This window comes from Ascidiaceihabitans sp. (genome assembly GCF_039986515.1).
In the GTDB taxonomy this organism is placed as follows: Bacteria; Pseudomonadota; Alphaproteobacteria; order Rhodobacterales; family Rhodobacteraceae; genus Ascidiaceihabitans.
This window is the reverse complement of the sequence record NZ_JBDWQO010000015.1, coordinates 54,033-507,003: the sequence shown is the minus strand read 5'-3', so window position 1 is coordinate 507,003 and position 452,971 is coordinate 54,033. Positions and strand designations below refer to the sequence as shown.

439 protein-coding genes, 2 tRNA genes, 1 pseudogene and 4 riboswitches (2 of these 446 only partly in view) are annotated in these 452,971 nt (G+C 55.6%); of the genes and pseudogenes, 238 read left to right on the top strand and 204 right to left on the bottom strand.

The window, feature by feature from the left end; translation table 11 throughout:
- On the top strand, positions 1–683 hold the 3' portion of the coding sequence (locus ABJL60_RS17045; protein ID WP_348375662.1) for a Stf0 family sulfotransferase. The gene continues 55 nt to the left of window position 1, outside the view; 683 of the gene's 738 nt are visible here — the last part of the coding sequence; the start codon falls outside the window, past its left edge; it ends in the stop codon at positions 681–683.
- Positions 684–755: 72 nt separating this feature from the next.
- Positions 756–1,499, top strand: coding sequence for a metallophosphoesterase family protein (locus ABJL60_RS17040; protein WP_348375664.1), 744 nt, complete (start codon positions 756–758; stop codon positions 1,497–1,499).
- Between the two features lie 77 nt (positions 1,500–1,576).
- Here ABJL60_RS17040 and tdh read toward each other — a convergent pair whose 3' ends face one another.
- The 3 genes from tdh to ABJL60_RS17025 form a co-directional block, all read right to left on the bottom strand.
- Positions 1,577–2,626, bottom strand: coding sequence for an L-threonine 3-dehydrogenase (gene tdh, locus ABJL60_RS17035; RefSeq protein WP_348375666.1), 1,050 nt, complete (start codon positions 2,624–2,626; stop codon positions 1,577–1,579).
- Positions 2,626–3,810 (bottom strand): glycine C-acetyltransferase, encoded by a 1,185-nt coding sequence (locus ABJL60_RS17030; protein ID WP_348375668.1) that lies wholly within the window; start codon positions 3,808–3,810, stop codon positions 2,626–2,628. Before ABJL60_RS17030 ends, tdh begins: the two co-directional genes overlap by 1 nt.
- Before the next feature lie 94 nt (positions 3,811–3,904).
- Positions 3,905–4,474 (bottom strand): XRE family transcriptional regulator, encoded by a 570-nt coding sequence (locus ABJL60_RS17025; protein ID WP_348375670.1) that lies wholly within the window; start codon positions 4,472–4,474, stop codon positions 3,905–3,907.
- A 108-nt stretch (positions 4,475–4,582) separates the two neighbouring features.
- Here ABJL60_RS17025 and ABJL60_RS17020 point away from each other — a divergent pair, with 108 nt between their 5' ends.
- A complete protein-coding gene (locus ABJL60_RS17020) occupies positions 4,583–5,761 on the top strand; it encodes an acetyl-CoA C-acyltransferase family protein (protein ID WP_348375672.1) in 1,179 nt (392 codons plus the stop codon).
- 65 nt (positions 5,762–5,826) lie between these two features.
- Here the strand turns inward: ABJL60_RS17020 and ubiB are convergent, their stop codons facing one another.
- Entirely contained in the window at positions 5,827–7,359 is a 1,533-nt protein-coding gene (ubiB, locus tag ABJL60_RS17015; RefSeq protein WP_348291154.1) for a 2-polyprenylphenol 6-hydroxylase, read from the bottom strand.
- A gap of 1 nt (position 7,360) precedes the next feature.
- Entirely contained in the window at positions 7,361–8,185 is an 825-nt protein-coding gene (ubiE, locus tag ABJL60_RS17010; RefSeq protein WP_348375674.1) for a bifunctional demethylmenaquinone methyltransferase/2-methoxy-6-polyprenyl-1,4-benzoquinol methylase UbiE, read from the bottom strand.
- A gap of 17 nt (positions 8,186–8,202) precedes the next feature.
- On the opposite strand from ubiE, the gene mutM reads away from it, so the two are divergent.
- Both mutM and ABJL60_RS17000 read left to right on the top strand, forming a co-directional pair.
- A complete protein-coding gene (gene mutM, locus ABJL60_RS17005; RefSeq protein ID WP_348375676.1) occupies positions 8,203–9,054 on the top strand; it encodes a bifunctional DNA-formamidopyrimidine glycosylase/DNA-(apurinic or apyrimidinic site) lyase in 852 nt (283 codons plus the stop codon).
- 73 nt (positions 9,055–9,127) lie between these two features.
- Positions 9,128–9,904, top strand: coding sequence for an enoyl-CoA hydratase (locus ABJL60_RS17000; RefSeq protein ID WP_348291147.1), 777 nt, complete (start codon positions 9,128–9,130; stop codon positions 9,902–9,904).
- 16 nt (positions 9,905–9,920) lie between these two features.
- Here the strand turns inward: ABJL60_RS17000 and ABJL60_RS16995 are convergent, their stop codons facing one another.
- Entirely contained in the window at positions 9,921–10,214 is a 294-nt protein-coding gene (locus tag ABJL60_RS16995; protein WP_348291145.1) for a DUF1330 domain-containing protein, read from the bottom strand.
- 267 nt (positions 10,215–10,481) lie between these two features.
- On the opposite strand from ABJL60_RS16995, the gene rpsT reads away from it, so the two are divergent.
- The 7 genes from rpsT (at position 10,482) to gyrB (ending at position 18,937) form a co-directional block, all read left to right on the top strand.
- Entirely contained in the window at positions 10,482–10,745 is a 264-nt protein-coding gene (gene rpsT, locus ABJL60_RS16990; protein WP_108826647.1) for a 30S ribosomal protein S20, read from the top strand.
- 557 nt (positions 10,746–11,302) lie between these two features.
- Positions 11,303–12,670 carry a chromosomal replication initiator protein DnaA gene (gene dnaA / locus ABJL60_RS16985; protein ID WP_348291142.1) on the top strand — a complete coding sequence of 456 codons (1,368 nt, stop codon included), beginning with the start codon at positions 11,303–11,305 and terminating at the stop codon, positions 12,668–12,670.
- A 165-nt stretch (positions 12,671–12,835) separates the two neighbouring features.
- Positions 12,836–13,090 carry a hypothetical protein gene (locus ABJL60_RS16980; protein WP_348375678.1) on the top strand — a complete coding sequence of 85 codons (255 nt, stop codon included), beginning with the start codon at positions 12,836–12,838 and terminating at the stop codon, positions 13,088–13,090.
- A 462-nt stretch (positions 13,091–13,552) separates the two neighbouring features.
- The gene (gene dnaN / locus ABJL60_RS16975) at positions 13,553–14,671 is read left to right on the top strand and encodes a DNA polymerase III subunit beta (RefSeq protein ID WP_348375680.1); all 1,119 of its coding nucleotides are present in this window, start codon (positions 13,553–13,555) and stop codon (positions 14,669–14,671) included.
- Positions 14,672–14,723: 52 nt separating this feature from the next.
- Positions 14,724–15,824 carry a DNA replication/repair protein RecF gene (gene recF / locus ABJL60_RS16970; RefSeq protein WP_348375682.1) on the top strand — a complete coding sequence of 367 codons (1,101 nt, stop codon included), beginning with the start codon at positions 14,724–14,726 and terminating at the stop codon, positions 15,822–15,824.
- Complete coding sequence (locus tag ABJL60_RS16965; RefSeq protein WP_348375684.1) at positions 15,821–16,441, top strand: LysE family translocator; 621 nt, start codon at positions 15,821–15,823, stop codon at positions 16,439–16,441. Before recF ends, ABJL60_RS16965 begins: the two co-directional genes overlap by 4 nt.
- A 78-nt stretch (positions 16,442–16,519) precedes the next feature.
- Positions 16,520–18,937, top strand: coding sequence for a DNA topoisomerase (ATP-hydrolyzing) subunit B (gyrB, locus tag ABJL60_RS16960; RefSeq protein ID WP_348291134.1), 2,418 nt, complete (start codon positions 16,520–16,522; stop codon positions 18,935–18,937).
- 64 nt (positions 18,938–19,001) lie between these two features.
- Here the strand turns inward: gyrB and ABJL60_RS16955 are convergent, their stop codons facing one another.
- The 3 genes from ABJL60_RS16955 to polA are packed head-to-tail and all read right to left on the bottom strand — an operon-like array spanning position 19,002 to position 22,809.
- Positions 19,002–19,844, bottom strand: a complete 843-nt coding sequence (locus ABJL60_RS16955) for a DMT family transporter (protein WP_348375686.1) — start codon at positions 19,842–19,844, stop codon at positions 19,002–19,004.
- Entirely contained in the window at positions 19,844–20,008 is a 165-nt protein-coding gene (locus ABJL60_RS16950) for a cytochrome oxidase subunit III (protein WP_108826639.1), read from the bottom strand. Before ABJL60_RS16950 ends, ABJL60_RS16955 begins: the two co-directional genes overlap by 1 nt.
- Positions 20,008–22,809: a DNA polymerase I gene (gene polA / locus ABJL60_RS16945; protein ID WP_348375688.1), complete on the bottom strand. Its 2,802-nt coding sequence runs from the start codon at positions 22,807–22,809 to the stop codon at positions 20,008–20,010. Before polA ends, ABJL60_RS16950 begins: the two co-directional genes overlap by 1 nt.
- Before the next feature lie 30 nt (positions 22,810–22,839).
- Between polA and ABJL60_RS16940 the strand changes: the two genes are divergently transcribed.
- Positions 22,840–23,310 carry a hypothetical protein gene (locus tag ABJL60_RS16940; RefSeq protein ID WP_348375690.1) on the top strand — a complete coding sequence of 157 codons (471 nt, stop codon included), beginning with the start codon at positions 22,840–22,842 and terminating at the stop codon, positions 23,308–23,310.
- A 42-nt stretch (positions 23,311–23,352) separates the two neighbouring features.
- On the opposite strand, the gene ABJL60_RS16935 is transcribed toward ABJL60_RS16940, so the two are convergent.
- Complete coding sequence (locus tag ABJL60_RS16935) at positions 23,353–23,532, bottom strand: zinc-finger domain-containing protein (RefSeq protein ID WP_348291127.1); 180 nt, start codon at positions 23,530–23,532, stop codon at positions 23,353–23,355.
- Positions 23,533–23,778: 246 nt separating this feature from the next.
- Here ABJL60_RS16935 and ABJL60_RS16930 point away from each other — a divergent pair, with 246 nt between their 5' ends.
- The 4 genes from ABJL60_RS16930 (at position 23,779) to ABJL60_RS16915 (ending at position 30,865) form a co-directional block, all read left to right on the top strand.
- Positions 23,779–26,685 (top strand): error-prone DNA polymerase, encoded by a 2,907-nt coding sequence (locus ABJL60_RS16930; RefSeq protein WP_348375692.1) that lies wholly within the window; start codon positions 23,779–23,781, stop codon positions 26,683–26,685.
- Between the two features lie 194 nt (positions 26,686–26,879).
- On the top strand, positions 26,880–28,394 hold the full coding sequence (gene gpmI, locus ABJL60_RS16925; RefSeq protein WP_348375694.1) for a 2,3-bisphosphoglycerate-independent phosphoglycerate mutase: 1,515 nt from the start codon (positions 26,880–26,882) through the stop codon (positions 28,392–28,394).
- Positions 28,391–29,527, top strand: a complete 1,137-nt coding sequence (locus tag ABJL60_RS16920; protein WP_348375696.1) for a peptidoglycan DD-metalloendopeptidase family protein — start codon at positions 28,391–28,393, stop codon at positions 29,525–29,527. Before gpmI ends, ABJL60_RS16920 begins: the two co-directional genes overlap by 4 nt.
- 3 nt (positions 29,528–29,530) lie before the next feature.
- A complete protein-coding gene (locus ABJL60_RS16915; protein WP_348291118.1) occupies positions 29,531–30,865 on the top strand; it encodes a S41 family peptidase in 1,335 nt (444 codons plus the stop codon).
- 134 nt (positions 30,866–30,999) lie between these two features.
- On the opposite strand, the gene ABJL60_RS16910 is transcribed toward ABJL60_RS16915, so the two are convergent.
- From ABJL60_RS16910 to ilvD, 4 genes are all read right to left on the bottom strand, one after another.
- Complete coding sequence (locus tag ABJL60_RS16910; protein WP_348291116.1) at positions 31,000–31,365, bottom strand: hypothetical protein; 366 nt, start codon at positions 31,363–31,365, stop codon at positions 31,000–31,002.
- Between the two features lie 10 nt (positions 31,366–31,375).
- Positions 31,376–32,149: a DUF6478 family protein gene (locus ABJL60_RS16905; protein ID WP_245926100.1), complete on the bottom strand. Its 774-nt coding sequence runs from the start codon at positions 32,147–32,149 to the stop codon at positions 31,376–31,378.
- Positions 32,150–32,277: 128 nt separating this feature from the next.
- Positions 32,278–32,922 carry a hypothetical protein gene (locus ABJL60_RS16900; RefSeq protein WP_348375697.1) on the bottom strand — a complete coding sequence of 215 codons (645 nt, stop codon included), beginning with the start codon at positions 32,920–32,922 and terminating at the stop codon, positions 32,278–32,280.
- Positions 32,903–34,666, bottom strand: a complete 1,764-nt coding sequence (ilvD, locus tag ABJL60_RS16895) for a dihydroxy-acid dehydratase (RefSeq protein WP_348375699.1) — start codon at positions 34,664–34,666, stop codon at positions 32,903–32,905. Before ilvD ends, ABJL60_RS16900 begins: the two co-directional genes overlap by 20 nt.
- Positions 34,667–34,816: 150 nt before the next feature.
- Here ilvD and ABJL60_RS16890 point away from each other — a divergent pair, with 150 nt between their 5' ends.
- From ABJL60_RS16890 to ABJL60_RS16870, 5 genes are all read left to right on the top strand, one after another.
- Entirely contained in the window at positions 34,817–37,906 is a 3,090-nt protein-coding gene (locus ABJL60_RS16890; RefSeq protein WP_348291109.1) for an ABC transporter transmembrane domain-containing protein, read from the top strand.
- A 3-nt stretch (positions 37,907–37,909) separates the two neighbouring features.
- Positions 37,910–38,812: a CPBP family intramembrane glutamic endopeptidase gene (locus tag ABJL60_RS16885; protein ID WP_348375701.1), complete on the top strand. Its 903-nt coding sequence runs from the start codon at positions 37,910–37,912 to the stop codon at positions 38,810–38,812.
- Between the two features lie 60 nt (positions 38,813–38,872).
- A complete protein-coding gene (accD, locus tag ABJL60_RS16880) occupies positions 38,873–39,796 on the top strand; it encodes an acetyl-CoA carboxylase, carboxyltransferase subunit beta (protein ID WP_348375703.1) in 924 nt (307 codons plus the stop codon).
- The gene (locus tag ABJL60_RS16875; protein ID WP_348291104.1) at positions 39,793–41,067 is read left to right on the top strand and encodes a folylpolyglutamate synthase/dihydrofolate synthase family protein; all 1,275 of its coding nucleotides are present in this window, start codon (positions 39,793–39,795) and stop codon (positions 41,065–41,067) included. The genes accD and ABJL60_RS16875 overlap by 4 nt, the downstream gene beginning before the upstream one ends.
- Positions 41,068–41,197: 130 nt before the next feature.
- Complete coding sequence (locus tag ABJL60_RS16870; RefSeq protein ID WP_348375705.1) at positions 41,198–41,800, top strand: hypothetical protein; 603 nt, start codon at positions 41,198–41,200, stop codon at positions 41,798–41,800.
- Between the two features lie 25 nt (positions 41,801–41,825).
- Here ABJL60_RS16870 and zapE read toward each other — a convergent pair whose 3' ends face one another.
- Positions 41,826–42,887 carry a cell division protein ZapE gene (gene zapE, locus ABJL60_RS16865; RefSeq protein WP_348375707.1) on the bottom strand — a complete coding sequence of 354 codons (1,062 nt, stop codon included), beginning with the start codon at positions 42,885–42,887 and terminating at the stop codon, positions 41,826–41,828.
- 126 nt (positions 42,888–43,013) lie between these two features.
- Here zapE and ABJL60_RS16860 point away from each other — a divergent pair, with 126 nt between their 5' ends.
- The gene (locus ABJL60_RS16860; RefSeq protein WP_348291098.1) at positions 43,014–44,255 is read left to right on the top strand and encodes an MFS transporter; all 1,242 of its coding nucleotides are present in this window, start codon (positions 43,014–43,016) and stop codon (positions 44,253–44,255) included.
- Here ABJL60_RS16860 and ABJL60_RS16855 read toward each other — a convergent pair.
- From ABJL60_RS16855 to ABJL60_RS16825, 7 genes are all read right to left on the bottom strand, one after another.
- Positions 44,252–45,178 (bottom strand): alpha/beta hydrolase, encoded by a 927-nt coding sequence (locus tag ABJL60_RS16855; protein WP_348375709.1) that lies wholly within the window; start codon positions 45,176–45,178, stop codon positions 44,252–44,254. The genes ABJL60_RS16860 and ABJL60_RS16855 overlap by 4 nt on opposite strands.
- Positions 45,175–46,092 (bottom strand): ornithine cyclodeaminase, encoded by a 918-nt coding sequence (locus ABJL60_RS16850; protein ID WP_348291095.1) that lies wholly within the window; start codon positions 46,090–46,092, stop codon positions 45,175–45,177. The genes ABJL60_RS16855 and ABJL60_RS16850 overlap by 4 nt, the downstream gene beginning before the upstream one ends.
- Positions 46,089–46,709: an HAD-IA family hydrolase gene (locus ABJL60_RS16845; protein ID WP_348375711.1), complete on the bottom strand. Its 621-nt coding sequence runs from the start codon at positions 46,707–46,709 to the stop codon at positions 46,089–46,091. The genes ABJL60_RS16850 and ABJL60_RS16845 overlap by 4 nt, the downstream gene beginning before the upstream one ends.
- Positions 46,710–46,747: 38 nt before the next feature.
- A complete protein-coding gene (locus ABJL60_RS16840; protein ID WP_348375713.1) occupies positions 46,748–47,197 on the bottom strand; it encodes a YaiI/YqxD family protein in 450 nt (149 codons plus the stop codon).
- Positions 47,194–48,615 carry a Si-specific NAD(P)(+) transhydrogenase gene (gene sthA / locus ABJL60_RS16835; protein ID WP_348375714.1) on the bottom strand — a complete coding sequence of 474 codons (1,422 nt, stop codon included), beginning with the start codon at positions 48,613–48,615 and terminating at the stop codon, positions 47,194–47,196. Before sthA ends, ABJL60_RS16840 begins: the two co-directional genes overlap by 4 nt.
- A gap of 3 nt (positions 48,616–48,618) precedes the next feature.
- The gene (gene fghA, locus ABJL60_RS16830; protein ID WP_348375716.1) at positions 48,619–49,452 is read right to left on the bottom strand and encodes an S-formylglutathione hydrolase; all 834 of its coding nucleotides are present in this window, start codon (positions 49,450–49,452) and stop codon (positions 48,619–48,621) included.
- Between the two features lie 94 nt (positions 49,453–49,546).
- The gene (locus tag ABJL60_RS16825) at positions 49,547–50,476 is read right to left on the bottom strand and encodes an AEC family transporter (RefSeq protein WP_348291086.1); all 930 of its coding nucleotides are present in this window, start codon (positions 50,474–50,476) and stop codon (positions 49,547–49,549) included.
- Positions 50,477–50,640: 164 nt separating this feature from the next.
- Between ABJL60_RS16825 and ABJL60_RS16820 the strand changes: the two genes are divergently transcribed.
- Both ABJL60_RS16820 and ABJL60_RS16815 read left to right on the top strand, forming a co-directional pair.
- Complete coding sequence (locus tag ABJL60_RS16820) at positions 50,641–51,261, top strand: TetR/AcrR family transcriptional regulator (protein WP_348375718.1); 621 nt, start codon at positions 50,641–50,643, stop codon at positions 51,259–51,261.
- Between the two features lie 78 nt (positions 51,262–51,339).
- Complete coding sequence (locus ABJL60_RS16815; RefSeq protein WP_348375720.1) at positions 51,340–53,001, top strand: DNA polymerase Y family protein; 1,662 nt, start codon at positions 51,340–51,342, stop codon at positions 52,999–53,001.
- 53 nt (positions 53,002–53,054) lie between these two features.
- On the opposite strand, the gene ABJL60_RS16810 is transcribed toward ABJL60_RS16815, so the two are convergent.
- Complete coding sequence (locus ABJL60_RS16810) at positions 53,055–55,091, bottom strand: bifunctional diguanylate cyclase/phosphodiesterase (protein WP_348375722.1); 2,037 nt, start codon at positions 55,089–55,091, stop codon at positions 53,055–53,057.
- A 281-nt stretch (positions 55,092–55,372) separates the two neighbouring features.
- Between ABJL60_RS16810 and ABJL60_RS16805 the strand changes: the two genes are divergently transcribed.
- Positions 55,373–55,720 carry a DUF2794 domain-containing protein gene (locus ABJL60_RS16805; RefSeq protein WP_108829902.1) on the top strand — a complete coding sequence of 116 codons (348 nt, stop codon included), beginning with the start codon at positions 55,373–55,375 and terminating at the stop codon, positions 55,718–55,720.
- A 31-nt stretch (positions 55,721–55,751) separates the two neighbouring features.
- Here the strand turns inward: ABJL60_RS16805 and ABJL60_RS16800 are convergent, their stop codons facing one another.
- The 3 genes from ABJL60_RS16800 to ABJL60_RS16790 all read right to left on the bottom strand — a co-directional run bounded on the left by ABJL60_RS16800 (position 55,752) and on the right by ABJL60_RS16790 (position 58,364).
- Positions 55,752–56,534, bottom strand: a complete 783-nt coding sequence (locus ABJL60_RS16800; RefSeq protein ID WP_348375724.1) for an NlpC/P60 family protein — start codon at positions 56,532–56,534, stop codon at positions 55,752–55,754.
- Positions 56,531–57,913 carry a leucyl aminopeptidase family protein gene (locus tag ABJL60_RS16795; RefSeq protein ID WP_348375726.1) on the bottom strand — a complete coding sequence of 461 codons (1,383 nt, stop codon included), beginning with the start codon at positions 57,911–57,913 and terminating at the stop codon, positions 56,531–56,533. Before ABJL60_RS16795 ends, ABJL60_RS16800 begins: the two co-directional genes overlap by 4 nt.
- Before the next feature lie 70 nt (positions 57,914–57,983).
- On the bottom strand, positions 57,984–58,364 hold the full coding sequence (locus tag ABJL60_RS16790; RefSeq protein ID WP_348291076.1) for a hypothetical protein: 381 nt from the start codon (positions 58,362–58,364) through the stop codon (positions 57,984–57,986).
- 154 nt (positions 58,365–58,518) lie between these two features.
- Between ABJL60_RS16790 and ABJL60_RS16785 the strand changes: the two genes are divergently transcribed.
- On the top strand, positions 58,519–59,169 hold the full coding sequence (locus ABJL60_RS16785) for a carbonic anhydrase (RefSeq protein WP_348291075.1): 651 nt from the start codon (positions 58,519–58,521) through the stop codon (positions 59,167–59,169).
- Positions 59,170–59,515: 346 nt separating this feature from the next.
- On the opposite strand, the gene ABJL60_RS16780 is transcribed toward ABJL60_RS16785, so the two are convergent.
- Positions 59,516–60,385, bottom strand: coding sequence for a LysR family transcriptional regulator (locus tag ABJL60_RS16780; RefSeq protein ID WP_348291074.1), 870 nt, complete (start codon positions 60,383–60,385; stop codon positions 59,516–59,518).
- 96 nt (positions 60,386–60,481) lie between these two features.
- On the opposite strand from ABJL60_RS16780, the gene ABJL60_RS16775 reads away from it, so the two are divergent.
- A complete protein-coding gene (locus ABJL60_RS16775; protein ID WP_348375728.1) occupies positions 60,482–61,456 on the top strand; it encodes a sodium-dependent bicarbonate transport family permease in 975 nt (324 codons plus the stop codon).
- Between the two features lie 3 nt (positions 61,457–61,459).
- A complete protein-coding gene (locus ABJL60_RS16770) occupies positions 61,460–61,771 on the top strand; it encodes a transcriptional regulator (protein WP_348291071.1) in 312 nt (103 codons plus the stop codon).
- 1 nt (position 61,772) lies between these two features.
- On the opposite strand, the gene ABJL60_RS16765 is transcribed toward ABJL60_RS16770, so the two are convergent.
- From ABJL60_RS16765 to ABJL60_RS16750, 4 genes are all read right to left on the bottom strand, one after another.
- A complete protein-coding gene (locus tag ABJL60_RS16765; RefSeq protein ID WP_348291069.1) occupies positions 61,773–61,982 on the bottom strand; it encodes a hypothetical protein in 210 nt (69 codons plus the stop codon).
- Positions 61,983–62,099: 117 nt separating this feature from the next.
- The gene (locus ABJL60_RS16760) at positions 62,100–63,728 is read right to left on the bottom strand and encodes a mucoidy inhibitor MuiA family protein (protein WP_348375729.1); all 1,629 of its coding nucleotides are present in this window, start codon (positions 63,726–63,728) and stop codon (positions 62,100–62,102) included.
- Between the two features lie 106 nt (positions 63,729–63,834).
- The gene (locus ABJL60_RS16755; RefSeq protein WP_348291065.1) at positions 63,835–64,857 is read right to left on the bottom strand and encodes an aspartate-semialdehyde dehydrogenase; all 1,023 of its coding nucleotides are present in this window, start codon (positions 64,855–64,857) and stop codon (positions 63,835–63,837) included.
- Between the two features lie 121 nt (positions 64,858–64,978).
- A complete protein-coding gene (locus ABJL60_RS16750; protein ID WP_348375731.1) occupies positions 64,979–66,151 on the bottom strand; it encodes an MFS transporter in 1,173 nt (390 codons plus the stop codon).
- Between the two features lie 120 nt (positions 66,152–66,271).
- On the opposite strand from ABJL60_RS16750, the gene ABJL60_RS16745 reads away from it, so the two are divergent.
- Complete coding sequence (locus ABJL60_RS16745; RefSeq protein ID WP_348375733.1) at positions 66,272–67,414, top strand: DUF3095 domain-containing protein; 1,143 nt, start codon at positions 66,272–66,274, stop codon at positions 67,412–67,414.
- A 4-nt stretch (positions 67,415–67,418) separates the two neighbouring features.
- Here the strand turns inward: ABJL60_RS16745 and ABJL60_RS16740 are convergent, their stop codons facing one another.
- The 3 genes from ABJL60_RS16740 to ABJL60_RS16730 form a co-directional block, all read right to left on the bottom strand.
- Positions 67,419–68,186, bottom strand: a complete 768-nt coding sequence (locus ABJL60_RS16740; RefSeq protein ID WP_348291061.1) for an HpcH/HpaI aldolase/citrate lyase family protein — start codon at positions 68,184–68,186, stop codon at positions 67,419–67,421.
- A gap of 152 nt (positions 68,187–68,338) precedes the next feature.
- A complete protein-coding gene (locus tag ABJL60_RS16735) occupies positions 68,339–69,040 on the bottom strand; it encodes a hypothetical protein (protein ID WP_108829887.1) in 702 nt (233 codons plus the stop codon).
- Complete coding sequence (locus tag ABJL60_RS16730; protein ID WP_108829886.1) at positions 69,012–69,296, bottom strand: hypothetical protein; 285 nt, start codon at positions 69,294–69,296, stop codon at positions 69,012–69,014. The genes ABJL60_RS16735 and ABJL60_RS16730 overlap by 29 nt, the downstream gene beginning before the upstream one ends.
- Positions 69,297–69,464: 168 nt before the next feature.
- Between ABJL60_RS16730 and ABJL60_RS16725 the strand changes: the two genes are divergently transcribed.
- From ABJL60_RS16725 to ABJL60_RS16710, 4 genes are all read left to right on the top strand, one after another.
- Complete coding sequence (locus ABJL60_RS16725; protein ID WP_348375735.1) at positions 69,465–69,941, top strand: hypothetical protein; 477 nt, start codon at positions 69,465–69,467, stop codon at positions 69,939–69,941.
- A 158-nt stretch (positions 69,942–70,099) separates the two neighbouring features.
- Positions 70,100–70,693 carry a ribonuclease HII gene (locus tag ABJL60_RS16720; RefSeq protein WP_348375796.1) on the top strand — a complete coding sequence of 198 codons (594 nt, stop codon included), beginning with the start codon at positions 70,100–70,102 and terminating at the stop codon, positions 70,691–70,693.
- Between the two features lie 102 nt (positions 70,694–70,795).
- The gene (locus ABJL60_RS16715; RefSeq protein WP_108829883.1) at positions 70,796–71,896 is read left to right on the top strand and encodes a site-specific DNA-methyltransferase; all 1,101 of its coding nucleotides are present in this window, start codon (positions 70,796–70,798) and stop codon (positions 71,894–71,896) included.
- Between the two features lie 193 nt (positions 71,897–72,089).
- Positions 72,090–73,436 carry an adenylate/guanylate cyclase domain-containing protein gene (locus tag ABJL60_RS16710; RefSeq protein ID WP_348375737.1) on the top strand — a complete coding sequence of 449 codons (1,347 nt, stop codon included), beginning with the start codon at positions 72,090–72,092 and terminating at the stop codon, positions 73,434–73,436.
- 20 nt (positions 73,437–73,456) lie between these two features.
- Here ABJL60_RS16710 and ABJL60_RS16705 read toward each other — a convergent pair whose 3' ends face one another.
- The 3 genes from ABJL60_RS16705 to mutY are packed head-to-tail and all read right to left on the bottom strand — an operon-like array spanning position 73,457 to position 76,175.
- Positions 73,457–73,873, bottom strand: a complete 417-nt coding sequence (locus ABJL60_RS16705; protein WP_348375739.1) for a response regulator — start codon at positions 73,871–73,873, stop codon at positions 73,457–73,459.
- Positions 73,874–73,932: 59 nt separating this feature from the next.
- Entirely contained in the window at positions 73,933–75,069 is a 1,137-nt protein-coding gene (locus ABJL60_RS16700; protein ID WP_348375741.1) for an alkane 1-monooxygenase, read from the bottom strand.
- A gap of 53 nt (positions 75,070–75,122) precedes the next feature.
- Positions 75,123–76,175, bottom strand: a complete 1,053-nt coding sequence (mutY, locus tag ABJL60_RS16695; protein ID WP_348375743.1) for an A/G-specific adenine glycosylase — start codon at positions 76,173–76,175, stop codon at positions 75,123–75,125.
- 95 nt (positions 76,176–76,270) lie between these two features.
- Between mutY and ABJL60_RS16690 the strand changes: the two genes are divergently transcribed.
- Genes ABJL60_RS16690 through ABJL60_RS16680 form a run of 3 tightly spaced genes read left to right on the top strand, consistent with a single transcriptional unit; the run spans position 76,271 to position 78,603 of the window.
- The gene (locus ABJL60_RS16690) at positions 76,271–76,783 is read left to right on the top strand and encodes a DciA family protein (protein ID WP_108829879.1); all 513 of its coding nucleotides are present in this window, start codon (positions 76,271–76,273) and stop codon (positions 76,781–76,783) included.
- A gap of 18 nt (positions 76,784–76,801) precedes the next feature.
- Positions 76,802–77,491, top strand: a complete 690-nt coding sequence (locus ABJL60_RS16685; protein WP_348291052.1) for a thioredoxin domain-containing protein — start codon at positions 76,802–76,804, stop codon at positions 77,489–77,491.
- Entirely contained in the window at positions 77,491–78,603 is a 1,113-nt protein-coding gene (locus ABJL60_RS16680) for a CaiB/BaiF CoA-transferase family protein (RefSeq protein ID WP_348375745.1), read from the top strand. The genes ABJL60_RS16685 and ABJL60_RS16680 overlap by 1 nt, the downstream gene beginning before the upstream one ends.
- A gap of 55 nt (positions 78,604–78,658) precedes the next feature.
- Here the strand turns inward: ABJL60_RS16680 and lpxK are convergent, their stop codons facing one another.
- The 5 genes from lpxK to ABJL60_RS16655 all read right to left on the bottom strand — a co-directional run bounded on the left by lpxK (position 78,659) and on the right by ABJL60_RS16655 (position 84,788).
- Positions 78,659–79,642 (bottom strand): tetraacyldisaccharide 4'-kinase, encoded by a 984-nt coding sequence (gene lpxK, locus ABJL60_RS16675; protein ID WP_348375747.1) that lies wholly within the window; start codon positions 79,640–79,642, stop codon positions 78,659–78,661.
- A 3-nt stretch (positions 79,643–79,645) separates the two neighbouring features.
- Entirely contained in the window at positions 79,646–80,851 is a 1,206-nt protein-coding gene (locus tag ABJL60_RS16670) for a glycosyltransferase N-terminal domain-containing protein (RefSeq protein ID WP_348375749.1), read from the bottom strand.
- A gap of 140 nt (positions 80,852–80,991) precedes the next feature.
- Entirely contained in the window at positions 80,992–81,771 is a 780-nt protein-coding gene (locus ABJL60_RS16665; protein WP_348375751.1) for a 3'(2'),5'-bisphosphate nucleotidase CysQ, read from the bottom strand.
- Entirely contained in the window at positions 81,758–83,104 is a 1,347-nt protein-coding gene (locus ABJL60_RS16660; RefSeq protein ID WP_348375753.1) for a TldD/PmbA family protein, read from the bottom strand. Before ABJL60_RS16660 ends, ABJL60_RS16665 begins: the two co-directional genes overlap by 14 nt.
- Positions 83,105–83,249: 145 nt before the next feature.
- Entirely contained in the window at positions 83,250–84,788 is a 1,539-nt protein-coding gene (locus ABJL60_RS16655; protein WP_348375755.1) for a DUF2125 domain-containing protein, read from the bottom strand.
- Positions 84,789–84,943: 155 nt separating this feature from the next.
- Between ABJL60_RS16655 and ABJL60_RS16650 the strand changes: the two genes are divergently transcribed.
- The 6 genes from ABJL60_RS16650 to ABJL60_RS16625 all read left to right on the top strand — a co-directional run bounded on the left by ABJL60_RS16650 (position 84,944) and on the right by ABJL60_RS16625 (position 89,892).
- A complete protein-coding gene (locus ABJL60_RS16650; protein WP_348291038.1) occupies positions 84,944–85,693 on the top strand; it encodes an SDR family oxidoreductase in 750 nt (249 codons plus the stop codon).
- A complete protein-coding gene (locus tag ABJL60_RS16645) occupies positions 85,690–86,301 on the top strand; it encodes an enoyl-CoA hydratase/isomerase family protein (RefSeq protein WP_348375757.1) in 612 nt (203 codons plus the stop codon). The genes ABJL60_RS16650 and ABJL60_RS16645 overlap by 4 nt, the downstream gene beginning before the upstream one ends.
- Entirely contained in the window at positions 86,298–86,789 is a 492-nt protein-coding gene (locus tag ABJL60_RS16640) for a hypothetical protein (protein WP_348291035.1), read from the top strand. The genes ABJL60_RS16645 and ABJL60_RS16640 overlap by 4 nt, the downstream gene beginning before the upstream one ends.
- 67 nt (positions 86,790–86,856) lie before the next feature.
- The gene (locus tag ABJL60_RS16635) at positions 86,857–88,191 is read left to right on the top strand and encodes a mechanosensitive ion channel domain-containing protein (protein WP_348291033.1); all 1,335 of its coding nucleotides are present in this window, start codon (positions 86,857–86,859) and stop codon (positions 88,189–88,191) included.
- Positions 88,188–89,375: a TIGR03862 family flavoprotein gene (locus ABJL60_RS16630; RefSeq protein ID WP_348375759.1), complete on the top strand. Its 1,188-nt coding sequence runs from the start codon at positions 88,188–88,190 to the stop codon at positions 89,373–89,375. Before ABJL60_RS16635 ends, ABJL60_RS16630 begins: the two co-directional genes overlap by 4 nt.
- Before the next feature lie 88 nt (positions 89,376–89,463).
- On the top strand, positions 89,464–89,892 hold the full coding sequence (locus ABJL60_RS16625) for a GFA family protein (protein WP_348291029.1): 429 nt from the start codon (positions 89,464–89,466) through the stop codon (positions 89,890–89,892).
- Positions 89,893–90,005: 113 nt separating this feature from the next.
- Here ABJL60_RS16625 and holA read toward each other — a convergent pair whose 3' ends face one another.
- The 4 genes from holA to ABJL60_RS16605 all read right to left on the bottom strand — a co-directional run bounded on the left by holA (position 90,006) and on the right by ABJL60_RS16605 (position 94,616).
- Positions 90,006–91,007, bottom strand: coding sequence for a DNA polymerase III subunit delta (gene holA, locus ABJL60_RS16620; RefSeq protein ID WP_348375761.1), 1,002 nt, complete (start codon positions 91,005–91,007; stop codon positions 90,006–90,008).
- Positions 91,004–91,486, bottom strand: a complete 483-nt coding sequence (gene lptE / locus ABJL60_RS16615; RefSeq protein WP_348291025.1) for an LPS assembly lipoprotein LptE — start codon at positions 91,484–91,486, stop codon at positions 91,004–91,006. The genes holA and lptE overlap by 4 nt, the downstream gene beginning before the upstream one ends.
- Entirely contained in the window at positions 91,473–94,031 is a 2,559-nt protein-coding gene (gene leuS / locus ABJL60_RS16610; protein WP_348375763.1) for a leucine--tRNA ligase, read from the bottom strand. The genes lptE and leuS overlap by 14 nt, the downstream gene beginning before the upstream one ends.
- Before the next feature lie 87 nt (positions 94,032–94,118).
- Positions 94,119–94,616, bottom strand: a complete 498-nt coding sequence (locus ABJL60_RS16605; RefSeq protein ID WP_108829862.1) for a DUF3576 domain-containing protein — start codon at positions 94,614–94,616, stop codon at positions 94,119–94,121.
- 280 nt (positions 94,617–94,896) lie between these two features.
- On the opposite strand from ABJL60_RS16605, the gene ABJL60_RS16600 reads away from it, so the two are divergent.
- On the top strand, positions 94,897–95,871 hold the full coding sequence (locus tag ABJL60_RS16600) for a porin (RefSeq protein WP_348375765.1): 975 nt from the start codon (positions 94,897–94,899) through the stop codon (positions 95,869–95,871).
- Positions 95,872–96,008: 137 nt separating this feature from the next.
- Complete coding sequence (locus tag ABJL60_RS16595) at positions 96,009–96,659, top strand: YggS family pyridoxal phosphate-dependent enzyme (protein WP_348375767.1); 651 nt, start codon at positions 96,009–96,011, stop codon at positions 96,657–96,659.
- Here the strand turns inward: ABJL60_RS16595 and ABJL60_RS16590 are convergent.
- Genes ABJL60_RS16590 through ribA form a run of 3 tightly spaced genes read right to left on the bottom strand, consistent with a single transcriptional unit; the run spans position 96,656 to position 98,852 of the window.
- Positions 96,656–97,150, bottom strand: coding sequence for a L,D-transpeptidase family protein (locus ABJL60_RS16590; RefSeq protein ID WP_348291016.1), 495 nt, complete (start codon positions 97,148–97,150; stop codon positions 96,656–96,658). The genes ABJL60_RS16595 and ABJL60_RS16590 overlap by 4 nt on opposite strands.
- A complete protein-coding gene (locus ABJL60_RS16585) occupies positions 97,147–97,764 on the bottom strand; it encodes a LysE family translocator (protein ID WP_348291014.1) in 618 nt (205 codons plus the stop codon). The genes ABJL60_RS16590 and ABJL60_RS16585 overlap by 4 nt, the downstream gene beginning before the upstream one ends.
- A complete protein-coding gene (ribA, locus tag ABJL60_RS16580) occupies positions 97,764–98,852 on the bottom strand; it encodes a GTP cyclohydrolase II (protein ID WP_348375768.1) in 1,089 nt (362 codons plus the stop codon). The genes ABJL60_RS16585 and ribA overlap by 1 nt, the downstream gene beginning before the upstream one ends.
- A 158-nt stretch (positions 98,853–99,010) precedes the next feature.
- On the opposite strand from ribA, the gene ABJL60_RS16575 reads away from it, so the two are divergent.
- Positions 99,011–99,697 carry a response regulator transcription factor gene (locus tag ABJL60_RS16575; RefSeq protein WP_108829856.1) on the top strand — a complete coding sequence of 229 codons (687 nt, stop codon included), beginning with the start codon at positions 99,011–99,013 and terminating at the stop codon, positions 99,695–99,697.
- A gap of 249 nt (positions 99,698–99,946) precedes the next feature.
- Here the strand turns inward: ABJL60_RS16575 and ABJL60_RS16570 are convergent, their stop codons facing one another.
- Positions 99,947–102,139 (bottom strand): methyl-accepting chemotaxis protein, encoded by a 2,193-nt coding sequence (locus ABJL60_RS16570; RefSeq protein ID WP_348375769.1) that lies wholly within the window; start codon positions 102,137–102,139, stop codon positions 99,947–99,949.
- Between the two features lie 260 nt (positions 102,140–102,399).
- On the opposite strand from ABJL60_RS16570, the gene ABJL60_RS16565 reads away from it, so the two are divergent.
- Both ABJL60_RS16565 and ABJL60_RS16560 read left to right on the top strand, forming a co-directional pair.
- Positions 102,400–103,374 carry a zinc-dependent alcohol dehydrogenase family protein gene (locus ABJL60_RS16565; protein ID WP_348291009.1) on the top strand — a complete coding sequence of 325 codons (975 nt, stop codon included), beginning with the start codon at positions 102,400–102,402 and terminating at the stop codon, positions 103,372–103,374.
- A gap of 111 nt (positions 103,375–103,485) precedes the next feature.
- A complete protein-coding gene (locus tag ABJL60_RS16560; RefSeq protein WP_348291007.1) occupies positions 103,486–104,274 on the top strand; it encodes an exodeoxyribonuclease III in 789 nt (262 codons plus the stop codon).
- 11 nt (positions 104,275–104,285) lie between these two features.
- On the opposite strand, the gene ABJL60_RS16555 is transcribed toward ABJL60_RS16560, so the two are convergent.
- The gene (locus tag ABJL60_RS16555) at positions 104,286–104,801 is read right to left on the bottom strand and encodes a DUF4334 domain-containing protein (RefSeq protein WP_348375770.1); all 516 of its coding nucleotides are present in this window, start codon (positions 104,799–104,801) and stop codon (positions 104,286–104,288) included.
- Between the two features lie 67 nt (positions 104,802–104,868).
- Complete coding sequence (locus tag ABJL60_RS16550; RefSeq protein ID WP_348375771.1) at positions 104,869–105,057, bottom strand: DUF6653 family protein; 189 nt, start codon at positions 105,055–105,057, stop codon at positions 104,869–104,871.
- A 193-nt stretch (positions 105,058–105,250) separates the two neighbouring features.
- On the opposite strand from ABJL60_RS16550, the gene trxA reads away from it, so the two are divergent.
- Genes trxA through ABJL60_RS16535 form a run of 3 tightly spaced genes read left to right on the top strand, consistent with a single transcriptional unit; the run spans position 105,251 to position 107,025 of the window.
- The gene (trxA, locus tag ABJL60_RS16545; protein ID WP_348291002.1) at positions 105,251–106,165 is read left to right on the top strand and encodes a thioredoxin; all 915 of its coding nucleotides are present in this window, start codon (positions 105,251–105,253) and stop codon (positions 106,163–106,165) included.
- Positions 106,166–106,192: 27 nt separating this feature from the next.
- A complete protein-coding gene (locus ABJL60_RS16540; protein ID WP_348291000.1) occupies positions 106,193–106,837 on the top strand; it encodes an LON peptidase substrate-binding domain-containing protein in 645 nt (214 codons plus the stop codon).
- Entirely contained in the window at positions 106,834–107,025 is a 192-nt protein-coding gene (locus ABJL60_RS16535; RefSeq protein ID WP_348290998.1) for a Trm112 family protein, read from the top strand. Before ABJL60_RS16540 ends, ABJL60_RS16535 begins: the two co-directional genes overlap by 4 nt.
- Positions 107,026–107,036: 11 nt before the next feature.
- Here ABJL60_RS16535 and ABJL60_RS16530 read toward each other — a convergent pair whose 3' ends face one another.
- The gene (locus ABJL60_RS16530; RefSeq protein ID WP_348375772.1) at positions 107,037–107,693 is read right to left on the bottom strand and encodes a hemolysin III family protein; all 657 of its coding nucleotides are present in this window, start codon (positions 107,691–107,693) and stop codon (positions 107,037–107,039) included.
- A 107-nt stretch (positions 107,694–107,800) separates the two neighbouring features.
- A complete protein-coding gene (locus ABJL60_RS16525; RefSeq protein WP_348375773.1) occupies positions 107,801–109,051 on the bottom strand; it encodes a UbiH/UbiF/VisC/COQ6 family ubiquinone biosynthesis hydroxylase in 1,251 nt (416 codons plus the stop codon).
- Positions 109,052–109,106: 55 nt separating this feature from the next.
- Between ABJL60_RS16525 and ABJL60_RS16520 the strand changes: the two genes are divergently transcribed.
- From ABJL60_RS16520 to ABJL60_RS16505, 4 genes are all read left to right on the top strand, one after another.
- Positions 109,107–110,435: an amidase family protein gene (locus tag ABJL60_RS16520; protein ID WP_348375774.1), complete on the top strand. Its 1,329-nt coding sequence runs from the start codon at positions 109,107–109,109 to the stop codon at positions 110,433–110,435.
- 184 nt (positions 110,436–110,619) lie between these two features.
- Positions 110,620–111,822 (top strand): aminotransferase class I/II-fold pyridoxal phosphate-dependent enzyme, encoded by a 1,203-nt coding sequence (locus ABJL60_RS16515; protein WP_348375775.1) that lies wholly within the window; start codon positions 110,620–110,622, stop codon positions 111,820–111,822.
- Positions 111,823–111,827: 5 nt separating this feature from the next.
- The gene (locus ABJL60_RS16510) at positions 111,828–114,737 is read left to right on the top strand and encodes a DNA translocase FtsK 4TM domain-containing protein (RefSeq protein WP_348290990.1); all 2,910 of its coding nucleotides are present in this window, start codon (positions 111,828–111,830) and stop codon (positions 114,735–114,737) included.
- Between the two features lie 129 nt (positions 114,738–114,866).
- On the top strand, positions 114,867–115,466 hold the full coding sequence (locus tag ABJL60_RS16505; RefSeq protein WP_348375776.1) for an outer membrane lipoprotein carrier protein LolA: 600 nt from the start codon (positions 114,867–114,869) through the stop codon (positions 115,464–115,466).
- Positions 115,467–115,469: 3 nt separating this feature from the next.
- On the opposite strand, the gene ABJL60_RS16500 is transcribed toward ABJL60_RS16505, so the two are convergent.
- Together ABJL60_RS16500 and ABJL60_RS16495 are read right to left on the bottom strand one after the other, a co-directional pair.
- Complete coding sequence (locus ABJL60_RS16500) at positions 115,470–116,060, bottom strand: lytic transglycosylase (protein WP_348290986.1); 591 nt, start codon at positions 116,058–116,060, stop codon at positions 115,470–115,472.
- Between the two features lie 87 nt (positions 116,061–116,147).
- Positions 116,148–117,029 (bottom strand): AEC family transporter, encoded by an 882-nt coding sequence (locus ABJL60_RS16495; protein WP_348290984.1) that lies wholly within the window; start codon positions 117,027–117,029, stop codon positions 116,148–116,150.
- Positions 117,030–117,114: 85 nt separating this feature from the next.
- Here ABJL60_RS16495 and hspQ point away from each other — a divergent pair, with 85 nt between their 5' ends.
- On the top strand, positions 117,115–117,441 hold the full coding sequence (gene hspQ, locus ABJL60_RS16490) for a heat shock protein HspQ (RefSeq protein ID WP_108829840.1): 327 nt from the start codon (positions 117,115–117,117) through the stop codon (positions 117,439–117,441).
- 13 nt (positions 117,442–117,454) lie between these two features.
- Here the strand turns inward: hspQ and ABJL60_RS16485 are convergent, their stop codons facing one another.
- From ABJL60_RS16485 to ABJL60_RS16475, 3 genes are all read right to left on the bottom strand, one after another.
- The gene (locus tag ABJL60_RS16485) at positions 117,455–119,032 is read right to left on the bottom strand and encodes a gamma-glutamyltransferase family protein (protein WP_348375777.1); all 1,578 of its coding nucleotides are present in this window, start codon (positions 119,030–119,032) and stop codon (positions 117,455–117,457) included.
- A gap of 296 nt (positions 119,033–119,328) precedes the next feature.
- On the bottom strand, positions 119,329–119,778 hold the full coding sequence (locus ABJL60_RS16480; RefSeq protein ID WP_348290980.1) for an ATP-binding protein: 450 nt from the start codon (positions 119,776–119,778) through the stop codon (positions 119,329–119,331).
- A 26-nt stretch (positions 119,779–119,804) separates the two neighbouring features.
- Positions 119,805–120,143 (bottom strand): STAS domain-containing protein, encoded by a 339-nt coding sequence (locus ABJL60_RS16475; protein ID WP_348290978.1) that lies wholly within the window; start codon positions 120,141–120,143, stop codon positions 119,805–119,807.
- 91 nt (positions 120,144–120,234) lie between these two features.
- On the opposite strand from ABJL60_RS16475, the gene ABJL60_RS16470 reads away from it, so the two are divergent.
- From ABJL60_RS16470 to ABJL60_RS16425, 10 genes are all read left to right on the top strand, one after another.
- Complete coding sequence (locus ABJL60_RS16470; RefSeq protein WP_348375797.1) at positions 120,235–121,407, top strand: acetyl-CoA C-acyltransferase; 1,173 nt, start codon at positions 120,235–120,237, stop codon at positions 121,405–121,407.
- 64 nt (positions 121,408–121,471) lie between these two features.
- Positions 121,472–121,930, top strand: coding sequence for a GAF domain-containing protein (locus ABJL60_RS16465; protein ID WP_348290976.1), 459 nt, complete (start codon positions 121,472–121,474; stop codon positions 121,928–121,930).
- 85 nt (positions 121,931–122,015) lie between these two features.
- Positions 122,016–122,588: a helix-turn-helix domain-containing protein gene (locus tag ABJL60_RS16460; RefSeq protein WP_348290975.1), complete on the top strand. Its 573-nt coding sequence runs from the start codon at positions 122,016–122,018 to the stop codon at positions 122,586–122,588.
- Positions 122,588–123,211: a LysE family translocator gene (locus ABJL60_RS16455; RefSeq protein WP_348375778.1), complete on the top strand. Its 624-nt coding sequence runs from the start codon at positions 122,588–122,590 to the stop codon at positions 123,209–123,211. Before ABJL60_RS16460 ends, ABJL60_RS16455 begins: the two co-directional genes overlap by 1 nt.
- Entirely contained in the window at positions 123,208–123,591 is a 384-nt protein-coding gene (locus ABJL60_RS16450; protein ID WP_348375779.1) for a GFA family protein, read from the top strand. Before ABJL60_RS16455 ends, ABJL60_RS16450 begins: the two co-directional genes overlap by 4 nt.
- 3 nt (positions 123,592–123,594) lie before the next feature.
- Positions 123,595–126,042: an FAD-dependent oxidoreductase gene (locus tag ABJL60_RS16445; protein WP_348375780.1), complete on the top strand. Its 2,448-nt coding sequence runs from the start codon at positions 123,595–123,597 to the stop codon at positions 126,040–126,042.
- A 23-nt stretch (positions 126,043–126,065) separates the two neighbouring features.
- Positions 126,066–127,004 carry a hypothetical protein gene (locus ABJL60_RS16440; RefSeq protein WP_348375781.1) on the top strand — a complete coding sequence of 313 codons (939 nt, stop codon included), beginning with the start codon at positions 126,066–126,068 and terminating at the stop codon, positions 127,002–127,004.
- On the top strand, positions 127,001–127,870 hold the full coding sequence (locus ABJL60_RS16435) for a homocysteine S-methyltransferase family protein (protein ID WP_348375782.1): 870 nt from the start codon (positions 127,001–127,003) through the stop codon (positions 127,868–127,870). The genes ABJL60_RS16440 and ABJL60_RS16435 overlap by 4 nt, the downstream gene beginning before the upstream one ends.
- Positions 127,867–128,853 carry a helix-turn-helix domain-containing protein gene (locus tag ABJL60_RS16430; RefSeq protein ID WP_348290963.1) on the top strand — a complete coding sequence of 329 codons (987 nt, stop codon included), beginning with the start codon at positions 127,867–127,869 and terminating at the stop codon, positions 128,851–128,853. The genes ABJL60_RS16435 and ABJL60_RS16430 overlap by 4 nt, the downstream gene beginning before the upstream one ends.
- 98 nt (positions 128,854–128,951) lie before the next feature.
- Positions 128,952–131,411 (top strand): FAD-dependent oxidoreductase, encoded by a 2,460-nt coding sequence (locus tag ABJL60_RS16425; protein WP_348375783.1) that lies wholly within the window; start codon positions 128,952–128,954, stop codon positions 131,409–131,411.
- Positions 131,412–131,487: 76 nt separating this feature from the next.
- Here the strand turns inward: ABJL60_RS16425 and ABJL60_RS16420 are convergent, their stop codons facing one another.
- On the bottom strand, positions 131,488–131,910 hold the full coding sequence (locus tag ABJL60_RS16420; protein ID WP_348375784.1) for a response regulator: 423 nt from the start codon (positions 131,908–131,910) through the stop codon (positions 131,488–131,490).
- 168 nt (positions 131,911–132,078) lie between these two features.
- On the opposite strand from ABJL60_RS16420, the gene rarD reads away from it, so the two are divergent.
- Both rarD and ABJL60_RS16410 read left to right on the top strand, forming a co-directional pair.
- Positions 132,079–132,993, top strand: coding sequence for an EamA family transporter RarD (gene rarD / locus ABJL60_RS16415; protein ID WP_348375785.1), 915 nt, complete (start codon positions 132,079–132,081; stop codon positions 132,991–132,993).
- Positions 132,994–133,051: 58 nt separating this feature from the next.
- Complete coding sequence (locus ABJL60_RS16410) at positions 133,052–133,702, top strand: RluA family pseudouridine synthase (protein ID WP_348375798.1); 651 nt, start codon at positions 133,052–133,054, stop codon at positions 133,700–133,702.
- A 9-nt stretch (positions 133,703–133,711) separates the two neighbouring features.
- Here ABJL60_RS16410 and ABJL60_RS16405 read toward each other — a convergent pair whose 3' ends face one another.
- The 6 genes from ABJL60_RS16405 to pnp all read right to left on the bottom strand — a co-directional run bounded on the left by ABJL60_RS16405 (position 133,712) and on the right by pnp (position 141,628).
- Positions 133,712–134,554 carry an alpha-1,2-fucosyltransferase gene (locus ABJL60_RS16405; protein WP_348375786.1) on the bottom strand — a complete coding sequence of 281 codons (843 nt, stop codon included), beginning with the start codon at positions 134,552–134,554 and terminating at the stop codon, positions 133,712–133,714.
- Between the two features lie 79 nt (positions 134,555–134,633).
- Complete coding sequence (locus tag ABJL60_RS16400) at positions 134,634–136,073, bottom strand: aldehyde dehydrogenase family protein (protein WP_348290955.1); 1,440 nt, start codon at positions 136,071–136,073, stop codon at positions 134,634–134,636.
- A gap of 230 nt (positions 136,074–136,303) precedes the next feature.
- Positions 136,304–137,005, bottom strand: a complete 702-nt coding sequence (locus tag ABJL60_RS16395; protein ID WP_348375787.1) for a glycosyltransferase family 25 protein — start codon at positions 137,003–137,005, stop codon at positions 136,304–136,306.
- A 38-nt stretch (positions 137,006–137,043) separates the two neighbouring features.
- Complete coding sequence (locus ABJL60_RS16390) at positions 137,044–138,498, bottom strand: M20 family peptidase (protein ID WP_348375788.1); 1,455 nt, start codon at positions 138,496–138,498, stop codon at positions 137,044–137,046.
- Positions 138,499–138,678: 180 nt separating this feature from the next.
- On the bottom strand, positions 138,679–139,362 hold the full coding sequence (locus tag ABJL60_RS16385; protein WP_348375789.1) for a hypothetical protein: 684 nt from the start codon (positions 139,360–139,362) through the stop codon (positions 138,679–138,681).
- A 124-nt stretch (positions 139,363–139,486) separates the two neighbouring features.
- Positions 139,487–141,628, bottom strand: coding sequence for a polyribonucleotide nucleotidyltransferase (gene pnp / locus ABJL60_RS16380; protein WP_348290948.1), 2,142 nt, complete (start codon positions 141,626–141,628; stop codon positions 139,487–139,489).
- Positions 141,629–141,813: 185 nt separating this feature from the next.
- Between pnp and ABJL60_RS16375 the strand changes: the two genes are divergently transcribed.
- Positions 141,814–142,326, top strand: coding sequence for a GNAT family N-acetyltransferase (locus ABJL60_RS16375; RefSeq protein ID WP_348374637.1), 513 nt, complete (start codon positions 141,814–141,816; stop codon positions 142,324–142,326).
- On the opposite strand, the gene ABJL60_RS16370 is transcribed toward ABJL60_RS16375, so the two are convergent.
- The 3 genes from ABJL60_RS16370 to ABJL60_RS16360 all read right to left on the bottom strand — a co-directional run bounded on the left by ABJL60_RS16370 (position 142,323) and on the right by ABJL60_RS16360 (position 147,136).
- The gene (locus tag ABJL60_RS16370; RefSeq protein WP_348374636.1) at positions 142,323–143,468 is read right to left on the bottom strand and encodes a hypothetical protein; all 1,146 of its coding nucleotides are present in this window, start codon (positions 143,466–143,468) and stop codon (positions 142,323–142,325) included. The two genes, ABJL60_RS16375 and ABJL60_RS16370, sit on opposite strands and share 4 nt — an antisense overlap.
- A 79-nt stretch (positions 143,469–143,547) precedes the next feature.
- Positions 143,548–146,007 carry a heavy metal translocating P-type ATPase gene (locus ABJL60_RS16365; RefSeq protein WP_348374635.1) on the bottom strand — a complete coding sequence of 820 codons (2,460 nt, stop codon included), beginning with the start codon at positions 146,005–146,007 and terminating at the stop codon, positions 143,548–143,550.
- Positions 146,008–146,116: 109 nt separating this feature from the next.
- Positions 146,117–147,136 (bottom strand): hypothetical protein, encoded by a 1,020-nt coding sequence (locus ABJL60_RS16360; protein ID WP_348374634.1) that lies wholly within the window; start codon positions 147,134–147,136, stop codon positions 146,117–146,119.
- A 132-nt stretch (positions 147,137–147,268) separates the two neighbouring features.
- Here ABJL60_RS16360 and ABJL60_RS16355 point away from each other — a divergent pair, with 132 nt between their 5' ends.
- Entirely contained in the window at positions 147,269–148,273 is a 1,005-nt protein-coding gene (locus tag ABJL60_RS16355) for an AraC family transcriptional regulator (protein ID WP_348374633.1), read from the top strand.
- 31 nt (positions 148,274–148,304) lie between these two features.
- Here the strand turns inward: ABJL60_RS16355 and ABJL60_RS16350 are convergent, their stop codons facing one another.
- Entirely contained in the window at positions 148,305–148,646 is a 342-nt protein-coding gene (locus ABJL60_RS16350; RefSeq protein ID WP_348290936.1) for a RidA family protein, read from the bottom strand.
- A 110-nt stretch (positions 148,647–148,756) separates the two neighbouring features.
- On the opposite strand from ABJL60_RS16350, the gene ABJL60_RS16345 reads away from it, so the two are divergent.
- The 5 genes from ABJL60_RS16345 (at position 148,757) to ABJL60_RS16325 (ending at position 154,554) form a co-directional block, all read left to right on the top strand.
- Positions 148,757–149,662: a LysR family transcriptional regulator gene (locus ABJL60_RS16345; RefSeq protein WP_348374632.1), complete on the top strand. Its 906-nt coding sequence runs from the start codon at positions 148,757–148,759 to the stop codon at positions 149,660–149,662.
- Positions 149,663–149,747: 85 nt separating this feature from the next.
- Positions 149,748–151,199: an aldehyde dehydrogenase family protein gene (locus ABJL60_RS16340; protein ID WP_348374631.1), complete on the top strand. Its 1,452-nt coding sequence runs from the start codon at positions 149,748–149,750 to the stop codon at positions 151,197–151,199.
- A complete protein-coding gene (locus tag ABJL60_RS16335) occupies positions 151,199–152,182 on the top strand; it encodes a membrane dipeptidase (protein ID WP_348374649.1) in 984 nt (327 codons plus the stop codon). The genes ABJL60_RS16340 and ABJL60_RS16335 overlap by 1 nt, the downstream gene beginning before the upstream one ends.
- A gap of 33 nt (positions 152,183–152,215) precedes the next feature.
- Positions 152,216–153,922 carry a hypothetical protein gene (locus ABJL60_RS16330; protein WP_348374630.1) on the top strand — a complete coding sequence of 569 codons (1,707 nt, stop codon included), beginning with the start codon at positions 152,216–152,218 and terminating at the stop codon, positions 153,920–153,922.
- Positions 153,910–154,554: a DUF3726 domain-containing protein gene (locus tag ABJL60_RS16325; protein WP_348374629.1), complete on the top strand. Its 645-nt coding sequence runs from the start codon at positions 153,910–153,912 to the stop codon at positions 154,552–154,554. Before ABJL60_RS16330 ends, ABJL60_RS16325 begins: the two co-directional genes overlap by 13 nt.
- A gap of 30 nt (positions 154,555–154,584) precedes the next feature.
- Here the strand turns inward: ABJL60_RS16325 and ABJL60_RS16320 are convergent, their stop codons facing one another.
- Positions 154,585–155,403, bottom strand: a complete 819-nt coding sequence (locus tag ABJL60_RS16320; RefSeq protein WP_108829809.1) for a sulfotransferase family protein — start codon at positions 155,401–155,403, stop codon at positions 154,585–154,587.
- Between the two features lie 146 nt (positions 155,404–155,549).
- On the opposite strand from ABJL60_RS16320, the gene ABJL60_RS16315 reads away from it, so the two are divergent.
- The 4 genes from ABJL60_RS16315 to ABJL60_RS16300 all read left to right on the top strand — a co-directional run bounded on the left by ABJL60_RS16315 (position 155,550) and on the right by ABJL60_RS16300 (position 159,628).
- Positions 155,550–157,127: a DUF5928 domain-containing protein gene (locus ABJL60_RS16315; RefSeq protein WP_348374628.1), complete on the top strand. Its 1,578-nt coding sequence runs from the start codon at positions 155,550–155,552 to the stop codon at positions 157,125–157,127.
- A 70-nt stretch (positions 157,128–157,197) separates the two neighbouring features.
- Entirely contained in the window at positions 157,198–157,680 is a 483-nt protein-coding gene (locus ABJL60_RS16310; protein ID WP_348374627.1) for a RimK/LysX family protein, read from the top strand.
- Positions 157,677–158,582, top strand: a complete 906-nt coding sequence (gene rimK / locus ABJL60_RS16305) for a 30S ribosomal protein S6--L-glutamate ligase (protein WP_348290926.1) — start codon at positions 157,677–157,679, stop codon at positions 158,580–158,582. The genes ABJL60_RS16310 and rimK overlap by 4 nt, the downstream gene beginning before the upstream one ends.
- A 2-nt stretch (positions 158,583–158,584) precedes the next feature.
- Positions 158,585–159,628, top strand: a complete 1,044-nt coding sequence (locus ABJL60_RS16300) for a succinylglutamate desuccinylase/aspartoacylase family protein (RefSeq protein ID WP_348374626.1) — start codon at positions 158,585–158,587, stop codon at positions 159,626–159,628.
- Between the two features lie 70 nt (positions 159,629–159,698).
- Here ABJL60_RS16300 and ABJL60_RS16295 read toward each other — a convergent pair whose 3' ends face one another.
- The 10 genes from ABJL60_RS16295 to ABJL60_RS16250 all read right to left on the bottom strand — a co-directional run bounded on the left by ABJL60_RS16295 (position 159,699) and on the right by ABJL60_RS16250 (position 169,346).
- Positions 159,699–160,349 carry a DUF1523 family protein gene (locus ABJL60_RS16295; RefSeq protein WP_348290921.1) on the bottom strand — a complete coding sequence of 217 codons (651 nt, stop codon included), beginning with the start codon at positions 160,347–160,349 and terminating at the stop codon, positions 159,699–159,701.
- Between the two features lie 15 nt (positions 160,350–160,364).
- Positions 160,365–160,631 (bottom strand): hypothetical protein, encoded by a 267-nt coding sequence (locus ABJL60_RS16290; protein ID WP_108829803.1) that lies wholly within the window; start codon positions 160,629–160,631, stop codon positions 160,365–160,367.
- 1 nt (position 160,632) lies between these two features.
- Positions 160,633–161,982, bottom strand: coding sequence for a DUF6638 family protein (locus tag ABJL60_RS16285; RefSeq protein WP_348290920.1), 1,350 nt, complete (start codon positions 161,980–161,982; stop codon positions 160,633–160,635).
- On the bottom strand, positions 161,979–162,275 hold the full coding sequence (locus ABJL60_RS16280) for a hypothetical protein (protein WP_348290918.1): 297 nt from the start codon (positions 162,273–162,275) through the stop codon (positions 161,979–161,981). The genes ABJL60_RS16285 and ABJL60_RS16280 overlap by 4 nt, the downstream gene beginning before the upstream one ends.
- 399 nt (positions 162,276–162,674) lie before the next feature.
- A complete protein-coding gene (locus tag ABJL60_RS16275) occupies positions 162,675–164,597 on the bottom strand; it encodes an ATP-binding protein (protein WP_348374625.1) in 1,923 nt (640 codons plus the stop codon).
- Between the two features lie 90 nt (positions 164,598–164,687).
- Complete coding sequence (locus ABJL60_RS16270; RefSeq protein ID WP_348374624.1) at positions 164,688–165,809, bottom strand: hypothetical protein; 1,122 nt, start codon at positions 165,807–165,809, stop codon at positions 164,688–164,690.
- The gene (locus tag ABJL60_RS16265; RefSeq protein ID WP_348290913.1) at positions 165,809–165,988 is read right to left on the bottom strand and encodes a hypothetical protein; all 180 of its coding nucleotides are present in this window, start codon (positions 165,986–165,988) and stop codon (positions 165,809–165,811) included. The genes ABJL60_RS16270 and ABJL60_RS16265 overlap by 1 nt, the downstream gene beginning before the upstream one ends.
- Positions 165,989–166,012: 24 nt before the next feature.
- Positions 166,013–167,086 (bottom strand): hypothetical protein, encoded by a 1,074-nt coding sequence (locus tag ABJL60_RS16260; RefSeq protein WP_348290912.1) that lies wholly within the window; start codon positions 167,084–167,086, stop codon positions 166,013–166,015.
- A gap of 162 nt (positions 167,087–167,248) precedes the next feature.
- Positions 167,249–168,457 (bottom strand): aminopeptidase P family protein, encoded by a 1,209-nt coding sequence (locus tag ABJL60_RS16255; protein WP_348374623.1) that lies wholly within the window; start codon positions 168,455–168,457, stop codon positions 167,249–167,251.
- 97 nt (positions 168,458–168,554) lie between these two features.
- Positions 168,555–169,346, bottom strand: coding sequence for an alpha/beta hydrolase (locus tag ABJL60_RS16250; protein ID WP_348290909.1), 792 nt, complete (start codon positions 169,344–169,346; stop codon positions 168,555–168,557).
- 76 nt (positions 169,347–169,422) lie between these two features.
- Between ABJL60_RS16250 and ABJL60_RS16245 the strand changes: the two genes are divergently transcribed.
- The 4 genes from ABJL60_RS16245 (at position 169,423) to ABJL60_RS16230 (ending at position 174,485) form a co-directional block, all read left to right on the top strand.
- A complete protein-coding gene (locus ABJL60_RS16245) occupies positions 169,423–170,898 on the top strand; it encodes an NAD-dependent succinate-semialdehyde dehydrogenase (protein WP_348290907.1) in 1,476 nt (491 codons plus the stop codon).
- Position 170,899: 1 nt separating this feature from the next.
- Positions 170,900–171,940, top strand: a complete 1,041-nt coding sequence (locus ABJL60_RS16240) for an AbrB family transcriptional regulator (RefSeq protein WP_348374622.1) — start codon at positions 170,900–170,902, stop codon at positions 171,938–171,940.
- A 65-nt stretch (positions 171,941–172,005) separates the two neighbouring features.
- Complete coding sequence (locus ABJL60_RS16235) at positions 172,006–172,548, top strand: RNA polymerase sigma factor (RefSeq protein WP_348374621.1); 543 nt, start codon at positions 172,006–172,008, stop codon at positions 172,546–172,548.
- A complete protein-coding gene (locus ABJL60_RS16230) occupies positions 172,545–174,485 on the top strand; it encodes a VWA domain-containing protein (RefSeq protein WP_348374620.1) in 1,941 nt (646 codons plus the stop codon). Before ABJL60_RS16235 ends, ABJL60_RS16230 begins: the two co-directional genes overlap by 4 nt.
- A gap of 16 nt (positions 174,486–174,501) precedes the next feature.
- Here ABJL60_RS16230 and ABJL60_RS16225 read toward each other — a convergent pair whose 3' ends face one another.
- The 8 genes from ABJL60_RS16225 to ABJL60_RS16190 all read right to left on the bottom strand — a co-directional run bounded on the left by ABJL60_RS16225 (position 174,502) and on the right by ABJL60_RS16190 (position 182,157).
- Positions 174,502–175,308 (bottom strand): class I SAM-dependent methyltransferase, encoded by an 807-nt coding sequence (locus tag ABJL60_RS16225; protein ID WP_348374619.1) that lies wholly within the window; start codon positions 175,306–175,308, stop codon positions 174,502–174,504.
- A gap of 152 nt (positions 175,309–175,460) precedes the next feature.
- Positions 175,461–175,928, bottom strand: coding sequence for an Hsp20 family protein (locus tag ABJL60_RS16220; RefSeq protein ID WP_348290898.1), 468 nt, complete (start codon positions 175,926–175,928; stop codon positions 175,461–175,463).
- Positions 175,929–176,075: 147 nt separating this feature from the next.
- Entirely contained in the window at positions 176,076–176,918 is an 843-nt protein-coding gene (locus ABJL60_RS16215; RefSeq protein ID WP_348374618.1) for a trypsin-like serine protease, read from the bottom strand.
- A complete protein-coding gene (locus ABJL60_RS16210) occupies positions 176,915–177,694 on the bottom strand; it encodes a trypsin-like serine protease (protein ID WP_348290894.1) in 780 nt (259 codons plus the stop codon). The genes ABJL60_RS16215 and ABJL60_RS16210 overlap by 4 nt, the downstream gene beginning before the upstream one ends.
- Positions 177,695–177,828: 134 nt before the next feature.
- On the bottom strand, positions 177,829–179,151 hold the full coding sequence (gene glcF / locus ABJL60_RS16205) for a glycolate oxidase subunit GlcF (RefSeq protein ID WP_348374617.1): 1,323 nt from the start codon (positions 179,149–179,151) through the stop codon (positions 177,829–177,831).
- A gap of 12 nt (positions 179,152–179,163) precedes the next feature.
- The gene (locus tag ABJL60_RS16200) at positions 179,164–179,532 is read right to left on the bottom strand and encodes a hypothetical protein (RefSeq protein WP_348290890.1); all 369 of its coding nucleotides are present in this window, start codon (positions 179,530–179,532) and stop codon (positions 179,164–179,166) included.
- Complete coding sequence (locus tag ABJL60_RS16195) at positions 179,529–180,629, bottom strand: FAD-binding protein (RefSeq protein WP_348374648.1); 1,101 nt, start codon at positions 180,627–180,629, stop codon at positions 179,529–179,531. The genes ABJL60_RS16200 and ABJL60_RS16195 overlap by 4 nt, the downstream gene beginning before the upstream one ends.
- 79 nt (positions 180,630–180,708) lie before the next feature.
- On the bottom strand, positions 180,709–182,157 hold the full coding sequence (locus ABJL60_RS16190) for an FAD-linked oxidase C-terminal domain-containing protein (RefSeq protein ID WP_348290889.1): 1,449 nt from the start codon (positions 182,155–182,157) through the stop codon (positions 180,709–180,711).
- A gap of 81 nt (positions 182,158–182,238) precedes the next feature.
- Here ABJL60_RS16190 and ABJL60_RS16185 point away from each other — a divergent pair, with 81 nt between their 5' ends.
- Positions 182,239–182,937: a DUF599 domain-containing protein gene (locus ABJL60_RS16185; RefSeq protein WP_348374616.1), complete on the top strand. Its 699-nt coding sequence runs from the start codon at positions 182,239–182,241 to the stop codon at positions 182,935–182,937.
- A 35-nt stretch (positions 182,938–182,972) separates the two neighbouring features.
- Positions 182,973–183,320, top strand: coding sequence for a hypothetical protein (locus ABJL60_RS16180; protein ID WP_348290885.1), 348 nt, complete (start codon positions 182,973–182,975; stop codon positions 183,318–183,320).
- 53 nt (positions 183,321–183,373) lie between these two features.
- Here ABJL60_RS16180 and ABJL60_RS16175 read toward each other — a convergent pair whose 3' ends face one another.
- Entirely contained in the window at positions 183,374–185,713 is a 2,340-nt protein-coding gene (locus ABJL60_RS16175) for an aldehyde dehydrogenase family protein (protein ID WP_348374615.1), read from the bottom strand.
- Positions 185,714–185,791: 78 nt separating this feature from the next.
- The gene (gene deoC / locus ABJL60_RS16170; protein ID WP_348374614.1) at positions 185,792–186,799 is read right to left on the bottom strand and encodes a deoxyribose-phosphate aldolase; all 1,008 of its coding nucleotides are present in this window, start codon (positions 186,797–186,799) and stop codon (positions 185,792–185,794) included.
- A 220-nt stretch (positions 186,800–187,019) separates the two neighbouring features.
- On the opposite strand from deoC, the gene ABJL60_RS16165 reads away from it, so the two are divergent.
- The 11 genes from ABJL60_RS16165 (at position 187,020) to ABJL60_RS16115 (ending at position 199,311) form a co-directional block, all read left to right on the top strand.
- Entirely contained in the window at positions 187,020–188,525 is a 1,506-nt protein-coding gene (locus tag ABJL60_RS16165) for a DUF4173 domain-containing protein (protein WP_348374613.1), read from the top strand.
- The gene (locus tag ABJL60_RS16160) at positions 188,522–189,217 is read left to right on the top strand and encodes a response regulator transcription factor (RefSeq protein ID WP_348374612.1); all 696 of its coding nucleotides are present in this window, start codon (positions 188,522–188,524) and stop codon (positions 189,215–189,217) included. The genes ABJL60_RS16165 and ABJL60_RS16160 overlap by 4 nt, the downstream gene beginning before the upstream one ends.
- On the top strand, positions 189,205–190,152 hold the full coding sequence (locus ABJL60_RS16155) for a HAMP domain-containing sensor histidine kinase (protein ID WP_348374611.1): 948 nt from the start codon (positions 189,205–189,207) through the stop codon (positions 190,150–190,152). The genes ABJL60_RS16160 and ABJL60_RS16155 overlap by 13 nt, the downstream gene beginning before the upstream one ends.
- Before the next feature lie 100 nt (positions 190,153–190,252).
- The gene (locus ABJL60_RS16150; protein WP_348374610.1) at positions 190,253–191,215 is read left to right on the top strand and encodes a zinc ABC transporter substrate-binding protein; all 963 of its coding nucleotides are present in this window, start codon (positions 190,253–190,255) and stop codon (positions 191,213–191,215) included.
- A 1-nt stretch (position 191,216) separates the two neighbouring features.
- On the top strand, positions 191,217–192,023 hold the full coding sequence (locus tag ABJL60_RS16145; RefSeq protein WP_348290872.1) for a metal ABC transporter ATP-binding protein: 807 nt from the start codon (positions 191,217–191,219) through the stop codon (positions 192,021–192,023).
- Between the two features lie 2 nt (positions 192,024–192,025).
- Positions 192,026–193,231: a metal ABC transporter permease gene (locus ABJL60_RS16140; RefSeq protein ID WP_348374609.1), complete on the top strand. Its 1,206-nt coding sequence runs from the start codon at positions 192,026–192,028 to the stop codon at positions 193,229–193,231.
- Positions 193,228–194,139 carry a metal ABC transporter permease gene (locus ABJL60_RS16135; RefSeq protein ID WP_348290867.1) on the top strand — a complete coding sequence of 304 codons (912 nt, stop codon included), beginning with the start codon at positions 193,228–193,230 and terminating at the stop codon, positions 194,137–194,139. Before ABJL60_RS16140 ends, ABJL60_RS16135 begins: the two co-directional genes overlap by 4 nt.
- 67 nt (positions 194,140–194,206) lie before the next feature.
- Complete coding sequence (locus ABJL60_RS16130; protein ID WP_348374608.1) at positions 194,207–195,556, top strand: aminotransferase class III-fold pyridoxal phosphate-dependent enzyme; 1,350 nt, start codon at positions 194,207–194,209, stop codon at positions 195,554–195,556.
- Positions 195,557–195,690: 134 nt separating this feature from the next.
- Entirely contained in the window at positions 195,691–197,523 is a 1,833-nt protein-coding gene (gene mutL, locus ABJL60_RS16125; protein ID WP_348374607.1) for a DNA mismatch repair endonuclease MutL, read from the top strand.
- Entirely contained in the window at positions 197,520–198,746 is a 1,227-nt protein-coding gene (gene rmuC, locus ABJL60_RS16120) for a DNA recombination protein RmuC (RefSeq protein ID WP_348374606.1), read from the top strand. Before mutL ends, rmuC begins: the two co-directional genes overlap by 4 nt.
- Before the next feature lie 19 nt (positions 198,747–198,765).
- A complete protein-coding gene (locus ABJL60_RS16115; protein ID WP_348374605.1) occupies positions 198,766–199,311 on the top strand; it encodes a DUF4274 domain-containing protein in 546 nt (181 codons plus the stop codon).
- A 4-nt stretch (positions 199,312–199,315) separates the two neighbouring features.
- Here the strand turns inward: ABJL60_RS16115 and ABJL60_RS16110 are convergent, their stop codons facing one another.
- The 4 genes from ABJL60_RS16110 to ABJL60_RS16095 form a co-directional block, all read right to left on the bottom strand.
- The gene (locus ABJL60_RS16110) at positions 199,316–200,059 is read right to left on the bottom strand and encodes an isocitrate lyase/phosphoenolpyruvate mutase family protein (RefSeq protein ID WP_348374604.1); all 744 of its coding nucleotides are present in this window, start codon (positions 200,057–200,059) and stop codon (positions 199,316–199,318) included.
- Positions 200,056–201,105: a trifunctional transcriptional activator/DNA repair protein Ada/methylated-DNA--[protein]-cysteine S-methyltransferase gene (locus tag ABJL60_RS16105; protein WP_348374603.1), complete on the bottom strand. Its 1,050-nt coding sequence runs from the start codon at positions 201,103–201,105 to the stop codon at positions 200,056–200,058. The genes ABJL60_RS16110 and ABJL60_RS16105 overlap by 4 nt, the downstream gene beginning before the upstream one ends.
- 73 nt (positions 201,106–201,178) lie before the next feature.
- Complete coding sequence (locus ABJL60_RS16100; RefSeq protein ID WP_348374602.1) at positions 201,179–201,826, bottom strand: ChrR family anti-sigma-E factor; 648 nt, start codon at positions 201,824–201,826, stop codon at positions 201,179–201,181.
- Between the two features lie 12 nt (positions 201,827–201,838).
- Positions 201,839–202,426, bottom strand: coding sequence for a sigma-70 family RNA polymerase sigma factor (locus ABJL60_RS16095; RefSeq protein WP_348291186.1), 588 nt, complete (start codon positions 202,424–202,426; stop codon positions 201,839–201,841).
- Positions 202,427–202,625: 199 nt separating this feature from the next.
- Between ABJL60_RS16095 and ABJL60_RS16090 the strand changes: the two genes are divergently transcribed.
- Genes ABJL60_RS16090 through ABJL60_RS16070 form a run of 5 tightly spaced genes read left to right on the top strand, consistent with a single transcriptional unit; the run spans position 202,626 to position 207,266 of the window.
- Positions 202,626–203,939 carry an FAD-dependent oxidoreductase gene (locus tag ABJL60_RS16090; protein ID WP_348374601.1) on the top strand — a complete coding sequence of 438 codons (1,314 nt, stop codon included), beginning with the start codon at positions 202,626–202,628 and terminating at the stop codon, positions 203,937–203,939.
- Positions 203,936–204,700 carry a DUF1365 domain-containing protein gene (locus ABJL60_RS16085; RefSeq protein WP_348374600.1) on the top strand — a complete coding sequence of 255 codons (765 nt, stop codon included), beginning with the start codon at positions 203,936–203,938 and terminating at the stop codon, positions 204,698–204,700. Before ABJL60_RS16090 ends, ABJL60_RS16085 begins: the two co-directional genes overlap by 4 nt.
- Complete coding sequence (locus ABJL60_RS16080) at positions 204,697–205,953, top strand: MFS transporter (RefSeq protein WP_348374599.1); 1,257 nt, start codon at positions 204,697–204,699, stop codon at positions 205,951–205,953. The genes ABJL60_RS16085 and ABJL60_RS16080 overlap by 4 nt, the downstream gene beginning before the upstream one ends.
- Positions 205,954–205,956: 3 nt before the next feature.
- A complete protein-coding gene (locus tag ABJL60_RS16075) occupies positions 205,957–206,535 on the top strand; it encodes a DUF3833 family protein (protein ID WP_348285746.1) in 579 nt (192 codons plus the stop codon).
- On the top strand, positions 206,532–207,266 hold the full coding sequence (locus ABJL60_RS16070) for an SDR family NAD(P)-dependent oxidoreductase (protein WP_348285745.1): 735 nt from the start codon (positions 206,532–206,534) through the stop codon (positions 207,264–207,266). Before ABJL60_RS16075 ends, ABJL60_RS16070 begins: the two co-directional genes overlap by 4 nt.
- A gap of 19 nt (positions 207,267–207,285) precedes the next feature.
- Here ABJL60_RS16070 and ABJL60_RS16065 read toward each other — a convergent pair whose 3' ends face one another.
- A complete protein-coding gene (locus ABJL60_RS16065; protein WP_108829764.1) occupies positions 207,286–207,471 on the bottom strand; it encodes a DUF1674 domain-containing protein in 186 nt (61 codons plus the stop codon).
- Between the two features lie 88 nt (positions 207,472–207,559).
- Here ABJL60_RS16065 and ABJL60_RS16060 point away from each other — a divergent pair, with 88 nt between their 5' ends.
- The 7 genes from ABJL60_RS16060 to ABJL60_RS16030 all read left to right on the top strand — a co-directional run bounded on the left by ABJL60_RS16060 (position 207,560) and on the right by ABJL60_RS16030 (position 216,123).
- Positions 207,560–208,828, top strand: coding sequence for an RsmB/NOP family class I SAM-dependent RNA methyltransferase (locus tag ABJL60_RS16060; RefSeq protein WP_348374598.1), 1,269 nt, complete (start codon positions 207,560–207,562; stop codon positions 208,826–208,828).
- A 109-nt stretch (positions 208,829–208,937) separates the two neighbouring features.
- Positions 208,938–210,680: a heparinase II/III family protein gene (locus ABJL60_RS16055; RefSeq protein ID WP_348374597.1), complete on the top strand. Its 1,743-nt coding sequence runs from the start codon at positions 208,938–208,940 to the stop codon at positions 210,678–210,680.
- 21 nt (positions 210,681–210,701) lie between these two features.
- Complete coding sequence (purH, locus tag ABJL60_RS16050) at positions 210,702–212,288, top strand: bifunctional phosphoribosylaminoimidazolecarboxamide formyltransferase/IMP cyclohydrolase (protein WP_348285742.1); 1,587 nt, start codon at positions 210,702–210,704, stop codon at positions 212,286–212,288.
- Positions 212,289–212,300: 12 nt separating this feature from the next.
- Positions 212,301–212,801, top strand: a complete 501-nt coding sequence (gene lspA, locus ABJL60_RS16045; protein ID WP_348374596.1) for a signal peptidase II — start codon at positions 212,301–212,303, stop codon at positions 212,799–212,801.
- Positions 212,802–212,856: 55 nt separating this feature from the next.
- Positions 212,857–213,357: a DUF3035 domain-containing protein gene (locus ABJL60_RS16040; protein WP_108829759.1), complete on the top strand. Its 501-nt coding sequence runs from the start codon at positions 212,857–212,859 to the stop codon at positions 213,355–213,357.
- 112 nt (positions 213,358–213,469) lie between these two features.
- Positions 213,470–214,810 (top strand): pitrilysin family protein, encoded by a 1,341-nt coding sequence (locus ABJL60_RS16035; RefSeq protein ID WP_348374595.1) that lies wholly within the window; start codon positions 213,470–213,472, stop codon positions 214,808–214,810.
- Complete coding sequence (locus tag ABJL60_RS16030; protein ID WP_348374594.1) at positions 214,807–216,123, top strand: pitrilysin family protein; 1,317 nt, start codon at positions 214,807–214,809, stop codon at positions 216,121–216,123. The genes ABJL60_RS16035 and ABJL60_RS16030 overlap by 4 nt, the downstream gene beginning before the upstream one ends.
- A gap of 90 nt (positions 216,124–216,213) precedes the next feature.
- Here ABJL60_RS16030 and rlmH read toward each other — a convergent pair whose 3' ends face one another.
- The 5 genes from rlmH to ABJL60_RS16005 form a co-directional block, all read right to left on the bottom strand.
- Positions 216,214–216,684 carry a 23S rRNA (pseudouridine(1915)-N(3))-methyltransferase RlmH gene (rlmH, locus tag ABJL60_RS16025; protein WP_348374593.1) on the bottom strand — a complete coding sequence of 157 codons (471 nt, stop codon included), beginning with the start codon at positions 216,682–216,684 and terminating at the stop codon, positions 216,214–216,216.
- Between the two features lie 10 nt (positions 216,685–216,694).
- Positions 216,695–217,060, bottom strand: coding sequence for a ribosome silencing factor (rsfS, locus tag ABJL60_RS16020; RefSeq protein ID WP_348374592.1), 366 nt, complete (start codon positions 217,058–217,060; stop codon positions 216,695–216,697).
- Positions 217,061–217,203: 143 nt separating this feature from the next.
- The gene (locus tag ABJL60_RS16015; RefSeq protein WP_348374591.1) at positions 217,204–217,944 is read right to left on the bottom strand and encodes a hypothetical protein; all 741 of its coding nucleotides are present in this window, start codon (positions 217,942–217,944) and stop codon (positions 217,204–217,206) included.
- Between the two features lie 62 nt (positions 217,945–218,006).
- Entirely contained in the window at positions 218,007–218,654 is a 648-nt protein-coding gene (locus ABJL60_RS16010) for a hypothetical protein (protein ID WP_348374590.1), read from the bottom strand.
- A complete protein-coding gene (locus ABJL60_RS16005) occupies positions 218,635–219,930 on the bottom strand; it encodes a mechanosensitive ion channel domain-containing protein (protein ID WP_348374647.1) in 1,296 nt (431 codons plus the stop codon). Before ABJL60_RS16005 ends, ABJL60_RS16010 begins: the two co-directional genes overlap by 20 nt.
- A 279-nt stretch (positions 219,931–220,209) precedes the next feature.
- Here ABJL60_RS16005 and leuC point away from each other — a divergent pair, with 279 nt between their 5' ends.
- The 3 genes from leuC to leuD are packed head-to-tail and all read left to right on the top strand — an operon-like array spanning position 220,210 to position 222,492.
- Positions 220,210–221,616 (top strand): 3-isopropylmalate dehydratase large subunit, encoded by a 1,407-nt coding sequence (leuC, locus tag ABJL60_RS16000; protein WP_348285734.1) that lies wholly within the window; start codon positions 220,210–220,212, stop codon positions 221,614–221,616.
- On the top strand, positions 221,616–221,867 hold the full coding sequence (locus ABJL60_RS15995; RefSeq protein ID WP_348285733.1) for a hypothetical protein: 252 nt from the start codon (positions 221,616–221,618) through the stop codon (positions 221,865–221,867). The genes leuC and ABJL60_RS15995 overlap by 1 nt, the downstream gene beginning before the upstream one ends.
- Before the next feature lie 19 nt (positions 221,868–221,886).
- The gene (gene leuD / locus ABJL60_RS15990) at positions 221,887–222,492 is read left to right on the top strand and encodes a 3-isopropylmalate dehydratase small subunit (protein ID WP_348374589.1); all 606 of its coding nucleotides are present in this window, start codon (positions 221,887–221,889) and stop codon (positions 222,490–222,492) included.
- A gap of 118 nt (positions 222,493–222,610) precedes the next feature.
- On the opposite strand, the gene ABJL60_RS15985 is transcribed toward leuD, so the two are convergent.
- Positions 222,611–222,997, bottom strand: a complete 387-nt coding sequence (locus ABJL60_RS15985) for a CVNH domain-containing protein (protein ID WP_348374588.1) — start codon at positions 222,995–222,997, stop codon at positions 222,611–222,613.
- Between the two features lie 447 nt (positions 222,998–223,444).
- On the opposite strand from ABJL60_RS15985, the gene ABJL60_RS15980 reads away from it, so the two are divergent.
- Both ABJL60_RS15980 and ABJL60_RS15975 read left to right on the top strand, forming a co-directional pair.
- Complete coding sequence (locus ABJL60_RS15980; protein ID WP_348285730.1) at positions 223,445–224,284, top strand: hypothetical protein; 840 nt, start codon at positions 223,445–223,447, stop codon at positions 224,282–224,284.
- A 38-nt stretch (positions 224,285–224,322) separates the two neighbouring features.
- Positions 224,323–225,291: an endonuclease/exonuclease/phosphatase family protein gene (locus ABJL60_RS15975; RefSeq protein ID WP_348374587.1), complete on the top strand. Its 969-nt coding sequence runs from the start codon at positions 224,323–224,325 to the stop codon at positions 225,289–225,291.
- Between the two features lie 68 nt (positions 225,292–225,359).
- Here the strand turns inward: ABJL60_RS15975 and ABJL60_RS15970 are convergent, their stop codons facing one another.
- Positions 225,360–225,653, bottom strand: a complete 294-nt coding sequence (locus tag ABJL60_RS15970; protein ID WP_348285729.1) for a hypothetical protein — start codon at positions 225,651–225,653, stop codon at positions 225,360–225,362.
- A gap of 205 nt (positions 225,654–225,858) precedes the next feature.
- Between ABJL60_RS15970 and leuB the strand changes: the two genes are divergently transcribed.
- The 11 genes from leuB to ABJL60_RS15915 all read left to right on the top strand — a co-directional run bounded on the left by leuB (position 225,859) and on the right by ABJL60_RS15915 (position 235,960).
- Complete coding sequence (leuB, locus tag ABJL60_RS15965; protein WP_348374586.1) at positions 225,859–226,965, top strand: 3-isopropylmalate dehydrogenase; 1,107 nt, start codon at positions 225,859–225,861, stop codon at positions 226,963–226,965.
- A gap of 127 nt (positions 226,966–227,092) precedes the next feature.
- Positions 227,093–227,809: a protocatechuate 3,4-dioxygenase subunit beta gene (gene pcaH / locus ABJL60_RS15960; RefSeq protein ID WP_348374585.1), complete on the top strand. Its 717-nt coding sequence runs from the start codon at positions 227,093–227,095 to the stop codon at positions 227,807–227,809.
- Positions 227,809–228,372, top strand: coding sequence for a protocatechuate 3,4-dioxygenase subunit alpha (pcaG, locus tag ABJL60_RS15955; RefSeq protein WP_348285726.1), 564 nt, complete (start codon positions 227,809–227,811; stop codon positions 228,370–228,372). Before pcaH ends, pcaG begins: the two co-directional genes overlap by 1 nt.
- Before the next feature lie 120 nt (positions 228,373–228,492).
- Positions 228,493–229,869, top strand: a complete 1,377-nt coding sequence (locus ABJL60_RS15950) for a DUF3179 domain-containing (seleno)protein (protein WP_348374584.1) — start codon at positions 228,493–228,495, stop codon at positions 229,867–229,869.
- A 54-nt stretch (positions 229,870–229,923) separates the two neighbouring features.
- Complete coding sequence (smpB, locus tag ABJL60_RS15945) at positions 229,924–230,403, top strand: SsrA-binding protein SmpB (RefSeq protein ID WP_348285724.1); 480 nt, start codon at positions 229,924–229,926, stop codon at positions 230,401–230,403.
- A 24-nt stretch (positions 230,404–230,427) separates the two neighbouring features.
- Positions 230,428–230,901: a tRNA (cytidine(34)-2'-O)-methyltransferase gene (locus ABJL60_RS15940; RefSeq protein ID WP_348374583.1), complete on the top strand. Its 474-nt coding sequence runs from the start codon at positions 230,428–230,430 to the stop codon at positions 230,899–230,901.
- A gap of 134 nt (positions 230,902–231,035) precedes the next feature.
- Entirely contained in the window at positions 231,036–231,326 is a 291-nt protein-coding gene (locus tag ABJL60_RS15935; RefSeq protein WP_108829742.1) for a hypothetical protein, read from the top strand.
- 117 nt (positions 231,327–231,443) lie between these two features.
- Positions 231,444–232,346, top strand: a complete 903-nt coding sequence (locus tag ABJL60_RS15930) for a hypothetical protein (protein ID WP_348285722.1) — start codon at positions 231,444–231,446, stop codon at positions 232,344–232,346.
- A gap of 80 nt (positions 232,347–232,426) precedes the next feature.
- Positions 232,427–233,281: a 3-mercaptopyruvate sulfurtransferase gene (gene sseA / locus ABJL60_RS15925; RefSeq protein ID WP_348374582.1), complete on the top strand. Its 855-nt coding sequence runs from the start codon at positions 232,427–232,429 to the stop codon at positions 233,279–233,281.
- A gap of 3 nt (positions 233,282–233,284) precedes the next feature.
- The gene (locus ABJL60_RS15920) at positions 233,285–234,469 is read left to right on the top strand and encodes an amino acid aminotransferase (RefSeq protein WP_348285720.1); all 1,185 of its coding nucleotides are present in this window, start codon (positions 233,285–233,287) and stop codon (positions 234,467–234,469) included.
- Positions 234,470–234,988: 519 nt separating this feature from the next.
- The gene (locus ABJL60_RS15915) at positions 234,989–235,960 is read left to right on the top strand and encodes a Hint domain-containing protein (protein WP_348285719.1); all 972 of its coding nucleotides are present in this window, start codon (positions 234,989–234,991) and stop codon (positions 235,958–235,960) included.
- 209 nt (positions 235,961–236,169) lie between these two features.
- On the opposite strand, the gene ABJL60_RS15910 is transcribed toward ABJL60_RS15915, so the two are convergent.
- The 3 genes from ABJL60_RS15910 to ABJL60_RS15900 all read right to left on the bottom strand — a co-directional run bounded on the left by ABJL60_RS15910 (position 236,170) and on the right by ABJL60_RS15900 (position 239,180).
- The gene (locus ABJL60_RS15910) at positions 236,170–236,994 is read right to left on the bottom strand and encodes a DUF1963 domain-containing protein (protein WP_348374581.1); all 825 of its coding nucleotides are present in this window, start codon (positions 236,992–236,994) and stop codon (positions 236,170–236,172) included.
- 488 nt (positions 236,995–237,482) lie between these two features.
- Positions 237,483–238,817 (bottom strand): ammonium transporter, encoded by a 1,335-nt coding sequence (gene amt, locus ABJL60_RS15905; RefSeq protein ID WP_348374580.1) that lies wholly within the window; start codon positions 238,815–238,817, stop codon positions 237,483–237,485.
- Positions 238,818–238,841: 24 nt separating this feature from the next.
- Positions 238,842–239,180 (bottom strand): P-II family nitrogen regulator, encoded by a 339-nt coding sequence (locus tag ABJL60_RS15900; RefSeq protein WP_348285715.1) that lies wholly within the window; start codon positions 239,178–239,180, stop codon positions 238,842–238,844.
- Positions 239,181–239,445: 265 nt separating this feature from the next.
- Here ABJL60_RS15900 and ABJL60_RS15895 point away from each other — a divergent pair, with 265 nt between their 5' ends.
- On the top strand, positions 239,446–241,635 hold the full coding sequence (locus ABJL60_RS15895; protein WP_348374579.1) for a PBP1A family penicillin-binding protein: 2,190 nt from the start codon (positions 239,446–239,448) through the stop codon (positions 241,633–241,635).
- Positions 241,636–241,702: 67 nt separating this feature from the next.
- Here the strand turns inward: ABJL60_RS15895 and ABJL60_RS15890 are convergent, their stop codons facing one another.
- Positions 241,703–242,299, bottom strand: coding sequence for an ABC transporter substrate-binding protein (locus ABJL60_RS15890; RefSeq protein WP_348285713.1), 597 nt, complete (start codon positions 242,297–242,299; stop codon positions 241,703–241,705).
- A gap of 2 nt (positions 242,300–242,301) precedes the next feature.
- On the bottom strand, positions 242,302–243,072 hold the full coding sequence (locus tag ABJL60_RS15885) for a VacJ family lipoprotein (protein WP_348374578.1): 771 nt from the start codon (positions 243,070–243,072) through the stop codon (positions 242,302–242,304).
- Positions 243,073–243,255: 183 nt separating this feature from the next.
- Between ABJL60_RS15885 and ABJL60_RS15880 the strand changes: the two genes are divergently transcribed.
- The 6 genes from ABJL60_RS15880 to ABJL60_RS15855 all read left to right on the top strand — a co-directional run bounded on the left by ABJL60_RS15880 (position 243,256) and on the right by ABJL60_RS15855 (position 249,135).
- Positions 243,256–244,992 (top strand): type I secretion system permease/ATPase, encoded by a 1,737-nt coding sequence (locus tag ABJL60_RS15880; RefSeq protein WP_348374577.1) that lies wholly within the window; start codon positions 243,256–243,258, stop codon positions 244,990–244,992.
- Complete coding sequence (locus tag ABJL60_RS15875; RefSeq protein WP_348374576.1) at positions 244,989–246,296, top strand: HlyD family type I secretion periplasmic adaptor subunit; 1,308 nt, start codon at positions 244,989–244,991, stop codon at positions 246,294–246,296. Before ABJL60_RS15880 ends, ABJL60_RS15875 begins: the two co-directional genes overlap by 4 nt.
- 80 nt (positions 246,297–246,376) lie before the next feature.
- Entirely contained in the window at positions 246,377–246,835 is a 459-nt protein-coding gene (locus ABJL60_RS15870) for a RidA family protein (RefSeq protein ID WP_348374575.1), read from the top strand.
- On the top strand, positions 246,832–247,602 hold the full coding sequence (locus ABJL60_RS15865; protein WP_348374574.1) for a glycerophosphodiester phosphodiesterase family protein: 771 nt from the start codon (positions 246,832–246,834) through the stop codon (positions 247,600–247,602). The genes ABJL60_RS15870 and ABJL60_RS15865 overlap by 4 nt, the downstream gene beginning before the upstream one ends.
- 31 nt (positions 247,603–247,633) lie before the next feature.
- On the top strand, positions 247,634–248,842 hold the full coding sequence (locus ABJL60_RS15860; RefSeq protein WP_348285707.1) for a GNAT family N-acetyltransferase: 1,209 nt from the start codon (positions 247,634–247,636) through the stop codon (positions 248,840–248,842).
- Positions 248,839–249,135 (top strand): 4a-hydroxytetrahydrobiopterin dehydratase, encoded by a 297-nt coding sequence (locus ABJL60_RS15855; RefSeq protein WP_108829726.1) that lies wholly within the window; start codon positions 248,839–248,841, stop codon positions 249,133–249,135. The genes ABJL60_RS15860 and ABJL60_RS15855 overlap by 4 nt, the downstream gene beginning before the upstream one ends.
- A gap of 28 nt (positions 249,136–249,163) precedes the next feature.
- Here ABJL60_RS15855 and ABJL60_RS15850 read toward each other — a convergent pair whose 3' ends face one another.
- The gene (locus ABJL60_RS15850; protein WP_348374573.1) at positions 249,164–249,904 is read right to left on the bottom strand and encodes a hypothetical protein; all 741 of its coding nucleotides are present in this window, start codon (positions 249,902–249,904) and stop codon (positions 249,164–249,166) included.
- Positions 249,905–250,045: 141 nt separating this feature from the next.
- Between ABJL60_RS15850 and ABJL60_RS15845 the strand changes: the two genes are divergently transcribed.
- From ABJL60_RS15845 to ABJL60_RS15825, 5 genes are all read left to right on the top strand, one after another.
- Positions 250,046–252,073 carry an NADPH-dependent 2,4-dienoyl-CoA reductase gene (locus ABJL60_RS15845; RefSeq protein WP_348374572.1) on the top strand — a complete coding sequence of 676 codons (2,028 nt, stop codon included), beginning with the start codon at positions 250,046–250,048 and terminating at the stop codon, positions 252,071–252,073.
- Positions 252,074–252,117: 44 nt separating this feature from the next.
- Positions 252,118–252,393, top strand: a complete 276-nt coding sequence (locus ABJL60_RS15840) for a hypothetical protein (RefSeq protein WP_348374571.1) — start codon at positions 252,118–252,120, stop codon at positions 252,391–252,393.
- 380 nt (positions 252,394–252,773) lie between these two features.
- Positions 252,774–253,277, top strand: a complete 504-nt coding sequence (locus ABJL60_RS15835; RefSeq protein WP_348285702.1) for an RNA polymerase sigma factor — start codon at positions 252,774–252,776, stop codon at positions 253,275–253,277.
- Positions 253,274–254,089 (top strand): hypothetical protein, encoded by an 816-nt coding sequence (locus tag ABJL60_RS15830; protein WP_348374570.1) that lies wholly within the window; start codon positions 253,274–253,276, stop codon positions 254,087–254,089. Before ABJL60_RS15835 ends, ABJL60_RS15830 begins: the two co-directional genes overlap by 4 nt.
- 422 nt (positions 254,090–254,511) lie before the next feature.
- Complete coding sequence (locus tag ABJL60_RS15825) at positions 254,512–255,417, top strand: LysR family transcriptional regulator (RefSeq protein WP_108829722.1); 906 nt, start codon at positions 254,512–254,514, stop codon at positions 255,415–255,417.
- Between the two features lie 117 nt (positions 255,418–255,534).
- Here the strand turns inward: ABJL60_RS15825 and ABJL60_RS15820 are convergent, their stop codons facing one another.
- The 4 genes from ABJL60_RS15820 to ABJL60_RS15805 are packed head-to-tail and all read right to left on the bottom strand — an operon-like array spanning position 255,535 to position 258,500.
- Complete coding sequence (locus tag ABJL60_RS15820; RefSeq protein WP_348374569.1) at positions 255,535–256,479, bottom strand: OmpA family protein; 945 nt, start codon at positions 256,477–256,479, stop codon at positions 255,535–255,537.
- The gene (locus tag ABJL60_RS15815; RefSeq protein ID WP_348374568.1) at positions 256,476–257,045 is read right to left on the bottom strand and encodes a peroxidase-related enzyme; all 570 of its coding nucleotides are present in this window, start codon (positions 257,043–257,045) and stop codon (positions 256,476–256,478) included. Before ABJL60_RS15815 ends, ABJL60_RS15820 begins: the two co-directional genes overlap by 4 nt.
- Before the next feature lies 1 nt (position 257,046).
- Positions 257,047–257,781, bottom strand: coding sequence for a GNAT family N-acetyltransferase (locus ABJL60_RS15810; protein WP_348374567.1), 735 nt, complete (start codon positions 257,779–257,781; stop codon positions 257,047–257,049).
- On the bottom strand, positions 257,778–258,500 hold the full coding sequence (locus ABJL60_RS15805; protein ID WP_348374566.1) for a molybdopterin-binding protein: 723 nt from the start codon (positions 258,498–258,500) through the stop codon (positions 257,778–257,780). Before ABJL60_RS15805 ends, ABJL60_RS15810 begins: the two co-directional genes overlap by 4 nt.
- 48 nt (positions 258,501–258,548) lie before the next feature.
- Between ABJL60_RS15805 and sfsA the strand changes: the two genes are divergently transcribed.
- From sfsA to ABJL60_RS15790, 3 genes are read left to right on the top strand one after another with little or no spacing between them, the layout of a single operon-like run.
- On the top strand, positions 258,549–259,253 hold the full coding sequence (gene sfsA / locus ABJL60_RS15800) for a DNA/RNA nuclease SfsA (RefSeq protein ID WP_348285697.1): 705 nt from the start codon (positions 258,549–258,551) through the stop codon (positions 259,251–259,253).
- 47 nt (positions 259,254–259,300) lie between these two features.
- On the top strand, positions 259,301–260,119 hold the full coding sequence (map, locus tag ABJL60_RS15795; protein ID WP_348285696.1) for a type I methionyl aminopeptidase: 819 nt from the start codon (positions 259,301–259,303) through the stop codon (positions 260,117–260,119).
- On the top strand, positions 260,106–261,455 hold the full coding sequence (locus tag ABJL60_RS15790; protein WP_348374565.1) for a M20 family metallopeptidase: 1,350 nt from the start codon (positions 260,106–260,108) through the stop codon (positions 261,453–261,455). The genes map and ABJL60_RS15790 overlap by 14 nt, the downstream gene beginning before the upstream one ends.
- Here the strand turns inward: ABJL60_RS15790 and rsmD are convergent.
- Positions 261,452–262,003, bottom strand: a complete 552-nt coding sequence (rsmD, locus tag ABJL60_RS15785; RefSeq protein WP_348374564.1) for a 16S rRNA (guanine(966)-N(2))-methyltransferase RsmD — start codon at positions 262,001–262,003, stop codon at positions 261,452–261,454. The genes ABJL60_RS15790 and rsmD overlap by 4 nt on opposite strands.
- On the bottom strand, positions 262,000–263,205 hold the full coding sequence (locus ABJL60_RS15780; protein ID WP_348374563.1) for an FAD-dependent oxidoreductase: 1,206 nt from the start codon (positions 263,203–263,205) through the stop codon (positions 262,000–262,002). The genes rsmD and ABJL60_RS15780 overlap by 4 nt, the downstream gene beginning before the upstream one ends.
- Before the next feature lie 96 nt (positions 263,206–263,301).
- On the opposite strand from ABJL60_RS15780, the gene ABJL60_RS15775 reads away from it, so the two are divergent.
- The 3 genes from ABJL60_RS15775 to ABJL60_RS15765 all read left to right on the top strand — a co-directional run bounded on the left by ABJL60_RS15775 (position 263,302) and on the right by ABJL60_RS15765 (position 264,839).
- On the top strand, positions 263,302–263,790 hold the full coding sequence (locus tag ABJL60_RS15775) for a peroxiredoxin (protein WP_108829713.1): 489 nt from the start codon (positions 263,302–263,304) through the stop codon (positions 263,788–263,790).
- 96 nt (positions 263,791–263,886) lie between these two features.
- Positions 263,887–264,369, top strand: coding sequence for an RNA pyrophosphohydrolase (locus ABJL60_RS15770; RefSeq protein WP_348374562.1), 483 nt, complete (start codon positions 263,887–263,889; stop codon positions 264,367–264,369).
- On the top strand, positions 264,369–264,839 hold the full coding sequence (locus ABJL60_RS15765) for a hypothetical protein (RefSeq protein WP_348285691.1): 471 nt from the start codon (positions 264,369–264,371) through the stop codon (positions 264,837–264,839). The genes ABJL60_RS15770 and ABJL60_RS15765 overlap by 1 nt, the downstream gene beginning before the upstream one ends.
- A gap of 3 nt (positions 264,840–264,842) precedes the next feature.
- On the opposite strand, the gene ABJL60_RS15760 is transcribed toward ABJL60_RS15765, so the two are convergent.
- The 3 genes from ABJL60_RS15760 to nth are packed head-to-tail and all read right to left on the bottom strand — an operon-like array spanning position 264,843 to position 267,075.
- Positions 264,843–265,442, bottom strand: a complete 600-nt coding sequence (locus ABJL60_RS15760) for a GNAT family N-acetyltransferase (RefSeq protein WP_348374561.1) — start codon at positions 265,440–265,442, stop codon at positions 264,843–264,845.
- On the bottom strand, positions 265,442–266,434 hold the full coding sequence (locus ABJL60_RS15755) for an adenosine kinase (protein WP_348285689.1): 993 nt from the start codon (positions 266,432–266,434) through the stop codon (positions 265,442–265,444). Before ABJL60_RS15755 ends, ABJL60_RS15760 begins: the two co-directional genes overlap by 1 nt.
- Positions 266,431–267,075, bottom strand: a complete 645-nt coding sequence (nth, locus tag ABJL60_RS15750) for an endonuclease III (protein ID WP_348374560.1) — start codon at positions 267,073–267,075, stop codon at positions 266,431–266,433. The genes ABJL60_RS15755 and nth overlap by 4 nt, the downstream gene beginning before the upstream one ends.
- 99 nt (positions 267,076–267,174) lie before the next feature.
- Between nth and ABJL60_RS15745 the strand changes: the two genes are divergently transcribed.
- Complete coding sequence (locus tag ABJL60_RS15745) at positions 267,175–268,029, top strand: bifunctional helix-turn-helix domain-containing protein/methylated-DNA--[protein]-cysteine S-methyltransferase (RefSeq protein ID WP_348374559.1); 855 nt, start codon at positions 267,175–267,177, stop codon at positions 268,027–268,029.
- Between the two features lie 68 nt (positions 268,030–268,097).
- Here the strand turns inward: ABJL60_RS15745 and ABJL60_RS15740 are convergent, their stop codons facing one another.
- Genes ABJL60_RS15740 through ABJL60_RS15730 form a run of 3 tightly spaced genes read right to left on the bottom strand, consistent with a single transcriptional unit; the run spans position 268,098 to position 269,074 of the window.
- Positions 268,098–268,415 carry a hypothetical protein gene (locus ABJL60_RS15740; RefSeq protein ID WP_348374558.1) on the bottom strand — a complete coding sequence of 106 codons (318 nt, stop codon included), beginning with the start codon at positions 268,413–268,415 and terminating at the stop codon, positions 268,098–268,100.
- Between the two features lie 12 nt (positions 268,416–268,427).
- Positions 268,428–268,676: a hypothetical protein gene (locus tag ABJL60_RS15735; protein ID WP_348374557.1), complete on the bottom strand. Its 249-nt coding sequence runs from the start codon at positions 268,674–268,676 to the stop codon at positions 268,428–268,430.
- Entirely contained in the window at positions 268,673–269,074 is a 402-nt protein-coding gene (locus ABJL60_RS15730) for a hypothetical protein (protein ID WP_348374556.1), read from the bottom strand. The genes ABJL60_RS15735 and ABJL60_RS15730 overlap by 4 nt, the downstream gene beginning before the upstream one ends.
- 113 nt (positions 269,075–269,187) lie before the next feature.
- On the opposite strand from ABJL60_RS15730, the gene ABJL60_RS15725 reads away from it, so the two are divergent.
- From ABJL60_RS15725 to ABJL60_RS15715, 3 genes are all read left to right on the top strand, one after another.
- Positions 269,188–269,862 carry an OmpA family protein gene (locus ABJL60_RS15725; protein WP_348374555.1) on the top strand — a complete coding sequence of 225 codons (675 nt, stop codon included), beginning with the start codon at positions 269,188–269,190 and terminating at the stop codon, positions 269,860–269,862.
- Between the two features lie 107 nt (positions 269,863–269,969).
- Entirely contained in the window at positions 269,970–270,512 is a 543-nt protein-coding gene (locus ABJL60_RS15720; protein ID WP_348285683.1) for an NADPH-dependent FMN reductase, read from the top strand.
- 44 nt (positions 270,513–270,556) lie between these two features.
- A complete protein-coding gene (locus tag ABJL60_RS15715) occupies positions 270,557–271,324 on the top strand; it encodes a MaoC family dehydratase N-terminal domain-containing protein (protein WP_348374646.1) in 768 nt (255 codons plus the stop codon).
- Positions 271,325–271,367: 43 nt separating this feature from the next.
- On the opposite strand, the gene ABJL60_RS15710 is transcribed toward ABJL60_RS15715, so the two are convergent.
- On the bottom strand, positions 271,368–272,402 hold the full coding sequence (locus tag ABJL60_RS15710; RefSeq protein ID WP_348374554.1) for an FAD-binding oxidoreductase: 1,035 nt from the start codon (positions 272,400–272,402) through the stop codon (positions 271,368–271,370).
- Between the two features lie 59 nt (positions 272,403–272,461).
- On the opposite strand from ABJL60_RS15710, the gene mnmD reads away from it, so the two are divergent.
- On the top strand, positions 272,462–273,136 hold the full coding sequence (gene mnmD, locus ABJL60_RS15705) for a tRNA (5-methylaminomethyl-2-thiouridine)(34)-methyltransferase MnmD (protein WP_348374553.1): 675 nt from the start codon (positions 272,462–272,464) through the stop codon (positions 273,134–273,136).
- Positions 273,133–274,002 (top strand): DMT family transporter, encoded by an 870-nt coding sequence (locus ABJL60_RS15700; RefSeq protein WP_348374552.1) that lies wholly within the window; start codon positions 273,133–273,135, stop codon positions 274,000–274,002. The genes mnmD and ABJL60_RS15700 overlap by 4 nt, the downstream gene beginning before the upstream one ends.
- Here ABJL60_RS15700 and ABJL60_RS15695 read toward each other — a convergent pair.
- On the bottom strand, positions 273,967–275,946 hold the full coding sequence (locus tag ABJL60_RS15695; RefSeq protein ID WP_348374551.1) for a lytic transglycosylase domain-containing protein: 1,980 nt from the start codon (positions 275,944–275,946) through the stop codon (positions 273,967–273,969). The two genes, ABJL60_RS15700 and ABJL60_RS15695, sit on opposite strands and share 36 nt — an antisense overlap.
- Positions 275,947–276,072: 126 nt before the next feature.
- On the opposite strand from ABJL60_RS15695, the gene dapA reads away from it, so the two are divergent.
- The 4 genes from dapA to ABJL60_RS15675 all read left to right on the top strand — a co-directional run bounded on the left by dapA (position 276,073) and on the right by ABJL60_RS15675 (position 280,930).
- Positions 276,073–276,945, top strand: a complete 873-nt coding sequence (gene dapA, locus ABJL60_RS15690) for a 4-hydroxy-tetrahydrodipicolinate synthase (RefSeq protein WP_348285675.1) — start codon at positions 276,073–276,075, stop codon at positions 276,943–276,945.
- Positions 276,946–277,070: 125 nt separating this feature from the next.
- A complete protein-coding gene (locus tag ABJL60_RS15685) occupies positions 277,071–278,234 on the top strand; it encodes a calcium-binding protein (RefSeq protein WP_348285674.1) in 1,164 nt (387 codons plus the stop codon).
- Positions 278,235–278,307: 73 nt separating this feature from the next.
- Complete coding sequence (locus ABJL60_RS15680) at positions 278,308–279,474, top strand: amidohydrolase (protein WP_348374550.1); 1,167 nt, start codon at positions 278,308–278,310, stop codon at positions 279,472–279,474.
- Positions 279,475–279,595: 121 nt separating this feature from the next.
- The gene (locus tag ABJL60_RS15675) at positions 279,596–280,930 is read left to right on the top strand and encodes a calcium-binding protein (protein ID WP_348374549.1); all 1,335 of its coding nucleotides are present in this window, start codon (positions 279,596–279,598) and stop codon (positions 280,928–280,930) included.
- A gap of 76 nt (positions 280,931–281,006) precedes the next feature.
- Here the strand turns inward: ABJL60_RS15675 and ABJL60_RS15670 are convergent, their stop codons facing one another.
- From ABJL60_RS15670 to ABJL60_RS15640, 7 genes are all read right to left on the bottom strand, one after another.
- Positions 281,007–281,888: a DmsC/YnfH family molybdoenzyme membrane anchor subunit gene (locus ABJL60_RS15670; RefSeq protein WP_348374548.1), complete on the bottom strand. Its 882-nt coding sequence runs from the start codon at positions 281,886–281,888 to the stop codon at positions 281,007–281,009.
- On the bottom strand, positions 281,888–282,652 hold the full coding sequence (locus tag ABJL60_RS15665; RefSeq protein ID WP_348285666.1) for a 4Fe-4S dicluster domain-containing protein: 765 nt from the start codon (positions 282,650–282,652) through the stop codon (positions 281,888–281,890). The genes ABJL60_RS15670 and ABJL60_RS15665 overlap by 1 nt, the downstream gene beginning before the upstream one ends.
- Before the next feature lie 85 nt (positions 282,653–282,737).
- Positions 282,738–285,575, bottom strand: a complete 2,838-nt coding sequence (locus ABJL60_RS15660; protein ID WP_348374547.1) for a molybdopterin oxidoreductase family protein — start codon at positions 285,573–285,575, stop codon at positions 282,738–282,740.
- Positions 285,576–285,591: 16 nt separating this feature from the next.
- Positions 285,592–286,350 (bottom strand): sulfite exporter TauE/SafE family protein, encoded by a 759-nt coding sequence (locus ABJL60_RS15655; protein WP_348285662.1) that lies wholly within the window; start codon positions 286,348–286,350, stop codon positions 285,592–285,594.
- A complete protein-coding gene (pta, locus tag ABJL60_RS15650; protein ID WP_348285660.1) occupies positions 286,343–287,344 on the bottom strand; it encodes a phosphate acetyltransferase in 1,002 nt (333 codons plus the stop codon). Before pta ends, ABJL60_RS15655 begins: the two co-directional genes overlap by 8 nt.
- Positions 287,345–287,382: 38 nt before the next feature.
- Positions 287,383–289,161, bottom strand: a complete 1,779-nt coding sequence (gene xsc / locus ABJL60_RS15645) for a sulfoacetaldehyde acetyltransferase (protein ID WP_348285658.1) — start codon at positions 289,159–289,161, stop codon at positions 287,383–287,385.
- A gap of 110 nt (positions 289,162–289,271) precedes the next feature.
- The gene (locus tag ABJL60_RS15640) at positions 289,272–290,732 is read right to left on the bottom strand and encodes a PLP-dependent aminotransferase family protein (protein WP_108829689.1); all 1,461 of its coding nucleotides are present in this window, start codon (positions 290,730–290,732) and stop codon (positions 289,272–289,274) included.
- A gap of 329 nt (positions 290,733–291,061) precedes the next feature.
- Between ABJL60_RS15640 and ABJL60_RS15635 the strand changes: the two genes are divergently transcribed.
- Positions 291,062–291,973: an MBL fold metallo-hydrolase gene (locus ABJL60_RS15635; RefSeq protein ID WP_348374546.1), complete on the top strand. Its 912-nt coding sequence runs from the start codon at positions 291,062–291,064 to the stop codon at positions 291,971–291,973.
- Between the two features lie 71 nt (positions 291,974–292,044).
- On the opposite strand, the gene ABJL60_RS15630 is transcribed toward ABJL60_RS15635, so the two are convergent.
- Complete coding sequence (locus tag ABJL60_RS15630; protein WP_348374545.1) at positions 292,045–293,439, bottom strand: aminotransferase class III-fold pyridoxal phosphate-dependent enzyme; 1,395 nt, start codon at positions 293,437–293,439, stop codon at positions 292,045–292,047.
- Between the two features lie 397 nt (positions 293,440–293,836).
- Between ABJL60_RS15630 and ABJL60_RS15625 the strand changes: the two genes are divergently transcribed.
- The 3 genes from ABJL60_RS15625 (at position 293,837) to ABJL60_RS15615 (ending at position 297,038) form a co-directional block, all read left to right on the top strand.
- Complete coding sequence (locus ABJL60_RS15625; protein WP_348374544.1) at positions 293,837–294,832, top strand: ABC transporter substrate-binding protein; 996 nt, start codon at positions 293,837–293,839, stop codon at positions 294,830–294,832.
- 92 nt (positions 294,833–294,924) lie between these two features.
- Positions 294,925–295,731: an ABC transporter ATP-binding protein gene (locus ABJL60_RS15620; protein WP_348285654.1), complete on the top strand. Its 807-nt coding sequence runs from the start codon at positions 294,925–294,927 to the stop codon at positions 295,729–295,731.
- Positions 295,728–297,038, top strand: a complete 1,311-nt coding sequence (locus ABJL60_RS15615; protein WP_348285652.1) for an ABC transporter permease — start codon at positions 295,728–295,730, stop codon at positions 297,036–297,038. Before ABJL60_RS15620 ends, ABJL60_RS15615 begins: the two co-directional genes overlap by 4 nt.
- 146 nt (positions 297,039–297,184) lie before the next feature.
- Here the strand turns inward: ABJL60_RS15615 and ABJL60_RS15610 are convergent, their stop codons facing one another.
- Positions 297,185–298,774, bottom strand: a complete 1,590-nt coding sequence (locus ABJL60_RS15610; protein WP_348374543.1) for a 2-isopropylmalate synthase — start codon at positions 298,772–298,774, stop codon at positions 297,185–297,187.
- Between the two features lie 319 nt (positions 298,775–299,093).
- Here ABJL60_RS15610 and ABJL60_RS15605 point away from each other — a divergent pair, with 319 nt between their 5' ends.
- Together ABJL60_RS15605 and ABJL60_RS15600 are read left to right on the top strand one after the other, a co-directional pair.
- Positions 299,094–299,759, top strand: a complete 666-nt coding sequence (locus tag ABJL60_RS15605; protein ID WP_348374542.1) for an SDR family NAD(P)-dependent oxidoreductase — start codon at positions 299,094–299,096, stop codon at positions 299,757–299,759.
- The gene (locus ABJL60_RS15600; RefSeq protein WP_348374541.1) at positions 299,753–301,282 is read left to right on the top strand and encodes a cryptochrome/photolyase family protein; all 1,530 of its coding nucleotides are present in this window, start codon (positions 299,753–299,755) and stop codon (positions 301,280–301,282) included. The genes ABJL60_RS15605 and ABJL60_RS15600 overlap by 7 nt, the downstream gene beginning before the upstream one ends.
- A 5-nt stretch (positions 301,283–301,287) precedes the next feature.
- On the opposite strand, the gene ABJL60_RS15595 is transcribed toward ABJL60_RS15600, so the two are convergent.
- Complete coding sequence (locus ABJL60_RS15595) at positions 301,288–302,676, bottom strand: 2-isopropylmalate synthase (RefSeq protein WP_348290643.1); 1,389 nt, start codon at positions 302,674–302,676, stop codon at positions 301,288–301,290.
- A gap of 141 nt (positions 302,677–302,817) precedes the next feature.
- Here ABJL60_RS15595 and ABJL60_RS15590 point away from each other — a divergent pair, with 141 nt between their 5' ends.
- From ABJL60_RS15590 to ABJL60_RS15570, 5 genes are all read left to right on the top strand, one after another.
- Positions 302,818–304,473 carry an NAD+ synthase gene (locus ABJL60_RS15590; protein ID WP_348374540.1) on the top strand — a complete coding sequence of 552 codons (1,656 nt, stop codon included), beginning with the start codon at positions 302,818–302,820 and terminating at the stop codon, positions 304,471–304,473.
- Positions 304,474–304,514: 41 nt separating this feature from the next.
- Positions 304,515–305,006 (top strand): hypothetical protein, encoded by a 492-nt coding sequence (locus tag ABJL60_RS15585; RefSeq protein ID WP_348374539.1) that lies wholly within the window; start codon positions 304,515–304,517, stop codon positions 305,004–305,006.
- Positions 305,007–305,084: 78 nt separating this feature from the next.
- Positions 305,085–305,891 carry a prolyl oligopeptidase family serine peptidase gene (locus ABJL60_RS15580; RefSeq protein WP_348374538.1) on the top strand — a complete coding sequence of 269 codons (807 nt, stop codon included), beginning with the start codon at positions 305,085–305,087 and terminating at the stop codon, positions 305,889–305,891.
- A gap of 97 nt (positions 305,892–305,988) precedes the next feature.
- The gene (gene gltX / locus ABJL60_RS15575; protein ID WP_348374537.1) at positions 305,989–307,314 is read left to right on the top strand and encodes a glutamate--tRNA ligase; all 1,326 of its coding nucleotides are present in this window, start codon (positions 305,989–305,991) and stop codon (positions 307,312–307,314) included.
- Positions 307,315–307,419: 105 nt separating this feature from the next.
- Positions 307,420–308,814 carry an MATE family efflux transporter gene (locus ABJL60_RS15570; RefSeq protein ID WP_348374536.1) on the top strand — a complete coding sequence of 465 codons (1,395 nt, stop codon included), beginning with the start codon at positions 307,420–307,422 and terminating at the stop codon, positions 308,812–308,814.
- Here the strand turns inward: ABJL60_RS15570 and ABJL60_RS15565 are convergent.
- The 3 genes from ABJL60_RS15565 to ABJL60_RS15555 are packed head-to-tail and all read right to left on the bottom strand — an operon-like array spanning position 308,788 to position 312,535.
- Positions 308,788–309,348 (bottom strand): gamma-glutamylcyclotransferase family protein, encoded by a 561-nt coding sequence (locus tag ABJL60_RS15565; protein WP_348290631.1) that lies wholly within the window; start codon positions 309,346–309,348, stop codon positions 308,788–308,790. The two genes, ABJL60_RS15570 and ABJL60_RS15565, sit on opposite strands and share 27 nt — an antisense overlap.
- A complete protein-coding gene (locus tag ABJL60_RS15560) occupies positions 309,345–311,849 on the bottom strand; it encodes an FtsX-like permease family protein (protein ID WP_348374535.1) in 2,505 nt (834 codons plus the stop codon). The genes ABJL60_RS15565 and ABJL60_RS15560 overlap by 4 nt, the downstream gene beginning before the upstream one ends.
- Complete coding sequence (locus ABJL60_RS15555; RefSeq protein ID WP_348288061.1) at positions 311,846–312,535, bottom strand: ATP-binding cassette domain-containing protein; 690 nt, start codon at positions 312,533–312,535, stop codon at positions 311,846–311,848. Before ABJL60_RS15555 ends, ABJL60_RS15560 begins: the two co-directional genes overlap by 4 nt.
- 51 nt (positions 312,536–312,586) lie before the next feature.
- On the opposite strand from ABJL60_RS15555, the gene ABJL60_RS15550 reads away from it, so the two are divergent.
- On the top strand, positions 312,587–313,237 hold the full coding sequence (locus tag ABJL60_RS15550) for an arylesterase (protein WP_348374534.1): 651 nt from the start codon (positions 312,587–312,589) through the stop codon (positions 313,235–313,237).
- A gap of 2 nt (positions 313,238–313,239) precedes the next feature.
- Here ABJL60_RS15550 and ABJL60_RS15545 read toward each other — a convergent pair whose 3' ends face one another.
- Positions 313,240–314,040: a crotonase/enoyl-CoA hydratase family protein gene (locus tag ABJL60_RS15545; protein WP_348288057.1), complete on the bottom strand. Its 801-nt coding sequence runs from the start codon at positions 314,038–314,040 to the stop codon at positions 313,240–313,242.
- A gap of 236 nt (positions 314,041–314,276) precedes the next feature.
- Here ABJL60_RS15545 and ABJL60_RS15540 point away from each other — a divergent pair, with 236 nt between their 5' ends.
- Positions 314,277–315,137 carry a sterol desaturase family protein gene (locus ABJL60_RS15540; protein ID WP_348374533.1) on the top strand — a complete coding sequence of 287 codons (861 nt, stop codon included), beginning with the start codon at positions 314,277–314,279 and terminating at the stop codon, positions 315,135–315,137.
- Positions 315,138–315,234: 97 nt separating this feature from the next.
- Here ABJL60_RS15540 and ABJL60_RS15535 read toward each other — a convergent pair whose 3' ends face one another.
- Positions 315,235–315,441, bottom strand: coding sequence for a cold-shock protein (locus ABJL60_RS15535; protein WP_108829669.1), 207 nt, complete (start codon positions 315,439–315,441; stop codon positions 315,235–315,237).
- Between the two features lie 325 nt (positions 315,442–315,766).
- On the opposite strand from ABJL60_RS15535, the gene ABJL60_RS15530 reads away from it, so the two are divergent.
- Positions 315,767–317,095: an NAD(P)-dependent oxidoreductase gene (locus ABJL60_RS15530; protein ID WP_348374532.1), complete on the top strand. Its 1,329-nt coding sequence runs from the start codon at positions 315,767–315,769 to the stop codon at positions 317,093–317,095.
- Between the two features lie 2 nt (positions 317,096–317,097).
- Positions 317,098–318,402: an NAD-dependent dihydropyrimidine dehydrogenase subunit PreA gene (gene preA, locus ABJL60_RS15525; RefSeq protein WP_348288052.1), complete on the top strand. Its 1,305-nt coding sequence runs from the start codon at positions 317,098–317,100 to the stop codon at positions 318,400–318,402.
- 444 nt (positions 318,403–318,846) lie between these two features.
- Here the strand turns inward: preA and ABJL60_RS15520 are convergent, their stop codons facing one another.
- Positions 318,847–319,461 (bottom strand): TetR family transcriptional regulator C-terminal domain-containing protein, encoded by a 615-nt coding sequence (locus ABJL60_RS15520; RefSeq protein ID WP_348374531.1) that lies wholly within the window; start codon positions 319,459–319,461, stop codon positions 318,847–318,849.
- Between the two features lie 153 nt (positions 319,462–319,614).
- Here ABJL60_RS15520 and ABJL60_RS15515 point away from each other — a divergent pair, with 153 nt between their 5' ends.
- The 10 genes from ABJL60_RS15515 (at position 319,615) to ABJL60_RS15470 (ending at position 327,431) form a co-directional block, all read left to right on the top strand.
- Complete coding sequence (locus ABJL60_RS15515) at positions 319,615–320,865, top strand: Zn-dependent hydrolase (protein WP_348374530.1); 1,251 nt, start codon at positions 319,615–319,617, stop codon at positions 320,863–320,865.
- Positions 320,862–321,188 (top strand): hypothetical protein, encoded by a 327-nt coding sequence (locus ABJL60_RS15510; RefSeq protein WP_348374529.1) that lies wholly within the window; start codon positions 320,862–320,864, stop codon positions 321,186–321,188. The genes ABJL60_RS15515 and ABJL60_RS15510 overlap by 4 nt, the downstream gene beginning before the upstream one ends.
- A 98-nt stretch (positions 321,189–321,286) precedes the next feature.
- Complete coding sequence (gene hydA / locus ABJL60_RS15505; RefSeq protein WP_348290188.1) at positions 321,287–322,747, top strand: dihydropyrimidinase; 1,461 nt, start codon at positions 321,287–321,289, stop codon at positions 322,745–322,747.
- Positions 322,744–323,028: a hypothetical protein gene (locus ABJL60_RS15500; protein ID WP_348374528.1), complete on the top strand. Its 285-nt coding sequence runs from the start codon at positions 322,744–322,746 to the stop codon at positions 323,026–323,028. The genes hydA and ABJL60_RS15500 overlap by 4 nt, the downstream gene beginning before the upstream one ends.
- Complete coding sequence (locus ABJL60_RS15495) at positions 323,025–323,816, top strand: ABC transporter ATP-binding protein (RefSeq protein ID WP_348374527.1); 792 nt, start codon at positions 323,025–323,027, stop codon at positions 323,814–323,816. The genes ABJL60_RS15500 and ABJL60_RS15495 overlap by 4 nt, the downstream gene beginning before the upstream one ends.
- Complete coding sequence (locus ABJL60_RS15490) at positions 323,809–324,240, top strand: GNAT family N-acetyltransferase (protein ID WP_348374526.1); 432 nt, start codon at positions 323,809–323,811, stop codon at positions 324,238–324,240. Before ABJL60_RS15495 ends, ABJL60_RS15490 begins: the two co-directional genes overlap by 8 nt.
- On the top strand, positions 324,237–325,157 hold the full coding sequence (locus ABJL60_RS15485) for an ABC transporter permease subunit (RefSeq protein WP_348374525.1): 921 nt from the start codon (positions 324,237–324,239) through the stop codon (positions 325,155–325,157). Before ABJL60_RS15490 ends, ABJL60_RS15485 begins: the two co-directional genes overlap by 4 nt.
- Complete coding sequence (locus tag ABJL60_RS15480; RefSeq protein WP_348290178.1) at positions 325,154–325,996, top strand: ABC transporter permease; 843 nt, start codon at positions 325,154–325,156, stop codon at positions 325,994–325,996. The genes ABJL60_RS15485 and ABJL60_RS15480 overlap by 4 nt, the downstream gene beginning before the upstream one ends.
- Before the next feature lie 58 nt (positions 325,997–326,054).
- Positions 326,055–327,050: an ABC transporter substrate-binding protein gene (locus ABJL60_RS15475; protein ID WP_348290176.1), complete on the top strand. Its 996-nt coding sequence runs from the start codon at positions 326,055–326,057 to the stop codon at positions 327,048–327,050.
- A 117-nt stretch (positions 327,051–327,167) separates the two neighbouring features.
- Positions 327,168–327,431 (top strand): hypothetical protein, encoded by a 264-nt coding sequence (locus ABJL60_RS15470; RefSeq protein ID WP_348374524.1) that lies wholly within the window; start codon positions 327,168–327,170, stop codon positions 327,429–327,431.
- 8 nt (positions 327,432–327,439) lie between these two features.
- Here the strand turns inward: ABJL60_RS15470 and ABJL60_RS15465 are convergent, their stop codons facing one another.
- The 4 genes from ABJL60_RS15465 to ABJL60_RS15450 all read right to left on the bottom strand — a co-directional run bounded on the left by ABJL60_RS15465 (position 327,440) and on the right by ABJL60_RS15450 (position 330,822).
- Positions 327,440–327,991 carry a L,D-transpeptidase gene (locus tag ABJL60_RS15465; protein ID WP_108829654.1) on the bottom strand — a complete coding sequence of 184 codons (552 nt, stop codon included), beginning with the start codon at positions 327,989–327,991 and terminating at the stop codon, positions 327,440–327,442.
- Positions 327,992–328,099: 108 nt separating this feature from the next.
- Entirely contained in the window at positions 328,100–328,555 is a 456-nt protein-coding gene (locus ABJL60_RS15460) for an SH3 domain-containing protein (RefSeq protein WP_348374523.1), read from the bottom strand.
- Positions 328,556–328,724: 169 nt separating this feature from the next.
- Positions 328,725–330,380, bottom strand: a complete 1,656-nt coding sequence (gene ettA, locus ABJL60_RS15455; protein ID WP_108829651.1) for an energy-dependent translational throttle protein EttA — start codon at positions 330,378–330,380, stop codon at positions 328,725–328,727.
- Positions 330,381–330,450: 70 nt separating this feature from the next.
- Positions 330,451–330,822: a lecithin retinol acyltransferase family protein gene (locus tag ABJL60_RS15450; RefSeq protein WP_348374522.1), complete on the bottom strand. Its 372-nt coding sequence runs from the start codon at positions 330,820–330,822 to the stop codon at positions 330,451–330,453.
- Between the two features lie 74 nt (positions 330,823–330,896).
- Between ABJL60_RS15450 and ABJL60_RS15445 the strand changes: the two genes are divergently transcribed.
- Together ABJL60_RS15445 and ABJL60_RS15440 are read left to right on the top strand one after the other, a co-directional pair.
- The gene (locus tag ABJL60_RS15445) at positions 330,897–331,253 is read left to right on the top strand and encodes a helix-turn-helix transcriptional regulator (protein ID WP_348374521.1); all 357 of its coding nucleotides are present in this window, start codon (positions 330,897–330,899) and stop codon (positions 331,251–331,253) included.
- Positions 331,250–331,855, top strand: a complete 606-nt coding sequence (locus ABJL60_RS15440) for a nicotinate-nucleotide adenylyltransferase (RefSeq protein ID WP_348374645.1) — start codon at positions 331,250–331,252, stop codon at positions 331,853–331,855. Before ABJL60_RS15445 ends, ABJL60_RS15440 begins: the two co-directional genes overlap by 4 nt.
- Here the strand turns inward: ABJL60_RS15440 and ABJL60_RS15435 are convergent.
- Entirely contained in the window at positions 331,844–332,671 is an 828-nt protein-coding gene (locus ABJL60_RS15435) for a DMT family transporter (RefSeq protein ID WP_348374520.1), read from the bottom strand. The two genes, ABJL60_RS15440 and ABJL60_RS15435, sit on opposite strands and share 12 nt — an antisense overlap.
- Before the next feature lie 97 nt (positions 332,672–332,768).
- On the opposite strand from ABJL60_RS15435, the gene dacB reads away from it, so the two are divergent.
- From dacB to ABJL60_RS15415, 4 genes are all read left to right on the top strand, one after another.
- Positions 332,769–334,262, top strand: coding sequence for a D-alanyl-D-alanine carboxypeptidase/D-alanyl-D-alanine-endopeptidase (dacB, locus tag ABJL60_RS15430; RefSeq protein ID WP_348290164.1), 1,494 nt, complete (start codon positions 332,769–332,771; stop codon positions 334,260–334,262).
- 131 nt (positions 334,263–334,393) lie between these two features.
- The gene (locus tag ABJL60_RS15425; protein WP_348290162.1) at positions 334,394–335,155 is read left to right on the top strand and encodes a helix-turn-helix transcriptional regulator; all 762 of its coding nucleotides are present in this window, start codon (positions 334,394–334,396) and stop codon (positions 335,153–335,155) included.
- A gap of 183 nt (positions 335,156–335,338) precedes the next feature.
- Complete coding sequence (locus ABJL60_RS15420; RefSeq protein WP_348374519.1) at positions 335,339–335,809, top strand: DUF995 domain-containing protein; 471 nt, start codon at positions 335,339–335,341, stop codon at positions 335,807–335,809.
- Between the two features lie 34 nt (positions 335,810–335,843).
- On the top strand, positions 335,844–336,212 hold the full coding sequence (locus ABJL60_RS15415) for a hypothetical protein (RefSeq protein ID WP_348290158.1): 369 nt from the start codon (positions 335,844–335,846) through the stop codon (positions 336,210–336,212).
- 134 nt (positions 336,213–336,346) lie between these two features.
- Here the strand turns inward: ABJL60_RS15415 and ABJL60_RS15410 are convergent, their stop codons facing one another.
- Positions 336,347–337,585: a D-amino acid dehydrogenase gene (locus ABJL60_RS15410; RefSeq protein ID WP_348374518.1), complete on the bottom strand. Its 1,239-nt coding sequence runs from the start codon at positions 337,583–337,585 to the stop codon at positions 336,347–336,349.
- A gap of 62 nt (positions 337,586–337,647) precedes the next feature.
- A riboswitch (glycine riboswitch) is annotated at positions 337,648–337,755 on the bottom strand.
- 23 nt (positions 337,756–337,778) lie between these two features.
- Positions 337,779–337,866: riboswitch (glycine riboswitch) on the bottom strand.
- A gap of 99 nt (positions 337,867–337,965) precedes the next feature.
- Positions 337,966–338,316 carry a hypothetical protein gene (locus tag ABJL60_RS15405; protein WP_348290154.1) on the bottom strand — a complete coding sequence of 117 codons (351 nt, stop codon included), beginning with the start codon at positions 338,314–338,316 and terminating at the stop codon, positions 337,966–337,968.
- Positions 338,317–338,392: 76 nt separating this feature from the next.
- On the opposite strand from ABJL60_RS15405, the gene ABJL60_RS15400 reads away from it, so the two are divergent.
- Entirely contained in the window at positions 338,393–338,929 is a 537-nt protein-coding gene (locus ABJL60_RS15400; RefSeq protein WP_348290153.1) for a TetR/AcrR family transcriptional regulator, read from the top strand.
- A gap of 107 nt (positions 338,930–339,036) precedes the next feature.
- Here the strand turns inward: ABJL60_RS15400 and ABJL60_RS15395 are convergent, their stop codons facing one another.
- Positions 339,037–339,456 (bottom strand): tellurite resistance TerB family protein, encoded by a 420-nt coding sequence (locus ABJL60_RS15395; protein WP_108829643.1) that lies wholly within the window; start codon positions 339,454–339,456, stop codon positions 339,037–339,039.
- A gap of 118 nt (positions 339,457–339,574) precedes the next feature.
- Here ABJL60_RS15395 and ABJL60_RS15390 point away from each other — a divergent pair, with 118 nt between their 5' ends.
- From ABJL60_RS15390 to ABJL60_RS15380, 3 genes are all read left to right on the top strand, one after another.
- Positions 339,575–341,149: a lysine--tRNA ligase gene (locus tag ABJL60_RS15390; RefSeq protein ID WP_348290151.1), complete on the top strand. Its 1,575-nt coding sequence runs from the start codon at positions 339,575–339,577 to the stop codon at positions 341,147–341,149.
- A gap of 69 nt (positions 341,150–341,218) precedes the next feature.
- A complete protein-coding gene (locus ABJL60_RS15385) occupies positions 341,219–341,620 on the top strand; it encodes a DUF4864 domain-containing protein (protein ID WP_348290150.1) in 402 nt (133 codons plus the stop codon).
- A gap of 177 nt (positions 341,621–341,797) precedes the next feature.
- The gene (locus tag ABJL60_RS15380; RefSeq protein ID WP_348374517.1) at positions 341,798–344,083 is read left to right on the top strand and encodes a glycosyl hydrolase family 28-related protein; all 2,286 of its coding nucleotides are present in this window, start codon (positions 341,798–341,800) and stop codon (positions 344,081–344,083) included.
- A gap of 74 nt (positions 344,084–344,157) precedes the next feature.
- On the opposite strand, the gene ABJL60_RS15375 is transcribed toward ABJL60_RS15380, so the two are convergent.
- On the bottom strand, positions 344,158–344,757 hold the full coding sequence (locus ABJL60_RS15375; protein ID WP_348374516.1) for a hypothetical protein: 600 nt from the start codon (positions 344,755–344,757) through the stop codon (positions 344,158–344,160).
- Between the two features lie 234 nt (positions 344,758–344,991).
- On the opposite strand from ABJL60_RS15375, the gene ABJL60_RS15370 reads away from it, so the two are divergent.
- Complete coding sequence (locus tag ABJL60_RS15370) at positions 344,992–345,219, top strand: zf-TFIIB domain-containing protein (RefSeq protein ID WP_348290145.1); 228 nt, start codon at positions 344,992–344,994, stop codon at positions 345,217–345,219.
- On the opposite strand, the gene ABJL60_RS15365 is transcribed toward ABJL60_RS15370, so the two are convergent.
- From ABJL60_RS15365 to uvrB, 3 genes are all read right to left on the bottom strand, one after another.
- Positions 345,216–345,644, bottom strand: coding sequence for a hypothetical protein (locus ABJL60_RS15365; RefSeq protein WP_348374515.1), 429 nt, complete (start codon positions 345,642–345,644; stop codon positions 345,216–345,218). The genes ABJL60_RS15370 and ABJL60_RS15365 overlap by 4 nt on opposite strands.
- A gap of 68 nt (positions 345,645–345,712) precedes the next feature.
- Positions 345,713–345,931, bottom strand: coding sequence for a DUF6500 family protein (locus tag ABJL60_RS15360; RefSeq protein ID WP_348374514.1), 219 nt, complete (start codon positions 345,929–345,931; stop codon positions 345,713–345,715).
- A 72-nt stretch (positions 345,932–346,003) separates the two neighbouring features.
- A complete protein-coding gene (uvrB, locus tag ABJL60_RS15355; protein ID WP_348290139.1) occupies positions 346,004–348,217 on the bottom strand; it encodes an excinuclease ABC subunit UvrB in 2,214 nt (737 codons plus the stop codon).
- A gap of 218 nt (positions 348,218–348,435) precedes the next feature.
- Here uvrB and ABJL60_RS15350 point away from each other — a divergent pair, with 218 nt between their 5' ends.
- The 5 genes from ABJL60_RS15350 (at position 348,436) to ABJL60_RS15330 (ending at position 353,357) form a co-directional block, all read left to right on the top strand.
- Positions 348,436–348,747 (top strand): ETC complex I subunit, encoded by a 312-nt coding sequence (locus ABJL60_RS15350; protein ID WP_348290137.1) that lies wholly within the window; start codon positions 348,436–348,438, stop codon positions 348,745–348,747.
- The gene (locus tag ABJL60_RS15345; protein WP_348374513.1) at positions 348,735–349,199 is read left to right on the top strand and encodes a GNAT family N-acetyltransferase; all 465 of its coding nucleotides are present in this window, start codon (positions 348,735–348,737) and stop codon (positions 349,197–349,199) included. Before ABJL60_RS15350 ends, ABJL60_RS15345 begins: the two co-directional genes overlap by 13 nt.
- A 63-nt stretch (positions 349,200–349,262) precedes the next feature.
- Positions 349,263–349,339 (top strand) — tRNA-Arg (locus tag ABJL60_RS15340).
- A gap of 579 nt (positions 349,340–349,918) precedes the next feature.
- The gene (locus ABJL60_RS15335; protein ID WP_348374512.1) at positions 349,919–352,432 is read left to right on the top strand and encodes an SIR2 family protein; all 2,514 of its coding nucleotides are present in this window, start codon (positions 349,919–349,921) and stop codon (positions 352,430–352,432) included.
- A 535-nt stretch (positions 352,433–352,967) separates the two neighbouring features.
- On the top strand, positions 352,968–353,357 hold the full coding sequence (locus ABJL60_RS15330; protein WP_348374511.1) for a hypothetical protein: 390 nt from the start codon (positions 352,968–352,970) through the stop codon (positions 353,355–353,357).
- Positions 353,358–353,446: 89 nt separating this feature from the next.
- On the opposite strand, the gene ABJL60_RS15325 is transcribed toward ABJL60_RS15330, so the two are convergent.
- Together ABJL60_RS15325 and ABJL60_RS15320 are read right to left on the bottom strand one after the other, a co-directional pair.
- Positions 353,447–353,965, bottom strand: coding sequence for a hypothetical protein (locus ABJL60_RS15325; RefSeq protein ID WP_348374510.1), 519 nt, complete (start codon positions 353,963–353,965; stop codon positions 353,447–353,449).
- 17 nt (positions 353,966–353,982) lie between these two features.
- Positions 353,983–354,351: an Arm DNA-binding domain-containing protein gene (locus ABJL60_RS15320; protein WP_348374509.1), complete on the bottom strand. Its 369-nt coding sequence runs from the start codon at positions 354,349–354,351 to the stop codon at positions 353,983–353,985.
- Between the two features lie 530 nt (positions 354,352–354,881).
- On the opposite strand from ABJL60_RS15320, the gene ABJL60_RS15315 reads away from it, so the two are divergent.
- Complete coding sequence (locus ABJL60_RS15315) at positions 354,882–355,304, top strand: hypothetical protein (protein ID WP_348374508.1); 423 nt, start codon at positions 354,882–354,884, stop codon at positions 355,302–355,304.
- A gap of 79 nt (positions 355,305–355,383) precedes the next feature.
- Here the strand turns inward: ABJL60_RS15315 and ABJL60_RS15310 are convergent, their stop codons facing one another.
- The 4 genes from ABJL60_RS15310 to ABJL60_RS15295 form a co-directional block, all read right to left on the bottom strand.
- Positions 355,384–355,824, bottom strand: a complete 441-nt coding sequence (locus tag ABJL60_RS15310; protein WP_348374507.1) for a zinc-binding dehydrogenase — start codon at positions 355,822–355,824, stop codon at positions 355,384–355,386.
- 65 nt (positions 355,825–355,889) lie between these two features.
- On the bottom strand, positions 355,890–356,228 hold the full coding sequence (locus tag ABJL60_RS15305; protein ID WP_348374506.1) for a cupin domain-containing protein: 339 nt from the start codon (positions 356,226–356,228) through the stop codon (positions 355,890–355,892).
- The gene (locus ABJL60_RS15300; RefSeq protein ID WP_348374505.1) at positions 356,225–357,331 is read right to left on the bottom strand and encodes an alkene reductase; all 1,107 of its coding nucleotides are present in this window, start codon (positions 357,329–357,331) and stop codon (positions 356,225–356,227) included. Before ABJL60_RS15300 ends, ABJL60_RS15305 begins: the two co-directional genes overlap by 4 nt.
- A 33-nt stretch (positions 357,332–357,364) precedes the next feature.
- Positions 357,365–357,505 carry a hypothetical protein gene (locus ABJL60_RS15295; RefSeq protein WP_348374504.1) on the bottom strand — a complete coding sequence of 47 codons (141 nt, stop codon included), beginning with the start codon at positions 357,503–357,505 and terminating at the stop codon, positions 357,365–357,367.
- Positions 357,506–357,607: 102 nt separating this feature from the next.
- On the opposite strand from ABJL60_RS15295, the gene ABJL60_RS15290 reads away from it, so the two are divergent.
- Entirely contained in the window at positions 357,608–358,498 is an 891-nt protein-coding gene (locus tag ABJL60_RS15290; protein WP_348374503.1) for a LysR family transcriptional regulator, read from the top strand.
- 33 nt (positions 358,499–358,531) lie between these two features.
- Here the strand turns inward: ABJL60_RS15290 and ABJL60_RS15285 are convergent, their stop codons facing one another.
- Both ABJL60_RS15285 and ABJL60_RS15280 read right to left on the bottom strand, forming a co-directional pair.
- The gene (locus tag ABJL60_RS15285; protein WP_348374502.1) at positions 358,532–358,813 is read right to left on the bottom strand and encodes a hypothetical protein; all 282 of its coding nucleotides are present in this window, start codon (positions 358,811–358,813) and stop codon (positions 358,532–358,534) included.
- 29 nt (positions 358,814–358,842) lie between these two features.
- Positions 358,843–359,142 carry a hypothetical protein gene (locus tag ABJL60_RS15280; RefSeq protein WP_348374501.1) on the bottom strand — a complete coding sequence of 100 codons (300 nt, stop codon included), beginning with the start codon at positions 359,140–359,142 and terminating at the stop codon, positions 358,843–358,845.
- 258 nt (positions 359,143–359,400) lie between these two features.
- Between ABJL60_RS15280 and ABJL60_RS15275 the strand changes: the two genes are divergently transcribed.
- The 3 genes from ABJL60_RS15275 to ABJL60_RS15265 all read left to right on the top strand — a co-directional run bounded on the left by ABJL60_RS15275 (position 359,401) and on the right by ABJL60_RS15265 (position 365,136).
- Positions 359,401–360,648, top strand: coding sequence for an efflux RND transporter periplasmic adaptor subunit (locus tag ABJL60_RS15275; protein WP_348374500.1), 1,248 nt, complete (start codon positions 359,401–359,403; stop codon positions 360,646–360,648).
- 4 nt (positions 360,649–360,652) lie between these two features.
- Positions 360,653–363,706 (top strand): efflux RND transporter permease subunit, encoded by a 3,054-nt coding sequence (locus tag ABJL60_RS15270; RefSeq protein WP_348374499.1) that lies wholly within the window; start codon positions 360,653–360,655, stop codon positions 363,704–363,706.
- Between the two features lie 77 nt (positions 363,707–363,783).
- Positions 363,784–365,136, top strand: a complete 1,353-nt coding sequence (locus ABJL60_RS15265; protein ID WP_348374498.1) for an efflux transporter outer membrane subunit — start codon at positions 363,784–363,786, stop codon at positions 365,134–365,136.
- A 307-nt stretch (positions 365,137–365,443) separates the two neighbouring features.
- Here the strand turns inward: ABJL60_RS15265 and ABJL60_RS15260 are convergent, their stop codons facing one another.
- Complete coding sequence (locus ABJL60_RS15260; protein WP_348290116.1) at positions 365,444–366,124, bottom strand: SGNH/GDSL hydrolase family protein; 681 nt, start codon at positions 366,122–366,124, stop codon at positions 365,444–365,446.
- Between the two features lie 277 nt (positions 366,125–366,401).
- Between ABJL60_RS15260 and ABJL60_RS15255 the strand changes: the two genes are divergently transcribed.
- From ABJL60_RS15255 to ABJL60_RS15220, 8 genes are all read left to right on the top strand, one after another.
- Positions 366,402–367,868 carry a hypothetical protein gene (locus ABJL60_RS15255; RefSeq protein WP_348374497.1) on the top strand — a complete coding sequence of 489 codons (1,467 nt, stop codon included), beginning with the start codon at positions 366,402–366,404 and terminating at the stop codon, positions 367,866–367,868.
- A complete protein-coding gene (locus tag ABJL60_RS15250) occupies positions 367,865–368,362 on the top strand; it encodes a hypothetical protein (protein WP_348290112.1) in 498 nt (165 codons plus the stop codon). Before ABJL60_RS15255 ends, ABJL60_RS15250 begins: the two co-directional genes overlap by 4 nt.
- Positions 368,362–370,398, top strand: coding sequence for a GMC family oxidoreductase (locus ABJL60_RS15245; protein WP_348374496.1), 2,037 nt, complete (start codon positions 368,362–368,364; stop codon positions 370,396–370,398). The genes ABJL60_RS15250 and ABJL60_RS15245 overlap by 1 nt, the downstream gene beginning before the upstream one ends.
- A gap of 104 nt (positions 370,399–370,502) precedes the next feature.
- A complete protein-coding gene (locus ABJL60_RS15240; RefSeq protein ID WP_348374495.1) occupies positions 370,503–371,744 on the top strand; it encodes an FAD-dependent oxidoreductase in 1,242 nt (413 codons plus the stop codon).
- Between the two features lie 22 nt (positions 371,745–371,766).
- Positions 371,767–372,750: a TRAP transporter substrate-binding protein gene (locus ABJL60_RS15235; RefSeq protein WP_348290107.1), complete on the top strand. Its 984-nt coding sequence runs from the start codon at positions 371,767–371,769 to the stop codon at positions 372,748–372,750.
- Between the two features lie 60 nt (positions 372,751–372,810).
- The gene (locus ABJL60_RS15230; RefSeq protein WP_348374494.1) at positions 372,811–373,503 is read left to right on the top strand and encodes a TRAP transporter small permease subunit; all 693 of its coding nucleotides are present in this window, start codon (positions 372,811–372,813) and stop codon (positions 373,501–373,503) included.
- A complete protein-coding gene (locus ABJL60_RS15225; RefSeq protein WP_348374493.1) occupies positions 373,500–374,798 on the top strand; it encodes a TRAP transporter large permease subunit in 1,299 nt (432 codons plus the stop codon). Before ABJL60_RS15230 ends, ABJL60_RS15225 begins: the two co-directional genes overlap by 4 nt.
- A gap of 2 nt (positions 374,799–374,800) precedes the next feature.
- The gene (locus ABJL60_RS15220; protein WP_348376588.1) at positions 374,801–375,469 is read left to right on the top strand and encodes a hypothetical protein; all 669 of its coding nucleotides are present in this window, start codon (positions 374,801–374,803) and stop codon (positions 375,467–375,469) included.
- A 97-nt stretch (positions 375,470–375,566) separates the two neighbouring features.
- Here the strand turns inward: ABJL60_RS15220 and ABJL60_RS15215 are convergent, their stop codons facing one another.
- Entirely contained in the window at positions 375,567–376,997 is a 1,431-nt protein-coding gene (locus ABJL60_RS15215; protein ID WP_348290101.1) for a Glu/Leu/Phe/Val dehydrogenase, read from the bottom strand.
- A gap of 399 nt (positions 376,998–377,396) precedes the next feature.
- On the opposite strand from ABJL60_RS15215, the gene ABJL60_RS15210 reads away from it, so the two are divergent.
- Genes ABJL60_RS15210 through ABJL60_RS15200 form a run of 3 tightly spaced genes read left to right on the top strand, consistent with a single transcriptional unit; the run spans position 377,397 to position 379,959 of the window.
- Entirely contained in the window at positions 377,397–378,848 is a 1,452-nt protein-coding gene (locus ABJL60_RS15210; protein ID WP_348374491.1) for a pilus assembly protein TadG-related protein, read from the top strand.
- On the top strand, positions 378,845–379,381 hold the full coding sequence (locus ABJL60_RS15205; protein WP_348374490.1) for a TadE/TadG family type IV pilus assembly protein: 537 nt from the start codon (positions 378,845–378,847) through the stop codon (positions 379,379–379,381). The genes ABJL60_RS15210 and ABJL60_RS15205 overlap by 4 nt, the downstream gene beginning before the upstream one ends.
- A complete protein-coding gene (locus ABJL60_RS15200) occupies positions 379,381–379,959 on the top strand; it encodes a hypothetical protein (protein ID WP_348374489.1) in 579 nt (192 codons plus the stop codon). Before ABJL60_RS15205 ends, ABJL60_RS15200 begins: the two co-directional genes overlap by 1 nt.
- Here ABJL60_RS15200 and ABJL60_RS15195 read toward each other — a convergent pair.
- Positions 379,956–380,429 carry a hypothetical protein gene (locus tag ABJL60_RS15195; RefSeq protein ID WP_108829612.1) on the bottom strand — a complete coding sequence of 158 codons (474 nt, stop codon included), beginning with the start codon at positions 380,427–380,429 and terminating at the stop codon, positions 379,956–379,958. The two genes, ABJL60_RS15200 and ABJL60_RS15195, sit on opposite strands and share 4 nt — an antisense overlap.
- Before the next feature lie 150 nt (positions 380,430–380,579).
- On the opposite strand from ABJL60_RS15195, the gene ggt reads away from it, so the two are divergent.
- Both ggt and ABJL60_RS15185 read left to right on the top strand, forming a co-directional pair.
- Entirely contained in the window at positions 380,580–382,172 is a 1,593-nt protein-coding gene (gene ggt / locus ABJL60_RS15190) for a gamma-glutamyltransferase (RefSeq protein ID WP_348374488.1), read from the top strand.
- A gap of 4 nt (positions 382,173–382,176) precedes the next feature.
- A complete protein-coding gene (locus ABJL60_RS15185) occupies positions 382,177–382,851 on the top strand; it encodes a DUF1045 domain-containing protein (RefSeq protein ID WP_348374487.1) in 675 nt (224 codons plus the stop codon).
- Here the strand turns inward: ABJL60_RS15185 and ABJL60_RS15180 are convergent.
- Positions 382,848–383,588: a hypothetical protein gene (locus ABJL60_RS15180; protein WP_348374486.1), complete on the bottom strand. Its 741-nt coding sequence runs from the start codon at positions 383,586–383,588 to the stop codon at positions 382,848–382,850. The two genes, ABJL60_RS15185 and ABJL60_RS15180, sit on opposite strands and share 4 nt — an antisense overlap.
- A 129-nt stretch (positions 383,589–383,717) precedes the next feature.
- Here ABJL60_RS15180 and murJ point away from each other — a divergent pair, with 129 nt between their 5' ends.
- Positions 383,718–385,256, top strand: a complete 1,539-nt coding sequence (murJ, locus tag ABJL60_RS15175) for a murein biosynthesis integral membrane protein MurJ (RefSeq protein ID WP_348374485.1) — start codon at positions 383,718–383,720, stop codon at positions 385,254–385,256.
- Between the two features lie 6 nt (positions 385,257–385,262).
- Here the strand turns inward: murJ and ABJL60_RS15170 are convergent, their stop codons facing one another.
- Positions 385,263–385,946: a rhomboid family intramembrane serine protease gene (locus tag ABJL60_RS15170; RefSeq protein WP_348374484.1), complete on the bottom strand. Its 684-nt coding sequence runs from the start codon at positions 385,944–385,946 to the stop codon at positions 385,263–385,265.
- Between the two features lie 123 nt (positions 385,947–386,069).
- Here ABJL60_RS15170 and trpS point away from each other — a divergent pair, with 123 nt between their 5' ends.
- From trpS to ABJL60_RS15150, 4 genes are all read left to right on the top strand, one after another.
- Complete coding sequence (trpS, locus tag ABJL60_RS15165) at positions 386,070–387,095, top strand: tryptophan--tRNA ligase (RefSeq protein WP_348290084.1); 1,026 nt, start codon at positions 386,070–386,072, stop codon at positions 387,093–387,095.
- Positions 387,096–387,364: 269 nt separating this feature from the next.
- Positions 387,365–388,471 (top strand): class II histone deacetylase, encoded by a 1,107-nt coding sequence (locus ABJL60_RS15160; protein ID WP_348374483.1) that lies wholly within the window; start codon positions 387,365–387,367, stop codon positions 388,469–388,471.
- A gap of 60 nt (positions 388,472–388,531) precedes the next feature.
- Positions 388,532–389,110, top strand: coding sequence for a nitroreductase family protein (locus ABJL60_RS15155; protein WP_348374482.1), 579 nt, complete (start codon positions 388,532–388,534; stop codon positions 389,108–389,110).
- The gene (locus ABJL60_RS15150) at positions 389,107–389,820 is read left to right on the top strand and encodes an EI24 domain-containing protein (protein WP_348374481.1); all 714 of its coding nucleotides are present in this window, start codon (positions 389,107–389,109) and stop codon (positions 389,818–389,820) included. Before ABJL60_RS15155 ends, ABJL60_RS15150 begins: the two co-directional genes overlap by 4 nt.
- Here ABJL60_RS15150 and ABJL60_RS15145 read toward each other — a convergent pair.
- Entirely contained in the window at positions 389,807–390,070 is a 264-nt protein-coding gene (locus tag ABJL60_RS15145; RefSeq protein ID WP_348374480.1) for a DUF1467 family protein, read from the bottom strand. The genes ABJL60_RS15150 and ABJL60_RS15145 overlap by 14 nt on opposite strands.
- A gap of 3 nt (positions 390,071–390,073) precedes the next feature.
- The gene (mce, locus tag ABJL60_RS15140) at positions 390,074–390,478 is read right to left on the bottom strand and encodes a methylmalonyl-CoA epimerase (RefSeq protein ID WP_108829601.1); all 405 of its coding nucleotides are present in this window, start codon (positions 390,476–390,478) and stop codon (positions 390,074–390,076) included.
- Positions 390,479–390,657: 179 nt separating this feature from the next.
- On the opposite strand from mce, the gene ABJL60_RS15135 reads away from it, so the two are divergent.
- Positions 390,658–391,377, top strand: a complete 720-nt coding sequence (locus ABJL60_RS15135; protein ID WP_348290074.1) for a response regulator — start codon at positions 390,658–390,660, stop codon at positions 391,375–391,377.
- Positions 391,378–391,387: 10 nt separating this feature from the next.
- Here the strand turns inward: ABJL60_RS15135 and ABJL60_RS15130 are convergent, their stop codons facing one another.
- The 4 genes from ABJL60_RS15130 to aspS all read right to left on the bottom strand — a co-directional run bounded on the left by ABJL60_RS15130 (position 391,388) and on the right by aspS (position 396,763).
- Positions 391,388–392,107, bottom strand: coding sequence for a GNAT family protein (locus tag ABJL60_RS15130; protein WP_348374479.1), 720 nt, complete (start codon positions 392,105–392,107; stop codon positions 391,388–391,390).
- A 50-nt stretch (positions 392,108–392,157) separates the two neighbouring features.
- Positions 392,158–393,384, bottom strand: a complete 1,227-nt coding sequence (locus ABJL60_RS15125) for a DUF1501 domain-containing protein (protein ID WP_348374478.1) — start codon at positions 393,382–393,384, stop codon at positions 392,158–392,160.
- A gap of 15 nt (positions 393,385–393,399) precedes the next feature.
- Positions 393,400–394,797, bottom strand: coding sequence for a DUF1800 domain-containing protein (locus tag ABJL60_RS15120; RefSeq protein WP_348374477.1), 1,398 nt, complete (start codon positions 394,795–394,797; stop codon positions 393,400–393,402).
- Between the two features lie 115 nt (positions 394,798–394,912).
- Complete coding sequence (aspS, locus tag ABJL60_RS15115; protein WP_348290067.1) at positions 394,913–396,763, bottom strand: aspartate--tRNA ligase; 1,851 nt, start codon at positions 396,761–396,763, stop codon at positions 394,913–394,915.
- 171 nt (positions 396,764–396,934) lie between these two features.
- Here aspS and ABJL60_RS15110 point away from each other — a divergent pair, with 171 nt between their 5' ends.
- Positions 396,935–397,756 carry an SDR family NAD(P)-dependent oxidoreductase gene (locus ABJL60_RS15110; protein WP_348290065.1) on the top strand — a complete coding sequence of 274 codons (822 nt, stop codon included), beginning with the start codon at positions 396,935–396,937 and terminating at the stop codon, positions 397,754–397,756.
- A 67-nt stretch (positions 397,757–397,823) separates the two neighbouring features.
- On the opposite strand, the gene ABJL60_RS15105 is transcribed toward ABJL60_RS15110, so the two are convergent.
- Positions 397,824–400,241, bottom strand: coding sequence for an FAD-dependent oxidoreductase (locus ABJL60_RS15105; RefSeq protein ID WP_348374476.1), 2,418 nt, complete (start codon positions 400,239–400,241; stop codon positions 397,824–397,826).
- Between the two features lie 234 nt (positions 400,242–400,475).
- Here ABJL60_RS15105 and ABJL60_RS15100 point away from each other — a divergent pair, with 234 nt between their 5' ends.
- Together ABJL60_RS15100 and ABJL60_RS15095 are read left to right on the top strand one after the other, a co-directional pair.
- Positions 400,476–401,570 (top strand): hypothetical protein, encoded by a 1,095-nt coding sequence (locus ABJL60_RS15100; protein WP_348290061.1) that lies wholly within the window; start codon positions 400,476–400,478, stop codon positions 401,568–401,570.
- A 112-nt stretch (positions 401,571–401,682) separates the two neighbouring features.
- Positions 401,683–401,982: a hypothetical protein gene (locus ABJL60_RS15095; protein WP_348290059.1), complete on the top strand. Its 300-nt coding sequence runs from the start codon at positions 401,683–401,685 to the stop codon at positions 401,980–401,982.
- 85 nt (positions 401,983–402,067) lie between these two features.
- Here the strand turns inward: ABJL60_RS15095 and ABJL60_RS15090 are convergent.
- Positions 402,068–402,143, bottom strand: a tRNA-Ala gene (locus tag ABJL60_RS15090).
- A gap of 100 nt (positions 402,144–402,243) precedes the next feature.
- Complete coding sequence (locus tag ABJL60_RS15085) at positions 402,244–402,579, bottom strand: TIGR02300 family protein (protein WP_108829593.1); 336 nt, start codon at positions 402,577–402,579, stop codon at positions 402,244–402,246.
- Between the two features lie 123 nt (positions 402,580–402,702).
- On the opposite strand from ABJL60_RS15085, the gene ABJL60_RS15080 reads away from it, so the two are divergent.
- Genes ABJL60_RS15080 through ABJL60_RS15070 form a run of 3 tightly spaced genes read left to right on the top strand, consistent with a single transcriptional unit; the run spans position 402,703 to position 404,577 of the window.
- Positions 402,703–403,431, top strand: coding sequence for a SprT family zinc-dependent metalloprotease (locus ABJL60_RS15080; protein ID WP_348374475.1), 729 nt, complete (start codon positions 402,703–402,705; stop codon positions 403,429–403,431).
- A 31-nt stretch (positions 403,432–403,462) separates the two neighbouring features.
- A complete protein-coding gene (locus ABJL60_RS15075; protein ID WP_348290055.1) occupies positions 403,463–404,137 on the top strand; it encodes a GntR family transcriptional regulator in 675 nt (224 codons plus the stop codon).
- Complete coding sequence (locus ABJL60_RS15070) at positions 404,134–404,577, top strand: GNAT family N-acetyltransferase (protein WP_348374474.1); 444 nt, start codon at positions 404,134–404,136, stop codon at positions 404,575–404,577. Before ABJL60_RS15075 ends, ABJL60_RS15070 begins: the two co-directional genes overlap by 4 nt.
- Before the next feature lie 3 nt (positions 404,578–404,580).
- On the opposite strand, the gene ABJL60_RS15065 is transcribed toward ABJL60_RS15070, so the two are convergent.
- The 9 genes from ABJL60_RS15065 to cbiE all read right to left on the bottom strand — a co-directional run bounded on the left by ABJL60_RS15065 (position 404,581) and on the right by cbiE (position 411,432).
- Positions 404,581–405,051 (bottom strand): hypothetical protein, encoded by a 471-nt coding sequence (locus ABJL60_RS15065; protein ID WP_348374473.1) that lies wholly within the window; start codon positions 405,049–405,051, stop codon positions 404,581–404,583.
- Positions 405,052–405,054: 3 nt separating this feature from the next.
- Complete coding sequence (locus ABJL60_RS15060; protein WP_348374472.1) at positions 405,055–405,735, bottom strand: CbtA family protein; 681 nt, start codon at positions 405,733–405,735, stop codon at positions 405,055–405,057.
- Between the two features lie 89 nt (positions 405,736–405,824).
- Positions 405,825–406,007: a CbtB-domain containing protein gene (locus ABJL60_RS15055; protein WP_348374471.1), complete on the bottom strand. Its 183-nt coding sequence runs from the start codon at positions 406,005–406,007 to the stop codon at positions 405,825–405,827.
- Positions 406,008–406,041: 34 nt separating this feature from the next.
- Positions 406,042–406,263, bottom strand: a riboswitch (cobalamin riboswitch).
- A gap of 49 nt (positions 406,264–406,312) precedes the next feature.
- A complete protein-coding gene (gene cobF, locus ABJL60_RS15050) occupies positions 406,313–407,047 on the bottom strand; it encodes a precorrin-6A synthase (deacetylating) (RefSeq protein WP_348290049.1) in 735 nt (244 codons plus the stop codon).
- On the bottom strand, positions 407,040–407,768 hold the full coding sequence (gene cobA / locus ABJL60_RS15045) for a uroporphyrinogen-III C-methyltransferase (protein WP_348290047.1): 729 nt from the start codon (positions 407,766–407,768) through the stop codon (positions 407,040–407,042). Before cobA ends, cobF begins: the two co-directional genes overlap by 8 nt.
- Complete coding sequence (locus tag ABJL60_RS15040; protein WP_348374470.1) at positions 407,765–409,078, bottom strand: cobyrinate a,c-diamide synthase; 1,314 nt, start codon at positions 409,076–409,078, stop codon at positions 407,765–407,767. The genes cobA and ABJL60_RS15040 overlap by 4 nt, the downstream gene beginning before the upstream one ends.
- Complete coding sequence (cobM, locus tag ABJL60_RS15035) at positions 409,065–409,865, bottom strand: precorrin-4 C(11)-methyltransferase (RefSeq protein WP_108829584.1); 801 nt, start codon at positions 409,863–409,865, stop codon at positions 409,065–409,067. The genes ABJL60_RS15040 and cobM overlap by 14 nt, the downstream gene beginning before the upstream one ends.
- On the bottom strand, positions 409,862–410,230 hold the full coding sequence (locus ABJL60_RS15030; RefSeq protein ID WP_348374469.1) for a cobalamin biosynthesis protein: 369 nt from the start codon (positions 410,228–410,230) through the stop codon (positions 409,862–409,864). The genes cobM and ABJL60_RS15030 overlap by 4 nt, the downstream gene beginning before the upstream one ends.
- Positions 410,227–411,432: a precorrin-6y C5,15-methyltransferase (decarboxylating) subunit CbiE gene (gene cbiE / locus ABJL60_RS15025; RefSeq protein WP_348374468.1), complete on the bottom strand. Its 1,206-nt coding sequence runs from the start codon at positions 411,430–411,432 to the stop codon at positions 410,227–410,229. Before cbiE ends, ABJL60_RS15030 begins: the two co-directional genes overlap by 4 nt.
- Here cbiE and ABJL60_RS15020 point away from each other — a divergent pair.
- A complete protein-coding gene (locus ABJL60_RS15020; protein ID WP_348374467.1) occupies positions 411,431–412,174 on the top strand; it encodes a cobalt-precorrin-6A reductase in 744 nt (247 codons plus the stop codon). The two genes, cbiE and ABJL60_RS15020, sit on opposite strands and share 2 nt — an antisense overlap.
- Here ABJL60_RS15020 and cobJ read toward each other — a convergent pair.
- From cobJ to ABJL60_RS14985, 7 genes are read right to left on the bottom strand one after another with little or no spacing between them, the layout of a single operon-like run.
- The gene (gene cobJ / locus ABJL60_RS15015) at positions 412,150–412,899 is read right to left on the bottom strand and encodes a precorrin-3B C(17)-methyltransferase (protein ID WP_348374466.1); all 750 of its coding nucleotides are present in this window, start codon (positions 412,897–412,899) and stop codon (positions 412,150–412,152) included. The genes ABJL60_RS15020 and cobJ overlap by 25 nt on opposite strands.
- The gene (gene cobI / locus ABJL60_RS15010; RefSeq protein WP_348374465.1) at positions 412,896–413,636 is read right to left on the bottom strand and encodes a precorrin-2 C(20)-methyltransferase; all 741 of its coding nucleotides are present in this window, start codon (positions 413,634–413,636) and stop codon (positions 412,896–412,898) included. Before cobI ends, cobJ begins: the two co-directional genes overlap by 4 nt.
- Positions 413,633–414,262 (bottom strand): precorrin-8X methylmutase, encoded by a 630-nt coding sequence (locus ABJL60_RS15005; RefSeq protein ID WP_348290033.1) that lies wholly within the window; start codon positions 414,260–414,262, stop codon positions 413,633–413,635. The genes cobI and ABJL60_RS15005 overlap by 4 nt, the downstream gene beginning before the upstream one ends.
- Positions 414,262–415,395, bottom strand: a complete 1,134-nt coding sequence (locus tag ABJL60_RS15000; RefSeq protein WP_348374464.1) for a cobalamin biosynthesis protein CobG — start codon at positions 415,393–415,395, stop codon at positions 414,262–414,264. The genes ABJL60_RS15005 and ABJL60_RS15000 overlap by 1 nt, the downstream gene beginning before the upstream one ends.
- Positions 415,392–418,652: a cobaltochelatase subunit CobN gene (cobN, locus tag ABJL60_RS14995; RefSeq protein ID WP_348374463.1), complete on the bottom strand. Its 3,261-nt coding sequence runs from the start codon at positions 418,650–418,652 to the stop codon at positions 415,392–415,394. Before cobN ends, ABJL60_RS15000 begins: the two co-directional genes overlap by 4 nt.
- Before the next feature lie 6 nt (positions 418,653–418,658).
- Positions 418,659–419,693 (bottom strand): cobalamin biosynthesis protein CobW, encoded by a 1,035-nt coding sequence (cobW, locus tag ABJL60_RS14990; RefSeq protein WP_348290028.1) that lies wholly within the window; start codon positions 419,691–419,693, stop codon positions 418,659–418,661.
- The gene (locus ABJL60_RS14985; protein ID WP_348290027.1) at positions 419,690–420,085 is read right to left on the bottom strand and encodes a DUF1636 domain-containing protein; all 396 of its coding nucleotides are present in this window, start codon (positions 420,083–420,085) and stop codon (positions 419,690–419,692) included. The genes cobW and ABJL60_RS14985 overlap by 4 nt, the downstream gene beginning before the upstream one ends.
- Before the next feature lie 86 nt (positions 420,086–420,171).
- Positions 420,172–420,377: riboswitch (cobalamin riboswitch) on the bottom strand.
- A 39-nt stretch (positions 420,378–420,416) separates the two neighbouring features.
- On the opposite strand from ABJL60_RS14985, the gene cobO reads away from it, so the two are divergent.
- From cobO to eda, 8 genes are all read left to right on the top strand, one after another.
- Positions 420,417–421,025, top strand: a complete 609-nt coding sequence (cobO, locus tag ABJL60_RS14980; RefSeq protein ID WP_348374462.1) for a cob(I)yrinic acid a,c-diamide adenosyltransferase — start codon at positions 420,417–420,419, stop codon at positions 421,023–421,025.
- Complete coding sequence (locus ABJL60_RS14975; RefSeq protein WP_348374461.1) at positions 421,022–421,636, top strand: HAD family hydrolase; 615 nt, start codon at positions 421,022–421,024, stop codon at positions 421,634–421,636. The genes cobO and ABJL60_RS14975 overlap by 4 nt, the downstream gene beginning before the upstream one ends.
- A complete protein-coding gene (locus ABJL60_RS14970) occupies positions 421,633–423,081 on the top strand; it encodes a cobyric acid synthase (RefSeq protein WP_348374460.1) in 1,449 nt (482 codons plus the stop codon). Before ABJL60_RS14975 ends, ABJL60_RS14970 begins: the two co-directional genes overlap by 4 nt.
- Before the next feature lie 98 nt (positions 423,082–423,179).
- Positions 423,180–423,578 carry a rhodanese-like domain-containing protein gene (locus ABJL60_RS14965; RefSeq protein WP_348374459.1) on the top strand — a complete coding sequence of 133 codons (399 nt, stop codon included), beginning with the start codon at positions 423,180–423,182 and terminating at the stop codon, positions 423,576–423,578.
- 115 nt (positions 423,579–423,693) lie between these two features.
- Positions 423,694–424,698 (top strand): TAXI family TRAP transporter solute-binding subunit, encoded by a 1,005-nt coding sequence (locus ABJL60_RS14960; RefSeq protein ID WP_108829571.1) that lies wholly within the window; start codon positions 423,694–423,696, stop codon positions 424,696–424,698.
- Positions 424,699–424,801: 103 nt separating this feature from the next.
- The gene (locus tag ABJL60_RS14955) at positions 424,802–426,829 is read left to right on the top strand and encodes a TRAP transporter permease (RefSeq protein ID WP_348290017.1); all 2,028 of its coding nucleotides are present in this window, start codon (positions 424,802–424,804) and stop codon (positions 426,827–426,829) included.
- Between the two features lie 154 nt (positions 426,830–426,983).
- Positions 426,984–428,789 carry a phosphogluconate dehydratase gene (gene edd / locus ABJL60_RS14950; RefSeq protein WP_348290015.1) on the top strand — a complete coding sequence of 602 codons (1,806 nt, stop codon included), beginning with the start codon at positions 426,984–426,986 and terminating at the stop codon, positions 428,787–428,789.
- Positions 428,790–428,801: 12 nt separating this feature from the next.
- Entirely contained in the window at positions 428,802–429,437 is a 636-nt protein-coding gene (eda, locus tag ABJL60_RS14945; protein WP_348374458.1) for a bifunctional 4-hydroxy-2-oxoglutarate aldolase/2-dehydro-3-deoxy-phosphogluconate aldolase, read from the top strand.
- On the opposite strand, the gene ABJL60_RS14940 is transcribed toward eda, so the two are convergent.
- From ABJL60_RS14940 to ABJL60_RS14920, 5 genes are all read right to left on the bottom strand, one after another.
- The gene (locus ABJL60_RS14940; protein ID WP_348374457.1) at positions 429,434–430,117 is read right to left on the bottom strand and encodes an HTTM domain-containing protein; all 684 of its coding nucleotides are present in this window, start codon (positions 430,115–430,117) and stop codon (positions 429,434–429,436) included. The two genes, eda and ABJL60_RS14940, sit on opposite strands and share 4 nt — an antisense overlap.
- Positions 430,114–430,560 (bottom strand): hypothetical protein, encoded by a 447-nt coding sequence (locus tag ABJL60_RS14935; RefSeq protein ID WP_348374456.1) that lies wholly within the window; start codon positions 430,558–430,560, stop codon positions 430,114–430,116. Before ABJL60_RS14935 ends, ABJL60_RS14940 begins: the two co-directional genes overlap by 4 nt.
- Positions 430,561–431,421: 861 nt before the next feature.
- The gene (locus tag ABJL60_RS14930; RefSeq protein ID WP_348374455.1) at positions 431,422–433,479 is read right to left on the bottom strand and encodes a S8 family serine peptidase; all 2,058 of its coding nucleotides are present in this window, start codon (positions 433,477–433,479) and stop codon (positions 431,422–431,424) included.
- Between the two features lie 57 nt (positions 433,480–433,536).
- Positions 433,537–434,745, bottom strand: a complete 1,209-nt coding sequence (locus ABJL60_RS14925; RefSeq protein ID WP_348374454.1) for a phosphatase PAP2 family protein — start codon at positions 434,743–434,745, stop codon at positions 433,537–433,539.
- A gap of 36 nt (positions 434,746–434,781) precedes the next feature.
- On the bottom strand, positions 434,782–436,821 hold the full coding sequence (locus ABJL60_RS14920) for a winged helix-turn-helix domain-containing protein (RefSeq protein WP_348374453.1): 2,040 nt from the start codon (positions 436,819–436,821) through the stop codon (positions 434,782–434,784).
- A gap of 324 nt (positions 436,822–437,145) precedes the next feature.
- Here ABJL60_RS14920 and ABJL60_RS14915 point away from each other — a divergent pair, with 324 nt between their 5' ends.
- Both ABJL60_RS14915 and ABJL60_RS14910 read left to right on the top strand, forming a co-directional pair.
- On the top strand, positions 437,146–438,171 hold the full coding sequence (locus ABJL60_RS14915; protein ID WP_348374452.1) for an alcohol dehydrogenase catalytic domain-containing protein: 1,026 nt from the start codon (positions 437,146–437,148) through the stop codon (positions 438,169–438,171).
- A 9-nt stretch (positions 438,172–438,180) separates the two neighbouring features.
- Complete coding sequence (locus ABJL60_RS14910; protein ID WP_348290196.1) at positions 438,181–438,945, top strand: SDR family oxidoreductase; 765 nt, start codon at positions 438,181–438,183, stop codon at positions 438,943–438,945.
- 72 nt (positions 438,946–439,017) lie between these two features.
- Here ABJL60_RS14910 and ABJL60_RS14905 read toward each other — a convergent pair whose 3' ends face one another.
- The 9 genes from ABJL60_RS14905 to ABJL60_RS14865 all read right to left on the bottom strand — a co-directional run bounded on the left by ABJL60_RS14905 (position 439,018) and on the right by ABJL60_RS14865 (position 448,537).
- Positions 439,018–440,892 (bottom strand): beta-galactosidase, encoded by a 1,875-nt coding sequence (locus ABJL60_RS14905; RefSeq protein ID WP_348374451.1) that lies wholly within the window; start codon positions 440,890–440,892, stop codon positions 439,018–439,020.
- Positions 440,889–441,728, bottom strand: coding sequence for an SMP-30/gluconolactonase/LRE family protein (locus tag ABJL60_RS14900; RefSeq protein WP_348374450.1), 840 nt, complete (start codon positions 441,726–441,728; stop codon positions 440,889–440,891). Before ABJL60_RS14900 ends, ABJL60_RS14905 begins: the two co-directional genes overlap by 4 nt.
- Positions 441,725–442,327: a 2-dehydro-3-deoxy-6-phosphogalactonate aldolase gene (locus ABJL60_RS14895; protein ID WP_348374449.1), complete on the bottom strand. Its 603-nt coding sequence runs from the start codon at positions 442,325–442,327 to the stop codon at positions 441,725–441,727. The genes ABJL60_RS14900 and ABJL60_RS14895 overlap by 4 nt, the downstream gene beginning before the upstream one ends.
- 1 nt (position 442,328) lies before the next feature.
- Complete coding sequence (locus ABJL60_RS14890) at positions 442,329–443,222, bottom strand: 2-dehydro-3-deoxygalactonokinase (protein WP_348374448.1); 894 nt, start codon at positions 443,220–443,222, stop codon at positions 442,329–442,331.
- Entirely contained in the window at positions 443,219–443,989 is a 771-nt protein-coding gene (locus ABJL60_RS14885) for an SDR family oxidoreductase (protein WP_348374447.1), read from the bottom strand. Before ABJL60_RS14885 ends, ABJL60_RS14890 begins: the two co-directional genes overlap by 4 nt.
- The gene (locus tag ABJL60_RS14880) at positions 443,989–445,353 is read right to left on the bottom strand and encodes an alpha-glucosidase/alpha-galactosidase (RefSeq protein ID WP_348374446.1); all 1,365 of its coding nucleotides are present in this window, start codon (positions 445,351–445,353) and stop codon (positions 443,989–443,991) included. Before ABJL60_RS14880 ends, ABJL60_RS14885 begins: the two co-directional genes overlap by 1 nt.
- Before the next feature lie 22 nt (positions 445,354–445,375).
- Positions 445,376–446,224 (bottom strand): carbohydrate ABC transporter permease, encoded by an 849-nt coding sequence (locus ABJL60_RS14875; protein WP_108829553.1) that lies wholly within the window; start codon positions 446,222–446,224, stop codon positions 445,376–445,378.
- Complete coding sequence (locus ABJL60_RS14870; protein ID WP_348289990.1) at positions 446,224–447,144, bottom strand: sugar ABC transporter permease; 921 nt, start codon at positions 447,142–447,144, stop codon at positions 446,224–446,226. The genes ABJL60_RS14875 and ABJL60_RS14870 overlap by 1 nt, the downstream gene beginning before the upstream one ends.
- Before the next feature lie 124 nt (positions 447,145–447,268).
- On the bottom strand, positions 447,269–448,537 hold the full coding sequence (locus ABJL60_RS14865) for an ABC transporter substrate-binding protein (RefSeq protein WP_348374445.1): 1,269 nt from the start codon (positions 448,535–448,537) through the stop codon (positions 447,269–447,271).
- A 182-nt stretch (positions 448,538–448,719) separates the two neighbouring features.
- Between ABJL60_RS14865 and ABJL60_RS14860 the strand changes: the two genes are divergently transcribed.
- On the top strand, positions 448,720–449,508 hold the full coding sequence (locus ABJL60_RS14860; protein ID WP_348374444.1) for an IclR family transcriptional regulator: 789 nt from the start codon (positions 448,720–448,722) through the stop codon (positions 449,506–449,508).
- Position 449,509: 1 nt separating this feature from the next.
- Complete coding sequence (gene ugpC / locus ABJL60_RS14855) at positions 449,510–450,562, top strand: sn-glycerol-3-phosphate ABC transporter ATP-binding protein UgpC (RefSeq protein WP_348289985.1); 1,053 nt, start codon at positions 449,510–449,512, stop codon at positions 450,560–450,562.
- Between the two features lie 74 nt (positions 450,563–450,636).
- On the opposite strand, the gene ABJL60_RS14850 is transcribed toward ugpC, so the two are convergent.
- Complete coding sequence (locus ABJL60_RS14850) at positions 450,637–451,812, bottom strand: reductive dehalogenase (protein ID WP_348374443.1); 1,176 nt, start codon at positions 451,810–451,812, stop codon at positions 450,637–450,639.
- A 43-nt stretch (positions 451,813–451,855) separates the two neighbouring features.
- Here ABJL60_RS14850 and ABJL60_RS14845 point away from each other — a divergent pair.
- Positions 451,856–452,839, top strand: a pseudogene (locus ABJL60_RS14845) (NAD(P)-dependent oxidoreductase); the annotation flags it as partial.
- Positions 452,840–452,948: 109 nt separating this feature from the next.
- Positions 452,949–452,971: the beginning of a Fur family transcriptional regulator gene (locus ABJL60_RS14840; protein WP_348374442.1), read on the top strand. Its footprint extends 364 nt past the window's final position; only the first 23 of its 387 coding nucleotides appear in the window; the start codon lies at positions 452,949–452,951; its stop codon lies off the right edge, out of view.

The window sequence follows — 452,971 nt, the reverse complement described above, 5'->3', positions numbered from 1 at the left end:
TGCTTTGTGCGTTGCTTGAGCAGTCCAAAGTGGCGGGTGCACCTCAAAGCTATTTCCACCAACCTTCCCTGACGAAGTGGTGCGCCGGTCTAGGCCTTCCCAGCGATACACATCCAAGAAAAATCATGGCTTGCGCACGTAACCTCGGAATGGCTGGATCGAACATTTCGGGGATCAGGATGCAACGCCATAGTTTTGGATTTTGGGCTGAGCAGCTAAAAACGCTTTTCCCGTCGAACACCACAGACGCCGACCGGATCGCAAGAGCATTTGGGCGCACAAGATTTCTGTTTCTTACAAGGTTGGACAAAGTGGCGCAGGCCGTATCCTTGGTGCGGGCCGATCAAAGCGGGCTATGGCATCGCAATGCCGACGGATCGGAAAGGGAAAGGCTGGCCGCAGCGAAACCACCACAATACGATGAAACAAAGATCGCGACAGAACTGTCCAATCTTGTCGCCCAAGACATGGCCTGGAAGACATGGTTCGCGGCAGAAAACATAGATCCTTTGTACATTAGCTATGATGCACTGTCGGCAAATCCTTGCGCTGTGGTTGGTGAAATTCTGGGTGACTTGGGACTGGACATGAAAGCCGCGCTAAACCTAAGGCCCGCAACCATGCAGCTGTCGGATGATACGAACAAGGAATGGATCGCCAGGTTCTCAGCCAGTGGCGTGTGAATCCACTCGCAACGGGTTCTTAGGCACAGTATGTCCATCGCTATTAAACGTATGATTCCCAGTCAGGTTGCTATGACAAATCCAATCTACGCCATTGGCGATATCCACGGCCAATTGGCCGAACTGCATCGTGCTATGGCGCTTATCGAGGCAGATGGCGGACAAGATGCCAAAATCGTTTTTCTGGGGGATTACACAGACCGTGGCCCCGACAGCCGCGGCGTGATTGAGTTTCTGATGGAAGGCCAAGCGCAAGGGCGCAATTGGACCCTACTGAAGGGCAACCACGACGATATGTTCTGGAAGTTCATGCAAATCCCGCCGCAACATGAACCTTTTCTGCCTGCGGAATTGCATTGGCTGCACCCTCGTTTGGGTGGGGATACAACGCTGGGGTCTTACGGGGTGGATGCCGACGGTAAGCGGCGTATGATCCACATTCATGCAGACGCTCTAGAGGCTGTGCCACAATCACATGTAGATTTTTTGAATAAACTCCAAATGAGCTTTGAAACAGAAAACTTGTTCTTCGCACATGCCGGGATCATCCCGGGGGTTGCACTGAACGAACAAAGCGATTTCGACCTGATGTGGGTACGCCAAGAATTTCACAACCACCAAGACCTACACCCCAAAATCATCGTGCATGGGCACACACCGGTGTCCCAGGCCACACATTACGGCAATCGTGTGAACCTCGACAGCGGGGCAGGCTATGGCAAACCGCTGACAACCGCAGTCTTCGAAAACGACGCGGTATACCGTCTAACGCCCACTGGGCGTGACGCTTTGATCCTTCTTCATCTCGCTGAATAAACCTCGGGGGAGGTGCGAAGCACCGGGGGCAGCGCCCCCATGCGCAACACGTGCCATGCTAACACTGCCCTTATGATTCAAGTCCAGTCCAAGACAACTTTACCACATGTCCCCGATTTCATCGCTGCAAAGCCTTCGGTAAACTGGGACACAGGCAAACGATGCGTGATGACACGCGAGACGTCCAAGCCATTCTGCAACATGGCGATCATCTTGTACCATGTCTCAAAGATTTCGCGGCCGTACACGCCTTTTACGGTGATTGCCTTGAAGACGATGCGGGACCAGTCAACAGGGGATTTTCCCGGTGGAATGCCAAGCAATGCAATTTTACCGCCCATGACCATGGCTTCAACCATTTGATCCATAGCAATTTGATTGCCTGACATCTCCAGCCCGACATCGAACCCTTCGCGCAGACCCAATCCAGCCATGACGTCATTCAAATCCTCGCGGGTGACATCGACGGGGATAACGTCAGCCACTTCGGCTGCAAGGCCAAGGCGCTGGGGGTTAACATCCGTGATGACGACGTGCCGCGCACCTGCGTGACGGGCCACAGCCGCGGCCATTATGCCGATGGGCCCAGCCCCTGTGATTAAAACGTCCTCGCCTAGAATATTAAAACTAAGAGCCGTGTGAACGGCATTGCCCAAAGGGTCCAGAATGGCGCCAATTTCGTTTGGGATGTCATCGGGCAAAGGGACGACATTGAAGGCGGGCAGGCGCAAATATTCGGCAAAGGCACCGTTTTCCTGTACCCCTATTCCACGCGTTTCGGGGTCGAGGTGGAATTTTCCAGCGCGGCTTTGACGCGACTGTGTCCCAATCAGATGCCCCTCGCCGGAACACCGCTGCCCAAGCGCCAAACCCTCAACATTGCGACCCATGTCAACAATTTCTCCGGCGAACTCATGGCCTGTTATCAGCGGAACCGGCACTGTTTTTGCAGCCCAGGTGTCCCAATTCCAGATGTGCATGTCAGTGCCGCAAATGCCCGTGGTTTTGATGCGGATCAGCACATCATCAGGGCCGATTTCCGGAACAGGAACCTGACATTTCCAAAGACCTTCACGGGGATGGGATTTGACCAAAGCGTGCATGTGATTGTGGGAACGGGAGGGCATCAAATCACGCCGCAATCTCGACCGGCGATCTCGAAAGCGGTCAATGCGCGGTCCAGTTGATCACGGGTCAGTGCTGCATTCATTTGTGTGCGAATACGGGCTTGGCCGCGCGGTACAACCGGAAAGAAAAATCCGGATACATAAACACCTTGTTCGAATAGCGCGGCAGCCATGTCTTGTGCCAATTGGGCCTCTCCCAGCATTACAGGTACAATGGGATGCGTGCCGGGCAGCAGGTCAAAGCCAAGCTGTTCCAGACCTTGCCGCCAGTACGCCGTGTTTTCAGAAAGACGGTTGCGTAAGTCACCACTTTTTTGAACCAGATCAAGGGCTTCGATGGCGGCAGAAACGATGGCAGGGGGCAGGGAATTAGAAAAAAGATATGGCCGTGCACGTTGACGCAGCAGATCGATGACCGGTTGTGGTCCTGCGATGTATCCCCCTATCGCACCACCCAAAGCTTTGCCCAAAGTGCCAGTTAGTATGTCGACATCAACGTTAAAGTGGTCCGGTGTTCCTGCACCGTTGGGGCCGATAAAGCCCGTGGCATGGCAATCATCAACCATAACCAAGGCGTCATATCTGTGTGCCAGCGCGGTGATCTCCGGAAGATTGGCAAATGTGCCATCCATGCTAAAGACGCCATCTGTGGCGATCATTATAAAACGGGCCCCGTCATCGCGGGCTAATTTCAATTGGCCTTCCAGATCAGTCATGTCGTTGTTTGCATATCGGTAGCGCTTGGCTTTGCACAAGCGGATGCCGTCAATGATAGAGGCATGGTTTAAGCTGTCGGACACCACAGCATCTTCAGGGCCCAGCAGGGGTTCAAACAATCCGCCGTTGGCGTCAAAACAAGCGGCAAATAGGATCGAATCGTCTTTGTTGAGAAATTTGGCGAGCTTTTGTTCCAAGGTACGGTGGATGTCTTGGGTGCCGCAAATGAAGCGGACAGACGCCATTCCGAACCCCCGAGGATCCATTGCAACTTTGGCGGCATCAATCAGGTCAGGGTGATCGGCCAGTCCAAGATAGTTGTTGGCGCACAGGTTGATGACATCGCTGTCGCCGACGACAATTTCGGCGCCTTGTGGCGACGCAATAAGACGCTCCGATTTCATCATGCCATCGGCTGCAATCTGTTCGAGTGTTCGGGTGATATGCGTCAGGTAAGGTGTGGACATTAAAAGACTCCTTTGCAGGAGCATCTATCATATAAGATATATTTCCGAAATAGCGGATTTCCGTTAAAGCAGAAAAAATCTGTAATTACAGAGCTTAGCTTCCGTTGGCACTGACAATCAAAAAGGCGGATGCCGGACCCGAAGCCTCTATTCGGTGCGCCACATCAGCGGAATAGCGCGCTGTATCGCCCGCTTGCAGGTGTTTTGTGTGTTCACCCGAAGTGACGTAAAGCGATCCGCTTATCACGGTCAGATGTTCTTTTGTACCACTCGCGTGTGGTTGGCTGTCCAATACACCCGCGTCTGTAAATCGAAGTTCATAAACCTCTGTTTTTCCTGCATCTTCCGGAGGCGATAGAATCAGGATGTTCAATCCAGATGCCTCCGCGCGGATGTTCGGAACGTCATCGGCACGCAAAACTTCGATGTCTTTGTTGATGGTGCCTTCATCTAAAAGGCCGGCAAAATCCACTTGCAATGCGCGTGTCAGATTCCACAAAGTCGCGATTGTCGGGCTGCTTTCGCTGCGTTCAATTTGGCTGACCATGGATCGGCTGACACCCGACAATTTGGCCACCGCATCCAAAGACAGCCCTTGTGCTTGTCGCGCAGCCTTCAGCCGTGCCGGCAGTTTTGTCAGAATAGTGTCATTTGGTTCCGTCATACTGGATAAGTGCCGCGAGACTTGCGCGAAGTCAATTGCCATGACGGTAGGTCGGGGCTGACAAGAAACAGTGAACGCAGTACTCCTGTGGAAAATGGAGGACTTATTATGACAGATATCGTCATTCTTGACGGTGCGCGCACCGCTATAGGCACTTTTGGCGGGTCTTTGGCGGCAACCACACCTATCGATCTGGGCACCACAGCGGCAAAAGCTGCAATGGAACGCTCTGGCGTTGAAGGTGGCCAAATTGGTCATGTGGCTTTTGGCCATGTCATCAATACCGAACCGCGCGACATGTATTTAAGCCGCGTGGCATCCATGGATGCCGGTGTGCCTGATGTCGTACCTGCCATGAACGTGAACCGCCTGTGTGGCTCTGGTGTGCAAGCAATTGTGTCCGTCGTGCAATCTTTGATGCTGGGCGACGCAGAGTTCGGTTTGGCCGGTGGCGCCGAGAATATGTCGCGCAGCCCGTTCATTAACCCCATGCAACGCTGGGGCGCAAAAATGGGTGATATCAAAACCCAAGATATGATGCTGGGTGCTTTGAACTGTCCGTTTGGCACCGGTCACATGGGTGTCACGGCCGAAAATGTTGCAGCTGAACACGACGTGACCCGCGCACAACAGGACGCCTTCGCGATGCAAAGCCAGGAACGCGCCGCTGCCGCAATTGAGGCAGGCTATTTCGCTAGCCAAATTACCCCAGTCGAGGTCCGTGTAAAACGTGACATGGTGCCGTTTGAAGTGGACGAGCACCCCAAAGCAACGTCACTTGAAACGTTGGGTGGTTTACGGGCTGTCTTCCAGAAAGACGGATCGGTTACCGCAGGCAATGCGTCAGGGATCAACGATGGCGGGGCTGCTGTGGTTTTGGCGACGGCTGATGCGGCAGCGAAGGCCGGCCTAAAACCCAAAGCCCGTATTTTGGGTTATGCCCACGCAGGCGTGCGCCCAGAGGTTATGGGCATTGGTCCTGTGCCTGCTGTGCAGAACCTACTGGCCAAAACGGGCCTGAGCGTTTCGGATTTTGACGTGATCGAAAGCAATGAAGCCTTCGCATCACAAGCCTTGGCTGTCTCCAAAGAATTGGGCTTTGATCCCGCCCGCGTGAATCCAAATGGTGGCGCTATTGCGTTGGGTCATCCTGTGGGAGCGACGGGTGCGATTATTACGGTGAAGGCGCTGTATGAGCTTGAGCGTATTCGCGGATCAAAGGCGTTGATCACCATGTGTATTGGTGGCGGACAGGGTATTGCTTTGGCAATCGAGCGTATTGTTTAGTTGTGAAGTCGGACCGGGGCGCTGCCCCGGACCCCGGGATATTTTTGGCGAAAAGAAACCCTGTTTTAAAACAGCTTTTCTGCCAGTTTGATCGCGCCGGCCCCTGTGATTGCCGATCCCAAGGCAGTCAGAACAATCCAGCGCCAGAATGTCGGGCGCTTTGGTGTTTCTGGATTGCCTTGTTTGATCAGGGCGGCCTCTACCAAAGCAGGCAGGCGTGGGCCGAACCGCCCCAAGACCCGTGCCGTTTGCATCAGGTCTGTCAGCGCCGCCCGTGGGCCAATAGATTTTGAGATGTAGCTGGTCACCACGGGACTTGCGACCTGCCAGATGTTCATTTGTGGATCGAGGCTGCGTGCAACACCTTCGACCACGACCATGGTGCGTTGCAGCAAGATCAGTTCAGTGCGCGTTTCCATGCCGAACCGTTCGGTCACCTGAAAGAGATAGTTCAGAAGTCGCCCCATTGAGATTTTGGTGGCGTCCATGCCAAAGATGGGTTCGCCCACGGCCCTGAGTGCGCGTGCAAATTCGTCAACATCTTTGTCGGCGGGCACGTAGCCTGCTTCGAAATGCACCTCGGCCACGCGCTTGTAGTCCTTGCGGATGAACCCATAGAGAATTTCTGCGTAGACGCGCCGTGTGTATTCGTCGATGTGACCCATGATCCCGAAATCATAGGCGATGATGTCTCCGTTTGTGGCCACCTTCAGGTTGCCTTGGTGCATATCCGCGTGGAAATATCCGTCGCGCAGGGCGTGGTTCAGGAACAGTTGCAGCACCCGCTCGGCCAGCTTGGTGCGGTCCACGCCGATGGCGTCAATCGCGGCGTTGTCGCCCATCGGCACGCCGTCTGCCCAGCCAAGCGTCATGACCCGTTGCGCGGAATATTCCCACTTCATTTCAGGCAGTTGGAAACCTTCGTCTTTGGCGGTGTTGGCGGAGAACTCCGATGCGGCAGAGCTTTCCAACCGCAAATCCAGTTCGCCTTGCACCACACCGTCGAAGTGTTCGATGACTTCGATGGGCCGCAGGCGTCGTGCGCCCGGGGCGCAGATTTCGATGATGCGAGCGGCGAGATAGAAGGCGTCCACGTCTTTGGTGAAGGCTCGTTCGATCCCCGGACGCAGCACTTTGACCGCGACCTCTTCTCCTGTGGATTGCAGCCGTGCTTTATGCACCTGCGCGATTGAGGCGGCAGCCACGGGTTCGCTAAACTCAGAGAAAATCTGATCGACAGGCAACCCCAGTTCGCTTTCGACTTCCTGCTTGGCGCGTTCAATCGAAAACGGCGGCAGTTTGTCTTGCAAAACACGCAATTGTACCGCCAGTTCGTCGCCAACGACATCCGGGCGTGTCGACAATACCTGCCCGAATTTGATGTAGGCAGGCCCAAGTGCTGTCAGGGCACGCGTGGCGGGGGGCATTGTCGGGTCGCCTTTATACCCCAACCACATAAACGGTTTGCCCAGCGCCTTTGCCACAAACCGCAGCGCAGGCGGCGCGTCAAAGGCGTCGAGCACCACGTTCATGGCGCCCGTGCGTTCCAGCGTCGCGCCTGTGCGGATCAGCCGCCAGATGTTGTGGGGGCCACGCATCTCAGATTTTCCAACCGGAATGAAGCGCAGCCACGCCCATCGTCATGTTGCGGTATTTCGCGTTTTCAAACCCCGCTTCGCGTACCATTCCAAGGAAGGTGTCTTGGTCGGGGAAATTGCGGATCGATTCGACCAGATATTGGTAGCTGTCGCGGTCGTTTGCGATCATTTTGCCCATCCGGGGAATCACGTTGAAGGAATATAGATCGTAGGCCTTTTGCATCATATCGTTGGGCAGCTGGCTGAATTCCAGCACCATCAAACGGCCACCGGGACGCAGCACGCGGAAGGCCTCGTTCAGGGCCTCTTGCGGGCGGGTCACGTTCCGGATGCCGAAGGAAATAGTGTATACGTCGAAGGTATTGTCCTTGAAGGGCAGGGCCATGGCGTCACCCACCACCCAGTCAAGACTGTCGTGCATTGATGTCGCTTCGGCACGTTTGCGTCCTTCAATCAGCATGGGTTCGGTCAGGTCCAGAACCGTGGCGTGGCCGTGGCCTGCGCGTTTCAGGAACTTGAAGGAAATATCGCCTGTGCCCCCTGCCACATCCAACAGCTTCTGACCGGGGCGGGGGGCCAACCAATCCATCATCGCCTCTTTCCAGATGCGGTGGATGCCGACGCTCATGACATCATTCATAATGTCGTATTTGCTGGCGACCGAATTGAACACACCCTGCACGCGCCCTGCCTTTTCGTCTTCGGGAACGGTTTCAAAGCCGAAGTGGGTGGTGTTGTCGGTCATAGTCTTACGCCTTCTGTCTTGATAGTTGTGAGATATAGCGCCAGTTGAAGAGTTACAAACCACCAATTGCCGCAGGCGCATCAGCAGGAAAGCAAAACATGCCCGAACTTCCCGAGGTTGAAACAGTGCGCCGTGGCCTGACCCCCGCGATGGAAGGGCAGGTAATTGCCCAAGCGGACGTGAACCGTCCCGACTTGCGCTGGCCGTTTCCCGAAAGGATGGCGGAGCGGCTTACGGGTCAGACAGTGCTCCGGCTGCGCAGGCGGTCGAAATACGTGCTGGCGGATTTGTCGTCTGGCGAGACACTTTTGATCCATCTGGGGATGTCTGGGCGGATGACGGTGTCTGGCGATCCGCTTGGACAATTTACCCACACCCACCCTGCCGCCGAAAAGCATGACCATGTGGTGTTTCACATGGGCAATGGGGCGCGGGTGACGTTCAACGATCCGCGCCGGTTTGGGGCGATGGACTTGATGGAAACGGCACAGGAAGGGACGCACAAGCTGCTGAAAGTTTTGGGGCCAGAGCCATTGGGCAACGACTTCAACGATTCGCATTTGATAAAAGCGTTCGAGACCAAGAACTCTCCTGTAAAGTCGGCCCTTCTGGATCAAAGGATCGTTTCGGGATTAGGAAATATCTATGTCTGTGAGGCGCTTTTTCGCGCAAAAATATCCCCTGTGCGGAAGGCAAAGAACATCAGCAAAGCACGTGTTGCATCGCTGGTGCCGATCATTCGCAATGTTCTAACGGACGCGATTGAGGCAGGGGGATCTTCATTAAAGGATTTCCGCCAAGCCGATGGAGAGCTTGGATATTTCCAGCATTCATTCGATGTCTACGGGCGCGAAAACGCCCCTTGTAAGGCGCCCAATTGCACGCATACCGTGCAACGCATTGTGCAGTCAGGACGATCGTCGTTCTATTGTGCCTCTTGTCAGACGTAAGCGCAAACTTAGCTTGAAACGCATCGTGGGCATGGTAATCATCGGCCCTTAACGCAACAACGAAAGCTTACTCATGGCCTATGAGACCATCATCGTCGCTGTCGAAAACCACGTCGCAACGATGACTTTGAATCGCCCCGACGCGATGAATGCCCTGAACGATCAATTGCTGACCGAACTGGCCGACGCACTGTCTGCGGCGCAAGCCAATGAAAAAGTGCGCTGCATCATCGTCGCAGGCAGCGAAAAAGCTTTTGCCGCGGGCGCGGACATTTCCATGATGCGCGACAAGACGTTTGTGGATGCTTTTGCCGGCGATTTGTTCACACCCGAAACCGAACAGATCATGCGGGTGCGCAAACCCATCATCGCGGCTGTGTCTGGCTATGCGCTGGGCGGCGGTTGTGAATTGGCAATGATGTGCGATTTTATCATTTGTTCGGACACTGCGAAATTCGGTCAACCCGAGATTAATCTGGGTGTTGTTGCAGGCATCGGCGGCACGCAACGCCTGACGCGTGCCATCGGCAAAGCCAAAGCTATGGATATGAACCTGACGGGCCGTTTCATGGACGCGGAAGAAGCCGAACGCGCAGGGCTGGTCAGCCGCGTGGTACCTGCCAAAAAGCTGATGGATGAAGTGAACGGCGCGGCACAGAAAATCGCTGAAAAGTCGATGGTGTCGGTGATGGTCGTCAAAGAAGCCGTGAACCGCGCCTTCGAGACGACATTGCGCGAAGGACTGTTGTTTGAACGCCGTGTGTTCCACTCATTGTTTGCGACGGAAGATCAATCTGAAGGCATGTCGGCCTTTTTGGAAAAACGTGAACCACAGTTCCGGGACAAGTGACCGCAAGCGACTGAATCTAATCAGCCAGAATCGCGATTTGGTAGTTGGAAAAGGCCTGGGCACGGATTTCTTTGAGCAGCCCGTACTCGGCGCTTTGAAACACTGAGTTGACGGCTCCCATGTCAGGATATTCTACAATTGTGATTGTGTTGGGGACCGTCTCACCGATCATTGTGGATGCGATTGTATAGGTCTGGATCACGCGCGCCTTTGCCTGTTCAAGCAACGGTGATGTGGTCGCCATGTATGTGCTAAGGGCTTCAGTTTGATTTGGGTTCAGAGTTGTTAATGCGAAGACGCGTACTGTCATAAATATTCCACGACAAAGTTTTTGTGTTCTTTCGTTGTAAGTTAAAAAATGGCGTGGTCAAAAGCGAAAAGTGATTTTTATAGGTTCTTCACGCTAGGGTTGACCAAGGGTCGATCCACGACAGGATTGGTGATTTTGGCGCGGGCGCTCAGCCTGAAGGGAAATAAGGTTGACTCATCCACTAAGCGGGCCTAAAGACGCGACTTCATCGCAGCCCATGGCTGCACATACCTACCGCACCGATCAAAATCACGGGACGAGATAATCATGGCAAATACGCCTCAAGCGAAGAAACGCGCACGTCAGAACGAAGCACGTTTTCAAGTTAACAAAGCGCGTCGCTCGCGCATCCGTACATTCCTGCGCACTGTCGAAGAAGCCATCGCTTCCGGCGACAAAGAAGCCGCAAACAAAGCCCTGCAAGCTGCTCAGCCTGAGTTGATGCGCGGCGTGACCAAGGGCGTGTACCACAAAAACACAGCCTCACGTAAAATGTCGCGCCTAAGCGCACGTGTCAAAGCAATCGGCTAAAATACGCTAAATCTGTCACATCTTTTAGACAGGTTCATGCTAAACATCTGATAGAAAAGGCGTCGCATCCAGCGGCGCCTTTTTCGTTGCTGTGACCAAAAAACACGGGCTCTAGATTCGGAGAATATGAATCTCTGAGTCAACACCAAAGGTCTGTTGCCGGGCCGCTTGGGTTGTTGCTACCAAAGGATCAAGCGATTCACTTCGCTGAACTTCTTGGGGGGACGGTTCGCATCCAAATGCAGACTTTTCGAAGTCGTGGATGGTGCGAAATCGGGACGGGGCTGGGACGCTCTTTCCGGTGTCTACGATGGCTGTGCTAGCGGCTATGACCTGTCTGCAATACTGTGCACAAAGCACGCGATAGTAATGTGAACCGTCAATGGATTCACGTATCGTTTGTGCTCTGTCTATAAAATTGTCCGGGACGGATTTAGCCTGTTTCCTTGGGAACGGGGCGATACGTTATTGTTCATGAGGTGTGCGTAAATTTGGAAGTGCCGACCGCGCAACGACGGGGTTGGGGCAGGTAAGATAAGATGGACGGTAGGAATACTATGACACGGGATGAATGGGCGGTTCTGCGCACACAGCTTGAGAAGACATTAGGTCAAAACAACTTCTCTACATGGATCAAACCTATGACGCTGGATTGCATAAGCGACGGTATCGCCACATTTCACGTTCCTACCAATTTTATCGGTAACTACGTCAGCCAGAATTTTTCAGATGCGATTTTGCATATTTTGAAATCTGAAGACCCAACTGTGCGCCGCCTCAGCTTTAGCGTTCCAGCCAACGTCAAAGATCGTCCCGCACCGTCTGCACCTGCCGCAACGTCATCGGCGCCGGCAACAGCAACCAAGCCCGAGGCTTCAAGCTTTGTGCAAACAGCATCGTTGGACAAGCGTTTTACCTTTGAACGCTTTGTTGTCGGCAAGCCCAATGAACTGGCCCACGCCGCGGCCAAACGTGTTGGCGAAGGTGGTCCCGTCACCTTCAATCCCCTGTTTCTGTATGGCGGTGTCGGCTTGGGGAAAACGCACCTAATGCACGCCATCGCGTGGGACCTGCAAACAAACCGCCCCGACCTGAACGTGATGTATCTGTCGGCGGAACAATTTATGTATCGCTTCGTGCAATCCTTGCGCGAACGCAAAATGATGGACTTCAAGGAAATATTCCGGTCCGTCGATGTCTTGATGGTCGATGACGTGCAATTCATTGCAGGCAAAGACAGCACGCAAGAAGAATTCTTCCACACCTTCAACGCGCTTGTGGATCAGAACAAACAAATCATCATTTCTGCGGATCGGGCCCCTGGTGAAATCACCGGCCTTGAGGAACGCGTAAAGTCGCGTTTGCAGTGCGGTTTGGTTGTGGACCTGCACCCCACAGACTACGAGCTGCGCCTTGGTATCCTGCAAAGCAAAGTTGAAATGCAGCAGTTGAACTATCCCGACCTAGAAGTCGCATCAGGCGTACTGGAATTTCTGGCGCACCGCATTTCAACCAATGTTCGTGTTCTGGAAGGTGCGCTGACACGGCTGTTTGCGTTCGCGTCATTGGTCGGGCGGGAAATCAACATGGAGCTGACGCAAGACTGTCTGGCCGATGTGTTGCGTGCCTCTGAACGCAAAATCACGGTCGAGGAAATCCAACGCCGCGTGTCTGAGCATTACAACATTCGAATGTCCGACATGATTGGCCCCAAGCGTTTGCGCAGCTACGCGCGGCCGCGGCAAGTGGCGATGTATCTGTCCAAGCATCTCACAAGCCGGTCTTTGCCAGAAATTGGCCGTCGTTTTGGAGGGCGGGACCACACAACCGTTATGCATGGCGTGAAGCGTATCGAAGAATTGAAAGTGGCAGATGGTCAGATTGCTGAAGATCTGGAATTGCTGCGTCGCGCCTTGGAGGCATAACGAAATGGTGTTGACCGTTTGGTTATGACGCGACGCGCTGTGTGTCCCGTCAGCGTGGTTTTAACCTAATTCATTGGTAGGCGCTGTTCATAAAAATTCAGATAAACCATGTAACAGCTGCCCCTTGTTTTGTGATTGTGGCATCGGTTTGATTGGATTGACTGTATGACGCCACCCCTTCACCTGTTGTTGGCGCGTGGACTGTTCAGGATGGCTGCCACTGTTTTTGTAGCCCTTGGGATGATGGTGTTTTGGATCAACGCAGCACAAGCCGAAACTGTGCGTGTTTGGGTATACCACAATTTCCCGCCCTTTGTTATCGACGTGGATAACCAGTCAGGTCTTAGCTACGATTTTGCACGGGAACTGACAGTTAGATCAGACGGTCAATATGACTTTGTCGTCGAGGTCCTGCCGTGAGCACGTTTGAACCGGCAAATGGCCGATGGCGCAAAGGGCATTGTGTTCTGGGCCAATCCGGTTTGGTTTGGGGACAAAGAAGAAACCAAATATCTGTGGTCGTCCAAGTTTACATCCGATTCCAGCGTCGTGATGTCCCATGTTGATGATCCATTTTGCATCCACGCCGCACTCGTCCTACACGCGGCATATACTGGTGCCCAAAACAGACTTTGCGTTGCGTGGCTACATCAACCAGGTCCTAGATGAATTGAACAAAAGCCCGATTTGGCGCGCCGTTTTAGCGAACCAGCAGATTCAAAATTAAGGGCCCGGGTCAGGTGTTTGGGGCCGGGGAATTGTGAATGCCCGTGACGTGCCCCTTGACCCTTTCCTGAAAGCGCCGCACAAGCAAATAACGCTTGAGAATATGGTGGAACAGGGTACCTTGCCTGTCCCGGCACTTCGGATGGGAGAGAGCATATGAAAATCAGTATCGAACGCGCAGACCTGCTGAAAGCAGTATCACAGGCACAATCTGTGGTCGAACGGCGCAACACGATTCCGATTTTGGCAAATGTGCTGATTGAAGCGGAAGGCAACGATGTCTCCTTTCGCGCCACGGACCTTGATATCGAAGTGGTGGACAAAGCACCTGCCATGGTGGAGCGCGCGGGCGCTACGACTGTCGCGGCGACAACGTTGCATGAGATTGTGCGCAAACTTCCGGACGGGGCGCAAGTGACTTTGACTGCAGATGCCGCATCCGGGCGTTTGACCGTCGAAGCCGGCCGGTCCAACTTTTCGCTGGCGACATTGCCGCGCGAAGATTTCCCGGTCATGGCATCGTCTGAATATGCATCGAACTTTTCTATCGAAGCTCCAAAACTGCGACGCTTGTTCGACAAGTCGAAATTTGCGATCTCAACCGAAGAAACACGGTACTATCTAAACGGTGTCTACATGCATGTGTCCGAGGCCGATGGCGGCAAAGTGTTGCGCTGTGTCGCAACGGATGGTCACCGTCTTGCCCGAATTGACAGTGACTTGCCAGATGGCGCCATGGACATGCCCGGTGTGATTGTTCCGCGCAAAACTGTTGGCGAGTTGCGTAAACTTTTGGACGACGACGATATGAAAATCGCCGTATCTGTGTCCGAGACCAAAGTGCGCTTTGCCACGCCGAACATTACGCTGACCTCAAAGGTCATTGACGGCACTTTCCCTGATTACACGCGCGTTATTCCGCAAGGCAACACGCGGAAACTGGAAGTGGACGCTGCTGACTTTGCCAAGGCCGTTGATCGCGTTGCGACTGTATCGTCTGAACGGTCCCGTGCCGTTAAGTTGCAGTTGGACGAAGACCGCTTGATTTTGTCGGTAAATGCGCCTGACAGTGGCGCCGCCGAAGAAGAGCTGGCTGTCGCATACGGTGATGAGCGTTTGGAAATTGGATTTAATGCTAAATACTTGCTGGAAATTGCCAGCCAAGTTGATCGTGAAAACGCGGTGTTTATGTTCAATTCCTCAGGTGATCCGACTTTGATGCGGGAAGGCAACGACACAAGTGCCGTCTATGTTGTCATGCCGATGCGTGTTTAAGAGTTTTCTTGCCTCCGGCGGGGATATTTAAAGCGAAAAGAAGGGGGGCGGCATGTCACTGTTTCTGTCTTCTTTAAAAGTTTCGCATTTCCGATCCCATAAAATAGCGCACGTCGAGCCGGACGCCCGTCCTGTTGCCATCTACGGCCCGAACGGTGCAGGTAAAACAAACATCCTTGAAGCGGTTTCTCTATTGTCCCCTGGTCGTGGTTTACGCCGTGCCTCAGCTGAGGACATGGCACGCAGACCCGAAGCGCTGGGTTGGAAAATCAGCGGCGTGTTGCAGTCTTTGCAACACATCCATGAAATCGAAATCACATCCCAGTCTGGTGCAGCACGTCAGGTGAAAATCGACGAAAAGCCTGCACCGCAAACCGCCTTGGCCCGCATTGCGCGGGTATTGTGGTTGATACCGTCTATGGACCGTTTGTGGATTGAGGGTGCTGAGGGACGGCGGCGGTTTTTGGACCGTATGACCCTAAGTTTTGAGCCAAAACATGCAGAGCTGTCGTTGGCCTATGACAAGGCCATGCGCGAACGGAACCGTTTGTTGAAAGATATGGTGCGAGACCCTTCCTGGTATGCTGCTCTAGAGGCGAAGATGGCCGGCGCCGGAGCTGCGATACATGCCAACCGGGTCGCGGCATTGGAACAGCTTGAGGCCGCTCAATGTGATGCCGGAACGTCTTTCCCGCATGCATCGCTGGAGCTGACGCACCCCGACATTCGTTTGCCCACGTCTGAAACGGATTTGCGTACGGCATTTGCCGAAAACCGTATGCGTGATCTTTCTGCCGGGCGCACGTTGATTGGCCCCCACCGTGCCGATTTAATCGGGACCTATGCGTCTAAGGGTGTTGCCGCAAAAGACTGTTCAACGGGTGAACAAAAGGCACTGCTTGTGTCTTTGATACTGTCCAATGCCCGTGCCTTGGCCCAAGATTTTGGGGCTCCGCCGTTGCTTTTGCTGGATGAGGTCGCGGCCCATCTGGATGCAAACCGGCGTGCTGCGCTTTATGATGAAATTGTAGCCTTGGGTGCGCAGGCCTGGATGACAGGCACCGATTTGGAGCTGTTTGACGCCATGGGGGATCGCGCCCAATATATGTTTGTGTCCGAGGACAACGGCACGTCAAAAGTTGCTCAAGCATGACGTTAAACCCCGCTGACCTGCTGTTGTACTGTGGCGCATTGGTGATTTTGTTTTTGACGCCCGGCCCTGTGTTGCTGGCGTTGATCGCACGCGGTCTTTCAGGGGGCTTTCATGCCGCTTGGCCGCTGGCGTTTGGGGTGGCTGTTGGGGACATCATTTGGCCGCTGATCGCGGTGCTTGGGATTGCGTGGATACTATCCGTGTTCGACAGCTTTATGCTGATACTGCGTTGGGTGGCGTGTGGCGTTTTTCTAATTATGGGCTACGCATTGATCCGCCATGCAGGGGCATCGATTTCAACCAACTCAAAGTTAACGCGTCCCGGAATGTGGTCCGGTTTTCTGGCGGGTGTGGTTACGATTTTGGGCAACCCAAAGGCGGTTTTGTTTTACATGGGCGTGCTTCCCGGGTTCTTTGATCTGCGCACAGTGACGTGGGTGGATGTGGTGGTGATCATCGCTGTTTCAGTTGCTGTGCCATTCGCAGGCAATGTGTTGATGGCGGCGTTTGTGGGTCACATGCGTGGCTTTATCACGCGGCCCGAAACCCTGAAGACCATCAATCTGACGTCTGGTCTTGCACTGATATTTGTTGGTTTGATCATTGCAGTGATCTGACACAAAATCTTGTGCCAAAGCCGTGACATACCCCCGAAAACGGCGTATAAAACAGGGAAATAACAAAGGTGTTCAGGCATGTCTGAAAACGAGCAAAGCCCCGAAGAGTATGGTGCCGATTCCATTAAAGTTCTCAAAGGGTTAGAGGCTGTTAGGAAGCGTCCTGGTATGTACATCGGCGACACCGATGACGGGTCCGGTTTGCACCATATGGTCTATGAGGTCGTAGACAATGGCATCGACGAAGCTTTGGCGGGTCACGCGGATATTGTAACCGTCACCATCAATGCGGATTCGAGCGTGTCTGTCAGTGATAACGGGCGCGGTATTCCGGTCGGCATTCACGAAGAAGAAGGCGTGTCTGCCGCCGAGGTTATTATGACCCAGCTGCACGCGGGCGGTAAGTTCGACAGCAATTCCTACAAGGTGTCCGGCGGCTTGCACGGTGTGGGTGTGTCCGTTGTGAATGCCCTGTCCGTTGAATTGGATCTGCGCATCTGGCGTGATGGTAAAGAGCACGTGGCGCGCTTTGCCCATGGCGACACGGTTGAGCATTTGAAAGTCGTCGGCGAGTGTGGCGATCGCACCGGCACTGAGGTGCGCTTTTTGGCGTCCACCGAAACGTTTTCGAACCTCGAATTCTCGTTTGAAACACTTGAAAAACGTCTGCGCGAATTGGCTTTCTTGAATTCCGGTGTGCGGATTTTGTTGCGCGATGAGCGCCCTGTAGAGCCCCTTGAATCAGAGCTGTTCTACGAAGGTGGTGTGAAGGAATTTGTGAAGTATCTCGACCGCTCCAAAGCGTCTGTGATGCCGGAACCGATTTTTATCACAGGCGAACGCGACGAGATTGGTGTTGAAGTCGCGATGTGGTGGAATGACAGCTACCACGAAAACGTCCTGCCCTTTACCAACAACATTCCGCAGCGCGATGGCGGCACCCATATGGCAGGCTTTCGCGGGGCGTTGACGCGGACCATCAACAATTACGCCCAGGCCACTGGGATCGCGAAAAAAGAAAAGGTCAGCTTCACAGGCGACGATGCGCGCGAGGGTTTGACCTGCGTGTTGTCGGTGAAAGTGCCGGACCCGAAATTCTCGTCCCAGACCAAAGACAAACTTGTCAGCTCTGAAGTGCGCCCAGCGGTTGAAGGGCTTGTGAACGAAAAACTGGCTGAATGGTTCGAGGAAAACCCCAACGAAGCCAAGATCATCGTTGGCAAAATCATCGAAGCGGCCTTGGCCCGTGAAGCGGCGCGCAAAGCGCGTGATTTGACGCGGCGCAAGAACCCGATGGATATGAATTTCCTGTCTTCAAAGCTGAAAGATTGCTCTGATAAGGACCCTGTCAACACAGAAATCTTCCTTGTGGAGGGTGATAGTGCCGGTGGTTCTGCCCAAACGGGCCGTGACCGGAAAACACAGGCAATTTTGCCGCTTAAAGGTAAGATTTTGAACGTTGAACGGGCACGTTTTGACCGGATGCTGGGATCACAAGAGATCGGCAATATGGTGATGGCGCTTGGCACTGGTATCGGCCGGGACGAGTTTAACATCGACAAATTGCGCTACCATAAGATCGTTATCATGACCGATGCTGACGTGGATGGCGCGCATATTCGCACGCTTTTGCTGACGTTCTTCTATCGCCAAATGCCTGAATTGATCGAACGCGGGCATCTCTATATCGCGCAACCACCGCTGTACAAAGTGGCGCGTGGGAGGTCCGAAGTGTACCTGAAAGATCAGGCCGAAATGGATGATTATCTGGTACAGCAAGGCATTGACGGTGCCGTTCTGCGTCAAGGCAACGGCGATGAGATCATGGGCCAGGATTTGGTTCGTGTTGTCGAGGAAGCGCGTCAGATGCGGCGCATTTTACAAGCCTTTCCAACACATTACCCGCGTCATATCCTTGAGCAGGCTGCAATCGCAGGGGCTTTCGTTCCCGGGGTTGTGGATGCAGATTTGCAGGGCACTGCAGATAAGGTTGCGGCGCGTTTGAACCTGATTGCCCTAGAGTATGAAAAAGGCTGGCAAGGCCGGATCACTCAAGACAAAGGTATGCGATTGGCGCGTATCTTGCGTGGTGTTGAAGAAGTCCGCACGCTTGATGGTCCGATGTTAAGGTCGGGCGAAGCGCGCAAAACCGGCAGCTTTACGCAAAGCCTTCAAGAAGTTTACGATCAACCTGCACAGCTGTTGCGCAAAGAGCGGTCGCAACCGATTTACGGCCCAATGGATCTTCTGAACGCGATTTTGGAAGAGGGTGAAAAAGGCCTGTCTTTGCAGCGCTATAAAGGTTTGGGTGAAATGAATCCGGATCAGCTTTGGGAAACCACTTTGGATCCCGATGCCCGTACGCTTTTGCAGGTTCAAGTCGAAGACATGGCCGAAGCGGATGACTTGTTCACCAAGTTGATGGGTGATGTCGTTGAACCACGCCGTGAATTTATTCAGCAAAACGCACTAAGTGTGGAAAATCTGGACTTTTAATCAGGGGTCGGGTGGGGGCCAGCCCCCACACCCCCGGGATATTTTTAGCGAAAAGAAGATTGGGCTAGATGGCGAGGTAACCGATGCCTGTGAATGTCAGGGCAACGCCAATCCATTGACCGCCTGTCATGCGTTCTTTCAAAAAAGTCCAAGCCAGGATGATGGTGAGCGCACCAAATGTTGATGCGGCCACAGCTGCAAATTCGGGCCGATCCAATGTACCTGCAGACATAATCATCGACAATGCAATGGCGTCGAGCACACCCATTACCCCAAGCAGTGGCCAGTTGTGTCGTGCGGGGATTTTTGGGCCATCCTGACGCAGTAAAATCATAGCTAGCAGCACAACGGCGGTCAGCCGCGAGACAAGAGTGACTGGCAATTCGTCCCCCACAAGGGTCGCTGCTTGTCCTGATGCGAAGGTTGCGAAAAAACCGAATGCTGCCACAAGGCCCCAGATGATGGCTTTGAGTTGAGAACCGTTGCTTTCATCTTCATCGCAGAGCACGCTCACCAGGCCAACCCCCCCAACGACAAGCGCAATAGCGGTCCACTGGTCGCCTGCGATGGCTTGACCGTTCCAGGCAGCCCAACCCACTGATAGCACGGGGAAAGATCCAATGATTGGCGCCACCAGTCGTACCGGCCCGATCCCGAATGCGTTGTAAAGCCCCACGCTGGCCACGGTAAAAAACACGCCGCTGAGTGCGCTTAGGCCGTAAGCTGTGCGCGTCATGGTATCCCAGTGACCAAGCCAAAGTGTCAGTGGAAGCATGGCGACGGTGCCTGCCAGAACGACTGCAACAAGTGCTGGATAAATCGCGCCTGACTGACTGACAAACCGGACGCATATGTCATGCACAGCCCAGCAAAGCGCTGCAATCATTCCAAGTCCAAGCGCCAGCATCAATCGTCCTTTCGGAAAAACGGTATCATGAAGACCAAACACGCAACGAGAAAGAAAACCGACCCGAACATTGCCCAGAAATGACCAACGCTGGCGATGATGAACCCGATCGCCGACAGAACGAACAGAATCCAACCGATAAAGTTGATTTGGTTGTTGGTCATCAGTGTGCCTCTGCCCAGTTGCTGCCTTGCCCCGCATCGACCGTCAGTTTCACGTCGAGCTTAACAATTGGTTCGTTGGCGTTTTCCATCACGTCTTTGGCGGCCCCGATCAGATCGTCAACAGCGCTGTCTTCGACTTCGAACAGCAGTTCATCGTGAACCTGTAGCAGCATCTTGGCTGGTATGTTTTCGATGGCCGAAGGCATGCGGATCATGGCGCGGCGGATTACGTCGGCAGCGGTCCCTTGGATGGGCGCGTTTATGGCCGCGCGTGATGCAAACCCCGCCTGCGGACCTTTTGCCCCGATATTTGGTGTGTGGATTTTCCGCCCGAACAGCGTTTGGACGTAACCATGTTCTTTGGCGAAGGTCTTTGTGTCATCCATGTAAGTCCGGATCCCGGGGAACCGTTCGAAATAGCGGTCGATAAAGCCCTGCGCCTCCGATCGTGGAATACGCAAGTTGCGTGCCAGGCCAAAGCCGGAGATGCCGTAGATCACCCCAAAGTTGATGGCTTTCGCTTGGCGGCGGATGTCTGGTGTCATCTCGTCCAAAGGCACATCGAACATCTCTGATGCCGTCATCGCGTGAATGTCGTGGCCATCTGCAAAGGCTTGTTTCAAAGCGGGAATATTCGCGATATGCGCCAGAATCCGCAGCTCAATCTGTGAATAATCCAATGCAACCAGTGTTTTGCCTTGTTCTGCCACAAAGGCTTCGCGGATACGTCGCCCTTCTTCGGACCGGATCGGAATGTTTTGCAAATTGGGATCGTTGGAGGACAAACGCCCTGTAGATGCGCCCGTGATTGAATAGGACGTATGCACACGACCCGTTTCAGGGTTGATATGGGTCTGCAAGGCATCCGTGTACGTCGATTTCAGCTTTGACAAAGACCGCCAGTCCAAAACGCGTCGCGGCAGTTCGTGTTCTGTGGCGAGATCTTCAAGAACATCTGCGCCGGTTGAATATTTGCCGGTCTTACCTTTTTTACCGCCCTCCAGGCCCATTTCGTCAAACAGGATTTCGCCCAACTGGGCGGGGGACCCTACGTTGAATTTACGGCCGACAATCTCGTAAATCTCGTCTTCCAGACCTGCCATTTTCTGTGAAAACGCATTGGACATGCGTGACAGGGTATCGCGGTCAACTTTGATCCCAGAGCGTTCCATTCCCGTCAACACAGGCACCAAAGGCCGTTCCATGGTCTCGTAAACGCGGGTGACTTGGGACTGATGCAGCAAGGGTTTGAACACCTGCCACAAACGCAACGTGATGTCGGCGTCTTCCGCGGCGTATGGCACGGCGTCAGCCACGGGCACCGCATCAAATGTGCGTGCCGACTTGCCGGATCCAAGCAAAGGTTTGATGGGGATCGGTGTGTGCCCAAGATAGCGTTCTGACAGCGTGTCCATTCCGTGCCCATGCAGACCTGCGTGCATGGCGTATGACATGAGCATCGTGTCGTCTATCGGGGCCACATCAATGTTCAAGCGCGCCAGTATCTTAGCGTCATATTTCATGTTTTGGCCGATTTTCAAAATCGACGGATCTTCCAACATGGGCTTCAACATCTTCAAGCATTGGTCGAACGCCATTTGTCCGTCAGCCAGCGTGTCGTCTGAAAACAGGTCATCCCCGCCAGCGGCTTTGTGACTTAGAGGGATGTAGCACGCATGACCGGCTTCAACGCACAAGGACACGCCAACCAAATCAGCGGTCATATCATTCAAGCCTGTTGTTTCGGTGTCCACAGCGACGTACCCGCGTGTGTAAATCAGATCGATCCATGTTTGAAGTGCGCTCGCATCGCTGACCTGTTCATATTTGGCTTGATCAAAGGGAACAGCTTCAAGGGCCGGCACGTCCGACGCGGGGGCCTTGTCTTCGATCACGGGTTCTTCGACATTCAATTGCGCGGCGATGCGTTTGGTCAGGGTTCGAAATTCCATCTCCGCAAGGAAAGGCATCAGCACGTCTGGATCGGGATCAAGGACTTCGAGGTCTTCCAAGCGGAAGGGCAAGTCCATCGCATCATCCAGCTTGACCAGATCGCGCGACAGACGGATTTGATCAGCGTGATTGATCAGGGTTTCACGGCGTTTTGGCTGTTTGATTTCGCCTGCGCGTTCCAGAAGCGCGTCCAGATCGCCGTATTCGTTGATCAGCAATGCCGCGGTCTTGATGCCGATACCGGGGGCGCCGGGCACGTTATCGACGCTGTCCCCTGCAAGGGCTTGCACATCCACAACCCGCTCAGGGTAGACGCCGAATTTCTCAAACACGCCTTCGCGGTCGATGTGTTTGTTTTTCATTGCATCATGCATCACCACGCCATCGCCGACCAATTGCATCAGGTCTTTGTCGGACGAAATGATTGTGCATTTGCCGCCTGCCTCGCGGGCCTGCACGGCGAGGGTTGCAATGATATCGTCGGCTTCAAACCCTTCGATCTCTTCGCAAGCGATGTTGAAGGCTTTGGTCGCTTCGCGTGTCAGGGGCATTTGCGGGCGCAAGTCCTCGGGCATCGCTTCGCGGTTGGCTTTGTATTGATCATACATATCGTTGCGGAAGGTGTGGCTGCCCTTGTCGAAAATCACGGCGACATGTGTCGGCGCATCGGGGCCTGTGTTTCCTTCAACGTAGCGGTGCAACATGTTGCAAAACCCGGCGACAGCCCCAATTGGCAGACCATCGGATTTGCGTGTAAGCGGCGGTAACGCATGGTAGGCGCGGAAGATAAAGGCAGAGCCATCAATCAGATGCAGATGGCATCCGGTGCCGAATTGTGTTTCGCTCATATCCATCCCGCCCGTTTGTTAGAGAGTATTATGCCTGTATCCCGCATCCTGATCATCGCTGCAATCACCGCTTTGCCCTTTGCTACATCTGGAACGGCACAAACGACGGATTGTCGGTTTGACGAAGGATTTTGTGTCCCCTTTGTGGGCTGCTCTGAAACGACAGGCGCTTATTACGTTGGCCGCAGTTATGGCCAGCGCAGCGGCCCTGTTGCGGCGATTTCAAACACTGGCCGGGTATGTCAGGGGCGGTGGTGGCGCAACGCGCTTGGGATAGGCCGCGCCAGATTTACCTGTGATGACGGTGCCGAGGGAGAGGCGCGTTACACCTATTTCGATTCCCGATCCGGCACAGCCACGGGCAAAGGATGGACAAACCGCAATGAAAAGCTGCGGTTTTGGGCGGGCCATCACGTGTTGTCGTATGTTTTGGCCAATGAAGGCGAAACAAAGGACCTTACGGCCTGTGTTCAGGATGCACTAAAAGCAGCGCGGCCTTAAGGTTTTTCGCCAGGGCCGTTCGCCGTCAAAACGCTACAGCCTTCAGACTTTGTCTTCAAAATCCGAATGGATGTATTTGCAGTCGCAGTATGGGCATTCTACCCAACCTTGCGTTTCGGGAATTTGCAACCAGACGCGCGGATGGCCTAATGCGCCTTCACCGCCATCGCAAGCAATGCGCATCTTGTCGACAATCTTGGTCTCAGGGGCGTGCAGGGTCATTGGTGCATCCTTGGCTGAACTGGTCCGTTTTGCTCGTTATGTGGCAAGCTGACTGTTATTTGCAAGTGTTATGGCGTCTCTTGGTTTGCTCTGGTGCGGATGGGTGGAAGGAAAACGGGGCTCTGCCCCCGGCATTACATGCCTCCCCCGGGATATTTTCAGCGAAAAGAAGACATGAGCTATGCCGTTGACGGCTAATTTAAATGAGAACAAAATGTGAACATGTGGAATCAATTAAGTGATCGTATGTTTTCAGAACTGTCAATTACATCCAATTTTACCTTCCTGACCGGGGCGTCTCATCCTGAAGAATACATGGATCGTGCCGCGGTTCTGGGTATGGAAGGCATTGCCATTGCCGATGACAATTCGGTTGCTGGCATCGTGCGCGCCCATACGCAGGCGCGTGTCATTCGACGTAAGGTGCAGGAACGTCTGGATTGGGATTCAGCTTATGGTTTGATTGGCCCCCCCCGTCCCGCACATCTGCCTGCTGCTCCGCTTGCGTTTATTTACAATACCCCCCGCTTGATCCCGGCGGCGCGTCTGTTGTTCACCGACGGGCCTGCGGTGACAGTTTTGCCGCAGACCCGAACCGGGTGGCGCAACCTGTGTCGCATCATTTCCAAAGGACGTCTTGCAGCAAAGAAAGGGTCGTGCATCTTAACCCTGTCTGATCTTGAGGCGTTTCCTGAAGATTTGCAGTTGCTGATCTGGCCCCACGCACATCACTGGCACACCGGCGCGGGTGATTGGGTTGAGGCTGTACACCGGTTGACGCGCCGCTTTGCTGGGAAAATACATCTGTTGTTGCGCCCCCACTATGACGGTCAAGATATGGAACGCATGCAGCGTCTTAACGATCAAGCTGCAAAATTGTGCATTCCCACGATCGCGAGTGCCGCCCCTATCATGCACAACGGCAACCGGCGAAAACTGGCGGATGTTTTAACTGCTGTTCGGACCGGAACCCGCGTTGATAATCTGGGTCGCGCGGCCCTTTTGAATGCGGAAAACCGCCTGCGCAGCGCCACGGAACTGGCCAAGCATTTCCCCCATGACCCCGAAGCCTTGGTGCGTACGCAAGCCCTTGCAAGAACGCTTACCTTTTCATTGGATGCGCTGCGTTATGAATATCCGTCGGAGGTCACGCAGGCTGAAACGCCCGCTGATCGTCTACGCCGCCTTGCCTACGAGGGTTTGAATTGGCGCTATCCGTCAGGGGCATCCGACAAGGTGAAAGGGCTGCTTGAACATGAGTTGACGCTGATCTCAAAACTTAAATATGAACCATATTTTCTGACCGTCCGCGATATCGTCGCTTTTGCACGCTCACGCGATATTTTGTGTCAGGGGCGCGGTTCGGCGGCCAATTCCGTGGTGTGTTATTGTCTTGGTATCACATCTGTTTCCCCTGAAATCGGCACGATGGTGTTTGAGCGCTTCGTTTCAGAGGCCCGCGACGAGCCCCCCGACATTGATGTGGATTTTGAACATGAACGGCGCGAGGAGGTGATTCAGCATATTTACAACCACTATGGTCGGCATCGGGCCGGGCTATGTGCAACGGTGATCCACTACAGGGGCAAGCGTGCAATCCGTGAAGTAGGGCGGGCTATGGGGCTTAGCGAAGACACAATTTCCGCGATGTCTTCGCAGCTTTGGGGTTTTTTCTCAACGAAGGGAATCGAAGCAGAACGCATGGCCGAAATCGGGCTGGACGCCAATGATCGCCGTTTGAAGCAAACGCTGGAACTGGTGGAAGAAGTGCAAGGCTTTCCGCGGCACCTTAGCCAACATGTGGGTGGGTTCATCGTGACCGAGGGGCGTCTGGATGAACTTGTGCCGGTGGAAAACGCAACCATGGAAGACCGGACAGTCATCTGCTGGGACAAAGACGACATTGATACGCTGGGCATTCTGAAGGTGGATGTTTTAAGTTTGGGCATGCTGACGTGCATCCGCAAAGCGTTTGATTTGATGAATATGCACCACAGGCTCAGTTACACATTGGCCACATTGCCGCCTGAAGATCCGCAAACCTACGATATGCTGTGTCGTGCAGACAGTGTTGGTGTGTTTCAGGTGGAAAGTCGGGCGCAAATGAACTTTTTGCCCCGCATGAAGCCGCGTTGTTTTTATGATCTGGTGATTGAAGTGGCGATCATACGGCCAGGGCCTATTCAGGGCGATATGGTGCATCCTTTCATTCGGCGTAGAAACGGGGAAGAGCAGATTAGCTTTCCATCAGATGCGCTGGGCGACGTGTTGGGTAAAACGCTGGGCGTGCCTTTGTTTCAGGAACAGGCGATGCAGATTGCCATCGTGGGGGCGGGGTTCACACCCGATCAAGCGGACAGGTTGCGGCGGTCTCTGGCCACATTCAAGAAACACGGAAACGTCAGTGAATTCCGGACGTTGTTTTTGCGGGGAATGCTGAAAAACGGGTATGAAGCAGATTTTGCGGAACGTTGTTTTTCACAGATTGAAGGGTTCGGCAGCTACGGGTTTCCCGAAAGCCACGCCGCCAGCTTTGCGTTGCTGGTCTATGCAAGTGCCTGGATCAAATGTCACCACCCGGGCATATTTGCTTGTGCGCTTTTGAACAGCCAGCCCATGGGGTTTTACGCGCCGGCCCAGATCGTGCGAGATGCGCGTGAGCACGGAGTGCAGGTGCGGCCGGTGTGCATCAATGCCAGCTTCTGGGACAATGTGATGGAGCCTGACGAGGCAGGCGGATTGGCGTTGCGTCTGGGATTTCGACAGATCAAAGGGCTGTCTGAGGAAGACGCCAGTTGGATGACTGCCGCCCGCGGCAACGGGTATACGACTGTGCGTGACGTGTGGCGAAAAGCAGGGCTACACCCTTTAATGATTGCCAAGCTGGCAGAGGCAGACGCCTTTGCCAGTCTCGACATCAAGCGCCGCGAGGCCTTGTGGGAAGCCAAGGCGTTGGCGCCGGGTCCGACCCTGCCATTGTTCGATGGTGATATCGATGGTGAGGCTATTTTTGAACCAAGCGCACATTTGCCCGATATGACATTGGGCGAAAACGTCGTTGAAGATTATGTTGCCATGCGTTTGACCCTTAAAGCCCATCCTGTGGCACTGCTGCGCCACATACTAACCCCTGAAAGCCATAAAAATCATTAGGTTCAGGATCAAATTCCCTAACCCTCGGGGAGGGATTTTGCAGGAAAAGACAAAGAAGAAATGCAAGATCATTGCTGTCTTTTTCCCCTTAAAACCCTGAGGAGGCCGCAGGCCGGGGCAAAGCCCCCGAAACGCCCTTCACCCCAAGTAAAACAGCCGTTAAAACGATGCGAAATCAGACCAGAGGACTGCCGATGAACATTCCAAAGCCTGTCGTTCTTTGTATTCTCGATGGATGGGGTTTGTCCGATAACCCAGAAGGCAACGCCCCCGTGCAAGCCAAAACGCCAGTTATGGATCACATAATGGCAACATGTCCTAATGCGACCCTAGTTACACATGGGCCAGACGTGGGTTTGCCAAGTGGTCAAATGGGAAATTCGGAAGTGGGTCACACCAACATCGGAGCTGGCCGTGTCGTTGCGATGGATTTGGGGCAAATCGATCTGGCCATCGAAGATGGCAGCTTTTTCAGCAACGTGGCTATTTTGGACTTTGCAGGCGGACTTCAATCCAGTGCGGGCACAGCGCATCTTATCGGCCTCACCTCGAAAGGCGGGGTTCATGCGCATCAAAACCATATGTTGGCTGCTGCAAAGCTGCTGACCGACAACGGCGTGCCCGTTGCAGTCCACGTCATTACAGATGGCCGCGATGTCGCCCCCACCCAAGCGTTTCATGACATTCTTGAAGTTGAAAAGGCTTTGCCAAAAGGGGCCTATATCGCCACGGTTTCGGGCCGTTACTTTGCACTGGACCGTGATAACCGCTGGGCGCGTGTGGAAAAAGCATGGCGCACGATGGTTCTGGCGGATGGGGACATTTTGCAAGACGCACAAGACGGCGTTGCCACATGCTATGACCTTGATCAGACGGATGAATTTATCGAGCCCTTTGTCGTTGAAGGCTACAAAGGCATGAAAGATGGCGACGGGGTATTTTTCCTGAACTTCCGCGCCGACCGCGCCCGTGAAATCCTATCAGCTATTGGTGATCCCGCCTTTGATGCTTTTGATGTGACAAGCCGCCCGAATTTATCAGCATTGCTTGGCATGGTGGATTATTCACAAGCGCATGATGCCTTCATGACAACGGCATTTCCGAAACAGGATATCGCAAACACGCTGGGGGCGTGGGTGGCACAGCATGGCAAGACGCAGTTTCGTTTGGCGGAAACGGAAAAATACCCCCATGTGACTTTCTTTTTGAACGGTGGTGCCGAGGCGCCGGCCACGGGCGAAGATCGCCATATGCCCAAATCCCCCAACGTTGCGACGTATGACATGCAGCCTGAAATGTCCGCGCCAGATGTAACTGACCGGTTTGTGCAAGCCATCGAAGAAAAGTACGATCTGATTGTCACAAACTACGCGAACCCCGATATGGTGGGACACACAGGGGATCTGCAGGCAGCTATCAAAGCGTGTGAAGCCGTAGATGAAGGGCTGGGACGCGTCATGAAAGCGCTGAAAACAGTGGGCGGAGCGATGATCATTTGTGCCGACCATGGCAATTGTGAAACGATGATTGATCCCGATACAGGTGGTCCGCACACAGCGCATACCCTGAATCCGGTACCCGTGGCAGTGGTGGGTATGGGCGATGTGACGCTGACGTCGGGCAAGCTGGGTGACCTGGCGCCCACATTGCTGCATATGATGGGCATGGAAACGCCGCCTGAAATGACCGGGAATTGCCTGATCTCATGAAGTTTGCTGCCATATTATGCGTGATGATGGGTTTGCCTGTGCATGGGTTTGCGCAGACGGATGCAGGGGCTCAGGCCCGCGAAGCAGCCGTCATGCTGAGTGCGGCAGCGACCCAGTTGGACAAAGCGGACAAAGCACGCGACCGTGTCAAAGCCTTGACGCAAACGATCCGCGCCTATGAATTAGGTTTGGGTGCGATGCGATCGGGGCTGCGACAAGCAACAGTGCGCGAAGACCAGCTTTCGCGCCAGTTGAAATCTCGGGATGGTGAAGTGGCGCAGTTGCTGGGCGTGTTGCAATCCATGGGCGGAAACACAGAACCCACGGTGTTTTTCCACCCTCAAGGGCCAACGGGTACAGCGCGTGCAGGTATGCTGCTTGCTGAATTGACGCCGACGTTGAACGCACGGGCGGCCCAGTTGCGTACAGATTTGGAAGATGTGCAGGCATTGCGGATGCTTCAACAGGATGCAGCGGATCAGCTGCAATTGGGGCTGTCCGAGGTTCAAAAGGCGCGTGTGCGTTTGAACCGCGCAATGGCGGAGCGTACGGATTTGCCGACACGTTTCACCGCCGATCCGGTGCGCACCGCAATCCTGATTTCGACGACTGAAACCTTGGATGCGTTTGCCGGTGGGTTGTCGCAGATCACGGAAGGGGAAGAACCACTGACGCTGCCTCCACTTGATGACCGGATTGGCGGGTTGTCACTGCCCGTGCAGGGCATTGTTTTGCGGGGGGCAAATGAACCAGATGCCGCGGGCATTATCCGTCCAGGGATTATCTTGGCGACACGGCCCGGGGCACTTGTGACAGCGCCCACTGCAGCGACATTGCGATATGTGGGGCCGTTGCTGGACTATGGAAACGTCGTGATCCTCGAACCGCGCACCGACACGCTTTTTGTCGTGGCGGGGCTTGCCACGGTGTACGGTGCTGCGGGGCAGGTGATTGGTGAAGGTACGCCTTTAGGACTTATGGGCGGCATCTCTGCCACGCAAACTGACACATCCGCGTCAACAGATGGTGATGGGGCTGGCAATGCGGCGTCAGAAACGCTCTATATAGAAGTAAGACAAGATAACATTCCACAGGATCCCAAAAACTGGTTCCGCACCGATAAGGATGGATAAACCGTGAAGAAGTTTGTGATGGCCGCGCTGGGCGGCACTTTGGCCGGGGTTGTGGCAACGACCCAAGTCGCGGGCCCATTGTTGGCACAAGAAAGCGAAAGCAAAGCAAATGTATACGAGCAGCTGGATCTGTTTGGCGACATTTTTGAACGCATCCGCGCCCAATATGTGGAAGAGGTCGATTCAGAAGAGCTGATTGAAGCCGCCATTGATGGCATGCTGAAATCGCTTGATCCGCATTCCAGCTATTTGTCGCCTAAAGATGCAGCCGCCATGCGCGTACAGACGCGGGGCGAATTCGGGGGCCTTGGCATCGAAGTGACACAAGAAGAGGGCTTTGTAAAAGTCGTGTCGCCGATGGATGGAACCCCTGCGGATGAAGCTGGCATGGAAGCAGGTGATTTCATCACTCATGTCGATGGCGAATCCCTTTTGGGACTGACGCTGGATGAAGCGGTGGGCAAAATGCGTGGGCCAAAGGGCTCCGAAATCATCATCACCGTGGTGCGTGAGGGCGAAACAGAACCTTTCGATGTGTCCATTATCCGCGACACCATCGAATTGCAGCCTGTGCGTGCGCGGACCCAAGGCGACACCGTTGTTTTGCGGGTCACAACATTCAACGACAAAACGACACCGCAGTTGGAGCTGAAATTGGCCAAAGAGGTCGAAGCGCTGGGCGGCATGGACAATGTGAACGGCTTCGTTATCGATTTGCGCAACAATCCGGGCGGTTTGCTGACGCAGGCGATCCGTGTGTCTGATTCCTTCCTGGATGAAGGCGAAATCGTATCGACGCGGGGCCGTGTTGCGGAAGAAGGTGACCGATTTAATGCCACTTTGGGTGATCTTGCCGAAGGCAAGCCGATCGTTGTCTTGATCAATGGCGGTTCTGCGTCAGCCTCGGAAATTGTAGCTGGTGCGTTGCAAGACCACCGACGCGCCATCGTTGTGGGGACCAAAAGCTTCGGCAAAGGGTCCGTGCAAACAGTAATGCCGCTGCGCAGTGACGGTGCCATGCGTTTGACAACAGCGCGTTACTATACGCCGTCGGGACGTTCTATTCAGGCATTGGGCGTATCGCCAGACATCGTGGTAGAACAGCCACGCCGTGATCCGAATGCCACCGAAGAAGAAGAGACAAACCGCAACAGCCGTTCAGAAGCGGACCTGCGTGGCAGCCTGAACAACGATAGCCTGACAGAAGACGAGATCCGCCAAATTGAAGCGGATCGTGAAAAGGCAGAAGCTGCGGCGGCGCTGCGTGAAGATGATTATCAACTGGCCTATGCCATTGATATTCTTAAAGGTCTTAGCGCTTTGGGGCCAAAGGACTAAGGTGCGCCAAGGCACACCTTACAAAAGGATGTGCCACTTCTAGTGCCCATAAAAAGCAAAGGCGGGGATAAATCCCCGCCTTACGTGTTTTGAAGATATCTGGTCACGCGTTGGCTGGCAGCCAGACCAAGCGTCTATGATGTTTCAATGCAGTGGCGCCGAAACGCACGTTTCAACATATCGAGTTCCGCCCGCAATAGCTCCATTTCGGCGCGCATATCATCCCCCAGCGCTTCACCTGCGATCAGAGTGAAGTCCCCAATCCGGCTGCCGTCACTGGTGTCGGTGATCAAAAAGGTCTGCACGCCGTCGGCAATTGCATCTGCGGGGATCGTGACACGCAAAACCCAGGTTTCACCGTTTTCCTGCAGGTCGATATCGGGCACCGGTTTGTCCAAATGCGTGACGGCAATCTGCGGCACACCTTGTCCTGTTTGTGTGATGACGCCTTCCCATACGCCGCGTCGCATTTTGGTGGCTGTCAGGGTCAATGTGGTCATGGTGTGGTCCTTACAGCTGGGCGCGGGGGCGGCGCGAGAACGTCAAATCACGCAGCACGACCTGGTTCATTTCGGGGCCTTCAAAGATCAGATCAATCCAGGCTTTCTCAACCCGCTTTTCGTTCAAATTTGAATACGCCAGATCGAATTCTACAAGAATGTCCTCTTCGTGAAGGGGCAGTTCACGCACGATTTGTTCAGTGTTCGGACCGTTTTTGATGTTGAGCCGCGCAAAAATTTCCAGCGGCTTTTCCATTTCGACGATGCAATTCATTCCAAGCAAATGGGTTTTTTTCAGCCCGCGTGTCGCGTCTGTCGGCAGGTCCACGACAAGAGACAAAAAAGAGCCGTCGAATTTGAAAACATCCATCCGTAGGCCGTAAGGCGCAAGATCCTGTTCACGCAAATTGCGCAATTGCCGCAAAGTAAGCTCGCTTAGGCGGCAATCATGAAACAAAGTGACTTCATCGCCCAGCATCGACTTGGTGCTCACCGAGGACATGCCCGGTTTGGACAATGGGCCGCGCCACAGTTCCGGGCGCCATGCCCAATCGGCATTGTGAGGTTTTGGAAAACTGGTGGAACCGATGGCGGGCAAGGCCAACCGTTCGTCTGCTTTGTGTATCAAACGATCCAGATGCGTCCGCAGCAGGCGGGCCGCGGCCCTGTTCTGGCGCAGGATCGGCAGCTTCAAATCTTTCGCATTCCGCGCAGCGCGGGCCCAACGACGCATCGCACGCCTATGCGTTAGCTTGTCGACTAGCCCAATTGATTTGTCACCCATTCGCTTGGTTCGCCTTTGTTTTTATGGCACAATTCATGGGCAGCCTTACGTTTTGGCTGCCAGAGGTGCTTCAGACTTGTGTACTATCTAACGAAAACCTTGCGCACAGATAAACCTGTAATTGAATTTCAGAACAGCTTTTTTGGTTTGGCCTTAGGTCGTAGTGTACGGGTGGCGACATCATTGGCCACAGACGCACCTTCCGAACCATTAAGCAATTGCTGCAAAATGCGGGGTCCGCGGGTGCCCAACGCGTCGCTGTCATCGGGTGCATAAAGGGCGACGGCCACATCGTATCCGTTCAATTGATCAACCGCATGCCAATGCACATCCGACAACCCGTCAGACGGAGCTTGCGCCCTGACACGCAAATACGACAAACCGCCCAGTGTTTCGGTTGCGGTGACTTTACCGCCTTCGATGTTGTCACCAAAGACGCTTGCAGAAATGGTGTCAGGCGTTGTCGCTTTGGCAAAGCTGATCGTGACGACACTTAACGGGGCATCCAGTGCGCCATCGCGCCCGCCAAGAACGTCACAACGCGCGAGAATTGCAAAGGTTTGTGTAAGACTGGCCGGGTCCACACAAAAACCCGCAGGGGGCACCAGTGTGACATCGCCTTGAACCATCTCGACTTGCGTGAATGGTTTCGCAGCCGTCCCCGATTGCGGGGCAAGCCCATCTTGGAGAAACCCCAATGCGGCGCCGTCGCTGCATCCCGAAAGGGCAACAGCGACGGCAAGTACTAGACCCTTACAGATCCCAGTATTCATGACCCTCGTCTTTCGCACCGGGATGCGTGACCGCACCTTTGTAAGTTGATCCGACAAGCTGCGCATATTTCCATAGCGCACCCGCGCCGTAGATCGTGTCGCGTGCGCCTTTCCATTCGGCCCTGCGCGCCGCCAGTTCGTCGTCGGTCAACGCCACATTCAACGTGCCTTCGATTGCGTTCAACGTGATGACATCCCCGTTTTGCAACAAGGCGATGGGGCCACCGTGCGCGGCTTCAGGCCCGACGTGCCCCACACAGAACCCGCGGGTCGCACCCGAAAAACGACCGTCGGTGATCAGCGCAACTTTCTTGCCCATCCCTTGTCCGGACAAGGCCGCCGTAGTCGCCAGCATCTCGCGCATGCCGGGGCCGCCGGATGGACCTTCGTTGCGAATCACAAACACATCACCTTCTTCATAGGTGCGGTTTTGCACTGCATCGAAAGCATCCTGTTCGCATTCAAACACACGTGCAGGGCCTGTGAAAATCTGGTGCTGCGCTTCTATGCCAGCGACCTTCACGATAGCGCCTTCAGGTGCGATATTGCCTTTCAGCCCCACAACGCCGCCCGTCTTTGTCAGTGGTGTTTCGATGGGGTAGATGACTTTGCCGTCCGCTTCCAAGCTGACTTTGTCCATCTCTTCGCCGATGGAATAGCCTGTCGCGGTGATGCAGTCTTCGTGGATCAGACCCGCTTTGCGCAGTTCCTTCATCACAACGTAAATGCCGCCCGCCTCATAAAGGTCTTTGGCCACATATTGCCCGCCGGGCTTGAGGTCGACGAAGTAAGGCGTGTCGCGGAAGATTTCACAAACGTCTTCAAGGAAGAAGTCGATGCCTGCTTCATGGGCCATGGCGGGCAGGTGCAGGCCTGCGTTGGTTGAGCCGCCGGTGCAAGCCACTACACGCGCCGCATTCTCGAACGCTTCGCGTGTGCAGATGTCGCGGGCGCGGATGTTCTTTTCGATCAGGTTCATCACGGCGGCGCCGGATGCTTCCGCGTATTGATCACGGGATTCGTAGGGTGCTGGCATACCGGCAGAGTTCGGGATCGCAAGGCCAATGGCCTCGGACACGCAGGCCATGGTATTTGCAGTAAACTGGCCGCCGCAGGCACCCGCTGATGGGCACGCCACGCGTTCCAACACATCTAATTCGGCCGCGGTCATGGTGCCGTTTTGCTGATGGCCCACGGCTTCGAACATGTCTTGCACGGTCAGATCGCGGTCGCGGTATTCTTCTGGCACCTGCGCGCCCTTCTGGACACGACCAGGCAGGATGGACCCGCCATATAGGAACACAGACGGCACGTTCAGGCGGATCATCGCCATCATCATGCCGGGCAGGGATTTGTCGCAACCTGCAAGGCCCACAATCGCATCGTAGCAGTGGCCGCGCATGGTCAGCTCAACCGTGTCGGCAATCGCTTCGCGTGATGCCAAAGATGAACGCATGCCTTCGTGGCCCATCGCGATGCCGTCGGTGACGGTGATCGTGGTGAATTCACGGGGTGTGCCGTATGCGGATTTGACGCCCATTTTCACGGCTTGGGCCTGACGGTTCAACGCGATGTTGCAGGGGGCTGCTTCGTTCCAGCAGGTGGCGACACCGACCAGGGGTTGGTGAATTTCCTGCTCTGTCATGCCCATAGCGTAGTAATAGGACCGGTGCGGGGCGCGTTCCGGCCCTTCGGTCACATGTCGGCTTGGCAGCTTGGATTTGTCGAATTTACCCTTAAGCATGGCTATCTCCCGCGAAAACAATTTCAACACGGATACCCAAGGGCCTGACGCCGCGCAAGAAGCGATGCTTGAAATGAAGCGCTTTGGGGCCTAAATCTTTTGGCCTGTGCCAGTATTCCCTGACCGTGCAGGAATTTGAGACGCCCCATTATGGATCGCACGCTTTTTACCTTCATTTGGAAACACTCCAAAAGAGAGCAGTTTACGCTGCTTTTGGTGACATTGATCACCTTCCCGTTTTTGTACGCGACGCTGGAACTTCCCAAGCGGATCATCAACGATGCGATAGGTGCCGAAAAGGCAGTTCTGGATGTGTTCGGTTATGAGCTAAGCCAGACGCAGTTTCTTTTGGCGCTTTGCGTTGGCTATCTACTGGCTGTGCTGTGCCATGGGCTGCTGAAAATGCGCCTGAACACAATGAAGGGTATCACGTCCGAGCGGCTGCTGCGACGGTTCCGCTATTCGCTGATCTCGCGTATGATGCGGTTTCCACGCAGTTATTTCCAACAAACCAGTCAGGGCGAACTGGTGGCGATGGTCACATCCGAAGCCGAACCAATGGGCGGCTTGATGGGCGATGCGGTGGCGCAGCCGCTGTTTCAGGCGGGACAGATGTTGCTGATCGTGACGTTCTTGTTCTTGCAATCCGTTTGGTTCGGGTTGGCTGGTATCGCGTTAATCCCGTTGCAGGCCTGGCTGATCCCGATGATCCAACGCCAGATCAACCAACTGAACAAACAGCGCATCACGCAAGTTCGGGCGCTGGCATCGGAAATCGGGGAAAGTGCGGCAGGCATCACGGACTTGCGCACAAATGGTGGCGTTCGCTATCGTTTGGCAGGGTTTACAGATCGTTTGGGCCAACTTTTCGAAATCCGTTACAAAATTTACAACAAAAAATTCTTCATGAAGTTTCTCAACAACTTCATCACCCAGCTGACGCCGTTCTTTTTCTACGCCGTTGGTGGGTATCTGGCCATTCAGGGCGAGATTACGGTGGGCGCTTTGGTCGCTGCACTTGCCGCTTACAAAGATCTGTCGAACCCGTGGAAAGAACTGTTGACCTACTACAACCAAGTTCAGGACATGTCCTTGCGGTGGGAAATCGTTGTCGACCGGTTTAATCCAAAGGGTATTATCGACGAGACATTGTTTGAAGGTGAACCTTCTTCCATGCCGCATCTGCGCGGCACAATTGAACTGGACCATGTGACGGTGCGCAATGCCTCGGGAAATCCGGTGCTGGAAGACATCAATCTGACGATTCCGTCAGGTGCGCGGGTTGCGATCAAAGTGCCGAACGGGACGGAACGCACCGCGCTTGCAGAGCTGTTGACCCGCGAGATATTGCCGGTGCGCGGCAACGTGCGTGTGGATGGACAAAAGCTGTCCGAACTGCACCAAGCGGTGATTGCTGCGCGCATCGGTTATGCCCATTCGCGGCCGTATCTGTTCGATGGCACATTAGGTAGCAATTTGATGATGCCCCTGATGACCAGCCCGAAAACTGTGCTGTGGGATCCAAGCAGACGGGACCGTTTCACCAATGAGGCCGCGCGATCGGGCAACAGCGCTGATAGCCTTCGCGCCGACTGGGTGGATCCGGCCCTTGCCGATTTGAAAGACGGTGATGACATCCGCAGCTGGTGGTTTGAATTGGTGCAGGCCATGGGCATCGACGAATTCATGTTCCAGCGGATGCTGACAAGCCGCGTAGACCCCAAAATGCACCCCGAGTTGGCCAAGGCCGTGGTTGGACTTCGAGACGAGGTGTTCGACAGGTTGAAGGCCAAAGGGCTGGATAAGGCAATCAATCGGTTCGACCCTGACAAGTTCAACCCGTCGGTGCCTTTGGGGGGCAACTTGTTGTTTGCGGCACCTGCCCGCGAATTAAGCCCGGAAGAACTGGTGGCCGAAAAAAGCTTTTTGGCACTGATTATGGAACAGGGCTTGGCCGAAGAAGGTATCGCTATTTCACAAACCGTGGTTGAAACGCTGCACCAGACTTTTGGTCGCGATGGCACCAACCACCCGCTTTTCACAGCTTTGGGCGTTGAAGAAACGCTGTATGAACAATTGGTGGATATCGCAGCAAGGCGTCGTGAAGTTGGTGACAAAGCCCTGAATGCGGAAGAATTCGCACTGTTTTTGACGGTTCCGTTTGCCTTCACAGCCGAACAAATCGGCCCAGCCTTTCCAGACAGCTTCAAGCAAGAGATTTTGAACATCCGACGTACCAAAGCGGCTGAATTGCGGGAACGATCGGGGGATTTGTTTGTGCCGTTGGCCCCGGAAAATTATCTGCCGCGGCTGACGCTGATGGAAAATCTGATGTACGGGCTGGTATCTGCAATGGCGGGGGCCAAGGCGGAAAAAGTTCGTGAAGTGATCTCTGACCTGCTGACAGAAAAAGGTCTGCGCCGACTTGTGGCTGAAACGATTTTCGACATTCCCGCGGGCCTTGCCGGATCGCAACTGCCGCCCGTGTTTCAAGAACGCGCGGCCTTCAGCAGGGCCGGGATCAAAAAACCCGATATCTTGGTACTGGATAAAGCACTGGCCAGCCATGACGCAGACAGCCGGCGTAAAACACGCACGGCTTTGCGCAAATTGATGCCTGATACAACGCTGATATTCATGGAAGACAACTTTGAAAACCCAAGTGAATATGACCTTTTTGTCGAAATCAAAAACGGCAGGATAGACGGCATTCAAAAACAAGAAATCGATCTGCTTCCTGACGGTGGATCGGACGATCTGCGCAGCAAAATGCGCGAAATTTCCCGTACCGAAACCTTTGCAAAGCTGGACGTTCGCAACCAAAGATTGCTGGCGTTTGCCGCGCGCTGGTACACGGCCCCTGCGGGTCAGAAAATTTTTAGCAAAGGTGATGTGGCAGATGCCGCGTGGCTTTGTGTCAAGGGCAGTGCGCGTATGTTCTTTGATGACGGGGAAGGGGCCCGGCGTGTTGTATCGACTGTTCTGCCGGGGCGTTTGATTGGCGATTTGGCCGTGCTTTTGGACGAAACCCGACAAGTCGATTTGATCGCCGAGGAAGAAACGGTGTTCTTGCGGATCGGGGCGCGGGAATTCAAAGCAGTGATTGAAAGCGACACCACCGCTTTGCTGACGTTGTTACAAACCGTCGGGGGGCATTTGCAGGGTGCTGCGGAATTGTTGGCAAAGGCGCAAGTCGATGTGCCGCAAGATTTCGGTGATCCAGAGCCAGAGGCGACTTAAGAAATGCGCCGCGACTTTGCTTATCGTGCGCATAAGTCTTTTGTGGCACCTGCCAAAAGCCACATGCAACTGTGGCGGTTGGCCTTTGGTATTTTGCTGGTTGTGGTTGTCTTCTCGGCGCTTGGGCAATTGTTTGCAGGGCTGATCACGGTAGCGGCAGAGGCCACGGGCTTGGACGCTGGCCAGTTGCAGATGGGTACAGGCGAAACGCCGGGCGCAATTCTGACAACGCTGTTTGCTTATGGATTGTTGGTGCCTTCTGTCTTTTTGGTGCTTTGGGTTCTTCATGAACGATCTGGCATGACCGTGTTTGGTGATCTGAGGGCGATGAAGGGTCAGTTTATCATCGTCGTTCTGGCGCTTGTGATTGTGAATGTCGTGTTGGAAATTCTGCCGCCTTGGGGATATGGCGCAGACCTTGTGTCTAATGTTGCAATGTCTCAATGGTTGGTTCTGTTGCCGCTGTCTTTGGTGGCAATTCTGGCCCAGACCAGCGCAGAAGAGGTGGTGTTTCGCGGCTATATCCAACAGCAACTGGGCGCACGGTTTCAGTCCCCTTTGATCTGGATGGTGCTGCCATCGGTACTGTTTGGTCTTTTGCACTACGATACGGCGTCGGCCGGTGAAAACGCCTGGTACATTGCGCTTTGGGCGATGCTGTTTGGCATGGCGGCGGCGGACTTAACGGCGCGATCTGGCACGTTGGGACCCGCCATCGCGTTGCATTTTGTGAACAATGTGATTGCGATGCTGTTCGTGACACTGCCCGACAACTGGCATGCGCTGGCGCTTTATGTGACGCCCTTTGATGCGTCCAATACCGAAATCGTCCGTGCTTGGTTGTGGGTGGATCTTGGGTTTTTGGGGGTCAGTTGGCTGACAGCGCGTTTGGGGTTGCAGCGTTGATTGCAATTGTGGTCCACGCAGATTATCTGAGACAGAACCAAAGACAGTAGGGAACCGGTAATGAACTGGATCACAAATTACGTCCGCCCACGTATCAACTCCATCTTCTCGCGCCGCGAGACGCCGGACAACCTGTGGACCAAGTGTACCGAATGCGGCACGATGCTTTTCCACCGCGAGCTTTCGGACAACCTGAACGTCTGCACAAACTGCAACCATCACATGGCAATCACGCCACGTGACCGGTTCATTTCCCTATTTGATGGCGGCATTTTTACAGAAGTAGATGTGCCTGCACCCATCGCGGATCCGCTCAGCTTTCGGGACCAGAAGAAATACCCCGAGCGCATGAAAACCGCGCAAAAGACGACAGGCGAAAAGGATGCGATGCTTGTGGGGCGTGGCGAAATCGGCCGCACACCGATCATTGCAGCGGCGCAGGATTTTTCGTTCATGGGTGGGTCCATGGGCATGTATGTCGGCAACGCCATCATCGCGGCGGCCGAAGAAGCGGTAAAGCTTAAGCGCCCGCTGGTCCTGTTTTCCGCCGCAGGGGGGGCGCGCATGCAAGAAGGCATTTTGTCTTTGATGCAAATGCCGCGCACCACGGTTGCAATCCAGATGCTGAAAGAAGCCAACCTGCCTTACATCGTCGTTTTGACGCATCCCACCACAGGTGGCGTGACTGCCAGTTACGCGATGCTGGGCGATGTGCATATTGCGGAACCCAATGCCTTGATCTGTTTTGCGGGTCCACGTGTGATTGAACAAACCATTCGTGAACAGCTGCCAGAAGGCTTCCAACGCGCCGAGTATCTGCTGGATCACGGGATGTTGGACCGTGTGACATCACGCACGGAAATGCGCGACGAGTTGATTACAATCACGCGCATGTTGATGGGGCTGACGCCGCCGGTGAAAGGTGATCTGCCTGCGCCGGACGCAAGCCCTGATGCAGATTCCGAAGCAGCCGACGCAACATGAGCGCCCAAACATCGGACGCGGTGTTGGCGCGGATGATGGCGCTGCATCCCAAGATCATCGATCTGACGTTAGATCGTGTGTGGCGATTGCTGGAGGCTTTGGGCAATCCGCAGAACGATTTGCCGCCTGTGATTCATATCGCGGGAACAAACGGCAAAGGGTCAACGCAGGCAATGATCCGGGCAGGGCTTGAGGCAGAAGGCAAGCGTGTGCATGCGTACACCTCACCGCACTTGGCCCGTTTTCATGAACGCATTCGGCTTGCAGGTGAATTGATTTCAGAACAGGCGCTGACTGACATTCTGGACGAATGTTATGCGGCAAATGATGGCGGTAATATCACGTATTTCGAGATCACGACCTGTGCGGCATTGCTGGCTTTTGCTCGGACTCCCGCCGATTATACGTTGCTTGAAGTTGGTTTGGGCGGGCGTTTGGATGCCACCAACGTCGTGGCAAAACCCGCGTTGACGGTGATCACACCTGTATCGATCGACCACGAACAGTTTCTGGGTGACACGCTGACAAAAATCGCGGGCGAGAAGGCGGGGATCATCAAGCGATCAGTCCCTTGCATCGTAGGCCCGCAACCCGAAGAAGCGCTTGAGGTGATCGAAGATGTTGCTGCACGCCACGGCGCCCCTTTGATGGCTTATGGGCAACAGTGGCATATTGAACCTGACGCGGGACGTATCGCGTTTCAGGACGACAACGGACTGCTTGATTTGCCTGTTCCAAATTTGCCCGGGGCGCATCAAATTCAGAACGCGGGCGCTGCAGTCATGGCGCTGCGCCATCTGGGGTTTGGGGAAACGGCCTGCGAAGGCGCAGTCACGCAAGCCGACTGGCCTGCACGTATGCAACGGTTGAAATCGGGGCCATTGATAGACTTGGCAAATGGCGCAGAGCTTTGGTTGGACGGCGGGCACAACCCTGCAGCGGGCCTTGCCTTGGCAGCGGTTTTGGAAAGTTTACCCAAGCGGAAAACCTACCTGATCTGCGGTATGCTTAACACCAAAGACGTTAGCGGTTACCTTGCGCCTTTGGCTGACCATGCAGAGCATCTGACGGCCGTGTCTATTCCGGGCGAGGCCAACACGCTCAGCGCTGCGGATACGGCGAAAGCCGCGCAAGGCGTAGGGATGCAAGCACAAACGGCAGAAGACGTGGCAGGGGCTTTGACGCAAATTCTGGCCACGGCACCTGATGCACGCGTCCTGATTTGCGGGTCCTTGTATCTGGCGGGGGCTATTTTACGCGAAAACGGCTAACTCAAGCTGCTATGATCCGGTCTGCACCGCATCATGTTGACGGGGCTTGGCCCTTGCGCGTATATGTTGCGGTAATCAACAAAGGGTAGGATGCCTGGCATCACTGCCTTCGTATCTTGGGGGATGCAACATGTTCGGGCGCATGGATTTTGCGGCTTTGATGAAAGGGTTGAAAGACCCTGAAACGGGCGAATTTTCTTCAAATGTTCAACTGACGGCCATCGGATCGGCGTTTGTTACGATCACTATTGGCCTTATCGTTTTGCAGCCGGGCTATCCGGCAGATCAATTTGCAAATGGTGAATTGTTGCCACAAGACTTGACGGACGCGCCATCGGCAGTTGTGATTGCCGCAGATGGCGCAGCCTATGACGGGGCCGACGATGGGGTTGTGACGCGGTCCAACACGTCGCTGTTTTCCGTTGGCCCAGACCCTGTGCAACGTGATCCGATCCGCCTGAGCAGCGGCGACATTATCACTTATGATTTGCGTGGGCTGACAGCGACGGTTTTGACTGATTTCGGGCATGTGACGCGTCCCGGTGACCGGCTGCATAGCTTGCTTGTGGAAACTCTTTCGGCACAAGAACCCGAAAACTATATCGATACGGTTTTGAACGCAGCCGCCGGGCGCGGAGAGTTTTTGGTGCCTGTGTCATTACAGACTGTTGATGGCGGATTGGACACCGAAACGCTTTTGCAAGCCATCAAAGTGCGATCAAAACTGAACTGAACTGAACTGAACTGAGGTCGCGTCGCTAAGGTTGCGCCCAATCGCTGGACTGCATTTCGCGCAAACGTGACGCGGTACGTTCGAATTCAAACGTCCCTTCGCCTTCTAGATACAGCATTTCCGGCTGCGCTGCAGCCGAGCAAATCAGGCGTACTTTGGCTTCGTAAAGCGCATCGATCAGTGTGACAAAGCGTTTTGCTTCGTTGAAATTCGAGCGCGACAAAGTGGGGATGTCATCCATCAAAAGCACTTTCACAGCCTCGGCTATCGCAAGGTAGTCGGCGGGGCCCAAGAACGCGCCACACAGGTCAAAAAAGCTGGCACGTGCCACGCCGTTGCGAAACTTGGGCAGCACAACATCGCGGCCTTTGACTTTTAGCGTTAAAGGGTCTGCGGGGCCGCCGCTTAGGTCTGTCCACACGGCGTCCATGGCCGCACGGGCATCAGGCCCTACGGGGCTGAAATACACCGGTGTGCCTGACAGCCGGTCTTGACGGTAATCGGTGGGGCTGACCAATTCCCACAGCTGCATCTTGTCTTCAATCAAGGCGATGAAGGGCAAAAATGCTTCGCGGTTCAGCCCGTGTTTATACAACTCCGATGGAACGCGGTTCGAGGTTGTGACAACCACCACTCCGCCTTCGAACAAGGCCTCGAAGAGGCGGCCCACGATCATGGCATCCGTGATGTCCGTGATCTGCATTTCATCAAATGCCAACACTTTGACTGACGCCACAATATCGGCGGCCACAGGTGCGACCGGGTCTTTCACCCCTTGGGCGCGCGCTGCGTGCATGGCGGCCTGGACCTCTTGCATGAAGGCGTGAAAATGGACGCGGCGGGCGGGAATGTCACCAATGTTCTGCGCGAACAAATCCATCAGCATAGATTTCCCGCGCCCGACACCGCCCCACAGATACAAGCCCTTTGGTGGTTCTGGTGCTTTGCGAAACCATCCGCTTTTGGCAGGCTCGGCCAAAGCCGCGCGAATGCGTTCGAACTGCGGCAGAACTGCTTCTTGCGCGGGGTCTGCCGTCAATGCGCCTGAAGCAACAAGATCAGTATAGATGCGGGGTAAGTCGGTCATGGGTTTGGCATATCTCGCGCGATGCGTGGTGAAAAGATCAGTCTTTGTGATGGGTTATGAATAAACGCTGAATTGACCAACAGATATTTGCAGTTAATGTGCCCGAATACCACGGGGGAGGCGATCATGGGCCAGCGTAGCACGATATTCACTCCGGTTTTGATCGTGGGATGCGCAATCATCATGGTCAGCTTCGCGATACGAGCATCCTTTGGTGTGTTTCAAATCCCGATTGCCGAGGAATTTGGGTGGTTGCGGGCAGAGTTTTCTTTGGCCATCGCCATTCAAAATCTGGCGTGGGGTGTGGGGCAACCGATTTTTGGTGCGGTTGCGGAAAAAGTTGGTGACCGCAAAGCCATCGTTATTGGCGCTGCGACCTATGCGTTGGGGATGGTTTTATCTGCCAATGGCACGTCCCCGATTGAACATCAGACCTATGCCTGGCTGGTGGGTTTTGGGATTGCGGGCACTGGCTTTGGCGTCATTCTGGCCGTTGTCGGTCGTGCGTCCAGCGACGAAAACAGGTCGATGTCGTTGGCTATTGCAACGGCTGCGGGCAGTGCGGGACAGGTATTTGGTGCGCCTTTGGCGGAATGGTTGTTAACCATGATGACATGGCAATCCGTATTTTTGGTGTTTGCCGGTGCGGTATTGGCGATGATCTTTACCCTGCCCTTCATGCGCGTGCCACAAATGGCCAGTAAAGCGGAACTTGAAGAAAGCATGGGCCAAATTCTGGTCAAGGCGTTCAAAGATCCATCATACACGCTGATCTTCTTGGGCTTCTTTTCTTGCGGCTATCAATTGGCGTTTATCACGGCCCACTTTCCCGCCTTCGTCACCGAAGTCTGCGGCCCGATCCTGCCCGGAGGCGCACTGCATAGCATCGGCATCACCACCACATCAGCTTTGGGTGCTGTTGCTATTTCGCTTATCGGGCTTACCAATATAGCAGGCACTTTGATCGCGGGATGGGCCGGCAAACACTATTCCAAAAAGTACCTGCTGGCGGGTATTTACGTCGCTCGTACTGTTGTGGCTGCCTTGTTTATCATGTTCCCCATGACGCCTGCGACGGTTTTGCTTTTCTCTGTTGCCATGGGGTCGCTTTGGTTGGCCACTGTGCCGCTGACCTCGGGCCTTGTCGCGCATATTTACGGGTTGCGATATATGGGAACGCTGTATGGCATCGTATTTTTCAGCCACCAGTTGGGCAGTTTTCTGGGTGTGTGGCTTGGGGGGCGGATGTACGATTTGTACGGCAGCTATGAAACGGTTTGGTGGATTGGTGTCGGCGTCGGCGCCTTCAGCGCGATTGTGCATTTGCCGATCCGCGAAAAACCGTTGGGGCAGGCGCAGGCGGCTTAACGGGCCCCGGGCAGGTTGTCATGGATCAGACGCAACACGGCATCGGTGTGTGTATAGGTCAATCCGTGCCCCGCACCGTCCACAATTTCCTGCGTCGCATTGCGGGACCATTCTGCCAAAGTTCCTACAGCGGCGATTGGGATCACGGTATCTTCGCGGCCCCAGATGGCCAGCACGGGAATGCCCGCGCGCTGGATGATCTGATGTTCTTCTTTCAAAGCCCGCCACAGTACACCGCGTAAACTTGCCAGAACGGCCGGCAGGTAGCCCCGAAACTTCAGCTCGTTTTCTTGCAAATCCGCCATGCCTTCGACGCTTTTGGGAAAATCCGCTTCTGCCTTGATGCCTTTGCGCAATTGTCCGGGGTAAAACGCCAGCATCAGCCAGTCGCCAATAACAGGCGTTTTGACGATGAAGTTCCCAAGGCGTCCGGCCACGATGCCCATACCTGCGGGCGCCAGCAAAATTAATTGCCGCACACGCGAAGGGTTTTGGGCCGCAAACAAGGTCGAGATCGCACCGCCCATTGAGTATCCAACAATGGTGATATCATCCGACACACCTTGGTCCGAAAGAAGCTCGTTGAGCTGGTTCAAGAAGAATTCGGCGTCTTGCTTGCCTTTTGGTTTGTCTGAATAGCCGCGCCCGTACAAATCGTATGTCAGGCACCGAAAGCCCATAACGGCCAACCCCCGAACCATGCTGCGCCAAACAAAAGAGGGCGTCGTCAAGCCATGCACACACACGACCACGGGGCCACGCGCCGGGCCATACCAATTGTAATGCGTCACGCCCTTCGACAACTGCGCAAATTCACCGGGGGCCGTGTTGCGGGCGTCTTGCGTCATAACGCTGCGCGATTTTTCTATAACCAAGGGGATGGCAATCAGCGCGATCAGTATGAGAACGGCAAAAACAGTCATCGGGTGCGCCAGCGTTCAAGAATGTAGCGGCTGGTCATCAGATCAAGATGGGCGCCACCGCCATTCTTAAACAAAGTGATTTCGTCGTCAGAACCGCGTTTGAACGCTTCAATATCGTAGTAATCGGCGACGATGTCACTTTGGGCAAAGTGCCCCTGTTCGATGGGGATTTTGATTTCGCCGATGTGGCCCACAGTTGTGTCGTAGCTGTCGACAAACACGCGCGCGCGGTGCAGTGCGTTATCGTCGACTTCGCGCATGTCCGGTCGGTATGCACCGATAAGGTCGACGTGCTGTCCGGGCCGCAGCCACGCGCCTTTGATTAAGGGGCTGGTGGACATGGTGGCCGAGGTGATGATGTCTGCGGCGCCAACTGCGGTTTCCAGATCGTCAGCGATGCGCAGGCCCGGCACAGCATCTGCCATGGCTTGCGCGTTGGCTGGGGTACGGTTCCACACCGTGAAGTGCGCGTCTGGAAATGCGGCGGAATAGGCGCTGTGCAGATTGCGCCCCACGGTGCCAGCGCCCACAATCAGGATGTTGCGACTGTCCGGGCGGGCCAGGCGGCGCGCGGCTGTCAGGCTGTCCCCTGCCGTTTTCCATTTTGTCACCAGATGGAAATCCACGATGGCTTCCAGCGTGCCATCAGCATCCGAATACAGGTTGACGCCCCCGTTGATCATTGGCGCATCTTTGGCGGGGTTGCCGGGGAATATGGTTGCGGTCTTCACAGCCATACCAAGGCCATCAATCCACGCCGCACGGCTTAGCAATGTATCGGGGTCGCGATATAAAAACGTGTCGCCAATTTCGGCTTTGGGCAGGGCATGACCCGCCGCCAATGCGTCTGTCAGGCCGATCCAGTCCAGCAGGGCTTCGCCTTCGGCAAATGGAATGAAGGGGATCTGTGTCATGTGGCCTCTTGTGCTGTCAGCAGGCCTTCCGCCACAAGTCTGTCAGCCCAGCCCTTGGGGTGCTCAAATAGATGGGTTTGCCAGCCGCGGGCCTTTGCCGCGTCGATGTTGTCCTGACGATCGTCTGCAAAGATCAAAGCATCCCCTGACAACCCGCTGCCGTCTTCCAGCATCTGGTAAATGGTAGGGTCTGGCTTGATCACACCCATGTGGCCCGAGATGAAATCTCGATCAAATTTGCGCATAAAGGGATAGACTTCGGCCGCGATGTCGTAGGTCTGGATGCCAAAGTTCGTCAGGGAAAACACCGGAATGCCTTTGGTTTGCAATGCATACATAAGGCGTTCGGAATGGTCGATCAGAGGGGCGGCCAAATCAATCCAACGATCATGCCAGATGTTGATCTCTGTGGCCCAATCGGGATTGTCCTGCGCGGTTTGGCGCAAAACATCGTGAAAGTTTTCGCCTGCATCAATGCCATCGTTCATGCCATGCAGATCCACGGCCGCAAAGAACGCGCGTCTGCGATCTGCCCCAATCACGCTGTCGAAAAACTGTTCTGGCTGCCAGCCGATGAGGACGTTGCCTATGTCGAAAACAACAGCTTTGATGGTCATTCGATGTTCCTTGTCATTCTGCTTTTCGCGCCTTTAAGTCACTGCCGCGCTGCTGCCCGCATTTCACGTTCTAACGCTTCCAGAAAACGCGACCTGTCGGCTTTGGTAAACCCTTTTCCTCCGCCTTGGCGAAAAGGGTCAGCGGCCCGCAAGTCTGTCATCAGGTCGCGCGTGGCCAAGACGTTGCCGATGTTTGCCGCTGTAAGCGCTTCGCCATTGTGTTTCAGAACGCGCGCACCCGCCTCGACGCATTTCGCGGCCAGTGGGATGTCGCCTGTCACCACCACGTCGCCGCGGCCACAACGATCCGCGATCCACATATCAGCCACGTCTGGGCCTGCGTCTACGATCACGTTTTCCACCAGCGGGTTTTGCGAAGGGCGCAAGCCGCCGTTGGACACCACAAACATCTGGCATTTGTGCCGGGTTGCGACGCGTTCCGCTTCCTCTTTGACAGGGCAGGCGTCGGCGTCGATATAAAGGCTCACTTCTTTTTGTCCGGCGCTTTGAATTCTTCTGGGATCGGCATGCGATTGAAGGCATCCAGCCCTGCGATTTTATAGGCCTCGGCCAGCGTGGGGTAGTTGAAGGTGTTCTGCACGAAATAATCCACAGTGCCTTTCAGGTTCAGCACGGCTTGCGCGATATGGATCAGTTCGGTCGCGCCTTCGCCCACAATTTGCACACCTAGCACGCGGCGTGTTTTCAGTGACACCAGCATTTTTAGCATGCCGTGTTCCAGCCCCATAATGTGCCCACGAGAGGTTTCGCGGAAACGCGCCTCGCCGACTTCATAAGGGATTTCGCGTTCCTGCATTTCCTCTTCGGACATGCCGCACGTCGAGATTTCGGGGACGGAATAGATGCCATATGGGAACCACGCGCTTTCGCCCAGTGTTGGCGTATCCAGCGCATGGCAGGCGGCAACGCGACCCTGTTGCCCAGAGGTTGAGGCCAGCGACGGGTGCCCGATCACGTCGCCTGTAGCGTAGATGTGTTTGACGGAGGTTTGATAGCTTTTGCGGTCCACGTCCAGCCGCCCACGGTGGTCTGTTTCCAGCCCTGCCGCCTTCGGGTTCAGTTTGTCGGTGGCTCCCATGCGTCCAGCGGCAAACAGCAACATTTCGGCGCGCACATGACGGCCATTTTCCAGAGTGACCTCGACGTGTTCACCTGCGTCTTCGACTTTTTCGATGGAAGACCCCAGCCGCAAATCCACACCGTTTTCTTTGATCTGATGGGTGAAGTCGCTGATGATGCCTGTGTCGATGAAATCAAGGAAGCTGTCGCGGGGTTCGATCAATGTCACGTTGATGTCGAGGGCAGCAAACATCGACGCATATTCAACGCCGATGACGCCCGCGCCCACCACGATCAGGCTGCGCGGCAGGTGATCCATTTCGAGGAATTCATCGCTGTCCACGATTGTAGTGCCGTTGAACGGCATATAGTCGGGGCGGTAGGTTTTGGTGCCTGTGGCGATCAGAAATTTGTCGGCCGTGATGGTGGTGGTTTCGCCCGCTTCGGTTTCGACCTCAACTGTGTTGGCGTCGATGAAATGCGCGGTGCCGTTCAGAGTTTCGACATGGTTGCGGTTGAATTGGTGTTCCAGCACGTCGACCTCGTGATCGAGGGTTTGGTGCAAACGCCCCTTTAGATCATCAGCGCTGATTTCCTGTTTCACGCGGTAGCTGCGGCCATAAAAAGACCGTTCGCGCCAGCCCGATAGGTTCAGCACGGTTTCGCGCAGGGTTTTTGACGGGATTGTACCTGTGTGCACGGACACCCCGCCCAAACGGTCCTTGCGGTCGATGACCAGAACCTTGCGTTTCAGTTTGCCGGCTTGGATCGCCGCAGAGCGTCCCGAGGGGCCTGAACCGATGATGATAAGGTCGTAATGGGCCATGCGTTACTCCGCGTAGAGGGCGTCTGCGTGGAAGGCGACATGGTCTTCCATGAAGGTCGAGACAAAGAAATAGCTGTGGTCGTAGCCCGGTTGCAGGCGCACGGTGGCTTGCTGGCGTTTTGTCGCTATGGCGGCGGCAAGGGCTTCGGGTTTCAGCAGGTCGATGAACTGGTCGTTGGTGCCTGTGTCGATCAGGATTGGGCCGTCGAACCCTTTTTCCGCCATCATAAGCGTCGCATCGTGGGCGGCCCATTTGGTTTCATCATCGCCAAGGTAGGCGGCCAGCTGTTTGCGGCCCCAATCGGCGGCGGTCGGGTTACAGATGGGTGCGAAGGCCGAGACCGATTTGAAACGACCGGGCAGGCCCATGGCCATGGTCAACGCGCCGTGTCCGCCCATGGAGTGGCCTGTGATGCCTTGGCGGTCCATATCTATGGCAAAGTTTTCACCAATTAGGGCGGGGAGTTCGTCGGTGATGTAGCTCCACATTTGGAAATGTGGCGCCCAAGGTTCTTGGGTTGCGTCCACGTAGAAGCCTGCGCCTTTGCCAAGGTCGTAGGCCTCGTCGTCGGCGACATCGTCACCGCGCGGGGAGGTGTCGGGGAAGATCAGCGCGATACCGTGTTCTGCTGCCCAAGCTTGCGCGCCCGCTTTGGTCATGGCGTTTTCGTGGGTGCAGGTCAGGCCAGAAAGATACCACAGCACGGGCACTGGGCCATCTTTTGCTTCTTCCGGCAGGAACACTGCGAAGGTCATGTCACAGGCGCAGGCCTTTGATGTGTGGGAATAGACGCCTTGTGTGCCGCCAAAGCAGGCATTTTCGGATAGGGTTTTCATCGCAGATCTCCTTTGTTGTTTCATCGCTAGCGCCCGTCGGGGCATGCGTAAAGGGGGGGAGCCTCTGGCGGGGGTTTTTTTAGGAAAAAGACATCTAACCGGGGCTGACCCATGCGATTACAAAGCTGACTGTCAAAATGCTGATGGCCGTTGAAACAAGGATGGCCGCTGATACCCTTTGCGGTGCTGCGCCATAGTGTTGCGCCAGCATGTAAACATTGCCTGCCACAGGTAAGGCCGCGGCGGCGATCATCACGCTTGCGGCGTAGGGTTCGACTGAAAAAAGATACAGTGCCCCGAAGGCCACAAAAGCCGGGTGCAGCACAAGTTTGCAGAAGGTAAGCCAGCCTGCCACTTCGAGACGTTCAGCGGATTTCGATGCCAATGATGCGCCGATCGCAAACAGTGCCCCTGGCGTTGCGGCCCCGCCCAGGATTGCAAGAAATTCGTTGGCCGGCGTGGGCACCGGAATACTGAAACCAGACACCAAAAGCCCCAATGTCATTGCCACAATCATCGGATTTTTGAGCAACCCGATCCCGACGGTTTTGAGCATCTCTATGGATATTCGGCCATCCCGTGATGCCGTTATCAAGATGACAATTAGGGATGAAAACACAATCAGATCCACCGCAAGCATCATCATGATTGGTCCAACGGCGGCTTCGCCCATCAGCAGTGTCAGCATTGGGATGCCTAGAAAGCCGATGTTTCCGATGACAGCACATTGTGCTTCGATGGCTGCGGTGGGCACGTCGAGCTTGCGAAAGAATGCCACCAGCGTGGCTAGGCCATATACGAATGTGGTGCCCCAGAGGTAGGCCGCAATCAAGCGGGTGTCCCAGACTTCGCTTAGGGACAGGTTGGCTGCAAATCGGAAGATCATTGCGGAAAGTGCAAAGTAGAAGACGAACTTTGTGAGATAAGCTGTGGCTTCTTCAGAAAAGAACTTGGTGCGTCCCGCCATGTACCCAAGCGCAATGATCGCAAAGAAGGGCAGTGTTTTGAGGAAGATAGCCAGCATGCTTTCTCGATAGCCCTGTAAAGGACGCCAATCAAGCCGCCCGAGGGCACTAAAGGCACACCGATGCGGTGTTACGCCATACGACAAGTTTTGGGTTTGGGTTATTTTTGCTGTGGAAAGTGAACCAATCGGTTTATGTTGCTCATCTGAAGGTTGGAGACCATATGACTGAAACTGTTCAAATCGTGCGCAAAGGCCGCAAATTTACCCAAGTGCTAGAGGGTGCGCGCGATGTCTTTATGGCGGACGGCTTTGAGGGCGCAAGTGTTGACGATATTGCCAAGGCGGCAGGCGTCAGCAAGGCTACGTTGTACAGCTATTTCCCGGACAAACGGTTTTTGTTCGTGGAGGTGGCAACGACTGAATGCTTGCGTCAGGCGGATGATGCCATTCACAACATCGATAGATCTGCACCACCGCGTCAGGTGCTGTTTCAGGTGGGAACGCATTTTTTGCGATTTATCACATCCACTTTGGGGCAACAGATTTTCCGGATATGCGTTGCTGAATCGGACCGTTTTCCAGATATTGGCCAAGCGTTCTATGCGTCTGGCCCTGCTGTGATGCGGCGCGAGATGGCGGAGTATTTCGAGCAGGCCGTGGGGCGCGGCGAGTTGCAGATAGATGATTTGACTTTGGCCGCCGACCAGTTCGGCGAATTGTGTAAAGCCGATGTCTGGCCGCGCCTGATGTTTGGGGTGAGTAAAACTGTGACAGATGCCGAAGTCACCCGTGTCGTTGAAAGTGCGGTGGACATGTTCATGGCGCGGTATGGCGCACAATAGGGTCTCGACTCGGGCGTGCGACTCGCGTTAATTAATTTGGAACAAATGGAGAACATTTAGGAAAGAAGTGGTCCGGCGATGGCAGATCGACGTATCCTATCGTTGTGGTTTCCAAGACTTGGGGCGGAACGGATGATCCGTTTAGAGCCGGAGCTTGGGGATCAGGCTTTGGTCGTTGTGGCTGAAGAAGGAAATGCACAAACCGTTTGTTCTGTGAATGTTGAAGCACAAGGTCGTGGGGTGCATGTGGGGCAACCGATACGGGACGCACATGCCATGTGCGACGGTTTGGTTGCAAAATCCCGTAACGTTTTGGCAGAAAAGAGATTCTTATCTATTTTACGACGCTGGGCCGGCAAGTTCAGCCCTTGGGTGTCTGAAGAAGGCTGGGACGCTTTGGTGGTGGACCTGACTGGATGCGCCCATCTTTTTGGCGGCGAAGACGCGCTGGTTGCGGTGGTGCAGGATGACTGTACGGATCTTGGATTAAGCGTGCATTTGGGATTGGCAGACACACGCGGGGCGGCTTGGGCTTTGGCACGGTATGCAGGGCAAGCAGCGCAATCAAACCGGTCCGGAGACGCCATCGATCAAGAGGCGCGTGCGACCAGATCGCGCGCTGGCAAGCGACGGCATTGGACCAAAGGTGGTGCTGCGCCTGTGGCCGACATGTCGCGAGATACGCGACAGAATAGGATTGCAGGAGCAGGGCAGACGTATTCTGCTTTAAGCCCTTTGCCGGTTGCCGCGTTGCGTCTGGATGCCGAAACCACGGCACAATTGGGGCGTTTGGGATTGCGTTGTGTGGGGGATGTTCTGGGGCAACCGCGCGCAGCTTTGGCCCGTCGGTTCGGGCGCGGTTTAGTGCTGCGTCTGGATCAGGCGATGGGCAGTGCGCCTGAACCGATTTCTCCTGCTCGTCCTGCATATCATTTTGCGGTCCGCATGAGCTTGCCTGAACCAATTGGGTTGGCGGATGATGTGATGGCGGGTGTGGACCGGCTTTTGCCGAATTTATGTCAGTCACTTAAGGACAAAGGACGCGGTATGCGTTGTCTTCAGGTGCAGGCATTTCGTACTGACCATGCGGCGGAAATGATTGAAGTTGGTTTGGCCCGCCCCACCCATGATCCTGTACGAATACGCCCGCTTATTGCCTTGAGGGTCGGTGATATTGATGCGGGGTTTGGAATTGATATGTTGCGTTTGGAAGCGGTGCAGCACGAACCCTTGCATGAAAGAACTGCGGTCGGGCACTTGGGGGCCGGGGCACAGGCGCGTGCGCGACACATTAAAGCGCAAGATATAGAAGACCTTATTGGTCGTTTGGGCGCGCGTGTGGGGTTGGACAGCATCACGCGTTTGCACCCCGCGTCTAGCCATATTCCTGAAAAATCAGCCCAGATTATGTCGGCGGCTTGGTCGGGGACTTACGATGGCCCTTGGCCCAAAGCACAAGGGCCGCGTCCTGTGTTGATGTGGAAACCCGAACCTCTTGGCGCACAAGACAGTCCTCAATTACCACATGTCTTCCGGTGGCGAGGTCGTGAGCATCGCCGTATCCGTGCATTCGGCCCCGAACGTGTGGCACCCGAATGGTGGTTGGACGATCCGAATTGGCGCAGCGGACAACGCGATTATTGGGTAACAGAAACCGACCGGGGAGACAGGCTTTGGTTGTTCTTCGGCCATGGGGCCACGATGTCAGCGGGGTGGTTCTGCCAAGGGCATTTTTTGTAACTTACCCTGCATCCATGCATCAAATGTCTGTTTCCAACACATTTAGAACCGCTTTAACCCGCCTTGTCGCCAAGAGTGTACATTGCATTTTGGCGTAGAACCAATGCAGGCACCTGTGCTGCAGATACAGGTTTGCTGAAATAATATCCTTGGGCCAACACGAAGCCCATATCTTTCAGGAAATTCACTTGATCGACGGTTTCCATACCTTCCAAAATAAGCTTGAAATTCATGGAATGACTCATGCCAAGCAATGCGCGGATGATTGATTTATCATCTTCGTTGTCTAGAATATTTTCCACAAACGACTTGTCGATCTTTACCGAGGATACCGGCAATTCTTTCAGTTGTGTAATTGACGAATACCCAGTTCCAAAATCATCTAGGGCAATAGAACAACCCGCTTCGCGCAGGGTTTCAAGGTGAACAAGAAAAGCAGCCTTGTCGCGACCGAATAAGCAGTTTTCGGTGACTTCAATAACCAAATTTGAAGGAGACAGTCCGCGCTGGGCCAAACCGGTTAGCAAAGAATGCGCAAATTCTTCCTGTTTGAGATCGCCGTTCACCACGTTCAGGCCGACCTTGTGAAATGGGATGCCATTGGCCTTCCAGATTTCCATATCATCAGCAATTTTGTTGAACATTTGCTGCCCCAGCAACGCACTCAATTCGCCGTCTTCAAATATATCTTCAAAGACCAACGGGGTCAGAATACCTTTTTCTGGATGATCCCACCGCGCAAGAGCTTCAAAAGCCACAACTTGGCCGGTCCGCATGTTTACGATCGGTTGATAGAAGGGAACCAACTCAGAGCGGTCCAAAGCCATTCGAAATTCATCGCGTAGTGTCAGGCGACTTAGAAAATTTTCTTTCATTTCGGGTTGGTAAATCTGAACTTCGCCTGCCCGATTGGGCTTTGCAGCGTAAAGCGCCAGATCGGCCATCTGCATCAGATCAGATGTGCGTTGGGCATCTTTTGGAAACTGTACAACCCCCCCTGAAATTGTTGCACTTACATATTGCTGCCCTCTGTTGATGTGCAGCCCAACGGAGTTCGGTAGACGCAGATGTGTTAAGGGATCCGCGATGGATAAAGGTAGACCCGAAAGGACCACCACAAATTCGTCGCCGCCCAACCGGGCAACATATCCGCCATCTGGCACATGCTTTTTCAACATTTCCGCAAAGGTGCATAACAGGCTGTCACCGACGTGATGGCCATAGTAATCATTCACTTCTTTGAAGCCGTTCAAATCAAAAAGGAAAACCAAAGCGCCAGTTTTATTTTCCTGACATTTCCAAAGAATGTCTGAGACTGTTTCCTGAAAATCGTTTCGATTGTGCAAATTGGTCAGCACGTCATGAGACGCAAGAAATTTTGCACGCCTATCTGCGGATTGTTGTCGCTTTAAGCTGCGCAGGTATTGGCGTGCAGGATACCCTATGGCAAACAGTAAAACCAAAGCGCTGAACATGAAAGCGATAGCGATTGTGCTTTTGTATTGCGCCGCCTCTTCTTCCAGATCGACCATTGCACGCAGAACATAAACCACTTCGCCATCCATAGTCACAGGATGGAAGACTTCACCAAAAGTTTTGGGGAATCCCGGCGTGTTTGTTGTTCGGATGTAGACGTCATCCGATACATTTTTTGCAGCGGACGTCACCAGTGCACGATCTATCGGATACTTGTAGATCTTCGCAGTCGCCGAAGGACCCAGAGCATGTGGCTTGGTGCTTTTGAGGATGTGGTTCAGCGCACGTGGCCTCAATTTCTCCGTGATATGATCGCTTCCTTCGTGATCTGCATGATCGTGATCGCTCACAAGCATATGGGGTGCGCTTAAGCTGATGTCACACAGGCACAAAAGATTGATGTAGTCGATTTGATAGACGTGCCCAACTTCGAATACATTCGATAGAATTTCACGAAACCTTCGAACATCAGGCAATTGCTTCGGATCAAAACTGCCGTCAGGTTTATGAAGACCGGGTAGCTTGAACAACTGGTTTTCAATGTAATGCGTCCAGTCGGTCCCTTGTGTGTAGGCTTCACGTTGCAGCACCCGTTCAAGAAAGTGTTGCGCCATAAACGAGCCAACGGATATCGCGCAGAATGCCAAAATAGTGGCAGTAACCCAAAATTTTCGCAAACTTGGCACGAGCGGATCCCCAAAAAATATTATGAGTCATTCCCTAAAGAAGAAGTCTTAAAGTCAAATGTTTAATTTGTGTCTTTTCGAAGAATTGCCGCTAAAATTTTGCACATTTTGAGCTGACATCAGGCCGCATTGGCATCGGGTCCCGCCTGCAGAGGCTTTGACTGACTGGCCACTTGATTTGCGTGACGAACAGCGCAACTGTAAGGCCTATGACCTTGCACACGCCTCCACCGTCAAACATACGCGAAATGCCCCCGCTTCAGGTTGCATTCCACCGCACGGAACTGTCCGTGATCCTGTCGCTATACGGCCGTTTCGTAGCAGCCGGAGAATGGCGCGACTACGGTATTTCGTGCTTGCGTGAAGTCGCTGTGTTTTCTGTGTTCCGGCGCACGGCTGAAAATCCGATGTACCGTATTGAAAAACGGCCAAAACTGCGTGGAAAACAGGGAATGTACGCGGTGATTGGCATGGACGGTCAGGTGCTGCGCCGGGGGTCGGAATTGCGTACTGTGCTACGTGTTTTGGAACGCAAGTTGATCCGCAGTGTGGAATAACACCACCGAAACCAGCCTGCACAGCAAACCCTTATAGGCGAATGTGAGACGTCACAGGCCCATCGCCATTTTCTGCGATGCGCTGCTTCGCTGCTTCGATGTTTTCAAACGCCACGGCCATGTGATGTGCATTGGCGTGTAGGACGTCTTGATCGTTTGCCACCCAAGCGACGTGACCTTTCCAGAACAGCAAATCCCCGCGCTTTGGCGTTTCCCCAGACGGTAGTTTGCGGCCCAATGTGCCTTCTTGTTGATCGCTGTCCCCCGGGCAGTCTTGGCCACATGCCAGAAGTGCGGCCTGAACCAAACCGGAACAATCTATGCCCAAGCGGCTGTTGCCCCCCCAAAGATACGGCGTTCCAAGATAAAGTGTTGCGACCGCAACAGGATCCGTCATTTTGATGTCGCTTGGGCTGAGGTGTTGTTGTGGGATGAACCCGAATTCTGTTTCTAAAAACCCGTTTCCGGTCTCAGTTCCGCATACTGCACTGTTGTGGCTTAGTGACATCAAATCGAGGGATTTCATATCGGCTTTTGTGTAGCAGTGTGTTGCCAAAGCGCTGACGCGATGTGTGCAGGTTTTCGGTAATGTCAAAGCGCTTGATGCAATGAAACCGATGTATCCGTCTTTGTGCGACCTGATGTAGCTATGTGCGCCTTGAACGCCAAGAACGGTAACGTGATCGCCCATAAGTGCTTGTCGATCGCGTGGCCCGTCAGGTCGCCGCAACACATCTGTTATTGGCACACATACTTGGGTGGGACGATCCTCTACCACCCATTCCGGGTTGGGAAGGCTACGGCCGTCAGTCATGTGCCGATCATGGCGTGTAGGGCTTTGACCAAAGCGCGTGTCCCTTGCCCTACGCCGCCTTTCGGGCGTGCTGGTGCTGCTGTGGGCTGCCATCCGTAAATGTCGAAATGCATGTAGCGCGGGCAGTGTGTCACAAAGCGGCGCAAGAAAAGTGCTGCGGTGATTGATCCAGCGAACCCGCCCTTCGGTGCGTTGTCGAGGTCAGCAATACCAGGTTCGATTGTGGCTTCGTATGGGGCGTGAAACGGCATTCGCCAGACGGGATCAGCAACGGATTTTGCGGCGTCTTCCAATGCGGCGGCCGCTGTTTCGTCATCCGTATAATACGGCGCGAGATCCGGTCCCACGGCCACGCGGGCAGCCCCTGTCAAAGTCGCCATTGAAATGATCATGTCAGGGTTACCTTCATCCGCCAAGGCAAGTGCGTCCGCCAATACCAAACGGCCTTCAGCGTCAGTGTTGTTGATTTCCACGGTCAGCCCCTTGCGTGAGGTCAGGATATCTTGTGGTCGGAACGCGTTTGAAGAGACTGAATTTTCGACTGCAGGGATCAAAACGCGCAGTTGGATTTGCTGGCCTGTGGCCATGATCATTCGGGCCAAACCAAGAACGGCTGCCGCACCGCCCATGTCCTTTTTCATCAAGCCCATAGAGCCGCCGGGTTTCAGGTTCAGTCCACCGGTATCGAAACATACACCTTTGCCGACAAGGGTGATTTTCGGGCCATCCGTACCCCAAGCCATGTCGATCAGGCGGGGTGCGCGGTCAGCCGCACGGCCCACAGTGTGGATCATAGGAAAATTCTGTTCCAAAAGATCAGCGCCAGTCACAACAGAAATGCTGGCACCAAATTCATCGGCCAATGCGCGGGCGGCGTTTTCCAGATCAGGGGGGGCCATGTCGGAGGCTGGGGTGTTGATGAGATCGCGGGTCAAGGCCTCTGCGTTGGCGATGGCTTCGACTTCGGATGCGTTGACATCCTCGGGGCACACAAGGTGCGCTTTCATGTGCGACCCTTCGCGGTAGGCGTGGAAGCGGTAGGCCGCAAGCAGCCAACCTAAGCTTTCCGATGCCAGCTGATCTGTCGGTATGCCAGATGCGATACGGTAGTGACCTTCGGGCAGGTTAACTGCGCCAGCCGCAAGATGGAAACGACCCCGGCGACGGGTCGCGTCAGAACCATATCCGATTAACGCCATTCCCGGAGCACCTGCCCCGTCGGGAAGAGCGATGGTTTGGCCAAGTGCCCCTTTGAACCCATGGGCGGCACACCATGTCCGCACGGCGTCCCCTTGCCCTGATAGCCAGGTTTCGCAATTGTCTTCAGAAATGACGTGAAGGGGAATTGCCGCGTCGGCGTTCGAAAAATGCAAGGACATGGCAAAACCTTTTGTAGGGTGAGAGTGCCATGTCACAGTAGCGTTTGAATGTTGGACCGCAAGCCGAAGATCAGATGGTGATATCCTGACTGTCCCAGATTGCTGTTAAAGACCCTTCGCCGGTGCGCATTAACCGTTGCAAGGTCGCGGCCAGCGCCACGTCGTCTTCGGTGTCGATGCATTCCGTCACATGCCCTGCAACGCGCGAAACGTCCGACATGCCGATCTGCTCTGCAATCGCAATCAGGGACCTGGCACTTTTGCGCAGCTCTACCCAATCGGACCTGCGAAACAAGCGGTCGCAGTGCGACAAGCGCAACGCCAGCTCTTCCATGGCGCGGCAAACCACGTCTTCTGCGCTTGCTTCCCCCAATTGCGTATACAATGCGCCCAATCGTTCATGATCGACGCGCACCGCCTCAAGCGGTTTGATCTGTGTTATTTGTTTCATTGCACTCACCCTTTGCAATTTGCCCCCACGGCCTGGACATCAGGTATCGCACCGGTTTCCTTCCCAAATGGTTATGATGGCTGTGCATTTTCCCTCGAATTCGACGCAAATTCAGGGTAATGGCGAAGGTAAGACACGTCCGAGGAATGACATCATGCACAACGTAAAGCCGTTGCCCGCCTATTTGCTTCAACGCTATCACGGCTGGAAAGCCACAGGATACAAAGAGAACCAGCAATGGTATCGCCGCCTTGCCACCGAGGGCCAACGTCCACGTGCTATGGTGATTTCATGCTGCGACAGCCGGGTGCATGTGACCTCGATCTTTGGGGCGGACCAAGGCGAGTTCTTTATTCACCGCAACATCGCCAACCTTGTGCCGGAATACCTGCCGGACGGCGATCACCACGGCACAAGCGCTGCCATCGAATACGCCGTCACGGTGCTAAATGTCGCGCATTTGATTGTTTTGGGCCATTCCAGTTGCGGTGGGGTGCAAGGATGTATCGACATGTGTCAGGGGCACGCGCCTGAATTGGAAGCAAAGGAAAGCTTTGTAGGGCGTTGGATGGATATTTTGCGTCCAAAGTACGACCTTGTGGCCGATGAACCCGACCCCGCGCAGCAAAGCCGCTTGTTGGAAAAACACGCCGTTGTTGCGTCTTTGGAAAACCTGCTGACCTTTCCGTTCATCCGGTCACGTGTCGACAAGGGTGATCTAAGTATTCATGGCCTTTGGACTGATATTGGTGAAGGTAGTCTGGAACATTATGACCACAACACCCAGTCATTTTACGCGGTTTAGGCACGCTTTATGAGAAAAGGGGTCTAGGACTTTTTCCTATTCGTGATGTTTACCGCGTTGGGCCTTTTCCATTGGATCACTGATGCGGCCGCTCTGACCGAGACCCGAGCCATAGTCGAAAATCTTCGCATCACTTTAAGCGATCCAAACATTGGCATTTAGACCACCGGTTTATTAAAAAACAAAGTCAGGGCCTTGGAAAATACCCTGGACCGTCCCAATCGCACGTTTGTGATCTGTCTATATTTTCTTGGTGCGCTGACCTTTCTGCAAGGCTTTTGGCAGTCGGATATCGGGCTGCGTCTGCGCCGCGTATTCGTGCGATTTTGGACGTATCGGCCTTAAGTCACGTCTCTCGTCTTAAAAGCCGCGCCAATGCAGGGTGCGGAAAGCTGCGGGGCAGTGTCACGGCGTAGAATGGTTCCGAGATATCAAGCGTAAAGGGCGCGGTGGCCAGCAAGCCGCTGGCGATTTCATCGGCGAACACAACTGCCGGGGCAATTGCCACCCCAACGCCTTCGCGTGCCAGCAGCCGCACCATCGCCATATCGTCCACATCTGCTATGATGTGCGGGGTAATTTCCATTTTTGTCACCAGGTTTTCAAACCGGGTCCGCACGGCGCTGTCTGTGGGCAGGATCAAGGGTTCACTGCGCAAGAGTGTTTTGAGTGTTGGGTGGTTTAGCCGGGCGGGTGGGCCGTGTACGCCGACCATTTGTTCGTCGATGCGCTGGGCGGCGAAGTGCGATTTGGTGCCGCTGGGGGGCAGTTCTGTGGTGAGGACCACGTCAAGGCCGAGGGATTCGAGCTCTTTCAGGAGCACATGGGTGTTGCCCGATTTTAACGTGATTGGCGTGCCTTCACTGGCAAGGATTGGCCGTAAGAACTGCATTTGAAAGTTGCGCGACAAGGTTGATAGCGCCCCGACCCGCAAAGGTGGGCGGGCGGTGCTGCTTTGACGCAAAGCGGCCAACAATTCGCTGCCTGCGCCGAAGATGCGTTCAGAATGGTCCAATGCGATGCGTCCGGCTTCGGTTAGAACCAGTTTGCGGCCCACACGGTCGAACAGGTCGTGCCCCAGGCGGTCTTCCAGTTGACGGATCTGGATCGAAAGGGCGGATTGGGATACGTTAAGCCGCGCAGCGGCGTGGCCAAGATGTCCTTCGTTGGCGACCTCGCGGAAATACCGCAGATGGTGATAATTCAAAGTGTCCATGTTCTGTTTTATAAAACAATTTAGTCGCAAATATATATTTATTATTATCTTCATAGTCCTTTAGGGAAGCGACACCACCAGCAAAGGATCCGCGCAATGGATATTTTCACGCTCGCTGCCAACAATCTGTTGTCCCCTATCATTTTATCCTTTGCCCTGGGGGTCGCGGCGTCTTTGGCCCGTTCTGACCTGACCATTCCCGAAGCGGTGGCCAAGGGCATGTCGATCTACCTGTTGTTTGCCATCGGCTTCAAAGGCGGGGTCAGCGTGGCAGATCATGGAATAGACCTGACACTGGGTCTGTCGTTGTTGGCGGGTATCGTTTTGTCGTTTGCCTTGCCCTTGATCGCCTTTGCGCTGTTGCAGGTGATGTCGGGCCTGTCCCGTCTGGATGCTGCCGCAGTCGCCGCGCACTACGGATCGATCTCAATCGTGACCTTTGTGGCAGGCACCAGCGTGCTTGAAAGCGCGGGTTTAACCTACGAAGGGTATATGGTCGCGGTGGCGGCCGCGATGGAAGCACCTGCGATCCTGTCTGCCCTTTGGCTTGTGTCGCGCGGTGCAGGTGGGCGTGAAATGGAAAGCGATTTGTGGCGGGAGATTCTGTTAAACGGGTCCATCGTTTTGTTGGTAGGATCGTTCTTTATCGGCATGGCGACCGGCAAAGAGGGATTGGCCGAAATCGAAAGCTTCATCGTATCGCCCTTCAAAGGTGTGTTGTGTCTGTTCTTGCTTGATATGGGTCTGGTTGCTGGACGCGGGTTGCGGCAGGGGGGCCGCGTGATGCGCCCGGGCCTGCTGGCTTTTGGTGTGGTGATGCCATTGATTGGCAGTGTCGCGGGCTTGGGATTTGGTGTTTTGTTGGGCCTGTCCACGGGTGGTGTGTTGCTGATGATGGTCCTAAGCGCATCGGCCAGTTACATCGCTGTGCCCGCGGCCATGCGTGTCGCCTTGCCAGAGGCGGAACCGTCAATTTATCTTACTCTTTCTCTTGGGGTTACTTTCCCCTTTAATCTGACCTTGGGTATTCCGCTGTATTTGGCTGTGGCCCAAATGGCGACTGGAGGCTGACCCATGCAAATGCACAACGCAAAACGGATCGAGATTACCATCGAAGCGATCATGCAAAAACGGCTGACGCAGGCATTGGAAAATGCCGGGGTGACGGGGTACACAATTTTGCCGGTGCTGGGTGGCTCAGGTCGATCTGGCGCGTGGTCGCGTGAAGGCCAGGTCAGTCGGGCGAGCGGGATGGTGCAAGTCGTGTGCATCCGCAGGCCCGACGAGGTCGATGCACTGCTGCAAGCGGCCTTCGCAGTGGTCGAAACCCACATCGGTGTGGTCAGCGTGACCGACTGTCAGGTCCTGCGTGCAGAGCGGTTTTGACCTATTGGATGCGGTTCCCCAGAACGCGGGCCACCATCACACGCGCCTTGAATTTGGACCATGATCCGACAGGGGGCGGCGTGTTCTGTCGTTCGCCCCGCTGCAATTCTTGCGAAAAAATGCGAAGCATTTCCTGTTTGGTTACTTTTTCGGGCAACCCATCCTGTTTGCCTCTGCCATAGTTATGCGTCGGCTCAAATAGCGTAAACATTCACCTATCTCCACTCACCCTTACGAACCGGCCCCACACCGGATTATGATCAAGTTCGCACAGATTGATTGCAATGCCCTTTAAGAATTGGATCGGGTTTTGTTCAAATGAAACGGATCAGCGCAATTCCAGACCTTCAGGCCATGTGATTTTTGTTTTGATGGAAATGCTTTGCTTTGATCCTGCCGCGGCGTTCAGGTCCCACCGCAAGATACCGCGACGATCGTCGTCGTTGATCTGGTCCGGCTTCGGAGAGGCCGTCCAGTCAATCACCAGATCCTCTTGTTCGCCATAAGGCACACCATCAAACACGGCCACGTCCCACGCGCGGTCCGTTAGGTTTTCGATGTCGATGCGAATATCTTCGCTGTTCTCGTTGGACCGCGTGACAAAGCCCCGGTCCCCTTCGTTGCGGTCCAGAACAGTCCGCGACACCAGCAAGCCGTCGATGGGGCCAAAGAACAGGTTGGCCTCTTGGGTGGGCTCGATTGTCTCTATTTCAGTGTCGCCCATCAGACGTCCATCCACATAAAGAACGGCGTACTGTGATTGCAGCAGCCGCTCGGTGCTGTCGTTTGTAAACAGCACTTTTCTAAAGGCGGTGGAATCGACACGCGGGGTGGCTTCTGCACTAAGTTCGGGGGTAAATGTCAAAGTGCCTAATGCCAGCTGGGCTTGCGTGAACCCTGACAGCAACGACACCTTTTGAGGGAACTCGTAAAGTGTTCCCGGGCCTGCCATAGAAGGCGTGCTACCTTGGGCTTCCTCGATGATCACAGGGGCTTCGATAATGCCGTCCGTGAGGGCGTCTGCATCTAGGGATCGCGCACTTACGCTTAACTTTTGAACAGGGGCCTCGATGCGAAGGCGCTGGGCAAAAGGACGCGATGGGGATGCGTCAACTGTTGGGGAAAGCGTTGAAAGCGACAACGTCACGTTGTTCCAGTTTTCACCTGTGCGTTGCTGTATCGTTGCAAACCGGTCCACGCTAAGGGATGGGGAATCTCCGGTGATTAGGTCCATGCGGTAGTTCGGGTACCAGCTGGCTGTTCCCATAATGTAGGTGATGTTGGCCGTGACAGAACCAGCTGTTGGAACATTGGCACTTAAGGACATTTGTATTGCGTCTTCGCGTGGTGTTGCTACGGTATCGAGCACAACGGCGGCATTATCTACCTCAAGCCCTAGCTGTTCAAGATCGTCTTTAAGACCCCGGATTTTTGCTTGCGCCTGAATTATAGCCGATTGCGCCTTGGCAGTTTCTTCAAAAACCATCCGCGACAGATCACGCAGGGTATCTGCCCCGTCTGGCAATCCTTCATTTTTAGACAGCCCATTCAGGAAGTCAATTTGGCCGTTTGCAGCTGTGATCTGTGCCTCGGCTGTTTTGACTTGGTCCTGTACCGCCTCGTAGCGCGCATGTGCTGCATCAACATCGGCTTTGGCGGCAAGGTAGCGTTCTGATGTGTTTGGCAGGACTACCGATTCAGAAGACTCGATAAAGCTGCGGCCCGTGATTTGTGCACCTTCCAAATGAACATCTACAAAACTTGGAACGACTTCTTCGGGCAAATCGGGGAAAAGTATAGTGTGTTGGCCTGCGGGCATCTCAAACGTTACAACACGCGTGACCTGTGTTGCACCTGGGAAAATGCGTACTTCATTAGGTTGGCTGTAAACAGTGATCGTGTCGGCCATCGCAAAGCAGGGCATCAAGGACAAAGCGGCAATCGTTATCATACGCATGAGGGGAAACCTTTGGTAATTTCTGCCCTAAGGTGGCGGGAACACAGGCAAAAGAAAAGGGGCACCGCGTGGGCACCCCTTTGAATGTTTCAAGCGTCGGCAGGTTTTAGCCTTTTTTCAAAACCCGCGTACCGAGCGTTTCCGCGATTTGCACCGCGTTCAAAGCGGCACCCTTGCGCAAGTTGTCCGACACGCACCACATATTCAGGCCGTTGTCGATTGTGCTGTCCTGGCGGATGCGGCTGATAAATGTCGCATATTCACCAACACATTCGATGGGCGAGACATAGCCGCCGTCTTCGCGCTTATCGATCACCATCACACCGGGCGCTTGGCGCAAGATGTCTCGGGCTTCGTCTTCGTCAAGGAAGTCCTCAAACTCGATGTTGATGGCTTCGCAGTGGCCTACAAACACAGGAACGCGCACACAAGTCGCCGTGACCTTGATGGAGGGATCGACGATTTTCTTCGTCTCGACCATCATTTTCCATTCTTCTTTGGTGGTGCCGTCTTCCATGAAGGAATCAATATGCGGGATCACGTTGAAGGCGATCTGCTTGGTGAACTTTTTCGCCGGCTTGTCATCCACAGGATTGTAGATGGACTTGGTCTGATCCCAAAGTTCGTCCGCGCCTTCTTTGCCCGCACCGGACACGGCCTGATAGGTAGACACCACAACGCGCTTGATTGGTGTTCGGTCATGCAAAGGCTTCAAGGCCACAACCATCTGCGCGGTTGAGCAGTTGGGGTTGGCGATGATGTTTTTCTTGGAATAGTCCATGATCGCTTCGGGGTTCACTTCCGGCACGATCAACGGCACATCGGGATCGTAGCGATAGAGCGACGAGTTGTCGATCACGATGCAGCCTTCTGAGGCAGCCTTCGGGGCATACTTTTTGGTCGCGTCCGAGCCGATGGCAAAAAGCGCAATGTCCCAGCCCGTGAAATCAAATGTGTCCAGGTCCTTCGTCTTCAGTGTTTTGTCGCCAAACGTGACTTCCGTGCCGAGAGAACGGCGGGACGCCAAAACGGCGATTTCGTCTACGGGGAACTGGCGTTCAGCCAGAATGTTCAGCATTTCGCGGCCCACATTGCCTGTGGCACCCGCGACAACGACGCGGTAACCCATCTGATTTACTCCAATATAATAGGGATGGTGAGCGCCCTTTACACGGGATTCCCCATAGGGGGAAGGGGAGCCGAAAAATTCAATTTTTCGGGCCCGTTTTCTTTCAAAGAAAACGGCGCATTCAGCCAGTGTTGTCTTTGGAAAACAGATACAGCGCCAGACCCACCGCCAGCATCAACCCAAGGAAACCGAAAACGGCTGTATAGGGCGCCGTCACGTCGCTGCCTTGATAGGCCGTGTGCAAGCGCCCGGTTGCAAACTGCGCCAATCCGACCCCGCCGATGCCAAACAGGTTCAACAAGGTGACACCCCGCCCTGCCAGATGCGCCGGGAAAAAGCTTTTGCCGTGCGCCATGATCACCGGGAAAGTTGCCCCAAAGAAGCCTACGCCAGACATCATCGCAATAGACACGACAGGCGAGGCGGCTGGAAACATCCAAAGCCAGCCGATGCAAACCAACGTCAGGGTGGACCCTGCAACGATGACCCATTTGCGTGTTCCAAAGATACGGTCAAGCGGACCATACAGTAAAACGCCTCCGATCATTGCGGCGCTCATGACCATAGACGCGATGCCCACCTGCGCTGTGTCATATCCAAAGACGTCTTGCAGATACGGCCCAATCCAGATCCCACGTATCGCGCCGGGAGGCATGTAATTGACCAAGGCAATCGGCAAGATCAACCAGATCACAGGCATGCGCAAAAGGTCCAGCAACGAACCCTTTGTGGTCGCTTGTGCTTTGGCCGGATCGCGGACAGTGAATTGCACACCAACAGCGACCAGGGCACTTAAACCCGCCAGCGCCAGCATCGATGTGCGCCAACCGACAAGATCTTCGGCCAAAGCCATTGGATAGGATGAGATCAGATTGCCCAAGGTCCCGATCCCGATGATCAACCCTGCCAATGTTGCAAATTTCTGCGGCGAAAACTCGCGGGCAAAAATATAGAAAGACGCCATAAGGACAGGTGAACAGCCGATCCCGATCAGGATCATGGCCAGGTTGATGTGCAAGGCCGATCCGGCCGCCGCAAACAGCATAGCGCCGCCGCCGCATCCCACCAGCATAAGCGCTGACGCTGTACGTTTGGGGCCGATTGTATCCAAGGCCCAGCCTACTGGAATTTGCATGGCTGCAAAGCTGATAAACCAAAGCCCTGACGCAAAGGCCAACGCTTCGGCATCAACGCCCAGATCCTGTTGCAAAGGCCCGCTGAGCACGGCCAGGAACGCTCTGAAAAATTGGCTAAGCACATATGCGACTGTCAGAAGGATAAGGCCAATTTGCATGCTGATTTCCCTTGCTGCCTTGATCGTTTTTGACGGGCACTGCGCCTGACTGACATGGGATATGACCGTGCACAAGTGTTTGCGGTTGGTTTCATGGGGATGCCACGCTAGCTTTGGTACATGGGTAAAGATTTTGAATTCTACAGTTTGTTGCCGACACGGGACACTTTTGTGGAGTTCGCAAGTGCCGAAGTCTACACATCGCTGCCGGACGATTGGATGGTCGGCACGTCGGATATTGTGGGGTCTACCGGTGAAATCGCCAAAGGCCGGTACAAAACCGTGAATATGGTCGGGGCGGCTGTGATCTCGGCGCAGGTCAACGCCGCCAAAGGGCGCGCATTGCCATATGTGTTTGGCGGCGACGGGGCTGCCTTTGCATGCCCCGTGTCCCACGCCCAAACAGCCGCAATGGCGTTGGCAGCTGTACAGGTTTGGGCGCAAGAGATGTTTGGCATTGAATTGCGTGTGGCTATGGTTTCGGTGGGCGACATTCGCCGCGCGGGACACGATGTTGCGGTGGCGCGGTATCAAGCGTCGGAGGGCGTCGATTATGCGATGTTTTCCGGTGGCGGAATATCGTGGGCGGAAGCGCAAATGAAAGCGGGCGCACATAATATTCCGGCGGCACCCAGTGGCACTTTGCCGGATTTGGAGGGGCTTTCATGCCGTTGGAGCCATATGAAGGCGCGATCCGGCACGATTTTGTCAATCGTCATTCAACCTGCTGCAGGCATTGATCCAAAGGCATTTTCGGATGTGTGCACCACCGTACTGACACGGGCTGGTCAACTTGATCGGGGGGGGCACCCATCCCCCGAGATTGGCCCCGGTACCAAATGGCCACCGCAGAATTATGAATTGGACGCGAAAGTCAGCCAAAAAGATATGCCTTTGGGCAAACGGAAGCGACAGGTTTTGTTTGAAACCGCAATCGCGTGGCTTTTGTTGAACCTTGGCGTGACCATTGGTGGCTTTGACCCCAAAAAGTACCGCCGCGAGGTTGCCGGCAATGCTGACTATCGAAAATTCGATGATGGTCTGAAAATGACTATTGATTGTGACGCTGCCACGCAGGCCGATTTACAGGCCATTCTTGATAGTGCCCGTGCGGATGGTATTCTGAATTATGGTCTGCACACCCAAGACGAAGCCATGATGACGTGCATTGTGCCGTCCCCCATGGTTAACACACATGTGCATTTCATCGACGGCGCTTCGGGGGGATATACCCAAGCCGCGGCACAAATCAAAAGTGGCTAGGCGCCTAAGATTTCCACTTTTTGACCAGATCTTTGGATGCGTTGACCAGTGTCAGCATGTCCACCCCGACGGCAACAAAACGCGCCCCTGCGTCCATGGCTTTGGTGGTCATTTCATCGTTCAGGCTTAGGATGCCGGGTGCCACGCCTGCGGCGGCAATTTTTGCGATGCTGTTATAGATCAGGTGTTGCATGTCGGGGTGCATCGCATCCCCCATGTGGCCCATATCAGCGGCCAGATCTGCGGGTCCGACAAAGACGCCATCAATGCCATCAACCTTTAGAATATCGTCCAGCGCGTCGATCCCTTTGCGGTTTTCAACCTGCACCAGCAGGCATGTCTGGTCGTCTGCCGTTGTACCATAGTCCGGGATCGTTCCAAATTTCCCGGCCCGCGTCACGGCATAGCCCACACCGCGCACGCCAGTTGGTGGATAACGGCATGCTTTGACCAATGCGCGTGCTTCCTCAGCGCTTTCGACCATCGGTACAAGAATAGTTTGCGCACCGATATCAAGCACCTGTTTCACCATATAGGTTTCGCCGATGGGCAGCCGTACAATCGCATGCGACGGGCTGCTGTCGAGCGCGATAATTTGGTCGCGCATAGATCTAATGTCGTTTGGGGCATGTTCGCCGTCAATCAGGAGCCAGTCAAAACCAGCGACCCCCAATGCCTCTGCCGAGTGGCTGTTGGCAAGACTAAGCCAGCATCCGATCAAAGTGTCTCCGTTCAGAAGTGCTGCTTTGAAAGTGTTTTTAGGGGCTGGCATGTGCTGATCTCCAAAGACGTTTTTTGCACCCTAGTGGGCTGACACGGTCTTTGGCCAGCCGAAACCTTGGTTGTATTGGTCGTCGGTTCAAGGTGCTCTGCACCCGGTGCTTGGCCCCCGGAGTGGCTTTTCAGGAAAAGGACAATCAGGCGTCAGACGACTTTGATCACGTCTTTACCCACTGCCAGCATATATCCTCGCCGCGCGATGTTTTTGACCAAAAGTTCGCTGACCATCTGGTTGCCCAATGTGTCGCGCAATCGTTTGATCCGCGTGGCCCCTGCCGCTTCTTCGCAGTCTGCGGCACTGCGTCCTGATATCATGCCTTCGATCTCGGATCCTGTCAGAACATCGTCGTCCATGCGGGCTTCGGCAAGAATGGACATCGTCTCCATTGCGGCCGCTGTCAGTTTGAAACCCATGTCATTCAGGTAGACGGTGTTCTCTTCGCGGCTGATCAAAAGCGAGTTCACCTCGATGCCTGCCCGTTCAATTTGAGCCATGCGGCGGTTCAGGATCACCAGCATTACCAGAAACACCAGTGAGGCAATCAGCAAAGCTGTGGCGAACACCAGCAAAACGAAAATGATGGTCCGGTAGGACACAAGAACGTCTGAAAACGCCGTGCCGGACTGTGCAAGAATCTCAAGCAGTTTGATTTCTGCCTGCGTGGTCAGGTCGTTTTCTACAAAGATCGTTTCCACTTTGGCATTGAACGCATTGGCATCCGGTAAGTTGTAGAACAACACAAAGGCAGCTGCGCCCAGAACCAGCACAATTGCAGCAAGCCCAAACCCGACAAGCCGTGTCCCAGAACGTCGCGCCTCAGAAGCGGAGGTAGTTTGATCCAGCACGTTGCTTCCTTTCATTCAGGCCGTCTGCCCCGAAGGTGGAGACAATTGTAAGCAAGGTCCACCCTTGGGCAGCCAGTCGGGGCCCCAATTGGGCCTGTGCTGCGCCGGGTGAACAGGCCCCGGAAATCTGCGCAACACCGTAGTGTAGCCGCAAGGGATCATCTTGCTTTGCCTTGTAGTCGGCGTAGCAGTTTTGGGCCTGCGCAGGACTGCTGAATGTCAGCAGGGCGGCAAGGATAAGAAATGCGTGTTTCATGACGTAATTGTGGGGGGAAATGCGTGGTTATTCAATAACAACAAAGGCTTTTGGGACATGATATGCGATAACACCGCGCCGTTATTGCCTGTCGGACGGGGTTGCCCCCAGTTTGGTTGCACAAACACCGCACAGCCTGTTGCGGACCAATCAAAAGGATCACACGCCATGACAAGCATTCCCTTCCATAAGAAATTTATCAGCACCGTTGCAGCAGTTTCTATTGCCCTGACGGCCTTTTCTGCGGCACCTGCCCGTGCGGGGGATGATGATGTGGCCAAAGTGCTGGGGGCCCTTGTCGGGCTGGCCGTGTTGGGTGCGATCATCAACGACAAGCGCCATGATGCAGAAGCGCAGCATCAGCCAAGGCCCCGGGTTCACAATCCGCGTCGCCCTTACACAGATCCGGCCCCGCGTCCGTTGCCGCGTCGGTTTGTGTTGCCCAACCGGTGCCTGCGCACGGTGCCACTGCGCAACGGCAAACGCATCAACGCTTTTGGGCAGGGGTGCCTGAACAATCACTACCGTCATGTAAACAGCCTGCCGCATCATTGCGCGCGCGCTGATCGCAGCAAAAACCGCGTGATCCACAGCTACGGCGCACGGTGCCTGCAGAAAGCCGGTTACAAATTGGCACGCCACTAAGAGTGTGCCTGTAGCGCAACCCTTCGGGGTCGTGTGAACTGGGGAAGGTGTTCGGGCACCTTCCCCTTTTTCGTGGTTGCGGTTGAAGCTGCACATGGGGCGTGTGTACTTGGGGCGAAGCGGGCGGGGGGTTTATTGTGCCGGATTTCACTTTCGAGATGCAGATAGGCGGACGGGTTGCGGGCGTTGATGAAGTGGGGCGTGGGCCATTGGCCGGGCCTGTGACTGCGGCAGCAGTTGTTTTAAGGCCGGGGTTCATTCCAGAAGGCTTGAACGATTCAAAAGCTTTGACAGCCAAGAAACGCGAACAGCTTTATCCGCGAATTCTAGCACATGCAGATGTTTCGGTGGCGCATGCTAGCGTGGACGAGATTGACACGTTGAATATTCTGCGGGCCTCGCATCTTGCGATGGTGCGCGCGATTGCGGGGCTGCAAAGCCCTGCGGATCATGCGTTGATCGACGGTAATATGATCCCACGCGACCTTGATCTTCCAGCAACCACGTTAGTGAAGGGGGACAGCCGTTCTTTGTCCATCGCGGCGGCCTCAATTGTGGCCAAAATATGTCGAGATCGTGTCCTAGTGGATTTGGCGCAACAGCACCCCGGATATGGCTGGGAAACGAACATGGGTTATGGATCAAAAAGCCACATGTCGGCGTTGGAAAATCTTGGGGTAACCCCACACCATAGAGGATCCTTCAAACCTATACACAACATCTTGTATCAAGAAAAAATCGTAAGTGATTGATTCAAAAAGAATTTGACCGCGAATCGCCTTTGACTCACATTGGTACTCAACCAACGAGGTCAAAATGACCCGGGCCAAAACGGCTAGGACAGAGGCAGTCAAATGACGAAACATATGAAAAGCGCCGAGGCGCTTCCGCTAAACACGATTCTTGCTGGCGATTGCATCGATGTGATGAATGCGCTGCCTGCAAATTCAGTCGATCTGATCTTTGCAGACCCGCCATATAACCTTCAGCTGAAGGGCGAATTGCATCGCCCTGACAACTCTAAGGTTGATGCGGTTGATGATCATTGGGACCAGTTTTCCAGCTTCAAAGCCTATGATGATTTCACCAATGCATGGCTCAAAGCGGCCCGGCGTTTGTTGAAGCCAAATGGCGCAATTTGGGTCATCGGATCTTATCATAATATCTTCCGTGTTGGTGCGGCGTTGCAGGACCAAGGATATTGGATTTTGAACGACGTGGTGTGGCGCAAGTCCAACCCGATGCCGAACTTCCGCGGCAAACGCTTTACCAATGCCCACGAAACAATGATCTGGGCGGGCAAAGAAGAATCCAGCAAATACACCTTCAACTACGAAGCGTTGAAGTCGTTGAACGAAGGCATTCAGATGCGTTCCGATTGGGTCTTGCCGATCTGCAATGGCCACGAGCGTTTGAAGAACAAAGACGGTGAAAAAGCGCATCCAACCCAAAAACCACACAGCCTGTTGCATCGGGTTCTGGTGGGGTCCACCAATCCGGGCGACGTCGTGTTGGACCCGTTCTTTGGAACGGGAACAACAGGGGCCGTGGCGAAAATGCTGGGCCGCGAATACATCGGGATCGAACGCGAAGCTGAGTACCGCGAAGTGGCCGAAAAACGCATTGCTGATGTGCGTAAGTTTGACCGCGAAGCGTTGCAAGTCAGCGCTTCAAAGCGGGCTGAACCCCGTGTGCCGTTTGGCCAATTGGTTGAACGCGGCATGCTGCGCCCGGGCGAAGAGCTGTATTCCCTGAACCAACGCCACAAAGCCAAAGTGCGCGCTGATGGCACGTTGATCGGGGACGACATCAAAGGATCGATCCATCAGGTCGGTGCTCATCTTGAGGGCGCCCCAAGCTGTAATGGCTGGACGTACTGGTGCTACAAGAAAGATGGGAAAAAAGTGCCCATCGATCTTTTGCGCCAGCAAATTCGCGCAGAGATGATCAACTGAGTTTTTAAAGTTTTACGAACACCGCCGGTGCCTGCGGCCTTTACCCAAGGCTATAACCATAGGCACTTACCTATGCCCCGCCCTCGTTGGCGGGGTTTTTTTTATGAACAGTGTTATTCTTTATCCCCATGAGGTTGAATTTTGCGCTGTGCAGTGTGAATGTCTTTAACATTGCAGGAACCAGGCGAACACTATGGCGGACGTTCAATCGATAGACACATCTTTGGAAGATGCTCCGGGAAAATTTGCGCAAGCTGCATTAGAGCGCCACAAGCAAGAAGGCTTGAATTTGGCCGTGCGTGCGCGCTGGGCTGCCATCGCGGTGATTGCAGTTTTGTTGCCATTCCTCAATCCACGCATCGAGGTCCTGTATTCTTTGGCGCTGCTTGCATTGGTGGCGTTGAATGGCTGGTTTTTGCGTCGCGTCGGGCGGGTTGGCCGATCCGGCGCTGAGCTGTTTTTCATAGCGTTTGATGTGCTTTTGTTGACCTTTGCGTTGCTTTTTCCCAACCCGTTCAACTCTGATCCGTGGCCGACGTCTGTGGTGTATGAATTCCAGACGTTTATGTATTATTTTGTGTTTCTCACCTTGGGAACGCTGTCTTATTCGTGGCGTACTATTCTTGCGCTGGGTCATTGGTCCGTGGTGTCTTGGCTTGTCGGCACAGCTTTGATTTGGTGGCTTGGGATCACCTATCCACAGATCAGCGCGGGCATTGCCCAAGCTTTTCCAAGCGACACCCTCATGGCGCAATTTGTCGATCCTAACAATGTGAACTGGGATCGCCGCATCCAAGAGGTCGTTGTACTTTTGATCTGTTGCTACACCCTTGCCCTGACGGTGCGCAGGTTTGAAACGCTTTTGTTGGGCAACGCGGGTCTTGAACGGGAACGCGCGAACTTGTCACGCTATTTTTCGCCGAATGTCGTGCATGAACTGTCCCACAACGATGAACCGCTTAAACAGATTCGCAACCAGGACATCGCAGTCCTGTTTGTGGATATCGTGGGGTTTACAGCGCTATCGGCCAACCGCCCCCCAGAAGAGGTCATTCGCCTGCTGCGGCAATTCCACGGGCGCATGGAGGCTGAAGTTTTTGCGCATGATGGAACATTGGACAAATATCTGGGGGACGGGTTGATGGCGACTTTTGGCACCCCTGTCGCAGGACCCTGTGATGCAAGCAATGCCTTGCGCTGCGCACGCGCCATGATGCGTGCCATGGAAGGTTGGAACGATGCCCGTGAAAGCGAAGGTTTGCCTGCCATTCACGCAAGTTTCGGTATCCACTATGGGCCGGTCGTTGTGGGCGATATTGGGGCAAACCGGCTGGAATTTGCGGTCATCGGCAACACAGTCAACGTGGCTAGTCGCCTTGAAGCCTTAACGCGGCCTTTGGGTGTGTCATTGATTGTCAGCGACGACGCCTACGCAAAAGCCTTGTCGGAAAAAGTGACCAAACCACACGACCCGTTGGACGCCGTGGGCGAACATGTCATCCGGGGTCTGGATGTCCCACTGGTGATCTGGACGGCCTAGGGGTAAATAGGCGCAATCCGTCAATGCACCCGTTGTCGCGACTTTTTCAATGCAGACTGCACATACCCGGAATGGAAGTCGTCTTTGCTGACGATGTAATGGACACCGGCCTTGGTGGCTTTGGCCCACATAAAAGGCGAGGGCCAATCGCTGACCATAACGACGGGTGTTTTGCTATGGGTCGGATGTTTGGACAATTCCACTGCGAAATCCGCGCCCATGCCGTCCGGCAGGTTGTTGTCCAGCAAGATCATCACAAATGGATTTTCATCGATTTTTGCGCGTGCTTTTGCCAAAGTGTCGGTGAATACAAGGCTGATGTCCCGGCACCCGTGTGACATGGCCCGCGAGATACGCGTTTGGTCAAACTTGTTGTCTTCTACTACTAGGCATACCCGCTCGGGACGGGGTTTCGACACTGTTGTTTGAGCCTGCATTACATATCCGCTTTTCACATCTGCGCCGACACGTTTGACAGCAAATGTTTAAGAAGTGGTCAGCGTGGAAGTGGGTTTTGGGCTTTGTTGTAGGGCTTCCAGTCGGTGATTTCTGGATAATACATTTCACGCCACTTGCGCACGCGCGGGTGCATGACTTTGCGCCAAAGTGGTGGAAACATCGCAGCGACCGTCATGACCGGATACCCATAGGGCAGTTGCGGTGCCTGTGCGTCGGTGTAATTTTGCAGCACTGGAAAACGGCGGTCGGGTTTATAGTGGTGATCCGAGTGGCGTTGCAGATTGATCAACAACCAGTTCGAGGCCTTATGCGCAGCGTTCCATGAATGGTGCGGATGCACATGTTCATATTTGCCATCACCCAAGTGTTTCCGTGTCAAACCGTAGTGTTCGACATAATTGACCAATTCCAATTGCCAGATCGCCACGCCAGCCTGGATCAAAAACAAAGCAAGGCCGGTCCAGCCCCCCAAAATAACAGCAAGCCCGATACAACCGCCTTGCAACGCCCAATATTTGAAAAACGGGTTAGACCGATCAGACCACGGCAAATCCTTACGCGCCAGCATCCCCTTTTCGGCATTCCACGCAGACAGAAGGGACTGTCGCAAAACGCGGGGGTAAAACCGGTAAAAGCTTTCGTTCCAACGCGCTGTTACGGGATCTTTTGGTGTTGCGACATAACGATGGTGCACAAGCAGGTGTTCAGACCGGAAATGCGAATACAGGACCATCGCCAGCAAGGCGTCGCCCATAAAGCGTTCCAGTTTGTTTTTCTGATGCATCAGTTCGTGGCTATAGTTGATGCCAACAGTGCCTGTAATCACGCCCACGCCAAAGAAAAGCACGACTTTTTCTAAAGAAGACAGGTGTTCGGCAGGGGCCACATACCAAATCATTCCGAACAGGGTCAAAAATTGCAAAGGCACCCAAGCGATGGTGATGGCGCTGTACCAAAACAGATCATCGTCTGTTGCATCCAGATCGCCGTTTTCGGTGTTCAGGCCGATGGCGGCGTCCAGAAACGAAAACATATACCACGTAACGAGAGGCAGCAGTACAACCGTCCATCCCCCGTAAAATGCACCAACCCATGCCAAGGGGATAAGTGCTAGGGAAATGGCAAAAGGCAGGGCCCGTGTCAGCTTTGACAACTCTGCGGCGGGTATGGTCATGACGGCGTCCTTGGCTGTTCTTGCGTGAAGACTACGCTGAAACGGAACGTGTCTCAATGCGGCGGATTGGCGATCAAATCGAAGGCTTTGCGAAAGACTGTGGGCAAATCGGAAGGGCGGAATGCCTCGCGTGGAACAAATGTGCCTTGCGTGGGCGTGTTGTCGGTGTCTGCATGCAAAACGGTTAAGATCAGATGGAAATGCGTAAAAGTATGGCGCACCTCACTTGCAATCGGGGACCATTGGGCTTCGATCGGGGGCGCACCGGCCGGACGGTTATCTGCCACATCAACCCAATCTGATCCGGGCCACCCAAGCATGCCACCCAAAAGCCCCTTGTCGGGGCGGGTTTCCAACAGCCAAGCGCCATCGCTGCGCCGGGCCACATACACCGTGCCATGACGGACGGGTTTGGGTTTCTTAGGTGTCTTCTTGGGAAGATCCTGCGCCGTACCTGCTTGTCTTGCCAGACAGGGCGTGCGCCATGGGCATATGCCGCAGGCGGGGGATTTCGGGGTGCAAAGGGTGGCGCCCAAATCCATCACGGCTTGGGCGTAATCGCCAGGGCGGCTGTTTGGTGTCAACGCCTCGGCAAGGGTGGTCAATTCGGGTTTGGCGGCTGGTAATGGCGTGTGCACGTCGTACAACCGCGCCATGACGCGTTCGACGTTGCCATCCACAACGACATGGCGCAGGTCAAATGCGATAGAGCTGATGGCCGCCGCCGTATAGGGGCCGATGCCGGGCAGCTTTAGCAAAGCGGCATGATCGGCAGGGAAAATGCCACCATGCTCGGCCACGATCGCGCGGGCGCATTTCAACAAATTGCGGGCGCGGGCATAATATCCAAGACCTGCCCATTCGCCCATCACATCTGCGTCATCTGCCGCAGCAAGGGCGCTGATGGTGGGCCAGCGGTTGGTAAAGCGATTGAAGTATTCGGTGACAGCAGCGACTGTCGTTTGCTGCAACATGACCTCTGATAGCCATATTTTATAGGGGTCCGAACGAACGCCGGCCTGTTTTTCGGCGGGGGGCGTGCGCCACGGCATGGCGCGGGCATGCAGGTCATACCAATCCAGCAATTCTGTGCTCAGGTCACACAATGTTTATGATCCTTAACCAATCGTTTCGCTGGCGGTGCTGTGGGCATACGCTATGATGCAACCAAAGTTATCGTCGTTCTGAAGGGAACATAGCCGTGGCGCAGCGCCGTGCCAGTACAAAAGGGTTCAAACGCACCAGTTCTTTGCTGGGCGATCGTATCCGCACGGCCTCTGAGAGCCGGGGATTCGCGCAAAGTCGCCTTTTGACGCATTGGGCGGAAATTGCAGGGCCATCGGTGGCCGAAATCGCGCGCCCTGTCGAGGTGTCCTATACCCGCGGGGGCATGGGGGCGACGCTGACACTGCTGACCACCGGGGCGCAAGCCACGATGCTGGAAATGCAAAAGGAACAAATTCGCGCTAAGGTAAACGCCGTTTACGGCTACAATGCGATTGCGCGTGTTCGGATCACACAGACCGCACCAACCGGATTTGCAGAAGGGCAGGTGGCATTTGCGGCACGCAAAGCGGATACGGCCCCGGCACGTTTGGATCCGAAGGACGTGGCGCAAGCGGTGCAAACTGTTGCACCTGTCGCCGACGATGGTTTGCGCCAAGCGCTTGAACGTTTGGGCACCAACATTCTAACCCGTAAAACACATCCCTGAACTAAGGATATTTATTCTATGAAACGTATCATTCCTCTTGTCGTGGCCGCCTTGGTGGGCGTCGGCGCATACTTTGTTTTTGTGGCGCCATCGGGCCAAGACACCCCTGTCGCCGCCTCAACGGTGGTAGAACCTGTTGCAACGGCCGCGGACAACGCCGATGAAAATGCGGACCTCGACACATCTTTGATCCCGGATATGTCATTGGGGAATGCAGATGCGCCTGTTACGGTTATCGAATACGCATCCTACACCTGCCCACACTGCGCCAACTTCCACAGCGGTGTTTTCAAGGATCTGAAACGCGATTACATTGACACAGACAAAATCAACTTTGTGTACCGTGAAGTGTATTTCGACCGCTACGGCCTTTGGGCGTCTATGATTGCGCGCTGTGCCGGACCCGACAAATTCTTCGGGCTGACGGATTTGATCTATTCCGGGCAAAGCACATGGTCGCGTGCGGGTGAACCATCGGCCATCATCGGCGAACTGCGTAAAATTGGTCGCTTGGCAGGCTTAAGCGACGAAACCCTGCAAGCATGTCTTGAAGATGACACCAAAGCGCGGACGTTGGTGGCGTGGTATCAGGAAAATGCGGAAGAAGACGGGGTTCGTTCGACGCCCAGCTTCGTGATCAACGGCACAACCTACAACAACATGTCCTTTGAAGAAATGTCCAAGCTGATCGACGAAGCGGCCGAGTAATGGCAGCGCCCCTTGAAGGACTGCGCGTCGTTGAATTGGCGCGTGTTTTGGCGGGGCCTTGGGCTGGTCAAACGCTGTCTGATCTTGGGGCAACAGTCACCAAAGTAGAAAGCCCCGCTGGCGACGATACGCGCCAGTGGGGTCCGCCGTTTGTGACGCGCGATGACGATGTCTCTGCGGCATACTTCCATTCGACAAACCGTGGAAAAGCATCTGTCGTAGCAGATTTCAAAACCGCAGAGGGGCAGGCGCGGGTCAAAGCGCTTTTGCAAGACGCGGATATTTTGATTGAAAACTTCAAAGTTGGCGGATTGGCGAAATACGGGTTGGACTACGACAGCCTTAAAGCGGATTTCCCCGAACTGATTTACTGTTCGATCACGGGGTTCGGGCAAACCGGCCCCTACGCCCACCGCGCAGGATATGATTTCATCATCCAAGGCATGTCGGGGCTTATGTCAATTACGGGCGATCCGGACGGCCAGCCGCAAAAGTCAGGCGTTGCCATTACGGATATTTTCACCGGAGTATATGCCACAACGGCGATCTTGGCCGCCGTGCATCAACGTCATCAAACCGGCCGTGGGCAACATATTGATATGGCGCTTTTGGATGTGGCGGTGGGGATTACGTCGAACCAGGCCATGAACTACCTGACAACGGGCAAGGCACCGGGACGGATGGGCAATGCCCATATGAACCTGACGCCGTATCAAGTGTTTGATTGTGCGGACGGGCATATCATCATCGCCACGGGCAACGACGGTCAGTATCGGCGTCTGTGCCAGTTGTTGGGGCTGGACTGGATGACAACGGACAGCAAATTTCTGAAGAATGCCGACCGCATTGCCAACCGTGATGAAATGACCAAATTGCTGACGGCGGCCACAATTTTGCGCGACCGCGATGATCTGTTGGCGGCGTGCGAAGCCCAAGGCGTGCCTGCAGGTCCGATCAACGATATGGCGGATGTCATGGCCGATCCGCAGGTCAAAGCCCGAGAGATACAGATCGCGCTGGACGGGGTCCCGGGAATACGTACGCCTATCCGGTTTTCAGATGCGGAGCTTGCCTTGCATCGCCCTGCCCCAAAGCTGAACGAAGACGGCTGACCTGATCCAAAGGAAGCCCTAACGGGCTACGACATGTTTTGTTTGGGCTGCGTGGCTAGGGCTGCGGCAAGGCTTGAAGCTTCGTGTGCAGCGCATCTTCGTCGCCAAAGGTCAACCGAACGGGCAAGGTGATCACCTTGCCACGGTATGAGGGCGGCAGACGGGCAGCGTCTTTTTCTGTCGTGACCAATTGTGCGCCTTGCGACTTGGCTTCGGTCTCCATCCGCGACAACAGGGTTGTTGAAAGCGATTGGTGGTCGTCCAGCGCTTGTGTCGCCACCAGATCCGCACCCAAGCCGCGTAGGGTTTCAAAGAATTTTTCAGGATGACCAATGCCTGCGAAGGCGTAAAATGGCGTGTCCGTCCAGGTCATGCCGGTTTGCAGCGCGTCCAGTGACGCAGTGACATGGGGCGGGTGCGTGTCGGGCAATTTAGCGGCAAAGTCTTGCTGCGCCTGAATTGATCCGATGGACAGCAGCAAATCAGCCCGCGCCAGTCCCGTATCTACGGGTTCGCGCAGTGGTCCCGCAGGGATACAACGCCCGTTTCCAAACCCGCGTTCGGCGTCCACAACCACAATTGCCAAATCTTGCACCAAAGCGGGGTTTTGGAACCCATCATCCAAAACGATGACAGTCGCGCCATCTGCCTGTGCGGCTTTGGCCCCTGCGGCGCGGTCCTTGGCCACCCAGACATCTGCGAATGCAGCCAACAACAAAGGTTCATCGCCAACCTGAGCCGCGGTGTGCCTGTTGGGATCGACGCGAACCGGTCCAGCAAGCGATCCACCGTAACCGCGACTGACAACATGAGGGGTATGGAACATATCCCGCAGGCGCTCAACGCAGGCAATCACAGTAGGGGTTTTGCCGGTGCCTCCTGCGTTCAGATTGCCGACACACACCACCGGAACGTCCAGTTTTAGCGGTGTGCCCTGCGCCAAACGTCGGGCCGTGGCTGTGGCGTATAGCTTGCCCAAAGGCGCCAGCAGCATGGATTGCCAGCCGTTTCCTTTGCCCCAAAATGCAGGTTCGCGCATGGCCTAGCCCCTTCGTTGACGCGCATCTAGCGCGTCTTGGACCAGATCTACAATCCGGTCTGTGACAGCTGCACTTTCCGAAGCCACGTCCCATCCCGCCAACGCCATGGTTGCTGCATGATCCGGCGCCATCAACCGCGTGACAGCCACGCCCAATGCATTGGCGTCATTGACGATACGCGCCGCGCCGACTGTTGCCAGGCGCGTGTAGACGTTCAGATGGTTCCGCACGTTGGGGCCATACAAAACGGCGCTGCCCAAGGCCGCAGCCTGCATCGGGTCCAGCCCGCCTTTGCCAGCAACTAAGGAACTTCCCAAAAAGGACACCGGCGCACAGCGATACCACAGCCCCAATTCGCCCTGGGATGGTGCCAAAAGGACCTGACAGTTGTCATCGGGGAAGGCACCTTCGTCCCAATTTGCAAACCGCATGTTCTGGTCTTTCAGAATTGCGATGCAGTCGTTTTCCTGCGCGGGATCTGCAGGGTTCAGAACCAACAGCAAGCGATGGGACATACGAGACGCATGGCGGTGTGCTTCAAGGACAACGGAAACTTCTTCGGGCTGCACGGCAGCGGCATGCCATACCGGGCGCCCCTTTAAAACATCCGCCATTTCGTCAAAATCGGTTTGCGCAAAGGGCAATGCGATTGAGCTGGTCTGTAATGGGGCGGTTTGTTCCAAAATCTCGCTGGAACAGCCCAGCATGGTCAATCGCGTTGCTGCGACATCAGACCGGGCGATCACTTTGTCAAACAAGCCAAACATCCGGCGCGCAACATCGCGTCGCCAGCGGCTGCTAAGTTCGTCAAATCCGTTCTGACCGGCATTCACCAAAAGCAATGCAGCCCCTGAGTGCGCGGCGGCGTCGATGAAAGACTGTTGCAGATTGCCCCAAAGCCACAACGCAACATCAGGTTTCCAATGATCAATGAACTGACGGGCCGTGTCGGGGTGATCTTGCGGCAAGGTTTCACAGATCAGGTCCTTGCCAGCACAAAGAGGTCTGATTTTCCCGGCAACGGTCACGATGACGGTCAAATCCGGCAACGTCGCCGCCAACCGCCGGGCCAATGTCGCCGCGGTGTCTGCGCTGCCTTCTTCGGGGGCATGCATCCAGACCAAAGCGCCGGAAGGGCGCACCGCAGAAGTGGTATAGGGGGTAGACGCCCTGCGCCGCGATAGGGCGCGATATGCTGATAGTCCCAAACCAGTGACCATATTTGCCCTACCCCAAAGCCCAAAAGGCGTGGCTTTGGCAGCGGAACGCGAATGAATATGTGACGCTGTGCGTCATCGGCTTGATCCTTTCGGCTGCGCTTGTCAGTTTGCCCAATTGTGCCAATGGGTCAAGCCGGGTGCAATGCATCCAGAGTGTCGCGGTGCACCAAGGGGGTGCCAGCGATAACGCCGTTCAGTTGGGGCGTCGGATTGTTAAACGTCAAAGGGCGACCAGTGCGATCGCTGATGGTCCCCCCGGCTTCGGCAATGATCAATTCGCCCGCCGCAATGTCCCATTCCCACGTGGGCCGAAAGGTAAACATAACATCAAATCGCCCCTCGGCGATGCAGGCCATGCGGTAGGCCAATGACGGGCGGTAATTGAAATCAACATCTGGTGCGCCGTTCTTCCAGTTGCTGTCCTTCATCGCGGGACGTGTTGTCAAAACGGACGATTTGTGCAGCGTTTTCTGCGAAGACACCCGCATGTGTGTACCGTTCAGCGTGGCCCCTCCACCTTTGCGGGCGGCATATAGTTTGTCGCGTAAAGGCAGGTAAACCACGGCCGCAGTCACATGCCCTTTGTGTGCCACAGCAACAGAGTGCGCCCATGTCGGATCACCTGCAGCAAAACTGCGGGTGCCATCGATAGGGTCCACGATAAACACCGTGTCACAGTCCTGCCGCGCCGTAGAATCTTCGGTTTCCTCCGAAAGCCAGCCGTAATCGGGTCGGGCCTGACGCAACACTGCATGAAACATGTCGTTGACGGCCAGATCGGCCTCGGTCACGGGGCCCGCATCTTCGGGCTTGTCCCAGCGTTTGGCGGTTTTGCCTGCGTAGCTTGTCGCAATGCGCCCTGCAATCCGGCATGCATCGATCAGCAGGTCCAGATCATGATCCTGCAAGCGTCATCCCCGGCACCAAAAGCGATGGCACAACGCGGCTAAGATGCGTGCGTGCGTCATTGGCTGGTACAATTGAACGTAACATGTCGCGCAAATTGCCTGCGATGGTACATTCGTTGACTGCATAAGTGATTTCGCCGTTTTCAATCCACAGGCCTGCTGCGCCTCGTGAATAGTCGCCGGTGTTGGGGTTGATGGTTGAGCCGATCATTGAGGTGACAAGCAACCCGGTGCCCATTTCGCGGATCAGGTCTGCGCGGCTTGCGTCCCCTTGGGTCAACGCCACATTCCATGTCGCCGGGGACGGACCCGAAGACGGCCCGCGTGCGGCGTTGCCTGTTGACTGCATGTCCAGTTTGCGGGCGTTGGCCAGATCCAGTGTCCAGCCTGTCAGTGTGCCGTTGTCGATGATCTTGCGCACCTTCGTGGGCAACCCTTCGGCATCAAAGGGGCGCGAACCGCCGGCACGCTTGCGATGTGGGTCCTCAATGACGTCCAGCCCTTTGGGTAAAAGGTCTTCGCCCAATGCGTCGCGCAGCCATGTGGCACCACGCGCCACTGCGGCCCCGTTCGCGGCAGCCAGCATATGACCAATCAAACTGGCGGAAATGCGTTCGTCAAACAAAACGGGGTAGGTGCCGGTTTTGGGTTGGCGGGCATCCATGCGTTCCAGCACGCGCATGCCTGCTTCGGTGCCGATGTCTTGGGCGCTGCGCAAGTCGCCCTGAAAAATGCGGCTGTCACCAGAATAGTCGCGTTCCATCTGTGTGCCAGAGCCTGCAATGGCCACGCAGCTTATGGCGCGGTCTGTTCGGCTGTAACCACCTTCAAAGCCATTGGAGGCGGCCAAATAGACGTCGCGCGCACCATAGGCTGCGGTGGCCCCTTGGGCTTGGGTGACGCCTTTGACAGCCAATGCCGCAGCTTCGGCACGCATCGCGTCATCTTGCAAGGCTTCGGCGGTGGGTTCCGGGGTTGGATCGTATAGTTCCAGACCATCGGCGTTGCGCGTTTGGGTCAGCTGATCGGGGTTCGCAAGGCCGGCATAGGGGTCTTCCGGGGCTTCTTGTGCCATGGCCACGGCACGGACTGCCATTTCTTCGATGGTCCGGTCCGAGGTGTCTGAAGCGGACACGTTGGCGACTTTCTGGCCTACAAAAACCCGCAACCCCAGATCGACACCTTCGCTGCGTTCGGCATGTTCCAATGCGCCCGCCCGCACGTCGATGGAAACGGATGTGCCTTGCACCGCCATAGCGTCGGCTGCGTCCGCGCCAGCGGTTTTAGCTGCCTTTAACAAGGCTTGGGTCAGCACGTTCAGGGGCATTGGCATCGCAGTCTCCGCATTAGAGTTGTAGGTGAGGTAACGGTGCAGGGGGCAGGCTGCAAGGGTCGCGGGTGCAAAAGCGATGTAGCGCGCCGTGCACACGCAAAAGGCCGCACCATGAAGCGCGGCCTTGAGAGCTTGTAGAAAAGGGTTACTGGATGCGCTGACCGTTGGCCAGAATGTGACCTTGGTCGTTGAATTCGATTTTGGAATTCAACGTGTCTTCCCCTTCGCCTGGAACCGCGAACAGACCCATCATCATGCGTGCACCCATAGCTTGCTGTTCAGGCAAAAGGCCCATGGCGACCAGTTTGTCGATCAGCCCGTTGCCGCCCACAAGTTCCAGATCAACCGCGCCTTCGGGTTTCGGAATGCCGCCAAAGCTTACCAAATCGGTGTTGTCGAAGACAAAGTCACCTTTGCCTGACAACCGCGCACCCACAGCATCGACCACAAGGTTTTGTAAAGTCAGCGCGTTCAGCTCGCCCGGCACTGCGCCGCTGCTTTCCAAGGCGGCAGCTTGCGCTGGGTCAAAAAAGTCGAACAGCACCTTCGCTTTGCCGGTCAAGTCGATGGCAATGGTGGCCGGATCGCGTGGCAATTGGCCTGTTGGATCGAAAATGCCCCAGATCATATCAGACATGGTGAAATCGCCCATTTTGAACCCGAAGGCGAAATCTTGTTCTTCGTCCGATTTTTGCATGGGCATCGTCAAGTTGAACTTCGATTGCTGCATCTTGAAGCTGATGGGCAACGGTACGTCAGGCATCAGCATATTCACATCCAGCCCATTCTGGGTCACGTCATAGCGCAGACCTTCTTGGCCCATCGCAACGCCAATGTTCCCGCCTTGGGACGAGGTGCTGGCCGTGCCTGCGCCATCTGGCCCATCGAAGTTCAAGTTCATGTTGCCTGCCAGAAATCCGAAGGTGCCGGAAAAATCAAATCCCGCAGCCAGCAAGGCGCCGATATCCGTTGTCTGGCCGTCGGCTGGCAAATCGCCCACGCCGCCAAATGTCATACCTTGGGTCCCGCCCTTTAAAGCAAAGCGACCTTGGCCTTCGGGATCTACAAAGGCGGCGTCATAGGTAACCGCGCCGGATGTCATGGTTTGGTCGTAGGTGCGTTTGTCTGCAACCGTGATGTCGGTGGTGCCTTTGATGTCGGCCACGGACATCACAAAGCGCGCGGCGTCGGCAGGCAAGGTCGTGCCGTTCATGGCGACACTATCAAGGGTGATGTCCATTGTATCAGCGCTGTATGTATACGTCAGCGCAGACGGATCGCCTGACGCTACCATTTGGAAGTTTGCCGTGTCGTAGGACGCCGCGATATCAACAACCTCGCCAGTTTCGGTTTTGGTTTGCATTGTCAGGTCGGATTGCGGGGCCATCACAACATTCACGGTTCCATCGGCGTTGGTGACAAAATCAAGCGTTGGAATGGTGTAGCCAACAGTGCCTGCCTGACCCTCTAGAGGCAAAGACATAACCACATTGGAAACCGTCAACGTATTGCCGGAAACCGCTTCATCCGCGGTCAGGCCATAACCGAACCCTTCCATATACCCGCGCCAGTCGGCCCAAACATCTGCACCTGTCAGATCAGCAAAAGCGGCAGGGGCGCCAAGAAAAAGTGCAACAGCTGTTGAACAAGATAGCGTGTAAAAACGTGAGGAAGAAAGAGACATGGGACAAATTCCTGTAAAACTGGGATGCGTCATGGTTTCGCACTGCAGCAGCATGGTCAAGGGGGGGAATTACCCACCTTGAAAGCCCGTGCTCTGGACGCGCGGAGTGTCGCCCATTACCAATGCCCTTAAGCATGACAAAGGAAAGACCCGTTATGGATATGACAGGAAAAACAGTGATGATCACCGGCGCAAGCCGTGGCATCGGGGCAGAAGCTGCGCGTGTGTTCGCAGGCGCTGGGGCCAACGTTGCCCTGTTGGCGCGCAGTGCAGATGCTATTGGCGAAGTCGCGGGTGAAATCGGGGCGCAGGCCATCGCCATTCCCTGCGACGTCTCGCGATACTGGGAAGTCGAAGCAGCTGTGAATGCCACGATCACAGCCTTTGGTGGTTTGGATGTGTTGATCAATAATGCGGGCGTCATTGAACCGGTGGCCCATCTGGCCAATGCCGATCCAGATGCATGGTCCCATGTCATCGATATCAATCTGAAAGGTGTGTTCAACGGCATGCGGGCGGCTTTGCCCGTGATGCAAAAGGCCGGTGGTGGCAGCATTCTAACCATCAGTTCCGGTGCCGCCCACGGTCCGGTTGAAGCCTGGAGCCATTATTGCGCGTCCAAAGCGGCGGTTGCGATGCTGACGCAATGCGTGGACAAGGAAAACGGTGCGGAAGGTATTCGTGCAATCGGGCTGTCCCCGGGCACTGTCGCCACGCAAATGCAGCGCGAAATCAAAGCATCGGGGATCAATCCAGTAAGTCAATTGGCATGGGAAGATCACATTCCGGCAGATTGGCCAGCCAAAGCGTTGCTATGGATGTGCAGTGCGCAAGCTGACGCATATTGCGGACAGGAAATATCGTTGCGTGATGATGCCATTCGGGCCGCGGTGGGCTTGGCATGATCGAGCTTCATAAAGATGGCGGCATTTGGGTCGTGAAGATCAACCGCCCAGAAAAAGCCAATTCACTGACCCTTGCGATGCTGTCCGAACTGGCTGAAATCGCCGAAAGCGCCCAAGACGCGCAGGCCTTTGTTCTGACGGGTGAAGGGCGCGTATTCAGCGCCGGTGCCGATCTGGACGAAGCGCGGGCGGGGCTGGCTGTGTCGGATGTATGGGAACGCTTGTCAGGCGCGATTGCACGTTTACCCGGCCTGACGATCGCCGCGTTGAACGGTACGTTGGCGGGCGGTGCGATGGGGATGGCCTTGGCCTGTGACATGCGGATCGCCGTGCCGGGGGCCAAATTTTTCTATCCCGTGATGAAGCTGGGTTTTCTGCCGCAACCCTCTGATCCCAAGCGCATGGCGGCGTTGATCGGGCCTGCACGCACCAAGCTGATCTTGATGGGCGGGCAAAAAATCGAAGCCCCCGAGGCTTTGATCTTTGGCCTGATTGACCGGATCATAGATGGTGATGTTCTGGAAGCGGCCCAAACCCTGTGCGCGGATACAGTTGCGGCAAAACCGGAAATTGCCAAAGGGATCAAAGACATGTGTCAGGGGGCATGACCCTAGAGGACGCCATAGCCGCATGGGACTGCAAGTCGCGTGACGACATTTTGGCGGTGCACGGGACGTTTTGCAGCCGTGCCACTTACATGCTGGATTTGATCCGTATCGCACAAAATCCGGAACGGGCAGACGGGGCCACGTGGTTGATCAAACACGCATTGGAGCAGGGGCATGGCGTCGTTGATCCAATTGGAGTGATCCGTGCGGGGTCCCGCGCAACCACTTGGCCCGCACAGCTGCATGTTTTGCAACTGCTGCCGCGCCTTGGGATACCCGTAGGCGGCGTCGGATATACCGAAACCCTTGTGATGGCCGCTGTTGTCTCGCCAAAATCAATGGTGCGGGCATGGGGGTATGCCGGGTGTGATTTGTTGGGGATGTCTGTCGCATCCCATGGCCCAAAGATGGCGCTTGTTCTGGCCAAGGCACGCGGTACGGAAACCTCGGCGTCTGTGCTGGCACGTCTCAAGCGTTGTCAGCTTTAACTTGCGCTAAAGCTGCGTCTTCTGCATGACAGATTGAACACATCCGTAGGATAGCAAAAGGTGCGCCATGTTTGGGATTGATCTGTCGGGGCAACCTGAAATCGTCGTGCAAGTGGCAGGATACATCGAAGCAGGGTGGGAATTGGCGGCGTCGTGGTTGCTTAGTCCGGCGGCTTGGTCCCAGTTCGGTTTGCTGGTGGTGGCGTATTTTGCAGCACTTATGGTCACACGAAAATTGCGGCCATTGTTGGTGCGTGTTCTGGACCCCGGCGACAGCACACATTTGCTTGCGACGCCGCGCCGCTTTGTTATGGGGTTTTTGCCGCTTTTATTGCCATTGATGGCGTATGTGTTCACCGGAATCGGTGAAAGCATTGTGCGATCGTTGTTCGACAGCGGTGCTGTGATTGCCTTCGGAAAGCGTGTGTTTTTGTTCTTGGCGGTGCGGGCGCTTGTGCGCGACATCATCACAGATTCCTTCCTGAAGCTGATCGGGAAATATGTCTTTTTGCCCATCGCAGGCTTGTACGCTTTGGGAATGCTGGATGTGGCGCAAACACAATTGTCGGCTATGACCGTGCAGCTGGGAAATATCTCGTTTTCGGTCATGGCGCTTGTGCGTGGGTTGATCGCGGGGGCCTTGTTGTTCTGGTTGGGCCGTTGGTCAAACGAACAGTCCACTAACTTCATTTCCAAACAAGAGGAAATGCGGCCATCTATCCGGCAACTGGCTGTAAAATCAGTAGAATTCATTATCTTTGGTGTCGCCTTCCTGCTGTTGATGAACATCATGGGGATCAATTTAAGCGCCTTGGCCGTCCTTGGAGGGGCCATTGGTGTGGGTCTTGGGTTTGGTCTGCAAAAGATCGCGTCCAACTTCATTTCAGGCGTAATTTTGTTGGTGGAAGGGCAAGCCACCGTCGGTGATTACGTTGAATTGGACGGCGGCGAAGCTGGCACGATTGTGCGTATGACAGCCCGGGCCGCGATCTTGGAAACCTTCGATGGGCGCTGGATTGTCGTGCCAAACGAAGATTTCATTACGACGCGGGTGGTGAATTATTCGGATTCAGGATCAGCCAACCGCTATGAGGCCCCGTTTTCCGTCAGCTACGACACCGACATCAACATAGTGCCCGACATCATCAACGCCGCTGTGGCCGCGCACCCCGATGTGTTGAATGAACCCTATCCGGCGGATTGCGAATTGGTGGGCTTTGGCGACAGCGGCATCGATTTCACGGTCGAATTTTGGGTCAACGGCATCGACGACGGGCAGCATAAATACAAATCCCAAGTGCTGTTCATTGTGTGGAATGCTTTGAAAGATAACGGCATCCAAATTCCTTATCCGCACCGTGTTGTAGAATTCAAAGGCGCTATGCCGAAGATTGAGACATGAGCGTGCGCGCCAGCATCATTGGCGGCGGTCCTGCGGGTTTGATGGCTGCCGAAGTGTTGTCGCAGGCCGGGGCACAGGTGACTGTTTTTGATGCGAAACCATCCATGGGGCGTAAGTTCTTGATGGCGGGCAAGTCGGGATTGAACCTGACAACGGATGCGCCTTTGGAAGAGCTGTTGCCACGGTTCTACGAGGCTGCGGATCGCTTGAAGCCTATGATTGCGGACTTCGATGCCAAGGCCATTCAGGCGTGGGCCAAACGCTTGCAACAACCTGTTTTCACGGGCAGTTCGGGGCGGGTGTTTCCAGAGGCGATGAAAGCATCACCGCTGTTGCGGGCATGGTTTGCGCGACTGGATGCGCTTGGGGTGCGGCGAGTCACACGGGCGCGGTGGCAAGGTTGGGATGACGCAGGAGCGCTTGTTTTTGACCCTCCGCAGGAGGCGCAATTTATGCAGCCTGATGTCACAATTTTGGCGCTGGGCGGGGCCAGTTGGGCGCGATTGGGGTCGGACGGTGCTTGGGCAAATATGCTGAAGGATCGTGATGTTCCTATGACACCCTTCGGCGCATCCAATGTTGGCGTTTCGGTTGATTGGTCCACGCACATGCAGCGCCACTTTGGTGCGCCAATTAAGGCTGTCAAATGGACAGTAAACGGAATCCAAAGCCGCGGTGAAGCTGTTGTGTCTGCTCATGGACTTGAAGGTGGGGGCCTGTACCCTTTGGCGCGGCACATTGATGCGTCGACATCGCTGTTTGTCGACCTGTTACCTGATATGGATGCTGCGCAAATTGCAGAACGGCTGTCCAAAAAGCGTGGAAAGGCCAGTCTTTCAAACCACCTGCGCAAAGCGCTGCGGTTGTCTTCCGTCAAGATCGCGATGTTGCAGGAATGGTCTAGGCCAGTGCCACAGAATGCTGTTGCTTTGGCGGCGTTGATCAAGAATTTGCCAGTGGCCCACGCGGGCTTGCGCCCCATGGATCAAGCTATTTCCACACATGGCGGTGTTGCATGGAACGCCTTGGATGACGGTCTGATGTTGAAATCCATGCCAGGTGTCTTTTGTGCTGGTGAAATGGTTGATTGGGATGCCCCGACGGGCGGATATCTTTTGACCGGATGCTTTGCGACAGGCCGTTGGGCCGGACAAGCCGCCGCGCGGCGCCTGGGGCTGCTGTAAACCTTGTTATTCGGGGCTGCTGTCAGAAATTGGCAAGATGGTGGGATATGTCTTGCCGTGACCATGATCCAAAACAGGAGTTACGCGAATGCCTCGATCTGGAAGCTGCCTATGCGGCGCTGTCACATTTAAAATTGCCTCTGACGTTACGGACACAGGGGCATGTCATTGCGACATGTGCCGTAAATGGTCCGGCGGCGTATATCTTGGCATCGAAGTTGCCCCTGACAACATGTCCATCGAAGGTGCGGGCAACATCACGCATTTTGCATCGTCAGACTGGGCCGAGCGGGGGTTTTGCAGCACATGTGGCAGCAGCTTGTTCTATCGCATCACATCCCCCGGTCCGCACAGCGGCACCTATCACGTGGCCATGGGCGCGTTGGATGATGTATCTGGCATCGATTTGAAGGGCGAAGTTTTCATTGATAGTAAACCGGATGGATACAGTTTTGCGGAAGAGACCGAGCAATTCACGGGTGCCGAATTGATGGCTTTGTTTGCACCGCCTGCTTGAAAACGCTTTTCCATTGTCGCTGTATTTGCGTCGTTTGATTTGCGGCTCTGCCGCCGGTGCGGCGCACCTTCCCCCCCCGAAATTTTTCAGGAAAAAGAACTGGAAGGTTTATTCTAGCGTGCGCCCAACATAGCCAAGCGGATGAAAGCACGTTCCACCAGCGCCATGGCCGGCGCATTTTGGCCTGCGGACCTAAGTTGCAGGTCGGTGTCTGTCAGCACAGTCAGCGCCGTCTCCAGCTTGAACGGCCCCCAGCGTCTGGCCTGTGCGATGATCCGGTCCTTGTTTGAGCCCCAGATATTGGGGCGCCCTGTCGTGTCACAAACCACTTTGTGCATTGAGCGGAAATGACGCATAGCGCCGATGCACAGTGAAACGGCGTTCACCCCCTGCGCTTGTAGCTTCGCCAGAACGGGGCCGATTTGATCAGCTTTTGCATCGGCCACCACCATCAGGATGTCGTCGATGTCTGCTTCTGTCGAGGTTGGGGCACAGGCCGCCACGTCATCCGCGCTAAGCGGTTCGGGGTCGTTCCATTTGTACAGCGTGATTTTTTCCAGCGTTTGGCGGAAATCGCCCGGATCCAAAGCCTGCGCCAGATCGCTCAGCACCGCCATTACGTCACCTTGAGGCACTTGGAGGCCCGAGGCTTGCAAGGCCAATTCAATTTCTTGCCGCGTGGGCGGGTTGTCGTAGATGCCAACAGCATAGGCGTTGCGGTGGCTTTCAAACGCTTTTCGTGTCTTCGACGTTGGTTTCAGCGTCCCCGCTGTCACGACGATCTGCGCATCCCCCGACTGCCAGTTGTCCAACGCGTCAATGATTGTGGCGTCCACATAGCTGTTGGCGTCTTCGACAAATGCGACGCGGGGGCCTGGGAAAAAGCCGATTGCCTTGATCGCGTCCATCAACAGGGCAGGCTCTTTGCGCAAGTCGCCCGCAGGGATTCGCGTAAGCCGCATTTCCTCTTCGCCTTGGGGACCGATCAGCGCCGCGATCACCTCTTGTCGCTTCAAAGCCACACGCATGGGGTCTGATCCGTAAATCAGCAATCCGGTTTTGTCGGTTTCGGGCTTTGAGAAATAACCGGTTGCCTGCCCGCCGCTCAGCTTCACAAGGAGGCCTGTGTTTGCAATTCGGCCACAAGCTTGTCGCCCAGAATGACCATCAATCGTTCACTGGCGTCCCGTTCCGCAGCCAAAGCCGCCACAGGCGTGCCTGTCGCAGAATACCCTGTGAAACTTTCGACTTGCCCGGATGCTGCAATCGCGCCCGTGCTTTTGTTGATCAACGTATAATCTGCCGTCCCGATCAGGTTGTAGCGTTCAATCACACCATCGGCGTCAATGGCCAGCGACACTTCTTGCGTTTTGACTGTCACGGATAGGGCAAAAGCCGCGTCATTTGTGCGCCCCAACCGCGTTTCCAGATGTCGGGTGATCAGATAGCCGTTGCGCGTCAGGGGTTCATCGACCAGCACCCGGTTTTGCAGCTGTGTGCCAACCCCGTCCGGGCCATACACGGGCGTGAACCCGCAAGACGCCAATGGCAAAGCTGCGACAAGCAATATCTGCGCTGTTTTAAACGACCACATTCACAATCCGTCCCGGCACAACGATCACCTTTTTGGGCTGTCCACCGTCCAAGGCCTTTTGCACAGCTTGGCTGGCCAAGGCGATCTTTTCAACCTCGTCTTTGGGCATGTCGGCGGGCACTTCGATTTCGCCACGCCGTTTGCCGTTCACTTGGATCGGCAGGGTCACGGTGTCATCGACCAGCATTTTGTCGTCGGCCTTGGGCCATGGGGCGGTTGTGACCAGCCCTTCGCCGCCTTGATGCGCCCAGATGTCTTCCGCGAGGTGCGGCGTCATAGGTGCCATGAGCTGCGCCAACGTCATGACCGCTTCGCGTTGCGCGGCGTGGCTGGCTTTGGATTTTTGTAGTGCTGCGGTGAAGGCGTAAAGTTTCGCGATGGCCGCATTAAACCCAAAGCTTTCGACGCCCATGGTCACATCATGGATGGTTTTGTGCATGATTTTGAGCAGTGCATCATCGTCTTTGCCGGCCGCATCCTTGTCCATCGCACCGATCCGGTCGCAGATGTTCCAGACCCGGTTGAGGTGCTTATAAGCGGCTTCGGCGCCTGATGCGGTCCATTCCACGTCCCGTTCGGGGGGGGAATCAGACAAAACGAACCAGCGCGCTGTGTCAGCGCCGTAATTCGCGATGATTCCAAGCGGGTCGACCACGTTTTTCTTGGATTTTGACATTTTAACGGAAGAGAAGATCTCGATCTTTTCACCAGTATCTTTTTTCACACGCGCATCACGATCCACTTCTTCAGGGAAAAAGAACGGTCCACGTTTTTCGTCACCACCCTCAGGTGTATAGCATTCATGTGTCACCATGCCTTGGGTGAACAGCGCGTCGAAGGGTTCAATCGCGCTTTCGGGCAGGTGTCCGGTGATCTGCATCGCGCGTGCAAAGAAGCGGGAATAGAGCAGGTGCAAGATCGCGTGTTCGATCCCGCCGATGTATTGATCGACGTTCATCCAATAAGCGGCGTCCTCGGCCACGGTGGGCGTGTCGGCGCGGGGCGACGTGAAGCGGGCGAAATACCAAGAGCTGTCCACGAAGGTGTCCATCGTATCGGTTTCGCGTTTGGCAGGCTTGCCGCAAGACGGGCAAGGGACGTCGCGCCATGTTGGGTGGCGGTCAAGCGGGTTGCCGGGCGTGTCGAATTCGACGTCATAGGGCAGTTCAACCGGCAGGTTTTCTTTCTTTTCCGGTACGACGCCGCAAGTGTCGCAATGAACGACGGGGATCGGTGCGCCCCAGTAGCGTTGGCGGGACAGACCCCAATCGCGCAGGCGATATTTGGTGACGCCTTGACCAACGCCTTTACCTTCGCAGAAGTCGATTGCGGCGGCGATGGCGTCATTGCCGGTTTGCCATGCCTCGCCTGCGAAGCCGCCGTTGTAGAAAACCTTGTCGGTTTTGGCAGGCACGTAGGCCTCAGTCACCTTTGGGTCTGAGTCTTCAGACGGCAGATAGGTCGAGATGATGGGCAGCGCATATTTGGTGGCAAATTCAAAGTCGCGTTCGTCATGGGCGGGGCAGCCGAAAATCGCGCCTGTGCCGTAGTCCATCAGGATGAAGTTGGCGACGTAGACGGGCAATTCCCAATCGGTGTCAAAGGGATGGCGCACGCGCAGGCCTGTATCAAAACCCATCTTCTCAGCGGTTTCGATTTCAGCGGCGGTGGTGCCCCCCTTGCGGCATTCGGCGTTGAAGGCAGCGAGGTCGGCGTTGTCTTTTTCAAGTTGTTTGGCCAGCGGATGGTCCGGCGATATGCCCACAAAGGACGCGCCCATCAACGTGTCGGGGCGTGTTGTGTAGACCTCGACGCGGTCAAAGCCGTCAGGCGCGTCGATGGTCGAAAAGGCAAATTGCAGACCACGCGATTCGCCGATCCAGTTTTCCTGCATCAAACGGACTTTGGCAGGCCAGTTTTCGAGACCTTGCAGGGCTTCGTTCAGTTCGCCCGCATAATCGGAGATTTTGAAGAACCATTGCGTCAGGTCGCGCTTTTCAACCTCGGCACCCGATCGCCAGCCTTTGCCGTCGATGACCTGTTCGTTGGCCAGAACCGTCATGTCGACAGGGTCCCAGTTTACTTGGGCATTTTTGCGGTGAATCAGACCAGCTTCAAGGAAATCAAGGAACAGGGCCTGCTGTTGGCCGTAGTATTCGGGGTCACATGTGGCGAATTCACGGGACCAGTCGATGGACAGGCCCAGCGGTTTCATTTGCCCGCGCATGTCTTTGATGTTGCCGTAGGTCCAGTCTTTGGGGTGGCCGCCAATGGCCATGGCGGCGTTTTCGGCGGGCATCCCAAAGGCGTCCCAGCCCATGGGGTGCAGCACGTTGTGGCCTGTCGACATCTTATACCGCGCGATCACGTCGCCCATTGTATAGTTGCGCACGTGGCCCATGTGGATGCGACCCGAAGGGTAGGGGAACATTTCCAGCACGTAATACTTGGGCTTGGTTTCGTCGCGCTTGGCGGTGAAAATGCCAGCCTTGTCCCAGGCGGTTTGCCAACGGGCTTCGATTTCAGCGGGTGTGTAAGTGGCCATGTGGGTCGTCCCATATACGTGTGGGGTGGAAAGCAAAACGCCGGGCGAAAGGGCCCGGCGCATCGTGTAAGGTGAAACAGCTTTGATTTAAAGCTTGTTATCCGCGATGCGCAGTTGCCGCGCGCGCGATAGAATAGCGTCTTCGATGGCGCGGGTTGTCGCCGCAGGGGCTGTGCCACCGCGTGTTTGCAGTGCCACGTTCAAAGACCGTGCATCCAGCGCCGGGTCTTTGATCAAAACGGTGGCGCGGTAAGACCGACCGCCATTGGGCGGGGTGCCATAGCCTGTGACGATGACGCCGGTGTAAGGGTCAATGGTTTGGATCGGCAGGAAATCGAGAACTTCAATCGTTGCAGCCCAGATGTATTTGTTCACAAGAACATTGGTTTCTGTGCTTTTGCGGTTGAAGGCATTCCAGATGGTGTTTTCCGTATCCAGATTGTTGGGGTTGGTTGGATCGGTGTATTGATTTGGGCGCTCGGTGGCGGGTTTGCCGCGCAGGATGCTATTGTTGCCCCCACAGGCGACCAACGACCCCAAGGCCGCTACCGCTACTGTGCATTTGATCAAGGTGAGTGCCCGCATGTGCCCTGTCCCATTGCTTGTTTCCCTTTGATCTACAGAAGCAGGGCAGTTGGGGCAAGCGCCTTATCATGTGTATAACAAGCCGTATGAAATGGTATTTTCGCAGTTGGGGGAATTGTGGCGAAAGGAAGTGTGGCAAAGCTGCACCATTATTTGGCACTTTGCATCAAGGGCGTGTGCAATGCTTGCCAACAGAGGGGCGAAAAGGTGAAACACCATTCATACCCTCTCCGGATTCCCCGGTTTGGGCATTGTGAATTGAAAAACCGAGGGAAAACTCATGAAAAAAGTTCTCTTCGCTACGACAGCTCTGGTGGCAACAGCCGGCGTCGCAGCAGCAGACGTAACATTCGGCGGCTACGGTCGCTTTGGTATCCTGTACACAGACACAGCAGCTGGTGACACAACAGACATCACAAGCCGTTTCCGCCTGCAGATCGACGCAACAGCAGAATCTGACGCTGGCGTCACATTCGGTGCACGCGTTCGTATCCAACAGGACAACGACGGTTCCGCAGACGGTACAACAACGTCCGGCACAGCATCCGACGCTGACGGCGACGGCGACAACGACTTCCGCGGTCGTCAAGAAACAGGCATCAACGGCGTTCGTTTCTTCGCACGTTCCGGTGGTCTTGAAGTTGGTGTTGGTAACATCTTTGGCGCGTTGGAATTCATGCCAGGCATGTACCCAATCGACTTGGGTCTGACAGGTCACACATATGACTACACAGCATACAACTTCCGCGGCGACGCGTACGACTCCGACACAGGCGGCGCAGCCGGTCTGAACGGTGTTGAAGTTATGTACTCTGTTGGTGACTTCTCCATGCACGTGTCTGCTTCTGACACAAGCGACCGTTTGGCAGCGCACTTCGCGTACACATTCTCCGGTTGGACAGTTGCTTTGGGTCTGCAAGACTCTGACAACGCTGCGGACACAGAATGGGCGTTGTCTGTTGGTGGTTCCGTTGGTATCGCAGACCTGTCGTTTGCATATGCCAAAAACGGCGACGACAACAACCTGACAACTGCAGCCGGTAACGGCGACCACTGGGTTCTGGCAGCTCGCTTCGACGTAGGCGCAGCCACAAACATCGAAGCATATGTTGCTGATGCGGATTACTTCGCTGAAACATCCTACGGTGTTGACTTCAACCACGATCTCGGTGGCGGTACATCCTTGCGTGGCGGTATCTCTTCCGACCGTAACGACGTAACACGTCTTGACTTGGGTGTTCGCTTCAACTTCTAAGTTGAACGTCACTTAATCGAATTGAGGCGGCCTTTCGGGGTCGCCTCTTTTCGTTTGTGCCCTCTTTTTTCGCGGCGTTCTCTTTCATTTTCCTGTGAAGTATTATTTGAGTGCCTGAGATTTTAGGCGAGGGCGCTATGGGACTGACCGACATTCAACACAGCATTGCTGCGGCGGAAGAAAAATGGGATTGCACAGGGCGCACCCAATTGATCGCAGTGTCCAAGGTGCAACCCGATGATCGGGTGGCCGCCGTTCTGGATCAGGGCCATCGTTGCTTTGGGGAAAACAAGGTGCAAGAGGCGGCTGGCAAATGGCCTGCCTTTCGGGACAAATACGGCGCCATTGATCTGCATTTGATTGGACCTTTGCAAACCAACAAAGCGCGTCAAGCTTTTGAATTATTTGACGTCATCCACACGCTGGATCGTCCCAAGCTGGCGAACACCTTTGCGCGTCTGGCTGATGAAATGGGCAAATGCCCTGACTTGACTGTTCAGGTAAACACCGGCCGTGAACCACAAAAAGCAGGTGTGTTGCCTGAAGATTTGGACGATTTTATCAAGCAATGTCAGTCGCTTGATCTTCCTGTCAAAGGGTTGATGTGCATCCCCCCCATTGATGAAGAAGCAAGCCTGCATTTTGCGTTGCTGAACAAAATGGCCGAACACCACGGGCTGCAATGGCGATCGATGGGGATGAGCGCGGATTTCGAAGTTGCCATTTCATTGGGGGCCACGCATGTGCGTGTGGGGTCCGCCATCTTTGGAGACCGCGTGCCAGGTTAGCGAACAATCAGCCGGGTCTGGAAGGTGATTTTGCGCGCGATCCATGCCAGATGATCGCGCCTGAATGCGACACAGCCTTCGGTTGGAAACCCGGGCCTGCGATACTGGTGAATGAAAATCGCAGAGCCCCGTCCGCTTACCGCATAAGGCCAGTTCCAATCTGTCAAAATTACCAGATCATACAATGGATCCGGGCGCCGCAGTTTTTCATGGCTGTGGGAATATGGCGCGCGCACCATCATATTGTAGTCTTCATGGTCGGAGGCATCCGACCACAGGTCAGATGGCCCAATCGGTTTTGCCCAAGATGTCGGCCGTTTGATCCGGTCCGGGCGATACAGCATGCCCACAATCCTGTGCACACCGCGCGGGGTTGCACCGTCACCCTCGCGCTTGTGGTTTGACAGGCCAGACTTGCCAATTGTACAGGGAAACACGCGGCCCAAAAACCGGACACCTTGGGGCGTCAAAACCAGATCATGTGGCGTCATGGCGGCGATAACGCTTTGTATCCCTTATAGATCAACAAGGAACCGACCCCGAACAACCCAATTCCGCTTAAGGTAGAGACACTGATTTTGCGTCCCAACGGCGACTGGAAACTGCGCAATGTCAGAAGCGCGTATAGAATAATGGATGCGGCATCCAAAGAGACAAAAATGAATCCGTAAATCAGCGATTGAAGCCAAATGCTGTGGTCCGGCGAAATGAAGCCCGGAAACAGTGCTGCAAAGAAAACAATCGCCTTCGGGTTGGTGACACAGGCGAAAAAACCGGACAGGAAAGATGCGCGCTGTGCGCCTGCAAGATCAAGGTGCGCCTCTTTCTCTGTCAATGCCTGCCATGCAAGATATAGAATGTAAGCGCCACCAGCCATCTGAAGCCAAGGCAAAACATAACCAGCCAAAGCAACCAGATATTGCAGGCTGGCAGTGGCCACGATGATATGGACCACGGACCCCAACGCATCACCCGCCACGCAAATCATCGCGGATTTTGGGCCGTAACGAACAGCCTGACTGCTGGCCAATGCAACCGACGGACCTGGCGTACAGACGATGATCGCGGTTGCAGTCAAAAAACTAAGAAACAGTGACATATCCATCAGAAAAGATGTCCTGATTTCGCAGCCTTTGTGGCCAGATATGCAGTGTTAAATTCGTTTTCGCCAACTTTTAGCGGCACTCTTTCTGCAACATCCAGGCCCGATTTTTTCATCATATCGACCTTGGCAGGATTGTTGGTCAGCAACCGCACCGAGGAAAATCCCATTGATTTCAAGATGTAAGCGCCCAGTTTGAAATCACGTTCGTCATCCTCGAACCCAAGACGATGGTTTGCTTCCACGGTGTCGAAGCCTTGATCCTGAAGGGAATATGCCCGCATTTTGTTGGCCAGCCCAATACCGCGACCTTCTTGGTTCAAGTACAAAAGGACGCCTGTTCCTTCGGTTCCCATCTGCGCCAAAGCTCCACGCAATTGCGGACCGCAGTCACATTTCAAACTGCCTAAAACGTCGCCGGTGAAACAGGCGGAATGCAGTCGTGCCAGAACCGGTTTTGTTCGATCAGCCCGCCCGATTTCAATCGCGTAGTGTTCTTCCGCGCCGTCTTCGGGCCGAAACAGATGAAGCCGGCCCGCCTCTGCCGCCTCGATAGGCAGCCTTGCTTGAACCACGGGATGCAGCATGCTGGACTCGGCCAAATGTGGGGCCGCCTCTGTCATTTGCACAGAAGTTAGACCGTTCTGTGCCGCAAACTTCTCCCCGTTTGGTATGTTGATGACCACTGCGGATGGCAAAAGGCGCGCCGCTTTGGCCAATGCAATGGCCATCCGGTGCCCCTCTGCGTCGCCCTCACGTTCCGTGTTTAAAGGGCCTTTCATCGGGTTTTGTAAATCATCCGCAGGATCTGCGATGGCCTGTATCCAAGCCAGTTTGACATCATTAGGAAGCAAAACCCGGGCCACATCACCATCATATGCGCGTGCTTTTAGGGTGGTGGCGCGACGTTCGGTGATGGCTAAAACGGGATCTCCATCAAGTGACAGAATATCGTTCAGACGTAGGACGTCCAGGGTTTCCGCTGCAAAAACCAACTTGGGTTGCGGCCCTAATAGTACGATGGGTACGCCCATTCGAAGGTCCGCTCGGGCGCGTGCTAGCCGTTCGACTATGGTTGGGGCAAAGTTCATGTTACACTTTTGGGGTGATTGATGTGGATATTCTAGGTGAAAGTGATCCGAAATGAAATATTTCCGCTCATTCCGACACGAGGCTGTGAAACATCGATAGGAAAGCTTGTTCTGCTCCCCTTCAAGGCGCATTTATGATGCAGAGAACGGAGAACACCATGGCGCAATTGAAGAAAATTTTGTTGGTTGATGACGATGACGATCTGCGCGAGGCGCTGTCGGAACAATTGATTATGACGGAAGATTTCGACGTATTCGAGGCAGCGAACGGTCATGATGCAATGGATCGCGCCAAGGAAGCTTTGTACGATTTAGTGATTCTTGATGTTGGACTCCCGGATACGGACGGCCGCGAACTGTGCCGTTTGATGCGCAAACAAGGCGTTAAGTCCCCGATTTTGATGCTAACCGGCCATGATAGTGATGCAGATACAATTCTTGGTTTGGATGCCGGAGCCAATGACTACGTCAGCAAACCTTTCAAGTTTCCGGTCCTTCTGGCCCGTATCCGCGCCCAATTGCGTCAGCATGAACAGTCCGAGGACGCTGTATTCACGCTGGGGCCATACACATTCAAGCCGTCGATGAAGATGTTAATCACTGAAGACGAAAAGAAAATCCGGCTGACAGAAAAAGAAACCAACATTCTCAAGTTTCTACACAGATCAACAGATGGCGTGGTCGCCCGCGATATACTGTTGCATGAGGTTTGGGGTTACAACGCAGGTGTCACTACGCACACGTTGGAAACACATATCTATCGGTTGCGTCAAAAAATTGAACCAGATCCGTCAAATGCACGCCTTCTTGTTACCGAATCTGGTGGTTACAGATTAATGGCCTAGTGGACTTGATCTACGTAAACACAATCTTAAGTCTGTCTAAGCTGTAAGTTTGTTAAGGTTCCCGCCGTACGTCCGGGTTATGACGTACACCTCCCTGTTGGACTTGGCCGGGCCTTGCGCCCGGTCTTTTTTTTGCATTGAGCAAAAGTAAGGGCTTCGTCTGTTCGGTATCAAAAGGTTCAAGGTCTGACATAGATGAAACTAGGGAACTGTTGGCACATTCGACTTTTTAAAAAAGGTACCGGCCCATTAGAATTCTTCCCAACCATCTGAAGGTGTAAGTCGGGTTTGAACCTTTGAAACAGACGATTGCGGCACATCGCCCACTGCCACATCCAGAGATGTTAGTGCTGAAGTTCTCGTTTCGATGGGCCGGTCCTCGACGACTTCAACGGTATTGATGTCTTGGAGTGGACCATGGCCAAAGAAGCTGACCAATTCGCGTAGGTTGGCAGCCCGTTCCGCCAGTTGTTTTGCCGCGGTCGCACTTTTGTCAGCCAAACCTGCAGTATGCTGCGTGGTTTGGTCAATTTGAAGCATCGCCTGGGTCACTTCGGTGATGCCTGCGGCTTGTTCCTGGCTCGCTTCAAGGATTTCGTTGATGTTATCGACGACGGCAGTCACCCCGGAGACAATCTTTGTCAGCGCTTCGCCGCTGCTGTTGACCAACTCTGACCCCTCAAGAACTTCCTCATTGCTTTTGGTGATCAATTCGTTGATTTCGCGGGCTGAATCAGAAGAACGGTGCGCAAGTGCGCGAACTTCGGATGCGACAACTGCAAAGCCACGGCCTGCGTCACCCGCCCGCGCTGCTTCTACGCCTGCATTCAAGGCCAATAGATTGGTCTGGAATGCAATCCCGTCAATGACTTCTACGATTTTGCTGATCTCTTGTGTGCTTGTCTCGATGCGGGACATAGCCTCAACTGCATTCGTGACGATGTCTCCACCGGATTGTGCTTGTTGTGCTGCAGTTTTCGCGGCTTGCGTTGCAATCTTCGCGTTGTCGACCGTGTTGCTGACTGTCGCCGAGATTTCTTCCATGGAGGCGGAGGTTTCTTCAACCGTGGCAGCTTGTTGTTCGCCGCGCAATGACAGGTTTGACGCGTTTTCGGCAATTGAATTCGTTTCAGTCGCAATTGCCTGAGACGCGGTCAAGATACCGCTTACCAGTTCTTCAAGGCGCACGAGTGTATTGTTGAATGTATCGCGCAAACCTTCAAATGGCCCGCTTAAATCCGCCGGGAGACGGGCGGTCAGATCGCCTTCAGACAAAGAGGCCAAACCGGCGACAAGCGCATTCATAGCGCTAATATTTTCAGTGACTTCGAAGGCGTATTTGACGACTTTGTAGGGCTTGCCTTGAAGGTCAAAAATTGGATTGTAGCTTGCCTGAATCCAGATTTCCGCACCATCGCCTGCGATGCGCTTGTATTGTCCCGAATGCAATCTACCCCGCGCAAGGTCTCGCCAAAAGGCCGCGTATTCAGGCGTTTCTGCGTCTTGTTTGTCCACGAAAATCCGGTGATGTTTGCCGATAACGTTGTCAGCCGAATGGCCAAACTTGGCTAGAAAATTGTCGTTTGCCCAGATCACTTTCCCGTCCAAATCGAATTCCACCACGATTTGAGATCTCGAAATGGCAGACAATTTCCCATCGGCATCAGTGGCTGCAATCTTGTTTTCTGTGACATCTGCGGCTAGTGCAACGACTTTGACAGGGCGGCCGGTGGTGTCCACAATCGGATTGTACATGGTCCGAACCCAGATTTTTGAGCCATCACTTGAAATGCGCATAAAATCATCGAGAACGGATTTTCCATCCCCGAGGTTGTCCCACAATGCTTTGTATACGTTTCTCTCGTGTTCTGAGTCTTCCACAAACATGTTGTAGTTCTTCCCTTGAACTTGCTCGAGTGAATATCCGGTACATTTCAAAAAGTTGTCGTTTGCGGTCAAAATCGTACCGTCTAGATCAAATTCGATCACAACGAGGGAATTTGAAATAGCTTCCAACTGTGTTGTGGCATCAAATTCCGCAATCTTATTTGCAGTAACATCTGTGGCAATTTCTACAATTCTGTCTGGCACACCAGATGGATCACTTAGGTGGTGATAAGATGCGTCAATCCAGATGTTTTTGCCGTTTTTGGTTTTTCTGGAAAATGAGCCACTTTGCGGTTCACCATTACGCAAATTTTCCCAAAATACTGAATAGTCTGGACCGTCCACCTCATCGGGGGCAACGAAAATCCGGTGGTTTTGGCCTTTCAATTCCTCAAGAGTATACCCCGTAGCGTCCAATGTGACCTGATTGGCATCCAGTACAGTTCCATCAAGATCCAATGTCATCATTCCATGGGATTGATGCAGGGCGGCGCACAACGCCAAGGCGTCTGCTGTTTCCGGGTTATGTTGTGGAGCGCGTTTGCCAAAGATCATTCAGAAAGCCTTTCGTCAGGTCTTGCGCACTGAACAGCGATTCAAATCGCGCAGCGCACTTTGACTGACCTTCACCACGAAACTCTTTAGAAATGCCTAAATCACATTCACTTTGCGCACCTCTGTCACCCAGAGAAATATTTTACGCGATGTGGCTTTCAATGACGCGCGACGGGACGTTGCAATTCAACTGACGTCGGGTTCTAGGTGCAATTCAATCGGTCTAAAGCCATCCTGAAGCCAACAAATTGGAGAAAAACATGAAAAAAGTCGTGTACGAAGAGTTCGGAGACCCGGTCGCAGTCTTGCAGGTCGTCGAGGCTGAAAGTCAGCCGTTGGAAGCTGGTCAAGCCCGTGTTGAGGTTTTGCGCGCCCCTATAAATCCAAGTGATTTGATACAAATTGCTGGAAATTATGGCGTGCGTCCTCCGCTGCCTGCTGTCGCTGGGAACGAAGGCATAGGTCGCGTCACAGAAGTAAACGGCGCGGGCGTCGAAGTCGGTCAGCTTGTTCTGGTACCGGCAGGGGCGGGGACATGGGTTACAGAAATTGTCGCCGGTATCCACCAATTGGTGCCGATGCCCGAAGGTGACGTCGATCAGTTGTGCATGATGATGGTCAATCCGGCCACCGCCCAATTGCTGTTGACGGAATACGTCGATCTGAAGCCGGGCGATTGGATCATTCAGTCCGCAGCAAACTCTGCTGTGGGTGGCTACATTGTGCAACTTGCGAAGGCGCGCGGCGTGAATGTCGTAAATGTTGTGCGTCGTGACAGTGCGGTTGAAGACGTGAAAGCCTTGGGTGGCGATGTTGTTTTGGTGGATGGGCCTGATCTGGCCGCCGAAGTCAAAAAGGCCACCGGTGCCAAAATGAAGCTGGCGATTGATGCGGTTGCAGGGGCCACTGCAGGGCGTTTGGCAGATACGCTTGAACGGGGCGGTACGCTGGTGAACTACGGTGGAATGTCAAACGAGCCATCTGCTTTGGGGGCTGCCGCACTGATCTTTAACGACATTGTAGTGCGTGGCTTTTGGTTGGTGCTGTGGTTTGAAAAAGCGTCACGCGACGAACGTATGGCTGTGTACGGTGCTTTGACGGCGGCGGTTGCCAAGGGCGAATTGCACGCCCCCATCGACAAGGTCTTTACCTTGGATGAAGTCACGGAAGCGGCGCGGTATTCCTGGGCGGGCAGCCGCAAAGGCAAAGTTCTAATGGCCCCCAACGGCATCTGACCCTTTCAGAATACGTTTGATCGGAAGAAACCAAGACACCGTCGTAATTGCGATGGTGTCTTTTCATTTGTGGCCATAGGTTAAGGTTCAACCAACCTTCGGAGATCTGCTATGTCCTTTTCGCTTGCCACTTGGAACATCAACTCGGTTCGTTTGCGTGAGCCGATCGTTTTGAAGCTGTTGGGTGAAGAGGCCCCTGATGTTCTGTGTCTGCAAGAATGCAAAAGCCCCGTCGACAAAATCCCGTTGGAGGGGTTTCAAGCGCTTGGATACACCCACATGGTTGCGCGAGGGCAAAAGGGGTACAACGGCGTGGCGATCCTGTCGAAAATCCCCATGACCGAAGCTGGGGCCGAAGACTTTGCGCAATTGGGCCACGCCCGCCATATCGCAGGTCGGCTAGAAAACGGTGTCACGATTCACAATCACTACGTGCCCGCAGGGGGGGATGTGCCGGATCGTGACGTGAACGAGAAATTCGGCCAAAAACTGGATTACCTGACCGATATGCGTGATGCTTTTCGTGCCTCAGCCCCTGAAAAATCCATTTTGGTGGGCGATTTGAACATTGCCCCCCGCGAAGACGACGTGTGGGACCACAAGAAGCTGTTGAAGATCGTCAGCCACACACCGATTGAGGTCGATCATTTCAACGAGGTGATGGAGGCCGGCGATTGGCATGATGTGACACGCGCCGATATTCCCGAAGGGCTGCTCTATTCGTGGTGGTCTTACCGCGCCAAGGATTGGGATGCCGCCGACAAGGGGCGCCGTTTAGACCATGTTTGGGCGACGGGTGACATCAAGGCGGCGGCGCACAGCAGCCGCGTTTTGCGTCACGCACGCGGGTGGGAAAAGCCATCGGACCATGCACCGGTGTTTGCGACATTCGATTTGTAGCGAAACGGCGTTCACGCCACTTTGGTGAGCTTGAAAAAGAACGGGGTCTTTGCGCCTTTGTGATCCATCAACCCCAGCACATTTCGCGCGTCAATCTTGCGAAAGACATCGTTTATGGGACGTGCGTCATATTGCATTGTGGCGCTTACTTTTCCGCGGAACTCTGTCATGCGTAGGCGCGCCTTTGGTTTGCCGGTGCTTAAAAACGGGCTGAGAAGCGGAAACAGCACCTTGATGAACGGGTCGCGCAAAGGCAGATGCGTCACCAGCCCCAAGGGCAAAAGGGCGGGGTTCACAAAGAAATCACGCCCGAATAGCCCTTTGTGCACAAGCGGATAAACCGCGTCCGGTCCATCAAATCGTTTTCCGATCCAACGGGATGCTTCTAGCAGGCCGTCCATAGGGTGGTCCGTGTCGACACCTTGCCCGTGCCACGTTCCGATCATCATCGGCACGTCCACGGGTTCAAGGCTGTCGAAATAGGTCAGTGCCTCTTGGGACGTCATTTTTTGATTTGGTGCGGCCATGACAGTCTCCGGTGGGGTGGGCAAAGACTGCCCCGTTTGAATATTGGGTTAGACCCGTTGCCAGTCACTATAGGCTGGGTTGGTGTCTTTCATACCCTGATATAGCCATGCCATGTGCTGCCCAGTGATTGGTGTGTGATGGCGCGGCAAAAGCGCGTGGATTCCACCAAACCCATAGGGCAATCAGTGCGAACGCGGCCAAAGCCCACCAACCGATCCAGACCCGCGACAGGATCGCAAGGGTCAACAACGGCATTTGTCATGCGTGAATAGACCGACCACGGGTTGGCGTGGCGCACCCATGTCGCGTCGTCCATGCGCATGATCTTTTCGGATGCAGCGAAGATATCGAAGGATTTTGCCATTTCTCACCTATCTGCTTTGGCCTGCCCCTTGGTTTTTGGGCGCTTAGGTTTCATATAGGGGCCAACCTCGATGGAGAACACGACATGATGGACATTATCGGCCAACCGGCAGCGGATGCAGATCTGATCAAAGACGTATCAGAAGCAACATTTATGCAAGACGTGGTGGAGGCTTCGCAAGACACGCCCGTCATCGTTGATTTTTGGGCGCCCTGGTGCGGGCCATGCAAAACATTGGGGCCGCAGCTGGAAGCGGCAGTGACGGCTGCCAAAGGTGCTGTCAAAATGGCCAAGGTCAATGTGGACGAAGCGCAAATGATTGCAGGTCAGCTGCAAATCCAATCTATCCCGACGGTGTATGCCTTTTACAAAGGACAACCTGTGGACGGGTTCCAAGGGGCTGTACCGCAATCCGAAATTGAAGATTTTGTGGCGCGTGTGATCAAAGCGGGGGGTGGCACGTCTCCGGCAGAAGATCTGAATTCTGCGGTTGAAGCGGCTGAGGAAATGCTGGCCGAGGGCGCAGCAGACGATGCGGCACAAACCTTTGCCGCGATACTTGAGGAAGACCCGAACCATGCAGGGGCTTACGGTGGTTTGGTTCGTGCGCATATCGCGTTGGACGATCTGGAACAGGCAGAAGGCATCCTGAACGGCGCGCCTGCCGAAATTTCGTCATCGCCAGAATTGGACGCGGCTGCGGCGCAATTGGAACTGGCCAAACAAGCGACCAACACAGGGCCCTTGGCGGAATTGGAAGCGGCTGTGGCGGCCGATGAAAACGACCACCAAGCGCGTCTGGATTTGGCACAGGCCATGTATGCGGCTGGTGATGGCGAAGGGGCTGTGGAACACCTGTTGACGATTTTCCGAAAAGACCGCGAATGGAATGATGGCGCGGCCAAAGCGCAATTGTTTACGATTTTCGAAGCCTTGAAGCCGGACGATCCGGTGGCGCTGAACGGGCGGCGCAAGCTTAGTTCAATGATATTTGCCTGAACGCCTTTGCGGGCTAGGTAGCATCTCATGAAAAAGATAACTGATCTGCCGGATGTGATCCCGGTTTTCCCTTTGCCCGGTGCGCTGCTTTTGCCGCGTGCCCGGCTGCCGTTGCATCTGTTTGAACCGCGCTATCTGCAAATGTTCGACGATGCGTTGAAAACCGAGGCACGCCTGATCGGCATGGTGCAACCCAACGAGGTGCCGGGGCGCGAAGGGCCGGGGCTGCACACAATCGGGTGCGCTGGGCGGATCACGCAGTTTTCAGAGACCGAAGACAACCGTTATATGATCACTTTGGGAGGCGTATCGCGCTTCCGAGTGGTCAAAGAAATAGATGGCTTCACACCGTACCGCCGGTGCGAGGTGAATTGGGACGGCTTTGATCGTGATCTAGGCGACACAGAGGAAGACGTCGTGTTTGACCGCGACCCCTTCCTGAACAAGCTGTCAAAATACTTCACCGCGCAAGGGCTGTCGGCCGACTGGGAAACCCTGCAAGACGCAGACGACGAATTGTTGATCAATTCGCTGTCGATGATGCTGGACTTTGAACCCGAAGACAAACAAGCACTGCTTGAAGCCCCAAGCCTAAGCACACGCCGCGAAACGCTTTTGACGTTGATTGAATTCAATCTGGCGGGCGGCCTGGACGGAGACATGCTGCAATGAGTAACGACACAACAACAGACACAGACCGCCGGATGCTGGAAGCTTTGATTTGTCCGCGCAGCCATGAAACCTTGCGATATGATGCGGCTGCACAAGAGCTGATTTCGGAAGGGGCGGGGCTTGCGTATCCGATCCGAAACGGGATTCCTGTGATGCTTGTGGATGAAGCGCGGGTGCTAGACAGCTAAGATTTCGGGCGTCAGGGCAGCATCACGGCTTGGGCATAAGCGATGCCTGCGAGAAAGCACGCAGATGCGACCAGAACAAACCCGTGCCAGATGGCATTGGAAAACCGCAAGCCTTCCCATCTGTAGAAAATCGTGCCCACCGAATAGGTCAGGCCGCCGATGGTCACAAGCCAGATGGTGGGTGTGGGCAAATGGGTGATGACGGGTTTCGCCAAACTGACGCTAAGCCACCCCATGCCAAGATACAGCAACAAAGACCCCGGTCCGGGGCTTTGCCAGAAGAACATCTTTCGGGCTGCCCCGTACAAACCGATGCCCCATACCACGACCAACACGACATAACTGAAGGGTGTGTTGATCAAAGCGACAAGCGGGGTGTAGGTGGCGGCGATTTTCAGGAAGATGGCGGCATGATCCAGACGACGGCGGGCAGGTCGTACGGTTTCGTTCGGCGCAAAGTGATATGCCGCTGAAGCTGCAAAGCTGAACACTATAATCGCGCCGTAAAGCAATGTGGCTGGCAGGTGAAAGCCCGGCAAAGTGGATGCCAAGACCAGATACACGGCCCCAAGGGCAGATGCTGCAATGGCCACACCATGCACAAGGGCGTCAGCGCGCCGCTCAAAGGGGCTGTAGGTCGGGTAGTGATCTGCGGAACTTTGGGCCATGCCGCAGATTTGGTTGCCGACGGGGCAATAGGCAAGTCGAACGTTGCGGAAAGCAAAATCCGCGCATCTTGCCTTTGGCCCAAGTTCTTCGCCTGTGGGCGCTGCGTTTACCGCATCAATTTTGGCAAATCGCCTGTAAGACCGGCGGCTTCGCGAATGAACCCGCGGCGCAGGCCAGGCATGGCGTTTATCAAACCCATACCCAGATCACGGCCTAAACGCAGCAATGGGTTGTCGTTGGAAAACAATTTGTTAAACGCATCCGTCGCCATGGCAAGGGCCGCGTTGTCGAAACGGCGCCATTCTTCATACCGCTTGAGAACCTGAATAGACCCGATGTCTTCGCCGCGCTGCTTGGCTTCGGTTAGAATTTGGGCCAAGGCTGCGATGTCGCGCATACCGGCGTTCAGTCCCTGACCCGCAATTGGATGGACGCCGTGGGCCGCGTCGCCCACCAGCGCCACGCGGTCAGCAACAAGGTTTTGCGCCAAAGTCAGGTTCAGGGGATATGTGAACCGTTCGCCTTCCAACGCGATCTCGCCCAGAAAATCGCCAAAGCGTGGGCGCAACATGTCAAGATATGCCGCTCCGGGCAGGGCATTGAAAGCTTGCGCGTTCTCATCTGTCTCGGACCATACAATCGAACTGCGATTGCCCGGCAAAGGTAAAATGGCCAACGGCCCAGCAGGCATGAAAAATTGATGCGCAACACCGTGGTGCGGTTTTTCGTGTTGGATGGCGCAGACCAATGCCGTTTGCGCGTATCCCCACCCAATGCGCTTGATGCCTGCGCGTTCGCACGTGCCGCTGCTGCGCCCGTCACATCCGATAAGGGCTTTGGCGGTGAGTGTCTTTTCTGTGCTGAGCGACACAGACACGCCGCCCGGTTGGGCAGATTGTGCGATGACGGTTGTGTCCGGCAGGTGCGTCACAAGGGGATTTGACGCGATGGCATCTAACAGAACGGGTCGCAAATGACGGTCTTGCACCATATAGCCCATGGGCCCTTCTTCGATCTCTGCATGATCAAAGTGCATGAAAAATGGTGAGGGCCCTTCGCCGGCACGGCCGTCGGTGACTGTGATTTCCAACATGGGTTGGGCGTTGTCTGCAAGGGCATCCCAAAGCCCCAAACGCGCCAAAAGCCGTTGAGAAGTCAGGGCCACGGCATAAGATTTACCGTTAAAACCCTCATCCTTGAAGGTTTCCGTTTTCTGGGCATCGATCACGGTGGATGTGATCCCTGATTGCGCCAAGGCCAAAGCCAGTATTGGCCCGTTCAACCCGCCGCCTACAATGGCGATTTCTGTTTCTTGTGTCATGCTGTTGATATGGGCTGCGTGTCGGGGATTGTCCATGTGCGCAAGCGTCGCTACCGTTTGTTGGAAATCGACAATATGGAGAGATGGCGCAATGCAGACATGGTTGAAGATGACCGCCAGTGATTTGGGACGTGGCATTGGTGCTGGTACGATCGATCCGGTTGCGTTGGTTCAAACCTATCTGGAAGCCATTGAAGCACATCCTTTGCGCGATCGAATTTATGCACGCGTCACCCACGACCGTGCTTTGGCAGAAGCCCGTGCCGCCGCGACGCGTGCGAAAGCAGGGCAGCGATTGTCTTTGTTGGATGGTGTGCCGATCAGCTGGAAAGATCTGTTTGATACAGCAGGAACAGGGACCGAGGCTGGGTCCAAATTGCTATCAGGCCGCGTGCCGGACCAAGATGCGGTTGTATTGGCAAATGCGACCGCTATGGGATTGGTTTGTTTGGGAAAAACCCACATGAGTGAACTGGCGTTTTCCGGTTTGGGCTATAACCCTTCCACGGCCACACCGCCTTGCGTGAATGACGCAGATGCCGTGCCGGGGGGGTCGTCGTCGGGGGCCGCGGCCTCTGTGGCCTTTGATTTGGCGCCAGCGGCGATCGGGTCTGACACGGGTGGCTCTGTGCGTATTCCTGCGGCCTGGAATGATCTTGTCGGATTGAAAACCACAGCGGGGCGTTTGACGCTTGAGGGTGTCGTGCCATTGGCGCTGAAATTCGACACCATAGGCCCGCTGACCCGCTCGGTCGAAGATGCGGCGCAGCTTTTGGGCTTGATGGAAGGCACGGCGGTTGCGGATTTGCGTGGCGCAACTTTGGAGGGGCGGCGGTTTGCGATTTTGCGCACCTCGATGCTGGATGGTACGCGTGCCCAGCCTTTGGCCGCATTCGAAGCCGCAGTTGACCGGCTTGTGGCTGCAGGTGCTGTTGTTGAACATATTGATGTCCCTGAAGTGCAAGAGGCCGTTGATCTGGCCGCACTTTTGATCACCTCAGAAGCATATGGCCTTTGGAAAGACGTCATCGAGGCCAACCCGGACGCAATGTACGATGAGATTTTGGCGCGTTTTCGCCTTGGTGCCGCACATGGTGCTGCGGACTACGTGGCGGGATGGGCCAAATTGGACGCGTTGCGTTCAGCATACGATGCCGCCACCGCAGGCTATGATGCTGTGCTTGGCCCGTCGTCTGCGATTATGCCGCCCAATCTGGATCGATTGAACAGCGAAGAAGACTATTACGTGTCGGAAAATCTTTTAGCTTTGCGCAACACGCGTGTAGGTAACATGCTGGGTCTATGTGGTTTGACCTTGCCTACGGGAGTGCCAAGCTGCGGTATCATGTTTTTATGCGCCCCGGATTTGGAAGAGCATTTGTTGCGTATCGGCGCGGCTGCAGAAGCCGCTTTGACCTGAGTGAAGAGGGGCTCTGCCCCCGGCCTGCGGCCTCCCCCGAGGTTTATTTTGCGAGATGAAGTGCTGGATCGACTCAAAAGCCACAATTGTCGCGGCTTCGGGTTGTTTTTCTGGACGAAACCGGACCGCTTGCGTAAGTTGGAGAAAACGGGACGCTAATGATCCCGATCCTGAGGCAGTTTTGATGAAGTTTCCCGAGCGGTTTTCGAACCTTCCGGCTTATGCGTTTCCACGTTTGCGTGCGCTTTTAGATGTGCATCCTGCGGGCGGTGACGTTGTGCATATGACCATTGGTGAACCCAAACACGTTTTCCCGGCGTGGGTTACGGATGTAATTTCTGAACATGCCGCGGGTTTTAACCGCTACCCGCCCAATGAAGGTGCGTCCGAATTGCGCAGCGCTTTTGCCGATTGGGCCAACCGCCGTTATGGTTTGTCGCTTGATCCGGATGTCAATGTGATGCCGTTGAACGGCACACGCGAAGGGCTGTACAACGCGCCCATGGCGTTGTGCCCCGAAACCAAGAATGGCCAGCGCCCTACAGTTTTGATGCCGAACCCGTTCTATCAGGTTTACATGTTGGCCAGCATTTCTTCGGGTGCAGAACCTGTGTTTGTTGCGGCTACGGCAGATACCAATCACTTGCCTGATTATGCCGCGCAGCCGGAAGACGTTTTGCAACGCTGTGTGGGGGTTTACATTTGTTCCCCCGCCAATCCGCAAGGCGCTGTGGCAGATCGTGCCTATTGGACTGACCTTCTGGCCTTGGCAGAAAAGTACGATTTCCGCATTTTTGCAGACGAATGTTACTCCGAGATCTACCGCGATGCCCCCCCTGTCGGTGCTTTGCAAGTTGCGCATGAAATTGGCGCCGATCCAGAGCGGGTGGTGGCGTTTCATTCCCTGTCCAAACGGTCCAATTTGCCGGGCTTGCGGTCCGGTTTTGTAACTGGCGGACCGAAGACGATGGATGAAATTCGCCAATTGCGCACCTACGCAGGGTCGCCTTTGCCGCTGCCTTTGCAGATGGCAGCAGCGGCAGTTTGGGCGGACGAAACGCATGTGATTGAGAACCGCGCTTTGTACGCGGAAAAATACGCGATTGCGGATCGCATCCTTGGCAATGTGCCCGGATACGCCAGTCCGGAGGCCGGTTTTTTCCTGTGGCTGAAGGTTGAAGACGGCGAAGCGGCAGCATTGAAATTGTGGATAGAGACGGGCGTACGCGTGCTTCCGGGGGCCTATTTGGCACAGGATGTGGACGGCATGAACCCGGGACATGAATACATCAGGGTCGCCATGGTGGCCCCAAAAGCGGAAATGACGCGCGGGTTAGAAGCCATTCGCGATTGTCTTTATCCAGCTCAGAACGACGAGGCGAGGTAAGTAAAATGGCATATCAAACACGTGGGCGTGACCCGTTGCTGGACAGCAATATGCAGGCAGCGATTGAGAAACGCAGCAAAGAGTTGATTGGCATCTCGTTGATTGTGCTTGGCCTTTTGTGTGCGGCTATGATTGGTAGCTATTCGCCAGACGATCCCAATTGGTTGGTGTCTACGGATGCACAAGTGCAAAACTGGCTGGGTCGGTCCGGGGCGTCATTGGCGGCACCATTGATGATGGTTGTGGGGCTTGGGGCTTGGGCGATTGCGATTGTCTTGTTGACCTGGGGCGTGCGTTTTTTGCTGCATTGGGGCACAGACCGTGCACTGGGCCGTTTGATTTTTGCCCCTATCGGTATTGCTTTGCTTGCGATTTATGCTGAAACCCTGCAGCCGGGGGCCGCATGGTCACAAACGCATAGTTTTGGGCTTGGCGGCATGTTTGGTTACACTGTCATGGGCTTTTCGCTGACAATCCTACCTATCGGATCCGCCTTTGCGCTGAAGCTGATGTCCTTGCTGATGTTCGTGGCTGTCATCGCCATGAGTGCTTTTGTGTTGGGCTTCACACGCCCCGAAATCCACCGCGTCGGACGGTTTTTGCTGCTGGGCGTTGTGATTTTGTATGCAGGTTTGATGACGTTGTTGGGCAAAGGCGCCAGCAACGCAGTCCACGCTGCCCGCGAGATGCAAACACGCGCAGCTGAACGCAAGGACCGCCAACGGGCAGAAGCCGCAGAGGCAGCGGCCTATGCCCATGCCGAAGCTAGTATTCCGGCACCTGACTATGCCGTTGAAGCGACTCCGGTCGCAGATGCGCCTGATTACGATATGGCCCCGGCAGAACCAAAAGCCGGGTTATTGTCGCGTATGCCTTCGCTGATCAAGCGCGCCGATCCAGTCCCTGACGCGATGCCGGAACCGGAATTGATTGAGACATATTCGGATGTGGAATTGGACCATGCCCCAAGTGATGACCGCATCAAGGCGAAGATTTCGGATGTGATCAAATCGCGGGTACGTCAAACGCCGTCTTTGCAAGTCAGCTCCGTGGCCCCTTTGACCAAAGGGCGTGGCCGTGGGCCTGATCCTTTGGTGCTGAACACAGAGCCAACGCCGGTCGAATTGCCGCCTGAACCGCCTTTGATGGCATCGCCTGCTGCAGTACGCGCGGAACCGCCGCTGGTTGCCCCACGCGCTGATGTTGTGGCCCCGCCTGTGACGGCTGCGCCGGAACCTGTTGCAGAACCTTTGCCGCTGCAAGATGTCGCCCAACCGGCACCTGCGATCCCTGTGGCAACGCCGCGTGCTGTGGTGGAACAACCTGTGCGCAAGCCGGTGCAACCATCGACGCGCGCCAAAGCCGAAGCCCAACCGCAGCTTTCTTTTGAAGACACACATCCGGGATTTGAATTGCCCCCGCTGTCGTTGCTGGAAAGCCCGGATGTCGTGCAGCGTCACCATCTGAGCGATGAGGCGTTGGAAGAAAACGCGCGCATGTTGGAAAATGTGTTGGATGATTATGGCGTCAAAGGCGAAATCGTTGCGGTGCGCCCCGGTCCCGTTGTCACCATGTATGAACTGGAACCTGCCCCCGGTTTGAAAGCCAGCCGTGTCATTGGGCTGGCGGACGATATTGCGCGATCCATGGCCGCCTTGTCTGCCCGTGTGTCGACCGTTCCGGGCCGTTCTGTTATTGGTATCGAATTGCCAAACGAGAACCGCGAAAAAGTGGTTTTGCGGGAAATCCTGTCTGCCCGTGATTTTGGCGACAGCAATATGAAGTTGCCGCTTGCTTTGGGCAAAGACATCGGCGGCGATTCAGTTGTCGCCAACCTTGCCAAAATGCCCCACTTGTTGATTGCGGGTACGACGGGGTCCGGTAAATCGGTCGCCATCAACACCATGATCCTGTCGTTGCTTTACAAGCTGACGCCGGAAGAATGCCGCTTGATCATGATTGACCCCAAGATGCTGGAACTGTCTGTCTATGACGGGATTCCGCACCTTCTGTCCCCTGTTGTAACCGATCCCAAAAAGGCGGTTGTGGCACTGAAGTGGACCGTAGGCGAGATGGAAGAACGCTATCGCAAGATGTCCAAAATGGGCGTGCGCAACATCGACGGCTATAACGGGCGCGTCAAAGAGGCGTTGTCCAAAGGCGAGATGTTCAGTCGTACAGTGCAGACCGGTTTTGACGATGACACAGGCGAACCAGTGTTCGAGACTGAGGAAATCAAACCCGAAGCCTTGCCTTACATCGTGGTGATCGTCGACGAAATGGCGGATCTGATGATGGTGGCGGGCAAAGAAATCGAAGCCTGTATCCAGCGTTTGGCGCAGATGGCGCGGGCGTCGGGCATTCACCTGATCATGGCCACACAGCGACCTTCCGTCGATGTGATCACCGGCACAATCAAGGCGAACTTTCCGACCCGTATTTCCTTTCAGGTGACGTCGAAAATCGATTCACGCACGATCCTTGGTGAAATGGGCGCCGAACAGCTTTTGGGTATGGGCGACATGCTTTACATGGCGGGCGGCGCAAAGATCACGCGTTGTCACGGGCCGTTTGTGTCTGATGAAGAAGTCGAGGAAATCGTGAACCACCTGAAAGCCTTTGGTGCGCCAGACTATGTGTCGGGCGTGGTTGAAGGGCCGGACGAAGACAAGGAAAGCAACATCGATCAGGTGCTTGGCCTTGGCGGCAATACGGACGGGGCAGACGCGCTTTATGACCAGGCCGTTGGCGTGGTGATCAAAGATCGCAAATGTTCGACTAGCTACATTCAGCGCAAATTGGCGATTGGTTACAACAAAGCCGCGCGACTGGTTGAGCAAATGGAAGACGAGGGACTTGTGTCGGCGGCGAACCACGTGGGCAAACGCGAGATTCTGGTGCCCGAGCAGCAATAGACATCTTTGCGAAACACTTAATAGATGCGCACTAACCGGCTGGTTTGGTGCGCATTTTTCTTTTGCTATCGTATAACATCGCGGGTCTGCCTATATCGGATACGAGGCAAGACAAAAGTGAGCAACGATATGAGTTTCCATTTTAAAACAGTGATGATCGCGGGTTTCGCAAGCATGGCCACAATGGCCAGCGCGGACAAAATCCCGTTGAATACGATTTCGCAATACCTGAATGGGTTGAAAACGACTCAGGGCGATTTCACACAGATCAACGATGATGGATCCGTCAGCACGGGCAAAATCTACATCAAACGGCCCGGTCGTATGCGGTTTGAGTACAACGCCCCGGACAGCGCGATTGTGATTGCGGGATCGGGTGCTGTGGTTGTGGACGACAAGAAATCAAACCAGCCACCCGAAACATATCCGCTGAAACGCACGCCGCTTTCGATCATTTTGGCGCGAAATGTGAACTTGGGGCAAGCGCGAATGGTGACGGGCCACAGCTTTGATGGCACGGCGACGGTGGTGACCGCGCAGGACCCGGACAACCCCGAGTACGGCAACATCCAGATGAAATTCACCGCGGACCCCGTGCAACTGCGCCAATGGGTGATCAACGATGGATCGGGCAGTGCAACGACAGTTGTTTTGGGTGCAATGAAGGTGGGGGGGAATCTGCCCAACCGCCTGTTTGATACAGGGTCGCCCGGGCAGAAACTGGATTAAGTGTCAGCGACGCACGCGGCAGGTCGCCAATTGTTGACGGTAAGTGTCTGATCGTGCGCCGACTTCGCCAGACACGCGCAGCAGCCATGACTTTTTGTTGTAGCTGCCACGCGCATACCCTGTATGGCCTTCGTGATAAGCTAGATATTGGTTGCGAGCGTCGCCAAGGCTGATGCCGTTGCGGTCGCGGGTGGTGTTCATGTACCAGCCCATGAAGTCGCTTGCGTCTTTGATGCGTGTGCGCTTTGCGCCAAAGCGACCTTGGTCCTGTTGGTATTCTTTCCATGTTCCATCAAGGGCTTGGGAATACCCAAGTGCGCTGGACAAACGACCCATCGGGATTACGCCTGCCGCATAGCGAAAGGGCGGGCGTGCGTTGGATACGAATTTGCTTTCTTGGTAAATGGTCGCCATCTGGACGTGCACAGGCACACCCCATTTGCGTTCTGCTGATTTGAACGCGCTTAGATATCCGGGGCGCTGTTTTAGAATTGAACATGCGTTATCAAGTTCCTTGGGGGCTTTGCCTGACCCACCACTGGAACATGACGCAAGCGCCAAAACCAACATTATCGCGCCAAGAGTTCTGCTCATCTGCCTCTTGCCTCATTTTTTGATCGCCTTTTCGGCGTTATTGCTTCGTATACTACCTGCTTTTTGCGCAGTTTGAAATCACGTTTTCTACAGAACAAGCGCCAAAATAAGCGGCAGTGCGCCGACAGACATCACCGTCGACACCACGACAAGGCCGGCAACGGCATCTGCGTCCGCGCCATACTTTTCAGCCAGCAAATAGGACGTGACAGCCACCGGCGTTGCGATTTGCAAAACCAATACTCCAAATGCGACGGGCTCAAGATCGAAAAACAGCCCCGTAAACCATGCGACGCCAGTGCAAACGACAAGTTTGAACAATGAAAGTACAATCGCCCGCAGGAAGCTTTGTGGTGTAAGCCGCGCGACGGCCACCCCAAGCGTGATCAGCATCAAAGGAATCGCCATTTGTCCGATAAGCGACAATGTGTTTGTTAAAAATAGGGGTGTTTGCCAGCCCATCCACAGGAACACAGCGCCTAAAAGCGTCGCGCCAACCATGGGTTCTGAAACCACTTTCCCCAAAGCGCCACGTCCGGACACCAGCCAAATTCCAAAGGTAAACGACCCGACCGCCATGATTGCGAAGACCACGATGGCATTGCTTAACCCCACATCACCAAAGGCAAATAAGGCCAAAGGCAGCCCAAGGTTGCCGGTATTGCCAAAAATAAGCGGTGCCAGATATGTGCTGCGGTCCAGTCGCAACGCCAAAATTGTGCCCCAAGTCAAAAGCGTAACACCTGCGTATGCCACCAATGTGGCCAGCGACAATTGAGTGATTGCAGACGGGTCCATTTTGGTCTGCATCAATGACACAAAGATCAGACAGGGCACTGCCAACGTCATAGCCAAGCGTGTCACAAATTGGATGCGATATTCGAAGCCCAATTTGACCCAAGTAAAGCCGATGCCTGCCAGCAAGAAAACCGGGGCCACAATTTCAAGGACGGTCAAGGCAAGGGTCAACAGTCTGTTTCCTTTTATAGGATCGGTAAAATTGGACAAAGCCCTCTTGCAACGTCTACTAACGGGCGGTAGGGGCTGCAATGTTATGATGAAAACACTCGCGAAATATCACTTGGGGCAAGTTGTCCGTCACAAGAAGCACCCCTTCCGAGGGGTCATTTTTGACGTGGACCCTGAGTTTTCCAATACAGATGAATGGTATGAGGCGATCCCAGAGGACAGCCGCCCCATTAAAGACCAGCCTTATTATCATTTGCTGGCGGAGAATGACCAAAGCTACTATGTGGCCTATGTTTCGGAGCAGAACCTGATAGCGGATTACTCTGGTGAGCCGGTCGATCATCCTGATATTCCAGACCTTTTTGGTCCTTTTCAGGACGGAACCTACCCACTGCATTTTCAGCTGAATTGATGGAACGCCGGGGTTAATACCCCAGCGCAATTCCGTCCTTACGTGCGTCACTTGCCCCTTCAAGCACCCCGTCTTGGCGCATTCGAATAGCTTGTGCGCCGCCAATGGCCGTGTCGGGAATGCTAACAGAATGCCCCAAATCGCTTAGCTCTTGGCGCACTGCATCACTGTAACCACGTTCGACTTTCAGCGTGCCTGTGTCGCTGAATGCGCGTGGTGCATCGATGGCGCTTTGTAAGTCCATGCCGAAATCCACAATATTTGACGCGAACCGCGCATGTCCGTTGGGTTGGTACGCCCCGCCCATGACCCCGAACGGAACTGTTGGCTTACCGTTTTCGCGGATCATACCGGGAATGATCGTATGCATCGGGCGCTTCCCGCCAAGCAGTTCGTTGGGATGGCCTTTTTCCAAAGTGAAGCCTGCACCGCGGTTTTGCATCAAAATACCGAATTTGTCCGAAGCAATGCCCGACCCGAAACCGTGGAAAATGGAATAGATCAGGGATACGGCCATTCCATCGCGATCAACGACCGTAATGTAAATCGTGTCTTTGTGAACGGCTTCTGTAAGTGGCGCCGCTGCTTTGATCGCATATTTCGGATCAATCAAAGCTGCCAGTTTTGCCGCTGTTTCAGGCGACGTCATAACATCAGCCCGTGTTGTAAAATCCGCGTCGGCAACAATGCGATTGCGCGCGTCATAGGCCAGTTTCGCAGCTTCCGCTTCGATGTGAACGCGCATAGCACCGACTGGATCCATACCCGCAATGTCGAAATGTGACAGGATGTTCAGCATCAACAAGGCCGTTGTACCATGTGTGTTGGGGGGATGCTCTACCACTTCGATATCTTTGTATGGCCCAGCAACCGGTGTGGTTTGTGTGCAGGCAGCTTTGGCAAAATCGTCTTCGGTGTGCATGCCACCCATCGCGTTCAAGGTGGCGATCATGTCATCTGCAATTTCGCCGCTGTAAAAGGCATCGCGGCCATGTTTTGCAATGCGTCGCAAGACTTCGGCTTGTCCGGGGGCCGCAAACATTTGTCCGACTTGGGGGGCTTTGCCACCAAACAGATACATATCACGCGCGGAGCCTTGCAATGTTTCGGCGTCATTGGCCCAATCAAATGCGACACGCGGTGCGACGGGAACTCCGTGATCTGCATAGTGGATGGCTGGCGCCAACACCCTATCCAACCCTATGTTCCCGACGGTTTCCGACAAATGACAAAAGGCATCAATTGCGCCGGGAACCGTAACCGCATGCGCACTGCGCAAAGGGACTGTTGTTTCCCCCTGCTGCCGCAAAAGATCAGCGTCAAGGCCCGAAGGTGCGCGTCCTGAACCGTTCAAAGCGTGGATTTCATCTGTCCCCGCAGGAGAATAAAGAACAAAGCAGTCACCACCGATGCCTGTCATTTGTGGTTCGCAGATACCCAATAACACCGCCCCGGCAATCGCTGCGTCCATCGCATTTCCACCTTGTTGCAAGATGTTGATCGCTGTTTGAGCGGCTAAAGGGTGCGATGTTGCGCACATTCCATTGCTTGCGAAAACGGGGGAACGGCCAGGAAGGTGAAAGTCGCGCATGGAGAAGCCTTTGTGATTGGTTCTGGGCGAACCTAATCTTTACAGCCCGAATGTCCATGCATCCAAGCGCACACAAGATGGATGCACTGGGTCGTAAAGGTCTGCTGGGGAGGTAGTTCCTCGGCACCGCGCACTGGGTGGGGGCTATCAAACGCGGCGCCGAGGGAAGCCATATGCAGCTACATGAACAGGTATGACGTGAAAAAGGGGCGAAAATGTGAACTTGCTGTGGTGCTTTTGGGAAGTATTCCCGACGGCGTGAACTTTGCAGGCAAATTGTGCCTAAGACCGGTTTTTCAAGCGCTGCGTACGTTCAAGCGCAGACGTAAATGGTTGCTGTTGCCTTGTCGCGCGTAGTCGATGTCTTTGGCGAGATCTTTGATCAAAAACCAGCCAAAACCACCTTCGGGCATGTCTTGCATTGGAACATTCAGGTCAACCTTGGACCCAATAGGGGTTTCACCACTTGGCATTGGCAAACCTTGATCACAAATTTCAAAGTGGAGGCCGTCCCGCTTGTGGCTGCACGAAATGTCAATCGCTCCACCTTCGGACGATGGTGGATATCCATGTTCCACCACGTTGTTCAACGCTTCGGCTAGAACCAGTTCGATTGTTCCGGCTTCTTCGACGTCCAGATGCAGCGGCTCCAACTGCGTCAGTAATTTCTCCAATGCGGACCGAACAGCAAGTTGACCGCTTTGAACGGAAACTTGGAATTTAGGTAGAAAGTGGGTCACAATCATACCTCCCTCTCCTTCAGTGTTCTGTATCAAGACCGCAGGCCTTCGACGGCCCCGTCCAAAGTATCAAACAGGCTAAAAACTGAATCCATGCGTGTCAGACGGAATACTTTATCTACAGTTGGTGTCAGCCCTGCCAAAGCCAACTTTCGATCCTGGCCTAGGTTCTTCATGGATGCGACAATCGCCCCTAAACCACTGGAATCGATGAATTGTACCTTGCTAAGGTCCAAGATAACGACGGACGGGCCGTCTTCCGTTTGTGTTCGCATTGCATCTTTGAATTCAATTGCTACTGCCGCATCAATGCGTGTGTCGTTCACCGAAACAATTCGGAAAGACTCTTCTGTTTTGCTTGATAGTTCCATGAATTTTTGACCGCCGTCCTAAGAGTTGTTGTCATTGTTAGGATGAAAGTCTTACCAATCCGTAATTGCTTTCCAAAAAAGGAACCTGATGATGAAAGATGTTGTGATTGCCGGTGCAGCACGTACCGCGATGGGAGGATTCCAAGGGGCTTTCACGTCTCAAACTGCATCAGAGCTTGGCGGGTCCGCGATCAAGGCAGCTTTGCAAGGCGCAGGCGCGCCTGTTGTGGACGAAGTCCTAATGGGGTGCGTATTGCCTGCAGGGCAAGGGCAAGCACCTGCGCGACAAGCCGGATTTCATGCCGGATTGGGCGAAGAAGTACCTGCCACCACATTGAACAAAATGTGTGGTTCCGGAATGAAAGCCGCTATGATTGCGTTTGACCAAATCGCGCTGGGACAATCTGATGTTGTCGTGGCAGGTGGTATGGAAAGCATGACCAACGCGCCTTACTTAATGGACAAAATGCGTGGTGGCGCACGGTTGGGGCATGCAAAAGTTGTGGACCACATGTTCCTGGATGGTTTGGAGGACGCTTACGATAAAGGCCGCCTCATGGGGACGTTTGCAGAGGATTGCGCCGAAACCTTCCAGTTTACACGCAGTGTGCAAGACGACTATGCGCTGACGTCCTTGTCGCGTGCGAAGGCTGCACAAGACAGTGGTGCGTTTGATACGGAAATTGCGCCGTTTGAGGTTACGACCCGTAAAGGTAGCGTTTCCATTGCAACTGACGAACAACCGGGAAACGCCCGGCCTGAAAAGATCCCTCAGTTGAAGCCTGCGTTTCGGGAAGGTGGGACCGTAACAGCTGCGAATTCGTCATCGATTTCAGATGGGGCTGCGGCACTGGTTTTGGCATCATCAGATGCGGCGAAAAGCCAAAACCTGTCTGTACGCGCCATCATCAAGGGACACGCCAGCCATGCACAAGCCCCGGGCTTGTTTACCACGGCACCTGTGCCCGCCGCGCAAAAATTACTCGCGCACCTTGGGTGGCAAAAGGAAGATGTCGACCTTTGGGAAGTGAACGAAGCATTTGCGGTTGTACCGTTGGCTTTCATGCACGAAATGGGGCTAAGCCACGACATTGTAAACGTGAATGGCGGCGCTTGCGCATTGGGTCATCCTATCGGCGCATCTGGAGCACGCATTATGGTGACACTGCTGAATGCGCTGGAAACACGCGGCCTGAAACGCGGGATTGCCGCAATTTGCATCGGAGGGGGCGAAGGCACCGCAATCGCAATCGAACGGCCCTAGCCATTCATTCTTTTCGCCAAAAATATCCCGGGGATTTGGGGGCAGAGCCCCCAATAGGAAAAACATGACTGTTGACTACGAAACATTGGCTAAAACTATTGCCGCGCTGACGGAAAACGAAACGGATGCTGTGGCGCTGATGGCGACAATTGCGTGCGAAGTGCATCACAGCGACGACAGATTTGACTGGACAGGGTTTTACCGTGTCGTTGCACCTGAGGTGATGAAAATCGGTCCCTATCAAGGGGGGCATGGGTGTTTGGTGATTCCCTTTGCGCGCGGCGTTTGCGGGGCTGCGGCGCGAACGGGACAGGTGCAGTTGGTCGCGGATGTAGACCAGTTTGAAGGCCATATTGCCTGCGCCAGCTCTACCAGATCCGAACTTGTGTTGCCTGTTTGGGGGGCAAACGACGCACTTTTGGGCGTATTTGACATCGATAGCGACCAAGCGGACGCATTTACGCAAGTTGATGCAGACGCTTTGGGCGGCATATTGAACGACTGTTTCAAAAACGCGATTTAGTGATGCCGTGAAAAAGAGGCTTGATTTTTCATTGAGTCATATGCAACGTGAAATTCGGATATAAATTTTCACGAGACCAAGTGGCATGCTTCAAACCAACCCCTCTTCTCCGGACACTTTGGGGGCAGATTTGCGGGCGTTGCGTAAATCGCGCGGGCTGACGCTTATGGATATGGCCGACGGACTGGGACGGTCCGTGGGGTGGCTCAGCCAAGTTGAACGTGATCTGTCCGAGCCTTCCATTTCAGATTTGCGCGAAATTGCAGCATTGCTGTCTGTGCCGATCTCGATGCTGTTCCGGCACGAAGCGGCGCCGGCGCACGAAGCGGGTTATGTGGTGCGGCAAGGTACGCGGCGACCAATGGGGTCGCACACTGCAGGGCTGGTAGAAGAACTGTTGTCGCCCGATCTGACCGATGACTTTGAAATGGTGCATTCCACGTTTGAGCCGCACAGCGATATCGGCGCGGCCGTAACACGCCCGACACAAGAAGTGGGATACCTGATTTCTGGCCGTCTTGATTTGGAAATCGGGGGCAAGCTTTTCCATATTCATCCCGGCGACAGCTTCCGCATCAAAGGCGAACCGTTTCGCTGGATGAACCCTTATGATGCTCCGGCCGTTGCGGTTTGGGTCATCGCGCCACCGGTGTATTGATGTCGTTTGAAGGCTGGATCATATTCGCTCTGTTTTGGGCCGTCTTTGTGACAACACCGGGGCCAAATGCGGTGAACTGCATTTCAAATGGCATGAACCTCGGGTTCAAGCGCAGCCTTGTCGGCGTCTTGGCGATCTTGACCCAAGCCTCCCTTTTCCTGGCGCTGAGTGCGGCTGGTATCACAGCATTGATAGCGGCTTCACCCACTGGCTTTTTCATTGCGAAGTTAATCGGCGCGGGGTTCTTGATCTTCCTTGGTGTGCGCGGTTGGCTGCTTGCTGCCAAACCCGCACCGACGGTGCCGCGCAAACCGGGTTCAATCTATTTAAACGCTTTGGCCATCGCCACGATCAACCCGAAATCGGTCGCTGGATACCTCGCTGCGTTCTCGCAATTTGTGCAGCCGGACGTGGCTATTGGTGCGCAAATGTGGGTGATCGTGCCCACGGCCCTGACGCTGACGGCGCTAAGCTACATCACATATACGGCGCTGGGCGCAGGCTTGGGGCGTGCGGCTTTGGGCGCCGTGTTCAATGTTTGGGTGCGCCGTGGCATGGCGGTGTGTTTTGTCATTTACGGCGTGCTTTTAGGTACCGCCACAACACCAGTGAGGGCAGGATGAGAAAGGGAAGTTGTTTGTGCGGCGGCGTGCAATATGAATTGCAAGGTGATCTGCGAAATTCCGTAGCGTGTCACTGTGTGCAATGCCGCAATACCAGCGGGCATTATGTTTCGGCCACACAAGTGGGCCCTGAACAGCTGACCACCACCAAAGACGAGACGCTTAGCTGGTATCAATCATCACCACAGGCGCAGCGCGGGTTTCGCAATCGATGCGGATCATCGCTGTTTTGGAGGCACGGGGCCGACAATGGCGCAGTGTCTGTCATGTCTGGAACGCTAAACGGCGCAACAGGAATAACAACCGAAAAACACATCTTCGTCGCGGACAAAGGTGACTACTACAAGATCGCGGACGATGTGCCGCAAAGGGAGCAATAAAAAATGAGCGATTTTCCAACAACGGCCCGTGTGGTCATCATCGGCGGTGGTGTGGTCGGTACATCCACTTTGTACCATCTGGCAAAAGCGGGCTGGAAAGATTGCGTTCTTTTGGAAAAGAACGAACTGACAGCGGGTTCCACATGGCACGCGGCAGGCAACGTGCCGAACTTTGCGGGCTCTTGGGCAATCATGAACATGCAGCGGTATTCAGCGGAACTTTACCGGACGCTTGGCAAAGACGTCGACTATCCCATGAACTATCACGTCACGGGGTCGGTGCGTTTGGCACATACAAAAGAGCGCATGCAAGAGTTTGAACGCGTGGCTGGAATGGGCCGCTACCAAGGCCTGCAAATGGACATTCTGACGCCTGACGAGTTGAAAGAATACCATCCGTTTATGGAAACCCACGCGCTGGCAGGCGGTATGTGGGACCCACTGGACGGCGACATCGATCCGGCGCAGCTGACCCAAGCCCTTGCGAAAGGCGCACGTGATGCGGGCGGTCATATCGAACGTTTCTGCCCCATCATTGGTTTGGACCGCGATGGAGACGAATGGATCGTCAAAACCGAAAAAGGCGATATCCGTTGCGAAAAAGTGGTGAACGCTGCGGGATATTATGCCCAACGTGTGGGCGAGATGTTCAAGCCATTTGGTGGGCGCACTGTCCCTATGGTGGTCATGTCGCATCAGTATTTCCTGACCGAGGAAATTGCTGAAGTGGCCGCTTGGACCAAGGAAAAAGGCCACAAATTGCCGATCATCCGTGATGTCGACGTCAGCTACTATTTGCGTCAGGATAAAAACGGGCTGAATCTGGGACCCTACGAGCGCAATTGTAAGGCCCATTGGGTGACGCCCGAAGACCCGATGCCACAGGACTTTTCCTTCCAGCTATATCCTGACGATCTTGAGCGTCTGGAATATTATATCGAAGATGCAATGGAACGTGTTCCTGCCCTTGGCACCGCTGGGATCGGTCGCAACATCAACGGTCCAATTCCCTACGCCCCCGATGGCTTGCCGATGATTGGCCCGATGCCGGGTGTGAAAAACGCCTATGAATGCCACAGCTTTACCTTTGGCATCGCCCAAGGCGGCGGCGCGGGCAAGGTGCTGTCGGAATGGATCATGCACGGTGAAACTGAATTGGACATGTGGGCTGTCGATCCGCGTCGTTACACCGATTACACCGACCACGATCACTGCCTGTCCAAGGCACTGGAAACCTATGGCCACGAATACGCCATGCACTTCCCGCACCACGATTGGCCCGCAGGGCGCGACAAGAAGCTGTCGCCGATTGATGCCAAAATCCGTGCGCAAGGCGGGCAGATGGGGGCCTTCAATGGCTGGGAACGCGCCAACTGGTTTGCAAAGGATGGCGACGACACCTCTGAGGAAAGCACGCAAACATGGGGCCGCGAAGGGCCCTGGAAAATCCGCGTGCAGCAAGAGGTCGAAGCGGTGCGCGACGGCGTTGGCGTTCTTGACCTGCCCGGATTCTCGCGTTTCAAGCTGAACGGCGAAGGCGCGGCAGAGTATTTGCGGACCAAGATCGCGGGTGCCTTGCCCAAGGCAGGTCGTATGACGCTGGGGTACTTCCCCGACAGCCGTGGCCGGATCCTGACTGAAATGTCGATCATGCGGCACGGCGAGGACGACTTTACCCTGATCACAGCCGCCATCGCGCAGTGGCACGACTTTGACGTGTTGAACAACGACCTGCCTGCGGGTCTAAGCCTGACGGATCACACAACGGAATACTCGACATTGATCGTCACGGGCCTGAAAGCGCGTGAAGCGTTCGAGGCGATGGGCACCGATGCCGATTTGGCGTCTACTTGGTTGTCCATTCAAAAGGCGACCGTCGCAGGCACCGATTGCATGTTAGCACGTGTGTCCTTTGCGGGCGAACTGGGTTGGGAAATCCACGCCCTGAACGCGGACATCCCTGCGTTGTATGACGCGGTTCTGGCGGCAGGTGCGCAGCCTTTCGGCATGTATGCGCTGAACTCGATGCGCATCGAAAAAGGCTACCGCGCGTGGAAGGGTGATTTGTCTACCGACTACAGCCTGCTCGAGGGTGGATTGGAACGCTTTATGCGCCTGAACAAGGAACAGGATTTCCCGGGCAAAGCTGCGTTGCAGGCTGAAAAGCAGGCAGGGTCCAAGAAGATGTTTGTGACGCTGACAGTGGATGCGCCATATGCGGATGCGCCCTACATGTCGACGATCTGGAATGGGGACGAGGTGGTTGGGGAAACCACGTCAGGCGATTGGGGGTTCCGGATCAACAAGTCCGTGGCCTTGGGCGTGGTCAACGCCGAACTGGCCGAACCGGGCACAGAGCTTGAGGTAGAAATCTTTGGGGCACGCTGCAAGGCAGTTGTGCAGCCTGATCAACCGCTTTGGGACCCCGAAAACGACCGCATCCGCGCATGATGGGATGGGTCCAAAAGCAAAGCATGGCTGTCAGGTTGTGCTTTGCCTTTGCCTATTGTGGTCTGTTCTACGCGTTGTTGATCCTGGTGCAGTGGGCCACGTTTATTACAGCGGTGACGTTGGTGATGCTGACGGTGTTCCCTTTCCTTTATGGTACTGCAGCCAGTTTGGTTCTGGACCCACGCAACGAAAGCGGGTTGGTGCGCATTTTGGGATTGGGGTTGATTCCTATTGCTCTACTGTGTGTGGCGTTGCTGATTGCGCAGCTTGAAACGCTCATTTGTGTGGTCATTCTGGCACCGGTGTTCATCGGATTGATGATGCTGGGGCAGTTCGTGATGCGGGCCGCTTTGCGTCGTGCGTTGGTGGCATCTGACAACGCGACGCTGCATGTGTCGGTTCTGCTGTTGCCGCTGCTGGCCGTGCCTGTTTTTGGGCAAATCACCTTCCCCGAAGCGCAGATGCAGGTGGTGACGGAAATTCAAATCGCGGCGCCTGTGGAAACGGTTTGGGCCCACACCTACGAAATCGAAGCGATCACGGACCAAGAACGCATCTGGACTTTCTCGCACAACATTCTTGGCACGCCACTGCCCATCAATGCCGTTGTGGATGGCACGATCCGGCAACTGCGTTGGTCTGGGGGCATGCGGTTTCAGGAACATCTGACCGGGATCACGCAGCACAAAAGCCTGTCATGGGATTTTGTGTTCAACGAAAAATCCACGATGTATGCTATGGATCCACATGTGGACCCGCAAGGGGACTTGGTGAATTTGCACTCAGGGTTCTACGAATTGACGGCATTGCCAAATGGCGACACGCTTTTGACGCTACAGACCAACTATTCCGTGACGACCCCGCTAAATGGCTACTTGTCCCTTTGGGGCGAAGTGTTTTTACAGGATTTCCACCGCTCTGTGCTGAGCGTGATCAAAATGCGAAGCGAGGCGGCGATATGACGATAACTGTTTTAGATGGCGGGATGGGGCAGGAACTGATCCGGCGCAGCACGGACGCACCGACGCCACTGTGGTCGACGCAGGTGATGATCGATCGGCCCGGTTTGGTGGCAGAGGTGCACCGCGATTTTGCAGATGCAGGTGCAGATATTACGACCACAAACACCTACGCAATCTTGCGTGACCGCCTTGTGGGCACGCCGCACGAGGGACAGTTTGAAGAGCTGTACAAGTTGGCCATTCAGGAGGCAAAAGACAGCGGGGCCAAACGCATCGCGGGGTCCATGGGGCCGATAGGGGCGTCATACCGCCCCGATTTGCATCCTGCCGATAATGTGGCCGCAAGCATCTACAATGAAATTGCCGATATTCTGGCGCCCGAATGTGATTTGTTGATCGGTGAAACGGTTTCGTCTGTTGCACATGCGCGCAGCATTCTGAAAGCCGCTTTGCGGACCGATGTACCAGTGTGGCTTGCGATGACGGTAGACGACAGTGATGGCACAAAGCTGCGGTCCGGTGAACCACTGGCAGATGCAATGGCGGTCGCCCAACAAGGTGCATCAGCGATTTTGGTGAATTGCTCAACCCCCGAGGTGATCCCGGCGGCAATGGACGTGCTGTCCCATGGCACATTGCCATTCGGTGCCTACGCCAATGGTTTTGAGAAAATCTCGGATGGGTTTTTGAAAACGAAGCCTACTGTCGACGCGTTGACAGCGCGGCGCGATCTTGGCCCGGAAGCCTACGCTGACCATGCCGCGATTTGGGTTGCGAAAGGGGCCACGTTGCTTGGGGGCTGCTGCGAGGTCGGACCGGCACATATCGCGGAATTGTCGAAACGTTTCAAAGGTCTTCCTGCGTGACAAAGCCCGCACCCATCGTCACCAAAGCGACGCCATGGTGCGTGGATATTATCCTTGCGGAAGGCTTTGTGCTGGTGGAGTTGTCCGGCGTTGTGGAAGTTTTGCGTATGGCAAACCGGATCAACCCGGGCGCCTTGTTCACGTGGCGATTTTTATCGCGCCACGGGGGGTACGTGGCGTCGCGGTCCGGTCTGGGTACACAAACCGGAGCGATCACACTCCGCTCTGAGGCAGAATATCTGTTTGTGATTGGCAATTCGAATGCCGATGCGCCAGAGCTGTCACTTGGGTCTGTCATAGCGGCCTACACGTACCGCAAAGCGAAGGTGGTGCTGATGTCCGAGGCCGCAAGCCGGTACATATCGGAACATCCCACGGGGTCTGCGGCACATACCACACATTGGGAAAACCGTGCGGTTCTACACGAGCGGGGCGACCCAAGTGGTGAAGGCACCTATGCTTTGGCTGTGGATGACGGACGGATCGTGACCTGTGCCGGAATGGGGGCTGCGGTGGATTTGACGTTAAGCCTGGTGGGCAACCACATGTCTGCGGCCGGTGTAATGACAGTTGCCGATATTTTATTGCACGAAAAGATACGCGATTTCAAAACGTTGCAACCGTTCGGGGGCAAACGGCTGACAATCACGGGCGACCGCGAGCTGGACCAATGCATCGAATTGATGCAGGCACATATGGAAGAACCGCTTCCTATTGCCGAATTGGTGGCACGTGTTGGATTGTCGTCGCGGTCTTTGGAGCGCCGCTTTCACCGTCGCTTGAATACGACACCAAACACCTACTACCGTGAATTGCGTTTGAACTGGGCCAATAACCTGCTGCTGAATACGACGATGACCATTCGGGAAATCGGGCTGGCTTGCGGCTTTCCGAACGGGTTCTCAAGTTTGTACCGCAGTTTCTTCGGGGTGACGCCCACAGCCATTCGCCAGAAAAAACAGGCTGCGGGCCATGTGAGATAATTACATCAAAATCGTCATAAGTGACGCTTTTGATGGGCTTGGTGCGCTGTAACTGTGCCACACGGGAAAAAAAGATACTCTTTCAAAGGTCAAAACCCATGTCTGCATCCAAATCTGAACTGCCCGAAAAAGCCCGTGTCGTCATTGTTGGCGGTGGAGTGATTGGGTGTTCCGTGGCCTACCACCTGACCAAATTGGGGTGGAACGACGTTGTGCTGTTGGAACGCAAGCAATTGACGTCTGGCACAACTTGGCATGCCGCGGGTCTTATCGCGCAGCTGCGTGCGACGGCGAACATGACCAAATTGGCAAAGTACTCTCAAGAATTGTACGGCACACTCGAAGAAGAAACGGGCGTGGCGACGGGGTTCAAACGCGTTGGGTCTATCACGGTCGCTTTGACAGACGAACGACGCGAAGAAATTTACCGCCAAGCCGGCATGGCGCGGGCCTTCGGTGTTGAGGTCGAGGAAATTTCGAACGAGCGTGTGCAAGAACTGTACCCGCATATCAATCTGGAAGGCATCAAAGGTGCGGTCTACCTGCCGCTGGACGGCCAAGGTGATCCAGCCAACATTGCGTTGGCTTTGGCCAAAGGCGCCCGTCAGCGGGGTGGGCTGGTCAAAGAACGCGTTGCTGTCACAAACATCACCAAAGAAGGCCGCCGTGCGACGGGTGTGGATTGGGAAGACAGTGACGGAAACACCGGCCATATCGCAGCCGACATGGTTGTGAACTGCGGTGGCATGTGGGGACACGAAGTGGGGCGCATGGCTGGCGTGAACGTGCCGCTGCAGGCCTGTGAACACTTCTACATCGTCACCGAAGCCATCGACGGGCTGACGCAATTGCCGGTGCTGCGGGTGCCGGATGAATGTGCCTACTACAAAGAAGACGCGGGCAAGATGTTGTTGGGCGCGTTTGAACCGAACGCTAAACCTTGGGCCGTAGACGGTATCCCGAAGGACTTTGAATTCGATCAGTTGCCTGAAGATTTTGATCACTTTGAACCGATCTTGGAAGCCGCTGTTGAGCGCATGCCAATGTTGGCCGAAGCGGGCATCCACACGTTCTTTAACGGGCCTGAAAGCTTCACACCAGATGATGCCTATCACCTTGGCCTTGCACCTGAGATGGACAACGTCTGGGTCGCGGCGGGCTTTAATTCCATCGGCATTCAATCTGCTGGCGGCGCGGGTATGGCCTTGGCTGCGTGGATGGACACAGGCGAGAAGCCCTTCGATTTGGGGGACGTTGACATCAACCGTATGCAGCCGTTTCAAGGAAACAAGCGCTACCTTGAGGCGCGATCCAAAGAAACGCTGGGTCTGCTATACGCCGACCACTTCCCGTTCCGCCAAAAGGCGACTGCGCGTGGCGTGCGGCGCACTCCGTTCCACACATATTTGCTGGACCGCGGGGCTGTCATGGGTGAACTGGCGGGCTGGGAACGCGCGAACTGGTTTGCCAACGACGGCCAAGAACCAAAATATGAATACAGCTGGCAGCGTCAAAACTTCTTTGACAACGTCGCGCAAGAACACATGGCTGTGCGCCAGAATGTGGGCATGTACGACATGTCGTCGTTTGGAAAAATCCGCGTCGAGGGACCGGACGCCTTGGCCTTTATGAACTATATTGGTGGCGGTGATTACGATGTGCCTGTGGGCAAAATCGTGTACACGCAATTCCTGAATTCCAAGGCTGGCATCGAAGCGGATGTGACTGTCACCCGCATCGAGGAAAACTGCTATCTGGTTGTCACACCAGCTGCGACGCGGCTGGCAGACCAAACCTGGATGCGCCGCAATCAGGGCAACTTCAGCGTTGTCATCACCGACGTGACGGCAGGTGAAGGGGTGCTGGCCATTATGGGGCCCCGATCGCGCGAACTGCTGCAGGCAGTTTCCCCTAACGACTTTTCAAACGATGTGAATCCCTTTGGCACAGCACAAGAGATCGAAATCGGTATGGGGCTGGCGCGTGTGCACCGCGTCACCTACGTGGGCGAATTGGGTTGGGAGATTTACGTGCCTTCCGACATGTGTGGTCATGTCTTTGAAACTTTGGCGGACGCGGGATCCGATTTCGATATGCGCCTGTGCGGTATGCATATGATGGACACATGCCGCATGGAAAAAGGGTTCCGCCATTTCGGACATGACATTACATCCGAGGATCATGTGTTGGAAGCGGGTTTGGGTTTTGCGGTGAAAACCGACAAGCCCGACTTTATCGGGCGAGACGCGGTTTTGAAAAAGCGTGAAACCGGTTTGGAACAACGTCTGGTGCAATTCAAACTGACAGATCCAGAACCGCTTTTGTATCACAACGAACCAATCCTGCGGAATGGCGAATACGTCGGATATTTGTCTTCGGGCGGATACGGGCATCATCTGGGTGCTGCTATCGGGATGGGCTATGTGCCGTGCAAAGGCGAAAGCGTGGCGCAATTGCTGGACAGCACATTCGAGATCGACATCATGGGTGTGAAGGTGAAAGCTGAGGCGCAGTTGAAGCCGTTTTACGATCCGAAATCAGAGCGCGTCAAAGTCTGACCTTCGGGCGCGACAGTAGGCAGCAATGATGTTGCTGCCTCGTTTTCGTCCGGGGTTCAGGACGTGAAGCGTGCTGCTAGTTCAGATGGACTGCTTTTGTGGTGATGGGATCATCTGTGACGGCAGTGATCAACGTATCTATATCATCATAAAGCGTTTGCAGATCGTTTGGTTTCGCCATGTAGCCTGTAAACCCCGCACCCGCACAACGTTCCGCATCACACCATGTGGCGTCACCGGTTAAGGCAACAATCGGGACACGGCGTAGTGGGTTTCCTGACATCGCGCGAATGCGTCCGGTGGCCTCGGATCCCAGCATGTCGGTCATGTGCACATCCATCAAAATAAGATCATAGTCGAACAGGTTGGATTCAATCACCTCAAGGCATTCGGGGCCATCGACACAAAACGTAAATTCGGCATCAAGTGCAAAAAGCGTTTTGATCATCATTCGTCTGAAAAAGGCGTCGTCATCAACGACAAGTATATTTTTTCTCATGCCAAACCTTCTGTAAAATCGCTAGTACCTCTTACGCGGAACCTATCAAGATTGGATGAAGTGCCCCCAAGGTAAGCAAAGGAATTGAATTTAAAATCTAAGCTAACATGAATCCATTTGTGGTCGCCTATGGACACTGCGCGTTTCGCTGGTACGGATAAGGCTTCAATGAAGGAGACTGCCGTGCCAGACGCTAAAAGACCTTCGTCCGGGGATACGCTTGTCGGATTTGGCTTTGCGTTGGGCGCCTATGTCATGTGGGGATTTTTACCTCTTTACATGAAGTTGGTGTCTCATGTGCCGCCGGCGGAAGTTGTTGCGCATCGCGTCATCTGGTCCTTGCCGATTGCAGGGGCTTTGCTTGTTCTGCTGGGCCGAACCCGCGACGTGCGTGCTGCTATTTTAAGCCCGCGTACCTTGGCCATGGGGTGTGTGTCTGCTGCGCTGATCACCGTCAATTGGGGACTTTATGTCTGGGCGATTGCAACGGATCGGGCTTTGGATGCCGCCCTTGGGTACTACATCAACCCGCTTTTTAGCGTCGCGTTGGGGGCTATATTACTGGGCGAACGTCTGACGCGGGCGCAAATCGTGGCGGTGGGGTTGGCCGCTGCCGCCGTGTCCTATCTGGCGTATCAGAACGGCGCCGTCCCTTGGGTTGCTATTGGACTGACGGTGTCATGGGGGTTTTATGCGTTGTGCAAAAAACAACTGCCCATTGGTCCAAATCAGGGCTTTCTGCTAGAGGTGCTGATCTTGATCGTGCCCGCTTTGGGATATGTCATGTGGCTGGCCACGCAAGGCAACAGCCATTTTACTTTCACAGCGATGCCTGACACGTGGTTGCTGATGGGATGTGGTGTGGTGACAGCGGTTCCGTTGCTGTTTTATGCGAACGGAGCGAAGGGTTTGCGCCTGACGACCATCGCGATCATGCAGTACATTGCCCCCACTATGATCGCGCTTTGTGCTGTTGTGGTCTTCAAGGAAGACTTTGGCACGGCACGCATGATCGCGTTTCCCATGATCTGGGCTGCCCTGCTGATTTATTCCGTGTCCATGTTTCGCCAGATGCGTCGCTGATTGGGCCGGACGGTGTGGTGGGTTGAAAACCCACCTTACATCTGAAACATCCAACACCATGCAAACTGAATATAACCCGCCCGATGGACCGTTGGTCATTCTGCACGAAGACGCTGACATCGTCGTTGTCGACAAGCCTGCGGGCCTATTGTCTGTGCCAGGTCGGGGCGCACATTTGGCGGACTGTCTGATCACACGCTTGCAGGTTGCGTTCCCCGATGCCTTGTTGGTGCATCGTTTGGACAGGGACACCTCAGGCGTTATGGTATTTGGGCTGACGCCGCATGCGCAGCGCGTTTTGTCCGTGCAGTTTCAAGACCGCAAAACAAAGAAAACCTACGTCGCACGGGTGCATGGGGTGCCGTCCGCGAAAAGCGGAACAGTTGATCTGCCATTGATTGTGGATTGGCCAAACCGGCCGTTGCAAATGGTCTGTCATGAGACCGGCAAACCGTCTGTTACCGATTGGCGTGTGCTCAAATCGGAAAATGACACCGCGCGTGTGCGATTGACGCCTTTGACGGGGCGGACCCATCAGTTGCGTGTCCATATGCTCGCCTTGGGGCATCCGATTTTAGGTGATCCGTTCTATGCTCATGGTGCCGTGCGCGACAATTATCCGCGCATGATGCTGCATGCGGAAGAGTTGCGTTTCAATCATCCTCAAACGGGGCATTCAATGAAGGTACGGGCAAATGCGCCTTTCTGACGACCGCCCTTACGCTTTGATCCGCAACCAGCCTTTGGGCAAAATGTCTGGGTTGTTCAGCTTGGGGTCGCTGAACCAGTCCTTTGGCCCCGCCACGCGTTTGTCCGGGTTGCGGTTCAACCAAGCGCCCCACCAACTGAAAGACGAATTGGCAAGAACGTTGTGTTGGCACAATGACATCAGGCGGAGGTCTTCGTAATCGGTATCGGGGCCGTTGAAATCCACGACGACCTTTTCAAAAGGCAACGGTAAGTTGTCTTTGGCCCAGTCCGGATCATCAGAAAAGACGTAAACCGTGGGCGCATCGATGCCTTTTGCGACCTTTGCCAAGGCTGCTTCGTAGTAAGCTTGGTCGCAAAGGCCATGTGCGCCGACAGTCAGATAATCCCCCCGTCGGACGTGTAGAGATATGGACGGCCCGGATGCAATTCGGGCGGCCATATCGGCGTTCTGTGGGCTCATGGCATGGCGTGGTACAAAGGCCGCGCGGATGTCGTTCGCAATAGGGGCGAAATACTGCTCTGCCTGCCAATAGCCGTGCAAATATGTGTTGTCGGGTAGGGTTTCAAAAGCGGCGTTGTACCCAAGGCTTTGTTCGCGGTAAATTTTTGGATTTTGCCCAAAGGCGCGCCACGCAAAATATGCAAGGGGGCGGACATGTTGGGCAGGGGGGAGATGCTGGGGGGTGCTCCAGTCCACATCGAACACGCGGGTCAGAACACCTTCGCCTTTGTGCTCGGCGCGGCGTGTGTCGATGGAAAATGGAACATCAAGCCGTGCAGCCAAGGCGCGGGCGGCCGCGTATTGGAACATTTGATTGCCCAAGCGGCCATGCAATCGCGCGTAGATCATCCGTCACTCCGGTGCATTAAGGTGGTGTGTCTGGGATAGGGGGTAAGGTGCACTTAAGTGCACCTTACGAGGCTGAGGATCACTCAGCGGCCCAACCGGATACGGCTTTGACCTCAAGGAAGTCTTCCAGCCCCCAAACGCCGCCTTCGCGCCCGTTGCCTGATTGCTTCATCCCGCCAAAGGGGGATCCCGCAGCACGTGATGTGCCGTTCATTTCCACCATGCCGGACCGCAATTGCGTGGCCAACCGATTGGCGCGGTTGCTGTCTTGTGTTTGCACATAGTTTGTCAGCCCGTAGGGGGTGTCGTTGGCGATTTGCACCGCTTCCTCTTCGGTGTCGAAGGGGATAATCGACAATACGGGCCCAAAGATTTCTTCGCGCGCAATCGTCATGTCGTTGTTCACGTCTGCGAATACTGTTGGACGCACGTAAAAGCCGCGGTTCATCCCGTCGGGGCGACCCGGACCACCCGCGACCAGTTTCGCGCCTTCTTCGATGCCCTTTTCGATCAACGCCTGGATCTTGCCCCATTGGACTTCGTTCACGACGGGACCGATGTGGCGCCCTTCTTCTGACGCAGGACCAACGGTGACTTTCTCTGCCACAGCGGCGGCTTCTTCAACGGCTTGATCGTAGATGCCGCGTTGCACAAGCATACGGCTGGGCGCGTTACACGACTGGCCTGTGTTGTTCATCATGTGCAAGACACCGCGCTTGACGGCTTTTTCGTCCGCGTCGTCAAAGATCAGATTTGCGCCCTTGCCGCCCAGTTCCAAGTGTACGCGTTTCAGCGTATCTGCTGCGTTCTTGGAGATGGCCGTGCCTGCGCGTGTAGAGCCGGTGAAGCTGACCATGTCGACGTCTTGGTGTCCGGATAGGGCTGTTCCCACGCCCGCGCCATCGCCTTGGATCATGTTATAAACGCCTGCAGGGAAACCGGCTTCGTGCATCATTTCTGTGAAGATGACTGCGTTCAGCGGGCTTTCTTCGGATGGTTTCAATACCATCGTGCACCCTGCAATCGCCGCAGCCCCGACTTTCAGCGTGACCTGGTTCATCGGCCAGTTCCATGGCGTGATGAGGGCGGCGACACCGACAGGTTCGTAAATGATCCGGTCGCCGGGCGCGTGGTCGCCCAAAGGACGATTGAATTCAAAGTTTTTGGCGGCTTTGATGAAATTTTGCAGATGCCATGACCCTGCGCCTGCTTGCGAGGTTTTAGACATTGAGATCGGCGCGCCCATCTCAAGGCTCATGGCTTCGCCTAGCTCTTCTGCGCGTTCTGCATAAATATCACAGAGTTTGGACACCATTGCGATCCGTTCTTCAACAGGTGTCGCCATCCACGCCGGAAAGGCAGCTTTTGCTGCCGCCACCGCAGCATCGGCATCGGCCTGCGTGCCTAAAGTGATTGTGGCGCATGGTTCTTCGGTTGAGGGGTTAATCACGTGATGATCTGTACCGCCCTGGCTTTCGACCCATTCTCCGTTGATGTAAAAGGCGCGTTTTTCCAACATTGATTGTCTCCCAAAATCTGTGTTTGCCTCGGGGTGAGGCCGCTTGGCATACACTGTCGCACCTTGCCCAAACGGGGGCAAGTCATTGCACAGGGTGTTGTGGCGTCATGGCGCTGGGTCAGGCACCTGTCTATCGTTGAAGCGTTGGCAAGGGTTTTCCTGCTTTAGGGGCTCTGCCCCCGCCCGTGCCGGGCGCCCCCGAAGTATTTGCCGCGAAAGGAAGACGTGTTTCAGGCTTCTTGCGGCTTTGATCCGACCAGCCATCGGTACCATTTCCGTTTAATTTCGCGAGACAGCTTTTGTCCCGTTATTGTTTTCTTTTGGATTGTTGAGCCGCCCAGTTCCTGCGTCAATTCCTTGACCCCGTTGGGGAAGATCGTGTGGATTTTTTGCCCGTGTACCCAGTGCATTTGCAACAACGTGTCCACAGGCCGGTCCAATTCCTCTGTTGCCTTTAACAGCGCTTTGGCTGCGTTTTTTCCAACAACCTGACACACGGTTTGCAGCCCTATTGTCTTTGGCACGAACAATCGCGCTGCGCCGTTTGTGTCGATGTTTTTGATGGGTTTATCGCGCGCTTTGGCTGGCAATCTGATAAAGCTATCCGCATTGGCATATTGCGCCACGAGCCCCATGGCTTGCTGCCAAATGGCGTGGTCGATGCTGAGGTCATCCTCGCAGATCAGCGCATATTCCACATCTTGATCTACAATCCATTGCCAGCATTTACGGTGACTTCGTGTGCATCCGATTTCCCCTTTGTTCATGGCAAAAGGGTAATTCGGCGTGTGAAGATCACCGGGCCGCGTCACACATTCTTCCCCGCTTTGCGCATCCACAACATGTGCGTCAGGCAACGTTTGGCAGAGTGTTTCTACATTTGCCTTGCGGGCATGGGCGGTGGCCATATGGATGATCAAAGACTGCATCATGCAGCAATACTGTTTTCTTCTATGCGCAGCAATTGTCTCTATTGCTTACTCAGAAGTGCACCGTAAAAATTAATGCCGTGTTTCAGGTTTTCAAGCGACAAGCGTTCATCGATGCCGTGAAACCGTGCGATGTCGTCGGATGTCACCAAAAACGGGTTGATGCGATAGGCAGCATCAGCAGTTCTTGCATAATACCTTGCATCTGTGGCTGCGATTGTGAGGCCCGGAACAGACGCAATCGGGCCGAATACGGACAGGATAGACGCTTCGATATCGCCGTAACCCGGGTTGTCGAGGCTGGCCACAGGTGATGCGGGGCTGGCCTGTGCGATGTCTGATTGAATTTCAATTTCGGCATCATTAATTGTTGATTCTACATAGTCCAAGACAGCTTCGGGCGTGTCGCGCGGGTGCAGTCGGAAGTTGATTGTGGCTGTTGCTTGGGCGGGCAGGACGTTTTCCTTGTTGGACCCGGATAGCATGGTAGGTGCAGTTGTGGTGCGTAGCATCGCGTTTGTGGAGGCCGCCCCTGAAAGCACCCCTTCCAGCACTGGCTTGAACAACCAAGTGTTGGCAAACAGCACTTTTTTCTCAACCGAAAAGTGCCGCCCCAACCCGTCGAAAAACTCTGCCGAGACACCGTCTAACCCGCCGGGCACAGGCGCCATTTGCAGGCGGTCCACGGCCCGTGCAATCCGCCCTACGGCCGTCATGCGCGGCGGCAATGCAGAATGCCCGCCGGGCGATGTCGCCACCAGCTTTACCGTCAAATAGCCCTTTTCGGCCAAATTGATGCTGGCCACAGGCACATCGAGGCCGGGGATGATATCATCAAGCACGAAGGACCCCTCATCCAGTGCCCACTCCAATTGTATGTTTTGGTCTTGCAGATGTGCTGCCACGGCTTGGGCACCTTTGCCCCCGACTTCTTCGTCTCCGCCAAAACTAAGGTATACGGTGCGTTCTGGTTGAAAGCCGGTGCCTATCAGGTGTTCGGCGGCAGACATCAAGGCGATCAACGCCCCTTTGTCGTCCAATGTACCGCGCCCCCAGACAAAGCCATCCGCAATGGTGCCTGCAAAAGGGGGGTAGGTCCAGCGGTCCAACGATCCTGTGGCCACGGGCACAACGTCGTAATGTGCGGCCAATAGAACGGGCTTTAGGTCGGGGTTAGTTCCTTCCCACTTGAACAGCGGCGTGTTGGCAAAAAGGACCTCGCGTTCAAGGGTTTGATGCACCTTGGGATAAGACGTTTCCAGAAAGCGCACGAACTGTGGAAATGCAGGAGTGAAGATGTTGGTTGATACGGTTTCGATTTTCAACGCATCGGACAGGATTTGTGCCGCAGCATCCGTGTCGGCGCCCAGATCAAAGGATGCGACGTCTTGCGGCGTATCGGGCGTGAAGCGGTAGGTGTTGAACGCAAGAACCGCGATAAGGACTACCAGCAGCACAAAACATCCACCTGCAATACGTTTGACTGTTTTCCACATCTGTCGTCTCCCCATTTGCGGGGTACTGTGCCGCGCTTTGTTATAGCGGTCTAGCGAAGACGTTACGGAAACCAGCGTTGGACGCCGTCACTTAGGTGCACGAGCAAGAGATTTCGACGTTGAAAATCTTGCGAATAAGACAACAGTTCGGTTGGTGTCTGATTTGCGCGTTTCGTGACTTTACTTGAAGGTTGCCGCAAAAGTTTGCCGTGCAAAACTTGCGGGCCTGTCGCTGAAAAACATCACTTCGTACCGATCGTTTTGGGCGGTGAAAGTTGTTCTGCCATCATTTGAAACAGAACTGCCTTTAAGTTTTCCGAACTGAGTACAGGTTATGGAAACACCCGGATTTGAGTTCAAAACGGTGCATATATTTCTGAACGATGCATCGTACACTTTCCAGCTTTTGTCCGTGAATGTGTTGGTTTCCATAGTGACAGGGGCGCTTTGTACTGTGCCGCTGCCCTTTTGGCGAAAAACCACAATTCCAGGATCGACATATCGCGTGTATCTTTGGTTTTTCGGGTGGTTTTGCAGGGTGCCGGATTTGAAAACAAAGCCGCTGTTTTGAATGCAATGTTCTATGGCTGATTTTGGAAAGCCCACTTGTTGCATTTGCCGCGTGACTTGTTTGCGGAACGAATTTTGGGCCCTTTGATCGGCATAGGATCTGTTGCTCCACCAATATGTGGAAGGGCAATATGGCTTTGTTCCGGCAATGGCGGTCTTTGCGTTTCTGCGTTTCAGAAATTCGAGGTTCAGGCGAACAAATTCAGATTTGCCTGCCATTTGGTCCAAAGTGTCTGCGTGTGCGGCAGGCGCCGTTAAAAGGCCAACTGCCACCAAAAAAGCGATAAACCGCATAATCGTTCCCTATCGTAACCAATACTAGAGAAACGTAGCCTAGGCCGCACAGGTTCACAACCAAGGAACGAAAAAAGCCCCGGCGTTTCCACCGGGGCTTTCGTTTCGAGACGCATAAAGGGACTTAGTCCTCTTTCGCTTCTTTCTTTTCTTCTTTCACTTCTTCGCCGGTTTCCTGATCGACCACTTTCATGGACAAACGGACTTTGCCGCGATCGTCGAAGCCCAGCAGTTTGACTTTCACTTCCTGACCCTCTTTGAGGACGTCGGATGGGTGGTTCAAACGGCGGTTTTCGATTTGGGACACGTGAACCAGACCATCGCGCTTGCCAAAGAAGTTCACGAATGCACCGAAGTCGACGATTTTGACGACTGTTCCGGTGTAAACCATGCCTTCTTCTGGCTCTGCCACGATCGAGTGGATCATGTCGTAGGCTTTCTTGATGCTGTCGCCGTTCGGGCTAGCGATCTTGATGATGCCTTCGTCGTTGATGTCGACTTTGGCGCCGGACACTTCAACGATTTCACGGATTACTTTGCCGCCAGACCCGATCACTTCACGGATTTTATCCGTTGGGATCTGCATGGTCTCGATGCGTGGCGCGTGCTCTGAGAATTCAGCGGCACCGGTCAAGGCTTTGTTCATCTCACCAAGGATGTGCAAACGGCCGGCGCGAGCCTGCTCAAGTGCTTTTTCCATGATCTCTGGCGTGATGCCCGCGATCTTGATGTCCATCTGCAAGGACGTGATACCGTTTTCGGTGCCCGCCACTTTGAAGTCCATGTCGCCAAGGTGATCTTCGTCGCCCAAGATGTCGGACAGGATGGCGTAGTCGCCGTTGTCTTCCATGATCAGGCCCATAGCAACGCCAGCAACCGCAGATTTCAACGGAACGCCCGCGTCCATCATGGACAAGGAACCACCGCAAACGGACGCCATGGAGGACGAACCGTTGGATTCTGTGATTTCAGACACAACACGTACTGTGTACGGGAAGTCTGTCGCCGCTGGCAGAACTGCCTGCAACGCGCGCCATGCCAGTTTACCGTGACCGATTTCACGACGACCGGGAGGGCCCACGCGACCCGCTTCACCAACCGAATAGGGAGGGAAGTTATAGTGCAGCAGGAAGTTGGATTTGAAGTTGCCGTGCAGCGCGTCGATGAATTGCTCGTCGTCGCCGGTGCCCAATGTGGTCACAACCAAACCTTGCGTTTCACCACGTGTGAACAAGGCAGAGCCGTGCGTACGGGGCAACATGCCAGTTTCGCACACGATGTCGCGGATTTCATCCGTTGCACGACCGTCGATGCGCTTGCCTGTTTTCACGATGTCACCGCGCAGGATGGAGGCCTCAAGGCCTTTCATCGCGGACCCAAGGTTCGCATCGCCTTGCTGCTCTTCTGTCAGAGCCTCAAGAATAGCGGCACGCGCTGCTGCAACAGCTGTTGTGCGTTCTTGTTTGTCGCCAATTGCGAAGGCTGCGCGCATGTCTTTTTCGCCAGCGGCCGCAACGGCTGCGGACAGCTCGGAGTAATCAGCAGGCGTGAAGTCAAACGGCTCTTTCGCGGCGGATTCGGCCAGATCAACGATCAAGTCGATCACAGGCTGGAATGAATCATGGGCAAATTTCACCGCACCCAGCATTTCTGCCTCAGAGAGCTCATATGCTTCGGATTCAACCATCATCACGGCGTCTTTTGTACCGGCAACAACCAGATCAAGGCGCTGTTCTGGCTTCAGGCGCAGGTCCTGCATGTCGTCGACTTCCGGGTTCAGGATGTATTCGCCATCCTCAAAACCAACACGTGCACAGGCGATTGGGCCCATGAACGGCGCACCGGAAATGGTCAAAGCCGCAGAGGCCGCGATCATCGCAACCATGTCAGGTTCGTTGACCAGATCGTGGGACAGAACAGTACACATCACCAGAACTTCGTTTTTGAAGCCGGGGACAAACAAAGGACGCAATGGACGGTCGATCAGACGGGCCGTCAGCGTTTCTTTTTCAGATGGACGCGCTTCGCGTTTGAAAAAGCCACCCGGCACTTTACCGGCAGCATAGTATTTCTCTTGGTAGTGCACGGTCAGAGGAAAGAAATCCTGACCCGGCTTTTGCTTTTTGGCAAAAGTGACGTTGGCCATAACGGAGGTCTCGCCCAGTGTGGCGATGACAGATCCGTCGGCCTGACGCGCGACTTTGCCTGTTTCCAGTGTCAGCGTTTCTTCGCCCCACTGGATGGATTTTGTTGTAACGTTAAACATCTAAGTTTCCTTGTTGGCCCATTGGCCTTTGCATAGGGGCCGTATTGCCCCTGACCCTTCGTATCTTGTATCTCGGGCGCTAGAGTCCGGGCGCCAGATAGCGGGCGCATACAGGAGAATCCGTGCTTTGGGAAGAGAACAGTGTTAGGGCCTGTTGTCACACAGGTAAGACAATGGGGAATGCTATGAAAATTGACTGGACAATCGCGACGACGCGTTTGGTTTTGACACCCTTTCTGCCCGCCCATGAAGATGCGCTGTTTGCTATGAATTCCGACCCGCAGGTCATGCGTTACCTTGGACCGGAACAAAGCCGTGACGACGTTCGGACGTCAATCGCGCGCCAAAAAGAACGGTGGGCGAAACACGGGTTTGGGTGGTGGAGCGTGTTTTTGAAAGACACAGATACCCAGATCGGGGCTGCCTGCTTGCAACATTTGGCCCATGATGAGGCGAACCCGCTTGAAATCGGCTGGCGTTTGATGCCGCAGTTTCATGGCAAAGGCTACGCGACAGAAGCTGGACAGGCTGCGATGGACTTTGGGTTCGGGGCGGCCGGGCAAGATTACATTTGTGCCGTTGCAGATGTTCCGAATGAAGCGTCGCAAAACGTTATGAAACGCCTTGGCATGCGCTATGCTGGGGTGCGCGAATATTATGATCAGGATTGCGCCTATTTCGAGATCGACAAACCCTAAAGCATATACATCGTGCTGAACGCGAGCGCCCACAACAGGATCGGCCAAAAGCTGACCTTGGCCACAAAGTTGTCACCCCAATGCAGCGCCCCGTTGTGTTCCAGACGTTTCAACGAAAACAGGTATCCGTTCAGCGCCACCAACAAGATCATACCGTACAGCGTCAGATAGAAGTATTCGATGTAGACAAGCCCCGATCCGGGAAACAAGGATCGCACCTGAATGTGACTAAGCAGCACCAAAAAGAACAAGCCCGAACACGTGCCTAAAACACCCGTTGTGTTGAACCCGAAACGCTCTGCCTGATCTCGATTTCCCGAAATAGTCATGAGTGTCGAAAACAAAAGCAAGCTGATCACCAAAAGCGGCACCAGATTGATGATGAATGCGTTGATGAATTTGCGTTCGGCAGACAGGTTAAAGAAAAATTCGCTGTGGACGACGTCTTTGTCTTTTTCATTAAGCCCGAAATTCGTGTCGTAGGGAATGGTTGCATAACTAAAAAATGTCCGCTCAATCGACCATTCACCCTGCACCAGATCGCCATCCAAGCCAAAGACATCGCCGCGCGTGTCAGAATAGCTGTCGAAATCGGGCACAAACTGAACCGTATCACGGTGATCGACGTTGGCCGGCCAAAGCCGCAACCAGATCGTCAAATGGTCCAACGGATAACGCACATAGTTAAAGGATTGCCGCACAGTGACGTCAAAGTATGACCCGACCAGATCATGGGACACGCCGCCTACCAAAACCTCGTCGCGGTAGCGTTCCTCGATTACGGTTTCCTCTGAAGCGACTTCTTCGGGAATGTCGAAGTTGCGGGTGAATGGAAAATCCTTTGGGAACTTCTGCCAAATATAGCCCGTTAGGTTCACATCAGTGGAAGACACGAAAGCCACAGACTGCACAAAAACTCCGGTGGGCACACGGTAGCGGGCGGCTGACGCCTGCGCACCTTTTGCCGCTGTGGCCACGTCTTTAGTGATATGGCGTTCCAGGGCGGTGGCATCGACAATGGTATGCATGTTGCCGGGCAAATTATGGGTGGTTTGGGACCACGTCCATACGATAGTCAGAACAGCCAAAACCGACAGCAGAATAGACAACGCAATCAGGCTTCGTGCGGTGGCGCGGCGCATAAGGCATCCTTGTCAAAATGAGGCGGTCTAAAATCAACTTAAAATACACCGCGCACTATGGCGCGGCTGCACATTTCAATCAAGCCTGTGCGCTGGGCGGCGTCAGGCGATGTGCAAATTGCATGCGGTGCAGGCGTAAGGCGTTGGTCAGCACAAACACAGACGACGCCCCCATAGCCGCAGAGGCCAGCATCGGCGACAGCATCACGCCGAAGACGGGAAACAAAAGCCCTGCCGCCACGGGAATAAGGGCGGCATTATATGCGAAAGCCCAAAACAGGTTCTGACGAATGTTGCGCAGAGTGGCTTTGCTGATTTGGATCGCACTCACCACCCCCATAAGATCACCCGACATCAACACCACATCCGCCGTCTCGATTGCGACATCGGTGCCGGTGCCGATGGCTATGCCCACGTCGGCATGGGCCAAGGCTGGCGCGTCGTTGATCCCGTCGCCTACAAACGCAACTTTGCCATGGGCAGATTGCAAGTGCGCGACATGGTTCAATTTGTCTTTTGGAAGGGTCTGCGCATGAACAATCGAAATACCTGTATCACGGGCCACGGCTTGGGCTGCATCGTGGCTGTCGCCTGTAATCAGCGCTGTTTTAATGCCCATCGCATGCAGGTCCGCGATAGCAGCGGGTGTGGTGGGTTTGATCTGGTCTGCGACCCCAAACACCAGCTTTGCAGTGTGATCGATGGCTGCGAAAAACACCGTGTGGCCGTTTTGGGCCATAGGCTGCCCAAGTGTTTCCAAAGCGCCCAAAGAAATACCCAGATTTTCGAAAAAGCGTGCGGTGCCGACATGGACCAAAGCCCCGTCAACTGTGCCGCGCAGGCCGTGGCCCGGTTCGGCATGAACGTCTGTGACTTGGGTGCCAGTCAAATCAAGGTTCTCTGCCGCACGCACGACCGCTTGGGCCACCGGATGTTCCGATTGTGCTTCCAACGCTGCGACAAGGCGCAAGGCATCGCCGTGACCTTCGGGCAAACAATGGACCACTTCAGGCTTGCCTTGCGTTAACGTGCCTGTCTTGTCAAAGGCCACAAGATCCACGTCTTGCAACGCCTGCAACGCATCGCCTTTGCGAAACAGAACACCCGCCGCTGCGGCCCGTCCGGTGCCCACCATAATTGAGGTTGGGGTGGCAAGACCCATGGCGCAGGGGCAAGCGATGATCAGGACCGAAACCCCCGCAACCAAAGCGTAGCTTAGGCCCGGATTAGGTCCGAAGATCAGCCAAAGCCCCACGGTCAGCGCCGCCACGATCATAACGATTGGCACAAACACGGCCGTGACTTTGTCCACGGTGGCTTGGATCGGCAGTTTTGCGCCCTGTGCATCTTCGACCATACGGATGATCTGGGCCAAAACAGTGGCGTCCCCGACGGCTGTGGCTGCAAACGTCAGTGCCCCGTTGCCGTTTACGGTGCCGCCGACAAGCGTCTGGCCATGCGATTTTTCCACCGGAATCGGTTCGCCGGTGATCATGCTTTCATCGACCCAAGATTGTCCGGTGGTGACGGTGCCGTCTACGGGGATGCGTTCGCCGGGCCTGATGTGAACTGCATCGCCTGTCACGATGTTTGCAATCTGGACTTCCCTGAGATGCCCATCACGCATCACACGCGCTGTTTTGGGCTGTAAGCTGACAAGCCTTGCGATGGCCGCGCCGGTGCGGCCTTTTGCGCGGGCCTCTAAGGTGCGACCCAAGAGGATCAGCGTTGTGATAACGGCCGCCGCCTCAAAGTAGACAACGGCCGCACCTGCCGGAAACAGCCAAGGCGCAAACAGGGCCAGTGTTGAATATAGCCATGCCGCCGATGTGCCCAAAACCACCAGCGTGTTCATGTCTGGTGCCCCGCGCAGCAGTGCAGGCACGCCTTTTTTAAAAAAGCGGGCGCCGGGCCATAAAAGTACAAGGCTGGTCAGCACGAACTGTATGACCATGTCAGTGACATGGCCGATGCTTGTCATGATGAACGTGTGAAAGGGGGGGAACATATGCCCGCCCATTGCCAGCACCACAACAGGGATGGTCAGGGCAGCAGAGACCCAGGTCATGCGTTGCAGGTTTTCCACAGCGTCCGCTTTTTGATCTTGATTGTGATCTTGGGCATCTGGCATCCGCGCGGCATACCCTGCCTGCGTGACGGCTTGCGCCAGATCGGCGCCCGTGGTCGTGCCCGAAACCAGTTCAATCGTGGCCGTTTCAGTCGCAAGATTGGCAGTTGCCGACACCACCCCGTGCTGCTGTTTTAGCGTTTTTTCGATGCGCCCCACGCAGGATGCGCAGTGCATTCCGTCCACCGAAAGCCGTACTGTTTCTTGTGCAGCAGGGTAGCCCGCACGATCCAGCGCGTTCAAGGCAGCGGGCAAAGCATCGAGGTTTTCGATCGTGGCGGTTGCTGTTTCCGTGGCAAGGTTCACAGACGCCTGTGTGACGCCTTCGGCCCCGGCCAATGCCGTTTCGGCCCGCTTCACGCAAGAGGCGCAAGACAGGCCAGTCAAAGGCAGGCGAAGGGTTTGGGGCATCGGGGCAGGGCTTTCGTTAAAGTGTTCCTTCCATAAGGGACGTCACAGGCACAAGGTCAAGAGCGCCCCGGACGCAACGTGCTGTTGCAAGGGGCGCTCAGGGTTGTGTTTACAGACCCAATTGCGTGGCGAGACCGTCAATTATGGCGGCATGCACTGCGGCCCGGTCCGCGCCTGCGGGGTCGGTGCAGACGGGATCATCGTTTTCTTCTTCAAGGATCATGGCGCCCTTTGGCTTGCACAAGGGAAGGGCCATGAAGTGGCTGGCAGGTGCCAAGGTGCGCAGCGTGGCATCCGGCAGTTGCGCCCCGAACCCGCTGCCTTCGGGCCCAAAGTCAGTTGCGAACAAGCGGTCTTCGCCTTCTCCCAACGCAATAAGTTGCACGTCGCTGACCAGCCCCGACAAATGGCTATCGCCCAGATTCCAATGTAGCGCAGGATCAATGGCGGCCACCATGCTTATGCGGGGGTCTTTGTATGAAGCATCCCAAAGGGCCTTATCTAGATCGGCAAAAGACACACCTGCATTGGCGATGTCATCACAATGCGAAGACTTGGCGCCATAGGTGGCGCAATGTGCGGCGTAGGCTGCGACATTGCCTGTAAGTCCGCCCAAAGACAGCGCTGTCCAACCGCCATAGGAAAATCCCGCGGCCATGATCGCCTGTGGATCGATCAAATCACCCATGGTGGGGTCTGCCAGCATCTGATCCAACGCGGCGCTTAGGTCTTGGGCCCGTGTCCAATGGTTCATGCCATCGCGGATGTCGAAATCCCATGTGCTGCTGGCCGGATGGTTGACCGCAACCACGATGGCGCCGCGTTCGGCCAAGCCCGCACCCAACCAAGTCAGGCTTTTGTAGTTGCCGCCCATGCCATGTGACAGCAAAACGGTAGGACGCTGGCCAGACGCGGGGGCCGCATCCTGTTGAACAGGCACGCCATAGAACACCGGGTTCTGGTTGACGACTTGGGCGGCCCCTTTGGGGGTTGCAGGGTACCAGATGGCCCCCTCGATCGGGTTATCCTGATGTGGTGTGTTATAGGTTTTCAACGCATAGCCTGCAGGGTCTGCCAAAAGGGCTGTTGCGGACAAAAGATAGGCGGTCAATGCCGATGCATAGGTCATTGTGAAGGCTCCTGTTTCACGGTTTTGATGATCCAGACATGGCGGTGCCGCAAAAATACTGCGTCCTAAAACCGGTTCGAGGACGCGCAGATCCGGTTTTAGGACTAAACCTAATCGGGTAAAGGAGACCCTATGCTGACGTTACCGATCCCCATGTTTGGCGCTTTTGTGCTGGTTGTGTTGTTTCTGAACCTTGTGTTGCGAGAAGGGCGGCATGGGTTTTTGGCCGCCTTAATCGGGGTCTGTGCCATGCAGTCGGCGGTGATTGCTCTGGCGCAGCATTACGGGGTCGGGCCGGCCCGGATGGTGCAACCTGTTGGCGCCGCCCTCATTCCCGCTTTGTCATGGGTGACATTCCAAGCGACGGCTGTGCGCCGTTTTGCGTGGCACCGTGATGGTGCCCATTTCCTGGCGCCTGCCTTTGCAGCATTTTGCCTTGTGTTTGCACCACAGGTTCTGGACGTGCTGATCCCGGCGCTGTTTGTAGGGTACGGAATTGCAATCTTGATTGTGCTGCGCAGAGGGGCCGATGCCTTGCCCCGCTTGCGGCTTGAGGCGGGTGGCGTACCATCAGTGATCTGGGCGGTCATCGGGGCATCATTGATGGCGTCGGCCCTAAGCGATGTTCTGATCGTGATCACGCAACTGGCAGGCTACGGCGCGTGGCAACCGGTGATTATCAGCATCTCTGTGACCGGCAATTTGTTGTTGGTTGGGGGCTTGAGCTTGTCGCGCAATTTACATGTGGCGCCTGAACAAAGGGACACCAATGCTGCAGCGCCTCCGGTGGATATAGAGGCAGATGCGCAGATCATGACGCGACTTGACGGGATGGTGACGCAGCAAAAGCTGTATCTTGATCCAGACCTGACGTTGGACCGGATGTCCCGCAAGCTTGGGGTGCCTGTGAAACAACTGAGCGGCGCGATCAATCGCAGCACGGGCGAAAATGTATCACGCTATATCAACGCACGTCGGGTGGCCGCGGCCTGCGATGCGCTGGCGGCGGGGGACAGTGTGACATCGGCAATGCTGACGGCAGGGTTCAACACCAAGTCCAACTTCAATCGCGAATTCTTGCGAGTGACGGGGCAAGCCCCTAGCGTTTGGGCGCAATCAGAACGCCGGGGGGACTGACCCCCGACGTCTCGGGTGTTGTTGACGCGGCTTAATCGTAGGCGGCGTCCACGATGAATTCCACCTTCAGCTCGGCGCGCGCCAGTTTGGCTTCGCCGCATGCGCGTGCGGGCGCGTGGCCTTCTGGCACCCAAGCATTCCAGACTTCGTTTAGGCCCGCAAAGTCGCTCATGTCTGCCAGCCAGATCGTGACACGCAACATGTTTTCACGCGACGACCCCGCCTGCGCCAACAAGGCATCGATTTTTTCCAGACAGATGCGGGTCTGTTCCTGAATGGTGTCGCCTTCTGCCACTTGGCCGGTCAGGTAAGCCACGCCGTTGTGTTTTACAATCTTGGATGAGCGTGTGCCGGTTTCAATGCGTTCGATCATGGGAAGGGTCCTTTTGGTAGGGCAGATGCACTGCGGATAAGGATCAATGGACTCAAGACAAGGATTAAGGCAAACACAAATATGTTGATTAGGCTTCAGGGGATCTGAAATTGGCGATCAAGCTGGAAATGTTAAAGTGTTTTACGATGGTGGCCCAACACGGCAGTTTGTCAGATGCGGCACAGGCCTTGGGGCGCACGCCATCTGCTGTGTCCATGATGTTGAAGCAATTCGAAGACCACATCGGATCGCCTTTGTTTGAAACCGCCCGCAAGTCGCGGCTGACGGCGCTGGGCGCATTGATCTATGAGGAAGCGCGCCGCGAAGTTGGCCATTTTGAAAACACTGTTACAGTCATCGAAGGCATATCACGCTCAAAGCTGGGGTATCTGCGCTTGGCTGTCACCCCATCGGTGGCCACGACACTTTTGCCGCCGGTGATCCGTGCCTTTACAACCGACCACCCGCAGGTGCAGGTGGAAATCCGTGATATGGATTCAGCGGCCATTGCAGAAGAATTGTTCCACGAACGGGCCGATATTGGCATCGGATCGTTGCCCGACACAGAAGGCATGTTGCGTCGGGCTTTGTTCAGCGACAGTTTTGGGGTGGTATGCCGCAAGGACAATCCGTTGGTGCAGGAATGGGATCGTTTGACGTGGCGCAACATGGGGGACCATGCGTTGATCGCAAACGGATTGTGCGATCTGATCACAGACCCCGATTTCGCGCCGTTTTTGGCCAAATCACGGTTGCGGGTGCCAAACAGCACGACGTTGCTAAGCCTTGTGCGCGAAGGGGTCGGCATCACGATATTGCCGCGTATGGCGGCACCCGGATTGCAGGATGATCTGGCATTTCTGCCATTGGTAGACATTGCCACACGGCGAACGGTGTCGGTCATGTCGTCGCGGTCGCATATGCTGATGCCTGCTGCGCGCGCCTTTTTGGACGCTTTGGAAAAGGCCGTGGCGGCGGATTCGTTTTCCACTGTGCCGGAAATTCAGAAATTCTGAATAAAGATACAGAATTTTCTGAGTGCCTGAATCTGAAAGCTGTCCTATGCGTGGTGCAACTTAGCGCGCTTTCAAAGGACATATCATGCAAGATCTTCGCAAAAACTACATCGCAGGTGAATGGACGGACGGGGTTTCGCACATCGAAAACCGCAACCCGTCGGATCTGACGGATGTGATTGGTATGTTCGCGCAAGCCAGTGCGGACCAGCTGGACGCCACATTGGATCAGGCCCGCCGCGCCCAAGCCGAATGGGAAGCCTACGGCATGGAACGCAAGCAGGCCGTCTTGATGGCCATCGGCACCGAAATGATGGAACGCGCCGAAGAACTGGGCACATTGCTTTGCCGCGAAGAAGGCAAGCCATTGGCCGAAGGCAAAGGCGAAGTGTTCCGCGCCGGCCAGTTCTTCACATATTACGCTGCTGAATGTCTGCGCCAATTGGGTGAAAATGCCGATTCCGTGCGCCCCGGTGTCGAAGTCGATGTGCGTCGCGAAGCCGTTGGCACTGTTGCCATCATTTCACCATGGAACTTTCCAACAGCCACGGCATCTTGGAAAATCGCGCCAGCGCTGTGCTATGGTAACGCTGTTGTTTGGAAGCCTGCCAACATGACCCCGGCCTCTGCCGTGGCGTTGACTGAAATCATCACACGTCAGGATATTCCGAAAGGATTGTTTAGTTTGGTCATGGGGTCGGGCAGCGATATCGGCCAGCGTCTTGTGGAAAGCCCCAAGATCGACGCGATTTCCTTCACGGGGTCCGTGCCTGTGGGCAAAGGCATCGCATCGGCCGCCATCCAGAACCTGACCAAAGTGCAGATGGAAATGGGATCGAAAAACGCATTGGCTGTGATGGATGATGCGGACCTTGATCTGGCAGTTACTTTGGCGCTGGGCGGTGCCTTTGGCGGAACGGGCCAGAAATGCACGGCGTCCTCACGCCTTGTTGTCCACGCCAGCATCCACGATGCGTTTGTCGAAAAACTGGTGGCTGGCACGCAAGCCATGAAAGTTGGCCATGCGCTGGGCGAAGGCACGCAAATGGGGCCAGTTGTCAGCCAACAGCAATTGATGGAAAATCTTGAATACGCGACCCTTGGTGTGTCCGAGGGTGCGGAACTGGCCTGTGGCGGGGCGCGTTTGGAAATGCCGCATGATGGCTTTTACATGTCACCGGGCGTCTTCTTGAACACAACCAACGATATGCGCATCAACCGCGAGGAAATGTTTGCGCCGCTGACGTCCGTGATCAAAGTCGACAGCTACGCCGAAGCCCTTGCCACAGTCAACGATACCAACTTTGGTCTCACGTCTGGCATCGTCACGCAGAACCTTGCCCGCGCCACACATTTCCGCCGCAACGCGCGCACAGGCGTGGTCACGGTGAACCTGCCGACGGCGGGCACCGATTATCACGTGCCGTTCGGGGGACGGGGCGACAGCTCTTACGGGCCGCGCGAACAAGGCAAAGCGGCTGCGGAATTCTACACCACAGTCAAAACCGCCTACATCAGCGCCGGGACGCCATTGTGATGCAACGCACCCCGCGCATCGACAACTTGCAATACGCCAACTGGTCGGAAAAGATTTTCCGCCAGATGCGCGAAGGTGGTGTGGACGCGGTGCATGTGACCATCGCCTACCACGAGAACTTCCGCGAAACGGTGCTGAATTTTGAACAGTGGAACCGCTGGTTCGAACAGTACCCTGACCTGATCGTGAAGGGGCAGTGGGCGTCGGACGTGCAGGTGGCTCAAGACACAGGACGCACGGCGATCTTCTTTGGGTTCCAGAACCCCAGCCCCATCGAAGACGACATCGGTTTGGTGGAAATCGTGCACAGCCTTGGTGCGCGCTTCATGCAGTTGACCTACAACAACCAGTCTTTGCTGGCGACGGGCTGCTATGAAGACGAAGACAGCGGCATCACACGCATGGGCAAACAGGTCATCAAGGAAATGAACCGCGTGGGCCTTGTCATCGACATGAGCCACTCAGGTGACCGGTCCACGATTGAGGCGGCGGATATTTCTGAACGCCCCATCGCGATCACCCATGCCAACCCCTATGAGTGGTGCCCTGCGCTGCGCAACAAGAAAGACGACGTGATCCGCGCGGTCACACAAAATGGCGGAATGTTAGGGTTTTCGGTCTATCCGCATCACCTGAAAGACAAGTCGGATTGCACCTTGGAAAATTTTTGCGGGATGATTGCCCGCACGGCTGAAAAATTCGGACCTGACCGTTTGGGAATCGGCACGGATCTGTGCCAGGATCATCCCGATAGCGTTGTTGAATGGATGCGCGTTGGACGGTGGAGCAAGCAAATCGACTATGGTGAAGGGTCAGCGGCGGCGCCCGGATTTCCACCCATGCCCTATTGGTTCGAAGACAACCGCGATTTTGACAACATCGAAAATGGCCTTAGGGCTGCGGGATTTTCGCCAGACGAAGCAGCAGGCATCATGGGCGGAAACTGGCACCGTTTTTATGCTGAGAACTTTGGGCCCAAATAGACGAACGCACTAAGACACACGAAAGGATCGGCCATGAAAGCTGAACAGGTTGAGCACCCGCAAATTGCATTACGTGATCCTGCGACCGTGATGCGTTTGGCCCGTATGGGGTCTTTTCACCAAAGCCGCTTGTCCTTCATGCGCACCTTGCTGCGCCGGTTGAAGACCGAAAACTGGCAATTTTCGCGGCCGGTCTTTGACATGGACGTCAAGGGTGTCGGCCACGCCGTCTATACAGCACATGGTCCCGACGCGACATATAGTTTGGTGTGTTTCGGACATGACTTGCCGCCAGAACAGCGGTCGGATCGTGTCATCGCCCACGCATGGGATTCGACATTTACCCTGTGCAAAGGTGTGCCATCCGCTGACGACATCGACCGTTTGCGCCGCAATGTCCCCAAACAAGAAGCCGGTCGGGTGACATCTTCCGAAGTGTCCTTGTCACGCGCCAACCGGTCCGTGCGCTTGTTCGAACATGTTGTGTCGCGGTTGGCAGAAGGGATGCAACCCGATCCTGCCCAGATTGCGGCCGTTGGATATTTGATGCGCACGACAGCTGTATACGGGTCCGGCAAATTCGGAGCCGCAGACCACGCCGCTGGCGCTTTGCCCTTCCAAACCGAAATGCTGGCCGTATTTTTGATCCGCGCCTATGCTCTTGATTTGGTTGAACACATGGCCAAGCTGCGGTCACCCGATACCGCCGTTGCAATGGCCCCGGAACTGCGCCGCCAATTTGGTGTGGGCAATTCGACTGGATTGGGGATGGCACCCTTCATCGTGAACCATCCTGTGTTGCTGAACAATTGGATAACCGCGCGTGAAGTGGCGTTGGCACGAGTGCGCGGCATAGGCCACGCAAACGCGTCCGAGAAAGCTGTGTTCTGCGACGTGGTGCGGCGGGCGCAATACAACGTCAAAATTTGGCAATCGACCCATCCGATCCAGGTTGATAAAATCGCGGATTTAAAGGCGGACCTAAGCCTGTTGATCGCGCATGTTGATGCGGACGTGTTGGACGGTGATGCACCTTGGGACCATCTGTATCGTTGGTCTGAGCAACACCTAAGCACAGAAGGCCAAGAGCTGTTGGTGTCGATGATGTTAGAACCCTATGGCGCATTGGTCGATGATCTGACGGGGACGATGGGCGCGGACGAAAGTGCGGTCTTTGCCATAGACGGCGCGATGTCCGTGACGCGTATGCAAGAGGTGCTGCGGGACGTGTTTGGGTGGGCGATTGATACAGATTGGCAAACGTCCGACAACGTGGCGCGGGTCTGGTACACGTCAGAAGAAAAGCTGGAACCGCGCTTGGGTGAACGCTTTGAAGAGCCGATTGAGCCCTACGAACAACCCTTGGCGCCGGGCCGTGATGCTGCGCGGTTCTACGAGGATCTGGTGGATTGGGCTTCACGTGATGCAAACCCGCCTACATTGGCCGCTTTCTTGATGAAATATCCGCAACACAGACATGTGGCGCGTCGGGCGCAGATCGTGGCGCACCACCCCTATGCAGAAATTCGCGACAACACGATCGCCGCCAAAATGCTGCCGATTGATTTGCTGCGCTGCAAGCTGTCCTTCTTTGGGGCGACCCATTTTGACCCAAGGTCAGACCGTTGGGTGCGGATCACCATGTTCCAGAACGCCCCGTTTCCGCATGAGTTGACGCAGTCAGATGATGACGACTGGTCCTATCCAAGTGCAGCAAGGGCAAACGCGTGTATTCACTAAACGAAGTCGAAACCACAGCCAAACGTGCCGCTTGGGGGGCTGGTGTGCCTTGGGGGCTGGCAGAAGATGCCGGCAAAGCAGTGCGCTGGCTTGCGGCACAAGGATTGTCGGGGCCAAAGGCATTGGCACAGCTTTTGACCGGATTTGACGACAAACCTTACCAGTTGTTTTCGCCGCAGTCGGACGCAGGTGTGTGGACCGCGTCAGCAGGTGCGCTGTGTCCGCTTGTCAGCGGGGCGGCGGTGTCGGATATGGCGGCAACACTCGCCGCAGGCCGGACCATTGACTTTGGGCCCTGCTTTGTGCCGATCTTGCTGCTGCCTTTCGCAGCTATGGCCGCAAGCCTAACGGACGGTCCGGTTTCAGTCGCGTGGGATGGGGCCGCTTTCACGGCAACGCCGAATGCGCTGTTTTTGGATGCAAGCCCCGATACCTTGAACGCGCAGTCGACACGGGCGGTGACATGGTCGGCAGAACTACAGGCCAATCGCGTCTTTCAACCGCAAGCGCGTCTACGGATTGCAACCGAAGACTGGACAGCTTTGTTGGCGTTTGGCCATCGGACGTTTGCCCCCGACACTGAAGCGTCGCGGTTGGCGGGTGCCGGGGCCGGTGAAACCGATAACGACTGAGAAACTGGATAAAACTGCGGCGACGCCTGATTAGTCGCCCAGTTTTTTGTGTACTTCTTCCAGATCAATTTCACCGATAGGCATTTTGTTTCCGGGGTTCTCAAAGTCGTATTTGAATACGTCGAAATCGCGTTTGAAAATCTCGTAGACCAGATGCATCGACATATCGTCGAAATAATCCTCGACCGGATGGGCGCGTTTGGGGCCGTGGCCTTCGCTTTCGTTAAAGCGGGGAATCGCATCCAGATCGACGGCGTGGGGCGTTTCAATCGCACCAAGCACGTCGGCCATGCCTTCGTTGAATTTTTCGGTCCACAGGATTTTATCGTAAGTGCCGCCGTTCACGATATAGGTGCTGACGTGGCCGGACATGGCGGACCAGTGGATGTCGGGATCCATGGGGCGTCGCCAGCGGATTGTATCGCGGGCAAATAGCAAAAAGCGGCGGAACGACTTGATTTGGTCAAAGTCCTGTTTGCCATCGTCGCCACCGACTTCGATGCCGTATTTTTGGATCAAAAGCGGGACAAGATTGCCACGATAGCGTTTGCCATTGCGTTGAATGCCACAAATTTTGTCGAAAAAGGATGACAGGATACGGGTGTAGGGATTGCGTACGCAGGTGAAGGCGTAGGACTTGTGGGCCTGCACATTGGCAGAGATCAACGGCTGGCTGTCGTCCAGCGCCCACTTGTGCAACCCGTTTTTGGCGTCATGAATGTCGCCATCAAAAAAGTCGCCATGGTCGGAGTAATACATGATCTGACCAATGGTCGAGCAGGCGCATTTGGGCACCACGCGGTACACTACGCTTTCGGTCTCTGTCATCCACGTTCCGGGAAATCCCATATCACTCGTCCTTGTGCTCGGATGGCCTGTTTTATCTGCAACAGTTTGCCTGTCCCTTAAAAAAGCAAAAAAATCCTGTTTATTCAATCTGTGTTCACCATTAACTAGGTAAACAATCAGGCGTAAAGGGGTTGTTCGTTTCTATTATGGCAAAAATCGCCTACATATTGCTATGCCACAAGGATCCGGAAGCGATCATTAAGCAGGCTCAACGCCTGACGGCTGTTGGCGACTATATGTCGATTCACTTTGACGCCAGCGCGAACCCCGCCCACTACGCCCAAATCAAAGACGCTTTGAAAGACAACGACCACGTCACATATGCCCACAAACGCATCAAATGCGGGTGGGGGGAATGGTCGCTGGTGCAGGCCACTTTGTACGCGGTGGAATCTGCCGTTGATGCCTTTCCCAAGGCCACACATTTTTACATGCTATCGGGCGATTGCATGGCGGTAAAATCGGCGGAATACACGCATCAGTTTCTGGACGACAACGACGCCGACTTTATCGAAAGCTTCGATTATTTCGAAAGTGACTGGATCAAGACCGGCATGAAAGAAGAACGGCTGATCTATCGCCACTTCTTCAACGAACGGACACAGAAATGGCGGTTCTACACGTCATTCAATATGCAACGTAAATTCGGCATCACGCGGGATATTCCAGACGACATACAGGTTATGATCGGCAGCCAATGGTGGTGTTTGCGCCGTCGCACGGTGGAATGGGTTCTGGATTTCACACGCCAACGCAAAGACGTTATGCGGTTTTTCCGCACCACCTGGATTCCAGATGAAACCTTCTTTCAGACCATTGTGCGCCATGTTGTGCCAAACGAAGAAATTCGAACGCGCACGCTGACGTTTTTGATGTTCACGGATTACGGGATGCCGGTGACGTTCTATGACGATCACTATGATCTATTGCTAAGCCAGGATTTCCTGTTTGCCCGAAAGATCAGCCCGGAGGCCAAAGACCTGAAACGCAGGTTGGGATTGCTGTATGCGGCGGTCGGGGTGCAATTCAAAATCTCGAACGAAGGGACCAGCCTGTTCAAATTCTTGACCGGGCGCGGGCGCATCGGGCGACGTTTTGGGATGCGGTTCTGGGAAACCGAAAGTACGCTGGGGCGCGAACGCGAATTGATGATCGTGATTTGCAAAAAGTGGCACGTGGCCAAACGCGTTTTGGAGCGGATCCGGCAGGTCACAAATGTCCCGGCTTTGGAATACATCTTCAACGAAGAAGACACGCCTTTGCCTGATCTTGGAGGTATCCAAAAGACTTTGGGCAAACGGACGCGGCACCGCAGGGCATTGATGCGGATGCTGTTTGACTACTATGAGACAGACAAATTGATCGTTTGCATGGACCCCGAAAATGTCGATTTGTTGCAGGACTTTGCAGGCGACAGATCCGTAACGCGGATGTTGGAAATTGATTGCGGGTTTTCTGATGATTACCTGATCGGCCATGCGATGCGTGTGGGACTGGCGGGGGACCAGACCTCTACTGACACGCTGGAACGGTTGTTGCCGACCATCCGCAACGACATGATTTTCGAAAGTGATCGCATCCGCGATGCGGGTTTTGAAAATCTGGAAAAAATGCGTGAAGGGGCGGAGACCGAAGAAAACGCAAAAGCATTGGCTTCGTTTTTGCGGATCAGCCCGGAAAAAGCGTTTGAGATTGCGCAGGCAGATTACCTTTTCTCGGATTGAGTTCGCGTTTTCTTTCCCTATATCCGCTGCTAGTCTGACGCTTTAGACGATTCCGAACAGGAGGCGCGGAATGAACGATCCAAAGCCAAAACGCGCCCTGACGGTGATCGGATGGCAAGAGGCTGTTGATCTGCCCGATCTGGGCCTGACCAATTTGATTGCAAAGATCGACACTGGTGCGCGAACATCTGCGCTGCATGCCGAACAAATTTCGCGTTTTGAAAAAGATGGTGCACAGTGGGTCCGGTTTCATACAAAGTTTGATGATGAAGCCCGCGATGTCTGGATCGAATGTCCGATCCATGACCTGCGTGAAATCAGGAACACATCCGGGCAACCGGAAGAGCGCATTGTGATCCGCACCAAATTCCGCATCGCGCGGCGGGCTTGGACGATTGACGTGTCTTTGGCTGAACGTGGCGAAATGCAGTTTAGGATGATTGTGGGCCGTTCTGCCCTGAGCAAACATGCCATCGCCGTGCACACCCGTGCCCGGTTTTTAACACAAGATCCGGCCAAAGCGTTGGACATCACGGGGAAGGCGAAAACATGAAAATTGCAATGATGGCGCGCAACGCAGAGCTATATACACACCGGCGCCTGCAACAAGCGGCAGAGGCCCGCGGACACCAGCTGGATATCATCAACACCTTGCGGTGCTACATGAATATCGCGTCGCGGCGTCCTGAAATTTACTACAACGGGGACAAGTTGGAAGGCTATGATGCGGTCATTCCGCGTATCGGGGCGTCGATCACATTCTATGGCCTTGCCGTGTTGCGACAGTTCGAAATGATGGGTGTTTATCCGTTAAACGAAAGTGTCGCTATCGGGCGATCACGCGACAAACTGCGATCCATGCAGCTGTTGGCACGTGATGGCATTGGCCTGCCAGTCACGACTTTTGCCCATGACCCCAAGCAGACCGAAGAGGTGCTGAAACTGGCTGGCGGTGCACCCATTGTGATCAAGCTGCTGGAAGGCACACAGGGTTTGGGCGTTGTTTTGGCTGACACCGACCGGTCCGCTAAATCTGTTGTCGAAGCGTTCCGTGCTGCAAATACAAACATTTTGCTGCAGGAATTCATCAAAGAAGCAGGCGGTACGGATATTCGCGCCATTGTGGTTGGGGGAAAGGTCATTGCCGCCATGAAACGCACCGGCGCTGAAGGCGATTTTCGCTCGAACCTGCATCGCGGCGGGTCGGCCCAAGTTATCAAACTGTCGCCTGAAGAACGCGCCACTGCAGTGCGCGCTGCCAAGTCCATGGGGTTGAATGTATGCGGGGTTGATATGCTACGCGCCAATCATGGCCCCGTCGTCATGGAAGTGAATTCGTCCCCGGGCCTTGAGGGCGTCGAGAAGGCAACGGGCCTCGACATTGCAGGAAAGATCATCGAATACATGGAAAAACACGCCAAACCGGGTGCCACCAAGACCAAAGGCAAAGGATAACAATGCCCAAACGCGAAGGGTTTCAGATTGGCTCTGAAACAGTTGCTTCAGGCACGCGCCGGACAGTGAACTTGCCCGTCAGTTACTTGTCGGATCACACACCCGTCACCATGTCAGCGCATGTGTTGCATGGCCGCCTGAACGGTCCTGTCGTCTTTATTAGCGCGGGGATTCATGGCGATGAGGTGATCGGCATAGAAATTGTGCGTCGATTGCTAAAGACGCCGAACCTGAAGTCGTTGAAGGGTACGTTGATCGTTGTGCCCATCGTCAACGCGTTCGGGTTTATCAACCGGTCCCGCTATTTGCCGGACCGCCGCGATTTGAACCGGTCTTTTCCAGGCAGTGAAACAGGGTCTTTGGCATCCCGCCTTGCCGACCTGTTTGTGCGTGAAATCGTTGAACGGTCCGACCTGGGAATTGACCTGCATTCCGCAGCAATTCATCGCACCAACTATCCGCAAATTCGGGTGTCTCCGGATGACGAAGATGCCCGTACCCTTGCGGACACTTTTTGCGCACCTGTTATCATGGAAAGCAATTTACGTGAAGGATCGTTGCGTGAAACAGCCCATCGCTTGGGTAAAAAAGTGATGCTTTACGAGGCGGGTGAAGGTTTGCGGTTTGATGAATTTTCCGTACGCGCAGGTGTCGCGGGCATCATGCGGGTCTTGCATCACATGGGGATGATCGGATCCAAAGGTGTGTCGCGCCCGAAGGCGAAGCCACAGTTTTGCCCGTCATCCAAATGGTTGCGCGCCCCGATGGGCGGCCTGTTGCGCACGTTCAAGTCAGATGGTGATCTGGTCCATGAAGGCGACGTTATGGGGTCTGTATCTGATCCGTTTGGGGAGCAGGAAAAGGATATCATCGCCCCGTTTGACGGCATCATCGTCGGCCGCGCCGTTTTGCCTGTCGTGAACGAAGGGGATGCGGTGTTTCATCTGGCCCGTGTTGCTTCAATGAAGTGGGCTGAAAGCACCGTTGAGGGTCACAGCCTGCATTTGCAAGACGATCCGATGTTTGATGAGGATGAAATCATCTAGGGGGCTTTGCCCCCACGCCTTTCGGCGCCCCCCAAGGTTTATCAGGCGAGATGAAGGGCGGATCGGTCTTTTACTTGGCCTTCCAAGTCCCCAGCCAGCGGCGAATACGCCCGCGCTTTTCATCAACGGCGTCTCCGGCTGCGTCCCAATTGTCTTGAATCTCCTCAAGCGTCGGATCAATTCGCGCGATGCGGAAGCGGCGCCAACGCACCCATATGAAATAGGTGACCATCGCAAACAGTGTCAGCACGATGATATTGATCCATGGGATGCCTTTGGACGCATTTGGTCCGTCGACGATTTTCACGTCCAGTGCATTGGGGAAAATCGACATAAATTCATTGCGCCAGCCGTAGTGCCGGATGATCGCGTATTGCGGATCTGCCGCTGTTGATTTGGCATCGGCAGCCTCTGCCTGAAGGTTTGACGTGTCGAATTTCAGGTAGGGCGGCCAACCCCAGCCGGTGTCTTCGTTGCGGTAGACCATGACGCCATCGCTGCCCGCAAGCCGCGTCTGGATAAAGAACACATCGCGGTTCACCGCGGTGCCATCTGTGCCCGTGTCTGCGCTGGCCCAAAAGATCGAGTTTTCCCCAAAATCCACCCGTTTTTCGTAGGTGTCGGTGATCCGCACGATGTCTTTTTGCGGCAGCGTATAGTGAAAGAACGCAGCCACGAAGACCCAGAAGCTGATGATGAAGAACCACTTGATATAGGTCACGAAAAACCCCTCCGGTCAGGCGAAATTGGTCAGATAGATGATGACACACATAAGGGTGAACGGCACAATATACACCCCCAAGATCAGTTTGCGCCGCAATGACCCATCATAGTCGGCAAGCCCCTGATCCACATAGCTGTCGATGTCCGTGGTTTGGGGGCCATCGTACCATTCAGCCTTCAGCTTTCCGCGCCGCACCGCGCGTGAATAAAACGACAGGCTCACGTAAACCACTGTTAGAACAATGAACCCCATGAACAACAACCGTGCCAATGCAAACATCTTAACGCCTCCTCACCGCGCCCCAAGGGCCCACGCGATCAATCATATCGTTGCGATCCCAGGGGCCGGGGGTGGCGTCCATCGCCGCCTCATGCCCAAACAAGGCCGCCCGCGCCCCCGCTTTATCCACTTGGTACTCGCGCTCCAGATAGTCCGCAACATAGTCTTTCTTGCTGTCGGACCACCCTGCATAGGTCGCATAAAACAGCTCTTTATGGCAAATAAAGAGCTGGCGAATGTCTTGCGGGCACAGTTCAGCGAGCAGCATGTTCACAAGGTCTTTGTCTGCCGTATCTGCGGCGCGGAGGGTATAAAAATATGCGGGGTGTTCGCTGTCAATCTTGGGCCACGACCCGCCGTGTTCCGCCCAATTCACCAACTGCCCGATGGCTTTGTACGCCTCTGGCACAAGGTTTGAATGTTCACGCGCAAGGCGGCGCATATCGCGGCGGGTTGTGTTTGAAAGGTCCACGCCTGTGCCCGCCACCGCATCAATCAGGATGAAATCCATCTTTTGCCGCAAGATGGCGGCCGCATCGACGCCGCGCGCCTTCACGATGGGTTCGACCAGATTGCAGTCGTCAAGGAACTGCGCAATGCGGTTGCGTTCGTCGATGCCGTAGGTGCGCGTCACGGGCAAGTCGCCCAATGGCCCCTTTGGCGCAGAGGTGATCGCCGCCTGCCGCGCGGTCCCTTGGAAGATGTAAAGCCCGCCAAAATGCGCCGTCCAAAAATTCTCCTGCGCGAACTCCATATGGTTCAACCGCACAGGATTGCGCCGCACGTCACCCGTTTCCCCCGCCAGTGTGATCATCTCTGCGATCAACACATCATCAAACCACGCGTCGTCCTCTTGCAGGAAACGGTCCACTTTCGTCGCCAGCGTGTTGGCCGATTGCACCGTGCCTTTGGTCGTGTCCGCCTCTATTTGCACCGACCTGATGTCGAACAGGCGCTGCGGGTCCGAGATGTCATAGACGCTGTTGACCAGCTCCCCCGCAACCGCGTCGCGGGCCGTTAGGGCGAATAGTTGCGCTTCGTTCGTGTCGAAGAATTCGCGCAAGATCGTGTAGCTGGTCGAGAATTTCGCGTTCAACAGAGGGCAGCGTTTTTGTTCGGTGCTCAGCAAAATGAACTGCCGGTTCACGCCTGCGTGGTTAAGGTAGAGATCGTCGTTCAGTTCGGCCCCGACCTCTGGTGCATAGCCGGAAATGTCGATGTGGAAATCGGTGAGTTCTGTGGTCTTGCCCGTGAGGTGTTTCAGCGCACGGTTGTAGCGCTCGACCAATGCGGGCGAGGAGACATGGAAGAGGTTGCCGAACATAAGGCCGCGTTGGATGAGGCGTTTCATGGGGTTGCCCTTGCCATACGAAAGATCAATGGAACCGAAAGTGCAAGCAGTGGCACTGCAAAGGCGCGGTAGGTGATTTGCAGGTTGAAGCCGACATAGGCGAGGTAAGAATCGTTGAAGAGAAGTAAGCTTTCCGAAATCGGGACGCCCTCGAAGCCCATGGCAGTGTTGATGCCAGCTTGAGCCACAAACAGCAAAACCGCCCCGCCAAGAAAGCCAAAAACGCCCCAGCGCAAAGGCAAGACGAGACCGAGGATGACGGCCAGTACGGTGATAGCGATAAGGAGGATCATGGGGTGGCTCCGGATGAGGCGTGGTCAGGAGTGTGGAAGAGGGTGCCAAACATGAGGCCGCGTTGGATGAGGCGTTTCATATTAAAGTTACCTTACGCCAGATAGAATATGTTACAACGATCAGATAAAATACGGACCCAAGCATTATTAAAGTTGTGACAGTGGTATCCGTCCATTCTGTACAGAAGTGTTTTGATTTTGGTCCGCTTTGCAACATAACAAATGGAATGACCAGAGAAAGTGATGCCATGCAAACACCATAGGAAACTGCAAGAGCAGCGACAGTCTTGATAACACCGAATGGGATCAAGAATTGACCAACGAATTTTCCAACAAAGAAGAACACTGAATACTCAACTAAAAGTACGACGGCCGAAATTGCGAGGAAGGAGACACAACTCACCCTTCCCCTCCCAAAAACCGCTTCTTCGCCTCAACCTGACGCCCCATATCCCGCACCATCCCCTCAATCGCCACCTCATCCGACTTATCAGCATAGCGGAACTCGGAATCCGCGTACCGGTTGATCTCTTGCACCACCATCTCCACCGTAATCGGTTGGCGCAGCTCTGAAATCATCCCCTTCTTTGTGTCGTAATCCTTGAACAGAAACAGGTCCGGTTCCTCCATCCATTCATCGGGCAATTCAAAGTCCATCGCCCGCACTTTCACAGCATCCGTGATATTCTTGATCGCGCGGCCTGTGAAACGCGGGTCGGCCTCTTGGATACCCTTCAAATACGTCCCAAGCTTTGCAATCGTGTCAAAACCGCCGATTTCTTCGGCCACGCGGTCAAACACTTTGACCAACCCTTCCTCATGCGGACGGGCGTGGCTTTCAAACGATGCGGCCACAGCCGATTTGATTTCCTGCGCGCTAAATACCTCATGGGCCCCCGTCGGAATGTCGTGGTTCTTGCCCATCAACAGATACAAAATGTCGATGTAGTCCTCGCGCGTTTGCGGCCCATCGACCAGAAACCGCGCCCCGGCCCGTTGACGCAACGCATCGTCCACATTCTCAGGATAGTTCGAAAACATCCCAAACGTGCAATTCCCGCGCACCACCGTATTGGCGCCCGCAAAGCTTTCCATCAGCACGGCGGTGATCTCTAACTGCCCCGCTGACGACTGCCTGTCGCCACGTTTTCCCGCCAGCTGGTCAATGTCATCAATCGTGCCAAAGCCAATCACAGAAGGGTCCAACACATTGTTGATAAACGCTTTTGCATTCTGGCCCGACTTGCCCTGATAGCTGTCGATGTTGTCTGTGGATAGGTTTTGGTAGCGAAACGGATAGCCCGCGATCCCGCAATAATCATTCACCATCCCCGCCATCATCTGAATCAGCGTCGTCTTGCCCGTCCCCGGCTTGCCGTCACCCATGAAGGTAAAGATGAAACCGCCAAGCTCCGCGAACGGGTTCAAGCGGCGGTCAAAATCATAGGCCATCAGCATCTTGGACAGCTTCATCGCCTGATATTTGGCGATGTGGTTGCCCACGACCTCGTTTGGCTTTTTGAAGGACATGGTCAGGGTTGTGGACTTTGCTTTGGAGGCAGGCGAGAACCCCGAAACCGTGAAATCATCGGCCTCCACACGCCACGTTGCCCCCGAAAACGCCTCTAGCCGCGGTGCCGATCCGGCACGCAACGCGACCTTTTCCATCAACGCCTCGGCAAACCCCGTCACCGTCGCAACCATCCGCGCATCATCCGTGCCAAGCGCGGCAATGTCCTGATCCAATTCCCAAAGCGCGCCATGCAAAGCGGTCTGGCCATTGTCGGTCAAAACCTCCTCAACGTCACCCAGTTCCACGGTCACCTCAGACCCATGGGCCGACAGGAGATAGGCGGTGGCATTGCCAAAGACATAAAGCGTGATCAACGCCTCTGCCGCCAGTAACTCCGAAAACTCAGATTTCCGCGTCGTAGGCAAAGAGCCTTCCAAATTCGCCCGTTTCAGATCACCAAGTCCCGAACTTTCCGCGTATTCCTCTCCCACTGCCAAGGCGATCGACACAGACCGTCGCAACGCATTCATCACCGTCGCCTGCAACGGCGTGACCAAGTCATCATCCTCAATCCGCGTCATCACCTGAACAGCACCAGACACCGCCGTGCGGCGCGTCATCAACCCCGGGGTGGTCGACCGAAAACGACGGCGTGTCCCAATGCCCGAAGACCGCTCAGGCGCGTCATCAACCACAGCTTTGCCAATGCGCGGCGCGTGATCAAAGCCCTGCAACATGGCCAGGGCCATATCATAATGCTTCACAATATCGCTCTCGCGCAGTTCCATCTGGTCAGATGTTTGGCTCATTTCAAATCCCTCTTCAAATCACACTGGCCTGAAATGAAAACAGATCCCTCCGCTTCATCTCGCCAAATAAACCTCCCCCGGAGGGTCCCGTCAGTACCGCAGAACACGCCCCTGTGGGCTCACGACAAACTTACGAACAGACCCAAACCCCGGTGGGTTCAACTCTTCCAACACCTGATAAGGGCGCTGCGGCACAACAATCGACCGCTCCATGCGTGTGGCCCCCGTATCGGCACCGCGTCCGGCAAAGGGATCAAGCGCAAACACCTCACGCTCTACCGTTGAAAACCAGCCTTGACGTTCTTCCACAACGCGTTCGCTTTCCAATTCTTCTTCGGTCCACACAAGCGCCCAATCCTGCCCGGCAGGGGCTTTGGCTTGCGCCAGAACCTGCGCCATCGGACCCGACTGGCGCGTAAACGCATCCGAATACATCGGCCCCACATGAAAGCGGCGCATGCGTTTGGGGTGCAGATCGTCAAAATCTTCGTCAAAGCCTTTGGCGATGGTCATCAGCTTCAGCCCCGCCATGGCTTGCGCCATCAGATGCGCTTGCACCTCGGGCCAACGACGCTGGTCTTTGGGTAGGGCCACTTTGCCGCTGTCTTCAAGCTCCATCATATAGATCACAGGCAGGTTGACCTGACTGTCATAGACCGCCCAATGCAGCATAAACCGCCGCCGACCGGGGCCAGCATCCCCCAACCATTGCACCTCAGGATCATTACGGGCCCAGAATAAGTCGCCGCGCGACAGCTCCTGATAATAAAGGCGTTGTGACAAAGCGAATTGCAACTTTGTGGGAATTTCACGTTCGCCCAAAATCACGCCAACCATCTGCGACTTTAATTCGTCCTCGGATGGCATTTCACGCAAGTGGCGTTCGGCCTGCTGCGCGTCATTGGCCATTGTCAGGATCTCCTCCGAGGCCGGAAAACCGCTTTCTTTGGTGTCAATTTCAAGCGATCCAAAGAACCGCCCCGTATCACGCCCGACCAGTAGATATTTGTAGCTGAGGGCCTGAAACGTGAAATGCAACGCACTGGCATACCGCGTGAGGATATTCACCTCTGCTCGGTTCAACCGCCCTTCGGCTTCCATCACCCCCGCCACACGGGTCATGTGTTGCAGGATGCCTGCAAATTTTCGGAAATAACGGCGCGATGCGAACAGGTCGGTCAGACCTTTTGTCTCAGTGTTTTGGCCTTCCATCACCACAACTGTGTCTCCAGAAATACACGTAGAACAAGCCAGACCGCAAAACCCACGAGTGCGCCGATCACGATGCCCTTGATCAAAGGAATCGCAAACGCCATCCCAATCACTTCACTGAACTGGAAGGCCGCAACACCACCCAAGATCGCGCCAGCAGCAATGAAAATCCGCATCATATGGAAAAATCCTTGGTCAAAGGATCACCCGTACTGATTGCTGTCATGCTTTTCGACAATCTGCTGGAACCGCCGCGCAAAGCGTTCATCCGCTTTCGCCTTTTGCTCCAGAACATCCCGCGCAAAGACCATGTGATCTTCGTGCGCTTCCATCATTTCGGCCATCCGCTTGTTGGTCGCGGCCCCAATGCCTGCCATCGCGGATTGTGCTTCTTGGTCGGTCTGCACGCCAATCTCGTTGATGCGGTGCGCCACGTCCTGTTGTTGCGCGGTCTTCAAGGATTTGGTCAAAGCGTCATAGAGAACAACACGTTGCTTGGTGTCTGTTTGCAGCTTGTTGATCAGAACCATCTGTGTGGCCGCTTGGTTCTGCAAGGAATCGACCCAAGTTTTGCCTTTCTCGATATAACGCTCAAGTGTCTGAGACTTTGCCAGCTTCACTTGTTCTTCCTGCACCATTTCGTTGTAGGCGCTGTTCAACTCGGCCAGTTCGGTCTCAAGGGCGGTGCGTTTGGCGGCGTCTTGTTCCGATGCAATGGCGTTTTCAACAGTGATGATTTTGGGGTCCATTGCCTGAATGTCGGCTTGCAAAGTCGACAATTCGCCCACTGTCATTTCGCGTTCGTCCAACGTCTCGCTCAGGTTGGCCTCAACCTTCACCTTTTGCTCTTCCAGCATCGACAACTGGCCTTCCAGCAGCTTCACAATGACATCGGATTTGCCGATCAAATCCTGCAACTTGTCGTCAATTGAGGCCGTGCGCACACGTTCTTGGCGCATGCTGTCGGATTTGGCTTTGGCAAAGATGCCCACAAAGCTTTCCCAACCCGTTTTGTTGCGCATCTCGTCAAAGTCTTGCGAAAAGGCGGATGTCACATCGTCCAGCCCCATGATCAGTTCCGCGATGTTGGCGTTCATCACGTCCGTGTGGGCATGCACATCTTCGAGTGACGCGTTTTCGATATCCATCATCGCCTCGTCGCCCGACTTCATCTTGGTGCGCGCGGCTTCAATGCGGCTCGATAGCTCTGCGATCTTGGATTGTGCCTCGGCTACCTGCGATTGGGATTCCCGAACCTGCGCGTCAAAATCAGCCATAAATAACTCCCGTGTTCAATTGCTTAGGGCCTATATAGTCAATGTAAACATGATTTACATCAGCCCACTCAGTGATTTAGACAAAGTGTTGCAAATGAAAGCGGCAAAGGAAAGGCAGATAGCGGGAAATGAAGGGTCAGGAAAACCCGACCCTCCGATGTTTTAGGCCGCCACGTTAAAGTCTGGCCCATAGGGATAGCCTGTGATGTTTTCGGCCCCGTCTTCGGTGATGATCAGAATGTCATGTTCGCGGTAGCCGCCTGCGCCCGGTGTGCCATCCGGGATCGTCAGCATCGGCTCCATTGAAATTACCATACCCGGTTCCAGCACTGTGTCGATGTCTTCGCGCAACTCTAACCCCGCTTCGCGTCCGTAGTAGTGGGACAGCACACCAAAGGAATGGCCGTACCCAAATGTGCGGTGCTGTAGAAGGTCGCGTTCTGCAAAAAATGTGTTCACGCCAGCGGTGACTTCGGCACAGGACGCGCCGGGTTTCAGCAAGGACATGCCCAGTTCATGCGCACCGATGTTGGCTTTCCAATACCCGAGGCTCGCATCGTCCACGGTTTCCACAAACATGGTCCGCTCCAACGCGGTGTAGTAGCCCGAGATCATCGGGAAGGTGTTCAGCGATAGGATGTCACCGCGTTCTAATATGCGGGCGGTGACGGGGTTGTGGGCGCCGTCCGTGTTCAGGCCCGACTGGAACCAGATCCATGTGTCGCGGTATTCGGCGTCGGGAAATCTGCGGGCAATTTCCAGCTCCATCGCGTCGCGGCCTGCCATGGCCACGTCAATTTCGCGCACGCCTGCTTTGACGGCATCGCGCACGGCGTATCCGCCTACGTCTGCAACGGCTGCGCCTGCGCGGATCAATTCGATTTCAGCGGCAGATTTGTGCATCCGTTGCACCATTGTGGTCTCGTAGAGGTCCACGGTTTTGGAAGGGGACAAGAACCCGCGTAGTTTTTCCATTTGCAACAGGCTCAGGTGATCGGATTCGTACCCAACGACTTTGCCTGATCCCGCCACAGACAAGGCGGCCCGCCAAAAGTTGTCGCGTTGCCAGTCGGTGTAGGTGATGTTGTCGCACCAGGACCGGCGCCAGGGCTGGCCCGCGTCAATGCCCGCGCTGAGGGTGACGCATTCGTTGGGCGTTACAACAACAGCATAAGGGCGGCCAAAGGCGCAGTACGTGAAGCCGGAATAGTAAGACACATTGTGCATAGATGTCAGCACAGCTGCATCGACGCCTAACGCAACCATATGCTTGCGTAGGTTTGCGAGCCGTGCCTCGTATTCGGCAACGGCGAATTGCAATGGCGCTTTTGTGCCATTGTGGAAACGGTGAAAATCAGGACGTGTGGTCATGTCAGACCCTCCTTTGCAGAAAGGTCCCGGCGTTCAGGACAAATTGTATAAAAAGCCACCCGCGACGCCATCGTCGGGCAGGTTTTCTTTAAGACGATTAGGTGTTTCCGGTCAAGCGTTTGATCATGTCGCTGTGCGGGTCTGCCAGCGCGTCGATCACGTTGAAGTGGTGCATGCCCTCTGCAACGACTTCATCGCAGCCCCAAGCGTCCGCCAGCCACATGGATTGATCCAGAAAGGCGGGGCGCTCGGACCCGCCGACCCAGACTGTGACAGGCGTGTTTGGTTTGGGTTGTGCCATCGGGCTTTCGGCTTGCGCCATGCCTGCGTCCATTTGGAAGTCTTTGTTCATCGACGTCTGCAGCAGGGGCTCCAGATCGCTTAGTGGTGAAATTGGCATGACGTGGTAAATCCGCGACATGACATCCGATGGCAGCATCCCGGGCGCGCACATACGCGCCACAAGATGCCCCCCCGCCGAGTGTCCAGCCAGGCTGATGGGCCCCGGGACGCGGTGGGCGATGACCTGTACGGCTTGGGCAATCTGCTGCGTGATGCCTGCGATGCGAACATCAGGGCATAGATCATAGGATGGCATGGCCACGGCCCAACCCTGCGCCAAAGCGCCCTTTGCAAAATACGACCAAGTGGACCGGTCAAACCGCAGCCAGTAGCCACCGTGCACAAAGATCAGCAAGCCATTGGGTTCGCCTTCGGGGTGAAACAGGTCAAAGACCTGACGCTTGGACGGGCCATAAGGCACCCCAATTTCGGCACGTGCGCCAAGCGAAGTGCGAAAGCTTTGTGCGGCTTCATCCCACCGCGCGGGGTAGTCTGATGCGCCTTCGATATAGGCTGCATTCGCATAAGCATCGTCCATACCCGACATCACATTACCCTCTTTGAACTAGACAACAGGCACATTACTTGGTTTGGCTGCATGCGCAATCGCCAGAGGACGCATTATGCTAGATACAGCCACAACCCTTTCATCCATGCTTAACGATCCAAGCCTTTTGGAAACCCGCGCCTATGTGGGAGGCAGTTGGCTTGACGGTGATAAAGGCACGTTTGAAGTCAGCAATCCTGCCCGTGGCGACGTTGTGGCCGAAGTGGCGGATCTAAGCCGCGCACAGGTGGCGGGTGCGATCGCTCAGGCTGAGGTGGCCCAAAAAGACTGGGCCAAGTGGACGGGCAAAGAACGCGGTGCTGTTTTGCGCAAATGGTTTGACCTTATGATAGCAAACCAAGACGATCTTGGTGCGATCCTAACGGCCGAACAAGGCAAGCCGCTGGCAGAGGCCAAAGGTGAAATCGTCTATGGTGCGTCTTTTGTGGAATTCTTCGCCGAAGAAGCCAAGCGGATCTATGGGGAAACCATCCCCGGTCACCAACGGGACAAACGCATCACGGTTGTGAAGCAGCCTATTGGCGTTGCAGCGTCGATCACGCCATGGAACTTCCCCAACGCGATGATCACGCGCAAGGCAGCCCCTGCTTTGGCGGCGGGCTGTGCCTTTGTTGCGCGTCCCGCAGAATTGACGCCACTGTCTGCCATCGCCATGGGCGTGTTGGCAGAGCGCGCTGGTATTCCGGCGGGTGTGTTTCAGGTCGTTACGACGTCCGACGCATCTGAGACCGGCAAAGAGTTCTGCGAAAACCACGCGGTACGGAAGTTGACGTTCACAGGATCAACGCAGGTAGGGCGCATTTTGCTGCGCCAAGCGGCGGATCAGGTGATGAAATGTTCGATGGAACTGGGCGGCAACGCGCCTTTCATCGTGTTTGACGATGCGGATCTGGATGCTGCCGTGGAAGGTGCGATGATGAGCAAATTCCGCAACGCCGGGCAAACCTGCGTTTGTGCGAACCGTATTTACGTGCAGTCGGGCGTTTACGACGCATTCGCGGAAAAGCTGAAAGCCGCCGTCGAGGCCTTGAAAGTCGGCGACGGATTTGAAGACGGCGTCACCACAGGGCCGCTGATCTCTGATGCGGCTGTGGTAAAAGTGCAAAACCATCTGGAAGACATCACCGCCAACGGCGGCGCGGTTCTGACCGGGGGCGCACCATCCGATCTGGGTGGATTTTTCATGCAGCCAACAATCGTGACAGGCGTGACGCAGGACATGAAAGTCGCCCATGAAGAAACCTTTGGCCCCCTAGCGCCATTGTTCAAGTTCGACGATGTGGACGATGTGATCGCCATGGCCAATGACACGATCTTTGGGCTCGCGGCCTATTTCTACGCCAAGGACCTCAGCCGCGTTTACAAGGTGTCGGAAGAACTCGAATACGGCATTGTCGGCGTGAACACTGGAATTATCTCGACCGAAGTCGCACCCTTTGGCGGCATCAAACAATCCGGTTTGGGCCGCGAAGGCAGCCATCACGGAATCGAGGAATTTTTGGAAATGAAATACGTCTGCATGTCCGTCTGAGATGTCTCTAAGCTCTGCCATACCGACGCTCAAAACCTTGGGTGTCGGTGTGGGCGGGGCCTGTCTTGCCCGTCTTTTGCACATGCCATTGCCGGATCTTACAGGGCCCGCCCTTTGCGTCAGCGCGGCAGGCCTTGCAGGGCTGCAATTGGGACTGGACGATAAGGTCCGCAACATCGCATTTGTCATTCTTGGTATGTCCGTTGGTGCGGGAATGACGGCGCAGGCCACGCAAATGCTGGTGCAGCTGCCTTTGGCGTTTGTGGCATTGATGCTGTCGACGATCTTCGGACTTGGTGCTTGTTGGTGGGCCTTGGTGCGTTTTTTCAAGTTCGACGTGCAAAGCGGCCTGCTTGCGGCGTCGCCCGGGCATCTGAGCTTTGTTCTGAGCATTGGCGCACAATACGATCTTGATCTGGCACGGATCACAATTGTGCAATCCATTCGATTGCTTGCCCTAACGTTGATCACCCCTGTGGCTGCTCTTGTTCTTGGGGTGCCTTCGCCCGCGGCCATGGTCGGGGCAGGGGCGTCCATGACGGTGTGGACGATCTTGATCTTGGCTGTATTGGGATATGCCGCCAGCCTGGTTTTGTCGCGGATCAACACGCCAGCCCCTTTGTTGATTGGGGCGATGCTGGTGTCGATGTTGGGCCATGGCAGCGGGGTGACACCGGGCCAAATGCCCTTGTGGCTTGCGGTGCCGGCCTTTGTGGTGCTGGGAACGCTTATCGGGACGCGGTTTGGGGGCGTGAGTGTTAATGCGCTCAGGGCGGCCGCCATTGCTGGGTTGATGGCGACGCTGATCACGACGGCAACGGCGGCTGGATTCGCGGTTCTGACAGCCGCGCTTATGGGCATGGACATCGAGGCACTGCTGATTGCCTTCGCGCCGGGTGGGCTTGAAACCATGGTCGCTATGAGCATCGCGTTAGGCATCGCGCCGGGCTTTGTCGCCGCCTGCCATTTGGCACGTCTTCTGGTCCTTTCAGTGGCGGTGCCTTTGCTGTTTGCCAGAACGCAGAATGGCGTGGGGCGGTGAATTTTTTTTGGAAAAAAATTCCGTTGCGCCAAGGATCGGGGGAGGGGACACGTCCAACCCCTGAGATGCGTAAAAAAACCGATGATATTGGCCTTGCTTTGGCTGCTGCGGGCGGGGATGCAGATGCTTTTTCAGTTTTGCTGACACGGCGGTACGACGGGCTGTTTGCCCTGTGTTTTCGCCTGACCGGATCGAAAGCCGACGCCGAAGACCTGACCCAAGACATTTGTGCGATGCTGCCGTCCAAGCTGCGCAGTTACAAAGGCAACGCAGCCTTTACGACATGGCTTTACCGCATTGCAGTGAATGCCAGCCACGATCACAGGCGCAAACAGGCGACACACACCCGCGCAGCCGTGGGGTGGGGTGGTTGGGAAATGAACCGGCAGGCTGAACTCGCTGAAGGTCAGCAGCAGGCCGATTGGTTGGCTGTGGCGATGTGCCAATTATCGCAAGATTTGCGGGATACGCTTGCGCTTGTGTTGGACGACCTGACGCATGCCGCCGCCGCCGATGTTCTAGGGGTGTCCGAGGGCACAATCAGCTGGCGGATATCGCAAGCCAAGAAACAACTAAGCGCATTGCGCGACATCGAGGATCAGACATGAGCGACGATCTGAACGACATCAAAGCCATGATGCAAGCCGCAACGCCTGACCCCGACGCGGATAAAAAAGCGGCTGATCTGGCTTTGGCACAAAAAAACTTTGCAGCCCTCCAAGGATCGGCTGACGGCACGCGTCTTACTGTTGATCGGCCCACAACGGGCCTTTGGACAGGAGCGAAAAATATGATTGCCAAACTTACCACACCCGCCGGGTTGACGGCCTCGACCGCTTTGATTGCGGTTGCAATGATTGCCGCTTTGCCGATGGATTTTAGCAGCACACGCCCGACAGGGGTTTCCCAAAACGAAGCGCAGTTGGCACCTGAGCCTGCTGTGGCACCGGTATCCAAAGATGTCCCCGAACCCGCTCCCGCGCCGCGTACCGCAGCCAAGCGCGACACCGCAGCACCCGAGCGTTTGATGGCGGCCGATGACAGCCTTGCGAACGGGGCAGCAAACGGGGCTGCCGACATGCAGGTGACAGGTGCTATCGCAGAATCCGCCCCTGCACAGATCATACGCCAACGCGAACCTGTGCTACAGGATCGGGGCAACATCGAAGACTTCGCCAACGCCCCGACAAATCCGGTTCAAGTGACGTCTGAAACCCCGGTTTCGACATTTTCCATCGACGTCGATACCGCAAGCTATGCCGTAGTCCGCAACAGCCTGACCCATGGGCAAATGCCGCCCAAAGACGCTGTGCGGATCGAAGAAATGGTGAACTATTTTCCCTATGCGTACCCGACGCCGGAAGGTCAGCCATTTCAGCCAACGGTATCGGTTGGCCAAACCCCTTGGAACCCGGACACCCAGCTTGTGCATATCGGCATCCAAGGCATGTTGCCTGCGCTGGAAGACCGCCCTCCGCTGAATTTGGTGTTCCTGATCGACACGTCAGGATCGATGAACCAAGCCAACAAACTGCCCCTTCTCAAGCAATCCTTCCGGTTGATGCTTAGCCAATTGCGTCCCGATGACGAAGTGGCGATTGTGGCGTATGCGGGCAGCGCGGGGCAAGTGCTGGCACCGACCAAAGCGGCTGATCGCACGACGATTCTGAATGCGCTGAATGCGTTGCAATCGGGGGGGGGCACGGCAGGACAAGCGGGTTTGCAACAAGCCTATTCGGTCGCGGAGCAAATGACACAGGACGGCGACGTCAGCCGCGTTATTCTGGCCACGGATGGTGATTTTAATGTCGGCCTTAACGATCCTGAGCAGTTGAAAACCTTTATTGCAGACAAGCGTGACAGCGGGACTTACCTAAGCGTTCTGGGCTTTGGACGTGGCAATCTGGACGATGCGACAATGCAGGCCTTGGCACAAAACGGCAACGGAACAGCTGCCTATATCGACACGTTGTCTGAGGCGCAAAAAGTGCTGGTTGATCAATTGTCAGGGGCGCTGTTCCCCATCGCCAACGACGTAAAAATCCAGGTTGAATTCAATCCCGCGACAATTGCCGAATATCGCTTGATCGGATACGAAACCCGCGCTTTGAAGCGTGAGGATTTCAACAACGACAAGGTAGATGCAGGTGATATCGGGGCGGGGCACAGTGTGACGGCCTTGTATGAGGTCACGCCAACGGGATCTGCTGCGGTCTTGAATGACCCGTTGCGCTACGGCGCATCCGAAACCCCACGCACCAGTGATGAACTTGGCTTTTTGCGACTGCGTTATAAGACGCCGGGCGATGCAAACAGCCAGCTTGTTGAGACGGCGATAACGCCGGACCTTGGCCCGTTAAGCGACGCAGGTTTTGCCAGCGCCATCGCAGGCTTTGGACAGCTGTTGCGCGGGTCGGATTATCTGGGGGACTGGGGGTATGCCGACGCAATTGCTTTGGCAACCCAGACCAAGGGTGATGATCCCTTCGGTTACCGCGCAGAGGCAATCCAACTTATGCGTTTGGCGCAAAGCCTCAGCGAATAGGCCTGGGGTCAGGGCCCTAGTTTGCAGCGAGCAGAGTAAAGCTCATCGGCATCTGCGCGGCGCGGTCTGCGTAGATGTCGAAATCCACTTCGCGGTTGGAATGGGGGTGCTCTGTAAGGTTTTCGATGCAAAGCCCCGCCGCGATGCATCCGTTCAGAATTGCGCCCATTGTGTGGGAAAACCAGTATCCTGTAGGCGCGTCGCCCCCGTCACTGCCATCATAGGTGATGCCCCCTTCGTGAATGTCGGGCGCGGTTTCAAAGTAGTTGTGAACAGGTTCAAACGGGGTTGGACCGCCCGGTTCAAACATCTCCAGCATGGGGTGTGTTTCATAGATCACCAGCTTTGCGCCGGGTGCCATCAACCCTGCAATAACCAGGAAAAACGCAGGCAGGTCGGGCATCCAGTTCAACACGCCGATGGTGATCAGAACCAAATCAAACTGGCCGAGATCATCGGGCAGATCGTAGATGTTGGCCTCTAGCAATCGGGGCGTTAGCCCTGCGGCCTGCGCCAGCTGTGTGCCTTGCGCCAGAAATGCGGCCGATTGATCTATGCCGAGGGCGGGCACCGCACCAAAGGACGCCAAAGATAGCAATTCGCGGGCATTGTTGCACCCCACTTGCACGGCGCGCTTCCCCTTTAGGTCCAAGTGTTCAAGGGTCTGCGTGATGCAATCGTCAAACACTGAAAACGCAGGTTGGGCGGCTTGGGCCAGCAGTGTTTCCCATGCTGGACCGGTGCCGTGCAAATGGGCAGAGGCGTCCCATGTTTGCTTGTTTGCGGCTGCATAGGCTGCCGTATCACTGCGGTCTGTTGTCATGTGATAAACACCCCCTTTTGAAGAACGCTACTGCAAATGCAGGTGGACGCCAACTGCGGCGCCGCAAACGCGATGCAAACAAGGGGCGCATGCAAAAAGGCCCAAGGTGTCCCCCGGGCCTTGCACCTGTTTGCTGTGCGCGATTGGCGTGTTCAGTTCACGGCTTTCGCGTCGACGACATCTGTTTCCACCGCTTTTTGCGATGAGATTTCGATGCGACGCGGTTTCAGTGCCTCGGGCACTTCGCGTGCAAGATCGATATGCAGCATGCCGTCTGCATGGCTTGCACCTGTCACCCGCACGTGATCAGCCAAATGGAACCGGCGTTCAAAGGCGCGGGTTGCGATGCCGCGATGCAGGTACTTGCGCACGCCTTCGTCTTCGACCTTTTTGGCTGTGACGATCAGGGCATTTTCGCGGACTTCGACGTTCAGTTCAGCGTCGGAAAAACCGGCGACTGCGATGGAAATGCGATATGCATCGTCATCTGTTTTTTCGATGTTGTAAGGGGGGTAGCTGTTTTGCGTGGGCTCACTGCTCATCACGCGATCCATCAAATCGGCGATCTGATCAAAGCCGACAGTGGCACGGTGCAGCGGTGCAAAATCAAGTGTTCGCATAGGTATAATCCTCAGTTCAAGAGCGATTTATTGGTCAGGTTCTCCGACATCGGACGAACCCAGATTAGTACCGGAACCCAACATTAGGCATTCCAGTACTGAGAATTTGGGCATGATTTTTGACGGTTCAAGACCCAAACGGCGAAATTACGGTTTGACGAATTTTGCGCCGATGCTTTTGCGCGATTTGCCGTTCAGGGCCGTGCCGCTTGAGCCGACGCGCAAGCGCTTGATGCGGGCGGCCGGCGCAGGGGCGATGGCCAACCGTCCGGATCGCAACTGCTGCTTTAGGTCCGGCACAACGGCTTGAACATCCACACCCAATGCCACCTTACGCCCATCCCAAACGGACATGGCTGACACCACAGCCATAATCTTGGCGCGTCCGTTCATTTGCGTGAACACAGGTGCGCCTGACGATCCATAGGTGACATCGCAATCAAAAACCAAGACCGCGCCTTGGCGTTCTTTCATCTGGCATTCGTTTTGTCGCGATTGGGCTTCGGATCGGTTGCGGCCGTAAGACACAATGCTGACAGGGCCACGGACCACACGATCTTGATGCAATGCAAAAGGGTTCAATTGATAGACTTGCACAGGTTTTTCCAGCCGCAACAAAGCTGCGTCGTGCGATATATTGGCATAGCTGGACGCCGCGCGTGGATTGAATTTGGGGTGGGCCGCAACCTTGGCCACGCGCACATGGGCCGCAGCCTTTCCGTCGCGCAACCCGGCCCTGAAGGTCATGTTTTCGGGTGCATGGGCCTGTCCTGTGTCCATGTTGTAGACGCAATGGGCGGCTGTCACGACAAGATCATCTTCGATCAAAGTGGCAGAACAGAACCCGCCACCCGCAATGTCCAAACGCCCAACAGCCTGCCAGGCTTGCGCGTTCAGTTCGCTGTCCAGTTTGCGCAACTTCGTGGTTTGTGCGCAGGCACCCGTTGCGGCGATGACCAAGGCCGCGATCCATCCAGTCAAGCGCATCATGGTTTGATAAACTTTGCGCCAGTGTCGTGGCGCACGCCGCCAACACGTACACGCCCTGCGTCCGCGGTGGCGATCATTTCGGCTTGTAACCGTGCCAATGGGGCACCCAAAGCTGTGCCCAAAGACACTTTGTCACCTTTGACTTCTGCTTTGGCGGAAACGACGGACACGATATGCGCAGCACCATTTTCAAAGGTGAAAATTGGGGCTCCGGAAGACCCGAAATCAACAGAACATGACGTCACAAGAACACCTTCCTGTCGGGCCAGAACGGTGCAGACCTCTTGCAATGACGGCACTTCTGCACGGTCTTTAGCATAGCTGACGACGCCAACCTTATCACCCTTGCGGGGGCGCGCAGCGGTGCCAAACGGGACAATCTTTGAATTTCGAATGGGGCGGGCCAATTGCAAAAGGGCCAGATCATTGCGCACACGTTCGGATGATACATCGCCTTCAAACGCATACTCGGGATGCACAACGGCCCGCCGCACATCGCGGTACGCCGACGCGCGACCATTGCGCCATCCTGCTAGGAATTTGATGGTTTGCGGATCGATAGGGGCCCCTGACGCTTTGTCAAACAAGCAGTGGCCTGCCGTCAGAACAAGGTCCGGCGCAATCAATGCGCCAGTGCAAAACCCTGTGCCACCAATGTCCAATCGCCCGACAGCTTCCCAGGTTTTGCCTGCATCGGATGTATCGAGACGGCGCAGCCGTGCATCCTGTGCGAAAGCCGCAGAGGTGATCACCAGAACCATGATGGAAAGAGACATCCAGCGCCGCAAAACCGCTATCCTTTGTTCGTGCTGGCACTGGCTAGCGTCAACTTAAGGCGAAATTAGGGCAAAGTGGTCGGGAACGGCGTGAATAAAGTAAAAAGCGAGGTCACGTCAGGCCACGCTTGGCACTATCTGAGCATCGGAATCTCTGGCGCTGCATTTGGGCCACGGTCCAGACCTGCCGGACGCGGCCCTCCTGTCGCCCAATCCAGCAATTCAACGGTATGCACCACGGGCACGCCCGCTGCCGACCCGATCTGCATCATGCAACCAATGTTGCCGGCAGCGATCACATCGGGGTTCTTGGCTTCAAGCGTGCGCACTTTGCGTTCTTTCAACTGCTTGGAAATCTCGGGCTGCATCAGGTTATAGGTGCCAGCCGACCCGCAACACAGATGCGGATCAGAGGGTTCGACGATGGTGAACCCTGCCTTTTTCAGCAGCGTCTTCGGGTGGGTTTTGATCTGTTGACCGTGTTGCAAGGAACAGGCCGAATGATAGGCCACAACCATGTCCTTATCGGCGCCTGCCTCGATGTCTAAATCCATCAAGACCTCGGACACATCCTTGGCGATGCCCGCAACCCGCGCGGCATCTGCGGCCAAAGGATCATTGCGGAACATGTGGCCGTAGTCCTTGACCGTCGTACCACAGCCCGATGTGTTGATGACGATGGCGTCCAAGCCGCCGTTGTCCATCTCGGACGCCCATGCCTTGATATTTTTGGCGGCTGTCGCGTGGCTTTGGCTGGCTTTGCCCATGTGATGGGTCAGCGCACCACAGCATCCTGCACCCTCGGCCACCACAACCTCGCACCCCATGCGGGTCAGCAAGCGGATGGTGGCGTCGTTGATGTCGGTGTTCAGCGCCTTTTGGGCACAGCCCGTCATCAGGGCGACCCGCTTTTTACGTGGGGCCTGCGCCACAAAGGTCTGCGGATCGTCGTTGCGCGACACGGGCGGGATGTGTTTCGGGGCCATTTCCAGCATGGCTTTCAAACGCGGGTCGGGCATAAACCGGGCAAAAGGGCGCCCGATCTTTGCCCCCAGCAATGCCACGCGAAAGCGCATCGGATAGGGCAGGATTTGGGCCAGTATCCAACGCAAAACGCGGTCACTTAAGGGGCGTTTGTAGTTGTCCTCAATGTACTCTCGCGCATGATCGACCAGATGCATGTAATGCACGCCTGAGGGGCAGGTGGACATGCAGGCCAAACAGCTGAGGCAACGGTCGATGTGTTTGACGGTTTTCTCATCCGGCACACGCTCGTTTTCCAGCATGTCTTTGATCAGGTAGATGCGGCCGCGCGGGCTGTCCAGCTCGTCGCCCAAAACCTGATATGTGGGGCAGGTTGCCGTGCAAAATCCGCAATGCACACAGGTGCGCAAAATCTTGTTGGAATGTTCAATCGCAGGGTCTTTCAACTGCTCTGGTGTAAACATCGTTTGCATGAATATGCGTCCTTAGCCTGTCATAAAATGGGCTGATGCCAGCCCAAACCACGGCACAGCAGTGCCAAAAGCGCCCAAAACAGCGGTCCAGTTGCGCATTCGCACACTTGGATCCGCCATGCGCAGGCGCTGCACGCCAAGCGCCAAAATTCCCACCCACGCAATCCAGATCAAACCGACGGTGATCCAGGTCAAAGACGGATCGCTGCCCCAGCGTCCCAAAAAGCCAAAGCGCAAAGCAAGGCTGACCAGCAAGGTGCTAAACGAGATGCCCGCCAACAGGCGAAATTGCGCCAACGACGGTGCAGGGCGCACCAACCGAAAGAAAATCAACGGGCCCGCGACGAAAACCATCAGAAATATGACGACAAGAGAGTTCACGCGGCCATCAAGCCCGGATTCAAGATGCCTTTGGGGTCAAAGCGTTGACGCAACCCTTTGGTCAACATCGCAACGCCAGCCCCTTCGGGATGAAAACGCGGAAATCCGGACCCGCGCACCAAGGTCACATGGCCCTTAAAGCCACGCAGACGGGTCCGCAGGTCTGTGCCTGGCGCCATGCGCAACCAAACAAGGCCACCAGCCCAATCCATAGTCGCCTGTTCTGCCCCCGCAGCGGCGATAACTTGTGCGCCATCAGAAGGTGCGACTGAAACACGCCAAATGTCACCGTCTTTTTGATGAAAGCAGACTTGGGCATTTACGTCTTGCCAGATTGCGGAACTGTCTGTGGTGGCGCAGGTGATGTCAGCCCCAAACTGCGCCAGCTGTTTTGTCAATTGCGCGACACGGTATGTCACGGACGCTTCAAACCCCTCTACTCGGATCAAAGTGACCGGGGCTGCGGGGTCTTCGGAATGGGCTGCACCCGACACATCGTAAGGAGAGCCCAACGCCGATGCCATCGCTTCAACGGCCATTGCATTGCTGAGGCCGTGGATCATAACGGTGGCCTCGGTTTCAGGGGCCGGCAGGACCTTCAAGGCAACTTCTGTCAGAACACCCAAAGTGCCCCAACTGCCTGACATCAACTTGACCAGATCATAACCGGTCACGTTTTTCATCACCCGTCCACCGTTCTTCACGATTTGCCCCATGCCATCCACATAACGCACACCCAAGGCAAAATCGCGGGCAGCACCCACTTGGATACGGCGTGCGCCAGAATTGTTGGTGGCAATAACGCCGCCAATCGTGGGGGTGCCCATGACGCCGGTCAGGCCGCGGTAGTCAATCGGTTCAAAAGGCAGGCGCTGGTTTTCAGCGGCCAATGCGGTTTCGACGTCGGTAACGGGTGTTCCCGCCTTCACAACAATGGTGAGCGCGCCGGGTTCATACAGCTCGATGCCACTCATGCTGGCAGTGCTTAATGCCACACCTTCCCCTTCAAGCCCGCGGGTGCCACCGCCTTGCACCCAAATGGGGGCATCGGCAGAGGCCACATAAGCGGCCAGTTCATCTTCGGTCTTTGGTGTCATCATTGTCTTTTTCCCAAAAAATCCCGGAGGAGGTGCACAGCAGCGGGGGCAGCGCCCCCTTCAGTGCCGCTATCAAAGGTCACTCGGCTGCAATCTGCAGTGCTCTGCGGTCTTCCGTGACATTCAAAGGAAACACCTTGGCGGCGTTCAGCAACCACTGCGGGTCAAAGACGTCTTTGATCGCCATTTGGGCTTCCAAATCGGCAGGGGCATACTGATAGCCCATCAAGTCGCGCTTTTCGATGCCGACGCCGTGTTCACCCGTCAGGCATCCCCCTGCATCGACGCAAAGTTTCAAAATCTCAGCACCCATCTGTTCACACAGCTCAAGGTCGCCTTCTTTGTTGGCGTCGAACAATATCAGGGGATGCATATTGCCGTCGCCGGCGTGAAAGACGTTGCCGACTTGCAAGCCGAATGCGTCGGACAACTCGCCGATGCGACGCAAAACCATCGGCAAAGATGACACCGGGATTGTGCCGTCCAGACACATGTAATCACTGATTTGTCCAATGGCGCCAAAGGCTGATTTGCGGCCAAGCCAGATTTTGGCGCTTTCTTCGGGGGATTTGCTTTCACGCACTTCCACAGGATCATGACGGTTCGCAATATCGACAATAAGGGCCAACTGGTGGTCGATTTCTTGTTCTGACCCTTCGACTTCGATAATCAGCAAAGCGTTGCAATCAGGATAACCGGCTTGGGCAAAGTTTTCGGTGGTCTCGATGCACAAGCGGTCCATGAATTCGATGGCCACGGGCAAGACACCGGCTTTGATGATGTCCGAGACACATGCGCCTGCGACTTCGTTGTCGTTGAACCCGACCAACACAGGGCGCGCCCCTTCGGGCTTGTGCAAGATGCGCAAGGTGGCTTCGGTCACAACGCCCAACTGGCCTTCGGAACCGCAGACAAGGCCCAGCAAATCCAGACCGGCGGCGTCCAGATGCGCCCCTCCGATTTCCGTCACTGTGCCATCCATCAAAACCATGGTGACACCCATCAGGTTGTTTGTGGTGACGCCATATTTCAAGCAATGTGCACCGCCAGAATTCATCGCGATGTTGCCTGCAATGGCGCAGGCCAATTGGCTGGAAGGATCAGGGGCGTAAAAGAACCCGTCCTCTTCGACAGCGCCGGTCACGGACAAATTGGTGCGGCCTGTTTGCACGCGCACGTACCGGTCCGCATAGTTGGTTTCCAGGACATCGTTCATACGTGCCACCCCCAGAATAACGCAGTCTGCGGTGGGCAGGGCACCGCCAGCCAAAGACGTGCCTGATCCACGGGGGACCACGGGGACGCCTTCCTCATGACAAATGCGCAATATATCGGACACCTCTTGTGTGGTTGTGGGCAACACAGCGGCCATAGGCGGGCAGCGATATGCCGTCAGGGCGTCACATTCGTAGGCGCGGGTTTCCATAGGATCGTGGATGACCGCATCTTGGGGCAGCACGGATTGCAAACGCTCCACCACACGGGCTTTGCGGGACAATACAGATGCGGACGGAATTGGCATTTCCATGTGGGAATCCTCCAGTTGGTAAAATAATATTACCAATTTTGCGGGATGGCAAGTTTTAAGACGGCGCTGTACACCGCAACCATGACCTGGATTGATCGTATCGCCTTTTTCTCGACATTGGACGTCATCGCTGTCGGATTTCTTTTCAGCGCATGGTTTTTTATCGGAGTGTGGATCGACAATCCGACCAAAGCCACCCCGTCCGTTAGCACACTTATGGCCGGATACAGACGCGAATGGATGCGGCAGATGGTGACACGCGATCCGCGCATCTTTGACGCGCAGATCCTTGCCAGTCTGCGCCAAGGCACTGCCTTTTTCGCGTCGACCTCGATGCTTGCTATTGGCGGGACCCTGGCTTTGATCGGCAACGGGGAACGCGTCAGCGGGCTTGCACGCGAATTGATCCTTGTGTCCGATCCTGCGTTTGTCTGGGAAATCAAACTGTTGGTGATTGTGTTCTTTCTAAGCAACGCCTTCCTAAAGTTTGTCTGGTCGAACCGGCTGTTTGGCTACACGGCTGTTTTGGTGGCGTCGGTGCCCAATGATGCAGAAGATTCCCGGGCCATGCCACGCGCGATGCAAGCCGCCGAGATCAGCATAACAGCCGCACGGGGGTTCAACCGTGGCCTCCGCGCCGTCTATTTTGGGATGGCGACAGTGGCTTGGCTGGCGGGCCCGATCACTTTGATTGTGGCCACAACATTCACGTTGGGGGTCATCTACCGCCGTGAATTCGCATCGGCCTCTCGAAAAATTCTGTTGAACACACAAGCGTGACTTTGTCGGGCACTCAATTCTGTTAGGAATATACCATGAAATACATCCTTGCCGTTCTGGCCCTGACCACAGCCGCTGCAGCAGAGCCGCCAAAAATCACCAAAGTGACAGCCATCGAACTGGGCGGCACGTGGCGGTTTGACGTGACAGTCGCGCATCCCGACACTGGATGGGACCATTATGCGGACGGGTGGCGCGTTCTGGACATGAACGGCAAAGAACTGGGTATGCGGGTTTTGGGCCACCCCCACGTCAATGAACAACCCTTCACCAGATCATTGTCGGGGGTGGCTGTTCCCGAAGGGGCAAAGCAGGTGCAAATTCAGGCTCGTGATTTACCCGGCGGATGGAATAAAACCACCACGATCGTGGACCTCAACTAAACGACTAGGCTCAGGACCCATAAATCTTAATGGGTCCTGAGCCTAAGTAGCGCTTATTCGCCGTAGGGTATCCAGATATTTTTGACTTCTGTTGCAGCCTCCAAAAAGGCTTTTCCGGCACCGGCAGAGCCAAACCAATCGCGACCCATGCCGTGATTGACCCACGTCCGTTTCAGGTTGGTTGCAGCACCTGTTTCTATTTCTGTGGACAGATCAGAACCGGAAAATGACCACACGGCATCAACACCCATATGGGTGGCCAATGCCCCGGCCATATCGCCGTGTGGACCTGTCAGAATGTTCACGACACCCGCAGGCACATCGGATGTGTCCAGCAATTGGTAAAAGTCTGTCGCAGTCAGGGGATAGGGTTCTGACGCTGCCAAGATCACGCGGTTGCCCATCGCAATCGCCGGCGCCATGCACGACACCAGCCCCAACAAGGGCGGCGCGTCGGGGCAAAGTGCTCCTATAATGCCTACAGGTTCTTTCATTGCCAAAGCGACGCCCCGAATAGGGACGCCATGCGCTTGCCCGTCAAATTTATCTGCCCAAGCGGCATAGGTGAACAGGCACGAAATCGCTGCATCGACTTCCTTGGTGCCGCCTTTGCCACCTTGTGCGGCATTTAAGGCGTCGGCAAAACCGTCGCGCCGCGCAGATAGGTTTTCGGCCAGATAATACAGGATTTGGGCGCGTAAATGTCCCGTGGTTTTTGCCCAACCCTTGGCCGCGATGGCCGCTTCGACTGCATTGCGCACGTCCTTGCGGTTGGCTTGCGGGACATGTCCGGTCAGGGTGCCATTCTTGGCGCAGCTGGGGGCAGAGTATCCGCTGTCGGGACGCGTTTGTTTGCCGCCAATATACAGCTTGGCCGTGCGGTCCAGACCTTCGGGGCCGCCCTTGCCTGTGTTCGGGGATACGGGCTTGAGCGGTTTTTGGAGGGACACGTCTTTTGTGTAGGCTCCCAAGCCCTCCCAACCGCCTTCGCGGCCAAATCCGCTGTCGCGCACACCGCCGAACCCGGCGGCCGCGTCAAACATATTGGTGCCATTCACCCACACCACGCCCGCGGCCAGTTTCGGGGCCACGTCCAATGCCAGATTGATATTTTCCGACCAAACAGAGGCCGCAAGACCGTAACGTGTGTTATTGGCGACCTCGACAGCTTCGGCGGGGGTGCGGAAGGTTGTGGCGACCAGAACCGGACCAAAAATTTCCTCCTGCATGAGGGTGTCTGCGGGATGTAGGCCCGTGATCAACGTGGGCGGAAAGAAACACCCGTCGGTGGGCATATCAACGGCGGCCTGATGCATGTGACCGGCAGAGTTGGCGTCGACCATCGCGGTTATGGCGTCCAGCTGCACCGGATCAACAATGGCGCCAACGTCGATGGATTTGTCCAAAGGGTTGCCGATACGCAGCTTGTCCATGCGGGTGCGCAGTTTGGTGTAGAAGGCGTCAGCCACGGGCTCTTGCACCAAAAGGCGTGACCCCGCGCAACACACTTGGCCCTGATTGAACCAAATCGCGTCCACCAGACCTTCGACGGCGGAATCAAGATCGGCGTCATCAAAGACGATGTAAGGGGATTTGCCGCCCAACTCCAATGTCAGGGATTTTCCGGTGCCTGCAGTGGCCTGACGGATGCGGCGGCCCACGGCGGTTGATCCTGTGAATGCGATCTTGTCGACGTCTGCGTTGACGATCATTTCGCCGACGGCGCCGTCGCCGGTCACGATGTTTACGACACCTTTAGGCACACCAGCTTGGATGCAAATATCGGCAAACAACAGCGCGGTCAGTGATGTGTATTCCGCAGGCTTCAAAACCACGGTGTTGCCCATTGCCAAAGCGGGGGCGATTTTCCAAGCCAGCATCAAAAGCGGAAAGTTCCAAGGCACAATCTGGCCGCAAACGCCCAAAGCTGCGCGATCCGGCAATTCGCTATCCATCAATTGGGCCATGCCCGCGTGGTAATAGAAGTGGCGCTGGGCCAAAGGCACGTCGATGTCGCGGCTTTCGCGGATCGGCTTGCCATTGTCCAGCGTTTCAAGAACAGCAAACAAGCGGCTGTGTTTTTGCAAAAGGCGGGCGATGGCATACAGGACACGTGCGCGGCCATGGCCGCCCAAAGCGGCCCATTTGGGCTGGGCTTTTCGGGCCGCCGCCACGGCGCGTGTGACGTCTGCGTCGGTTGCTTGGGTCAGGGTTGCAAGCACGTCGTCCGTGGCCGGGTTTTTGCTGTCGAACCCTGCGCCGGGATCTGTGAACGCGCCATCAATGAAATGACCGAATTGTCCGCCCTGATCTACGATCCAAGCCAAAGCTTCAGAAGCGTTTTCAGGGGCAGTGCCGTAATCCATGGTTTCAAAAATCTCTTTGACGCTCATTTTCTTAGGTCTTTCGTGTGGTTGGCTGGCGGTTTCTTTGAAAGAAACCGAACCGGAAAAATGCAATTTTTCCGCAGCCTAGCCCATGGGGTTTCGGTATCCGGCAGCATAGGCGCCAGTCAGGTGGTGGTCCAGTTGCCGTTCTATGTCGCCCAACAAAGACGATGCACCGAACCGGAACAGATCGGGTTGAAGCCAGCGGTCGCCAAGTTCTTCCTTGATCAGGGCAAGATACGTGATCGCGTCCTTGGCCTTTGAAATGCCACCTGCGGGTTTATAGCCCACACGGTATCCTGTGCGATCAAAGTAGTCGCGGATTGCACGCAGCATCACCAGCGTGACCGGCAAAGTTGCATTGACATTTTCCTTACCCGTGGACGTCTTGATGAAATCGGCCCCCGCCATCATGCACACAAGTGACGCACGCGCCACATTGCGCAAGCTGCCAAGCTCACCCGTTGCCAAGATGGCTTTTACATGCGCATCACCGCAAGCGTCCCGCATTTGCTTCATTTCATCATAAAGCGCGTGCCAGTTGCCTGTCAGCACATGTCTGCGCGAAATGACAATGTCGATTTCATGGGCACCGGCTGCCACGCTTTCCTTGATCTCTTGCAGGCGCAGATGAAACGGGGAAAGCCCTGCTGGAAAGCCTGTCGATACGGCAGCAACCGGAATGCCCGTGCCTTGCAACGCCTGCACCGCGGCGGGGATCATCTCGTGATAGACACAAACCGCGCCAGTCGTTAGCCCGTCCATTCCCAAGGCTTGCAGAACTTCGGCCCGCACAGGGTGTTTTGCTTTTGCGCACAAACGCCCCACACGCATTTCAGTGTCGTCGCCCGACAAGGTTGTCAGGTCGATGCAACTGACAGCTTTCAGCAACCAAGCGGCCTGATGTGTTTTTTTCACGGACCGTCGCGCGGGCAATGCCGCACAGCGCCGTTCAATCGCAGAGGTGTTGGCTTGCACCCGTGCCACCCAATCCAGATCCAGCGCCATCCCCGGATTGCGCGGTTCTGTCACTTGCGGCAATTGCGCGGTGTGGGTTTGCGTCTGGGCGTGTTCTGATGTGGTCAAAGCCATGGATGGCACCTTTTCCCTTCAGGGTTTGCGGGCGAAACGATCTCTCTCAGGTGGCATGCGTCACCTTCAAGTGCAAGGCGTTGCATAAAAACGCAGCGCGACGTCAGCGGATTTACCCGAAAAGCGCCGCCTGCACAAAATTTGCACAACTGCCCCCCAAACCTTACGCAACCCGCCTGTCATGTCATCCCTCAAAGACGGATCAAAATAGGACAGGGACATGAAATCATTCGCCATAAGAGGTGTGCCACATACCATGCAACAAGACGGTTGGTGGTTGTCGAGCGGCCCAAAGGAACAAAAAACCGACGGCGCGATCATAAACAATGCAAAATTCGGGGGGTGGTCGCGTCTGTTGCTGCTTTTGGTGCTGATCGCCCTTGGAGACATGCTGTTTTGGAAGGTCACGCCCGGGGTGTCGCTGGCAGCCTTTGCCGTAATTCTGGTTCTGGCCGCGCTGTCCCTGATCCAGCCCGCTTTGTCAAAACGTCGGTTGGCGATCATTGGCATGGGCACTGTGTTGGCTGTTTTGCCAGTCATTGAGCTGGTTCAACCCTTGTCGGTGTTGATCCTGGTTGTTGGTGTGTCAGCTGTTCTCAGCATCGCAGCCGGGGTGCCATGGCACCGCGTGCAGACCGCCACACTGCGGTTTTGGGTTGTGGGCTTCGGACAAACGACACGGGATGTATCGCGTGGCGCCGCACGTGTCAGCGCCCCGAAATGGAGCACGACCCGTGCCCGGGCCTTTGCGATTGGATGGGCGCTGCCTATCGGCTTTGGTTTGTTGTTTTTGGTTCTGTTTGCACGGGCCAATCCGCTTTTGTCCGACGTGATTGAGGCGCTTGTACCAAACAGACTGCCGGATCTTGATGTGTGGCGCTGGGCGCTTTGGCTGACTGTGGCGGGGATTGCATGGCCTTGCCTGATCCTGTGGCGGCTGAAGGAACAACTGCGCCGCGATGGGGCTGCAAATATTGCACTGCCAACGTCGAAATTGATCAACGGCCAAGCCGTTTTGCGGTCCTTGTTGATCTTTAATCTGATGTTTGCGGTTCAGACCGTCACCGATGTCGTGGTTCTGGCCGGGGGCGCTTTGCCCGAAGGCATGAGCTATGCGACCTATGCGCACCGCGGCGCCTACCCTTTGCTGATCACGGCGCTTCTTGCAGGCATCTTCACTATGATCGCCCGACCCTTTGCGAAAGACATTCCGCTGGTGCGTGTGCTTTTGTTGGTGTGGACGCTGCAAACGCTGGCTTTGGTTCTGGGATCGGCAGTGCGTCTGGACGCATATGTCGACGTTTATGGATTGACCCGTTTGCGATTGGCCGCCGCCGTCTGGATGGCGCTTGTCGCTGCAGGCCTATGCGTCGTGTGGGTGCAGGTGTGGCGGGACGAGGTCGCGGCATGGATGTTGGTGCGGGTTGGTGTTCTGGGAATTTGCGTGTTGTACGGCGCATCATTGATAAGCTTTGATCGGGTCATTGCGACCCACAACATGATCCACGATGTCAAATTGGACGACTTCTATTTGTGCACTTTGAGTGAGGCCGCCGCCCCCGTTATTGCACGGTACGTGTTGCGTCAAAGAATGGACCCATGCCCGGACATAGTCATGTCTGCGATGCGTGTGGCGCAGCCCCGCGACATTCGGGAATGGGGCTTTCGGAATTGGCGGGTGCGCCGTAGTCTGGCCGCGAATGCACCTGAAGGCCTGTTACAATGACCCATTCCATTCTGATCGTGGATGATGATCCGGAAATCCGCCAAGTGGTGCGCATCGGCCTGACCCAAGCGGGCCACACCGTAGAAGAGGCCGGCGACGGGGCCGAAGGGCTGGCCAAAGCGCAATCTGGTCGCTTTGATCTTGTGGTGCTGGATATTGGGCTGCCGCGCATGGACGGCCTTGAGGTCTGCCGCACCCTGCGTCAAACCCGCACCACGCCGATCCTGTTTCTAACGGCGCGAAACGATGAAATTGACCGGGTTCTGGGGTTCGAGCTGGGCGGCGACGACTATGTTGTCAAACCGTTTTCGCCACGCGAATTGTCGGCACGCGTGAAAGCCATACTGAAACGCAGTGGCGCGGTTGCTTCTGTGACCGAAGTGCCAAAAGGGGTGCAGCGCGGTTGCTTGACGCTGGATGCGGATCGGCACTTGTGTGCGGTCGCGGGTGTGCCTGTCGCGTTGACGGCGCGGGAAATGGCGCTGCTGGCCCATCTTATGGCCCATCCTGACCATGTGTCGGCACGGCCTGCTTTGACGGATGCGATGTATGGCGTGAACATCCATGTCAGTGACCGTACAGTTGACAGCCACTTGCGCAATCTGAGGGCCAAATTGTCCGCAGCCGGATGTGCGGATGCAATTGAAACGGTACATGGCGTTGGCGTGCGGATGGGTCCATGCAGCGAATAACACGCAAATGGCGCCCCCCTTTGGCACTGGTGATTGGTGGCGGCCTTGCGGGGGTGCTGATGACCCCTTTGGTCGCAATCGTGTACTACCGTGTTTTTGGCAATATCATGAGCGCCAAGGAAGTGGCCCTTTTGGTGACGCTTATTGCGGTGGTGGCGACAAGTATTCTGGGCTTTTTGCTGTGGCGTTTGGTGCTGCGCCCTGTTTATGCGCTGACACGGCACGCCGGCGCGTTAAAAACCGGACGACGCGACAGCGCTGTCCCCGAACATTTCGGCACGCCTGAATTTCACGCTTTGGGAAAAAGCATCATGGATATGGGCGAAACCCTCCACAATCGTGCGGAATCCATGCGTGCGTATGCCGACCACGTGACACATGAATTGAAATCGCCACTGACCAGCATCCAAGGGGCTGCCGAGCTTTTGGATGACGCATCGTTGCCTGAACCAGACCGCGCGGCTTTGACGGCGACTTTGATCACATCCAGCAAACGCATGGCGGCTTTGCTGGATGATTTGCGGCACCATGCCAAAGCGAGCCAGCAGGCCGGCCCCGGAGAGGCCGTTTTGCAAGATGTGTTGCCGGTGATACCGGGTTTGGACATTCGCATAGAAGGGGCTGATCCGGTGCCGATGCCTTTGGATGATCTCAGTGCGGTTCTGGTGCAGCTGGCGCAAAACGCGGCGGCGCATGGAGCAGATACGCTGGATATCTTGTGGGAAGGCGGACATATGGTCTTGGCGGACAATGGCCGCGGCATTGCGCAAGGCGACCGCGCCCGCGTGTTTGATCCGTTCTTCACAACACGGCGGCCTGATGGGGGCACAGGCATGGGGCTGAGTATCGTGCGCAGTTTGATCGGGGCGCATGGTGGGCGTATTGAAGTTTTGTCGCCAGAAAACGGTGCCTCTTTTTTAATCACATTTGACTGACCTTTCGGGCGCACACCGCAGTGTGAATGAGAATCGTTCGCAAAAACTTGACAATTTGCAAATGACTCGCATATTCATTCCAAGTAGCCTTGGAGGTCACATGCACACCCGTCGCCAGTTTCTAGCCGCATCAACTGCAGCAATCACTGCCTTCTCAACCACGTCTGCCTATGCTGCAGGGCCGTTGTCAGTTGTTGCGACGACAGGAATGATTGCGGATGCTGTGCGTCGGATCGGGGGGGATGCAGTGACTGTGAAAGCCCTGATGGGCCCCGGCGTTGACCCACATGCGTATCGTCAGACACGCAGCGATATTGCGGCCATGGCGCGGGCCGACTTGGTGTTGTGGCACGGGTTATACCTTGAAGCGCAAATGGAAGATTTCTTTGGTGATCTGGGTCGCAAGCGCATGGTGGTGCCGGTCGCAGAAGGTTTGCCAAAAGATCAATTGCTGGGCCACGACGATTACGAAAACCGTTTTGACCCCCACGTGTGGATGGACCCGTCCATGTGGATTGGCGTTGTTCAAGCTGTTGGCGAAGCTTTGGGGGAAGCCCGCCCTGATCTGGCGGGAACATTTAGTGCCAACGCAAACGGCTACATGGAAGAGCTAGAGATTCTAGCAGCTTATGGCACCGAAACTCTGGCTTTGGTGCCTGCAGAAAAACGTGTTTTGCTGAGCGCCCACGACGCCTTTGGCTATTTCGGGCGGGTCTACGGGTTTGAAGTGATCGGAATTCAGGGGATTTCCACGGAATCCGAAGCTGGTTTGAACCGCATCAGTGCGTTGGTTGATATGTTGGTGACGCGCAAACTGCCTGCCGCTTTTGTCGAAACGTCTGTGTCGGATCGCAATATTCGCGCGTTGATCGAAGGGGCGGCTGCGCAAGGCCATACCGTCAAAATCGGTGGCGAACTTTACAGCGATGCCATGGGGCCTGACGGGTCTTATGAAGGCACATACATTGGCATGATCGACCATAACGTGACGACGATCGCGGGCGCTTTGGGGGCCACGGTCGATCCCGGTGGGATGTCGGGAAAACTGGGACTGGAAAGCTGATATGAGCGTGGAACTTGCCACTTTGAACGGTCAACAAGCCGACCGCACCGCCCGCAACGACAGCCCTTTGGCTGTGCGGGGGCTGACGGTATCCTATGGTCAGAAACCTGCGGTTTTTTCGGTTGATATGACTGTACGCGCCGGTGCTATGACGGCGATTATCGGACCAAACGGTGCGGGCAAGTCGACGTTGCTAAAGGCTGCTTTGGGTATTTTGCAGCCCCTTGCCGGCACCGTCAGTGTTATGGGCAAAACGGTTGCCGATATGCGTGACAGCATCGCGTATGTCCCGCAGCGTGCCAGCGTTGATTGGGATTTCCCCACGCGCGTGATCGATGTGGTCATGATGGGGCTTTACGCCCAGTTGGGACTTTTGGGACGTGTGCGTCAAAAGCACCGCGATCAGGCGATGGCGTGTTTGACCCGCGTGGGCATGGCTGATTTCGCAAAGCGCCAGATCGGGCAATTGTCGGGCGGGCAACAACAAAGGGTCTTTCTGGCGCGTGCCCTTGTGCAAGATGCAGACTTGTACTTGTTGGATGAACCTTTCGCAGGGGTCGATGCTGCGACGGAAAAAGCCATCATTGATGTGCTGAAAAGCCTGCGCGACGCGGGTAAAACCGTTGTCGTTGTGCACCATGACCTGTCAACAGTAACCGATTACTTTGACGACGTGTTCCTGATCAACACCAAAGCGATTGCGCATGGGGCGGTCGAGACAACGTTTACACAAGAAAACCTGCAAACGACGTATGGTGGGCGTTTGGGCGGTGCACAAATGGACGCTTTGTCTGGCACTTTAGGGTAGTCATGATTTCGGACGCATTGTTATTGGGGCTTGGCTATAACGCCACGCTTGTGACGCTGGGCGCCATGCTGTTGGGTATGGCGGCTGGCGGCGGCGGCACGTTCTTGTTCTTGCGCAAACGCGCCCTTGTCAGTGATGCCGTGTCACACGCGACGCTGCCCGGTGTAGGGCTTGCGTTTATTATCATGGTGGCGCTTGGCGGTGACGGGCGGTCCTTGGTCGGGTTGCTATTGGGCGGTGCGGTGTCTGCGGGCATCGGTTTGTTGTGTGTCAGTTGGTTGTCCACACGCACGCGACTGGCCGAAGACGCGGCCATTGGGGCTGTATTGTCGGTGTTTTTCGGATTTGGCATCGTTATTTTGACCGTAATCCAATCCATGAGCGCGGGACGGCAAGCTGGTTTGGAAGGCTTCCTTTTGGGATCAACGGCGGGAATGTTGCGCACCGACGCGATTGTTCTGGCGGGATCGGCAGCGCTGACGTTGTTGTTGGTCTTGTTGCTGCGCAGGCCTTTGACGTTGGCGGCGTTTGATCCTGAGTACGCCAGCGCATCGGGCCGCAATGTGACCCGGATTGATTTGGCTATGATGGGCATCGTTTTGGCGGTGACTGTTGTGGGTTTGAAAATTGTGGGTCTGATCCTGATTGTGGCTTTGCTGATTATTCCGCCTGTCACAGCACGGTTCTGGACGGAACGCACCGATCATGTGGTGATGATTGCGGGGCTTGCAGGCGGAGCGTCCGGGTATGTTGGTGCCGCAACCTCTGCCGCGCTGCCGAATGTGCCGACGGGCCCTATCATAGTTCTGGCCAGCTTTGCGTTGTTTGCCTTGTCGCTTCTGTTTGCGCCTGGTCGCGGTGTTTTGTCTTCGTTTCTACGCCACCGGACGTTCCAGAAACGGGTGCATTTGCGGCAAGGATTGCTTGCGCTGGCCCAAAACCAACCCATTTACGAAGGGCTGACGATGCGTTTGTTGAAACGGGCCGGTCTGGTTTTGGCAGATGGCGTGCCCACGGACGCAGGTCAGGCGCGGGCGGCCAAGGCCATGCTGGACGAAGCGCGGTGGACGATTGTGCGCGGGGATCACAGCTATGAGGCCGCGGCGGTTTTGTATGATGGGCTGACAGATTTGGAAACGCTTTTGACCACGGATCAATTGCGCGACGTGGATGCGCAACTGGCGCGCCCGCAAGGGGTCGGGGCATGAGCGGCGCAGAGTTTGTCCCCCTGTCTCTGACCCCGATGCTGATCGGTATTTTTGTGGCCATGGCCTGTGCGCTACCGGGCAATTTCTTGTTGTTGCGCAGGCAGGCTTTGATCGGTGACGCGATCAGCCATGTGGTGTTGCCCGGGATCGTCGTCGCCTTCTTGCTGAGCGGTATGGTTGCGGCCCTTCCCATGTTGTTGGGTGCCGCGGCAGCGGCGATCATCTCGGTTGCCGCGATCGAAGCGATCCAACGGTTGGGCAAGATCGAACCAGGGGCCGCCATGGGGGTTGTGTTCACCACCATGTTCGCAGGCGGGGTGTTGCTTTTGGAACAGTCCGACACCAGCAGCGTGCATCTGGACGTGGAGCATGCCCTGTTTGGCAACTTGGAAAGTCTGATCTGGCTGGATGCTTTGGGATGGTCGTCGCTGCTGGATCTGGACGCACTTTCCGGGCTGCCGGTTGAGCTGCCGCGTATGGCAGGCACGCTTGTTCTGGTGGGGCTGTTTATCGGCGTATTCTGGCGGCCGCTGAAAATCTCGACCTTTGATGAAGGGTTCGCCCAGACCATTGGTATGCGCACACGGCCTTTGGGGTTGGCTTTGGTGGTGGTGTCCGCCATCGCTGCGGTGGCTGCATTTGATGCGGTAGGATCGATTATCGTGATTGCGATGTTCATATGCCCCCCCGCCGCGGCACGTATGATGACAAACCGGTTGGAAACCCAGGTGGCGTGGTCGATGTTGTTTGCGCTTTTGGCCGCGGTTTCGGGATATATTCTGGCAGGGTATGGGCCGCTTTGGCTGGGGTTTGATGCGTCGGTCAGTGCCGCAGGAATGATTGCGACAATGTCCGGTGTGCTTTTGGCGCTGGCCGCAATTTTGGGGCCGCATCGCAAACGCACGTGATGATCATGTCTTGCCAATAGACCGCTTTTCTGGCCCTGTTTGCTGAACCCAGATAGGAGAGCCTGCAATGAAAGACGACAATTTCCTTCGCGCCAACAACGCGCAACATTTGTGGCATCCGATGGGGCACCCCGGTGAAGCGAAAGCCAACGCTCCGACGATCATTGCGGGCGCAGACGGATCTGTCATCAAAGACATCGACGGACATGAAACTGTGGATGCGGTGGGCGGGCTGTGGTGCGTCAATCTTGGGTATTCAAACGATGTTGTGAAAGACGCCATTGCAAAACAGCTTTATGATTTGCCGTATTATTCAGCATTTGCAGGCACATCCAACCCAACTGCGATCGAAGCCTCTTATGCTGTGCGCGAATTCTTTGAAGCAGACGGCATGGGCCGCGTGTTTTTTACCTCTGGTGGGTCGGATTCGGTTGAAACGTGTCTGCGGTTGTCGCGCCAATATCACCGGATCAAAGGCGAACCGAACCGGACCAAATTCCTGTCCTTGAAAAAGGGGTATCACGGGACCCATTTTGGCGGCGCTTCGGTGAATGGAAACAACCGGTTCCGCATCAACTATGAACCGTTGATGCCGGGATGTTTTCACATGCCCAGCCCGTACACCTATCGCAATCCGTACAATGAAACGGATCCCGATGTGTTGGCCCAAAACATTGCAGCTGCCATGGAAGATGAAATTGCGTTTCAGGGCGCAGGCAGCATCGCCGCATTCATCATGGAGCCTATTCAGGGCGCGGGTGGTGTGATTGTTCCGGGGCAGCATTTCATGAAGCTGATGCGCGAAATTTGCGACCGCCACGGGATTTTGATGATTGCGGACGAAGTAATTACAGGCTTTGGACGGTCTGGCGATTGGTCCGGCAGCACCCACTTTGGCGTGCAGCCTGATATGATGTGTTGCGCAAAAGGGATCACTTCGGGGTACTTCCCGGTTGGCGCGGCCTTGATGTCGGAGGCTGTGGCAGAGGTGTTTGAAACATCTGGCGAAGACGGGGCGATTTTCCACGGCTACACCTATTCCGCGCATCCGGTTGGGGCAGCGGCTGTGACGGCCTGTCTGTCTGAAACCTTGCGTTTGGACACAAAGACAAATGCCGGTTTGCGGGGCACACAACTGTATGACGGGTGTGTCAAATTGATGGAGAAATACGATATCATCGGGGACGTCCGCGGCGGGCATGGGTTGATGACAGGGCTTGAACTGGTGTCGGACCGCGGTGCCAAAACCCCCATGGACATGGCCACGATGAAGCGCATTCATGCAGCGGCGTATGATGCGGGCGTTATGGTGCGTTTGGGCGGCAACAACATCCTGATGTCGCCGCCTTTGATCATTACCGAAGATGAAGTGAACCGTGTTCTGACAGGGTTGGATGCGGGCTTTGCGGCGGCGTAATCAGGTGCGGCAAGCCACACCTTACGACGTCTTTGCAGCCTTTTCAGCGCGTTAACCAAAACACCAGAAAGGCGGGCTAAACCCCGCCTTACCTTGCTGGTCGAATCGCGTCTTTGCATGCTACATATCGGGGCATGGCCGCAATTGACCCCAACATCAGCGAAAACCGCCCCGTTATCCGCCAGCTTGACGATGCTGCGATTAATCGCATCGCTGCAGGCGAAGTGGTCGAACGCCCTGCGTCGGCTGTTAAGGAATTGGTGGAAAACGCGATAGATGCCGGTGCAATGCGCATCACCATCGACGTGGCGGACGGTGGCAAAACCTTGATCCGCGTCACGGACGACGGCTGCGGCATTGCTGGTGATGATTTGCCCTTGGCATTGTCACGCCATGCGACCTCAAAGATCGATGGCTCTGACCTGTTGAACATCCACACTTTTGGCTTTCGGGGCGAAGCCTTGCCATCTTTGGGCGCTGTCGGGCGTTTGAATATCACCTCGCGTGTGCCCGGGGCCGCCGCCTACGAGATCAATGTCGAAGGTGGACATGTCGGCGACGTGCGACCTGCTGCCTTAAATGGCGGAACCGTGATCACCTTGCGGGATTTGTTTTATGCCACGCCTGCGCGGTTGAAGTTCCTGCGCACCGACCGCGCCGAATCCCAAGCCATCGGGGATGTGATCAAACGCCTTGCGATGGCCGAGCCATTTGTGCGCTTTGAGCTTCGCGATGTCAGCGGCGACGCCCCCCGCACGACCTTTCGCGCCGAAGCGGAAACAGGGGATATGTTCGACGCGCTGCATGGACGACTGGCCACGGTTTTGGGCCGCGAATTTGCAGACAACAGCCTGAAAATAGACGCAGAGCGTGAGGGGCTGCATCTGACAGGATACGCTGCGTTGCCGACCTATTCGCGTGGTTCAGCCGTGGCGCAGTACCTGTTCGTCAACGGTCGCCCGGTGCGTGACAAGTTGCTGGTGGGAGCGTTGCGCGGGGCCTATTTCGATTTTCTAAGCCGTGATCGTCACCCGGCGGCGGCCCTGTTTCTGGATTGCGATCCGACGCTTGTGGATGTGAATGTGCACCCGGCCAAATCCGAGGTCCGCTTTCGTGATCCGGGACTGGCGCGTGGATTGATCGTGTCCGCGCTGCGGCATGCGCTGGCAGATGCTGGGCATCGCGCGTCGACCACTGTTGCGGGTGCCACTTTGGGGGCCATGACACCAGAGACCACGGCCGGGCGCGTGTATCAGATGGACCGTCCCCACGTTGGGTCGCGTGTCACTCCCCGCGAGACGCAAGCGCCCGGTTTTGCAGAGATGCGACAAGATTACAGCGGTCAGGTTATGGCCCCTGAACCTGTGCCAGATGAGGCGCCCCAAGACCTGCCGTTGGGCACGGCACGTGGGCAAGTCCACGAAAACTATATTATCGCCCAAACCGCACATGGCATGGTTATCGTCGATCAACATGCGGCGCATGAGCGGTTGGTTTATGAAAAACTGAAACACCAGATGGCGGAAAACGGTGTTGCAACCCAAGGGCTTTTGATCCCTGAAATCGTTGAGCTGTCCGAAGGCGACTGCGCCCGATTGCTGGACGTTGCTGATGATTTGGCGCGCTTTGGATTGGGGATTGAACCCTTCGGTGGCGGCGCGATTGCCGTACGCGAAACGCCTGCAATATTGGGCGAGGTCAACGCGCGGGCGATGATTTTGGATATTCTCGATGAATTGGCGGATCAAGGCAGCTCAAACATGGTGCAGGCTAAGGTCGAAGCGATCCTAAGCCGGGTGGCCTGCCATGGGTCGATCCGGTCTGGCCGCTGGATGCGGGCCGAGGAAATGAATGCGTTGTTACGTGAAATGGAAGCCACCCCGCATTCCGGTCAATGCAACCACGGACGCCCCACCTATGTGGAGCTGAAATTGGCAGACATCGAACGGCTATTCGGGCGCACATGATTGAAATTGCGGGATACGCTATCAGCCTTTCTGACGGTGTGATCTGGGCTGTGTTGGCCATTCCAGTCCTTATTGTGGTTTTGCTTGTTATGGCGGTGGCCGCGGCAAGACGCTCTGCCCGGGCGGCAGAGCCTTTGGCACAGCAGTTGGGCTATCTGGGGCAACATGTGCAGCAGTTGTCTATGGGGCAAGCCCAGTTGCAAGGGGGCTTGCAAACGGTGTCTGACACCCAAGCCAACGCGCAGACGCAAGTGATCCAAACCATGGAAGCGCGCTTGGCTACGGTTCAGCAGCAGATGACGGACCGTCTGGCGGAAAATGCACTGAAATCGGCAAATTCCTTGGCCGAGATGCAAGAACGGATGAACGAAACCCTGCATGGGTCGTCAAAGCAAACGACCACCAGCCTGACGCAGTTGCAAGAACGGTTGGCCGCGATCGACAAGGCACAAGACAACATCACCAAATTGTCCGGGGATGTTCTGAGCCTGCAAGACATCCTAAGCAACAAACAAACACGTGGTGCTTTTGGGGAAATTCAACTGAACGATATTGTCGGCAAGGCGCTGCCCAGCGACAGCTATTCGTTGCAAACGACGCTCAGCAACGGAAAGCGGGCGGATTGCTTGATCAAGCTGCCGAACCCGCCGGGGCCCATCGTGATCGACAGCAAATTCCCTCTCGATGCTTACGAGGCCATGCGCAAAGCAAAGACTGACTTTGATCTTAAACAAGCGGTCGTGCGGTTCAAAACCGATGTCAGAAAACACATTTCGGACATTTCCGAGAAATACATCATCGATGGCGAAACAGCGGATGGGGCATTGATGTTTTTGCCTTCGGAAGCCGTTTATGCAGAGCTGCACGCGAATTTCCCTGATCTGGTGCGGGCCGGATTTGACGCGCGGGTCTGGATCGTGTCGCCCACGACATGCATGGCCACGCTGAACACGATGCGTGCGATCTTGAAAGATGCCCGCATGAAAGAACAGGCAGGCGCCATTCGCACAACTTTGAAACACCTGCACCGTGACGTAGAAATTGTGGTGGAACGTGTGAACAAGCTGAACACACATTTCGGTCAGGCGCGTGCTGATCTGGACGGGATTTCCACGGCGGCGGAACGGGCGGGTAAACGGGCCGCCAAACTTGATAACTTTGATTTCGAAGAGCTTGAAACCGCGCCTGCAAATGTGGTTTCATTGACGCAAGGCGACGCGTAACACGGGTAAGGAGACGGGCATGGACCAGATGGAAATGATGGGAAAATACTGGGCTGATCCCGATGTTTTGATTGTGCCAGCTGGCGAAACCGACCAAATTATTGAATGGCTCAAGGGGCAAACACCGGACACATGGCACCAAGTCGTCATGAGGTGGAATTACGATTACGGCGACAAGGTGCTGGCGTGGATACTGGATCAGGACGCGTGTGATCGCGGAACTGCGGCGCGTGTCTTTTTGGTCGAAGGGTGCGGACATTGGTTGTGGGAAGCCCTAAGCGAAAAAGGCGCCCAGCCCGATCCGTCCCATGTGTGCCGTGTCGTGTTGCGCAACTGGCACCGCTACAAGACAGGCGAATTTAGCGGCCACTACGACGATGGTGTGCCCGAAGCCCTGCTAGACCTTGCCGCCAAGAATGGTGAAAGCAGCGAATGCGCGGGCACCCCCTACAAAGAGATTTTGGCCTATGAAGGCCGCCGCGCACCCAATTCCAAATACGAATCCGAAGACGGGAAAATCGTCATTTCCATGGATTATTGGATGAAAGAAAAAGGCTACTCTTAACGCGTCACCCAAGATCGGGGCCCATCGCTTTGGCCTGTTCCGTCAACGCCTGCATTGCTTGAATATAGGGGGCGGGACCATGGCTGATGCGGGCCACACCAAGTGCTGCAAGCGTTGCGATTGAATGGGTGTCGTCGCCGCGCATGACATTGACAGGCAGGGGGCTGGCGGCACAAATCTTTTCAATCAGGGCAGGGTCCGTGACGCCTGGCACAAAGAACCCGTCAGCCCCTGCATCGGCATAGGCCTGTGCGCGGTCGATCAGGTCTGGCAAGCGCGCCATCTGAGTTTCAAGATTACTGCCATCAAACATCAAATCGCAGCGCGCGTTGATAAACAGGTTTTGTTCCACGCCGCGCAATCCTTTGATTTTGGACGCTTGAGCCTCGCGTGTTTGAAGCGTTTTGTCACCGATGATGCGGTCTTCGAAATTGATGCCAATCGCGCCGGCCGCAACCAATCTTTGCAGGTTTTCAAACAGCCCTTTGTCTGTTTGCGCGAAACCGGCTTCAAAATCGACAGTCAGCGGCAAGCTGATGGCGTCACTGATTTGAATGACAGTATCAAGGAATCGCGCAAACGGCATGTTTTGCCCGTCTTCATATCCTTGGGCCTTGGCCACGGCCCAACTGCCTGTTGCGATGGCCAGCGGGTTAGCCTTGGCCACGGCCACTGCGCTGCCTGCGTCCCAAATATTGCAAAGAACCAAGGGCCGTCCCGGAACGTGCATGGCTTTGAAATCAGTCATAGATATTGCCTTTCAAGGTCGATGAGTTTTCGTTTCCGCCACACGCCGCCACCATATCCGGTCAGCGCCCCGTCAGTGCCAATCACACGGTGGCAGGGGATTAAAATTGCGATCTGATTTGCGCCGTTGGCCCGTGCCACAGCCCGCGTCGCGGTGGGGCGCTGTATGGTTTCAGCCAAAGCGGCATAGCTTCGGGTGTGCCCCGCCGGAATGGTTTGCAGCGCCTGCCAGACGTCTTTGGTGAAGGGGGTGCCGTGAAGCGCCAAGGGTGTTGTGAATGTAGCGTTTTGCCCGTCAAAGTAAGATTGCAACTCTTGTTTGACCTGTTCCAAGGGCGGGGTGCTGCCGATCGCGACACCGGATTTTGTGGATGTCACAAGACGCTTAAGCTCGGCCGGTAGTGCCTTGCGATCGGCAAATTCCAACAGATGCAAATGCGTGTTGTCCGCGACGCCAATCATGGGGCCGAGTACTGTTTGAAACCAATCGGCTTTCAGCAGCGCCGATTTTTGAAACCCGCCGGGGGGCAGGCCGATCATCGCGGCGAAGGCTTTGCGAAAAGCAGACGGGCTGTCAAAGCCCGCTTCCAATTGGGCGTCGATGACGCGGCCACCGTCCGCCAATGTGGTGAAGCCTGCCTGCAGTCGACGTGCGCGGGCAAGATCAAGAAAAGTCGTGCCAAAATGCCGCTTAAAGGCGCGCCGAATGGTGGAAGGATCATGCCCAAGTGCCTTCACATCAGCCTCGGACCAACGCCGCGTGGGGGCAGTGTCCAATCGTGTCAGCAAATCTTGCACTGCCGGATCGTCTGGCACCAAAGCGTGCATGGGATGGCACCGCTTACAGGGACGAAAGCCCGCGTCGATGCAGGCGGTCGGGCTGTCGTGGAAACTGCAGTTTTCGGCTTTGGGTTTGCGGGCAGGGCACGTCAGGCGGCAAAATACGCCAGTTGATCGCACGCCGACAAATGCCCGCCCGTCATAGGCGGGATCACGGGCAATCAATGCGTCATACAGAATGGCGTCTGAGGGAAGTGTAAACAGCATGAAAGAAGCCTAGACCAAGGGCCCAGGCTTCGCCGCCCCAAATCGGGCGTTTATTCACATTTTCTCAAACACGTTAGATGCGCAGGAACCTTTGGGCGATTTTCGGCAGCAAACCTTTGAATTCCAGCGGCGCATCTGTCACGGCCAGACAGATACAGTCTTCGTGAATGTCGGCCACAGGCGTGTGGAAGTGATCGCTGTCTGCCGTTTCGACATCACCGCGTGCAAAGTAATCATCATAGTCCTGAAAAGCCCCCTGCAGGACCATGGTCATTTCGGTGCCCTTATGCCCGTGGTCCGGCATCGCAGCCCCCGCGGGAATGAACAAAAGCCGCGCAGAGGCGTCTTTGGAGGTCGGCAGAATAGCCTGCTTGACGCCAAGGCCAACCGGTTTCCAACGGATCTGATCCAAATCACCGCCGACGTAATCCTGTAGCGGTGCTGGCAACGTGCCTTTGGGGCGTGTGACTTTGATTTCGTCTGTGGGACCACCGGCGATCAGCGCCATGGTGGCGGCGAATGATGCCGTATCCATGGCGATGTCGGCATCTGGCGTGTCCAGGACTTCGCCGCCGACGGCGTCGAAGCTTGCCAGATGCGCATGGCAGGTATCACACAAAGACAGATGCGTGGCGACCATCAGGTTGAAGGCCTCTGGAAGGGTGCCTGCGGAATAAGCCATCAGGATGTCGTCGGTCAGGTGGTGTTTGATGTCACTCATCGTTTTAACCATTCATTTCAGTACGTGGCGCAAGCGTTCCAGCGCCAACCTAATTCGCGATTTGATCGTGCCAAGGGGCAGACCGGTTTCAGCGGCGATTTCACTGTGGGATAAATCCCCGAAATACGCCTTTTGTATTAAGTCCCGCTGTGCTGCGGGCAGGTCGGCCAAGGCGCGACCCAGTAATTCGCTTTCTTGCTGCAACGCCAAAACGTCGGCCTGATCAGGTTCCTCTTCGGGACCCCATGTCAATTCCTCAGGCTCTGGTCGGCGCTGTTTGCGCAGCACGTCGATCTTGCGGTTCCGGGCAATGGTGAAAATCCATGTTGCCACGGACGCCCGGCTTGGGTCGAACATATGCGCTTTGTGCCAACAGGTCGCCATGACCTCTTGGGCGCATTCTTCAGCCAACGATGCGTCTGCCCCCGACTTGATCAGGAACCCTTTCACGCGGGGCGCAAAATGGGCGTAAAGCTCGGCAAAAGCCGCCTTGTCCTGATTGTCGCGGATGCGGGTCAAGTGTGAGACCCACAACAAACGCTTTTTTGTTTTGTCTTCGTTGTTCACACGCACTTCGCCTGTCACAGCCCCACGGGCCATTGGTCGATAGGATGACGGTGTAGGTTCCGCCATCAATGAAGTTTGTAAACCCGCTAACATGACAAGGATACGAGGCCCACAGTCAATTGGATCACATATAGATCTTTGCGTTTTTTTGCATCCATTCGTGGCGCTGATGCGTACATCTATGTAAATCTGAATAGACACATTGCCCCAGCGCGGAAGAAAGACCAACTGAATGCCCTTTGAAAATGCCCCGATCGCCCCTAAGCCGCACCGCCGCAAAGTTGCTGTTGTAGGCGCTGGTATTTCCGGCATGGGCGCGGCTTATATGCTAAGCGAAACGGCAGACGTGACGCTGTTCGAGGCCGAAGATCGCATAGGTGGACATGCCCGCACTCGCATGGCGGGGCCGAATATGGACCAACCCGTCGATACCGGCTTCATCGTTTTCAACTATGCCAACTATCCGCACATGGCGCAGCTTTTTGATGAACTTGGTGTGCCGGTTGTGAAAAGCAACATGAGCTTTGGGGCGTCTATCGGAGGCGGTCGGTTCGAATACGCATTGGCCAGTCTGAACGGTCTGTTTGCGCAACGCAAAAATGCGCTGAATCCAAAGTTTCTGGGGATGATCCGCGACATTTTCAAGTTTAACAAAAATGCTTTGCGCGTCGCACAAGACCGTAGCCTAAGCGTCGGAGACTTTCTGAAAGTCTTGGGCACAGGCGATTACTTTCGCGACTATTACCTGCTGCCGCTGTCTGGCGCCATCTGGTCGACACCGACCCAGAAGATTATGGACTTTCCTGCGCACGCGATGATCCAGTTCTTTGAAAACCACGCATTGCTGGGCGCCACGGGGCAACATCAGTGGTACACTGTTGAAGGTGGCTCCATCGAATATGTGCGCCGCCTTGAAGCCGCTATGTTGGGTCGCGGTGTCGACATTCAACTGTCTGCCCCCATTCAATCTGTGCAGCGCACCGAAGCCGGTGTGCGCATCAAAGCGCAGGGCGTCGACTGGGCTGAGTTCGACGATGTGGTGTTTGCCACCCATTCCGACGATACATTGGCAATACTAGGTGATGACGCAGGTGCAGGCGAACGTGCGGCGCTGGGTGCAATCAAATACCAGCCAAACGACATCGTTTTGCATTCCGACGAAAGCATCATGCCACACCGCCGGGCCACTTGGTCGTCTTGGGTCTACACCGAAGACGCGACTGTGCAGGACGATACCATTGATCTGACATACTGGATGAATTCGCTACAACCCATCAAGCTGGATCAGAACTTTTTTGTGACGCTCAACACCAAACGGCACATCGATCCCGATTTGATCTATGACCAAGTGACCTTGCGCCATCCGGTTTACGATGCAGCGGCATTGGCAGCGCAAGACGCTGTGCGTACCATGAACGGTGACAACAACACATGGTTTTGTGGGGCTTGGATGCGGCATGGATTTCACGAAGACGGCTTGGACAGCGCGGTGAACGTGGTCCGTGCCATACAAGCCCGCGATACGTTGGCTTTGGCGGCCGAGTGATCCGCGGCATCGATCATATTTCCGGCCAGACGTTTCATGGCCGCAAAGGGGGCGTGGACAACGCGTTTCGCTATTCCATTGACTATGTGTTGCTGGATGCAGAGGCGGCGGTGGATACGCCATCCTTGTTCAAGCGCAACGCGCGTGGCGTTGCAGGTCTTCATGACAGCGATCATGGCGGCTCACCCAAACAGGGGCGTGGGGCGTTGTGGGTGCGTGATGTGCTGGAAGCGCACCAGATCAGTGGTGTCGCCCGTATCGAGCTTTTGACCCAGCCCCGTTTCCTTGGGCACGTGTTCAATCCGGTAAGCTTCTGGCTGTGTCGTCGTGGGCAAGACGACGCGCTGATTGCGGTGATCGCGGAAGTGACCAACACCTTTGGCGTGCGTCATTCTTATTTGGTGCATCACCCTGATATGCGTCCGATTGCCCCTGAAGACCGGCTGGGGGCTGTTAAAACCCTGCATGTGTCGCCCTTTCAGCCTGTTGAAGGCGGGTATGAATTCCGCTTCGATATCACAGATGATCGCATCGGCATTTGGATCGACTATTCGCGTGCGGGCGGCGGTTTGATTGCCACGCTGACAGGCAAACGCCGCCCCATGTCCAACGCCAGCATTTTGCGTGCTGTGCTGCGTCGTCCCTTTGGGTCGCGCCGTGTTCTGGCGCTGATCCATTGGCAAGCCATCAAGCTTTGGGTGAAAAAAGCAACCTTCAGGCGGTCTCCGGAACCACCGAAACAAGAGGTGTCGCGGGGATGACCTCAACCTCTGATCATGTCACGGAACGCAGCCCGCTGCGCTTGCCGTCTTACGCTGTGTTTGCGGCGCTTTTGGCGGCGGCGGGATTGCCGATTTATATCCATGCGCCGAAGTTCTATGTCGATGAATATGGCGTGTCTTTGGCCGCTTTGGGGGCCGTTCTGTTCGGCCTGCGCTTGCTGGATGTTGTGCAAGACCCGCTGTTCGGGCGGTTGTCAGAAAAACTGCGTGACCGGCGCGACCTGGCCGTTGGGATTGGCTGCGCGGTGATGGGTGGTGCGATGGTTGGACTGTTCGCGGTCACGCCGCCGATTGCGCCGCTGATCTGGTTCGGTTTGATGCTGACGCTGGTGTTTTCGGGGTTCTCCTTTCTGACCATAAATTTCTATGCGCAAGGCGTCATTAAAGCCGGCCAACTGGGGGGCAACGGACACTTACGTTTGGCGCGGTGGCGCGAAACCGGTGCTTTGCTGGGGGTGTGTGCCGCCGCGATTGCCCCTGTTGTGTTGGGTGGCGTGATTGGCGCCCCCTTCGCGGGATTTGCAGTGGGATTTGCGGTTTGGGCGGTGTTGTCTGTGGTGATGATGCAGCACGAATGGGATTCCGGCACCGCCGCGCGATCATCGGGATTTCGTGTGGTGTTGCAAGACACTGTGGCACGGCGGTTGTTGCTGATCGCAATGGTGAATGCCGCACCTGTCGCTGTCAGTTCCACGCTATTTTTGTTCTTTGTGGAAAGCCGGTTGAATGCGCCGGGGCTGGAAGGGCCTTTGTTGCTGTTGTTTTTCCTGTCGGCCGCACTGGCATCCCCGATCTGGAGTTTTCTGGCGGAACGGATCGGGGCAAAGCAGGCGTTGCTGTTTTCGATGGTCGTGTCGATCGTGTCGCTGGGATGTGCGATGTTTCTGGGCGCGGGTGATTGGCCTTATTTTGCAGTGATTTGCGTTGTGTCGGGGGCAGCCCTTGGGGCAGATTTGACGCTTTTGCCTGCGATCTTTTCCAAACGAATGGCCAAGATTTCGCCCTCTGCCGCCGAAGGCTTCGGGCTTTGGGCGTTTGTATCAAAATTCACCTTGGCCTTCGCCGCTGTCACCCTTTTGCCAGCGCTTGACGCGGTGGGGTTTCAAAGCGGTACGACGGACAATTCAACGCAAGCCCTTGGTTTGCTTTCCCTTCTTTATGCGGCTGTGCCCTGTGCGCTTAAGGCTGTCGCAGTGCTGCTTTTGGCAGCCACCAACCTTGAGGAGACCTGACAGATGGACGGTATTTTCTACGTGATTGCAGGGGTGGCTATTGTGCTGCTTTTGAACTGGGTGCGTCAGCGCTATGCAAGTTTTGTGGCGCAAAGCCCCGATGATTATGCGCAAGATGATACGCAATTTGATGTGCGCCGACACCTGAATGGCCCGATCGTGTGCGAAGGGGTCATCTACGGCCCGCTTGGCCGCGTCACCAGCCGGTTTGTCGGCGAATTTGATTGCGAATGGACCGGAAATTCAGGGGTGATGCGTGAACATTTCCGCTATCACGACGGATCGACGCAAGACCGTCAGTGGAACCTGTCGTTGGGCAACGACGGGCGCATCAAAGCCACGGCGTCTGATGTGGTGGGCGAAGGCATGGGGGTGCAGCTGGGAGCTTCGGTTCAGTTGAAATACCGCTTCCAATTGCCAGACAGCGCGGGGGGCCATGTTTTGGACACCGTAGATTGGATGTATCTGGCGCCGAATGGAACCATCGTGAACCGGTCACAGTTCCGTAAGTTCGGGATCAAGGTGGCAGAGCTGGTGGCCACGATGCGTCCCGCGGAACAAACCATCAAGGAGGCGGCATGACATCCGAGTGGCAAGGCAAACGATATTGGTTGGTGGGTGCAAGCGACGGGCTGGGCGAAGCTTTGGCGCGCCTTCTCAGTAGGTCCGGCGCAGAGGTCGTGCTATCTGCGCGTTCTGAAGACAAACTGGCAGCGATTGTTGCAGATTTGCCGGGCAAAGCGTCTGTTCAGGTCATGGACATTTCAGACAATGACAGTGTCAAATCGGCCGCTGAGGCTGTGGGCGACGTGGACGGCGTTGTTCTTTTGGCCGGCGTGTACTGGCCGTTTGGTGCAAAAGACTGGAACGCCGACCAAGCCACTGCAATGGCAGACATTAACTTTACAGGCTTTGTGCGTGTCCTGGGGCAGGTTGTGCCACAGATGGTTGCCAAAAATGCAGGGCACATCGTCATCACCTCAAGCCTGACGGGGTTCCGCGGTTTGCCCGGCAGCATTGGCTACACCGCGTCAAAAGCGGCGACGATGTCTTTGGCGGAATGTATGTACGCCGATTTGCGCAAAACGGGTGTGCGCGTTCAGGTCTGCAATCCGGGCTTTATCAAAACGCAACTGACCGACAAGAACGATTTCAACATGCCCTTCATCATGGAAACCGACATGGCGGCGCGCGAGATGTTTGAACACATGAACGACACTGCGTTCAAGAAAAGCTTTCCAAGGCTCTTTTCGCTGGTGTTTCGGGGCGCGAACTTCTTGCCGGACTGGCTATATTACCGCATCTTTTCCTGAAAATCGCAAAGCATCGCAATCAGAAATCGACAGCGATGCCTTTGCGTTCCCAATCTCCAAATCGTACCGGTTCCGGCCCGTCACGCCCACCCAGTTCAGTGGGCAAATCAAGACCTGCGTCGGCTTTGCGGCGGGCTTCGGCCTCTGCAAGGGCGCGTTTGGCGGCGTCTGGCAGTGCCTTTTGGGTTTTGCTGTCTTCGCTCATGGGGTGGGTTCCTTTGCGGCTGTCCCCTTGATATACGCCGGGTCTTGGCGGGGGCAACCCGTGACACATGACATATAAGGGTTGAGAAATGTCTGACACAGGTGTGCAAGCGCGGCGGGCGGCAGTTTACGTGTTGGACCAGGTCTTGGGCGAAGGACGATTGATGTCCGAGGTGCTTGGCGCAGGTACATTGGACAAGCTGGACCCAAGCGATCGCGCCCGGGCGCAACGCCTTGCAACCCAAACGCTGCGCGGGCTGGAACGTGCGGACCGTGTTTTACAAAAACACCTGCAACGCACGCCACCCTTGATGGTGCACAATGCCCTGCGCGTCGGTGCGGTTGAACTGTGTCAGGGCGAAGCCGCACACGGCGTTGTCAATGCGATGGTTGAACTGGTGTCCAAACACAAGCGCTACGGCAAGATGAAAGGTCTGACCAATGCGGTGCTACGCAAGGTCGCGGCCAAAGGGCCAGAGGAGTGGGGCAAACTGCGCGCCCCGCGCTTGCCCAAATGGCTGCGTGGTCCACTTGCAGACGCTTGGGGGGCAGAGATAATGGGGCACATCGAACAAGCCCATTTTGCAGGGGCGCCCTTGGATGTGACTGTGAATGGCGACGCACAGGCATGGGCTGAAAAATTGGGCGGCTCAGTTTTACCCACGGGCTCCGTGCGCGTTACAGATGCGCGCCAGGTTTCTGCAATGGAAGGCTACGACGCGGGAACATGGTGGGTGCAAGACGCAGCCGCCGCAATCCCCGCGCAGGTGCTTGCGCCGCAGTCGGGGATGCGGGCGCTGGATCTATGTGCGGCCCCGGGTGGCAAAACCATGCAGATGGCCGCCATGGGTGCAGAGGTGACATGTGTAGATATTTCCAAAGGCCGCATGGCGCGGGTGCAGGAAAACCTGAACCGCACCGGCCTGAAAGCCAACGTCGTTGTGCAGGATGCTTTGACGCTGGACGGGTATTATGATGCGATTTTGCTGGATGCGCCGTGTTCGGCCACAGGCACAATCCGTCGTCATCCGGACTTGCCACATGCCAAGGACGGATCGGAATTCGGGGCTTTGATTGATCTGCAAGCACAGCTTTTGGACCATGCCGTAACACTTCTGAAGCCGGGCGGGCGACTGGTCTTTTGCACCTGTTCCTTGCTGCCGGACGAAGGCGAAGTGCAAATCGAAGAGGCGCTTGAACGTCATGCCGACCTGTCCATTGATCGTGACGCATTGAAGGTGGATGGTGTCGATCCAAGCTGGATCACCCAAGAAGGCGGGTTGCGGTTACGTCCCGATTTCTGGGCAGATCACGGTGGCATGGACGGGTTCTACATCGCGGCGCTTCGCAAGGCGTGATCCAATCCCTGCCGATGTAAAAATCAAGCACACAAAAATCAGTGACTTAAATTTGATCGCCAGCTAAAGTGCAGCCAAACGCCATCAGAGCGTGAAAAGGCAGAGCACTATGTCCAACCCAAACGGTTTCAAGGCCGGCAAGGCCCGTTTGCTCAATCGCGTTCATGCGCGGTTGGCGTCGCGTGCAGTGGCGGCCAAAGGTTTTACATCATCGCCCGAACCCCGCACCATTGGCAGCTTTGCCCGTGGGCGACAGCTGATTGCTGGTAATTACCTGTTTGCGGGATATCTGATCGAAGCCCCCGACGCGTCGCTTTGGCAGTTGAATACCCCTGATCCGGCCTATGATGCAGAGATGCACGGGTTTGCATGGATGGATGATCTGGCCGCTGTTGGGAACGCAAAGGCGCGCAGCAAGGCACAAGCATGGATCTGGGACTGGATACAGCGCTATGGGCGTGGCTCTGGCCCCGGATGGACGCCTGATCTGACGGGGCGGCGTTTGATCCGATGGATCAACCATGCGCTCTTTTTGTTAAGCGGTCAGGATGGGCAGGCGTCTGAGGCGTTTTATCGGTCTTTGGCACAGCAAACGCAGTTTTTGTCCAAGCGCTGGCACAGCGCCAGCCCCGGCTTGCCCCGTTTTGAGGCGCTGACAGGATTGATCCATGCAGGGTTGTCTTTGCAGGGCAAAGAAGCGTTGGCAGCCCCCGCCATCAAGGCTTTGGCCCGCGAATGTCGCAACCAGATCGATGATCAAGGCGGACTGCCCACCCGCAACCCCGAAGAATTGCTGGACGTGTTCATGTTGCTGACATGGGCTGCGGCGGTGGTGTTGGAATCAGGGCAAGACGTGCCCGAAGCCCATACCGCAGCCATCGCGCGGATCGCGCCCACGTTGCGGACCCTGCGCCATGCCGACGGTGGTTTGGCACGGTTCCATGGCGGTGGGCGCGGCATGGAAGGGTGGCTGGATCACGCTTTGGCATCCGCAGGGGTGAAAGCGGTGCAAGTGGACGGGCTTGCGATGGGGTTTGCGCGATTGTCGGCGGGGCGCACGTCGGTGATTGTGGATGCAAGCCTGCCGCCCAAAGGCAAAGCGTCCCATGACGGACATGCGTCCACGCTGTCGTTTGAATTGACCTCTGGGCGCAGGCCATTAATCGTGAACTGTGGATCGGGGGAAACCTTTGGCGCGGAATGGCGCCGCGCCGGCCGCGCGACCCCGTCCCATTCGACGTTGTGTTTGGATGGCTATTCCAGCGCACGGTTGGGGGATGCGGACCGCAGCAGCGCACATGAAGAACTGGTGGACGGGCCAAAACATGTGCCCATCGAAATGAGTCAGGCCCCCGACGGGTTGCGCTTTCAAGGGGGGCATGACGGCTTTGCGCCCGTTCATGGCCTGACCCATGCACGCACATTGGAAATGACGTTCGATGGCCGCGCCATGGCAGGTGAAGACATGCTGCTGGCCATGGAAGACGGCCCAAAACGCAAATTCGACGCCTCAATGGACGCCGCGCGACTGGCGGGCATCCCCTACGAGATACGCTTTCATCTGCATCCCGAAGTGGACGCGACGCTGGATTTGGGCGGTTCTGCCGTGTCTATGGCGCTCAAAAGCGGGGAGATCTGGGTTTTCCGCCATGAAGGCAAAGATAATTTATCCCTTGATCCAAGTGTTTATCTAGAAAAAGGCCGATTAAAGCCACGTGCGTCACAACAGATCGTTCTATCTGGTCGTGCGATAGAGTATGCCACGCGCATCCGCTGGTCCTTGTCCAAGGCGCAGGAAACTGCCATTGGCATTCGCGATCTTAGCCGGGATGAACCTGACTACTCTGAATAACCTCCAAAGGACGCCTTTTTCATGACCGATCTGTACCCCATTCGCCGCGCATTGCTTTCAGTCTCCGACAAAACCGGATTGGTTGATTTTGGCAAGGCGTTGGCCGCACGCGGGGTGGAATTGCTGTCGACGGGGGGCACGGCCAAAGCGTTGCGCGACGCGGGGCTGGACGTCAAAGATGTATCCGAGGTCACGGGCTTTCCTGAAATGATGGATGGACGCGTCAAGACGCTGCACCCTGTTGTGCATGGCGGCTTGTTGGCGCTGCGTGACAACGATGCCCACGTGGCTGCGATGGACGCGCATGACATCGGGGCCATCGATCTGGTTGTCGTCAATCTTTACCCCTTCGAGGAAACGTTGAAGCGTGGCGCAGAATACGCCGAGATGATCGAAAACATCGACATTGGCGGTCCGGCGATGATCCGTTCCGCTGCCAAGAACCACGGCTTTGTGAATGTGGTTGTTGATGTGGAAGACTACGATGTGGTTCTGGCCGATATGGCCGCCAACGACGGGCAAACAACCTATGGCCTGCGCCAGCGCTTGGCCCAAACAGCGTATGCGCGCACCGCGGCCTATGACACAGCGGTCAGCACATGGATGGCCAGCCAAATCGGCGACACGCCACGCCGCCGCACCGTGGGTGGTACATTGGCGCAGACTTTGCGCTACGGCGAAAACCCGCATCAGGCGGCTGCGTTCTACACAGACGGATCAGAGCGCCCGGGCGTGGCAACAGCTGCACAACATCAGGGCAAAGAGCTGTCCTATAACAACATCAATGACACCGATGCAGCGTTTGAACTGGTGTCTGAATTTGACCCCGCCAATGGCCCGGCAGTGGCCATCATCAAACACGCAAACCCGTGTGGCGTTGCAACCGGTGATACGCTGGCGCAGGCATATTCCCGTGCGTTTGATTGTGACCGCACGTCGGCTTTCGGTGGCATTATCGCGCTGAACCAACCGTTGGACGGCCCCACAGCGGAAGAGATTTCGGCCATTTTCACAGAAGTTGTGATTGCACCTGGTGCGGATGATGCGGCCCGTGCCGTGTTTGCCAAGAAAAAGAACCTGCGCTTGTTGACGACGGACGGTTTGGCGGATGCAAAAGCCGCTGGACAAACCATCCGTCAGGTGTCGGGTGGCTATCTGGTGCAGGACAAAGACACCGGTTTCATCACGCGTGATGATCTAAAGGTCATGACCAAGCGCCAGCCGACGGAACAGGAACTGTCTGACCTTCTGTTTGCGTGGACCGTGGCCAAACATGTGAAATCCAACGCCATCATTTACGTCAAGGACGGCGCCACCGTGGGTGTGGGCGCGGGCCAAATGAGCCGCGTAGACAGCACGCGCATCGCCGCCCGCAAGGCCGAAGACATGGCCGAAGCAATGGGGCTTCCTGCGCCATTGACCCAAGGGTCCGTCGTGGCGTCTGATGCATTCTTTCCGTTTGCGGACGGATTGATCACTGCCGCAGAGGCAGGGGCCACGGCCCTGATCCAGCCGGGGGGGTCCATGCGCGACGATGAGGTGATTGCTGCCGCAGACGAAGCTGGCCTTGCCATGGTCTTTACCGGCATGCGTCACTTCCGCCACTAAGGACAAAACCCGATGCGCTTGATGTTTCTCTTTTCCATGATCGCCTTTCTGGCGGACCAAGCCAGCAAATACTGGGTGGTCCATGTTATAGAAATCTGGAAACGTCCTGACATGTTGCCGGTGATCCCACCGGTGTTGAACTTCAGCTATGGCGAAAACCGCGGTATCAATTTCGGGCTGTTTGCCAGCGATAACGACATGATGCGTTGGGTGTTGATCGGGTTGGCCGTGGCTATTTGTGTGGCCGTGGTTTTTTGGATGCGCAAACGGGAACAGCCTTTGATCGTTCATGCAAGCGCAGGATTTTTGATCGGCGGTGCGCTGGGCAATGTCGTGGACCGCGTGTGGTATGGATATGTTTTGGATTTTCTGAACACATCGTGTTGCGGATGGGTGAACCCCACGGTCTACAATGTGGCGGATGTGTTTATAGTTCTAGGCGCTTTGGGTATGATCTTTTTCGCCAACGAGGGAAAAGACGACCCGAAGAAGGGGCGCAAAAAGGGGGCGTGACATATGTGCCCGGACTGCGATATTGAGAAGCGACAGGGAAGTGGAAGGTAACGGGATGCGTTTTGTAGTGACTGCTGTGCTGATGCTGGCCATCACGGGGTGTGCCAACACGGGCCTGCGTGATTTGCGTGGCTCTGGCGATGGGCCGGATGAATTCATTATCAACCCTGCAAAGCCGTTGGAAACACCCGAAAGCTATGCCGCGTTGCCAGCACCCACGCCGGGCGCGAACAACATTACCGATCCGACACCCTTGCAAGACGGGGCCATTGTCGTCGGTGGGCGCAGGACCTCTGCCGCGGCGGCTGTGCCTGCACGCGACGGCGCAGTTGTCAGCCACGCCAGTCGTTTTGGTGTCACGCGTGGCATCCGTTCCCAATTGGCCAGCGAAGACGAAGATTTCCGCAAACGTCGCGGTCGGTTGACGCAATACAGGATCGTTCCAGTGGACCGCTACAATCAGGTCTACAAGCGTCAGGCCATTGATCCCGATCGTGTCGCAACACAGTACCGCCGCGCCGGTGTGCCAACCCCTACGGCCCCCCCTTCAAATTAATTGTGCCTGTTGTCTGGCATTTGGACCTCACATTTTTGACAGTGCGCTTGAAGCATGCCCCACAAGACGTATCTTGTGATCCATGACGCACACCCATTCTAAAGGATCGCCTATGACCCTATTGCGCGCTGCCCTGACTTCGCTGGCATTGTTGACGCCTGTGGCCGCCACCTCAGCCGAAGACCAAGTCACAACGTTCACCTTGGACAATGGCATGCAGGTCGTTGTGGTTGAAGATCACCGCGCCCCTGTCGTGCAACATATGCTGTGGTACCGTGCAGGGTCTGCTGACGAGCCTAAAGGATCGTCTGGCGTCGCGCATTTTCTGGAACACCTTCTGTTCAAGGCCACCGATAAAATGGAAGCCGGTGAATTTTCGTCCGTGGTTGCGGCCAATGGGGGGCGCGACAATGCGTTCACCAGCTACGATTACACCGCCTACTACCAGCGTGTCGCAGCGGACCGCTTAGAATTGATGATGTCCATGGAAGCCGACCGGATGCGCAACATCCGTTTGACGGAAAAGAACATTGAAACAGAACGCGATGTGATCATTGAAGAACGCAACCAACGCACTGAAAACAGCCCCCGGGCGCTGTTTTCCGAACAAATGAATGCAGTGCAATATCACAACCATCGCTACGGTGTGCCTATCATCGGCTGGATGCACGAGATGGAAACACTGGATATGGACGACGCACTGTCGTTCTATGAAATCTACTATTCTCCGAACAATACGATCCTTGTTGTGTCGGGGGACGTTGAACCAGAAGACGTACGCACGCTGGCTGAAAAACACTATGGCGTCATCCCCGCGAACCCCGATTTGCCGACGCGCCTGCGCACGGAAGAACCGCCGCAAACCGCAGAACGCCGGTTGATGTTTCGTGATCCGCGTGTGTCACAAGAATATGTGGCGCGTAGTTATTTGGCGCAAGAACGTGATGCCGGGGCGCAACAAGAGGCGGCGGCCCTTACATTTTTGTCCGAAATTTTGGGCGGCGGCACCACATCGTACCTGACTGAAAAGTTGCAGTTCGACACGCAAACGGTGGTGTTTTCGGGGGCATTCTATCGCGGCACATCACTGGATGATACGACCTTTGACGTGATTGTGGTGCCATCACCCGGCGTCAGCTTGCAAGAAGCCGAAGACGCAATGGACGCAGCCCTTGACCAATTCATGATTGATGGTGTGGACCCCGAACAGCTTGAGCGGTTGAAAATGCAGCTGCGCGCTGAACAGATCTATGCCCGCGACAATGTCGACGGGATCGCGCAGCGCTATGGCTCGGGACTGACATCGGGGCTGACGGTTGAGGACATTCAGGCGTGGCCTGATGTTCTGGACGCTGTGACAGGCGAAGATATCATGGCCGCGGCCAAGCGGGTGTTCAACCGCGAGGCCTCTGTCACCGGGTGGCTTATGAAGGAAGAGGGAGCAAACCAATGAGGGTCCTAAGCATTCTGGTTGCAGCCATGTTGTTGGCGTTGCCTGCACGCGCCGAAGTCAAAATTGAAGAAGTTGTGTCGCCGGGCGGGATCACCGCATGGCTTGTCCAGGAACCTTCAATCCCGTTCATGGCGCTTGAAGTGCGCTTTCGGGGGGGTGCGTCACTGGACCGCGATGGAAAACGGGGCGCCATCAACCTGATGACGGGGCTTTTGGAAGAAGGGGCCGGCGATCTGGACAGCCGCGGTTTTTCCAAGGCCGTGGAAGGCTTGGCTGCAAGCTTCGGATACTCTGTGGGGCCAGACAGGCTGTCTGTTTCAGGACGGTTTCTGACCGAAAACCGAGACGAGGCAATTGCGCTGCTTCGGGCATCTCTGATTGAACCCCGGTTCGAACAAGCCGATATTGACCGCGTGCGGGAACAAGTGCTGACTGGCATCCGGTCGGGGCTCAAAGATCCGGACACGATTGCCGACGCGGCGTTTGCAGAACTGTCTTACGGCGATCACCCTTACGGCAGCAATCTGGACGGCACACTGGACAGCGTTGCGGCCTTGACGCGCGATGACATCGTGAATGCGCATGGGGACGTGTTGAACAAGGAACGCATTTATGTGGGCGCGGTGGGCGACATCACACCAGAAGAACTCGGGACGCTGCTGGATACGCTTTTGGGGGATCTGCCGCAAAAGGGTGGAACGATGCCGGGGCGGACAGATATGATGGCGCCGGGCGGTGTGACGGTGATTGATTTCAACACACCTCAATCTGTGGCTGTGTTCGGGCAAAAAGGGATCAAACAAAGTGATCCGGACTTTTTCGCCGCAACACTTCTGAACCAGATCCTTGGAGGCGGGTCGTTCGAATCGCGGCTGATGGAAGAGGTGCGTGAAAAACGGGGGCTGACCTATGGGGTCTACTCCGCGCTTGCACCACGTGATTTGGCCGAATCCTACGTGGGACGGGTTGCTTCCGCAAACGAACGAATTGGTGAAGCAATTGACGTGATCCGTGATGAATGGGTGAAAGCGGCTGAAAACGGCGTAACCGCGGAAGAGCTGAAAAACGCGAAGACCTATATGACGGGGGCGTACCCGCTGCGGTTTGACGGGAACGGACCTATCGCAAAAATCATGGTGGGAATGCAGATGATCGGACTTCCGATCGACTACATCGCGACACGCAACGACAAGGTGGAAGCCGTAACATTGAAAGATGTAAAACGGGTCGCGGCAGAGCTTTTAAAACCTGAAAGCCTTCATTTTGTTGTGGTGGGAAAACCGGTCGGTGTGGAAAACACGACAGACAACTAAGCTTCCTTTCGCGGCAAATACTTTGGGGAGCGCGAGGGGCAACGCCCCTCGTCCAAAGGGATTACGTCGCGCGACAGCGCGGCCGTTTGATCAAACGCGGTGATAGGGCAGGCCCGCCAGTATGGAAGCGGACCGGTATAGCTGTTCGGCCAACATGACGCGCACCATCATATGGGGCCAAACCATTGCGCCAAATGACAACAGATGATCCGCGTCGTTGCGCAGATTTTTATCAATGCCATCGGCGCCACCGATGATCAAAGCCAGATCAGACCGGCCCGTGTCGCGCCATGCCCCTAAACGCTTGGCGAACGCGGGTGAGGTTTCGATTTTCCCACGTTCATCAAGACAACAGATGACGGCACCTTTTGGCACGGCACGACGCAAAAGTTCTGCCTCTGCGCTCATGCCTGCATTTTTGCGATCTTCAACTTCAATGACACGCGCAGGGCCAAGGCCAAGGCCACGGCCTGTGCGATCAAAACGTTTGATGTAGTCGGAAATCAGGTCCGCTTCTGGGCCGCCACGCAAGCGGCCCACAGCGCATATATGAACACGCATCTATTTGCGGTCAGTGCGTGGTTTCGACCCCGGTGCCCGGCATCCACATCTTTTCAAGCTGGTAGAATTCGCGCACTTCGGGGCGGAACACATGAACGATAACATCGCCTGTGTCGATCAAAACCCAGTCGCCGGTTTCTTTGCCTTCCATACGTGATGTGCGGCCAAACTCGGCTTTCAGATGCTCCACCAGTTTCTCGGAAATGGCGGCCACCTGACGGGACGACCGGCCAGAGCACACGACCATGTAATCGCCGATTGCCGTCTTGCCACGCAGATCAATCTGCACAACATCTTCGGCTTTATCGTCGTCTAAAGATTTTAAAATCGCAGCCAGTAGCAAATCACTTGTGGCCGTTTTGTAGCCTGCCGTCATTGCGGCAGCCTGCGCGTCAGTGGCCGATGCCACCTCGGATTGGATTGACAGGACATTGTCCTCCTAAGAGCCGCGCCGTCAGAGCCCCGGCGCTGGGATAGGGAATCATACCAAGAAGAACCTTAAGGTTCAATGACAGTGACCTAAGCTGCGGCACACATATGCGTTTTTGCACCATATGCCGCACGCCACATCGCGTGCAGATGCAAAAGAGGCGCGCGTGAAAACCTATGGGCTTCTTCCCAAACCCGCCCGTTTTGCACAAAATACCCAAGTTTGGCTTCGGCTGCCAACGCCTTTCCGTAGGCTGAAGGGTTCGGCAAGCATGCAGCAGGCAAATGCGTTAAATCGGCAGGCGTGGCCCGTTCAAACAGCAAAGCGCTGTCGTCTTGGGACAGATTCACACAGCGCGTGCCTTCTGCGGCGGCCATCAGGGCCAGCCTCGCAGAGCTTGCACCAAGGTCCATCAAGCTGATGTCGTCGCGCAAAGGGTCCGGCGCACCCGTGCCATAAAAATGGGTGGGGCCGGTTTTGGCATAGACCATATCGCATCCGATAAAGGCCATCACCCGTGGACGCAAAGCGTGCAGCGCCCAGTAACCGGCTGTGAATGCCATGGTCGCCCCCGCATAGACAAACCCGCCGTAAGCATTTTGGGCCGGCACGAACTGGTCGGCCTCGATACGTCGTTGGGAGGGCTGCAAGGTCGGGGGATGCCGGTCTTTCGGGAAATCCTCAGGATAGATCAGCGCATTCCAATCGGGCCTGATCCGCCACGCGTTGTTGATGGCAATGATCTGGTCAAAGCCGGACCATTGGGTGCAATCCACCGCATTGGGTCCGCTGCCCACAATGAGGACAGTGTCGTTTTTGAATTGGGGCATTTGAAGCCTTCCGCGCAATTCATGGGACCACACGAGATAGGCCTGATAAGCGCCCAAGCAAGTTAATCGTTTGCACAGAACGGGACGTATGGCGGATTCTGGCGCAGATACAAAATGCTGTTGCGCTTGGCGGTCTGCAAATCCTGCTCTGAGACAATGGCTTCGACCCCGCCCACCAACGGATCATCCAGTGAAATTTCGGTGGCACATATCCGTGCCAAAACAAGGTCTTCGGTGTGATATTTGGACAGGTCCACATCCAGCCCCAATCCGATGATCCGCAGTGCTTCGGCATTGGGGGTTTCCACCAGAACGTCTGCGCCCGGTCCCGCGACAATGGAAAGCGATCCGCGTTTGCCTTTGCCGCCAAAACTGGAAATAGTCTTGGCGTCGACCTCAAATTTGGCACGGTATCCGCGCTTGGCGTCGACATCCAACCACGTCAGATCAAACCGCAACCGCGTTGAAAAGGGCCCATCAAACAGCATTGACCTTGAATGGCCCCGCCCCATTACGGAGGTTTCCAGGGCAATCACATCATTGTGGATCAACGTCATTATGGCCGGAGTTGAAGGATGCGACCGCACGTTCAATCGCATCTCTTTCATACGCAGACTGTCAGCCACCCAAGCGGTTGCCCCCAACCCCGCCAAAACCAGTGCCGCCAAACATGCCCAAACCTTGATTTGTTCAGTCGATGGCGTCGGCACTGTCTTTCAACACCTTCACTTCGCGCTGCGGGAACGGAATGGAAATGCCGTGGTCCTTAAACGCATCCCAAAGCGCCAGATATACGCCGCCCCGGATGTTGGTAAGACCGCCCGTGGGGTCTTTGATCCAGAAGCGCAGGATGTAATCCACCGAACTGTCGCCAAAGCCTACGATATGGCATACGGGGCGTTTGGGATAATCCAGCACGCGGTCCACGGTGGTCGCGGCCTCGATCGCGAGTTCGCGGACCTGATGGGGGTCGTCGTCGTAAGCGGTGCCAAAGAAAATATCGAGCCGCACATAATCGTTGGAATGGGACCAGTTCACCACTTGGTTGGTGATCAGGTCCTCGTTCGGGATCAGGTATTCCTTGCCGTCCCGCGTGACGACGGATGCGTAACGCGCACCCAGTGTTTGTATCCATCCAAAGGTCTCGCCCAGTGAAATCACATCGCCGGGTTTGATCGATTTATCGAGCAAAATGATCACCCCCGACACAAGGTTCGAAATGACCTTTTGCAAGCCAAAGCCAAGGCCCACACCAATGGCCCCGGTCAGAATTGCAAGGCCTGACAGGTCGATGCCGACCGAATTGATGCCTACAAAGAACGCAATGCCATAGAGCAGGATTTGCACAGCCTTGACGGCCAGAACCTGCATCGATGGGCTGATGTCTTCGTTGCGCCGGATTGTGGTTGCGGTGGTGTTGGACACCAACCGCGCCCCTGTGAACAGGATGCCGATAAGAACGATCGCCGACAAAAGCGTCAGCACAGAAATGCGGAAATCCCCGAAACTGATGTCGAAACTGTCGAGGAATTGTTTGAAATCGTCAGATAGGTTCAAATAGTAAAGGGTGACGTAAATCCACAAACACCACGTCACAAGGCGGCGCAAAAAGCGGTTGCGCACAAATCGTGTGGCAAAGCCAATGACCAGCCACGCGATCGCTAAAGTGCCAGCAAGCCCGATCAGATAGGACCGCGAGGGCCACGTGACGGCCTGCATGACGGCCCAAATGCCCCATGCGAAAAAGCAAAACCAGATCAGCCCGAAACGTCTGCGGATCTGTACGATCATGCGCAATTGCCATGTTTTCCAACCGTCACGGTTGCGCACAAAGTTTTGCAGCCAGATGTCGGAGACCTTGTGCAAGCCATAGGCCAGCACCATCAACCCCAAAACGATCAGCACTTGATACAACCGCCATCCGGGCACCAGCAAGCTTTGGGCGAAGTTGCCGGCGGAGATAAGCAAAGAGCTGAACTGCGCCATGAAGTCGATTGTTGCGGTCTCGTCGTTGCCCATATGCACCCCTTACTTTGTCAAACTTTGCATGAATGGCGGATGTGGTGCAATCCACACCCTTGCGAGACTCAGCCAGTCGCTGTATCCCATCCCCATGACACAGCTTTTCGATATCTGTGATCGCGCCCGTTTGCGCGAACGGTTTTACGGCGTCACCCATACGGTGTTGGCGCGGCTATAGTGGTGTGCCACAGGCACACCTTACCCCACCCCACGACTGTTTACCTATAAAAGGGAGAGGACCACATGTCCCCCAAAACGCTTTATGATAAAATCTGGGATGCGCATCTGGCGCATGAAGCCGACGACGGCACCTGCTTGTTGTATATTGACCGCCACCTGGTCCACGAAGTGACAAGCCCACAGGCCTTTGAGGGTTTGCGCATGACAAACCGTAAGGTCCGCGCACCCGAAAAGACCATCGCTGTTCCGGACCACAACGTCCCCACCACGCTGGACCGTGCCAACGCAGCCACCATGACCGAAGACAGTCGCATTCAGGTTGAGGCGCTGGACAAGAACGCCAAGGACTTCGGCATCCACTACTACCCTGTGTCCGACGTGCGCCAAGGCATCGTGCACATCGTCGGCCCGGAACAGGGATGGACACTGCCCGGCATGACCGTGGTGTGCGGTGACAGCCACACAGCCACCCACGGCGCGTTTGGCGCTTTGGCCCACGGCATCGGCACATCCGAGGTCGAACATGTTCTGGCCACCCAAACGCTGATCCAGAAGAAATCCAAAAACATGAAGGTCGAAATCACCGGCAAGCTGAAGCCTGGTGTGTCCGCCAAAGACATCACCATGGCGGTCATCGGCAAGACCGGCACAGCGGGCGGCACTGGCTTTGTTATCGAATATTGCGGTGAAGCGATCCGTGACTTGTCCATGGAAGGGCGCATGACCGTCTGCAACATGGCGATTGAGGGTGGTGCACGCGCGGGTCTGATCGCACCGGACCAAACCACATATGATTATTGCATGGGTCGCCCCCACGCCCCGAAAGGTGCGCAGTGGGAAGCGGCGCTTGACTGGTGGAAGACGTTGTATTCCGACGACGATGCGGCATGGGATGAAATCATCACCATCAAAGGCGAAGACATCGCACCGCTTGTCACTTGGGGTACATCGCCCGAAGACGTTTTGCCGATCACGGCCACTGTGCCAGCAGCGACCGACTTTGATGGTGGCAAGGCAGATGCGGCGCAGCGGTCTTTGGACTACATGGGCCTGACGGCTGGATCACCCTTGTCAGAGGTCGAGATTGACACGGTCTTTATCGGATCCTGCACCAACGGGCGGATCGAAGATTTGCGCGCCGCGGCTGAAATCCTCAAAGGCAAAAAGAAAAAAGACGGTATCCGCGCGATGGTCGTGCCTGGCTCCGGCCTTGTGCGGGCGCAGGCCGAAGAAGAAGGGCTGGCGCAGATTTTCATCGACGCGGGTTTCGAATGGCGGCTTGCGGGCTGTTCTATGTGCCTTGCGATGAACCCAGACCAGCTGAAGCCGGGTGAGCGTTGTGCCGCCACATCAAACCGCAACTTTGAGGGACGTCAGGGCCGGGGCGGCCGGACGCATCTGATGTCACCGGGCATGGCGGCAGCAGCGGCGATCACGGGCCGTCTGACAGATGTGCGGGAGTTGATGTGATGTTTGCAAAACATGGTATCGCCATTCTCGGCATCGCCGCGTTGTCCTGTAGTGTTTTTGCAAACACGGCCTCCGCTTTGACCATGACCTATAAAGACGGCGTCATTCAGGGCAGCTATAATCCTTCCGAGGACAGGCGCAAATCCGTGCAACGCAAAGCGAAGAAGCAATGCCCCAGCAAGAAATCCAGTTTCTTCGGCGAGAAGAAACAAGCGGATGGCACTGTAAAATTTGAAATGCGTTGCCAGTAGGCGCGAAGGAGAAATTCCAATGGATAAATTCGAAACACTTACCGGAATCGCGGCCCCTATGCCGCTGATCAACATCGACACCGATATGATCATTCCCAAACAGTTCCTTAAAACGATCAAACGCTCGGGCCTTGGGGTGAACCTGTTTGACGAGATGCGCTATGATGAAGACCGCAACGAAATCGCAGATTTTGTACTGAACAAAGACGCCTACCGCGATGCAGAGATCATCGTGGCAGGGGACAACTTTGGCTGCGGGTCTTCGCGGGAACACGCGCCTTGGGCCATCAAGGACTTTGGCATCCGTTGCGTTATCTCCACCAGCTTTGCGGACATCTTTTACAACAACTGTTTCAAAAACGGCATCTTGCCCATCGCATTGCCAGTCGAAGCTGTGAATGTTTTGATGAAAGATGCAGAAAAAGGGGCGAATGCCCGTGTGTCCGTAGATCTCGAAGCGCAGACTGTGACCACATCAGATGGCGAAGTGTTCAACTTTGACGTCGACGCGTTCAAAAAGCGTTGCTTGATGGAAGGCTTGGACGACATTGGTTTGACCATGGAAAAAGCTGCGTCCATTGATGCTTTTGAAGCAACGGCGTCACAAGCACGCCCTTGGGTCTAAAACGATCCGACGCGTTGGCGCGTGACATCTCGAAACGTGAAAAGGGCTGCGAAACATCGCAGCCCTTTTTGGGTTTCACGCCCGGGAGAAGATAAATGGCGTGGCCCGAAAGCAGGCTTTAGAAGGCCAGGTTGCCATCATTGTTGCCCAAGTCCTCGATCTCGATGGATGTGGATTGGCTGTTGCCATTTTCATCACGGCACAAGGCGGTCAAAAACACGCCAGCTGTACCTGTGATCTGGACGTCGATGTTGCCGCAGCTTTTTTGAAAGCTGCTTGCCCCGCCGCTCTGTGTCAAAGTGCCGTTTTCGTTGCTGATGCCCGGAACGACAATGGATGTCTGGTTGGGAGCACCGGCAGCTGTCAAGCAGGTGGCGACGACACCGGCATCGGAACCCAGATAGGCGAATTCGATGTTGGAACAGGTTTGTTGGAAGGTGCTTGGCGCGGCATAGGCTCCGCCTGCGGCACAGACAAAAGCAGCGGTCAAAAAGAAGTTTTTCATAATTAAAATCCTGAATGTTGCAAAAATAGTTGTTCGAATAATGCAAAGAAAATGCTTTGCATGGCTCACGCTACGGTGGAAATCGCAACACGTATAGAGTGTGCGGATAGATTTTCAGGAAATTTCGTAAATCCCAGTGAAAGAGTGGTGCATTCGGATGTTAACCCTGCAGGGCCGATTTTGAAGCCGCTGTTGTGGCAGATGCGGCGCAGTCCACAACATCTAGAGGCAGTCCAAAAAGCGCCGCAAAGTTGATGTAATATCGCACCACCCCTTCCCAGAAAATGCCCAACCTCTGAGTAGAAATTAACCAATCAGCTTGAGCCGCCAGCCGATACAAGGCACAAATGAGGCAAGAATGAGGCAGCCTGCCCTTATCGGCGCGGGATCAAGTTGGAACAAGATTGCGGCACGTATCGCATCTGGCCAAGTTGAAGGGATCGAAAAGTGATAGCTCGAACATCAGGCGCTTTTGCGCGTGGATTCTTAGTTGCAGTGCTGATTGCATTGCCCGCGTTGGTGTTGCCCAACGTGCAGGCAGACAGCTCACAGATTGTGTTGCTGACAGCGATGCTGGCTGGGTTCCTGACCTTTGCGGAATACAATTCCAAATCTCCGTCGATCGTAGAATTTCGCGATGCGGCCCCGTTCAACAGGTTGCGTTTCACAGCGTTGTTTGTGACCGTTCTGGTCCTGTCCTTAATCATCAAAGGACAGGCTTTGCCGTCCGGTTTGACCAGTGCATTGACGTCCATCGGGCTGATCATCGGCAATGCGATCGACTTTCCGTTTTCTCCGGTGCATCTTGTCGTGCTGATGTTGTCCAACGATGTTTCTGAACAAACCGTCAGCAATGTCCGTACGGCTGCGGGCCTGTCTTATCTGGTCTCGCTGTGCGCCATGACGTGCTTTCTTGTGATGGTTCGTGTCTTGGGATGGCCATCACGCAAGGGCGCGTTTAACGTGTGGATCAATCTGCCAATGTTTGATCCCACGGCGGGTGGCGACGTGGTGACACGGTTGCGCCGTGACGCACGGTTCAACATTGCTGTGGGGTTCTTGTTGCCCTTCTTTATTCCCGCGGTGGTCAAAGCGGCCTCTGATCTGATAAGCCCTATCACATTGGAAAACCCGCAAACCCTGATCTGGACAATGAGCGCATGGGCCTTTCTTCCTGCCAGTATGATCATGCGTGGTATCGCCATGGGCAAAATTGCGGATATGATTCAGGAAAAGCGTCGCCGCACTTACGCCCAAGAACACGCCGATGGATTGCAGCCTGCCTGATTGTTGCATGGCCGTTTGCGGCCCTTGCGGACGGCCCGTTGCGCGTTGCCACCTACAACACTGAACTTGAACGCAAAGGTCCGGGCCTGTTGTTGCGTGACATCGCCAAAGGTGATGATCCACAGGTCAAGGCCGTCATCGAGGTTATCAAAGCCGCCGACGCCGACATTCTGGTCCTGCAAAACATCGATTATGATTTGACGGGCGCCGCGCTTGAACAGCTTGTCAGGCGGCTGGACGACTACCCCTACAGCTTTGCCCGCCTTCCCAACACAGGTATGGGCACGGGCCTTGATATGGATGGCGACGGACGGCTGGGCGGACCGCGCGACGCCCAAGGCTATGGCCGGTTTTCAGGGCAGGGCGGTATGGCCATCTTGTCGCGCTACCCCATCGTTGAAGCCAAGGTGCAGGATTTTTCGGAGCTACTTTGGACGGATATTCCCGGTGCATTGCTTCCCGAGGTGGACGGTGCGCCGTTTCCAAGCGCCGAAGCCGTTGCCGCACAACGCTTATCTTCAACCGCGCATTGGGTGGTGCCGATAGAGACGCCGTTGGGTGTTGTGCATCTGTTGACCTTTCACGCCACACCTCCGGTCTTTGACGGCCCCGAAGACCGCAACGGGCGGCGCAACCACGATGAAATTATCTTTTGGCAGCAATACCTTGATGGCGCATACGGGGATGCCCCGACCGATCGTTTTATCGTCATCGGTGACGCCAATCTGGATCCCTTGGACGGCGATGGGCTAAAACCCGCAATCCGAAGCCTTCTGCGCGACCCGCGCCTGCAAGACCCGTCGCCCACAGGGGCCGCAGGCACCGACACAGCCGACTGGAGTGATCCAAGTCCCGGAAACCTGCGCGTCGGCTACATCCTGCCCTCAGCCGACTGGAAGGTCGTGGACCGCAGCGTTATGTGGCCATGGCCTGACGACGCGTTTTGGGAGGTCGTGCAAGAGGCCAGCCGGCACAGGTTGGTTTGGGTAGACTTGAACAAGGGCTAAACTACTTCGTGCAGTTTTTCCAAGCAAGCAAGCAAGCAAGCTAGGTGGTTGGTGTCGGTAGTATGACCTCAATCAGGGTACTTTGGACCACCGCAGAAAATGCACTTCTTAAAGCCAAGCTCTTTCAGCTTTTCAACGTGGGCATCGTAATTTGTCTTCCCGCCGGGTCCAATTTTGATGAACCCTGGTTCCCACTTTTCTTCCAATGGGTTGTACATGGCCTGAAAGCAACCTAGGTCGTTACAGTGCAATTTGTTTTTTTGATCGCCTTTTTTGAAAGCGCCTGAACCAGCGGTAGACATGGTCGCGGAACAGACAACAAGAATTGCCGTCAGCAGAGTACTTGAATATACTTTCTTCATCTATTTCCCTTTATCCATTGGATGCTTTTTGCAAAAAAGACAGCTGTTACACTGCATTTTGCAAGTTTTAAGTTCAAAAAAGCAAGCTGATCGTTTCGGAGTGTAAACAAAGCGGAGAGGTGGACTGGAACCACGACCCAAAACTTGACCCCACCCCCCCCACGCGCTACCCCGCCTCAAACCTTTTCAAACCGGAGTAGCCCGCATGTCCAACCCTTCGCTTCTTATCCTGCCCGGTGATGGCATTGGCCCCGAAGTCATGACCCAAGTGAAACGCATCATCGATTGGTTCGGGGCGAACCGTGATCTTGGGTTTGATGTCAGCGAAGACCTTGTGGGCGGCGCGGCCTACGACAAACACGGCACGCCTTTGCACGACGACACGATGGCGAAAGCGCTTGAAGTGGATGCGGTTCTTTTGGGCGCCGTGGGCGGTCCGAAATACGACGATCTGGATTTCTCTGTTAAACCCGAACGCGGCTTACTGCGTCTGCGCAAAGAGATGGATTTGTTTTCCAACCTGCGCCCCGCACAGTGCTTTGACGCATTGGCGGATTTCTCGTCTCTGAAAAAAGACATCGTGGCGGGTCTGGACATCATGATCGTGCGCGAACTGACATCGGGTGTGTATTTCGGTGAGCCGCGCGGCATCATCGAAGAAGGCAACGAACGCGTCGGGATCAACACACAACGCTACACCGAATCCGAGATTGCCCGCGTGGCACGGTCCGCCTTTGAATTGGCGCGCCGTCGCGGCAACAAAGTCTGTTCCATGGAAAAAGCCAACGTCATGGAAAGCGGTATTCTGTGGCGCGATGTGGTCACGGAAATCCACCACGCGGAATACGCGGACGTGGAATTGTCCCACATGTATGCCGACAACGGCGCCATGCAGCTGGTCCGCGCCCCCAAGCAATTCGACGTGATCCTGACAGACAACCTGTTTGGTGACATCTTGTCCGACTGTGCTGCGATGTTGACCGGATCGCTTGGCATGTTGCCATCGGCCAGCCTTGGGGCCCCTGCGGCGAACGGGCGTCCAAAGGCGCTTTATGAACCCGTACACGGCTCTGCCCCCGACATCACAGGCCAAGGCAAAGCGAACCCAATCGCGTGCACCCTTAGCTTTGCGATGGCGTTGCGGTATTCCTTTGATCAAGGCGATGAAGCCACACGCCTGGAGCAAGCAGTAGAAAAAGTGTTGGCAGATGGCGTGCGTACCGCCGACCTTATGGGCCCGGAAGATGGCACGCCAGTTTCCACCACGGGCATGGGCGATGCGATTTTGGCGGCGCTGGATGCAAGCCTGTAATCACACATCAAAGATGTGACAAAAGCGGCGGGATCTCTCCTGCCGCTTTTTGTTTGTGAAAAAGCTCTAGGTGGAATTGCCCGCTGCAAGCTATCCAGAGGAAACTTTGCGCCGAGGACGAATTGACATGAGTGATTTGCTGACCCCACGGCCCGCTGGCTGGCATCCTCCAGCCCTTGCCCCCGACTACAAGTCGTCGCGGCTGCGGTCCCCTCAGAACAAGCCCTTGCGTATGCCAACAGGCCCAGCAGAGCTGGCGGGGCCGACGTTTGGCCATGATTTGATCGGCCCGAACGATCACAACATGATCATAAATTATACGGGCGAGATGGCCATCGGGTCACGGTTGATCGTTCACGGCCGCGTTCAAGACGAAGACGGCCAACCGGTGACAGGTGCTTTGATCGAGGCATGGCAAGCCAATGCAGGCGGGCGTTATCGTCACAAAAACGAAGGCTACCTCGCGCCGCTGGACCCGAACTTTGGCGGATGCGGGCGCACCATCACCGACGATCAAGGTCATTACCGCTTCCTGACGATCCAGCCGGGCGCCTACCCCTGGCCCAACGGCCCCAACAGCTGGCGGCCCGCGCATATCCACTTTTCGCTCTTTGGTCACAGCTTTGCGCAACGCCTGATCACCCAGATGTATTTTGAAGGCGATCCGTTGATTTCATTGTGCCCCATCGTGCAGGCAATCCCGTCCGAACAGGCCGTGAAGACGTTGGTGGCACGCCTTGATATGGACACCAACACGCCCATGGACAGCATCGCCTACCGGTTTGATATGACGCTGCGCGGCCGCGACCAGACGCATTTCGAAACCAAGCCGGAGGGCAGCTGATGACGCGCGAATCCCCATCCCAAACGGCAGGACCCTATGTGCATATCGGGCTGACCCCGAATTATGCTGAAGTGCATGGCGTCTTTGAAGCTGACCTTGGGTCGCAAATGATAAGCGACGACACGCAGGGCCACCGGATCAAGATCACCGGAACTGTGTTTGACGGTGCAGGCGACGCCTTGCGTGACGCGCTGGTCGAGATCTGGCAGCCGGGATCAAACGGTAAATTCGCAGGAGATCCCAAAGCGGACCCGCATTTCTCTGGGTTTGGACGCTGTGCCGCGGATTTGGAAACCGGCTTGTTCAGTTTTGACACAATCATGCCCGGTGCACTTCGGGGGAATGCTCCGTTCATAACGGTTTGGATTGTGGCGCGCGGTATTAACCTTGGTTTGCACACCCGGCTTTATTTTCCGCATCAGTTCGCAAATGCCAATGATCCTGTCTTGAGCCAGCTGGATGAAGATCGCCGCGCCACGCTTATTGCGACCCCGACCGACGACGGTTTCAACTTTGACATTCACCTGCAAGGGGTCGGGGAAACGGTGTTTTTCGACATCTGAACCGGATCGGACGGATCACGGTCGCAAGCTGTGTTCACAGGACACTGATCAAACGTGATTGGTACGTGTGGTGCTTTTTGCCGACTGTATTGCAACGCAGTCGCCGCGAAAGGAATGCCAATGTTGTTCAAATGCCGTTTTCTGGCCCGTCTCACCGTTTTGGCGTTGATGACGGGTTTACCGTGGACGCACATGGCCTTTGCGCAGTCTTCGACTGTGCCCGACTACATCATTGCGGAATTCGGCCACCCCCCCGCCGTGCCAACAGGCCCTTTGTCGCGCGACGTGAAGTTTGCCGTCAAAGTCGCCTTTGTGGACAGCGTCAAACAATCCTACTGGGGGCGCGATCAAGATCTTGCTTTGGCCACCGTGGCGGCATCCAAAGACCCGCGCCTTGCGTGGATTGTGGCCGATCTGATGCGGTTTTCGTCGGGTCGCCAATTGACAGAGGCGCTGACGCAAACTGCGGCTGCTTTGTTGGAGATCGACCCGCCACGGCGAAACGAGTGGGGCGTCGTAACTGACAAGTTGATCGCGTGGGATATTCCAGCGCCGCCCAATTACCTCAAAACGAAACGCGCGATCTTCACCAGTTTTGTGCCGGGGTGGAAAAAGATTTTCACCAAGGGCGATATTGACTGGCGGCATGTTTCGTGGGGCGGGGTGCCTATTGATGCGCGGGCCTATGACACCACAGACGAGGCTTGCAATTGCATTCCCGCCGCAGACAACCCCCAAGTCAGCAGCGCGGAAGATGCCACATGGTTGAAAGACAAAGACATTGTATTCGGCATCGAAGTGAATGGCGAAACCCGCGCCTATCCACGGCGCATCATGGAAGTCCGCGAAATGGTGAATGACACGCTGGGTGGACGTGATCTGGGCATTCCCTACTGCACGTTGTGCGGTGCGGCGCAGGCCTATTTCACGGATGAATTGCCCCTTGGGGTGAAACGGCCCGTGTTGCGGACAACGGGGCTGTTGATCAGGTCCAACAAGGTGATGTACGATATCACTTCGAATTCGGTGTTCGACACGTTTTTGGGCAAGGCTGTGACGGGGCCGTTGGCGCGAAAGAACATTGAACTGGAACAGGTCAGTGTCATCACAACCGATTGGGGTACCTGGAAAAAAGAGCATCCCGAAACGACTGTACTGGTCGAAGCCTTGGCGCTTGGGCGGGATTTTGATTTTCGTAACACACGCGATGCAGACGGGCCTATCTTTCCGGTGGGCGATGTTGATCCGCGCCTTGGTGTGCACGAAGACATCATCGGCGTTGTGACAGCATCCGGCAAACCCGTGGCCTTTCAACGCAGCAAAGCCTTTGTCGCGCTGAAGCGCGGGCAGGCAGTTACTTTCGAAAATGTGCGCCTTACTTTGGATGGCGGCGGCATTCGCGCAGTAGATGCAAATGGTGCCGATCTTGGCAGCCACCAGGCATTTTGGTTTGCATGGTCGCAGTTCCATCCCCGCACGCATCTTTGGGCGGGGTAGGGCGCGCATCGCCCGCCTTGCATAGATGGCCCCCACGCCTTACATGGCAATCCCATGAACACAGGCACAAAATCTGACCCCAACTACAAAGTGATCGCCGAAAACCGGCGGGCGCGGTACGACTATGCCATCGATGATGACATCGAATGCGGCATCATCCTTGAGGGGTCCGAGGTCAAATCCATGCGCGTGGGCGGCACCAACATCGCCGAAAGCTATGCGGCGGTTGAGGATCATGAGCTGTGGTTGGTCAACAGCTATGTCGCACCTTACGCGGGGGCCAAGACATTCAAACACGAAGAACGTCGGCGGCGCAAATTGCTGGTGTCGAAAAAGCAGATGTCGGATTTGTGGAATGCCACACAACGCAAAGGCATGACGCTGGTGCCGCTGGTGATGTACTTCAACCATCGCGGGTTGGTGAAAATCAAGCTGGGCATCGCCAAGGGCAAGCAAAACCACGACAAACGCGCATCCGAGGCAAAGCGTGACTGGTCGCGTCAGAAATCGCGGCTTATGAAAGATCACGGCTAAGGTGGCGCGTTCAGGCCCGCGGACATGAGCGATGCGCGGATGAAAATGGTGCTGGTCACCCCCGAAATCCCCTACAATACGGGCGCGATCGGACGCACATGTGTGGCGCTGAACCTTGAGCTGATCCTGATCAAGCCCTACGGGTTTTCGCTGGACGAAAAGTCGGTGCGACGTGCAGGTACCGATTATTGGAAATATGTCACGCTAAGCGAATACGACGATTGGCAAAGCTTTCTGACAGCGCGACAGCCTGCCCGCGATCAGCTATATTTCTTTGAAGAACACGGCGCACAAACCATCTATGCCCCGACTTATGCCGAAGACGCTTATTTGGTGTTTGGATGTGAATCCGCCGGACTGCCGCGCAGTATTCTGGATGATATGGACGACCGGGTCTTTAGCCTGCCGATGCTGGACACGCGGGTGCGGTCGTTGAACTTGGCGAATGTGGCCACGGCCGTGATCTATCAGGCGATGCGCCCGCAATTGGGCGGCTAAGGCAGCAATATTGCATAATACTGCAAATATTTCCCCATGACGCCTGTGCGGTGCATAGGCGATACCCGCACAGCACTTTGACTTGGGGGACGTGGGGTGCGCCTAAATGAATACCCCCAAAAGGGAACAAAAGTATGGAACTTATCATTGGTCTTTTGTCAGGTGCCGTTGGTGGCAACGTGGCTGGCAAATTGTTGGGCAGCCTGAACCAAGGCACCTTGATCAATTCAATCGCGGGTGTTGTGGGCGGCGGGCTTGGCGGCACATTGCTTGGCATGATCGGCGCACCTGATCTGGCGGGCGCTGCAGGCGGCGCGGGCGGTCTGGATTTCGGGGCCATCATCGGTCAAATCGCAGGCGGTGGTGTCGGCGGTGGTGTCGTGTTGGCGATCGTCGGCTTTGTTCGTAAAGCGATGGCGAAGTAAGCACCATCAATCAAAGCGCTGACCCATCTTTGCGGGTTGGGTCAGTGGCGCCGAAGAAATATTGAAATTAGATGCCCAACATGCTTGCTTGATCCCATTGAAAGAGGGGATTTGTGCATGCACCGTTTAATTCTTCGTTGTTTGATCGCTTCTGTGTTGTGTTTGGGATTAGGATTGGCCAATGCGGCCCACGCCCTTGATGCGCAGTTCCGTTTTGAGACAAAATATAAAGGTAAGGCCCAGATTGTTTTGCTTGGGGTGCCGACCTCTCAAATCAGCGCGGCGCTGGAAACGCGCAACGGGCGACGGATGATCCCCGAATACATGAGCACCTACGTCGATTACAAAAACCAGACCTTCATGAATTTGGTGCTTTTGGAAGATGACAATCGCGGGTGGGGCTTTGAGTGGGGCAATACAAAGTCACAGCTTAAGGCCTATTTCATCAAAAAGCGCGACGAAGGATATTGCGCCACCAATTTGGGCGTTTACCCGAAGAATGGCGAAATTCTTTATGCGATGGTGCTGAAAACTCAAGAAAACTGTAAACGGCAATCTTTGCATTGGCTGCGTGGACCGGATGCTTTGAGTAAGGCTGTGGATACGGATTTTCAAAGTGACTACCGCATGGTCACGGTGTCTGCATTTGCGGAAAAGAACGCACTTTATGGCGCGGCGATTACACAAGTCCCCAAGGTGGCAACCAGCTATGACCTTTGGGATGATCTAACCCGCTTGCGGGTGCGCCACGCCTCTGTGTCAAAACCGGAAAACGGCTACACGCGGCTGCTTAAAGATCTTTCCATTGTGCATAACGGCCACAAGTGGCTTTACCTTGCAAGCTGGCAAGACAGGCGCGGAACCGGGTTCGGGGCGCAGTTGTGGGATGCGACAAAGGCCAGCTACACAAATCGCCAATTGCGTGATCTGGTGGCCAAGAACGGCCTAAAGATCATGTCCGTTGCGGGATATGTTGCAGACGGCGAAGTCCATTCGTTTCGGATCATGTCGATCAAATAGCGACGAAACCCGCCTTCAACCTTGCCTCAGGCGGGGCGCGGCGTTAGTCAGAGGCGCATTTCTTCAGCGGGAGAGAATCCATGGCAGACGATCCTAAAACGCTTGTGTCCACCGAATGGCTGGCACAACATATGAAGGACCCGGATTTGCGAATTCTGGATGCGTCTTTGTACATGCCCGACATGAAACGCGACGCCAAAGCTGAATATAACGCCAAACACATCCCCGGGGCGCGGTTTTTTGATATTGATGATGTCAGTGACGGGCGTTCTGATCTACCCCACATGGCGCCACCCGTAGAAAAGTTCATGTCGCGCATGCGTGCGATGGGGGTGGGTGACGGACATCAGGTTGTGGTTTACGACGGGGCTGGCATTTATTCTGCGGCGCGTGTCTGGTGGCTGTTTCGCCTGATGGGGCAAATGAACATCGCTGTGCTGGATGGCGGTTTGCCCAAATGGGAAGCCGAGGGGCGCGAAATCGAAGATATGCCGCCTGTGATCCGCGACCGCCACATGACGGTGCGCTTTCAAAACCACCTTGTGCGTGATGTAACACAGGTGTCGCAGGCGTCAAAACTGGGGTCGATCCAGATTGTGGACGCACGGGCGGCCGGACGGTTCCGCGGCGAGGCACCTGAACCCCGCGAAGGGCTTCGTGCAGGGCATATCCCCGGATCGCGCAGTGTTCCCTTCACCACGCTTTTGAACGTCGATGCCACGATGAAAACACCCGACCAGACACGCACGATTTTCGAGGCTGCTGGCGTCGATCTGGACAAACCTATTATCACCAGCTGCGGCTCGGGCGTGACTGCCTGCGTGCTTGCGCTGGCACTGGAACGCATGGGCCACGATCAGTGGTCCTTGTATGATGGATCTTGGGTCGAATGGGGAATGTTCCCCACAGTACCCGTCGCAACCGGAGACGCATAAGCGATGTTCGAAACCCTTCAGGCGCAACCCGCTGACAAAATTCTAGCCCTCATGGCGCAGTACCGCGCCGACCCGCGCGAGACAAAAATCGACCTTGGGGTCGGTGTCTACAAAGACGCCACGGGGCTGACGCCTGTGATGAAAGCGGTCAAGGCAGCAGAACACAAACTGTGGGAAGAGCAAGACAGCAAATCCTATGTGGGCCTTGCGGGCGATCCTGCCTTTGGGGACGCGATGGTGGAACTGGTTCTTGGGGACAGCGTGCCCCGCGAAACGGTTGCGGCGGCTGCGACACCGGGCGGCACAGGTGCCATTCGCCAAGCGTTCGAACTGATCCAGATGGCGCGTCCCGATGCACGGGTGTTTCTGTCCAACCCGACATGGCCAAACCACCCGTCGATCCTGAAGTATCTCGGGATGGAAATCGTCGATTACCGCTATTTCGACGACGAAACCCGTGGCGTCGATTTTGATGGCATGATCGCCGACCTGAAAACGGCCCGCAAAGGTGATGTGGTTTTGTTGCATGGCTGCTGCCACAACCCGACAGGGGCCAACCTGAACGCGGTGCAATGGCAAGAGGTCATCAAGGTTCTGCTTGAAACCGGCGCGACGCCTATGGTCGACATCGCGTACCAAGGATTTGGCGACGGTCTGGAAGAAGACGCCGCCGCCACGCGCGCTGTGGTCGCCGCTGTGCCTGAAGCCATTGTGGCTGCCAGCTGTTCCAAAAACTTTGGCATTTACCGCGAACGCACCGGCATCTTGATGGCTGTGTCCAAGGACATGTCAGCCAAGGGCCTGAACCAGCAAACGCTTGCATTCCTCAATCGCCAGAACTTTAGCTTTCCGCCGGACCATGGTGCGCGTGTTGTGACGATGATCCTGAATGACCCCACGCTGAAAGCCCAATGGATCGAAGAACTGGAATCCGTGCGCGTCGCTATGTTGGGACTGCGTACGCAGTTGGCAGGGGAATTGCAGCGCCTGTCCGGTTCAGACCGTTTTGGCTTTTTAGCGGACCATCGCGGCATGTTCTCGCGGCTTGGGACAACACCCGAGATGGTTGAAAAACTGCGTGTGGATGCGGGCATTTACATGGTGGGTGACAGCCGCATGAACATTGCGGGTTTGAACGCGGAAACTGTGCCTGTTCTGGCCAAGGCCATCGTGGACGCGGGCATCTAGCGGTAGGCGCGCGACCGGGAACACGCGAACTCAAAAAAACCCATCCCGCCCAGTGCAGATTATTGCTGGGCGGGTTTGCGGTTTTCTTGGGTGGGGCGGAGCACGTCGGATGTCCACTCCGAGCCCGAAACGACGAAATTCTGCGAAATAGCTAACGTCTGCTATCAAGGTAGCGTCAAAACCCTTCAAGAACTGCTCCGTTTGGAACGGGGTTGACGATCACCCAAACCACATGATGTGTGGCAATTGTATTATACTACTGACAGTTTCAGGTTGCACACTGGTCGAAATACTATTTTCATGTTAAGTCTGGCTCCAATGAGAACGTGCGACAAGACACATTCCTTTAAGGCAGGCAGCAATGCCCACAATATTTTTAGATCAGCTTGGGCTGGTCGACCCTTTCAGTCCGCGACCTGCGAGGACCACTTTTCGTGAGTCCCTTGCTGATGGCGTCTGCAAAAAAGTGCCGTCGATTGATGGTATTCAGGCGAGTGTCGCCAATGGCGGTGTCTGGTAATGCCACAGTACACAGTTACAGCATTCAGGTGGACGGGAACGTTTTATAACGCTCTCTACAATACCTCCTATTCTGCAACGATCGACGACGATGACGCCTTTCTAAACGGTGCCAGTGATACCAATGAGACCGTCAGTATCAATGGCGGCGCGTTTGGCGCGACCGCAGGTCCACCATATGACATCAACGTGTCATTTACGGACACCAATGGTGATCCACATGTTGAGACGTTTTACTTTTTCAACACTGGTGGGAATTGGTATTTTATTCCTGGGCCAGGGTCGGTGTTTACTGTCGGCGCTACTTTGGGAAGTTACCAAAGCCACACAACGACTCCGACGACCTATAGTACAATCACTTGCTTTGTTGGCGGCACGTTGATCGAAACCGAACATGGATCAATTCCTGTAGAAGGATTGCGCGCAGGGATTAACGTGTTGAACATAGATGGCGACTTTAAAACCCTGCGCATCCCAATGAGCCGAAAACTCAGTTGGCAAGAGGTGCAAGCCAACCCCATACTTCGCCCCATTCGTATCATGGCCGGGTCTTTGGGTATTGGGCTGCCAGAACGCGACTTATTGGTGTCCTGCCAGCATAGGATGCTGGTGCAATCCAAGATTGCCGAACGCATGTTCGGGGAATCAGAAGTGCTCGTTCCGGCAATAAAACTCACAGAATTGCCCGGGATCTTTGTCGACAAAACCGTGAAAGAGGTTGAGTATTTTCATCTCCTGTTTGACCAGCATGAGGTCATCTACGCAGAAGGGGCACCAACCGAAAGCCTGTATACTGGTCCTGAAGCACTGAAGGCACTTAGCCCTGAAGCCCGTGAAGAAATCCTTACCATACTTCCCGAAACGGCAAGCCAAGACTATGCACCAGAACCCGCTCGAATTATCCCTTCTGGAAAACTTCAGAAGAAGCTAATCCAGCGTCATCAAAAAAATTCCAAACCTCTTCTGGGATGATTAAATTTAACGTTTACAAACGACAAAAAGACAATGTTCATTGCGCGGTTCGCAAAACCGGACATTGATGCACGTGCAGCGAAATGTCGCTTCGTCCGCGAAGCTGACCTTAACTGCACCGAACCGCTGATTTTTAGGTGCCGCACTGCCGCAAGTCCGGTTTGAGCCCAGAGTCGCAGATGCTGCAGCACGCACCAATGGCCGATTACCTAGAAATCAGTAAACAATCCATAAGCCTGATCCCACCGGTTGGCGATCAGGTCAGCTTCGGAAATCCAGAACGTCAGTGATGGATTGTGGTGCCCGTCCCAGTCCAAGCCATGGCTCTCATCGCACACGAGGCGCAACAGCAGAATGTGGTCAACCACCTTCGGGCCTCTACTCAGCGGCCCTCCCCCCATATCGGGCGGGAGCTTCCCGAGAGCTTGGTGCCAAAAGTTCCACGGCCCGATGCGGTTAGACTGGAAGTCTGATAAGTCGTTTCCGCGGCGCGTGGCAACGCCTTGTATCGCCCGGTCGGGCGTTGTCTCGATTGCCTGAAATTCGAGACTGGTTTGCGGCAGTTGGCGAGGCAGTTCAACTTCAGACTTTGCCTTGCCGAACATATACGACCACATCTCTCCGCCAACGGTTTTGAGGCGTTTGGGTGATGGAAGTGTTTCCTTCGGTTCCGGACTGCTTTGCCAAACTACGCGGCATGTGGGTCTGTCCTCAGAGTCGACGAAATTTTCCGTATCAAAAAAGAACTGGAGCACCCCATGATTTGGGAGAGGGCTAGACGGGACGGTGCGAAGAATGTCTTCGCAGCTCAATTGCACGATCAAATGCAACGGGTCATCTGGCTTCTCTGGATTGAGTGGCCAAGAATTCTCACCTTTTGTAGGAGCTCCGCCGATGAAGCTTAAAGTCGTATCCTGCAGTTGCTTGTTCGGTACGAGAATTGCAGCAGCATAGCCATCCATATTTCGAACTGCCTTTAATTGATCGCCGCGACAACGATTGGTTTTCGACGCCAGATTTCCAACCAAAGCCAAAGGTTGTCAATGTAGTCTGGAATGTCTGATGCGGACATTCAGTCGATTCGATCCAAAGGTAGCAAAGTCCGCATAGCAGACCTTGCCAAGACCACAGCGTAGGCTGCGGATTGCGGGGAGAAGCGGCCTTTGTCACAGGCGTTTACCTGAGCTGTTCCCGTCATGTCCCTAAATGCAGGCTTAACGTCGCACAAATATTGTGCGGAAATTTCAAATTAACCATGCTGCGGCGAGGTGTGCTGGAAAGTGTACGGTTAGGGTCTGAAATTGTACAAACCCCTGAATGGCGCCCGAAATGGGCCTCAGACTATCCGCAAAATTCGTACAATTTCCCGTCGAAAATGTACGTTTTATCCCGATTTCTTCTCTGTCCGTGCGCTCCGTTTTGCACCGTTAACCCAGCGCACGGCCTGTTAGACACGAAAAAGCCCGGGCGCGTGATACGCCCGGGCAGGTGTTTCTTTAGTCGTGTCCGAGAGGAAGGAGCTTCAGCCTTTCGAGAATTCCGGATAGGCTTCCATACCCAGTTCGGTTGTATCCAGCCCCATGATCTCTTCCTCTTCGCCGACACGGATGCCCATGGTGGCTTTAAGGACCATCCAGACAATGCCGGATGCAACCACGGTGAAGATGCCGACAACCAGGATGGAATAAAGTTGAACCATCAAAGACGCGTCGCCGTTTGTGATGACTACGGCAATGGTGCCCCAGATGCCTGCAAACAAGTGCACAGGGATCGCACCGACAACATCGTCAATCTTCAGCTTATCAAGGAAGGGAACCGCAAAGACCACGATCACACCGCCCACGCCGCCGATCAGGGTCGCCATGCCCAGCGAAGGCGTTAAAGGTTCAGCTGTGATAGACACCAGACCGGCCAACGCGCCGTTCAGGATCATCGTCAGGTCAGGCTTTTTGTACAGCACTTGCGTCAGGATCAGCGCGACCAATGCACCGCCCGCAGCAGCGGCATTTGTGTTGGCAAAGATGCGGCTGACGTCAGCGACATCGCCCACAGTGCCCATCGCTAATTGCGATCCACCGTTGAAGCCGAACCAACCCATCCACAGGATGAATGTCCCCAAAGTGGCAAGCGTCAGGTTGGACCCCGGCATTGGAATGGTTTTGCCGTCTTTGTATTTGCCGATGCGTGGTCCAAGGATCAACGCGCCAACCAAAGCGGCCCAGCCCCCGACAGAGTGCACAACAGTAGATCCCGCGAAATCAAGAAAGCCCATGCCATCAAGGAAACCGCCGCCCCATTTCCAAGACGCTTGGATCGGGTAAATGATGGACGTCAGCACGATGGTGAAAATCAGGAAAGGCCACAGTTTGATCCGTTCCGCCAAAGCGCCGGATACGATGGATGCGGTGGCAGCACAGAACATCAACTGAAAGAAGAAATCAGACCCTGTGGACGCATAGCTGTAATCGTCTGCCGCGTCGGATGTTACGCCAACCGCTTCCAGAACGCCGGGGCCGAATACGCCCGACAGCACGCCCTCCACAGACCATGTGCCAAGTGGGTACATCAGGTTGTAGCCGATCAGGTAGTAGAACACCGTGGCCAGTGAAAAGAGGCCCATGTTCTTGGTCAGCTGCATCGTGACGTTCTTGCCGCGCACAAGGCCCGCTTCAAGCATGGCAAAGCCCGCCGCCATAAAGAACACCAAAAAGCCGCCCACAAGGAACAACAGTGAATTCAGAATAAAGACGGTGTCGGTGGATGCATTCACGCCCGGTGTCGGACCATCCTGGGCCAAAGTCAGTGTGGGCAGTGCGACAAGCACAGCTGCACCCACAAGAGGTTTAAGTAGTTTCATTTTCGTATCCCTTTCACGCGGCGCTTAAAGCGCGTCTTCGTTGGTTTCGCCGGTGCGCACGCGCACGGCCTGGCTCACATCAAGGACGAAAATCTTGCCATCGCCGATTTTGCCTGTGTGGGCTGTTTTGGTGATTGTTTCGACGATGCCGTCCACGTCGTCTGCCGCCACAACGATTTCCAGCTTCACCTTGGGCACGAAATTCACGGCGTATTCCGCGCCACGGTAGATTTCGGTATGGCCCGATTGTGATCCAAAGCCTTTGATTTCGGTGACCATCATGCCGCGCACACCAGCTTCGGTCAGCGCCTCGCGCACCTCTTCCAGTTTGAATGGTTTGATTGTTGCTATGATCAGTTTCACGAACTGTCCCCTTTTTACGCCAATTTGCGATTTGGTTTTGATAACGACAGTTGTGCGGCACGAAGGGGGTTAGGGAATGCAATATGGGTAAAAGCGGATCAAGAATTCCGATTTTCTGCACAAAAAATAAACAAACTGCAATTTGAGCCTAAAAAATATGCAAAAATATGACGAAGATCTGCGAAAATCCGCCTCTGTCTTTCTGCGATGCAACACGATAGTGTGACCAAAACACGTATAATGTGGGGGCCGGGCAGGTCTGAATATGAGTGATTCACGTAAACCAAAGAAGCCTTTGGTGGCTGATAGACGCTATTCGAAAGCGCCGAAAAAAGCCGCGCCGAAAAAGCCCGCACCACGCAAAACCACAAAACGACGCAAGGCTGCGCCCAAACGTACAGGCGTGTCCGGTTTGATCGTAGGTCTGTTTCGCTGGGTCTTGCGCCTGATTTGGCTGATCACGTCCCGTACCACAATCGTGGGTCTGATCATTCTGGCTTTGGCCGTGGGCTATGTTTTTGCCACGCTGCCCAATGTGAACGCGTTGTTGGATGGGCGTGCCCGTGGGTCCGTAACTTTGCTTGACCGCGATGGTAAGGTCTTTGCGTGGCGCGGTGACCAGTTCGGCGGCGTCGTGACGGCCCAATCGGTGTCGCCGCATTTGCACAACGCGATTGTGGCGACGGAAGACAAACGCTTTTATCGCCACATCGGGCTGTCGCCGCGCGGTATCGCCAGCGCTGTGCGCATCAACCTTGCCGCTGGTCGTGGGCCTTTGTCGGGCAACGGCGGCTCCACGATCACGCAGCAGGTGGCGAAATTGCTGTGTTTGGGTGAACCCTACGATCCGTCCTCGGGTCAGACCGAAAAGCAGTATGAAGCCGAATGCCGTCGTGGCACGCTACAACGCAAGGCTTACGAGGCGATCTATGCTTTGGCGATGGAAGCCAAGTATTCAAAAGCCGAAATTCTGACGATCTATATGAACCGCGCGTTTCTGGGTGCGGGGGCGCGGGGATTTGAAGCTGCAAGCCAGCGTTACTTTGGGAAATCCGCCGCCAACGTAGACCCGTCCGAAGCTGCGATGCTGGCGGGATTGTTGAAAGCCCCCACGCGCTATGCGCCCACGAACGATCTGGAACGCTCGCAGAACCGTGCCGCCACAATTTTGCGCCTCATGAACGAACAAGGCTATCTGACCAACGCGGAACGGGCCGTGGCGGATGCCAATCCCGCCAAGCTAAGCGCGGCGGCAGAAGCCCGTGCCGGTGGGTATTTTGCAGATTGGGTGATGGATTCCGGCCCTGAGTTTTTCACACGCAACACCACCGAAGATGTCATTATCAGAACAACCTTTGACCAACGGATGCAAAAGGCGGCTGAAGACGGGTTGAAATGGATTTTCGACAACAAAGTGCGCAAAGGGTCACAAGCCCAAGCCGCCATCGTCGTCATGAGCGCGGATGGCGCTGTGAGGGCCATGGTGGGGGGGCGCCAAACCAAAGTCGTGGGCGCTTTCAACCGTGCCACAACGGCGCTGCGCCAAACAGGGTCGGCCTTTAAACCCTTCGTGTTCGGGGCGGCGTTGGATCTGGGTTATTCGCCAATGGATCTGGTGGATGACGCGCCTTTGACCTTGGATATTCCCGGGTCTGGCCCATGGTCGCCATCCAACTACGACCGCAAGTTTCGCGGTCAGGTGACGTTGACCGAAGCATTAAAGCAATCGTTGAACATTCCGGCGGTCAAAATATCCGAAAGCGTCGGGCGTGATCTGGTGCGTCGGGTTGCTGTTGATTTCGGGATCGGCGACGAGAATTTGGCGCAAGGACCTGCTTTGGCACTGGGCGCTTCGGAAAGCACATTGATTGACATGACAGGCGCCTATGCGGGCATCCTGAACGGCGGGTCGGCGGTGACACCTTACGGCTTGGTCGATCTGCGGCTGTTGGGTGACGATGCGCCGCTTATGGACATTGCAGGCGGCATCGAAGAGCGGGTCATTCAAGTGGATTCAGCGCAACAATTAATCTGGATGATGGAAAAAGTGGTCAGCGAAGGCACAGGCCAACGGGCCCGTTTCGGTGATCGCCAGATTGCAGGCAAAACCGGCACGACCCAAGCCGCGCGCGATGCGTGGTTTATCGGGTTTACCGGGGATTACGTGGCTGGTGTCTGGATGGGCTACGACAACAATAAACCACTGACGGGTGTAACGGGTGGCGGCCTGCCTGCGGACATCTGGCGCGAAGTGATGCAACGTGTGCATGAAGGGGTGCCGCCCACTGCACTGCCGATGCAAGCGCCCGCTGCTGCGACACGGCCCATAGATCCCACGCCACAACGCCCTCGTTCAACCGAGGGGATCATCAACAATCTGCTTCGGGATATTTTGGGCGGACGGGCCACGGGGTCTGGTAGCTCGGCCCCATCGCCCAACGCCGGAGATCGCTAACAAAAACGGCGCACCCAAGGGCGCGCCGCGTTGTTTCGGTGTTGGTCCGATTGCTTCGGTTTAGACCTTAGCTCAATTTTTTCAGATCACTGATCATTTTGTCGATGTCGCCGCCGTTGCGGTCAATCAAGGCGCCAATTTCAGTACGTTCCGTCAGCAACAGGTTCACGCCTTCGATGAACATGTTAAAGAACAGGTCCTTGCCAGAACGGTCAGACACCTGAAACGTCACCTCAAAGGGGGATTGGCCTCGCAGTTTTGCGGTGGTTGAAACTTCGTACCAGGATTTGACGCGACGCACGCCTTTGACTTGCAGCTGGCCCCCGATGAATTCACGGAAGCGGCTGCCGTATTTGTTGGCGACATAGGATTGAAACGCTTTGGAAAATGCGCGTTTCTGGCCCGAAGACGCCCGACGGCCATCAACGCCCATGGCGTAGGCAGAAATGTAGGACGTGTCGGAATACCGCGCAAAAATGCGCTCAAAGTCGCGGATCATGCTGCTTTCGGATTTACCGGACGCGATGACTTTGTTGATGTCGGCGACCAACGTGTCGACCAGCACTTTGGCGCGGGCTTCTGTCAGTGCGAATGCAGCAGTCGGCGCAAAAGGGGCCAACGCGAAGGTTGCCACGACAGCGGCGGTGAAAGAACGACGGTTCATGTTTAAAACCCTTCAGTGTCCAGTTCAAATGGGTCGATTTCAGAGCTGGCATCTTCTTGGCCCAGCTCGAACCGACGGTTCTGCAAATAGATCAACCGTGCCTGCGCATAGCTGTCTGCGCTTTCATATAGGATGGAATCGACCGTATCGGAATAGCGGCCCCTATCGCTTAAGCGTGATGCCACCGATGCACCGGTGCCATAGTATTTTTCGGGGCTGTCCACTGTGTAGCTTAGAGGGTTTGTAAACAGGTCGACGACTTTGCCGACGGTGTCGCGTTGTGTTGACGGGCCAAGTCCGGGCAATTCGACATATGCGCCTTCGCCAACGCCCCATGTGTGCAACGTTGCGCCAAAGTCGGTGTCGTGGTCCGGCATGTTCAATTCATCTGCCGCGTTGATCAGGCCGCCGACACCCACGACGGTATTCACCAAAAAGCGCGCCGTTGAAACGCCAGCGCCTTTCAAATCACCCTGAAGCAGCGAATTCACAACAACACTTGGTTGGCCAAGGTTCGTCGCGAAATCGCCCACGCTGTCTTCGATTTCATCCGGCAAAATCGTCGAATACCCACGTGCTGCCGGGCGTACCAACGCGCGGTCCAATGACCGGTTGAAGGCATGCACTTTGCGGTTGGCTTGTTCATGCGGGTCATTGATGCCGTCAGCGCCGACGCCACCGGGTTGCGATGTGGCGCATGCAGACATAACCAACACGGCACACAAAGCCAGTGCTTTGCGCATGTAGTCGGGGGACAAAACTGTTTTTGGCATAGAAACTCGCATCAATTTCACTCTCCACACAGGGGATTATCGCCTACGTAATGTTTTTGGGCTTAATTCCCAGATGCCTCTTCGGCTAAATATGTTTATGTGGCACTTGCGTGACAGGGTGTACACAAGGCACATTGCCATAAAACGCATAAATGCACACTAATTACAGGCGAAAAAGTGCCGATGCAGAGCAAAGTTATTCAACAGGGCCGCGCGGAATTGCGCGATGCCCGCAAGCAAAGTCGCAGATTGTATTGGACCGTTGGCATTTTCAGCATGTTTGCGAATCTGCTTATGCTGACAGGTCCCATGTATATGCTGCAGGTTTATGACCGCGTTTTGGGCAGCAAATCCGAAGAAACTTTGATCGCTTTGTCGCTGTTGGTGGTCTTTTTGTACGGGATCATGGGTATTCTCGATTTTACCCGGGCGCGGATAATGGCGCGGGTCGGCGCCAAATTTCAGGCAATTTTGGATCGCCGGGTGTTTGATGCAGTTGTGCGCAAATCGGCCGTCGCGCCAGACATGCAAACGCAATCCGGACTTGCGGATCTTGAGGCGGTGCAACGTTTGCTGACGTCGCCGGTTCTGATGGCCTTTTTCGATTTGCCGTGGACGCCGATCTTTATCGCGGGGATTTTCCTGTTTCATCCGATGCTGGGCTGGATGGCGTTGGGCGGGGCCGCCGTTTTGATCCTGATCGCTTTGGCCAACCAATTGCTGTCGCGCAGGCCACAAATGAATGCAGGGATCGCGGGACAACAAGCGTCAAGCATGTCTGACCAGATCCGCATCGAAGCCGAAATGGTGCAAGCCATGGGCATGCGTGATGCTGCGTTTTCGCGCTGGCAGATTGCACGCAACAAAGCGTTGACGGGGCAGATCAAAGCAACCGACGTCAGCGGCGGCTTTTCGTCACTGACCAAGACGCTGCGGCTGTTTTTGCAGTCGGCGATGCTGGGGCTTGGGGCTTATCTGGTTTTGCAGGACCTTATGACACCGGGCGCTATGATCGCAGGTTCGATCTTGCTGGGACGTGCGCTGGCCCCTGTCGAAATGATGTTGAACCAATGGCCTGTTGTGCAGCGTGCGTCAAAAGGCTGGGACACTATGGCAGAGCTGTTGGGCACAGTGCCGCCGGAAAGCCAACGCACGCCATTGCCCAATCCCAAAGCGCGTTTGGTGGCCAAGGCGCTGACCATCGTCGCACCTGGTCAAAAGCAAGCGTCGCTGCGGGGGCTGAACTTTGAACTGCCGCCCGGCAAGGCGCTGGGTGTGATTGGGCCATCAGGGGCGGGTAAATCGACCTTGGCCAAGGCCGTCACGGGCGTGTGGCGTCCTGCGGGTGGCTCTATCCGTTTGGACAACGCTGCCCTTGAACATTATGCACCGGACGTTTTGGGCCAGCACATCGGTTACTTGCCACAGCGCGTGCAATTGTTCGACGGAACCATCGCCGACAATATTGCACGGTTGGCAATGAAACCGGATGCCGGAAAAGTCGTGGAAGCCGCAAAAAATGCCGCCGCCCATGAAATGATCTTGGAGCTGCCTGATGGCTACGACACCCGCCTTAGCACCGCGCAACAACGCTTGTCGGGCGGGCAAATGCAGCGCATCGGCCTTGCGCGTGCCATGTATGGCGATCCGGCAATTCTGGTGTTGGACGAGCCGAATTCGAACTTGGACAATGTCGGCAATGAGGCCCTGAACCAAGCCATTCGCGCCATCAAGGCGCGCGGTGGGTCGGTGATGATTATGGCGCACCGCCCTGCGGCCATTCAGGAATGTGACCTGCTTTTGGTCATCGACAACGGTATGCGTACGGCGTTTGGTCCGAAAGATGATGTGTTGAAATCTATGGTGAAAAACCATCAGCAGATCCAAAAAGCACCCGCCGGTGCAGGAGGTGTCACATGACCGAGCAAAAAAACCCATGGTCTGCGGTCGTTCCGGCCTCTGTCGGGCTGTTTGCATTGGTTGGGTTGTTTGGCGGGTTTGTGTTGTGGGCCACCTACACGCAAATCGCCGGTGCAATAATTTCGCCCGGCCGCATCGAAGTTGACCAAAACCGGCAAGTTGTGCAGCACCAGATTGGCGGGATCGTTGCTGAAATTCCCGTAACCGAAGGCGATACCGTCCAAGCGGGCGATGTTTTGCTGCGTCTGGATGACCAGCAGGCGCGGTCACGTTTGGCGATTCTGGAGGGACAGCTTTACGAATTGCAGTCCCGACGTGCCCGCCTTGAAGCGGAACGCGACGGCGCAGAGGTCATCGACTTTGACGCGGAACTGTTGGCCATTGGCGCAGGCAATGGTGAAATTCAGGAACTGATCGATGGGCAAAGCAATCTGTTTTATGCACGCAAGGATTCTGTTGCGGGTGAAATCTCTCAGTTGGAAAAGCGCAGATCGCAGATCGGCAATCAAATCGACGGGATCGAAGCCCAAGAAGTGTCGCTGTCCAAGCAACTTGACTTGATCACGCAAGAGCTGGCCAGCCAGCAATCCCTTCTGGACAAAGGCTTGGCGCAGGCTGGCACAGTTTTGAACCTGCAACGCCAATCCGCCAGCCTTGATGGTCAAATCGGTGAATTGATTGCCAACCGTGCGCAATCCGAAGGTCGCATGACCGAAATTGACATCGAAGTTTTGAAGCTTGGCACCACCCAACGCGAACAAGCCATCACGCAATTGCGTGATCTGCGGTACCGCGAACTTGAACTGATCGAACAACGCGCCTCTACGTTGTTGGAAATCGAACAGCTTGATATCCGCGCACCCGTGTCTGGCATCGTTTATGGCATGCGTGTTCAAACACCGCGGTCCGTTATTCGGGCGGCAGATCCGGTGTTGTTTCTGATCCCGCAAGACCGCCCGTTGTTGATCGTTTCGCGTGTTGATCCATTGCATATTGATCAGATCACTGTGGGTCAGCAGGTGAATTTACGCTTTTCTGCGCTGGACCAACGCACCACGCCCGAGCTTGTTGGACAGGTCACGCTGATCTCGGCGGATGCCTTCGACGACGAGGCGCTTGGGATCGCATACTACCGAGCGGAGATCACGTTGAACGTGGGAGAACTGGCGAAGCTGAACGAAGGGGACGTGTTGATCCCCGGCATGCCTGTCGAGGCGTTCATTCGCACCGCAGACCGGTCACCGCTTGCGTATTTGGTGAAACCGATGGCGGATTACTTCAATCGCGCCTTTCGGGAATCCTGATTGCAAATCGGCCTTTCCGTTTGCGCAATGGCGCGGTAGCGTCCGCCGCAAAACCACAGCCCCAAACAAGGAATCCCTTTATGTCTATCGAAGCACGTCTGAATGAACTTGGTGTTACTTTGCCCGAAGCCGCCGTGCCCGCTGGCAATTACGTTCCCTACGTCGTGGTGGGCGATATGGTCTATATCTCGGGGCAAATCTCGGTGGATGGCAGCGGTTTGATCAAAGGCAAGCTAGGGGACACTATGGAAACCGGCGCCGGTGCTGCCGCTGCAAAAGTGTGTGCGTTGAACCTGATCGCGCAATTGAAGGCGGCCTGTGGCGGTGATCTGGACCGGGTTGTGAAGGTTGTGAAACTGGGTGGTTTTGTAAACTCTACCCCCGACTTCACCGAGCAGCCGCAGGTGATCAACGGCGCGTCCGACTTCTTTGTGGAGGTTTTCGGGGATGCGGGCCGTCACGCGCGCGCCGCTGTGTCTGCCCCGTCTTTGCCTTTGGGCGTTGCTGTTGAAATTGAAGGCACGTTCCAGATCAAATGACACCACGGTTGCATCCCGAATTCCTGTCGCGCCCATTGGCGCACAGGGCTTTGCACGATGTTGGCAAGGGACGTCCGGAAAACAGTCGTGCCGCCATCGTGGCGGCCATGGATGCGGGCTATGGCATCGAAATTGACCTACAGCTAAGCGCCGACGGGCAGGCCATGGTGTTCCATGACGATGCTTTGGACCGTTTGGCCGATGCCACCGGACCTGTGCGCGCCCGCAGTGCCGCAGAACTGGCCGAAACGATTTTGAGTGGCAGCGCAGAAGGCGTGCCAACCTTGCAAGAGGTGCTGGCGCTTGTTGGGGGCCGTGTGCCTGTTTTGATCGAATTGAAAGATCAGGACGGTGCCATGGGGACAGACATCGGTGCCCTTGAACGTGCCACAACGCAGTGTCTGGCAGATTATACGGGACCTGTGGGGGTCATGTCGTTCAACCCCAACAGCATGGCCTGCATGGCCGAACTGCTTCCTTCAGTGCCGCGCGGTATTGTCACCAGCGCTTATGACGTGACGGATTGGGCGCCTTTGCCTGCATCCGTGTGTGATGCGCTGCGTCTGATCCCCGATTTTGACCGGGTGGCTGCGTCCTTTATCAGCCACGAAGTCTCAGATTTGGACCGCCCGCGCGTTGCCGAAATAAAAGCGCAAGGGGCGGATGTCTTGTGTTGGACCGTAAAATCGCGGGATCAGGAAAAATTGGCCCGCCGTGTCGCGCAAAATATCACCTTCGAGGGCTATCTGGCGGCGACCGCGTGTTGATCCGCCGCCGCATTGCCACACATAAGACGATATGAACACGCAGCCTTCAGACAATGGCCAACACGAGGTGGAAATCTCGGTTGTGCCCAAAATATCCGACATCGGCCCGCGCGATTGGGACGCATGTGCCTGCCCGGAAGAGGCAGATGGCGGGCGGCCGCATGATCCTTTCACCACATACCGCTTCCTGAGCGCTTTGGAATTAAGCGGATCCGTCGGCGCAGGCACAGGTTGGCAACCCCAATATCTGGTTGCGCGGATGGCCGGTCAGGTGATCGGGGTCGCCCCGCTGTATGCCAAATCCCATTCGCAGGGCGAATATATCTTCGACCACAATTGGGCCCATGCCTATGAACGGGCTGGCGGGCGATACTATCCCAAACTTCAGGTCGCTGTGCCGCATACCCCCGCCACAGGACGACGGTTTCTGGTGCATCCTGATTTTGCCGAAGCCGGGTTTTCAGCGCTTGTCCAAGGGGCGGTGCAACTGGCGCAGAACAACCGTATCTCATCTGTGCATGTGACGTTTTGCACGGCTGATGAAGCAAAATTTGGCGAAAACATGGGGCTGATGCCGCGCGTCACACAGCAGTTTCATTGGCTGAACGACGCATACGCTGGCTTTGACGGTTTTCTGGCATCGCTTAGTTCACGCAAACGCAAAAATATCCGAAAAGAACGCACGCAGGCCCAGGGCTTTGGCGGCGAGATCGTGCGGTTGACTGGCGACCAGATCCAGCCGGAACATTGGGATGCCTTTTGGGTCTTTTACCAAGATACGGGTGCGCGCAAATGGGGCACGCCTTATCTGACACGGGCGTTTTTTGACCTCGCCCAAGAGACACTTCGTGATGATATGGTTCTGGTGCTGGCGAAACGCGACGGTCAATGGGTGGCGGGTGCGCTGAACTTTATGGGGCGCGACGTGCTGTATGGTCGCTATTGGGGCTGTATCGAACACCATCCCTGCCTGCATTTTGAACTGTGCTATTATCAGGCCATCGATGCCGCGATTGACTATGGGTTGGGACGCGTCGAAGCGGGGGCGCAGGGTCAACATAAATTGGCGCGCGGGTATTTGCCGACACAAACCCACAGTTTGCATTGGGTGGCTGACGAAGGTTTTGCAAATGCTATTGGTGACTACTTGGTGGCCGAACGCGAAGCCATCGAGGAAGAAATCGAGGTTTTGACGGACTATGGGCCGTTCAAAAAGGTCCAGATTGAGGAGCAGGAATAATGGAACGACTTAGCGAAGAAACACGCGGCACGCTTTTGTCACCCTTGATCGACGCGGGTTGGTCGGTGCAACCGGATCGGGACGCCATCGAAAAAACGTATAAGTTTGCTGATTTTGCTGATGCCTTTGGGTGGATGACCAAAGCGGCGATCTGGGCGGAAAAGTGGGATCACCACCCCGAATGGTTCAATGTGTACGGTAAAGTCAAAGTGGTTCTGACGACCCATGATGTGGATGGGTTAAGCACCTTAGACATAAAGCTGGCCAGAAAGATGGATGGTTTGGCGGAATAATAGCCATCGGGGTCTATCGTCGTGATCTTCAACTTGGAAAAATCCGTTTCATTTCGCGGTCAAAGTAGGCCCATGTCATAGATGCTTTGTTCCCTGCATAGCCGTGATAATGGGATTTGCCGCTTGAGTTGGGCAAGCCCGCCCAGATTTTCGCCAGATTGTTCATGAATGTGTGCCGCTTCATCTGGCCTTTGCTGACTTCAATCAAACCCGCTTCGACCAAAAGCACATCGGCAAGCTTGTCCTGAACATCAGGCGTAAACCGCACATCGGGTGTTAACCCCAATCTTCTGGCAAGGCTTTTCAAAGTTGGTGGAATGAATTGATAGCGTCCGATGGCGTGTGGTTGCCCGGGGGTGTCGTTTATCCATTTGTAGATTTCGCCCAATGTCATTTGGGTCGGTTGTTTTGAAGGTTTAATTTTTGCCCCGTATTGCACGGCATCATATTGCTTTGATCCGGCTTCGGCCTTTGCAATCAGGTGACGGACACGGTCGACTTGGGTGCCATTGCGCGACAAGTGTATGGTGTCGGACCGCAGCGATTGTCGTTTCGGGAAAGGGGCAAAGAAACTGGCGCCTTCTTGGCCGATGAAGAGGGACGCGGTTTGAATACGATCTTTCGCGGCATCATCACTTGGCAAAAGCGCACGTCGTTGAGCCCCCACCGCGTCCATAGGCATCAGCGAAAAAGTATCAGCGGCCCCCAAATTTGGAAAAACCGCAGCACTTAGTCCCAACATTAGCGTCAATGCTATACGCTGTATCATGCACACCTCATTCTGACAGGGCATTTGTTCCCTTTATGTGCTTTGATTATTGATATTTCGTTGCCTGACGCCGCGTTTAGCGTGACACGAGGCATCCATTCGGGTGAATGAAAGATCAACACAGCAACCAACGAGGCCGCCATGTCTGCTTATCCACATCTTCTTGCCCCTCTGGATCTGGGCTTTACGACACTCAAAAACCGCGTGTTGATGGGATCTATGCACACAGGGCTTGAAGAAACCAAAGACTGGAACCGTGTCGCCGAGTTTTATGCCGAACGCGCACGCGGCGACGTCGGGTTGATGGTGACGGGGGGGATCGGCCCAAACCTTGAAGGGTCGGTCTTGCCGGGTGCCGCGATGATGACGACACAAGATGACATCGACAACCATTCCATCGTGACCAAACGCGTCCACGACGCAGGCGGCAAGATCGCCATGCAAATCTTGCATGCAGGCCGCTATGCTTACGGTCCGAAATGCGTGGCGCCTTCTGCCATCAAATCGCCAATCTCTCCGTTCCCGCCGACGGAACTGGACGAAGAGGGCATTGAAAAGCAAATTCAGGACATCGCCGACACCGCCAAACGCGCACGGGAAGCGGGCTATGACGGGGTCGAGATCATGGGATCGGAAGGCTACTTCCTGAACCAGTTTCTGGTGACCCACACCAACAAACGCGAAGACCGTTGGGGTGGATCATACGAGAACCGCATGCGTCTGCCCATCGAGGTTGTGCGCCGCACACGTGAAGCTGTAGGTGACGATTTTATCATCATTTACCGTCTGTCTATGATCGATCTGGTGCCCAACGGGTCTACCCACGACGAGGTCGTGCAACTGGCCAAAGAGGTCGAAAAAGCAGGTGCCACCATCATCAACACAGGCATCGGTTGGCACGAAGCCCGCATTCCCACGATTGCCACCTCCGTGCCCCGTGCGGCCTTTGCATGGGTCACGAAAAAGCTGATGGGGCAGGTGAATATTCCTGTCATCACATCCAACCGGATCAACACCCCCGAGGTTGGCGAAGAGGTTCTGTCGACAGGCTGCGCAGACATGGTATCGATGGCGCGTCCGATGCTGGCGGATGCACATTTCGTGGCCAAAGCGGCCGCCGGAAAAGGCGCACAAATCGCGCCTTGCATCGGCTGCAACCAAGCCTGTTTGGATCACACATTCGGCGGCAAAATCTCGTCTTGTTTGGTGAACCCGCGTGCGTGCTATGAGACAGAGTTGGTTTTGAACGCGACCGATGTCAAAAAGACCGTTGCCATTGTGGGGGCGGGGCCTGCTGGTCTGTCAACAGCAATGGCCGCGGCCGAGCGTGGCCACACGGTTACTGTGTTCGACAAATCGGACGAGATTGGCGGCCAGTTAAACATGGCCAAACAGGTCCCCGGCAAAGAGGAATTCTGGGGGCTGGTCGATTGGTACCGCACCATGATGGACGAGATGGGCATTACCGTGGAATTGGGCCGCGAAGTCGGTGCGGATGATTTGACAGGCTTCGATGAGGTCGTGATCGCAACAGGCGTTATGCCCCGCGATCCGGGAATTCCGGGTCAGGACGGTGACAATGTACTAAGCTACATCGATGTGCTGCGGGCCAAAGCGCCAGTGGGCAAAAAGGTGGCAGTGATCGGTGCCGGTGGCATCGGTTTTGACGTGTCTGAATATCTGGCCCACGAAGGCGAAAGCACGACAGTGAACCTGCCTGCGTGGATGACCGAATGGGGCGTTACAGATCCAGCAGAACACCGTGGTGGTTTGGCGCCAGAAGGGCCGCAACCGCATGCGCCTGCACGGCAAATCACACTATTGCAGCGCAAAGCGCAAAAGCACGGCAAGAACTTGGGCAAAACCACGGGCTGGATTCACCGCGCCGCGCTTAAGATGAAGGACGTGGAATTTGTGGGTGGCGTGAATTATGAAAAGATCGACGACAAGGGGCTGCATGTGTCCTTTGGCGAAGCGCGTGAAAACCCGACCCTGATCGAAGCCGATACAATCGTAATGTGTGCCGGACAATTGCCCGAACGGTCGCTGGCCGATGCGCTTGAGGCCAAAGGGATCAACGCCCACGTGATTGGCGGCGCGGATGTCGCAGCTGAACTGGACGCCAAGCGCGCGATCGATCAAGGCACGCGGCTGGCTGCGACGCTGTAAGCGATCCCACATTCGGGCAAGGTGGCGTAAAACAGAACGCGCCTATGCCTATTTGTGCTTTTGACATTTCATCTGACGGGGTTGCCCGTCCGGTGATGGACATTGACGACCGCGCCGCAGTGCCTGCGCAGGGCTACCGCTGGGTGCATTTTGATCGTGCGGATTCTGATCTGGAACACTGGATTGCCGACAATGTTCCCGAATTGCCCGGTCAAGCTTTGTTGCACAGGTTGATGGACGCGGTCGGGGATGTGTTCGCCGCGACCGCGCATCAACAGGCCATCAACGCGAAGTCAGCAATCAAACCACTTTGCTTTTAGAAGAACTGGAAGCCCTGAAGGGACGGTTGGCGGCTGTACAGGATCAACATGACAGCGCGCACAACGCTGTGCAAAATGGTCATGCCTATGTCTTGTCAATTGTCGCGGCGGTGTTTTTACCGTTGGGTTTTTTTGACGAGGCTGTTCGGGGTAAATGTGGGTAGGATGCCCGGTTTGGACAATCCGCTGGCGTTTCTTTGGTTGTGTTTTGTGATGGTGGGGGCGACTTTGCTTGCTGTTGTGATTTTACGTCTCAATAAATGGATTTGAAACATTTGCTCATGACTGTTTTTCTTTTCCGGGTTCTGTTTCTATGGTTGGACTGATGCAAAGGGACATTTAATATCGCGGTTTCTCCACATACCGAAGTGCAAGACGGCATGAACGCGGTTTTCCCGCGCCTGTGGCGGTATTGCATGTCGTTGACGGGACAGCGCGATTGGGCGGATGATCTGGCCCAAGTGACGTGTTTGCGTGCGATTGAACAGGCAAGCAAGTTTCAACCAGGGACACATCTGGACCGATGGATGTTTCGCATGGCCCAGCGTGTGTGGCTGAACGAGCTGCGGTCGCGCAAAGTGCGTATGGGCGCAGGGCAGGTTCCTGTCGAAGATGTAGACCTTATCGACACAAAACCGGATTCCGAGACGAATATTTTTGCGCGTGACGTGTTATCTCAGGTGATGGGGTTGCCCGAAGCGCAGCGACAATCGGTCTTGTTGGTCTATGTGGAAGGCTACAGCTATAAAGATGCCGCCGAGATTATGGAGATCCCGATTGGCACAGTCATGAGCCGCCTTGCAGCCGCGCGACGTGTGATTACATCTTCTATGCCTACTGAGGTTTCGGCGGGCGCAACAGTCGGTGAAGGAACCGGGACATGACGTTGAACGCACAGTTCACGGATGAACAACTGACGTCTTACCTTGACGGGGAAGCCGCGGATGACCTGTGCGCGGCTATTGATGTAGCTTTGGAAACGGACGAAACACTTGGCGATCGTTTGGTTGGTTTGGATATTCCGATGGCCGAACTGGACGCGGCGTTTGCCGGTTTGTTGGCAGATGCCCCTGCGATGCCGCCTTTGGACGTGCCAAACCAGACGCCCAATGTGCCGGAACCTGCCAACCTGAACCGTGGTATAGGTTGGTTGGGCGGTATGGGAGTGTTCGGCACTGGCATTGCCGCGGGCGTTGCGATGATGTTGTTTGTGGGCACAAGCACATTTACAGGAACGGGCACCACGCCAGAGCCTGCGGCTCCGGGCTGGAAGGCCGTCGTTGCCAGCTATCAGTCACTGTATACGCAGCAGACCGTTGCAGGTTGGACCCCCACGCCGGAACAGACACAGACGCAGCTTGCCAACGTGTCGCAGTTGGTTGGCGCGGATTTGACAGGATTGCCTGCGATCGAAGGCCTTACGTTCAAACGTGCCCAAATTCTTGGCTTTAATGGCAAACCTTTGGTGCAGATCGCCTTTGCCCGTGCCGATGGTACACCGGTGGCCCTGTGCATCATCGCGGCCAAATCCAAAGAAGCCAAAGCCATGCAAGCTGAAATATTGGGCGGCATGGCTGCGGCCAGTTGGAATTTGGAGGGCCGCGCGTATCTGTTGATAGGGGGTGACGCACAGGCCGCCACCCAAAGCGAAGCGGACGCCTTTGAAGCCTGGGCAGCCACTGTGGCGGATATTTAGCTTAATGCAGTTTCTGTCGCGGTTTGTGAGCGCGGCCACATTGATCCCGAGAGGTATCTACGTCGCGTATCTGTTCTTATGGGCGTTTGCCGCGCTTATTTTCTTTGGAGGGCCGAGCGAGTACATTTCCGGAAGAGTTGTTTTTCGGAGCGGTGTGGTGGTCTTTGGCGCTATCCCATTCATCGTTTTTATTATTGTGCTGGTGATGCGTGAATTCAAAAACTCAGACAAATTTTGATCGGATCGGGTCCGCATTGTTCAACAACGCGATCAAGAAACACACTGTTCCGCTGTTTCCCCGCCATGAACGATCCCTGTAAATACCCCCGTATTATCCCACCATTGCCCTGATCCTGCCCAGATTGACCCCGATACATATCCTCAAGAAACGAGCAGATAATGAATTCGGAAGGACAGGCCAAATGGACCGTCTCACAGAAATGGAAGCCTTTGCCACAGTCGTGGATCAAGGTGGATTTACAGATGCCGCCAAGAAAATGGGGATTTCCAAATCCGCAGTTTCCAAACACGTATCTAGCCTTGAAGCCCGCCTTGGTGCGAGGCTTTTGAACCGCACGACACGCCGCGTGTCGCCCACTGAAATTGGCCTTGCCTATTACGACCGTGCCCGCCGCGTTCTGAACGATGCAGGCGAAGCGGATGCTTTGGTGACATCGATGCAATCTGCGCCTTCGGGCTTGTTGCGCATATCGGTGGCCACAGATTTCGGAGTCAATCACCTGTCCCCGGCGTTGTCAGAGTTCCTTGAGGACTTCCCGGACATCACCGTCAACATGGTGTTGAACAACCGCTACGTTGAGCTGATTTCCGAAGGCTTCGATATGGCCGTGCGCATCGGTGAGCTGGAAGACAGCACCCTGCGTGCCCGCAAGCTTACAGAAACCACCAAGCGCATGATCGCCTCACCGGCCTATTTTGAAAAATACGGTCGCCCCGAAAAGATCGATGACTTGAACGATCACAAGCTGTTGCACTATTCAAACCAGTCTTCAGGAAACATGTGGAAACTGACAGCCCCGTCAGGTGAAAAACGCCAAGTGCGCACGGCTGGCTGGTTGTCGGTGAACGACGGACAATCCTTGTTGAATGCGGCGATTTCTGGCCTCGGCATCGCGTATTTGCCAAGCTATCTTTATGCCGATGCGATGGCGCAGGGATTGGTGGAAGACGCCATTCCGGAGCTTCCGATGGAAACCCAAGGTATTTATGCAGTGTACCCTCCGGGTCGCTTCACACAGCCTAAGGTCCGCGCATTCATCGATTTTCTGGTCCATGCGTTTGCCGAAAAAGGCCCGTCGCAGTGGTAATTTGAACAACGAGACTTCTTTTCCGTCCTCCCCAAGGAAAAGAACAAACTGGCCCCGGTGTTGCAGCACCGGGGTTTTTTCATGTCTCGCATGCCAAAAGGTTAGCAGCCGCAAACGTCATCCGGCTGGCAGAACAATCGCTTCGACCCGCCGGTTCGTTTCGCGGCCTTCCTTGGTCAGGTGGGTGGCGGCAGGCGCCAGATATCCCATGCCTTCTGCATCCAGCCGCGCGGGATCCACGCCATGTGCATCAATCAGTCGTTGCCGCACGGATTGGGCGCGTTTTTTGGACAGCGCGATGTTTCCGGTCAGGCCGCCTACGGAATCTGTGTGCCCGACAAGGGCCATCCGAATATCGCTGCGCTGCGCCAGTAAACCTGCCAGATCCGCAAGGATTGGAAAGGGACCTGCCCCAAGATCAGATGTGCCTGTGGCAAAATCCAGCTCTGTCAGGACAAGCGATCCTTTTGCCACCAGACTGTCGATCCCTTCCGGGGCGGGTAGCGGGGTGTTCAAAGCAGGTTCTGGAATTTGCCCTGTGGCTTGCACCGATGTTTTGCTTACGATGTCACCCGCCTGAATGACCTGTACATGAGCCACGGTTTCAGATGTGCTGACAAACAGCCCCACCACTTTTGTTGGCGCACTGACCGGGCCAAGATGCGCTGCCAAGAAGCGGTAGGCGCGGATATTCACATACATGTTGGGGGCGGGTAAAACTTCGGTGGCAAACCGGAAATCGAACCCTCCGCAGGTGTTTTGTGTGCAATCTAGCGCGATGTCATAGCCCGCATCGATCAATTGTTCGCGCAAGGGCGCCAGCACTTGCAACGGTGTCAGCCCCGGTGAGGAAATGCGCCATGCGGCGCGGCGCACTTCGCCCTCAACCGTGACAGACGGGATGCCCGCAATGCCGAATGGCGCCAAAGGTAACGTGTAGCCATCCAGCTTGGAATTGCGTTCCGCCGTGAGCCTGGCGTTTGCAGGCAGGTTCAGGTCCAGCGCAAATGCCGCCGGGGCCGGGGCGCAAAGCAACGCCAGAAGGGTGAGCGCACGGATCATCTATGCTGGCTGTGATATGGGTCGTTGGGGCGCATGTCGGTGGCACTGGCCACGCGATTGGTCATGTTGAAGAACCCAACGACGGAGGCGATGTCGAAGATGTCACGATCCGAAAACCCCTGATCGCGCAATCCTTGTCGGTCGCTTTCGGATGTTTTGTAGCTGGCCACTGTCAAGTTTTCCGCAAAGGTCAAAACAGCCACCATACGCGGTTCCAGGTCAGCGACACGCCAGTTCATCACCAATTGTTCGCCCAGCATCGGATTGCCCGACAACTGCCGCACGGCGGCACCATGTGCTGTCAGGCAATAGTAACATTTATTGATGGATGACACGACCACGGCGATCATTTCGCGTTCCAGCTTGGTCAACCCGCTGTCGCCCAACATCAAGTCGTTGTACATGGCCGTGAACGCATCGAATTTGGTCATGTTGAAGGTGTATGCCTGAAGGACATTCGGCACCATTCCAAGTTTTTCCTGACAGATGTCAAAGTACTTTTGCTTGTCTGCGGGCATCGGATCAACCGGCGGCAGATCAAGGGCAGTGGGTTGTGTTTTGGTCATTTTATTGCTCCATCTTTGCCCTGTAGTGATAACCACCTGCAGGTCCAAAACCTAAATTCCGGTAGAGGGCATTGGCCCCTGTGTTGTCTTTAGTGGTCAACAAAGCCAGCGTATCAGCCCCGTGCAATTGACCCCAAAACGCGGCCTGGCGCATGATCCATTGGGCCACGCCTTGGCGGCGCTGATGGGGCAGAACTTCGACGGCATGCACCATAGCTATGTGTTCGTGCAGTCCAACAAAACCCGCGCCCGCCGGTTTTTCGTTCCAGCGCGCCAGGATCGCTGTTTTTTGCGCAGCGCGGCCCATGACGGCCAAGCGTTCGGGGCCGATGCCGCCTTTGGCCCAGATCTCGGCCATGATGGCTAGCGGTTCCCAAATGCAAAAGGTCGTGACACGTGGGATGGGTATTTGCGTCAATCGCGTGATGGGCATGGTATAAAGCACCGTTGGGTCGTGCATCACGTAGCCGCGTTGCGCCAGTTGGGCGTCCAGCGCGTCTTCGTGAGGGCGCAGCATGAAACGCGGGGTCTGGCCGATGTCGCGCATCGCCTGTTCTGCTGCATCCAACGCCGCATCATCCAAAGCGGCGTTTGCCGTGGCCGCCGACACACGGCTGCCCCCGCCCAGCCCCTCACGTACAGTGACGCCCCCCACATCAAAGCGGCGTGCCGCAGGCCATGTGGCGTCCAGTGCCGCGAAATGGGGGGCCGCGAAATAGGGGGCCGTATCGGTCATTCGGGAAAGGCCGCCGCCAGCTTTTCCATCGCTTCGGACAGCATTGCCATGTCGGTGCCACGCATCACGATATTGGCGCCATATTTGCCGTCTTTCTGGTAGGGGTAGCTTCCCATGCTCAGCGCCGGATAGGCATTGGCCAGTTCGCCCAAAGGACCAGCAATATCGCCTTCGCCCCGTTCAATACGTAGTGTTTTGGAAATCAGCGGATCACCGCCCGTCAATGTTGGCAAAACACTGGCAACCATAGCTTGAAACACCGCAGGCACACCCGCCATCACGTGCACGTTTTGAATTGAAAAGCCCGGCGCCACGGACACAGGATTGTCGATCAACGTGGCGCTGTCGGGGATGCGTGCCATGCGCAAGCGGGCGGCGTTCAGGTCGGTGCCTTGCTTGTCGTAGTGGGCTTGCAACAAAGCCCGCGCATCGGCGCGAATGTCGATGGGATCATTAAAGGCGGCTGCGATACAGTCAGCGGTGATGTCGTCATGGGTCGGGCCGATGCCGCCTGACGTGAACACCGTGTCATAGGCGTCTGACAAGGCTTTGACTGCCGCGACGATGGCGTCCGGATCATCGGAGACCACCCGCACTTCGCGCAGATCAATGCCGCTTTCGGTCAATTGCCCGGCAAGATGGTGCATATTGGCGTCGCGGGTACGACCGGACAGGATTTCGTCGCCGATCACCAACATGGCGGCAGTGGGGTTTGGCATGCAAAGCGCTCCTTGAAGGGGTCTGACCTTGGGTATAGTCCTGCGGCCATGCGCTTTCAAACCGAACTTGTCCCCGCCCGCCTTATTCGCCGCTACAAACGGTTTCTTGCGGATTGCGTATTGGACGATGGCCGCGAAGTTGTGGCCCATTGTGCTAACCCCGGATCAATGATGGGGCTGGCGGAAGAAGGCATGAAAATCTGGCTGGAACCCAATGATGATCCCAAAAAGAAGTTGAAATTCGGGTGGCGGTTGGTCGATCACGAAAACGGGCATTTCACAGGGGTGGACACGTCGGTGCCCAACCGCGCCTTGAAAATGGCATTGGAAAACGGTGTGGTCGAAGCGCTCAGTGCCTATAAAACCGTGCGCCCCGAGGTCAAATACGGTGAAAAATCCCGTATCGATTTTTTGCTGCAACAAAACGGACTGCCCGACGTTTATGTCGAAGTGAAATCCGTGACCCTGTCGCGCACAATTGGCCAAGCTGAATTCCCCGACAGCGTGACGGCGCGCGGGGCAAAGCATTTGGCTGAATTGACGCAAATGGTGCGTGATGGCCACCGCGCTGTGATGCTGTATCTGGTGCAGCGCACGGATTGCACCACATTCACACTCGCAAATGATATCGACCCCAAATATCACGCTGCCTATCTGTTGGCCCGCGACGCAGGTGTTGAAACGCTTTGCATCGGCACCAATATCACCCCCGACAGCATTACTTTGGGCAGTCCGCTATCCATTGGCATCTAGGCCCACCCGCGTTAAACACACCAAAAGACATCACCCGGAGCACCGCGATGAACACCGCAGACCGTGGCCGCCTGACAAAAGACGGCATCCGCATTTATGACCCTTCCGATTCCGCAGGCATGTATGCTGCCGGGGCATTGGCCGCGAAAATTCTGGACGACATTGCCGCACATGTATTTGTCGGCCAAACAACAGGCGCCATCGACAAAGCCATCGAAGATATGGTGGATGCGGCGGGGGCGACCTCAGCCACGATCGGGTACAAGGGTTACAAACACGCATCGTGCATTTCGATCAACCACGTGGTGTGCCACGGCATCCCCGGCGACAAACGTCTGAAAGACGGAGACATCGTCAACATCGACGTGACCGTGATTGTCGATGGCTGGTTTGGCGACACTTCGCGGATGTATGTTGCCGGCAAACTGCCGCGCAAAGCCGAACGGCTGATCCAAGTCACGCATGACGCATTGATGCTGGGCATTGAGGCTGTGAAACCGGGCAACACCTTTGGCGACATCGGCTTTGCAATCCAAAGTTTTGTGGAAAGCCACCGCATGTCTGTGGTGCGTGATTTTTGCGGGCATGGTTTGGGCCGTGTTTTTCATGCGCCGCCCAATGTGTTGCACTACGGCAAGCCGGGCAACGGTGCCGTGCTGGAACCGGGTATGTTTTTTACCATTGAACCTATGGTCAATCTTGGGCGTCCGGAAACCAAAACACTTGCAGATGACTGGACTGCCGTGACACGCGATAAATCGCTGTCGGCACAGTTTGAACATTCGGTTGGCGTGACCGAAGACGGGGTCGAGATTTTCACGCAATCTGCGGCAGGCACGTTCCACCCGACCTATGGCCAAAGCTGACGCAATTGAACAGGCCGCCGCATTGTTTGACGGCGGCGCATTTGAAACGGCGCTGGGCGCGTTGGTGGGCTATGCCACCGAAAGCCAGGCCGCAGGAAATCATGCAGCGCTGGATGCTTATCTGGACGATGCGATCACCCCGCGTCTTTTGGCGCTTGGCTTCGACGTTGAAAGACACGCGGGTCATTTCCTGATCGGGCAACGCATCGAAGACCCCGATCTGACCACTGTGCTGATCTATGGCCACGGCGATGTGACCCATGGTCAAAAAGGGGCATGGGCGGGTGACATGGACCCGTTTGTTTTGACGGATGCAGGCGACAGATGGTTCGGTCGGGGAACAGCCGACAACAAAGCTCAACACCTGATCAACCTTATGGCCCTCGAAGCGGTTTTGGGTGCGCAAGGCAGCCTTGGGTTCAATGTCAAAATCTTGATGGAAATGGCGGAAGAAGTCGGATCACCGGGTCTTGAGACATTTTGCGCGACACACAGCACCACTTTGCAAGCGGATGTATTGATCGCGTCGGACGGGCCGCGTTTGCAGGCGGACACGCCCACGCTTTTCATGGGGTCGCGCGGGGCAATTGACTTTGATCTAAGCGTCCACCTGCGCGAGGGTGCGCATCATTCAGGCAATTGGGGCGGGTTGTTGGCAGACCCCGCGATGATTTTGGCGCAGGCCCTGGCGGTGATCACGGATGCCCGTGGCCAGTTGCTGGTCGAGGCATGGAAACCTGACAGCTTGACACCAGCGGTTCGCGCGGCGCTGGACGGTTTGCCGATCGAGATGGCGGATGGTCCGGATGTTGATCTGAGTTGGGGTGCCGCCGATTTAACGCCTGCGGAACGGGCGTATGGGTGGAACAGCTTTGCGGTTCTTGCGATGCAAAGCGGTGTACCGGATGCGCCCCAGAATGCCATCAGCGGCAAGGCGTCCGCTCGATGTCAGTTGCGCTTTGTTGTGGGCACGGACGTCGATCAAATCCTTCCCAGCCTGCGCAGCCATCTTGCAGCGCAGGGGCTCCAAAGCGTCACGGTCACGCCCGGTGACGGATATTTTCCTGCCACACGTCTTGATCCTGATGACCCTTGGGTCACGCGGGTTGCAACGTCCATCACAGATACAACAGGGCAGGCGCCGCATATTTTGCCGAACCTTGCCGGATCGCTGCCCAACCATTGCTTTGCGGATGTATTGCAGCTGCCCACAATTTGGGTGCCGCACAGCTATCGGGGATGCAACCAACATGCGCCAAATGAACATGTGCTGAAATCGACGTGTCGGGATGCCTTGATCCTGATGGCAGGATTGTGGAGCGATCTGGCAGCCTAAAGCAGTTCCAAAAGGGTCACATGGGTGTCACCGTATTTGCGCTGGTCCAGCAAGGTGAACCCTTCAGGGGCCAACATCGGCGCACTTTCTTCCCAAACGAGTGTGGCATTCGCCGCCAGCCAACCGCCTTCTTTCGCGGCCAACAAAGCGCGTTGCCCCATACCTTTGCCGTAGGGCGGATCCAGAAACACCAGATCAAATGGGGCTTCGGGACAGGGCCCTAGTTTTGTGGCGTCCATGCGCATGACGTGCGTTTGATCGGCGCAGCGCAGCTTGGCGATGTTTTCGGCAATCAGACGCTGGCCGACGCGCCCGTTTTCCACAAAGGTGACGGATGTGGCGCCGCGCGAAAGGGCCTCAAGGCCCAAGGCGCCGGTACCTGCAAACAGATCCAAAACCCGTGCCGCGTCAATCACATCGCGGCTGGTCAGCGCCGAAAACAGGCTTTCGCGCACGCGGTCGGACGTGGGGCGCAGATGGGCGCCCTTATCGCCCTTGCCCAGATGGGCCAGCGCGGTGCTGCGCCATGTGCCTGCAATGATCCTCAAGACTTGAGCAAGGCCTTCATGTCGGTGTCGGAGTCAGCGATGGTTTGGGGGGCGGGGGATTTGCCCGCCTCGATCAGGCGTTTGCCGATCATATATCCCCGCGGGTCATTGGCCGCGTCCACCGCCAGCAATGTGTCGCCTTGATAGTACCAAAAGGACGTTGCCCCATCCAAGCTGCGGGTCACGACGGTGTCGTAGCCGGTGTTTAACCCCGCGATTTGCAATTTCACATCGTATTGATCCGACCAGAACCATGGTTTGGCTGTATAGGCCGTATCTGCCCCCATTATATTTGTGGCCACACATTCGGCTTGATCGATGGCGTTTGGCACACTTTCCAAACGAATGCGCCCGTCGCGGTATGGAAAGGACGCGCAATCGCCTGCGGCCCAGATATGCGGGTTGCTGGTGCGGCCATGACTGTCTGTTTTGATCCCGTTTTCGACGGTGACGCCTGCCATATCCGCCAATGCCGTTGCAGGCTGGATACCGACACCCACGATGACAAAGTTCACGTCCAATGCCGTGCCATCGGTCAACAACGCACCGGTTACAGCACCTTCGCCAGTCAAGCGTTCCAAGCCCACGCCTTCGCGGATGGTGACGCCGTGGCGTGTGTGCAAATCGCGAAAGAAGTCAGAGGTTTCGGGGGCCGCAACACGTTGCAAAATGCGGTCTGCCATTTCGACAAGCGTCACCTGCAACCCCAGCTTGGACGCGACGGCTGCGGCCTCTAGCCCGATATAGCCGCCGCCCACGATCAGAACTTTTGCGCCTTTGGTAAACCGCGGCGCCATCGTGTCTACATCCGCCAGATCACGCACCACAAACACGCCGTTTAATGCGCCGCCGATGCTGGCAGGCAAGCGGTTGGGAACAGATCCTGTGGCCAGAACCAGATCGTCATAGTCCAGAACATCGGGCCCGGCGGTGACCGTTTTGGCCGCCGCATCAATGGCCGTGACGCGGGTGTTCATGCGCAGATCAATATCGTTTTCCGCATAAAAACTTTCGGGGCGCAAGAACATGCGTTCCAGCGCCATATCGCCCATCAAATAGGCCTTGGAAAGAGGGGGGCGTTGGTAGGGGGGCACAGGTTCTTCGCCAATCAACGTGACCGCGCCCTCAAAACCGCTATTGCGCAGTTTCGCGACACAAGATGCTCCGGCTTGACCGGCTCCAATAACAACGATTTTTCGCATTTCGATCCCCTTCATGCCAATTCTGCTGGCAGCCTTATGTCCCTGACTCTATATCTGCACCACAGACAAATTCAATTCCCTAGAAAGGTTCTACCCATGGCGATCAAGCAAGGCGACACGCTTCCCGACACAACATTGGTCGAAATGACCGCCGATGGGCCTGCGCCCGTGAAATTGTCCGACAAAACCAAAGGCCGCAAAGTTGTGATTTTTGCTGTGCCGGGCGCCTTTACCCCCACATGTCATTCAGCGCATGTGCCAAGCTTTATCCGCACCAAGGACCAGTTTGACGCCAAGGGCGTGGATGAAATCATCTGTGTGTCAGTGAATGATCCCTTCGTGATGAACGCATGGGGCGAAGCAACGGGCGCTACAGCGGCGGGCATCACAATGCTGGGCGACGCGGAAAGCGCGTTCACAAGTGGAATTGGCATGGACTTTAGTGCACCACCTGCAGGTTTGATGGCGCGGTCCAAGCGGTATGCGATGCTGGTGGACGACGGCGTGGTGTCGCTGCTTCAGGAAGAAGAAAACCCCGGCATGTGTGAAGTATCAGCCGGTGAGGGCCTGCTTGCATCTATGTAAGCTTGCACCCTGATCAATGACACAGGCCCGTCCCGTAGGGGATGGGCCTTTTTTCATGGTGGCTCCCCTGATAAGTCTGCACAAAAGGAACATGATATGACGCCCGAAGACATCGCAAAACTGCCCTACCGCCAAAATGTCGGCGTCATGGTATTGAACGCCCAAGGTCAGGTTTTTGTGGGGCAGCGCAAAGACAACGCTGTTGCGGCTTGGCAAATGCCGCAAGGCGGGATCGACAAGGGCGAGGATGCACGCACAGCCGCCTTGCGCGAACTGGAAGAAGAAACCGGGATTGCGCCCGCTTTGGTGACGATCGTGGCGCAAAGCGAAGACTGGATCCCTTACGATTTGCCCCATGCCCTTGTGCCTAAATTGTGGAAAGGGCGGTACCGCGGTCAGGAACAGAAATGGTTTCTGATGCAGTTTTCGGGCACCGACGCAGATGTGAACATCCAGACAGAACATCCAGAGTTTTCGGCATGGCGCTGGCTGGATTCTGCCGATCTGGTGAACAACATTGTACCGTTCAAACGCGATGTTTACGTTAAGGTAGTCGAAGCTTTCAAAGAGTATCTGTGATGCGGTTCATTGCCTTTTTGATTTGTCTGGTGGCGCCGTTGCCTGCGATGGCCTTGTCTTGTGCACGGCCTTCCGTGGAACGCAGCTATGGGCAAGCCGCCAAGGCAGATGAAAGCTATGTGGTGGTCAAAGGCCGACTGACCTTTGATGAAAGCAAGTTGCCCAAGGCAAACACGCAAACCCAAACCGCGCCAAAACGGACTGTGATCAAAGCCCGCTTTCAGGGTCATGCGCTAAGTGGTGCGGATTTTTCGACCAGTTTTAATGCCGCACTAAACTACGAAGTGCGGTGTTTGGTTGTGTGGTGTGGCGGTGGGCAAAGCGGCGAAGAAATCATTGCGTTTGTTCAGAAAACACCGTCCGGTTACACCCTTGAAATGGGGCCATGTGGCGGGTGGGCTTTTCCAGCCACGCGCAAAAATACCATGGCTGTTTTGTCTTGCGCACGCGGGTCGACTTGCACGCGCTGAACGCTAGTCAAAGATAGGGACATGGGGCGCGTGGTTGCGCGTAAACCCTGCAGTACCTTTGATTCGGTTGTCGGGGGCAATTTCGATCTGTTGGCGCATGGGCGTGAACCCGGAGCGCCGATAAAATGACAGCGCTTGCGGGCTGTCCAAAGTGCACGTGTGCACATAAAATAACGTGATCGGCGCGGCCCAGGCCACATCAATCGCGTGGGTCATGAATGACCGCCCGACCCCTTTGCCGATCAGGGCATCGGTCAGCCCGAAAAAGGCCAGCTCACAGGTGCCGTCTTGGCGGAAATCCAGTTCAAGCAGGGCTTCGTCCTGTCCGTCTACGGACAAGGTAAAGATGCGCACTTTGGGGTCGTGTATAATCGCTGCCAGGTCCGCATCCGACAGCTCAAGTCGTGAAAACCACAGCCAGTCCGCGCCGACGCGGCGATAGATGTCGCGGTACCAGTCCAGTGTCGGGGATGGCACTGTGCGCAATGTGATCCCGTCTGGCAGGCACACCTGTGTTATTGCGGGTTTGGCGTGCATTTCCAGATGGGTGACGACCATCGCAAGGCGCCCTGCAGGCACATCATGATAGCCGTCTGTCAGCATCAAACCAGACCTTCAGCCTTGAAGACATCCATCATGTCGCGTTCGGGACGCGGCCCGACGTGGCTTATCACCTCGAATGCGCAGACATTGCCCATGCGCCCGCATGTGTTCAGATCGCGTCCTGTGGCCAGCCCGAACAGGAAGCCTGCAGCGAATTGGTCGCCTGCACCTGTGGCGTCAACGGGAACAATCGTTTGCACAGGCACGTCTACGCGTTCGTCGCCACGCACAATTGTGACGCCTTGGCCAGATCGGGTGCAAACCACCAGCGGACACATCGCGGCTGTTTTGGCCAGCGCTTCTTCGACGTCGTCGGTTTCAAACAACGACTTCATTTCAGCTTCGTTGCCAATGACAAAATCCAGTTCTTCCCCGATCATGCGCAAAAAGTCGGGGCGGTGACGGTTGACGCAGAAAGGGTCAGAGATTGCGATGCCAGCCATACCGCCGGCTTGGCGTGTCAAACGGGAGGCTTGCAAAAATGCTTCTTTGCCTGCGTCTTTGTCGAACAAATATCCCTCAAGGAACATGATTGCGGTGTCGGATGCCACATCCTCTGGTACGTCGTCGGGGCCGAGCTCTGTTGAGATGCCAAGATACGTGTTCATCGACCGCTCCCCGTCTGGGGATACAAAAATCATGCTGCGCGATGTGGGAAGATCATCGTCTTCGACAGGCGTGTTTATGAAATCTGTGCCATCTTCGATCATGGATTCAGCGTAGAAGGTGCCCAAGATGTCGTTGCGGACCCGACCGATGAAGGCGGTGGGCAACCCAAGCGACCCTATGCCTGCAATCGTGTTGGCAACCGATCCACCGGGCGTTTGCACACGGCTGGCTGGCATCGTTGAAAAAAGTGCGGCAGAGCGGTCTTTTTCGACCAGCTGCATGATGCCTTTTTCGATGTCGTTTTCTTTCAGGAAGCCTTCGGAACATTGGGCGATTACGTCAACAACGGCGTTGCCTATGCCAACCACTTGATACTTCGTCATTCAGTTTTGTCCTCAAATACGCAGAGATCGCGGATGATGCAGGTGCGGCACATGGGTTTGCGTGCCTTGCAGTGATAACGCCCGTGCAGGATCAACCAGTGATGGGCATGAAGCTGAAAATCAGCAGGAATATTGTCTTCGATGGCACGTTCTACCGCATCAACGGTTTTGCCGGGCGCAATCTTGGTGCGGTTGCCGACGCGAAAGATATGGGTGTCCACGGCTTGGGCGGGCTGGCGCCACCACATGTTCAGCACAACATTGGCGGTCTTGCGTCCCACACCGGGCAGCGATTGCAGCGCTGCGCGGGAATTGGGCACAACACCGTCATAGTCATCCACCAAAATCTGGCTAAGTTTCATCACGTTTTTCGCCTTTTGGCGAAACAGACCGATGGTTTTGATGTGCTCGGTCAGCCCTTCAAGCCCCAAATTCAGCATCTTTTGCGGTGTATCTGCGATCTGGAACAATGCGCGCGTGGCTTTGTTCACACCCACATCTGTAGATTGGGCTGACAGCGCAACGGCAACGACAAGTGTATAGACGTTGACATGCTCCAGCTCCCCTTCGGGTTCCGGGTCAGCGTCCTGAAAACGCTCAAAGATCGCGCGGATCGTGTGGTAGTCCAACTGCTTTACCATGTTTGTCCTATGCCTGTTTGGCGGGTGTGCTGCAAGCGTTTGGGACAATTGCGCATATTTCGGGTCGCCGGGTGTGTGCCCTTTGCCTAAGTTGGGGGCATGACACAGATTGATGAACAAACGTCCGGATACCATTACGGCGTGATGCGCCGCGCCATCGAGGTAATCGACAATGCCGAAGAGGGCCTTGGCCTTGATGCGCTTGCCACCCAAATGGGCATGAGCCCCGCCCATTTCCAGCGCGTGTTCAGCCGTTGGGTGGGCGTCTCGCCCAAACGCTATCAACAGTATCTGACGCTTGGGCATGCCAAAACACTGCTGCGGGACCGGTCATCGACAATGGATGCAGCACAGGGCAGCGGATTGTCGGGCACAGGGCGTCTGCATGACCTTTTTCTACGTTGGGAAGCCATGAGCCCCGGGGACTACGCGAAAGGCGCTGTTGGGCTGACGATCTATTGGGGGTGGTTTGAAAGCCCCTTTGGCCCAGCCGTTGTCATGGGAACAGACCGTGGCATTTGCGGGTTGGGTTTGGCGGCTGAGTTGGGCGAAGAAGAAGCGATGCAGGATCTGATGCGGCGCTGGCCAAACGCCACATTTGTTGAAGATCCCATGCGGTTGCGCCCTTGGGTGCTGGCAGCCTTTGGCGCAAAGGATGCGACTTTGGAAAAGGCCCCGTTGTTTTTGATTGGGGCCCCTTTCCAGATAAAGGTTTGGGAAGCGCTTTTGACCATTCCGTCAGGCCATGTCACCACCTATGGTGACATCGCCGAGCGCATCGGCAACCCCCGCGCCGTGCGGGCAGTTGGCACCGCGGTGGGCCGCAATCCGGTCAGTTGGTTGATCCCCTGCCACCGGGCTTTGCGCAAATCGGGGGGCTTGGGGGGATACCATTGGGGGCTGCCGATGAAACGGGCTATGCTTGCCTTTGAAAGTGCGCAGGCAGAAGCCTGATACAAGATGCGTTTTATGCAGCCCCACAGGCCATCGCTTGTGCGGCGGCCTGCGGGGCTGAGGTCTATCTAGTAACACCGCCTTTGCGCATATGCCGCGTTCAGTTTCGACAATTGGGTGCGTGCATCCTGCGCCGTCAGATCGCCTGCCAGACTTTCAAGCCCGCCTTCCAGCCGCTCCGAGGAGCTGTCGCCCGCAAGGGAGTCAATCGTCCCCAAAAAGCTGTCGAGCGTGGCGTCTTTTTCAACCTGCGTGAAGTGCCCGATTTCGCGGGCCAGCTCTGTGCAGCTCATGCTTTCGATGGGTTTGTGGTAGGTGGGTTCGTCACAGGCGCCTAAGGCCAAAGCCGCAGCCATCGCGGCTGTCAGTATCAAAGCACGTTTCATAGTCGATTGCCCTTACTCAGAGTATTCGTGGCGATGCGCCACATAATCACAGGCAGTCTCACTGCTGTCTGCTTGTCCTTGCGGGGTGTCCGGAACCAACCCGGGTTGCTGGCGTAGCCCCCACAGCGTGATCGCCAAAAAGACAGCCAGCCCCAACACGGTAAAAAACGCGGTTGGCAGCGCATTTGGCCACAAGCCCAGAACTGTGTTGAGGTCCAGAATTTGCGCGACCCAGAACAACAAAGCCAAAGTGCCGATCACAAAATCCAGTTCAATTCGGTCTGTTCAGTGCTGGCATAGACGTCTTTCAAGCGCTGCCGGTACTGGATAAGCCGCCGGATGATCCAGAACAGGTACACCGCAATCTGCACATGGATCGCAAGCTCCAGAAGGCCGATCACCACGATAAACACAACTGGCCACCCAAGGGACAGAATAAGATCATCGTCAAAGACACCGGCTTGAAGATCAGAGGGCAACCATGCCACGGCCAGTCCGGCAATCACCGCCAGCAGCGGCAACAGCATGTGCACAAACAACCGGTTTGGCCGACTTTGGGATGTCGATGTCAGGGTGAAAACATAGAACCACAAAAAGGGGGTAAAACACAGCGCGCTGGCCAGGTTGAGAACAACCAGCAACATGTGTGTTTTGGGCAAGATGCCGCCGATTTGATTTTCCCCTTATTCAGTCAGCGTTAAGTTGCCATATATAATGACATGACAACGACGCCCCGCCCGAACGGGGCTGCATCACATGAAGGCAGTACGATATGATTTCTATGAAAATTCCCGCAATCGCCATGCTTTGTAGCGCTTTGGCTTTGACCGCTTGTACCGACCCCGCGACATTGGGCGTGGACCCGAATGACCCTAATCGCCAAACCAAACAAGGGGCCGCAGTGGGTGCTGCAGCCGGTGCGCTTTTGGGCGCGATTGTCAGTGGCGATGGGGACCGCACCAAAGGCGCGATCACAGGGGCTGTTGTTGGCGGCGCTGTCGGAGCGGGCGTCGGCTATAGCCTTGATAAGCAAGAAGCCGATTTGCGCCGTGATCTGGGCAACGACAATGTCACCATCAACAACACGGGCGACCGTTTGATCGTGACGCTGCCCCAGGATATTCTGTTCGCGTCGGGTAGCTTCAATGTGCGATCCGACTTGCGGCGTGATCTTAATTCGGTTGCGGGCAACTTGCAGGCCTATCCGAATTCCACGATCCAGATTGTGGGACACACAGACAGTGACGGCGATGCTGCATCCAACCAGCAGCTGTCGGAACGGCGCGCCAACGCTGTGGCAGACGTGCTGTTAGACGCAGGTGTACCTTTGTCGCGCATCCAGACCTTTGGGCGCGGCGAAAACCAGCCTGTCGCCAGCAATTTGGACGCCATCGGCAAATCGAAAAACCGCCGCGTCGAGATCGTGATCCTGCCAAACGCAGTTTAATCGCGTGACACGCACAGGCAGTGTGCGGCGGTTGCCGCGCATTGCCCCTTGAATTGCCCCTCGTATCCTTCATCTTGCACATCAAATGCTTGTGAAAGGACATGTTTATGGCAACCGTTAAACTTCTTGGAATCTCCGGCTCTTTACGCAAAGACGCCACCAACTCGATGCTGTTGCGCGAAGCTGCACGACTGTTCGGGGACTGCAGCTACACGCAGGCAGACATCAACTGGCCCCTGTATGATGGCGACGATGAAGCCGCGTCCGGTGTGCCTGCCGCAGTTGAAGCCGTGGCCAAGCAGATTGCCGACGCCGATGCCGTGTTGATTTCGACACCCGAATACAACAAAGGCCCATCTGGCGCGTTGAAAAATGCATTGGACTGGATCAGCCGCGCTTCTGTCAAACCTTGGGGCGACAAACCCGTAGCCGTTATGTCCGCTGCCGCAGGCCGCTCAGGCGGAGAGCGTGCGCAGATGGTGCTGCGCGGGTTCATGTTGCCGTTTCGTCCACGCATTTTGCAAGGTCCGGAAATTCATTTGGCCGGCAGTTCCAACGCCTTTGACAACAACGGCCATCTTACAGGCGAGATGTACATCAAGGATCTGACTGCCTTGATGGAAGGTTTGCGGGTAGAGATCGCGCGTTGAGCCCGGATTTCGATCCCGAAGCCATTGAACGCGTGTCTGACGTCATGGACGTGGCGCGGGCCAACGCGCTGCATGCCACTTTGGGACATGATGTGAAGGTTGAAGACGGGGGCATTTTGCCTCCGTTTTTTCATCAGGCGTATTTTTGGCAACCTGAACCGCCTGCAACATTGGGACGCGACGGTCATCCTAAGGTCGGCGGCATCATTCCTGATTTGGGGTTGCCGCGCCGCATGTGGGCAGGGGGGCGCCTGACGTTTCACGCGCCTTTGGTCGCGGGGGTAAAGGCCACCAAGGTGACACGCTGCGAAACGGCGCGCCAGACCACCGGCCGCACGGGCGCTTTGGCGTTTGTCACCCTGCGCCACGAGGTCTGGCAAGGTGATGAGTTGTGCGTGGTGGAATGGCAGGATTTGGTCTATCGTGCCGACCCAAGCCCCGATGCAGTGCGCCCGCAAGCGCCTGTCGCGCGAACGGATGCGCAAAGCGCCGAGGGTGTCCAATTCGACGCCACGCAGTTGTTTCGCTATTCCGCATTGACCTTTAACGGGCATCGTATTCACTACGATTTGCCTTATGCCCGCGATATTGAAGGCTATGAGGGGCTTGTCGTGCATGGCCCGCTGCTGGCCCAATTGCTGATGTTGAAAGCCCAACGCGCGCTGGGTGACTTGGCGACCTTTTCCTTTCGGGCGACGGCACCTTTGATGGATTTCGAGCACGCAGAGCTGTGCCGGTCTGGCACTGATTTTTGGGTATCTGGACCTGATGACCGCCAATGTATGGTCGCAAGTGCGACAGTAGCATCTTAGATTTTGGGCCTCCGGCGGGGATATTTTTAGCGAAAAGAAGCCTCTAAAAAGATGCTGCTGCGTGAAATCCTTCCGGAATCGTATCTTTGTTTTCCAACATGAGATCGGCCATCACGTCGCCCACCTTGGGCGCCACCCCGAAGCCAATTTTGAACCCGCCATTTGCAATGAAATGTCCTTTTCGGTTTGGCCAGTGCCCAAGCATGGGGGCGCGGCTTCTGGCTTTAGGTCGCACGCCGGCCCAGCGTTCCAGAACGGGGGCGTTTTTCAACACGGGAAGCGCGTGTCGCACCCGCGCTATGATATCGTCAAGTTGCGTGTCCGTTTGGGTTGCGCTGTCGTAATCGCGCTCGGATGTTGATCCGATGCCCACTGTGCCGTTTGCGTGTGGGATAATGTGCAATGTGTCGACAAACAGCTGCGGCGCGTCTTTCGCATCAAATTCCAGCAAAGCGGCCTGTCCTTTGACCCCGTTGCCAACCGGTCTGGTGTTGGATTTGCTTATGTCGTTCAAACCGTCCGCACCGGTGGCCCATACGGTTTGCCCGTGATCGTCGCCGTCGCTTTGAATGGTGATCCCTTGCGTGTGCAAAGCGGCCACCAGGGCGGCACAGGCCTTTTGGGGATGGATGCGTGCGCTAAGGCTGTCGAAAATCAACTGCCCCGTCGGACTTGTCGGGGCCCATGGCCCGCCCGCCGGGATGATCGTCCACTGTGCTTTGCCTTGCCACAAAGCCTGCGCCGTATGTGCGCGGTTTTGGGCAAGGTGCAAGGTGTGTTCATCTGCGATCGGTTGCAAGCGCCCTGTGCGACCATACCCTGCGCTGCGTCCGCATGCATTTTCGACCTCTGCCCAGAAGTGTTCCGCCATCAGCAGGCTTTCCAGTTGGAATTGCTTCTTGGGGTTCCAGTTTTCCGGCACATGCGGGGCCAATGCACCAACCACCCCTCCGCTGCTGCCGGATCCAGCGCCATTGGGGTCGATCACTTGAACTTTTGCGCCACGCTGAACGCAGGCCCATGCCACAGACAATCCGAAAATGCCCGCGCCCCGAATGGTGATGTCTGGCGTTGCCAAAGCAGGCTCCTTTGCTGCAGTGTCGCGGTGATTTGGGGCGGACCATACAGAGGCGCGTGATGCAGGACCATAGGGCAGAACTGGAATGGCGTGACGGCGGTGTGCCCGTGTCGAAGCACTTTGATGATCCGTATTTCAGTCTCGACAACGGGCTGGCCGAAACGCGCCATGTTTTTCTGGAAGGAAACGGTATTCCCGCGCGTTTATGTGACGGGCTGCATATTGCTGAACTGGGATTTGGAACCGGTTTGAACCTGTTGACCACAGTTTTGGCGTGGCAGGTGTCGGGCGCGGGCAAGCCATTGCATTTCACCAGCTTTGAGGCGTTTCCGATGGCACAGGACGATATCGCCAAGGCATTGTCCTCATTTCCCGAGCTGCATGCCATCGCCCCGCAGTTTGTCAAAGTCTTGCAATGGGACGCCCCGTTTGAGGTCGTGCCGGGGGTGACGGCCCATGTGATTGTGGGTGATGCGCGACAGACGCTGCCTGCCTGGCGGGGCCGGGCCGATGCGTGGTATCTGGACGGGTTTTCGCCAGCCAAAAACCCCGAATTGTGGTCGCCCGAGTTGATGAGCGAGGTCGGCCGCCACACCGCATCGAACGGCACAGTTGCCACTTACACGGCGGCAGGCTTCGTCCGCCGTGGTCTGGAAGACGCTGGTTTCGATGTGATGCGGATCAAGGGATTTGGCCGCAAACGTCACATGACAGTCGGGACATTGGTAAAATGAGCACCCAAAGCAACACGGCAGCGGGCATCGGCCTGATGGTGGCGTCGACTTTTGTGCTGGCAATGCAGGACGGTGTTTCGCGTCATTTGGCCAGTGAATACAATGTGCTGATGATCATCATGATCCGCTACTGGTTCTTTGCAGCCTTTGTCGTCACCATTGCGGCCCGTGCGGCTGGCGGCATCAAGCGCGCAGCGCGCACCACACAACCCGTTTTGCAAATAGGGCGCGGGGTCCTATTGGCGGCAGAGGTTTGCGTTGGTGTCTTGGCCTTCACCTATCTTGGTTTGGTCGAAACACTGGCAATATTCATCTGCTATCCTTTGATTGTCGCGGCGTTATCTGGACCGGTGTTGGGCGAACAGGTGGGGTGGCGCAGGTGGACCGCTATTGGCGTCGGGTTCATCGGGGTGATGGTGATTTTGCGTCCCGGCTTTGGTGTCTTTGAATTGGCGGCGATCCTGCCTTTGGGATCGGCTGTGATGTTTGCAGTGTATGCGTTGGCCACACGCTTTGCGGCCCGCAACGACAGCACCGAAACCAGTTTCTTTTGGACCGGCACAGTGGGCGCGGTCTTTATGACGGCCGTTGGGCTATGGGCGTGGGAGCCGATGACAGCGCAGGATTGGTTCTGGATGGGGTGTTTGTGTGTGTCGGGGGCTATCGGTCATTGGCTGTTGATCAAGTGCTACGAGATGGCCGAAGCCAGCGCTGTGCAACCCTTTGCATATTTTCATTTGGTGTTCGGGTCGCTGGTTGGTGTGATCGTCTTCCACGAAGTTATCGCGTGGAACGTGGCACTGGGTGCGGGTATCGTGGTCGCGGCAGGGCTATTCACTTTTTGGCGCGAACGGCAGCAAAGTTGATCCAATCAGCTCTTGCGTGAAGCTTTGCGGCAGTGGCGCTTGCCCCAGCCTTGCGCGGTAGATGGGCAGGCTTTCGGTGACACGCATCACATAGTTGCGGGTTTCGCGAAACGGGATGTGTTCGATCCAATCCACGACATCGAAGCCTTCTGCGTTGGCACGTGGATCGCCATACAGGCCAATCCAGCGCGTTGGCCGGCTTGGGCCTGCGTTGTAGGCGGCAGACATCAGAACCACATTTCCATCAAAACGCCCCGCCAGCGTTGACAGAAAAGCGGCCCCCAAATCAGCATTATAATTGGGGTCACTTATCAAACGGTCGGTGGAATGTTCCGCGCTGCGCCCCAGTTTTCCTGCCACTTCCTTGGCGGTGGCCGGCATGATCTGCATCAGACCGCGTGCACCAACGCCGCTTTGAACGGATGGGTCGAATTCGCTTTCGCGCCGTGCGATGGCCAAATTCATCTCGGGCGCCATCGGAAGGTCGCGCTGCGCCAAGGGATGCAACGCGTAATAGGGAGCAGGCAGGATGATGCCCCGCTGCGCCACACGCTTCCCGATCATCACGGCAATATGCGGCTGATCCATGTCTATGGCGGCTTGGCCCAATTGCGCGGCTTGGGGACGGGTCAGGTCCTCGGCGTAATGCGTCCAGAAGCGTTCGGCCACATCTAGCTCTCCCGACGCTTGCAGCAACATGCCTGCCTCGAACAGGGGATGCCTGACCAGATCAGACGTGCGCCAATCGGGAAAGACTTCGGTCCCTCCAAGGGAGGTGTCAAATGGCAGTTTGCCACGCTCAGCGGCCAGCAGCCCATAAAAGGATGATTGATACAGCGCCGCATTGGCATAGGCGGCGGCGGCCTTTTCGCTTGCGCCCATCGCTTCAAAGGCGCGTCCGCGCCAATAGCCCGCGCGGCCTTTGGAAATGGGGGATGCGATGGCCGTTTCAAACCGGTCGAAATGTGTCAGTGCCGTTTCGGGATCGTTCAGACGACGCAAGGCGATGTAGCCTGCAAGCCATTCCAGATCTGCGAATGCAGAGCCGGTTGTCAGCTGGTGTTGTGCAGCCATCCGGTAGGCAAGTGCTGGGTTGCCGTCACGCATTTCTTCGCGGGCCAAAGACCGGCGGCGGTTTGACCATTCTTGTGGGTTGCCTAGTGTTTTGAGGCTTTTGGATTGCGCCAATAACAAGCTGCGGGCGCTGTCGCGCAGACCGGACCGGGCCCGCCAGACAAATCGGTCATAGGCAAGGCCTGGGTCAGAGGTGACGCTGTCAGGCAATGCCTGCACAAGATCGCTGGCGTCCTCGGTGCGGTTTTTCAGGGCCAACCGGGCGCGGGCCAACTGGGCTTGATCGTCTGTTACCAAATCCAGCATACGCCGCGCATCTGATCCAGCCCCATCCCAAAGCATCGCATCCAGTCGCGTCCAGTGATGCGGTTTCAGCACTGCGCCATGGGTTGCCAAAAACAAAGCCTGGCTGTCGGCGTTCATGCGCAGGCGGGTCCATGCGGACACAAGCAACGTATCGGCGCTTTCGTTCTGTCCGCGCAGTTTCAAGCTTTGTGCATAGGCCAACACTCCGCGCGGTGTTTGCGGGGTGTGGTCTGCAAAAAATGCAGCGACAGCTTGCGGGCCTTCTTGCAAAACCGCAGGTTCTGAGCGGCGCAGCAAAAAGGCTTCACCGGGCCAGTCCGGGCGACGATCGAGAAAATCGGCAAGCTGCGCGTAGGTTCCGCGGCCTGCGCGCAAGCGGTGCCACATGATGACGTCGGATGCGACTTGACCGTCACGGGCCGCAATCTTCGCGGCCTGATCCCAATTGCCGCTGCGCATTGCATCCATAGCCCAGCCCAACGGGCGCGGACGCTCTGCCAAAGCGGGCAGGGTCAGCGTGAATATCATCGTCAGACACAGGATAACGCGCGGGATCACTTGCAATTTTCATCCATGCAGGGCAACAGGCTGTCACTAACCTGTTTATGTGTTTTCGATCTGTCCAAGTTCAAGGGCATGAACAGCTCACCAGGCCAATTGCCGGCCATTTTAGAAAAAAGGAGCGTGAATATGCTTACAGGTTCTATGCCTGCCCTCATCACGCCGTTTCGAAACGGCGAGCTGGATCTGGAAACCTTGAAGAAACTCGTGGAGTGGCACATCGGGGAAGGCACCAACGGCTTTGTGCCTGTGGGCACCACCGGTGAAAGCCCGACACTGACACATGCCGAACATGAGACAGTGATCGAAACGGTTGTCAAAGCGACGGCAGGCCGCGTGCCGGTTATTGCGGGGGCTGGGTCCAACAACACAGTTGAAGCCATCCGTTTTGTGCAATTTGCAGAAAAAGTAGGTGCGGATGCCGCGTTGGTCGTCACCCCTTACTACAACAAGCCCACCCAGCGCGGCATGATTGCGCATTTCACGGCCTTGCACGACTGTGCGGACATTCCGATCGTCATCTACAATATTCCAAGCCGTTCAGTCGTCGATATGACGCCTGAGACAATGGCCGAACTGGCAAAATTGCCCCGTATTGTCGGCGTGAAAGATGCGACAGGCGATCTGGCGCGGGTCTGTGACACGCGGCTTGCTTGTGGTCCTGACTTTGTGCAGATGTCTGGTGAAGACGCCACAGCGCATGGGTTTAATGCCCAAGGCGGGGTTGGTTGCATCTCGGTCACGGCGAATGTCGCACCAGGGCTGTTGGCGAAAATGCAGGCGGCGACGCGGGCGGGTGACTACGCAGCGGCCTTGGAAATCCAAGACAAGCTGATGCCATTGCATAAAGCGATATTCACCGAACCGGGTTTGATCGGCGCGAAATATGCAATGTCCAAACTGGGACTGTGCAGCGATGAAGTGCGCCTGCCGCATATGGCGCTGACCGACGAAACCAAAGCTTTGGTGGATGCAGGTTTGGCACACGCCGGACTGTTGTAAATTTGGAAACAATTGACGGAAAAGGCGGGCATTGTCCCGCCTTTTTTGCGTTTATGGGGCTTCCTCCCCCAAAATAGATGTCTACACTTATCGTTAAAGTTGAAGTGTTTTGGGGAACGATAAAGATGTTGTATTTGCTAACGATGATGGGTTTGGCGGTTGGGTCTGCGTTTGTGGGGTCAGACGGGGATGACGAAATTATCGGGACAGAGGACGGTGACCGTATTGACGGCGGAAGTGGCAATGACACCATTTCTGGCAAAGGCGGTGACGACACCCTTTCGGGGCGCAGCGGAGATGATTCCTTATTTGGCGGTCCCGGTGATGATGACATATTTGGCGGACCGGGCGACGATACCGTTTTTGCGGGCTCGGGCGATGATTTAACGCGCGGAGGGTCAGGTGACGATTCGATCAAGGCTTTCGGTGGCGATGACACCATTTTTGGCGGCTCGGGAAATGACTTTATCAACGGCAATTCCGACGACGATGAACTCTACGGCAACCTCGGCAAAGACACTCTGAACGGGGGATCAGGTGATGACACGCTGTCTGGTGGGGGCTGGCGTGACCAATTGAGCGGAGGCGACGGTGACGATGAGCTGTTTGGCGGCTCCGGGCACGATACGCTTTCGGGTGGCACAGGAAACGACCAATTGCACGGTGGTGGCGGTGACGACCTCCTGAACGGTAATGACGGTTTTGACGGCCTGTATGGTGACGCAGGCGATGACACTCTTGTTGGTGGTGACGGTGATGTGCTGAGCGGCGGAACCGGCAACGACATGCTGGTTGTAGACGAAGGGGCGTCGGGCAACGGGGATGACGGCAACGACACGTTAATTTCAAATGGGTCCGACGAAGTGGCTGGCGGCGCAGGTGATGATGTAATCAGCGGCAAAGGCGATTTGGCTTTGGGCGGTGATGGAAATGACCTTATCGAAGGCGGTAGCGGTTTTGACGTCATGGACGGTGGCGCGGGTAATGACACGATCCACATCGCAGACAATGCCGAAATTAGCGGTGGTACAGGTGCTGATGACTTCGTAGCCGACTTGACGATGCAGTCTTCATACTTTGAAGCGAACATTACCGACTTCAACCGCTTGGAAGATCAGCTTGTGATTGTCAGCGACCAAGATCTGAGTTTTGAGGATTTGTCCTTTTACTTTGATGGCAATGGCGAAACCGAAGTGTGGGTCGGTGAGGTTGATCGCGGCCAACAAGTCGCCACCTTGGAGAATATTCGTGACCCATCGAGCGGCATGTTTGCCTTTGTTAAGGCCTAACGCAGCATCAGGTTGACCCACAGCGTGCGTCCGGCCATTGTTCTGGCTTCCCAGACGTAAAAGGACGCGCCCCGTGAACATCCTGCCCACCATTGATGCCGCCAAAGACGAACTTGTCGCGATTTTTGAAGACCTGCATGCCCATCCCGAAATCGGGTTCACGGAAACGCGCACCAGTGCCATCGTCGCGGATAAGCTGAAAAGCTACGGTGTGGACGAGGTGCATACAGGGCTTGGCGGTACTGGCGTTGTGGGTTTGGTGCATGGCAAAGGCGGCGGCACGCGTCGGATCGGATTGCGCGCTGATATGGATGCGTTGCCGATTGATGAGACGTCCAACCTTGTCTATTCTTCAAAAAACGAAGGCGTCATGCACGCCTGTGGCCATGACGGGCACACCACGATGCTGTTGGGTGCGGCCAAACATCTATGTGAAACACGCGACTTTGATGGCACGGCCGTTCTGATCTTTCAGCCCGCCGAAGAAGGCTTGGGTGGCGCACGGCGCATGCTGGAGGAAGGGCTGTTTGAACAGTTCCCCTGTGACGAAATTTACGGGATGCACAATTGGCCCAGCGGGCAACCCCATACAGTCGGCGTGTGTAAAGGCGAAGCGATGGCGGGTGCTGCGTTCTTTGACATTCACGTCCAGGGCAAAGGCAGTCATGCGGCACGGCCTAGCGATTCAAAAGACGCGCTTATGATTGCTGCCAGCTTGGCAACCGAAATGAACACTATCCTTGCACGCAACATTCCTGCGCAAGAGGTATGTGTGCTGTCCGTCACGCAATTGCATGCAGGGGCGGCTTATAACGTGGTGCCGGATACCGCGACGCTTGCGGGTACAATCCGTTATTTCAAGGACGATATCTACGCATTGGCGGCAGAGCGCATGCAGCGCCTGTGTGATGGCTTTGCCGTGGCCCATGACGTGGAAATCCAGCTGGACCTGCGCAACGTCTTTGATGTGCTACGCAATGATGCGGCTCTGTCCGATGCGTATATTGAGGCTGCGACGGACATCGTGGGGCATGACAACATTATACAGGATTTGCAGCCTGTTACAGGATCGGAAGATTTCTCGGATATGCTCAAAGTGGTGCCGGGGGCCTACTGCGTTGTTGGCCATGCGGGAACGACGGCGTTGCACAATCCGGGTTTCGTTTTGGACAAAGCGATCCTGCCAGTGGGGGCTTCGATAATGGCCAGAGTCGTGGAACGACGTCTCGCGCTGGGGTAGAATTCAGTGACTTAAGATGTAAGTGATTGTTTCCAAATCAGAAATAATGGTAAATAATTGTTTAACAGATTGAGAAAACTCACAAAGCTGTGTAGTGTGCCCCCACATTTAGGGGGACTACATGCTATATTTATTGGCTTTACTTGGTGCTGCTGCAGGCACCGCTTTTGTCGGTTCAGATGACGATGACCGGATTGTAGGCACAGACGACAACGACGATGTTTCGGGCGCAGGCGGGGATGACATCATTCGCGGTGGTCGCGGGTTTGATTTGCTTGATGGTGCTGAAGGCAATGACACGGTGATCGGACAGATCGGTCAAGACACGCTGATCGGTGGTGACGGTGATGATGAACTGTTTGGCAATGTCGGCGACGATGTGTTGCAAGGCGACAGTGGCGAAGATCTGCTGGACGGTGGCAAAGGAGAAGACACACTGCGGGGCGGCGACAACAGCGATACGCTGATGGGTTTCAACGACGACGATAATCTGCGCGGTGACAACGGCAATGACAGGCTGTTTGGCAATGATGGCGATGACCGTATTGCTGGTGGTGTCGGTATCGACAAAGCCTTTGGCGGTGACGGCAACGACACAGTAATCGGGGACGATGGCGCAGACTTCTTGCGTGGTGGTGCCGATGACGACAGTGTGTTCGGCGGTGCAGGGGCTGACGTCATTTATGGCGATGGTGGCAATGATGCGGTGTTTGGCGGAAAAGCCGATGATCTTGTCGATGGCGGCTTTGGCAACGACGTCGTCAACGGTGGTTTTGGGGACGATACTGTCAACGGCGGACGCGACAACGATGTTGTCATGGGTGGCGCGGGCAGTGACTTTGTTCTGGGTGGTGACGGTGAAGATGTGCTGTATGGCGGTCTCGCGAATGGCACCGACACAGACGCGTCAGATGTCCTGGACGGTGAAAATGGCAATGACACGATCTTTGCAGGCGCGTTTGATCAGGCCTTTGGCGGCTTTGGCGACGACGAAATCACCGCAGACCGTTCAGAAGCTGTCGAAGGTGGCGCCGGCGACGACCTGATCATGGGGACCGCATCAAATGTGCTGGGGGGAGAAGGCAACGACACCATCACTTTAAGCGGCGGCGATGAAAGCTTTGTGGACGGGGGCGCCGGTGACGACGTGCTGACGCTAAGCGGTTTGGTGACGGCAATTGGCGGCGAGGGGATGGATACATTCATCGTCAACGACCAGTTTGAATCTGAGCCCACCAACATCATTTCCGACTTCTCGGTTGAAGAGGACTTGCTGGTGATTGAATCAGAAGAACTGAGCAATGGTGCCGATTTGAGCTTTGAGTATGACGAAGACGCTGGGGCTATGAATGTCGTGGTGATCTCGGCGGCCGAAGGGTCTTCGGTTGTGGCGCAACTGACAGGTGTTACGGCGGATCAGATCGAGGACATCAACTTTACTTTCGCTATCGCGTAACCAGCAAAAGCTTTGACATTGCAAAAGGCGCCGGGGTTTCCCTCCGGCGCCTTTTTGTTTCGGGGATGTGGGCGCCTTAGCGTTTCCCGTAGTAAAGCCCCACGACATGTTCCGCTTCTGCAAAGAACAACCAGCGCGACGCCAGCACGCCTGCTACGTGGCTTACCACGGCGACCAGCGCCAGCCAGTGTGTGAAGGTGGCGCTCATGATGGCCAGCAGGATCACCGGAACCACAACAGCCAGCACAAACGAGATAACACGCAGTTTCATGCTGTGTTTGCGCCCCACCACATGCACAAACTCGCGCAGCAAGTAGTTGGTGCCGGTATGGGGTGGCTCAAACGCTTGTACCGTGCCGATGTTGCTAAGCCCCGTGGCCGTGGCGATGGTTGTTCCCGAATTGGCAAAGGCTTTGTCGCCTTCGATCCATGTGAAAACAAGAACAAGGCCAGCAACAACCAGCAATACGATGGCCCAAATGATTTGGCCCTTTAACAATGCGCCGCCAGCAAGAGACAGCGACAGGTACATTGCAGGCGTCAAATGGCTGTTCCAGCGCGGGATTGTTTTCATCTGTGCGTAGATCATGGACGTCGTGTAGACCGTGGCCAAAGCCCCAATAGCGCCTAACCATCCAAGGGGTTGCCAAACGGCGCCAAAGAACACCAAGCCAAGTCCGTAAAGCCCCATCAACACAAGCGTCGCAACGGCGGCAATACCTTCGCGGCTAAGCCAGCTGGACCGCCATTGGGTGAAAGCTTTGAGGAACCTTTCAGGATGACCAAGGTGGAAGGTTGAAGACAGCAACCCGCCAACGGCCATGACATAGGCGATGAGCCAAAAGGCGAATGCCGTCCAACCTGTCGGCGGTGTTGCGTCTAGGCCAAGCCAGAACAACAAGCCAAAGCCCATACCGGAAAAGACGGTGAAGATGATAACGGAGGGTGCTGGATGCATCAGAGTTTCTCCAGAGTTTTGTCAAGCCAGCCCAAAAAGCCCTTTGGGTCTTCAGAGACAGGTTCAAGATAGGGCGCCAACACATCAAATTCTGGCAACGCGTCTTTAGGGCGCGGTGGCAGGTATTGGTTGACGGGTTTGGTGCCTTGTTCGGGCATCAGGTCCATGCCGCCGCGTTCGGCCACTAGGATCGACACGTCCGAGTTCGGATCCCCAAGGTCGCCAAAGTGGCGTGCATTCGACGGGCAGGTTCGAACGCACGACGGAACGCGGTCCACTTCTGGCAGGTTGTCGTTGTAAATGCGATCGACACAAAGGGTGCATTTTTTCATGACCCCTTCTTCCTGATCCATTTCACGTGCGCCATACGGGCACGCCCATGCACAAAGCCCGCAGCCGATGCAGTCCTGTTCATTGACCAGAACGATCCCGTCTTCGACCCGCTTGTAGCTGGCCCCTGTGGGGCAAACAGTGACGCAAGGCGCGTCTTCGCAGTGCAGGCAGGATTTGGGAAAGTGGATGGTTTGTGCCGCCGGCTGTACCTTGTCTGATGTCGCCAAAGGTTGCACCGAATAGCTGTGTACGCGGTTCAGGAACGTGCCGGAGACGTCTTTGCCGTAGGCGTTCTGGTCCGACAACGGTGCACCGTAGTTTTCGGTGTTCCAGCCTTTGCACGAGATCACGCAAGCATGGCAGCCCACACAAGTGTCGAGATCGATCACAAGCCCAAGTTTCTTTTGCGTTTGTGTAGGGAGCGTGGTCATTTGATTTGGCCTTCCGCTTTGTGTTTGTGTCGGACCGGGGCGCTGCCCCGGACCCCGAGGTTTATTTGGCGAGATGAACGGGGGATCATTTGCCCACCTTCCATGCGAGGTTTTTGGGGCCTGTGCCGACGGGGGATTTGATGGGCGGCAGGCTGGGTTGCGATTCTGCAGGGGCGTCCGCTTTTTCGATGCGCACCTTCAAGTCGAACCATGCGGCTTGCCCGGTGATCGGGTCGGAGTTGGCCCATCGCAGCCCGTCGCCTTTGGGTGGCAGCAGTTCGTGGATCAGGTGGTTCAGAAGGAACCCTTTGGTGACTTCTGGCGCGTCCTCTTCCAGTGCCCAGGCCCCTTTGCGTTTGCCGATGGCGTTCCATGTCCAGATCGTGTTTTCGTTGAGTGCGGCCATTTCGAGTACTGGCACCGTGATCTCACCGTGTGGCGATGTCACTTTCACCCAGTCTTCGTCTTTTAGCCCGTGTTCACGCATCAGTTTGGTCGGGATGTAAAGTGGGTTGTGCCCATGCAACTGCCGCAGCCACGCGTTCTGGCTGCCCCAAGAGTGGTACATCGCCATAGGCCGCTGTGTCAGCGCCGTGATCGGGTATTCGTCGGCTTTGTTGTCATCTTCATTGGAGTACCAGATTGGCAGCGGGTCCATTGTGGCTTTGATCCGTTCGCGCAGGTGGTCGGGTGGTTGGTGATCGCCATGCCCTTCCGCCGCCAGTTGGAATTTGCGCATGGGTTCCACGTAAAGCGAGAACAGATAGGGTTGCGGGCTGTCGTAGATGCCCATCTTGACCGCCCAATCCTGATAGGCCGTGTTCCATGGTTTGTAGTAGTTGGAGCCTTCGGGGATGTGTTCCACAAAGAACCCACCGTTTTCGATGTAATTGTCGAGTTGCCCTGCGTTGACGCCACCGCGCCCCGATTGCAGCCCGTTTTCGCCCATACGCCACCCTGCAAGCGGCCCAATGCCGGGGCGGCGTTCGTGGTTGACGATGTAGTCGGCGTAATCTTCGTATTTCGCGGTGCCGTCGTCGTTGGTGAAGCCGGGCAGGCCCATTTTTGCGCCCAACTGGCAGAGCACCGTCTGGAACCCACGCACATCGCGGTCCGGTTCGATGACAGGCCAGCGGATCGCGTCTGCGGCCCCGTCGGCCTCGCAAATCGGACGGTCCAGCAAAGAGATACAGTCGTGGCGCTCAAGGTAGGTGGCATCGGGGAAGATCAGGTCGGAATAGGCCACCATTTCCGAGGAATAGGCGTCGGAATAGATGATGCGCGGGATCACGTATTCGCCGGTTTCTTCGTTCTTGTCCGTCAGCATTTCAATAACGCCGCGTGTGTTCATCGATGAGTTCCACGACATGTTCGCCATATACATAAACAGCGTGTCGATCTTGTAGGGATCGCCTGCGTAGGCGTTGGAAATCACCATGTGCATCAAGCCGTGGCTCGACATGGGGTTTTCCCATGTGAAGGCTTTGTCGATGCGCGCAGGGGTGACGCCGTCCTCGCGATAGGCGAGATCCTCTGGGCCCTGTACAAACCCCAAATGCGGCCCGTTCAGGGGCTGGCCGGGGTTCATGCCGGTGTGTGGCTTGGGGTGCGCTTTAGCTGGCTTCGGGTAAGGGGGTTTAAAGCGGAAGCCGCCTGGAACCTCGACTGTGCCGAGCAAGATTTGCAATGTGTGCAAGGCGCGGCAGGTCTGGAAGCCGTTGGCGTGTGCCGAAATCCCGCGCATGGAGTGGAAGGACACCGGACGGCCTGTCATGGTCTTGTGGGTCTCGCCGCGGAAGTCGGTCCATTCGATTGGCAGCTCGAATTCTTCTTCAAAGGCGACGCGCGCGATTTCGGCGGCTATGGCGCGAATACGCTCAGCCGGGATACCGCAGCGATCTGCCACGGCTTCGGGTGCGTATTCATCGCTGAGGTAACGGTCGGCCATCTTGTGGAAAACGGGGCGGTGTGTGACGCCTGCGACGCGGTGTGTGGCCGATAGGTCAGGTTTGACGCCGGGCTTGTCGAAGGCCGTTGGCTTGCCTGTAACGCGGTCAATGACCAGTTCCTTGCCGTCTTCGTCACGCATCAAAAGGCCAAACTCGGGTGAGCCTTCGTCGCAGTTCACAAGCACTGGCGCGTCTGTGTATTGCGCAAGATAATTCAGGTCGATTTTGCCCGCTTTCATCAGGCAGTGGACCATGGCGAGGATGAACAAACCGTCGGTGCCGGGGGTGATGCCGACCCAATCGTCCGCCACTGCGTTGTAGCCTGTGCGGATCGGGTTCACACCGATCACACGGGCGCCGCGTTTCTTGATTTTGCCGATGCCCATTTTGATGGGGTTGGAATCGTGGTCTTCAGCAACGCCAAACAGCATAAACAGCTTGGTATGGTCCCAGTCGGGTTGCCCAAATTCCCAGAACGCGCCGCCCATTGTGTAGATGCCAGCCGCCGCCATGTTGACCGAACAGAAACCACCATGGGCTGCGTAGTTGGGGGTGCCGAAGTTTTGCGCCCAGAAGGACGTGAAGCTTTGCGATTGATCGCGGCCTGTGAAGAACGCCAGCTTTGACGGGTCGTCTTTGCGGATCGGCTCAAGCCAATCGGTCGCGATTTGCAGGGCTTCGTCCCAGCTGATTTCCTCAAACTCGCCGGACCCACGCGGGCCAACACGCTTCATGGGCGCGCGAAGGCGCGATGGTGCGTTGACCTGCATGATGCCAGCGGAACCCTTGGCGCATAGCACACCCTGGTTCACTGGGTGGTCGCGGTTGCCTTCGATGTAGGCCACCTTCAGATCCCCAAGCGGGTCCTTTTTCATGTGCACGTTGATGCCGCAGCGGCAAGCACACATGTAGCATGTGGTTTTGCGGATCTCGTCCGAAACCTTTGGCGATAGGTCAATTTTCGGCTGGTTCATGGATGGATCCTTTCGATCAAAAAACGCTGCGTACAAGCGACGTGGCGCCCAAGCCAATCAACAATGTGAGGCAGGCGGGCCGGTAGTACGGTTGAAAACGGGGGGTGAACAGGCGTTGGCCAATCAGCACACCCAAGATGCAGGGCAGAACAAATGCAAGTCCACGCAAACTGGAGGTGGCGTTCATTGTGCCAAACCAAAGATGCGTGAAAAGGGAGGTGGCCGAGCCAAGAAAAAGGTAAGCGACAAGCGTGGCGCGCATCTTGGCAGGCGCGTCGTTTCGGGCCAGCACATAGAGGGCCACCACCATGCCACCGACGCCTGCAAGGCCCGTTGCGATGCCTGCGATCAAGCCAGTCGTGACAGTGCCGGGTCGGCTTGCCAGATGTGGGATGCGTATTTTCGCCAGTTGCAGCAACGCAAGCCCGATCAGTACAACCAGCGCGATTTGCTGGGATGCCGCGGGATCAAGGGTTGTGGTCATGCTTAGGCCAACGATCAGCCCAAGGGCAGAGCCAACCACAAGTGTGATGGCAGCTTTCATATCCGCACCACCCCAACCGTGGCGCAGCATCACAAGGGATGCGGCCATTTCGAGCCACCACATGACGGGGATCAATTCAACGGGCGGCAGGATCAGGACGGCCAATGCCAACCCGAAAGCAGACAGTGCAAATCCAGTAAACCCACGCACCAAACCCGCCACAAAGCAAATCGCCGCGAGGGCGAGTGCGTCTGACGGGGTCAGCGAGAGAGAGAACCAGATGTCACCCATGGGCAGCTTGCAAGGCTGTCACAGCGATCATGTGCAGCACGTCTTCGGCGACACACCCGCGGGACAGATCGTTGGCAGGTTTGGCCAGACCTTGCAGGACCGGGCCGATTGCTGTGGCCCCACCGATGCGTTGCGTGATCTTGTAGCCGATGTTGCCAGCGTCAAGGTTCGGGAAAATCATGACGTTGGCGTGGCCTGCAACGTCCGATCCGGGCGCTTTGCTTTCCCCGACCGATGGCACAAAGGCTGCATCAAATTGCAATTCGCCATCGATGTTCAGATCTGGTGCTTGTTCTTTCACCAGTGCTGTCGCTTCGGTGACTTTGTCCACCTTGGCATGGCGGGCAGAGCCTTTGGTCGAGAAGGACAACATCGCAACCTTCGGAGCTTCATCCATCAAAGCGCGGCAAGAGGCGGCGGATTGTTGGGCGATGGCAGCGAGTTCTTCAGCGGATGGATCAATGACCAAACCGCAATCGGAATAGATCATGCCGCCGCGCCCCGATGGGTGGCCTTCGGGCAGGACCATCAAGAAAAAAGACGACACCAGCGGCGCTGTCTTGGCCTTGCCAATGACCTGCAACGCGGCGCGTACGGTGTCGGACGTGGTGGCGACCGCGCCGCCAACTGTGCCGTCGGCATGGTTGTTGCGCACCAGCATGGCGGCGAACACCAGCGGGTCTTGTGCTTGCTTTTCGGCAACGTCCATTGTGACGCCTTTGTGTTGGCGCAACTCGAAATAGGACGCGGCGACCTCGGAGGTCAGCGTGGATGTGGCGGGATCTTCGATGCGGATGGCGTCGCTTGGGGCGGATCCTGCATCAGACAGTTGTTTTGTGATCTCGTCCGTGGGTCCGACAAGAATAATCGTTGCGATGCCAGCGTCCACGGCTGAAACGGCGGCAGCCACGATCCGGGGATCGTGGCCTTCGCTTAGAACGATGCGGGCAGGGGTCGCAGCCGCGCGTGTTTGTAAATTGGTCAACACGCTCATGGTCGCATCCCCTTTCCTTTATTTTTAGAACCAGTCACTTAGACCACTTGGGCTTTCATGTCGTCGGCGCTGATGCCTGCGACTTCAACAGGCTTCTTCATGGCGTCGCGACGGAACGGGTCACCCAGTTCTTGGTTGATCATCGCTTCGATCAATGTGGTGATGCCGTTTTCCATTTGATCTTTGATCGCTTGGGCCAAGGCCGCTGTCAGCTCGTCCTGCGTGCGTGCGACGACGCCTTTCAGGCCACATGCGTTGGCGATGCCTGCGTAGGACACTTGCTCGTCCAGCTCTGTGCCGACGAAGTTGTCATCGAACCACAGTGTGGAGTTCCGCTTTTCAGCACCCCATTGGTAGTTGCGGAACACGATCTGTGTGATCGCAGGCCAGTCGCCGCGGCCAATCGCTGTCAGTTCGTTGACAGAAATCCCGAACGCGCCGTCGCCAGCGAAACCAACAACCGGTACATCAGGTTGACCGATTTTCGCACCAACGATGGACGGCAGACCGTAGCCACATGGACCAAACAGGCCTGGGGCCAGATACTTGCGGCTGTCGTTGAAGGATGGATAGGCGTTGCCGATGGCGCAGTTGTTGCCGATGTCGGAAGAGATGATCGCCTCAACAGGCAAAGCCGCCTGAATTGCGCGCCATGCCATGCGTGGGGCCATCCAGTCTGGTTTCGCAGCACGTGCGCGGACGTTCCAGTCTGTGCCGGGATCGTCTTGCTCTTCTGTCATGGAGGTCAGTTCCTGAGCCCATGCAGATTTGGTCGTCGCGATGGTGTCTTTACGCGCTTGACGGTCTGTGTCGCCTGCTGTGTCCGCCAGTTTGGCAGAGATGGACGATGCCACTTTGGCTGCGTCACCCACGATGCCGACTGTGACCTTTTTGGTCAGGCCGATGCGGTCGGGGTTCAGGTCGACTTGGATGATTTTGGCGTCAGTTGGCCAGTAATCAATGCCGTAGCCGGGCAGGGTCGAGAACGGGTTCAAACGTGTGCCAAGGCACAGAACAACGTCGGCTTTGGAAATCAATTCCATGCCCGCTTTGGAACCGTTGTAGCCCAATGGGCCTGCGAACAACGGGTGGTTGCCCGGGAATGCGTCGTTGTGCTGGTACCCAACGCAAACCGGTGCGTCGAGTGTTTCAGCCAAAACGCGGGAAGCTTCGATGCCACCTTTGGACAGGATCGCGCCTGCGCCGTTCAGGATCACCGGGAACTTGGCGTTGGACAACAGGTCCGCTGCGTCTTGTACCGCGGTTTCGCCGCCCTGTGGCAGTTCAAAGTCAACGATGACCGGCAGGTCGATGTCGATGACTTGTGTCCAGAAGTCGCGTGGGATGTTGATTTGTGCAGGTGCGGATGCACGCTTGGCCTGCATGATCACGCGGTTCAGCGTTTCGGCGATGCGTGTGGGGTCACGGACTTCTTCTTGGTATGCCACGCAGTCAGCGAACAGGTTCATCTGTTCCATTTCCTGGAAGCCACCTTGACCGATTGTCTTGTTCGCAGCCTGTGGTGTGACGAGCAGAACAGGCGTGTGGTTCCAGTAAGCTGTCTTAACGGCTGTTACGAAGTTTGTGATGCCGGGGCCGTTCTGCGCGATCATCATGGACATTTTGCCCGTGGCGCGGGTGAAACCGTCTGCCATCATGCCGCCGGATGTTTCGTGGGCGCAGTCCCAGAATTTGATGCCCGCATCAGGGAAGATGTCGGAAATTGGCATCATGGCAGAGCCGATAATCCCGAATGCGTTGTCGATGCCGTGCATTTGCAACGTTTTTACAAATGCTTCTTCTGTGGTCATTTTCATGAGAAAGACTCCGGTCGGTGGTTTGCAGGTGATTCACGAATTTTGGCGACAATACGGATTCGCATTGTGCAGGGTTAGGGCCAGTTTTCAAATCGGGTAGGTCCAAAGTGTCAACTGGACTTAATCTCTGATGCGACCAGCTTGATCCCTTCAGCGATACGTCCCGCGGGGATGGAAGAATATGCCAGTCGGTAGAAATGTTGTGGTTTGCCGTCCCCGCCGAAAAACGATTCTCCGGGTTCAATCAAAACGCCTTTGGCTTGCAGTGATTGTGCAAGGTGGCGGGTGTTGACGTGTTCGGGTGCGCGCATCCAATAAGACGATCCGCCATACGCCCCCTGACCGGCAATTTGCAGGCCGTTTTCTTCAATGGCAGCTTGCATGATCTCACGCCGTTCGTGCAGGGCAGTTCCCATGCGTCTGATTAATGCATCGTAATGTCCAAGGGACAGAAAATAGGCGGCTGTGCGTTGAATATGCCCGGGCGGGTGGCGCAAAACAGATGCCCGCAAGGCGCGTGCTTCGCGAATAAACGGCTCTGATCCGACAAGGTAGCCAAGGCGCAAACCGGGGAACAACGATTTGGAAAAGCTGCCCACGTAAATGACACGCCCATCTGTATCAAGCGATTTTAGCGCAGGTGACGGGGGCTTCAGGAACGACATTTCGAACTCGTAGTCGTCTTCGACAATCAACGTATCCATTTCGCGGCACCGTTCCAAAAGGGCGCGGCGCCGGTCCATGGGCATTGTCCCGTTCGTGGGGCATTGGTGGCTGGGGGTGGTGAACACGACATCGGTGTCTGGTGGAATCGCTTCGGGGGGCAAGCCGGCCTGATCGACCCGCACAGGGGCCAAATGACATCTTGATTGAGACAAAATGTCTCGCAATGCGTGATAACAGGGGTCTTCAAACGCAGCCTTGCGGCGCTGAGTCAGCAAGACTTGGGCAGTCAACCATAGCGCATTTTGCGCACCAAGCGTGATCAGGATTTGTTCCGGCCGGGCGGAGATGCCGCGCCGGGGCAGTGTGTGGCGGGCAATAAACTCGATCAGCTGCGGATCATCCTGATCGTAGTAATCCGTGGTCAGCGGTGTGAAATCGCGTTGGCCCAAGGCCTGCAAAGCGCAAAGCCGCCAGTTGGCGTGGTCAAACAAGGTTGGGTCAGCTTGGCCGTAGATAAAGGGATAGCGGTATTTGGCCCAATCCTGAGGTTTGCTTGGGGTCTGGCCGCCAGAGAAACGCTGGCCGATGGCTTTGTTCCAATCCACAGCGTCAGGGCCGTTCGGCGTCGGTGTGAAAGACGGTGGGGCAGGCGCGTTGCGCGACACATAGTAGCCGGACCGCCCGCGCGATGTCAGATAGTCGTTCGACAGCAATTCGGTATAGGCCAACGTAACTGTGATCCGGCTGACGCTAAGGTGCGTGGCGAGTTTGCGGGTGGATGGCAGCTTTTCCCCTGGCTGAAACCGACCCGACAGAATGCCTTGTGCGATCATCTGTTGGATCTGCGATTGCAGGGTGCCCTGATGGTCAGGGTTCAGGAAAAATGTTTCGACAGGTAAGGTCATATGAGGTGCATATACTGGATATAAGTGCAGATCAATCTGGACTTAAAATCTAATGAAAAGATTATTTGGGTTATCTTTATTAGCATTGCATAACACACATTAATTGAGACTGCATGTCTCAATTTTATAAAAAGCCTAATTACCTCCTGATTCAGAGCTTCAATGTTGTTCCGCTTTGGAAAGGTGTGTTCAAGGAATCGCACTTGGCGGGGAAAATGCGCATCTAGTCGTGAGATTGCTGGCGCCCTTGCAGTCACGTATCTGTTTATTGTTTTGCATTGCGCGCACTCTATTTTGTGTAGTGTCGCAACACAAAGAGGATCTGAACCATGGATATTTCACGTCGCCAAGCTTTGCTGGCAGGGGCCGCGTTGCCTTTGGCCGCCGCTCCGACCCTTACTTTGGCGGATGGGCATTCTGCCACCTCCATGCCCACGCACCGCGATTTTTCGCTGGGCGACTTCAAGGTCACGACACTGCTGGTCGGAAGTCGCAGTGTCGAAAACCCGCAGAATATCTTTGGTATGAACGTTGACGCAGACACCTTTAACGAAGTCAGCGCGGCGAACTTCCTTGGTACCGACGCGGCGCAATTCTTCTTTACACCGACGGTTGTGAACACCGGGTCTGAAGTGATCCTGTTCGACACGGGTTTGAATGCCGCTGGCACAACGAAAGCTTTAAACGCTGCAGGATATGATGCATCGGACATCAGCCATGTTGTGCTGACCCACATGCACGGCGATCACATCGGCGGTTTGACGGATGCGGATGGCGGTGAAACTTTCGCAGGTGCGGCCTATGTGACCGGTCAGGTGGAATACGATGCTTGGGCCAAGGCGGAAAACGAAGGTTTTGATGCCAAGGTAAAGCCGCTTGCAGAAAAGATGAGCTTTATCAAAGGAGGTGACGCGGTGCGATCTGGCATTACAGCGGTCGAAGCCTTTGGTCATACGCCTGGTCACATGACATACATGCTGGAAAGTGGCGGCAAGCAGTTGCTGCTGATGGCGGATGCCGCGAACCACTATGTTTGGTCGCTGGCTTATCCCGATTGGGAGGTCAAGTTTGACATGGATAAAGCCGCAGCGGCGCAAACGCGCAAAACGCTGATGGATATGGCGTCGGCGGATCGCTTCCCGTTGATTGGTTATCACATGCCATTCCCGGGTCTCGGATACGTGGAAACGCGCGGCGAGGGTGGCTATCGCTATGTGCCGCACAGCTATCAGTTGATCTGATCCGGTGTTTTGAATGTGAAAAAGGCGGACCATTTCGGATCCGCCTTTTTTTGCGTACTTATGGTGTGCGCTTAGCCGAACACGCGCCCCAAGGCACCGTCCACCGCGCCGAGGATCTGGTCGATGTCATCTTTGGTGGCGATCAACGCAGGCGAGAAGCATAGCGTGTTGTTTTTGCCCGGAAGCGAACGGTTTGTCGCACCGATGATTACGGCTTGTGACATGCAGTCTTTCACAACCGCTTGCACCATGGCCTCGGCTGCGGGTTCACGTGTGCCGCGATCCGCTACCAATTCCGCACCAACAAACAACCCTTTGCCTCGCACGTCACCGATGATTTCGTGCTTGTCTTGCAGGGCCTTAAGTTGATCGACCATGTAGTGGCCCATATCAACCGTGTTCTGCAGCAGGTTTTCGTCTTCGATGATTCGCATGTTTTCGATCGCCGCCGCTGGACCGGCTGTGCAGCCGCCAAAGGTGGAAATGTCGCGGAAATAGCTGAGGTGATCTGACGTGTCTTCTTTGAACAGGTCGAACACTTCTTCTGTGGTCACAAGGCAAGAGATCGCCGCGTAGCCCGACGCCACACCTTTGGCCATCGATACCATGTCGGGTTGGATGCCGTAGTGCTGGTAGCCGAACCATTCACCTGTCCGGCCTACGCCACACACGACTTCGTCGATGTGCAAAAGGATGTCGTATTTTTTGCAAATCTCAGCAACACGCGGCCAGTAGCCTTCGGGGGCTTCAATGACGCCGCCGCCTGCTGTGACGGGTTCAAGGCAAAGTGCACCAACTGTGTCGGGGCCTTCGCGCAGGATGATCTCTTCGATCTGGTTGGCGGCCCATTCGCCGTAGTTTTCCACCGGTGCGCCGTCCTGTTCGTGCTTGCGGTACTCAAGGCAGTGCGGCACGCGGATGAAACCGGGTGTGAAAGGGCCGTATTGTGCGTTGCGTTCGTCTTGGCCACCGGCGGACAGGCAGGCGATTGTTGTGCCGTGATAGTCGCGGTCGCGGTACAGAATCTTGTGCTTTTTGCCGCCATAGCGGGCATGTGCGATCTGGCGCACCATTTTGAAGGCTTTTTCGTTCGCCTCGGAGCCGGAGTTCGCATAATACACGCGGCTCATGCCGGGCATTTTGCTGATCAGCTTTTCGGCAAACAATGCGCCCGGAATGGAACCTACTGTGCCGCCAAAGAAGTTCATTTTCACAATCGCGTCGCGTACCGCATCGCCCATTGTTTCGCGGCCATAGCCCACGTTGACGGTCCAAACACCGCCGGATACCGCATCAATGTGTTCAATACCCTTTTGGTCCCAAACACGCAGGCCTTTGCCTTCGACGATAATTTTAGGATCAGCACCTGTGAAGAACGGTTGGTGCTGGGTCAAATGATGCCAAACATTTGCGCGATCGGCTTCGACAACGCGGCTGATATCGTTTTCGTTAAATGTACCGTCCATGATGGCGTGCTCCAAATTGTAGGGTGGTAGGCGAATTGAGCGCACACTGCGCCTGTCTACTCACTTAAAAACAGCGATTCCAATATGATCAGTAGGGCCAGAATTGCAATCCCTGTATATCCAGACCGTGGGCAATAACTGGACAGGTCGGGGTCAAAACGTCCAAAAATCAAGCGATTCCAAGGTAATTCAAGGATCAACCACCGGATGGAAAGATGAATGTAGTGCGTTCGTTTTGTGAAATGTGACACGAAAAGCGTTGAAACCAAGCGGATAATCGGTTGGGATCATTCCAGCGCTGGGATGGCTGCACAAAGCTTTTTTAGCTCGACGTGTCAAAAGATCGGCACGTAATGACAAGAGTGTCGCAAAACGCGTCACCAAACGGGAGACTACTATGACTTTTAAAACAACTCTGAAAAGCGCAGTCGCGGGTCTGGCACTTGTTGCTGGCGCACAGGCAGCGTTCGCAGACGGCCACGGCGAAATCACCGTTGGCTATTTCCTCGAGTGGCCAATGCCATTCCAGTTTGCCAAAGAAACCGGCATGTATGACGAAGCCCTTGGCGTTAAAGTGAACTGGGTCAGCTTTGACACAGGCACAGCAATGTCCGCTGCAATGGCGTCCGGCGACGTGCAAATGTCCGTCAGCCAAGGCATCCCACCTTTCGTTGTGGCAACATCCGCGGGTCAAGATCTTCAGGTTCTGGACGTTGCTGTTTCCTATGCTGACAACGACAACTGCGTTGTTGCTGCCGCTTTGGAAATCGACAAGGATTCTGCTGGCGAACTGGCTGGCAAAAAAGTTGCCGTTCCTTTGGGCACAGCCGCACACTACGGCTTCCTGAAGCAAATGGAGCACTTCGGTGTATCTTTGGACAGCCTGGAAGTTGTCGACATGGCACCAGCCGAAGGCGAAGCCGCCCTGAGCCAAGGTGCCGTTGACATGGCTTGCGGTTGGGGTGGTGCATTGCGCCGCATGACCAACTCAGGCAACGTTCTGCTGACAGGTGCGGAAAAAACAGCATTGGGCATTCTGGTATTTGACGCAACAACAGGGCCAACGTCCTATGTTGCCGAAAACGCCGATCAGGTTGCCGCGTTCTTGAGCGTGACAGCAGCAGCCAACGCAATGTGGGCTGATGAAGCCAACCAAGCGAAAATGTTGCCAGTGATCGCAAAAGACGCCGGTATGACCGAAGATGACGCGGCCTCCACGCTGTCAACATTCGTCTTTCCAACAGTTGAAGAGCAGCTGTCTGGGGCATGGTTGGGCGGCAACGCAGCAACATTCATGAAAGGCGTTGCAGACGTCTTCGTTGCAGCTAAGTCCATCGACGCGGCAAAAGCGTCATATGAAGACAACGTAAACGCAGGCCCATTGGGTCAGTAAGCTTACGTCCTTCGGGGCGGGCACCTGTCATGGGTGCCCGCCCTTCTACGCCCGAGGTTGCGGGCAATCATCCTGGCAAGAGGGGGACACCTGTGACCGGGCTTCTCATGGAAAATATTTCAATGCGTTTTGACTTGCCCAACGGCGGGCATGTGCAAGCGCTTAAAAATGTCTCATTGGACATCAAATCCGGCGAACTGATGAGCGTGCTTGGCCCATCGGGCTGCGGCAAAACTACACTTTTGAACATCGTTGCGGGCTTTTTGGCCCCGACCGAAGGCAAAATCATTTTGAATGGCAACACTGTGACAGGCCCAAGCCCGGAACGTGGCATGGTCTTTCAACAAGGCGCTTTGTTCGAATGGATGACGGTACGTGAAAACGTGTCTTTCGGTCCCGACATGAAGGGCGTCAGCCGCGCGGAAAGCAAAGAGAATGTAGAACACCTTCTTGAAGTGGTCGGTTTGCAAGACTTCAAGGAAAAGGCGATTTACGAACTGTCCGGCGGGATGCAGCAACGTGTGGCTTTGGCCCGTTGCCTTGCCAACGATCCTGATGTGATTTTGATGGACGAACCCTTGGGGGCTTTGGATGCTTTGACTCGTGAAAAGATGCAAAGCCTTGTGTTGGACCTGTGGAAAGACACCGGCAAGACCATCATCTTGATCACGCACTCCGTTGAAGAGGCATTGCTGCTGGGTGAACGCCTGTTGGTGATGGCCCCGCGCCCCGGCCGTGTGCACAAAGAATATCGCTTGCCGTTTGCCGGACTTGGTGTCGGAAACGATCTGCGTGAAGTCAAAAAACACAAGGATTACGCCAGCACGCGTGAGGAAATCCTGGAAATGATCTGGAGCATGGAAGAAGAAATCATGGGCCGGACGGAGGAAAGCGCATGACTGGTTTACTCGTACTTGCCCTTTATATCGGGGCGTTCTTTGGCTCTTTCTTGCTGGCCAAGAAAATTTTTGCCAGCGCCTTTGAAAAGAAAGGCTTCAATCGCCTAAAAACCGTTACTTTTGGCGATGAAAGCGCGATCACTGCAAACCGTGTTGCATCTATCGTGTCCGTGATCACTGTGTTTTGGCTTTGGGTGGCGTTTACCAACTCTGTCATTCCATTGCCAAAGTTTCCGGGTCCGTATTCCGGTGATATGACATTCACATACACCGCGCAGCTTGAGGACGGATCGACCGACGATGCAACCGTGACCATGCGCGTCTATCGTGAAGACATTCAGCAAACGGTGGATGCCGAAGGCAACCCGGGGCGCGAACCATCCGCCGCCGAAGTCGAACCGGGCGACGGTTTTGCCAAGAACGACACTTTGACCGTGGCACGTTACGGTTTCAAGGTGGTCAATGTCTGGGGCAACGATGAGGTTTCAAAGAAAGAGGGGTCCAAGATTGTCGCCCTGAATGGTGAACCCATCGCGCCGGGTGAAAAAGTATCCGTACCCGAAGGCACCATTGGTCTGACAGACAAGGGCACTCCAACCTTTGCCCCTGCCACCGGTTTGCGTATGGCGCGTCTTTACCTGCCTGCGCCAGAACTGGTGTTCGCCCGCTTTATCAAGCTGAATGTGGAAGGCTATCAGGGATACAAGCTGTGGGAACACACCGGCTATTCGCTGTTCCGCGTTTTGGTCGGCTTTTTGCTGGGTGCTTTGGTCGGTGTTCCTATTGGCTACGCTATGGGTCTGACGGGTTGGGCGCGTGGGTGGTTTGACCCTATCGTCGAATTCATGCGGCCTATCCCGCCATTGGCTTTGATTCCGCTGATCATCATCTGGTTCGGGATCGGAGAAAACGGTAAGATCGTTCTGCTGTTCCTGGCTTCTTTGTGGATCATGATCATTGCTGCGCGTTCTGGCGTGTCGGGGGTGGCCATTGCCAAGGTCCACGCCGCCTATTCACTGGGTGCATCCAAGTCGCAAATCCTGACTAAGGTCATTGTCCCCAATTCCCTGCCTGACATCTTTACAGGTGCACGTGTTGCGATGGGGGTTTGTTGGGGTACGGTGGTTGCTGCTGAACTTGTTGCTGCGAACGTAGGTCTTGGTAAGATGATTGTTACAGCGTCCAAGTTCCAGCTGACCGACATCATCATTGTCGGGATCGTTGTGATCGGTCTTATCGGCTTTGCGATTGAGGTCGGCATGCGCAAACTGGAAGGCTGGCTGATCCCATGGAGAGGCAAGGTCTAACCTGCTCCGCATTTCCAAAGAATAAAGCCGTGCCTTAGGGCGCGGCTTTTTTATGTCTGACAGTTGGGCATTAAAAAAGGTGGGGTGAACCCCACCTTACTGACCTTTGGCGGTAAGGTGCACCTTGGTGCACCCGCCCCCCCCGTTTAGGAATGGTCTTTGTAGTTGATTTCAGGCGTGTCCTTGCCAGATTTTTCGCGGCGCACCACAAGACGGTTCAGCGCATGAACGTAGGCTTTGGCTGATGCCACAACGGTATCCGTGTCCGCAGATTCGCCCGTCACGATCCGCCCGTCTTCTTCCATGCGCACCGACACGGTGGCCTGAGCATCCGTGCCTTCGGTCACGGCATGCACCTGATACAGCTGCAACCGTGCTTCATGAGGAAACAGGGCTTTGACCGCGTTGAATGTTGCATCCACAGGGCCGTCGCCAGTCTGGGTTGATGAGGATTCCACGCCATCGATTTCCATCACCAGATCGGCCTGTTGCGGCCCTTCTGTGCCACATTGCACACGCAAGGATTTGACCTTGATCCGCTCGATCTCCGGATCATCAGAGGCCCGCATCAACGCCACGACATCATCGTCGTAAACTTCCTTTTTGCGGTCAGCCAGTTCCTTGAAGCGCACAAACACATCGCGCAATTGATTGTCACCGACCTCAAAGCCAAGGTCTTCCAGTTTGGCCCGCAAGGCCGCGCGGCCCGAATGTTTGCCCAGCGGCAAAGACGTGCCAGACAGGCCCACGTCCTCGGGGCGCATGATTTCGAAGGTTTCGGCATTTTTCAACATGCCGTCCTGGTGGATACCACTTTCATGGGCAAAGGCGTTCTTGCCCACGATGGCTTTGTTGAATTGTACGGGAAAGCCCGACACCGTCGCCACACGGCGCGAGATGTTCATCAGCTTGCGCGTGTCGATGCCCGTCTGGAAGGGCATCAGATCGTTGCGGACCCTCAAAGCCATCACCACCTCTTCCAAGGCGGTGTTGCCCGCGCGTTCACCCAAGCCATTAATCGTACATTCGATCTGGCGGGCACCGGCTTCTACGGCGGCCAAGCTGTTGGCCGTCGCCATGCCAAGGTCGTTGTGGCAGTGGGTGGCGAAAATCACATCCTGCGCACCGGGAATTTCCGCGATCAGTTTTGCGATCAATTCAGCACTTTCGCGCGGCGCGGTGTAGCCCACGGTGTCGGGGATGTTGATGGTGGTGGCCCCCGCCTTGATGGCGATTTCGATAACGCGGCACAGATAGTCAAATTCTGTGCGTGTCGCGTCCATGGGCGACCATTGCACATTGTCACACAAGTTGCGGGCGTGGCTGACGGTTTCGTCGATGCGCACAGCCATTTCGTCCTGGGTCAGGTTAGGAATGGCGCGGTGCAGCGGCGATGTGCCGATGAACGTGTGAATGCGCGGTTTGGCCGCGTGTTTCACCGCCTCCCAGCAGCGGTCGATGTCGCCTGTCTGGGCGCGGGCCAAGCCGCAGATCACCGAATTGACGCTGCGCTCTGCAATCTCGGAAACCGCGTTGAAATCCCCTTCGGAGGCGATGGGAAAGCCGGCTTCGATGATATCGACGCCCATTTCGTCCAAAAGTCCGGCGATTTCGATTTTTTCTGCGTGGGTCATAGTGGCGCCCGGGGATTGTTCCCCGTCGCGCAAAGTTGTGTCGAAGATGACGACTTTATCTTGCGCATCGGTTTGCGCAGCTTGGTCTTGCGTGTTTGTCATTTGAATTCTCTTTTTTGTCCTGATCCGTGGCGCGCTATTCTGCCTTGTTATGGGCTACTCCTCTGAGCGGGCGCGCCGAAGGACACGCTCAGAGGCGGAATAGGATCAGTAGGCCGCATAGGGACGCTGCGCTGGATGCGCGGGCGTTCAAGGTATGTGCGGTCTGTGTCATAGCCTCCGTTATACCGAGGCTTTGGTAAATGAAAAGTATGTTTTTGCAGAGCACCCCAACCCGTCTTGTTCTGAGGTCACATGAGAAGGTACAATTTTTGCCACAAACATCGTTGAACAGCGGCATCTTTCGGCTAGTTCTCTGATCATGAACAGGGTTTTAATTTTAGGCGCGTCTGGCGGCATTGGTGCTGCATTGGCGCATGCTTACACGGCACAAGGCGCGGATGTCGTTGGGCTTTCGCGGTCTGTTGACGGCTTTGATGTGACGGACCCGCACAGCGTTGCCCTGCATCTGGGCGGTTTGCAGCAAAGCTTTGATCGTGTTGTTGTGGCCACGGGTGCATTGGAAATTGCAGGAGCGGTACCAGAAAAAACCATAAAGGGATTGTCCGCAAAAACTATGGCCGATCAGTTTGCATTGAATACCATTGGTCCCGCCCTTGTTTTGTCGCACGCGCATCGTCTTTTGCCGCGTGATCGTCGCGCCGTATTCACAGTGCTTACCGCCCGCGTCGGATCAATTGGTGACAACCGTATGGGCGGATGGATCAGTTACCGCGCGGCCAAGGCCGCCGCCAATCAGGTCGTGCGCACCGCAGCCATTGAACTGGCCCGTAGCCATCCCCGAAGCTGCATTGCGGCGCTGCATCCGGGCACGGTTGAAACAGCCTTTACGCGTAAATATCTGGCCCGCCACCCTTCTGTTCCAGCAGATGAGGCCGCGCAAAACCTGATCGCAGTGATGGATGGGCTCACACCGGATCAAAGCGGTGGATTTTATGATTATTCTGGCAAGCAGGTGGCATGGTGACACGATTGATTTTGGTGCTGGGCGACCAGCTGAGCACGACTTTAAGCGCATTGGCGCAAGCGGACCGTGACACGGATGTGGTCGTCATGGCAGAGGTCAAAGCCGAAGGCACCTATGTGCGTCACCACCCCAAGAAGATCGCGTTGATCCTGGCGTCGATGCGTAAATTTGCGGCTCAATTGCGGGCAGATGGCTGGCAGGTGGCCTATTCGGAACTGGACGACACCGACAACACCCAAAGCGTCGTGGGCGAACTGGTGCGGCGTGCCGCCCAATATGGCGCGTCTCAAGTGCTTGCGACCGAACCCGGCGAATGGCGTCTGATCGAGGCGCTGCGGGATGCACCTTTGCAAGTCAGTGTTCTGCAAGACGATCGTTTTTTGGCGTCTCATGCGACATTCGAGGCATGGGCCGAGGGGCGCAAACAGTTGCGGATGGAATATTTCTACCGCGACATGCGCCGGACCACAGGGTTGATGATGGAGGGCGACAAACCCGCGGGCGACAAGTGGAACTTTGACCACGACAACCGCAAACCCGCGCCCAAAGATGTGACCATCGGCGGGCCTTTGGTCTTTGAACCCGACGCAGAGGTCAACGCGGTGCTGGATCTGGTTGAAGCGGAATTTGGCGATCACTTTGGCCAGTTGCGTCCGTTTTCCTATGGCACCACGCGGGCAGAGGCGCTGCGGGCCTTGGATCATTTTGTGGCCCATGCCTTGCCCCGTTTTGGTGATTTTCAGGACGCGATGCTAAGTGATCACCGCTTTTTGTATCACGCTGTTCTGTCGCCGTATCTGAACATTGGCCTGCTTGGCCCGCTTGAGATTTGCCAAGCGGTTGAACAGGCTTGGAAAGACGGCCACGCCCCGATCAATGCCGCCGAAGGGTTTATCCGCCAGATTATCGGTTGGCGCGAATATGTGCGGGGCATCTATTTTCTGGAAGGCCCCGATTACACGACGCGCAATGTGCTTGAGCAAACAGCAGACCTGCCGGCCCTGTATTGGGGCAGCGAGACGAAGATGCGCTGCCTCTCCAAGGCCGTTGAACAGACCGACGTGGAGGCCTATGCCCATCATATCCAGCGCCTGATGGTAACGGGTAATTTTGCGTTGCTGGCGGGGGTCGATCCGCGCCATGTGCATGAATGGTATCTGGCCGTTTATGTCGACGCGTTTGAATGGGTCGAAGCGCCGAACACCGTGGGCATGTCCCAGTTTGCCGATGGCGGGATCATCGCCTCCAAGCCCTATGTGTCGTCGGGGGCCTACATCAATCGCATGTCGGACTACTGCAAGGGGTGCCACTATAAGGTTGCCCAAAAGACCGGCGAGGGGGCATGCCCCTTCAATCTGCTGTACTGGCACTTTCTGGACACCCACCGTCCGCGCTTTTCCAAAAACGCGCGGATGGGGAACATGTACCGCACCTGGGACCGTATGGACGAAGAGAAACGCGATGTGATCTTGCGTGAAGGGCAGGATTTTCTGGACCGTATGCGGGCCGGAGAGGTGGTCTAGGCGATCTAACCGTCCTGCTTTAGGGCGCCGTTTTCCCATGTGCCTTCAGCTTCTTCGCCGGTGGAATAGCGCATGGTGCCTGTGCCTTGGCGCTTGCCCTGTTTGAAGGTGCCTTCATAGATGTCGCCATTGTCATAGGTTGCGGTGCCTTGGCCGTCGATTTCGCCGGCATTCCATTCACCTTCATATTGAAAGCCGTTGGACATGATGATTTTGCCCGTGCCGTGGCGCTGCCCGTCTTTGAAGGCGCCCTCGTAAACTGTTCCATCGGGGTAGGACGCTTTGCCTGTGCCGTGGCGTTGGCCATTCAACCAATCGCCTTCATAGCGGTAACCATCGGCGTAGGTCATCACGCCTTTGCCGTGGTTGCGGGCATTCCGGAAACCGCCTTCGTAAACGACACCGTTGGTGTAGGTGGCTTTGCCTTGGCCCTCGATCACACCTGCAACCCAGTCGCCTTCGTAGGTGTTGCCGCCCTTATAGATGATTTTGCCGGTGCCTTCGGCCAAATCATCGCGAAATGTGCCCTCGTAGATAGAGCCGTCGGGGTAGGTCACGCGGCCCTGACCTTCGATCTGACCTGCAACCCAATCACCTGAATAGACATAGCCATCGTTGCCGGTGAAGGTACCTGTGCCATGGCGCTGGTCATCTGCGAAATCACCGACATATACATCACCGTTGGCGTAGGTGACTTTGCCATTGCCCTGACGGCGGCCTGCCACAAGGTCGCCTTCGTAAATGTCGCCATTGGGTTGGGTCAGTTTGCCTTGACCGTCGATTTGCCCGTCTTTCCAAAGGCCCACATAGACCAAGCCGTCAGGCATGGTCAGCGTGCCGGTGCCTGCGCGTTTGCCGGCAACAATCTGGCCGTCATACACAGCGCCATCAGGATAGGTGATTGTGCCAATGCCTTGTTTGACGCCGTCGATCCAGTCGCCTTTGTATTCGTAGCCGCCGGGGCTTTGCATGACGCCTTTGCCGTGGTGCTTGGCGTTGCGAAACGTGCCTTCGTAGCGCACGCCGTTGGCGTAAAGTGCCACACCTTGACCCATAATCGCACCGGACAGCCAATCGCCTTCATAGGTGCCGCCGTCGGCAAAGGTGATTTTGCCAAAACCCTCGGGTTTTCCTTTGGAAAACTCGCCTTCATAGACAGAGCCATTGGGGAAACGCGCGACGCCTGCGCCTTTGATCTCGCCCTCTTCCCAAGTTCCGGAATACTCATAGCCGTTGGGCAAGCGGTAGGTGCCTTGCCCGTGCTGCAAGCCACCTTGGAAGGTGCCTTCATAGATGCCGCCGTCGTCGTATTGTTTGGTCAAGACTTGACCGTCCTGCGCCAAGGCAGGTGCAGACAGAAGGGCAAAAGCAAGAATCGCGTGTTTAAAGGTCATATGGCACCTGTCGTTTGAAGCTGAACCCTAAAAGATGGGCCGTGCTGCGGCAACGCCTTTTGCGCAATTGCGCCCTTGCCCTTCCACTTTGTGATGCATCTGCTAGATCAGGCATAAGTTTTGACGCAAGAGAGACCGGATATGGCAGATACGTTTCGCATCACTTTGGGGCAGTTGAACCCGACAGTTGGCGACATCGCAGGCAACGCGGCACTGGCACGGGACGCGTGGGATCAGGGCAAAGCGGCGGGGGCTGATCTGGTGGCGCTGCCTGAAATGTTCATCACGGGCTACAACGCGCAGGATCTGGTGATGAAGCCTGTGTTTCGGGATGCTGCTTTGGCGGCGATCGAGGCTTTGGCAGCAGACTGTGCCGACGGACCAGCCTTGGCGATTGGCGGACCCTTGTTTGAAGATGGCAAGCTATACAATGCCTACTTCATTTGCCGCGGCGGCAAGATTGCTTCCAAATCCCTGAAGCATCACTTGCCCAACGAAACCGTCTTTGACGAGGTGCGCGTCTTTGATGCGGGGCCTTTGGGGGGGCCGTATTCCGTAGGCAACACACGGATCGGATCGCCCATTTGCGAAGACGCATGGCACGAAGATGTGGCTGAGACGCTGGCAGAAACAGGGGCCGAATTTTTGCTGGTGCCCAACGGTTCACCCTATTATCGCGGCAAATTCGACACGCGTATGAACCATATGGTGGGCCGTGTGATCGAGACGGAATTGCCGTTGATTTATCTGAATATGGTCGGTGGTCAGGACGATCAGGTCTTTGACGGGGCGTCTTTTGCATTGAACCCCGGCGGGGCGCTTGCGGTGCAACTGCCCGCCTTTGACAGCGTGGTGGCCCATGTCGATCTGGAACGCGGGGCCGAAGGCTGGCGCGTCGTGGAGGGCGAGAAGGCCACCCACGCGGATGAATGGGAACAAGATTACCGCGTTATGGTGCAATCTTTGCGGGATTATATGCGCAAGACAGGGTTCAAAAAGGTTCTTTTGGGCATGTCGGGTGGCATCGATTCCGCGATTGTGGCCACGATTGCCGTTGATGCGCTTGGTGCTGAAAATGTGCGCTGTGTGATGCTGCCGTCTGAATATACATCGGAAGAGTCTCTGGAAGATGCCAAAGCCTGTGCCAACGCCATAGGGGCGCATTATGATTTTGTGCCGATCAGCGAAGGGCGGCAGGCCATCACAAACACGCTTGCGCCGTTGTTTGAAGGCACCAAAACGGACGTCACCGAAGAAAACATCCAGTCCCGTTTGCGTGGACTTTTGTTGATGGCACTGAGTAACAAGTTTGGTGAAATGCTGCTGACCACAGGCAATAAATCCGAGGTCGCGGTGGGCTATGCCACGATTTATGGCGACATGTCTGGTGGCTATAATCCGATCAAGGACCTGTATAAAACCCGTGTGTTTGAAACGTGCCGATGGCGGAATGAAAACCACCGCGACTGGATGATGGGTCCTGCAGGGGAGGTGATCCCGGACCGGATCATCACCAAACCACCGACGGCAGAGTTGCGGGAAGACCAAAAAGACAGCGACAGCTTGCCAGATTATCCCGAGCTGGACGCGTTGTTGGAGCTTTTGGTGGACCGCGAAGCGTCCATCGCTGATTGTGTGGATGCAGGATTTGAAAAGGCCACGGCGGAACGGATCGAGCATCTGATCTATATCAGCGAGTACAAACGCTTTCAGTCCGCGCCGGGTGCGCGTCTGACGCCACGCGCCTTCTGGCTGGACCGCCGCTATCCAATCGCAAACCGGTGGCGCGACCGCTGATGCCGCGTGGTGCGCCACAGGCACACCTTACGGATGACGCGTTGACCGTTCGCGTCAATCCAAAGCGATTTCGTACCATCATATGGACAAGCCTGATTCTGGGCACCTTCTTTGCAGGGGGAGGTTTTGTGATTTTGGTGTGGGGGCAAGAAGGGCGCGGGTTTGGGGTGGCTGTGTTCTTGCTTGGGGCGCTGTTTTTGTATCTGGGTGCGATAAACTGCGGTATTTCCCGCGCACGTCCAGTTGCGTTGCGGTTGGATGCCAACGGGGCGTCCGGCTACTATGTTCCCTCTGTCACTTGGGATGAGGTTGCGATGATCGGTGTTGATGGTGCGGACAGCGGTGCCAGTCTGGTGTTTCGGTTGCATGATGTGCAAAAACTGCGGGCCCGCCAGAAAACAGCGTGGGCACGGTTTGGAACCGTTGCCACAGGCCCGCAAGGGTGGCACCTGCGTGTGCCCCAGCTTGTCATGGATGTACCGGTTTCAGATCTTTACGCACATGCGCAGAAACTCCACGCAGTAGCAAAGTAAGGCGTGGCTTGCCGCGCCAAGGCGCAGCTTACGGTGTTGTGATTTGCTTTCGCCCCTCCGCTGTCAGACCGTGCTCTCATGAAACGTATATTCTTTGCTATGACAGTGGCTTTTATCGCAACGTCTGCTGACGCATGCGGCCCTGACACAGATTGCGTGCTGGGGGATCGCCACTACCGTATCGCCATGCCCGAAGATCATGACGGTGCCACACCGGTCGGGGCGATTGTGTTTGCGCATGGGTATCGTGGATCTGCACATGGCGTGATGCGCAACATGTTTATGCGCCGTTTGGTGTCGGACATGGGACTTGCATTGATTGCGGGCAAATCACTGGACGAAGACTGGGTGTTGCCCAACAGCCCGTCGCATTTTGACAGCGATGGCCAACAAGAGATCGCGTATTTTGAGGCCGTTTTGACGGATGCCACAGAGCGCTTTGCCATTGACCGGGACCGTATGATGATGACGGGGTTTTCGGCAGGGGGGATGATGGTTTGGAACCTGGCCTGCGCAAAGCCTGATCTGTTTGCGGGCTTTGCTCCGATTTCCGGAACGTTCTGGTTGGAACCACCCGCCACCTGCGCGACCCCCGTGACCAGTGTGATCCATATCCACGGCGACGCGGATAAAACAGTGCCACTGGACGGGCGTGCGATCCGGCACACCAGACAAGGCGCAGTGGATCAATCGTTAAGTATGTATGCGCAGCAGGGTGATTTCGCGGCTGCGGAACATGCGACTTTTGGCGATTTGCGGTGTGAGAGCAAAGAAAATGCGACAGGGGAAGTGTTGGAATTTTGCCTCTTTGAGGGCGGTCATTCCTTTCGGGTCGCGTTTTTGAAGCATGCTTGGGATCGACTAAAGACGGCAGGGCGGCTGTGACGGGGTAAGGTGCGCCTTGGCGCACCACGCGGCCCCTTCGGAACTGGACAATGCAGCGCCCGTATGACAAGCCTCGCGCCGATAGGAGACCTTGTCCATGACCACCACCCGTTTCGCCCCATCGCCCACAGGCTACCTGCACATCGGCAACCTGCGCACGGCTTTGATGAATTATCTGATCGCCCGCAAAGCAGGCGGCACATTCATTCTGCGCATTGATGATACGGATCCGGAGCGGTCTGAGGAAAAATATGTGGACGGCATCAAGCAGGATCTCGAATGGCTTGGGCTGCACTGGGATCGGGTAGAGCGCCAGGGCGAACGGATGGACCGTTATGCCGAAGCTGCGGCCAAGCTGCGCGAAATGGATCGCTTCTACGAGGCATTTGAGACGCCAACCGAGCTGGATCTGAAGCGCAAAAAACAACTGAACATGGGAAAACCGCCAGTCTATGACCGTGCGGCTTTGGCGCTTGGCGCAGCGGACCGTGACGCTCTGCGGGCAGAACGCGGCGACGGGGTGTGGCGTTTCAAGCTGGACCATACACGCATCGAATGGGCCGATGGTGTCTTGGGTGATATTTCAATTGATGCGGCATCCGTGTCGGATCCGGTCCTGATCCGTGGTGACGGGCAGGTGCTATACACCATCGCCTCTGTTGTGGATGACATGGAGATGGGTGTCACAGATGTTGTGCGTGGTTCTGACCACGTCACGAACACAGCCACTCAAATCCAGATCATCGAAGCGTTAGGTGGCACGGCCCCGCGCTTTGCACACCATTCACTGTTGACCGGACCGCAGGGCGAGGCGTTGTCGAAACGGCTGGGAACACTGGCGCTGCGCGACTTGCGCGAGGCCGGTGTGCAACCCATGGCGCTTTTGAGCCTTATGGCGCGTTTGGGATCTTCTGATCCGGTTGAGTTGCGTATGGATATGGCTGAACTGGTGGGTGGTTTCGATATCAGCCGCTTTGGATCTGCCCCCACAAAATTCGATGTTGCAGATGTTTACCCTTTGACGGGGCGCTATTTGCAGGCGTTGCCACTGGATGCTGTGGCCGACGACATTGCGGCGCTTGGCGTGCCTGATGATATGGCGGATCTGTTCTGGACCGTCACACGCGACAATATCTCGACTTTGAAAGATCTGTCGGGTTGGTGGACGCTGTTTTCCAAAGGTGCAGACCCTGTTATCGACGATGAGGATGCCGATTTTGTAACGCAAGCCTTGGGGTTGTTGCCCGAAGGTCCGTTTGATGCAACCACATGGGGCACATGGACTGCGGCGGTCAAGGAAGCCACCGGTCGCAAGGGCCGTGGTTTGTTCATGCCACTGCGTAAGGCACTGACTGGTCAGGCACATGGCCCGGATATGTCCGCTGTCATGCCGCTTTTGCAGGTGGTGAAGGCACGTTCCTGATCTGGCTTGATCAGGTCCGACCTTATCTGGCGTTGTACGCGTAGCCCCTGTCGGATGCCTCCGGCGGAGGTTTATTGAGCGAGATGAAGTTGGATCGGATGGTGCATGGCAGGTGAACAGGCGAAATTTCTAAATGGAAATCTGTTTTCCCATGTGACTGTCATGTCATTGACCGCCTCCGTTGGTCTGATGGCTGTCTTTTTAGTCGATTTCGTCGATATGATTTTCATTTCGATGCTTGGCAAAGCGGAGCTTGCGGCGGCCGTTGGCTATGCTGGTGCAATTTTGTTTTTCACCACGTCTTTTGGCATTGGCATGGCGATCGCAGTCGGCGCTTTGGTGGCTCGTGCACTTGGTGAAGGAAATGTGGAACTTGCCCGTGGGCGCACGGCCACCGGACTGCTGTATGGCGTTGTTTTCGGAGTGTTTTTTGGCATCGTGGTGTGGCTCAATCTGCGCGGCCTTGTTACGCTTCTGGGCGCGACCGGAGACACTGTTGATCTTGCGGTAAGTTACTTGCGCATCATTGTACCATCTATGCCTTTGCTGGTGATCGGTATGATGGGGGGCGCGGTGTTGCGGGCCTATGGCGATGCGCGGCGCGCCATGATGGCCACCATATATGGCGGCCTTGTGAATGCCATTTTGGACCCCATCCTGATTTTTGGCCTGGACCTTGAATTGACGGGTGCTGCCGTTGCCTCTGTCATTGCGCGGGTTGCCATTGCAGGCACATCATTGTTGCCGATTATACGCCACCACGGCGGCATCACTTTGCCCCGTGCTGCAGATCTATCGCGGGATTTCAGCCCGATTTTGGCGATCGCGGCGCCTTCCATCATGACCCAGCTGGCCACCCCCATCGGTCAGGCCATCGTCACCCGCAACATGGCGCAGTTCGGCGAAGATGCGGTTGCAGGCATGGCCATTGTTTCGCGTATCGTGCCCGTGGCCTTTGGCGTGTTGTTTGCCTTGTCTGGTGCTGTGGGGCCAATCATTGGCCAAAACTTCGGGGCAAAAGACTATGGGCGTGTGCGTGGCGGCTACAATGCGGCTTTGCTGTTCGCGGCCATCTTTACGGTTTTGGTGTCAGCCCTTTTGTTCCTGTTGCGCGGGCCAATACTGGCTTTGTTCAATATGGACGGTGTCGGCGCTGACCTCGTTTTGGTGTTCTGTGGTCCCATTGCGCTGCTGTTTTACTTTAACGGGGTTCTCTTTGTCAGCAATGCAGCCTTCAACAATTTAGGGCACCCGTTTTATTCCACATGGATGAATTGGGGGCGCAACACCTTTGCGATGTTGCCCTTTGTTTGGTTGGGGGGATTGTGGCTTGGACCAGAAGGCGTGTTGTGGGGCCAAGCAGCTGCAGGCGTTGTATTTGGGATCGTGTCGTGGCGCCTTGCGGTGCGTGTCATTGCCAAAGACAGCGGAGAACTGCCACCGCGGGGACCGTTCGCACGGCAACGCAGCCTGTTAGAGATTTTGCACTTGCGCCGATAAACCATGCAGATGGTGATCCACCAGCGCGGTTTCAGATGCGCTGAGCGACTGTGCGCGAGGGTACAGCGGCGACGCGCGATCGTTCAGGATCGGGGTGGACCAACCGTCTGTTGTGTCAAAGAAATCGGCGACGCCCTGCGTGCCAAACACACGCAAGTACCCTTGCACCACAACGTCCAGATAGCTCAGTAAAATGCGATGATCGCCGCCGGACCGCATGTCTTCCGGTGGAACGGCGTAGACGGCAATGTCATGCGGGGCGCGGTCTACGGTGACTGCGTCTGTTGCCGGTACGCGGGCGTATCCGCTTTCACGCAGGTCAAGCGCTGCCCAGTCGTTGTTGGGCACGGCTGCAATCAAACCGGCGATGCTGTGTCCCGGGGCCGGAACCCCCGTTAGAAACACGATGTCGCGCAGATCCGTCCGCACCCATGCCCGACGCCATCCATGTAGCGTCGCAGGGCGTGCGTGTGGGTAAGAATGGGTGTCGGTGTTTACAAGGCTGCCATAGCCGAAAAAATGTGGATCGCTCATTCTTTGGCACGTAGCACTTGTGCAGGCCGCGCCGCAAGAGGCGCCCACGCAAAGGCCAAACCCGCCAAAAGCGTGGCGATAACGCCGCCCGCGATGATCGCAATGGCGTTGGGCCAGATCACGTTGAAATCGGTTTCCATCACAAAGCGGCTGACGGCCCATCCCCCTGCGATGCCCGCGGCCAACGCCACAGCCCCCGCTGCAAAACCCAAAAGGGCTGCACGCAAGGCAAAGCTGCGCAAAATGCGCCCTCGTGAAGCCCCAAGCGTCTTAAGCACGGCTGCCTCGTAAGTGCGTGCTTTGGTGCCAGCCGCCGCCGCCCCGATCAAAACCAGAAAGCCTGTGATCAATGTGGCTGCTGCCCCGTATGATGTGGCCGCTGCAAGCCCCGCCAAGACATCCGCCACGCGGTTGATGGCATCGCGTACCCGAATTGCAGTGATGTTGGGGTAAGCCGTTGCCAGATCACGCAGGATCTGCGCTTCGGCGTTTTCGTCGGCGTAAACGGTTGAAATGAACGTATGCGGTGCCCCTTGCAATGCAGCCGGGTTCATCGTCAGGACAAAGCCCATTTCACCTGTTGAAAAATCAACATCGCGGAAGGAGGTAATGGTGCCCGTGATGTCACGACCCAAGACATTGATCGTCAACGTATCGTTTAACTTCAGGCCCATTTCTTCGGCCTCTTCAGCGGCGAAGCTGATTTGTGGTGGCCCAACATATCCTTCATCCCACCATGCGCCTTCGGTAATCTTGGTATTTTCTGAAGGGCGTTCGGCATAGGTGACGGCGCGGTCACCCTGAATGACCCAATGTTCGCCGGAATATTCCCGGGCCGGTGTATCGTTGATTTTGGTGATAACCCCCCGCAGCATCGGTGCGCTGTCGATGCGACTGACGGCAGGGTCGTTTTCCAGCCTTTCAGTGTAGCCGGGCATTTGATCGCGTTGAATGTCCACAAAGAAATACGATGGGGCCACGTCAGGCAGATTGGTTGTGATGGCGCCGCGCAAGTTGCCGTCGATTTGCCCGACAGCCGCCAACACGGACAGGCCAAGGCCCAGCGACAAGACCACGGATGCAGCCCCTTCGCGCGGACCCGATATAGAGGCAAGCGCCCACCGCAAAGCGGGCCGCCCTTTAGAGACCGCGGCGCCACGTCGGGATGTCCAGCGAATGATCACAGCCGTAACACTTAGCAGCAAAAGCGCCCCGGCGATTCCGCCAGCGGTCCAAAGCGTCAACCGCCATGTTCCTGAAAAGAACCCGGCCAACCCGATGAGGGCCGCAAGGCCCAGGCCCGTGAAAAAGATGTACTTGAGCGCTGGCAAGGCGCTTGAGGTGTCTACGCCATCCCGAAACAACGTCGCGGCCCGAACGTTTTCGGCGCGGGCCAATGGCCAAAGGGTAAAGACAAAGGCCGTCAGCAAGCCGTACAGCGCAGCTTCGGCTAGGGGGGCTGGATAAATGCCGATCTGGGACGGTATTGGCAAACGTGCCTCAATCAATGGGGCAAGGGCGGCAGGCACCAAAGCGCCCAGCGCCACACCGATGGCGATGCCCAGCAACGACAAGACCCCGATTTGGATGAAATATGTCTGAAATATCGTGCTGCGCTCTGCGCCAAGCGTGCGCAATGTTGCGATGACACCGGTTTTATCACTCAGATAGCTGCGCACTGCCGCAGAGACGCCGACGCCCCCAACAGCAAGGCCAGACAGCCCCACAAGCACCAAAAACGCGCCCAGACGGTTTACGAATTGCGCCACACCCGGCGCACCGTTGCGTGCATCGGTCCAGCGCATGCCGGTGTCTTCAAACCGCGCTTTTGCTGCGGTTTCAAGCGCTTCAAGGTCCGCGCCTTCTTCCAGCTTCAGGCGGTACTTTGTTTCGAACAAAGACCCCGACGTCAGCAATTGTGCATCTTTCAACGCCTCGGTGTAGACGATGGTACGGGGCCCAAGTGAAAACCCGCTGGCGGCACCATCGGGTTCGCGTGTCAGGATCGCGCGCAGGGTGAAGTCTTGGGTGCCTAATGCAAACGTGTCGCCGACGCTTAGGCCAAGGCGGTCGCTAAGCACACGTTCCATAACCGCGCCATAGTCTGCCAACGCCACATCCAGCGACATTTCGGGCATCAATCCGACGGTGCCAACCAACGGGTAGGCATCATCGATGGCTTTGATCTGGGTCAGGGCGCGTTCCTCGCCGACGACGGCCATAGACCGAAAGTCGGCTATTTCCGAAACGCGCGTCGCGGTGGTGTCCATCCATGCGCGTTCATCTGCGGTGGCGAACCGGTATGTGAAGTCCAGTTCAGCATCACCGCCCAAGATCGCGGCCCCTTCGCGGGCCAATCCGGCCTCGATCCCGGAACGAACCGATCCCACGGCTGCGATGGCAGCCACACCCAAAGCCAGACAGGCCAGAAAAATGCGAAATCCTTTTATGCCGCCACGCAGTTCGCGTTTGGCAAATTTGGCGGCTGTTGCAAGGCTCATTCTGCGGCCTGTGCCAGATCGGCAATGCGCCCGTCTTCCAGACGAATGACCCGGTCGCAGCGTGTCGCCAAGGCATCGGCGTGTGTCACCAGAACCAGCGTCGCGCCATGTTTGTCGCGCAACCCGAAAAGCAAATCCATAATGGCAGCCCCGTTGGAGCCGTCCAGATTGCCCGTAGGCTCATCTGCCAGCAGTATTTTGGGACGGGGTGCGGCGGCGCGTGCCAATGCAACGCGTTGCTGTTCGCCCCCCGACATTTGCGACGGGTAGTGCCCGGACCGATGGGCCAGCCCAACGGCGTCAAGCTCTGCCTCGGCGCGTTCAAAAGCATCACGTACCCCCGCCAGTTCCAACGGCGTTGCCACATTTTCCAATGCGGTCATCGTGGGGATCAAATGGAACGATTGAAACACGACGCCCATGTTGTCGCGGCGGAACCGTGCAAGGGCATCTTCGTTCATGGCCGTTAAGTCGTGACCCAAAGCGTGGATTGACCCGCCCGTCGCCATTTCCAAACCACCCATCAACATCAACAGCGATGATTTGCCAGACCCTGATGGTCCAATCAGCCCTACTGTTTCGCCAGATTGCACATCCAGCGAGATCCCATGCAAAATATCCACTCGCCCGGCATTGCCATCCAGTGACAGGGCCGCATTATTTAACGATAGGACTGGATTGGACATGCATGTGCGCCTTTATAGAGGTGTACGACTGGATATGGAGGCTGGATCACGATGCGCAAGGCAATTGCTGGAATTGTAATGAGTTTTTGGGCGTTTCCTGCATTCGCAGAGGGCGTGGTGATTGCCGCTTTGGGCGACAGCCTGACGCAAGGCTACGGCTTACAGCAGGCGGATGGCTTTGTGCCCCAGCTGGAAACGTGGCTGCAAGATCAAGGCGCCGAAGTCACGTTGATCAATGCGGGGGTGTCCGGCGACACAACTGCAGGGGGGGCAAGCCGCGTGGCCTGGACACTTACACCCGAGGTGGATGCGATGATTGTGGCCCTTGGTGGTAATGATTTGTTGCGCGGCATTGATCCTTCTGTTGGACGCGCAAATCTGGAATCGATTTTGCAAGCCGCCAAAGCTGCTGATGTCGCGGTTTTGTTGGTCGGGATGCAAGCGCCGGGAAATTACGGACCTGCATATAAAGACGCATTTGACGCAATGTATCCTGAGCTTGCGGCCCAATACGGGGCTTTGTTTCAGGATAGCTTTTTTGACGGACTGGGTGGCGCAGGCTTGGACCCCGCGCAGGCCCGTCCGTTTTTGCAAGACGATGGTATCCACCCCAATGCAGATGGGGTGAAGAAGATCGTTGAGGGCTTTGGTCCGAATGTTCTGGCGCTGATCAAAGCGGCGCAGGTGGCTGATGGGTCCTGAGCCTAGTCCGGGCGCACACGCGCTGCGGTTTTGTTGGCGAAGGCCTCAAGGCGTTCGCGCGACGCAGGCTGTGTGTTCACGATGCCCGCCAGCACGCTTTCGGAATAGGCTGCGTCCAGCGCCGACATGTTCTGCATGTGGCTGATGCCGGAACATATGGCAAAGTTTGACAGTGCTGGATTTTGGGCTGCCAGATGGGCCAGTTCCATCGCTTTGTCGTCGGTGTTTCCGTCGATCAGGTACTGGCATAGCCCCACTTCCATCGCTTCCTTCTGCTTGTAGACACGGCCTGTCAGCATCATGTCGATCATGCGCGCTTTACCCACAAGATCGGCAACGCGGATGGTCGCCCCACCACCAGTGAACAACCCACGCTGGCCTTCGGGAAGGGCAAAATACGTGCTTTGATCAGCAACCCGCACATGCGCGGAGGATGCCAGTTCCAACCCCCCGCCCACGACGGCGCCTTTCAGGGCAGCAATGATCGGCACGCCACCGTATTCCATCTTGTTGAACGCCTCGTGCCAGCGCAGGCACAGGTGCATGAAATCTTCGGGGCGGCGGTCCTCGACGTGGTGTTCTACCAGATCAAGACCGGCGCAGAAATGATCGCCTTCGGCGCGCAACACCACAGCACGCGCACCCATGCGGGGTAATTTTGAAAAGACTTCGATCAGCTCTTCGATGGTATCGGCGTTCAGGGCGTTGCGTTTCGCAGGGCGTGACAGCACGACCTGGACGACGCCGCTGTCGTCTCCTGATACGGTTAGGTTTTCCAAAGTGAAGGCGTTGAAATCTTGCATCGGAGGTCTCCGGGGTCAGTGTGATCTATGAGGTGATTAATTGTCTGACATTTGGCGCGTGTCCATCGCTATTTGCACCTTTCGTGCATGTCGACACCGTGCCGTGGCGGCATTTTTGATCAAACATCAACATGCAGGCATAAAATTGCCGCTTTTTGGTGGCAAAGGGACAATGACCAGCAGGTGACGCGCGACCAAAATGATCACCTCGGCATTGAGATGAAGGAGCTTGAGGCATGGACATTCTAACCTGGTTGGCACGCCCCACATGGCATTCGGAGCTGATCTTATGCGCCTTTGCGGTTCTCATTTTGTACATTGTGTTCCGGAAAAAAGGTGAGTTGTCGCGTCACGCTTTGGAAAACACCGTGGCGACCTTGCTGATCGGTGGCATTAATATTCTTGTAGCGATCGTGTTTTTGAAAGACGTGAACGCTTTCATGCAGTCGGCCTATGCTGCTTTGCATATCCCAACCCTTGATCCTTCCGTTTGGGATGCTTTGCCGCTTTGGGTTGTGTGTGTCATGGGCATTATCGCCAAGGACTTTGTGGACTATTGGAATCACCGTTTGATGCATACCAAATGGGGGTGGCCCACACATGCGGCGCATCATTCAGACACACATGTGAATGCGTTTACCGCAAACCGTATCCATTTTTTGGAAGCGATGCTGATGACCGCCAGCTACATCATTTTGTTGACGTGGTTGCAAATGCCAAAGGCGCTGCCGTTTGTGATTGCCTTTTACATCCTGCACACAAAGTATGTGCATATGGATCTGCCGTTTGAACATGGCATCTTCAAATACCTGATTGCATCGCCTGTTTATCACCGTTGGCACCACGCCGATGTGCCCGCAGCCTATGGTAAGAATTTGGCAAATGTCATGCCGATATACGATGTGATATTTGGGACTTACTACGAGGCTGGTAAGTGCAACGCGCCAATGGGGGCGCTGGGAACTGGGGTGCCGGACAAAAACGTATGGCGCATTTTCACATATCCGTTTGAAGAATGGGGGCGGCTGATCCGTGCCAGTTTGGCGGAACGCCGCGCCAAGGCCGATACAAATCCGTCTGAAACGGTAACCCGCTAAGTCCGCGGCTTTAAGGCCCTGCGCCCCTAAAAGAAATGCGCCAAACACAAAAACGGACGCCGTGGCGCCCGTTTCAAATCTTTTATCGCAGATCCGCTTACGCGAGGGCGATGTTTGTCGCGCTTTCGCGGTTGTCACGGCCAGCTTCAATATCGAAGGTGACTTTCTGGTTGTCGGCAAGACCTGTCAGGCCTGCGCGCTCAACGGCTGAGATGTGACAGAAAACGTCTTTGCCGCCGCCATCAGGCGCGATAAAGCCGTAGCCTTTTGTTGTGTTGAACCATTTCACGGTGCCAGTGGCCATCGTGTTTCTCCTTAGTGTGTCTGCCCGCAACATGCGGCAGGTCGGCAAAGTCGTCGCTGATCGAGGGGGACTGAGCCGTGAAGGAGCAGTGGTCGATAGGTTTAACGTCGCAATCCTAAAATGTGGACCCATACAGCCTAAATCAAGAAAAAAGCCCAAAAATAAGTGATTTTGCGGAGTCTTGCCGATTAGTGATTGTTTTTGTCTCATTGTTTTTGATTTTTCACGGAATGCGGGCTTAAATAAATTTACCAGTTGATAAAATTTTTATACCGTGCTTTGATTTTCGCTAAGTTCACTGCACACAGCCAAGACAGGGAGAGCCATGTCGCAGAATTCTTTCACGCCAGGTGTCGTCGCGGGGCGATTGGCACCAGATCAGTATCAAGACCAATTTTCAGACCTGCATCCGCCGTTACAAGATCATGAAGCGCTTGTTGCAGCGGATCGGTGCTACTTTTGCCATGACGCGCCGTGTATCACGGCCTGTCCTACAGACATCGACATACCGTTGTTCATTCGCCAGATCGCGACAGGCACGCCTGATGCGGCGGCAAAAACCATTTTAAGCCAAAATATCATGGGCGGGATGTGCGCCCGTGTGTGTCCCACGGAAGATTTGTGTGAACAGGCCTGTGTCCGTGAAGCCGCAGAAGGCAAACCGGTGCTTATCGGTCAATTGCAACGCTACGCGACGGATCATCTGCAAACTCAAGGCCTGCACCCATTTGAGCGGGCAACAGAAACCGGCAAAACCATAGCCGTTGTCGGGGCCGGTCCGGCGGGATTGTCCTGTGCGCACCGTTTGGCGATGATGGGGCACACCGTCACCGTCTATGATGCAAAATCCAAGGCGGGTGGGCTGAACGAATATGGCATCGCCAGTTACAAAACGCCCGGTGGATATGCGCAGGACGAAGTCGATTGGCTTTTGCAGATTGGCGGCATCGCAATTGAAACGGGCAAGGCGCTGGGCGACGGTCTGAGCCTTGAGGCGTTGCAAGGTGATCATGACGCTGTGTTTCTGGCCATCGGCTTGGGCGGCGTAAATGCGCTGGGGCTTGAGGGTGACGACAAAACGGGCGTTTTGGATGCTGTTGATTTCATCTCTGAACTGCGTCAGGCCAGTGATGTGGCACAGCTGCCTGTTGGTCGCGACGTGGTCGTCATTGGCGGGGGTATGACGGCGGTGGACGCTGCTGTGCAGGCCAAGTTGCTCGGGGCGTTGAACGTCACACTGGCCTATCGTCGCGGGCGCGACCGGATGAATGCAAGCGTCTATGAACAGGATCTTGCGGCCTCCAAAGGCGTTCGCATCATGACGCATGCGGTGCCCACGGCAGTGCATGGCAACGGCGCTGTGCGCGAGATCGAATTCGAATATGTAGACGACGCTATGGCGGGCACCGGTCAAACCATAAGACTGCAGGCCGACCAAGTGCTAACGGCCATCGGGCAGACGCTGAATGGAAGTGGGCTACCGGATTTGGATGGTCGCAAAATTGCCGTGGACGGCACAGGACGCACATCGCTTGATGGTGTTTGGGCTGGCGGTGACTGCGCAGCGGGCGGTGACGATCTGACCGTCACAGCGGTAGCCGAAGGGCGTGACGCTGCGATGGATATACACGCAACTCTGATGGGAGGCGCATAAGAATGGCAAACTTACAAAGCAACTTTTTAGGTATTTCATCCCCCAATCCGTTCTGGTTGGCCTCTGCTCCGCCCACGGATAAAGAATACAATGTCCGCCGCGCCTTTGAAGCAGGCTGGGGCGGCGTGGTCTGGAAAACTTTGGGCTCAGAAGGCCCGCCTGTCGTTAACGTCAACGGGCCACGATATGGCGCGATTTATGGCGCGGATCGTCGGTTGTTGGGTCTGAACAACATCGAACTGATCACCGACCGCGACCTTTTCACCAACCTTGATGAAATCAAGCGCGTCAAAGCGGATTACCCGGACCGTGCGATCATCGTGTCGATCATGGTTCCTTGCGAGGAAGAGGCGTGGAAAGCGATCCTGCCTTTGGTCGAGGACACAGGCGCAGACGGGATCGAGCTGAACTTTGGCTGTCCACACGGAATGTCGGAGCGCGGCATGGGCGCGGCTGTGGGGCAGGTGCCCGAGTACATCGAAATGGTGACGCGCTGGTGCAAGCAGTATTATTCCAAGCCTGTCATCGTGAAGTTGACGCCGAACATCACAGATGTGCGCAAACCTGCGGCGGCCGCGCATCGGGGTGGGGCAGATGCGGTATCGTTGATTAACACGATCAATTCGATCACCTCTGTAAATCTGGACACAATGGCCCCCGAGCCAAGCATTGATGGCAAAGGTACGCATGGCGGGTATTGTGGTCCTGCGGTGAAACCGATTGCGATGTCGATGGTTAGCGAAATTGCGCGCAATCCCGAAACCCAAGGCTTGCCTATTTCCGGCATCGGCGGCGTGACCACATGGCGGGATGCCGCTGAGTTCATGGCGCTGGGCTGCGGCAACGTGCAGGTCTGCACGGCGGCGATGACGTACGGGTTCAAGATTGTGCAGGAAATGATCAGTGGCCTGTCGCAATGGATGGACGAAAAAGGCCATGCGTCTTTGGACGATTTTGTTGGCATGGCTGTGCCCAATACGACCGATTGGCAATACCTGAACCTCAACTACGTGGCGAAGGCTGTGATCAGCCAAGATGATTGCATTAAATGTGGGCGTTGTTACGCGGCCTGCGAAGATACTTCGCACCAGGCGATCAGCATGTCAGAAGATCGGGTGTTCGAAGTCATTGACGCAGAGTGCGTGGCGTGCAACCTTTGCGTGAATGTTTGCCCGGTTGAAGGATGCATCACGATGGAGGCCATGGCCCCCGGTGCCACCGACCCACGGACAGACAAAGTGGTTGAGCCGGACTACGCAAACTGGACAACGCACCCGAACAATCCGGGAGCAGTTGCGGCTGAGTAATCTCCCGTCCGCGCGGGGTAAGTCATGTCACCCCGCACGGATACCTTTCAGAAAGGGCGTTGCTCTGGGACTGTTGTGAAAGGTCTTAGACTGGCATCTCTTCTGGTTCGGCGCTTGTTGCGGGTGGGCTAACGTCATTGCCTTCCGCGACAGGCGCTATTTTTTCAGCTTCTGCTGACAGGCTTGTCATACCCTCAAGAATAGACTGCAATTTGTAGGCCGCGTGTGCATCTTGTGCCGCTTCGCGGGCCGCAGCTTCGACCTCAACAGACGCAGTGCCGACATCCTTTGCGGTGGAATAGCTTTGTGCGGAGGCACTGGCCGCACCGTTTGATCCGGTGTTTGCCCCATCATCTGCCTTCAGGGGGCGTTCACAAGTATGAACAAATCCTAAATGTGCGGAGTAAGATTGGGTGAATGGTTAAGTCAGGTTAACAAACTGATTTATGGTTCAAGCAGCTTTGTGAACATGGTTTGCAGATACTGCGTCGCCCTGCCGCGATCTTCGCCATCGGGCAACAAAACGTCAATTTGCGCTTCAAAATCTGCATAGTGCTGGGTGCTGGACCAAATTGAAAAAATCAGGTGCCGCACATCCACTTTCGCCAGTCGCCCTTCGGCCATCCAGCCTTCGATCACGGCACATTTTTCATCAAAAAGTGGCTTTAGGCTGGCGTGCAAATGGGGTTTCATCCGCGGGGCGCCTTGTAGAATCTCGTTCGCAAACAAGCGGCTTTCGCGGGGCAGGTCGCGCGCCATGTCCAGTTTCCGCTGCACGTAATCAAGCAGTTCTTGCAGTGGCTCGCCATTTGCATCCATTTCGATCAAAGGGTCTAGCCATGTTTCCATCAACTGGTTCAGCAAGGTGACGTGAATTTCTTCCTTGCCGGCGAAGTAATACAGAATGTTAGGTTTGCTAAGCCCGGCTTCACGCGCGATTTGATCCAATGTCGCCCCGCGGTAGCCATGCTGCGAAAAAACTTCAAGCGCCGCTTCGATAATCCGGCTTCGATTGCGCAATTGAATCCGGCTTGGCTTTTTCGGGGCGCTTTCCTTCATACGGCTGTCCTTGGTGCTTGAATTTACAGTATATGTTGCCTGTCTTAGTTGAATTTGGCAAACCAGTTCTTGACAGCTTCGATCCTAATCGCAATCGTGTATTTACCAAATGGTAAAAAACAAGCCAGCACAGAGTCCAGTACGGAGGTCGTTATGCCAGCGCCGGGAGAAAATCTAAGAATCAATGCCGATCGGCTGTGGGACAGCCTGATGGAAATGGCCAAAATTGGACCGGGGGTTGCGGGTGGAAACAACCGTCAGACCCTGACGGACGAAGACGGCGAAGGTCGCGCATTGTTTCAGTCGTGGTGCGAGGCGGCAGGGTGTTCTATGGGGTTGGACCAGATGGGCAACATGTTTGCCCGTCGTGAAGGCACTGATCCTGATGCATTGCCAGTTTATGTGGGTTCGCATTTGGACACACAACCCACAGGCGGCAAGTATGATGGGGTTTTAGGCGTCCTTGCAGGGCTTGAAGTGATCCGCACCTTGAATGATTTGGATGTGCAGACAAAGCACCCCATTGTAGTCACCAATTTCACCAATGAAGAAGGCACGCGTTACGCGCCCGCCATGCTTTCGTCTGGCGTTTTTGCGGGTATTCACACGCAGGATTGGGCGTATGATCGTGTTGACGCGGAAGGTAAAAAGTTCGGAGATGAGTTGTCACGTATCGGCTGGCGCGGCGAAGAAGAGGTTGGCGCCCGCAAGATGCACGCTTTCTTTGAGTTGCACATCGAACAGGGCCCAATTCTGGAAGCCGAAGGGCGCGACATCGGCGTTGTGACCCATGGGCAAGGCCTGTCATGGACGCAAATCACCGTGACGGGCAAGGATTCCCACACAGGTTCCACCCCGATGCCGATGCGAAAAAATGCCGGGCTTGGTATGGCGCGTATTCTGGAAAAGGTAGACGAGATTGCGTGGTCCCATGCGCCCCATGCGGTGGGGGCGGCAGGGCATATCGATGTCTATCCGAACTCGCGCAATGTCATTCCGGGACAGGTTGTGTTTACGGTGGATTTCCGGTCGCCCGAACTGTCGGTGATCGAGGATATGGAAGCCCGTTTGCGTATCGAGGCGCAGGCAATCGCCGATGACATGGGCCTTGAGATCGCGTTTGAAAAGGTTGGCGGGTTTGATCCTGTGGCTTTTGATGAAGGCTGTGTTGGGGCCGTGCGGTCTGCGGCGGAGCGCCTTGGCTATACCCACATGGATTTGATTTCGGGGGCGGGCCATGATGCGTGCTGGATCAACCGCGTCGCCCCTACGGCGATGGTGATGTGTCCGTGTGTAGATGGGTTATCTCACAACGAGGCTGAAGAGATTTCCCGTGACTGGGCGATGGCTGGCACGGATGTGTTGATGCATGCGGTTGTGGAGACAGCGGAGATAGTTGGGTGAAATTGCTGGACCCTGATCTAAGCGTTGCGGAACGGGTTTCAGGTCTCGTGCAGGCGGAAATCGACACTGCACGCATCGAAACGGATCGCGACCTGCGACATCTGGATGCATTTCGTGCGGCGTTGGTGAGCCCCTTTGAAACCACTGTGAAGTTCAGTGGTGGTGTGACGCAAACCTGTTGGACTGTGACGCGGACCGATGGCACGTATCGCGTGGTTTATATGCCGGTTGCGGGGTATTTTTCGCTGTGTGTGGAAAGCGATTTTGGTCCTTTGGACATTGGGGTGCATGGGCCGGCAATGGGCTGTTATGGATCAGTCTGAGGTGGGGCTTTGCCCCGAAGTTTTTGTTCTGTTGGGGCTCTGCCCCAAACCCCGAGGTTTTTCGGGCGAGATGAAATTGGATCGAAGGGAAGTCTGAGATGAGCAAGGTAATCAAAGGTGGTTTGGTCTGTACAGCGGATCGCACGTACAAGGCGGATGTTTTGATTGAGGGTGAGGTCATCAAGCAAATCGGGGAAGATTTGGTTGGAGATGAATATATTGATGCTGAGGGTGCCTATGTCATTCCAGGCGGTATTGATCCTCATACACATCTTGAGATGCCATTTATGGGGACAACTGCCGCTGAAACCTTTGAAACGGGCACTTGGGCGGCGGCTGTTGGTGGCACAACAATGGTTGTGGATTTCTGTTTGCCCGGCGCCGATGGTGATTTGAAGAACGCCATCAACGAGTGGCACCGCAAGTCCGCCCCGCAGATTTGTTCCGATGTGGGCTATCACATGGCCATTACTGGTTGGAACGAGGATGTGTTCAACGGCATGAAAGATGCGGTCGAGATGGGTGTGAATTCGTTCAAGCACTTCATGGCCTACAAGGGCGCGTTGATGATCGAGGACGACGAGATGTTTGCGTCCTTCAAGCGCTGCGCCGAGTTGGGTGCCTTGCCGATGGTCCATGCCGAGAACGGCGATCTGGTGGCCGAGTTGCAGGAGAAGTATTTTAACGAAGGCATCACTGGCCCTGAGGGTCACGCCTATTCCCGCCCCCCTGAGTTGGAAGGTGAGGCCGCTAACCGCGCGATTACGATTGCGGACACTGCGGGCGTGCCTTTGTACATTGTGCATGTGTCCTGCGAGCAGACCCATGAGGCCATTCGCCGTGCCCGTCAGAAAGGGATGCGTGTTTATGGGGAGCCTTTGATCCAGTTTTTGACCTTGGATGAAAGCGAGTATTTCAACAAGGATTGGGACCATGCCGCGCGCCGTGTGATGTCGCCGCCCTTCCGGTCTAAGGATCATCAGGATTCACTGTGGGCGGGCTTGCAGGCGGGGTCTTTGCAGGTTGTGGCCACGGATCATGCGGCGTTTAACACGGCGCAAAAGCGTGCAGGACGTGATGATTTTCGCATCATTCCCAATGGGTCCAATGGACTTGAGGAACGCTTGGCCGTGCTATGGACCGAAGGGGTCGAGACGGGCCGTTTGACGCCGAATGAGTTTGTCGCGGCGACCTCGACCAATGCAGCGAAGATTTTGAATATCTACCCCAAGAAGGGTGCGATTGTGGAAGGGGCGGATGCGGATATCGTGGTGTGGGATCCGAAGATCACCAAGACGATTTCGCCTGCGAACCATCATTCGATCCTTGATTATAACGTGTTTGAGGGGTTCGAGGTCACGGCGCAATCACGGTTTACCCTGTCACGCGGTGAGGTGATTTGGGCATGGGGACAGAATTCTCAGCCATCGCCCGGTCGGGGCAAGTTCGTGCCGCGTCCGGCGTTTCCGTCTGGAAATGTGGCGCTGTCTAAGTGGAAAGAGTTGACGAAACCGAAGATGATCAAGCGTGATCCATTGAATATTCCGGCGGGCATATGACCCCGCAGGAAATGCTCATCTTTGGACTGCCAACAGTTGGCCTGGCTTCGTTTGCTTGGGTTTTCCCGCTTGCTGTTTCGGGTGTCGGACTCAGTTTTACAATCGCTGTGGCGATGATGGGCGTCATGGTTCTGAGCGTATCTGCAGGTCGGTTCTGGCCATACCCAGAATCTGATTGTGGGTTTTGCGATGCTCTAAGCGAGCTGATGGCTGTTTCTTTGATGATCACAGCGTTAGGTCTTAGCGCGACCACCATTTGGAATTTAAGGAAACTGAGTTGACCGAAAACACCAAACAGGCCGTGATTTCCGCTCGGAACCTCGACCTCACCTTCCAAACAAATGATGGCCCCGTGCACGCTTTGAAAGGTGTTTCACTGGATATCGAAAAGGGCGATTTCGTGTCCTTCATCGGCCCTTCCGGCTGCGGCAAAACCACGTTTTTGCGTTGTATGGCGGATTTGGAGCAGCCTACGGGGGGCGCGATCACCGTCAACGGTGTGTCTGCCGCCGAAGCTCGGCAGGCGCGGGCTTATGGCTATGTGTTTCAGGCGGCAGGGCTTTATCCTTGGCGCACGATTGGCGGCAACATTCGTCTGCCTTTGGAGATCATGGGATACTCGAAGACGGACCAAAAGGAACGCGTTGAGCGCGTGTTAGAGCTTGTCGAACTGGCGGGCTTTGAACGTAAGTTCCCTTGGCAGCTGTCGGGGGGCATGCAGCAGCGTGCCTCCATTGCGCGGGCGTTGGCCTTTGACGCGGATATTTTGCTGATGGATGAGCCGTTTGGGGCGCTGGACGAGATTGTGCGTGACCATCTGAACGAGCAGCTTCTAAAACTGTGGGCGCGGACGGAAAAGACCATTGGTTTTGTGACGCACTCGATCCCTGAAGCGGTGTATCTGAGCACCAAGATTGTGGTGATGTCGCCGCGCCCCGGGCGGATTACAGACGTTATTGAAAGCCCTTTGCCCAAAAACCGGCCTTTGGATATCCGGGACAGTCCCGAGTTTTTGGAAATCGCGCACCGCGTGCGTGAAGGTTTGCGGGCAGGGCATGCTGATGATTGACGCTGCCCCCCGTTTGGCGACCAAGGCTGATGCACCGGCCTGTGCGCAGATTGTGCGCGATTGGCTGGATGCGACGCCGTGGATGACGGGCGGCCCAAGCCTTGAGGAATTGACAGAAATGTTGACTCAAAGCATTGGCATGCGCGAATTTTGGGTGATTGGTGAACCGGTCACGGGATACTTGGCTCTCGAGCGGGAGATATCCCAAATCAACGGCCTGTATACCGCGCACCCCGGCTCTGGTGATGGCAAAGCACTGTTGGATGCGGTGAAGCAGGACCGCGACTTTGTGCAGCTTTGGACGCATGCCCCCAATGAGGCTGCGCAGCGATTTTACGCCCGTGAAGGGTTTGTCGAAGTCGAACGTAAAGAAGAGGGGCGCGGTGACGGGGTTCCTGAATTGCGGATGGAGTGGCGGGCATGAGGTCTGTATTGCCTGTCTTGAGCGTGGTTGCCGCGATCCTTGGGTTCTGGTTGCTGTGTGTTGTGCCGATGAACATGCATCTGGTGGCCGATCAGGCGCAGCGCGATGGCCTTGTTGTGACACCTGATACGCCCGTCGCGCGTCAGGATTTAGGCGGTGTCGCGCTGGCGTTGAAGAACACGCATCTGATCCCGCTGACCTATGAGTTCAAACGCCCCCGCTTGCCCAGCCCTCAGCAGGTTGGCCGCGAGATGTATGCGACGATCATCGACAAGAAGATCACCTCGAAACGGTCATTGGTCTACCATGGCTGGGTCACGTTGGCGCCGACGCTATTGGGCTTTTTGATCGGCACCAGTCTGGGCATATTGTTGGCGGTTGGTATCGTTTACAGCCGCGTGATGGATCGGTCCGTGATGCCGTGGGCGATCGTCAGCCAAACTATTCCGATCCTCGCACTTGCCCCGATGATCATTGTCGTTTTGGGGTCGATGGGTATCCAAGGCCTATTCCCTAAGTCAATTATCGCGGCCTATCTTTCGTTTTTCCCCGTGGTTGTCGGCATGGTCAAAGGGCTGCGCAGTCCGGATGGCATGCAACTGGATTTGTTGCGCACATATAACGCGTCAAAGGCGCAAGGCTTCTGGTCGCTGCGGTTGCCTGCGTCTGCCCCTTACCTTTTTGCGTCTCTCAAGATCGGGATTTCCGCATCGTTGGTGGGCACCATCGTCGCAGAATTGCCAACCGGTGCGCGCGCGGGGTTCGGGGCACGGATGCTGGTGGGTGATCAATATGGGCAACCTTTGGTGTCTTGGGCCGCACTTTTTGCAGCGGCATTGACGGCAGCGGCTTTGGTCGGGATCTTCAGCTTGATTGAGCGTGTGACCTTGAAGCGTATGGGGATGGCTGCGGCATGATTTGGGTATTGGTGGCCATAGTGATCTGGGCCTTGGGCTGGTGGATCAACATTCGTCTCAGCAACAGCGCACGGTCCGATGAGACTTTGATGCGCGTGGCAATTCCAGTGATTTTTGGACTTACGGTTGTAATTGTATGGGAGATGCTGGTGCATGGGTTTGATGTGAATCCCGTCATCCTGCCCGCACCGTCGTCGATCATTGAACGCCTTGGCGCCGAAGGCCCCCGTTTATGGGCGGACTTTAAGCAGACCATTTTGAAGGGTGCTGTGTCAGGCTACGTCATTGGCGGTGGGGCTGCGCTGGCGGTGGCTGTTCTGGCGGACCGTTCTGATTTTCTGACGCGGGGCATTTTGCCTGTTGGCAGCTTTATGGCAGCCTTGCCCATTGTCGGCACCGCGCCAATATTTGTGAAATGGCTGGGCAGTGATTGGGAATCCAAGGCGGCGGTTGTTGCTGTAATGGTGTTCTTTCCGATCCTTGTGAACACGGTGGCCGGACTGCGTGATACATCGTCGATGCAGCGTGATCTGATGCGGACCTACGGGGCAGGATATTGGCCTACTTTGTTCAAGCTGCGCTTGCCTGCCGCGATGCCTTTCATGTTCAATGGCTTGAAAATTGCGACGACATTGGCTTTGATTGGCGCGATTGTTGCTGAATTTTTCGGCTCTCCGACGGTTGGCATGGGGTTTCGTATCTCGACCAGCTTCGGGCAGCTTGCATTGGATATGGTCTGGGCCGAGATTGTGGTCGCGGCCATCGCAGGCAGTGCGTTTTACGGGGCCATGACACTGATCGAAAAACGGGTGACCTTTTGGCACCCGTCACAAAGATAACAAACGCACCCGCAGAAGCGGGGCACATATAACAACCAACGACTTGGAGGTCACAACGATGAAACACTTTATGATGGCAGCTGCCCTTGCAACGGGTATGGGCGGGACAACCGCCTTTGCGGACGGACACGCAAACACGGTTACTTTGCAGTTGCAGTGGGTCACGCAAGCGCAGTTTGCGGGCTACTATGTGGCCGCAGACAAAGGGTTTTACGAAGAAGAAGGTCTGGACGTCACGATCCTTGCCGGCGGTCCGGACATCGCGCCCCCACAGGTGCTTGCAGGCGGTGGTGCCGATGCCATGCTGAACTGGATGCCCTCGGCTTTGGCAGCACGTGAAAAGGGGCTGCCTGTTGTAAACATCGCGCAACCCTTCAAATCATCCGGTCTGATGCTGACCTGCTGGAAAGACACCGGGATCAGCTCTGTCGAAGACTTCAAAGGCAAGACTATTGGCGTGTGGTTCTTCGGCAATGAATACCCCTTCCTGTCATGGATGTCGCAAGCGGGCATTTCCACAGAGGGCGGTGATGATGGCGTCACGGTTCTGAAGCAGGGCTTTAACGTAGACCCGCTGTTGCAGCGCGAGGCCGATTGCATTTCAACCATGACCTACAACGAATACGGTCAGGTTTTGGATGCAGGGGTTAATCCGGATGAATTGGTGACGTTCAAGTACGAAGACCAGGGCGTCGCAACACTGGAAGACGGTATTTATGTGCTGGAAGACAATCTGAAAGACGCTGTGTTCGAAGACAAAATGGTCCGCTTTGTGCGTGCGTCGATGAAGGGCTGGAAATACGCTGAAGCCAACGCAGCAGAGGCCGCTGGCATCGTTCTGGACAACGATGAAACAGGTGCGCAAACCGAAACGGCACAGGTGCGTATGATGGGCGAGATTGCCAAGCTAACGGCAGGGACTGATGGCACGCTGGTTGAAGCGGACTTTGACCGCACAGTTGCGTCTTTGCTGGCGGGTGGTTCTGATCCGGTCATTACCAAAAAGCCTGAAGGTGCTTGGACGCATCAAATCACAGACAAAGCGCTGAAATAAGCAGCGTCTTGCGCGGATGATCAGGGGCTGGCCGAAAGGTCGGCCCTTTTTTCGTTGTAGGACTGGACTTCTGGCCGTGCGGCTCCATTTACCTTTATGAACTTTAGGAGCGAAAAGATGTCGAATATGGAAAACCTAGACAACAAACTGTCCGAGGCCGAACGCCAAAGCGTTGTTTATGAAACTGCCATGGCGTCTATCGCGGCTAAAAACCGTGCAGCACCCGCCGGCGGACATGCGATTATGGCAGCTGCCATGGGCTACGGTGAAAGCGCATCGGACGGTCTCGTCATGTCGAAGATGGTACATGGGGCGAAGCTGTTTTGCATTCTGTTCGCGATGCTCGCCCCAAGCTTGTTGATTTGGCAAGTTATGCTGTAACGCACCCTTTACAAAACGGTGACGACCGTCCCTTTGGGCACACGGTTGTACAGATCCGTCACATGTTCATTTGTAAGTCGAATACACCCGTTTGAGATAGACGATCCAATGGTCTGTGGCTGGGTTGTGCCGTGGATGCGGAAATACGTATCCACACCGTTTTGGAACAGGTACAGCGCCCGCGCACCCAACGGATTATCCGGACCGCCCGGCATGATGTATTTGTTTCCTTTGAAGCGCGAATAGGTCTTCGGGCTACGTTCGATCATGTCCTCGGTGGGCCGCCATGTGGGCCATTCTTTCTTAACGTCGATGGTGGCTTGCCCGGTGAATTCTAGCCCCGCACGCCCGACACCCACACCGTAGCGGATCGCTTTGCGTTCTTCCGTCACCCAATACAAATAATAGCTGCGTGGCAGCACAAGGATTTGCCCCGGCGCAAAGTCCTTCTTGATGCGCACCTCTTGCGGGGTGGGATCAAATACGGTGGTTTGGGCTTCCAACGTGAAAGGGGTGAGGGCTGCGGCGGTGGAAAGGGCAAGGAATTGACGACGGTCCATGGGTGGCTACTCCGGGTTACGATACATGTGGCGGAATCATGCCAGAGTTATAGTTAAAATCAATGGGGCCATAGGGTCGCCCTCCCAAATGAGATCACGGCATGTTCATCAACACGCCGACGTTTGTGTATATCGGCGCGATACCCAGCCTTCTACCTTTTCGCCACGATACATAAAGCGCACATTCAACCAACCGGTTGTTTGACCATGCACCCAGAGCTTTTGACCTGTGTAACGCTGTGAAATTTCGGTGTTTTCACGATTTGGCCCATCACGAACCGCAAGATTATTTGCACCCTGTGGGTTCAGCCCCTGCACAATCGCACAATTGATCAAGCCATCTTTGAGCCAGGTTGAGTCATCCGGTGTGGGTTTTTCAAAAATCCACGAAAGGATGATAAGTAGAAAACCCAATGTCGCGATAAAGGCGATCAAGATGTAGAAGGGATGCGCGCCTTTGAGCAAAGGCAAAGAAATTCCCGACACCAAAAATGCTAGACCGATAATTTTGAACAAAGGGGGGACGTCATCAAGTAATGAAACTAAGGGGGCAAGCCATTCCACAGAATAATACCTCAAATTTACAAAATAGAATCTAATGGTACCATAATAGCGGGATTCATAAAATGACCCTTCGCGACGAACGCGTATGTCTTGTGAGAGGTTAAATTTGCCAGGCAGGGCACACCAAAGTACACCCTGCCTCGCGCCCGATGAATTTACTTCGTAAAGTTCATCGTGAGAACTTCTTATGCTTCAACCGCTTGGGTTCCATCGCGTCGGCCCCTAAGCGGCGTTTTTTGTCTTCTTCGTAGTCCTCGAAGTTGCCCTCGAACCATTCGACGTGGGAATCCCCTTCAAACGCCAGCATGTGTGTGCAGATGCGGTCGAGGAAGAAGCGGTCGTGGGAGATGACGACGGCGCAGCCTGCGAAATCGACCAAAGCGTCTTCCAAAGCCCGCAGGGTTTCGACGTCCAAATCGTTTGTCGGTTCATCGAGCAGCAACACGTTGCCGCCATCTTTCAGCAAACGCGCCATGTGCACGCGGTTGCGCTCACCACCCGAAAGCAGGCCAACTTTTTTCTGTTGGTCGGCCCCTTTGAAGTTGAAGGATGAACAATAGGCCCGTGAATTGACCTCTGCGTCACCAAGCGCGATCAATTCGGCCCCGCCGGAAATCGCCTGCCAGACGTTGTCGTCGGGGTTCAGGTCGTCGCGGGACTGGTCGACATAGGACAGCTCAACCGTGTTGCCGATCTCGACCGTGCCTTCGTCGGGCTGTTCGTGGCCTGTCAGCATCTTGAACAGCGTGGATTTGCCGGCACCGTTTGGTCCGATCACACCGACGATGCCGCCGGGGGGGATGGACAGGGACAGACCGTCAATCAACAGCTTGTCGCCCATGGCTTTTTTCAGGTTTGTGACCTCGATCACCTTGTTGCCAAGACGTTGGCCATTGGGGATGACGATCTGGGCATAGGTGAGCTTTTCGCGCTCTGATTTGTCGGCCAGTTCGTTGTAGGCGCTGATCCGCGCCTTGGACTTCGCCTGACGCGCTTTGGCCCCCTGACGCATCCAGTCGAGTTCGCGTTGCAGGGTTTTCTGGCGGGATTTGTCTTCGCGGGCTTCTTGCAAAAGACGTTTGGCTTTTTGATCGACCCATGAGGAATAGTTGCCTTCCCACGGGATGCCGCGCCCACGTTCCAGTTCCAAAATCCATGTTGTGATGGAATCAAGGAAGTAACGGTCGTGGGTGACGATCAGGATCGTGCCTTTGTAGTCGATCAGGTGCTGTTGCAGCCACGCGATGGTTTCCGCATCAAGGTGGTTCGTCGGTTCGTCAAGCAACAGCATGTCGGGTGCAGACAACAGCAGCTGGCACAGGGCGACGCGGCGGGCTTCACCCCCCGACAGGGTCGTGACGTCGGCGTCGTCGGCAGGGCAGCGCAGGGCCTCCATCGACACGTCGATTTGTGAATCGAGGTCCCACAGGTTTTCCGCGTCGATCTTGTCTTGCAGTTGGCCCATTTCCTCGGCGGTCTCATCCGAATAGTTCATCGCCAGTTCGTTATAGCGGTCGAGAACGGCCTTCTTTTCGGCCACACCCAGCATCACGTTCTCACGAACATTAAGCGCCGGATCAAGCTGGGGTTCCTGCGGCAGGTAGCCCACTTTGGCCCCTTCGGCGTGCCATGCTTCGCCGGTGAAATCCTTATCCAGCCCCGCCATGATCTTCATCAGCGTGGACTTACCAGAGCCGTTCACGCCCACAACGCCGATTTTCACGCCGGGCAGGAAGTTCAGGTGGATGTTTTCAAAGCATTTTTTGCCGCCGGGGTAGGCCTTGGATACACCGGACATGTGATAGACGTATTGGTAGGCTGCCATTGAGACGACTCCGATTGGGGAATTTGGTTTGGGGTGTCATATCGTGACAGCCTATCGGCGGCAACTGGGATCATTTGGCGAGGAGTTTGAAAGCGAAAAATAGTGCGCCGACAGTGAGAACCGCTTTCTTTTGATCGCTAAATGCTATCCCGTGAACAACTTCGTTTTTGAAGTGCTCGCAGTTTGCATCGATCAAGTTGTATGTCCGGCCCAGTCTAGATTTCGCGCGCATTACGATTTGCGGTGGTGAATATCTGGACGGTGAGGTGTGAACCTGAATAGCTTTACCGATTTTGAATTTCTCAAGTGAAATTTTGCAAACTTTGCCGCAACTGGGGGAGGCATGGATAACTTGATTGTTGCCAATGTAAATCCCGTAGTGTCGGATGACAATTGCTTTTGACACGGATATTATATCCCCGAGTTTGAGTGAGTGTTCCAATAAATATGCTCCTATGTTGATTGCATAAAACAAATATACCCGAAAATCGGGTATAGTCAATAAGGGATTTTGCTATGTCTGAGAGTCGGATCACGCATGTAGATGCAATATTTGGCCAACTTGTTGCAAAAAAAAGAAAATTTTTGGGAATAGAGCAGCTACAATTGGCTGACAGACTTGATATGACCCAATCCGCGTTGTCTCGTCTGGAACGAGGTGAGAGTTCTGCCACGCTGGCAACTCAACTAAAACTGGCGGAGTGTTTTAACACATCGCTGGTAAATTTCATGTATGAGTTTGAGCAGAGCATTCAGACTGTGAGCAGAGAGAAGATTGATATCGTACCAAAGAAAGACGCTGGTGATGGAAAAATGCTAGCATTTGTTGGAGGTGCTGCCCTTGCGGCTCTTTTGTTGTCGGGCAGATCCTGAATTTGAGGCCCCCCTACACCCGCCCCGGCCAAACCATCGGCCTTTTGGGCGGTTCTTTTGACCCCGCGCACGCAGGCCATGCGCATATCACGCGCGAGGCGTTAAAGCGCTTTGGGTTGGATGGCGTGTGGTGGATGGTGTCGCCCGGAAATCCGTTGAAAATGCAGGGGCCTGCCCCCTTGAAGCAACGTATGGAGCGGTCACGCGAAATAATGCAGCACCCGCGCGTTGCGATTACGGATATCGAGGCGCATCTGGGCACGCGTTACACTGCCGAAACGCTACAAGCTTTGCAAATGCAGTGCCGTGGTGTGCGCTTTGTGTGGTTGATGGGCGCGGACAATCTGGCGCAGATGCATTTGTGGAAGGATTGGCGTTGGATCATGGACAACGTGCCTGTTGGCGTCTTGGCCCGTCCCGGTGACCGGATCTCGGCGCGGATGAGCAGAGCTGCCAAGGTCTATGCACCGTACCGGATTGCGGGGCGCATGTCCCATGTTCTGGCGCAGGCGCAATCGCCCGCGTGGTGCTTTGTGAATATTCCAATGGTGGCGCATTCTTCGACGGCCATTCGGAAAAGTGGTAAATGGTCAGGCTTTTAAACGCGCTGATGTAATGCCCGCGGACATAACGATCAGCAACCCGACCCATGTCCACATTTGGGGCCATGTGTCGAATACAAACCACCCGAACAGAACGGCTGCGAACAGCTGGAAATAGACCAACGGTGCCAGTCGTGTGGCGGGGGCCGCACTGTAGGCATATAGCAAAAGCAGGTTGCCCAACATGGAGCCAAGCCCTGACAAGAAGGTGACAGTTGTGACGTAGGGCGTGAACTGCGGCAAAGTGGCCAGGCCGAAAGGCGTCAGGATCAAGCCTGCGATAAACAGCTGTGTAAAAGACAATGCGATGGGGCTTCCAAGGTGGGCAAGCCAACGCGAAGACGTCAGAAACGCACCATAACACGTGCCAGCCGCAACAGCCCAAAACAGCGCAGGCGATGTGTCAGACCCCGGTTGAACCACAACCAGAACCCCGATAAATCCGATGAAAATCAGTGCTGTACGTTGCCATGTGATGGGTTCGCGCAAAAAGATTGCCGCCATGCCGTAGCTGATCAACGGGCCGATGAAAAAGGCGGCGAAGACGTCTGCAATGGGTGCGCGGCTTAAAGCGATCTGGATGCAGCTAATGCCGCACGCAATCAGTATGCCCCGCAACCATATCCGCCAGTCGCGCAGCAATCTCCAAGCGCTGCGGGGCGTAAAGGGTAAAATCAGAACCACCCCCACGATAAAGCGCGACCAAGCCACAAAGGCGGGGGTGGCCAACCCTGACTGGGTTAGCAATTTACCTGCAGTGTCCCCGGCAGGGATCAACGACATGGCGACAAACATGATCAGGACAGCGCGTTGCATAAAGGCGCAGTATCACGGGGCACGGGCCGCGGAAAGGATGCAAAAGTGATCGCTTGTTGCCTTGTTACTGTCACACCGCTTTGGTTAACTGCGCCCTATGACACATGGTATTTCTAAACGGTATTTTCTGGCAGGCGGTATTTCGGCGCTGGCTGCGGGTGTGGCTTTTGCGGATGCGCCGGGAAAATCACTGCGACCTCGTGCGCGGGGCGGTGATTTTCACAAACGTGCTGTGCGGGGTCCAAAGGATCTGATCCGCGACGCCAAGCTGAATGGACATGTGGCCTACGCTGTGGCGGACGCCAAAACGGGCGCGCGGCTAGAAGCGAACACCCCCACTGCCCAAGTCGCGCCTGCGTCCGTGACCAAAGCAGTTACGGCGTTATATGCGTTGGACCGGTTGGGGGCAGGGCATCGCTTTCAAACCCGTTTGATGGCGACAGGATCTGTATCAAATGGTGTGGTGTCCGGTGATCTGGTTCTTGTGGGCGGTGGCGACCCGACACTTGATACCAATGATTTGGCCGATATGGCCCGCCAATTGAAAGCGGCAGGCATACGCGAAGTCCGTGGGGCGTTCAAAGTCTATGAGGGCGCGTTGCCTTTTGTGAAGACCATCGACACGGACCAACCGGACCATGTGGGTTATAGTCCGGCGGTGTCCGGGATTGCGTTGAATTTCAATCGGGTACATTTCGAATGGCGGCGGGCATCAGGAAAATATTCCGTGACTATGGATGCACGCTCTGATCGCTATCGCCCTGATGTGACGATGGCGCGGATGCGCATCACGGAACGATCTATTCCGGTGTATTCTTACGCCGATCAAAAGGGTGTGGATACTTGGTCCGTTGCCCGTTCGGCTTTGGGTGGCGGCGGGTCGCGCTGGTTGCCCGTTCGCAAGCCAGGCGCTTACGCTGCCGATGTTTTTCGTACGATGGCAAGGGCGCAGGGCATACGCCTGAAACCAGCACAGGGTATGAAGCGTGCACCGCAGGGTACTGTTCTGGTCACACATCAAAGTGAGGTTTTGCGCGAAATCCTGCGTGATATGTTGCGATTCTCGAACAATCTGATTGCCGAAATGGTCGGCATGGCGGCCACGGCACGAGGTGGGCGAAACCCATCCGGTTTGCGGGCTTCGGCATCAGCCATGAACGCTTGGGCCAAGTCCAAACTGGGTGTGTCAGGCATGAAATTGCAGGACCATTCGGGCCTTGGCGCAGGCAACCGGATGACGGCAGATGCAATGGTTGATACTTTGGTAAAGGTCTATGCGTCCAACACCTTGCGTCCCTTGCTAAAGCCTGTGGCGATGCGCGATGCCAAGGGCAAGGTGCTGAAAAATCACCCGATTGCAGTGAATGCCAAAACAGGGACGTTGAATTTTGTTTCTGGTTTGGGTGGGTACATGGAGGCCAAGGATGGATCTGTTCTGGCTTTCGCGATTTTCTCTGGCGACGAGGCCGTGCGCAAACGTATCAAAAAGGCGAACCGAGAGGCGCCGCAGGGCGCACGTGGGTACAATAAACGGGCGAAGCGATTACAGCAGCAATTGATTGAGCGCTGGGGCACGTTATACGGATCGTAACGGTACACCTACCTTAGGTAGTTGTATGTGTGTTTTCGCCCTTTTTTGCAGTGTTTCTGCAGGCTTATCCTTGCCAAAGCCGAATAGGATCATCACCCTGATGCGGACGATGATCCTAGGAGGCGATCCTGATGCTTGGGCTTGAGCCTTTTGAAAAAATGATCAGCGAGATCAGCGCACGTTTTCAGAACACCGCAAGCGGCGAAAGCAATTTACAAACGGCCCACACCATCGTTCGGGACATCGGCGGGCTGGCCGTGAATGTTGGTGGCACCACACCGTCCGGAGATGCGGCTGCATGGGGTATGTCTTCGATGTCAGAGGCTTGGCTGGCACGGTATGAAAGTGAGAAATACCACCTTATTGATCCATTTATTGCGGCTCTCGTGGCGGGACATGCACAGGTTGCGGTTGATTGTGGCACTTTGGCCAAGATCGACCCGGCCTATCATTTGAACCATGATCTTAAAGCCCATGGGTATGGGTCATTGTACGGCAGCAGCGCCGGTGGTTTGGGGTCTGGATATCGTACTTTGGTGGTTTTCTGCTCTGGTGAAACTTTGGCAGAGGTTGATGCGCGTTTAGGGTTTGACCGATTGAAAATCATCCACGCCATCATTGCCGCAAACATCCCGAACCCGTCTTTGTCTGGTCCAGAAGATAAAGACATTTTACGGCGTTTCATTGTGCGCGAAAGATCTTTGTCGCCAAGAGAACACGATGTTTTAAGCTTTTTGGCATGTGGACTGCGCAACGACCAGATCGCGTTCAAGACGAAAATCGCCGAAGTGACGGTGCGCAAGCATTTGTTGTCTATTCGTCAAAAGCTTGGCGCCAGCACGCGTGAACAAGCCATTGCGATTGCTGTGCGCGATGGTTGGATCACCCTTTAAGGGGCTGATGTAGGGGCGCGATGCAGGGCAAATATCGGAAACGATAACTTGTTCTGCGTGCGTTTTTCACCAAGGATATCTTTGGGTTTTATCGAACCTCCGCCCGTTAAGGTCGGTCATTATGACCTGTAAGTTTCTGAAATTAAGAAGTGAAAAGAATATATGTTTAAAGCAATTCCAGTTATGAGTATCGCGGCGGCCATGGCGGTTGTTGCATCCTTTGCACAAGCGGATCCGAAGCCGCAAAATGCAAAGCATGCAGACAATCAGGCCGTCGCAAATTTCTATGGTGGCTCAGCCCGCGAATGGAGTTCTTGCAACGGTGGCGGTGTCTACTTCGGCGCAGGCTGGGAAGCGATTGCGTTTTGCGGCAAAAATCCAAAATCAGTTGGTATCGGTAAATGGTCGGTGAAAAAGGGTGTGATCTGTCACGAGCTTGTTTGGTATTGGAAAGACAACGACGAAATTAAATCCAAGAAAAACGACGCTGATTGTATTGCACATATTGTCGATGCCGAAGGCACCATGTGGCGCCGTTGGAATGACGATGCAGACTGGTGGCGTGTTCAGGACATCAAGTCGGACAAGAACGCGTCTAAGCGCTTCAAGCATCAATCAAAATTTAATCGCGCGAAAAAGAAAATCGGTCTTTAGAGGCTGTATTTTCTAAACTGAAAAGGAAAACCACATGCGTACATCCATTATAGCTTTTTCGATCTTTGCCCTTGTGGGAACCAGCGGGGTCCCCGCGCTGGCGGACAATTTTAAACGGATCAAAACATCCGAAGAATTTAGCGCACTGGTTGTTGGCAAAAAGATCACTTGGCCCAGTGGCACCGCATTTATTCGTCCCAACGGGAAAACCGACGGACGATTAAAGAAACAAGGAAAATATGTTGGCAATTGGACCTTCACCAAAGGGTTTTATTGCCGCAATTTGGTGATCAAAAAAGAAGCAACCGGAACCAATTGTCAGATTGTCGAAATTGATGGCAACAAGCTGCGCTTCACACGTGATCAGGGCAAAGGCGCCACGAACATTGTCACTCTGAAATAGGCCGCATTTAGGTTTCGTCAGCAGCCAATATGCTGTTATCGCAGACCCTTGTGCGTTTTGAGGTGCACAATTCAATCTGGCGGCCCGCAAGCATGCGGGCTGCCAATTGTTTGTTGCTATCTTGGTTCAGGACCCTAAGCGGCCCGTTCATTGCGCACCCGCGCGACCTCAACACAATTGGCCACAGCTTCTGCTGTTGCCGCCGACAGTGTCCATCCCAGATGCCCGTGCCCTGTGTTGTAAAACACGCCCGGTTTCTTACCGGGCCCGACCTTTGGCAGCATTGAAGGCATCATAGGGCGCAAACCCGCCCATGGGACGCAGTGTTCGGTGGACACGTCCGGGAAGAAATCTTCTACCCATTTGGTCAACGGTTTCACGCGGTTGTCGCGGATGTCCAGGTTGTAGCCGTTGAACTCTGCTGTTCCTGCGACACGGAAACGGTTCTTGCCCAGACGTGACGTGACCACTTTCGCTTCGTCATCCAGTAACGACACCCAAGGGGCGGCATTCTGGCTGGCCTCATCGTCCAAATTCACGGTGATGGAATATCCTTTGACGGGGTAGATGTTCACACGGTCGCCAAGGTTTGCAGCAATATCGCGGGACCCGACGCCTGCGCAGACGACGATGCCGTCAAAGTGTTGTGTGTCGCCTGCGTTTTCACTCTGCCAAGATACATCGACGCCTTGGCCAGTGTGTTTGATATCGTTTACGGCAGCGCGGTAGCAAAAGGTAACGCCATTGGCTTCGCAAGCTTTGGACAATTGGCGGGCATACAGGTGAATGTCGCCAGTGAAATCACTTTCGGTATAGAAGCCGCCGATGACGTCCGTACGCAGGGCAGGTTCAATGCTTTGCACTTCGCTGGTTGAGACTTCGTGACGCTCAAGGCCGGCTTTTTGCAGCAAGGCGTTGACGTGGCGGGCATGATCCAGTTCGGATTGCTTTTTGTAGACGTGCAAGATGCCGCGCTTTTCCATGTCGAATTTGAAACCTGCCTCGTCTGCGAAACCCAACAAGTGTTTGCGGGCTTCAATTGCCATTCTGGCCGTGGCGATGGTGTTCTTTTCATAGTCGGGAATGTTGCCCATGAATTCGGCCATCCACGACAGTTTGTGCCAGCTTGGCTTTGGGTTCACCAGCAAAGGTGCATCTGAGCGCAGCATCCACTTCAACCCCTTGAAGATCGTGCCCCAACGGGTCCAGACCTCTGCGTTGGATGCAGACAACTGTCCGCCATTGGCAAAAGACGTTTCCATCGCAGCGTAGCGGTTGCGGTCGAATACGGTGACCTGAAAGCCGCGCCGCGACAGGGCATAAGCGGTGGTGATGCCAGTGATCCCGGCGCCGATGATTGCGATATGTGCCATGTGTTTGGCCTTTTTGGTCATGCGCAGATTGTAGGACACAGCCCAGCGGATTTGCTGGTGCGGCGTCCCCATCTGTCACGAGACCTGAGAGCTTCACCCTTCTTGCGAACGGCTTCCTCCTTCGGTGGGCCTGCGGCGCTTGGCGCAAGCCACTCTCCAGATCGTTGATATCGTTTGCGCATTTGCGCAGCGGGCGGCCCACACGGTTCCTGGTGCCTGAGAGTTTCCGGGGCGTTGCTCCTTCGGCGGCAGGGTGTCCTGCGCTCTCCCATGGGGTCTTATCAACTTGGGTTTCGTATAGGAAACTTGAGGGTGTTTTGTAAAGGGATTTGTTATGAAAGGTGATATGCGTAGGTCTGCTGTGCGGACAAAACCGCCGTTCACCCACCAAGCAAAGACAACACCGCCGCTAAGGCAAGTGCATATCCACCAAAATGGCGACCGCGTGTGAGCAAAATATTCCCCAATGCCCCGACGGCATATACAAAAGCCACCATCACCGCGACTGCAAGGCGCATTGCTGGATCGAGGGTAAAAGGAGCCAGAACCAACGCAGCACCACCTGCGAACCAATAAATGGCCGTCATTTGAAAAACGGCATAATTCAATCTCAGCATTGCTGGGGATGGCCCAGTGAGGGGCTGCAATACTTTTTTGTGCCCAATAAATCCGTGTCCAACAGCGACAAGCATTCCGCACGCGCCACCCATAATCAATAAAGCGTTGTTCATGTTCCACTCCATACATATGTGTATGGGCGTAAACTTACTGCTGGAATGAGTCAAGACAGTTATGTATGGTGCCGCCATGTCCGACCATCTAACAAAAGAGAAATGGGTCCAGCACGGTCTGAGAACCCTTGAAAAAGAGGGCTTTGGCGCGCTCAAGGCGGAACCCTTGGCAAAGACGTTAAAGGTGTCCCGTGGGAGCTTCTATTGGCACTTCAAAGATATTGGCATGTTTCAACGTGCTGTTCTCGATCTCTGGCGACAACGTGCAACCCTACAGGTGATCGAAGAAATCGACGAGCTATCCAATGGCTCAGACCGATTGAGTGCTCTGATGCGAAAAGCGTTCAATTCAGATAGGGATTTAGAGCGGGCTGTTAGGGCATGGGCAATTCCAAATCCAGAGGCCGCAAGTGTTGTCGCTTTGGTAGACAATGAACGGATAAACTACATCAGCGACTTGTTGGTGGCTCGCGATACTGCCGATAAATCGGCTCGAAGCAAAGCAACCTTTCTTTACTGGGCCTATCTGGGTCAAATGATGATGGCTAATGGCAGTGATATGCAGTTCGCGGACGTTGAATTTGAGAAAATAATAGCCCTTTTCCACTCATAGGCAGCAGGATTCTCTTAGAATGAGCGCATTCTAAGTGGCGCTTCGGGCTCGAAGTGGACATTAGGCTCAGCGGTGCTGTCTAATGACAACCCGATGCCTTTTTTGCTTTACGTCAGGTGCCGCGCCCTTGCGCCGCGTTCGATGGCAGCCGCGTGCAGCCGGTCGATGTTCAGCTCGTACCGCATTTCTTCAAGCAGGCGCAGCTCGGCTTCTTCTAGCGATCCGTCAGCGGCGGCCACATCGCAGGCCAAAGCATAGGCCGTTTCATACAAGCGCTCCGGCAGCGCTTCGCGCACCAGTCCGAACAGGGCATCAAGCCCGTCTTCCTGATCAAACAAGTCAAACACAGTTTGGCTGATCGTTGTCAGGCGGTCCAGGTCGTAGTCCGCGAACACCGGCAGCATATTGATGGCGGATTGGATTTTTACCAGTTCTGCCGTCCCGATATCTGAATCAGATGCGGAAACGGCGATCATCAGTGCAACCAGTGCATCTTGGGCCGTCAAGGAATGTGGGGCATCGGTCACTGCAAGGCATCCTTATAGGGTTATGTTGCGGTGCAGAATATTGACCTATGCCCCCCCGCGCAATAGGGAGTGGCAGGTTAGCGCCTATCGGGCGCGCTGTATGACAAAGGATACTGACATGAGCGATCTGCGAGAGGCCGGACTGGCCAGCAAAGCGTGGCCTTTTGAAGAAGCGCGTCGGTTGTTGAAACGGTATTCCAAAAAGCCGCCTGAAAAGGGGTATGTTCTGTTTGAAACAGGGTACGGCCCGTCAGGTCTGCCGCATATTGGCACATTTGGCGAAGTGTCACGGACCACGATGGTGCGCCGCGCCTTTGAGGTGATTTCTGACATTCCCACACGGCTTGTGTGCTTTTCCGACGATCTGGACGGGATGCGCAAAGTGCCGGGTAATGTGCCCAATTCCGAAAGCCTTGTGGAACACTTGCAGCGCCCATTGACAGATGTGCCTGATCCCTTTGGCACCCATGATAGTTTTGGCGCCCACAACAATGCCAAGCTGAACAGCTTTCTGGACACATTTGGCTTTGAGTATGAATTCATCAGCTCGACCGAGTTCTACCGCTCTGGCAAATTTGACGATATCTTGCTGCGTGCTGTTGAAAAATACGACGAGGTGATGGCCGTCATGCTGAAATCGCTGCGTGAAGAACGCCGCGAAACCTATTCCATTTTCCTGCCCATCCATCCCGAAACCGGTCGCGTTTTGTACGTGCCGATGAAAAGCGTGAACAAGGCTGACGGCACCATCACCTTCGATGACGAAGAGGGCCGCGAGTGGACATTGCCTGTCACAGGCGGAAACGTGAAATTGCAGTGGAAGCCAGACTTTGGCGCACGCTGGGCGGCTTTGGATGTCGATTTCGAGATGTACGGCAAGGATCATTCCACCAACACGCCGATCTATGACCGTATCTGCGAAATTCTTGGCGGCAAAAAGCCCGAACACTTCACATATGAATTGTTTCTGGATGCCGATGGACACAAGATTTCCAAGACCTCTGGCAATGGCATTTCAATCGACGAATGGCTGACCTACGCGTCGACTGAATCCCTGTCGTATTTCATGTATCTCAAGCCGAAGACGGCCAAGCGCATGCATTTTGACGTGATCCCCAAAGCTGTGGACGAATATCACCAGCAATTGCGGGCCTATGCAGGACAGGATACGAAGGGGCGATTGAACAATCCTGTCTTCCACATCCACGGCCACAATGTGCCAGCCAGCGATATGGTTGTGCCGTTCTCGATGCTGTTGAATCTTGCGTCTGTATCCTCGGCTGAGGAAAAATCGCAGCTGTGGGGCTTTATGCAACGCTATGCGCCGGATGCCTCGCCGGAAACGCATCCGCAATTGGATCAGGCGGCAGGATTTGCGGTGCGTTACTACAACGACTTTGTGAAGCCGAAAAAGGTGTTCCGTGCGCCAACAGACCTTGAACGCGAAGCGTTGGAAGACCTGCGTGAACGGTTGAAGGTTTGGGACGGTGGATTGGATGCAGAAGCGTTGCAATCCGAGGTCTTTGCCTGCGGGCGTGAGCGGTTCGATCCGCTACGCGATTGGTTCACGGCGCTTTACGAGGTGCTTTTGGGCGCGTCCCAAGGCCCGCGTTTCGGGGGCTTCATAGCGCTTTATGGCGTGGACGAAACCATTGCTTTGATCGACAGCGCCTTGGCCGGTGAACTGGCCTAAACCCCGTCGCTGCCTTGTTTTGCAATTCTCTTGCGCTACGCTTCAAGGTGAAGCGCAGGAGAACACCGCATGTTGAAAACTTTGAAAATGACCGTGATCGCCGCCGTGATGGCGGGGGGTGCCTGGGCACAGGACCTTGGCATCCAAAACACCATTCGTGGGCAAATCGAAGCTTTCAAGGTCGATGATTTCGATGCTGCGTTTGCATTTGCCAGCCCCAACATTCAACGCATCTTTGGGTCCGTTGCGCGGTTTCAACAGATGGTGACCACGGGGTATCCGATGGTTTGGCGCCCCTCCGATGTGCGCTATCTGGAACAAGAAGAAATCGCCGGCGACATCTGGCAGAAGGTTTTGATCAAGGATCAGGACGGGGTAACCCACGTCTTGGGGTACCGGATGTTGGAAACCGAAGATGGCTGGAAAATCAATGGCGTACAGCTGTTGCCGCAGCCGGATGTTAACGCCTGAAACCTTGCCGGTCTTTTGCCTTTGCAAAGACCACCGTAACGGTGGTGTGAGGGCACCTTAACCATTCATTGATACTTCCTTTTCTCGCATGCGCTGCACCGAACCTGGTTGCAGTGCGCTGGTTCAATATGCGCTGCGTGCCCAACACGGCTTGCACCGCCCGCGAAAGGGATTTTGATGAACAAGGCAATTACCGACGGCGTGGTGCTGATGCCACCATCATTTGCGAATGGTTTGAATGTATGGTCCAGGGGCGATGGAACGCCCGGATCTGATACCTATGCCAATGCGGCCAACGCGGCGTTTGTGCCAGCGGATCAGGATTTTGGCAGCTGCCTAGAAGTGCAAAAAATCGCAAACACAACGCGTTTGCGTTACATGGGCGAAACCCCATTGTTGCCGGGGTGCTACTTGCAGATAACGGCACGGATCAAAGTGATCTCTGGCAGCTTGCCTAACGTACGTGTCGCGGCCTTTGCAGGCCGTTCGGGGGGCAATGCGGTAACAGGTATTCCTTTGAATGGCGCAAGTACAACGCTGACAGATTACGGCGAGGTCTATGAGATCAAGGCAATTGTCGGGGCAGGGGACCGTACCGGCGTCGACATGATCTGGGGAAGTGAGCCTATTTATGGCCACTTCGGCATTGATCTGACGGGGCCGAATGGTGGCATCGTGCGTATTGATGACATCGAAATCGAAGACGTCACATCGTTCTTCCTGCGTGATCTGATTTCTGTGGTGGACGTGCGCGATTACGGTGCGATTGGTGATGGCACCACCGACAACAGTGCCGCCTTTGACCGTGCCAATGCGGCTGCCAACGGACGTTTGATTTTGGTTCCTCCGGGGGTTTACCGTCTGAACAGCGATGTCACTTTGGAGGGCCCTGTGCGTTTTGAGGGGACCGTGACGATGCCGACCGACAAGGTGCTGTTGCTTACGACTGAATTCCACCTGCCTGCCTACATCGATGCCTTTGGCAACGAAGAGCTTGCCTTTAAAAAGGGGTTTCAGGCGCTGCTGAATAACTCTGACCACGAAGCTCTGGATTTGCGGGGCCGCAAGGTCTTTATCACCGAACCCATCGATATGCAGGCCGCCGTGCCGGACCGCACCAGCTATGCCACCCGCCGCGTGATCCGCAACGGTCAGCTTGAAGCTGCCAGTGGCGGTGACTGGGCAACAACAGTTGTGAACTCTCAAGCCACCTACGACCCTGCGGATTCACGTACACTGACAGCCGTCAGCAACATTGCGTCGGTTGAAGTGGGGTCTTTGGTCGAGGGGGCCGGTGTTGGCCGTGAAATTTATGTGCGTTCCAAGAATGTCAGCACCGGTGAAATCACGCTGAACAAACCGCTGTATGATGCGGAGGGTCGACAGAATTTCAAATTCAGCCGCTTCAAATATCTGGTGGACTTTTCCGGGTTCAGTTCGCTGAGCAAATTTGTTTTCGACGACATCGAATTCCAATGCAACGGCGTGTGCAGTGGTATTCTGCTGTCACCGGGCGGATCAATTTTCCATATCCGCGATTGCTTTGTCACCCGCCCCTTGAACCGCGGCATCACATCCCATGGCAGCGGGTGTCAGGGGATCTTTATTGACCGCTGCCAGTTCCTGTCCAATGAAGATGCGGAAGATGTCAGTGACCGTCAGAGCATCGGGTTCAACATCAACGCCAACGACCCAAAAATCCGTGACAACCGCGCCACGCGCTTTCGCCACTTTGGACTGTTTGGCGGATCCAATAACGTCATCAGCGGCAATCACTTCTTCCAAGGGGACAGCGTTGCAAGTGGTGTCCGGTCTGCCGGTTTTATATTTGCCAGCGGATACACAAGCAGCGTTGTGTCGGCCAACTACATCGACAATTGCTATATTGAATGGACCAACGAACATGATTCCACCCCGGATTTCACGGCTGGTTTTTCATTCAGTTCAATGACCATTTCCAGCAATGTGTTTTTGTCCGGCGATGTCGCGCCGTGGTTCAGTTACATTGTGGTCAAACCCTTTGGAACAGGCCATTTTCTGAACGGTTTGGCGGTTACGGGCAACAAATTCCGGTCAATTCAAGGCAACATCGACCGTGTCGATCGTGTGGACACCAGCTTTGCCGATCTGGATCGCAGCCGTTTTAAATTGGTGGATTTCACGGGCAACTCTTACAATGGCGTAGAATATCAGGTTTCCAATCCGCTGCGTATCAAACACCAGCAGAACACCGCAGCCTCGACTTGGGTCATTGAAACGGAAGGCCGTTTGCCTTTTGAAGGGTATGCCATAGGTGTAGACAGTGTCACTTTCCTTGAGCGGACACGCAACGCCAACAACGTTGCCAAGTATCAGATGCCGCATGTGGAACTGCGTGAAGGTCCCAATCAGGACCGTGCCCATGTTGTGTGGGGAGAAGACCAAAAAGGTGAGGTCCAGATCGCTTTGCGCATCGATGACTAAGCGACATAGCCTGACTGACGTCTAGGATGAGGCCCATGTGATACGTCGCGTGGGCCTTTTGCCATTTTTCTGCTTCAAAACTTTTGCCAGACCCCGAGCTTTATTCCGAAGTCGTTTCTGCTGCTTGTCGGGGCCTCCAGTCCAATCACGTAGCTTATTTTCTTGGCCTTCGGAGTGAAGATATATGATGGGGCCAAGGTAATCCGTGCCTCATACTGAGTGACATTGGTGTAGACCTGAAGCATGGCCTTGCTGCGGGGAGAAATATTCAACCCGACTGTCATATCGACCTTCATCACATGGTTGGCGGATCCAAGCGCCCACTCAATCTCCGCATCTACACTGACCCAACCGCCTTTGTCGCGCCATGTGATGCCCTTGCCAAAATGCAGCGAGGTCTTGGTAAAGGGGTGTTTTCCAAGGGCGTCGATCCGGGTGCCCAAACCCAGCTGATACGCCCAAAGCCACTTGCCACGTTTCCATTTCAAGGGCTTGCGCACAAACACGTGGCCCATGCCACTGGTTGCGTATCCGCCTTCAAGGTTCACATCGATAGAGGCGCCAAATGTAAGGCGATCGGTGATGCCATATTCAAAGTACCCCGACTGTGTGGTTGTTAACCCATAGGTCATCTTGGTTGCTGTGGAAAAGAACCCTTTCCCTTTTTCACGCATCCACGGTCCTGCTTGCGCGGGCAAGCCGAGGGACACGCAGATGCTAAACGCCATGACAGCGTAAAAAAGGGAACGAAGCCGATGCATAGTGCTTCATTTGCGTTCATTATGGTTAACAAGGGGTTACGCCGCACATGGGACGTTTACTTTGTCTTTGATTTTACGCTGATGCAGGGGATGCAAAACGCGTGAAGACGCACCATATTAAAATCGTAACAAATAGGAGCTTACCCCATGATCTGCCCAATCGACGGAACCCCGCTTGTGATTTCGGACCGCAGCGGAGTTGAAATCGACTATTGCCCAAGTTGCCGTGGGGTGTGGCTGGATCGCGGTGAATTGGACAAGATCATCGACCGCTCTGTCGGGCAAGTCACGCCGGCCCCGTCACGCGATGACGGATACCGCGGTGAAAAGCGCAAGAAACGCGGTGGGTTTCTGGAAGAACTGTTCGACTTTTAAGCAGAGGGTACGTCTGCCGCACAATCGCGAAAGGCCTGAACCGGGCCTGCCGCGCCGCGCAGTTGTACGTCGAATTTTTCCTCAGCCACGATGATCGTGGTCGACAGGTTATACTGCAACCCGTCCAGCACATTGCCAAAGCCCGTGTCCGTCACGGTAACAGAGCGACCACCGTTGCTGACGGTGTGGCGTGTGCTGGCGATGGTATTGGGGCGTGGACCGTTAAACGTCATTGCGAAAAACGGGCTATCGGAGAACGGTGTGGTTTGCGTGACGGTCACGGAATAGAGCGGCTGCATAGGGTCATAGGTCAGTTCGATCTGACGGGTGCCTTCGGTGTGTGAAAGAAGACAGGGCAGGCCGGGTGTAAATTCCCACGCAAAGGCAGGGCAGGGCAGTATCGCAAGGAATGCCAAATAACGCATTGTGTAATGATAAGGCGACCTGAAGTTTTTGCGACAGGCTCGTTTCCAGTTCCGCATCGCGAACAATCCTATTGGCCTGATTGAATCATAGTTTTGATCTTTTGCGCTTTCTCGAAATGGTTCAATTGATGTGTTTTGATCCACCATTCGGCAGCTTCCATCAACAGTTCCGGATCGTCATTCTTGTTGGCGAAAAATGCGTAGAACGACAAGCCGACGGTTTCACCCTTTGAGGCCAGTTTGGCATCGCAAATTCCAATCGCCTTTCGCCTTAAACTTGTCCTCATTGCATCTTGTCACTTTGTTTTTTGGGAATTGATGAACGGTGAAGGGGCATATTCAGCGCTGGACGCCCCCCCCTATTTCTTGCCGCCATAGCGACTTTTGCCACCCCGCATGCCGCCGCGCCCGCCGGTGCTTCGCCCTGATGCTTTCTTTGCGTCGCCTACGGCTTTCTCCACCGCATATTGCCGTGCCATAGGATCGTCTGCGACAGCAAGGTCCACGGTTTCCAGGCGCTTGACCTCGTCTCGAAGGCGTGCGGCTTCCTCGAATTCCAGGTTCTCGGCGGCTTTGCGCATGTCGGTTCGAAGCCCATCCAGAACGGTTTGCAAATTGCCACCTGCCAGTGGGTTGTCGATCTTTGCAGTCACGCGGGATTGGTCGGTGTCACCTTTGTAGAGACCCGCCAGAATGTCTTCGACGTTTTTCTTCACCGTTGTGGGGGTGATGCCATGTTCGAGGTTGTAGGCCATCTGCTTGGCGCGGCGACGTTCTGTTTCGCCCATGGCGCGTTCCATCGATCCGGTGATCTTGTCGGCATACATGATCACGCGGCCTTCGGCGTTTCGCGCGGCACGTCCGATGGTTTGCACAAGCGAGGTTTCAGAGCGCAGGAACCCTTCTTTGTCCGCGTCCAGAATGGCCACCAACCCACATTCAGGAATGTCCAAACCTTCGCGCAACAGGTTGATCCCGATCAACACATCAAAGGCCCCAAGGCGCAGATCACGCAGGATTTCGATACGTTCAATCGTGTCGATATCACTGTGCATGTATCGCACGCGGATGCCCTGTTCATGCATGTATTCCGTCAGGTCTTCGGCCATGCGTTTGGTCAAGGTGGTGCACAGCGTCCGCATGCCGTCGGCGGCCACTTTGCGCACCTCGTCCAGCAGATCATCGACTTGCATCTCTACGGGGCGGATCTCGATTTCGGGATCGATCAAGCCGGTGGGGCGGATGATCTGTTCGGTGAACACACCACCCGTTTGCTCAATTTCCCATGCTGCAGGGGTCGCGGACACAAAGATAGATTGCGGGCGCATGGCGTCCCATTCTTCAAACTTCAAAGGTCGGTTGTCCATGCAGGACGGCAGGCGGAACCCGTGTTCAGCCAAAGTGAATTTGCGTCGGTAGTCGCCTTTGTACATGCCGCCGATCTGGGGCACGGACACGTGGGATTCATCGGCAAATACAATTGCGCTGTCAGGAATGAATTCAAACAACGTGGGGGGTGGCTCACCGGGGGCGCGACCCGTCAGATAGCGCGAATAGTTTTCGATCCCGTTGCACACGCCGGTGGCCTCCAGCATCTCAAGATCAAAGTTACAGCGTTGTTCCAGCCGTTGGGCTTCCAGCAGCTTGCCGTCGCCGACAAGTTGATCCAGACGCATTTTCAGCTCTTTTTTGATGCCTATGATGGCCTGCGACATGGTTGGTTTGGGCGTGACATAGTGCGAATTCGCATAAACCCGCACCTGATCCATGTTGGCGGTCTTTTCACCGGTCAGCGGGTCGAACTCCGTAATGCTTTCCAATTCCTCGCCAAAGAAAGACAAACGCCATGCGCGGTCATCCAGGTGGGCGGGGAAGATTTCCAGCGAATCGCCCCGTACCCGAAATGCGCCACGAAAGAATGCCTGATCGTTGCGTTTGTATTGCTGCGCCACCAAATCGGCTATGACCTGACGTTGGTCGTAGCTGTTTCCGACAGTCAGATCTTGCGTCATGGCCCCATAGGTTTCGACAGAGCCGATGCCGTAGATGCATGACACCGATGCCACAATAATCACATCGTCGCGTTCCAGAAGTGCGCGGGTGGCAGAGTGGCGCATGCGGTCAATCTGTTCGTTGATCTGGCTTTCTTTTTCGATGAACGTGTCAGAGCGGGCCACATAGGCCTCGGGTTGATAGTAGTCATAGTAGCTGACGAAATATTCAACGGCGTTGTCGGGAAAGAACCCTTTGAATTCACCGTACAATTGCGCTGCCAGTGTTTTGTTTGGCGCCAGAATGATCGCAGGGCGCTGGGTTTCTTCGATCACCTTCGCCATGGTAAAGGTCTTGCCGGTGCCTGTTGCCCCCAACAGCACCTGATCGCGGTCGCCGTCGTTGATCCCGCTTGTCAGCTCTTTGATCGCTGTCGGTTGATCCCCGGCCGGATCGAATTCCGTGACAAGTTTGAACGCTTTGCCGCCTTCCAGCTTGGGACGGCTGCGCACATCAGGGGCAGGATTGGACAGGATCGGTTCCATCGTGGCATCAGAGCTGTCGGAATGGGCGTAAGGCATAGGGTCACTCGCTTTCAGCCTTCAATGTGACGTTGTGGGCGCAGGGTTCAAGAGCCAGTTGCCCATTCGCAGGTTCTGATGCCAGTTATTGTCAGTAGCTTGCGTGTTTATTCCTTTTTCATTGTGATGATGTAGGGGGTGGTCGACACGTAGCCCCCTTGCAGTGGGCTGCGCTGTCATGCCATAGAAAATGCAAGCCAGTCAGCGGAGTGACCCCCATGCGCGCACGTATCTATCAACCTGCCAAAACTGCGATGTCATCTGGCACCGCCAAAACCAAGGGTTGGACGTTGGAATTTGCCCCGGCTTCGGCACGCTCTGTCGATCCTTTGATGGGGTGGACGTCTTCCGCGGATACGCAAACCCAAGTGAAGCTGCAATTCGACACCAAGGAAGACGCCATCCACTATGCCAAAGACAACGGCATTGACGCGCAGGTGCAAGAACCCAACAAACGCAAGCCTAACATCCGTGCCGGCGGATATGGTGAAAACTTTGCCACAGGACGACGCGGGGCATGGACGCACTAAGCATTACGGTTGAACGCGCGGATACACCCGCCGTTGCAGCACTTTTGACGCGGCATCATGCGTTGATGCGGGCGGGTTCGCCCGAGGAAAGCTGCCACGTGATGGATGTGTCCGAACTGGTCGCAGCAGATGTAACGCTTTTGGCCGCGCGGCAGGGTGATCAGGTTTTAGGCGTCGGTGCGTTGAAGGTGATTGGGGCAGATCACGGTGAACTTAAATCCATGCACACGGCCCAAGAAGCCCGCGGCAAAGGTGTCGCGCGGGCGATCCTGAACGCATTGCAAGATAAAGCCCACGAACAGGGGCTGTCCCGTCTTAGCCTCGAAACTGGAACAGCCGACATGTTCGCGCCAGCACGCGCCCTGTATCATGCAGAAGGGTTTCAGGTCTGCCCAGCTTTTGGCGGCTATGTCGCCGACCCGTTAAGCGTCTTTATGACGCGCACTCTTTGAGGGCCCTCATGGTTGTATGGGTCTTGCCAAACCCAAGGCAATCACAGACAACAGGGCCGTTGCGGTCCCTTAGCTCAACTGGATAGAGCAGCTGACTTCTAATCAGCAGGTTGAGGGTTCGAGTCCTTCAGGGATCGCCAAATAATCTTTATTATTCAGTTGCTTGCGTGATGTAGAAATTTTTGCGCTCAAGGTTCTCTAGGTTGGGAAGCCATAAGGAAGCGGTCGAGCAAGCAAATTGAAGTGTCTGTTTTGCAACATGGGCTATCACACCAATCTTCTCAGTGAGACTTTGTCACAGAAATTTACGGCCAAATCGTTGATATACCTTGCTGGTTCTGTAGCTTTCGGCTCAAAACGGCCATTCGCGATGCAGTCAAACGCTGTGGTACAACCTCACCAGACCGGACATTCGTGCATAGTGCAGCATCTTGAGATGGCGAGTTACGGCATTGGCGGACGAAACCGACGTTCTTCCTGCCTTGTTGTCGAAACTGCTTGCGGCCCAAAGGAACCGTTCAATTTTCACCTAACGTGGCAAGGGTTGAAAATAAATGCGCACTCGGACCATCTGACGATAAGCTATCACTGTTAAGCTAATTGATGTATCTTTACGGACAATTTCTACAGTTAATTTTTATGTCCGGTTCGGCGCATTCAGGCTGGGCCAGCCTTGACATAGTGACGCTATCTGTCACCTATTGAACAAAGAGATTTCATTGGAACAACAAATGTTTGAAGATCAAGATGCGCAAATACTGAAGAAGAAATTGGTGACCGGTGAAGTCGTTTTGTTTCTTGGTGCAGGTGCCTCGCATGGGTCAACAAACAGTAAAGGTAACGCAGTTTACAAGGCTAGAGAGCTAGAAATAGAATTTAGAAACTATTTATCTGAAACAGATACCGACCTAGATATCGGTGATCTTGCTGAAGATGTAATGGAAATAAGTGAATTCGATTATCTAAAGATGTTGAAAGAACAGTTTCTAGATTGCACACCATCAAATTCACTAAAAAAACTCTTTCGATACACTTGGTATCGCTGTTATACTCTCAATTATGACGACACTCTCCTGCATATCCCTCGACATGAGAGAGTTCAAAAGATTGTTCCGTTTCCGCGCCAATCACATGTCGAGGAACAGCGTGGATTTCAGGAATTGCAGACTGTTTTCCTCAATGGTTCAATCAATCATATAGAAGAAGGATTCATACTTTCTGGTCGTCAGTTCAGAGCTGGAGTAAGAGCGCCCACGCCTTGGTATAAAAAATCAATTCAAGACTTTGCCAATCGAACTTTCGTTTTCATAGGAACAAAACTAGACGAGCCTATTTTTCAAGCACATATTGAAGCCCTTCAAGATGATGTAGCATCATTTTCGCGGTCATTTCTATTATCACCATGGCTTCCGTCAGACAGAAAGTGCCGAAAACTGAAGCAGTTTGGTATCACTCCCGTAGCCGCTTCATTGGATGACTTCGTCGAATGGCTCAACCGCGAGATTGGGGATAAAGTTGAACCCGATGATATCTATGAGTATCAGGGGCTTGTTCCCACTTCATCTAACGATGAAGGAAAAGCCGCCTCAAACTTGATCGAGATTGGAACATCAATCTGGTTGGAAAAAAATACGCCTGGTATTGTTAAAATACGACAACTTTCCAGAGATTTTTTTTCAGGTCTTGCGCCAACATGGCAGACGATATGCGGCGGTGTAAATGCAGATCTTACATGTATCTTGGATGCTAAAGCATTCATTCTTCAACGTGCGGCAGATCTGCAAGGTGGTATAAGTGTAATTAGGGGGCAGTCTGGATCCGGCAAGACAACAGCTACAATGGCAGCGCTTCTGGAAGCCTCTCGAACACGATCTGCGAGGGTTTTTGAACTGGCTGATCAAGACAGTGAAGTTATCCTTTCTGCAATCAAGTACTTGGCAAAATTGGACGGGCCTAAAAAAATTCTATTTATACCAGCAATACATCAACATATCGACTATCTGGAGCGATTTTCCAATGCCTGTGAAAGAGAAGGCGTAGAGCTTGTCGGGCAAATACGTTCTAGCGATTGGACTGGTCGCCTTGGTCGCCGTAAACGATATATCTCTGACATTCATTCCATTAGTGAGATTTCGAACTCTGATTACTCAGTTTTGGCAAAATTGATATCTAACAACGCTGTCGCTCCTGAGTTCAGGAAACTCGGTTTCTCAGAGCAAGTCGAAAATCTAAAGAAATCAAGGAAACAGCTGTTAATACTCATGCTCGAGGCTACAAAGCAAAGGGCCTTTGAAGAAATTATCGAAAGTGAATATAACAGGCTTCCCGATTTCGATAGTCAAGCAGTGTTCTGCATAGTTGCTCTTGTTACTATGAGTCGTTCTAAACTGTCTGTTGGCGAAATTGAGAGTATTGTAGACGGTTTTGGCGTGAGATTACCATTCCGGCAGATCTTAGGCAGTTTAGATGGTATGATCGATATTACATCCGCTAACCAATTGGTTGGTAGACACGACATATTTGTTCGTCATGTTGTTGAAAAAACTGCTGATTTGGGAATTGTTAAGCAAGCAATTGTAGCAATCCTTGAGAGTTTCACAATTTTTAAAGTTCCATTTGTATACAACGCCGGGAAAACAAAAGGTAATATTCTCAAATTTTTAATGCGTGCGCGCTTTCTTACTGAATTGTTCAACGGAAATAACAGAAGGTATGTTGATGAAATATATGATGAACTGGAGTTTTCATATCAAAATGATGGCCATTACTGGTTGCAACGCGGGAAATATTATCAAATAAAAGGTGAGCACGAATACGCCCTTAAAATGTTCTACCGTTCGGTTGAAGCTTTTGACAATAATTACTCGCGACACTCGCTCGCCCAGCAAAAACTTATTTTTTGCTCCACTCTCAAACAGGCAGATCAACAAGCTGAGCTTTTACTTGCAGAAGGCGTTCAGGAATTGGAGCGCCAAATCGATATTCGGGACGATGCTGAGGACGAATATCCAATAGTCGCGCTTTCAAAGCAACATCCTGAGGTCCTGCTCAATTGGGGGAGGTATGAAGAAGCTAAGAAAGTTGCCTCTGAATATCACGAAAGGTTGAGTGCTTTTGCGAAAGCGCTTAACTATGAGGATAGATCCGTCAAAGAAGCTCTTCGGTTTTGTTTGCATGTTTCAACGCAAGGAAAAGCTCCTCGCGGTAAATTTCGTACTTCCGCTATAACCTGACAGGTATTGAAAGCGTTTGTCTGTATTGCAGAGTAATAGATTGAAATTCTGGCACGATAGTGCGTGATAAAAGAAATCACATTTGCAGGTCTATTGAGCATAGGCGCGTCAGTTATCGTGGCACAAATGACTGCCAAATTTCGTAACAAATGTTCGGTTCCAGCCAGTTGCTGCCGCTCGCAAAACCTGCAGCAGCTGACACTATAAGGCTCCGAGCTGCCTTGCGGCGACGCAAAACAATTCTCAGTTTCAACGCGACCTGAATGTCCGCTACTTGAGTCGCTGTGTGATAGGTTCGAGTTTGCAGAGAATGTCTAGTTTCCGCCCAAACTGAAAACAAATATGTGGTGTCATAGTTGATCGCCGGACGGAGATACCGCTTCAAAGTATGTAGCCGTCGGTACACTTTCGAAGCAGATGTTTCGACTATGGGCTATGTATTGGATCAGTGATTTAACCGCTATTGAACATGTAATATTGCTTTAGGCTTCGGGGCAGGTGCCTACGCATTGGTTAGTTTTACAGGGATTTGAATATGAAGATTTTCGACATAGTAGTATTGACTGTTTTGGCCAGCGGGGCAGCAGCGCAAGAACTGCCAAAGGTGAAGCCTATAAACACGTCTGAAACAATGCTGAGGATGTGTGATGGAAACTACCCCGATGGAACCTCTCCAAACTCGCAAAAACTCGTATGTTCGTTTCGGATACAGGGTATCATTGAGATTATGATCCAAAATTGCCTGTCCCAAGCGCACGGATTTACACCGCTATCATCCCTGACAATGGCAAAGCCACCTTCTCTTGGCGCTGCGAAGCAGGCCTACATCAACTATATGAACGCTAACCCTCAGATTTGGGGTTCGTTTTGGTCACATGCTGTGATCCCTGCCTTGTCCGAAGCCTTCCCATGTGAGGAAGGTTAAAATTAGCGCGAAAGGGTGAACATGTCCGCACATTGGCGGACATTTGGGGGCTATCAATTTACAGTCCATGACCGGACTTTTACATCAATTTACCCCCATTTTCGGGACGGTGCGTCGCTCATAAACACATAGCGATCCTTCGCATCCTGTAACTGCTTTTCCGTCTTCGATGGATCGGCCATCGCCATACATTGGAGGTCATGTCCGGTCTTTTCCAGAAATGCCCCGACACCGTCCAACTCCACATCGTTTAGAGCCGCGAGTGATAGGCTTGTCCCCAGAATGTTGCGCATCAATAGCGCGATATGGGTTTCCTTGTGCACTTCCTTCATCGGGTTCGGATCAGCACCGCTGCGCATTTCCATCAAATCGTCATTCATCTCAGCCACGACTGTTTCCCAAAGCAGATGATTGGGCCAGCGGCTGCGGTTGGGGTCGCTGTTCGGTTCGGCGTAGCGCACGACTTCGCCTGTATGCCGTATCAGATCGCCAAAGCCATCAAACAATTGCCCCCAACTCCGGATGCCCCATGTGTCCTTAAGACAGTCTTTACCCGCCCTGAACTCGACCCGCCAGATGCGGCTGGCATCGGGCGTGGTTGCATCCACATAGGGCGTGGCATCCCCTACGTAGGGTAGCCCCGTACTGTCGTCGGCTTACAATGCTGTTCCGCGTATTCCTCAATGAAGCGATCACAAAGGGCAGCAACAGTGGGTGCGCGGCGTTTGCTTTGCCTTGCTTCGGCGGGGTCCGCCCCGTGGGCCACTTCGCCAAGATGTTTCATTGCAAGTTTGCGCGCCTGATCTGTAGTGAGGGGGCCGTGCTGTCCCAAAGTCATGCGGCGCGTGCGCTTGCCCGATTTATATTGAATGATGTAGGTGCGCCGTCCGGACGGATAAATGCGCACCCCAAAACATGAGACGTCGCCGTCCCAGACAAAATAGCTTTGTGGCCTGATTTCCAGCCCTTCAATCACACGCTTTGTCAATTTCATCGCACCACATTCCTCCGCTGAAACTTGCGCGAACAAGGAAGCCAAGAGGCAGAGCCACGCATCGAAACATGGCGCTATTGATGAATCATAGGCGTAACCCGCGTCAACGTGAGTTCATGTTTTCATGTCGTTTTTGTTCCGTGAGCGGTGCTCAGAGTAATGCGGCGAAACCCTTCTAACTCGCCTTCTAATCAGCAGGTTGAGGGTTCGAGTCCTTCAGGGATCGCCAAATATTTATCATCTGACCAGCGCCGAACGATGCGCCAGTAACGCCCGTGGGACGCACAGGGGTATATCATTTGGACAATGTGCGACTGTACGGGTCACAGCGGTTCCCAGCCCGCCTGCGGGTTCGAAGTTCGCTATTTTGGCCAATATCAAAGGGGCTTAGCCAATTTGTGGATCGATGCAGAATACACATAAATGTGTCAATTCGGCTTTGTCCTTTAAAACTCCGTTAAGCCTGACTATTATAATAAGGTATGTGTGCGTATCCCGTCAGTGGGTGTCGCGAAATTTGGATCGAAAAAATGACCGCAGTGCTTTTGCACCATTCTGATTGGGATGTACCGGCCCCATCTGCCGACACGTCGGACGAGATGCGCAAGCTTTTGAACACTGTCCGTTTGGCGGCCTTGAAGTGCAGGTCCGCTGCGCGGTCAGAATTGTTCGAAGCTTGCGCGGTATTGTCGATGGAACGCAAAGCGGCGCAAAATGTTTATGTGACCGCTTTGATTAAGGGGCTGGCAACAGCCCTGCCAAAGCGGCCAATATTTTTTCGATCCGGCGTCAGTGACTTGTCCTTTGACGAAATCTGGCTGACGTCTGCACTGAGGTGTTGCAATGAAGGCGATTGGGCCAGTGTGAATTTTCTGTTGCGATCGCGGATTGCCCCGCAACACCGTCGCAATATTCTATTTCTTTTACACGGCGTTGTCGGGCACCGAAAATAAGGCAGAAACGGTGCATTTCACGCATTCTCCAATGCGTCAAAAGCCTTCGATCACGATTTTGCCCTTCGCTTGCCCTGCCTCAACCAACCTGTGTGCCTCGCGTATGTTGGCGGCTTTCATCTTCATCCCACCCATCGGCTGGCAGATCGGTGTTATCAATCGATACGATCCCACCTTGTGGCCGTATCAACTCAACCGCCGTATCCCAATGGCGCATGTCGTTGAGAATCGCGATGTGATCGACATGCGGCAGACCCAATGAGCGCACCTGCCCAACCATGTCCTTGCGGTGGTTGACGACGTGTGTTGCGCCAAGATCTTTTACCCATGACGTTGTTTCTGGCCGTGAGGCTGTTGCGATGACAGTCAATCCTGCCTGCTTAGCCAGCTGGATGCCGATAGAACCGACGCCGCCGCCTGCACCAATGATTAGGATCGTTTCGCCTGCATTGGCGCCATCACGATCAATGCCCAGTCGATCAAAGAAGGCTTCGTAAGATGTGATTTTTGTCAGGGGCAATGCCGCGGCTTGCGCGTGGTTTAGAGATGTCGGTTTGTGACCCGCGATCCTTTCATAAAGATTTCCTAGTGTTTGAATTCTGTTGTGACGAACACCAGTTCAGTGTCGCCGACATTGGTAAGATCATGAACAAACCCGTTTGCCGGGGTCAGATCGGGAAAATGACGCGTGTCGCCCGCCGCGTATGTGACTGGCACTCGGCGCCCGTCTTCGAAGCACGACAACCCTTTGCCAGCTGTCAGAACAGTCCAAAAGTAAGGCCGGTCATGCCGATGCGGCGGAAGTGTCTGTCCAGGTGCCAGACGCAGGTGCCAGACGCGCATTTTGTTCGTTTCGAGAACCAGATCAGTGCCAATGTCTGATGGGTTCCAATTGATCGTGCTGGCTGTATCGTCGCGCATCATGATGCGGCCACCGCTGCTGCAGGGTAGGTACTGTAGCCTGTTTTGGTACCACCAAAAAGCGTGTCGGGGTCAAAGGCAGACAGTGGCAGGTTTTCGGCAAACCGGCGTGGCAGATCGGGGTTCGCGATGAACGGGCGGCCAAACGCCACCACATCAGCAAGCCCGTCAGCCAATATCTTGTCCCCGCGTTCCTTTGTGTATTTGCCAGCAACGATGATGGCCCCTGAGTAGACGGACCGCAAATCGTGACGGAATTGGTCCGGTATCTGTGGTGCATCATCCCAATCGGCCTCGGACAGGTGGATGTAGATCAGGCCGATCCGGTCCAGTTCCTTTGCGGCTTTCAACATGACCTCAATTATTTCATCGTCGGCCATGTTGCGCTGCGTGATGTAAGGAGACATCCGGATGCCAGTCCGCGCGGCGCCGATTTCCCCTGCGACGGCTTCTGCGACCTCTACCAAGAACCTGATGCGGTTTTCCTGACTTCCGCCATACTGATCGGTGCGGTGGTTCGAGGACCTGCGGAGGAATTCATCGATCAAGTACCCATTGGCGCCGTGGATTTCCACGCCGTCGAACCCCGCCTTGATTGCGTTGGCGGCGGCTTGGCGAAAGTCATTCACGACGGATGCGATTTCGCCTGTTTCAAGTGCACGTGGCACGGGGCTGTCTGCCATGCCGCCAATTCCGGTTTCGGCATCCACAACCCAGACCTGCGCATCCGGTGATAGGGCTGACGGTGCGACGGGTTTGCCATCTTCGTGAAAGCTTTCGTGGCTCATCCTGCCGACGTGCCAAAGCTGCAAAAATATCCGTCCGTCTGCTTTGTGAACCGCATTGGTGACGATTTTCCAGCCAGCGATATGCGCGTCCGAGTAAATCCCCGGCGTGAACGAATAGCCCTGACCCTGCTGCGAAATCTGGGTGGCCTCGGTGATAATCAACCCTGCAGTGGCGCGCTGTGCATAGTATTCCGCCATCATCGCATTCGGGACGTTGCCGGGTTGCGTTGTGCGTGATCTGGTCATCGGTGCCATTGCAATGCGATTTGGAAGTGTGATGTGGCCAAGTTCAATTGGTGGTGTCAGTGTTTCAGTCATTTGGGGTGTCCTTGGTTCAGAAAAATCAGGTGTTCAACGCATTTGCATCGATGCCGATGTGATCGAAAGCGTTTGCCGCGCAGGTGTTTTCCAGCACGTCAAAGACGGGTGGAAAGAAGCCGTTTGTGCGCTGATGGTCGCCTTTTTGGGTGTGATATGGTCGGGATGCATCATGCTCTCTTTGTCTTGGACGTGATTTAGCAGTTGCGCCCCGTTCGGATAATTGGCCAAATATCGAAGTGATAATTCGAAATATCCGATGAATAAGGGTCTGCTATGCTGCTGGATAATTTGAGCCTGTTCCTACAGATCGTTGAAAAGGGTGGACTTGCCGTAGCGGGTCGGGAAATGGGCCTTGCCCCCGCGACCGTCTCTGAAAGGCTGGCGTCGTTAGAGGCCCACTATGGTGCGCGGCTTTTGACACGGACAACACGGTCTATCAGCCTCACAGATGAAGGCCGGGAATTGGTCATAGGTGCGCGGCGCATTCTTGCGGAAGCCGAAGAAACCGAAGCACGGATCAGACTTGGCGTCGAAAAGATCTCTGGGCTGATCCGCTTGAGTGCTCCGATTGATCTGGGCCGCAATCAAATCGTGCCGTTGCTGGATGCCTTCATGAAACAACATCGCGGGGTCACTGTTGATCTGACGCTAAGTGACGGAAACATCGATCTTGTTGGGCAGGGCATTGATCTTGCATTGCGTTATGGCGATCAGGCGGACAGTTCGATGAAATCGAAAAAGCTGCATGACACCCGACGTTTGGTTTGTGCGTCCCCTGCGTATCTCAAAGCAAACGGGGTGCCGCAGCACCCGGATGATCTTGCGCACCACAATTGCATCGTGATGCGATTTGGAATGCGGACGGATCAGGACTGGCCCTTCATTGTGAATAAACGCCTCCGAACTTGCCGTGTGACCGGTGATCGTATCGCCAACGATGGCGATCTGGTGCGGCGTTGGTGTTTGAATGGTTACGGGGTCGCCCTAAAGTCCGATTGGGACGTGCAAGCAGACCTGCAAGAGGGGCGGCTGCTTTCGATCCTGAATGATTTTGCACCACCGCCCAATGCACTGCAGATTGTCTACCCCGCGGGTGCAGAGCAACCCAGGCGCGTCCGCGCGTTGTTGGACCACTTGGACAAGGGGCTCAAAAATACTTGCTGAAACACTCGGAGTTGCTGTCGACTTTTCGCCACGTCACGATTGCGCCGACGTGACCTGACTGAAATTGCCGCCCTTTTGGTCCAAAACGATCCAATAGGGCGCGTGGTATTCAAGCGCAACAGGATCGCCTGTTTGCACCTTTTGAACTGCTGTGTGAACCGGATCACCGTGCCTTTGCCGGCCCGCAAAGGATAGGTCGACAGCCTTCAAGGACGGCAGCTGAAACGTCTTTGTTGGCACCACGACCGCGTCTGTGGCGGGGGTTGCCGATCTGCGCAAGACCGCTTCCGCGTTTGTGTCAGCCCTTGCATCCATCAAAGGGTGCTTGCCGCTGGTCAGCACCGTCAGGATGTCAGTAAGCCATAGAGTATCAATTGCACCATCAGCTGGTAGCGTCGGGCGCAGCGCAAAAAGATGGGCAGGTCGTGGTTCAGAATGTTGTGACCCAAAGGATGGTCCGCTTGCGATAAAGCGTCTTGCAACCTGTCAAGGCCACGCGCCTGAACGCCTTTTGGTAAAACAAGGGGCGCACGGCCATCGCACCAAACAGCCGCAAGGGCAAATACGTCGGCAGCCTTTGGATTTACTTCGATGTCGATAGACAAGCATCGCTTTAGGAATGCCGTGTGCCGGCCGTCTTTCATGTCCCGCTCAAACCCCGTTGGTGCATTCGGTAGAAGGTTTTTTGTGAGCGGAGGCAAGGCACAGGATGCCGACAGCCAAACATATGCGTTTCTGGAAACAACAAATTTCCCGCACAAATTCGACGGGCGACGGAATCCGGTTTCCAAACCGTTTCAAGACATTATTTGTAACGCTGTAAATGTGGTTAATCGCAAAATTTGTCTGTAGGGTTTTGATACTCAATGTTTGGGCTGCAACAACTGATAAGGGCTTTTGCGATGACGAAACACTTTATGTTGAGCGTGTTTATAGGCTTTGGGGGCTTGATGGTCGGCCCGTCAATGGCGCAAGATGTCGATCCGCGGCCAGCGAAAGTGGCTATTGTGACGTCGACGTCTGCCACGATCAGTCGGAAGTACCCGGCGATTGTGTTGCCCTCGCGCGAGATCGAGATGTCTTTCAAAGTGTCTGGCCAAGTTGTCGAATTGCCGATCCGTGCTTCGACTGACGTGGCAGCGGGTGATGTGATCGCGCAGATCGACACGCGTGATTTCAAAAACCAGATTGCTCAGTTGGAAAGCTCGCGGGATCAGGCAACCGCGCAATTGGAGGCGTTGCGTGCGGGTGCGCGGGCTGAAGAAATCGCGGCCCTTGAAGCGGCGGTAGACAGTGCGCAGGCGCAGGTTGAACAAACCAGCGAGGCGCTGGAACGCGCAAATTCCCTGTTAGAGCGTGGCGTGTCGACCCGTGCCCAAGTGGAAGGGGCCCAAGCCGAAGCGCGTGTGGCCCAGGCAAACCTGCGCGCCCAGCAAGAACAATTGCGGATCGGCGAAGCCGGCGGTCGACCCGAAGAAATAGCAGCCGCCGAGGCGGCTTTGCGCGGGATTGATGTCCAGATAAAAGTTGCGCAAGACAACCTTGCGGATGCGACGCTGACCGCCCCGTTTGATGGCATCATTGCCCGCCGCGACATCGAAAACTTCTCAAATGTGTCTGCAGGCCAAAGCATTGCCTTGTTGCAAGGCCTTGATGTGGTGCACCTTGCCTTTGATATTCCAAGCCCCGATGTCACGGAACTAACGCGCAACGGTGCCGGCCGGATCACCTCGACAGCGACTTTCGATGCGATACCGGGCGTGGTGTTTGATACCGAGGTGGTTGAGTTTTCGGTGCAAGCTGACAGTGCAACCCAAACCTACCGTGGCCGCGTTGCTGTCACCATTCCCGAGAACGCCGTGATCTTGCCTGGTATGGTCGCTAATGTCATTTCCTCGACCCCGGGTCAGGCCGCACAGGTGCGCGCACCCTTATCGGCCATCGCCGCAGAGCCGGACGGGGCACCCTTTGTCTGGCTGGTCGATGGCAAAGGCGTCGTTTCAAAAAGCCCGGTCACTTTGGGCGAGGCCAGCGGTGCCATGGTCGTTGTCAGTGACGGCTTGTCTGATGGCGATACAATCGTGTCCGCAGGCGTCAGTCGCATCGTGGATGGCATGACCGTCCGCCCCATCACGCAAGTGGGGAACTGATAAGATGGACTTGGCCCGTTTTGCGCTTGAAAAGCGATTGATCTCAGCCGTTGCGACGGTGTTGATCCTGTTCGCAGGGTATTTCGCCTACACGGCCTTGCCCCGCTTTGAAGACCCGGAATTTGTCATCCGTCAGGCGCAAATCATCACGCCTTATCCCGGGGCTTCCGCCGAAGAGGTCGCCGAAGAAGTGACGGAAGTCGTCGAAAACGCTTTGCAACAATTGCAAGGCATTGACGAGGTCCGATCGGTGTCGTCGCCGGGTCTAAGCACAGTCACGGTTGAATTTACCATCGCCTCGACCCGCGGCTATCCTGAGCTGGATGCAAAATTTGCCAAGATGCGGGCCAAAATATCGGATGCGCAGTCCCAACTGCCGCCAAATGCCCTGAGCAGTCAGGTCTATGACGACTTTGGCGACGTTTATGCGCAGTATTATGCTATCACGGGTGAAGGATTTACGCTTTCTGATCTCAATGAATACGCCAAAGATTTGCAACGTGAACTGGTGACAGTTGATGGTGTGTCAAAAGTCATTGTGAACGGGGTGCAGGAAGAGGTCATTTATGTTGAATATGCCCCTGCACGATTGACAGAGCTGGGGCTGGCCCCTGCCCAAATTCAACAATTGTTGGAAGGGCAAAACCTTGTCACGCCCGCGGGCTCTATTGTTGCGGGATCGACACGATTGGCCATTCGTCCCGAAAGTGCTGTGGGCTCGATTGACGCTATTGAAAACCTGTTGATCACGAACCCGCAAACGCAAACGTCGTTCCGTCTTGGTGATATTGCGCAGATCAGCCGTGGCTTGAAAGAACCGGCAAGTTCATTGCTTTATCGTGATGGGCAGCCTGCGGTCGGGCTTGGGATTTCAAACCAGCGTGGCGGCAACGTGGTGAACATGAGCAATGCGGTCAAGGAACGCATCGCCGAACTGGAATCCGAGCGCCCCATAGGCATCGACATCCTGCCAATCTCCGACCAAGGGGCGAGTGTGAAAACATCCGTCGATGACTTTGTGGTCAATGTGATGATGGCGCTGGCGATTGTGGTGGGCACTTTGCTGATCTTTATGGGGTTACGGTCCGGCATCCTGATGGGGGGCATCTTGATGGTCACCATCGCAGGGACGCTGTTTGGCATGTATCTTTATGGGCTGAACATGCAGCGGATTTCGCTGGGGGCTTTGATCATTGCGCTTGGCATGTTGGTCGACAATGCGATTGTGGTCGTGGAAGGCACGCTTGTGCGCGTTCAAAAGGGCGAAGACGCAGCATCGGCATCCCGCGCCGTGGTCAAACAAACCATGTGGCCACTTTTGGGCGGGACGCTTGTTGGTATTCTTGCCTTTTCGCCTATCGGTTTTTCGCCTGACAACACGGGCGAATATGCTGGTAGCCTGTTCTGGACCATCGGCATTGCTTTGCTGTTCTCGTGGTTGGTGGCGATTTGGTTGACGCCATATTATTGTGCACTTTTGTTGAAAAAGGGCGCATCGGACGCAGAACCCAAAGAAAACTTTATCCTCACAGGATATCGCAAATTTCTGGCCGTGGCGATCCGTGTGCGGTGGATCACGGTCGGTATCACAGTGGCCCTGTTTGTGTCTGCTGTGGCGATGTTCAGCGCGGTGCCTGCGGGCTTTTTCCCGTCCTCAACGCGTGACCAATTCGTGATCGATTACTTCTTGCCACAAGGCACGGATATTGAACGTACCAAAAGCGATTTGCTGGAAATCGCTGAATATGCGCGCGGGCTTGAAGGTGTGACAGGGACGAATTCTGTTGCTGGTGGCGGGCACTTGCGCTTCATGCTGATCTATGAGGCCGAGGGGGGCAATCCGGCCTATGGGCAAGTTTTGGTTGATGTGGATGATTTCACAATCATCGAAGAATTGCGGCCAAAACTACAGGCGCACATCAACGAAACATATCCTGAGGCAAACTCGAAAGTTTGGAAATTCGTGCTGGGGCCAGGTGGCGGTTCTAAGGTTGAGGCTGAGTTTTATGGCTCTGACCCTGCCGTATTGCGCGACCTTGCAGGGCAGGCCAAAACGATCATGTCTGATGCGGGTGCCATTGCCGTCAAAGACGATTGGCGCGAGCAGGTTCAAACTGTGCGGCCGGTGATCGATATCGAAAATTCACGGCGATTGGGGCTGACACAAGGCGAGATTTCCAACGCGATCTATTCCCACCTGACTGGCACAACGCTGGGTGTCTACAGAGAACGCGACGAGTTGCGCAACATCGTAATGCGCCCTGTTGAATCTGCGCGCAATGACATCGGTGCGCTGCGCGACATTCAGATCTTTAGCCAGACAACTGGCGGATATATCCCGATCAGTCAGGTGGTAGACCGCTTTGACATCGTCTTTGAAGCGGGCAATCTGAAACGCATCGACCGGGCTTTGGTTATCACGGCACAAAGCGACAACGCTCCGGGGGTTTTGTCGGGTGATTTGTTCGCCCAAGTGAAAGACCCCATCGAAGCGATCAAGCTGCCACCGGGTTACACCATGAAATGGCAAGGCGAATACGGCAGCAGCCAAGAGGCAAACGCCGGTTTGGCCTCGACCATGCCCATTGGGTTCGGGGCGATGTTTATCGTGGTTCTGTTTCTGTTCAATGCGTGGCGTCAAACGATCATCATCTGGTTGGCAGTGCCTTTGGCGCTGATTGGCGTGATCTACGGCCTTGCAGGCACGCAAACACCGATGGAATTTATGGCGATCCTTGGCATTTTGTCGCTGACGGGGATGTTGATTAAAAACGCCATCGTTTTGATTGATGAAACCGATACCCAAATTGCCGACGGCAAGGCCCGGATGCTGGCTGTTGTGGATTCGGCCGTCAGCCGTGTTCGGCCTGTGTCGCTGGGCGTGCTGACGACTGTTTTGGGTGTCGTTCCACTGTTGTGGGACCCGTTCTTTAAGTCGCTGGCCGTGGTCATCATTTGTGGCCTCAGCTTTGCAACAATCCTGACCCTTATCGTCGTTCCGGCGCTCTATGCGATCTTCTTTCGCGTGCAGGGCAACGAAACAAAACCGACCACCTAAAGGGCATTTGTCATCTGTGATGTATGTGTCCAAATAGGGGTAAGCAAAATGTTCAACCCTTCACGAAAAGGTCTAATATGACTTTGAGTTTGCGTAGATCTTTGGCGGCTTTCAGCGTTCTTGTAATGGCTGGCTGCTCTGCTGTTGGCCCCGATTACGTGCCGCCCAAGGCCGAAGCGTCTGCGCAATTTGTGGGGGGTGGATCGTCTGCTTTGGTGGATGCCGCGCAAGTTGCTTGGTGGAAAAGCCTCAAAGAGCCATTGCTGAATGAGCTCATCGCGAAAGGTTTGGCGCAAAACCTTGATATTGCTGCCAGTCTAGAGCGGATCGAAGCGGCCCGCGCACAGCTTGGGCAAACCGGCGAAAATGCGCAGGTGACGGGCGGCATCGGTGTGCAGTCGACACGGCGTGACGCAGGGGCAGGGCGCGTGCGCACAAATGCCGTGTCCGGGGACGCCAATTTTGTTTTTGATTTGTTTGGCGGGTTCCGCCGTGGTGTGGAACAGGCCGAGGCCGGACTTGAGCAAGCGCAATTCAATGCGTCGACGGTCCGGTTGGGTTACTTGGCCGAACTCACAAGCAGTTACGTAAATGCGCGTTACTTCCAGAATGCCGCTGAAATCTCGCGCCGGACAATCACAAGCCAAAACAGAACTTTGGAATTGGTTCGCATTCGTCTGGATGCAGGCGATGCGTCCCAGCTTGAGGTGCAACAAGCCCGTCAGGTACTGGATCGTTCAAAAGCGGATCTTCCTATTTTGCGGGCCAACTTTGAAGCCAACGTGTTTCGGATGGCCACCCTTTTGGCACAGCCTGCTGGTCCATTGCTGGTTCAAATGCAACGCGGTGCGCGATTGCCATCGCCAAACCGGATTGGCAAAACGGGGGTGCCGGCGGATCTGGTGCGCAACCGTCCTGACATACGGGCCGCCGAACGTGCGCTCGCGGCTGCAACCGCTGGTATTGGTGTCGCGGAAGCCCAGCTTTATCCAAGTTTGAACTTGCGAGGCGACATTGCGATTTCTTCGCAAGGCACCTGGAGCTTTGGACCCGCGATTGCTTTGCCCGTTCTGAACCGTGGCGTGCTGGCTGCCCGTCGAAACGCCGCAATTTCGCAAGCCAAGCAAGCAGAAATTGAATGGCGCAGTGTCGTGTTCTCCGCGACAGAAGACGTGCAAACGTCGCTTAGTCTTTTGCAGGGGCTCAACGGTCAGGTTGCAGCGTTCCGCCGTGTGACCGATGCGTCCACAAACCTGGTGGCATTGTCACGCGCAAGTTATGAAAATGGCGCGTCGCCGATTACAGATGTTCTTGATGCGGAAACCGCGTTGTCGAGTTCACGGTTTTCCCTTCTTGGGGCGCGTCGGGATCTGGTTTTGGCTTGGGTCGAACTGCAGGTGGCAACGGGCAAAGGCTGGTTGGCGCTCTGAGTGTTCAAGGCTAGTTCGGACGCAACTTGTGCAGAAGGCGTTATTGAAACGGATGCGGTAAATTCCTGCCGTCAAGCAGTTCTATAATAATTGGGTATTGTTCAATCCAATGGCCTTAAAAAAGATCGTGCGTCAATTTTGTGCTGTGGGATGTAGTCCTCTCCCAGCCCGCATGGCTTGGTTCGGCAGGTCAGTCAGCAGGCCATGTGGCACTTTTGCCGCTGCCCCGCTTTGTCCAGACTGTACGTTGCTTTGAGGTCACCACCCGCACAGCACTTTGGCGTGGTCGCTTTGATCGCCGTATAGTTTATTTCTTGATTACTTGGCCGATGCGTTGACCAATGGCGCGGCTGCCCTTCAGGGATGGGTGGATCATATCCAAAGCGTGGTAGGAACGATCACCGTTGGGCACTAAATTCGCCAATGATACGAAATGGACACCTTTGTCTGAAGCCGCGAGTTTGCTGATGCGGCTTTCCAGCTCGTTGCCTTCGTCCCGACATTGTTCAATGGGTGATCCGGTGCCCGGACTGCGTAAATATCCAACATAAATCACCTGCGCCCCGGTGCTGCGTAACTTCCGTACCATGTTGGGAATTTCCCCCCGGGCACCGGTTTTTGTGATCATCCGGTTCATCTTCCGATCGCAGCTTCGACACCCGCAGCCCAGCCATAGGTCATTGCCGCCACCATTCACGACGATCCAATCCCATCGCCCGGGCCGGAACTGTTTTGCGATGTTCAGCCCCATACTGCCTGTGATGGGCAGATTGTAGATAATCCGTGCGCCCGATACAGATCTGTCCACCACACGCGCGTTGACAGCCTTGCCAATCACATTCGGGATGGCGCGTTTCGAAAGGCTATGGGACGCCATCATGGAATCGCCCATCGTCAGAATTTGCAACGGTCCGTCCGCAGTGGCAGCGCCTGAAAAACCGACGCTTAGACACATGAAAAAAATGGCATTTCGTAATCGTAGTAACATGTGCAGCGTTCCTAAACTGGTAATGTGATGTTTTGTACTGGGTAAGGTTAGTCGGGACAGTTTTACAAACACTGAACGCCGCCAGTATTTCGTCTACACTAATCGGTATTTCTGGCAAAAATTTGGCAACGCTGCGAAAAAGGCAATGGAGCCGAAGACGACGATAACGAAAGTTTGGGCCGGGACTGTAGCCGGAACTATGTGTTGAAAAATTACTTTGACGGATCACGGTTTCGTGTCATGGTTGTCAGGTATTTTAGACATAATGGATTTTACCATGAAACGCATTTTGGCTGCTGCGATCTTTATCGCGGTTCTGGTGGGACTGTATTTTACGCTCATGCCCGCCACAAAAGAAACGGTTTTGGCATCTGGTGGCGCAGCAACGCCAACACCACAAACGACTGCACAGGTGCAGTGTGCCGCGACCACGCAAACACTTATTAACGGCACAACCATCCCTGCAATTCCGGATTTTGGGTCCATCACGGACGGTGATTTTTCGTTGGACAACCTGCAATGCGCATTTGATTCCTATTCGTGGAACTCATTTCTTGCGCTCAATCATTCTCCGGATGGGGCGTTTGGGGACAAAAGCGGCGACAATGAAACTGTATGGGAAACATGGGCAGAAAGCAGTGACATCTTTCTGACAGGTGGCGCAGATCCCGGAGCTGCTGGGGCAACACCACCACGTGAAATTCCGGATGAATGCAAAGCGCTGGGCGACACGAAGGGACTGCGTGTTATCAGTCAGATCGGCAAACATCCTGATCTTCTGGAAGAGGCAACCCAGCCCTTCAACTCCGGTCCTTTGATTGACACCAACGGGTGGTACAGCCGCTTTGCAATTTCTGTGAACCAGCCGATGTACGATTATATCACTGAAAACCAACTGTATAATAAGGCGGGGCAAGCCGCATTTTCGCAAGCTGGCAATGCCGTGAATTTCACATGTAGCTGTGATCCGGACGCGACTGGATCCAAATGCAGCCCGCAAGGCCAACAAGGTGCGATGATGGTCAAAGCGGCGTGGAAGGTGATTGCCGGAACCGATGTGGCCGCTGATTTTCATGCAACCGAAGCATTGGTCTATACGCCTGCACTTAACGACAAACCGGCGTCTTGCGAAATTCAGCAGATGGGGTTGGTTGGTTTCCACATTGGTCACAAGACGATCAACGATCCGCAATGGCTGTGGTCCACCTTTGAACATGTGGCAAACGTGCCCGAAGCTGGCCGGCCACAAAGTCGTGCCTCCTACAACTATTTCCAGCCGGACTGTGAAGACTGCAACGACGTGAACACGCCGCCGGCCCAGCCCTGGAACCCGCATGTGCAACCGGTTGCGCAGAACATGGGCAAAAGCCAGATCGAGCGTTCCATTCCTGTCACAGACCATACGGTGGCCATGAACACAGTTGTGCAAAATGAACTGACCAAAGGAACGGTCTGGGAAAACTATCACTTGATTTCAACGCAGTGGCCAACCCAAGCCACATTGGGCACGCCCACAACACCAAGTGCAGAAAACGGCTGGTGCACATCGTTGAACCCTGTGGACCCGACAGGCGCACCTGCGCCGACCTTTTTGGCCAACACAACCCTTGAAAGCTACATTCAAGGCACCGTGCCCCAAGCCTCGTCCAACTGCATCAGTTGCCACAAGGACGCAACAATGACGGATGGCACGTTTTCAGATTTCACCTACCTTCTAGAGCGCGCGAAAGGACCGACACAATGAGCGACCAAATGGACGTATTCGTCAGTCTGTCTGCTGCTTTGACAGGTTTTGACGCAAGCATGTTTGCGCCTTCCGTTGATCCAGTGAACCTCAAACAGGTCTATTTCGACTACATTATGGCCAAGGAGCCTACCAATTTCACAGTCCTTTTGGACACATTTGCCGTTGTAACAGGTACCGGTGCCACGGGCGGCGACGCCTGGGCGGAAACGATGAAAGGTGGGTCAGAAACCGTTGCCATTTCGGCTGAAATGGTGCGTTTGGCCATGTCGATCAACAAGCTTTGGTATTTGGGGTCGTGGTACAATCCCGAAGACACAACCCAACAAGAAGTGGTGTCTGAACAGTCCTACATTCGCGGACTGTCATGGCAGGTCATGCAAAGCCACGCGATGGGCAACAGCCCCTTCACCTTCGGGTATTGGGCCAAAGACCCCGCTGCCAGCCTTGCGCTGACCACAGGCAATCCAGATGCGACAGGGGGGACAAGCTAATGTCTGATACAGATTTTGACATCATCATCGTCGGCGCCGGCGTGTCCGGTTCGATCGTGGCCAAAGAATTGGCGCAGTTGCAAAACACCAAAATTCTGGTGCTTGAATCGGGCCCGGAAACGCCCCCGACCGAGCGTCAGGAATACATGAGCACATTTTACAAAAATTCCGTCAAAACGCCGGAATCGCCCTATCCGCCTGCCTTGTTTTCCGACCCAAGCGCAGAGCCGACGCCCCGTGCCACCGTCTCTGATACGTTTTCCTCAAACGTCTCGGCGGGGTGGCAACAAACACTGGGCAATGACGACGGGTTTATCTTTGATCCTGACGTCTCGTATCTGCTGCAAAAGGGACCGCAACCCTTCCTAAGCACCTATGAACGTGTCGCGGGCGGCACCACGTGGCATTGGCTTGGCACCAGCTTGCGGTTTTTGAAAAACGACTTTCGCATGAAGGATGTTTATGGCGCCGGAAATCCTGATTACCCTTTGAAGAACTGGCCCATTCAAGACACTGAAATGCTGCCCCTCTATGCGCGGGCCGAGGCCGAGATCGGGGTTTCTGCCACCACCAGCGTGCAAGAAACCGATCTGGCCAGCATCGGGTTGGAGTATCCGGAAGGCTACGAATACCCCATGCCCGAGTTGCCCCTGTCGGTGGTGGATCAAACCGTGGGTGATTTTGTAAACGGAACCGATGGTTACTTTGGGTTTGGCGATCAGTCGATCATTGTGACGCCGACCCCCGCGGGACGCAATTCGCAACCCTATGCACAGCGCCGAGTGTGTGCAGGCAACACAAACTGCATCCCCATCTGTCCCATTCAGGCGAAATACGACGCGACCGTCACCATGAGCAACGCGCAAAGCACAGGCAACGTCACTGTGCTGGCGCAATCCGTGGTCAAACGGGTCATCGCACAAAGCTACGGCGCGCCGGTGACGGGGGTGGAATACACCACATGGAAGACCGAAAACGGCGTGCTGACGCAAAGCGATCCGGTGACGGTGACGGCCAAGATTTACGTCATCGCCGCCCATGCGATTGAAACGCCGAAACTGCTTTTGCTGTCCGATCTGGGCGATGGCAGCGGGACGGTTGCGAATTCCTCCGATCAGGTGGGGCGCAATCTGATGGACCATCCGCTGTATCTTTCGTGGTCTTTGATGAACCAGCAAATCTACGGGTTCCGGGGGCCGCTGACGACGGCGGGCATCGAATCCTTGCGGGATGGCCCATACAGGTCTGACCGTGCTGCGTGGCGGGTCGAAATTGGCAACGAAGGTTGGAACTTTTCGAACGGTGATCCGTGGACAACCACGAATGACTTTATCAGCGGCACCAATATGTCTGGCCTGAACAACCAAGGACCGGGTGGTGCGGCGCAAACGCTGTTTGGCACGGACCTGGTGAACAGGTTGAACGACGCCTTCACACGGCAATGGCGCATGGGGTTTTTGGTGGAACAATCGCCCGATCCTGACAGCCGTGTGCGCATCGACCGCAGTCTTGGGATCACGGACGGGCTGGGTGTGCCGCGCCCGATCATCGACTACCAACTGTCTGAATACACGCGGCGTGGCTTTGCCTATGCCGAGATATTCAGCCGACAGGTCTATGCCAAAATGGGGGTTACGAACTACACGCGCAACGCGCAGCAGGTGGCGGGCAAAGGGGGGGCGATGGTCGACAATCCCAACTGGTTTGAAAACCCGGACCCGGATGTGTTTGGCACGCTGCCGCCCGAGCTGATGGATCCGAAGGTCTGCGCACGGGACGCAAACAGTGTGCCGCAACCTGTACCTCTGGGGTTCCAGTACTACGGGGCGGGGCATCTTGTTGGCACCTATTGCATGGGGGACGCTGCCGCGACGTCGGTCGTTGATAAAACCAGCCGGTCGTGGGACCACTCTAACCTGTTCTTGGTGGGCGATGGCGTATTCCCGACGATCACAACGGCGAACCCCACACTGACCTTGTCTGCGCTGGCCTTCGCGGCAGCTGATGCAATCAAGGCGCAGTTGCAAGGCGCGTAAAACATCAAAACTGCATCAAGGCCGCTTTGACAAAGACGTTGAAGCGGCCTTTGCTTTGCCGCTATGCCTTAAGGCGATTTGGGACTTGGGCAAGGAACGGCATCATGGACGTTATCGTGGCAGGGGCAGGTATTGTCGGGGTGTCGACGGCCATTTGGTTGCAACGCGCCGGACATTCGGTGACGCTTGTGGACCGCGAGGGGCCGGGAAAAGGCACCAGCCACGGGAATGCGGGCGTTCTGGCTGCTGGCTCTGTTATTCCGGTTACAACTCCGGGTTTGCTGCGGCGTGCTCCGGGGATGCTGTTTAACCCCAACGCGCCTTTGTTCCTGAAGTGGTCCTACCTGCCGCGTCTTTTGCCATTTTTGCAGCGGTACCTGCGCCATGCCAACGACGCGCATGTCACGCTATATGCCAAGTCCATGGCGGGGCTGCTGCACGATACTGTGACGCAACATGAAGCGCTGGCCAAAGATACACCTGCCGCAAAATTCATCACACGCGAAAATTATTGCTTCGGGTACGCCACGCCGGCGGCTTTCGCGGCAGATGCCTATGGATGGCTGAAACGACGCGAGGTCGGACTGTCATATGATGTTGTGTCTGGCGAAGATTATTTGGCCGATGATCCGGCATATGGAAATGCCTTTGCCAAAGTTGTGCGGTGCCACGATCATGGGCGCATCAGTGATCCGGGTGCTTACGTAAAAGCGTTGGCAGATCATTTTGTGGATCAGGGCGGGCAGCTGGCGATCACGGCAATCCACGACATAGATGTGGCAGACGGGGGCGTCAGGGCTTTGCACACCGACAATGGCACACTGCAGGCCGACCGTATCGTGTTTGCGATGGGGCCTTGGTCAAAGGCCATTGCGCACAAGCTTGGGGTGAAGGTGCCGTTTGAAAGCGAACGCGGATATCATATTGAATTGGTGAACCCGTCGTCGATGCCAAAGAACCCGATGATGGTGGCATCCGGAAAATTTGTCGTAACGCCGATGGACGGGCGCATCCGTGCTGCGGGTGTGATCGAATTCGGAGGACTGGATGCCGCCCCAAGCCGTGCGCCGTTTGAATTGCTGCGTCGTCAGGTTGAGGCGGTGTTGCCAAATGTCACCTACGACCGGGTTGTGGAATGGATGGGGCACCGTCCTGCACCTGCTGACAGCCTGCCGCTGATCGGGGCCAACGATGCGCAAGGCAAAAGCTACTCCGCATTCGGGCATCAGCATGTCGGGTTGACAGGTGGTCCGAAAACGGGTCGGATCATCGCTGACATGATCGACGGGCGGAGCCCCAATATGGACATGTCGCCATTTGATCCAAAAAAATACGTGGGGCGCTAGACCCTGCTTCAGGGAGAGACCAATGACTTCATTCACAAAAATCGCCAGCACAGCCATCGCTGGCGCGCTTGCTGCCACAACGGTGTTTGCGGACGGTCATGCCCAGAAATGGGACATGCCGATGGCCTATTCGGCCACCAACTTCCACTCTGAGCAGGGTGTGATGTTTGCGGACCGCGTGCGCGAATACACGGGTGGTGCCATCGACATCACTGTGCATCCGGGTGGATCATTGTTTGGTGGCGGCGACATCAAACGCGCCGTTCAGACGGGTCAGGTGCCAATCGGTGAACGCTTTATGTCCGCGCACGCCAATGAGGCCCCGCTTTTGGGCTGGGACAACCTGCCATTTGTGGCGACTACATATGCCGACAACGCAAAAATGTGGGCCGCGGCCAAAGATGTGGTCAATGCGCAGCTTGCGGACCTGAACCTTGTCGCACTTTACACGTGCCCATGGCCGGGCCAGGGCTTTTACTTCAACAAAGAAGTCGCGTCTTCTGCTGACACCCAAGGCATCAAGTTCCGTTCCTATAACTCAGCCACAGCGACGTTTGCGGAAGAACTGGGCATGATCCCTGTTCAGATCGAAGCGGCCGAACTGTCGCAAGCGCTGGCAACAGGCGTGGCGTCGGCGTTCATTTCATCCGGTTCTACCGGTTATGACCGCAAGGTCTGGGAACACCTCAGCCACTACTACAAGGTCAATGCATGGTTGCCACGCAACTACGTGATGGTGAACGCGCAAGCGTGGGACGCACTGGACGACGACACCAAGGCGGGCATCCAGAAAGCGGCGGATGAAACCGGCGCATCCTGTGCTGCCAAGTCCGAAGAACTGGCAAACTTCTACTTCGAAGAACTGGCCAAAAACGGCATGTCCGTGGAAGATGCAGGCCCAGAGTTTCTGGCAGAGCTGAAAGCCATCGGTGAGAAAATGACGGCTGAGTGGCTGGAAACAGCTGGCGCAGACGGTCAGAAAATTCTCGACGCCTACAACAACTAAGCGTCTTCAGGGCCAACCTTTCGGGGCTGGCCTTTCTCTTTTCCCAAAAGGATATGCGTGATGCGCGATTGGTCGCCCGTGATGGGCTTGCCACTGTGGGCGTGGCTTTTTGTGCTGCCAAGCGTCTTGGGTTTGGTTTGCTTTGTGCTGGGGGCACGTTTGGAACGCCCGTTGCGGCCGCTGTGGAAAGTGTTGGACGGCGTCTACCTTGCCTCTGGCATCATTTCGGCGTGTTTCATGTGTACCATTCTGGGGCTGATCGTGGCGCAGATGATCTCGCGTTGGGTGGGGTTCGCGTTGCCAGGCACCACTGAATTTGCAGGCTACGCCATGGCCGCCACATCTTTTTTCGCGCTGTGCCACGCGATGACGCGGGGGGCGCATATTCGTGTGTCGATCCTTTTGAATGCCACGAATTTCACGAAGAAATGGCTTGATATCTTTGCGGTGTTTGCCGCTGCTGTAATCGCCACCTATTTTTCGCGCTACGCGATCAAGGCCAACGGATTTTCCGAGATGTTGAATGACCGCACGCAAGGCCAAGACCAGATCCCGGAATGGGTTGTGGCGCTGTTCCGTCTTGATTTCGCAGGCATCGCAGACGCGGGTGACAAGCTGGTCTACACCCCCGTCTGGATCCCGCAACTGGCCATGTCCATCGGTACCGTTTTGTTGGCGATTGCCCTTTGGGACACGCTTTATCGTTTGCTGGTCACCGGCACCAACCCGATCAAATCGGAGGCCGTCGAATGACCGAAGCCTACGCAACTATTGTCTTCCTTTTCGTCCTGTTTACCCTGCTTGGGTCGTCTATCTGGATCGGCCTTGCCCTGATGGGGGTGGCTTGGGTCGGGATGGAATTGTTCACTGTGCGCCCCGCAGGCGATGCGATGATCACCACCATCTGGACCAGCTCCAGCAGTTGGACGTTAACGGCTTTGCCATTGTTTATCTGGATGGGTGAAATCTTGTATCGTACCCGATTATCGCAAGACATGTTCCGCGGCCTTGCCCCGTGGATGCGCTGGCTGCCGGGTGGATTGCTGCATACCAATATCGCGGGTTGCACCATATTTGCGGCCGTTTCGGGATCATCCGCGGCGACCCTGACCACGGTCGGCAAAATGTCGATCCCCGAGCTGCGCAAACGCGGATACCCCGAATACATGATCGTAGGTACTTTGGCGGGGGCAGCCACGCTTGGTCTGATGATCCCCCCGTCGCTTACCTTGATCGTCTACGGCGTGTCGATCAACGAAAGCATCATTAAGTTGTTTATGGCGGGCATCATTCCGGGCCTCGTGCTGGCGACGTTGTTCATGAGCTACATTGTGTTCTGGCACTTCATCAAACCGGATCAACGTCCCGCACCCGAACCGGCCATGAATTTTGGCACAATGCTTGCAGAAAGCCGGTTTTTGATCCCTGTGTTGTGTTTGGTCTTTGCGGTCATCGGCTCGATGTACTTCGGTTGGGCCACCGCAACGGAAGCAGCGGCAGTGGGTGTCATCGGTGCGTTGACATTGGCGGCGTTCCAACGATCGTTAACCGCATCGGCCTTCTTTGAAAGTCTGATGGGGGCCACGCGCACCTCGGCCATGATCGCTTTGATCTTGATGGGGGCGGCGTTCTTGTCGTTGTCGATGGGTTTCACCGGATTGCCGCGTGCATTGGCCGCATGGATCGACCAGATGCAGCTTTCGCCCATCACGCTGATCGCTGCCTTGACTGTGTTCTACATCATCTTGGGGATGTTTCTGGACGGGATTTCATCGGTGGTTCTGACCATGGCGATTGTTGAGCCGATGATCCGTCAGGCGGGCATCGACGTGATCTGGTTTGGGATTTTCATCGTGGTCGTGGTTGAGATGGCGCAGGTCACACCGCCCATCGGGTTCAACCTGTTTGTGCTGCAAGGCATGACAAAACACGAGATTGGATATATCTCGAAGGTCGCTTTGCCCATGGTCGCATTGATGCTGCTGATGGTGGTTATTCTGGTGATTTGGCCGGGGCTTGCCACGTGGTTGCCCAACAACATCCAGTAGACATGCCACCTGCGGTCACTGTCTTGCAACTGGACACACATTTTCCGCGTATTGCGGGGGATGTCGGGTGCGCCCAAAGCTATGCGTTGCCGATGGAAGTGATCCGGGTGCCCTCTGCGACAGTGCAGAACGTGGTCAGCGATCGTCCTGATTTGATTGATATTGCCCCTTTTGAAGATGCGCTGCGTCAGGCGCGGGGCGCAATCGTCGTCACATCGTGCGGATTTTTGTCGTATTGGCAGTCTCATTTGCAATCACTGACATCGCAGGTTTTGATATGTTCGGCGTTGGGGGCTTTGGATCGGTTGGTCGCGCACTTTACGCCGGACCAACTTATGATCGTGACCTTTGATGCGGCAAAATTGACTGCAGTGCATTTGGGGGAGCAGTCCGCATTCCAGACATCCATTGTGGGGTTGCCGCCCGAACACCATTTGCGTGCCGTCATTGAAGGCAACACGTCAGGATTAGATGCGGGGCAGGCGCAGGCCGAACTGGTTGACTTGGTGCAAAAACATCAAACCCCGGCACATCGTCACATCTTATTTGAATGTACAAATTTGCCACCCTACCGCGCGGCTGTCATGGCAGCCACTGGATTGCCAGTGACGGACATCATGTCAGAAATTGCTGGCGTTCATCCAAACGCTGTGGCGCCAAGCTGGCGTTGACGCTGACCGCAAGATTGGTCCCGAACGCTGATTTCCAGCGGGCGCAATTTTTGATGGTTCCCGAAGCCACTTGGTTTCGCGGCTTCGGGATGGGGTGTTAAAGCCCTTTAGCTTTGTAGCTGCTGGCGACCTTGTCGATGGACACCAGATAGGCTGCTGTACGCAGATCCTGCACATCATCGCGCGTGTGCCAGACATTCATCATGGACTGGTAGGCAATGCGCATCGTGTCATCGAGACCGGATCGTACCAGTTCCAATTCATCCGCACCGCGCAGATAGCGATCTTTGAAGTCGGGTGACAATTTCCAACCAATCCCGCTGTCCGAGCTTAGACGCTCCAGTTCATCAACAACCAACTGGTGCCGTCCTTCTTCCTGACGACGCTGCATACGGCCAAAACGAATGTGGCTCAGGTTCTTGACCCATTCGAAGTAAGATACGGTCACACCGCCGGCATTGGCATACATGTCTGGGATGATAACCGTGCCTTTGTCACGCAAGATTGCATCCGCGCCGGCTGTCACAGGTCCGTTTGCCGCCTCGATGATCAGCGGTGCTTTGATATTTGCCGCATTGCTTAGGTTGATCACACCTTCCAAGGCTGCCGGGATCAGAATTTCGCATTCTTCTTCCAGAACTTTGGCGCCATTTTCCACGAAGGTTGCATCAGGATAACCTGCAATACCGCCATGCGTGCTGATCCAGTGTTGGATTGCATCGACATCCAACCCTTTCGTCTCAACCAAAGCACCATCACGTTCGATGATGCCCACAACCTTGCATCCATCTTCAGCCGCCAGAAACTTGGCCGCGTGGTAGCCCACATTGCCGAGGCCCTGAACGACAACACGTTTGCCGTCAAGCGTGCCTGTCAGGCCAGCTTTTTTCACACCTTCTGTGTCACGGAAAAATTCGCGCAAGGCATATTGCACCCCGCGGCCTGTGGCTTCGACACGGCCGGCAATGCCGCCCGCATTCAACGGTTTGCCTGTGACACAGGCCTTTGCATTGATGTCGGTGGTGTTCATTCGTGCGTATTGATCCACCATCCACGCCATTTCGCGTTCGCCGGTTCCCATATCGGGGGCGGGCACGTTTTGGGACGGGTTGATAAGATCGCGTTTGATCAGCTCATAGGCGAACCGTCGTGTGATCTGTTCCAATTCGTGTTCGTCGTATTGGCGCGGATCGATGCACAAACCGCCTTTTGATCCGCCAAACGGCGCTTCGACCAACGCACATTTGTACGTCATCAAGGCCGCGAGAGCTTCCACTTCGTCCTGATTGACACCCAAAGAAAAGCGAATGCCGCCTTTGACCGGTTCCATATGTTCGGAATGCACAGAACGATACCCTGTGAAGGTCTGGATTTGGCCGCGCAACCGCACGCCAAAACGTACGGTATAGGTGGCGTTGCACACCCTGATTTTTTCTTCCAAGCCTGGCGGCAAGTCCATCAACGCCACCGCGCGATTGAACATCATATCCACACTTTCACGAAAGCTAGGCTCATTGGGTGCACTCATTCGAGGTCTCCTTTTCCCGACAGAACGACTCATGGTTGGGTTGATCTGTGCACGCAGCCTATGACGACTAGGTTAACATGTGCGACTTTTTTGTGCTTTTTATAAAAAATAGTTGCGGCGTAAAACCGGGATTTGGCAGAACAATTGCCTGTCGTAGACTTGGGCAGTTGGGTTTTGCAGCTGAAAATCGGGTGTTGGCGCAGGTTGGCGTCGCAATGCGGAAAAGGTTATTATTTGGTTAACAATGCTGCCGAGGGGCTGTGATTGTCCTTGAATCAGCGAATTCTTCACACACTCTTCCCTGTGTTGCCTGATTTCAAACACATTTGCGATGCACAAACGCTGTCGCCGCAAAGGGTATTTCGCCCTTGTGGAGCAGAAGTTTTAGGAAGGTCGACCATGTCTGATCTAGGTGCGCATACGAATACATTGGGCCGCGTTGAAAAGCCCAAATTAAGCCTGGTGGATGCCATGCAGTTCGCGCGGCATTTCTCGCGTAACGAGGACGGCGTCATGACGATGTTCGGCCTTATGATCCTGATGATGATGCTTTTGGTGGGTGGCATTGGCGTTGACATCATGCGCAACGAAATGGAACGCGCCAAGCTACAAGCAACAATTGATCGCGCGGTTCTGGCGGCGGCTGATATTGATCAGACACTGGACCCCGAAGCTGTTGTGAATGACTACTTCGACAAAGCCGGCATGGCGGATTACCTCAGCAGCGTTACCGTTGACGAAGGTCTGAATTATCGCACGGTTCTGGCCACGGCAAACAGCCCGACGCCGACGCAGTTTATGCGTTTGATGGGGGTTCCCGAACTCAACGCGCCTGCACGCAGCAAAGCCGAAGAACGGATATCCAACGTCGAGATTTCCATGGTTCTCGATATCTCGGGGTCCATGCGGTACAATAACAAAATGTCTAACCTGCGCACAGCGTCGAAGACATTTGTGGACGAAGTTCTGCGGGAAGAGACCGAAGATCTGATTTCTGTGTCCTTGGTGCCGTACACGGCGCAAGTGAACGCAGGTGAGGCGATCTTTGAAGAATTGAACGCGACCGAACGGCATCCCTATTCTTTCTGCGTTGACTTCGAGCCTGTCGATTTCAACAGCACAACCATTAGCATGTCCAAGCAGTACGAACAGATGCAGCACTTTGAGATGAGCAGCAACTGGTACGGTTGGAACACAAAGATCAAGAACCCTGGGTGTCCGAAACAGGAATACGAGAAAATCGTGCCCATGTCGCAAGATGCAAATGCATTGAAGTCGAACATCAATAGCCTGACGTATCGTGCGAACACAGCTATTCACCTTGGTATGAAATGGGGGGTCACATTGCTTGATCCGTCCTTCCGCCCGGTGACGCAAGCATTGTCGCTCAGCAATCAGGTCGATGGCATCTTTGCAGGACGCCCTGCGAACTACGATGATCCTGACACTCTGAAAACTGTCATTCTGATGACGGATGGCCAGAACGTGGATACGTGGCGCATCCGGCCGTGGTATTATGCCACCGAAAGCCACTATCGCCACTGGGAACTTTGGCCAATTGAAACCTATCTGTCTTATGCAGGTGTCCGCAGCTGGAACTACGACGACTGGCGCTATATCAAATACACGTCTAGCCAAGCTGATACCATGTTGGACAGCATTTGCGACGCCGCCAAAGCGCAAGGTATCGTGATCTGGTCTATCGGTTTTGAAGTCAGCGACTACAGCGCCGGTGTCATGCAAAACTGTGCCTCTTCGCCTGCCCACTTCTTCCGGGTGGAAGGTGTGGAAATCTCAGAGGCCTTCAAATCAATTGCAAGCCAAATCAACCAGTTGAGGTTGACCCAATGATACGCAAAACGAAACAGTTCCTGCGCCGGTTCGGGCGTGATGAAGACGGACAGCTGGTGATTGAATTTGCCCTTGCGGTGCCTTTGATCTTCACCCTGTTCCTGACATCCATCGAACTTGGCATCTATTCCATGCGCCAAGTGTTCTTGGACCGGGGCGTCGACATGACTGTGCGCAACGTGCGTTTGGGAACCGGGGTGCAGTTTACGCACAACGATCTCAAGAATTCGATTTGCGACATGGCGGGGAATTTGCCCGATTGTGAATCGGCGTTGCGCCTGTCGCTAACGCCAGTGAACATCCGCAACTTCGGTGGCATTGGTATGCCGTCTGATTGCGTGGATGTGTCCCAGCCGATTGAACCGCCCACGGTGTTCAGTCTGGGGCAGGACAATGAAATGATGTTGGTACGTGCATGTTATATGTTCAAACCGGTATTCCCAAGCACGGGTCTGGGTTACGCCTTCACCAAAGACGGATCGGGCCGCTCTAAAATGGTCTCTATATCCGCCTTTGTGCAGGAGCCAAGGTAATGCGCAAAATGAACCTGAAACAAAAGATGCAGTACTATGCCGCCCGCTTCGGGCGCGACGAAGACGCCAGTATCGCGGTGGAAACGGTGATTATTCTGCCCGCCCTGTTCTGGGCTTATCTAACGATGTTCTCCATTTTTCACGCCTACCGCCAGCACACGGTCAATCTGCGGGCCGCGTTTACAATCGGTGACATGATCTCGAGGGAAACAGCCTATCTGGACTCGGCCTATATGAACGGGGCGCAGGATCTGCTGACCTATTTGACGGCGGCCGAGGAATCGAACACTGCCATTCGTATCACCAGCGTCAAATACGACGCCAATAACGATATCTACAAACGCGACTGGTCGAAGAAACGCGGCTGGGTGTCCGAGCTGGGCAACACTGCGGTCAAGAAACTGGGCGACCGCTTGCCGATCATGAAGCACAATGAACGGGTCATGCTGGTTGAGACATGGGTCAAGTATAACCCGCCCTTCGACACGGGCTTGTCTGACCATGAGATTGTGAATTTCGTGTTCACTCGCCCCCGATACGCACCGCAGGTCTTGTGGGATCCCAGCAGCGGCAGTTAACCGTCGCGTTGGGCCACATGGGTCGCAATGTAATCGGCAATGAACTTTGTTTCACCCGCTGGTGTCATGCCACCCACACCCACGCGTTTGCCAAAGCGCCACCAAAGCCCGGGCCGCCACACACGGGTGGCCGGCGTTTTGGTGCTAAGCAAAAAGCCGTTGGACGGTTTGAAGGCAAAGACGCCGCGATCAATACCGGCGATATCGTCCAGCCGCGCCAACACTTCACCAGAGCTGTCGCGCAACCCTTCTTCCGTAAGCTCGATCGTCAACGTCGTTGCGCGCCGCATATTTTCAGCGGCCCACAGGGATGCGGCGCCGACAGCCAGAAGAAATACGATAAGTCCCGGCGCCGGTGGGGCCAAAAAGCAAATTGTGATGACCAGAACCCCCAAAGTGCCCATAGACAAGATACCCAGCAAACGGCGGCCTGCTGAGGCTGTGATCGTGGCAATGACTGTATCGTCCATGTGTTAACATCCCTGTTGGCTATGCACCGCGCAGGCCCATGCGGTGTGCACCTAACCCGCGGCACGGGCCAAGGGCAAGGGCGGTACGCCTTGCATCCCTTCTGCACAGTCGCCATCGTGGGGCCATCACACTGCAAAAAAGGGGGCGTCATGCGCAATCTGGAACTTCCTGGCCGTTCACCTGTTCACGCCCCCCACGGCATGGCCGCAACGTCCCATCCGTTGGCCAGTCAGGCCGCGCTGGATATGCTGAAGGCTGGCGGCAATGCGATGGACGGGGCCATTGCTGCGGTTGCTGTGCAATGTGTGACGGAACCCGGATCAACAGGCATCGGCGGGGATTGCTTTTGCCTTTATGCCCCGGAAGGCCGTGACAAAGTCATCGGGTTCAACGGATCGGGACGCGCCCCTGCAGCGGCAGACATCGCCTATTACCGCGATCAAGGCATCACCGAATTTTCGCGCATGTCACCCCATGCCGTGACCGTTCCGGGGGCTATTGACGGCTGGACGCGGTTGCATGCGGATCACGGGCGCATGCCGTTGGCCGATGTGCTGGCCCCGGCCATCAACTACGCACGCCATGGATACCCGTTGTCGTCGCGCGTCGCATCCGACTTCGAGGCCTGTACGCCGTTGTTGCGGACAGATGAAAACGCAGCGCGTATTTTCTTGCCAGGTGGCAAGCCGCCTAAAGTGGGGGAGATGCATTTTCAAAAGGAACTGGCCGACACGCTTGAGGCCATCTCCACCCATGGCCGCGATGCGTTCTACGAAGGCGAGATTGCACAAGACATGGTGGACTACCTGCGTTCCAAAGGCGGGTTGCACAGCCTGCAGGATTTTGCAGCCACCAAAGGCGAATACGTCACGCCGATCACAACAGACTTTCGCGGCTATACCGTGCATGAATGTCCACCCAACGGGCAAGGGGTCATCGCCCTGTTGTTGCTGAACATGATGTCGAAGCTGGATGTGGTTGACGGGCCATTGACCACAGACCGGTTGCATCTTGAATTGGAAGCGTGCCGTTTGGCGTACCGCGCCCGAAATCTCTATGTTGCGGATCCTGCGTTTGCGGATGTGCCTGTGGAAGACATCTTGTCCGAAGACTACGCGCAGCGCTTGGTGGATGCGATCGACATGACCCGCGCCCAAGAACCCCCCGCCGATATTCCCCTGACCCGCCACCGCGATACGGTTTATCTGAGCGTGGTCGACAAAGACCGTAACGCCTGTTCCTTCATAAACACCCTGTACATGGGCTGGGGGTCAGGTCTTGTAGCACCTAAATCCGGTGTCGTTCTGCAAAACCGCGGCCACGGGTTTTCGCTGGAACCGGGCCACCCCAATTGTATCGCAGGTGGCAAGCGTCCTTTGCACACTATCATACCGGGCATGCTGACACAGAAAGGCCGCGCCGTGATGCCCTTCGGGGTGATGGGCGGGCATTATCAAGCCTTTGGGCATATGCAGTTTCTGACGCGCATGCTGGACTACGGCATGGACATCCAAGAGGCGATGGACGCGCCGCGCACAATGGTTGATCCCGACGACGACGCCGTTGAAATCGAAGGCACAGTGCCACAGGACATTCAGGATGCGCTGACGGCGCGTGGCCACCGGCTGAAAGCGCCAGAGCGCCCTATCGGCGGGTCGCAAGCCATTTGGATCGATTGGGAACAGGGCGTTTTGACGGGGGGATCGGACCCGCGCAAAGACGGCGCAGCGATGGGATATTGACGCGATGTTTGAACGCTATGCCGTCTTTTATACCTGTCCGACTGACAGTGATCTGGCGCGTTTCGCGGCCCGGTGGCTTGGATGGGACAGTGCGTCAGGGGCAAAGATGCCGCGTTTCGCGACAGATGGTCTTGATGTCGCGGAAATCACACAGAACCCGCACAAATACGGGTTTCATGGCACCATAAAAGCACCGTTTAGGCTGGCTGAAGGCATGGGGCAACAAGACTTGGAGGCGGGGTTGGACGCGTTGTGCAGCACCGTCCAAATCGCCCCTTTGCCGCAGTTGCATCTGGCCAGGTTGGGGCGGTTTCTGGCGCTTGTGCCAAAGGGCGATATCAATCTGTTGCAAGGGCTTGCGGCGCAGGTTGTGCAAGACCTAGACGTCTTTCGCGCGCCCCTCAGCGCCGCAGAAATTGAACGCCGCGCCCCGCACCGTTTGACGCCACAGCAACGCGGCTATCTGGACACATGGGGGTATCCGCATGTGCTGGATGCGTTCCGCTTTCATATGACGTTAACGGACCGGTTGGACAAACCGACAGCGGCCCAAGCCTCGGCCATTTTAGAGAAGGCACTGACTGGCATGGCGATGCCCGTGCAGATCGACGCACTTACGTTGATGGGACAAGCAACAGATGGGCGGTTCCATCAGATTAGACGCCGTGCATTGAATTAGTCTGTGCGGTGGTCTTCACGTTCCCATTCGGGCCGCCCAAGTTCGTCAAGGGCTGCGCGGATTTCGGGGTGATACTCCGCATCATACCGCCCGATGATGTCGCCCGATCCAACCTTTTTGGTGCGTTGGCGCAGGCGGTAAGGGTGCAATTTCAAAAATGGGCGCATCGCGTCGATGCCGTCTGTCATCAAGTTGATGTAGGGGATTTCGATAACGTCCCCTTTGGACATGGTTCTGTAATCTTCAAACCACTGCATCCTGCGATTGGCAAACCGCAAAAATGCGACTTTGTCGAAAGTCAGTTTAGGTTTTGCCTCCGGATCTTCAAACAGCTCTGGCTGTTGACGGCGCATTTGCATGACCACGCCTGAAGAATGGGCGGCCAACAGGTTTTCGCGGTTCAGAATAACCTTTTTGATGGTCTCGTCAGCGGCCAAGGTTTCGATCGCGGCTGTGGGGCCTTTGTCTGCGTTGTGCCACAGCTTGCACCCCACGTTGGGCGGGCCGGGGGTGAAGTTCAAAATATCGTAAACCAGTCCAACGGGATCTGTTTCGCGTTTGCCCAAATCAACGACGTCTTCTGCTTCTTTGTGCAGTGCTGATTTCCATCGGGGCGAGCTGAAAAAGGGGGAGCCGTGGCAATAAACCTTGGGATGTGCGCCCAACGTCGTTGTAAAAGCTGTGCTGCCAGACCGTGCTGCAGACAGAATAACAAAGCGGTTTTGGACCTCGGCCATGGGCAAATTCCTTAACAAGATGGAAAAGCTGCTACGCCAGTGCCCGAACAAGAGCAAGTGGGCAGGCACTTGTCACACTGCGGCCAACCCTTTACCCCAAGGTGTAATGCATCTGCGAAAGGCCGCGACTTGAAACCCATCCGATTGATGTCTGGCTTTTTAACGGTTGGATTCTGGACGCTGATGTCGCGTATTTTGGGTTTCGTCCGCGAGATTTTGATCCTGTCGCTGATCGGACCCGGGCCAATGATGGATGCCTTTGTGGCGGCCTTTCGGTTGCCGAACATGTTCCGGCGTTTCTTTGCAGAGGGGGCGTTCAACGCGGCGTTTGTGCCGATGTTCTCCAAAAAGCTGGAAGCGGATGCCGAGGCTGCAAAGTTTGCCCGCGATGCTTTGAACGGGCTGGCGTTTGTGGTGCTGATCCTGACGGCTTTGGCGATGGTGTTCATGCCAGCTTTGGTGTGGGCGACGGCCGGAGGCTTTGCCGAAGACGCGCGGTTCGATCTGACGGTGGGCTTTGGCAAGATCGTGTTTCCCTATATCTTCTTTATGTCCCTATCGGCTTTGTTTTCAGGCATTTTGAATGCCACAGGGCGTTTCGCGGTCGCTGCTGCGGCCCCTGTGCTGCTGAATATCTTTGTGATCATAGCCATGATTGCGGGCCACTATTCTGGTGGTGACGTCATCATGTGGTTGATCTGGACCATTCCGCTTGCGGGCGTGGCCCAGCTTGGGTTGACGTGGTTTGCCGCCGCACGGGCGGGATTTGCTTTGCGTCTGGGTCGTCCACGCTGGACGCCGGATATGAAAAAGATGGTCTTGGTGGCCATTCCTGCGGCTTTGGCGTCGGGTGTTATGCAGATCAATCTGGTTGTGGGGCAATTGGCCGCCAGCCAGTTTGAAGGAGCCGTCAGCTGGTTGTTTGCAGCGGACCGTCTGTATCAGTTGCCTTTGGGGGTCGTGGGAATTGCTGTCGGAATTGTGCTGTTGCCAGACTTGTCGCGCCGCTTGATGGCAGGGGACGAAACGGGTGCGCGTCACGCTTTTTCACGCGCTGCCGAAATATCGTTGGCTCTGACGATCCCGTCTGCTGTCGCGCTTATGGTTATCCCTTTGCCCTTGGTCACGGTGTTGTTTGCACGTGGGGCGACGGGGGCCGACGACGCGGCGGCGATCGCCGTGGCCGTGTCGATTTACGGATTGGGTCTGCCAGCGTTTGTGGTGCAGAAGTTTTTGCAACCGTTGTACTTTGCCCGCGAAGACACAAAAACGCCGTTCCGCTTTGCTTTGGTGGCGATGGTCGTCAACGCGGCGATTGCGCTGGGCCTTACGTCAACCATCGGCTGGATCGCCCCTGCGATTGCAACAACAGTGGCGGGATGGGTTATGGTGGCTTTGTTGGCCATTGGTGCGCGGCGCATGGGCGATGTGGCGCGGTTCGACGCCCAGTTTCACAAACGCATCTGGCGCATTTTGGCGGCTTCAGCGATCATGGGGGGCTGTCTGTGGATGGCCAATGTCGTACTGACCCCGGCTTTGGGGATGGCGGGGACACGCTATGGTGCGCTTCTTGGGTTGGTCGCCGTTGGTATCCTAAGCTTTTTTGGTGCGGGTCAGCTTTTGGGGGCGTTCAAGCTGTCCGAGATCAAAGGCGCAGTGCGACGCTGAACGGTCTTAACGTCGTTGCAACAACGCCCGAATGCGCGCCAACCCGCCCGGCATAACGACGGCAGAAATCGCAAAGCCGCAGACAAAGCCCGCCAGTTCAGCGATCCAATCCAGTCCGGTGACGAAAAAGATGCCAAAAAACAGCTGGATGCCCATCAAAAATGCAATCAGGCGAAAGGCCTGCAATTGCTGCATGCCTGTGCCCGCAAGCCTTTGCCACAACAAAAAGCTATACCCGCCGATCAGGCCATAGACACATGGAAAGGCACCGATCAGCCAAGCTTGATCCGTGATCAACCCAAAGACAATGGCCCCGAAGACCCCCGAAAGAACAAAGATCAAAACGACCGCAAGCTGTCCCATGGCTTCGCCCACCAACTTGCCCATCGCCAGCAACATGACGCCTGAGAAAATGGCAGACGTGAAGGCCTGATGCAAAAAGGGATAGGTGAAAACGCGCGTGGCGTATTCGAAAGGCGCCTGATTGTTGCGGATCATCCAGTCAAAGGCGATGCCGGAAAACCCGTAGTTCCCAAACGCATTTGTGCGCCACCCAATGGCGTCCGCCCCGCCGATCATGCGATTTTCAGCCATCAAAAAGATCAGCTCTGGAACAGCGATGCCCGCAAACAGCAACCACACAACAGGCGGTAGCGGATTGACAGGAGGGGCATTGTGATCTTGGTGCATGCGTGCGTCCTTTGATTAAGCGCAGTTTGCCAAACGCCCTTCGGTTGACGGGCAATCCATGCATGGGTAAGCCAGCGCAAACGGTTTGCCCAGAACTTTAGGCCAGAATCTAGGATAGTTTTCATGACTGAAACGACATTCACCCCGCGCGTCTTTTCCGGCATCCAGCCGTCGGGCGGTTTGACCCTTGGCAATTACCTTGGTGCGATCAAACGGTTTGTCACCATGCAAGACGAGGTGGCGCAGTCGATTTACTGCATGGTGGACCTGCACGCGATCACGGTCTGGCAAGACCCAAAGGATCTGTTGCACAACACCCGCGAATTGGCGGCAGGTTTCATCGCATCCGGCATCAGCCCCGAAAAGTCGATTTTGATCAACCAGTCCCAAGTGCCTGAACATGCGCAATTGGGGTGGATTTTCAACTGTGTCGCACGCATGGGATGGATGCAGCGTATGACACAGTTCAAAGACAAGGCTGGCAAAAACGCGCAAAACGTATCGCTGGGTTTGTTTGGGTACCCCGCTTTGATGGCGGCCGATATTCTTGTGTATCACGCCACACATGTCCCTGTTGGTGAAGATCAAAAGCAGCATCTGGAACTGACACGCGATATCGCTGCCAAGTTTAACCATGATTATGGTGTGGATTTCTTCCCAATGACGGAGCCTGTGATTGAAGGCGCGGCCACACGCGTGATGTCGCTGCGTGATGGGTCCAAAAAGATGTCCAAATCCGACCCTTCGGATGCATCACGCATTAACATGACCGATGATGTGGATGTCATTTCAAAGAAAATTCGTAAGGCCAAGACGGATCCTGACGGGCTGCCCTCTGATATCGACGGGCTGGAAGGCCGTCCCGAGGCACGTAATCTGGTCAATATCTTTGCGGCCTTGTCGGAACGCTCTGTTGAGGATGTTTTGTCCGAGGTCGGGGGGCAACAGTTTGGTACGTTCAAACCGCTTTTGGCGGATTTGGCTGTGGCCAAGCTTTCGCCTATTTCCGGCGAGATGGCGCGTTTGATGGATGATCCCGCAGAGATCGATCGGATACTGGCACGGGGTGCAAGCCAGGCGCGTGAGATCACGGCCCCGATTTTGAAAAAGACCTATGAGATTGTGGGGATGGTCGGCCCCGCAGTGTGACGCGCGTAAGGTGGGCCTTGGCCCACCTTCTTTGTCTTGCGGCGTGGTGCACCAAGGTGCACCTTACATCTGCTTTGGGCTAGATTGTTTATGCGCCTGTCCGTTGCCGGGGCTTTGCCCATGCGTTCTGCCCCCCCCCCAAGATGTTTTGGCAAAAAGACCGGTAACACCGGGGTAAGGTGCGGGTTCCCGCACCGCCTACCTGCTTTGGGCTAAGCTGGACATTTTTTGCATGTTTTGTCACGGTTGCCGGGGAAGCGGAGGATCACATGGCAACTGGCTTTTTCTGGGATGAAAAGACGTTTTGGCACACAGGTGGCAACTATGCGATGACGCAACCTGTTGGCGGGTTGGTTCAACCACTGTCGGCGGGTGGGTTGCCGGAAAGTCCCGAAACCAAGCGTCGTTTAAAGAACCTAATGGACGTCACCGGTTTGACTGCAGATCTGGATGTGCGAACAGCACCTATGGCGACATCTGACGATTTGCTGCGAGTGCATCCGGCTTCTTATCTTGACGCATTCAAAGCCCTCTCCGATGCAGGTGGCGGCGAATTGGGTCAACGCACGCCATTCGCGACAGGTGGCTATGAAATTGCCGCCTTGTCTGCGGGTCTTTCCGTCGCTGCCATAGACGCCGTTTTGACAGGGGCTTTGGACAACGCCTACGCCTTGTCCCGCCCGCCCGGTCACCATTGTCTGCCTGATTTTCCAAACGGGTTTTGTTTGTTGAACAACATCGCCATCGCAATCGAGGCGGCACAGTCCAAGGGCATGGCATCCAAAGTCGCCGTGCTGGACTGGGACGTGCATCACGGCAACGGCACTGAGGCCATCTATTACAATCGTGACGACGTTCTGGCCATCAGCATACATCAGGAAAACAACTACCCCATCGACAGCGGCGCCGTGACGGATCGTGGTGCGGGCGCAGGCGAGGGTTTCAATATCAACATTCCCATCCCTGCAGGTACTGGTCACGAAGGCTATTTGCGTGCCTTTGACCGTATTGTGCGCCCTGCGATCACGGATTTCGCACCTGACATTATCATTGTCGCCTGCGGGTTCGATGCCTCTGTCCTTGACCCTTTGTCCCAGACCCTTGCCACCGCAGAGACGTTCCGTGAACTGACCCTACGCACCAAAATTCTCGCTGAAAACATCTGCGGTGGAAAACTGGTGCTGGTGCATGAAGGCGGATATTCCGAGGTCTATGTTCCATTTTGCGGGCATGCGACCCTAGAAGCTTTGTCCGACAGCACCGTTTCTGCCCCGGACCCCTACGAGGCCTCATTTCGCAAACGCCAGCCCAACCCAAGGTTCGAAGCTTTCATTGCATCTGAAATAGACCAAATGGCCAGGGACTTTGGGTTCTGATCTTGAAAGTCGCACCCGTGCACCAAACATACCTGACGATACCATTTGAAAGCCCCACATATGCCTGTTCCAAACCCCGCCGCCCTTGATTTCCTTTTGATGCGGCGGTCGCGTCCGGCCAAGACCTTGCAAGCCCCTGTGCCTGACCCTGCCACCGTAAACCAGCTTTTGACTGCGGCTTCGCGGTCTCCGGATCATGGAAAGCTGGAACCATGGCGTTTTATTGTGCTGGAGGCGGGGGCGATGCCCCGTTTGGCACAAGCAGCGCAATCATGTGGGGAAGCATTGGGGTTAGATCCGGAGCAAATTCAAAAGGGGCGTGCGCAATTTGACCAAGGGCATTTGGCTGTTGCCGTGATTGAAGTTCAAAAACCATCTGCAAAAATCCCGGCGTTGGAACAAACCTATGCTGTCGGTGGTGTGTGTCTGGCGCTGCTGAATGCGGCACTGGCGGCTGGATGGGGTGCAAATTGGTTAAGCGGGTGGCCCAGCCATGACCGTGTGTTCATGACAGACGCTTTGGGGTTGGACGATCACGAACGTATCGCGGGCTTTATTCATATCGCCACCGAAACCACGACCCCACCAGAGCGCCCGCGCCCTGATCTGGATGCGATCACAACTTGGGTCAATTCATGATTTTTAACGCCTTTTTTGCGGCCGTTGGCCAAATCAGCGACCCACGCTTTCGCCGTGTTCTTCTGCTTGGTGTGGGGCTGGCACTGGCGTTGCTTGTGGGTACAACGGCGCTGTTTGTCACTTGGATCGACTGGGCAACGGGGGATTCATTTTTGCTTCCGATCATCGGAGAAGTGAAATGGATCGGGGACGTCCTAAGCTGGGGTGGCGTGTTCGTGATGGTCTTTTTGTCGATCTTTTTGATGATTCCGGTCGCGTCTGCGATAACCTCGATGTTCCTGGAGGATGTCGCGCAAGCTGTCGAAGACGTACATTATCCGCATCTGCCGGCCGCAACCCGTGTCCCGTTTTGGGATGCTGTGCGCGATACGGTGAACTTTCTTGGCATATTGATCGGAGCCAATGTTTTGGCGCTTATCTTGTATGCTTTGCTGTTTTGGGTGCCGTTTCTGCCACTTGCTATCTTTTGGGGGCTAAACGGCTTTTTGCTGGGCCGTGAATATTTCACATTGGCTGCGATGCGCCGTGTGGGGCGGGCTCGCGCAAAAGAATTGCGCAAGCTTCACAGGGGCAAAATCTGGATGGCGGGCGTGTTGATGGCGATGCCGTTGTCCTTGCCGTTGATCAATCTTGTGATCCCGATCCTTGGGGCTGCGACCTTCACGCATTTGTATCACAATTTGACGGGCAATGTCCTTAACCGCGATTGAACCAATCGAAATCGCGCACGCTAATGACACCTGACAAAATGATGCCAGAGATCACCACCCAAAGCACAAGGGCGACGGCAGTGGTGATCAGGGCTTTTTTCTTCAGATTGTGTTCTTCAGGGGCGCCTGCGTGTGTTCCGGGCTCAACTTCGCCCAGGTCGCCTTGGGTTTTGACACGCAACGGCAGCACGATCAGGAAGGTCATCCACCAGATCACGGCCAACAATACGAGGGCTGAGGTCACACCCATAATTTACACCTGTTCCAGTTCAACAAGGCAGCCGTTGAAGTCCTTGGGGTGCAAGAACAAGACGGGCTTGCCGTGGGCGCCGATCTTCGGCTCGCCTGTGCCCAACACGCGTGCGCCAGTCTCTTTCAGATGGTCACGGGCCGCGATGATGTCGTCGACCTCGTAGCAGACGTGGTGCATCCCGCCTGACGGGTTCTTTTCCAAAAACGCCGTGATGGGGCTGTTGTCACCAAGGGGGTATAGCAATTCGATTTTCGTGTTGGGCAATTCGATGAAGATGACCGTGACGCCGTGGTCCGGTTCGTCTTGTGGTGCGCCAACAGTGGCACCCAAAGCGTTGCGGTATTGGTCTGCGGCAGCGTCCAGATCCGGGACGGCGATGGCGACATGGTTCAAACGACCGATCATTGGGGTTCTCCGGTAAAGGTAGCGTTGGGTGGGTGTATGCAGGGCAAGACCGACAAGAGCAAGGGACGCAGCGCCGCACCCCGCAGCGTCACCCCTTAAGGTTCTTGGGGCTGTTAACGCGCTGTTAGGCAAGGTTGCGTACCGTCTGAGTCGTAGAATATGGCAAAAGGCATATCATCATGGACACGACAGACCCCTTCGCACCAAACTATCCGACACCAACCGCAAATCGTCCCCTGTTGGGGCTTACGGTCCTTGTGATTGAAGACAGTCGCTTTGCCTGCGAGGCGATGCGCCTGTTGTGTTTGCGCAGTGGTGCACGCATCCGGCGCGCCGATAGCCTGCGGGCAGCACGGCGGCATTTGCAAGTGTACCGGCCCACGATTGCGATCATTGATCTTGGGCTGCCGGACGGAAACGGGGTGGACCTCATAAAAGATCTCGCAGAGGCATCTCCACGCCCTGAAGTTGTTTTAGGGACGTCCGGTGATGATTTTGGCGAAGCCGCAGCATTGGGGGCGGGGGCCGACGGATTTCTGGCCAAACCGATTACGTCATTGGCAGGCTTTCAGGAAACGATACTGGCATGCTTGCCGGCAGAACGGCAACCGACCGGTCCACGCGCTGTATCCAAAGAAGAAATCACGCCCGACCCTATCGCGTTCCACGATGACATGGCCCATGTAGCGGATGTTTTGGAAGAACATAACGATGAACGCACATTGGATTATGTGGCCCAATTCCTAAGCGGTGTGGCGCGCAGTGCACAAGACCCGCGTTTGGAACAAGCGGCTGTCGCACTGGCCAAAAAGCGTGCTCAGGGCCAATCCGCATCATCTGAGACCGCAGTTCTTGCGGGGCTTGTTCAAGAACGTCTGACGCACCGGATGGCGATTTAAGACGCGCGGGCTAGGATGTCAGGGCGGGATCGCTTGCGACCCGCACCAGTCGTGTCAGATCGCTAAGGCTTTCGATCTGCCGGCCGGACGCATCAAAATTGGACGGGGCCAACCACGCGGCAAAGGCTTCTTTCAGCGCGGGCCATTCAGCGTCAATAACGGCAAACCACGCGGTGTCGCGGTTGCGGCCCTTGGTGATGGTGGCTTGGCGAAACACGCCCTCATAGCTGAACCCCAGACGCTGGCCTGCGCGGCGTGAGGGCAGGTTCAAAGCGTTGCATTTCCATTCCACACGGCGGTATCCCGCGTCAAAAGCCCAATCCATCATCAAATACAAAGCTTGCGTGGCCGCAGGGGTTTGCTGCAACGCAGGGCTAAGGTTGATGTGACCGATTTCAATAGAACCGGCGGTCGGATCAACGCGCAAAAAGCTGGCCACGCCTTCCCATGTGCCGCTGGCGTCATTTCGGATGGCGTAGAAAAACGGATCGTTTTGCCCTGCGTGTTCCCGTGCCCAACGATGGTATTGCGCGGCAGAAGAAAACGGACCGTAGGGCAAATAATCCCACACCGCATCATGCCCTGCAAAAGCGCGAAACAGCAAAGCTGCATGCGCTTCAGCGTTCAAAGGTTCAAGATATGCAAACGCCCCCTGCAACGGCACACCTGTCGGGGCCGGTGGCGGGGTCCAGTTTTCAACGATCGGGCCAAGGGGACGCTGTTGTGTCATAGGCGAGACCCTAGGCGGAGTATCGCCTAAGGCCAAGGGGTTTCAGACCGTTACAAAAGCAAACCCGGATCATCACCCAAATCCAGACCCGGAAACACCGAATTTTCCAACACGGATCTGTCCAAACCGATAAGGCCGCGCATCACCCAAGCCGCATGGGCGCGGACGTCACGGGTCGGCATCAGGTCACGGTCTTCATAAAGGGCACCGCTGTCCAATCCGGGCCATTGGCCCAACACGCGCCCGCCGCGCACGGCGCCGCCTGCTGTAATCATCAAACCACCCGTGCCATGATCCGTGCCGCCTGTGCCATTCTCGCGGGCGGTGCGCCCGAATTCGGTCATGACGACCACGGCGGTCTTTTTCCAGACAGGGCCTTTCAGCGTGTCTTTCAGGGTCAAAATTGTCTCGGACAGACGTTCCAGTGCGCGGGTCAGATTGCGGCCCTGCGCCTGATGCGTGTCCCAACCGTTCAACGAAAATGCTGCAACACGGGCATCTTTGCGCAGGCGTTGCCCCGCAAAACGTGCGATTTTGCGATGTGACGCGCCTTTGCTGGCTTGCTGCATTTGGGCCATCATCATCTCGCCGCCATCGTCGGCCATGGCCATGCCGCCACCGCCGCCTTCGGACAGCATTTGCGCCTCGGCCAAAGCTGCGTGCATTTCGGGGTCGTCTTGCATCAGCAGATCCATCAGGCGCTCGGCCTGTGGGCTTAACGTCAGGTCTGCGTCGGGGGACCAGTTTGCCACGGGGGCAGGGCCTTTCAACAGCTGCATGTCGCCACGCCCGATGGCATAAGCGGTATCCGCTTGCACACCTGGCACGGCTTGCAACATGCGGTTCAACCAGCCGTCCCGTGCGCCTTCGGCCAGCGTGTCTGTGCCGGCTTCCAGCAAATCCTGCCCGTCAAAATGGCTGCGTTTGTCGCGGTAGGGCGTCGATACCGCATGCACAAATCCCAATTCGCCTGCGGTCCACAGTGGCATCAGGCTGGCCATGCCGGGGTGCAACGCGAAATAACCGTCCAGGTCTATGCCGCCGTTTTGTGGCCCCCCTGCCAAAGCTTTGGGACGCAAGGCCGCGTAGGCCGGATCGCCGTAAGGCTGCACCGCATCCAACCCATCCAGACCGCCACGCAAGATGATCACCACCAGACGCGTGTCCCAGGGGGCAGCGGCAAAGCTGATCGGGGTCATCAAAGGGCTGGCTGCCAAAGAACAACCAATAAGACCGGTTCGGGACAAGAATGTGCGGCGGGATACAGCGTCAGTCATCATATCAATCCTAAATCAACGGCGTTGAAACGCGGGAGAGGCCAGAACAAGGCCGATGGCTTCGGTTTTGCTTTCGGCGGCAGAGGCGGCAAAGCGCACGGCATCCGGTGCGAAACTGCCCAAGGCAGCATCCACAAATTCGCGAGGGTCAGGCAAGGCAGGTTGCAAGACTTGCGGCACGGCCATCGCCCAACGCACACGACCCGACAGCCCTTGGGGTGTGATCCATTCACTGTCTTCTTCGGGCCACCCGTCCGGCCCAATCGGCAGTTGCCAGTTTTGCCCCATCATCGCCATCGGCGTGGAAATGGCGTTTTGCATGCCTTTTTCATCAAAGGCCTGAATAGGGGCGGGGGGTATGGCCAACGCACGGCAAGCAGAGCCCACAAAATCGACGGGAAATTTGAAATTCATCTTGTCGGTCTGCCACGCGGCCGGATGGTCCAAAAGCGCTGTGTAAACCGCCATCAAATTCCCATCCGTCGCCTGAAACGCCGCAGCAACATGATCGATCAGCGCAGGGTCAGGCGTGTCCGAGACAAAGTGCATCGCCAGCTTCCATGCCACGTGGCGGGCCGTGGCAGGATGCACTGCCAAATCATTCAGAACCGCCAGAACGGGTGCGCGGTTCATCTGGTCACCGTAGGTTTTGCCCAAGACGGTTTCTGCCCCCGGTTCCACCATATCCTTGCGAAATTTAAAGCCTACGTTGACCTGAAACGTCAGCCCCGTGAACAGCTCTGCCAGTTGGGTGACATCCGTTTGGGTATAGGGGCCGTTCACACCCAAAGTGTGCAATTCCAACACCTCACGCGCGAGGTTTTCGTTCAGGCCCGCCGCCTTGCCTTGCGCCGTTTTGCGCATGGAAAACGCGCTGTTCGGCCCCACGGAACGGTGCTGGTCTAGATAGGTCAGCATCAAAGGATGTAAAACGGCGGCTTTCAGAAGGTCCGCAAACTGCCCTGTCATATTGGGGCGAATGGCGTCCTCGATATAGGGGCTAGTTGCGCGACGGATCAGGCCCTGCTTGCCTTGCGCTGAAAAATGGTCACCCCAGAAAAACGCCAAGCGTTCGAAAAAGCCCTGTTCGGTGTAGCTGCGCCGCAACAAGTTTTGACCAAGCCACCGGCCTTTGTCGGTGCGCGCAATCCGGTTTAACACATTGCGTTGCTTGCGGGCGGCTTTGCCGATGTCGCTGCCACGGTTCTCTTTCAAGATTTTACGCTGGGCCGCCACAGCTTTCATGCGGGTTTCGCGGAAGGTGTCGAAGCTTTCGATCGGGAAGGTTTGCGCCATTGCATCAGCGCTTTGCAGACCTTGCAACATCGTGTCGACGCTGCGCGGCGCATCCACCACCGGTGACAGACCACACCCAAAGCGGATCGCTGCCAATTCCGAATTAAACCCTGCCACGTTATCGTGCCCCTGCTTTGACGCTTTGGTTCTATATAGCAAAAGGCAACGCGGTTTTCACCTGCGCCGCCTTTCTAATTTTACCCGTCGGCATGCCGTCGCCCAAAAGAGGGCATCAATCCTGTGGAATAACCCGCAGCCCCAGTTCCATCAGCTGGTCCGACATCGGCGTGCTGGGCGCAGACATCATCAGGTCTTCCGCCTTTTGGTTCATCGGGAACAAGATCACGTCGCGCAGGTTGTCGGCGTCTGCCAGCAACATCACGATGCGGTCCACGCCTGCGGCACATCCACCGTGGGGCGGGGCGCCGTATTGGAAGGCGTTGACCATGCCCCCGAACCGCTTTTCAACTTCTTCTTTGCCGTATCCTGCGATTTCAAACGCTTTGAACATGATTTCTGGCTTGTGGTTCCGGATGGCGCCCGACACCAGTTCATAGCCGTTGCAGGCCAGATCGTACTGATAACCCAGCACCTCAAGCGGATCGCCGTTCAGCGCGTCCATCCCACCCTGCGGCATGGAAAACGGGTTATGTTCAAAGTCGATCTTGCCGGTTTCTTCGTCTTGTTCATAGATCGGGAAATCGACGATCCATGCAAAGGCAAAGCGGTTCAAATCGGTAAGCCCCAATTCATTGCCGATGACGTTGCGCGCCTTGCCAGCCACGCCTTCAAACGCTTTTGGCTTGCCGCCCAGGAAGAACGCCGCATCGCCAAGGCCAAGGCCCAACTGCTGACGGATGGCTTCGGTGCGCTCTGGGCCGATGTTCTTGGCCAAAGGCCCTGCCGCTTCCATGCCGCCCTCGACCTCGCCGGATTTCAGCTTGGCTTGGGCTTCTTTCACGGTGATGCCCATTTCCTGCGCCACTGAATCGGCGGTCTTTTCACGCCAGAAGATATAGCCCATGCCGGGCAGCCCTTCTTGTTGGGCGAACTTGTTCATGCGGTCACAGAACTTGCGCGATCCGCCTTTGGGGGCGGGAATGGCGCGGACTTCGGTGCCGTCTTGCTCCAGCAGCTTTGCGAAAATGGCAAAGCCAGACCCTGCGAAATGTTCAGATACGACCTGCATCTTGATCGGGTTGCGCAAGTCGGGCTTGTCGCTGCCGTACCAAAGCGCCGCATCGCGGTAGCTGATTTGCTCCCATGTCTGATCGACATTGCGGCCGCCGCCGAATTCCTCGAAAATCCCCGTTAGCACAGGCTGGATCGTATCAAAGACATCCTGTTGCTCAACAAAACTCATTTCAAGGTCAAGCTGGTAAAAATCCGTGGGCGAACGATCCGCACGCGGGTCTTCGTCACGGAAGCAGGGTGCGATTTGAAAATACTTGTCAAAGCCCGACACCATCAACAGCTGTTTGAACTGCTGGGGGGCTTGGGGCAGGGCGTAGAATTTGCCGGGGTGCAGACGCGAGGGCACCAAGAAGTCGCGCGCACCTTCGGGGGAAGATGCTGTGATGATTGGCGTCTGATATTCACGAAACTTCTGATCCCACATGCGACGACGCATGGATGCCACAACGTCTGATCGCAACGCCATGTTGCGCTGCATCTTTTCGCGGCGCAGGTCGAGGTAACGGTACTTCAGGCGGGTTTCTTCTGGGTATTCTTGGTCACCAAACACCATCAATGGCAATTCGGCGGCGGCGCCCAAAACCTCAAGGCCGCGCACGAACACTTCGATCTCACCTGTTGGGATCTTGTTGTTCACCAGCTCAGGATCACGGGCCTTTACGGTGCCATCAATGCAAATACACCATTCGGACCGCACCTTTTCCATGTCCTTGAACGCCGGGCTGTCGGGGTCACACAGCACTTGGGTCATGCCGTAATGGTCGCGCAAATCGATGAACAGGATGCCGCCATGATCGCGGACACGGTGAACCCAGCCTGACAGGCGCACAGTATCGCCCACATTGGCAGCAGTCAGATCGGCGCAGGAGTGGCTTCGGTAGGCGTGCATGGGATGGCCCCTTTCATGGGTCGAAAACTTGGGCGCAGATACACCGCTCACACGGGGCAAAGTCAAGGTGTCGGGGCGGTTCAGGCCACAAATAGAGGGATGAAATGACCTTAGGTCGTGGTTCCCTTTCGTTTTGCTTTGGATAGCATGTCCAAAACGGAGGACTTCAGCATGGAAATCGCAGGTAAAACGGCCTTTGTCACGGGCGGTGCCTCAGGCATCGGGTTGGAAATCGGGCGCATGCTGATGGAACAAGGGGCCAATGTGATGCTGGCTGACCTTGTGCCGGAACGGCTGAAAGCGGCGAAAGCGGAATTGGGGCAGGTGGAAACGGTGCTGTGCGATGTGGCCGACCCCGGTTCGGTGAAGGCTGCCGCAGAAAAGACGATCGAGACTTTTGGCAAAGTCCATATCGTGGTGAACAACGCAGGGGTGTCGTTGGGGCATACGCCGGGCGATACGCCGCTTGAAGACTGGCAATGGCTTGTGGACATTAACCTGATGGGGGTCATTCACGGCATTGAAACCTTTACGCCCCTGATCAAAGCCCATGGTGAAGGGGGCTACTTTATCAACACAGCATCGATGTCGGGGCATCTGGCAACGCAGCAGTTGAGCGCCTACACCGCGACCAAATTCGCAGTTGTGGGCCTGTCTGAAAGCCTGCGCATGGATTTGGCAACTGACAACATCGGTGTGTCCGTGCTGTGTCCGGGCTGGGTGAAAACCGACATCAACAAAGCCCACGAAGGCCGGCCTTCGGGTGTGGACGACGAAGACGCACCTTCAGAGGCGATGCAAATGGTAACAGAAGCCGTGGACAATGGCCTGTCCCCAAGATCGGTGGCGGAATGGACGGTTGAATGTATGCAAGCAGGGCGCTTTTACATCTTCACGCACCCTTCTATGCGGCGTTGGGTGCAAAAGCGGCACGAAATGATCGATGCTGACTATGCCGCGATCGAAAACGATCCGCGGTTTAAGGACCGTTAGGACTTCTTTTCGCTAAAAATATCCCGGGGGAGGCCCGAAAGGGGCGGGGGCAGCGCCCCCACTGCCCTTAGGCGCGAACACGCGCCATCGCCGGATCGTAAGGGCCGGCTGCGATCACCCGCGCAGGTACCATCTGCCCTAGGCAATCTACGTCAAACGTGGTCCCTTCAGCGGCAAAGGCGGGGTCAACATAGGCATACGCCAAGTTCATGGCGACGCGGTGGCCCCAGTCACCTGATGAAACCGTGCCGACGACCTGACCGTCACACATCACAGAGGCACCGGGATGGGCGGGCATCTTGTCTGTGTCCAAAACCATAGACACAAGTTTCATCTGTTTCCCAAGGTCTTGCCGCGCAAGCAATGCGGCCTTGCCAACGAATTCTTTGTCCATTTTTACAAAACGGTGAAGACCCGTCTGGAAAGGATCGAATTCCGTCAGCAGATCCGCTTTCCAATGCAGATACCCCTTTTCCATACGCATGCTTTCGATAGCGCGTGCACCAAACAGGTGCAGATCGTGGGGCTGACCGGCTGCACGCAGCGCCAGATACGCGGCATAAAGCTGTGCGTTTGGTATGTGGATTTCATAGGCCAGTTCGCCTGAAAAACTGACGGACATGACCGTGGCAGAGGCGATGCCGACAAAGCATTCGCGCACGGACAGCCACGGGAAGGCAGTCGCGGACCAATCGCCGCGACTGACAGCTGTTAGCACATCGCGGGCCTTTGGACCTGCCAGAACAAGAATGGTTTGGTCGTTGGTCAGGGACCGGATCTGGACGTCTTCGTCTTTGCGCACATGTTGCGCCAACCAATCCATATCGTGGAATTCAGCGGCGGCGGCCGACCCGTACCATGTGCGATCTGCATCCAGATGGGCAATGGTGGCTTCGGCCTTCACCCTGCCGTGGTCATTCAGCAGATAGCCCAAGCCGACTTTGCCAACCTTTGAGGTGACGCGACCACAGATCATGCGATCCAAAAAGGTCTGACGGTCCGCGCCGGTAAGTTCAAATCGGTTGAAACCGTTGACCTCTGCCAAGCCCACGCCGTTTTGCACGGCTTTGACATCGCGGGCGACCACGTCGAAGGCTTCGTTGAACCAAAAACCGTGGGTTTCATGGAAATCGGCAGAGGGGCGAATGTAATCCACACGCTCCCAACCGTTCACAACCGTAAATTCCGCGCCTTCCGCGGCCATAACCGGCGTCAAAGGCGTGCTTTTGGCGGGACGTCCGGCGGGGCGGTGTTCATGTGGGAAATGGAACCGGAATTCATTCTGATAGTCCTCAATGGCCTTCAATGCGGTCAGTTCGACGTTGGCGTGGCCGGTAAAGCGGCGCGGATCGATAACCCAAGTGTCATAGCAGGCCTCGCCATGCACAATCTGCTGCGCCAACAACCAGCCATGGCCGCCACCTTCGCCCAGACCTGCCCGCAGGCCGATGATGCAGAACGCGTTGCGCTTGCCCGGGATCGGCCCAACCAAAGGTGCCCCGTCAATGGTGTAGGTGATCGGGCCATTCACGATGTTCTTGATGCCAACTTCCATCAATGCAGGCATCCGTTCAAACGCGCCTTCAAGCACGTCTGTGACGCGGTCTAGATCATCGGGACATAGGTCGTTCGAGAAGTCAGGCGAAATGCCGTCCATACCCCATGTTTTACAATCCTGTTCGTAGAACCCCAGCAATAGGCCGTTCTTCTCCTGACGGCAGTAATAGTCAGAAATCGGGCAGCGCAGCAGCGGCATGCGGTGGCCTGCTTCCACAACGCCGGGAATTTCGTCGGTGACAAAATACTGGTGCTCCATGGACGTCACCGGATGATGCACGCCCATCATCGCGCCGACTTCGTTCACGCGGTAACCACAGGCGTTGACCACAACGTCGCAATCAATGTCGCCTTTGTTGGTGTGCACAGTCCATGTGTCGTCTTTGTGCTGGGTCAGGCCCGTGACATCGGTTTGGCGGTACACCTCGGCCCCGGCCTTGCGGGCACGACGGGCCAGCGCCTGACACAAGGATGCGGGGTCAATATCGCCGTCATTGCCATCCCACAAACCGCCCAGCAGATTGCCTGTGGAAATCAGCGGGTGGCGGCGGGCGCATTCTTCGGCGTCGATGACTTCGAATTCGACGCCCATGCCGCGCGCCATAGACGCAAAGTGGCGGTAGCCATCCATTTGTGCCTCACTGTTGGCAAGGCGGATGCCGCCGTCGCCGTGATTGTACTGCACCGGATAATCCGGATCATCGCGCAGTTCTTGGTAAAGGTTGATGGAATGGGTCTTAAGGCCGACCATCGTCTGGTTCATACCAAAGTTGGTAACTTGCGCCGCAGAATGCCACGTGGTGCCGCTGGTCAATTCATCACGTTCGACCAAAACCACATCGGTCCAACCTTCCTGCGTGAGGTGATACAGGGTGGAACATCCGGCGATGCCGCCCCCGATGACAACTGCTTTGGTGCGTGATTTCATCTGATCCTCCTGCGCTTTGCATGCAGTTGCGCCATGAAAGCGGGCTGCGTCAAACAAGAAGAGCACAGTTTCAAAACTGCAAATTGATCTTTGGTTTTGGTAAAGTGCCACGCCCGTTTGCGGTAGGTTCGAATAAATTTTCAACCCAAGGTGTTAACTGCCTAGAACGTCAAACCCGTTTGGGGGGGGCGCGTCTTGCAGGTTTGTCATGCATGTATTTTGGGAGAACGGATTATGGTAGAAATTTTGATCGGAGCCGCGGCTTTTGGACGCCGTATAGACGAAGCGTATCAAAAACTGAAACTCTCCGTGGGATCAAACCAAGACCGGCAGCAAAGGGCGTTGGAAAACGCGTTTTCCACCAGCACGTTCATCTACGGAACTGTCGGGCCAGTCGCGTTGCATGCCGCGGCTGGCAACAGGGGAAACGCAGCTGCACGGGGTGCGGCACAATGGGTCAAGCACACAAAGGATAACCTGCTGGCCAAAGGCGTCAACCCAGAGGCTGGGGTGCGGTTTCTAAACCGTGAATTCAAACTGTACGATCCAGGCCCGCGGACGGCGCAGCTTGTGGCTGGAAATTACCAGATGATGGACATGTATTACGGCATGGATAACACATTGTTTCGCAACCGTATTCCCGCAATTGCGGAATTCGTACACTATGCCATGCAGTTTGACAAAATGGGGGTACCGTTCGATCCGAATGTATCGGGGCGCGATGCGTTCAAACAGGCGTTCAACACGTCCAATGAAGGCTGGAACATGGATTTCACCCAACGCCGGGTCTACGGGCAATCCGCGACACAAGAGATGTCAAAGATCATCCGCGAAGGCATTTCGCGATATGGCGGCCGACTTATCTTTGAAGGGAAAGCGGTTTATGGGGCAGGCATTTTTGACTTGGCCGCACGACAAGGGGACACAGATCGCGAAGCCCAGGCGCTGTTTCAAAACTTCAACGTGCGCGGCACGCCTATGGTGCCTTTGGGGCAGGGTATTCTTGAATTCCAATGGGGCGGGCAAGCGACAACGCCGACACGTGCGCATTTTCTGACCAATTGGAGTTACGCAGGGCCGAGCATCCATGGCGTGGCGAACCGGATTCATATGACAGACAAAACCCAAACCCAAACCGGCCACCTGAACAGGTTAATGGGTCCAAACCACGGGCTGCGACCAATCTGGAACAATTTTGTTAATTTTCCACTTAGTGTTTATCGGGAAATCAATAGGTTACGTGGATTGACCGTTCACACAAGCAACCAAACGGCAGCCGACAATATGCGTGATGCGATTAACCTTTTAACGCTAGCCATTCATTCGTAATGCAGTGTCTGGGCGCGGATTAATGGAACGGATTTTATTAAACTTCTTAGCGCTTGGCGTTTTGAGAATGCCCTGTTTTTGCGTAAGATCCGGATCGAAAGCTGAGGGAAATATGTTGGGCCAATTCGCATTGCCAGTCTACGCAGGTTTGGGTGCTGCTGTTGTGCTCGCCACCATTTTTTCGTTCGCGCCCTTGACGGGTGGCGGTGCAGTGTCTTCGCAATCCAATGCGGTCATGTCCCAGATACGCGCTGAAGCGTCTTTTTGCGCTTCCAATCTGAAGGATGTGAATTGTGGATGTTTTGGCCGTATTTCGGGGCTTGTGCAAAGCGAAACGCAACCAAAGGTGCCCGGGGCATTTTATGCGGACCAACAGCAATTGGCGCGTGGCCAAGCCTTGCGGTCATGCTGATGGCGGTGTGATTAGGGGCAAACCCGATGCGCGTCAGCCAGCCCGTCGTCTTCCGCATGTTTTCGAACAAAATGTAGGAAAGGTTTGGTGGAGCATAGCGGAGTCGAACCGCTGACCTCCTGCATGCCATGCAGGCGCTCTACCAACTGAGCTAATGCCCCTTTAACCAAGGGTCGGCCTATATGACCTTATGCGCCGCTGAATAGGCGCTGGCGCGGGCGGGATCAAGTGAAAAATCCCCGCCCTGCACCGAATTTCCGATCAGCTGTCGTCGTCGCCTTCTGACGCAACATCTGCGATCTCTTCCAACGGGACAGTGTCCGCGTCTTCATCGTCGTCATCCAGGATATCATCGCCCAGATCGACATCGACGTCATCATCGTCGTCCAGCACCACATCCTCGTCATCCGATTCTGTCGCTTTGGCTTTGGCTGTCACCGCATCCTCTTCGTCCGCTGCAATCATGCGCGTCTTAGAGGCATCCACCACAACAGTCTCACCCGTGTAGGGGCTGACAATCGGGTTTTTGTTCAGGTCGTAAAAGCGTTTGCCGGTCGTCGGGCACAAACGCTTCGTGCCCCATTCTTCTTTGGGCATATCAATCCCCTTATAAATCTCATGCATGGGCCGACAATTTTACGCAAGCGCGTGTGTCGACGATTCCGCGCAATTGCCATATGGTGGGGGGACTGTCAAAGGCTTTAGGGCGTTTGAGACACAATGACGCCAATAGGGCGCAGCCGTCGAGTGGGTGAAATGGGCACACATTTTCTACATGGGGCACCGGATGTGCCTGTGATATTGCGACATTCTGCGCGGGCGCGGCGGATTTCATTGCGCATTTCCCAGTTGGATGGCCGCGTGACGCTTACGGTGCCCAAAGGGGTCTCAGAGGCCGAAGCGCTGGGGTTCGCACACCAAAAGGAAGACTGGATTCGCGATCACCTGTCCAAACGCGGGGCGGATGCGATTGTGGCGTTGGGGTCTGAAATCCCGCTTGGGGGGCAATTGTTTCAGGTTGTGGCAGGGCAAGGGCGTCGTGTGCAGATCAGCGATGGCCGGATTGCGGTGCCGGGGGCCGCAGAGCGGGTCGGCGCCCGTCTGGTCGGGCATCTCAAGCAGATTGCACGGGCGCGACTGGCCGAGGCCTGCGATGATTATGCAACGCGGTTGGGCAAGCCCTACAACAAGATCAGCATACGCGATACACGGTCGCGGTGGGGGTCATGCACCTCTGCGGGCACATTGATGTTTTCGTGGCGTCTGATTATGGCACCACCGGACATTCTGGATTACGTGGCGGCGCATGAAGTAGCGCATTTGGCAGAAATGAATCATTCCGCGGCTTTTTGGGCGCAGGTCGAACGTATTTATGGCGACCACAAAGGGCCACGGCGTTGGCTGCGGACCACTGGCAATGATTTGCACAGGTACCGCTTTACCGATTGACGTGATCACAAAATGTGATCACAAAAAGAGCATGGAAAGACCCGCCCAACCTTTGATCAAGCCGACCGAACCCGTCACACCCGCCATTGGCGCCGCCCATGATCGGGTTTACCGGCAGCTCAGGGGGCGCATTATGCACGGTGAAATCATGCCGGGTCAGCCGCTGACATTGCGCGGGATCGGCAAGGAGTTCGGGGTCTCCATGACACCTGCCCGCGAATCCGTGCGCCGTTTGGTGGCCGAAGGGGCGTTGACCATGTCCACGTCGGGCCGCATTGCCACACCGCGCCTGACAAATGAGCGGATCGAAGAACTGGCGGCTTTACGTGCCCTGATCGAAACAGAGCTGGCCAGCCGTGCCTTGCCCCGTGCCCACATGGCGCTGATTGAACGGCTGCAGACGATCAACAGCACCGTGGCAGAGGCCGTGGCGCACCGCGATGCCGTCAACTATATCCGCACCAACCTTGAATTTCACCGCACCCTTTACCTTCGCGCCCAAGCGCCTGCGATGCTGGCCATGACGGAAACGGTCTGGTTGCAAATGGGGCCGACGATGCGTGCGCTTTATGGGCGACTTAGACGGACAGAACCGCCACAGTATCACCGTCTGATCATTGCGGCATTGCGTGCAGGGGACGAACCCGGGCTGCGGCTTGCTGTGCGGTCCGATGTAACACAAGGATTAAGGATGTTAGCCAGTTGACCCCGACCACCACTCGCAAAGCTAAGGCCAGTGACCTGCCACAGGTGTTAGAGATGATCCACGCTTTGGCTGCGTTCCACGGCGACACACCGACGCTGGACCTCGAAACGTTGCAAAAAGAGGCGCAGCAATGGGTTCATATCATCGTAGCGGAACACGGTGACACGCTGGTGGGATACGCCACGATGTTGCCCTTGGCGCAGTTGCAATTCGGCGCACGTGGCTATGACATTCACCACATGTTTGTGCGTGAAGGTTTGCGTGGCATGGGGGTTGGCAAAGCGCTCATTGTGGGATGCGTTGAACACGCCCAAGCCCAAGGTTGCAAATATGTGATGGTGGGCACGACGCCAGACAATGTCGCGGCCCAAGCGGCTTATTCCGCCTGCGGATTTGAGCGGCGCGATGGGACCGCGCCGCGTTTTCTGTACCGCGTCTAACGGTTAGTTCTTAACAGGCACAAACACGCGCAGAGGAACGCCGTCTACCGCAAGTTCCTGATGAGAATTGGCATTCAGGGTAACGTCCAACGTCACGTCGCCTTCTGGCAAATGATCCAGATGGAACCAAGGGCTATAAAGGCGCGCCAGCTTTTCGCCATTGGCATAGACATGGGCGTGACCTTCGCCGGGCACGTGGTCAAGGCTTGCATTTTGAGGCGAAAAGGCAAAGTTGGTGACGGTCAGCTTCAGGTTCCAACCCACCACGGGGTCTTTGAACACCTCAGCGGCCAACGTTGGCGCGTTTTGCGCTGGGATTGCCAAAGGGGCCATCGCGGCATGATCGTGGTTGCCGCCATGACCAGTTGCATGGTCATGGCCGTCCAGGGTGATGCCTTGCGACGCGGCCATCAAAAACCCGAATCCCGTGCCAAACACCAAACCGATCACCAGCATCATTATGCGACGATCCATAAGTCACGCAGCCTCCGCTTCGGAAGACCAGAAATAGGCGCAAAGTGTCCCTAGAATGACCCAAGCAGCCAGTCCAACACCCAATGCACGGGCGGCAAACAACGCGCCCAATTCGGTGGGGACCGGTCCTGCAAATGTGTCCGGTTCCGGTGCGCCAATCAGATGCGGAGCAGCCAAAAGAACGACCGCGGCGGCGATGCCCTTGGCGTTGCGGTGAAAAGCCAACAGCCACATGGCCGCGACGGCTGCAGCGACCGTTGGGAAAAACCACATCTGGCGTGCCGCAACATCTGCAGCGGCCACGCCGGGAACTTCAGGGGCCAAGGAAAAGCCCGGTGCCAGATGTGCTGCCACAAACCCCGCCACGCCCCAGATCATACCGTTTGTCGGAGTGATCACAGCACCACGTTCTTGTGCGATGCTCATCAATGCAACGAGACCCAAGGCGTAACCGCAATAGACCAGCATCGTGAACATAACGCTGAGCAGGTCACGCACAGGGTCAAATCCGGGCAGGTTCTGACTGGCGGACACCGGGGCGGCACCGAAGTGAACCAGATCGCCGCCCTCATACAGTTCGGCATGCAGCAAAACGGGTTGAACAAAAATATACTGCATCAAAGCAATAAGAAGTCCGGCAGCCGCACCTGCAAACAGGGCGCTGGTCAGGATACGTGTGAACATATCGGATAGTCCATTGATTTGTATAACAAAAAATCGCCTTCGCCCGAAGCGGCGAAAGCGTCTAGCACATCAACTGTTAAGCATCTGCCTTAGTGGCAGGGGAAGCCTGTCGCGTGGCGCACGTCATGGGCGGCGTCATGCAAAGCTGCGGCTTGAACGTGACCGGCCAGAACCAGAATGCCTGCACCCAGAACCAGCGCAAAAAGCGCAGGGATCATGGCAGAACGGGATTGTGGGGCGGATACAAGTGTTGCTGCTGTTGTTGTCGTCATCTTCGTCTTCTCCTTGCTGTCACACCCGACAGCGTTTGTTTCATTTGTGCCCGGCAGGTCTCCTGGCTCACGTGTCGTTGCGGATCCCGACCTTCCCCAAGCCATCTCGGCCCGAGTGGTATCGTTGAGATCCGCTCTGCGCTTACAGTCGCGGGGGCGGCTTGAGCTTTGGATTTGCACCCTTACCCAATTCCCTCTTCGTTTGGCCGTGCAGCGATAGACTGCACGCACAAAAACCAAGCCCTTTAGCCGTAACGCTTGGGGCCACGGTGGCGCAAGTGACATCTGCGACGGCGTGACGTCGTTCAGCGGCGTTTGCGCAACAAATATGCGTCCATACACCATCCATGTGCCGCACGGGCTGCTGCACGCGTGGCAAGAATGTCGGCGCAAACCTCCTGCAAGGGGCCTGACCGGATCACCTGATTCTCCATACCCAGATAGGCACCCCACCAGATGTCGAAATCCTCCAAAGGCAGGGTTTGAAACGCGCAATGCCCGTCCAGCATGAAAATCGCGCTGTCCGCGCCTTTTGGCCAGCCATGATCGCGCAACTGACGGCCTGTTGTGACAACAAAAGGGGCACCAATCTCGTTGACAGGAATAGCATGGGCCGCGGTTAGGGCTTGCAGCGTTGTGATGCCTGCCACGACCTTGATGTCGGGCATCGGGTCAAGGCGCGTGGCGATGCGCAGGGTGCTGTCGTATAGCGATGGGTCGCCCCAAACCAGCAAGGCCACACGGGGCGCATCTTGTGCGGCTGCTTGCCACCCCAGTGCAATGGCGTCGTGCCACAAATCAACCGCTTCCATGTAATCGCCGTCAGCGCGGCGTGCGGGAATGTCGAATTCGATGATTTTCGGCGCTGAATCCGGTGCGACTTTGGCGATGATCTGATGACGCAAGTCGGCCAAGTCGGATTTCTTGTCACCTTTGCGCGGTATCAGGATGGTGTCGGCGGCGGCGATGGCTTTTGCGGCCTCGAACGTCACATGGTCGGGGTTGCCCGTGCCGATGCCGATCAAGGTCAACTCACGCATCGTAATCTTCCGCCAATGGTCCATAGAGGATCAAGGCAGGCGAGGTCGCCAATTCACCTTTCAACGTCTCGACCAAAGCGGCGATTGTTGTGCGGGTCAGCGTCTGGTCGGGGGTCGAGACTCCTTCGGCAAACAGAACATCGGTTTCGCCGGGAAGGCCGTGTTCGACAAGCATCGTGGCCAAACGTCCAAAAGTGCGCTTGCCCATGAAGACGACTGTGGTCGCTTCGGGGTCGGCCAATGCGGCCAAGTTCATGTCTTCCGGCAATTGTCCGGCCACATCATGGCCCGTGATAAACTGCACGCGCCGCGCGGTCAGGCGACGGGTCAGCGGAATACCGGCTGCGGCCGCCGCGGCACAGGCTGATGGCACACCGGGGATGATCTCATATGGGATGCCTGCGGCGCGACAAGCGACCAATTCTTCTTCGAGCCGTCCGAAAATACCACCATCACCTGATTTCAAACGGACGACGTGCGCCCCGTCTTGGGCGTAATCCACCAGCAACTGGCTAACGTGGTCCTGTTTCGGGCTGGGACGACCGGCGCGTTTGCCGACACCCACCAAATCCGCGCCGGCCCCTGCATGGGACAGGATCGGACCCGATGACAGATCGTCAAACAAGACTGCATCCGCGCGCTTCAAACGATCGACAGCCTTTAAGGTCAGCAATTCAGGATCACCGGGACCGGAGCCCACAAAAGACACAAAACCCGTCATGCTTGTGCTTCCGCGATCAGGTGAAAGAACGTGCCTGTGACGTTGCCTTTCACGCTGCCTGTTTCGGGCACCGGAGCACCTTCAGCGTCCAGAACCTTTGCCAAAGGGGCGTCCGGTTCTTCCAGAATTGTAGAATAATGGAATTCGTGCCCGCGCAGCACATCGCCCGCGGAAAATCCGGGCATGGGCGCACCAAGGTGCGCCTTACGGTAGCCCAGGTGGAACTTGCGTTTCTCGTAGCTTGTCACCAAACCCAACAGGCCAAGCATCTGATGTTTATGACCTTCTTTGTCGATCAAAACCTCGCCCAGTGCCATATATCCACCGCATTCACCATGAACGGGGCGGGTTTCGGCGTGCTGAAGCATCGCCTTACGAAACTTGGTGGCCGCCGCTAGTTTACCCGCGTGCAACTCAGGGTATCCCCCCGGCAACCAGACCAGATCAGCGTCCGATGCAGGTGCTTCGTCATGCAACGGCGAGAATGGCAAAATCTCGGCCCCTGCGGCCCGCCAACCTGCCAAAAGATGTGGATAGGTGAAGGAAAACGCCGCGTCTTGCGCCAAGGCAATGCGCTGTGCAGGCGGCGCAGGCAAGGACCCCGCGACCGGGGCCGGACCGCTGGTTGCGGCAGCTTTGATGGCTTCTAGGTCGACGTTTTCGCGCAAGAATGCCGCATATCCTGCAATCGCGGCTTCCAGATCGGGATGCTCAACCGCTTGGATCAGCCCAAGATGGCGTTCAGGCAGCGCCAGATCACCACGGCGCGGCAACGACCCCAGCACTTTGATGCCATGTGCCTCCATTCCCAATCGGGTCAGGCGTTCATGGCGGGGGGACGCGACGCGGTTCAAAATGACGCCTGCAAAGTTCAAGTCCTTGCGGTATTCGCGAAAGCCCAAAGCGGTCGCCGCTGCCGATTGCGCCTGACCAGACACATCCACAACCAACACCACGCCCCAACCCATTTTCGCGGCGGTTTCGGCGCTGGTGCCATGACCCGTTGCCCCCGGAAATGCGACCCCGTCATACAAGCCCATAGACCCTTCGGAAATCACAATGTCAGCGCCTTCGGATTGCGCCGAAATTGCACCCAATAGACCTTCGTCCATGGCCCATGTGTCAAAGTTGAACGATGCCCGTCCGGCTGCCGCGCGGTGAAACGCGGGATCAATGTAATCGGGGCCGGATTTGAAAGGTTGTACCTTCAAGCCGTCTTCGGACAATGCCCGCAGCAGCCCCAACATCACCGTCGTTTTGCCTGTGCCGGAAGACGGCGCAGAGATCATCAAACCTTTAGGGTTGTTCATCTTTTTCACTCCATGAGGCCCAAGGGCTGTCAGCGGTCTGCGGGCGGTAGCGGCGGTCATAGTCTGTCGAATAAAGACAGCTTTCGTCAAACCCTTCACCCGCTAAGGCAGGACCCACAAGAATCAGCGCGGTGCGTGCAATTTCGGGCGTGACCACATCAGCGATTGTGGCAAGTGTCGCGCGAATGATCTGTTCGTCGGGCCAGCTGGCGCGGTAGACCACGGCGACGGGGCAGTCGGCACCGTAAGAGGGCACCAAATCGCCGACAACCGTGTCCAAATTCTGGATCGACAGGTGAATGGCCAAAGTCGCCCCGGTGGCTGCAAAATTTGTCAGGCTTTCGCCTTCGGGCATGCTGGAGGCCCGTCCGGGCGTGCGTGTCAAAACCACGGATTGGGCCAAGCCCGGCAAGGTAAGTTCCGTGCCCAAGGCCGCTGCGGCTGCTGCAAAAGAAGGCACGCCGGGGGTCACGGACACCGGCACGTCTGCCGCGCGCAAGCGGCGCATTTGTTCGCCCATGGCAGACCACACAGACAAGTCACCGGAATGCAACCGCGCCACATCTTTGCCCGCCTTCGTAGCCGTCACGCAGGCCTCGATGATGGTGTTCAGATCCATGGCGGCAGTGTTGATAATCTCTGCATCCTTTGGACAATGCTGCAAGATTTCCTGCGGCACCAAAGACCCCGCATAAAGGCAAACGGGGCAGGCCGCGATGATATCACGGCCGCGCAAAGTCAAAAGGTCGGGTGCGCCGGGTCCTGCGCCGATGAAGTGAACAGTCATAGGTTGGGTCCTTTCGCGATGGCACAAGTGGCCATGCGGTCGTTTGAAATTTGGCGGGAGATGATCAGTGTGGCGCCGGGGCCAGCCGCGGACAAGGCCGCGGCCTCGGCGACAGAGCCTGTGCCGCGTTCGCGTGCGCTGATTGGTGATTGGGTCTGGGTTTGGGTCGCTTCGATTTCGGTGGTGGCGACTTTGAAAACAGCGCACTTTTGGGCCTTGGCAAAGCCCACGAAAGCAGGTGTTTGCGTTTTGTCTGCCGCAGTTGCTACCCCGTCAATCTGCATCGCATATCCCGTGGCATCCAATGCCTGTTTAAGGCTGTCGAATGTGGCGGAGGTGGTAAATCCAAACCCTGCAACGATCATCGGGTCACACCCCATTGCACAATCGGATAGCTGCTGGACCAGCCGCGTTTTGACCCCAATGGCTTGCTTTGCGCCAGTTCGATACGCAGCAAATCGCCGCCTTCGGTTCGATGCCACTGCGCTAACAGTGCTTCGGCTTCAAGGGTCACGGCATTGGCCACAATGCGGCAGCCTTTGGGGATGATCGCCCAAAGGGCTTCCAGTAAATCTTGGCTTAATCCGCCGCCGATGAACACCGCATCTGGTGCAGGCAAGGCATCAAGCGCGTCGATGGAAGACGCTGTGTGAACGCGCAGCCTGTCCACGCCAAGGCGCTGTGCGTTCTGCGCGGCCCGTGTCGCGCGTTGCGGGTTCGCTTCAACTGCGACGGCCTGGGTTGTGGGGTGAGACAACAGCCACTCAATCGAGATTGAACCCGACCCTGCGCCCAAATCCCAAAGGGTTTCGAAAGGGCGCGGCGCTAGGGCAGACATGGTTAATGCGCGCATGGGGCGCTTGGTAATCTGGCCATCATGATCGAACATTTCATCCGCACGTCCCGAGGCGCAGGTCAGCGCCGCACCATCGCCTGCGATCTCAAGTGCTGCGCAGACAGGATGCTGAAAGGATTGCGCCGGATCAGACACCGTCAACTGTGTCACACGTTGTCGCGGCCCACCCAAGGCTTCCATCACGGTCAACGCTGTTTTGGCAAAGCCTTCACCAGCCAAATAATTCTGCAATTGGGCCACAGCATCGCCGTCACGCAGCAAGACGATCACTCGCTGCCCCGCTGCAAGATGTGGTTTCAATCGGGTTATTGGGGCTGCGTGTAATCCGATGCAAGCCGTTGTTTCCAATGGCCAACCCATTTGCGCCGCTGCCCGCGAGAAAGTTGAAGGCACTGGGAGGGCCCGCCATTCGTACGAGGCAAAGTGACGGGCAAAGACTGATCCCGCCCCGTACCAGAACGGATCGCCCGAGGCCAAGGCGACTGTGCGCTGGCCTGAAAAGCTTTTCAGAATTTCGATGCCGTCAGCAAAGGGCACAGGCCATTCTTCAAGGCGGGCTGACACGTCTGGCAACAGCGACAAATGCCGTGGTGATCCCATGATGACCTTGGCCTCTTGCAGTGCTTTCAGGCTTGCGGGCGGTAGGCCATTCGGGCCATCTTCGCCAATGCCTATTATGGTTAACCAATGCGCAGACGCAGGACTAGACATGACACACCTTCTGATCCTTGGTGGTACGACCGAAGCCACGGCTTTGGCCCATGCCGTGCATGAGGCTGGCGTGACAGCCACGTTCAGTTACGCAGGCCGCGTGGCGCGCCCCAAGCGGCAACCTTTGCCCACGCGGGTGGGTGGATTTGGCGGCGTTGAGGGGCTGAAACGCTATATCGCAGATCACGGCATCACCCATGTGGTGGACGCCACGCATCCATTTGCCGCGCAAATGAGCACCAATGCGGTTGGGGCTTGCGACACAACGCCCTTGCTTGCGCTTTCCCGCCCCCAGTGGACAGCGCAAACCGGCGACACCTGGACCCATGTCCCCAGTATCGCGGCGGCAGTTGCGGCCCTGAAAGGTCCGCCGCGCAATGTGATGTTGGCGATTGGCCGGATGCATCTGGACGCCTTCGCGCCGATGCCGCAACACGACTATCTTTTGCGTTTGGTGGACGCGCCGGACGGTGATGTGCCTTTGCCCAAGACCCACATCGTTGTTGATCAGGGGCCGTTTACCGTCGACAATGACATCGCCTTGATGCGCGATCACAATATTGACGTGATCGTGTCCAAGAACGCAGGCGGCAGCGGTGCGCAGGCCAAAATCATCGCGGCGCGCAGCCTTGGTTTGCCTATCATTATGATCGACCGCCCACGCATTCCCAACCGCGCCGAAGTCGGCAGCGTGGCGGCTGTGATGGATTGGTTGGCTCATGACACCGACCGTGGTGTATAGATGATATCCCCTTGATCACGCTTGATAATGCGTGTGGTCGAAGACCCGACCAAGACCATTGTGCGCATGTCCGCCATGTCTGCGGTTGTTTGGGATAGCGGCACAACCTTCAGCGTTTCATCATCACGTGATACGTTGCGCGCAAAGATCACAGGGCGGTCATCGCCGCATGCGTCTTTCAAAATCTCAAGCGTTTTTTCAAAACCTTCGGGCCGCGATTTGGACCGTGGATTATAGAACGCCATTGCGAAGTCGGCTTCAGCCGCCAACCGTAACCGCTTTTCGATCAAATCCCATGGTTTCAGATTGTCGCTTAGGTTGATCGCGCAAAAATCATGCCCCAAAGGCGCACCTGCACGGGCTGACGCCGCCAGCATCGCGGTGATCCCCGGCAACACGTCAATCTGCAGATCCAACCATGCGGCTGGTCCAGCTTCCAACGCCTCGAACACGGCGGCGGCCATCGCAAAAACACCCGGATCACCGGAGGACACTACAACCACGTTTTTACCTTCGGCCGCCATCTGCAACGCATGTTGCGAACGGTCAATTTCAACCCGATTGTCAGAGCCGTGCAGCGTCAGACCATCGCGTTCTGTCACCCGCGCCACATAAGGAAAATATCCAACGACATCCGTGGCTTCTGCCAAAACGGCGCGGACTTGCGGCGTCACCAAATCCTCGTCCCCCGGCCCAAGCCCTACGATGGAAACGCGCCCGCTCACGGTCTGCGACCCTGCCCATGCACCACAATGATCGAGAAATAGGGCGTCACCTTATCCCCCGCATCTGACAGTTTTTGCACTGTCTGATTGGGCATCGTCGCGTATTCGATTAGCCACGCCGCGTCGAATTTCCCGGCGGCGCGTAAAGCACTGCGTACCTTGTCGATGTTGCGCCCGATCTTCATCACAACGATGGCGTCGGACCCTGCCATTTGTTCGGTCAGGGTTGCTTCTGGCAGCGTCCCCATCAGCACCGTCAAAATATCGTCACCCCACGTGATCGGCGCACCCGTGGCAGTCCACGCCCCGGACATGCCGGTGATGGCGGGCACCACTTCGACAGGCACCACATCTTTCAGGCGCGTGTACATGTGCATGAAAGAGCCGTAGAAAAACGGATCGCCTTCACATAAGACCACAACGTCTTGGCCGCCTTGCGCCAAGGCCTGCAAATGGGCGGCGCAGTCGGCGTAGAAGGCGGACAGGATTTCATTGTAGCGCGGATCGCTTAGGGGAATTTCGGTTGTGACAGGGTATTCCATCGCAAATTCAATGACCCCATCGCCCAACAAAGGGGCTGCAATGCGGCGCGATTGACCTTCGCGACCTGCTTTGCGGAAAAACGCCACATGTTTCGCGCCACGCACCAGACGGTCTGCCTTGACGCTCAAAAGCTCCAGATCGCCCGGCCCAAGGCCCACGCCGTATACCGTGCCGGTTTCGGGTGCGGCGCTCATTCCGCGCGGCTCGCGATGGCATTGATGGCGGCCACGGTGATGGCAGAGCCGCCCAAGCGTCCTTCGACGATGACCCATGGCACGGGGTTGGCCTCGCGCAGCGCGTCCTTGCTTTCCATGGCGCCAATGAACCCCACGGGACAGCCGATGATGGCTGCAGGGCGCGGGCAATCGGGGTCTTCAAGCATATTAAGCAAGTGAAACAAGGCCGTGGGCGCATTGCCGATTGCGACCAAAGCGCCATCTAGGTGGGGGCGCCACAGTTCCAATGCGGCAGCAGAGCGTGTGTTGGACATCTCTTTTGCCATGTCGGGTACGGCGTCATCGCGCAGAGTGCAAATGACCTGATTGTCAGCTGGCAGGCGTTTGCGCGTGACGCCTTCGGACACCATATAGGCGTCACACAGGATTGGCGCACCAGCTTGCAACGCAGCGCGTGCGGCTGTGCCAAATCCGTCTGAAAAATGGATGTATTGGGCCAAGTCCACCATGCCGGCTGCATGGATCATGCGCACCGCAATCTGTTCGACATCGGCGTCAAACCGGGCCAGATCAGCTTCTGCGCGGATGGTCGCAAAGCTGCCTTTGTAGATGGTCGCGCCATCGGTCTCATATTCATATGGCATTACGTCAAAAGCTCCAATTCATCGGCCAGCCAGTCTAGGGCAAGTCCGCGCTGCAGCGGCTCATCCCATGGATGACCGTTTCGGACAAGATCAAACGCGCCGTCCCGGCCCACAGCGACGACATCGGTGGATGCGCGGTGGGCGCAGCCTTTGGCGCAACCGGAAATATGCAGGCTGCGTCCGTTAAGGTGAGGCGCAAGGATGTCGGCAACGTCGCGTGTGGTCACGCTGGCAGAGGCACAGGCAGGTGCGCCGGGGCAGGCATGGATGTTCAATCGCGGGTCATTTGCCGATGTGGCGAAAGCCTGCATGTCGGTTATCGCTGCACCGTCGAGTATAAAAATGCGGTTGGGGGCAAAGCGCATGTGACCCGCTTTGGAACGGGTCAAAAGCGTTTTCAACGCCAGCGCGTCGATGCTGCCAAATGGAACGCCATAAGCAAACGCATTGGTTAATGGCCCGGGTGTTAGTGCGGGCGCTGAAGGCGCAAATGTTTCGCGTGCGAAACAATGGGGCAGAGGCGTTGTCTCAAGATGTGGGGCCATACGCCGTATGTCGGGGTTTACGGTTTCGTTAAACCAACGGGCCAAGGCGATAGCGGCATTAACCGCTTCGCTTTCGGTCACCGTTTGGCCAAGGTCTGATCCATCTGCGCGCACGATCAATCCGCCACTGACCGAGGTCTCAATGCGGATGTCGCCCGAGGCTGCACTGAGTTGCCGTGGGCCGTCAGCATCGACCACGAACCCGAACTTGGCAGGCAGGTCCGGCAAAGAGTCCAGTTCGGCAATCAAGCGGGCTGCAATGGCTTGGGACACGTGGTGCGGACCGCAAACAGGGGCCACGATGATGTTGCGGCGCTGTTCCAGTTCCGGCGTCGGGTCCAGAAGCCCCAAATCCCACAACCTATCCAAAACCGCTTGGTGGTCACGCACGCCGCGCATTTGCAGATTGGCCCGGTTGGTCAGATCAAGAATGCCATTGCCATGGGTCAGCGACAGGTCGCAAATCCCTTGCACCTTGTCCGCAGGAAGGGACCCCAAGCGGGGACGCACGCGCACGATCAACCCATCGCCGGACATCATCGGACGGTAAGCGCCGGGGCACCACCCTTTGACTTGCGGATCACTCACTCTGCCACCTTCAGGCGGGCGGCAATCGAATTGCGGCGCGTCTGCCAAAGGCCTGCATCATGTAACGCGTTAAAGCGGTCTTGCATCGCGCGGTGGGCTTCTGGGTTGGCGTCGCTCAAGAACGCATCAACTGCGGTGTCGCCAAGGGTGGCATCATAGTAAAGGTCGAACAAATGCGCAGGAACGGCCTGTGCCAGATGTGCAAAAGCGCCCATGTGTTCCAAAGTCGCTGCAATCTCGGCGGCGCCGCGAAAGCCGTGGCGTTGCATGCCTGCGATCCAGTCAGGGTTGGCGGCGCGGGCGCGGACAACGCGGGCGATTTCCTCGGGTAGGGTGCGGGCACGCGGATGCGCAGGGTCGGTGTTGTCAAGGTGATACAAACGCGCGAGGTTTCCGCCCCTTGCGGCCTTCGCGGCAGCGAAGCCCGCTTCATGAGTGGCGTAGTCACCGGCCAGCAAAAGATCGGTTTCGGGCAAATCCTGCGGATGCACAAAGCTGTCGGACGCCGCAACACGGTCCGCGATACCCTGCGCGTTTTGGGTGACCTTTTCGCCGTCCAATGCATAGCTGGACGCCTTTAACCACGCTTCGCCCGCTTTGCGGCGGCTGTCCTCGTCATACGTGTCGACCAGATCGCCCATCCCAAGGCCATAGCTGCCCGGCGCGGGACCAAACACGCGATCGGTGTCCTGACCCACATAGGGGTTCCAGTCGGGCGCTTCATCGCGTTGGCCCAAAACCCGCACCGCTTGGGCGTAAAGCGCTGAAAGCGTTGGAAACACGTCGCGGAACAATCCAGAGACGCGCAAAGTAACGTCTAAACGCGGGCGGTCCAGATCTGTGATGGGCAGCACTTCGATGCCGCTGACGCGTTCGGACCCCTTGTCCCAGAATGGTTTTACGCCCAGAAGCGCCAAGGCCATCGCGAATTCCTCGCCAGCCGTGCGCATGGTGGCGGAGCCCCAAAGGTCCACGATCAACCCTTTCGGATAATCGCCTTCTTCCTGCAAATGACGGCGCACCAGTTCCTCGGCCAACCGCACCCCTTGGGCATAGGCTGACCGTGTAGGGACCGACCGTGGATCAGTGGTGAAAAGGTTGCGCCCCGTCGGCAAAACATCCGTGCGGCCCCGGTAGGGCGAACCAGAGGGGCCGGGGGCGATGCGTTTGCCGCAAAGCGCATCCAACAATGCAGCCTTTTCGCCATGGGCGGCCGCCACGCTGTCGAATTGCGTCTCGATTTCAGGCACGCGGCCATAGATGTGCAGCCCGTCGCCAAACTGGCTTTCCTTGATGTCGCAGACAAAGCGGTCGATGCGGGTGATCGCCTCGGCAGAACAGCTGGCCGTATCCAAGCCCAAGTCCTGTTCCACGCCAATCGCCTGTGCTTCTGTGCGGATATCGTCTTGCAAACGGTCACGGCGTTTGGGGTCTAGGCCATCGGCGTTGGAGAATTCATCCAAAAGTGCCTCAAGCCGGACGAACTGGTCCGGTGTTTGGCTTTGCCTCATCGCAGGCGGGATATGTCCTAAAGTCACTGCACCGATGCGGCGCTTGGCTTGGGCCGCTTCACCGGGATCGTTCACGATGAAAGGATAAATGACAGGCGTGTCGCCGATCAAAACACTGGGCCAACAATTATCTGACAGGGCTACGGATTTGCCGGGCAACCATTCCAGCGTTCCATGTGCGCCCACATGGACCAGCGCATCGATCTTTTGCGCACGCAGCCACAGATAGAACGCCACATAGGAATGGCGCGGCGTGCGGGCCAGATCGTGGTAATCATCTTCGCGGGTTTTCATTTCCCCGCGCTCTGGCTGCAAAGCAACCAGCACCGCACCCCTGCGGGTGGCGGGAAATCTGAGCGCACCGTCGTGGCACATCGGATCGTCAGCGGCGTTGCCCCAAGCGTCCTGCAGGTCGCGCTGTAGCTGGTCTGGTAGTGTGTCAAGCGCGGTTTGGTATTCCGCAAGAGGCCACGCAAGTGTGTCTTTCAGCGCCTCTTGCAGCGGGGGGCCTGCGGGTGCGCTTAAATCATCCAGGATCGCATCGGTCGACGCCAGCGCGTCCAGCCCAACGGCGTGGGCCATGTTCCAATCCTTGCCGGGGTACGTCGACAACACGATCGCGGGGGCTTTACCTTCCTGTTTTTGCAATGCAATCCAGCCCATCACCTGATCGGTAATGGCCGCAATGCGTGCGGCGACAGGGCGATGCGTGAAGCGGGAATACTCTAGCGCGGCGTCCTTCTTTCCCGGCTCTTTGAAGCTGGCCACACCTGCAAAAATGCGCCCGTCCACTTCGGGCAGGACTACATGCATCGCAAGGTCCGTTGGGGACAATCCGCGTTCTGCCTCGGCCCATGCTTTCTGGCGCGATGTGCCAAGGGCGATCTGAAACACAGGCACGTTGCCTGCGTCCAACGGCGATGTGCCATCTGCGCCTTTGCCGGAAAAGGAAGTGGCGTTGACGATGGCGTCGGGCTGCAGCGTGACCACCTGGCGTCGTAACCAACCTGCTGCGTCCGGGGCTTTGAGCGATGGCGCGAAAATGGCCACCACGTCGCAGCCTTTGGCGCGGAAACTGTCGAACAGCGCCTTGATCGGGGCCATGTCAGCAGAGGTCAGGTAAGCGCGGTAAAAACTGATCAGGATGCGGGGTTTGTCGCCTTGCGACAAGCAGGCAACGGGACAGGTCACGCCGTGTTCAGGCGTCCATGCACCGACGCTTGGCACCACTTTGGACCCGCGCACGGGGCCAGCGTAAAGCCCGGCGGCGAGGGCAAGCTGGGCTAGGGCGGCTTGGGCCGCGACTTCGCCGCCCTGGTCACATAAATGCGAAAGGCGGCGCAGTGTAGATTTGGGCAAGGTGGACACGTCGTCCAGCCGCGTGTCCTCGCGCCCGTCCGCAGGCAGCACGGCCAAGGCGATGCCTTTAGCGCGACACAGGGTTTCTACCTGTTGCAGGCCGTAAGACCAATATGCATAGCCACCGATCAGGCGGATCAAGATGCCCTTGGCCCCTTCAAGCGTCTGTTCCACGTAAGTGTCGACAGACAAAGGGTGTTTCAGCGCCGTTAGGTTGGCAAGCCGCGTTGTGGGCAGCTTGCCTTTGGCACGGGCAAAGCCTGCCGCAAAGGCCCCAAGGTCAGAATCGGAAAACGACAACACCACAAGGTCTGCCGGGCTTTGCCCGAGGTCCATGGGGGTTTCAGATTCCTCTAACCCGTGGCTTTCACGAAAGACGACGTGCACAGCATTCTACCCGATCAAAGCCGCGCGAATGGCGTCGGGGTTCACGTCGTCATGTTCGGCGATGACAACCAAACGCCCACGTCGCTCTGATGCGCCCCATGGTTGGTCGTATTGCTGACGCACGCGCGCACCGACGGCTTGAACGAGCAGTCGCATGGGTTTGCCTGTGACGGCCGCATAGCCTTTGACGCGCAGGATGTTTTGATCCTTGGCCATGGCTTCGATGCGGTTGACCAACTCGGCGGGATCGCTGACTTCGGGGATGTCGACCACGATGGATTCAAAGTCGTCGTGTTCGTGGTCGTGGTGCCCATCGTGATGGGACGGACGCGCGTCCATGTCGTCTTCGGCGGCGGCTTCTAGTCCAAGGATCACGCGGGGGTCCACGATGCCCTCGGAAATTTCCACGATGGGAAGCGGACGGGGGGCTTCTGCGTCGATCACCGCACGGGCTTTGGCAATGCCGTCAGCGCCGGCCAGATCGGTTTTGGTCAAAAGGATGATGTCGGCGCAGGAAATCTGGTCCTCGAACACTTCGGACAGGGGCGTTTCATGGTCTAGGCTGTCGTCGGCTTCGCGCTGGGCGTCGACGGCTTTGACGTCAGGGGCGAAACGGCCATCGGCCACGGCCTCTGCATCTGCCAAAGCGATCACGCCATCGACGGTGATTTTCGAGCGGATATCGGGCCAGTCGAACGCCTTCAGCAAAGGCTTCGGCAAGGCCAGACCGGAGGTTTCGATCAGGATGTGATCGGGGCGGGGCTCCAGCGCCATCAGGGCTTCAATGGTCGGGATGAAATCGTCTGCGACTGTGCAGCAGATGCAGCCGTTTGACAGTTCCATGATGTTTTCGGCGGGGCAATCGGGGATCGCGCAGGATTTCAGGATGTCGCCATCCACGCCTACATCGCCAAATTCATTGACGACCACTGCAAGGCGTTTGCCTTGCGGGTTCTGGATCAGGTGCTTGATCAGTGTTGTTTTGCCCGCGCCGAGAAAGCCTGTGATGACGGTGACGGGAAGTTTTGAAAGATCGCTCATTTGGCGGCGTCCTCTGGCAGGTTCAGGGGGGGGATTCGGGCAACGCAGTTCTTGCGGAAATGTTCAGGGCGTTCGCGCCATGGCACAAACCCGTCAGCGGCGTTGTAGTAGCGGGTTACGCCATCGGTGACGATTTCGACCTGTGTTTCGGGGTCAAGATTGCCATAAACATAGGCGTAGCGGTTGCCGCCGCGCATCATGATGTTGCACCCACCTTGGCAATTGGTGAAGCACTGCGTGGGGCGCACGGTGACATGCGCGGGCAGGTCTTCTTTTAACATGGCCTCATATAACAAGTTGCCGGGGCGCAGCGCATCATCTTCGATGGCGCGGCCCATTTTGCAGGTCGTACAGACCAATAATTCCACTGGTTCTAAAGTCGTTTCAGTCATTCCATAGCCTTTGTGTTCTGGCTGGAAAGAGCAGGGTCATCCGAAACCTCGAAAGAGGCTCGCATGCCCGGAACACCCCGTCCGGTTCGCGTTTCAGTTCTGCTGGCAGGTCTCCCGGCTTGCGGATTTGCGCATTCTGCGCGCGGTGCGCCCTACCTTCCCAGCAAAAGCCAGTGGTGTGGGGCGACCTCTCCGGTCACGGTCGCGGGGGCGGCTGCGCTTTGCGAAATTTCGCGTATCGCATTCCCTTTTCACCTGTCCTAGAACAGGAACCAACGGGTTAGGCTTTGCGCCTGCGTGCCCTTATTGTCAAGCACAACAGGAGTCTTCCATGATCGACGAAAACACCCGCCACACCGAGAAGATGAAAAAGATCAAAGCAGCGCGCGATCGGATGATGGAAACCAAGACCGAGGAAAAGGGTTTGATCGTGGTGCATACGGGGCCGGGAAAAGGGAAGTCTTCCAGCGGTTTTGGGATGATAATGCGCTGTATTGCCCATGAAATGCCGTGCGCTGTGGTGCAATTTATCAAGGGCAATTGGATGACGGGGGAACGTCAGTTTCTGACGGAACGCTTCGCGGATGAATGTAAGTTCATTGTTTCTGGCGAAGGGTTTACATGGGAAACTCAGGACCGTGAACGCGACATTGCAGCGGCCAAGGCAGGCTGGGAGCAGGCTAAAGAGGTGATCCTAGACCCGAACATACAGTTTGTGCTGCTCGACGAGATCAACATCGCCCTGCGCAACGACTATCTGGACATCGACGAGGTGGTGGAGTTCTTGCAAACGCAAAAACCGTTCATGACCCATGTGGTTTTGACAGGGCGAAACGCAAAAGAGGAGTTGATCGAGGCGGCGGATATGGTGACCGAGATGGGGAACGTGAAACATCCGTTCCGTGATGGAATCAAGGCGCAGAAGGGTGTGGAGTTTTGAGCACTCCTTTTGATCTTGTGGTTTGGGACTTTGACGGCGTCCTGAATGCGAACATCGTTGATGGTCGATTTGTATGGGTGGATCAGATCGAAGCAGATCTAGGCGTAAACCGCGAGCGCTTCCAAAACTTTGTGTTCCGATCCGGTTTGATCCAGGATGTCGTTGCGGGACGGCGCGATTTGCTCGAAGTGGTTGCAGATTGGATCACTCGGGAACGCTTGAAAATCGACGCAGATGCGTTTCTGGACTATTGGTTTGAGCATGATGCGTTGCCCGATCCACAGGTAATCGATTGGCTCAAAGGTTACGGTGGACGCAGTGTGATTGGCACAAACAATGAAGCCCGCAGAGCCGCCTACATCGAAAATCAGATGGGGTTCGGTGCACATGTCGAAGCTGTATTTGCATCTGGACGAATGAAAGTCGCCAAACCGGATCAGGCCTTTTTTGAACAAATTGAAACTTGGAGCGGGACCTCTGGCGATAAAATCCTGCTGGTCGATGATACACTAAAGAATATAGAGGCCGCACAGGCTAAAGGATGGCAGGGCCTGTATTTCACTCCTGAAACGCGAAACCATCTGCCAGCATTGCTTGGGCTGGAGGTGTGACCAAAGCCATCATGATCCAAGGCACCGGCTCCAACGTTGGGAAATCCATGTTGGTGGCGGGGTTGTGCCGCGCAGCCCAGCGACGTGGGCTGTCTGTTGCCCCGTTCAAACCGCAGAATATGTCGAACAATGCAGCGGTGACCTCGGATGGGGGTGAAATTGGACGGGCGCAGGCCTTGCAGGCGCTGGCATCGGGCCTTGCGCCGCACACGGATATGAACCCTGTTTTGTTGAAGCCTGAAACGGATGTGGGCAGTCAAGTGGTGGTGCAAGGCAGGCGTATTGCGACGGTGAAAGCGCGGGAATATGCGACGTTGAAACCGACATTGATGGCGTCGGTTCTGGAAAGCTTTGACCGGCTTAAGACGCGTCATGATTTGGTGATTGTAGAGGGGGCAGGAAGCCCGGCGGAGGTGAACCTGCGTCACGGTGATATTGCGAACATGGGGTTTGCAGAGGCGGCGAACGTGCCTGTAATCCTATGTGGAGACATTGATCGGGGTGGCGTGATCGCACAAGTGGTCGGCACGCAAACCGTCATGTCTGAGGCTGACAATGCGCTGGTTTCCGGCTTTATGATCAACAAGTTTCGCGGCGATCCGAGCTTGTTCGACGATGGGTATCAAATGATTGCAGACCACACCGGCTGGGTTGGTTTCGGTGTGTGCCCATGGTTCAAGGATGCATGGCGTTTGCCAGCGGAGGATGCTTTGGACATCCGTTCCGGTCCGCAAAATGGCGGGTTGAAAATTGTTTGCCTGACCTTGTCGCGCATCGCCAATTTTGACGACATGGACCCGCTTGCGCAGGAGCCGGGGGTGTCGATGGTGATGCTGAAAGCGGGCGAGGTCATTCCTGCGGATGCTGATTTAGTTATTGTGCCGGGGTCCAAATCCACGCGTGGCGACTTGGCCTTTTTGCGCGATCAAGGATGGGATGTGGATCTGATGGCCCATTATCGCCGTGGTGGGCATGTGTTGGGGATTTGCGGCGGTTATCAGATGCTTGGCACTGTAATCCGCGATCCTGACGGTATTGAAGGAACTGCTGGCGAAAGCACCGGTTTGGGGCTTTTGGACGTCACAACAGACATGATTTCGGACAAGCGCCTGACGGAAGTGCGTGCCGTGCATGCGGCTTCGGATTTGCCGTTTGAAGGGTACGAAATTCACATCGGACGCACGGAAGGGCGCGATTGCCAGCGTCCGTTTGCTTTTGTGGATGGGAATGCCGAGGGAGCACAATCGGCTGACGGCCGTGTGACAGGCAGCTATTTGCACGGTATGTTTGCCGATGACGCGTGGCGGGCTGCGTTTCTTGCAGGGTTTGGCGTTACGGGTTCTGGTGTGGGGTATGCTGATGGCGTGCAGCGTGCATTGGATGATTTGGCCGATCACATGGAAACACATCTGGATGTGGCCGGGATTTTTGCGGCGGCGCGGTAAACGGGCATGCCCCTTTGGCTGGCGCCTGCACCGGGATTTTTTAGAAAAAAGACGTAACAGAAAAAAGACGTAACAGAAAAACTGTGGGAGATCGTGTTGTGAAAAAGCTGAAAATATCGTCCGCCCAGATGGTGGCGGATGCAAGGGCGCGGATCGAGGAAATCGAGACGTCTGATTTGATCGGAGTGGTTGACGATCCGAATGTGGTCATCGTGGATATTCGCGACATTCGCGAGCGCCAGCGCGGTCATATTCCGGGCAGCGTTCATGCGCCGCGTGGCATGATCGAGTTTTGGGTTGATCCGGACAGTCCGTATTTCAAGCCTGTGTTTGGCGAAGACAAACGGTATGTGTTCCACTGCGCGTCTGGTTGGCGGTCGGCCATCACCGTCGCCACTTTGCAGGACATGGGGTTTGAAGCGGCGCATCTGCGCGAGGGCTTTTCCACTTGGGCTGATCAAGGTGGGCCTGTCGAAGTTCCTGAAAAGAAGACCTAGATTTAACATCATTTGTTTGACGCGGGCTGAAGTTTCCCGTTTTCCAAATCGGGCTTGCCAACAGGCACACACCTGTCATGCTAACGAAAACACCAACAACATCGGGAGAAACATCATGTTGCATACTATGAAGAAAGCCGCGCTTGGAGCGTTGCTTGTCGTGGGCATGGGCACTGCGTCCTTTGCACAAGACATCAAGTTTTTCACAATCGGTACGGGTGGCACAGCCTTCACCTACTACCCAGTGGGCGGCGTGATCGCGAATGCGATTTCCAAGCCTCCTGGGTCGCGCGAATGTGGTCAGGGTGGATCTTGTGGCGTCGAAGGTTTGATCGCATCTGCGGTGTCTTCACGTGGGTCAGTGGACAACGTAAACGCAATCATTTCCGGTTTGCGCAACTCTGGGTTTGCCCAATCTGACGTCGCGTTCTGGGCTTACACGGGCACTGGCACCATGGAAGGCAAAGAGCCTGCCACGGACCTGCGCACCATCGCAGCCCTGTTCGAAGAGCACATTCACCTTGTTGCACTGAAAGACAGCGGCATCAATTCCGTCGCTGACCTGAAAGGCAAACGCGTGTCTTTGGACGAACCGGGTTCAGGCACATATGTCGACGCCAACCTGATCATGGAATCCAACGGCATCACTGTTGACGACATTTCAGCCGAAGCGCTGAAAGGCAACGCAGCGGCAGAAGCATTGCGCAACGGCAAGATCGATGCGTTCTTTGTGGTTGCGGGCTACCCCACAGGTGCCTTGGTTGAGCTGGCCTCGGCTGCAGACATCAAACTGGTGCCAATCGACGGTGCTGGCGCGGATGCTTTGACCGAAAAATATGGCTTCTTTGCGTCCTCTGACATCCCCGCAGGCACCTATGAAGGCGTCGATGCGGTCACAACTGTCGCCGTGGGCGCACAGTGGTTCACATCTGCCAAAGAAGACGAAGAGCTGGTGTACAATATCACAAAAGCACTGTGGAACGACGAATCCCGCAAGCTGCTGGACGTGGGCCATGCCAAAGGCAAAACCATCACGCCTGATACGGCGCTGAACGGTATCGGTGTGCCATTGCACGCAGGCGCCGAGCGGTTTTACAAAGAAGCCGGCCTTCTGAAGTAAGCGTTTGAGTTTATGGAAAAGCCCGGGCGCATTCATGGCGTTCGGGCTTTTTTGTTAAGCTCAAACAGCGTGTTAATCGCAACTGGCGACATCGGGGGACACAATGGTCACGAACGCTCAGGCTGAACTTTCAGCCGAAGAACTGGCGCAGATCGAACGGAAATACGATACGGAATCTGCGTTTCGGCCGATGGGATCCAAAATGGCGTTTGTCATTTCGGTCCTTTTGGCCGCCATGTCGATTTACCATTTTTACGTTTCCGGTTTCGCGCTGATCCGCGAGCTTTTGCATTACGGCATCCACCTTGCTTTTGTTCTTGGTCTGACGTTTTTGCTGTTTTCGTGGCGGCGCGACATCACGGTGACGGGGCCGCCCAAGGGGTGGTATTATATCGATGGCGTGAATGTTGTTGATATAGCGCTGGCAATTCTTGCGGTCAGTGCTGCGCTTTACCTGCCGCTTATTCCCCCGGCCGAGGCTGCGGCCCGCGCGGGCAACCCCAACGCCATGGACACGTTCATGGGGTCTGTTGTGCTGTTGTTCACGTTGGAAGCGGCCCGACGATCTATCGGGTACACCCTGCCTTTGATTGCGGGGTTCTTCATCCTTTATGCTATTTTCGGCCAATCCGCGCCCGGCATTTTGAAACACGGTGGCGTGCATTGGCAGGGCTTTGTGGATGGGATTTACGGCACGCAAGGCATCTATGGCATCGCCATCGGAGCCATGGCGAAATACGTGTTTTTGTTCATTCTGTTTGGGGTTCTGGCCGCGCGTATCGGCCTTGGCCAGCTGTTCATTGATCTCGCGACTGTTGCGGCTGGTCGCTATTCTGGCGGGCCTGCAAAGGTCGCGATTTGCTCGTCGGCCTTTATGGGCTCGATCTCTGGGTCATCGATCGCCAACACCGTGACGACGGGTGCGTTGACCATTCCGGCGATGAAAAAGGTCGGCTATCCACCGCATTTCGCAGGCGCGGTCGAGGCCACGGCATCGACGGGTGGGCAGATCACGCCGCCTGTTATGGGCGCGGCTGCTTTCATCATGGTCGACTTTTTGAACATTCCGCTGCGCGACGTTCTGGCGGCGGCGCTGTTTCCGGCTTTGCTGCACTACTTCGGAATTTTTGTGATGGTGCATCTTGAGGCAAAGAAACTTGGCCTGCGCGGTCTAAGCCCGGAAGAAATGCCGATTTTCCTGAAGGTTCTGAAAGCCAACTGGCTGTCAGCGGCCCCTTTGATCGTACTTGTTTATATGATCCTGACGGGCTGGACGCCGGATTATGCCGCTGTTTACGCCATCATTTCCTGTGTTGTTGTCGGGTTCTTGAAACCCAACGACCGCATGACGTTGCCCGGGCTGTTTGACGCGCTGGCATCAGGCGCTCGGGGCACAATTGCCATTGGTGCTGCTGCGGCGTGTGTGGGCATCATTGTGGGGGTCATCACCCTGACAGGTACTGGTTTTCGCGTAGGCCACATCGTGATCACCACGGCCAACGATATGGCTGGTTTCTTTGCGGCGCTGCCTTTGTTCAACTACTTCGATCTGTCACAGTGGGCGCTGTTTTTCTCGCTGTTGCTGGTGGCTGTCGCGTGCATTGTGATGGGGGCAGGTGTGCCGACCACGGCGACCTACATCATCCTTGTGTCGGTGACGGGCGGTGCGTTTGCGGCCCTTGGGGTTGAGCCGCTGGTGGCGCATTTCTTTGTCTTTTATTACGGCGTTTTGGCTGACATCACGCCGCCTGTGGCCTTGGCAGCTTACGCGGCGGCAGGCATTTCGGGGTCGAACCCGTTCAAGACAGGCAACACGGCGTTTCGTCTTGGCATTGCCAAAGCGCTTGTGCCATTTGTCTTTGTCTATTCGCCTGCTTTGTTGCTGGTGGCAGAGGGCTTTACGTGGGGCGCGTTTACCGTGACCTTGGCGGGGGCGATGATGGGCATCGGCGGGCTGGGGATCGCGTTTTCGGGGTACATGCTGACGCATCTGAAAACGTGGGAACGCTGGTATGTGGCGATTGTGTCCTTCCTGTTTATTGCGCCGGGTTTGCTTTCGATGGCGATTGGTCTGGGGCTGTTGGCACCGATTTTGTTGATGCAATTGGCGCGGCGTAAAACTGCGGCTTGATTAGGCTGAACATGAATGAAAGGCCGCCCCATTCGGGGTGGCCTTTTGCGTTTTCTGGGCGCCAGTGAGGTTCGGCAAACAACTTGCGGAAATTATTTACTAGACCGTTAGCGCTAACAAATGTATGTGACCTGCAACAACGCGGAGGATTCCCATGACCCTGAATGCCACGATCAATGACGTCACCCAGCGGATCATCGAGCGGTCCAAACCTGCGCGTGATGCCTATTTGATGCGGATGCGCAAAGCCGCAGAAGAGGGGCCGCGTCGCGCACATCTAAGCTGTGGCAACCAAGCCCACGCCTACGCCGCGATGGGCGCGGAAAAGGCGCCGCTGGTTGCAGAAAACGCGCCAAACATCGGTATCGTGACCGCCTACAACGACATGCTGTCCGCGCATCAACCGTTTCAACGCTTTCCCGACATGATCAAACAAACCGCGCTGGCCAACGGTGGCACCGCGCAGGTCGCAGGCGGTGTTCCCGCCATGTGTGACGGCGTGACCCAAGGGCAAGTGGGCATGGAATTGTCGCTGTTTTCGCGGGACGTCATCGCGCTAAGCGCCGGCGTCGCCCTCAGCCACAATGTCTTTGACAGCTCCGTCTATCTTGGTGTGTGCGACAAGATCGTGCCGGGTCTCATTATCGCGGCCGCCACCTTCGGCTATATCCCCGCGCTGTTCCTGCCTGCGGGGCCGATGCCATCCGGCCTGCCAAACGACGAAAAGGCCAAAGTGCGCCAACAGCACGCCACAGGTGAAGTGGGACGCGACAAGCTGATGGCCGCCGAAATGGCCAGCTACCATGGCCCCGGCACCTGCACATTTTACGGCACGGCGAACAGCAACCAGATGTTGATGGAGTTTATGGGATTGCACCTGCCCGGCGCGTCCTTTGTGAACCCCGACACCGATCTACGCGACGCGCTGACCCATGCAGGTGCAAAACGGGCGCTGGAAATTACCAATCTCGGCAATGATTACCGTCCGGTTTGTGACATTCTGGATGAGCGGACCTTTGTCAACGGCTTGGTCGGATTGATGGCGACAGGCGGGTCCACGAACCTTGTGATCCACATTTTGGCGATGGCGCGCGCCGCTGGCGTGATCCTTGATTTGCAGGACCTGTCGGACATTTCCGATGCGACGCCACTGATGGCGCGGGTGTATCCGAACGGGTTGGCCGATGTGAACCATTTCCATGCGGCAGGCGGGCTTGGCTATGTGATCGGCGACCTTCTGGATGAGGGTTTGTTGCATCCTGACACGGTGACGGTGATGGGGAACGGCTTGCAGGATTATTCCAAAGCGCCTGTGCTGAAAGACGGCGCAGTGACATGGGCAGACGAGCCGCGCGTGTCCCACAACGACCGCATTTTGCGCCCTGCGTCTGATCCGTTTGCGCCGCAAGGCGGATTGAAAAAGCTGGAAGGCAATATGGGGCGTGGCATGATCAAGATCTCAGCCGTGAAGCCCGAGCATCACGTGATCGAAGCCCCTGCGCGGGTTTTTCACGACCAGCTTGAGGTCAAAGCTGCGTTTCAGGCAGGTGAGTTGACCCAAGACACAGTGATCGTTGTGCGGTTCCAAGGTCCGAAAGCCAACGGAATGCCCGAACTGCACGCGCTGAACCCGTTGATGGCGGTGATGCAGGATCGTGGTTTGAAAGTGGCCTTGGTCACGGACGGGCGCATGTCCGGAGCTTCTGGCAAAGTGCCTGCTGCTTTGCACCTGTGCCCCGAGGCGCTGGACGGTGGTTTGATCGCCAAAATTCAGGACGGTGATATGATCCGGTTGGACGCTCAGGCGGGAACGCTTGCCGTGTTGACCGAAGGCGTCGAAAACCGCGCCCCAGCCACGCCAAATCTGGATGACAATGGCCATGGTGTGGGCCGCGAATTGTTTGCTATGTTCCGCCAAACGGTTGGTGGATGTGACACCGGCGCTGCTGTTGTTGTTTAAGGAGACCATAAAATGACCCCTCAAGATGCAAGCGCCGCCGCGCTGAAAATATGCCGAATGGCCCCGATTGTGCCTGTATTGGTGGTAGACGATGCCAAGGATGCCGCACCGTTGGCGCAAGCGTTGGTGGCAGGCGGCTTGCCTGCATTAGAGGTGACATTGCGGACCCCTGCCGCGCTTGAGGTGATCCGTGAAATGGCGTCTGTCGCGGGCGGGGTTGTCGGTGCTGGTACGCTTTTGACACCTGCTGATGTGCTTGCAGCAAAAGATGCGGGGGCGACGTTTGGCGTGTCCCCAGGTGCGACAGACCGGCTGTTGGATGCATGTGAGGATGCAGGTTTGCCGCTTCTTCCCGGTGCCGCAACCGCGTCCGAAGCAATGCGTTTGCTGGAACGCGGGTACAAAATGCTGAAATTCTTCCCTGCCGAAGCGTCTGGCGGTGCACCTGCCCTAAAAGCCATCGGTGCGCCAATCCCACAGGTCAGTTTCTGCCCCACAGGCGGCGTCAGCCCCAGCAATGCAAAAGAGTATCTAAGCTTGCCAAATGTGGTTTGTGCAGGCGGGTCGTGGGTGGCCCCCAAGGATCTTGTCAAAGCAGGCGATTGGGCGGGCATTACCGCATTGGCAAAAGCTGCCGCAGCCCTCTAGCCAAAAATCCGGTCCTGAAACCAGATCAAAGATGGGTAGGCCGCGATCCATATCGACAAAAAGCGGTTCAAGCCGAACAGACATGCATTTGCCATGTGAAACAGGCTTGCGATGATCAAGGCCAAATACAGGCTGGGGACGCTGAGCAGGGTCAGGGGAAACAAGACCTCAAAGCCGATGACCGACCACGACATGGCGCGCAACAAGCCGGTGCGGTGTGCCAATCCGCGCAGGTTTTCCGCCACGGGATATGCAGAGAACGCAAAAACATCTGACAATGCCTGACCGCTGCGCCACTCGGCGTTCATCAACTTGACCCGACCGGAAATGAAATAGGACAGGGTCAATTGCACCGCGAGATAGGCAAAGGCCATGTCCTGCCAAAACGGCGTAGGTGCTGCATGGCTTAGGCCCAGACACAACAGGATCAAGATACCCATCTTGTCGCTGCCGCCGTTGTAGGGCCCTTGAAAGCGGTGCAGCAGAAATACAGCCGTCAGAAACAGCCCAAGCAACGCCCAAGGGGTCACAAGGTCGCCCAAAATCAGCGCACAACAGATGATCCGTACTGCAAAGACGATGCGGTTTTGTGGGCTGTGGACCAGATGTTCCAACGCGCTTTGCAACAGGGCAAGGGCCAGCAGGATTTCAGTCAGGCGTTGGGCGCACTCAAAGCTCATGGTGCGAAGGCTGCGAAGGGCGCAGAAACATAGGTGGTTTCGGTCACGATTGCAGAAGCGTCAGATGCGTCCCCTCTGCTGATGAAGACAAGACGGAATTGCAGCTGTGATGTGGGGCTAAGCGAGGGGGCACCCCGCTGGGCCTGTCGGGTGATGCGTGCGCGGATTTCATCAATGCTGTGGGTGGAAGGGGCCAGCGTCAGACGTTCGGACAGGCTGACCATGAATAGGTCGTCGTTCCAGGCAGGATTCCAGAATAGCTTGCGCAGCATGGTGAACACCGACGTGGTCTGAGGACGCGGATTGTAGGGAACCCAAGAGGAAGTTGGTGTGGGCAGATCGCAAACCATACGCCATTCAACGCGTGGACTTGGTTCTATGGCTTGGAAAAAACGCCATGACGGAATGAGGCAGGGCAACAGCAATGAGAATACGCGCAGCATCGCCTGACATTGGTTCAATTTGTTTAGGATCGCGTTAAAAACGGGCGTGCCACCGCCCGGCTTTGCACAGACACCAAGCGCGTTTAAAAAAATGTGTGGCCCATCAACCAAGCCTGACCTGCGTGCTGACGAGGCACGCAGGCTTCTAAAATTGAACTGCACCGCTTTTCTGTTTCCAGATCACGCCACAGCAGGCCGGATTGATGTATGGCTCAATACGCCGCCACACTAAGTTCTAAAAAAACAGCTGCCTTGATCGGGAACGAAACTTCAAACGCACCCCCCCATTTAGAACCCTCGGAATAAAAGGCCCATTCATTGCAACTGATGTCGAAAACTTTCGCCACGGTGCGTCGACTTAGGTCGAAATAAACCTAGCCATTGTGACGCACCGTGCAGACTACACTTTGATGTTACGAACGGATCGCACCATCGAAACTTACTCGTACCAAAACACCCCTTCGTACCCTTTACTTTTGCGCCCCCGGTCGATCGGTCAAAAATATGACCTTTCGGGTTTGCAGCCTGAACTGGAAATGTTCAGGCATATTACAACTCGGTCTTTCCTTGCGTTGCTTTCCTTGTGCGGCAGTAATTTGCTTTGGTGCGCAAGGATCGTTTCAGCGTGGCTCGACGTCGTGGGTTCACATTACGCAAGGTGCTGTGTGGAATCCTGAAGTCTCAGGCTAAAAAAAACGAAAATTTACGAAATGCGTTTTGTTTCAAGAAGTTGCTTCTGCCTTAAATGCAGAAATTTTGTCCCTAAATGCAAGAAATCGGCCCGAGTGGGGGCCGATTTCACACATTTTTGCCGGTTTTGTCGTTTTACGAAAGCGTATGCGAAAACAACATCAGATGGCGTTAAGGCTGTGGTGGCTGCGGTCCAAAAGGATTTGCCAACCGAAGCCGTCCGCCCCCGGTGCGTGTGGCAAAGGGTTGCGCTGGTTGCAGGGGAGGATAACTGCTGTCATCGCATTCCCCCTGTGCAGCCACCCAAGCGCGGTCTGCGTCTTCGCCTTCAGCCAAAGCATCAATCACCATACGGGCCGCAAGTGGTGCTGCCACGCTTGTTCCGTTCTGATGCACCATGGACCCGCTGCGGGTGCCGGCACCCAGCACGCCGTAGACCACAAGACTGTCATCGCTGCGTGCTGAGGCGTCTGGCCCCATGCGCGTGGGAACAGCAGCCCCCCGCGCCTTGGAACTTGGCCCCGCAGAGGAATAAACAGCCAACTGTCCGTTGCTTTGCGTCAACCCGCCGATCATGATCGGCTCGTCTCCGCAGGCAAAGCCGTTCAAGGTGCCTGCACGCTGGATGGGGCAATCGGACCCTTCGGGATCAACAGGCAACGGTGCTCCGATCTTGTTGAAGCGCACATAGCAGGCGTTGTTGAAATAGGCTTGCCGTGCACCGGTTTTGTAGCCGGGCAAGGTTTCATCACGCTGGATGCGCACCTGAACGGTTTCATCGTCAGGCAGGCAATTGTTTTGAAAGGCCATGGTCCAACGCCCCGACGGGGCCACATGCACGCTGTCTTCGTTTGTGAAGGTCGGGTTGATCGACAAGGTGATCACCCCACGCGCTGTTGGGGCAGGTTCCAACGCATAGGCAAGTTCGGCAATTTGTTCACCGGCCGCGTTGTGCAGCACCTGACTTGATCCCGCCTGCGCATGCACCAGCAAGCTGGTGGACCCGAATGGCGGGGTTACACGCACTGCAACAAAGTTGGGCGGCGGTGTGCTGGCGCTGTAGGGCATCCATGCTTCGACGAAGGTGCCGGTAAAATCATCCGGCATCACGTTCAGATCAAGCGTGATATCATGACCCGCCGGTGCCTGTGCAAAGTTGATCGCGGCATGCACACGCGCCAGATTGGAATTGCCCGCAGGCATGACCATGCGCCGTTGTTCTTCAGGCGTCGATTGCATTTCATGGTCGATGATCCGCGCAATCGTGCTGGTCCCATCACTGGGGCCATTGAAGTTGCCATAGCTGAAGTTCACCACCAAAGGCGCAATCGGTCCACTTGTCGATCCGACGCGAATACGTTTTGCACGCCGTTTGATGAACCGCAGGGCTGACCGCAGGCTTGGGGCCAAACTTGTGCCGGTGGTGTCTTCGCTGACGGCACTTGGAAGCTGGGCCGCGACAATCGGACGGTCTTCACGCGCATCTTCCATCGGATATCCCGCAGCCAGTGACATCACATGTGACCCGTGCGATCTGCGGTACATGGTGGTTGAGAAATACGGGCTTGCGTAGTTGATGCTGCCTGCTGCTGTGTAAAACGCCTCTTCGTCGAGAATCCCTGAAAAGGTGTTCTTGACCATCAAGGCATTGATCTGCTTCGTAAACAGCTTGCGCCCCACGGCCGTGTTCGGCCCGTTGTCGGCATCCATGATATACATCGCCGCCAGCCGGGTTTCGGTCAGCCCTTTTCGAAACAGATTGTGGGCAAAACCGATACCATCATCAATGATGCCGACAGTCACAGTGCCGTCCTCCACCACCGTGATGTTGTTGGCCGCACCTTCGACGAGGTCGGGTTTGCTTGCCGTGGCGGCCGCGTCATCACTGACTTCGTGGCCCAGATTGATGTCGCGCACCCCCAAGCTGTTGCCGGTGGCGTTCAGCGCCTTCAGAGCGTTTGGTTTGGCGAAGATTTTGACAAAGAAATCTGGGTCGCTTTCATCTTCGCCTTCAATAAGATCCTCGACAGGGATCACGGCGTCGCCGTCAAAACTGGACTGCAACACATCTGCAAATCCAACCAATGACATATTGTCGAGCTGCACCAGCGCAGACCACCACTGGTCTTGTGCTGGCGCACCCTGTTGCATGGCCGCCTGCCGCAAACGGTAGTCGGTGCTATAGTCCAGCACATCAGGTGCCGAAACATCTTTCCATTGAAGCTGCATGGCGCTTCCTTTCCGTTTTCAATTCATAAGAAATCATAGGTCCCTCGGGTGGGTGTCTTACGAAGTGATGTCGGTCCATTCCTTTACAGCTTTGCCCCAAAGCCATTGCAACGGTGCTGAATCGGTCAGGTCTGTTGCAGTATCTTCGGTTTGGGATGTCATCCATTTGCCGTCAGTGCCGACCTGATCAGCCACTTGGGCATCATCGGGTGCCGTATACAGTTGATGCCAGTTGAAATCGTCTGCCCCGGCAAAGTTTTCGCCGTTGAAGCTGGCAGAGGTGCGTTGTCCGGTGTCCCCGGTGCAATAGGTGCAGCGTTCCGACACAAAGTCGGCCAGCGTCAAACCAAGGAGTGCGCCGGATACGCTGTCCACAGGGAAATGTACGCCTGCAACGGTGCGGTTGATGGCGACGCGTGCAGCCTGACGCATCAGCATGTCCCCAAAGACACCATCATTGGCGTTGTATTGCGGAGCATTGGAGGCCCGCATCAGCTTCCAGACGGTCCGTGCCAGAATGAAGGCTTCGGTGGCGTGGCCGCTGGGCAATGTGCCATGCGTCGGTGTCGGGATCATCGGCTGCACTTGTGGCGAAAACTCAAGGGGGCGTTTGCACGCCAGCGAATATTTCACGCGCATTTCAACAAAGCGGGCAAGGCGCAGAACCGTGGCCAGCAGTTCAAGGGTATGGGGGGTGCGGCCTGCATCCATGAACCCGATTGAGGCCATGAAGGCCACGGGCGACCCGATTTGCGCCAGAATTTCCGCGCCGCGGTCGGGGCGTAGATCAGCATAGGAAAACAGATAGCTCAGCTGGGTTTGGAACGTGTCCATTGTCGGTTCGGACATGGTGATCAGGGGTTGATACGCGCATGTTGGCGCGTCGCCTGCGTTCGCCGTGGTTTCCATTTGGAACACGCGGGCAACAGCGGGATCGTTGGTGGTGCGCGGGGTTGCTGCAAAACCGATGCGTGATGCCAATTCAAAATCGAAGATGCTGGCACGAACGTCCGCAGACAGGCGCGATAGGTTCTTTGCATTTTCGGGGCTTGGGGCCGCGACAGGGAAAGGGGTTGGCAGCGGTGTTCCTGAAATGCCGTCGCGGTTGGTGATCAAAGCATCCGATGTCAGCGGGTTTTGCTGGCCGATGCCCGCAATGCCCGCGATCCCTGCGATGCCTGCAATTCCGGCGATGCCCGCGATACCCGCGATGCCTGCAATGCCCGCGATTCCGGCCTCTGGTCCGCCACCTTCAAAATTTCTCATATTAACGCTCCTTGGTTTGAAATGTGTTGTGTTTGGTTATTCGGGAATACCGATGTCCTTCATGGTGTTTCCCAATTCCTGACCCCACGCATAATCGCGTGTGGGGGAAAGTCTTAGCCAGTCGCTGACCCGTAAATTGGGTTGCAACTTCATCAGCTTTACGCCGGTTTCGCGGGCTTCCTTGACCCGGTTCAGACGCATTTGCGCCACGCCTTTGACGCGTAAAGTTGAGGTGTGGGTGCTGTTGGCACGCAGCGACAGCTCTGCAAGTTCCAGCGCCTTTTCATTTTGGCCTGCCGTTAAATACGCGGTGGCTGTCAGCGACAAAAAGAAGAACTTCAAGGGGTCTAAAGGGGTCAATCGCAGCGAATGTTCTGTGTCGCGTATGGCATCCTGACCTTCGCCGCGAAAGGCAAACATGGTGCCGCGTAAAAGGCGCCCCACAGCGTCGTTGGGGCTGATGTCGAGGGCGCGGTTATAGCGTTCCTCGGCGTCATGCAGCTGGCGCTTCAAATTGGTCAGCACCATGCCTTCAGACACAAGGGCCAACACGTTGTCGGGGTCCAGATCCAGGGCGCGTTTTGTCAGATCCAGGGCGGGTTCCGCTTCGGTTCCGGGATCGGGGGATTGTCCCTGCTGCACACGCAAAACATGCCACCGCGCCATCCATGCGATGGGGGCCGCTTGATTTGGGGCGCGTTCCATCAACGCCTCAAGAAGCACTTTGGCTTTGAAAAAGTCGTCCGGTGACAAGCGGTGCATCAACGCCACGGCGCTCATCAGCAGGGTGTAGCTTTCCAATGTGGGCAAGGGTTGCTGACGCACTTGCATCACCGCGCGGGTGTAAATCGCTTTTTGCACACGCGCCACGATCCATTCAATGATGTCGGGGGCGGAATAGCTTTGATCGACGTCGCAGGTTTCGGCGTCGGCCCACAGGATACGCCCTGTGCTGACCTCTGCCAGCTCTGCGTGGACTTCCAGTTTGCCACCGCGTGCCATGTGGCGGCCGGACAACACATAGTTGGTGCCCAACAGTTTGCCGATTTCGGCCAAAGACGCATCACGCTGTGCAAACTTGGTGCTGGACAGGCGGGAGATGACGTTGATTTCAAGGGATCGCGACAACAAGGAAATGACGTCTTCGGCCAGAACTTCACCCAAAACCGCCGCTTGGGGGTCGGGGTTGCGGGCTTTGAACGGGATAACGGCAATCGTAGGCAGCAAATCTTCGCGATTGACGACAGAAGCTGTACCGGGCGTTTGGGTGCGGTCGAAAATCTTGTAGCACCGCGTGCGTTCTTCGATGTCGGGCAGCACGCAATCGCCAACGTCCAGAATATCGCAATCCAGACCCGCAGTCAGAAACTGTGTCACTTCGCCTGAAATCATGATGTCACCGGCATGGGCCAATGCAGCAAGATGGCGGGCACGGTGGGGGGGCGTATCCTGCGGAAACCCCATATCAATACCGATGCGCAAAGGACGCGAAGCAACGGCAAGCAAAGCAAATGCCGAAGCTGCCATCGCACTTTCGCACGCAATTTCGATCCAATCGAGGCCTTTGGTGGCGATGGTTAGGCCCTGGCCGGCTGCGAACTGCGCCATGTCGGCATGAAAGACCGTAGCGTTGTCAGCTGTTGCACAGGCGATGTGAAGGGTGGCCCCAACATGGCGGGCGAAGGCCAATACAGAAGCCACGGTATCATGTTGTGCGTGTGGCGCTGACGCAAGGGCGGCAACCGCGACTTCTTTTTCAAGCGCACTCAGGCAGTATCCCTTTTTGGGCACCGTGCGCAGAATTTGCCGTGTTTTATCCCCGATGTTGCGTCGGATATCTGCAATACATTGCACAATGCTATCGTCTGTCACGCTTAGACCGGACCAGACTTCGTCGATCAGGGCGTCTTTTGTGACGGTTTCGCCCACATGCGACGCCAGCAGTTTTAGCGTCGCAGCTGATTGTGGGCGCAGCGTGATTTCGACTCCGTTCACATCGCGCAATTTCCCCGATTGACGCTCATAGGTGGCGTCGCCCAAAGACAGCACAATGTGTGACGGGTCCTTGTCCATCATTTTACCTCAGCTCTCCCGACGAAAAGGGATGCTGGTCTGAAAGCCGATATACCGCGTCATACAATTCCTTTTTGGCGCATTTTACGCCTTTGTTGCAGACCAAACGGCCTCACCACCCTGCCGTGTAACGTAATCGGTGTGTATCCTATCGATCAAGCCATTTCTACATACGGTACCTATGGTTGCATGTACGTGCAGAACTTGATCGGTGCGTGTGCCCGAAAGAGGTTTGGGCATTGATCCGAAACCAACTTTGCCGCTAGGATTTGAAGCGCTTGGGGGCAGGGTTCCCTTGCCCAGAAACCACATCCAAAGGGACGCGCAATGAACCAACCAATGATCGCAGCCGCACAATACCGTGGCGACAAAACATTTACATTGGAAAACGTGCCCTTGCCTGTGCCAAAGCCCGGCGAAGTGCCGGTGCGGATCGCGTTTTGTGGGATTTGCGGCACCGACATGCATGTCTATCACGGCAATATGGATGCACGTGTCGGGTTCACGCGCGTTTTGGGACATGAAATGTCGGGTGTCGTTGATGCCGACGGTGAAGGGTTTACCAAAGGACAAAAAGTTGTTGTGCGCCCTTTGGATCATTGTGGTGACTGCCCCGCCTGTCGCGCAGGGCATCAGCATATTTGCCATTCTTTGAAGTTTTTGGGCCTTGATACAGACGGTGCCATGCAAGAAGTCTGGAACGTCCCTGCGCACACGTTGCACATTTTGCCCGACGATATTCGTATGGATCATGCCGCCTTGATCGAACCTGTGGCCGTTGCGTGCCATGACGTGCGCTTGTCCAACTTGCAGGCCGGAGAAGACGTTTTGGTGATTGGTGGCGGTCCCATCGGCGTTCTGGTGGCCATGGTCGCCCGTGATGCAGGCGGGAAGGTTGTGATTTCCGAAGTCAATGCGCACCGTTTGACCATTTTGCAGAAACTGGGTTTTGACACGGTCAATCCCGCTGAAACGGATCTGCAGGCGGACATTATGGCCCGCACTGGCGACAAAGGCGCGGATGTGGTGTTTGAAGTGTCCGGCACCCAACCCGGTGTCGATGCGATGACGGCCTGTGCCGCGACACGCGCACGGATTGTGATGGTGGCCATTCACGCCGCCAAACCCGCCGTGGACATGTTCCAGTTTTTCTGGCGTGAATTGCAGTTGATCGGCGTGCGCGTGTATGAACCCGTGGACTATGAAAAGGCCATCACCATGATCACGTCGGGCGGCGTGGATGCGGATACCGTCATCACCGATGTGGCGCCTTTGGCCGACATCCAGCAGGCGTTCGAAAATCTTGATGCCAGCCCCACAGCCATGAAAAGCCTGATCAAGGTAGGAGCATAACCCATGAGCATTTTGTCTACATTCGACCTGTCTGGAAAAACGGCACTTGTTACGGGCGCAAAGCGCGGTATCGGGCGTGGCATCGCAGAGGCTTTGGCCTCGGCTGGTGCAGACATTGTGGGCGTTTCCGCATCGTTGGAATTGTCAGGCAGCGATGTTGAAAAATCCGTCACCTCTATGGGGCGGTCTTTCAAAGCGTATCAATGCGACTTTTCGGACCGCAGCGCGGTGCGTGGCTTTGCCGCCCAAATCGAAGCCGATAGCATAGAGCCGGACATCCTGATCAACAATGCAGGCACCATTTTGCGCAAACCTGCCGCAGACCATGATGACGCGCTTTGGGACGAAGTGATCGAGGTGAATCTGAACGCCCAGTTTGTGCTGTCACGCGAAATTGGCCGTGGCATGCTGGCGCGAGGCTCCGGCAAGATCATTTTCACAGCCTCGTTGTTGACGTTTCAAGGTGGGATTACCGTGCCAGGGTATGCCGCATCCAAAGGTGGTATCGGGCAATTGACCAAGGCGCTTGCCAATGAATGGGCGGGGCAGGGCGTGAACGTCAATGCCATCGCCCCGGGTTACATCGCCACCGACAATACCCAAGCGCTGCAAGATGATCCTGTGCGCTCAAAGTCTATTCTTGAACGTATTCCTGCGGGCCGTTGGGGCACGCCTGCTGATTTTGGTGGGGCCGCAGTATTTTTGGCATCAGAGGCCGCATCTTATGTGCATGGCACAGTTTTGACCGTCGATGGCGGCTGGATGGGCCGTTAGTGTGATTGGGGGCTCTGCCCCCGCGCTTCGCCCCCCCAGGGGGGGATTTTTTAGGAAAAAGACGGGTTTACCTTACAGAATTCGGGTGCCGTCTTTGAAAATCGCAAGGTCGCATCCTTTGACAATATGGTCTTGGTAGTTTTGGTCTTCGTTTGTGTAATTGATCACAAATATGTGGTCTTGCGTGGTGCGTACCCGCAGATCGCCTGTGGGTTTTGCGGCGATGAAATGCTCCAGAATAGTGTCCCAAAGCGTTTCGTCTGGCCACGCCGCCAGTCTGAATTGCCCGTCTCTTTCAAACAGGACGGCTTTGCCTGCATCATCTGAAATGATGGTTTGATCGTTGTCCGCTACATCCCATGTTTCTTGCCAGTGCACCACGTGCCCTGCGTCCTGCACACTGCGTTTGTGATCTGGTGGCAGGCTTTCGGAAAACTGTGGCAGGGGTGATGTGCCGCTGGTGGGTATGCGCAATTCTTCCGTGACAGTGCCTGTGCGGGGGCCCAATACCACCTTGCTGTCGGTTTGCATCAGGCTGTCGGGGATTTGTGCCAATCCCGGCGCCAGAACCACATCATATCCGTCGAAAGATCCGGCTGTTGCGGGCAAGATGTCGACTGTGCGGCCCGCGCGACGCAGCGCCTTATAAGCCTCAAGCACCAACCTGAAATAGGTGAAATCCGCGCCTTGTGGAAGCGTTGTCCAACACCAGTCCGAGGCGTAGTCAAAGACCAGCGCTGCATCGGCTTTCTTTTGAGTGATCGCGCCAATTTGTCCGATTTCGCGGGCCACCTGCGCGGCTTCTGTCATGCCGGGTGCAGGTACGTTTTGCGGGGTCAGCAACCCTGCGTGCATCTGTTCCTGCGCAAACGAGGCTTGGCGCCATCTGAAATAGCTGACCACTTCGGCGCCATGTGCAATCGCCTCCCACGTCCACAGCCGCACCATGCCTTCAAGCGGGGCGGGGTTGTAGGGCGCCCAGTTCACCGGACCGGGCTGTTGTTCCATCACCCACCAGCGCCCTTTGCCGACGCTGCGGTAAAGATCGTGGTGAAAGGCCTGCATGTCGGGGTCGCCCTGTTGCAGGTATTTGGCTTTGTGTGCCTCCGAGGCGTCCAATCTGTCCGAGAGGAACCCGATCGGGTAGCTGTCCCATGACGCGATATCGAGGTCGGCCCCCACTTCGAAATGATCAAATTCAAGGATGCGCCCCATGTAGTTGTGGATCAGCGGGGCGTCGGTGGCGTGCCGCAAAGCCTGTGCTTGGGCGCGGTTGTAGGCGGTGACTTGATCTGATGAAAACCGCCGAAATGCCAGCTCATGCGCGGGGTTGGGTTGTGTCACGGTCAGATGTGGCAGGGCGATCTGGTCGAAATCGGTGTATTCCATCGACCAAAATACGTTCCCCCATGCCGTGTTGAGTGCTTCTATGTCGCCGTATCGCTGGGCGCACCACCCTTGGAAGGCAATTTTTGCATGGTCGGAATAGCTGATCACCGTATCGTGGCAGCCGTATTCGTTGTCGATTTGCCACGCGTGAATGCGCGGATCACGCCCATATCGTTCTCCTAGCGCTTGCGCGATGCGCACGCTTTCGGCGCGGTATCCCAAATGCGAAAAGCAATAGTGCCGCCGTGATCCGAATGTGCGCGGTTGCCCTGCGCCATCAACGGCCAGCATGTCGGGATAGCGATCAATCATCCAACGCGGCGGCGTGGCGGTTGGCGTGCACAGCACCACCTTCAATCCGTGCCCTGCCAAGATGCCGATGGCCTTGTCCAGCCATTCAAACGCGAAGTGTCCCGGCACAGGTTCCAGCCGCGACCACGCGAATTCCGCGATACGCACCCATGTGATCCCTGTCTCTACCATGTGGGCGGCGTCCTCGGCCCACATGGCTTCGTCCCAGTGCTCGGGGTAGTAGCACACGCCAAGTTCCGGGATCATAGCAGCACCCGTGGTTCAGGCAGACCTTGGCCCGCGTTTGTTTGTACAAAGGTCATGCCGTCGTGTGCCCCTGTCAGCCCTGTGGCCGCACTTGTGATGTAGAGATCGCTTAGGTCATCGCCGCCAAATGCAGGGCATGAGGCCTGCGTGCCGCCCACATCCACCGCTTTCACAAAGCTGCCGTCCGGGGCGTATACCCCGACCCGCGCGGCCCCCCATTGCGCCAACCACATATTGCCCGCAGCATCTATAACAGCCCCGTCGGGGTTTAAGCCGTCTTCGCGCAAATCCAGAAACACCGATGCGTCGCCTTCGGGCCAGCCATAGCGGTCAAGGTTTTGCCGCATAACGCGCTTGCTAAACGTGTCTGTGTAGTAGGCGTGGCTGCGGTTGGGCGCAAAACATATGGCGTTGGACACGGTGATGCCGCTGTAAAGCTTGCGCAGCTCGCCGTTGAAATAGCGATAAATCGCCCCGGCGTAGGGTTCGGTGTTCTTGCCCATGGTGCCGATCCAAAACCCGCCCCACGGGTCTGCGCGCCCGTCGTTTGAGCGTGTCACGGGGGTATCGGCCTCAAGGGTTGTGATGCGGCTTACCCCCCCGGTGGTGATGTCAAAGCGCCAAAGGCCGGTTTCGGATGCCATGAACAGCGTGGTGTCATCTACCCAGCCTGCGGCCGAGAAATGTTCGTCAAATTGCCACTCTTGAGGGTCTTCGCCCACTTGGGTCAGCAGCCTCTTGCCCAGAATATCAAACCAGAACAATTGCTTGCGGGTTGGGTGCCACAATGGCCCTTCGCCCAAGGCGCAGATGCGGGTGTCGAAGATGGTGCTCATGTTAAAGCAGCGTCATAGGCCGCAACGATGGCTTGGGCCTGTGTGCTGACATCTTGTGCCGACATGCCCGGCTTGTAGATGGCAGAGCCAATGCCAAACCCGTCCGCGCTGGCCTTCATCCAAGTGCCAAAGTTATCGGGGCCCGCGCCGCCGACAGCATAGACTTGGGTGGAGGGCGGCAGCACCGCGCGCAGCGCTTGCAGCCCCAAAGGGCCTGCCATGTTGCCGGGGAACAGTTTCAGACCGTCGGCACCGGCCTTCAATGCTGCAAAGGCTTCTGTCGGTGTGAAAATGCCCGGCCAGCTTTGCATGTTCAGCGTTTTGGTTTTGGCGATGACGTCAGTGTCGCAATTGGGGGATACGATCAGGGTGCCACCTGCATCATGGACAGCTTGCACTTGCGCACAGTCCAGAACGGTGCCCGCGCCGATGGTCACATCCCCAAATGCGTGGACCATTTTCGATATGCTTTGCAAAGCGTTTGGTGAATTCATGGGCACTTCGATGGTGGTGATGCCAGCGTCCAGGATGGCTTGGGTCACAGCGACGGCGTCTGGCGGGGTGATCCCACGCAGAATGGCGATCAGATTGCGGGTCATGTCAGCTGTCCTTTGTTGTGCGGTAGGCGGCTTGAAGTCCGGCCAATGTCATACGGGCGGCATCCGCAACAAGTGCGGGTACACCTTGTGCGTCCAGCGCCATGGCATAGGCCCGCGCCAGCGTGTCGTCGCCGATGATGGCCACGTTCTGACCCAACCAAAAAGGCCGTGCCGCTGACAGTTCCGCCCCAAGCAGCAAGCCCGAAAGACGGGCGCGGGCGCTGTCTGCGTCAAAGCCCTCAAGCAGATCACGGGCGCGCAGGTTGAACAGATACGCTGCCAGCCGTTCAGGCCGCGACATCGTATCGTTCAGCGCATCCTTAAAAGCAGTGTCGTCCCACCCAGTCCCGATCGAATGTTTCAGGACCGAATTTTCCGTCAGCAAAGCAAATTGTTCACCCGTCATGAAGGTCTGGAAAGACACGACTTCACCTGCACTGACATGCGCCCATTTGGTGTGCGTGCCGGGCAAACAGATCACGCCGTCCCAGCCATCGTTCAAAGCCAAAAATCCGGCGATTTGGGTTTCTTCACCGCGCATCACATCGGCGGGCGCCGTTTGCTTTAGACCCGGAATGACCCAGACGTTCAGGCGCGGGTCATTTGTGGGGGCCTGCACCAAACCGTCGGCCACAGGCGTTGTGGGGATCGCGCCATAGGGGGCCTCGACCCAGCCTTGTCGTGCGCCAACCATGCCGCAGGCGACGACTGTAAGTGTGCTGTCACCCAACCATGGTCCGATCAGGTCCAGCAAAGCCCCTTCAAATTGCGCCGCGTCCAGCTTTGCCATGCCCGCATCTGACTGTGCTTTGTCCAGAACCGTGCCGCCTTGCATGGCCCAAACGCGCAGGTGCGAGGTGCCCCAATCGGCAGCTATCCAATCAGGTCGGCTCACCCTGTCACCACCACGCCGCCATCCACAACCATACACTGACCTGTCATCATGCGACTGGTGTTTGAGGCCAGAAACAGAACTGCGTCCACGATGTCTTGCGGGGCCAGGTGGTCTTTCAGGCATTGGCGGTCCAGATGCGCGGCCAGTGCGTCGGGGTCGGCCCATTTGTCCAACTGCTTTTGCGTCAGCACCCAGCCGGGGGCCAAAGCGTTTACGCGGATTTTGTCAGGCCCCAGTTCACGGGCCAGACTGCGCGACATGCCGGTGATCCCGGCGTTTGCCGTGGTGTAAGCGGTGTAGCCCGCGCCCCCCATGATGTAGCTGATAGAACTGAAATTGATGATGGACCCATGCCCTGCCTTTTGCATCTGCCGCGCGGCTTCTTGGCAGGCAAAGAAGTAGGATTTGAGGTTGATGGCCTGCATCCAGTCCCAATAATCTTCTGTGACTTTGTCCAGCGCGTGGCGGTCATCGTTGGCGGCGTTGTTCACCTGAACGGTGATAGGCCCGTGCGCCTTTTCCGCCTGCTGCATCGTCTTTTTCAAATGTGCGGTGTCGGTGATGTCGCCTTGCAGGAACAGGGGCGCATTCCCGTGTTTCATCTCCATCTCGGCCACGAACTTGGACGCATCGGAACGCCCAATAAACGCCACCTTTGCCCCTTGGGCCAAGAACCCTTCCGTGATCGCGGCCCCAATGCCGGACCCGCCGCCTGTCACATAAACAGACGCCCCTTTGAGGTCGTGAAACGTAGCGGTTTTATCCATTATGCGGCCTTTGCTTTGCGGGCGAAGGCGGGCAGCCAATCGCCGTGGGCTTTCAAAAGATCATCCACCATCGCCCTGATTTGGCGCAAGTCCAATTCGGCGGCGGTGTGCGGGTCCATCATGGCGGCGTGGTAGATGTGTTCGGGGTTTTCGTCCACCAATGCGCGCACCGTCAATTCCTGCACATTGATCTGTGTGCGCATCAGCGCCACCAGTTGGGGCGGGATGTCTGTGACGACGGTGGGCTGTATACCGTTGGACGTGGCCATGCAGGGTGTTTCCACCGCGGCCCCCATCGGCAATTGCGGGATTTGCCCTGTGTTGGGCAGGTTGCCATACAGCTCATAAGGTTGGTTGGTGACGATGGCGTTCATCAGTTCTGACGCGAATTCGTGGCTTTTGGCGACTTCGATGCCGCCGTCTGTGTCGCTGTCGGTTTGCAAAGCTTTGGCCTGTTCCTTCCAGTTGGCCACCTGTTCGATACAGCGCGTGGGATATTCGTCCAAAGGGATCGAAAAGTCTTCGATCAGGTCTTCGCGCCCTTCCTTGATGAACCACGGCACGTATTCGGCCAGATGTTCAGAACTTTCGGTGCAGAAATAGCCCAGCTGATCCATCACCTCGTAGCGTACCTTGTTGGCGCAACGCGGCATCAGCAGGGGCGGTTTGGGCAGCGCCCCCGACGCATAGCCTTGGCGCAGTAGCGGATACAGGTCGCGCATGGTGTCGCCCATATCCTGTTCCAGCCGCGTGAAGAATGCAACGTGGTTCACACCCGCCACTTTATAGCGGATGTCGGCTTGCGGTATCTCCAGATCATGCGCCATTTCGTGCACTGTGTTTTGCACGGAATGGCACAGGCCCACCTGTTTGAGACGCGGAAAGCGTTCGGCCAGCGCCCATGTGTTGATCGCCATCGGGTTCACATATTGTAGCAGCGTGGCGTTGGGGCACAGCTGCATCATGTCTTCGGCCACGCCCCACAGCACAGGCACCGTGCGCAGGCCGCGCATGATGCCACCGACGCCCAGCGTGTCGGCGATGGTCTGGCGCAACCCGTAGGCTTTGGGGATGTCAAAGTCGGTGATGGTGCAGGGATCGTAGCCGCCGACCTGGAATGCGGTCACAACGAAATTTGCACCCGCCAACGCTTCGCGGCGATCTGTGTGGGTGGTAACTTTCGCCCCGGTGCCCAGGGTTTTGATCATGGAGCGCGCCACCATTTCGCTTTCGGCCAAACGGTCTGCATCAATGTCCATCAAGGCAAAGTGGCTGTCTGCCAGCGCAGGTGTCAACAGCGCGTCGCCCACGATATTCTTCATGAAAATCGTGGAACCAGCCCCGATAAAGGTGATTTTCGTCATCAGCGTCACTCAAGCTAAGGGGTTATTTCACCGCGCCCAATGTCAGGCCCGCGATGAAGTGTTTTTGCATCAAAAAAAACATGGCGACAGGGGGTAGGGCGGCGACGATGCTGCCTGCGCTCATCAAGTGGTATTGCGCCACGAACTGTGAATTGAAGCTGGTGATGCCTGCCGTCACAGGTTGTGCGTCTGGCCCTTGGGTCAGCACCACCGCCCAGAAATAATCGTTCCAGATAAAGGTGAAGATCAGCACCGACAGGGCCGCCAGCGCGGGCTTCATTAGGGGCAGGACGATGTACCAGAAGATGCGCCATTCTGCGATGCCTTCAACGCGCGCAGCCTCGATCAATTCAAAGGGCAAAGCGCGGATAAAGTTGCGCATGAACAGGGTGCAGAACCCCGTTTGGAACGCGATATGGAACAACACAAGGCCCAGTTTCGTATCATAAAGCCCGATGCCCACAGTCAGGTCGCGCACGGGCACCATCAGGATTTGGAAGGGCACGAAGTTGCCTGCGATGAACATAAAAAAGATCCACAGGTTTGAGCGGAATTTGTAAATGCCCAGTGCAAACCCCGTCATGGATGACAACGCCACCGCCCCGATGACTGTGGGGATGGTAATGAGCAGCGAATTGACCATGTAGCGCGGCATATCTGACTGGAAAAAGACCTTGCCGTAATTGTTGAACAGTTCAAACGATCCGGGCATGCCCCAATAGTTGCCAGCCGCGAAATCCGCCGAGGATTTGATGCTGAACATCGCCACCGCGATCAACGGCAGCAACCACATGATCAGGGCAAGGGGCAGAAGGCTTTGATAGGTCAACTGCGCGGCCCGCGATCGCTTTTCGATGGGGGTCGGAAACATCAGCGTGCTCCTTTTTCGTCTTGGTACATGGACCACAGAAAATAGCCGATGAAGCACAGCATGATCAGGAACAAGACCACCGCGATAGACGCGCCGTATCCCATGCGGAAACCGAATTCGGACAGGGATTCCTCAAACATAAAGAAGGACAACACGCGGGTGGAGCCAAATGGCCCGCCATTGGTCATGATGGAAACCAAATCGAAGGATCGTAAGGCCCCGATGATCGTCACCACAAAGGCGATGAAAGTGGCGGGTTTCAGTTGGGGCAGGATCACATACCACAGCATTTTCCAGCCTTTTGCGCCGTCTAAACGGGCGGCTTCGACTTGTTCGGGGTCCACGGCGTTCAAGCCCGTCAGGTACAGGATCATGCAATAGGCGGTTTGGGGCCAAAGGCCTGCGGCGATGATGCCGTAGGTCGCTGTGTTGGGGTTGCCCAAAACGCCGCCACGAATGTCCATGCCGAAAAAGCCGATGATGACGTCGAACAGCCCGTTGTTGGGCAAGTAGAACCACGAAAACACCAAGCCGACCACGACCTGAGAGATCACGAAGGGAAAGAAGAACATGGATTTGTATAGGCGAATGCCCCAGACTTTCTGGTTCAGGAACAATGCGATGAACAGACCAGCGGGAATGGCGAGCAGATACAGGAACAGCCATTTCAGGTTGTTCCAGAACGAAATCTCGAATTTGCGGTCGGTGGCAAGGCGTTCATAGTTGCCAAGGCCGATCCATTCCTTTTCCCCCAGCCCGTCCCAGGCGTGAAAGGAAATCCAGACGGATTGAAAGATGGGGACAATGACATAAACCGCGAAAAACAGGATGCCGGGCAGCAGAAACAGCCACGGCGTCACGCGAATTTCGTTCTGCTTGTACCAACCCTTTGTGGGCGCATGGTCGGTGGTGTGGGTCATGCGACGGCTCCCTTATCTGGCGGTTTGTTGCCTTGGCGCTGCGGCCCAGCAGGGCGACAGGGCAAAAGCCTGTGCGGGGTGACCCCGCCCGAACCGGGCGAGGTCAAAGTGTGAGCCCAAAGGCTTACTTTTTGTAGATGCGCTCGGCGGCTTGCTCAAGACGGGCCAAGATGTCGTCCAGATTGTCGGGGAACACCATGAACTCTTGCAGGCCTTCCATGCCGACAGATGCCATTTCCGCAGGGAAATCGCGGTCAAAGAACTGCGCCACGCCGCCTTTGGCGTTGGTAGACAGCATCGCGAACCCTTGCTCAAGGAACTCGTCTGCATCAACAGAGGATGCTGCGTTCACAGGAAGTTGACCCAATGCGTCGCCTGCGTTGATCTTGGTTTGCACGTCAGCGGATGTGACAAACTGCAAGAACGCGCGGGCGTTGTCTTTGTTTTTGGCGTTGGACGGGATGTGGAACGTGTCTGTTGGGGCGTCTTCACCCTGTGGCACATCTGCGATGGTCGGAAACTGGTAGAAGTCGATCTGATCATCGCTCAGGCCGGCTTCGCGCATGTGTGGCACTGCAAAGTTGCCCATCAGGTAAGACGCGGCGTCGCCGTCGGTCATGAACTTAAGCGCTTCTTGCCAGCTGTATGACTGGTGGTCTTCGATGTAGCCGCCCATGTCGATGATCTTGCGCCAGTTGGCGAAGGTTTCGCGCACGCGGTCATCTGTCCAAGCGACTTCACCGCGGGCCAGTTGCATGTGGAAATCAAAGCCGTTGGTGCGCATGTTCATGTAGTCAAACCAACCGCCTGCGGTCCACAGGAACTTGGTTCCGATGGCATAGCATTTCTTGCCGCTGTCGACGATTTTCTGGCAATTGGCCAGCTCGTCTTCAAAGGTGACGGGTTCGGACAGGCCCAGCTCTTTGAACATGTCTTCGCGGTAGTACACGCCCCATTGGTAGTAGGTATAGGGGACGCCCCATTGTTTGCCGTCCAGTGTCATCGCACCTTTGACCGCGTCCAAACCGGGCAAGCTGCCGTCTTCGTACATGTCAGAGATGTCTTCAAAGAGACCCGCCTTGACGTAAGGCCCCATGCGGTTGGCGGCGTACCAGTTGACGACGTCAGGGGCGTTTGCGGTCAAAGCGTTGCGGATCTGGGTTTTCCAGGCTTCGCGGTCCACCACTTCCAGCTCTACATTCAAATCGGGGTGCATTTCGCCAAATTCCGCAGCCAGACCTTCGATCACGGCGCGTGGCGCAGGGTTGGACATGTCTGCGATGATGCGCAGATCGCCAGACAATGGTTTGGAATGCCCGTCAGCAAGCGCAGCGCCGGTCAGCATCGTGCTGGCCGCGAGGGCTGCTATGGTTGCTTTAAGTGTAAATGACATGGAGTTCTCCCTATTTCCACAGTCTTGAGGTGTATTTGGTTCCATATATTGAAACCTTGTTTTATTAATTGGAATTACGCATCGAATCGCCTAGCTTTGTCAACAGCCGTCTTGGCGACGCCTTTTTTATAGGGGCGGGTTGGACGCCAAGGTGATTGCAACGATCGGGGAGGGTCATTGCCGTGTCAGGGGACGGAACAGTCGGAAAAGCATTGGACGTGCTGGATCAGGTTGCGTCTTTTGATCGGCCGGTGCGCTTTGGCCAACTTCTGGAAACCAGCTGCTATCCCAAAGCAACGCTGTACCGGTTTGTGCAAACCCTGACCAACCAAGGCATGTTGATGTATGATGCCGACCGCCAAACCTATGCGCTGGGCATGCGGTTGGTGCGGCTGGCGCATAAGGCTTGGACGCATAGTTCACTGGCCCCCATCGCGCGGCATCATCTGGACCTGCTGAGTGCATCCTTGGGGGAAACTGTGCATCTGGCGCAGATGGACAGCAGTCAGGTTCTATATGTCGACAAACGCAACGCGGCCCAACCTGTTGAAATGTATTCACAAGCGGGCCGTGTCGGACCCGCCTATTGCACGGGTGTTGGTAAGGCGATGCTGGCCCATCTGACTGAAAGCGCTTTGGCCCGTGCCATCGAACAGCAGTCGTTTCACCGGTTCACCGACAGCACATTGACGTCAGAGACTGCATTGCGCGAAGAATTGGATGCCATCCGCGACCGTGGTTATGCCTTTGACCGTGAAGAACACGAACCGGGCATCATTTGCATTGCGATGCCCATTTTGACGAATGCCGGTCGCGTTCTGGGCGCGTTGTCTGTGACGGGCCCGACCATGCGCCGCACTTTGGCCGAAATGGAAAACTGGGTGCCACAATTGCGCGCGGCGTCTGAAGATATCGCAAGGGAAGCCGCCGCATGGCGTTTTCCCGACATGGACCAACAAAAGGCGGGATGACATGACTGGCGTAACTTTGAACAATGTGATCAAGCGCTACGGCGACACTCAGGTGATCCATGGCATTGATCTGGATATCGAGGATGGCGAGTTTTGTGTGTTTGTCGGCCCGTCGGGCTGCGGCAAATCCACGTTGTTGCGTATGATTGCGGGCCTTGAGGAAACCACCGAAGGGTCGATGTCTATCGGAACGCGGGATGTCACCCACGAAGATCCGTCGCAACGCGGTGTGGCCATGGTGTTCCAGACCTATGCTTTGTACCCGCATATGACGGTTGAAGAAAACATGGGGTTCGGCCTGAAAATGAACGGCGTCCCGAAGGCGCAAGTTCGTGAAAAGGTCGGCAAGGCTTCTGACATTCTGAAACTGGGAGACTACCTGAAACGCAAACCCAAAGCGCTTTCGGGTGGTCAACGTCAGCGCGTTGCCATCGGCCGTGCCATCGTGCGTGGCCCCGAGGTGTTCTTGTTCGACGAACCATTGTCCAACCTTGACGCGGAACTGCGTGTTGAAATGCGCGTTGAAATTGCCCGTCTGCATCAGGAAATCGGCGCTACCATGATCTACGTGACCCACGATCAGGTCGAAGCCATGACCATGGCTGACAAGATCGTTGTGTTGCGTGCCGGGCGCATTGAACAAGTCGGGGCACCATTGGAGCTGTACCGCAATCCCGACAACAAATTTGTGGCTGGGTTTATCGGGTCTCCGTCGATGAATTTTCTGGACTGCGATGTCGAAAACGGAATGCTGACGCATCCTGCGTTTGCCGCGCCCGTTCAGGCCCCCGTTTCTGTATCGGGTGCGCAGGTTTGCGCGGGCATACGCCCCGAGCACATCACCATTGATCCTACCGGCGACACCATGAAAGTAGAATTGACCGAAGCGCTGGGCGGCGTGTCTTATGCCTATTTGCGCGCGCCCAATGGCGATCGCCTGATTGTAGAGGAACGCGGCGACGAGAGATCGCGCGAAGGCGACAGCGTTGGTATCACGTTTGAGCCGCACCGCGTGATGCTGTTTGACGCGCAGACCGAAGCCCGGTTGCGGTAAGGATGTAGAAGGGGGGGGCTGCCCCCGTCGCTTCGCGCCTGCCCTAGGGCTTTTGGGGAAAAGACGCAGATTGATCAGGGCTTTTGCATCCACCATGTGTTCGGTTTGATGCGGCCGCCTCTTTTGCGGTCAAGCCAAAGCGCGATGCGCCGCGCCGGTGACAATGCGATTTTCAGCCATATTTTGTGCTGCCATTTGCCAAAATCGCGGTTGAACGGGCAGACCCGCATGCAGATTGCACAATCGGTTTTCATTTTGGCCCAGAACCCGAAACATTTTTCCGCGTCCGACGTCCATTTCTTGACGCCCTTGATCGCGGAGACATTTGCGCCGCCTTCTGTTGGGGCCCCGAAAGGTAGGGCTTTGACCGGGCAGGCATCAGCGCATTTTGTGCATATGTCGCAAAAGGCTTTGACCCCTTTGGGCTTTGGGTTGTCGTGGTCCAGCGGAAGATTGGTAAAGATTTTCGAGAATCTTAATCTTGGTCCGAATTCAGGTGTGATCACCAGTTGGTTCCGCGCGTATTCCCCCAATCCTGCCTTTACCGCATAGGGGATCACCAGCCCTGTGTCGTTCATGGATGCCACGGCCTCATAGCCCAGATTGCGGATGTAGGCGGCCACTTGCATCACCACCGCGGCCTCGTGGCTGTATTCGCGCCCCGTTGCGGCCCCTGCCAAGGCTGACGGGTAGGTTGCCACCAGATCCGCGTCCATTTCATGTCCCAAGACAATCACCGAGGTCATGCCTTCTGGTAGGTCATTTGGTGCTTCAGACAGATCGCGGGTGTCGACGCGGGACGCATACAGCCAGCGGTCATCCATATCGGTGACGCCGCACAGGTCTGCCCCAAAAAACTGCGCCACGCGCTTTATCTCATGGTTCATGGCTTTGGGGTCGTCGATGTCCATGGCGTCGTCTGCGACGGGGGTGTCGTAGCTTATCGGGGCCTGAAACCCTTCGCGGCGCCCTTCATTGGCATGTCGGTCAGTCATCACATCCGAAATCAGCCATGAGGCGTTGCGCAGTGCAAAGTCGCGTTGCGTGAAACCGTCGCCTTTGCGGGGGGCTGCCTCCATCCTGTAGCTGGCAAAGAATGCATCGGTGTGTTTGGACCGCACGGTGTCGTCGTAAAAGGCCCGCGTGAAAACATCGTCACGCTGCGTGAAACGCGTGAACCCGTCTGTCACTTCGATCCCTGCGGCGGCGTCTGCGTCCCGCGCACCCATTTGGTTTTTTGGATAGCTCATGATTTAGACGCTACCCCGTCGCAATCGGAATGGACAAGTCGCAAATGTTTCGCCTTTCATGGCGCAAACAGGGAGAGACAATATGAAAATCGGATTTATCGGGCTGGGCAATGTTGGCGGCAAGCTGGCAGGCAGTCTTATTCGCAATGGGTTGGATGTGACGGTCTACGACCTGAACCCGGATTTTGTTGCAGGCAAGGTCGCGGATGGCGCCAAGGCCGGTGACAGTGCCGCTGACGTGATGCAGCAATGTGATGCCGTCATAACATGCCTGCCATCGCCTGCCGCTTGTGATGCCGTCGTGCGGGAAATGTTGCCGCATGTGGGGCCGGGCAAAATCTGGATGGAAATGTCCACCACAGACGCTGAAGAGGTCAAACGCCTGAGCGCATTGGTCATCGCCGCAGGCGGCGAGGCCGTGGATTGTCCGGTGTCGGGGGGCTGTCACCGCGCGGATACTGGCAACATCTCGATCTATGCAGGGTGCACGCGCGACACCTTTGACAAGGTTTTGCCCATTCTGACCCACATGGGGCGGCGCATTTTGCATGTTGGCGACATCGGGGTGTCATCCACCCTGAAGGTCATGACCAACTATCTTGCCACCATGAACTTGTTGTCTGTTTGCGAGGCGCTGACCGTGATGAAGGCTGCGGGCATGGACATGGGCATGACATACGAAGCGATTGCCATGTCGTCGGGCACGTCCTTTGTACATGAAACAGAAAGCCAGTTGATTTTGTCCGGCTCGCGCGATGTGAATTTCACCATGGATCTGATCCAAAAGGACATCGGTTTGTTTCAGGACATTGCCGACCGCAATGGGGTGCCGTTGGAGCTGTCGCCGCTGATGATTGAAATGATGACCGATGGCCAAAAACGCTACGGTGTCCGTGCACAATCCGACCGCATGATCGAACGGCTGGAAGAGGCAACGGGCCTAAGTGTAACGGCGCCTGGATTTCCGCAAGAGCTTGTGGACGATGAACCCGAAGAACGCGGTTATGAGGTTGTTGTCCGCCGGTAAGGACACAAAACCTTTGCGCTTTTGCTGACATTTTGCGGCGCACTGTTGCGTGCGTCGCAAAAGTTATTTTATAAAGTAACAAAGCGACCGTGTTCAAAGGACCACTTTCATGCGCAAGCAAGCGGCCACGCG

Excerpts from the sequence above, each read along its gene's own strand:
- ABJL60_RS17040 (WP_348375664.1), top strand. The coding sequence starts at position 756 with ATGACAAATCCAATCTACGCCATTGGCGATATCCACGGCCAATTGGCC.
- tdh (WP_348375666.1), bottom strand. The coding sequence starts at position 2,626 with ATGCCCTCCCGTTCCCACAATCACATGCACGCTTTGGTCAAATCCCAT.
- ABJL60_RS17030 (WP_348375668.1), bottom strand. The coding sequence starts at position 3,810 with ATGTCCACACCTTACCTGACGCATATCACCCGAACACTCGAACAGATT.
- ABJL60_RS17025 (WP_348375670.1), bottom strand. The coding sequence starts at position 4,474 with ATGACGGAACCAAATGACACTATTCTGACAAAACTGCCGGCACGGCTG.
- ABJL60_RS17020 (WP_348375672.1), top strand. The coding sequence starts at position 4,583 with ATGACAGATATCGTCATTCTTGACGGTGCGCGCACCGCTATAGGCACT.
- ubiB (WP_348291154.1), bottom strand. The coding sequence starts at position 7,359 with ATGCGTGGCCCCCACAACATCTGGCGGCTGATCCGCACAGGCGCGACG.
- ubiE (WP_348375674.1), bottom strand. The coding sequence starts at position 8,185 with ATGCGCCTGCGGCAATTGGTGGTTTGTAACTCTTCAACTGGCGCTATA.
- mutM (WP_348375676.1), top strand. The coding sequence starts at position 8,203 with ATGCCCGAACTTCCCGAGGTTGAAACAGTGCGCCGTGGCCTGACCCCC.
- ABJL60_RS17000 (WP_348291147.1), top strand. The coding sequence starts at position 9,128 with ATGGCCTATGAGACCATCATCGTCGCTGTCGAAAACCACGTCGCAACG.
- ABJL60_RS16995 (WP_348291145.1), bottom strand. The coding sequence starts at position 10,214 with ATGACAGTACGCGTCTTCGCATTAACAACTCTGAACCCAAATCAAACT.
- rpsT (WP_108826647.1), top strand. The coding sequence starts at position 10,482 with ATGGCAAATACGCCTCAAGCGAAGAAACGCGCACGTCAGAACGAAGCA.
- dnaA (WP_348291142.1), top strand. The coding sequence starts at position 11,303 with ATGACACGGGATGAATGGGCGGTTCTGCGCACACAGCTTGAGAAGACA.
- ABJL60_RS16980 (WP_348375678.1), top strand. The coding sequence starts at position 12,836 with ATGACGCCACCCCTTCACCTGTTGTTGGCGCGTGGACTGTTCAGGATG.
- dnaN (WP_348375680.1), top strand. The coding sequence starts at position 13,553 with ATGAAAATCAGTATCGAACGCGCAGACCTGCTGAAAGCAGTATCACAG.
- recF (WP_348375682.1), top strand. The coding sequence starts at position 14,724 with ATGTCACTGTTTCTGTCTTCTTTAAAAGTTTCGCATTTCCGATCCCAT.
- ABJL60_RS16965 (WP_348375684.1), top strand. The coding sequence starts at position 15,821 with ATGACGTTAAACCCCGCTGACCTGCTGTTGTACTGTGGCGCATTGGTG.
- gyrB (WP_348291134.1), top strand. The coding sequence starts at position 16,520 with ATGTCTGAAAACGAGCAAAGCCCCGAAGAGTATGGTGCCGATTCCATT.
- ABJL60_RS16955 (WP_348375686.1), bottom strand. The coding sequence starts at position 19,844 with ATGCTGGCGCTTGGACTTGGAATGATTGCAGCGCTTTGCTGGGCTGTG.
- ABJL60_RS16950 (WP_108826639.1), bottom strand. The coding sequence starts at position 20,008 with ATGACCAACAACCAAATCAACTTTATCGGTTGGATTCTGTTCGTTCTG.
- polA (WP_348375688.1), bottom strand. The coding sequence starts at position 22,809 with ATGAGCGAAACACAATTCGGCACCGGATGCCATCTGCATCTGATTGAT.
- ABJL60_RS16940 (WP_348375690.1), top strand. The coding sequence starts at position 22,840 with ATGCCTGTATCCCGCATCCTGATCATCGCTGCAATCACCGCTTTGCCC.
- ABJL60_RS16935 (WP_348291127.1), bottom strand. The coding sequence starts at position 23,532 with ATGACCCTGCACGCCCCTGAGACCAAGATTGTCGACAAGATGCGCATT.
- ABJL60_RS16930 (WP_348375692.1), top strand. The coding sequence starts at position 23,779 with ATGTTTTCAGAACTGTCAATTACATCCAATTTTACCTTCCTGACCGGG.
- gpmI (WP_348375694.1), top strand. The coding sequence starts at position 26,880 with ATGAACATTCCAAAGCCTGTCGTTCTTTGTATTCTCGATGGATGGGGT.
- ABJL60_RS16920 (WP_348375696.1), top strand. The coding sequence starts at position 28,391 with ATGAAGTTTGCTGCCATATTATGCGTGATGATGGGTTTGCCTGTGCAT.
- ABJL60_RS16910 (WP_348291116.1), bottom strand. The coding sequence starts at position 31,365 with ATGACCACATTGACCCTGACAGCCACCAAAATGCGACGCGGCGTATGG.
- ABJL60_RS16905 (WP_245926100.1), bottom strand. The coding sequence starts at position 32,149 with ATGGGTGACAAATCAATTGGGCTAGTCGACAAGCTAACGCATAGGCGT.
- ABJL60_RS16900 (WP_348375697.1), bottom strand. The coding sequence starts at position 32,922 with ATGAATACTGGGATCTGTAAGGGTCTAGTACTTGCCGTCGCTGTTGCC.
- ilvD (WP_348375699.1), bottom strand. The coding sequence starts at position 34,666 with ATGCTTAAGGGTAAATTCGACAAATCCAAGCTGCCAAGCCGACATGTG.
- ABJL60_RS16890 (WP_348291109.1), top strand. The coding sequence starts at position 34,817 with ATGGATCGCACGCTTTTTACCTTCATTTGGAAACACTCCAAAAGAGAG.
- ABJL60_RS16885 (WP_348375701.1), top strand. The coding sequence starts at position 37,910 with ATGCGCCGCGACTTTGCTTATCGTGCGCATAAGTCTTTTGTGGCACCT.
- accD (WP_348375703.1), top strand. The coding sequence starts at position 38,873 with ATGAACTGGATCACAAATTACGTCCGCCCACGTATCAACTCCATCTTC.
- ABJL60_RS16875 (WP_348291104.1), top strand. The coding sequence starts at position 39,793 with ATGAGCGCCCAAACATCGGACGCGGTGTTGGCGCGGATGATGGCGCTG.
- ABJL60_RS16870 (WP_348375705.1), top strand. The coding sequence starts at position 41,198 with ATGTTCGGGCGCATGGATTTTGCGGCTTTGATGAAAGGGTTGAAAGAC.
- zapE (WP_348375707.1), bottom strand. The coding sequence starts at position 42,887 with ATGACCGACTTACCCCGCATCTATACTGATCTTGTTGCTTCAGGCGCA.
- ABJL60_RS16860 (WP_348291098.1), top strand. The coding sequence starts at position 43,014 with ATGGGCCAGCGTAGCACGATATTCACTCCGGTTTTGATCGTGGGATGC.
- ABJL60_RS16855 (WP_348375709.1), bottom strand. The coding sequence starts at position 45,178 with ATGACTGTTTTTGCCGTTCTCATACTGATCGCGCTGATTGCCATCCCC.
- ABJL60_RS16850 (WP_348291095.1), bottom strand. The coding sequence starts at position 46,092 with ATGACACAGATCCCCTTCATTCCATTTGCCGAAGGCGAAGCCCTGCTG.
- ABJL60_RS16845 (WP_348375711.1), bottom strand. The coding sequence starts at position 46,709 with ATGACCATCAAAGCTGTTGTTTTCGACATAGGCAACGTCCTCATCGGC.
- sthA (WP_348375714.1), bottom strand. The coding sequence starts at position 48,615 with ATGGCCCATTACGACCTTATCATCATCGGTTCAGGCCCCTCGGGACGC.
- fghA (WP_348375716.1), bottom strand. The coding sequence starts at position 49,452 with ATGAAAACCCTATCCGAAAATGCCTGCTTTGGCGGCACACAAGGCGTC.
- ABJL60_RS16825 (WP_348291086.1), bottom strand. The coding sequence starts at position 50,476 with ATGCTGGCTATCTTCCTCAAAACACTGCCCTTCTTTGCGATCATTGCG.
- ABJL60_RS16820 (WP_348375718.1), top strand. The coding sequence starts at position 50,641 with ATGACTGAAACTGTTCAAATCGTGCGCAAAGGCCGCAAATTTACCCAA.
- ABJL60_RS16815 (WP_348375720.1), top strand. The coding sequence starts at position 51,340 with ATGGCAGATCGACGTATCCTATCGTTGTGGTTTCCAAGACTTGGGGCG.
- ABJL60_RS16810 (WP_348375722.1), bottom strand. The coding sequence starts at position 55,091 with ATGGCGCAACACTTTCTTGAACGGGTGCTGCAACGTGAAGCCTACACA.
- ABJL60_RS16805 (WP_108829902.1), top strand. The coding sequence starts at position 55,373 with ATGACCTTGCACACGCCTCCACCGTCAAACATACGCGAAATGCCCCCG.
- ABJL60_RS16800 (WP_348375724.1), bottom strand. The coding sequence starts at position 56,534 with ATGACTGACGGCCGTAGCCTTCCCAACCCGGAATGGGTGGTAGAGGAT.
- ABJL60_RS16795 (WP_348375726.1), bottom strand. The coding sequence starts at position 57,913 with ATGTCCTTGCATTTTTCGAACGCCGACGCGGCAATTCCCCTTCACGTC.
- ABJL60_RS16790 (WP_348291076.1), bottom strand. The coding sequence starts at position 58,364 with ATGAAACAAATAACACAGATCAAACCGCTTGAGGCGGTGCGCGTCGAT.
- ABJL60_RS16785 (WP_348291075.1), top strand. The coding sequence starts at position 58,519 with ATGCACAACGTAAAGCCGTTGCCCGCCTATTTGCTTCAACGCTATCAC.
- ABJL60_RS16780 (WP_348291074.1), bottom strand. The coding sequence starts at position 60,385 with ATGGACACTTTGAATTATCACCATCTGCGGTATTTCCGCGAGGTCGCC.
- ABJL60_RS16775 (WP_348375728.1), top strand. The coding sequence starts at position 60,482 with ATGGATATTTTCACGCTCGCTGCCAACAATCTGTTGTCCCCTATCATT.
- ABJL60_RS16770 (WP_348291071.1), top strand. The coding sequence starts at position 61,460 with ATGCAAATGCACAACGCAAAACGGATCGAGATTACCATCGAAGCGATC.
- ABJL60_RS16765 (WP_348291069.1), bottom strand. The coding sequence starts at position 61,982 with ATGTTTACGCTATTTGAGCCGACGCATAACTATGGCAGAGGCAAACAG.
- ABJL60_RS16760 (WP_348375729.1), bottom strand. The coding sequence starts at position 63,728 with ATGCGTATGATAACGATTGCCGCTTTGTCCTTGATGCCCTGCTTTGCG.
- ABJL60_RS16755 (WP_348291065.1), bottom strand. The coding sequence starts at position 64,857 with ATGGGTTACCGCGTCGTTGTCGCGGGTGCCACAGGCAATGTGGGCCGC.
- ABJL60_RS16750 (WP_348375731.1), bottom strand. The coding sequence starts at position 66,151 with ATGCAAATTGGCCTTATCCTTCTGACAGTCGCATATGTGCTTAGCCAA.
- ABJL60_RS16745 (WP_348375733.1), top strand. The coding sequence starts at position 66,272 with ATGGGTAAAGATTTTGAATTCTACAGTTTGTTGCCGACACGGGACACT.
- ABJL60_RS16740 (WP_348291061.1), bottom strand. The coding sequence starts at position 68,186 with ATGCCAGCCCCTAAAAACACTTTCAAAGCAGCACTTCTGAACGGAGAC.
- ABJL60_RS16730 (WP_108829886.1), bottom strand. The coding sequence starts at position 69,296 with ATGAAACACGCATTTCTTATCCTTGCCGCCCTGCTGACATTCAGCAGT.
- ABJL60_RS16725 (WP_348375735.1), top strand. The coding sequence starts at position 69,465 with ATGACAAGCATTCCCTTCCATAAGAAATTTATCAGCACCGTTGCAGCA.
- ABJL60_RS16720 (WP_348375796.1), top strand. The coding sequence starts at position 70,100 with ATGCAGATAGGCGGACGGGTTGCGGGCGTTGATGAAGTGGGGCGTGGG.
- ABJL60_RS16715 (WP_108829883.1), top strand. The coding sequence starts at position 70,796 with ATGACGAAACATATGAAAAGCGCCGAGGCGCTTCCGCTAAACACGATT.
- ABJL60_RS16710 (WP_348375737.1), top strand. The coding sequence starts at position 72,090 with ATGGCGGACGTTCAATCGATAGACACATCTTTGGAAGATGCTCCGGGA.
- ABJL60_RS16705 (WP_348375739.1), bottom strand. The coding sequence starts at position 73,873 with ATGCAGGCTCAAACAACAGTGTCGAAACCCCGTCCCGAGCGGGTATGC.
- ABJL60_RS16700 (WP_348375741.1), bottom strand. The coding sequence starts at position 75,069 with ATGACCATACCCGCCGCAGAGTTGTCAAAGCTGACACGGGCCCTGCCT.
- ABJL60_RS16685 (WP_348291052.1), top strand. The coding sequence starts at position 76,802 with ATGAAACGTATCATTCCTCTTGTCGTGGCCGCCTTGGTGGGCGTCGGC.
- ABJL60_RS16680 (WP_348375745.1), top strand. The coding sequence starts at position 77,491 with ATGGCAGCGCCCCTTGAAGGACTGCGCGTCGTTGAATTGGCGCGTGTT.
- lpxK (WP_348375747.1), bottom strand. The coding sequence starts at position 79,642 with ATGCGCGAACCTGCATTTTGGGGCAAAGGAAACGGCTGGCAATCCATG.
- ABJL60_RS16660 (WP_348375753.1), bottom strand. The coding sequence starts at position 83,104 with ATGCCAATGCCCCTGAACGTGCTGACCCAAGCCTTGTTAAAGGCAGCT.
- ABJL60_RS16655 (WP_348375755.1), bottom strand. The coding sequence starts at position 84,788 with ATGTCTCTTTCTTCCTCACGTTTTTACACGCTATCTTGTTCAACAGCT.
- ABJL60_RS16650 (WP_348291038.1), top strand. The coding sequence starts at position 84,944 with ATGGATATGACAGGAAAAACAGTGATGATCACCGGCGCAAGCCGTGGC.
- ABJL60_RS16645 (WP_348375757.1), top strand. The coding sequence starts at position 85,690 with ATGATCGAGCTTCATAAAGATGGCGGCATTTGGGTCGTGAAGATCAAC.
- ABJL60_RS16640 (WP_348291035.1), top strand. The coding sequence starts at position 86,298 with ATGACCCTAGAGGACGCCATAGCCGCATGGGACTGCAAGTCGCGTGAC.
- ABJL60_RS16635 (WP_348291033.1), top strand. The coding sequence starts at position 86,857 with ATGTTTGGGATTGATCTGTCGGGGCAACCTGAAATCGTCGTGCAAGTG.
- ABJL60_RS16630 (WP_348375759.1), top strand. The coding sequence starts at position 88,188 with ATGAGCGTGCGCGCCAGCATCATTGGCGGCGGTCCTGCGGGTTTGATG.
- ABJL60_RS16625 (WP_348291029.1), top strand. The coding sequence starts at position 89,464 with ATGCCTCGATCTGGAAGCTGCCTATGCGGCGCTGTCACATTTAAAATT.
- lptE (WP_348291025.1), bottom strand. The coding sequence starts at position 91,486 with ATGTGGTCGTTTAAAACAGCGCAGATATTGCTTGTCGCAGCTTTGCCA.
- leuS (WP_348375763.1), bottom strand. The coding sequence starts at position 94,031 with ATGGCCACTTACACACCCGCTGAAATCGAAGCCCGTTGGCAAACCGCC.
- ABJL60_RS16605 (WP_108829862.1), bottom strand. The coding sequence starts at position 94,616 with ATGCGGGCACTCACCTTGATCAAATGCACAGTAGCGGTAGCGGCCTTG.
- ABJL60_RS16600 (WP_348375765.1), top strand. The coding sequence starts at position 94,897 with ATGAAAAAAGTTCTCTTCGCTACGACAGCTCTGGTGGCAACAGCCGGC.
- ABJL60_RS16595 (WP_348375767.1), top strand. The coding sequence starts at position 96,009 with ATGGGACTGACCGACATTCAACACAGCATTGCTGCGGCGGAAGAAAAA.
- ABJL60_RS16590 (WP_348291016.1), bottom strand. The coding sequence starts at position 97,150 with ATGACGCCACATGATCTGGTTTTGACGCCCCAAGGTGTCCGGTTTTTG.
- ABJL60_RS16585 (WP_348291014.1), bottom strand. The coding sequence starts at position 97,764 with ATGGATATGTCACTGTTTCTTAGTTTTTTGACTGCAACCGCGATCATC.
- ribA (WP_348375768.1), bottom strand. The coding sequence starts at position 98,852 with ATGAACTTTGCCCCAACCATAGTCGAACGGCTAGCACGCGCCCGAGCG.
- ABJL60_RS16575 (WP_108829856.1), top strand. The coding sequence starts at position 99,011 with ATGGCGCAATTGAAGAAAATTTTGTTGGTTGATGACGATGACGATCTG.
- ABJL60_RS16570 (WP_348375769.1), bottom strand. The coding sequence starts at position 102,139 with ATGATCTTTGGCAAACGCGCTCCACAACATAACCCGGAAACAGCAGAC.
- ABJL60_RS16565 (WP_348291009.1), top strand. The coding sequence starts at position 102,400 with ATGAAAAAAGTCGTGTACGAAGAGTTCGGAGACCCGGTCGCAGTCTTG.
- ABJL60_RS16560 (WP_348291007.1), top strand. The coding sequence starts at position 103,486 with ATGTCCTTTTCGCTTGCCACTTGGAACATCAACTCGGTTCGTTTGCGT.
- ABJL60_RS16555 (WP_348375770.1), bottom strand. The coding sequence starts at position 104,801 with ATGGCCGCACCAAATCAAAAAATGACGTCCCAAGAGGCACTGACCTAT.
- ABJL60_RS16550 (WP_348375771.1), bottom strand. The coding sequence starts at position 105,057 with ATGCCGTTGTTGACCCTTGCGATCCTGTCGCGGGTCTGGATCGGTTGG.
- trxA (WP_348291002.1), top strand. The coding sequence starts at position 105,251 with ATGATGGACATTATCGGCCAACCGGCAGCGGATGCAGATCTGATCAAA.
- ABJL60_RS16540 (WP_348291000.1), top strand. The coding sequence starts at position 106,193 with ATGAAAAAGATAACTGATCTGCCGGATGTGATCCCGGTTTTCCCTTTG.
- ABJL60_RS16535 (WP_348290998.1), top strand. The coding sequence starts at position 106,834 with ATGAGTAACGACACAACAACAGACACAGACCGCCGGATGCTGGAAGCT.
- ABJL60_RS16530 (WP_348375772.1), bottom strand. The coding sequence starts at position 107,693 with ATGGCCCAAAGTTCCGCAGATCACTACCCGACCTACAGCCCCTTTGAG.
- ABJL60_RS16525 (WP_348375773.1), bottom strand. The coding sequence starts at position 109,051 with ATGGACAATCCCCGACACGCAGCCCATATCAACAGCATGACACAAGAA.
- ABJL60_RS16520 (WP_348375774.1), top strand. The coding sequence starts at position 109,107 with ATGCAGACATGGTTGAAGATGACCGCCAGTGATTTGGGACGTGGCATT.
- ABJL60_RS16515 (WP_348375775.1), top strand. The coding sequence starts at position 110,620 with ATGAAGTTTCCCGAGCGGTTTTCGAACCTTCCGGCTTATGCGTTTCCA.
- ABJL60_RS16510 (WP_348290990.1), top strand. The coding sequence starts at position 111,828 with ATGGCATATCAAACACGTGGGCGTGACCCGTTGCTGGACAGCAATATG.
- ABJL60_RS16505 (WP_348375776.1), top strand. The coding sequence starts at position 114,867 with ATGAGTTTCCATTTTAAAACAGTGATGATCGCGGGTTTCGCAAGCATG.
- ABJL60_RS16500 (WP_348290986.1), bottom strand. The coding sequence starts at position 116,060 with ATGAGCAGAACTCTTGGCGCGATAATGTTGGTTTTGGCGCTTGCGTCA.
- hspQ (WP_108829840.1), top strand. The coding sequence starts at position 117,115 with ATGATGAAAACACTCGCGAAATATCACTTGGGGCAAGTTGTCCGTCAC.
- ABJL60_RS16485 (WP_348375777.1), bottom strand. The coding sequence starts at position 119,032 with ATGCGCGACTTTCACCTTCCTGGCCGTTCCCCCGTTTTCGCAAGCAAT.
- ABJL60_RS16480 (WP_348290980.1), bottom strand. The coding sequence starts at position 119,778 with ATGATTGTGACCCACTTTCTACCTAAATTCCAAGTTTCCGTTCAAAGC.
- ABJL60_RS16475 (WP_348290978.1), bottom strand. The coding sequence starts at position 120,143 with ATGGAACTATCAAGCAAAACAGAAGAGTCTTTCCGAATTGTTTCGGTG.
- ABJL60_RS16470 (WP_348375797.1), top strand. The coding sequence starts at position 120,235 with ATGAAAGATGTTGTGATTGCCGGTGCAGCACGTACCGCGATGGGAGGA.
- ABJL60_RS16465 (WP_348290976.1), top strand. The coding sequence starts at position 121,472 with ATGACTGTTGACTACGAAACATTGGCTAAAACTATTGCCGCGCTGACG.
- ABJL60_RS16460 (WP_348290975.1), top strand. The coding sequence starts at position 122,016 with ATGCTTCAAACCAACCCCTCTTCTCCGGACACTTTGGGGGCAGATTTG.
- ABJL60_RS16455 (WP_348375778.1), top strand. The coding sequence starts at position 122,588 with ATGTCGTTTGAAGGCTGGATCATATTCGCTCTGTTTTGGGCCGTCTTT.
- ABJL60_RS16450 (WP_348375779.1), top strand. The coding sequence starts at position 123,208 with ATGAGAAAGGGAAGTTGTTTGTGCGGCGGCGTGCAATATGAATTGCAA.
- ABJL60_RS16445 (WP_348375780.1), top strand. The coding sequence starts at position 123,595 with ATGAGCGATTTTCCAACAACGGCCCGTGTGGTCATCATCGGCGGTGGT.
- ABJL60_RS16440 (WP_348375781.1), top strand. The coding sequence starts at position 126,066 with ATGGCTGTCAGGTTGTGCTTTGCCTTTGCCTATTGTGGTCTGTTCTAC.
- ABJL60_RS16435 (WP_348375782.1), top strand. The coding sequence starts at position 127,001 with ATGACGATAACTGTTTTAGATGGCGGGATGGGGCAGGAACTGATCCGG.
- ABJL60_RS16425 (WP_348375783.1), top strand. The coding sequence starts at position 128,952 with ATGTCTGCATCCAAATCTGAACTGCCCGAAAAAGCCCGTGTCGTCATT.
- ABJL60_RS16420 (WP_348375784.1), bottom strand. The coding sequence starts at position 131,910 with ATGAGAAAAAATATACTTGTCGTTGATGACGACGCCTTTTTCAGACGA.
- rarD (WP_348375785.1), top strand. The coding sequence starts at position 132,079 with ATGAAGGAGACTGCCGTGCCAGACGCTAAAAGACCTTCGTCCGGGGAT.
- ABJL60_RS16410 (WP_348375798.1), top strand. The coding sequence starts at position 133,052 with ATGCAAACTGAATATAACCCGCCCGATGGACCGTTGGTCATTCTGCAC.
- ABJL60_RS16405 (WP_348375786.1), bottom strand. The coding sequence starts at position 134,554 with ATGATCTACGCGCGATTGCATGGCCGCTTGGGCAATCAAATGTTCCAA.
- ABJL60_RS16400 (WP_348290955.1), bottom strand. The coding sequence starts at position 136,073 with ATGTTGGAAAAACGCGCCTTTTACATCAACGGAGAATGGGTCGAAAGC.
- ABJL60_RS16395 (WP_348375787.1), bottom strand. The coding sequence starts at position 137,005 with ATGATGCAGTCTTTGATCATCCATATGGCCACCGCCCATGCCCGCAAG.
- ABJL60_RS16390 (WP_348375788.1), bottom strand. The coding sequence starts at position 138,498 with ATGTGGAAAACAGTCAAACGTATTGCAGGTGGATGTTTTGTGCTGCTG.
- ABJL60_RS16385 (WP_348375789.1), bottom strand. The coding sequence starts at position 139,362 with ATGCGGTTTATCGCTTTTTTGGTGGCAGTTGGCCTTTTAACGGCGCCT.
- pnp (WP_348290948.1), bottom strand. The coding sequence starts at position 141,628 with ATGTTTAACGTTACAACAAAATCCATCCAGTGGGGCGAAGAAACGCTG.
- ABJL60_RS16375 (WP_348374637.1), top strand. The coding sequence starts at position 141,814 with ATGAAAATTGACTGGACAATCGCGACGACGCGTTTGGTTTTGACACCC.
- ABJL60_RS16370 (WP_348374636.1), bottom strand. The coding sequence starts at position 143,468 with ATGCGCCGCGCCACCGCACGAAGCCTGATTGCGTTGTCTATTCTGCTG.
- ABJL60_RS16365 (WP_348374635.1), bottom strand. The coding sequence starts at position 146,007 with ATGCCCCAAACCCTTCGCCTGCCTTTGACTGGCCTGTCTTGCGCCTCT.
- ABJL60_RS16360 (WP_348374634.1), bottom strand. The coding sequence starts at position 147,136 with ATGACCTATGCATCGGCATTGACCGCCTATCTTTTGTCCGCAACAGCC.
- ABJL60_RS16355 (WP_348374633.1), top strand. The coding sequence starts at position 147,269 with ATGCTGACGTTACCGATCCCCATGTTTGGCGCTTTTGTGCTGGTTGTG.
- ABJL60_RS16350 (WP_348290936.1), bottom strand. The coding sequence starts at position 148,646 with ATGATCGAACGCATTGAAACCGGCACACGCTCATCCAAGATTGTAAAA.
- ABJL60_RS16340 (WP_348374631.1), top strand. The coding sequence starts at position 149,748 with ATGCAAGATCTTCGCAAAAACTACATCGCAGGTGAATGGACGGACGGG.
- ABJL60_RS16335 (WP_348374649.1), top strand. The coding sequence starts at position 151,199 with ATGCAACGCACCCCGCGCATCGACAACTTGCAATACGCCAACTGGTCG.
- ABJL60_RS16330 (WP_348374630.1), top strand. The coding sequence starts at position 152,216 with ATGAAAGCTGAACAGGTTGAGCACCCGCAAATTGCATTACGTGATCCT.
- ABJL60_RS16320 (WP_108829809.1), bottom strand. The coding sequence starts at position 155,403 with ATGGGATTTCCCGGAACGTGGATGACAGAGACCGAAAGCGTAGTGTAC.
- ABJL60_RS16315 (WP_348374628.1), top strand. The coding sequence starts at position 155,550 with ATGGCAAAAATCGCCTACATATTGCTATGCCACAAGGATCCGGAAGCG.
- ABJL60_RS16310 (WP_348374627.1), top strand. The coding sequence starts at position 157,198 with ATGAACGATCCAAAGCCAAAACGCGCCCTGACGGTGATCGGATGGCAA.
- rimK (WP_348290926.1), top strand. The coding sequence starts at position 157,677 with ATGAAAATTGCAATGATGGCGCGCAACGCAGAGCTATATACACACCGG.
- ABJL60_RS16300 (WP_348374626.1), top strand. The coding sequence starts at position 158,585 with ATGCCCAAACGCGAAGGGTTTCAGATTGGCTCTGAAACAGTTGCTTCA.
- ABJL60_RS16290 (WP_108829803.1), bottom strand. The coding sequence starts at position 160,631 with ATGTTTGCATTGGCACGGTTGTTGTTCATGGGGTTCATTGTTCTAACA.
- ABJL60_RS16285 (WP_348290920.1), bottom strand. The coding sequence starts at position 161,982 with ATGAAACGCCTCATCCAACGCGGCCTTATGTTCGGCAACCTCTTCCAT.
- ABJL60_RS16280 (WP_348290918.1), bottom strand. The coding sequence starts at position 162,275 with ATGATCCTCCTTATCGCTATCACCGTACTGGCCGTCATCCTCGGTCTC.
- ABJL60_RS16275 (WP_348374625.1), bottom strand. The coding sequence starts at position 164,597 with ATGAGCCAAACATCTGACCAGATGGAACTGCGCGAGAGCGATATTGTG.
- ABJL60_RS16270 (WP_348374624.1), bottom strand. The coding sequence starts at position 165,809 with ATGGAAGGCCAAAACACTGAGACAAAAGGTCTGACCGACCTGTTCGCA.
- ABJL60_RS16265 (WP_348290913.1), bottom strand. The coding sequence starts at position 165,988 with ATGATGCGGATTTTCATTGCTGCTGGCGCGATCTTGGGTGGTGTTGCG.
- ABJL60_RS16260 (WP_348290912.1), bottom strand. The coding sequence starts at position 167,086 with ATGGCTGATTTTGACGCGCAGGTTCGGGAATCCCAATCGCAGGTAGCC.
- ABJL60_RS16255 (WP_348374623.1), bottom strand. The coding sequence starts at position 168,457 with ATGACCACACGTCCTGATTTTCACCGTTTCCACAATGGCACAAAAGCG.
- ABJL60_RS16250 (WP_348290909.1), bottom strand. The coding sequence starts at position 169,346 with ATGTCGGGTATGGACGATGCTTATGCGAATGCAGCCTATATCGAAGGC.
- ABJL60_RS16245 (WP_348290907.1), top strand. The coding sequence starts at position 169,423 with ATGCTAGATACAGCCACAACCCTTTCATCCATGCTTAACGATCCAAGC.
- ABJL60_RS16240 (WP_348374622.1), top strand. The coding sequence starts at position 170,900 with ATGTCTCTAAGCTCTGCCATACCGACGCTCAAAACCTTGGGTGTCGGT.
- ABJL60_RS16235 (WP_348374621.1), top strand. The coding sequence starts at position 172,006 with ATGCGTAAAAAAACCGATGATATTGGCCTTGCTTTGGCTGCTGCGGGC.
- ABJL60_RS16230 (WP_348374620.1), top strand. The coding sequence starts at position 172,545 with ATGAGCGACGATCTGAACGACATCAAAGCCATGATGCAAGCCGCAACG.
- ABJL60_RS16225 (WP_348374619.1), bottom strand. The coding sequence starts at position 175,308 with ATGACAACAGACCGCAGTGATACGGCAGCCTATGCAGCCGCAAACAAG.
- ABJL60_RS16220 (WP_348290898.1), bottom strand. The coding sequence starts at position 175,928 with ATGCGAACACTTGATTTTGCACCGCTGCACCGTGCCACTGTCGGCTTT.
- ABJL60_RS16215 (WP_348374618.1), bottom strand. The coding sequence starts at position 176,918 with ATGATGCGCTTGACTGGATGGATCGCGGCCTTGGTCATCGCCGCAACG.
- ABJL60_RS16210 (WP_348290894.1), bottom strand. The coding sequence starts at position 177,694 with ATGTCTCTTTCCATCATGGTTCTGGTGATCACCTCTGCGGCTTTCGCA.
- glcF (WP_348374617.1), bottom strand. The coding sequence starts at position 179,151 with ATGCAAACGATGTTTACACCAGAGCAGTTGAAAGACCCTGCGATTGAA.
- ABJL60_RS16195 (WP_348374648.1), bottom strand. The coding sequence starts at position 180,629 with ATGACACCAAAGACCGAAGATGAACTGGCCGCTTATGTGGCCTCTGCC.
- ABJL60_RS16190 (WP_348290889.1), bottom strand. The coding sequence starts at position 182,157 with ATGGAAATGCCAATTCCGTCCGCATCTGTATTGTCCCGCAAAGCCCGT.
- ABJL60_RS16185 (WP_348374616.1), top strand. The coding sequence starts at position 182,239 with ATGACCTGGATTGATCGTATCGCCTTTTTCTCGACATTGGACGTCATC.
- ABJL60_RS16180 (WP_348290885.1), top strand. The coding sequence starts at position 182,973 with ATGAAATACATCCTTGCCGTTCTGGCCCTGACCACAGCCGCTGCAGCA.
- ABJL60_RS16175 (WP_348374615.1), bottom strand. The coding sequence starts at position 185,713 with ATGAGCGTCAAAGAGATTTTTGAAACCATGGATTACGGCACTGCCCCT.
- deoC (WP_348374614.1), bottom strand. The coding sequence starts at position 186,799 with ATGGCTTTGACCACATCAGAACACGCCCAGACGCAAACCCACACCGCG.
- ABJL60_RS16165 (WP_348374613.1), top strand. The coding sequence starts at position 187,020 with ATGAAATCATTCGCCATAAGAGGTGTGCCACATACCATGCAACAAGAC.
- ABJL60_RS16160 (WP_348374612.1), top strand. The coding sequence starts at position 188,522 with ATGACCCATTCCATTCTGATCGTGGATGATGATCCGGAAATCCGCCAA.
- ABJL60_RS16155 (WP_348374611.1), top strand. The coding sequence starts at position 189,205 with ATGCAGCGAATAACACGCAAATGGCGCCCCCCTTTGGCACTGGTGATT.
- ABJL60_RS16150 (WP_348374610.1), top strand. The coding sequence starts at position 190,253 with ATGCACACCCGTCGCCAGTTTCTAGCCGCATCAACTGCAGCAATCACT.
- ABJL60_RS16145 (WP_348290872.1), top strand. The coding sequence starts at position 191,217 with ATGAGCGTGGAACTTGCCACTTTGAACGGTCAACAAGCCGACCGCACC.
- ABJL60_RS16140 (WP_348374609.1), top strand. The coding sequence starts at position 192,026 with ATGATTTCGGACGCATTGTTATTGGGGCTTGGCTATAACGCCACGCTT.
- ABJL60_RS16135 (WP_348290867.1), top strand. The coding sequence starts at position 193,228 with ATGAGCGGCGCAGAGTTTGTCCCCCTGTCTCTGACCCCGATGCTGATC.
- ABJL60_RS16130 (WP_348374608.1), top strand. The coding sequence starts at position 194,207 with ATGAAAGACGACAATTTCCTTCGCGCCAACAACGCGCAACATTTGTGG.
- mutL (WP_348374607.1), top strand. The coding sequence starts at position 195,691 with ATGGCCGCAATTGACCCCAACATCAGCGAAAACCGCCCCGTTATCCGC.
- rmuC (WP_348374606.1), top strand. The coding sequence starts at position 197,520 with ATGATTGAAATTGCGGGATACGCTATCAGCCTTTCTGACGGTGTGATC.
- ABJL60_RS16115 (WP_348374605.1), top strand. The coding sequence starts at position 198,766 with ATGGACCAGATGGAAATGATGGGAAAATACTGGGCTGATCCCGATGTT.
- ABJL60_RS16110 (WP_348374604.1), bottom strand. The coding sequence starts at position 200,059 with ATGACTGATTTCAAAGCCATGCACGTTCCGGGACGGCCCTTGGTTCTT.
- ABJL60_RS16105 (WP_348374603.1), bottom strand. The coding sequence starts at position 201,105 with ATGCTGTTTACACTTCCCTCAGACGCCATTCTGTATGACGCATTGATT.
- ABJL60_RS16100 (WP_348374602.1), bottom strand. The coding sequence starts at position 201,826 with ATGAGTGACATCAAACACCACCTGACCGACGACATCCTGATGGCTTAT.
- ABJL60_RS16095 (WP_348291186.1), bottom strand. The coding sequence starts at position 202,426 with ATGGCCCGTGGGGCTGTGACAGGCGAAGTGCGTGTGAACAACGAAGAC.
- ABJL60_RS16090 (WP_348374601.1), top strand. The coding sequence starts at position 202,626 with ATGCCCTTTGAAAATGCCCCGATCGCCCCTAAGCCGCACCGCCGCAAA.
- ABJL60_RS16080 (WP_348374599.1), top strand. The coding sequence starts at position 204,697 with ATGACCTCAACCTCTGATCATGTCACGGAACGCAGCCCGCTGCGCTTG.
- ABJL60_RS16075 (WP_348285746.1), top strand. The coding sequence starts at position 205,957 with ATGGACGGTATTTTCTACGTGATTGCAGGGGTGGCTATTGTGCTGCTT.
- ABJL60_RS16070 (WP_348285745.1), top strand. The coding sequence starts at position 206,532 with ATGACATCCGAGTGGCAAGGCAAACGATATTGGTTGGTGGGTGCAAGC.
- ABJL60_RS16065 (WP_108829764.1), bottom strand. The coding sequence starts at position 207,471 with ATGAGCGAAGACAGCAAAACCCAAAAGGCACTGCCAGACGCCGCCAAA.
- ABJL60_RS16060 (WP_348374598.1), top strand. The coding sequence starts at position 207,560 with ATGTCTGACACAGGTGTGCAAGCGCGGCGGGCGGCAGTTTACGTGTTG.
- ABJL60_RS16055 (WP_348374597.1), top strand. The coding sequence starts at position 208,938 with ATGTCCAACCCAAACGGTTTCAAGGCCGGCAAGGCCCGTTTGCTCAAT.
- purH (WP_348285742.1), top strand. The coding sequence starts at position 210,702 with ATGACCGATCTGTACCCCATTCGCCGCGCATTGCTTTCAGTCTCCGAC.
- lspA (WP_348374596.1), top strand. The coding sequence starts at position 212,301 with ATGCGCTTGATGTTTCTCTTTTCCATGATCGCCTTTCTGGCGGACCAA.
- ABJL60_RS16040 (WP_108829759.1), top strand. The coding sequence starts at position 212,857 with ATGCGTTTTGTAGTGACTGCTGTGCTGATGCTGGCCATCACGGGGTGT.
- ABJL60_RS16035 (WP_348374595.1), top strand. The coding sequence starts at position 213,470 with ATGACCCTATTGCGCGCTGCCCTGACTTCGCTGGCATTGTTGACGCCT.
- ABJL60_RS16030 (WP_348374594.1), top strand. The coding sequence starts at position 214,807 with ATGAGGGTCCTAAGCATTCTGGTTGCAGCCATGTTGTTGGCGTTGCCT.
- rlmH (WP_348374593.1), bottom strand. The coding sequence starts at position 216,684 with ATGCGTGTTCATATATGCGCTGTGGGCCGCTTGCGTGGCGGCCCAGAA.
- rsfS (WP_348374592.1), bottom strand. The coding sequence starts at position 217,060 with ATGACGGCAGGCTACAAAACGGCCACAAGTGATTTGCTACTGGCTGCG.
- ABJL60_RS16015 (WP_348374591.1), bottom strand. The coding sequence starts at position 217,944 with ATGCCCCAATTCAAAAACGACACTGTCCTCATTGTGGGCAGCGGACCC.
- ABJL60_RS16005 (WP_348374647.1), bottom strand. The coding sequence starts at position 219,930 with ATGGCGCAGTTCAGCTCTTTGCTTATCTCCGCCGGCAACTTCGCCCAA.
- leuC (WP_348285734.1), top strand. The coding sequence starts at position 220,210 with ATGTCCCCCAAAACGCTTTATGATAAAATCTGGGATGCGCATCTGGCG.
- ABJL60_RS15995 (WP_348285733.1), top strand. The coding sequence starts at position 221,616 with ATGTTTGCAAAACATGGTATCGCCATTCTCGGCATCGCCGCGTTGTCC.
- leuD (WP_348374589.1), top strand. The coding sequence starts at position 221,887 with ATGGATAAATTCGAAACACTTACCGGAATCGCGGCCCCTATGCCGCTG.
- ABJL60_RS15985 (WP_348374588.1), bottom strand. The coding sequence starts at position 222,997 with ATGAAAAACTTCTTTTTGACCGCTGCTTTTGTCTGTGCCGCAGGCGGA.
- ABJL60_RS15970 (WP_348285729.1), bottom strand. The coding sequence starts at position 225,653 with ATGAAGAAAGTATATTCAAGTACTCTGCTGACGGCAATTCTTGTTGTC.
- leuB (WP_348374586.1), top strand. The coding sequence starts at position 225,859 with ATGTCCAACCCTTCGCTTCTTATCCTGCCCGGTGATGGCATTGGCCCC.
- pcaH (WP_348374585.1), top strand. The coding sequence starts at position 227,093 with ATGAGTGATTTGCTGACCCCACGGCCCGCTGGCTGGCATCCTCCAGCC.
- pcaG (WP_348285726.1), top strand. The coding sequence starts at position 227,809 with ATGACGCGCGAATCCCCATCCCAAACGGCAGGACCCTATGTGCATATC.
- ABJL60_RS15950 (WP_348374584.1), top strand. The coding sequence starts at position 228,493 with ATGTTGTTCAAATGCCGTTTTCTGGCCCGTCTCACCGTTTTGGCGTTG.
- smpB (WP_348285724.1), top strand. The coding sequence starts at position 229,924 with ATGAACACAGGCACAAAATCTGACCCCAACTACAAAGTGATCGCCGAA.
- ABJL60_RS15940 (WP_348374583.1), top strand. The coding sequence starts at position 230,428 with ATGAGCGATGCGCGGATGAAAATGGTGCTGGTCACCCCCGAAATCCCC.
- ABJL60_RS15935 (WP_108829742.1), top strand. The coding sequence starts at position 231,036 with ATGGAACTTATCATTGGTCTTTTGTCAGGTGCCGTTGGTGGCAACGTG.
- ABJL60_RS15930 (WP_348285722.1), top strand. The coding sequence starts at position 231,444 with ATGCACCGTTTAATTCTTCGTTGTTTGATCGCTTCTGTGTTGTGTTTG.
- sseA (WP_348374582.1), top strand. The coding sequence starts at position 232,427 with ATGGCAGACGATCCTAAAACGCTTGTGTCCACCGAATGGCTGGCACAA.
- ABJL60_RS15920 (WP_348285720.1), top strand. The coding sequence starts at position 233,285 with ATGTTCGAAACCCTTCAGGCGCAACCCGCTGACAAAATTCTAGCCCTC.
- ABJL60_RS15915 (WP_348285719.1), top strand. The coding sequence starts at position 234,989 with ATGCCACAGTACACAGTTACAGCATTCAGGTGGACGGGAACGTTTTAT.
- amt (WP_348374580.1), bottom strand. The coding sequence starts at position 238,817 with ATGAAACTACTTAAACCTCTTGTGGGTGCAGCTGTGCTTGTCGCACTG.
- ABJL60_RS15895 (WP_348374579.1), top strand. The coding sequence starts at position 239,446 with ATGAGTGATTCACGTAAACCAAAGAAGCCTTTGGTGGCTGATAGACGC.
- ABJL60_RS15890 (WP_348285713.1), bottom strand. The coding sequence starts at position 242,299 with ATGAACCGTCGTTCTTTCACCGCCGCTGTCGTGGCAACCTTCGCGTTG.
- ABJL60_RS15885 (WP_348374578.1), bottom strand. The coding sequence starts at position 243,072 with ATGCCAAAAACAGTTTTGTCCCCCGACTACATGCGCAAAGCACTGGCT.
- ABJL60_RS15880 (WP_348374577.1), top strand. The coding sequence starts at position 243,256 with ATGCAGAGCAAAGTTATTCAACAGGGCCGCGCGGAATTGCGCGATGCC.
- ABJL60_RS15875 (WP_348374576.1), top strand. The coding sequence starts at position 244,989 with ATGACCGAGCAAAAAAACCCATGGTCTGCGGTCGTTCCGGCCTCTGTC.
- ABJL60_RS15870 (WP_348374575.1), top strand. The coding sequence starts at position 246,377 with ATGTCTATCGAAGCACGTCTGAATGAACTTGGTGTTACTTTGCCCGAA.
- ABJL60_RS15865 (WP_348374574.1), top strand. The coding sequence starts at position 246,832 with ATGACACCACGGTTGCATCCCGAATTCCTGTCGCGCCCATTGGCGCAC.
- ABJL60_RS15860 (WP_348285707.1), top strand. The coding sequence starts at position 247,634 with ATGAACACGCAGCCTTCAGACAATGGCCAACACGAGGTGGAAATCTCG.
- ABJL60_RS15850 (WP_348374573.1), bottom strand. The coding sequence starts at position 249,904 with ATGATACAGCGTATAGCATTGACGCTAATGTTGGGACTAAGTGCTGCG.
- ABJL60_RS15845 (WP_348374572.1), top strand. The coding sequence starts at position 250,046 with ATGTCTGCTTATCCACATCTTCTTGCCCCTCTGGATCTGGGCTTTACG.
- ABJL60_RS15840 (WP_348374571.1), top strand. The coding sequence starts at position 252,118 with ATGCCTATTTGTGCTTTTGACATTTCATCTGACGGGGTTGCCCGTCCG.
- ABJL60_RS15835 (WP_348285702.1), top strand. The coding sequence starts at position 252,774 with ATGAACGCGGTTTTCCCGCGCCTGTGGCGGTATTGCATGTCGTTGACG.
- ABJL60_RS15830 (WP_348374570.1), top strand. The coding sequence starts at position 253,274 with ATGACGTTGAACGCACAGTTCACGGATGAACAACTGACGTCTTACCTT.
- ABJL60_RS15825 (WP_108829722.1), top strand. The coding sequence starts at position 254,512 with ATGGACCGTCTCACAGAAATGGAAGCCTTTGCCACAGTCGTGGATCAA.
- ABJL60_RS15820 (WP_348374569.1), bottom strand. The coding sequence starts at position 256,479 with ATGATCCGTGCGCTCACCCTTCTGGCGTTGCTTTGCGCCCCGGCCCCG.
- ABJL60_RS15815 (WP_348374568.1), bottom strand. The coding sequence starts at position 257,045 with ATGACCAAAACACAACCCACTGCCCTTGATCTGCCGCCGGTTGATCCG.
- ABJL60_RS15810 (WP_348374567.1), bottom strand. The coding sequence starts at position 257,781 with ATGACCGATACGGCCCCCTATTTCGCGGCCCCCCATTTCGCGGCACTG.
- ABJL60_RS15805 (WP_348374566.1), bottom strand. The coding sequence starts at position 258,500 with ATGCCAAACCCCACTGCCGCCATGTTGGTGATCGGCGACGAAATCCTG.
- sfsA (WP_348285697.1), top strand. The coding sequence starts at position 258,549 with ATGCGCTTTCAAACCGAACTTGTCCCCGCCCGCCTTATTCGCCGCTAC.
- map (WP_348285696.1), top strand. The coding sequence starts at position 259,301 with ATGAACACCGCAGACCGTGGCCGCCTGACAAAAGACGGCATCCGCATT.
- ABJL60_RS15790 (WP_348374565.1), top strand. The coding sequence starts at position 260,106 with ATGGCCAAAGCTGACGCAATTGAACAGGCCGCCGCATTGTTTGACGGC.
- ABJL60_RS15780 (WP_348374563.1), bottom strand. The coding sequence starts at position 263,205 with ATGCGAAAAATCGTTGTTATTGGAGCCGGTCAAGCCGGAGCATCTTGT.
- ABJL60_RS15775 (WP_108829713.1), top strand. The coding sequence starts at position 263,302 with ATGGCGATCAAGCAAGGCGACACGCTTCCCGACACAACATTGGTCGAA.
- ABJL60_RS15770 (WP_348374562.1), top strand. The coding sequence starts at position 263,887 with ATGACGCCCGAAGACATCGCAAAACTGCCCTACCGCCAAAATGTCGGC.
- ABJL60_RS15765 (WP_348285691.1), top strand. The coding sequence starts at position 264,369 with ATGCGGTTCATTGCCTTTTTGATTTGTCTGGTGGCGCCGTTGCCTGCG.
- ABJL60_RS15760 (WP_348374561.1), bottom strand. The coding sequence starts at position 265,442 with ATGCTGACAGACGGCTATCATGATGTGCCTGCAGGGCGCCTTGCGATG.
- ABJL60_RS15755 (WP_348285689.1), bottom strand. The coding sequence starts at position 266,434 with ATGACGAAGTATCAAGTGGTTGGCATAGGCAACGCCGTTGTTGACGTA.
- nth (WP_348374560.1), bottom strand. The coding sequence starts at position 267,075 with ATGGTAAAGCAGTTGGACTACCACACGATCCGCGCGATCTTTGAGCGT.
- ABJL60_RS15745 (WP_348374559.1), top strand. The coding sequence starts at position 267,175 with ATGACACAGATTGATGAACAAACGTCCGGATACCATTACGGCGTGATG.
- ABJL60_RS15740 (WP_348374558.1), bottom strand. The coding sequence starts at position 268,415 with ATGAAACGTGCTTTGATACTGACAGCCGCGATGGCTGCGGCTTTGGCC.
- ABJL60_RS15725 (WP_348374555.1), top strand. The coding sequence starts at position 269,188 with ATGATTTCTATGAAAATTCCCGCAATCGCCATGCTTTGTAGCGCTTTG.
- ABJL60_RS15720 (WP_348285683.1), top strand. The coding sequence starts at position 269,970 with ATGGCAACCGTTAAACTTCTTGGAATCTCCGGCTCTTTACGCAAAGAC.
- ABJL60_RS15715 (WP_348374646.1), top strand. The coding sequence starts at position 270,557 with ATGGACGTGGCGCGGGCCAACGCGCTGCATGCCACTTTGGGACATGAT.
- mnmD (WP_348374553.1), top strand. The coding sequence starts at position 272,462 with ATGCAGGACCATAGGGCAGAACTGGAATGGCGTGACGGCGGTGTGCCC.
- ABJL60_RS15700 (WP_348374552.1), top strand. The coding sequence starts at position 273,133 with ATGAGCACCCAAAGCAACACGGCAGCGGGCATCGGCCTGATGGTGGCG.
- dapA (WP_348285675.1), top strand. The coding sequence starts at position 276,073 with ATGCTTACAGGTTCTATGCCTGCCCTCATCACGCCGTTTCGAAACGGC.
- ABJL60_RS15685 (WP_348285674.1), top strand. The coding sequence starts at position 277,071 with ATGTTGTATTTGCTAACGATGATGGGTTTGGCGGTTGGGTCTGCGTTT.
- ABJL60_RS15675 (WP_348374549.1), top strand. The coding sequence starts at position 279,596 with ATGCTATATTTATTGGCTTTACTTGGTGCTGCTGCAGGCACCGCTTTT.
- ABJL60_RS15670 (WP_348374548.1), bottom strand. The coding sequence starts at position 281,888 with ATGCATCCAGCACCCTCCGTTATCATCTTCACCGTCTTTTCCGGTATG.
- ABJL60_RS15665 (WP_348285666.1), bottom strand. The coding sequence starts at position 282,652 with ATGACCACGCTCCCTACACAAACGCAAAAGAAACTTGGGCTTGTGATC.
- ABJL60_RS15660 (WP_348374547.1), bottom strand. The coding sequence starts at position 285,575 with ATGAACCAGCCGAAAATTGACCTATCGCCAAAGGTTTCGGACGAGATC.
- ABJL60_RS15655 (WP_348285662.1), bottom strand. The coding sequence starts at position 286,350 with ATGGGTGACATCTGGTTCTCTCTCTCGCTGACCCCGTCAGACGCACTC.
- pta (WP_348285660.1), bottom strand. The coding sequence starts at position 287,344 with ATGAGCGTGTTGACCAATTTACAAACACGCGCGGCTGCGACCCCTGCC.
- xsc (WP_348285658.1), bottom strand. The coding sequence starts at position 289,161 with ATGAAAATGACCACAGAAGAAGCATTTGTAAAAACGTTGCAAATGCAC.
- ABJL60_RS15640 (WP_108829689.1), bottom strand. The coding sequence starts at position 290,732 with ATGACCTTACCTGTCGAAACATTTTTCCTGAACCCTGACCATCAGGGC.
- ABJL60_RS15635 (WP_348374546.1), top strand. The coding sequence starts at position 291,062 with ATGGATATTTCACGTCGCCAAGCTTTGCTGGCAGGGGCCGCGTTGCCT.
- ABJL60_RS15630 (WP_348374545.1), bottom strand. The coding sequence starts at position 293,439 with ATGGACGGTACATTTAACGAAAACGATATCAGCCGCGTTGTCGAAGCC.
- ABJL60_RS15625 (WP_348374544.1), top strand. The coding sequence starts at position 293,837 with ATGACTTTTAAAACAACTCTGAAAAGCGCAGTCGCGGGTCTGGCACTT.
- ABJL60_RS15615 (WP_348285652.1), top strand. The coding sequence starts at position 295,728 with ATGACTGGTTTACTCGTACTTGCCCTTTATATCGGGGCGTTCTTTGGC.
- ABJL60_RS15610 (WP_348374543.1), bottom strand. The coding sequence starts at position 298,774 with ATGACAAACACGCAAGACCAAGCTGCGCAAACCGATGCGCAAGATAAA.
- ABJL60_RS15605 (WP_348374542.1), top strand. The coding sequence starts at position 299,094 with ATGAACAGGGTTTTAATTTTAGGCGCGTCTGGCGGCATTGGTGCTGCA.
- ABJL60_RS15600 (WP_348374541.1), top strand. The coding sequence starts at position 299,753 with ATGGTGACACGATTGATTTTGGTGCTGGGCGACCAGCTGAGCACGACT.
- ABJL60_RS15595 (WP_348290643.1), bottom strand. The coding sequence starts at position 302,676 with ATGACCTTTAAACACGCGATTCTTGCTTTTGCCCTTCTGTCTGCACCT.
- ABJL60_RS15590 (WP_348374540.1), top strand. The coding sequence starts at position 302,818 with ATGGCAGATACGTTTCGCATCACTTTGGGGCAGTTGAACCCGACAGTT.
- ABJL60_RS15580 (WP_348374538.1), top strand. The coding sequence starts at position 305,085 with ATGAAACGTATATTCTTTGCTATGACAGTGGCTTTTATCGCAACGTCT.
- gltX (WP_348374537.1), top strand. The coding sequence starts at position 305,989 with ATGACCACCACCCGTTTCGCCCCATCGCCCACAGGCTACCTGCACATC.
- ABJL60_RS15570 (WP_348374536.1), top strand. The coding sequence starts at position 307,420 with ATGGCAGGTGAACAGGCGAAATTTCTAAATGGAAATCTGTTTTCCCAT.
- ABJL60_RS15565 (WP_348290631.1), bottom strand. The coding sequence starts at position 309,348 with ATGAGCGATCCACATTTTTTCGGCTATGGCAGCCTTGTAAACACCGAC.
- ABJL60_RS15560 (WP_348374535.1), bottom strand. The coding sequence starts at position 311,849 with ATGAGCCTTGCAACAGCCGCCAAATTTGCCAAACGCGAACTGCGTGGC.
- ABJL60_RS15555 (WP_348288061.1), bottom strand. The coding sequence starts at position 312,535 with ATGTCCAATCCAGTCCTATCGTTAAATAATGCGGCCCTGTCACTGGAT.
- ABJL60_RS15550 (WP_348374534.1), top strand. The coding sequence starts at position 312,587 with ATGCGCAAGGCAATTGCTGGAATTGTAATGAGTTTTTGGGCGTTTCCT.
- ABJL60_RS15545 (WP_348288057.1), bottom strand. The coding sequence starts at position 314,040 with ATGCAAGATTTCAACGCCTTCACTTTGGAAAACCTAACCGTATCAGGA.
- ABJL60_RS15540 (WP_348374533.1), top strand. The coding sequence starts at position 314,277 with ATGGACATTCTAACCTGGTTGGCACGCCCCACATGGCATTCGGAGCTG.
- ABJL60_RS15535 (WP_108829669.1), bottom strand. The coding sequence starts at position 315,441 with ATGGCCACTGGCACCGTGAAATGGTTCAACACAACAAAAGGCTACGGC.
- ABJL60_RS15530 (WP_348374532.1), top strand. The coding sequence starts at position 315,767 with ATGTCGCAGAATTCTTTCACGCCAGGTGTCGTCGCGGGGCGATTGGCA.
- preA (WP_348288052.1), top strand. The coding sequence starts at position 317,098 with ATGGCAAACTTACAAAGCAACTTTTTAGGTATTTCATCCCCCAATCCG.
- ABJL60_RS15520 (WP_348374531.1), bottom strand. The coding sequence starts at position 319,461 with ATGAAGGAAAGCGCCCCGAAAAAGCCAAGCCGGATTCAATTGCGCAAT.
- ABJL60_RS15515 (WP_348374530.1), top strand. The coding sequence starts at position 319,615 with ATGCCAGCGCCGGGAGAAAATCTAAGAATCAATGCCGATCGGCTGTGG.
- hydA (WP_348290188.1), top strand. The coding sequence starts at position 321,287 with ATGAGCAAGGTAATCAAAGGTGGTTTGGTCTGTACAGCGGATCGCACG.
- ABJL60_RS15500 (WP_348374528.1), top strand. The coding sequence starts at position 322,744 with ATGACCCCGCAGGAAATGCTCATCTTTGGACTGCCAACAGTTGGCCTG.
- ABJL60_RS15490 (WP_348374526.1), top strand. The coding sequence starts at position 323,809 with ATGATTGACGCTGCCCCCCGTTTGGCGACCAAGGCTGATGCACCGGCC.
- ABJL60_RS15485 (WP_348374525.1), top strand. The coding sequence starts at position 324,237 with ATGAGGTCTGTATTGCCTGTCTTGAGCGTGGTTGCCGCGATCCTTGGG.
- ABJL60_RS15480 (WP_348290178.1), top strand. The coding sequence starts at position 325,154 with ATGATTTGGGTATTGGTGGCCATAGTGATCTGGGCCTTGGGCTGGTGG.
- ABJL60_RS15475 (WP_348290176.1), top strand. The coding sequence starts at position 326,055 with ATGAAACACTTTATGATGGCAGCTGCCCTTGCAACGGGTATGGGCGGG.
- ABJL60_RS15470 (WP_348374524.1), top strand. The coding sequence starts at position 327,168 with ATGTCGAATATGGAAAACCTAGACAACAAACTGTCCGAGGCCGAACGC.
- ABJL60_RS15465 (WP_108829654.1), bottom strand. The coding sequence starts at position 327,991 with ATGGACCGTCGTCAATTCCTTGCCCTTTCCACCGCCGCAGCCCTCACC.
- ettA (WP_108829651.1), bottom strand. The coding sequence starts at position 330,380 with ATGGCAGCCTACCAATACGTCTATCACATGTCCGGTGTATCCAAGGCC.
- ABJL60_RS15445 (WP_348374521.1), top strand. The coding sequence starts at position 330,897 with ATGTCTGAGAGTCGGATCACGCATGTAGATGCAATATTTGGCCAACTT.
- ABJL60_RS15435 (WP_348374520.1), bottom strand. The coding sequence starts at position 332,671 with ATGCAACGCGCTGTCCTGATCATGTTTGTCGCCATGTCGTTGATCCCT.
- dacB (WP_348290164.1), top strand. The coding sequence starts at position 332,769 with ATGACACATGGTATTTCTAAACGGTATTTTCTGGCAGGCGGTATTTCG.
- ABJL60_RS15425 (WP_348290162.1), top strand. The coding sequence starts at position 334,394 with ATGCTTGGGCTTGAGCCTTTTGAAAAAATGATCAGCGAGATCAGCGCA.
- ABJL60_RS15420 (WP_348374519.1), top strand. The coding sequence starts at position 335,339 with ATGAGTATCGCGGCGGCCATGGCGGTTGTTGCATCCTTTGCACAAGCG.
- ABJL60_RS15415 (WP_348290158.1), top strand. The coding sequence starts at position 335,844 with ATGCGTACATCCATTATAGCTTTTTCGATCTTTGCCCTTGTGGGAACC.
- ABJL60_RS15410 (WP_348374518.1), bottom strand. The coding sequence starts at position 337,585 with ATGGCACATATCGCAATCATCGGCGCCGGGATCACTGGCATCACCACC.
- ABJL60_RS15405 (WP_348290154.1), bottom strand. The coding sequence starts at position 338,316 with ATGAACAACGCTTTATTGATTATGGGTGGCGCGTGCGGAATGCTTGTC.
- ABJL60_RS15400 (WP_348290153.1), top strand. The coding sequence starts at position 338,393 with ATGTCCGACCATCTAACAAAAGAGAAATGGGTCCAGCACGGTCTGAGA.
- ABJL60_RS15390 (WP_348290151.1), top strand. The coding sequence starts at position 339,575 with ATGAGCGATCTGCGAGAGGCCGGACTGGCCAGCAAAGCGTGGCCTTTT.
- ABJL60_RS15385 (WP_348290150.1), top strand. The coding sequence starts at position 341,219 with ATGTTGAAAACTTTGAAAATGACCGTGATCGCCGCCGTGATGGCGGGG.
- ABJL60_RS15380 (WP_348374517.1), top strand. The coding sequence starts at position 341,798 with ATGAACAAGGCAATTACCGACGGCGTGGTGCTGATGCCACCATCATTT.
- ABJL60_RS15375 (WP_348374516.1), bottom strand. The coding sequence starts at position 344,757 with ATGCGTGAAAAAGGGAAAGGGTTCTTTTCCACAGCAACCAAGATGACC.
- ABJL60_RS15370 (WP_348290145.1), top strand. The coding sequence starts at position 344,992 with ATGATCTGCCCAATCGACGGAACCCCGCTTGTGATTTCGGACCGCAGC.
- ABJL60_RS15365 (WP_348374515.1), bottom strand. The coding sequence starts at position 345,644 with ATGCGTTATTTGGCATTCCTTGCGATACTGCCCTGCCCTGCCTTTGCG.
- ABJL60_RS15360 (WP_348374514.1), bottom strand. The coding sequence starts at position 345,931 with ATGAGGACAAGTTTAAGGCGAAAGGCGATTGGAATTTGCGATGCCAAA.
- uvrB (WP_348290139.1), bottom strand. The coding sequence starts at position 348,217 with ATGCCTTACGCCCATTCCGACAGCTCTGATGCCACGATGGAACCGATC.
- ABJL60_RS15350 (WP_348290137.1), top strand. The coding sequence starts at position 348,436 with ATGCGCGCACGTATCTATCAACCTGCCAAAACTGCGATGTCATCTGGC.
- ABJL60_RS15345 (WP_348374513.1), top strand. The coding sequence starts at position 348,735 with ATGGACGCACTAAGCATTACGGTTGAACGCGCGGATACACCCGCCGTT.
- ABJL60_RS15330 (WP_348374511.1), top strand. The coding sequence starts at position 352,968 with ATGAAGATTTTCGACATAGTAGTATTGACTGTTTTGGCCAGCGGGGCA.
- ABJL60_RS15320 (WP_348374509.1), bottom strand. The coding sequence starts at position 354,351 with ATGAAATTGACAAAGCGTGTGATTGAAGGGCTGGAAATCAGGCCACAA.
- ABJL60_RS15315 (WP_348374508.1), top strand. The coding sequence starts at position 354,882 with ATGACCGCAGTGCTTTTGCACCATTCTGATTGGGATGTACCGGCCCCA.
- ABJL60_RS15305 (WP_348374506.1), bottom strand. The coding sequence starts at position 356,228 with ATGATGCGCGACGATACAGCCAGCACGATCAATTGGAACCCATCAGAC.
- ABJL60_RS15300 (WP_348374505.1), bottom strand. The coding sequence starts at position 357,331 with ATGACTGAAACACTGACACCACCAATTGAACTTGGCCACATCACACTT.
- ABJL60_RS15295 (WP_348374504.1), bottom strand. The coding sequence starts at position 357,505 with ATGATGCATCCCGACCATATCACACCCAAAAAGGCGACCATCAGCGCA.
- ABJL60_RS15290 (WP_348374503.1), top strand. The coding sequence starts at position 357,608 with ATGCTGCTGGATAATTTGAGCCTGTTCCTACAGATCGTTGAAAAGGGT.
- ABJL60_RS15285 (WP_348374502.1), bottom strand. The coding sequence starts at position 358,813 with ATGGATGCAAGGGCTGACACAAACGCGGAAGCGGTCTTGCGCAGATCG.
- ABJL60_RS15280 (WP_348374501.1), bottom strand. The coding sequence starts at position 359,142 with ATGAAAGACGGCCGGCACACGGCATTCCTAAAGCGATGCTTGTCTATC.
- ABJL60_RS15275 (WP_348374500.1), top strand. The coding sequence starts at position 359,401 with ATGACGAAACACTTTATGTTGAGCGTGTTTATAGGCTTTGGGGGCTTG.
- ABJL60_RS15270 (WP_348374499.1), top strand. The coding sequence starts at position 360,653 with ATGGACTTGGCCCGTTTTGCGCTTGAAAAGCGATTGATCTCAGCCGTT.
- ABJL60_RS15265 (WP_348374498.1), top strand. The coding sequence starts at position 363,784 with ATGACTTTGAGTTTGCGTAGATCTTTGGCGGCTTTCAGCGTTCTTGTA.
- ABJL60_RS15260 (WP_348290116.1), bottom strand. The coding sequence starts at position 366,124 with ATGTTACTACGATTACGAAATGCCATTTTTTTCATGTGTCTAAGCGTC.
- ABJL60_RS15255 (WP_348374497.1), top strand. The coding sequence starts at position 366,402 with ATGAAACGCATTTTGGCTGCTGCGATCTTTATCGCGGTTCTGGTGGGA.
- ABJL60_RS15250 (WP_348290112.1), top strand. The coding sequence starts at position 367,865 with ATGAGCGACCAAATGGACGTATTCGTCAGTCTGTCTGCTGCTTTGACA.
- ABJL60_RS15245 (WP_348374496.1), top strand. The coding sequence starts at position 368,362 with ATGTCTGATACAGATTTTGACATCATCATCGTCGGCGCCGGCGTGTCC.
- ABJL60_RS15240 (WP_348374495.1), top strand. The coding sequence starts at position 370,503 with ATGGACGTTATCGTGGCAGGGGCAGGTATTGTCGGGGTGTCGACGGCC.
- ABJL60_RS15235 (WP_348290107.1), top strand. The coding sequence starts at position 371,767 with ATGACTTCATTCACAAAAATCGCCAGCACAGCCATCGCTGGCGCGCTT.
- ABJL60_RS15230 (WP_348374494.1), top strand. The coding sequence starts at position 372,811 with ATGCGCGATTGGTCGCCCGTGATGGGCTTGCCACTGTGGGCGTGGCTT.
- ABJL60_RS15225 (WP_348374493.1), top strand. The coding sequence starts at position 373,500 with ATGACCGAAGCCTACGCAACTATTGTCTTCCTTTTCGTCCTGTTTACC.
- ABJL60_RS15220 (WP_348376588.1), top strand. The coding sequence starts at position 374,801 with ATGCCACCTGCGGTCACTGTCTTGCAACTGGACACACATTTTCCGCGT.
- ABJL60_RS15215 (WP_348290101.1), bottom strand. The coding sequence starts at position 376,997 with ATGAGTGCACCCAATGAGCCTAGCTTTCGTGAAAGTGTGGATATGATG.
- ABJL60_RS15210 (WP_348374491.1), top strand. The coding sequence starts at position 377,397 with ATGTCTGATCTAGGTGCGCATACGAATACATTGGGCCGCGTTGAAAAG.
- ABJL60_RS15205 (WP_348374490.1), top strand. The coding sequence starts at position 378,845 with ATGATACGCAAAACGAAACAGTTCCTGCGCCGGTTCGGGCGTGATGAA.
- ABJL60_RS15200 (WP_348374489.1), top strand. The coding sequence starts at position 379,381 with ATGCGCAAAATGAACCTGAAACAAAAGATGCAGTACTATGCCGCCCGC.
- ABJL60_RS15195 (WP_108829612.1), bottom strand. The coding sequence starts at position 380,429 with ATGGACGATACAGTCATTGCCACGATCACAGCCTCAGCAGGCCGCCGT.
- ggt (WP_348374488.1), top strand. The coding sequence starts at position 380,580 with ATGCGCAATCTGGAACTTCCTGGCCGTTCACCTGTTCACGCCCCCCAC.
- ABJL60_RS15185 (WP_348374487.1), top strand. The coding sequence starts at position 382,177 with ATGTTTGAACGCTATGCCGTCTTTTATACCTGTCCGACTGACAGTGAT.
- ABJL60_RS15180 (WP_348374486.1), bottom strand. The coding sequence starts at position 383,588 with ATGGCCGAGGTCCAAAACCGCTTTGTTATTCTGTCTGCAGCACGGTCT.
- ABJL60_RS15170 (WP_348374484.1), bottom strand. The coding sequence starts at position 385,946 with ATGCACCAAGATCACAATGCCCCTCCTGTCAATCCGCTACCGCCTGTT.
- trpS (WP_348290084.1), top strand. The coding sequence starts at position 386,070 with ATGACTGAAACGACATTCACCCCGCGCGTCTTTTCCGGCATCCAGCCG.
- ABJL60_RS15160 (WP_348374483.1), top strand. The coding sequence starts at position 387,365 with ATGGCAACTGGCTTTTTCTGGGATGAAAAGACGTTTTGGCACACAGGT.
- ABJL60_RS15155 (WP_348374482.1), top strand. The coding sequence starts at position 388,532 with ATGCCTGTTCCAAACCCCGCCGCCCTTGATTTCCTTTTGATGCGGCGG.
- ABJL60_RS15150 (WP_348374481.1), top strand. The coding sequence starts at position 389,107 with ATGATTTTTAACGCCTTTTTTGCGGCCGTTGGCCAAATCAGCGACCCA.
- ABJL60_RS15145 (WP_348374480.1), bottom strand. The coding sequence starts at position 390,070 with ATGGGTGTGACCTCAGCCCTCGTATTGTTGGCCGTGATCTGGTGGATG.
- mce (WP_108829601.1), bottom strand. The coding sequence starts at position 390,478 with ATGATCGGTCGTTTGAACCATGTCGCCATCGCCGTCCCGGATCTGGAC.
- ABJL60_RS15135 (WP_348290074.1), top strand. The coding sequence starts at position 390,658 with ATGGACACGACAGACCCCTTCGCACCAAACTATCCGACACCAACCGCA.
- ABJL60_RS15130 (WP_348374479.1), bottom strand. The coding sequence starts at position 392,107 with ATGACACAACAGCGTCCCCTTGGCCCGATCGTTGAAAACTGGACCCCG.
- ABJL60_RS15125 (WP_348374478.1), bottom strand. The coding sequence starts at position 393,384 with ATGACTGACGCTGTATCCCGCCGCACATTCTTGTCCCGAACCGGTCTT.
- aspS (WP_348290067.1), bottom strand. The coding sequence starts at position 396,763 with ATGCACGCCTACCGAAGCCACTCCTGCGCCGATCTGACTGCTGCCAAT.
- ABJL60_RS15110 (WP_348290065.1), top strand. The coding sequence starts at position 396,935 with ATGGAAATCGCAGGTAAAACGGCCTTTGTCACGGGCGGTGCCTCAGGC.
- ABJL60_RS15105 (WP_348374476.1), bottom strand. The coding sequence starts at position 400,241 with ATGAAATCACGCACCAAAGCAGTTGTCATCGGGGGCGGCATCGCCGGA.
- ABJL60_RS15100 (WP_348290061.1), top strand. The coding sequence starts at position 400,476 with ATGGTAGAAATTTTGATCGGAGCCGCGGCTTTTGGACGCCGTATAGAC.
- ABJL60_RS15095 (WP_348290059.1), top strand. The coding sequence starts at position 401,683 with ATGTTGGGCCAATTCGCATTGCCAGTCTACGCAGGTTTGGGTGCTGCT.
- ABJL60_RS15085 (WP_108829593.1), bottom strand. The coding sequence starts at position 402,579 with ATGCCCAAAGAAGAATGGGGCACGAAGCGTTTGTGCCCGACGACCGGC.
- ABJL60_RS15080 (WP_348374475.1), top strand. The coding sequence starts at position 402,703 with ATGACGCCAATAGGGCGCAGCCGTCGAGTGGGTGAAATGGGCACACAT.
- ABJL60_RS15075 (WP_348290055.1), top strand. The coding sequence starts at position 403,463 with ATGGAAAGACCCGCCCAACCTTTGATCAAGCCGACCGAACCCGTCACA.
- ABJL60_RS15065 (WP_348374473.1), bottom strand. The coding sequence starts at position 405,051 with ATGGATCGTCGCATAATGATGCTGGTGATCGGTTTGGTGTTTGGCACG.
- ABJL60_RS15060 (WP_348374472.1), bottom strand. The coding sequence starts at position 405,735 with ATGTTCACACGTATCCTGACCAGCGCCCTGTTTGCAGGTGCGGCTGCC.
- ABJL60_RS15055 (WP_348374471.1), bottom strand. The coding sequence starts at position 406,007 with ATGACGACAACAACAGCAGCAACACTTGTATCCGCCCCACAATCCCGT.
- cobF (WP_348290049.1), bottom strand. The coding sequence starts at position 407,047 with ATGCGTGAGTTGACCTTGATCGGCATCGGCACGGGCAACCCCGACCAT.
- cobA (WP_348290047.1), bottom strand. The coding sequence starts at position 407,768 with ATGACGGGTTTTGTGTCTTTTGTGGGCTCCGGTCCCGGTGATCCTGAA.
- ABJL60_RS15040 (WP_348374470.1), bottom strand. The coding sequence starts at position 409,078 with ATGAACAACCCTAAAGGTTTGATGATCTCTGCGCCGTCTTCCGGCACA.
- cobM (WP_108829584.1), bottom strand. The coding sequence starts at position 409,865 with ATGACTGTTCACTTCATCGGCGCAGGACCCGGCGCACCCGACCTTTTG.
- ABJL60_RS15030 (WP_348374469.1), bottom strand. The coding sequence starts at position 410,230 with ATGATCGTTGCAGGGTTTGGATTTACCACCTCCGCCACATTCGACAGC.
- ABJL60_RS15020 (WP_348374467.1), top strand. The coding sequence starts at position 411,431 with ATGACACACCTTCTGATCCTTGGTGGTACGACCGAAGCCACGGCTTTG.
- cbiE (WP_348374468.1), bottom strand. The coding sequence starts at position 411,432 with ATGTCTAGTCCTGCGTCTGCGCATTGGTTAACCATAATAGGCATTGGC.
- cobI (WP_348374465.1), bottom strand. The coding sequence starts at position 413,636 with ATGAGCGCCGCACCCGAAACCGGCACGGTATACGGCGTGGGCCTTGGG.
- ABJL60_RS15005 (WP_348290033.1), bottom strand. The coding sequence starts at position 414,262 with ATGCCATATGAATATGAGACCGATGGCGCGACCATCTACAAAGGCAGC.
- cobW (WP_348290028.1), bottom strand. The coding sequence starts at position 419,693 with ATGAGCGATCTTTCAAAACTTCCCGTCACCGTCATCACAGGCTTTCTC.
- ABJL60_RS14985 (WP_348290027.1), bottom strand. The coding sequence starts at position 420,085 with ATGACTGAAACGACTTTAGAACCAGTGGAATTATTGGTCTGTACGACC.
- cobO (WP_348374462.1), top strand. The coding sequence starts at position 420,417 with ATGATCGACGAAAACACCCGCCACACCGAGAAGATGAAAAAGATCAAA.
- ABJL60_RS14960 (WP_108829571.1), top strand. The coding sequence starts at position 423,694 with ATGTTGCATACTATGAAGAAAGCCGCGCTTGGAGCGTTGCTTGTCGTG.
- ABJL60_RS14955 (WP_348290017.1), top strand. The coding sequence starts at position 424,802 with ATGGTCACGAACGCTCAGGCTGAACTTTCAGCCGAAGAACTGGCGCAG.
- edd (WP_348290015.1), top strand. The coding sequence starts at position 426,984 with ATGACCCTGAATGCCACGATCAATGACGTCACCCAGCGGATCATCGAG.
- eda (WP_348374458.1), top strand. The coding sequence starts at position 428,802 with ATGACCCCTCAAGATGCAAGCGCCGCCGCGCTGAAAATATGCCGAATG.
- ABJL60_RS14940 (WP_348374457.1), bottom strand. The coding sequence starts at position 430,117 with ATGAGCTTTGAGTGCGCCCAACGCCTGACTGAAATCCTGCTGGCCCTT.
- ABJL60_RS14935 (WP_348374456.1), bottom strand. The coding sequence starts at position 430,560 with ATGCTGCGCGTATTCTCATTGCTGTTGCCCTGCCTCATTCCGTCATGG.
- ABJL60_RS14930 (WP_348374455.1), bottom strand. The coding sequence starts at position 433,479 with ATGCAGCTTCAATGGAAAGATGTTTCGGCACCTGATGTGCTGGACTAT.
- ABJL60_RS14925 (WP_348374454.1), bottom strand. The coding sequence starts at position 434,745 with ATGAGAAATTTTGAAGGTGGCGGACCAGAGGCCGGAATCGCGGGCATT.
- ABJL60_RS14920 (WP_348374453.1), bottom strand. The coding sequence starts at position 436,821 with ATGATGGACAAGGACCCGTCACACATTGTGCTGTCTTTGGGCGACGCC.
- ABJL60_RS14915 (WP_348374452.1), top strand. The coding sequence starts at position 437,146 with ATGAACCAACCAATGATCGCAGCCGCACAATACCGTGGCGACAAAACA.
- ABJL60_RS14905 (WP_348374451.1), bottom strand. The coding sequence starts at position 440,892 with ATGATCCCGGAACTTGGCGTGTGCTACTACCCCGAGCACTGGGACGAA.
- ABJL60_RS14900 (WP_348374450.1), bottom strand. The coding sequence starts at position 441,728 with ATGAGCACCATCTTCGACACCCGCATCTGCGCCTTGGGCGAAGGGCCA.
- ABJL60_RS14895 (WP_348374449.1), bottom strand. The coding sequence starts at position 442,327 with ATGACCCGCAATCTGATCGCCATTCTGCGTGGGATCACCCCGCCAGAC.
- ABJL60_RS14885 (WP_348374447.1), bottom strand. The coding sequence starts at position 443,989 with ATGGATAAAACCGCTACGTTTCACGACCTCAAAGGGGCGTCTGTTTAT.
- ABJL60_RS14880 (WP_348374446.1), bottom strand. The coding sequence starts at position 445,353 with ATGACGAAAATCACCTTTATCGGGGCTGGTTCCACGATTTTCATGAAG.
- ABJL60_RS14875 (WP_108829553.1), bottom strand. The coding sequence starts at position 446,224 with ATGTTTCCGACCCCCATCGAAAAGCGATCGCGGGCCGCGCAGTTGACC.
- ABJL60_RS14870 (WP_348289990.1), bottom strand. The coding sequence starts at position 447,144 with ATGACCCACACCACCGACCATGCGCCCACAAAGGGTTGGTACAAGCAG.
- ABJL60_RS14865 (WP_348374445.1), bottom strand. The coding sequence starts at position 448,537 with ATGTCATTTACACTTAAAGCAACCATAGCAGCCCTCGCGGCCAGCACG.
- ugpC (WP_348289985.1), top strand. The coding sequence starts at position 449,510 with ATGACTGGCGTAACTTTGAACAATGTGATCAAGCGCTACGGCGACACT.
- ABJL60_RS14850 (WP_348374443.1), bottom strand. The coding sequence starts at position 451,812 with ATGAGCTATCCAAAAAACCAAATGGGTGCGCGGGACGCAGACGCCGCC.